Consider the following 461373-nt stretch of genomic DNA (forward strand, 5'->3'; position numbering starts at 1 on the left):
TTGCCCCTAAAATCAATATATTCATCTTGACTCTCCCTTCTAATACTATTCATTTTAAAAAAGGAATGGCTCTATTGCAACTAACGATATTCATGGAATGACATTACTCCGCACTGGTATTTTGGGTGATTTAATGAGAATACAGCGCTTACATTGAAGAATCCTTTATATTTCACAATAGATTTCTGATTTCTACTTATAAAGTTCAGAATTTTTGTTAAAATACTCGTAACGTAATAAGAGAGTGAAGTTTATTTTGTTTTAGATAGAGGAGAGGGGAATGAAACATGAGAAAAGCGCTTTTTGAGAGATTAGAAGATTTAGTACCACAAATGATTGACCTAAGAAGAGATCTTCATCAGAATCCTGAATTGTCATTCCATGAAGTTCGAACACCTAAACTAATTGCAGATTTCTACGAGGAACTTGGCATGGACGTTAAAATAAATGTCGGTGGCAGAGGAGTAGTGGCTTCTTTAGAAGGTGCAATGCCAGGAAAGACAGTGGGCTTACGTGCTGATTTTGATGCCCTTCCAATCAATGATGAAAAAGAAGTACCCTACAAATCCACTGTTCCAGGTGTGATGCATGCGTGCGGTCATGATGGTCATACATCAACGCTTCTCCACTTAGCAAAAGCACTACATGAGCAAAAAGATCAATTAGCAGGTCGCGTCGTCTTTATTCATCAATTCGCTGAAGAGATTACACCTGGTGGAGCAAAGCCAATGATTGAAGACGGGTGCCTAGAGGGAGTGGATGTTCTTTTTGGAACACACCTTTGGTCTGGATTCCCAACAGGAACAATTGCGTATAAACCAGGACGCATTATGGCTGCTGCCGACTCTTTTGAAATTGTGATCAAAGGGAGAGGTGGTCATGGGGGTATCCCACATGAGGCGCTTGATTCAATTGTGATCGCCAGTCAGTTGGTTGGTAATCTCCAACAAATTGTCAGCCGGTTTATCAATCCTTCAAGTACAGCAGTCATCTCTATCGGTTCATTTCACGCAGGTTCCGCTTTCAATGTTATTTCAGAAACGGCAACATTGAAAGGGACGGTTAGAACCTTTGATCGAGACGTTCGCGAGAAGATCATCGGGTATATGGAACAAATGATTAAAGGCACGTGTGAGAGTAGCGGGGCAGACTATACATTTAGTTATGACAGAGGGTATCCTCCTGTAGTTAACCATGAAAAAGAAACGATGATGTTGAAGGAAGCTGCAGAAAGAGTAGCTGAGGTGAAAAATGTTGTAGAAACAGAAGCCTTAATGATCGGAGAAGATGTCGCTTATTATCTAGAAGAGGTTCCCGGAACATTCTTCTTAACCGGGGCAGGTAATGCTGAGAGTAAATCGACGTATCCTCATCATCATCCAATGTTCGATATCGATGAGAACGCTATGTTGATTGCTGCCAAAACGCTTGGGGAAGCAACGTTAGCTTATCTTGAGCAACATCGTTATGAGACGGAAGAGGTTAACACTTAAAATAAAAGGAGTGAAATGGATGGCGAGGGGTTTACTTGAGAATGAGGCAGAACTTAGCAAAAGGCAGTTGCATTTACTTATGCAAGTTTCAACAATCTTTAACTCATCACTAGATTTCTATTCTGTCATTCAGTCTGTTATAGAAGAAGCCGTCTCAGCCATTGATGCAGCTGATGGTGGTGTGCTTTTTCTATATGATAAAGAACAAAAAGGTTTAAAAGTGGCTGGGTCGACAGGGTTTCGAAAGAAGACGGTCAATGAAGTCATGCTCCGTTCAGGTGAGTCGATGACAGGTCTTGCATTTGAGAAAGAAACCACTTTGCACTTCAAAACAAGTGATGAAGTCGAAAAAGCTATGGGAACGATGTCTCATCAAAATGCTAGCCTATATTACCAATCTGCACAAGAGCTACCGCTGAGTACGATTTGTATCCCGATTAAAAAAGAAGGTACTTGTACAGGGGTCATAGTGCTCGACCAGTTTAATGGGGGAAAAGGATTTACAGAAGATGATATCCGACTTGTGGAAGCTATTTCTTCACAGGCGGCCATTGCACTAATGAACGCGAATTTGTATCAAAACAAAGAAGCTTCTTTACAGAAGTTAAAGCAATTTAATCAAACAGTGATTCATCAAAACGAAAGTCTATCGATCTCAGTAGATACACACCAGGCCCTGTCGGACATAGGGATGAATGAAGACTCGTTTAAAGAAATTTGCACGTATCTCACAAAGTCTATTGGAAAGAGCGTAGCCATCTATGATCCATTTGGAGAGGTGAAGGCTTCCAGTCAGATTGAATGGAATGCAGAAAAAAGTTTACAAAGCATTATTCTTAATCATTTAAGTACCATTCAAAATGAGACAAATGAGTTAGAAGTTGTGCAAACTGACGAAGATTCTTTACTTTTTCCTCTTGGCCGATTGTCATTTCCACTCGGTTATCTCGCTATTCTTTCTGAAAAGCTCCCACTTACAAGGTTTGAGCAGTCAGCCGTTTTTCACGCATGTACAGTTGCGGGTCTTCAGCTAATGAAAAAGGAATCGGAGCATAAAGAACAACAGCGTTTAACTGGAGAATTACTCATCCATCTTCTATCGCCACAAGAGGATGAAGCGGATTTAAGTTACCTTGCTGGGCGTTTGAAGACAGGATTAAATGGTTATTTCACAATCGCTTTAATCGATGTACCTCAGGAGTTTGAACAAGGACGCGAGGAATGGCTTAGAAGATGTATTCATGCTTCTATTAAACATTTACTGGAGAAAAATCATCAAAAAACTGTGCGTGTTACAGAGTGGGGCCGTCAAATTGTCTTGCTGTTCCATCAAGATGATGAGAAAGGCATCGAATCATCCATTTTCACTGTTAATCAGTTCATCCAAGAATTTAATGAGTTGATCGCTTCTGTCACAACTGAAAAAATTTGTAGAATCGGAATTGGAAAACCAGTTAGAGGAATCCGTGCCATTGATCACTCTTTTCAAGAAGCGAAGAAGACGATTAAATTTCTAAAGCGATTTACATTCGCGGGTTATTCATCATGGTATGGAGAAATCGGGGCGCTTCGACTCCTGTTAAACAATAAAGAAGAAGATCTAGCAAGCTATGCGCTTGAGTATCTCTCTCCGTTGCTAGCTTATGAAAAACGCCGCAAAGGAGAGCTCTTTCAAACTTTATTTGTTTACTTATCGACCGGACAAGATTTAAAAAACGCTTCTGAACAGCTCCATGTTCATGTTAATACGATGAATTATCGAATTCAACGCATACAAGAAATACTAACGATTAATTTTAATGATCCTTCTGATCTTATGAATATCCAAGTTGCCTGTAATATTTATCGTTATTTATTTGAAGCCTAGTTATTCATCGTCTGGCTGAAGATAGGGGCGAAGTTTTCGTACGTATCGTCGAATGTCGAATAAGAGTTTGGTTTGTAATTTCTTTTCTTCTTCGAAATTTTGGATATGAGAGATGGATGGGAAAGATCCGTGTTCATTGAAACGAACGGGAATCAGTCCTGTTTTTAACAGTTCACCACTTTCTCGATTGATAAATTCCACTTCGACGTTCGCTTCAAGCGTGTTAGGTATATGATGGTCTTGTAGTCGCTTAACTTCCTGTACTTTAAATAATATTTGCGGCATGTGAGATCCTCCTTCCTTTTCCCCATACCCTTTTTTGAAATGAATTAGCCATAAGATATGTTTGTAACAGCCTGCCCTTTCATGCAGGCTGTTTTTATGTGGAAACTTTCTTGAGCAGATTAAATGATAGGGAAATGAGATGGGAAAATTGTATCATCTAAGAAAATGTGGAAGGAATTTGAAGATGAATGTCTAATGACTACTAATAGTGAAAGGAATTACTTGCACTTGAACTGATTTTGTTATGGAAAACGGAGTGGAGCGTATCATGGAAGACCTCATCTATGAATTTCATTTTTTTCTTATTTTGATTTCGATTTTAATGGTAGTTAGCTATACTTATACAGCTTTTGATTTTCATGAGAAGGCTTACAATATGACGCATTCATATCGACAGCTATGGATATTTGGCAGTGCATTAGCAATGGGAGCAGGGATTTGGATTCTACAGTATCTTGTACTGTTAGGGATTTCAACAGCCGACTCAACCTTTTACAATCCATGGTTTGTTATCATTACTTTAGTTATTCCTATTGTTGGATCACTCCTGTCATTCAACATCATTTCATCAAAAAGACAATTGAAACAGTTGGTAGTGGCAAGTTTCTCTCTCACCATTGTTTTGGTCTTTTTGCAATTGCTAACATCTGTCTATTTATTAGGAGAGATTTATCATTTGACAGATTGGTGGAAAATTGTCATTCCAGGTTTGATCGCCTTCATTTCGACAGTTTGTAGTTTTTGGTTAGTTTATGGTGTATCAAATGAAAAACGGAACTCCTGGGGGAAATTATCAGGGGCAATTGTATTTGGTTTAGGTACTCTCGCCGTTCATTATTTTACGATGATTTCCTCGGCTTCAAATTCAAATTTTAAAATAGAAAGCTACAGTGAAAATACGGTGTTGCAGTATCTTGTTTTGATTGGCATATTCATTATTTCTGTTTTAATCTTAATTAGTGTGATTCGAGGTCAAAAGGTAGAAGAACAGGCCACACAACTTCAAGAGAGCGAGCGGAAATACCTCTCACTCGTTGAAAATAGTCCCGATGGTATCATGGTACTAGATATCAGTGGTCAAATACTAAATATGAACCCCGCTTTAGAAAAAATGAGTGGCTACTCATCGAATAGCACAAGTAATAAAACGAGTTTTCAATTCGTGGATCAGCGTTACTTAAAGCAGACGTTAAATTGTTTTGAAAGAACGAAAGAAGGTATTCCGCAAAAGTGTGAATCTGCCATTGTTCATCGAGAAGGTCACTCGGTTCATGTGAAGTTAATTTCCATTCCTCATATGGTTCATGGAAAAGTACAGGGTGTTATTGTCATAGTGGAAGATATTACAGAATTTAAAGAAACGGAAGCACTGCTAAGACGCTCAGAGAAATTAACAGCGGTAGGAGAGCTCGCTGCAGGAGTTGCACATGAAATAAGAAATCCACTTACTTCTTTAAAAGGCTTTGCAACATTAGTCTATAGCTCTTCTGAAGACGATAAATCAAAAGAGTTTCTTCAAATCATGTTATCGGAAATTGATCGCATTAATTTCATAGTGAGTGAATTTATGCTCCTTGCAAAACCTCAAGAGAAAGAGTTTGGAGAAAGTGATCTTATTTCATTGCTTCAGCACGTAGTCGCCCTTCTTAAATCCCAGGCAATCCTGAAAAACATTGTTATTCGAACACAGTATGAGTGTGATCACTTTCCTATTTTAGGTGAAGAAAATCAGCTAAAGCAAGTGTTTGTCAATGTTGTGAAAAACGCTATTGAAGCGATGCCTGATGGTGGCACTATCTTTGTAAAGGTAAAAGAAAATGAGAAAAAAGAAGCGGTTATAACGTTTGTAGATCAGGGTGTAGGTATCCCAGAGCACCAATTGCCAAGGATCGGCGAACCATTTTATACGTTGAAGGAGAATGGGACTGGACTGGGACTAATGGTTAGTTTTAGCATTATTGATAACCATAACGGGAGAATGCGCTTAACAAGTGTTGAAGGAGAAGGAACTACCGTCGAAGTGATCCTACCAGTTTATGAAAATAAGCTGGTGAATGTTTGAAGAAATAGAGTTAGTACAAATGAAAAAACGCTAGCAACTTGCTAGCGTTTTTTCTCGTTTTTTAATAAATAGCTATCCTTTCATGTATCGGCTTTTTCTAACTGCTCAATTGTTTCCTTTTCAAGAAATTCAGAGGCTGGAATATCTAATGCTGTTGATATTCTTAGGAGTGTTTGAACGTCTGGCTGATAATGATTTTCTTCTATTTTCTGCATAAGCCCCGCCCCAATCCGTACTTTCACCGCTAACTCAGAAATGGATAAATTGGCTGCCAAACGGTGCTTACGTATTTTGTCTGCTGTGTTCATCTTTCTCAACCTCCTCAGAAAGTACTTTGCTGCCTCTTACAACAAATACATCACATGTGGCGTGACGAGTAATATGTTCAGAAACGCTGCCCATAAGCAATCTTTCTACGCGATTCATCCCTGTTGCTCCGCAAACAATTAAATCTATCTTATTTTGTGGAGCGATCTTTCTTGCAATTTTTGCTTTCGGGGATCCATATTCAATAACTGTATCAACATTCGAAATTCCTGCCATTCGTGCTTTTTCTTCGTACTCCTTTAATAGACGCTTTCCAAAGTCTTCTGCTCGTTCCGTTGCGATATCGTAAAGTTCAAAAGTTGAGAAATTTCTCGTATCAATGACATGAGCAATCAGTAGGGAAGCCTGGTCTTGAATCGAAAGTTCTACAGCTTTGGAAAAAGCAATCTCGGCTGAATCAGAACCGTCAACAGCAACAAGTATGTTTGAATGCTTTGTGCTCATTCTAATACCCTCCCAATAAAAACTTTATTTCTTAGCTTTATTGTATAGCGTCTCATTTGTCATTACTGTGAGATATATCACTATTATGATGAAAATATTCTATATCAAGGAAAAACTGCATAAACTTAAGTTGACAAAAATGCATTCATGCGATAGTTTTGTGCTAAGGAAACATTTGTGGTTAGAGGAATATTGACTAGCTGATATGAGATGTTAAAAAATTTTTGTTTACAATTTGCCTTAGGGAAAGAAATGTTTATCTGGTAAAAAACAAAGACGTTAAGCAAATGTTTTTCGTTAAATTGAAATGGATAAGCACCTTACAGAAACAACGCCCATACGTTAGGTAAAGGGAAATGGTGCCGGTATAAATAGAAAAAGAGAGGTTGGTAAATGTGAAAAAGTGGTTAGGATTTGTTTTCGGTGCAGGATTATTTTTGATCGTGATGTCGGGGTGCAGTAGTACTGAGACAACCAAAGACGGTGAAGGAAAAATTAACGTGACGACAACAATCGGGCAAATTGGAGACATTGTAGAAAACATTGGTAAGGACCATGTGGAAGTCGATTCCTTAATGGGTCCAGGTATTGATCCTCACTTATATAAGGCCTCACAAGGAGACATTAATAAGCTATCGAATGCAGATGTCATTTTCTATAATGGTCTTCATCTAGAAGGGAAAATGGGCGAGATATTTGCGAAAATGAAGGGAGAAAAACCAACCTATCCTGTTGCAGAAGCTATTCCTGAAGAGAAGCTATTAATCACTCAGGGAAGTTCAAAAGCCGTTGATCCTCATGTGTGGTTTGATATTGATTTATGGAAATATGCTGTGCTAGAAATTCGCGACGGATTAATTGAATATGATCCCGAACACAAGGAAGATTATGAGAAAAATGCAGAGGAATATTTAGAAGAGCTAACTAAGCTACAAGAAGAAGCACAATCAAAATTGAATGAAATCCCAGAAGAGAGTCGTGTTCTTGTTACGGCCCACGATGCATTTCAATACTTCGGTCAGGCATATGGCATGGAAGTGAAGGGGCTGCAAGGATTAAGTACAGATTCAGAATATGGGCTTAGGGATGTTCAAAATCTTGTGAATGTATTAGCAGATCAAAATATTAAGGCTGTATTTATTGAAAGCAGTATCTCAGAACGTTCGATTAATGCAGTCGTTGAAGGAGCAAGAAAAAAAGGTCATGAGGTTGAAATAGGTGGCGAATTGTTCTCAGATGCGATGGGTGAGAAGGGTTCACCTGAGGGGACGTATATAGGTATGTATCAACATAACATTGATACGATTGTGGAAGCGTTGAAATAGGATAAGAAGGAGGTAGGGATATGAATCCAATTAATGTATCAAATTTAACGGTAGCCTATGACCGTAAGCCTGTACTTCAGGAAGTAACGGTTGAAATGCCAGAAGGAAAGTTAATAGGCGTTGTTGGTCCAAATGGTGCTGGTAAATCAACGTTAATCAAAGCTATTTTAGGGTTAATTCCAACAGCCTCGGGATCTGTAGAAATTTACGGAAAATCATATCGTACTCAGCGAAAACTAGTTGGATATGTACCACAGCGAGGATCAGTGGATTGGGATTTTCCTACGAATGCTCTTGATGTCGTACTGATGGGAAGATACGGGCACATCGGCTGGTTTAAGCGGCCTGGTAAGAAGGATACTGCTATTGCTATGCAGGCGCTTGATAAAGTGGGCATGAAAGAATATGCAAATAGGCAGATCAGTCAACTATCAGGTGGTCAACAACAGAGAGTGTTTCTTGCAAGAGCCTTAGCACAGGATGCAACAGTTTATTTCATGGATGAACCATTTGTTGGCGTTGATGCTGCTACTGAAAAAGCGATTATCTCACTTTTAAATGAGCTGAAGGCACAAGGGAAGACCGTCCTTGTTGTTCACCATGATTTGCAGACAGTGAAGGAGTATTTTGATTGGACCCTTTTGTTAAATAAAAGAAAAATTGCGCTCGGTCCTACAGATGAAGTATTTACAATTGAAAACTTACAAAAAACATATGGTGGAAGACTATCATTTCTTGATTCTGAGGTCAGCACACCATTTGTAGTTCAACCTTAAGGAGGGAGAATAATGTTAAATGAGCTCCTCCTAACGCTACAGGATGCAAATACACAGTGGGTGCTATTTGGTACAATTCTTCTTGGAGTAGCAAGTGGTGTCCTCGGTAGTTTTGCCCTTCTTAGGAAACAAAGCTTAATCGGTGATGCTATGGCGCATGCAGCACTTCCTGGGATTTGCATTGCATTTCTACTTTATGGAACAAAATCGATTGGCTGGTTTTTAGTAGGTGCTGCGATATCTGGCTTACTTGCAACCTACTTTATTCAAGCTATTATTAACCATTCACGTATTAAAGAAGACACCGCGATTGGATTAGTACTCTCAGTGTTTTTTGGGTTTGGAATTGTCTTATTAACTAAAATCGCTCAATCTGAAAATGGTAACCAGAGTGGTCTTGATGACTTTATATTCGGTCAGGCAGCATCGCTTGTAGGAAATGATGTTCGAGTTATTTCGGGAATTGCAATCGTGCTTCTCGTGATCACCTGGCTACTTTTTAAAGAATTGAAGCTATTTACCTTCGACCGCCAATTCGCAAAAGGAATTGGATTACCTACAGGGTTTCTTAATGCCTTATTGATGACACTAATCGTCAGTGCAGTTGTGATAGGTTTACAAGCAGTGGGAGTTATTCTAATGGCCGCTATGCTCATTACTCCTGCAATATCTGCAAGGTATTGGACCGATCGACTTGATCGGATGGTTATAGTAGCGGGAACAATTGGTGCTTTATCAGGAATTCTTGGCACGATATTAAGTTCTATGGCAAACCGACTTCCGACAGGACCCGTCATCGTCATTGCAGCAACGGTTATTTTCTTAATTTCTCTCGTTTTTGCTCCAAACAGAGGGCTTTTATCGAAAGGTTTAAAATTGTATCGCGTTCGTAAAAGTGTTGCTAAGGAAACCGTTTTTCAAACGATGTATGATCTTTCTGAAGAAGTTAGCTTATCCACTACGAATTTTGCGTTCACTATAGCTCAGCTTGAAGAAAGAAGAAAAATGCCACGTCGCAAACTAGAGTCGATTCTACATCAGCTTCAAAAAGAAGGATACGTCTTCCAGCCAGTGATCGGCAAATGGCGCCTTACTGAGTTAGGTGCTTATAAGGCGCATGAAATTACAAAGAACAATCGACTATTCGAGATTTACACTATGTATGAAATGAAATTTGCTCATCTTCAATCAAAAACAAACGATGAGTGGCATTATAAAGAGCTTCCTCCAACAGCCGTAGAAGATCTTACTCGATTAATGGATGTTCATGAACGGGCGCTTAAGTTAAACCCGGCTCATTTTGCTAGAGGAGAAAAGTATCATGTCAAAGCACCTTCTCAAAGCACAAAAAAGCGTAAGAAGGAGGTGAATTCCTCATGAGTTATGGAGCATGGATTATGCTTACAGGTTCTTTAGTGGGAGTATCGTGTGGGATCATCGGGTGTTTTTTAATATTACGTAAAATGGCGATGCTTGCTGATGCGATTAGTCATACCGTTTTGCTAGGTATTGTATTGGCATACCTCGTAAGTCATTCACTAGAAGGGATCTATATGCTGGTTGGTGCAGGGATCATAGGTCTATTGACTGCTTTTTTAGTGCAGGTCCTTCATTCAAGCGGTGTGCAATCTGATGCCGCTATCGGTGTAGTGTTTACTTCCCTATTCGCATTCGGAGTTATTCTGCTGTCAGCTTTTGCTAGTAAAGTACACCTTGATGTTAACCACGCCCTTATGGGAGAGATTACCTTTATTCCGTGGAATACGTTAACAATAGGTGGAGTGGACCTTGGACCTTCTGCGGTCTGGATGCTTGGAAGTGTTCTGGTGATTAATCTTATTTTGATCCTCACGTTTTATAAAGAGATTAAGATTAGCTCGTTTGATCCTGCAATGGCTACGGCTATTGGTATTCCAGTTATGTTCATCCATTACCTACTTATGTCGATGGTTTCAATAACGACGGTTGCTTCTTTTGATAGTGTTGGGGCTATTCTCGTCGTAGCCATGCTTATTGTACCGGGAGCTACAGCATATTTATTAACAGATAAATTACTTGTTATGTTAATCATCAGTGCAGGTGTTGGCGTAGTTGCAGCGATCGGTGGTTATTATTCCGCGCTCGCTTGGAATATTTCGATCTCAGGTTCTATGGCATCGATTGCTGGAATGATATTTGCGATCACATTTATCCTTTCACCGAGACACGGTTTATTATCTAAAGTCATAGCAAGGAAAGGAATTATCGCAGATCAGTCTTAATCATTTAACGCGATGAATCGCAAAAGAAATGATTCAAAACTATATGAAAATTATGTGATCTGTAGTATAGTAAAGAAATGCGATAGCTTGTGTCCACAAGACTATCTCCTCAATTAGTAGCCCTGTAAGCGAATGCTGGATTCGCTTACAGGGCTTTTTTTAATTGAGTGGATTTTTTCTGTCATCATCTTGATTTCTAGAATAATGATACATTCGAGGGAATGCTTCCTCAAACGTAAAGTAAGGATTTAACGGATTCACGAAGTGTACGAAATTCAACTTTCCTATAAATGGATAAGCAGAATCGTAATCTTTTAGGTTGAAAGTAAGCATTAGTGGGAATAGAAAGAATGGATAAATGATATGAAAGATTGGAAGGAGATTAACAATGGACACTGGTACTGCGGCGAAACACAAAGCAAAACAAGCATCAAATGATGTGAAACCATGGATAAGAGGATTAGCAAGAATGGGGTATGCAGCCAAAGGAGTTGTTTACTTAATCATTGGGATCTTAGCTCTCCAGGCAGCATTTGGGCCAGGAGGTAAAACGACTGATTCAAAAGGTGCTTTCGCTACTATTGCAGGAAAGCCATTTGGTGAAGCACTTCTATGGGTTCTCATAGTTGGGTTAATCGGTTATTCCGTATGGAAAGGTATCCAGGGAATTAAGGATCCAGATCATTATGGTAACGATACAAAAGGCATATTAATTCGAATTGGATTTGTTGGCGCTGGTATTATTCATTTATTTCTTGCTTATAATGCGGTTTCTATTATTACAAGAGCGGGAAGTTCATCTTCTGGCAGTAAACAATCAATGTCTGCTAAACTATTAGGACAGCCGTTTGGTCAATGGATAATTGGATTTATTGGATTATGCTTAATTGGTTTTGGTATTTATCAGGTTATTCGTGGGTACAAGAAATCCTTTATGAAACAGCTTAAGCAGTATGAAATGCACGATCAAGAAGAATGGTGGGGCAAACGTGCTGGACAAATCGGACTTGCAGCACGAGGTGTTGTCTTCACGATGATGGGCGTATTCTTTATTCAGACAGCGATTACTGCTAATCCAGATAAAACGAAGGGGCTCGATGGAGCGCTTTCAGAATTAGCTAAACAGCCATATGGTGCTATCTTGCTTGGACTAGTTGCCATTGGATTTATCGCTTACGGCATTTTTATGTTTGTAAAAGGGAAGAATAGAAGAATGCAAATTTCTTAATTTATGGAGTATTGAAGAAGGTGAATCAACTGAATCAGACGACACTTGAAGAAGCAAGAAATGGAATTAAACAGAATCGTATGTACTTTTTGTACTTGTATGGAACAAATTGCTCTGTATGCCATGCTCTTTTGCCTCAAGTTGAGGAAGTATTAGAGGATTTTCCACAAATTATACGAGAGAAGTTAAATGTTCATGAAATTCCAGAAGCAGCAGGCGCCTTTTCTGTTTTCACCATCCCCGTACTTTTGTTATATGTGGAAGGAAAGGAAAGCATTAGAGAAGCGCGATTCGTTAATATTGACTCCCTTCGTTCATCGATCAATCGAATTGTTACGATGTTAGATTAGCCTAAAAACACTCATTAAGAGTGTTTTTTTGTTTTATCTTTATTATGAGTTGAAAACCATATACAGGAGAATGGAAAATTCAGTATACTGAACATAATCCAATGTGAAAGGAAATATGTGAAGTACGAATGAATGACTCGAAGCAGTTAACAACCACTTCAGAAACATCTCTATTTATTGTTCTCCTTGTCTTTAGCATACTTACTTATGTAGTTCTGTTTTTCTCAGTAATTGGAATGGCGATTATTGGCGTTTTATGGTTTATATCTTTTTTTAGTCACGGCTTGTTTATAGGAAACATTCGTAGTAATGGCGTTAAAATAACGGGATACCAGTATTCACATATCGATCAGAGAGTACGTGATTTATGTGAACGAATGGAGATCGAGAACGTTCCAGACGTCTATGTCATTGAGTCGGCAGGCATGCTGAATGCATTTGCAACAAGGTTACTAGGTAGGAACATGGTCATTCTTTATTCTGATATTTTTGAGTTAATTGAAGAAAACGCTGAAGAAGAAGTTACGTTTATTATTGCTCATGAACTCGCCCACATTAAACGAAATCACATTTTAAAACAACTTCTGCTTTTACCTGGAAATGTGATTCCGTTTCTTGGATCTGCTTATTCTAGAGCGTGTGAATATACGTGTGACCGAATGGGAGCTTACTACATAAATAGTGGCGAGAGGGCAGCAAATGGTTTAATTATTCTTGCCGTTGGAAAACGGCTATACCAGAGTGTGAACAAAGACGCTTATATAACACAGCTTCAATCTGAGAAGAGTTTTTTTGTTTGGTTAAGCGAATGGCTTTCAACTCATCCCCCTTTACCGAAAAGAATTGCTGCTGTAGAGTCGTTTATGGAACTGAGGAAAAAGACTCCATTTCCTGCTCCTCGTAAGAAATTAGTAATCCTTTCACTAATTATGCTTATGCTCTTTATCGGTGGAATAGGAACAGCCGTAATGGCAGTAGAAGTTGTTATTCCTTCGATCTCATCAGCATTCGAAGATGAGTTTGCGTTATTTGACGAGGCTACTGGCGTGACACCTCTTATGGAAGCCATAATTAATGAAGATGATCTCGCCTTTCAGTCTCTTATAGATAAGGCTGATCTTGAAGCAACTGACTCAGATGGCTGGAATGCTTTACATTATGCAGCTGAGCATTCAGAAAATGATAAGATGTTTCAAGCGCTCCTTGATCGTGAAATGAATCCAAATGCCGTTGATTTATATGGGACAAGTGCCTTAATGATTTCGGTTCAAAATGGCTATGTTTCTAAAGTGAATCGTCTATTAAAGGCAGGTGCTGATCCAAACATGGCGGACATTGATGGCTGGACGCCTCTTATTTATGCTGCTTATATGGAACCTTATAATCGGAATGAAATGTATAATCTACTCCTCGCAGCTGGGGCAAATCCCGCTATGCAAGATGAAGAGGGGTATACTGCAATTGACTATGCACGAGATGCGGGAAATGAAGAAGATATAAAAATTTTGTCTCAATAATGATAGATTCATAGGAAATTTAGTTTTGTGGCACGAATGATTATTAATAATGAAAGGTGGAGATTGAATGAAAGATGCTCAATTACTAAAACAATTTACTTTTTGGCGATATCGAACACTCCAGGCGCTTGATGCTGTTACAGAGGAGCAAGCAGATGTTCTTCCTGAGGGTTTTACGAACACAGTGCGATGGAATTTAGGCCATGTACTTGTCACTGCAGAATTTGTTTTAGATCGTTTTACAGTGATGGAGAAGAGCCTTCCAATAAACTATTCCGCATTATTTAAAGCTGGTACAAGACCTGGTGATTGGACGGAAGAGCCGCCGTCACTTACTGAGATAAAGCATTACTTAATCGAGCAGAATAAAAGAATAAGTGAGTTAGAAGGAGAACTGAGCGAGTCCCTTCAAAGTGAATTTTCTATTGGTTCCTACCTTACACTTGAAACAGTAGGAGAACTTATTCTGTTTTTAATGAATCATGAAAATCTTCATTTAGGGACAATTAGTGGGATTAAACGTGCTCAGGGTATGAAAGAACTGTGGAAAAAACAAACTGTATGAGTACAGCTTAAAACACGTGCAAAAGCACGTGTTTTTTGTATTTTTTATAACTTACTACAAGAAATATAGAATATATAACCTGTGATTTGTGCAATTCACAGGTTTTTTTAATTTTCTAAAAAAAGGTTGAACCTTTTTGGAAAGTTGTTATATAATACTAACAAATAAAATAAATTGTATTATAACAGATGGAGGGAAGCAAAAATGGATTGTTATACGTGCTATGGAAATGGTGAATTGGAATGTCCGCATTGTCATGGAAAAGAAAGAAAAAATGAAGGGTGTCACCACTGTGAAGGTGAAGGATGTGTGGGATGTCATCGCTGCAACAGTAGCGGCAGACTTGAATAGGAGGGGATGTTGTGCTGGATGAAACTTTAGAAAGCGCTTACGATCAAAAAAACCATTTACTAACTCTTGAAGCGATGGTGTTTCTAGAAAATCTTCAACGTCATTCACAGTCAATACAGCAATTAATGCAAGCAGAATTAAACAGAGAAGATTTCTTTGAACAAAAAATTCTCTTACCTGAAACGAAATCAATCCGTGAAGCGAATTGGGAAGTTAAACCAGTTCGGAAAGATTTACAAGATCGAAGAGTCATCGTGAAACAATCCATTATCGACATTGTAAATGGTGCTTCAACAATTAATGCTGGGGCAAATGTACTTATTGCAGACTTTTCGGATGAAGCAATGTCTTATGATCAGCGTATGGGAGCAGCGCAAAATCTAAAAGGACTTATTCAGCAAGAACGAGTTAAAGAGAATGTATATCCTACGGCCTTCATGATCGCAGTAAACAGTAGAAAGAATGAAGATAACTATAGTGGTATAGAAATTCCAGCTAACCTTATTGATTTTGGACTTTATGTTTTTCATAATACGACTGAATTATTGAAGCATGGTTCTGCTCCATATGTTTGTTTGAAAGGAATTTCTTCTTATCGAGAAGCTAGCTATTGGAATAACATTTTTTCTTTCACAGAAAAGGAAATGAATCTCTTTCAAGGAACGATCAAGGCCACTGTCACAATTGATCAAAACAATATGAACCAGACTGAGGAAATACTTTATGAATTACGTGATCATTGCGCGGGTCTTCATTTTGAATCTGAAGGTGTTGAGAGCATAAACGATTTAACGCGGTTTGTGATTAGCGTAGGACATAAGCGAAAGACACATGTCATTGTGGAAGAAAAGATGATGAAAAATAAAGATCGCGATGATGAGAGAAATGTGAATGGGGAAATGTTTGGACGGGGGACACGGGAAGTAATTGAAGGGTTTGATGGAAAGTGCATCACAGATACTAATCTGATTCCAATGATGAAGGCGATTTGGAATCACTATATGCCTGAACCGAATCAGATTTGGAAAATAAGGCATGAGTACTCGGCATTTGATAGCTTGAATCATTCGAAAGTGATCTAAGAAAGAAGCATGACCAAATACCAACATATCCAGGGGGAAATAATGATGACAAAGCAAACAGCAGAAACACTTCAAGAAAACTGGAACCAGGACCGTTTTAAAGGAATTGAACGCCCATATTCACCTGAAGAAGTTTTGAAATTACAAGGATCCGTTCAAATCGAGTATACTCTTGCGAAAAGAGGTGCTGAACGACTCTGGAAACTTGTGAATGAAGAGAACTTCGTCAATGCGCTAGGTGCCCTTACTGGTAACCAGGCTGTTCAACAGGTGAAAGCTGGCTTAAAAGCCATTTACTTAAGCGGATGGCAAGTAGCCGCAGATGCAAATATGTCGGGGCAGATGTATCCAGACCAAAGCTTATACCCTGTAAATAGTGTTCCACAAGTCGTAAAGCGAATTAATCAAGCTCTTCAAAGGGCGGATCAAATTGAACATTCGGAAGGAATTCATGAACGTGATTGGTTCGTTCCAATTGTTGCTGATGCAGAAGCAGGTTTTGGTGGTGCGCTGAATGTGTTCGAACTTATGAAATCAATGATTGAATCAGGTGCAGCAGCAGTACATTTTGAAGATCAACTCTCATCAGAGAAAAAGTGCGGGCACCTTGGAGGTAAAGTTCTTCTGCCAACACAGCAAGCTGTTAAAAATTTAATTTCTGCACGCCTCGCAGCAGACGTTATGGGAGTGCCAACGTTAATCATTGCGCGAACAGACGCTAACGCTGCGAATTTAATTACGAGTGATGTTGATAAATACGATGGTGAGTTTTTAACAGGGGAACGCACTCCTGAAGGCTTTTTCTATACGAAACCAGGTCTTGATCAGGCGATTGCAAGAGGCCTTGCTTATGCACCATACGCTGACCTTATCTGGTGCGAAACGTCTGAACCTAATTTAGAGGAAGCTCAGAAATTCGCAAATGCCATTCATGAACGTTTTCCTGGAAAATTACTAGCTTACAACTGTTCGCCTTCATTTAATTGGAAAAAGAAACTCGATGATGAAACGATCGCTAAATTCCAGCGTGAATTAGGTAAGATGGGCTATAAGTTCCAATTTGTTACGCTTGCTGGTTTCCATGCTCTTAACCACAGTATGTTTGAACTTGCAAGAGACTACAAAGATAATGGAATGGCTGCCTATTCAAGACTTCAGCAAGCTGAATTTGCTAGTGAGGCAGATGGTTACTCTGCGACAAGACACCAGCGTGAAGTTGGAACGGGTTACTTTGACGCTGTGTCTCAGGTCATTACAGGAGGAACTTCGTCAACGACTGCTTTAAAGGGTTCCACGGAGGAAGAGCAGTTTACTTCAACGAAATAAGAGAAAAAACCGGCTGAATTCAGCCGGTTTTTTGTGTGGGATTCGTTTAAATAGTGGAAGTGGGTCAGAAAAGCTGCTAGACATCGGTAGTATTAGAGTGAAAGGCACTTATTTCCGCGATAATTCATTGAATTCCGCGAAAAGTGATCACAATTCCGCGATAATCCAAATATATCCGCGGAAATAGGATTAATTCCGCGAAATCGGTTTTTTAGATCAGGCTGCAGCGCCTGCCGGGTCTAATCGGAGGCTTCCGTTTTTCGATGTCTAGCTGCAGCCTCCAGACCCTCGGTCACTTCACCTTTTCATCCGAACACAAAGACCGTGTTCATATGAAAAGGTTCCAGTGCCTGCCGGGTCTAAACGGAGGCTTCCGTTTTTCATGTCCAGCTGCGCGGGCCAAATCCTCCGGCTGTTTCGCCCTTTCGATTGAGACAAAAAGCGTCTCATTCGAAAGGGCTCCAACATACTGCGGATTTAGGCGGGCCCGCTCCGCTTTTCATGTCTAGCTGCGACTCGCAGAAACTGCGATATTTCGCTCTTGAACCAGAACACAAAGGGCGTGTTCTAGTTCAAGAGCTCCAATATCTTCGTTTCTAACCGCTCGTCTCCGCTTTTCGATGTCTAGCTGCAGCCTCCAGACCCTCGGTCACTTCACCTTTTCATCCGAACACAAAGACCGTGTTCATATGAAAAGGTTCCAGTGCCTGCCGGGTCTAATCGGAGGCTTCCGCTTTTCATTATTTATACTTAATTCCTGATTCTTCTACTATTCCGCCTTCATTGGCTTCGACTAGGAGGTCGAGGGCTTTGTTGAGAACTTGTTTGTGCTGTTCTCTGTTGTTTGGTTGTCCTAGTGCGCTGCCCATTGGAAAACGGTTGTAGAGGGAGCGTGGAATGTTAACGTATTCGCTTATTTCTTTAGACATTGTCAAGGAAACTGTTGGGATTCCGTGTTCTTCTAATATGCGTGCGATCAGACCGACCGACTGTTGACAGACTGGTCAGGAAGGCACCAACAAAGCGAAGTCTACGTTTTCCTTCAATAACTTCTGAGCCACCTCTTGTGCTGTAACCGTTTTGAGTGGGTGAGGTGTAGGGATATATCCCATAAAGCCATAGTGATTTTCAGCGAGTTCTCCAATTCTTCCTTCTTCTTGAAGTTCTTTCATTGTATCAAGAGGGAATTGGATGTTGGCATCCTGTATCACTTTTGAGTGATCATAGTGCTCGTGAGCAAATGATACATTATTGAGATCTGTATTTACGGGAATTTCTCTGTAAGAAGGATCACCCAAACCAAAGTTATCATTAAATGGTTGTTGCCCTTTTACATATACACCACCAGTAGCAATAATAGCGCCTTTCGCTTTGCTAAGGTCTTTAGTGAATGGTGTGAATGGGGTCGACTCGTTCTTTTCAAACTTAAAAGAAGGGACCCAATTTTGTTGCACCGCCTGTTCGACCTTTTCAATCATGCTAACTCCTCCTTCTCATTAAAATTATGTTGCCTTTTTGTTTTAGCATGTATACAAAAAAAACAAAAGTAAAACGTCTTGGACAGCATAATTTCCTCAAGTATGAAATACGATGGTTAGTAAATGAAGGAGGAGGGACAGGCCGATATGAATCAGAGAAGAAATGCCTATAAACAATGATTATTCGATTCTTCACTTTTCTAATCGGGTTTGGTCTGTCGGTTGCAGGTGGTGTTACGTTAATTCTAGAGCTCAATCTGATTATTATTGGTCATAGTCTTCTTGACTATTTTGCGTATATATCGCAGACCCCAGAGCTGTATCTATTTGCTTCTGGCGTTTTTGTTGTATGGGTAAGCGTATATTGGCCTAGAGCATAGGCAGTAAGAATTATGATTTCTCCGCTAATGTCCCTTCCCGATTGAGAAACTCCTCATACCCTATAATGTAGGCAACTATCATGATGGCCAAAAGGAAAGGGAGGAGACACATGAACCATTATCTCCCCATTCAGGGGGATTTTTATAGTGCTTATCCTGACACAAGGAATTATTATGGACTGAGACAGTATGACTACCAGCGGCCGTATCCGTTTATTGGAGGTTTTGCAGGTGGGCTTGCCGGAGGTCTTGCCGGAGGATTATTAGGAGTTTTATTAATACCGGGTATATATGGTGGATATCCTCGTCCACGACCCGGATATCCCTGTCCTGGTCCGGGATATTGCCCTCCAGGTTATGGACAGCCGGGATACGGAGCTCCAGGGTATGGCCCACCAGGATATGGCCCACCAGGATATGGCCCTCCGGGTTATCCTGGCGGACGACCGCCATATGGACCATATAGAGAATAGGATTAAAAGCAAAGGGAGAACCCTTTGCTTTTTTTCTTTATTTTAGCTTATAGTATTGTTTTTTCTTTTTTAGAAGGAATTCCACTTTACATTTTGAGCTTTACGAAATCGTTTGTTAACTTCCTTCCAATTAACGACATTCCACCAGTTTTCGATGTAGTTTTTTCGGTTGTTTTCATATTGTAAATAATAAGCGTGTTCCCAAACATCAAGAGCTAGAAGAGGGATGACATCCCACTGGCTTAAGTTTTGGTGTTTTTCAGCTTGAAGAATTTCAAGTCTTCTTGATACAGGTGACCAGACAAGAATGGCCCAACCTGACCCTTCTACTTTAGCAGCAGCATTTGTGAATTGTTGCTTGAATTGGTTGTATGATCCAAAGCTCTTTTGAATCTCAGGTAAAATTTCTCCCTCTGGCTTCCCACCGTCTGGGCTCATGATTTTCCAAAATAAAGTATGAAGATAATGCCCAGCTCCATTGAAAGCTAATTCACGTTCCCAATGTTTTATGAGAGCATAGTTATCCTGTTGTCTTGCTTTCTGTAATTCAAGTTCTGCTTTGTTTAACCCATCTACATAGCTTTGGTGGTGAAGGTCATGATGCAGCCTCATGATTCTTTCACTAATGTAAGGCTCGAGTGCATTGTATTTGTATGGCAGAGAAGGTAAGGTATGTCCTCCTATAGGAACGGATGAATCTTGTAAGTTACGCCACTGCTTGTATAACGAATTGGCCATCTTATATAGGTCTTCTTCATTTGACCCATTCACATCGACATTTTCCTGAACCGCCGCTAACCATTCTTCAGTTTGAATAAGTAGAGAAGAGTTTACTCGTTCATGGAGGTTACCTTCTAAAATGTGATTTCGGAATTGGGAGCCCCACTCAAGCAGTTTTACTGACAATCCACTCACTCCTTTCTAGACGTTATTACTATATGAATCTTGTTAACAAATTGTTTCAATCTCTTAATAAATGTTTTTAATATGAAACATTTGGGTAACACCTCTCTATGGAGTTTGACGCTAAGGGGGATCATAATGGGGAAAAATATCAATGAAGAACAACATACAGGTAAGCAAGAAGGTCGAAAAAAAGGGAAACGTTTTGCTAGGAATGTCCTTTTAATAGGTGCTTTCTTGATGGTTTTTGTATTAACGTTTGGGGGTTATCAAACTTACGCCTATATTAATGAAGCACCAAAGCTTGAAGAAAATAAACTAAGTTTACCGCAATCATCTACTTTATATGATGCAGAAGGAAATAAAATTACAGACATCGTAGGCGAAGAGCATCGAAATATCGTTTCATTTGATGAAATCCCTGAACATGTTGTAAATGCCTTCATTGCAGTTGAGGATGTAAGATACTGGGAACATAATGGAGTGGATTTAAAAAGAATCGGCGGAGCTGTCGTCGCCAATATTCAAGATGGGTTTGGAGCAGAAGGTGCGAGCACGATTACGCAACAAGTTGTTAAGAACATGCTTTTAGAGCCTGATAAGACAGTGAAACGCAAAGTTCAGGAAGCTTACCTTGCGATGGAATTAGAGAAACAGTATTCCAAAGAAGAGATTCTTGAGATGTATTTAAATAAAATCTATTTTGGACAAGGGGCATATGGAATCGCAACAGCTGCGAATACCTACTTCAATAAGTCACTTGAAGAGTTATCAACAGAGGAAGCAGCATTATTAGCAGGTTTGCCTCAGCGGCCATCAGGATACGATCCATACAAACATCCGGACATTGCAAGCGATAGAAGAGCTACTGTCCTAAGTTTAATGGAGCAGCATGGATTTATCTCTGAACAAGAACGGAAAGAAGCAGCTTCTGTTCCTGTAGAAGATTCAATTGTGGATCAACAAAGTCAGTCGACAACCAACGATGCTTTTATCGATCAGGTCATTGATGATCTTGAGAAAGCTGGCATTCCTGAAAACGCCCTTTATTCAGGGGGATTAGAAATTTATACGACGCTTGATCAGAATGCTCAGCAGATTGTAGATGAAGCACTTACCACAAATAAAGTTGTTGAATACCCAGATGAGCAGTTTAGAGCAGGGGTTTCCCTAATTGACACTCAGTCCGGTGCGATTAAGGCTATTGGTGGAAATCGTCAAACGGGTGAAGATGATGTGCAAAAAGGATTTAATTATGCCACTCAATTAGAACGGTCCCCAGGCTCCACGATCAAGCCAATTCTTGATTATGCTCCTGGAATTGAAAATCTAAAATGGTCAACGAATCAACAGTTTATTGATGAAGAACTTGAGTTAAACGGTAAAGAATTTAGTAACTGGAACGACGAGTTTCAGGGCAGTGTTTCTATACGAGAAGCACTTCAGTGGTCTTATAATATTCCTGCTATTAAAGCATTTATGGAAGTGGGGGGCGAAGAAGCTCAAGCATTTGCGAAAAAACTTGGCATTTCAATTGATGAAACGTATCCTGCCTATGCTATCGGTGGTTTTGCTGGAGGAATTTCTCCTCTACAACTATCAGGCGCATATGCCGCATTTGGTTCAGGCGGAACTTTCCATGAGCCCTATAGTGTTGAAAAAGTAGTATACCCGAATGGTAAGGAGCACCAGCTATCCTCTAAATCTGAAAAAGCGATGAGTGAAGGAACTGCCTACATGATTACAGACATGCTCCGGACGGTCGTGGAAGAAGGAACTGGCATGCAGGCGAAAATTAAAGGTTTGGACGTAGCCGGTAAGACGGGCACGACAAGTCTTGATGATGGTATTAACGGTGATGGTGTATCAGACGCCTGGTTTTCTGGATACACGTCTAACTATACTGCTTCCATTTGGACTGGATATGATAAAACGACTCAAAATTCCTTTATTCATAAAGAAGACGATGATATTGCGAAGTTGCTTTTCCGTCACATCATGAGTGAAGTATCGAAGGATAAAGACACCGCCTCATTTGAAAAGCCGGATTCAGTTGAAGAGATTGAAATTGATAAGACAACAGGCTTACGTGCAAATAAGGCAACACCTTCGTCTAGTATAATTAAAGAGCTTTACTTTAAAGGAGAAGAGCCGAAAAAAGCACCACTTCCAAAACCGAAAAAGAAAACTTCATCAAATGAAAAAGATGAGAAAGACGATACATCTACAGAATCTACTAAGAAGAATTCCAATAATTCCAATGATAAAAAGAAGTCAGAGGATAAAGTAGAGAAAAAGCAGAAGGATGAGTCCATAAAAGAGGAACCAAAGGCTAAGCCGGAAGAAAAGAAAGAACCAAAAGAGCCTCAAGAACCGGAAAGATCAGACGAACAAGAACAACAAGAACCTACTGATCAGTCCGAAGAAAATGAAGAGCCTGTAACGGATGACTCTGCTAATACTAAAACTGACAGTTCAGAAGACGGCGAAGATGATGCTAATGCTAACACTGGTAATGAAGAGAATACCAATAATGATGGCGGTAATGAAGGAACCCCAAGTAATACGGGTGACGCAGAAGAGGGAGGTAATCAAGAAGGTTCAAATAATGACCCTCCCGCTGATGGAAATGATGAGGGCACGAGTGAAGAAACAAATGAAAACTCTGCAAATGATAGTGAAAATAGCGAGGTAAGTGATTCGGAAGAAAACACTAGTGACACATCGGACACTTCTGATCAAAGTGGAAGTCAAACTTCTGAAGAGAAAGAAACTTCATCAGCTGATGCGAATCAATCGAAGGAAAAAGAAACAACAGAAAAGTAGAAAATACTGTAAATATCCTGAAACTGTGACCAATTTAACAGTTTATAGAATGAACCTCCATTATGATGAAGAAGGAAATGAAAATTCATCATATGGAGGTTTTCATTATGAAAGCAGCAATTGTACATGCCTTTAGAGAGCCACTTTCAGTAAAGGAAGTAGAAAAACCTGTTATTGGACACGGAGAAATATTAGTACGCATCAAAGCATGTGGTGTATGTCATACCGATTTACATGCCGCCCATGGTGATTGGCCAGTTAAACCAAAACTTCCGCTGATCCCTGGTCACGAAGGAGCTGGTATTATTGAGGCAGTAGGGGAAGGTGTTACGCACTTGAAGATAGGAGATCGAGTGGGTGTCCCATGGCTCTATTCCGCTTGTGGTCACTGTGAATACTGCCTAACGGGACGTGAAACACTTTGTAAAGAACAGCAGAATGCGGGCTATTCAGTTGATGGAGGATATGCTCAATATTGTAAAGCCGATGCAGATTATGCTGTCAAAATACCTGATCGTCTTAGTTTTGAAGAAGTAGCTCCTATTTTCTGCGCCGGCGTTACCACTTACAAAGCTTTAAAGGTAACTGAGGCTAAGCCTGGTGAGTGGGTGGCTATTTATGGTATCGGAGGATTAGGGCATGTCGCCGTTCAATATGCGAAAGCAATGGGGCTTCACGTCATAGCAGTTGATACGCACAGTGAGAAATTAATACTTGCAAAAGAACTAGGTGCAGATCTTATTGTTAATCCAGTTGAAGAGAATTCTTCTGAATTTATCCAAAGAGAGGTTGGTGGAGCGCACGCTTCCGTTTGTACAGCTGTTTCTAAGCCTGCTTTTAGTGAAGCTTATGCGGCAGTTAGACGAGGAGGCTCCGTAGTTGCTGTTGGACTACCACCTGAAGAAATGCCGATACCGATTTTTGATACAGTATTAAATGGCATTAAGGTCATTGGATCGATCGTGGGCACGCGAAAAGATTTAATGGAAGCTTTGCAATTTGCAGCTGAAGGTAAAGTAAAAACAATTATTGAGACTCGCCCACTAGAAGAGATTAACGAAGTTTTTGAGAGTCTAGAAAATGGCGATATTAATGGAAGAGTTGTGATCACGTTCGACTGAAAAAAACCGCCGTCGGCGGTTTTTTTATGTTGGGGGAGCAAGAGGGACAAATGGTGTTAATTCAGAAGTTTGGGCTGTAGATAGTTCAGGAGCAGGTTCAGTGTATCCACCTGTATTATAGAGATTTGATAGTGGTTTTATAATACCAGCGCTCCCAATTTGCAGGACTGAGGAATTCGAAATTCCTTCGACTCTAAGCTGATGAATAACGATGTTTTGGTTCACAAAGAAATTCACGAATCTTCAGCTCCCTAATTGTTTGCGGTAATGTTTTCATCCGCAACATCCGGGTCTAGTGAATTCGTTAAACTAAATCCGTTGTTCACGACATGAAAATCCCCTGTATTAAATGCACCTGAACCAGCGTATGTTTTTGAAGTTGATTTTGGTGTTGTGTTAAAACTATCCCCGAAGTTTACTACTCCACCCGCGCTATTTATCTTAACTGGTCCTACGATTGAAGGCATTATTGAACACCCTTTGAGTTGTTATAAAGTATAGTATGTGATCAATAAAGGATCCGTTCAATTTATTCTTCATCATCGTAAGGATTAGACAAATATTCGCGATTATGTTTCACCCTTGCCTCCGTCTTAATCTGTCTTGTAGAACCAACTTGTAAAACGGAGGAAGCAGCGATCCCAATGACGCGAATGCTCCCAACTTTAATAATGGGGTTTTCGTGAATAGTGCATTGCTCGATGTTCTCAGTAAGCAGCGGGAGAGGTAGTAGTTGGGAAAACATCGGATATTCTGATAAATCTTCTACTTCATTCCCATTAAAAATAGGAAATTCACGCTGTAAAGCATAAATTTTAGTCTCGGGAGTCACTTGATTGCTGTCACCAATTTGCACAACTGCTGAACTATCGACTGACGAAACAAGGATCCAATTGACGAGGGAGGATCGACTATTCATAGGAAATTCCCCTTATGATGACGCTAATGGAACAAATGGAGCTGAGATAATTAACGATTCCGGCGGTGTGTCGAAAATAGATGAGCAGACGATAGATTCTGTGTCTCCTACAAGAAACACAGAAGAACTTGCTACAGCTGTAATATTAATATGCCCTACTGAAAGTCCTCGATTTATGACGGTATATTTCATTTGGAATCAGTCCTTCCAGGTAAGTTTTTTAGAAAAGCCTCCATGCCATTAGTAATGTCTCGCTTTAATTTGTTCGTTACTTCTTCGACTAGTTGCTCTGTGCTTGACTCAGGCGAACGGTTGGATTGTTGATTAACATAATAGTTAATGCGCTGATCTAGCTGTTTTTGAATATCATTTAGGATGAAGTGACGGTAAGGATCATCAAGAGGATACTGATATTTTTTCTCTAACTCCCCTAGATGTTGGATAGCTCCTTTTTTCATGTAGGAATGAATGTTTTGCTGAATGGATTGAATGGCTTCCGGAGGTATGTTGCTTGGGTTCATTCCATTTCCCCCGTTTACTGTAAAGTCATCCAGAACATCAGCTCCTCCGTTTGGAGTTAAGCCAATATTTAACGTTCCATCAAGCCTTTCAATTTTTAATTGATCAAATTTATATTCGATTTTCTCAATGTTGGTTTTAGGAGCTTTCGATAACTCATGGCAGCTATTTCTTAAATCATCCACCATATCTTCAAGCATTTTGATTCGATTGTTTTGTTGTTCAATGTTTTGTTGCATCCGTTGCAAGATCGCATAGAAATTATCGGTTGGATACATTGACAATCAACTCCCGTATCAAAATGTTTATTCCACCAATAAAGGGTCACTCCCCAAATCTTAGGTAATCCAACCAGGTATCACTCAATATCTTTATGGTCCGATGGATAGAAGACTTTACACTATCGTATGTTCGATAGCAAAATTAGGTGAATGCCCTGCTAAATATTCGCAACAACATTTTGGTCAGCAATATCACTATCGTTAACGGTAGTGACGCTGTAATTACTATTTACGTTTAAGCCATCGCCTGTATTAAACGAACCGCCGCCCGCAAAGGTGCGTATTGCACTTGTTGGAGACACAATAAATACATCGCCGACGTGGAAAACACCGCTGCTTCCAATGGAATTGACTTTAATAGCTCCAACGATTGCCGGCATTTTTTCACATCCTTATTAATGGATTTCACTTATTACTGTATGCGGAACAATAGCGTATGTTCAAAGCTTCTAGCTTTGGTCTATTTACCGCATACTTCGCCTGCATCGTAGCAAACTTAAAAGCTCTAAATTATAAAAACACTTCTACATCTAAACTATTATTCAGTAACAAAACCACCTATAAGAATTTTTTAATAAGTCATATGACGTTGGATCAGCAAATGAATAATTTATATCTTTCAGTAAAAAATAGGCAGGTTAACAAATGAATAGAAGGGAGTTTTTATAATGAAATGGATGTTGAATTTACTATTCATGCTAGCGCTTTTTGTCGTGCTTTCTCCTGAGGGTTTTGCAGCTGAGAAAAGTGATGCCAATGTGCGTGTTATTCATGCTTCACCAGATGCGCCGTCTGTCGATATTTATGTAGATGGTCAACCTGCTTTTGAAAAGGTTTCGTTTAAAGATGTGACAGATTATGCTGCTTTAACACCTGGTGAGAAGACGATTCAAATTTTTGCCTCTTCTGCTAACGGGGAAGGTAAACCGGCCCTTGAACAAAAATTAACTGTGGAATCAGGAAAAAACTATTCCGTACTTGCGATCGGTAAACTTGAGAACCTTGCCCTTAAAGTATTAGAAGATCAAAAAGGTTCAGGAGAAAAATCGGGATTGAGAGCTGTACATGCTTCACCGAACGCTCCAGCTGTTGATATTGGTGTGAAGGATGGAGATGCTCTTATTAAGAATCTCGCTTTTACCCAAAACTCTGAATATCAAATGGTCGATCCCGGGACATACAATTTAGAAGTTCGAGCCGCAGGATCTGATAAGGCTGTTCTTGATCTTCCTAACTTACCTGTTGAAGCAGGTGTGAACTACACAGCTATCGCCATTGGCTTATTGGATGGGGACCCCCCATTAAATGTTATTCTTCTAAAAGATGGGAAATAATAAGAAGACCGCAGCTTAGCTGCGGTTGTTTTTGTCTGGAGAGGTTCTGTTCGTTTATTGCATTATTTTCTAATACAATGGGGTCCAACAAGTCCATCTATACTGAAAAGAAAGGAAACGTGATCGAATGCATTCAAAACATACAGTGCGCTACATTTGCGAGCGTTATATAAGTGGGAATAGTTACTATTATAAACAGGAATTAATTACGCATGATACGTGGCAAAATCCCGCTTCAATTCACTGGTCTGCTAAAAGACCAATTTCAAGTAACACATTTTATCAGAAAGAAAAAGAAGGCTATAAGACAATTACTAAGCTACATGACAAAAAACCAGCGAAGGTTCTCCAGTTTTCTAGAACATAGTAAGGTTTATTCTACATCTTAGGAAGGAATGAGAGATAGCAAGGAGGAATAAAGGATGAAAACCATTTATCATGTACAGAGCGGAAAAACCGGTTCATGGGAGATCAAGAAAGAGGGGGCAGAACAAGCAACCAAAACTTTTGAAACAAAAGCAGAAGCGTATCAGTATGGAAGGTCATTATGTGATGAGAATCGTCCATCTGAATTGATTATTCATCAGGAGAACGGGCAAATCGAAGACCATAGCCTATACAATCGTTAGTAATTTCTGTTCTCTTCGTACATATTTTTCAGCTTATGAATAAACATAGTACTAACTACTATCCTAATGAAAGAAGGGAACCTTCATGGATTTTATTAGTCCAACAGCTGGAAAAGTAACGGTTGAACAGCTTACTCAACTCATTGAAAGCTATACGAAAGAAGATCCTAAAGGAACATACCGCATTGTGATTGGAACAGATTCGCAGACAAGCCGGAAAGCGACACAGTTTGTGACAGCCCTCATTATCCATCGCGTCGGCAAAGGAGCACGCATTTTCTATCGAAAAGTAAAACACAAGCCGATTCATGAGCTCAGGCATCGCATTTATAAAGAAACCCAAATGAGTCTTGAGCTCATGGAATCGTTAAAGGATGAAGGATTTTCAACGCTATTAGAAACCTGGCCGATTGAGATTCATCTCGATGTTGGAAAGCAAGGGGAAACGCGTAAAATCATACAGGAAGTTGTAGGGTGGGTAACTTCTGTTGGCTATATTGCTAGAATCAAGCCCGACTCATATGGGGCAAGCAGCGTTGCAGATCGCTATACAAAATCAATTAGTTAAACTGGCGGAATATGCCAGTTTTATTTTTTTTTTTATGAAACTTCACTCTCGCTCATTCGTATTATTAGTAGAATAAATACTATGGAGGAGTGGTGAGATGAAGTTACGAATGATCACGATTCTTAGTGCACTGATGCTTATTCTTGCAGCATGTAGTGGTACAACAGAATCCGGAGGCGAAGTCAGCGTTGATAAAGGAATTGACGCTCAGGAAGTATTTGAGAAGTCAATTGCGGCTCAAGAAGAGATTAAGAATTTCCATATGAATGCGGATATGACGCAAAGTATTGGTTCAGATGAAGAAGAGATGGATATTAATAGCGTGATTGACGCTGATATGGTGATGGATCCTATTGCTTTTCATCAAATGATTGATATGACAGCAAATGGTGAAACAATGCAAATGGAATCATACTTTACTGAAGAAGGTTTCTTTATGAAGCAGGGTGAGCAATGGATGAAATTCCCTGATGAAATGACAGATACGCTTCTTTCTCTTCAGGAAACTCAAGCTGATCCAGCTGAACAAATGGAAATGCTCAAAGAATATGTCGATGAATTTACTTTATCAGAAGAAGATGATACTTATGTAATGACATTGAAAGCTTCGGGTGAGAAATTTCAAGGTTTGATGGAGAAAACAGCTGAAGACATGGGCTCACAAAATCAAATGATGGAAGATGCCATGGATCAAATGAAAGTGAACAATGTGGAATACACATACGCGATCGATAAGGAAAGCTATCTCCCTGTTCAAATGGACATGAAGATGGATAGTGAAATGAGCATGGAAGGCGAAACAATTTCCACGATTATGGAGATGAACTCCACTTATGACAAGTACAATGAAATTGAAGAAGTGAAGGTTCCTGAGGAAGTTATTTCACAAGCAAAAGAAATGCCAGGTATGGAACAATAATAATAAGGAGTGCTGCTGAAAAAGCGGCGCTCTTTTATTATGAATATAGAAATATTTAATAACTACTTATGAATCGGATAAGTTATAACTGGAAAAAAGTACCCTGAAGCGTTACGATTAGCACATGACAACTGTTTGAAAGGAGCGAGGTTCATGTCAACTGAAACATTATTATACGATCAACTGAAACGTCCTTTAAGAGATCTTCGTATATCGGTAACGGACCGTTGTAATTTCCGCTGTCGTTACTGTATGCCTGAAGAAACGTTCGGTCCAGATTATGAATTTCTTCCTAAAACGAGCCTTCTCCAATTTGAGGAGATTACTCGTCTCGCTCGGTTATTTGTTGAGATGGGGGTTGAGAAGATTCGTCTGACTGGCGGAGAACCGCTACTTAGAAGGGATCTCGATGTCCTTATTGGTATGCTATCACAAATTAAAGGTCTTGATGATATAGCTTTAACAACGAATGCTTCTTTATTAAAAAAGAGCGCATTAAAATTAAAGCAGGCAGGTCTCACTAGGGTGAATGTTAGTCTTGATGCCATTCATGATGAAACGTTTGGCAAAATGAATGGGAGAGGAACTAAGATAAAACCTGTTCTCGAAGGCATTCAGGCTGCAGCCGATGCAGGACTTCAAGTTAAAATTAATATGGTCGTTCAAAAGGGAGTTAACGATCACGAGATCGTTCCAATGGCTTCGTATTTTAGAAATAGCGGGCACATCGTTCGCTTTATTGAGTATATGGATGTAGGAAATTCAAATGGATGGAAGTTTGATCATGTGATGAATAAGAAAGATATTATTGATCAAATAGCAGAGACTTTTCCTCTTAAATCTGTTGATGCTGCATACTTTGGCGAAGTAGCAAGCCGCTATCAATATGAAGATGGATCTGGTGAAATTGGTGTCATTTCATCTGTCAGTGATTCGTTTTGTTCTAGCTGTACAAGAGCGCGCCTTTCAGCTGATGGAGCTCTTTACACTTGCTTGTTTGCTTCGAAAGGAATGAGCTTACGAAATCCGCTTCGTAATGGAGCGACAGATGACGAATTACGGACGATGCTAACAAATCTCTGGAACGGTCGACATGATCGCTATTCAGATGAGCGAACAGAGGAAAGTGTTTTAAATAGAGACAAGATTGAAATGTCATTTATAGGTGGATAATCATGGAGAAACAATTCAAACATACGACTGAACGCAAAATCACACGGTATGAAGGTGGGAAATTTAAAGAGAAGGAAGACGTGATTGCTCTTGAGAAACCAATCACGATTCGAATTAATCATACTGAATTCGCAACGCTTGTTTGTACACCTGATCATTTAGAAGATATGGTCATTGGATTTCTCGCTTCAGAAGGGGTGATTCGATCTTATCACGATGTGGAAGAAATGCTTTTTAATGATGGACAAGGGATTGTAAATGTAAAAGCTGCTGTTCAAGGTTCATTAACGTCTGATACATATACAAAGCGCGTCATTAGCTCATGCTGTGGAAAAAGTAGACATTTTTATTTAAAAAGTGATTCAAAAACGGCTCGGACGATTATGAAGGCACCTAAATTAACGGCTTCCGTTTGTCTTGCTAATATGAGAACGTTGCAAGAGGAGTCAGCTACGTTTAAATCGACTGGTGGTGTTCATAACGCGGCCATTTTCAAAAATGGGGAAATGGTGGCTTCACGTACTGACATTGGAAGACATAATGCTCTTGATAAGCTATATGGTTACGTACTCCGTCATCATCTTCATCCTTCTGATCTTAGCGTTGCGTTTAGCGGGAGAATTTCATCAGAAGTTGTTATTAAGCTATCCAAGATGGGTATTGGTGTACTGCTCTCAAAATCGGCTCCCACCGAGCTTGCCATTCAATTAGCGGATGATCTTAACATTACAACAGTAGGGTTTATTCGCCATGAAGGCTTCAATGTTTATACAAAACCAGAACGGATTCTGAATTAGAACACCTCTAGATTAGAGGTGTTTTTTTTGATGAAGTCGTTCATACTACTGAACAAATAAGCATTTTGGAAAGGCGGATATGCAATGGGTTGGACGATAGCTGTGATATTCTGGATTGCTGGTGTTGTATTGGTAGGAAGCCCCAAGTATTTGTTTCATCGTCTTGAGGCTATGAAATCGGATACGGCGGGTCATGCAAGGGCATCTGAAGCAACAGATAAAGAAGAAAGTATTTTCTTTTTTATTGAAACGAAAGCTCTTGATTCAATACCGTGGTGGGTTGTAACGATTTCTTGTGTCACAATTGGACTTTTTCTTATTGCGTTTGGAGTAATCGCCCTTGTTTTTTCCTATTAAAATGAAACTTTCTTGATTATTCATTCGTCTTTAGAGAGGAGGGATTTGCCGGTAGTTTGGTTATCCCCCTTTGGTGGTAAATAAAGAAAGAAAGAGTTCATTTATGTTAGGGAGATATAAGGGGTGTGTGACAGATGGAAGCAGAGAGAAGAAAAGTAAAGTCAGTGTGGCATTTTTATTTATTATTAGTAGGATTACTTGTTCTAAAAACGTACCTTGTTTATCGATTTGAATTTTCGTTTTCGTTGAGCGGAATTGGCGAAGAAATGTTTCTTTTCATTAATTCAATAGGGTCAATCGTATTACTGCTAGGTATAGGTCTTTTTAGGAAGCAGTCAAAACCAGGCCTAATACTAGCAGTTTATTTTATTTTATCAGCTCTACTTTATTGTAATATTTTATATTATCGTTTCTACATAGACTTTGTTACCGTTCCTGTTCTTTTTCAATTCGGTAATGTTGGAGGGCTAGGTCAAAGTACAGTTGAGCTGTTGAATTTATATGATCCGCTCATCGTGTTCGACTCCATCATCTTATTTTGGATCCTAAAACGAAATCATTTACATAAGATCCCTTTATCAGAGAAACTACGAAAAAGAACGGCGCTTACTGGTGTCGCCGTATTAGTAGGAACAGCTGGACTGGCGTTGATTATGCATCCATTACTATTTGAAAAATCATATGATCGAGAGTTATTTGTTAAGTCACTAGGTGCCTACACATACCATATTTATGATATAGGCTATAACTCGTTTACATCCATTAATAGTGCGTTTGCGGATGATACCGAACTATCAGAAATCGAAAGTTATGTTGAGAAAAAGGAATTGAAATCTTCCTCCTATGAAGGAATCGCAAAAGGGAAAAATTTGATCATTATTTCTTTGGAATCTACGCAAGCATTTATGCTTGATGAAAGTATCGATGGGGAAGAAGCAACACCTTATCTAAATAAGTTGAAGGAAGAAAGCTTTTTCTTTCCCAATTTCTATCACCAGACAGCACAGGGGAAAACGTCTGATGCTGAATTTATGATTGATAACAGTTTGTATCCACTTTCCGGTGGGTCTGTGTTCGTAAGAAAGCCACAGAATGAGTTTTTCTCACTTCCTGAGGCATTAAATGACGAGGGGTATACGACAACTTCTTTTCATGGAAATGATCGAGAATTTTGGAATCGGTCAGAAATGTATGAAACGCTTGGTTACGATCGTTTTTATTCAAAAAAGGATTTTGAAGTGAGTGACGATAATTCCATTAACTACGGTTTGAAGGATATCCCATTCTTCAAGCAATCAATTCCTTACTTAAAAGAACTGGATCAGCCATATTCGGCAAAATTTCTTACGCTGACAAATCATTTTCCTTACTTATTAGAAGAAAAGGATACAATGATTTCACTGCCGGAGACGCCGGAAGAAGTAGTAAACCGATATTATGCAACGGTTCGCTATGAGGATGAAGCGATAAAGACTTTCTTTGAAGAAATGAAAGCTGCCGGTTTATATGAAGACTCCATTTTTGTTCTTTATGGTGATCATTATGGGTTATCTGAAACTTATGATAAAGCTCTTGGCGACTATCTAGGTGAAGAAATAGGTCCTGTTGAACATGTCGATCTACAAAAAGTGCCTCTCATCATTCACGTCCCAGGTGAAGAAGGAAAGGTGATTGATACAGTTGGAGGACAAGTTGATTTAAAGCCGACAATATTAGAGCTGTTAGGCGTAGAAGAAAGCACAAGTTTGAATTTTGGCACAAGCCTATTCTCGAAAAAACGAGAAGACCTCGTTATTTTCAGGGATGGAAGTTTTGTGACAGAGAATCTTATCTATACTAAAAATACGTGTTATAACAAAGAAACAAGTTCAAAAACCAATCGAAACAAATGTGCTCGCTATTTTGGTCAGGTTCAAGATGAATTAGATTATTCTGATCAAGTGATCTATGGCGATTTACTCCGTTTCATTGAATAGCTTTGGTGTTCATTCTGAGTCGTTCATGGTACGCTTAAATAGGATTAATGACTGTAAAGGGATGAGTATACATGGATTTGCAGAGGTTACAAATTCTAACTGAAGTAGTGAGAGAGTACAAAACAGCTATTCACATGGATCAAAATAAAGATGAGGTAGGTAGAGAAGTTCTCGATATTGTGATGAATTCTCAGGATCTCGTTTTATATGGACATGTAAAAAGAGCTAAAGATGTTGATAAATTTCCTGGTGAAGCTTTGAAGCACCTCGATCAGGCTACAAAATATCTTCATGAAAAAATAGATGAACAGTTGAAACACTCTTGAACCTAAGGGTGTTTTCTTTACGATTGACATTGTTTTTATCGTAACATAGCGATCAAAACATTGATTGAAAAATGGAAATAGTTTGTGTATAAAAGAATGTGTTGTAATTGTTGCAATACACTGTCATATAGTGATATGTTTTTACTGTTTACTAGATTAAAGGAGAGTGAAATGAATGACTAATTTCGTTAAGCGACTGGCTCCTGTATTTTTAATGGGGCTAGTTGTTTTTGTGATAAGTGCTTGTTCGAACGGTGGAAACGAATCGAATGAAGCATCTGAAGATAAACCGACTGCCTGGGAAGAGATTCAAGAAGAAGGAAAGATTACGGTAGCTACGTCTGGGACGCTCTATCCAACTTCTTATTATGAAGAAGGTTCTGACGAAGTGACGGGGTACGAAGTTGAAGTTGTAAAAGAGATGGCGAAACGCCTTGATCTTGAAGTTGAATTTGAAGAAATGGGCTTTGATGGCATGTTAACAAGCATCAACTCAGGGAAAGTAGATCTTGCTGCAAACGACATAACATCAACGGAAGAGCGAGAAGAAAAATTCGCTTTTTCTGAACCAGTTAAATACTCTTACGGAACTGCGATCGTAAGAAAAGATGATTTATCTGGAATTGACTCACTAGATGATCTTGAGGGGAAAAAAGCCGCTGGTGCTTCAACAACGGTTTATATGAAGGTAGCTCGTGAGCACGGTGCTGAAGAAGTAACTTACGATAATGCGACAAATGAACAGTATTTACGTGATGTATCAACAGGGAGAACGGATATTATCCTGAATGATTATTACTTACAGAAGCTCGCTCTTGCTGCCTTTCCAGATTTAAATATTACAATCCATCCAGATATCGAATATTATCCAAATGACCAGTCGATCGTTATGAAAAAAGATAGCGGAGAACTTGAAACAAAAGTGAATGAAACCATTAAAGAGATGAAGGAAGACGGGACGCTCAAAGAGCTTTCAGAGAAATTCTTTGATGGAGCTAACGTATCAGTTAAGCCAGATATTGATTTTGAAGAATAAGTGGGAGTTGTAACAAGTGGGGGAAATACATTGGGAATATCTATTTGATGCGGGTCTTGCGTTAAAGTCGTTTCCCTATGTCATTCAAGGACTTGGATTAACGTTATTGATCGCGTTTGTTGGAATGATTATCGGGCTGGTGATGGGGTTATTTCTTGCTCTTGGAAGAATGTCAAAATGGAGAGCCCTCAGGTGGCCAGCTCGACTTTACATTTCGTTTATGAGAGGTACACCGATTCTTGTTTTTCTTTATATTCTTTATTTCGGGTTACCTGTCGTTGGCATTGAGTTTTCAGCTTTAACATCAGCATTGATTGGTTTTAGCTTAAATAGCGCCGCCTATATTGCTGAAATACAGCGATCTGCGCTGTCATCTGTTGAAAAAGGGCAGTGGGAGGCATCGACCGCGCTCGGTATGCCTTATTGGACAACAATGAGGGAAGTCGTATTGCCGCAGGCAACGCGAATAGCGATTCCGCCATTATCGAATGTGATGCTTGATCTAATCAAGGCATCATCTTTAGCGGCGGTCATTACAGTTCCAGAATTACTCCATCATGCGAAAATAGTTGGAGGCCGAGAGTTCGACTTTATGACGATGTACATATTAGTTGCGCTAATTTATTGGGCTGTTTGTGTATGTGTGTCTTTCATACAAGAGCGATTAGAAAAACGATATCACTATTTACACTAACCCTAGATGATTTTCTAGGGTTTTTTCTTTTGCCTTATTTTTTACTAAAGGTATCTTTGCTATTATTGTTGATTATTCGAACTGTGGCTTTACTATAGTCAGTCTTGAAAAAACAAAAATATCCCATATTTATTATGAAGTATTTTTAAGAATGTTATAATAAGTCCTATAATCAACATAGACGTTTCGTCATATTTGAAGGGAGTTCATCATCTGCATGAAAAAATATCTTAGCTTATTAATGCTTATTGTGGTTCTTTTGCTCGCTGCTTGTAACAATAATAGTGAAGCGAAAAAAGAAGAAAAGCCTTCAGAAGAATCAGCAACAATGGATCAAACACAGGAAGAACTAGAAGCAATGAAGGTAAAAGAAGATAAGGTTGTTGCTACTGTAAATGGAGAAGATATTAAGGGAAAAGATTATAATTCGATGCTAGTTCAAACTCAGCTGCGCTATACGATGAGCGGTGAAGATCCATCGGATACGGAAGTGGCGAAGTCAATTGAAGAAGAAGTTATGGATAATTTAATCGGACAGGAACTTCTGCTTCAGAAAGCAAAAGAAGAAGGTTTCTCTGCATCAGATAAAGAAGTTGAAACTGAACTTGAGCAAATAAAGGCTCAATTTGATGGTGAGGATGAGCTGAAGAAAGCGCTAGAAGGTCAAGGCATGACGCTGGCTCAGCTTGAAAGTCAATATTCTGATATTGTCGTTGTAGATAAATTTGTTAAAGAGAAAATTGAAACACCCGAAGTGACCGAAGAAGAGATGAAAGCATTTTATAATGATCAGTTCTCAAAAGATGCTGAGAATCCACCATCTTATGAAGAAATGAAGGATCGTATAAAAGACTATTTAATCGAAACCAAAACGCAAGAGAAAGTTCAGCAAATGAAAGAAGATTTACTAAAGAAAGCAGAAGTCGAAGAGAAGTTATAGGTCAGCACATAGCTGGCCTTTTTTTGTGAGGGTTAAGTTATAGCTACTAGTATCAATTTTTCGATTTATAACCGAGAGGAGATTTCGAGTAGGCATAACCCAACTATTAGAGAAGGAGACATATTACCGTGGAAACTATTTTGAATGAACTTAGAACGTACGTTAGACGAAAATTAGAAAGAGAAGGTAGCGGTCACGACTGGCATCATATTGATCGGGTTGTCAAACAAGCAAAAAGAATAGCAGATGAAGAGAGTGCTAACACATTTATTTGTGAAGTAGCAGCACTCGTTCATGATTTAGCAGATGATAAAGTAGCTTCCTCAGAGCAGGATGGAATAAGAGAGGTAGAAGCGCTGCTCTATCAATTAAAGGCCGCGGATCGAGAACACGTAATGGAAATTATTACGACTATTTCTTATAAAGGAGGGAATCGTCCACCAGTTAAGAGTCTCGAAGCACAAGTTGTGCAAGATGCGGACAGATTAGATGCGATAGGGGCGATTGGCATCGCACGAACGTTTGTGTACGCCGGCTCCAAAGCAGAAGTGATTTATGACCCTTCTATTGAACCAAGAACAAATATGACAATGGATGCCTATCGAAATGAACAGTCTACCGCTATTAATCATTTTTATGAAAAACTTTTGAAATTAAAAGATCTTATGAATACCGAGACGGGAAAAAGTCTTGCAGAAGAACGGCATGACTTTATACAATCATTTTTATCACAATTTCATGGAGAGTGGGAAGGGAATCGATAAGGTTATGAGAATTCACCCTATGACTTTAGAAAAGGCACGCGAAATTCAAACGTGGACATATGATGAACCTTATTCTTTGTATAGTTTTAAAGGCGATCAAGAAGAATTATTAGAGTTTATGAACGGGGCCTATTTTTATGTGATCGATGACAAAAGAAATTTGATTGGGTACTTTTGCTATGGAGAATCGGCGCAAGTACCAGCTGGTCACCAAGTTGACGCCTACGAGGAGAATTATATCGATATTGGCCTTGGACTACATCCTAATCAGACAGGCAAAGGAACAGGATTGGCATTTTTGAAGGTAGGACTTGCTTATGCAATTGAATACAATGGGTTCTTAGGTCTCAGACTGACTGTAGCATCGTTTAATAGGAGAGCGATCAAGGTGTATGAGAGAGCGGGATTCACATTTGAAAAATCATTTACGAACGGCTCGACGAATTTTAATATCATGATAAGAAGAAATGGGAGTAGCACTCATCTATAAATGCAAACGATGGATTAAACAATTGAAAAAGGGGAATAAGAGAACTATATAAGTAACCTTATACAGGAGGATAGTTTCATACAGAGAGCTATTTCTTTACACAATTAATCGAGTTTAGCAAAAGATTTTGTCTTATTCCTACTAATTCTGACATAGCATAGGAAGTTTGGTCGAATACGTTTTGATTCCTTCTAGAAATGGGCATAATGGTAATGTATTGGCATGAGGAGGAATGAGACATGTATGATGCAATTGAAAAAAAACGCAAAGAAATGTTTGAAGTTGCGGGACGATATGGATTTGCATCAGAGAGAACCATTCGCTGTAGTCAGGAGCTTGACCGATTATTAAATGCCCTAATGCAAATGAACCATCAAAATGAGGAAGTTTTGTGAAACTAACATCTGCTATTTTCTTCCTGTGTGGTAAAGTAAAGGAGGAAACCTTATGAAGTTCGATCTCAAATCAATTCTCACAAAAGAGTTGTTTGATTGGATAGAAGATCATCCTAAGAGGAACCAATTAATTGAATCAATTCAGGGAGAGATCTTTCAATCAGTGGTTCATTTCCGCGAATGGAACGACTCCAATTATAATGGGAACGAAGATTGGCTACTTTTTGCACTGCGTAACGAAGAAACATGGCGAAACGAAGTAGACCCACTTGACCAGTGTGAAAGCCGTTAGTTAAACGGCTTTTTTGTTGTGGTTAAACCTTTACTTTAAGAAAGTAAGCGCTTACAATAATAGAAAGAATAGTTAGAATAATCGAATAAGGGTGTGTTGAGAATGAGAAGCGAGACGAATTATCGAATGCTTGCCTTTGAAAAATTCAACGCTGAAAAGAATTGGTCAGAAAACAATCGCCTTTTTAATTATTCCATTGCCGGTCTGGGAACTATTTTCTATTTTGTAACGTTACTTTTCTAACGCCTTTCTTAGGAGAGGGGACTTTGTATACTCACACAGGAACTTCCTAAATGATTAGGAAGTTCCTATTTAAGTTGACGTGATGAATCTGGCTTTCGTTCAGAGGCAAATATCTCACTGTCTATTGTCAGCATTAGCTACTAAAGTGAAATCTACGATATTCAACTGGAGTGGATTGATAAGCTTTTGAAATTCCTTCAGTTTCGATCAGTTTTTTTGGAACACGCTTAAGCTGCACTTGAAAGACGTGATCTTCATGAAATAGAGGATGAGATATTTGTATCGTATCAGTAGATTTCCAGCTTGTCTGTATTGAATCCTGTTCCTCCAGAAAATAAAAGGATTGAGGGAATCCATTCCGATACCAGGAGAGCTCTTCCTCTTTTTGGACACCCGGTTCTTGAAAACATGCATAGAGCGACAGGTCGTCACAAAATTGAAGAAGCTGATAGTGAAATGTTAGAAGATCATCAGGTATATCAATTGATTCCTTGAGCTGATCCTGTCTATTCTCTTCTTCTGCGTAAAAACGGATCGCATGTTCAGACTCGGCACCATTAAAGAAAGAGCGATAGTGTTTGCTACAAAGAAAAGCCCCGTAAGTTGTTTTTTCATTCACTTCCTCGATCCCTTTCTTATAGAATTCTAGCTTAGTAGCTAGAGGAAAGTCTAAGAAGGAGTAGGGTGCTTCGCGTCGATCATTCCAAAATGGAACTTCATCAAGTGGAATCCATCCACGATCATGATGTTTTATCGCATATAAAACATCTTCCTGATAGAGATTACCTGGCCAAAAAGACTTCCGCAACGCTTCTGCAAACTGCCCTGAAAGCAAAGCGTGATCATGCTGTGTAATCATGACAAAATAATCATTATCTTCATAAACAATCATATCCTCAGTCCTTTCAATAAAAGCGTAATTCCCCTGTTAATGGGCGACAATCACTGGAGTCTCTCAAATGAACACGCTATTTTGTGTTCAGCATGAGAGATGAAGTGATCGAGGCCATGGGGAATGGAGCTGGATAAATAAAAGCGAAATTCCCCGTTAATGGCCGACAATCACTGGAGTCTCTCAAATGAACACGCGATTTGTGTTCAGCATGAGAGATGAAGTGATCGAGGCCATGGGGGAATGGAGCTGGATAAATAAAAGCGAAATTCCTCCGTTAATGGCTCATTACGGTTGTTGTAAGCGTTGTGATTTTGTGTGTAACAAAAAAGCGAATCCTTAATTAGGAACGCTTTTTTGAATTTCTTTAAAATTAACACGAGTATTCGTCATCTCGATTTTTGAGATCACAATTGGTTTTGTAATGGCTTGTGTAACCATATCATCCTTTTTCGGATCAGTATAGAAATACGAGACAACAATTTCGTTGCCTTCTTTAATGATACTGTCGATTGAGACTGAATAACCACCTGTTGGCATCTCACCACGAGTAATAATAATATAGAGATCGTCATTTGATGGAATTGTAAAAGTGGATTTTTCTAACCATTTTTGTTGAACGGTTGTCTGAACATCTTTAGGAGCATTCTGCATTTCGACTGTTTCAAAAGCGATGTTTTCCTGCATTTGTTCTCCTCCGTTCGATTCGTTAGAGGTTTGAGATGAATTATTACCGCACCCCGCCAAGATAACGAACATCATTGAAATAACTAGTAATAATGAACGCAATGTCCTACTCCTTCCTCTATATAGAATCTTTCATTTTAGTAAAGCTGAAACTATCTTAAGTTTAGCGAATTTCATTACGCTTGGAAAGAGTCGGGTGTGAAAACGATTATAATTTCTGTTAATAGGGTAATAAAAATGTGAGACGTTGACGTATTGAAAGGAGACAAATCATGCAGAATGAAATTTTAAGCTTTTTAAGAAATGTTGAGGAACCGGTGAGTACTAGAGAAATAATGGAGTACTTATCAGGAAAAGGGTACAATCCTGATGAAGAAGAACTCGTTCGCATCATTAAACAAATGCCACAAGGGTCAGTTCAACAGGAATATGATGCCTCCGTTATTGATCCATCACCATCGGTCTTGTACAAAGCAGGACCTAATGCATAAGGCCTTATTTGCGGAATTGATCAACTAAATACAAACCAGCAATCAGTAAGAAAACAATTCCAGTTCCATAAAGTACATCTATAATCAAATCCATCTAATGACATCCTTTCTCTGGATCTTTATTTTAGTGTATCAAAACTTCTTATTCATTAAAGTTTTTTTGTTATATTCGGATAAGGAAATGATATACTAGGTGCATTGAGATAAGCGTGGAAGGATGTCGTTATGAAGAAATGGAAGTTAGATAGTTCTAAGCTAATTATATTGTTTTTTATTGTTTTTATTATTGTAGGCGCTGTCAATGTACTGTTTAGTGATCGGAAAATGAATACTAGTGAATACTTGCTTAGTGAAAATCAAAGAGACGTGGTATCAAGATCGGAGACGCAGCCAAAAATGCCTATAGGCGCTCTGGTGAATAGTAAACTAGCAGAAGATCACAGTATTACCCTTACTGCCAAGATAAAGTATGAAGGTGACGAGAATACTCAGGTTGAGGTAGTAAGAGACAGGCTATTGGATTACCAAATTACTGAACAAAATACAGACGAAGTTGTTATTCCATATAATTCTTTAGTACCTTCAGTCGAAAAGAATGTGTCTAATGATGAAATTATCGAAGGGGATTCACTTGCTACAGAACCTCTAGATCCAGGTGCATATCAGATTGAAGTTAAAGTACCTATTGTGATGAATAATAAAGAAGAGAGTTTCTTGTTTCGAATTCCAGTTGAAATTGCACCATAATAAAATAACCATAAACTTCCTTAGAGGGAGTTTTTTTGTTTATTCATTTATAAGGAAACATAGAAAGGACTGTTGTTTAAATCATAAGTTCAAAACTGATAGAATAAAGGTATGACGATTAGAAGTGAGGGATCTATGTGAGGAAATTGAATTTATATAAAATTATCGGAATTTTCTTATCTTTCGTCCTGTTTCTTGTTATTTTCAATCAGATTCAGAATGGGGAGCCTAATTTTAAAGTGGATGAGTCTCTTTTTGAAGTATACGAATCTACTAGTAATTGGGAAGAAGCAATGGAAAACAGTGTTCCGCAGACCCGACTAGCAAGAGAGTTAGGAGTATTGGGTGGGGAGGAGCGCCGCATCCCCCTTCTTTCAGCCGAGAGAGATTTAATTATCCATGATGTAATGGTTCTAAATTACGGAGCCGTTTATCTTACCTATTCCTTTTCGTTGAAGGAAAGTGATCAACCATATAATTTACCAAGATTACATATCGGGTCAGTTAGCTTTACAGGTATCGAAGAATCAAACGAATCATATTTAGTTAATCAGCAGAACATTTCTATGGAGCAAAATGGCAAGCCTCATGTTGTGAATCACCGTATCTATCAGGCCGATATTCTAATACCTAATCATGAGGCCGGTGGGACTATAAATGAGTTCAATCGTTTTTCTTCAGCAGATTCCGTTCTTATTGGAGATGCCTATGTTCAAGGAAATGATGAGAAGGTGAACTTGGAAAATCAGGAGCTGCCTTTGGAAAGTGATTATGCAGGAAGTGTATATGCTGAAACAAATTTGAACGAAAGTGTAAAAATAGGGGGGGGCGAGCTTACATTTTCTCATTTTGAAGCAGGTCTTAACATGAATAAACTCTATATTGAAGGTGAGTACGATCCGCAAACAAAGTTTGTTATTACTAATACAACTGGAGAAAACCCGTACTCCATTGAGTATGATGTAAGGGAAGACAAGGATGGAAGTTATCTTCCTTTAAAACCTTTTCAAGCAATACAGAAACAGTTCTCATATCGATTAAATGAAGTGATCCTTAATAAAGACGGATCCATCAGTAAAACAATCGCGCAATCTGACTTGGTAGCGATGGAAAAGGGAAAAAAGGTAACCATTGGAGAGTATAGCGGAATCTCTTATTCTGTTCAATTAAAGGATGATGGTCAGCAACTTGTGATCTCATTTGATGCTGAAGAAGCAATAAGTTCGCAATTTTTTAATCAGTACTATATTGAAAGCCGAAAGACTTATGAAGAGCGATTTGATGTTGCCTCAGAAGAGGAGCGACAGCTTATTGAATCCCGCAAGCCTATTCTTTTAGAATTAAAAGATGATAAGAAGAGTTCTATTCTTATTTATCAAACAAGACCTATCGGGGAGCCGAACAGTATACAGGTTGATCTTGATCATGAGCATTTCACATCAGGTCTCCCAGTTTCTATGACGCTTTCAAATTTACCTGAATTCCAGTCGATTAACCTTGATATAAGTGGTTCACTTAAAATGAATGAAAAAAATAATTTATTTTCAAATTTGTAGTTTGGTTTTTTGACATTCGGGAATATTCTTTATCAAACCCCCTAAGTAGTTTGAAAGTGATTTTCCCCCTGTTAGCCGTGCTCACGTGAGTACGGCTTTTTTTTATATGTTAGCTTATATTAATCATCAATGAGGTTCATTAATATAGTCTTCCTTATACAATAAATTCGGTTTGAAATGGTGAAGCGTTTCCATTAAGAGGGATTCGTGGTAATCTTTTAGGAAAGCAATAGATCAAAGAAATTGAAAGGATGAGGCATTTTGGCGAAGAAGGGGAATATGACAGAGCTAACAGAAGATCTTGTAACCTTTTTAGAAGGAGAAAAGCTTGTAATGCTTGCAACGATTGATCATGAAAGCCATACACCCAATGTATCAGCGATATCATGGGTGAAAAGCCTAGATAAAAATAATATTCGCTTTTCTGTGACTTCTAACTCAAAAACAATTCAAAATGTCAAACAGCATTCTAATGTTGTCTTTACAATAATCGGATTGGAAACGGTATATTCCATTCACGGAAAAGCATCTATCCTAGAGGAAGCGATGCAAGGAGTGTCGCTGAAGCTTGCTAAGATTAATGTGGAAGTTACTCAAGTCGCAGAAAGCATGTTCTGGGGTGCGAAAATAACGGCAGAACCACAATATGAAAAAACATATAATCAAAAGAAAGCGGAAGCTCTTGATGAAGAAGTGTACGAAGCGTTGTTAAAATAGACGAGACTTTCTTATCATAATTTTTTGTGATTTAATATAAGAAATAAGCATTATGTGCTTTCGCTATGACGTATGCATCAGGAAACGAGGTTGATTCCCATATGGAATGGGAAATGATTAAAGACTTTTTGAATGAAGAAACAATCAGAGAGTGGCTAGGTCAGTATCGTGCACTTGGTCCTTTGCCTGGAATTTTGCTACCAATGCTTGAGGCTGTGATTCCCATATTGCCCCTTTTTCTTTTTGTAGCAGGAAACGCGGCTGCGTATGGATTCTGGTATGGCTCTTTACTTTCATGGCTTGGTGCATCTCTTGGCGCTTTGATCGTTTTTATAGTGGTCAGAAAGCTTGCTAGACAGCGCTTCATGCGAGTGATTACAAAACATGCCAAAATCGAAAAAACACTTCGCTGGATCGAGCGGCATGGATTTGGGATGGTATTTCTTCTGCTTTGTTTTCCATTTACGCCATCAGCTTTAATCAATGTCGTTGCGGGTCTGTCAAATATGAGCATTAGAAGCTTTGTACTCGCCGTTTTACTAGGGAAAATGGTGATGATATCGATCGTGTCTTTTATTGGACATGATGTCTTCGCCCTGATCCATCGTCCTTTGGAGATGGTGCTGATTCTCACTGCCATAGTTGTATTATGGGGAGCAGGCAAACTAATTGAAGTCAAATTGAATCAACGCCCGAGAAAACATCGTACTGAAGATCATGTGAGATAAAGGAAAAGCCATGCCCGAAAGGGGATGGCTTTTGCGTGTTATTGTTTATTTGGTTTTAAGCTTTTAGTGCCTGTGTAGGGTAAACGGGCGCATCCGCTTTTCATGTCTAGCTGCCGTGTCTAACCGCCCACATCCGCTTTTCGTGTCTAGCTGCAGCGCCCAGCCTCTCGATCGCTTCACCCTCTAAAATGAACACAAAGAGCGTGTTCTTTTTAGAGGGCTCCAGCGCTTGTCGAGGCTATACGGGCGCTTCCGCATTTCATGTCTAGCTGCAGTGGCCAGGGCCTCGATCGCTTCACCCTGTAAAATGAACACAAAGACCGTGTTCTTTTTACAGGGCTCCAGCGCTTGTCGCCCCTTAACGGCCACTTCCGCATTTCATGTCTAGCTGCAGTGGGCAGACACTCGGTCACTTCACCCTATAACTCGAACACAAAGACCGTGTTCAATTTATAGGGTTCCAGTGCCTGCCGTGTCTAACCGCCCACATCCGCATTTCGTGTCTAGCTGCAGTGGGCAGACACTTGGTCACTTCACCCTATAACTCGAACACAAAGACCGTGTTCAATTTATAGGGTTCCAGTGCCTGCCGTGTCTAACCGCCCACATCCGCATTTCGTGTCTAGCTGCAGCGCCCAGCCTCTCGATCGCTTCACCCTCTAAAATGAACACAAAGAGCGTGTTCTTTTTAGAGGGCTCCAGCGCTTGTCGAGGCTATACGGGCGCTTCCGCATTTCGTTTTAAAATATCCTTTTCTTATCTCTTTCTTCTTTAAGTATTTCAACGGCTTCTCTGAAGCGTTGGGAGTGGATGATTTCTCGTTCTCTTAGGAAGGCGAGGGAGTCGTTTAGGTCTGGGTCGTCTGAGAGATCGATGATCCATTGGTAGGTGGCTCTTGCTTTTTCTTCTGCGGCGATGTCTTCGTATAGGTCGGCGATTGGATCGCCTTTGGCGGCGATGTAGCTTGCTGTCCATGGGACGCCAGCGGCATTGGAGTAGTATAGGGCACTGTCATGATTAGCATAGTGGGCGCCGAGTCCAGCTTCTTTCATTTGATCTGCTGTTGCGTCTTTTGTGAGTTTATAGATCATTGTAGCGATCATTTCGAGATGAGCAAATTCTTCTGTGCCGATATCGGTTAATAACCCAACGACCTTATCTGGAATGGTATACCGTTGATTCAAATAACGGAGGGCTGCTGCTAGTTCACCATCAGCACCGCCATATTGCTCAATCAAAAATTTGGCAAGCATGGGGTTACATGTACTGACTTTAACGGGATATTGCAATTTCTTTTCATATAGCCACATTGAGGTTCACCCTTTCCAGACTAGACTTGCCATGGCCACGGTGCGTCGCCCCAATTCCATGGGTAGTTTGAATAGCTGTTGCCGTATTGCTGAAGGGGACCATATTCCTTTTCATAGCGTTTCTTAAGATGCTTACTTCTTTTGGCATATTCATTGAATTGTTGAATGGCTTCGTAGTCATCCGGGTGTGTATCAAGGTAAAGAGTCAGTTCAACGAGAACGAAATCAGTGGCCTGCAGTTCCTCTAACAGCTCATAGTAGGCTTTCGGTAGCTGTTTAGACATGTTTTACTCCCCCTGCTTTGAAGGATAAGGATAGGGATCATAGAAGGCTTTCCAGAGAGTACCTCGAGAGAGAGCTTCACGTGCGGAATATTGCTCCAGTCCTGGGGGCTGAAATCCCATATAAAGATTAGGAGGAGTGGAGTAAGACTTCACTCGAATAGGAGGACATGGATCAAATGGACTAACATAAGGCTCGTAATACTTTCTGTGGGTATACATCGTTGACCTCCTTCTATACAAATCTCTACTCTTTAGATGTATGAAGTTATGAAAGAAACATGATTTCTAAATAAAGAAGCACCCCCTAAAGTGGGAGTGCTCCTCATCTTTTTACATTTTATTAACCGTATTGTTCCACGTAGCAAGCATATTCTTTAGGTCATGAAGATCTGATTTAAATGGATAGTTCGATGCAACACTTCTTTTTTGACCTTCGTCGAGCTTTTCGTAGCTATGCACAAATTCGGTCATGTCTCTTGTTAGTCTATTTAGCTCCCACTTAAATGTTTTGAATTCTTTTTCCATTGTCAAAACTCCTTTGTAAATATGTTCTTATATTTGATATACCCTGACGGACCATTCTAAAAACCATCGAGTGTTATAATTTACAAATAATGTCGCTTTAGATGCGAACGTATTTTCTTGTCTTGCTATCCAATTGAAGAAAAACATGAGATAATAGACAAAGAATATACGGTGTAGGAGGTAGAATACATGGCGGTACAGTTTGTGATTGGTCGGTCTGGAAGTGGAAAAACAGAGCATTGCTTATCTGAAATGCAGCAAGAATTGATCGATCGCCCGCTTGGTGAAGATATGATCTATCTTGTACCAGAGCAAATGACTTTTCAATCAGAATATGAACTAGTACATAATAGAGGGTTAAAAGGAATGATTCGTGCTCAGGTTTTTAGTTTTACAAGACTGGCATGGAAAGTTCTTCAAGAAACGGGAGGGATGGCCCGCCCACACTTAACGAGCGTAGGAACAAGTATGATGTTACGTCATATCATCGAAGAGAATAAACAGAAGCTAAGAATTTATCAGCGTTCTTCTGAAAAAACAGGGTATGTGGAACATCTGAATGACATGGTAACAGAGTTTAAACGGTATTGTCTTGAACCGGAAGATATAAAACGTTTTGCGGATGATCTTTATGATGAAGATGAGCGAAGCTTACTTCGAGATAAGCTCTATGATCTTCACCTTGTTTATGATGCTTTTCAGAAGGAAATGCTCGGGTTTTATCTTGATTCGGAAGACTATTTGGCATTGCTTGCTGAGAAAATCGAAGCGTCAAGCTACTTAGAGGGTGCCTCTATCTGGATTGATGGTTTTCATAGTTTTACACCTCAAGAGCTTCTCGTGCTTCAGGCTTTAATAAAAAAAGGAACAAACCTTACAGTTACCATCACGATGGATCCCGAGATGAATCCTTCAAGCATTCATGAACTGGATCTCTTTCATGAGCCAGCGAAAACATATCAAACTCTTCAAGGACTTGCGCATGAAGAGGGGGCTGCTATTAAGGAACCGATAATTCTAGCTGATCAAAAGCGCTATAACAATAGTGAACTTGCTCATTTAGAAGCCAACTATGGTGAACGACCACCAGTTCTTTATAATGGAAGTCTTCAGCATATTCAAGTGCATCATGCGGTGAATATCCGTTCCGAAGTTGAAGCGGCAGCGCGTGAAACGCTTAGATTAGTACGCGATGAAGGCTATCGATATAGAGACATTTCAGTCATGGTACGTAACATGGCTTCTTATTATGAACTTGTCGAAACGATCTATGCCGATCATGGAATTCCTATTTTTTCTGACCAAAAAAGGACGATGCTGCATCACCCGCTAATTGAATTAATAAGGTCCAGTCTAGATATTATTCAATATAACTGGCGCTATGAATCTGTATTTCGCTGTGTCAAAACAGAATTGCTTTTTCCTGACGATACAGAAGAAAGTGTCGAAACCATTCGCGAGCGCATGGATGAACTCGAAAATTATGTGATTGCTAAAGGCATTAAGGGCTATCGCTGGAAAACGGACGAGCGCTTTAAAGCGAATATCTACCGACAGCTCGAAGATGATGAAACGGTCACCTCGGATGACCTCGAAAAAATGGAAGATCGACTAAATGAGACGAAAGAATGGATTGTTACACCGCTCGAAAAGTTTGAAAGAAAAATGACGAAAGCAAAAACCGTTCGCGAGATGTGTGAAATTCTTTATTATCTTCTAGAGAATAGTCATGCTGCAGAAAAAATAGATCGATTGAAGGTACAAGCAGAAGAAGCAGGTCAGCTTTCGAAAGCACGGGAGCATGATCAAGTTTGGGATGCTGTTATTGCACTGCTTGATGAAACGGTTGAATTGATTGGTGATCAAAAACTTTCAATAGAGCAATTTACGAAGCTTCTTGAAGCTGGGATGGAAAACATGAAGTTTGCCCTTGTACCTGCTTCACTTGATCAAGTTGTGATCGGTAGCATTGATCGAACGAGATTTACTGATGTGAAGTGTGGGTTTTTGCTAGGTGTCAATGAAGGAGTTTTACCATCAAGAATACAGGAAGATGGGCTTTTGAATGAACAGGATCGAGAAAAGCTAGAAGAACAGGGGATCCAGCTAGCACCCGGATTAAAGCGACGTCTTTTAGACGAAGAGTTTTTAATTTATCATTCCTTGTCAACGCCATCTGATGCCCTGTGGGTAAGTTGTCCTCTTGCGGATGAAGAAGGAAAGGGATTGCAGCCATCTATTGTGATGAATCGATTGAAAGAGATGTTTCCTGAGCTTATCATTGGTTTGAAATTTGCTGAACCAGGTGAAGAATCGAAAGAAGAGCTATCGTTTATAACGAACCCGGCGAAGACAATTGGTAGATTAACAGGTCAGCTTCGTCAATGGCATCGAGGCTATCCGATTGATCCGATTTGGTGGGATGCCTATAATTGGTTCGTTACAGCGTCATCACAAGAGAATCGAGTTCGATTGATTGAAAGTCTTTTTTATCGTAACAAAGCAGATCGTCTAACTGAAGACACGAGTAGAAAACTGTATGGTTCAAAGATTCAAACAAGTGTTTCTAGAATGGAAAGGTATAAATCCTGTGCCTTTTCGCAATTTGCATCTCATGGTTTACGGTTGAAAGAACGGTCAACATTTAAGCTTGAAGCTCCAGACATTGGCCAGTTATTCCACGCGGCGCTTAACATGATGGCTGAAACAATTAAGCAGCGTCATTGGGATTGGGCAAAGCTTTCATCGAATCAATACTATGAACTATCAGGTCAAATCGTAGAGCAACTTGCACCGAAATTGCAAAATGAAATTCTATTAAGTTCAAATCGCTATCACTATATAATGAGAAAACTTTCTCAGGTAGTAGGTCGAGCCTCTTCAGTTCTCGGTCAACAAGCGAAGAAAAGCGGTTTTCAGCCAGCGGGGCTCGAACTAGGATTTGGCCCAAACCAGGAGTTGCCACCAATCGAGTTTACGCTTAAGAATGGGGTGAAAATCCAGCTGATCGGACGAGTGGACCGAGTTGATCAGGCGCTAAATGGAGAGGAACTTCTTCTCAGAATTATTGACTACAAATCAAGTGGAACTTCTCTTGATCTCTCAGAAGTTTACTTTGGTTTAGCGCTTCAGATGCTAACGTATCTGGATGTTGTGATTACAAACGCAAACATCTGGCTCGGTCGTGATGCAACGGCAGCCGGAATGCTGTACTTCCACGTTCATAATCCAATGTTGCAGGCATCAGCGCCAGGACAAGCTGCACTTCAACAGGAACTTTTCAAAAAGTTTAAGATGAAGGGTCTTTTGCTAGCTGACAAAGATGTCGTAAGCTTGATGGATCATGACATTGAGAAGAAAAAATCTGACATTATTCCAGCCGCTCTAAAGAAGGACGGTAGTTTTTATAAAAATTCTTCTGTTTTATCTTCCGATGATTTTCAGGCGCTCAGGTCATTCACACGGCAAACCATCCAAACGATTGGAACTGAAATATCAGACGGACGTATCGATATCGATCCTTACAAGATGAAGGATCGCATCCCATGCACTTTCTGTTCCTATCGCTCATTTTGTCAATTTGATCAGGCGATGGAGGATAATGACTATCGACCGATTACTGTACAGGATGATGAAACAATACTGAGACGGATGAGAGAGGAGGCGAACGGGAATGACGATAATGAATAAACCCCAAGGCTCGAAATGGACAGACGAACAATGGGAAGCTATTGCTGCTCGTGATCAAGACGTTCTCGTAGCAGCTGCAGCTGGGTCGGGGAAAACGGCTGTTTTAGTTGAACGAATTATTAGGCGTCTTGCTGATGAGAATGATCCTGCTGAAGTTGATCGAATTCTTGTCGTAACGTTTACAAATGCTGCAGCGGCTGAAATGAGACATCGAATCGGGGAGGCTCTTGAAGAAAAGTTAAAAGAAGACCCATCTTCCCTTTATTTAAGAAGACAGCTTTCGATGTTGAATCGCGCTTCCATTTCAACGCTTCATTCTTTTTGTATGGAAGTACTTCGACGCTATTATTACGAAATTGATCTTGATCCTGCATTTAGAGTAGCAGATCAAACCGAAGCGGCATTGCTTCGTGAGGAAGCAATGGAAGAACTTTTCGAAGAGCATTATAGCAAGAAAGAGAACGAGGCTTTTTATGACCTTGTTGATCGCTATAGTAGTGATCGTAGTGATGTGGATCTTCAGCTTCTTGTAGAAAGACTCTATCATTTCTCTTCTAGTCACCCATGGCCAGAGCAATGGTTGCAAGATAGTGTCGCCGTATATGAAGAAGCGAGTGAAAAAGCGTTTGATGAATTAGTCTGGGTAGAGGAAATAAAAAAAGATGTCGTTCTTCAGCTTGAAGGTATGCGTGAAATGCAGGAGGAGGCCATATCTCTTTCTAATGCACCAGGTGGTCCAGAGCCATACCTTGAGATGTTAGAAATGGAACGTGAAATGACGGAAAGGCTTCTTTCAGCTTCCGCTCAAACGTGGCAGGAGCTCAAAAATGAGTTTGAACAAATAACGTTTGGTCGCTTAAAACCTTGCAAAGGGGATCAATATGATCCTGAAATGATTGATACAGTAAAAGGCCTTCGTGATCGTGTCAAAAAGACCATCCAAAGCTTAAAAGAAGAGCTATTCCAAAGAAACCCGGAGGAATATGTAGAAGACATCGTTCAGCTTGCTCCTGTACTAGGAACGTTATCTTCTCTTGTAAATGAATTTAGACACAAGTATACGGAGCTAAAAAAAGAAAAAGGGCTTGTGGATTACAGTGACCTTGAGCATTATTGTCTTTCTATTTTGTTAGATGATCGTTCTACTCCCGAGCACCCGGTCCCATCGAGTGCCGCTCGTGAATATCAAACACAATTTGCTGAAGTACTGATCGATGAATACCAGGATACGAACTCTGTTCAGGAAACAATCCTAAATGCCATTAGCAGAACTTCTGACTCAGGAGGGAACCGCTTCATGGTAGGGGACGTGAAGCAAAGTATTTACCGTTTTAGACTAGCAGAACCTGGCTTGTTCCTCTCTAAGTATAAAACGTTTGGTCGATCGTCTGACGAGCCATCGAAACGAATTGATCTTGCTCGCAATTTCCGTAGTCGAGAAGAAGTGTTGAATAGTACGAATTTTATCTTCAAACAAATTATGGACGAGCGTGTTGGAGAAATAGAGTACGATGAAGCAGCTGAGCTCATTCCTGGCGCAGAATATCCTAAGTCTGAAACTGTTGTTCCGGAAGTTCATATTATTGATAAGAGCGCCCAGAAAGAGGAAGACGAAGAAGAAACTGAAAAGGTTCAGCTTGAGGCTCGGCTTATTGCCTCTAATATTAAAGATATGATGGGTAAGAGTGAAAGCGAACGGACAAAAGTATACGACCGGAAAGAAGATCGTATGAGACCAATCCAGTATAGGGATATGGTGATTTTAATGCGTGCAACAGCAAGCTGGGCACCTGTGATCATGGAAGAATTAAAGCAAGCTGGCATCCCATCTTATTCAGATCTTGCAACAGGATATTTTGAAGCAACAGAAGTCGCGATTATGATGAGTCTTCTTAATGTTATCGATAATCCATATCAGGATATTCCGCTTGCCTCCGTGCTGCGTTCACCCATTATCGGGTTAACAGAGGAAGAGCTTTCCCTTATTCGTATCAATGAGAAACATTCAAGTTATTATCTTGCCTTACGATCTTATTGTGAGACAGAGTCGAACAAGCTATCGGAGACGTTATCGAAGTTCATCACAGACTTGAACAGGTGGCGAGAAGCGGCAAGACAGTCTTCTTTAAGTGAGTTAATTTGGCAGCTTTATCGAGAGACGAATTATTATGAATTTGTTGGTGGAATGCCTGCCGGCTTACAGCGACAGGCGAATTTACGAGCGCTGTATGATCGAGCAAGACAATACGAAGCGACTTCGTTTCGTGGCTTATTTCGCTTTCTGCGCTTTATTGACAGAATGAAAGAATGTGGGAGTGATCTTGGAACTGCGCGTGCTCTTGGAGAACAAGAGGACGTTGTTCGAGTGATGACCATTCACAAAAGTAAAGGACTTGAATTTCCTGTCGTCTTTATTGCAGGAATCGCCAAGCAATTTAATATGAGAGATATGGCGAATCAAATGCTGATGCATAAAGAATTTGGTCTTGCCACAAAATTCATTGATCCAATCCAGCGTATTAGCTATCCGACATTGCCTTACTTTACACTACAAAAGCGGATGAAGCTTGAGCTACTTGCTGAAGAAATGCGAGTTCTTTATGTTGCGTTAACGAGAGCGAAAGAAAAATTAATTTTAGTTGGAACGGTAAATGATTGGGAGAAAGAACGATTGTCGTGGGCAGGAGCAGCTGGAGATGAGTGGCTGCTATCGGATTACGAACGATCGAAAGGGAAGACCTATCTGAGCTGGATTGGACCCGCTATTATGAGACATAAAGATCTCGCTTCTATAACTGAAGGAATGGCGAATTTTTCAAAACATGATGAGGTATTTCAACATCCGGCACGGTGGGTACTCACTCTTCATAACGCTTCGTCCTTCGCTGAGATTGAAGCAGAAGATGTTCATAAACATCGGGAATATGAAATGTTACTACAGAAGAAAGAGCCTATTCCTGAAGTTAGCTCCTATAAAGATGAGGTGAACCACCGTCTTGATTGGACTTATCCTCATCGAGCAGCGTCTGAAACAAGGTCGAAACAATCCGTTACAGAAGTAAAGCGCCAACGTGAGATCTTTCAAGATGAACGAAGTGATGACAAGCTAGTCAAAGGATTTAGCCAATCATTGAAAGAGCGACCTCGCTTTCTTCAAAGTAAGCAGTTAACGCCTGCTGAGCGAGGAACGGCAATGCACATTGTCATGCAGCACCTTGATTTGCAAAAGTGGCATGATCGTGATGACATTAACGAGTTAGTCGCCAAACTTGAGCAAAAGGAATTGTTAACGACTGAACAGGGACGAGCCATTGATGTCGAGCAAATTCATCAATTAATGGATTCAGAGCTTGGCCAGAAAATGAGAAATGCAGCTGAAATATATAAAGAGGTTCCTTTCAGCCTAGGAGTAGATTCAAAGTGGATCTATCCTGAATTTGAAGGAGACCAAGAAACCGTGGTTCTTCAGGGTGTGATTGATTGTATTCTTCGCGATCAAAACGGAGAATTGGTGCTTGTCGATTACAAAACAGACGTGATAGCGAATCGTTTTACTTCTGATGAACAAGCAATGGAGACAATGAAACGGCGCTATACAACACAGCTACAATTATATGAAAAAGCCATTAATGAGATCTGGAAGGTGCCTTGTAAGGAGAAAATATTATTCTTCTTTGACGGGGGTCGATCTCTCTTAATCGATTAACAAGTAGCCGGGCTTATGTCCGGCTGTCTTCTTTTCGATGGAGTCAGAATATGAATCGAAATAAAGGAGTGATTAATATGAGGTTACTTCATACTGCAGACTGGCACCTGGGGAAAACATTAGAAGGAAGAAGCCGTCTACCAGAACAAAAGGAATTTCTTGAAGAATTAATGGTGATTGCTGATGAAGAAAACGTAGACGCTATTTTAATGGCTGGAGACGTTTTTGATACCGTCAATCCACCTGCAGCAGCTGAAACGCTTTTTTATGATGCAGCAGTAAAATTAACTAGTCGTGGCGAACGCCCTCTAATCATCATTTCAGGAAATCATGATAATCCTGAACGGTTGTCGGCATCACGCCCACTTGCACATACAAATGGTATAACGATTATTGGGTTTCCCACAATTGATCCGATAGAAGTAACGGTTCGAAATGGACAAAAGCTCTCTATCGCTGCACTTCCTTATCCATCGGAATCTAGACTGAATGAATGTTTAACAGCGAGTCAGGAAGAAGAGGCCCTTCAGCTAGCCTATGATGATCGGGTGAAAAAGTTATTTAGTGATTTGACAGAAGCAGGATCAGAGGAGGCCGTTCATATTGCTATGAGTCACATTTACGTAGCCGGAAGCAGAGAGAGTGATTCTGAACGACCGATACAAGTTGGTGGCGCTTATACGGTATCAGCGAATTCCCTTCCTGAACAAGCGCAGTATGTCGCGCTCGGGCACTTACACCGTCCTCAAACGATTACGAGAGCTTCAGCACTTGCACGCTATTCCGGCTCCCCACTTGCTTACAGCTTCTCAGAAGCAAATCAATCCAAGTCAGTTACAATCGTTGATGTGGAGCCAGAGGGACTTGCTCATATAAATGAAATCCCTATACAATCAGGCAAGCCACTCGTTCGATGGATCGCTGATCAAGGAATCGACCAAGTATATACGTGGCTAGAAGAAGGAAAAGATGCGGATGCGTGGATTGATCTCGAAATCCATTTAAATGATACGCTATCTATAGAAGAAATTCATCGACTCCGCAGTCAGCATGATGGATTTATCCATATTAGACCTGTCTTTGCAAAAAAGGATCAGCAAAAAGAAGTGTCTAATGCTAATCTTCCGATAGAAGAGCTTTTCAAACGATTCTATGAACGACAAACAGATGGAGCTGAACCAGAAGAAGATCTTGTCCAGCTTTTTCTAGAGCTAACACAGTCAGATGATGAGGAGTAAGGGGGGACTGATGACATGAGACCGATACACCTGTCCGTTTCAGGACTACATAGTTTTCGAGAGAAACAAGAAATTGATTTTGAATCGCTGTGTCAGGGAGGAATCTTTGGGATATTTGGTCCTACTGGCAGTGGGAAATCTTCTTTGCTTGATGCGATGACTCTTGCCCTTTATGGGAAAGTTGAACGAGCAGCGAATAATACCCAGGGCATTATGAATCATGCAGAAGACACGTTGTATGTTTCGTTTACATTCGCCCTAGGAAACAAATTGCGCTATCGGGTAGAGCGAAGTTATAAACGTTCTGGAGATGTTTCCATTCGTTCGGCCAATTCAAGATTAATAGAACTTGGTGAAGAAAATACGGTTCTGGCGGATAAAGACCGTGATGTTTCACAGCAGATTCAAGAAATTCTAGGGCTAACGATTGATGATTTCACTCGTGCTGTTGTATTGCCGCAGGGTAAATTTGCAGAATTCCTTTCTTTAAAAGGCACTGAGAGAAGACAAATGTTACAACGTTTGTTCCAGCTTGAGAAATACGGTGATCAATTTAATCGTCGATTAAGAGCAAGAGTGGATGAGAAAAAGTACCAGCTGAACGAAATAACGGCTGAGCAAACGGGACTAGGTGAAGCTTCTAAAGAATCTCTTAAAGAGGCAAAGGAAGCTTTCCTTGAGGCTGAAAAAGCTGCTCAGAAAGCAAAGGACGATCTTATTGCAGCTGAGAAACAAAAAGAAAATGTAACAGAGATTTGGAACCTTCAAAACCAGCTTGATGAACTTCGCAGTAAGAAAAAGGCGATAGCTGAACAAAGAGCTGAAATCGAAACGCTTGAAATAAAGATCAATGAAGCAAATGCAGCGGGGCAAATAAAGCCTTATTTAGATGCGGTTGAAGCAACAGAAAAAGAAGTACAAGAAGCAAAGAATCGTTATGAAGAAACAAAGCGTCAACTAGAAGAAGCTACAAAGCTGTATCAAGCAAGAAAGAATGAGCATGAAAGCAAGCAACGAGATCGGCAAGAGCAGGAGCCTCTCCTATTAAAAAAACTGAACGAACTTGAGCGTGGGTTGGAGCTTGAAAAAGAAATATCTCAACTGAAAATCAAGCGTGCTGGTGTCGAAAATCAATCAATTTTGCTAGAAAAAGAGTCAAAGGTAAAAGCGGAAGAGACGAAAAAAGCACAAGAGGATTTAAAGAAAGCGCGCACACTTCAAGCCGACCTTAATAAAGATTTGACAAGTCGGCAGGTCGCCCCTGAAGAACGTAAGCGAATTCTAAGAGCTCAGAGTTTGAAGCAGGAGTTCCAATCTCTACAAAAGCAGCTAGATGAAACGCGTGGTGAAGAAGAAAAACAAGTGAATGCTCAAAAGCAACTTCAGCCTCTTTATGATGATACGATGCAAAACTTGAAGGTGTTAAAGGAGAGTTATTCAGGTTATTATAACTTGGTTCTTTCAACATATCATGCCATATCATCTCATAAGCTTACGCTTGAGAATCACATCCGTAACGTTCAGGATGAAATCGATCAAACGAGTCAAAGACTTGAACAAAATCGCACACATGTCATTGCAATACGTCTTGCGAGAGAACTAGAAGAAGGGCAGGCATGCCCTGTTTGCGGTGCGAAAGAACACGTTCAGCTTGCAGAAGGTAATGATAACACACCTGATTTGAAGGAAGATCTAAAGGAAAAAGAACAAAGGCGTGAACGGTTAAAAGATCAACTTCAACATGCTAAACAGCTCCAATATCAGCTAGAGCAAACGTCTGACCTGATGACAGATCAGGATGAGCAACTAGTTAAGGCGCAAGATATAAGCGATGTCGATCGTAACCTTACAGAAACTGCTGTTATAACAGAAATAAAATCGCTAGCTCAGGATGTTCGAGAAATAGAAGAAAAAGTTAAAAACGCTGGAAAGAGTCTTCAGGAGCAGCAGTCAAAAGCGACCGAATATGCTTATCGTCTAGAACAAGTTCAGAAAGATCTAGAAGTTAGAACAGAAAAGCGGATTAATTTAAGTAAAGAAACAGAAGAAATAACGAAAACCATTCAAGAGGAATTGTCTCTTTCTGTTCATGAGATTGAAGCAGAAATGAAAAAAATTGAAGAGATGGATAAAGAAGCAACCATCATAAGAGAGCGTCTCGAAAAAAGTGTTCCTTATATTGAGAAAAAAGAACAGCACCTTTTAGAGCTTCAAGAACAGGTGCAACAACATACTGTGCGTAGAGCTGAATTAACAAGCTCATTACAACAGCTTACAGAACAAATTAATAAGATGGTAGCGGATTACAATGGCATCGTAGGTAATAAAACAGCAGAAGAAGGGTATAAAGCAACGAATGAGCAATTACATGTCCTTCGAAAAGAAGAAAAAACGGCATATGAGCGATTGCAGCTAGCGGAGGAAAGTTATCAGCAAAATGAACGACGTTCCGCTGCCGATCAAAATTACAATGACGATGCTCAGCTGCGTTTAAAAAAATCACTTGAAACATATCGAGCAGTTGAAAAAGACTCTATTTTTGAGAACCGAATGCAGGTTAGAGATGCTGAAGTGGCTAAAGAAAAGAAACAGAAATGGGAAGAGCAAGTACAAGCCTATCGAAAAGAAAGAGATCAAACGGAGCATTCGATGGTGGAGCTTGACAAGAAGCTTTCAGGGAGAGCAATCACTGAAGGAGAGTATCATGAAACGATCGAGAGAGCAGAAAGTGCAAAAGCTAATCGAGAGGACGCCTTATCACATTATGCGGCATGCCGACATCGTGTAGAAGATATAACAAAAAGGCATGAACGCTATAAGGAGCTTGAAGGGGACCGTCAGTCTTTGAGTGAGGAGCTTGAGAAGCTTAATAAGCTTCAAACCGTTTTCCGGGGAAATAGTTTTGTGGAATTTATCGCTTCTGAACAGCTAGAGCAAGTTAGTTTTGACGCTTCACAGAAGTTAGGCGATCTAACCTCGCAGCGATACGCCATTGAGGTAGACTCAGGAGGCGGATTTTTAATTCGTGACGATGCCAACGGAGGAGTAAAGCGACCAGTCTCAACATTATCAGGAGGAGAAACATTCCTTACATCGCTTGCTCTTGCCCTTGCACTGTCAGGACAAATTCAATTGAGGGGTGCTCATCCGCTTCAGTTTTTCTTCCTTGATGAAGGATTTGGTACCCTAGATGAATCACTTCTAGATACCGTCATTACATCACTTGAAAAGCTACAGAATGAGAGCTTATCTGTCGGTGTCATTAGTCACGTGCCAGAGCTTCGCGCAAGGCTACCTCGGAAAGTCATTGTGACCCCATCAGAACCATCGGGGCGTGGAAGTCGTATTGAAATGGAGACACTCTAGACATAGGAAACATATCCAAATGGGTATGTTTTCTTTTTTTTCTTGAAAGATACTGTCAAAATACGAGAGTTTATGTAAAAATATGAATAGTAGTTGAGGTAATTTACATAGGAGGAACATGGATGTCGCATTCTATGAGACTAGTTTTAGGAAGCTTTAAACCTTTTTCACACTTTCGTCCGCTTCAATCAGCCTACAGATTAAAAGGATCCTGGTGGCGCATATTCTTATTAACGATCGTAGCCTTTTTAGTAGTTGGAATAACATCGTTTATGAACATTAAATACGCTGGGGAGATGCCTGAATATGCTGGCATTGTAGCAGATGATCGATTGCTTTTCGTTCTAAGTGAAGTGATTACAGATGGTTTACTTGGACTCATTACGTTTGTTCTCCTTGTTTTAGGAGGAGCATTATTATATTGGCCATTCTTTCAGGAAGTTGGATTTAAAAGACTTGCTTACATACATAGCTATGTCGTGTTTATTTTGTTAATCGGTATGGTGCTTCAATTGCCGTTTATTCCATTTCTACATGAGCCTTCACTCGTATCTCCTTACAGTTTAGGTGTCTACGTAGACTTGATAACAAATAGCCCATTCTGGCTTTATTTTAGCTACAGTCTTTCCATATTTTTAGCATGGGGAACTTTTGTTCAGTACGCTGCGCTTAAGCAAAGTACAACTCATGCGAAAAGATATGTGATCTTTTGGACAATCGGCTTAAATCTAGTCATCGTTGCAATCATCGCTTATATGAGAACGGCATTTTAATGAAAAAGTTGGAGGGTCCATCTGTGAATCGTAAGTCACTTTTGATTAGCATTAGTGTAACTCTTGTTGTCCTTCTTTTCATTACTGTTAACACATTGATTATCCAAAGTGTGATCGCAGGTGAGAAGAAGCTGGAGACGGTTACTGTAAAGGGGAAAACTTATCAAGAACTTGCTTCTTTTGAAGGGGTTCTTATTCCAGAATTAGAAGAGTCTTATTATTATCAAGCCTCACGCGGTAACATGGCAGATGTGCTCGTAAGTGGAGGCGATCTTGTTTCAACTGGTACAGCCCTTTTTGAATATGAAGAAGAGATCACTGTGAATACTTCAGATTTAAAGGCGCAATTAAATAAAGCTGAAACAGCCGTTTCTGTGCTCGATGATCAGCTCAGCGACTTGACTATGCAGTCGTCACGTATTGATTCTAATGAGGATCTTGAGGATGAGCAGAAACTACAACTGCAACTAGATGTGGAAGAGCAAATGCGAGAAACAGAATATAAGAAAAGACTTGCTGAGCTTGATGTAAAAGAGTTAGAACGTCAAATTGCTGAGGCAGATACAGAACAAGTAGATCTTAAGGTGGAGTCGACACTGGACGGCATAGTTGAAGAAGTGAATCGTACTCCTGAAGACGGTGAGCCGGTTGTCAAGGTGTTATCTAATAAGATCACTGTTCAAGGTTCCGTCAATGAATTAGATTACCCAACTCTTGCTGTCGATCAGGAAGTGCTGATTCGGGCGAGTGCTTATCCTGGTCAACCAGTCACAGGAAGAGTGACAATCTTAGAGGATCGTCCATATGAGGTAGATGAAGAGACGGGACTGAGCTTGTATCATTTTAATGTCATGATTGATGAGGAAACAGAGATGAAGTCGGGTACACACGTATCCATAGATGTTCCACTTCATCAAAATGAAAATGCTCCATCCGTCCCTGAGAAAAGCATTATAATAAAAGATTCTACTAGTTATGTTGTCGTGTTTGAAGAAGAACAACTTTACTTAAGAGAAGTAGAACAAGGACGAGAAGAAAATGGAAGAGTAGAAATCCTATCAGGTCTCGAAGTTAAGGAAAAAGTCTTAACTGAGCCAAGAGAGGCTTTTACTGAACTGCTTTCAGAGAAAAAGGAAAAAGAACAGAGTCAAGAAACAGAAAGCAAAGGATAAAACGAGAGGACCTGTAGAGATACAGGTCTTTTTTATTGTTAGAGAAATTCTTATTCGTTTAAAGTGTGATTATCGCAATATTCATGAAAATGAATGGGATTTCATGTCATAATAGCAGTATTAAAGTAGAGGATGTTCCTCTTAAAATGTAACGAGCTTAAAAATAATTGAATGGCTTGCCTTATAGGGGACAAGAAAAGGAGAGAGTGTTGAGATGAAGTTTGTTTCTTTTAGAAACCACGGTGTGTCTTCATTCGGTATATGGAAAGAAGATAATCGGATTGTTAATTTAAGCGCTTATTATCAAGAGCAAGGAAACCACATCCCTGATTTACGATCATTTATTCAATCAGGAAAATTCGATTTAGCTGAACTGATGGAAGTACCGTCTCAGTATGAAGTAGATGTTGAAGATGTTCAGTTAGAAGCACCCATTCCGAGGCCATCTAAAAATGTGTTCTGTGTAGGGAAAAACTATCGCGATCATGCTATTGAAATGGGAAGTGAAAAGGATATACCAGCTCATCCTATGATTTTCACAAAAGCCCCAACGACAGTTAGCGCTCCAAATAGCGTCTTAGCATTTGAAAATGAGCTATGTGAAGCACTTGATTATGAAGGTGAACTGGCAGTTGTCATTGGCAAGCAAGGAAAAGGAATCAAAAGCGATGAGGCCATGGACTATGTTTTTGGATATACGATCATCAATGATATTACAGAGCGCGACATTCAAAAAAAGCATGGACAATTTTTTGTTGGGAAAAGCCTTGATGCGTCGTGTCCAATGGGGCCAGTTATTTTACATACATCTGCTGTACTAGATCCGCATCAACTGCCTATTAAGACAACGGTAAACGGAGAACTAAGACAGAGCGGAAATACGTCTGACTTTATCTTCAATATTCCAGAGCTTATTCACGTTCTTTCGAAGGGGATGACGTTGGAGGCAGGAGACATTATTGCAACAGGAACTCCGGCAGGTGTAGGAAAAGGATTTAAGCCTCCCAAATTTCTTCGTGATGGTGATGTGGTCGAGATTCAAATTGAAGGAATTGGTACTTTACGTAATGAAATAAGAAAGAGATAACGTTCTCGTGTTTAATTCTTGCTTAAAAAAGGAATTGTTATCCAGAGAACCTACTAGGAGGGTAAGCGTATGGAAAAGTTTCATTACATTAATGGTGAATGGACAGGTCAGGATCTTGAAAAGCTTGAAGTGAACAACCCGGCAACTGGTGAACTCGTCGGTACTGTACCGGTTGGGGGGAAATCGGAAACGAAGAAGGCAATTGACGCTGCGCATCAGGCATTCCCCGCATGGTCAAGCCTCACCGCATATGAGCGGTCGTCATACTTAAAGAAACTCCATAGTTTGATGATGGAACACGAAGATGAATTAGCTGAGCTTATGACGCTTGAAATGGGAAAACCTCTTCATGAATCAAAAGGAGAAGTGGCTTATTCTGCCTCATTTGTGGAATGGTTTGCTGAAGAAGGAAAACGCGTTTATGGTCGTACCATACCTCCTCATAAAGAAGAGCGTATGATGGAAGTTCGCAAACAGCCAGTAGGAGTTGTTGGTGCGATTACGCCATGGAATTTCCCAGCTGCCATGATCGCAAGAAAGCTTGCTCCTGCTCTTGCTGCAGGGTGTACCTTTGTTGTTAAGCCACCTTCTGCAACGCCACTAACAGCAGTGCGTTTAGTGGAACTTTGTGAAGAGGCTGGTATACCTAAAGGTGTTGTAAACCTCGTCACTGGGAAATCTTCAGAAGTAGCAGGCGAGCTAATGAGTAACCCACACGTTCGTAAAATAACGTTCACAGGTTCAACAGAAGTTGGTAAGAAACTAATGGAACAGGCTGCCGAAACAGTGAAAAACATTTCTCTTGAGCTTGGTGGACATGCACCGATCATCGTTCTGGATGATGCAGACATCGACAAAGCCGTTGACGGCGTCGTTGCTTCTAAGTTTAGAAATGGCGGTCAAACGTGCATATGCGGTAATCGTGTCTATGTTCAAGAAAAGATTTATGATGAGTTCATTTCTAAATTCGCAGCTAAGACGAAAGAACTTAAGGTTGGAAATGGATTAGAAAAAGGCACTGACATTGGACCGATGATTGACAAAGATGGCTATGATAAAGTAGAAAAGCATGTTCAAAATGCGCTTAGTCAGGGAGCTGAATGCGTTGTTGGAGGAGAAGGATATGAAGAGAATGGATCCTACTTCTACCGTCCAACGGTTTTAAAGGATGTAACACCTGGCATGTTAATAATGAATGAAGAAACGTTTGGACCAGTTGCTCCAATCCAAAAGGTTAAAACAGATGATGAAGCGATTAAGTTTGCAAACCAAACGCCATTCGGGCTTGCTGCTTACGTATTTAGTGAAAGCGTTCGAAGGGGAAATCACGTTGTAAATGGCCTGGACTATGGGATTGTAGGCTGGAATGATGGTGTCCCTTCAGCTGCTCAGGCGCCGTTCGGCGGTATGAAGCAAAGTGGTATTGGTCGAGAAGGTGGTCACGAAGGACTTGAAGCTTATTTAGAAACAAAATACGTTTCGATCGGATTATAGAAAATAAGAAAGAGGCTGGGACATAAATAGCCTAAATTACTGAAAAAAAGGTCCCGTTCATCGGTTTTTGATGAACGGGACCTTTTTTGGCGTGTTTGTTCCTATTCTTTTTAGCTTTGTCGGTAATCTTGGCGGTGTACTTTCTCAAGTTCACCGCCATGAGCGCAAAGCCTAATTCATTTTTGACTTTTTCTTTGCCCCTAACGGACATTCGAGTAAAACCCAAATTAGCCTTCAGAAATCCAAAAACTGGTTCTACGTCAATTTTCCGTTGACCGTAGATTTTTCCCGTTTTTTCTTCTGAAAGCAGTTCTCGAATGATTTTCTTTTGCTCTTCCCATTGGGCATTATAATAGATCTTTCGATTGTTCCCTTCCTGCGCTTTGGTACACTGCGAACGAAGAGGACAATCTGAACAGTCATCACATTCATAAACCCTGAATTCCCGTGTGAAACCTCCACGATCGGTGCGATGAGAGAGGTGACGGAACATCAACTGTTGTCCGTTCGGACATATGAACGAATCCCTTTCCTCGTTGTAGGCCCAGTTGGCTGTGTTGAATTCATTCTGCTTGAAACGCTTCTTTTTCTCGGTGCGATAGGTACTGTATGTTATCAGTGGCTTGCGCTCACGATTCTTCAAAATATCCTTATAATTTTCTTCGCTTCCATAACCGGCATCGGCGACGATATAGTCAGGGAGTGTAAAAAAGTCGTTCTCGATATGGTCGAGAAAGGGACGTAATGTACGTGTATCCGTCGGGTTTGGAAAGATATCGTAAGCGAGCGTATATTGTCCTTCTGTCGCAATTTGGAGATTGTAACCAGCTTTTAATTGCCCGTTTTTCATGTGATCTTCTTTCATGCGCATGAAAGTGGCATCGTGATCAGTCTTCGAATAACTGTTGCGTTCTTCGAAAATGGCCATGTCGGTCTCGTATTTCTGTTTGCGCCCTACGATATCTTTCAACTGCTTGAGGGATTGCTTCGGCCCTTTTCGCTCGGACCGAAGTTTTTTTCGCTCGTTTACCTCTTCACTGGCGTCAATCTTCTCACTCAATTCCTCCACCTTATCTTCCAGCTTTTCTTCGATTTTTAAAAGCTCTTCAATGGAGAGTTGTTCCGGATTTTCTCGCTTGATCTCAGGAATGATTTCGTTTTCAACCAACTCATCATACATTTGGTTCGATTTTTCGATCAGACTGGCACTATACCTTTCAACAGACTTGCGCCAAACAAACGTAAATTTATTGGCGTTCGCCTCAATTTTGGTTCCATCAATAAAAATCGCTTCCTGATCAATCGCCTCTTCTTTAACCAAATGACATCGAAACTGAACGAAGCACTCGCGAAGAAGCTCCATAGCTTCGGGATGGACACGGAAGCGATTGATCGTACGGTAACTCGGTTCATAACCTTGAGACAACCACATCATGCGAACGCTATCGTAAAGAAGGGCTTCAATCTTTCTTCCTGAAAAAACCGATTGCGTGTACGCACATAGAATCACTTTCATCATCATACGTGGATGATAAGAGGGACATCCTGTATCGCGTAAAAAACGTGAGAAAGCTTCATCTGGAATCTGTTCGACCAGGTCGTGAACGGCATAGGCAATATCATTTTCTTGAAGTTTCATTCCTAAATCCATAGGTAAAATCACTTGATTCATGTTATACTCTTTAAACATAAGGGCACCTCCGATGGTTATTGTGTGGTAACTTTAATTTTATCAGATGGTGTCCTTATTTTCTTATTAAAATGAGATGAAAAACATAAAAAGAGTGGCCCGCGAACAACTACGTTGTTCGCGGGCCACTCTTTTTTTAATTTATCGGGTTTTGTCCCAGCCTCTTTCTTTATTTTCTTATTGTACAGATAAAACATCTGTAATTTGTTCAATGGCCCAGTTTAAATCATCTTCACTGATAATAAGAGGAGGCGCAAAACGAATGACCGTTTCGTGAGTCTCTTTACATAGTAATCCTTTTTCTTTCAGCTTCTCGCAATACGGACGAGCAGCTTCATGAAGCTCAACACCTATGAAAAGACCGCGACCACGAACTTCTTTAATCATTGGATTCTTGATTTCTTTTAATTTATTTTGAAAGTAGTTTCCTAGTTCAAGAGAGCGATCTGCAAGCTTCTCATCCTCAAGAACTTCTAAAGATGCCACCGAGACTGCACATGCTAGAGGGTTTCCTCCAAATGTTGAACCGTGAGATCCTGGGGTAAATACGCCAAGAACTTCTTCATTAGCGGCAACACAAGAGATCGGGAATACACCTCCACCTAGTGCTTTTCCAAGAATGTACATATCAGGCTCTACATTATCCCAATCGCAAGCAAATCGTTTACCAGAGCGGCAAAGCCCTGCTTGGATTTCATCAGCTACGAAAAGCACGCGCTGCTCCTTACAATACTCATAAGCCTCTTTAAGAAAACCTTCTGGAGGGATATTGATCCCAGCTTCACCTTGAATTGGCTCAAATAAAAAGCCTGCTGTATTTGGCGTAATGGCTTTTTTTAACGCATCAAGATCACCATAAGGAATGAGTTTAATGCCTGGAAGCATTGGTCCAAATCCTCTTTGGTATTCTTGTTCAGATGAGAGGGAGACAGCTGTCATTGTACGACCGTGAAAGTTACCCTCACAGGCAATGATTTCTGCTTTATCTTTCTCAACACCCTTCACTTCATAAGCCCAGCGGCGCATCGCTTTAACAGCTGTTTCAACTGCCTCTGCACCTGTGTTCATTGGAAGAATCATATCTTTGTTTGTAAATTCAGAAACTTTTCGATAAAAAGGTCCGAGTTGATCATTGTGAAATGCACGAGAAGTTAATGTGACACGATCTGCCTGGTCCTTTAGAGCTTGAATAATCTTAGGGTGTCTGTGCCCCTGGTTGACAGCTGAATAAGCACTTAGCATATCCATGTAACGATTTCCTTCGGGATCTTTCACCCAAACACCCTCTGCTTCTGCAATGACTATAGGCAGTGGATGATAATTGTGTGCGCCGTATTGCTCCGTCATTTGAATAATATCCTGTGTTTGTACCATGTTACGGTTCACTCCCATCTTTTAGTTGAAGCTTCTTTTATAGTATAACAATGAAATCGTTTACTTCCTATCATTTGAAAGAAATTGGGAGGAATGTTTCATTAACTTCTCTTATAACCTTTCATGATATGATAGAGAAGAATCTTTACATAGAAAGAGGGAGAGATCGTTTATGCTGCACGCCCATTATTCTGCTTGGGGATTAACTTTGATTCTTTTTCTTGTTAGCTATTTTTTAATGAGAGCTGGGAAAGGGAAATCGCTAGAAATGATCCATACGGTTCTTCGAATATTTTATATTCTCACTGTCATTTCAGGAATGTTTCTTGTAATAGGTTATGAGTTTTGGGGACCTTCTATTGTGAAAGGGGTCGTCGCCCTTTGGCTTATTTTCTCGATGGAAATGATACTAGTAAGAGGAAAAAAGGAGAAAAAAATTTGGCCGTTTTGGATTCAGTTTATGTTCGCTTTTCTTCTTGTCATCTTTTATGGGTATTCTATACTGCATCTTTATCAGCTATAAGTCCTAAAAATCACCTTTGATAAGGTGATTTTTTTGAATTAAACGTTTGGTTTATCGATGCCGATATAAGAAGTAGGGTAGATTGGCATATTTCTGGGATAAGTGTATTCGCGCTTTCTACTTTTTGATATCATATACATAAATATAAAAGTTTCGAATTAAAGGGATTAAAGGATGAGGTGTGTATAGCTTGAGGACATTTTCAGTCATGGTTTATCATGATCAAGATTTGCTGGAGTGCATTAATAATCAACCGGAACTGTTTCAGGCACATGCCGTACTCATTCAACTATTTTCTTTGTCAGGTGACAGCAAGCGGGCTAAAGCAATCGCGCAACAAACATTGACATCCCTTCCTCACGCCGTTCTTATAGGGGCCACAGCAAGTGGCGCTTATTATCAAAAGGACTACGTGAAAGAAGGGATACTCGTTTCCTTTACGACTTTTCAACACGCCGAGATTAAGCTGTTTGATTTGGAAGAGAATGCTTCCACCCTTATGAATGAGAGGACTACACATGATGAACTTGTCATTCTTTTTAATAGTAATGTGGAAGATCGTACTTTGTTTGAAGATATGAAACCGAACCGATTGATCGGAGGTAGAGCCCATACTATTAATGAGGATTCCTTTGTGATCAAAGGTAATCAACTGCTAACGACAGGCGTCGCTGCAGCTAAAATTATCGGAAGTGAGCTTGAAGTTAAGATTTTCGAAGAAACGTTCTGGAAACCAGCCGGACGAACGTATGAGGTGACAAAAGCGCTCGGGACGCGTATTTTTGAAATTGAAGGCCTGACGCCAGTGCAGTTTTATGAGAAGTATTTAGGATATGATGTTGCGAATAAACTCCCGCAATCAGCAGCTCACGTCCCGTTACTTCAGCGGGATAATGGGAATGTGAAGCCGATTACCATTATGGAGAAACATCGAGATGGATCGGTTACGTCGAATCATGTACTAACAAAGGGGTCGAAGCTACAGTTCTCATATGGAGACGCCGCACAAATTCAAACGTCCTATGAGCGCATTGACCAAATGGCTAGTGATTCTTGGAGCCAAAGTCTATTTACTTATTCATCTGCTTCGCTTCGTGCTCTATTTTCAAACGGCATTATTACTTATTTAGAGAATCTTGAAAAGAGATGTGATCTCACATCTGTTTTCCTTGCAACGGAATATTATTCAGATAGCCAAGAAGTACAAATTGGAAATAACAGCATGGTTTTTGCGCATTTCAATGAAAAAAATGCTCGAATGAAAGCCAACGGGCATCAACCATTACACAATCAGGAGATGAAGGACTTGGATGGTTTAATGGCATTATCACATTTAATTAAAGCTTCAACAGAGGAATTAGAGACGTTAAATTTAAACTTACAGCAATCAGAACAGCGCTTTAAATCTCTGTTTGAACAAAATCCGAATCTTGTTTACTCTGTGGATGTATACGGTAAAATTACGAGCGTAAACCCTGCATTAAAATCATTGTTAGGTTACTCGTCTGAAGAAGTTATGAGTAAGCATTCTCTTCAGTTTGTTTCATCAGAGGATGCAGAAATGACTAGGAAGAAATTCTATCAAACGTTTCAGGGGGTAGCTCAAACATATGATGCTCACCTTGTACACAAGACTGGAATGAGCGTTCTCTTTACAATTACCAATATCCCAATCATTGTTAATGGCGAAATTACCGGGGCGTATGGAATAGCCAAAAGCATCATGAATCAACGGAAAGCGGAGGAGAAAATCGCTCATCTCGCTTATTATGATGTGTTAACCGAGCTTCCTAATCGTTTGTTATTTGAGAACTTACTAAATGAATCAATTAAGAATCCCGATGAGAAGCTAGCTGTCATGTTCATTGATTTAGATCGGTTTAAATTGATTAATGATAGTTTGGGCCACCAAAGAGGGGATCAGATCCTCAAACAAGTGACAACTCGAATCAAGGAAGCTATAAAGGATGATGCTGTCCTTGCTAGATTTGGTGGTGATGAATTTACTGTTCTCTTACCTGGACTGAAGTGCGAAAAAGATGCCCTTATGCTTGCGAGACGCGTCATTGAACATTTGAAGCAGCCTATCGTCTTTGACGAGGTTGAGTACTTTATGACAGTAGGCATCGGTATCAGTCTTTTCCCTCATGATGGATTAGAAATTGATACTGTTATGAAAAATGCTTATATCGCATTAGATCGCGCCAAGCAACAAGGTGCTAATTATATTGAATTCTATACCGATGAAATGACCGATCAGGCTTTTGAGAGATTAGAGCTTGAAAGTTATTTGCGTCGAGCCCTTGAGAAAGAAGAACTGACTCTTTTCTATCAGCCACAAGTTAATCTAGATGAACAGAAAATTTATGCTTGTGAAGCGTTGATTAGGTGGAATCATCCGAAATTAGGACTAGTGTCTCCAGCGCAGTTTATACCGCTTGCAGAAGAAACGGGACTAATCGAAGAAATTGGTATTTGGGTATTGAACGAAGCATGCATGCAAACGAGCAAATGGCAAGAGCTTGGATATGATGACTTGTCGATTAGTGTGAACGTGTCTGGAAGACAGTTTCAAAGTGAGAAATTCGTTGATTCCGTTAGAGAAGCATTAGTGGCTTCTGGTCTCGATCCTCAATCTCTACACCTTGAAGTAACGGAGAGCACAACGCTCGTCAATACGGATTATAGTATTTCGATGCTAAATGAATTAAGAGAAATGGGTATTAAAGTGTCCATTGATGATTTTGGAACTGGTTATTCTTCGCTTAGTTATCTGAAGGATTTCCCATTAGATATTTTGAAAATCGATCAGTCCTTTATTCGAAACCTTCAGGAAAACAACGCAGATGCAGCGATTGTTAAAGCGGTCATTACGATGTGCGAAGGTTTGAATTTATCAATTGTTGCGGAAGGAATTGAGACGAAAGAACAGGGTGATATTATTAGAAGCTTCGGGTGTAACTTTGCGCAAGGATTTTTCTATAGTAAACCATTGAATAAGGATCGTTTCGAGAAACTGCTTCTATCAAAGCAATTTCCTTTGGCAACTTAACGAAGATCGACCCAATGTGGTCGATCTTTTTTATTTTGCAGAGCGTCCTGCCTCCAATGTGCTCCAGCTGTTTCAACCGATAGTTGGAAGGGAATAGGACCATAGCAAAGAGGTGATAAAGAGATGGATTACGACGTCATGATTATTGGAGGAGGCATATCGGGCCTCACACTTGCTGTCAAATTAGGACAAAGTAATGTGAAAACGCTATTAATTGAAAAAGATAAAAGAAGCGGGTTGATTTATAAAGGTGAACTTCTTCAGCCAAAAAGTCTTCAAGTCCTTGACCGAATTAATGTTTTAGATGTAGTAAAAGAAAATGGTTTTCACTTACCTTCGATTGAATTCCATGAGTATAACCAAAAAGACGATGGCACGATGGAGCACCTTAGTTCAAATGAATTTCGCTACGATGTGATTCCATCTCTCTATAATACATCGCTTATGATTCCACATGAGAGGCTAAAAGAGCTTCTTTTCGAAGAGGCTTCAAAATATGAATCTGTTGATTATATACAGCCTGCTAAATTTACGGGCTTTACTGAAGATGAGCCTGAGAATAAGAAAGCGATCATTCAAACTAAAGAAGGAGAACGTGAAATTCACGCAGGTTTTTATGTTGGTGCTGAAGGAAGAGCTTCTCCAACAAGAACAGCTATGGAAGTGGAGATGAAGAATACAAAATATAATCATCATTTCTTGACGGTATCGTTTCCCCGACCAGAGACACTAAATCAGTCAACTATCATCACAACTCAAAATAAATTTGTCGGATTATTCCCACTTCCGAACAATGAAGTAAGAAGTGTACTGTTGATTAAGCCGGGAGAGTTCAAATCGATGCGTGAAGAAGGATTAGAGTCCTTTTACCGTGCTTATTGTGAGCTAATGCCGGAGCTTGAGGGCTATGTTCATCAAATTGATACGTGGAAAAAGATTCAACTCATGATTCCTGTTAGGCACAATGTCTCCAATTACGTCAAAAATAATTTGATCTTAACAGGGGATGCCGCTCATAGCGTACATCCTATGGCAGGGGAAGGAATGAACCTGGCGATTCAAGATTCTGATGTATTGGGAGAACTTCTTTGCTGGATGTATAAAACGAATCAGACGGAATGGAAGCAGCTTAAGTGGTATGAGAAAGTGAGAAAACCGAGAGCGGAATATGTGTCTACGCTTAGTCATCAAGCTGCACTGCTCTACTCTTTTCCTTATCGTCCGTGGCAGAGACTTCGAATTAAAGGGGTCAATCAAACAGAGCATTCACCTCTTCTGCACTATAAACAGATGTTAAATACGTCGGGACTTGGCATTTGGAAGTTTAACCTGTTGGATCGATTGAAGCAAGCAGGAGTAATTCCAGCTGCAATAGGGAATGGGAAATTAAGTAAGCATCCAAATGAGAAAGTAATGTTCACGAAAGAGGATGATTATCCGTGGTATTGCAAATGAGACGGGAGGAAACGAGATGAAGGAAATAAAGAAAATCTGGCGTGCTAGAAAGTGGATGAAAAGCAATGAACCTTTTTTATACGCCTGGCATGCCCATGTAGGCTATGTACATGACTTATTTGATGAGTTCGAATTAGGAACAACCGTCTCTGCTGTTGCAACCAAACGAGACATGAATGAACTGCTATTAACAAGATGGGCTGAAGTGGGGGTGGCAATTGGTCACCTAAAAAAAGAGAAGGATGGAAAGGTTCGTTCTAAGAAACATATGGTTGAATCGATCTCAAAAAGCAGTGAGCACTCTGTTGGTATCTTACTAAAAGAAATGATGGAGTTACATATTCCGATCTTGCTGTCCTATCCTGATTTATTAAGCAAAGATCAACCCGCACGATATGAGGACGAAGACTATGGTGGAACGGTTGCAGCAACATCAAGCTTTATTGAACGTTTTGCTTTTCCGAAGATTTATCAAGCGATTAAGACGACGAATGCACAATCCGTTATTGATTTTGGGGCAGGTTACGCAGGGTATTTATCGCGTATTGGAGCAAAGCTAGAGGACATGAAGCTTGTTGGAATTGAAAAAAATCGATCCGTCTGTTTAGATGCAGAAGCTAATATCCATTTTCCGCTAAAATCACCGCTACACCTTTATCCTGATGATATGATGACATGGAAATGGGATGGTGCCCCCTTTGATATGGCGATGATGAATAATTTACTTTATTATTTTGCTCCAGAAGATCGATTGAAACTGTTCCAAAAGGCAAATGAGGTAACAGGTGAAGGTGGTCAGCTGATTATCATCACTCCTATGCATGAATCAAAACACGGGCAGGCTTTCTCGGCTGCGTTTAACAGCTTCATGAGTGCTCATGATAACCTTTATCCATTGCCAAGTCGTGATGAAATGGACGACTTAGCAACAAAAACAGGATTTAAGCTTAAACAAATAAAACCAGTTGTAAAAGAAGGCGCATGGTACTTTTTGCGTTTTCAGAAAGTGTGAGACCTATCAAAAGGTCTCTTTTTTCGTTCCCTGAAAGACATTTTGCACAAAAATTGGGCGTATGCATAATGTGAACAGAGAGGAATGAGAGGAGGGAGATCTTTTTGTGTGGGATAACAGGATGGGTGGATTGGAAGCAGAATCTGACAGGAGAAGAGAACGTTCTTAGGCGAATGGCGAATACGCTATCACGACGGGGGCCAGATGCTTCAAACAGCTGGGTTAGCGCGCATTGTGGATTTGGGCATACTCGTTTGATTGTCGTTGACCCAGCTGGTGGAAGTCAGCCAATGACTAGAACACACAGCGACAAGAAATATACGATTTGTTATAACGGTGAGCTATATAATACGGAGGATTTGCGTAAAGTTCTCCTTGCAAAGGGTTATACATTTCAATCTCATTCGGATACAGAAGTTCTTTTAACGTGCTATGTTGAATGGGGAGAGCAATGCGTTGATCATTTGAATGGTATTTTTGCCTTTGGCATTTGGGATGGAGAGAAATTATTCCTTGCAAGAGACCGCCTTGGTGTTAAGCCGTTATTCTATCGACAAAGTGGCAGCTCGCTTCAATTCGGCTCAGAACTTAAAGCCATTCTTGCTCATCCCGATGTGAAGACGGAGGTCGATCGAGCGGGGCTTCAAGAAATTTTTGGTTTAGGTCCTTCGAGAACACCAGGACATGGGGTTTTTCGAGGGATAAATGAACTGCGACCTGGATTTGCGATGAAGTTTGAGCAGAGTGGTCTTCGTAAATGGCGCTATTGGAATGTCAAAAGTAGTGAACATACTGATGATCTTGATACAACTGTAGGTAAAGTAGGGGACCTTTTAAAAGATTCCATTAAACGACAGCTTGTTGCCGATGTACCAGTTTGTACGTTTTTGTCTGGTGGAGTTGATTCAAGTGCCATTACGTCCGTTGCTCAAACGGCATTCCTTGATGACAATAAGGGCACATTACGGTCTTTTTCGGTTGATTATGTGGATAATGATAAATACTTCAAGAGTAGTGAATTTCAGCCAAATTCAGATGCTCCGTGGATCAAAAAAGTTTCAGCAGAGCTTGCAACTGATCATACGAACTGTGTGATTGATACACCTCAGCTTGTGCATCATTTAAAGGAAGCGATTGAATGTCGAGACCTGCCTGGTATGGCGGATGTAGACTCTTCATTATTGTGGTTTTCAAAGGAAATTAAGAAACATGCGACTGTTGCTCTTTCTGGTGAATGTGCAGATGAAATATTTGGTGGGTATCCATGGTTTCATAAGCCGGAGCTTTTAGATCAGGAGCAGTTTCCGTGGATGAGATCGACACTTGAAAGACAGGCGATGTTAAAAGAAGATGTTCGGAATAAATTGAAGCTAGAAGATTACGTCACGGAAAGATATCGTGAGTCAATTAAGGAAACGCCAGTACTTGATGGTGAGAGTGAGATTGAAGCAAAAAGAAGAGCTCTCTTTTACTTGAATTTAAATTGGTTTATGACAACACTTCTTGAACGAAAAGACCGTATGAGCATGGGAGCTAGTCTAGAAGTAAGGGTGCCATTTTCTGATCACCGCATTATCGAATATGTGTGGAATGTCCCGTGGGATATGAAAATGCTTGATGGTCGAGAGAAGGGACTTTTGCGAAAAGCGATGACAGGAACGCTTTCACATGATGTTCTTTATCGAAAAAAGAGTCCATATCCAAAAACCTATAATCCTGCTTATACGAAAGCAGTTTCTTCATGGCTTCAAGATACGCTCGATAACAAGCAGTCGCCGCTTCTTGAATTGATCGATAGAAAAGTTGTGCAAGATATCATAGATTCAGAGGGAAAGGCGTTTAAAGTACCCTGGTTCGGTCAGCTTATGGCAGGACCTCAATTGATTGCACACCTTGCTCAAATTAATTATTGGATGGAGCATCATAACGTGAATTTAGTCGACTAAAAAAAGGATCGAAGCTGATGGCTTCGATCCTTTTCTTTAAAAGATTGTATTATTGCTCGTTCCGACTTTAGTGGGCAGGGTCTCGATCGCTTCACCCCATAAAATGAACACAAAAACCGTGTTCTTTTTATGGGCCTCCAGCGCTTGTCGAGGCTAAGCGGGCGCTTCCGCTTTTCGTGATCTAGCTGCAGTGGGCAGACACTCGGTCACTTCACCTTTTCATCCGAACACAAAGACCGTGTTCAAATGAAAAGGCTCCAGTGCCTGCCGTGTCTAACCGCCCACTTCCGCTTTTCGTGTCTAGCTGCGACTCGCAGAAACTGCGATATTTCACTCTTTCACCAGAACACAAAGGGCGTGTTCTAGTTCAAGAGATCCAATATCTCCGTTTCTAAACGCTCGTCTCCGCTTTTCGTGTCTAGCTGCAGTGGGCAGGGTCTCGATCGCTTCACCCCATAAAATGAACACAAAAACCGTGTTCTTTTTATGGGCCTCCAGCGCTTGTCGACCCTAACCGCCCACTTCCGCTTTTCGTGTCTAAACGCTCCCTTCTGCTTTTCTTTTTTCAACTGGTGGCTGTTCGAGTCCGTTGAGGCGTTCGACTAGGCCGTGGCCGAATGGTGTTCCGGCAGAAGGGCTTTCATTGTTGTTGAGAAGGCCTCCTCTAAGCTCGTAAGCTGTTGAGCCGTGCTCTGCGAAATCAAGTCCCTGAATTTCTTCTTCACGAGAAACGCGAATGGAAGAGAAGCGAGTATAGATGAATAAGAAAATACCTACTGTGCCAATCGTCCACGCCATAACTGCAAGAATTCCGATTGCTTGAACGAGGATTAGGGATGCACCGCCTCCGTAGAATAAACCACCATCGATTGCGAAAAGTCCAACGGCTAGCGTGCCCCACGCCCCACACACTCCGTGAACAGCAATCGCTCCAACTGGGTCATCCAATTTTATGCGTCGGTCAATCAGTTGAACGGCTTCAATCAAGATAACTCCAGCGATAAGACCGATGAACATAGCGCCAATTGGAGATACGCTTGCTGTTCCAGCTGTAATTCCGACAAGTCCAGCTAATGCGCCGTTTAGAGTTAAAGAAGCATCAATTTGCTTATAGCGAATATAAGAATAAAGGGCACTTCCGATGACACCACTTGAAGCAGAAAGAAGTGTTGTCGCTACGATTGTAGGGATAAGTGCGTCGCTTGCTGACAGTGTACTACCTGCATTGAATCCAAACCAGCCGAACCAAAGAATGAATACCCCTAGTGCGCCAAGTGGAATGTTATGACCTTGAATAACGTTCACTTTTCCATTTGAGTATTTACCAAGACGTCCTCCAAGAAAGGCGACTGCTACTACCGCACCAAGTGCACCTGTCATATGAACAACCGTTGAGCCAGCGAAGTCAACAAACCCTAGTTCTGAAAGCCATCCGCCACCCCAAATCCAGTGACCAACAACAGGATAAACAAATCCAATCATCGCAACCGTTACAGCAATATAGCTAATTAATTTCATTCTCTCAGCTACTGCACCAGAAATGATTGTCGCACAAGTTGCCGCAAAGACGGCCTGGAAAACAAAGAAGCCGATGTTTTCAGATTGTCCTAGAAGAAGGAAACCATCACTACCAATAAAACCGCCTGCTGAAGAACCGAACATCAATCCGTAACCAATTATAAAGTAAAGCACTGCACCAATTGACATTGTTAGGAGATTCTTCATTAAAATATTTAAGGCGTTTTTAGAACGGGTAAATCCAGTTTCAACCATTGCAAATCCAGCGTGCATGAAGAATACTAGAAAAGCAGCAATCATAATCCATACGGTATCCATTGAAGCACTCAAGGCGGTTACAGCAGAGGTATCGCCTGCTGCGAAGACATGTCCTCCTGAGAGAAGAAAGAGAAGCGCGAACAAACTAGTGATTTTTTTCATAGCTTTTATCATCCTTTTTGATTTATTTAAATGCTGTGAGTCCGTGTTCACCAGATCGTATGCGAATAACATCTTCGACAGGATAGACGAAGATTTTGCCGTCGCCAACTTCCCCGGTTGCACATATATCGCGAATATGCTTAACAACATGATCAAGCAGGTCATCATCAAAAACGAGCTCTACTTTAATTTTTGCCTGAAGCGAGACTTCAAAATGACTTCCTCTGAAGACACCAGTTTGTTTTTTCTGTAATCCACATCCAGCTACTTCAGATACTGTCATGCCTGTGATACCTTCATCTCTTAACCGATCTCTTAGATCCTGAAATGCCTCGGGACGAATAATGGCTTCTACTTTTTTCATATAAGACCCTCCATGTCAGTTTTTCTAACATTGCCTTTTTTCTATATCCTAATATTATGCGGTGAAAACGAGAAATTCAAGGTTATTTTTTGAAAATTTAAAATAGTATGTCATAAAATCTCACCTTAGCACATTTGAATAATCAGAATATTCCAAGTGGGGTAAGGGTGGTTGCGCTTTCAGTTAATTTCGAATTCTGAGGCATAAAAAGAAGCTCCTGGATGATGACCAGGAGCTTCTTGCTCATGAAATGTCTAAAATAGTGAAGCCAAATGGTTCAAGATGAAGTAGGCTAGAGTCGTGCTGACTCCCTAAAAGAGTTTTTGTGTTCAAATAATTGAGTGAGAGATCAGTAGTTATGGCCTTTTCTGAGTTGTTTAATAGAAAGAGGAGCGTTTCATTATACGTTTTCCTCTTATATTGAATAAGTGATTCATCTGTATACACCACTTCGAAAGTTCCATCGTTCCGAAACGCAGGGTGTTGATTGCGAAGGGCGATTAATTCTTTTAAGAACTGAAATAGTTCAGTGTCCTGGTCTTTTTCATCCCAAATCATACATTCTCGACAATCGGGATCAGCGCCACCTTTCATCCCAATTTCGTCACCATAATAAATACAAGGTGTTCCTGGGAAGGAGAATTGAAGGATATACATGAGCTTCACGACCTCCTTTTTCCCGTTTGCCAGTGTGAGGAGTCGCGGTGTATCGTGACTTCCTAATAAATTAAAGGCGACTTCATTCACATTTGCAGGATAAGAGTGAAGGAGTGCGGATAGTCGGTTCCCCATTGTTTCGGCAGAGATTCTTCCATTTGCATAATGATCAAGTAGGGCAGCAGTTAAAGGGTAATTCATTACAGCATCAAACTGATCGCCCTGTAACCACGGCATCGAGTCATGCCAGATTTCACCAAGAATATAAAGCTCAGGCTTAACTCGCTTAACCTCTCTTCTAAATTCACGCCAGAAGCGGTGATCAATTTCATTTGCAACATCAAGTCGCCACCCGTCAATATCAAATTCTTCTACCCAGTAGCGACCAACTTGTAGTAAATACTCTCTCACTTCTGGGTTCTCAGTATTAAGCTTAGGCATTGTCGCTTCAAAGGCGAAAGTATCATAGGAGGGAAGAGGTTTTGTTTCAATTGGATAGGATCGAACGTGAAACCAGTCTCGATAGCGTGATGCTTCTCCGTTGTTTAATAAGTGCTGAAAAGGTTCGAAGTAATAACCGCTATGATTGAAAACAGCATCAAGCATAACTTTAATGCCTCTTTCATGACAGGCTTTGACGAGCTCTTTAAACATTTCTTTATCGCCAAATTGTGGATCAATCTCCATGTAATCGATTGTGTCGTACTTATGATTTGAGGCCGCTTTAAAAATAGGTGTGAAGTAAATTCCATTAATTCCAAGTTCTGTTAAGTGATCAAGATGATTTATTACCCCCTGAAAGTCTCCGCCGAAAAAGTTGTTACGCTCCGGAGGATATTCTCCCCATGGAAGCGTACCTTTTGGATCTAAGGAAGTATCCCCGTTAGCAAATCGTTCGGGAAAGATCTGATACCATACTGTGTCTTTCACCCATTCAGGAGCTGTAAAGATATCAGCTTCATTTAGGAAAGGAAAACTATAATAGTCGTTGGTATCTGATGGCTGTTCCGTATAGAAGCCTTTTTCAGTATGATAATACGCTTCATTTTTATCTTCTAGAAAAAAGCCATATCTCAATCTACGATAAGGAGGTTGGATCGCTATACTCCAATAATCGAATAGAGAGTCAGAGCCAGTTACTTTCATTGTTTTAGAAGTGAACTGCCATTTGTTGTCTTTCCAATCATACGGATCTCCATAAATAAGGGAGATGGATGTCACATCATCTTTCTTTGTTCGAATCATCAGGTGTAGTGTTTTCTTATCATATGCGTAAGCATAGTTGTTCTTTGGGCGGTGATAAATGGCTTCTTTAAACATAAATAGATACCTCCGTGTGCAATCGCTTGCATTTTAATAAAAGAAAACTCATTTCAAGCACTAATCGAAATGGAACGTTGCTTCTATATAAATGTAGAAGATCAAAGTACGATAGTCAAATGTAAAAAACAAGGAGAAATTCTGTTTCGAAAAAATTTTGAAAAAACTTTGTGCAAACGGTTGCGAAAATTTTATAGCCATGTATAATAAGTTATAGAAAGACAGTGCAATCGTTTTCACTGAGTTGTATGAAAGCGCTTGTACTCCTATCGTAAAATTAAGAGGGGGTTAACACATGAAACGCTTTTTCGCTTTGTTTCTTACACTAGTTCTTGCAATCGGCGTTCTTGCAGCATGCGGACCGCAAAACAATGAAAACGCTTCTAGTAACAACGGAGGCAGTGATTCTGAGGGAGAAGATGCAAATAAACCTGAGAAGCTAGTTGTTTGGGAAGATACAGATAAAGGGATTGCACTTGAACCGGCTATTGCTAGCTTCGAGGAAGAGTACGGCATTAAAGTTGAATTTAAAGAACTAGGTATGGCTGACGAAATTAGAGAGCAAATTCGTCTTGATGGTCCAGCAGGTACTGGTCCTGACGTTATTACACTTCCACATGATCAAATTGGACAAGCAGCGGTTGAAGGACTTATTTCCCCAATCGAAGTTGAACAGTCTGTGATTGATACATTTACAGAATCTTCTATTCAAGCTGAAAACTTTGACGGTAACCTTTATGGACTACCAAAAGCAACGGAAACACCAGTCTTCATTTACAACAAAGATCTAATGGAAAAAGCTCCGGAATCAATGGATGAAGTCTATGATTTTGCAAAAGACTTCACGAAAGACAAGCAGTATGGCTTCCTTGCGCTATGGGATAACTTCTATTTTGCAAACGCTGTCCTTTCAGGATATGGCGGCTATGTGTTTGATCGCACTGATGAGGGATTAAACCCAGATGACATCGGTCTTAATAATGATGGTGCTATTGAAGGAACGGAATATATTCAGAAATGGTATCAGGAAGATCTTTTCCCTAAAGGCCTAATTGGTGAAAACGGTGGATCTACAATGGATGGTCTATTTAATGAAGGGAAAGCAGCTTCCGTTATGAACGGACCATGGTCTTTCCAGGGTTATAAAGATGCTGGAATTGACATTGGTGTTTCGCCAATGCCTACACTTCCAAACGGAGAGAATTTCAAAACATTTATCGGTGTTAAAGGCTGGCACGTAAGTAATTTCTCTGAGAACAAAGAATGGGCTACGAAGCTCGTTGAATGGTTAACAAATGAGGAGAATGCAAAGATTCGTTACGAAAAAACAGCAGAAATTCCTCCTGTTAAATCACTAATTGAAGATCCAGTTATTGCTGATAATGAAGGTGCAAGTGCCGTAGCACTTCAATCTCAATATGGCGTTCCAATGCCTAACATTCCAGAAATGGCTGAAGTATGGGAGCCAGCAGCGTCTGCTCTACAATTAGTAGCAACAGATAAGCAAGAACCAAAAGCGGCCCTTGATGAGGCTACGAAAACAATTAAGTCTCAAATCGAGCAGAATCACAGCAACTAAAGTTTTGAAAATTTAAAGCGGTACTCCGGAAACGGGGTACTGCTTCTCACTTTAAAGCTAGAAAAGTGGGGAGAAGAAAGGGGATTGCCATCACGATGGAGGCAACTGAGCGTCAAACAAAGCATCGAAAAACAGCACTTGCTTTATCACTAATACCTGGATTCGGTCAGTTTTATAACAAGCAGATCCTCAAAGGACTTATGTTCTTCATCTTAACGGTTTCATTTGCCGTTGCTTTTGCTGACTTAATCAACATTGGATTATGGGGGATCGTTACCCTGGGGGAAAAGCTACCACGAGATCACTCCATCTTCTTGTTAACACAGGGAATTATCGCTGTCCTTGTTATCCTGATTGGATTGGTTATTTATTTCTTAAACCTAAGGGATGCATATTTGAATGGAAGAAATCGTGATCTAGGCATTCCCTTAAATTCTGTTAGAGAGCAATACCGTAATGTTTCTGAACAAGGGTTTCCTTACTTAATGCTATCACCAGGATTTTTCTTATTAATCTTTGTTGTTATTTTCCCGATATTGTTTGTTATTTTACTTTCGTTTACAAACTACGATCTCTACCATTCTCCACCAGCTAACTTAGTAGATTGGATTGGGATTCAAAACTATATTGATATATTTAAGCTAGACATCTGGCGCGATACTTTCATTGATGTATTCTCATGGACAATCGTATGGACATTTGTTGCAACAACAGGACAAATTGCCATTGGTATTTTTCTAGCCGTTTTGATGAACCAGAAAGACCTTAAATTTAAAGGCATCTTTAGAACAATCTTTATCTTGCCTTGGGCCGTACCAGCTTTCGTATCAATCCTTGTGTTTGCGGGGATGTTTAATGAGACGTTTGGTGCGATAAATAACGACATCTTAGCAGCGTTCGGTATCGATGCGATACCATGGCTTACAGAGCCATTTTGGACAAAAGTTGCTTTAATTCTTATACAGTTCTGGCTTGGATTCCCGTTTATTTTCGCTATGGTAACGGGTGTGCTTCAATCGATTCCAGATGAATTATATGAAGCTGCCACAGTAGATGGTGCGAATATCTGGCAGAAGTTTAGAGGAATCACGCTTCCAATGGTTCTTTTTGCAATCGCGCCAATTTTAATCACACAATATACATTTAACTTTAATAACTTTAACGTTATTTACCTGTTTAACGGTGGTGGTCCTGCCGTATCAGGTCAAACAGCAGGCTCTACTGACATTTTGATTTCGTGGATCTATAAGCTCACGTTTACGTCTGCGCAATATGGCAAAGCTGCTGCTATTACCATGATTCTATCAGCCATTGTTATAGGTGTAGCACTATGGCAGTTTAGAAGAACGAAATCATTCCAAGAAGAGGATATGATGTAATATGAGTCCAAAAATGCAGAATACCTTACGTTTAACACTGTCCTACATTGCCATCGCTATTGCTTGTGTCATCATCTTGTATCCAGTTCTATGGATTGTGGGGTCTTCCTTTAATCCCGGTGACAGTCTATCTGGATCATCAATTATCCCGAAGGATGCAACATTGGAGCATTACAAATCGTTATTTAATACGGCTGAAAGTGATTACTTGCTTTGGTATTGGAACACATTGAAGATTTGTATCATCACAATGATTCTAGCCGTAGCGATGATCTCCTGTATGGCTTATGCCTTCTCACGCTACCGTTTCGTCGGTCGTAAAAATGGATTAATGACTTTCTTAATTCTTCAAATGATCCCGAACTTTGCAGCACTTATTGCGATCTATGTATTAGCTTATACAACGGGTTTGTTAGATACGCACTTTGCGCTGATTCTCGTTTATACAGGTGGTTTACTGCCAATGAATACCTGGCTTGCTAAAGGATACTTTGATACAATTCCAAAAGAGCTTGATGAGTCAGCTCGAATCGATGGAGCGGGTCACTTCCGTATCTTCTGGCAAATCATATTACCACTTGCAAAACCGATTCTTGCTGTTGTAGCATTATTTAGTTTCATTACACCGTTTACGGATTTTATTCTTGCTCAAGTTATTCTTCGTAGTGAGGATAAATATACGTTAGCGGTTGGTCTTTACAAAATGATTTCTGATCAGTTCGGTAATGAGTTTACAACGTTCGCTGCAGGATCAGTATTGATTGCGATCCCAATTTCAATTTTATTCTTATCGCTGCAACGTTACTTTATATCTGGACTTACTGCTGGTGGAACGAAAGGATAGAGCAAGACGTGAGAAAGAAGAGGAAGAGGAGAGCTACTCTTGCAGCTTCTTTCTCTTTTTTTATCCTAATTCTTCGTTTAGAGAACTTTAATAGGTAGGATTGTTTCTCTATAGTAGATGTCATTTTCAATAGAAATCGTTTACAATGAATCATTAGATAGTTAAGATAGATCAATTACTTATCATATGAAATGAACAAGCGAAAGCTTTGTATAGGAGGAAATCCCAATGGCAGTAACGATTAAAGATGTAGCGAAGCTTGCCAATGTTGCGCCATCGACGGTATCACGTGTGATCGCAAATAATCCACGAATTAGTGAGCAAACGAAACGTCGTGTAAGAGAAGCGATGGAAGAGCTTGGCTACCATCCTAACTATAATGCAAGAAGTCTAGCGAACCGGAGTACACAAACGATTGGCCTTGTCATGCCGAGTTCAGCAGATAAAGTATTACAGAATCCATTCTTTCCAGAGGTTCTTCGGGGGATTAGTACGAAGGCTCATGAAAAAGAATATACCTTATATATGTCCACTGGGGCAACAGAAGAAGAAATGCTAGAAGGCGTAATGGGGATGGTTCACGGGCGTAGAGTGGACGGTATAGTAATGCTTTATTCAAGAATCGACGATAAAATCATGACGTTTTTACAGGAACAAAATTTTCCGTTTACCGTTATTGGGAAGCCGCTAGTGAATCCAGATTCAATCACTCATGTCGATAATGATAACTATAGCGCGGCAAAAGATGTAACCGAGCATTTTATTGGCAAAGGTCATGAACGGATCGCATTTGTTGGAGGGAATTTAGATCTAGTCGTAACGGTGGAGCGGTTACACGGTTATGAAAAAGCCCTACAGGAAGCGGAAATCCCACTCCAAGACGATTATGTTGTTCATGTGGAGTTTCTAAAAGAAGGCGGACAGGAAGCGGTAATGGCATTATTTTCGTTAGAAAATCCTCCAACCGCGCTTGTTGTTGCAGATGATCTTATGGCCCTTGGTATCATGAGCAAGCTAGATGAGATGGGTCTTTCTGTTCCTGAAGATGTTTCCGTCATTAGTTTCAATAATGTGATGCTCGCTGAATATGCTAGTCCGCCGCTTACTTCTGTTGATATTAATATTTTCCAACTAGGTTATCAGGCAGTGAACTGTTTGCTAGAGAAAATTAGTGATCCTGAGTCAGGAAACAAACGCGTTTGTGTACCACACAAGGTTGTAGAGCGCTGGACAGTTAGGACAATTAACCAGAATGAGAGTATGAAATAGCCACGAAGGTGGCTATTTATTTTGGAGATTTTTTGAGAAGGGTGTTAAAAGGTTGAATTTAAGTAATGAAAAAATAAAACTTTGAACAAGCAGTCACTTGCCGTTCCAATTTACATTACTCCAACGTTTACTATTAGTAAGTGAATTTATTTAAATGGGGTGAGAATATGGGATGTTCAGGATGTGGTGGAAGTTATGCAGGAGGTGCATTTCCTAGACAAGGAGCACAGGGAATTCCAGGGCCTCCAGGTCCAGAAGGTCCAGAAGGCCCAGTAGGACCAGAGGGACCGTCAGTGACTTCAACGTCCGGATTTGCCGCTAATACTTCGAATGCTAATATAAATACCGATATTTTAGGGACGGATTTAAGTTTGCCGGATTCACAAAGTTTGCCACTAACGATAACTGTCGATGGCACTAATACTTTCTTTACAGTCCAAGAAGATGGAAGATATCGTCTTTCGTATCATATTAATCCAGAAGCTGCTTCTATCATTAATTCTAGAATAGTCGTAAATGGAGTGGAGTTACCACAAACTGTTATTTCTCCGACGGTAGCATCTACTAAATTTAGCGCAGAAGCCATAGTTTCTTTATTAGCTGGAGATGTTATTTCACTGCAACTATTTGGAGTGGCTACCTTAATTATACTAGATTCTGGCGTAGGGGCTTCTCTAACAATTATGAGAGTAGAATAATCGACTATATTTAATAAGAAACTTGCTAGATCATATTATTTTTGGCTCAATGCAATTGGTCATCACAGATCATAAATTAGCCCAAAGGCGGTCAATAGCTAATAGAAAAAGGATCGCGTGATTAGCACGGGATCCTTTTTAATATAGGATTAAATTAACATACAGTAGATATGGCCTGGTTACTAGTAGCGATTTTCCCACAGCTAAACTCGACTTCGGCTACATTAAGAACAAAACAGTTACACCGTTTCACAACAATCTGGAAGAAAATTGTAACGGTATCACCAACATCAATATCATCGAGGTCAATACCATATTGGGGATTACTACCCGGATATTGCACACCATCAATATACAAACTGTTCTCAATAAATTGGGTGCAAGCTGGAAGGTAATCAGTAAAGATTACGTTAATAGCGGGAACAACGCCGTTGTTTGTAATGGTGATCGTATACGAAAGCACGTCACGATAGGTGGAAAATGGCTTATCAACGGTTTTCACGATATCTAAAATGGCATCACCTTCGTCAATTTGGACGCCAAGTGCATTTGGCATATAAGCATCGCCTGACGACGTGAAGCGGAAAACAGCCGTGGATTGGTTGTTCGGTAATAGGCCAGCCCCACTGACGTTTGTAATATCCCATCCCTGTCTTCCAGCAACAATATTCGTTAATGTAAAAGGATCCTGGTTCCGGTTACCAAATGTTCCACTCGTATCAAGATTTCCGGAATCATCATTAATTTGAGAGCCAAAAAAGTTTCCTAGTGGGTTATTTGGTCCTGAGAGAAGGGTTAATGTACCTGCATCAGGCCCAAAAAGAGCTTGATCCCCTCCTATATTCGCGTCACCTTCTTGAGCTGAGATGAGTAAACGGGCATCTACAGTACCTGAAGGAGGAGTCATAAAACCTGAAATGGCTATATCAATTGTGGGGTTTAAAGGATTAATGACGATACCCTGGGCGCCGACAAATAAATTCAGAGATCGGTTTGGTAATGTACTATTCGCATAAACAACGGCGAGTGTCCATCCTGCATGGTTCGTATCAGCTGTGGAAGCTTGAAGAGGATCGACTAGTCCTGGTACGCCGCCTACGGTGTATGTACCAGCGCCAGCTGCTTGAACGATTGATGTAACATCATTGGAGCGCATGTAAAATCCTCGAGTATTTCCTCCGATGGTAAATGTTGGCTCATTACTAGTAGTTGGGTCGGGACTAATTGTGAAATCAGTCCCGCTTGGGTTCGTGAACGTAACAGAATTATCAATATCAGATGTAATGTCTTCGTTTACTGAAAGATAATTTCCTCCCCAGATTAATTCAGCATATAAAACGGAGCTTCCAGCTGGTAATACTAGATTAGCCTCTGAGTTATTTAAAGTATAATCCAGAGTGGTTCCTGGTGGAAAAGTTGGCACTTGAAGTGATGTATCGGTTGTAATAAATGCTCCGATACTTCCTTGAGTTCCAGCCTGGTTAGCATTTAGTAACTGACTTAATCCTAAAGTGTTTCCTGTAAATGTCATGGCTCCACACGTTCGGGTGGAGTATCGATTGGTAAAAGCCATAATGACAACCCCTATTGAACATACGTGTTCAAATATAGTCTAAAACTGTATTCACTATACTATATGAATACAGTAAAAAGACGTATAAACTCTTGTCCAATAGAGTCTTAAAAATCATTTTTTTATAGAGTGAATAATATAAAAAAACCTCCCAAAGGAGGTTTTAAGATGTTAAAAACTGTCCACCATTTATATGAATCGTTTGACCTGTCATATAAGAAGATCCATCAGAACCAAGAAGGACGTAAGCCGCAGCTAATTCTTCTGGCTGACCCGGTCTTCCCATTGGTGTATTCGTTCCAAAGTTTTTCACTTTTTCTGCTGAGAAGGTGGAAGGGATAAGCGGTGTCCAAATAGGACCAGGTGCAACGCTGTTGACACGAATACCTTTTCCAACGAGCGACTTTGCGAGACTCCTTGTGAACGTTGTGATTGCACCTTTTGTACTAGAGTAATCGATCAGCTGATCATTGCCTTCATATGCGGTTACAGAGGATGTGTTAATGATTGCACTTCCTTTTTTAAGATGGGGAAGAGCGGCTTTCGTCAGGTGAAACATGGCAAAAACGTTGGTTCGGAATGTTTTTTCGAGCTGTTCTGCACTAATTTCTTCTATTCCCTGTTGGGGGTGCTGTTCTGCTGCATTATTAATTAAAATATCGAGCTGTCCGAAATGATCAATCACCTGTTTAATCACATCGTAAGCAAAGCTTTCACTCCCAATGTCTCCCGGCAACAATAAACATTCGCTTCCGATCTCTTCGATTTTTTGTTGCGTATGTTGCGCATCTTCATGTTCGTCAAGATAAACAATGGCGATTTTTGCTCCTTCTTTTGCATAAGCAATCGCAACGGCTTCGCCTATCCCACTATCTCCTCCAGTGATGAGAGCGACTTTATTCGTTAATTTTCCTGATCCTTTATAATCCCGGTCATCCATTATGGGCTTTGGATCCATTTCTTGCTGAGATCCTGGCTGATGATTTTGATGTTGTGCTGGTTGTCCATCCGTCTGTCTAAAATCTGGTCGCATGGGATAACTCCTTTCAAATTATATATGTAAGGAATTGCCAATCGGGAGAATTTCTAAACCTAAGTCTGAGAATATAATGATGACATTTGCATTACATGATAAAATGAAACAAACCTATAATGTAGTTTGTGAGGCGAGAGGTATGAATTTTGATTTAAGAGAATCTGAATTTGAAGAACGGTTTGCGTCGTTTTTGGAACAAAGTCAGCCCAAAATTGTAGAAAAGTGGCTGCTTGGCGCAAAAATTTCTCAAGAGGATCCTTATTATGAAGAAATCATTAAGAATGGGAAACGAACGGTTGAACTTATCTCTCGTTATATTCGCCTTCAGGATGAAAGTTGGATTATGACATTAACTAAGAAAATTGCCAATGAGCGAATTGAAGCAAATGTTAATATCGGAGAGTTTATTGCGAATATTAATTTTGGGAGATCGGTTGTGATCTCTGTCTTAAACGAATCATCATTTGATAGAGACGAACTTTCGAAAGGTCTTCAAATCATTAATAATTACTTTAATGCCTATTCGTATCATTCAGTAACGGAATACACGAAGGTGAAAGATAATATCATTCATGATAAAAATAAGTTTATACAGGAAATGCATAGTGATCGTTTAACCATTCTTGGTCAGCTAGGTGCGAGCTTTGCTCATGAATTTCGCAATCCTCTTACCTCCATTAAAGGATTTTTGAAATTATTAGAAGATGATAGTGATGCTAATAACTCGATCGAGAAACACTATTTCGAAATCCTCAATAGCGAAATGAAAAGTCTAGAAGAGAAGGTAAGTCAATTTCTTTTCTTATCAAAAATGCGTGGGAGCGACGATCGTCCTCTATCATTAAATTTAAGTGGATTATTAAGATATACCATTGAAATTCTTTATCCAAGACTACTAGAATCAAATATAGAAGTGGAAACAGCCATTACTCCAGACATTCCACTGTTCGGTGTAGAAGAACAAATTAAACAAGTCATTCTTAATATTATGATTAACTCGATTGAAGAGTTAAATGAAAATAAAATCGATCATCGAAAAATTGAGCTGAGAGCAAAAGAAAACCATGGACGGATTACGATTGAAATTTCCAATAATGGCCGGCAAATTTCATCGCATCTTGTTGAAAGTATCTTTCAACCGTTCATTAGTACAAAAAAACTCGGAACAGGTCTTGGATTGTCTGTTTGCAAGCAAATTATTGAAAAGCACGAAGGTGTGATTTCAGTGCGATCAAATCCAGAACAAACAACTTTTGTAATTGAACTTCCAGTAATGGTTGACAAAGGTGTGAAAGAAGAGTAGCTTAATAGTTATCAAACTAACATTCAAAAAAGCTTTTTATATATCCACTAGGGGAGTCATTTATATGACTGAGACAGGATGTCCTGGACCCTTTGAACCTGATCTGGTTAGCGCCAGCGGAGGAAAGTGGAGACGGATGCCACCGCAGCCGCTCCATTTTTGGAGCGGCTTTTATACGTTTTGATTTCCTAAACGTGTAGAAGTAAGGAATGCTTACAAGTATTTCTAAATCTCCAAAAATGACGGAACAACGGCATTCAAGCTCCTTTCCTCTTCATCAGTTGGATGAAAAGCGGAGAGGAGTTTTTTTATGTCATTTACTGAACAGTTAAGAGAGGAAGCAGCACCAATTTTTGAAGCGATTTTTAACCATCCATTTGTGAGAGGAATTGCGGAGGGAAAGTTAGAGAAGGAACAGCTTGTTCACTATGTAAAGCAGGACTTTGAATATTTGAATACATTTGTTCGAATCTATGGCATTGCGCTATCAAAATGTGAAAACCGAGAAGAGATGGCACTTTTCACTGAACAAATATCATTTGTACTCCATAGTGAGGTACATCCTCATAATAATTTGTGTCGAGCTGCAGGCGTCACTTATGAAGAGCTGCAAGGCTATCCCCTCGCCCCTACGGCACACCATTATACGAGGCATATGCTCGACGCTGCTCATTCAGGTACGCTCGGAGAAATCGTTGCAGCCCTTCTGCCATGCCCATGGACTTACCTTGAGATTGGTCAACGTCTAATGGAAGAGGTTAATCCTAAAGAAGATCATCCTTTTTATGATTGGATTACGTTTTACGGAGAGAAGTCAATGGAACCAGTGACGGATCAACTAAGAAAAATCCTCGATCAGTGGGCTGAGACGGCACCTGAAAGAGAATTAAAGCGAATCAAGGACTATTTCATTCTTAGCTGTCAGTTGGAATATGGTTTCTGGGAAATGGCTTATCAAGTAGAAGAGTGGCCAGTCTCCCTCCAAAAAGGTGAGCGAGTATGAAACGACTAAAGCTTTCGGACATTTTGATTACGATCGTGATTGCCCTTGTTTTTGGGATTATTTATAAACTGTGGGGACCGGTCTATAACATCTTTAAACCATTTGGTCTCCATATTGGTGATGTGATTTACGGGATGTGGTTTATTGCGGGTACAGTAGCAGTGCTTCTTCTTCGTAAGCCCGGTGTGGCACTACTTGCAGAAACGGCTGCAGCTTCTGGTGAATTTCTTGTTGGTTCTGAATATGGATTATCTGTTCTTCTATATGGAATTGTTCAAGGATTAGGAACGGAATTAATGTTTGCCTTATTTGGCTATAAACGATACACCGCATTTGTTGCGGCGCTTGGAGGGATTGCTGCTGCAGTAGGTTCCATTGTCATGGATGCTGCCTATGGGTATGTGATGGATCTTGCTCTATGGAATTTACTTCTTCTCATTGGTGCTAGGTTAATAGGTGGTTTTCTATTAGCTGGACTACTTGCTTATTTCCTTGTAGAGGCTCTAGAGAAAACGGGTGTTACTAGCTTAGTTAGACCAGCAAGTGATGAGGATTATAAGGCGTTAGATCAGTAAGGAGTGGTTATATGAAAGTAGGTGTATCAAACCTTCGTGTAAAATATGCGGGAGCGGACACACTGCTATTTAATCGGTTATCTCTTGAGATTGCAGAAGGGGAAAAGGTCTTATTTCTTGGTCCGAGCGGTTGTGGTAAATCAACTCTTCTTCAGATATTATCTGGTTTAATTCCAAATGCCGTTCCAGTACCTATGAAGGCAGACGCCAAAAGTATACCAGCATCTTCAGGCGTTGTATTTCAAGATCCTGATTCTCAGTTTTGCATGCCATATGTGGATGAAGAGATGGCATTCGTATTGGAAAATCGTGCTGTCCCGCAACCTGAAATGGAAGGGTTAATTCGTCATTATCTTGAAAAGGTAGGTCTTTCCTTTAAGGATCCGCATATTGAGATTAGTTCACTTTCACAAGGGATGAAACAGCGACTAGCCATTGCCTCCATGCTTGCACTTGAGCCAGATGTAATCTTTTTGGATGAACCGACCGCGTTACTTGATCCTGCAGGTACCTCTGACGTATGGAAAACAATTAAACAACTTAATGCTACACAAACAATGATTATCGTTGAGCATAAGATTGATGAAGTAATTGATTTTGTTGATCGCATCGTCCTTTTTGATTCAGAGGGAAGGATTATTGCAGATGCTGACCCACAAAGTGTCTTCTCCTTTTATAAACATAAGATGAAGGAATATGGGATCTGGTATCCGGGCGTATGGGAAGAACATACAAATGAAAAAAAACTTCCTGCACCGTATGTTAAAGGGGAAGAAATTCTTGAGATTAAACAGTTAAAAGGGTATCGAGGCAAAATCCCAAAAATTGAAGTGCATAATGGATCAGCTCATGAAGGAGAATGGATTGTGGTTACCGGAAAGAATGGAGCAGGTAAAAGCTCCTTTCTTTTAAGTTTAATGAACGTGATGAAAACGACTGGGAAAAAGAGAGTAAAGAATCAGGAATTAAAATCGATCAAAGCTTCCCGTGAGCAGCTAGCTTTTGTTTTTCAAAATCCAGAATTTCAATTTGTCACGAATTCTGTCTATGATGAACTTGCTTATTCCCTTGAAATGATGGAAGACGCGGAAGTAGATCAAAAAGTAGGGCAGTGGCTTGAAGCATATGATCTTAAGCAAGTGCGAACTCTTCATCCGTACCAGCTTTCTACGGGTCAAAAAAGAAGGTTAAGCGTAGGAACGGCCATGTTTGGTACTCAACCGATCCTTTTGTTAGACGAACCAACATTTGGTCAGGATGCAAGTAATACGTTTAAGTTGCTAGCTTTATTTGAACAGTTAAGGTCAAAGGGAATGCTCATTATCATGGTGACGCATGATGAGAAGATTGTTCAAAATTATGGGACGAGAGAGTGGATCATTGAAGAGGGTAAGCTAACCGCTGATCGAGATCTTCTGAGAAGGGAAGAGAGGGAGCATCATGCAGTGGACTCTACAATATAAAGAAACATGGCTTCATCGTTTAAATCCTGCTTTAAAATTGGTGTTCATTTTAGCATTATTTATCCTTCTTTTGTTCGTTCACAATCCAAATTTGATTAGCAATGTAACAGTGGTTCCGCTCATTCTTGTCTTGTTTGCAACAGGACATCAGAAGAAAATACTAGCGATCTTAATGATTCCATTTTTGTTATTATTTTTCTCTAGTGCTTCTAGTATGATGTTCTTTGGTCAAGGGACAACAACTTGGTGGAAGTGGGGAATCGTTCATATTACAGAAGAGAGCTTCTTCCGAGGTCTTCACATCGGGTTTCGAGCTTTAAATTTCGCCTTGCTCGGACTTCTATTCGCTTTGACAACGAGGCCAGTATTTCTCTTCTATTCCCTCGTTCAACAGCTTAAAGTACCGCCTCGGTTTGCCTATAGCTTTATGGCGGCTGTTCGTATTCTTCCTGTTATGATGGAGGAATTCCAACAGTTAAGAGCCGCATTACTTATTAGAGGTATAAAAAAGAAAAAAGGGTTCGCTCGAATCATGCAGTCTGTGACACTTTATGCGGTGCCATTGCTTTCTCAAAGTATTCGTAGAGCTCATCGCATTGCAGTTGCCATGGAAGCGAAGCAGTTTAATAATAAGGAACGAACTTATTATTATAAACAGACCTTCTCTAGAGTTGATGCATATTTTATACTCTACATTATGGTGGGTTTTTCGGTTGCATTTTGGGTAGGCGCAACATTTCCTTACTTTAATATAACAGATGTTAGAAATTAAGAAACCGGCTGTTTAGCCGGTTTCTTTTCAATGCTTGATTTCTACAAGTGGTCAGTATCCTTAGAATACTGGTGTTTCCCGCCTTCACGGTTTTCTTCTTTTAACTTGTTTTTCAACATTCGTTTAGCATTATGATCAACTGCTTTTTTATTATTATCTTTTGTTGATGACACGTTATGTCCTCCCTTGGTGTCAGGATTTCCATGCACAATAATAGAGTACGCGATTATGCGACATCCTATGTAAAAGGAAGTTATTTATTTAAGAAAAACAAAGCAAGTGTTCCTGGTCCTGAGTGAGACCCAATCGTAGCGCCTACTTCATGAATGACAAAGTGCTCACTTCCATATGTCTCTTGAATCGCACTTTTTAATTTTTCAGCGCTTTCCAGGTCATCTCCATGTGAAATGCCGATTAATTGGGACTGAAGATTAACGCCGCGTTCCTGCATGATCTCAACCATACGCTTGGTGACTTTGTTTTTACCACGAATCTTTTCAATCGGAACAAGTTTCCCGTCTTCAACGTGGAGCACTGGTTTGATTTTTAACATTCCACCAAAGAAGGCCGAGGCTTTACTGACGCGACCGCCACGCTGAAGGAACTCCAGGTCGTCTACTGTGAAAATGTGTTCCATGTGCGTTAAGTACTTGCTGTTTAAGCTTTCTAATATTCGCTCAAATCCTTCACCTTTTTCAGCAAGCTCAGCAGCGTGGATCGCCATGAGTCCGTAGCCGAGAGAAGCGGCTTTAGAATCAATGACCTCCATTTGTACGTCAGGGTATTCTTCCTGTACTTCATTTTTAATGATGGCAGCTGATTGGTATGTACCTGAAATACCAGATGATAGCGCAATATAAATAAAAGGCTGACCCATTTTAGCGTATTTCGCAAATGTCTCTCGTATCCGTGCTGGAGGAATTTGCGACGTTTTGGCCATTGTACCTTCTCGCAAGGTCTTATATAACTCTTTTGCTTGGATCTCTTCACGATCATAATACTCCTGATCTCCGATAATGACCATTAGTGGCATGATGTCGATGTCGTGCTTTCGTACGAGATCCTCTGGCAAATCCGAGGCGCTATCTGTAATGATTTTAACTGTCATGGACGATCGTCCCTTCTTCATTTTTAAGTCGGTATGTAAATGAATGTTTGTTATAATCAAGTTTATCCCATTAGCAAAGAGGAAATCAATCCTATTGATGGGGTTGAATAGAAAACAGTTGACGTAGATTAGATAGTTTGATTAGATATACATGGCTTAGTAGATGTGGCTTTACCTAATCGTCACTTATAAAGATCGGATCCTGAGAGTGAATATTGTCAATTGGATCAGTCTCTACTTATATTCTGCAAACGAGATAAATCTCTGTTTCAAAAAAGAAGGTGTTCTTATTGGAAGAAGTAAAAAAAATTATTGTGATTCTCTTAGGTGCGATCCTTGGTGCAGTTTCTCTGAACTTATTTCTTATCCCTGCCAATGTATATGCTAGTGGTTTTACTGGTATCGCACAGCTGATTTCTAGCGTACTAAGTGATTATACGCCAATTTCAATCTCAACGGGTATTTTACTTATGTTACTAAATATCCCTGTAGCTATACTGGGATGGAAGAAAGTTGGTAAATCTTTTACATTGTATAGTATTATCAGTGTTGGAGCTACTACCTTTTTCCTTGAAATCATTCCAGTCCAGGCTCTTTCAGAAGATATCCTGCTAAATGCAGTGTTTGGCGGAGTCATTGCAGCAATTGGTATCGGCTTTACATTAAAATGGGGGGCTTCCACCGGAGGAATGGACATCGTAGCCATGATTCTATCCCGCATGAAAGACCGTCCAATCGGTACGTATTTCTTCAGCATGAACGCGTTGATTATCCTCACTGCAGGGATGCTTTATGGCTGGGAAAAAGCTCTTTATACGCTCGTTACCTTATACGTATCATCTCGAGTAATCGACGTCATTCATACACGTCACGAAAAACTAACAGCAATGATCGTAACTTCCAAAGGAAATGAAATGCAAAAAGCTATTCATGACCGACTTGTTAGAGGAATCACAAAGCTCCCTGCAAAAGGTGCCTACAGAGGAGAAGACAAAGAAATGCTCATGATCGTCGTCACACGCTATGAACTATACGACCTCGAGCACATCATCCAAGACATCGACCCAACCGCCTTCACCAACATAGTCAACACCACAGGCATCTTCGGATTCTTTAGAACGGATGGTTAAGAAAAGCGGAAGTGAGCGTTTAGGGACGACAAGCGCTGGAGGCCCTTCATTTGAACACGGTTTTTGTGTTCGGATGAAGGGCTGAAGCGATCGAGTCCCTGCTCACTGCAGCTAGACAAGAAAAGCGGAGCGGGCCTGCCTAAATCCGCAGGATGTTGGAGCCCAAGAGATTGAGACGATCTTTGTCTCATTCGATTGGGCGAAACAGCCGAAGGATTTGGCCCGCGCAGCTAGACAAGAAAAGCGGAGACGAGCGTTTAGAAACGGAGATATTGGAGCTCTTGAACTAGAACACGCCCTTTGTGTTCCCCAGTAAATGATTGAAATATCTCCCTACTACTTAACAGCAAGAAAAAAAGTTCCTCGGATATCCGAGGAACTTTTTTCTATGCGTTATTAGAGATTGTTTCTTTTACTTCGGGAAGTAATGTATCCCAATCTGCCTCTGGCATCTTATTAATTGTAATAAAATCCTGGTATCCAAACACATTATCAACACCTTCTAATTTTAGAAGTGCAGCAGCCATTTGGTGATCGGGATTGTCATTCTTCTTGAAAGAATGGCTTGAAGTTCCTTCGAAAAGCTGTTGGTCTGCCGTAATTTTAATAGCATTTGGGTTTGGTGTACGATCTACGCGTAATTCCATTTTATAAACGCCTCCTTTCTCTACCATCTCTTAGTGTATCAGAAACAACTCTTGCAGCAAATAATCTTTAAGAAGAGAAGGTAAACCCGTATCTTTTTGAAATAATGTCATGGAAACCGAGAGAATTGTAAAGGTGTTTTGTAACAGCGTTATGAATTCCTGTCTCAAGTTCTATGCCCTTAATCCCTTCATTCTCAGCCCAATAAATGACATGAAGGAGTAATTTCCTACCAATACCTCTATTTCGTGCATCTGGATCAACAAATAATTCATTTAACCAAATATATGGACCACCACTAGAGAGGCTGACGCCGATATTAAAAAACGCGACGCCAAGGACTTCGTCATCAGACTCTGCGACAACGATTCGTGATGCTGTCTGTTCATCAAGAGCAAGCTTTACTCCTTTAACGAGTTTATCGTAGCTTCCATCTTGCTCAGAACGAGTAATTTGCTTCATTAATAACTTTGAAACCTTTTCAATCATGTCTTCATCTGTCTGGCTGGATAATTGATACACATTCATTACCGTTCCACCTCCGTCATACTGTTTCGACTTCAAACACTTCAATCCCTTTTTAAGGAGGTTTGAATAAAGTTTTTAATTAATTTCAAGATATTTGAAACATTCAGCCTTTTCTATTCGTCTATATAGAGTAAGAAAGGAGCTAATACATTGAATTTAATTTTTTCATGGAGCTCTGGGAAGGACAGCGCCATAGCTTTATTCGATTGTTTAAAGCAATCACATCTTCAAGTGAAAGGATTATGGACAACCATCAACGAAACAAATGGTGCCATTCCTTTTCATGGCGTACATACAGCGTTGCTTGAAAAGCAGGTAGCTGCTATTGGTCTGCCTCTAACGATAACCAATTTACCAGATAACTGTACGAATAAGCAATACGAGAAGCTTGTTAGCAATCAATATAAGGTGTTTAAAGAAGCAGAAATAGAAGGGGTCGTATTCGCTGATTTATTTCTAGATGATATTCGTCATTATCGGGAAACGCTTTTACAGGAATGCAAACTGAAGGGCATATACCCATTGTGGCAACATTCCACTCTACATACGGCAAAAAGATTCATCGCGACAGGTTTTAAAGCAGTGATTACAACAGTTGATCAGTCAAAAATATCTCCTGATTGGGTAGGGAAACCATTTGATGATAACTTTCTTCAATCCCTTCCAAATGACGTGGATCCGTGCGGTGAAAATGGAGAATTTCATACGTTTGTATGGAACGGCCCAATTTTTGAAAAAGAAGTGATAGTTGAAATTAAAGAGATAGTAGAGCAAGGCAATTTTCGAACAGCCATTTTGAAGAACTGGTAACAACGGAACGAAAGGGGGAGGAAAGATATGCCTGTACTTGTTTGTTTTGGCGACTGCCTGACAGCGAGGGAAGTAGATGATAAAGGGAACGAACGTCTTACATCAAGGATAAGAGGGGCTCTTGATGAATGGATCGTGATTAATGCAGGTTCAACCCCAACTTCTAGAGAAGGGGTATCGCGTTTTCAGTCTGATGTTCTCAGCTACAAACCGGATTATGTAACCATTTTCTTTGGAACGCAAGAAGCTTGTTTAGGACAAAGTTCAGATTTGAGTGAGTTTGAAAGAAATATTGAGTACATGGTTAATAATCTCCCTTCAGAACGGGTTATTCTTATTTCACCATCACCAGTGATGAATGAAGGAAATGTCTCAATGACGAATCAAAAAATAGAGGGTTATGCTGATCGAATTAAACATTTAGCAAATAAGCTTGGAACAAGACATATTGATCTCTGGCAATTGATTCGAGAAAATAAGAAAAGTAAAATGCTTTATGAAAAAGACGGTCTCCAGCTAAATGCAAAAGGATATAAGCTGATAACGAAAGAAGTACTGAATTCGCTTGGCAGGCGAACAAAATTTAAACCGGTCATAAAACTTTTTTAAATGTATAATAACGTTAGATGAATGCATTTCCACGAAGAAGAAACCCGTCGCACATGACGGGTTTCTTCTTCGTGGAAACTAAAAGGGTTTATTGGATGATTCATGGCTAAGTTCTTGTATAACTGCCTGGTAAGATGTGAGCTGTTCTTTTTCTGCGCTTGTAGATTGGTGAAAAGCTGCAGAAAGATTATTTTGGGCCACATCGATTTGGTTTTGCAACTCTGGATGACCTGCAGCCATTTGCTCCGCTTTAGCAACGGCTTCTCGAGCAAGCTGAAAATGACGATTACCCATCGTTATTCACCACCTGACAAATTTTCTTGTTGTTGTTTCTTACGTTGTTCATTGCTTAAGCTTGTCAGGTCGTGTTGGTCCATGTTTTGGACAACTCGATCCGCACCTTCTTTTACCATTCTCTTTGTTTTACTATTCTTTGCCATGATTAATCCCTCCCTTTCTTTTATAGGATGAGTTCATCGATCAGTAATTATTCGATCTTCATCCTGATTTCATTAAACAAAAAAAGACAGCTTAGGATAGCTGTCTTTTATCAGGTAGGATAATGTTTAGCCTTTCTTCAAGGAAGGAAGCAACACCATCTTCTTCATTAGTCATCGTGATTTCGTTAGATATATTTTTTAATTCAGTAATCGCATTGCCCATCGCCACGCCAGTTCCAGCATATTCGATCATTTCAAGATCGTTATCTTCATCCCCGAAGGCAATGATTCTTTCTTGAGGGACATTGAAATGCTCGGCTAACCGTTTAAGCCCTACTGATTTGTTTAATCCTGCTCGAACAATCTCAATAATGTTTAAAGGAGCAGCCCAAACGCGATGCTCGATCATCTCTGCGTGATGCTCTTTTAACATTGAGCGAAGATCAGCGAGCTGCTGTTCATGTGGATGAATGAGAAGAGATGTAGGATCATCTTTAAGGTTTTTGTGAATCTCACCTGTATAGATAGAGGATTCGTTCATAATCATATTTTGCATAATCAGCTCATCATGCTGATGCAAATAAACATCATCCAACACTTCGGCCATGATGTTTTTTACGTTAATTTCACTACAAGAGGAGACGATCGATCTAGCCGTATTTAATTCCATTGGTGAATGATACGTCCCGAAAGAGCGATCAAGAGGGTGATGAACAAAAGCTCCATTGAAATTAACAATTGGAGAATCAAGTGCCAATTCATTGTAATAGCGCACGCTTGCTCGATAAGGCCTTCCTGTTGCGATGGCAACATGGTGTCCCTGTCTTCTAGCTTCGGCAATAACGGATTTAGTGCGTTCAGAAATATTCTTTTCGCTGTTTAACAACGTGCCATCAAGATCAATTGCGATTAGATGCGGTTTAGTTGTCATAGAAGCTCCTTTGAAAAGTGTCATTTGGTGTTTACATACTAATTGTACATGGCAACCATATATGTGTCTATTTAGGAATATTAAAATTTTGACAAGAATGTTAAAAGGATATGATAGCCGTTTGAGGAATTGTTAAGAAGGGTACACTTTAACTATCATTCCATTGGAGGTGGCAGTCGATTATGACTAAGAAACAGACATTGCTAATATCAAGTATTGCGGCAGGGACAATCGGCATTTCATCCTATTTACTTAAGGATGAAGAGAAGAGAACGAAATTAAAATCAAAAGCTAACGATATTCGGAAGCAAGTGACTAAGAAGTTTAACGATACCTTACCAATTGAGAAGGCGGGTAATCCAACAACACCGGATCAGTCAGATGATAGTGGAGATAGCAAGATGGTGTATGAGGGATCACAGTTTCCAACTCAATACTACAATAAGCTTGAAAATATGAAATCAGTAGAAAAAAGTCACGAAGAGCAAATTAAAAATTAACAAACAGAACATGCAAGCGACTGCTTGCATGTTTTTTATGTTTCCTAGGCTCTTCTTAAATTTCTCAATCAACTATATGAGTGGTACGATAGAGGAGAATAATGGTTGCTAAAGGAAAGGAGCAAGATGATGATAACAATTGTTAATGAATACATAGAGAATATACCTGTCTTACACATAGTGGACGCTAACCTTGCTGAAGATAAGTTGCCATTAGTTATGTTCCAACATGGATTTACTAGTGCAAAAGAACATAATCTTCACATCGCTTATCTTCTAGCAGGCGAAGGATATCGCGTTCTTCTGCCTGATGCTGTGCATCATGGTGAACGTGAAGACGACCTATCAGGGAAAAAGAGGCAATATGTGTTTTGGGAAATTGTGATACAAAGCTTAACCGAACTCGATCAACTAAGGCAGCATTTTGTGGATCGGAACCTCGTTCAAGAAGACCGAATCGGTATGTCTGGTACATCCATGGGCGGAATCCTTACATTTGGTGCCCTTACACAGTATCCGTGGATTAAAGCCGCCGTCTCTTTAATGGGCTCACCTTCTTATTTCAAATTAGCGAATGCACAAATACGTTATTTAAAGGAAGAAGGGTTTAGTCTGCCTATCTCTGAAGAAGAGATGATAACACAAATTGAAGGATTGCAGTCCTATGATCTTTCTCTTCAAGAAGATAAACTTGATGGTCGTCCACTAATGATGTGGCATAGTACAGTCGATAAAGTTGTTCCTTATACCCTTACCTACGATTTCTATAACCAGATTAAACCGCTCTATGAAGGGGCAGAAGACCGCCTGAAGTTTATTAAAGATGAGACTTCTGGCCATAAAGTTTCACGTGAAGCTGTCCTTGCTTTAGTGGATTGGTTTAAAACTCATTTATAGAATTAAGGCTTTTCGGTTTAAGTTAAACCTCAATTTGTTATAATGAAGGTTGGAAGTACATGTATGAAAGGAGAGAATGCTATGTCTGAACAAACAGATCAAGAAATGAGAGATAAATTATTTGAAGCTCTTGAGAATGTTATTGACCCTGAGCTTGGGATAGACATCGTGAATCTTGGCCTCGTATACGAAGCCGATCTAAATGATGAAGGTGTTGCACAAGTCGTTATGACATTAACAGCAATGGGTTGCCCATTAGCTGGTACAATTGTTAACGATGTAAAGCGCGCGCTATCTGACGTGGAAGAAGTGAACGATGCGGATGTTAACATTGTTTGGAACCCACCATGGTCAAAAGATAACATGTCACGCTATGCAAAAATTGCGTTAGGCATTAGATAATGAAAGTAGGAAAGGAAGAGGGGCTCCTCTTCCTTTTTTTTATTTTGGGTATGAGTAATCGCTAAAGTAAGCGAGGATGAGAGAATGACGTTTTCTATTCCGTTCGTTCCACAATGATCTTGTCATTAATCATATTCCAAATAGCAGGGTCTTCCATACCCAATCTCCATAGCGCTACGCCCTGGACACCAAGTTCATTAGCTAAGCGGATTTTTGCTTCAATGCTTTGTTCATTTTCAAACCAAACCTCGTGCTGATTTCCTTCTTCATCTTTATATCTGAAAAATGGCGTTTGACGCTCTTCGTCAAATTGAACTTCTGCATTGTGTTTCTTTTTCAATTTCATTGCCATGTCATAAGTGACATAAGTGCTTTTATCCGTATCAAGATTGAAATCAAACCCAAATACAGAGATAGCGGATACTAATTTCTCAGGGGGGATTCTCGTTTTAGCATAAGTCATTACTTTTTTCATCCACCCGGCCGTTACTGCAGGACCAGCTGGACTGCCAGGCCAGCCAAATTCGTTATAGAGCATCACGATAAATTGATCAACAGCTTTACCAATTTCAGCATAGTTAAATGGGTCTGAAAATGGATTCACTAATTCATCTGATGCTCTCGATGGAACGCTTGCTGAAAAGAAATATCCTTTCTTATGAAGCTCTTCCCCGATCGTCTGATAGAGAAGTGTCAGTTTATCCGCATCTTCGATATAAACATCCTCTATGTCGATGTCAACTCCATCAAAATTATACTTCTCAATTAATTTAACTAAGTTTAAAGCAAATGCGCGACGATTTTCTTCACTTGAAACGAGTGTTTGAACAACCTTTTTACTCGGTTCGGTATCGCCTTTTTTGTATAGCAGATTATGAACAACCGGCATAATTTTGATGTTTTGATCATGAGCCAGTTGAACGAGTTTCTCGATCTCTCTATCGCTAAACTTCCCAAACTTCTCAATCGTTGTTGGATTTGACTCGCTAATTCGAAACAGAAATAAAGCAAGTTGAGATAGGGCAGAACGGTTTGACACGAACGACTTATACGAAGAAGGAAGGGATGGACCTTCTTCAAGCGTATAGTATCCGATAATTCTTGATACAGGCAACTCATCACCATATGCATTAAAGGTAACGAGACTATCAGAGATCCATCCGTTCGTGCCATCATATAGCTGCACTTTGTACCAGTTACCTTGAATGCCTTCGACAGCGAGCTTAGCCCCCGTTCTCATCTGAGCAATGATGTTATACCCTTTACCAGGACCAGTTCTGACATTCGCCCGATCTGCCTTTACGACAACTTCTGTATATACTGGAATTTTAAGCGTTTGGCCAATGGAAAGGTCATCTGTCGTTAAGTCGTTTAATACTTTGATACTCTTCGGTGTTGTATTGTTGTTCACTGCAATTTGATAAAGGCTATCTCCAGCTTTTACTGTATAGTTGATTCGCATTGAGCGGTTTGCCGGAATATCAAGATGCTGACCAACGTAGATGAGGTTAGATGGCAGTTGATTTAATTCTTTTACTTCTTGAACAGGAATTTGAAAGCGATCGGATATGCTTAACAATGTATCTCCGGGTTGAACTGTGTAAGATGGATAATCAGTTGCAGAAGGAATCCGTAGCATTTGACCTACATAGATAATATTTGAGTTCAGCTGATTGATTTGTTTGAGTTCATTGACAGATTGGTTATGAGAATCCGCAATTCTAAGCAGTGTATCGCCTGGCTTTACCCGATATTGATTTTGAGGCATGATCATCACTCCTTTCCATATAAGATGCATCACTAACAATCTATTCAGTGCAGTGTCTATTCATTCGAATTTTACTTCTAGAGTCTTGATCTTTGTTACAATGAAGAGGAAAATCATAACAGATGGAGATGAGATGATGGTAGAGAGAAGGAAGCCGATCACTGTAGAAGAAGCTGTTCAAAAAGTGATGAACCTCTCTTATGAAGGGGAAATCGAAACGGTTTCGCTAGAAGAAAGCGACGGACGTCATCTCGGTGTTGCTTTGAAAGCCGATCATGATGTTCCACCGTTTGATCGTTCCCCATATGATGGGTTCGCTATAAGAGCAGAAGATACATACGAAGCAGGAAGAGACAATCCAATTCAATTAAAAGTAATTGAAGAAATAGGAGCAGGAACGGTTGCATCAAAAGTTCCAGAAAGAAATGAAGCGATTCGGATTATGACAGGAGCAGCAATACCAGAAAGAACGAATGCTGTGATCATGCTTGAGCTTGTTCAAGAAGTGGAGGAGGATGGTCAGTCATTTATCCAGTTGAAACGAAAAGTAGCGAAAGGCGACAACCTTTCCTTACAAGGAGAAGATACAAAAGCAGGTACAGTATTGATTGAGAAAGGTTCACGGATTACACCTGGAGTGAAAGCGCTTCTTGCCACATTTGGTTATGCGAATGTGCCCGTTGCTCGTAAACCACAAGTTGGGATATACGCTACTGGTACAGAGCTATTGAACCCTGAAGAAGCTCTTCAACCAGGAAAAATTCGTAATAGCAACTCCCCAATGATTGAAGGTCAAGTTAAAGCCGCTGGAGGCGTACCGCTTTATTTTGGAAAGCTCGATGATGACTTTGAGACGTGTTTTACTTCTGTAAAAGAAGCGTTAAGTAAAGTCGATTTTCTCATTACAACAGGAGGCGTTTCTGTAGGGGATTATGATTATCTTCCTGCTATTTATGAAAAATTAGGGGCAACCGTCTTATTTAATAAAGTAGGCATGAGACCAGGAAGTGTAACGACTGTAGCAGAATGGAATGGTAAACTCTTGTTCGGTCTTTCTGGTAATCCTTCCGCTTGTTTTGTAGGATTTGAATTATTCGCAAGACCAATCATCAAGCGTGCCCTTTTCTCGGAATTCCCTTATCGTATGAGAAGTAAAGGAACGTTACTAACTGATTTTCCTAAACCGAATCCGTTTACCAGGTTTGTACGAAGTAAGACAGAGGAAAGGGAAGGGCGTATATATGTGAAGCCAACGGGTCTTGATAAATCCGGAAGCGTGACGTCACTTGCTGAAGCCAATGCTTTCACGGTACTACCCGGTGGAACGCGAGGATTTAAAGCGGGTGATATCGTTGATCTCCTTCTTTTACGCGAGGAAGGATCTGAGTCCTAATGAGAATACCAATCTTACAAGTAATCGGTTATCAAAATAGCGGAAAAACGCTTTTTGCGGAGAAATTCATAGAAATGGCTACCTCAGCTGGTAAGAAGGTTGGCGTTATTAAGCATCACGGACATGGTGCTCCTGACGTCTGTGATCAGAATAAAGACACGGGGCGTCATCGCGAGGCTGGTGCTAGAGTGACCGGAGTTAGCGGTGGCGGAATGGTATCCGTTCAAGCAACGCAAGAAAATGAGTGGGATCTTAATCAGTTAATACGATTATATGAAATGTTTGATGTTGACCTTATTCTTATAGAAGGCTATAAAGAGGAAAGCTACCCTAAGGTTGCTATTATAAGAGATGCTGAAGATCTTGATCTTTTAGAAAAAAGCCATATTATTGGAACAATTGTAAAAGAGCAGCTCGATGTGCCTGTGAAGAATAGCTATCAATATGATGAAATGGATCGTTGTATAAATGATGTATTGAAGGGTTTAAGGAGAGATTGAAAATGGAATATTACTTAATTACTTCTGAAGAAATAGATGTAAATAAGGTGATTAGTAGTGTAATCCGTCCTGAGGCTGGGGCGATCAACACGTTTATTGGAACAGTAAGAGAATTTACTGGTGAGAAGCAAACGGTCTCGCTACAGTATGAAGCTTATCCTTCTATGGCAGAAAAACAGTTGAAACGAATCGGTGTAGAAATTCGTGAGAAGTGGCCAACAGTCCAAACTTCTATTGTGCATCGAATCGGTAAATTAGCAATTAGTGACATTGCCGTTGTGATTGCTGTCGCTTCCCCACATCGCGCTGAAAGTTATGAAGCCAGTCGCTATGCGATTGAGCGTATAAAGGAAATCGTGCCAATTTGGAAAAAAGAGTACTGGACCGACGGGGAAGAGTGGATTGGTGATCAGCTTGAAAAGACCTCATACAAAAATAAATGACCAAAGGAGGAAAAGAAATGATTACTGTTCTTTTCTTTGCAAAACAGCAGGAGCAAATCGGGAAGGAAAAGCTAGAACGATCGGAATCACAGCTTGTTGTTTTTGAGCTGAAACAAATTCTGATGAACGATTATCCAGATCTTTCTCTTGATCATACGATGACGGCGATTAATGAAGAATACGCGGCAGAAGATCAGGTTGTAAACGATCAGGACGTTGTTGCGTTTATTCCTCCGGTTAGTGGAGGGTGAGTGAAGAACACCCGACTGGGTGTTTTTTTATTTTGAGATTTTATTGGTGAGAGGGGATGTGACAGCTGGGAAGGTGATGTTTTGGGCTTTTAGATGAACACAAAAAGCGTGTTCTAGTTCAAGAGCTCCAATATCTCCGTTTCTAAACGCTCGTCTCCGCTTTTCATGTCTAGCTGCAGCGCCCAGCCTCTCGATCGCTTCACCCCATAAAATGAACACAAAGAACGTGTTCTTTTTATGGGGCTCCAGCGCTTGTCGAGGCTAAACGGGCGCTTTCGCTTTTCTTATAACCTACATATCGTTATTGGGCAGTCTTCGCAGTGGATGGCGCAGCGGAGGAATTCTAGGTTGTGGATGGTGATTTTGCTGTGGGTGACGGAGACGATGTCGGCTTTTTTGAGTTCACTTAGGATGCGGTTGACGCTTTCTCTTGTTAGGCCGCAGAAGTTGCCTAGCTCCTGATTTGTGAGAGGGAGGTCGATGAGTATGTCATCTTTTTGTTGAACGCCATATGTATTGGATAGTCGAATGAGAGTGGAGTAGAGTGCTCCTTTTTTTCCGTGTAGGAGTAGATCTCGGAATTTTGATTGGTTTTTCCTGAAGTTTTCTCCCATGAATTTCATGAATTCTGTGGCGAGCAGGGCGTTTGTTGTTAGAGTCTTTTCAAGGTGAGCTTGTTTCACAAAGGTTGCTTGTACGTCATCTACAGCCCATGCGTTGGAGGAGAAGTTTAATTGGCCAGTGTAGAGCGCAAGTTCGCCAATAAGATCACCTGGTTGACAGATTTGTAGCGTTAATTCTCTACCTTCAGATGTGAGCTTATTTAAACGTACGTTTCCAGATCTTATAAGAAGAAGACGGTCCGCTTTCATTCCATCCATATAAAGGGGCTCGTCTTTTTGAAACGAAATGGATTCGCCTTCTTCAGCAATCCACTTTTTTAGTGGGTCTGATGTAATCGTATCTTCTTTCATTTTCATCCTCCTTTGATCATTTTTTTCTATTATCCCATGTAATCCTTTCTTATCACAACCAACATTTCCTTTTATCCGAAGGGAATTTGTTAGGGCAAATAAAAAAACCGGCGATAGCCGGTTAGAAAATAAGGACAAGTGCGCCCACGATAAAGCAATAGATAGAGAAATAAATTAAGTTTCCTCGCGCCATAATATTCATAAACCATTTCAATGAATAGTAAGAAGCTGTAAGAGATAGAAGGAAGGCGACGATATATGGTATAAGCATGTCACCAAATTGGAGATCCCCAATGCTAAGGATCATTGAACCTACGCTTACAGGTATGAATAATAGGAACGAAAACCTTAGAGCTGTTTCTTGTTTCATTCCAAGTCCCATGGCCGCTACGATTGTTGCACCAGAGCGACTAATACCAGGGATTAAAGCGACAGCTTGTGCCAAACCTACAATAAGGGCATCTTTGATACTAAGTCCAGCTTCGCCTTTGGAGCCACGAAGGTTACGAATGAGCCAAAGTGCGATACCTGTAATAATGAGAGTAGCTCCAACAACTTTAATGCCCTTCAGTTCTTCTCCAATAAAGTCATCGAACAAAATACCAAGAACAGCGGCAGGAATAGTTGCAACAACAAGATAGACGATAAACATAAATTCGCTTTTTGACTCTTCTTCCCGAGAGACAACGTATCGTATTCCATGAGAAGTGAGGCGAATAAGGTCATTGCGATAAATAAGAAGAACCGCAAGTAAGGAGGCAAAATTCATTAAGATTTCAAAACTAAGTCCTTCAATGTCTAAATTAAAAAATTTTTGCGCTATGACAAGGTGTCCACTTGATGAGATTGGAATGGGTTCAGTGAAGCCTTGAAGTAAACCAAGAAATGCATACTTAAGTAGTTCCAACAGTTCCATGAGTAATGTTCCTCCAGTAATGGTTACAAGATAAATTGACACATGTAACCATTAAACACCAGTCCTTCCATTTTTGTAAAGGGAATTTTGTATGTCAGGTTACATAAAACATTATTCGATGATGAATGCTGATAAAGGGGGCAAAAGTTGATGAGTGGAAGGAGGCAGTAATATGGGCGGAGAAAATCGTCAGTTTACACCTGGACAAAAAGCGCCGAACAATGGTGTATATATTGAAATCGGAGAGACAGGTGGTATGGTGAAAGATCCACAACAAATTGAACTTCGTGCAGGTGAAGCGTTCCCTGAATGTTCAAATCAAAATCGAAAGTGGTCAAGGGAACCGAAGCCTTATCATTAATAAGAATCGGGCATAGGTACAGGCAATAAAAAAACAAGCGCCGTAAATGGCGCTTGTTTCTATTGTTCGGCTGGATCGGAAATTAAACCTTCTCCAAGAAGCGTTGCCGCAACAGCTAGGATAACTCCAAATAGTGATGCGGGGCCAAACTCGTAATGACCACCTTGCATAGAAGCAAGTACGTAGAATATCATATTGCTAAGTAGAACTCCCCAGATAATTGCCCAAAGATAACGCAATAAATTCACCTCATTTGTAAACGTATTCTATCGATTATCATACCACAAAATATTTAAGTGCAACATCTATCAATTTTAATTCATGTAATAAAATAGCCATGATAAATAGGTAGCAAACGCCGTCCAAAGAAAATAAGGAAGTAATAGCCAACCTGCTAACTGATTTTGTCTACCTGCAAGAAAAATAAGAATCAATGAAGTGATTGCAATAAAGAGGGCGTCCATGAACGTTGCAAACAGAGCATGCTGATCAAATTGCAAATAACTAAATGCTTGATTCAGTATGTAGTTTATCCCGAGTAGTGAGAGGTACTCACTATTATGACGACCGAAGCTACGCTTTTGGTAGACAATGGCGGTTGATAAAGCGATTAACCCAAACAGAAATGCCCAAATGGTCCCTATAACGGAACCGTTTGGTGTCCAATCAGGTTTAGCAAGCGACGTATACCAATCAGCATCATAGGGGAATAGAAATCCAGAAATACTAAATAGAAGGTAAACAATAATAAATACGAGTACAGTTGTTTTTTTCATTTTTCTCACCACCTTCTTTCCCATACCCAATCATATCCAATTTCATGCAAGGACATATATAGAAACAATAGTGCATATCATGACTAAGGGCGCTTTCTAATGACGTGGGATGAAGAAGATATGAAATTCCCTCAAAATAGGCACTTCACCCTTTCTTCCATATGTAACTTGCATAGGTTATACAGAAAGTGATAAAAGGGCGAGGGGAGAGTATGTGTATTCGTAAACGAGCCTATCAATTAGACGGGGAGTGGACGATCGTTCTTGTCCCTGAACGGCCTAACGGGTTTGGCATATTTATTATAGGTGGCTTAACACATTTCGTTGATGCTGATACAAGTTTCTGGTTGCAGAATCATACGCGTGAAGGGATGATTGCCGATTTTCTAGAGGCTGGTTATACAGTCTATACAAGCAATCTATATGGAAGGCACTGGGGATCACCAAAAGCAGCGAAATTAACTGAACGAATTTATCATCTTGTTCACAAACAGGAAATTCTGAATCCGAGGATACATGTTGTTGCGGAAGGTATGGGAGTGTTAGCAGCAAATGCTTTTTTAAACAATCGTCATACCTTAGTTAGATCAGCGGCATTATTAAACCCTTGTTTTGATTTGAAGCGTCTTGTCAGACAAGAACAAGTGAACCGTCTTTTCTATAAACGGTTACTACGAGAGATGGCACAAGCTTATGAAATTGAGAATGACGAGGTTTTAACGAGAATTGACAACAAAGAAACGGAAGCGTGTCCTTGTCCGGTTAAGATTTGGCACCATTCCATGAAAAGTCCCTATTCGTTAGAACAAATTAGAGAATACGAGCGTCTTCAACAGGAGTTAGGATACTCCATTGACCTTGCTCTGTTGAGTGATAGTTATCAATTCCTTGGTAAGAAGATGATTCGTTTTTTTCAACAGCATGAGGAACTATGATTTACGATCGATTCAATCGTGTTATTTCCATGGCTGGATGATGATCATACAAAATAAGATCTTTTAGTATTTCGGCACCAAGCATGCTATAAACCGTCCCGTTTCCACCATATCCTAACATGAAATAGACACCCTCGTACTTTGGGTGTTTTCCTATGTAAGGTAGCCCATCTTTTGTGGAACCAAATATGGCGCTCCATTCATATGCGATTGACGTTTGGATAGAAGGAAACATTTCATGCAGTTTAGCTAGCAATAGCTGTCCTTGTTGTTCGAGTTTTTCTTCTTTTTTGAGATTAGAATCAAGTCCACCAATGAGGATGCGATGATCAGCAGTCGTCCTTAAATAGTAATAAGGACGATCGGTTTCCCAGATAAGGGCTTGATTGTGCCAACCAGGAAACTTCGGTATGGGTTCAGTCGCAATGGTATAGGTGCGCTCGAGTAGTGCGCCTTTTGTTTTGGCAAACTCCTGCGTACCGTAACCCGTTGCGTAAATCACATGTTTTGCCCGAATTTCTCCTTTTTCAGTCTCGAAGATTAAATTATTTTTATTAAATTGATGAGAGAGGATCTCGGTATGCTCAAACACTCTTAATCCTAGTTCTCTGGCGCCACTTGTAAGGGCAAGTGCGAATTTATACGGATTTACTTCCGCTTCACCTTTCGTATAGATCCCTGCAGGAGCTGTGAAGGAGAAGAGACTTTCGATGGCGTGACGATCAATATAATCTGCTTCAAATCCAAGATGTGTTAAAGCTTCGTATTCTTTCTTGAGTTTCTTTACATGATGATCGTTGCTTGCGAAATATAGGCTTTCTGCTCGTTTAAATTCAGCTGATTCACTTAAAGAGCCTGCAACCTTTTCTAGTTCGTCTATTGCCTTTAAGCAAAGTTTATAAAAATAAACAGCCTTCTCTTTCCCGAATCGATCGATCAAATCTACAAGCATAGCATCATTAGAAAATTGAAGAAGGCCAGTATTCGCCGAAGTACTTCCAGAGCCGATCGTATCTTTTTCTATTAAAACAGTGTCAACATGATAGTCAGCAAGCGTCTTTGCCAGAATACTTCCCGACATACCACCGCCAATGATTAGGACATCACAGTTGATGGATGAAGTGAGTTCAGGAAATGTAGGGGGCTCTGCTACAGTTGTTGGCCAGAATAAATTTCCGTGGTGAAGCTGCATGAAAGTATCCTCCTTAAAGGGTTTGGTAACTTAAGTTAGACAAATGATATCCTTCTTAGAATGGTCAGATGGGATGAAAAGTATTCGATCTAAACAGAGGTGAAAACTAGTGAAGAAAGCATTTATAACAGGGGCATTGGGATTCATTGGCTTTCATTTAACAGAATTTCTACTAGGCAAAGGGATTGAAGTAGTAGCAATTGATAATAAATTAAATACCCTAAGAAATGCTGAATATGAAATGAAGGAAATGATGTTACTTCGAAACGCTAATTACAAACAAATCAACAGCTCTTTAAGTGAAGCTTCTCTTACCCAGATTTCCGAAGAATGTGACACGATTTTTCATCTTAGTCATCCAGGGTTTGAACATGTTCGCGGCTCTAAGATGATCGAGGAAGGATTACAGAACACAAGCAAGGTCTTACAAGCATCCAATGGAAAAGTACTCGTCTACTTATCGAGCACGGAAGTTTTCGGAACACGTTACGGACAAATTACAGAAAAAACACCTCTTCACCCTACAACAATGTCGGGCAAGTTAAACGCTGAAGATGAACAAGTTTTATTGAAGTCTGATCAACGAGATTGTGTTGTAAAAGTACTTCGAGCACCGCTTGTTTATGGACCTTGGCAACCTACTCAGTATGTTTATCAACATTACTTTCTAACTAAAAAGCTACCATCATCGTATGAAAATGAGGGGAAGAAATTTCATCATGATGCGGTTTATGTAAGAGATGTGTGTTGGGCTTTGTATCAAGCAGGATGTCGAATCGATCAATCAGAATCGTTCAATCTAACAAGTGGAAGAGAAGGAGAATGGCAAACCGGAGTCGAATGGTGTATAGAAGATCCAAAGGAAATGCGTTATCAGAGTAATTTAAAGTGCAGGGTTTCTAGCAAAGAATGTGCCAATAAGCTTGGGTTTAAGAATTTGACACCTATTGATGAAGGATTGCATCTGCAACGATTGCATACGGAGAAAATGATGGCGATTGATCCTTCGATTTATTTGACTGATTGAGAAGGGAAGATGATGAATGATCGAAAAGACGCTTGGTAATTATGATGTCCACGATTCCTCTCATGGGCTTCAAGCTTTAAAAGAAACGAGAGAAAAACTCCTTTCGATGGTAAGTGACATTGAATTTCAGGAACTTCACTATGGGTATTCAAGTTTTCCTACAGTTGGAGCTTATATACTACACATTGCACAAATTGAGCTTTGGTGGGTGAAAAATGCCCTTATGGGAGAAAGCGTGACAGAGGATGAAAAAGAGCGATATTACTTTCAAGAGGAGCAAGTGATCTCTGCTCCTGATGATAAAGATCTATCCTGGTTTTTAGCTCGCCTTGCAGAGGCGCGCGACTTGATAAAATCTTATTTCAATCATCTATCTGATGTAGAGTATCGAAAACCAGGACCTGAAGTTACGATTAATGGAGAGGTGCACCGATACTCTCCTGAATGGATCATAAGCCATTTAATCGACCATGAAGCTTACCATAGAGGACAGGCTGCGATGGTATTAAAGATGGTTTCTGGACAGCGAGAAGATTGGGAGCATTTCAATACACCGTATTTGTCGTTATAATAGAAGGGAGCCGTACTGGCGAAAGTAAATTAGGAGTGAATGAAATGGATCAAAACATGAAGTTTATGCAAATTGCAATGAAGTATTTACCTGAAGCGAAGCAGTCGCTTGGAGAACAAGAAATCGAATTAGATCTTGAAAAGATGCAGCCATTGCTTCAGCTCTTTCTTAAGGCTATGGAAGATGCTTATGAGCTCGGGAAGCAGGATGCACAGGAGTAAGGAGAGAGTACTATGGGCCGTAAAGCTTTCTGGATCTGGTTTGTCCCACTAGGTGGTTTGTTAATAGGAATATTGATTGGTAGTTTTAGCTTAATGGTCATATCCGGAATTTTACTATTTATAAGTGCAGGAAGCATGTTGTTTCTTTCTAAATGAATAGAAGAGACGTGGAAACACGTCTTTTCTATTATTTAACGAATAAATTTAGCAATGAGCCCATTTGCTTCACCATCGGCGTAATTTGTTGAACGGTGTTCATCATTTTAGGAAAATCATACTGCCCATTTTGCTTTTTAAATTGATTCATAAATGGCTGTCCGCCCTGGTATCCTTGCTGAGGATAGTATGGATGATAGGCTTGCTGGTAGTAAGGGTGTGGATAGTAGGGCTGTGGCTGTTGGATAGGTTGCTGAATAGGCTGTTGATAATGCTGTGACTGATAGGGGTCATATGACTGATATGACGGATAAGGTGTGAAAGGCTGTTGCTGATAGTGATGATATCCAGGCTGTTGGTGAAAATAAGGCTGTTGTTGATTATACGGATACATCTATCTATCCCCCTTCGTTCAAGTTTACTTATGTTTAGTTTATGAATGTCACGCAAGAATGGTGAGTGCCACCAAGAAGCAGTTAGGTAGACAAACGCACACTTATGAATTAAAATTAGTACCAGCTACTAAAGATTGGTTTTAAGTTAGAAAATATCCTATAAAGGGGAAATTCATGATGAACGCTGGTTTAGTAGGTGTAGGACATTATGTACCTGAACGTGTATTAACCAACCAAGATTTAGAGAAAATGGTTGATACATCTGACGAATGGATCCGCACTAGAACAGGAATAGAAGAAAGAAGAATTGCAGACGATGATATGAATACATCTGATATGGCTTATTTAGCTTCAAAAAAGGCCCTTGAAGATGCTAATATAAAAGCGGAAGACTTGGATCTTATTCTAGTTGCCACAGTTACTCCGGATTATCCATTCCCATCAGTAGGCTGTTTGCTTCAAGATAAACTTGGTGCAACGAATGCAGCAGCGATGGATTTAAGTGCGGCTTGTGCTGGATTTATGTATGGCATGATTACAGCTGGTCAGTACATTAATAATGATACTTATAAAAACATCCTAGTAGTTGGTGTAGAGAAACTTTCGAAAATTACTGACTGGGAAGATCGCAACACAGCCGTGCTATTTGGAGATGGAGCAGGTGCAGCAGTAATTGCGCCAGTTACAGAAGGAAGAGGTATTCTCTCATTTGAACTAGGTTCAGATGGAGCTGGAGCTAAACATCTTTATCAAGAGCCGAATGGCTTTATGGCTATGAATGGTAGAGAAGTATTTAAGTTTGCCGTTAGACAAATGGGGCAATCAGCGATTAACGTAATCGATAAAGCTGGTTTAACGAAAGAAGATGTGGATTTCCTTATTCCTCACCAAGCAAATATTCGCATCATGGAAGCGTCAAGACAGAGACTTGAACTTCCGATTGAGAAAATGGCGACAACTGTTAAGAAATACGGTAATACGTCTTCATCCACGATTCCAATCGCACTTTCAGAGGCGATGGAGGAAGGCCGCGTTAAGGAAGACGATGTGGTTATTCTTGTTGGCTTTGGTGGCGGTTTAACATGGGGAGCAGTTGCCCTAAAATTAGGACGTTAATGAGTAGTAGAGAAAAAGGAGCGCTGGTAAAATGAAAAGAAGAGTAGTTATTACTGGGTTGGGAACTGTTTCTCCACTCGGAAATTCGGTAGATGAAACGTGGACAAATATAGTTAACGGTGTTTCTGGGATTAATCCACTAACACGATTAGATAAAGATCAATTTGCAGCAAAAGTATCAGGTGAAGCTTTAGAATTTGATCCTGAAAATTTCATGGATCGTAAAGATGTTCGAAAAATGGACCGTTTCACTCAATTTGCCGTTGCAGCTTCTCAAATGGCAGTTGAAGATGCTGGATTGAAAATTACTGATGAGAATGCTGAAAGAGTCGGTGTTTGGATCGGTTCTGGTATTGGTGGTATGGAAACTTATGAATCACAATTCCGCACATTTATGGACAAAGGCGCTCGTCGTGTAAGTCCATTCTTCGTGCCAATGATGATTCCTGATATGGCTTCTGGCCAGGTTTCGATCATGCTTGGTGCAAAAGGAATTAACTCATGTACAGTGACAGCATGTGCTTCAGGAACAAACTCCATTGGTGATTCTTTCAAGGTGATTCAGCGTGGAGATGCTGATGTTATGATTACTGGTGGTTCAGAAGCACCTATCACAAGCATGAGCGTAGCTGGATTTGGCTCAATGAAGGCTTTATCTACTAATCCAGATCCTGCATCAGCAAGTCGTCCATTTGATGCGAATCGTGATGGGTTTGTTATTGGTGAGGGTGCAGGTATCCTTGTCATTGAAAGTCTTGAATCTGCTGAAAAACGCGGCGCTAAAATTTATGGAGAAATTGTAGGGTACGGTTCAACAGGTGATGCATATCACGTTACGCAACCGGCTCCTGAAGGGGAAGGCGGCGCACGTGCAATGCAACAGGCAATCGATGATGCTGGCCTTACTCCTGCTGACATTGGGTACATCAATGCCCATGGGACAAGCACGGATTATAATGATAGGTATGAAACAGCAGGGATTAAGTCGGTCTTTGGAGAGCATGCTTATAAGCTTGCGGTTAGTTCAACAAAGTCAATGACTGGTCATTTGCTTGGCGCTGCAGGCGCGGTTGAAGGGATTTTCTGTGCGAAGGTGTTAGAAGAAGGAATTCTCCCACCTACAATCAATTATGAAACGGCTGATCCAAACTGTGATCTCGATTATGTACCAAACAAAGCACGTAAGGCTGAAGTGAATGCTGTCATGAACAATTCACTTGGTTTTGGTGGTCATAATGCGACATTGGTGTTTAAGAAATTTGTAAAGTAGATAGGTTGTAACCCCCCTGGGAGATTTCCCGGGGGGTTTTTGTGTTTAGGTGGAGTGGGCAGGGTCTTGGCCACTTCACCTTTTAATTCGTACACGAAGGGCGTGTTCTTTTGATAAGGGTCAAGTGCCTGCCGTGTCTAACCGCCCACTTCCGCTTTTCGTGTCTAGCTACGACTCGCAGAAACTGCGATATTTCACTCTTTCACCAGAACACAAAGGGCGTGTTCTAGTTCAAGAGCTCCAATATCTCCGTTTCTAAACGCTCGTCTCCGCTTTTCGTGTCTAGCTGCAGTGGGCAGGGTCTCGATCGCTTCACCCCATAAAATGAACACAAAAACCGTGTTCTTTTTATGGGCCTCCAGCGCTTGTCGCCCCTAAACGCCCACTTTCGCTTTTCATGTGTCTAGCTGCGCGGGCCAAATCCTCCGGCTGTTTCGCCCAATCGAATGAGACAAAAAGCGTCTCAGTCTCATGGGCTCCAACATCCTGCGGATTTAAGCAGGCCCGCTTCGCTTTTCAGTCTAGCTGCGACTCGCAGAAACTGCGATATTTCACTCTTTCACCAGAACACAAAAAGCGTGTTCTAGTTCAAGAGTTCCAATATCTCCGTTTCTAAACACTCGTCTCCGCTTTTCGTGTCTAGCTGCAGCCTCCAGACCCTCGGTCACTTCACCTTTTCATCCGAACACAAAGACCGTGTTCAAATGAAAAGGCTCCAGTGCCTGCCGGGTCTAAACGGAGGCTTCCGCTTTTCAGTGTTCTATTAATCTTTTCTTAATAATATACTTATCATGGAATAATTTGACTTGGTCCTGACTATACTGTTTTTACAAACAGTAGCGAAGTGAGGGGTAGCCAGATGTTGTATTTGCGAGATGTTTGGGTGAATTGGTTTGAAGGTGAAGAGAATGGGTACAATGTTTGCAATTTTCATGAATGGCGAAAAGATGATTTTATTGAGTTGCTGGATCAGGTGCCTGTTATTAAGGTGGAGTCACTCCTGTATCATTACATTGAAAATGATTTGACGGAGCTTCCGGAGAGTTTACTTAGTGATGTTTTTCAACAGAGCTATATACGTAAAAATAATGAACGATCACCTTTAGAGTATTGCTTCTTGGCTACGGACGGCAGAGGGGTTATTGTCATTGATACATTAGGGTATAAGATTCCGATTCGCAAAAGTCGAGTGATACCTAGACAAGAAAAAGCAGTTTATGAAATGGTGGCAGATGTTGAAGCTATCAGTTATCCGTTTGAATCAGATCAACCTTTGAAAGAACATCATATTCTTTCTCCAGGACCAGACATTATGATGGGACTTACTAGAAAAGAAAGACAGTTGAAACAGCTTTTGTTTATGGCACTAGACCAACTGTATTCGAGTGGTAACTCGGCTGAAATACGCTATTGGTTCACAGAATGTCAGCCGAAACAGTATGTGCAAATTCAAAGTATGGAAATGGACGAGGCATGGGAAGGGCTATATAGAGAAGTGAAGGCAGGTTGGTCAGCTAAGCATGAGCAAATCTGTGAGCGAATCATCAAAGGGCAGCCGTATTTTGAAAAAATATGGGAACTTGAAAAAGGAACACACGTGAATTAACGAAAAGGCTTAGATCTATCGTCTCTCAATTAATGACTATTATTGATTTGGATAAAGCAAAAGGAAGGTTGCCCAGTGCAACCTTCCTTTTTTCTTTATCTTCTTTTTCTTTCAAGCCCCATAGCACGTTCTGCTTTTGTAAGCATTTTAGATGCTTTACGGTTCGCTTTCTCCGCCCCAAGATCAAGGATGTCATCTAGTTCAGAAGAAGAAACGAGATCATTATAGCGATCTTGAATAGGTTTTAACATCTCAGCGATTACTTCACCAAGCTCCGCCTTAAAGTCACCATATCCTCGACCTTCATATAGAGATTCAATTTCTTCAACGCTTTTACCTGAGCAAAGAGAGTAAATCGTAAGCAGGTTAGAGATCGCTGGTTTGTTTTCTTTGTCGTAACGGACAACTCCATCTGAATCAGTAACCGCACGCTTCACTTTTTTAATAATAGTAGATGGCTCATCAAGCATTGAAATAAATGCATTTTGATTGGAGTCAGACTTACTCATTTTTTTAGAAGGATCTTGTAGTGACATGATTCGTGCCCCGACCTTAGGAATGCGCGCATCTGGCATAACGAAAATGTCATTAAATTTACGGTTAAAACGCTCAGCAAGATTACGAGTTAACTCAATGTGCTGTTTCTGGTCATCTCCAACAGGGACAATCTCTGTACCGTAAAGAAGAATATCAGCAGCCATAAGTGGGGGATACGTAAGTAAACCTGCGCTTACAGCTTCTTTTCCAGTTGATTTATCCTTAAATTGGGTCATGCGCTCTAATTCACCTATATAAGAAACGCATTGTAACATCCATGCTAGCTGAGCATGAGCTGGTACTTCAGATTGAATGAAAAGTGTTGATTTTTCAGGATCAATTCCTGAAGCAAGGTATAATGCAGCAAGACTCCTTGAATTCTGTTTTAAAGCCTGTTTTTCTTGAGGTACTGTAATTGCGTGCTGGTTTACAACGCAGAAATAACATTCATTCTCATCCTGAAGATCAGTAAAATGCTTCATTGCTCCAAGATAGTTCCCTATTGTTAATGTTCCACTCGGTTGAATACCCGAAAAAATAACGCTCATTGTGTGTTGCTCCTCTCAATTTCTATAAAAGCATACAAAAAGGCCCATTCATCCCTTAATGCTAGGGACGAATGGACCGTGGTGCCACCCTGCTTATCCAGTAAGTCTGGATCACTTATGGTATTAAATACCGCTAGTGATAACGTGAATGCTCACGCCAATGCCTACTAAAGTCTTCAGCAAAGGGGCTCAGAAGTCCATTCCAAAAAGTGTGATACCTATTTCCACCAACCATAGGCTCTCTATAAATCACATCAGTTTGTACTACTCTTCATCTTAGCCATTCTGTATCCTTCTTCTTTAACTAGTATAGCGCAACTAAATCATCGCATGCAACAAGTTAGCTACTTACAAGAATGATGGAAATGATAATAGTGAGTATGACACAAAACCCGCCTGCCATTAAGAGTGGATAAGTGATTGGGTTATCATAATCAAGCCTGTAATGGATTTCGGAAGTATCCTCCTCAATCATTTGTCGCTTAGCCGTATTTCTAAAATACCGCTTAAATGAATAGACAATCCCGTCAAAAAACCCCGTTTGAACAACGTGAAGAGCAGCACCAATAAGTACCATAGCAAGTGCAATCATAAAGAGAATATCTGATATGGATTGGATGCCAAGGCCTCCGTCAGAAGTAAATGAGATGATCGTTGACGCGGTAATCGCAAGCACAATTAAGATACCTGATTTTAAAGTAAGTGATTTCATAATAGCCCCCATTTTCTTTCTACTATCAAGTATAAAAAAATAAATAGTCTAGAACAATATAAACGAGGTAGAAATGTGTAACGGTTTAACACATCGTTTACATTTCAGAATATTTCGCGATATGAATACAGTATACACCAAAGTATACTATATACTTTTAGGTAAGGGGGGCTAAGTAGATTTTCATACATTTCACTGTAAAATATCAAATGTTACCCAGAAACCAGAGAATTTATACCAGGACTAAAGAACTATTTTTTGTTATGCAAACGTAATTGTGGCGCGGTTTTTGTAAATGAGTGTAAAAATAACGTATGCAAAATAATTAGAAAACTTGTATAATACGAGTTGTGGGCGAAACGAATCAGATTATTCTCGAGTGAATAGTTAGATAATTTGATGAATTCCGTCATGCGGATCACTAGCTTTTATAGCTACATATTTTAAGGGAGGTCACACAGCATGAAGAAATCAAGATGGACTCTTGTCCTATCTCTTGTGCTTGTATTGAGCGTATTCCTGTCGGCTTGCGGCGGCGGCTCAAACAACGGGGGGAACAGTGGTGGAGAAGGCGACGGAGAAGGCGGTTCTGCTGAACAAGTACTTAACTTAGTAGAAACAGCTGAAATTCCTTCAATGGATACTACACAAGCTACTGATAACACATCTTTTAAAGCAATGAACCAGGTTTTCGAAGGACTATATCGTCTTGACGAAAATAACGAGCCTACACTTGGTATGGCTGCTGAAGAACCAACAGAAGAAGAAAAAGATGGTGAAACTGTTTACACATTTACAATTCGTGACGATGCTAAATGGTCTGACGGATCAGATGTAGTAGCAGATGACTTCATCTATGCATGGCATAAAGCGCTAAACCCAGATACAATTTCTCCTTACGCTTCTATGTTTGGTACTGCTGGAATCAAAAACGGTAATGCAATCATTACTGAAGGCGATCCACTTTACGGTAAAGTAGAAGAGCTTGGAGCTAAAGCAGTAGATGAGAAAACACTAGAAATTACTGTTGAAAACCAAGTGCCTTATTTTAAAGCACTACTTACTTTTGCGACATTCTATCCACAGCCTAAAGCATTTGCTGAAGAGCAGGGTGAAAAATTTGCACTAGAATCTGAAACAATGCTTTACAATGGACCATTCGTATTTGCTGAGTGGAACCACGGTGAAGGCTGGACTTACGAAAAGAACGCTGAATATTGGGATGCTGACACTGTAAGTCTTGAAAAGATTACGACTAAAGTAGTGCAAGATACAGCTACTACTGTAAACCTTTATGAAACTGGTAAGATTGATCGCGCTGGTCTTTCTGCAGATTTCGTAGATCAATTCAAAGATAATGAAGAATTTTCTACACTAGTAGATCCAACAATGTACTTCATGCGTATGAACCAAGAAAATGAAGCACTAGCTAACAAAGATATTCGTAAAGCATTGTACCTTGCATATGACCGTGAAGGACTTGTAAATGTACTTCTTAATAACGGATCAATTGCTGCAAAGTATTTCGTACCTAAAGACTTTGTAAAAGGTCCTGAAGGTGATGACTTCCGTGAATTTGCTCCAGACGGCTTCTATGCTGACCAAGGAGAAGATGAAGCGAAAGAAGCTTGGGAAGCTGGACTTAAAGCACTTGGTACAGATTCTGTAGAACTAGAATTCCTAACTACTGATAACGAGCTTGCTGCTAAAATCGCAGAATATGCAAAAGATCAGTTTGAAACAAAGCTTGATGGTCTTACATTAACAATCAACAAACAGCCTTGGAAGCAGTTCCTTGAGCTTGAAGATTCTGGCGACTTTGATATCTCAACTGGCGGTTGGGGACCTGACTATCCAGATCCAATGACGTTCCTTTATATGTTTGAAACTGACGGCGCTTATAACCGCATGGGCTACTCTAGCGAGAAGTATGACGAGCTAGTTTCAGGAGCTAAGAAAGAAACAGATGAAGCGAAGCGTTGGAAAATGATGCAAGACGCTGAGAAAGTTCTAATGGAAGAGGATATTGCGATTATCCCAACTTACCAAAAAGGTAACGCAATTCTACAAAAAGATTACGTTAAAAACTTCTATGTACACTCATTTGGAGCTGATTCTTCATATAAGTGGGTTAAGATTGAAAAGTAATTTTGGATTTTCAGGAGAGTATATGTCATCCTGACATATACTCTCTTTTTTACCTGTAATAAGAAATATGTCGAAACGATAGCTAGAAGTGAAATAGATAGAAAATTTTTTCTAGTGAAATTCCATTTTTCGACTTATACTATATAAGCAGGTATCTTTTGAGGAGGTTGGTTGTAGTGGGACGTTATATTGGCGGAAGGATCATTTCAATGTTGATTACCTTCCTAATTATTGCTTCGCTAACATTTTTTCTAATGAAGCTTCTCCCTGGTACACCGTTTAATAACCAGGATAAGCTTACAGAAACACAAATTGTGCAGTTGAACGATAAATATGGTTTAAACGATCCAGTTCCTGTACAGTACTTTAATTATATGAAAAACTTATTATCAGGTGATCTCGGTGTTTCCTTCCAGCAGGATGGCCGTGAAGTGTCAACAATTATCGGTGAACGTATTGGACCTTCAGCTTATTTAGGACTTCAATCACTAGTAGTTGGAACTATCATTGGTCTTTTTCTTGGAATTATTGCAGCATTAAGACACAATTCGTTCTTAGATTATGGAACGATGGTTATCGCAGTTCTTGGTATTTCAATTCCGAACTTCGTTATCGCTGGCCTTATGCAATACTGGTTGGGTGTTAAGTGGCAGTTGTTACCAGTAGCTTACTGGGATGGCTTTGCTTATACAATCATGCCAACCATTGCAATTGCTTCGATTGTTGTCGCAACAATAGCTCGTTTTATGAGAACAGAAATGCTAGAAGTTCTCGGTCAGGACTATATTACAACAGCGAAAGCAAAAGGCTTAAGTAGCACAGCGGTTGTTATTAGACATACAATCCGTAATGCTTCTATACCTATCATTACTATTATGGGACCACTGGTTGTAGGTCTAATGACAGGTACTCTAGTAATTGAGCAAATCTTTGTCATACCAGGACTTGGTGAGAAATTTGTTAACTCGATTTTAACAAACGATTTCCCAATTATTATGGGTACAACGCTTTTCTTTAGTTTGCTATTTATAGTTGTGATTTTAATAGTAGACATTATGTATGGGATTATTGATCCACGAATTCGTCTAGCGGGAGGTAAGAGTTAATGAGTATGAAACAAGAAAAGCTACATGATATCTCAGACGACATGTTTCAACCCGCTAAAATTGATTCTTCTGAAAACGAACAAATAGCACGTGAAAGTACAGGATTTTGGAAAGATGCGTGGAGAAGATTAAAAAAGAATCCAGGGGCTATTACCGGACTTGTTATCATTATTGCCATTATTTTATTGGCGATTTTCGGACCTGGAATGAATGAACACTCATATTCGCAGCAAGAATTAACGAGAGCGAAGCTTCCTGCTAAAGTTCCAGTCCTTGAAAATATTGATTTTCTAGGAGTTAACGGAGTCGATATTCGCGGAACTGATCAGTATGAAGCTAAAGGCTATGAAGACGAATACTTCTGGTTCGGTACGGATGAATTCGGCCGAGATCAGTGGACACGAGTATGGCAGGGGACGCGAATTTCGCTATTCATCGCTGCAGCAGCAGCCTTTATTGATTTTGTAATTGGTGTCGCATATGGTGGTATTTCTGCCTATTATGGTGGGCGAGTTGATAACATTCTTCAGCGTATTATTGAAGTTTTAGTAGGTATTCCAAATCTAATATTAATTATTCTATTTATTTTAATATTTGAGCCTGGAATATTCTCAATTATTCTCGCACTTTCGGTAACAGGGTGGATAGGAATGTCGCGTATTGTTCGAGGACAGGTTTTAAAACTTAAAACTCAAGAGTTTGTTCTCGCTTCTCGTACTTTAGGAGCTACTAGTGGACGAGTAATTGGGAAACATTTAATTCCAAACGTACTCGGACAAATTATTATTACAACAATGTTTACAATTCCAAGTGCGATTTTCTTCGAGGCATTCCTAAGCTTTATCGGCCTTGGACTACGACCTCCTGAAGCCTCACTTGGTTCCATCATTAACAATGGATTTAAGAGTCTACAAATTTATCCGCATCTTGTGCTATGGCCATCAATTATCATTTCATTGATTATGATTGCCTTTAACCTTCTTGGTGACGGCCTTCGAGATGCATTTGATCCAAAGCTACGTAAATAGGGGGGATTAGAATGGAAAAGATTCTAGAAGTGAATGATTTGCACGTCTCCTTTGATACGTTTGCTGGAGAAGTACAAGCCGTTCGTGGAGTAAACTTCCATTTAAATAAAGGTGAAACATTAGCAATTGTAGGAGAGTCTGGATCAGGGAAATCTGTAACATCGAAAGCCGTTATGCGCTTGATTCCAAATCCTCCTGGACGTATTAAAGAAGGTGAGATCAAGTTCGGTGATCGTGATCTTGCTCAACTGTCCGAAAAGGAAATGCAAAAGATTCGTGGATCTGAAATCTCAATGATTTTCCAAGATCCAATGACTTCACTTAACCCGACCATGACTATTGGGAAGCAAATCATGGAAGGTCTAGTGAAGCACCAAAATATGAATAAATCAGAAGCGAAGGAACGTGCGATTGAGCTTTTGAAACTTGTTGGTATTCCGAATGCAGAGGGAAGAGTAAATGAATTCCCACACCAATTTTCAGGTGGTATGAGACAGCGTGTGGTTATTGCCATTGCTCTTGCATGTAACCCTCGTGTTCTTATTGCAGATGAGCCGACAACAGCTCTGGATGTTACAATCCAGGCTCAGATTCTTGAGCTACTAAATGATCTTCAAGAAAAAATGGGCACGTCGATTATCTTTATTACTCACGACCTTGGGGTTGTAGCTAATATCGCAGATCGTGTAGCGGTTATGTATGCAGGTAAAATTGTTGAAACTGGAACTGTAGATGAAATTTTCTACAACCCTCAGCATCCTTACACATGGGGACTTCTTGGTTCAATGCCAAGTCTAGACTCAACGGATGAAGAGCTTATTGCTATTCCAGGATCACCGCCAGATTTACTTGATCCACCTAAAGGTGACGCATTTGCTCCGCGTAATCCATACGCAATGAAGATTGATACAGAAATGGAGCCACCGTTGTTTAAGATCTCAGATACGCATTATGCAGCAACGTGGCTATTGCACGAGAAAGCACCTAAAGTAGAACCGCCTGCAGCAATTAAAAAACGTATGCAGGGAATGGCTCCAAGTGAGCCGATCATTGGCGCGAAAGATGGTGGTAAGAATGTCTAGTCAAGAAAAACTCCTAGAAATTAAAAACTTAAAGCAGCATTTTAAAGTAGGTAAAAGCACAGTAAAAGCTGTTGATGGCTTAACATTTGATATTTATAAAGGTGAGACGTTCGGTCTAGTTGGAGAGTCTGGTTGTGGAAAATCCACAACTGGACGTACCATTATTCGCCTATACGATGCAACTGACGGTGAAGTTCGATTTAATGGAGAAGATGTCCATGGAAAGAAATCTGCGAAAGAACTTAAGAAATTTAATCAAAAAATGCAGATGATCTTCCAGGATCCATACGCTTCTTTAAATCCGAGAATGACCGTTTCTGATATTATTGCTGAAGGCATTGATATTCACGGTCTTGCAACGTCTAAGAAAGCTCGTATGGACAAAGTAGTTGAGCTTCTTGAAACAGTAGGATTGAACAAAGAGCATGCGAACCGTTACCCTCACGAATTTAGTGGCGGGCAAAGACAACGTATCGGGATCGCTCGTGCCCTTGCCGTTGATCCAGAATTTATTATTGCGGATGAGCCTATTTCTGCTCTAGACGTTTCGATTCAAGCACAGGTTGTTAACTTGATGAAGAAACTTCAAAGAGAAAAAGGCTTAACGTATTTGTTTATTGCGCATGACCTTTCTATGGTGAAATACATTAGTGATCGTATTGGTGTTATGTATCGTGGCCAAATCGTTGAGCTTGCTGAAAGTGAAGAGCTTTATCGAAACCCACTACATCCTTATACGCAGTCTCTTCTTTCTGCGATTCCACTTCCGGATCCGGAATATGAGCGTTCTAGAAAACGTAAAGTTTATGATCCTGATAAGCACCTTCCTGAAAATGGAGAAGAACGAGTTCTTCGTGAAGTTGTGGAGGGACACTGGATCGCTTGTACTGAAGAAGAGTACCAAAAGTACCAAGTAACAGTTTAAAAGGTAAGGACCTCATTTCAACTGAAATGAGGTCCTTTTTTAGTGCTTTTTATGACGAAATTTTATGACTAGATAACCTATGTAGAGTAGAATTGGGACATTCAGAAATCCTTTTACATAAAGGGATAAGTCAACTGGAAGCGAATAGTCTACTAAAATAAGTCCGCACAGAATAAAAGTAGAAATAAGTAAACTAAGTTTTAATTTGTTCATAAACTCTCCTTTCAGAAAAGCTGTAGTTACTTTGTTCGTTTTACTGAGATACCTTTTGTGAAATCATACAAAGCAAAATAGAGGAGGATCCATATGATTTTTTACACTTACAATTGCGAATTTGATGAAGAAACGCTAGATTCGATTAGATCAGAAAATATGGCAAGGTTACAGTTACAACCTTCTTCTCATTCTATCGTATACTTATTTGAAGAAAAAGAACAAACCGTAGGATATGTTTGGATTGAAACATTTGAAGAGTACGTTGAGGCTGTGGAATTTTTTTATAAAGGCAATGAAAAGAAGAGGTGGGGTTTGTACGAATTTATCGTTCAATTGGCTTATAAGCAGAGAAAGCAGAGGATTATTATGAGTGTTCCTAATAGTGAGTATGGAATGACTTTTGTAAAGAAGTGGGAAGGGGAGATAAGGGAAAGGGATGGAAAGGATTTACACATTGAGATCCCTTTCCTGAGCTATAGTGGATCTTAAACACTTTGCTGCCACTCATTTTGATTGTTCAAGCTTTGTTCAATCAATTGATCGAGTGCAGCGAGCTCATTTCTCGCTTCTTCTTCAGAGATGACTTTATAATGGTGGTTACCACCAGGTTCTTCGTCCGCTTCATCAGCCATTGCAACTACTTCTTGAAGGGCGTTACGGTTTACCGTTCCCATGAAGTAGGAATCCGTGTGGAATAGGATTGCGACGGCAATTTCCTTTGCTGAAACTGGATTTTCACCAAGTCGTATCAGCATTTTGTGAGCGCGTTCAGCCCCTTTGATTGCATGAATGTCATTCTGTTTATATAAGTTATAATCCCATTTTCCATTTCGGTACCATGTATAGTGACCAATATCATGAAGTAATGCTGCTTTTGCAGCAAGATCAGGATTGACATCGTGTTCACTTGCGAAATGATAAGCGTGTTTGGCCACAGTAATCGCATGAGCCAATCCAGCGCGTTTTAAATACTTTCGTGCAAATGGTAGTTGATAAATATCAGTTAGTGTTACGTTTCTCATGGTTATGGCCTCCTCACCAATCTAAATTTATTTTTCTAAATATCATACCATTTGATAAAAAATAAAGCAATTTATATTGTTCACGAAAAAGACATGAGAAATTTTACTGGAAGTTCTTTCAAAGAGCGTATATTCATCTTATAATAGAGGAGGCAAACTAATAAAGGGGAGAGAAGCTGTGCGTATTTTTAATGTGGGGTTGAAAGGCCTGCTCGCGTCAGTTTTGCTTTTTTCTGTTTTCGGGCAATCGGTACAAGCAGATGAAGCATTATCAGCGACAAATCTTAAAGGGATTGAGACAGAAAAAAAGGAACTAACGTTACCAGATCGACTACCAAGATTCGTTTATGATTCTGGTCTAGATTTCGAATATCCCGATGCAGTTCGAGGTATTTATGTAACAGGGAATTCAGCAGGTGGAAGTCGATTCAGTAAGCTCACAGAATTTGTGAACTCTACAGATTTAAATGCAATGGTCATCGATCTTAAAGATGATTTTGGAAATCTTACATATGAACCAAAGAAGGATTCTCCATTAGCAGAGTATGAGATTGGCAAACCTTATATGAAAGATCCTCGCAAGGTTTTAGAAGAGATGGAGAAAAACGAGATCTATCCAATTGCGAGAGTAGTTGTATTTAAGGATACAGTGCTTGCAGAAGCAAGACCAGAGCTTTCATATAAAGAAGGTGGTTCGGTTTGGAAAAATGGACGTGGAGAAGCATTTGTTAACCCATTTAAGGAAGAGGTATGGGATTACAATGTTGAAATTGCAATTGAAGCAGCTAAAATGGGCTTCAAAGAAATTCAATTTGATTACGTCCGTTTCCCAGAAGGGTTTGAAACACGTGAAGACACATTAGAATATTCGATGGGCAAATATGCTGATATGGATATGGATAATGTTCAAAAACGTGTGCAGGCTGTAACGGACTTTGTAGCATATGCGAATTCGAAGCTTGAGCAGTATGATGTTGATGTATCGGTTGATATTTTTGGTTACTCAGCAACGATTCCTGAAGCGCCTGGTATCGGGCAGAATTTCTCTAAAATTTCTAGTAACGTTGATGTTATTTCATCTATGATTTATCCAAGTCACTGGGGATCCTATTTTGGAATTTCAAAGCCTGATTTGGAACCGTATAACTTAATAAATGAGTATGCAAAAGTAGAGAATGAAGTATTAGGCAAATTGGATGATGCTCCTACAAGTCGTCCATGGATTCAGGATTTCACTGCAAGTTATCTTGGTAGTGGGAATTACTTGAATTACGGAAAGGCGGAAGTAGAAGCCCAAATTAAAGCCTTGAAAGACAATGGTATTAATGAATATCTACTTTGGGACGCAAGCAATAGTTATACAAAGAATGTCGACTATACACCGTGATACGTAAAGAAAAGGATTGCCTCTGAAGGCAATCCTTTTTCTCTATATACGATTCCCTTCCCGCTAACGCTCAATGCGCTGGTTTAGAATGAATCTTTCGTTAATTTCCTCCAGTTTTTCTGACTATCCTCTAAAGGGTGTTGGAAGGAGGTTTTTTCTTTAGAAAAAATGAAGCGTCCTGAAGCATTTAAGAAGATAGCAATAAATGCTGTGAAGCTAATGAGTAGAATAGCGAGCATGATAAACTCAGCAAAAAAGTTCATTTCATTCCTCCTTAGCATGTTTGATATTAGTGTACAGTATGTTTACATAACTGAGAAGAGGGGAAAATAACTACTGCCTTATCTAGCTTAGCACTATTTTACTGGATAAATGTGTTATACTATTAGTGACGAATTAATTTAAAAGGGAGTAGATCAATGAACTGGTATGAGAAGCTGAAGCAATATTTCCCCATTGAAGAGATGAAATCAAAAGAGCATATGGACTTACTGCTTGAAGAAAAAGGTGACATTTACAATAAGGACGAGGGACCGCACCATGTTCTAATGTATGCCGATCTTCCTGATTTCATATTCGTGGATTATATTTTCGTTTCCAAGGATGCCAGAGGTCAGGGGCTAGGAAAGAAATTAATTGAAGAACTTAAAGGAAAGAATAAGCCAATTATCCTCGAGGTAGAGCCTGTTGATTACGATGAAACGGATACTGAAAAAAGACAGCGCTTTTATTTGAGAGAAGGATTTAAACACGCGAAGTCAATTGGCTACCGAAGAAGATCTCTTGCTACAAACGAGATTAATGAAATGGAAATTCTTTTCTGGTCTCCAAACGAAGCTGGTGAGAAAGAAATTTACGAAGCGATGAAGCATACGTATCAGGAGATTCATACTTACAAAGATATGCAGTTGTATGGTGAGTCTTATCAGCCTGTCGAAGAAGTGCTGAGTCTTAAAGAAGATAAGGAACTCATTGAAGAGTAAGAGTATTGTTTTCGATCAGGAGGGAACCTTCTTATGAAGAATCGTGAGAAGAAAAAGCAAAAGAAGCGCGAATGGTTGAAGGATTTATTGAAACGACGATGGAAAACCTGGAAACCGCAGTCTTCGAAAGAGCCCGCCTCAAATACGAGAACATCTGCATAAAAAATGTAACAAAAAACCGAAAGCCTTAAAACTGGCTTTCGGTTTTTTTCTATTCATTTGTTTCTAATTTTTTATCCAATCGTTTCTGACGACGTAGATCAATCAAGTAATAAACAACAGGAATAAATACTAATGTTATAAACGTTGCTACACTCAATCCGAATGCGATGACGATGGCCATCGGTTGCTGAATTTCTGTACCTTCACCAAACCCGAATGATAAAGGAACTAGACCTAGAATCGTCGTTAAAGCTGTCATTAAAATCGGTCTTAAGCGAATGGGGCCTGCTTCTAAAATCGCTTCACGAGTTCCCATCCCTGTTTCACGAAGCTTATTAATATAATCAACGAGTACAATCGCATTATTGACCACGATCCCCGTTAAAATAAGCATACCAACGAGTGAACCAACTCCAAGAGGCTGGAAGGAGATAAGGAGGCCGAAAATAATCCCAATAGCTGTGAGTGGAACAGAAAACATAATGATAAACGGATAGAGAAATGATTCAAACTGTCCTGCCATAACCATATAAACAAGAACAATGGCAAGAGCAAGAGCACCGGACAATTTAAAGAAAGCATCATTCATTTGTTCATCTTGTCCACCAAAAGTGATTTTATATGAATTACCAGGGAGCGGAACGTCTTTGACTAGTTTTTCGCGAATTTCATCTGTAACCGTTCCAAGATCTCGACCCAATAGACTCGCCGTTATTTCCACTTGTCTTAATCGATCCGAACGTGTAATTTCCGATGGACCAAGCCCCCGTTTAATTTCGGCAACAGCAGAAAGGGGGATTTTTTCCCCAGTTTGAGTCTCGATTAATAGGCTAGATAGAGAATCAAGGGAATCTGTATATTTATCTTCAACTGCTAAGCGGATATCTAATTGATTGCCATCTCTTGCAAGATTGCTCGCTACAAGTCCTTTTGTGGCATTAGAAATCGTTGTTGAAATTTGTGAGCTGCCTATTCCATAGCTCGCAGCCTTCTCACGATCGATTAGAATTTGAACTTCTGGATTATTGGATTCGATACTCGAAGTTGGTTCTCTTACGCCATCGACTTCTGATAAGCTCTCCATCACATCATCCGAAAGTTCTTTCAAAACATCAAGCTCAGGTCCGATGATGTTAATTGAAATAGGATCAGCGCTAAATCCAGAATCACTGGCAGATACAGAAATATCGGCGTTCGGTATACCTTTAAGCTTCTTTCGTATATCTTCGGCTACTTCTAAGTCAGATTGATCTCGCTCATTGATTGGAACGAGCAGGACGCTGTAGCTAGCCCGGTTCGTTTGACTGCCAGCTCCAACACTAAAGTTGTCGGTTCCTCCAGCTGTTAAATAGGATAGATCAACTTCAGGAATCGACTTTAAGACGTTATCAATTTCCTCTGTGACGGTTTCAGTGGCGTCAAGCGAGCTTCCTGCAGGAAGGTTCGCTGATACATTCACAAAGCTCTGATCCTGTGCAGGAAGGAATTCTGTCCCAATAAAAGGCGTTCCGGCTGCTGAAATAGCAAGGAGCAGAACGGTAAAGCCGATTGTTTTTTTAGGATGAGACAGCGTTTTATCTAATACTCGACGATACCATTGATTAACCCGATCAAATTTAAGTTGAAAAATCGATTTGGATTCGTTTCGGTTCATCAGAAGAGATGATAATAGTGGCACAATAATAAGTGCTGTAAATAGAGACGCTAATAGTGAGAAGGTAACAGCTAGCGCTAATGGTTTAAAGAGCTGGGCAGCGAGCCCAGTAACAAATACAATTGGTAAGAATACTACAACTGTAGTGAGTGTAGATGCAATGATTGCACTACCAACTTCTTTCGTACCATCTACTGCCGCTTCTTTCAGTGATTTACCTTCCTGCCTTAGTCGGTAAATGTTTTCTAGAATAACAATAGAGTTGTCTACCATCATTCCAACTCCGAGCGCGAGGCCTCCTAGTGTTAGGAGGTTGATCGTTTGACCTGAGAAATACATTAAAATAAATGCACCCACGATCGAAATAGGTATTGATAAACCGATAATTAGCGTACTGCGAATATTGCGTAAGAACAGGTATAGAACGGCAGAAGCTAAAAGACTTCCAATAATAATATTCCATACAACAGCACGGATTGACTGATTAATAAATTTCGCCTGATCGAATACGGTTTTAATTTCCATGCTTTCTGGTAGGGAAGGCTGAATTTCTTCAAGCTTCTCATTAATTTGCTTCACTACTTGAACGGTGTTTGCTCCAGATTGTTTTTGAATTGAAAAACCAATCGCCGGCTCACCATTTAAGAAACTTTCTTGAACAGCAGGTTTCATCATTTCTTCGATTTCAACGAGCTGATTAAGTTTGACGGTACCATTCTGTGTTGGAACGGATAAGTTTTTCAAATCATCAACGGATTTAAACTCTCCTGTTACGCGAAGAGGCAGGTTTTTATTCTCTGTTTCAATAGATCCGCTTGGTAAGTTAAGATTTTCTGATCCAATGAGCTGCTGTAAGTTTGTAAGGGTGACGCCATATTGACTTAATTTATCTGGATCAGCAGTTAATCTAATTTCCTTCTCTAACTGACCTTCAATCGTAACAGCTGCAACCCCTGGTACTGAATCAAGTGAAGGTTTAATTTGATCTTCAATTACTTTCTTTACTGCAGTAAGATCTTCCTCCGATCCAGCCACTCCAAGTTGCATGATAGGAATATCACTTGGATTAAAACGCAATACTTTAGGAATTGGTACTTCAGAAGGTAGAGAGTCTCTAACTGCATCAATTTGTTCCCTCATATTTAACGTGGCAAAATCCATATCTGTTCCCCATTCGAATGAAACGAGGATCAGTGCACCACCATTTTGTGAGACGGACGATATACTTTCGACATTCGGTAGGGTACCCATCACGTTCTCAAGAGGGGAGGCTAGTAAGTTCTCAACTTCTTCAGGACCAGCACCATCATATGTAACCGTTACGGCTGCAACAGGGAAAGTAAGATCGGGAAACAGATCAACTGGCATGTTACGTAGTGATACTGTTCCGATAATGAGGATGAAAATAATCACCATCCCCATAGCAATTGGACGAAAGACGGAAAGCTTAGCAATATTCATGTGTGTTCAACTCACTTCTGTACCTGGATTTCAGATGCTTCGTTTAGACGATCTTTACCTTTAGTGATGACTTTATCACCTTTTGAGAGACCTTTCGTAATTTGAATGCTTTCATCAGTCTCTGCTCCTAGCTCGACGTTAACTTGTTTCACTTTCTTTCCTTGTGGTGCGTAAACATACGTTTCATCATCACCATAGATAATTGAATCCTTAGGGACAGTTACAGCGTTCTCTATGACGTCTGTTTGTATGGTCGCAGTTGCTTTCATACCACCTTTAATTTTTAAATCTTTGTTTTCAATTGGAATCTCAATTAGAAATGAACCCGTTTGTTCATTTGCTGTAGGTGGGATCGCTTTTAATTTCCCATCAAAAGATCCATCGACACCGTCAAAAGTGATCTTCACTTCCTGATCTTTTTGTAACTGTGTAATTTGAAAGCTATTTACTTGAAAGGCAGCGTTAATCGGATTTAAATTCACGACGACCGCAAGCGGGGTGCTTGGCACGGCTGCAGCATTTTCTTCAGCATTGATTTGAGAAACAATCCCATTTATAGGTGATTCAATGGTAGTTGCATTTAGGACGTCCCTTGCCTGGTTAAGGCTTGCTTTCGTTTCGGACAACTGTGTTTCAAGCTGTGTCACATTACCTGCTGACATTGAAGGAACCTGGGCTGCAGCTTGGGATAATTGTGCCTGCTTTATGGTTACTTCAAGACTTTCCTTTAAAACATCAGCAGCTGTCACTTCTTCTGAATCAAGTTCATTAAGTAGCTGCTTAGATCGTTCGAGTGAAGCATTTAATTCATCTTGAAGATTTTTTAACTCTTGAGCACTTTTTTCTGCTTGTCCAGACAATTCTTGAGCCTGGCTAACGGCTTTTTCAAGCTCATTGACCGCATTCGTTAGCTGGTTGACATTTTCTCTCGCTGTAGAATCATCGAGAGAAGCAATGAGATCTCCTTTTTCCACAGAGCTTCCAACAGTCACGTTTATTTCTTTTACCTCGAGTGGAGAAGGGGCAGCGAGCGGGATCGTCACTCCAGGAGTAGCTTGTCCGGCTAATTCAAGTTCATTCGAAATGTTTTTTTGTTGAGCAGTAGCGACTTCAACTGGAATCGGTTCATTTGAAGTTTCTTCATTTGTAATTTCCTGTGTTGTACAAGCGCTTGCAAAGACGAGCATACTTACAAGAAACAGAGCCTTTTTCATATTATTCACCTCAGAATTAGTGTATCTCTTATGAATCGTATCATGTGAAGGAAACTTTTTTCAGATAAAAATCAAACATTTTTAAACAATAAAGGTTTGGGAGCGTGAAGAAGGGGTATATAGGAGTTAGACTTAACATAAATCATTTGTATAGTTATTGTATAGCTTTTATGTAATTTTTGTCATCCTCTATTTATTTGATAAGAATTGTAGTATAATACAAATTGTGAAAAGATAATTTTTCTAATGTAGATTTGACGTTTACTTATAGAAAGGAGCAATTCCTTATGGTAACACTCTATACATCACCAAGCTGCACATCTTGTCGAAAAGCGAAGGCGTGGTTGCAGGAGCACGATATTCCGTTTACAGAACGTAACATTTTTTCTGAACCTCTTACTATTGAAGAAGTGAAAGAAATTCTACGTATGACTGAAGACGGAACAGATGAAATTATATCAACTCGCTCAAAAACTTTCCAGGAATTGAACTTAAATCTTGATACGGTTTCTTTACAGGAATTGTTTGAGCTAATTAGCGAGCATCCAGGATTGCTTCGCCGTCCAATCATTTTGGATGAAAAAAGACTACAGGTTGGTTATAACGAAGATGAAATTCGTCGTTTCCTACCTCGCAAGGTTCGTACTTTTCAACTTCAAGAGGCACAGCGTCTCGTTAATTAATTAGCTTATAATAATGAAGCTCGGTTTTAATTCATTCGAGTTAAAGGTTCATTAACAGAGCTACCTAATAAAAACTTCTACAGGAGATCCTGTAGAAGTTTTTTTGTAGCTCTTAATAAATGTAAAGAATGTTCCCTTTCACCTTCTTTACTAACCATCCTCCAACAATCACAACGAGAAGAAAAATAATCTCGATGGCCACTTCCATGGAAGGGTATGTATAAAAGAAGGTTTTTAATTCTGCTGCGCTTGTTAACATCCTTGCAGAAGTAAAAGCTAAAATGCCTGCGCCAATATAAATTAAAACAGGAAAATGATCAAGGGCATGCATGATCATTCTACTACCCCATACGATAATAGGGATAGAGATGAATAATCCAAAAACGACAAGCGGCAGTTTCCCCTCGGATGCACCAGCGATCGCTAGTACATTATCGAGCCCCATAATGAGATCTGCTATGACGATGGTTCGAATGGCTCCCCAAAACGAAAAGGTGGATTGGACCGATTCATTACTTTCACTATCGATTACCAATTTGAAGGAAATGTAGAGAAGAAAGAGGCTACCAACAATTAATAAGAAAGGGAGCATCAATAAATAGACAGCGACAATGGTTAGTGCTATTCTAAGTCCAACAGCAATGGCTGTTCCCATCATGATGGCTTTGTTGCGATGAGAATCGGGGAGATTACGACACGCGAGGGCGATTACAACTGCGTTGTCACCACCTAGGACGATATCAATACCGATAATAAACAGAATCTGTGTCATGGTTTCTAAGGTAAGCAAGGAATCCACTCCCGAATAGCGAATTTTTAATCATATGACAGGAGCACTTTAGGGCAAGCTATACACATAAATAAATATATCGTGTATATGGTTTAATATGAGTGAAAAAATCAAACGATTTTTTATTTCCATTCTTTGATGGTTTATCATAGAATGGTATTACAAGAGAAAAAGTGGTTAAACTCAAGCCACTTAAGGGAAAGAGAAAATTAGGAGTATCCCAGAGGGAATAGCCTTCCGGTTAACTAAACAGGAGGGAGAGAGTGCACATGGAAATCGAACGCGTCAATGCGAATACTTTAAAATTCTTTATTACGTATAGAGATATTGAAAATAGAGGGTTCGATCGAGAAGAAATTTGGTACGACAGAGAAAGAGGAGAAGAATTGTTCTGGGAAATGATGGACGAAGCGCATCAAAGGGAACAGTTTTCACTTGAGGGTCCACTCTGGATACAAGTTCAAGCACTTGAAAAGGGTCTTGAAATCATTGTGACACGTGCACAAATGTCAAATGACGGGTCCAAACTTGAACTTCCGATGTCAGAGGATAAGCAGCTTGATCTTCCGCTCGATGAAAATATGGATAAAATTCTTGATGATAAATTTGCGCTTCAGAATAATTTAGATCCAGAAGACGAGCCTGAACCGTTAGAAGGTGAAGAGCTTTCCTTTATGATCGGATTTAGAGACTTTGAAGATGTGATTTCATTGTCACACGGATTTGATTCAACTGGAGTTGAAAATGGATTGTATCATTATGAGGACCGTTATTATCTCCATGTTGTCTTCGACGAAACATTGATAGAAGAAGATCAGGACAACCGATTGAGTCAGCTGTTAGAATACGGATATGAAACAGACCTGACCATTCACCGCATTCATGAATACGGTAAGGAGATTCTCTCTGAGCAGGCTCTTGAACAACTCCGCGGACACTTCCCACTCTTATAAGGTGAGGCCGATTTCTATGGAAATCGGCTTTTTTTTATTTCTTCATTTCTTTAAGGGGACGAATCATCCTTTGTGGTTAAACCGGTTATCTTATTCAAATAAATATAGAAAGTGTAGAGGGATGTTTCTCTAGGAAGAGAATTATTGTTAGGAACGAATAAAAGAGAGGTGTTGTGATGTTAACTGCTTCAACTATAAATGGATCATTACTCAATCTTGCCGACCGTTGCTTCAGCCTTGATGAGCTACGGAAATTAAGGCGTTCCACACCCTATTATTGTCCTGGGTGCCGTGAGCGGGTTGTGATGAAGCTAGGTGAAAAAAAGATATGGCATTTTGCCCATCAAGGGTCCCCGCCTTGTGAAATGGAATGGGAACGGGAATCTAATTATCACTTAACCGGTAAACAACAGCTTTATAATTGGCTAAGAGAAGATCATCAGGATGTGCAATTAGAACATGTGTTAATTGCCTCTAATCAGCGCCCCGATTTATTTCTCCCCTCATCTCGTACGGCGGTTGAATTTCAATGTGCCTCAATAGAAGCGAGACTGCTTACGAAACGATCACATGATTATAACGCTACAAACATTCATGTGACATGGATTCTTGGAGCAAAGCGCCTCAAGCGAATATATTCCCTCATCCACAACCTTTCAGCTATGGACTGGGCAGCAGCATCCCACCATAGAGGTTCTCCGTCCATTTACTATTATTGCCCAGAAGAACGTACCTTCGCGAATCTAACCATCCACTATAGCTTAACCCCTACAAAATTCATCTGTACAACCACTTATCACAGCGCTTCAACTAATTCTTATTTCGATTTATTTAAGTCTCATTCTCCTTTTACTATTCATGAATCCGTGCCCATATGGTTTAAGCAAAAACAAATTTGGCGTCAAAATCCCCATGGTGAAAAATCATTCATTTATTACTTCTTGCGTAAACGACTCTATCTTAGCGGAAAGTCTATTCGATTTTTCCCTTCCGAAGCTGGAATTCCATCTTCGCAAAACTACTGGATTGAAACCCCCTCTTATTTATGGCAAACGTGGATTATTATTTGCTTTCTTTCTTTAACCCCTCAAAATAAATCATTCTCTATGCAGTCATTAATAAATGCCTTCCAACAAGTAATCGATGCTACTCTTATTAAAGTAAGATATAGTCCGCACATGGTTCAGGGGGAAGGGGTATCAGCGGCACTAAAAGGGTATGTTGATCAATTAATTCGGTTAAAAGTTTTGAAAGAATGGGATAATGAACGATATGAAAAGCTTTATCAACCTGAGGTTCATCAGCAAGTTGAGCAATGCACTAAAAAAGATCATGAAATTCTCGGGAAACTTGTGTGAAACTGCAACGTTTGTCGAGCGAAATTGTAAGCATCCTTTGAGGAATATGGTACGATAATGTATGTGAGGTAATTATTTGATGGAGGTGTCTAATGATGGAAGAGAAAAAAGTAAACGCTCTACCTAAACGAGACGAAATTCCAGTAGAAGATACTTGGGATCTTGAAGCCATTTACGAAAACGATCAAAAATGGGATGAGGAATTTAAAGAAATAAAAGCACTTCTCCCGGATATGGAAGAATACAAAGGGAAGTTAGCCGATTCTGCAGATACGCTTTATGCGGCCCTTCAAAAACAAGATGAAATTACAATTAAGCTTGGCAAGCTGTATACATATGCCCATATGCGCTATGATCAAGATACGACAAACTCCCATTACCAGGGTCTTAATGATCGTGCAGCTAATCTTGCGACGCAGGTGAGTAGTGAGCTCGCTTTTGTTGTACCAGAAATTCTAAGCGTACCCGAAGAAACCATCAAGCAGTATTTGAACGAAAAGAAAGAACTGAAACTTTATGAGCAAGCATTAGACGAAATCAATCGAGAGCGTCCGCACGTTTTATCTAAGGAAGAAGAAGCCATTCTGGCTGGTGTTAGCGACGTAACGAATAGTTCAAGCAACACGTTTGGTATGTTAAATAATGCAGATATGAAGTTTCCAACGATTAAGGATGGGAATGGGGACGAAGTGGAAGTTACACACGGACGCTACATTCGTTTTCTTGAGAGTAGCGACCGACGTGTAAGAAAAGATGCGTTCAAGGCAGTCTATGAAACGTATGGGAAATTCAAGAATACTTTCGCTTCGACACTAAGTGGAACAGTTAAGAAAGACAATTATTATGCTAGCGTGCGTAATTATGATTCGGCAAGACAAGCTGCACTTGATAGTAATAACATTCCAGAAGACGTCTATGACAACCTTGTGGAAACAGTGCACAATCGCCTTGATCTATTGCATCGCTATGTAAACCTTCGAAAGAAAGCACTTGGTCTTGAGGAAATTCATATGTATGATCTCTATACACCACTTGTACCAGAAGTAAAGATGGAGGTTTCATATAAAGAAGCGAAAGATTATATTCTCAAAGGATTAGCTCCGCTCGGAGAAGAGTACAAAGAGATCTTAGAGGAAGGCTTCTCAAACCGATGGGTAGATGTGCAAGAAAACGTAGGTAAAAGAAGTGGGGCTTACTCTTCAGGTACGTATGGAACACGTCCATATATTCTAATGAACTGGCAAGATAACGTGAATAATTTATTTACGCTCGCTCACGAGTTCGGCCATTCGGTTCATAGTTATTACACAAGAGAAAACCAACCTTATCCTTACGCAAATTATTCCATTTTTGTAGCTGAAGTTGCTTCAACAACAAATGAATCGTTACTCAATCATTATTTGCTCGAAAACACTTCAGACAAAAAGGAAAAGCTTTATTTATTAAACCACTATCTAGAAGGATTCAGAGGAACCGTATTTAGACAAACGATGTTTGCTGAGTTTGAGCATGCGATTCACAAAAGAGCGCAAGATGGTGAGCCGTTAACGCCAGATCTTCTTTCTTCGATCTACTATGATCTTAACAAAACGTATTTTGGTGACGATCTTGTGATCGATGATGAAATTGCACTTGAGTGGGCGCGTATTCCTCATTTCTATTACAATTACTATGTATTCCAATATGCGACTGGATTTAGCGCAGCTGCATCCCTCTCAAATCAAATTCTTGAAGAAGGCGATGAAGCCGTCTCAAGATACATTGATTTCTTAAAAGCAGGAAGCTCAGATTATCCGATTGAGGTCTTGAAAAAGGCCGGAGTAGATATGACTTCTTCTAAACCAATCAGTGACGCACTAGATGTATTTGAATCCATTCTTAACGAAATGGAAAATCTGTTATTCGAAGACGAATAGGTTGCATAAACTAAGCCGCTAAAAAGCCTTCTCTACTACTAGAGAAGGCTTTTTTTAGCGGTTAAATCCTTTGAATTGGTTTCTGGAATTGTACATGCTAACGGTAAAAAGAATAGAAAGAAACAAAAGAGCTCCACCAATAGGCACAGGAATAAATCTTAATAATCCCATGATAAACATGACAAAGCTAACGATGATGAGTGCCGCACCTAGTAAGATGAGAAAACGCGTCATGAATTTCCCTCCTCGTATTATAGTTATGAGAAATGATGAAGCATATACTTACTTGGAAGGGGAGAGGTAAATGAATGGTAAGAACAAAAAAGAATGAACCATGCTGGTTCATTCTTTTTTTGAAGCCCGATCTTAACTTTTTACAGTGCGCCAGAAACATCCATGTTTCGCGGGCACTTTCTCTACCATTTGCTTCAAGGCGAGCTTCTTCATAGCGGCATCTGCCTCGTCGCAACTCATGTCGTAAACGACCGCCACTTCTTTTGTTGCGACAAAGTGATAGCGGTCCATGAATTCATCTAGCGACGGAAGAGGCTCTGGCGTTGGTGTTGTTTTAAGCATTTCTGTCAGAATTCTAACATACACATCATATTCATAAAGTCCTGTAATTTTAAGACCTTCTTCTTCAATATTTTCATTGAAGAAAACAAGGGTAGGAAGTTCATTTACTTCCATTTCTGAAGAGATCTTTAAGTCACATTGAAATGCTTTTACAGCAGCTTGTGAGTGAAGATCTTTCTGGAATTCTTCTACATCAAGTCCGGTTTCTTTTGCTGCTTGAACTAGATTTTCTTCTTTTGTCATGTTTTGCTTTTGGATAAAAAGAAGTTCTCTCATTTTCCTTAGGAAACGAAATCCTGGAAGCTTTCCCTGAAGCTCTGCAGCCTTGATAGCAATTGATGCGATATAAGGGGTATCCATAGGGTCCTCATACCACAAATCACCGTCACAGGACATCCCAGAGCGACTGGCTGTACGTTCCCAACGCTCAGCGACATCAGCGTGTGTTGTGATGCCTTCATTTTTTCGTTTAAACGAGTTAAATGATTTTATATTACCGCCAACTAGATGTCTAATGCGGAAGGTATGTCCATATTCAAGGTGTAATTTCTTAATGATCGGTTCGAGACCCCAGCAGTCAGGACAAAGCGGATCAATGAATGAATAGATCTCGATAGGTTTACCTTTTTGAGATGTAGTCGTGCAAGCTGTATCGGATTGTCCATTTGGATTGTAAGAATCGCAATAGGAACCAGTAGCATTCGGTGTCAATTCGATTCTCCTTTCTCTTCCTGATCACCCGAGTTAACCATATGATGAGCAGTGAACGTTAACCTTGTTAGGAGATGTTCTCGTAAATCTTCGTCTAGTTCAACCTCATCCATTGCTAACTCCATGCAAGAAAGCCATGCTGTCGCACGTTTGGGTGTTATCTCGAATGGGAGATGCCTCGCTCTTAACATAGGGTGCCCATGTTCTTCGGAATATAGAGGCGGCCCTCCGAGAAATTGAGTTAGGAATTGAGTTTGTTTTCTAGCTGTTTCAGTTAAATCATCTGGAAAGATAGGTTTTAATTCGGGATGCTGTGAAACCCGATTATAAAAAGCAGTCACTAGCCGTTCAAGCTGCGCACCGCCGATATGATCATACATGTTTTGTTTCATATTCATTTTCCCCTTTGGAAGGTAGAACTTAATTACAATTTCATTTTAGCAACCTCCCTACGTAACAGCAAATAATCCGATTTGAAATCATTGCCAAACAAAAAGAACAGGACCGTTTAGGCCTGTTCTTGGGATGCTAGGAAGAATCGAAGAATCTTATTATTTGTCTTTCTCTTTGGAATTTGATGCTGATGAAGAAGGGACGTGAAGGCACGCTCTCCTGTCGTGAAATCAGAGACTTCAAACTCAAGTTCGAAATCTTCTCTCCCTAGGTATTCACTATGGTCGAGGACGAGCAGTCCGTGAGTCGTTTGGTATTCAGCTCTATGTGTCGTTAATCGTCCTAAGTGGTGGAGCGGAGATAGAATTCCTAGTTCGTTTAGCTGCGATGCTACTTCTCCATCAGGAAGTGTGCCGTCCTTCTTGATCTCTTCAAAGGTTTCTTGCGATACGGCTTGATGTGTCTCAAGCAGTCCTTCCTCGGCAGGCTGCTTTAATGTTAATACGAATTTGTCATTCTTGTTTCTAATGCGTAACGCAGCTCCTTTTTCACGAATCATAAAATTCTTTGTATCAAAATAATCATTCGTTTGTGTTTTAATGTTCTCTTCTAATTTATAGTAATCAAGTAAAGAGGCATACTCTTCTTTTGTGAGCATATTTTTAAATTCGATTTCTACTTCCTGTGCCATAAGTGAACCCTCCATTTAGATGAATATAAAAGAATTATGGCATATGTCTTTATTCAGAACAACAACGGTGAAATCTCCCACTGCATTGTGATAAACTATTAGGTGATACATACTTGGAAATAACGAAAGGAGAGGTATTTGTGCCAGAACAATACTACATCATTACAGGGGAATTATCAGATCACACACTTACCTTTGGTCTGAATGAAAAAGTGGACCTTACTTCCTATACAGCTACTGGAAATGTGTTAGTGGATTCCGACTCCTTGTCATTTGTGTATTTACTCGATGGGGGAGAAGGGTATACATATATTCGTTTCCAAGAGGAAGTATGGCCAATGTTAGCAAACGTGCTCAATCAGGACGTGAACGTGGTTGTTACTTCCGAGGATGACACATCTATAGAACTTACTGATCTAAAAGAGGAACTTTCCTATCTTGTTGAGAATATTAAAGATAATTCGAATTATGGAGAAGTGATGAATCAAGCTGTTGAGAAAGTATTCCTAACAGCGTCATAATAGATATCGTCGTTGGTGGTGGTTGGATGAAAAATTGGGAAGAATTTTTAGCACCGTATAAACAAGCAGTAAATGAATTGAAAGTGAAATTGAAAGGCATTCGAGAACAATTTGAAAAGGCGGATGATCATTCACCTGTTGAATTTGTTACTGGGAGAGTAAAGCCAATTTCAAGTATTCTTGATAAAGCCAAAACGAAACACATACCGCTCAATAGACTGCAGGAAGAAATGCATGATATTGCAGGTGTTCGTGTGATGTGTCAGTTCGTAGAAGATATTAATAAAGTCATTCATCACCTTCGTGGTAGAAAAGATTTTGATATCGTTGAAGAACGAGATTATGTGACGAATCAGAAAGTAAGCGGCTATCGATCATACCATGTGGTCGTTCAGTATCCAGTTCAAACGATTCAAGGAGAACAAATGCTGCTCGTTGAAATACAAATTCGAACACTTGCTATGAATTTCTGGGCGACAATTGAGCATTCTTTGAATTATAAATACAATAAGAAAATACCTGATGATGTCAAAAAGCGCCTCCAACGAGCCGCTGAAGCAGCTTCCAAACTTGATGATGAAATGTCTGAAATTCGCGGTGAGATTAAGGAAGCTCAGAAAATCTTTATGCAAAAGAAAGAAAATGAACAAAAAGAAAGCTGAAAACTAAACTAGACGAGGTGCCTAAATTGAAATTTGCGGTAAAGTCAAAAGGGGATCAAACCTCCAATCAACTTCAGCAGCGCATCAAAAATTATTTACGTGATTTCGATCTGGACTATGATGAAGCAGAACCGGATATTGTCATTTCGGTTGGCGGTGATGGGACACTACTACACGCTTTTCATCATTATCAAGATCGCCTGGATCAAACAGCCTTTGTGGGTGTTCATACTGGACACTTAGGTTTCTATGCGGACTGGACCCCTGAAGAAGTCGAAAAGCTCGTCATCCATATTGCAAGGACTCCTTTTCAAATTGTAGAATATCCATTGCTTGAAGTAACGGTTCGCTATTTAAATAGTTCCAAAGAGAACCGCTATCTTGCGCTAAATGAATGTACAGTCAAAAGTGTAGAGGGATCTTTAGTGATGAATGTTGAAATAAAAGGTGATCTGTTTGAAACGTTTAGAGGAGACGGTCTCTGTATTTCAACGCCATCTGGTAGTACAGCCTATAATAAAGCGTTGGGCGGGGCGATCATTCATCCTGCACTTCCTTCCATTCAACTTTCAGAAATGGCATCTATCAACAATCGCGTCTTTCGTACTGTAGGATCTCCACTTGTGCTTCCGCAGCATCATACGTGTCTTCTGCGACCGGTGAACGATGCTGACTTTCAAATTACGATTGACCATCTGTTCTTATTGCAACAAGATGTAAAGTCCATTCAATATCGAGTAGCAGAAGAGAAGGTAAGATTCGCGCGTTTTAGACCGTTTCCTTTCTGGAAAAGAGTAAAGGAATCATTTGTCGATGAAGTATATTAAAGCGAGGCAGTACTGTTCATGAGTTGAACGGTGCTGTTTTTTTCGCTCTATTACAAAAGAATGCCTATCATGAAAAATTTTATAATACACGAGGTGAGTTTGCTTGAGCGTTAGAATGACGTGGAACGTAGAAGAGAAGGATGAAGGGATGCTGCTAAGGGAATTCCTTCTTACGGAAAAGAATTTATCAAGAAGTATGTTAACAGATATTAAATTCAATGGAGGACAACTTACGGTTAATAACATCAATCAAACCGTTAGAGCTGTCTTAAGGAAAGACGATACGGTGGAAGTCTTATTTCCAAAAGAAACTGTGAGCGAAACGATGGTAGCTAAAGAGATGGAACTTCGTATTTGTTATGAGGATGAGCACTTTTTACTTATCAATAAGCCAGCAAGCCTACCGACGATTCCATCTCGTCATTCAAAAGAATCACTCGCAGAGGGTGTTCTCTACTATTATCATTCGCATAAGCTAGATCGAACGATCCACGCTGTTAATCGTTTGGATCGAGATACATCTGGACTCGTTTTATTTGCGAAGCACCGCTATGCACATGACCTTCTTTCAAGACAGCAGAAAAACAAAGAGATGAAACGACAATACGTTGCACTTGTTCATGGAGAAGTTAAAGGAGAAGGTGAAATCGATGCGCCAATAGGGAGGAAAGAGGGGAGTATCATTGAAAGGGCCGTTCGTCCTGATGGACAACACGCATTAACGAGTTACCGCACAATAAATCATTATAAAGGATTCTCCCTTCTTGAATTATCGCTAAAAACGGGGAGAACCCATCAAATTAGAGTTCATATGTCTTATCTTGGTCATCCGCTCTTAGGGGATGATCTCTATGGTGGAACGCATGCATTAATAAATAGACAAGCGTTACATAGTGCGAAGCTTGAGTTCTATCATCCTTTCCTAGAAAAAAAACTCCGGTTTGTTTCAGAGCTTGAAGAGGATATGTTATGTCTCATTCGAAAGAAGTGAATTTCTCAGGAGCATAAGGCATTGATGATTGAACAGAAGTTGTTTTCAATTCCGGATAGCTAAGCGAAGTCAGTTTGCCTCCAAACACGCATCCTGTGTCAATGTTTATTGTATGATTCACCCATCTTGGTTCTTTCACTGGAGTGTGCCCATAAACAATAAGAGATTCTCCGTTATAATGCTTAGCCCAGTCTCTTCGAATAGGCATGCCGTTCGGATGAGACTCTCCTGAAATGTCGCCGTAGAGGACAAATGTTTTTACTTTTTTCCCAACTTGTCCGATATAATGTTCAGGTATTCCCGCATGTGCAGCAATTATTTCCCCGTCATCGAGGGATAAATAGAGTGGTGCATGTTCATAAAGAGAGATAAATTGACTTTTCACAGCCTCTTTCTCATCATTTGGGAGAGCATTTAGTTCAGCAACTGTTGTCTCCAGTCCATGTGTTTGCTGAACGTTTCGGCCGATAAAATACCGATAAAGCTTATTACAATGGTTCCCAGGGCAATAGTAAGCCTGTCCGGTGCTAACGAGTTGTGAGACTACGTCAATCACAGCAAGAGATTCTTTTCCACGATCGGTGATATCACCAGGAAAGACGAGTTTTCTGCTGTCAGGATGGACGGGAATTCCCCTTTCCCATGAATATCCGATTCGTTTGGTTAGTTCTTTCAGTTCTTTATAACATCCATGTATATCGCTGATAATGTCTAACAATTGGCACCCTCCTATCTCATCTCTTTATCATTACCCTATTGGACGAGTATGTATCAAGGTTAAAGGCCAAATAAAAAAACCTGCCATATTGGCAGGTTATTCAAACATATACGTTTTCGTTCGAGATCGGACGTTTAATACGAGCCCGACTGCAATCATGTAGGTTAAAAGTGCACTTCCTCCATAGCTTACGAATGGTAATGGAATACCAGTTATCGGCAATATTCGAATAGTCATTCCAATGTTTTGGAATACCTGGAATGTTAGCATCCCGATAACGCCTGCGCACAAATAGCTTCCGAAGGACTCATTGCTTTCAAGGGCTGTATGAATCATTCGGTAAATTAGCATGAAGAAAATGGAGATCGTAATACTTGCTCCGATGAATCCGAATTCTTCTCCAATCACAGCAAAAATAAAGTCAGTGTGCGCTTCAGGGAAGTAAACAGTACCGTCAGCGTATCCTTTCCCTTCTAATTTACCAGAGCCGATGGCAAGGATCGCTTTCGTCGCTTGATAGCCTGCATCTGTATACTCTTCAGGAGCAAGCCAGCCATAGAAGCGAGCGAGCTGGTATTCATCAAGTAAGTAGGCTTTAAAGAAGGCCGGAAACTTAAAGAAAATAAAGACAAGAGCAGATATTCCTGCAACCCCTAGTAAACTTAAAAGAGAGAGAAGTCGCCAGCGTACGCCTGATACTAATGTAATACTAACAACAATAGCGGTAAAAACCATCGCTGTTCCGAGGTCAGGCTGGGCCATAACGATAAGAAGAGGTGCAGCTGCCACACCGAAAATTTTGGCTAATAACAAAAGGTCTGTTTGAATGGTTTTTGTTGGATTTTTTTCATGATGATTCACCGCTGTAGAAGCGATCGTAATAATTAAGAAAATTTTCATAAACTCTGATGGCTGTACACTTCCTAAACCAGGAAGCACAAACCAGCTTTTTGCCCCATTTCGAATCGGAGCAATTTGATAACTTCCAATATACTCAGGACTAACCGCAAGCAAGATTAGAAGAAGAATTCCAAATCCATAGAGATACCAGGATAATTGTTTAAAGCGATCAAAATCAATGACCAGTGTGAGCGAGAGGACAAACGCACCAACGAAATACCACGTTAGCTGTCTTCCTGCGAAGTTGAAGTTTTTTAATTCTCCAGGTAGTGACGCCTGGGCACTATAAATAGCGACAGTACTAATGCACATCAGGAGAAAGACAAAGAATAAAAGTGTGAAATCTATTTGTTGCCATGGTGTTTGATTGTCATTGTTCATGATATAATCCTTTCTAAAGAAAAGCGTTCCTTCTTTTAATCACAATTCCTATCTTATCTGAAATCCTTCCATTTGCAAATCGGTTCCTGTATTTATTTTTGACAAAATAACTACACACCGACTAAGATAGGAAGGTAATTTTACTTTATGACACTGATAAGTAGAAAAAACGTTCATCCTTAGAAAAGCTTATCGGAAATAAACGATAAATGATATAGCCATATTTGAGTATTTACGCACTTTGTTACTAAAACATCAAGGAGGTGTGCAGAGTGGCTTACCAGGAGCAAGAAACGCAAGCTTTGTACGAAGCACTTATTCATCATTTAGAACAAGAAAGAATCGATGCCTTTCGAGAATTGTTTCTAGATATTCACCCTTATGAACAGTCTCAATTCTTCTTAACCGTATCAGAACAAATCAGGCTGCTTGTGTACACCTATTTATCACCAAGAGAAATGGCCGAAATCTTTCAGAATTTTGATATTGAAGAGCAAGAAGAATACATTTCGGAGATGGAGCCAGCTTATGCAGCTAAAATGCTTGCAGAAATGTATGCCGATGACGCAGTAGACGTATTAAATGAACTAAATCCTGAACAGATTGCAAGTTACTTAACCATTATGGATGATGATGCAGCTGACGAAATTAAAGAACTTCTTCATTATGAAGAAAAAACAGCTGGTAGTATCATGACAACAGAATTTGTATCGATTCGAGCACATCAAACGGTGAAGCGAGCGATGCAAATACTGAGACGTGAAGCACCTGAAGCAGAGACGATCTATTATATATTCGTATTAGATGAACAGAAAAGGCTCGTCGGTGTTATCTCTCTTAGAGATTTAATTATTGCAGAAGAAGATACGTTAATAGAAGAGATTATGAATGAGCGGGTTGTTTCCATTTCGGTCGGTGAAGATCAGGAAGAAGCCGCTAGAATTATGAGAGATTATGACTTTCTAGCACTTCCGGTTCTCGACTTCCAAAACCATTTGCTCGGTATTATCACACACGATGATATTGTTGACGTTATTGAGGAAGAAGCTTCAGAGGACTATTCAAAGCTTGCGGCTATTTCAGATGACGGTTCGTTTGATCGTAATCCATTCTCATCAGCGAAAAAAAGGTTACCATGGCTCATTATTCTCCTGTTTCTTGGAATGATGACAGCAAGCTTAATTGGTCAGTTTGAGGTAACCCTTGATAAAGTCCCATTGCTAGCGGTATTTATTCCACTTATTGCAGGAATGGCAGGTAACACAGGAACACAAGCGCTTGCTGTTGTTGTAAGAGGTCTTGCTACTGGAGATTTTGAAGAGAATAGTAAGTGGGCGTTAATAGTAAGAGAAGCAGGAACTGGACTAATTACCGGTGCAACGTCAGGTATTCTCGTCACCATTATTATTTTCTTGTGGAAAGGAACCTTTTTACTTGGCTTATTAGTTGGTTTTTCGTTATTATTTACGTTGATTGTTGCCACTCTTGCTGGTGCGCTAGTCCCACTCTTAATGCACAAACTTAACATAGACCCTGCGGTTGCTTCAGGGCCGTTCATTACAACTATTAATGATATTATCAGTATACTTATTTATTTTGGAATGGCGACTGCATTTATGAGTCAATTAGTCTAAAGATTAATTGACAATGCAGACGTTTGAAGGAGGAAAGAAATGGAACACGGTGCATCCGTATCATCACTTGTTATCGTAGTCGTAATCGCATTTTTAATACCGTTTATCTTACACCGCTTCAGACTGAACTTTTTGCCAGTCGTAGTTGCCGAGATTATCGCCGGAATTTTCATTGGACAAAGTGGATTTAACCTTGTTCAAGGAGATACTTGGCTTGATACGCTATCAACTCTTGGTTTTATCTTCTTGATGTTCCTAAGTGGTCTTGAGATCGATTTCTCGGTTTTTGCGAGTAAAAAGAAAAAAGTAAAGCTACCAAGCGGTAAACTCGAACCGAATCGTGTTCTCGTCTCGTTTATCGTCTTTATTTTTGTATTTCTTGTATCGTACCTATTGTCTCTTCTATTCGTTGTACTTGGGTATACGGATAATGCCTTCTTTATGACGTTAATCATTTCAACCATATCGCTTGGTGTAGTGGTTCCTACGTTAAAAGACGCAAACATAATGAAGAGTAGTATCGGTCAAACGATTCTATTAATCGCCGTTATAGCTGACTTGGCTACAATGATTTTACTGGCGATCTTTGTTTCCCTGAATTCAGGGGGAGAAGGGAACATGTGGCTGCTTCTCATACTCTTTGGAGCAGGAATTTTGCTTTATTTCCTTGGGGCTTACTTCCGACATCTTTCCTTTATCGAGACGATGTCCAAGGGGACCATTCAAATTGGTACGAGAGCCGTCTTTACGTTAATTATTGTATTAGTCGGTATCTCTGAAACGGTTGGAGCGGAAAATATCTTAGGTGCCTTTCTTGCCGGTGCACTCGTTTCCTTGCTCTCACCAAATACGGAACTCGTGCAAAAGCTCGATTCATTTGGATATGGCTTTCTCATTCCTATTTTCTTCGTAATGGTTGGGGTAGAGCTAGATATCTGGTCACTTTTCCAGGATCCTAAAGTGTTAATTCTTATTCCATTACTGTTGATTGCGCTCTTTGCTTCAAAATTAGTGCCCGTTGTTGTATTGAAAAAATGGTATGATACGAAAACGGTTCTCGGTTCTGGCATGTTGCTAACATCAACGCTTTCTCTCGTTATTGCAGCAGCTGAAATCGGAGAACGAATTGATATCATTGATGATCAGCTGTCATCTGCTTTAATCTTAGTGGCGATTATGAGCTGTATTCTAGCACCAATTCTTTTCAAGAAACTAATGCCGAAGCCAGAAGAAAGCTCTCATGCGAAGAAGCTGGCGATCATCGGAGCAAACCAAATCACTTTGCCTATCTCGCTGGAACTTAATCCTGCTAATTATGAAACATCGATTTATCATACGAAGCAGGAGAAAGTGGACTCTGAGAAACAAAGCAGTCATTTTAAAGTAATTGAGCTTTCGGATTATAGCATTGATACACTAAAGAAAAGCTCTGTCTTCGATGCCGATATCCTCCTCATTTCTTCTGGAGATGATGAAACGAACTCGGATATTGCGGTATTCGCGAAAGAATATGGAACAGATCGCGTCATTGCTCGAATTGAATTAACAGAAATAGCCGATCAGCTAAGAGAGCTTAATATTGATGTATTCTCTGTTTTCTTCTCAACAAAAGCCTTGTTAAAAGCGCTCATCGAGTCTCCTGGAGTCGTTAATATCTTCACTCGTGAAGAAAATGCGCTATATCAAATTAACATGAACAATGTGGAATACAACGGTGTGCCACTGCGTAGCTTCCCATATCTCGGTGATACGATCATAGTACGTATTTTCCGAGGTAAGGATTCGATTGTCCCTCATGGTGACACTGAGCTCCGAATTGGTGATCGCTTAATTGTGACAGGAAGTAGCGATAGTGTAGAAGAAGTTCGAACGTTGCTAAGTTATTAATTTTCAGCCCCTTCTCTTAGAGAGAGGGGGTTTTTTACGTTTATATGAAGGGAGCATAAATGCGACGAACAAGGTGATACTTTTTACCATACGGTTATGAATGGAGGGTGAAGGTAAATGGATGTTGAAAGTCCGAAAGTGGTTTGTCCTGTATGTAAAGGAAGTTGTGATATGGAAGAATCTCTTACAGCTCAGTCAAATCAAAACGTCATATTTGAGTGTCCAATATGCGGTTATGAGAGACGAAATATTCAAACAAGTAAAGGTTGAAGAAATCCACATGGTGCATGTTCACTAAAGCATGTTATACTTAGGACGTGGTGCTAATAACTAATAATAAATTCGAGGAGGAGCATGGATATGAACCTGTCTCTTGAGAACCGTACATATGTTGTCATGGGCGTTGCAAACAAACGAAGCATTGCCTGGGGAATTGCGCAGGCGCTAAGCAGTGCCGGTGCTAGATTGATTTTTACTTACGCAGGTGAGCGTCTTGAGAAGAATGTTCGCGACCTTGCTGGAACGCTAGATCGTGATGATTCTATTATTTTACCGTGTGATATTACGAATGATGAAGAAATCGAAGCGACATTCGCTCAGATTAAAGAAGAAGTTGGTGTTATTCACGGACTTGCTCACTGTATCGCCTTCGCGAAAACAGAAGAATTAAAGGGCGAGTATCTTGAAACGACGCGCGAAGGTTTCTTGCTAGCTCATAACATTAGCTCATATTCACTCACAGCTGTTTCAAAAGCAGCTCGTCCACTTATGACTGAAGGAGGAAGCATCCTTACGATGACTTACCTTGGTGGCGAACGTGTTGTGAACAACTACAACGTCATGGGCGTAGCAAAAGCCTCGCTTGACGCAAGTGTGAAATACCTTGCGAACGACCTTGGAAAAGACAACATCCGTGTAAACGCGATTTCGGCTGGGCCAATCCGTACACTTGCTGCAAAAGGAATTAATGATTTCAACTCTGTAATTAAAGAGATTGAAGAGAAATCTCCGATGCGTCGTACTGTAACGAAAGAAGACGTCGGAAACACAGCGCTATTCTTAATGAGTGATCTTTCTGGTGGAATTACTGGTGAGATGATTCATGTGGATAGTGGATATAATATTATCGCGACATGATTGAAAAAACCACGACATTTGTCGTGGTTTTTTTTATGCTTGATCAGCGATTGAGATGCCACTTAATGAATTTGTATCAACAATATAAACCTGTGGAGATACGTCATTACAAGATTCATAAGTGAATTTTGCACAGTTAGTTTTATGATTATAGCTAACGAGTGTAAAAGGTGTTGGCCCTTTTATTCCTGTTTCAAGCATAACAAACCCTGCTGTACCTTTCATTTGAAGATAAACCTGTGGTCTTCTAGGAAGTAGCAATTCATGATGGTGGTGCGCTAGTTCTTTCAAGAGAGAAGAGATGCAATCGTGTTCTTTCTTATCATGCTTTTCCTCACACTTTGAATGGTGTTCCTCTTTTTCACACTTGCAATTACAGTGTACTTCTAATTTCCATTCTCCATCATGCTTCGTCCATTTTGAATGATGGTCGTCCTTATCGCATTTGCATTTACGCTGCTTATCTTCGTCTTTCTTATCGCACTTTGAATCATGCTTACGATCCCACTTAGAATCGTAATATTTTTTACTCTTTGGACAGAATTCATCTGAGAATAAAGTACTCAATTAATCGACATCCTTTCTAAACATATTTACCCGATACTGAAAAGGTCAGGTCTACTATAATGTATTAAAGAAGGTACAAGTTGCACCGGATATTCAACCATTTATTAGAAATTAGGTGCAACGCTAGATAGAATTCGTCCAATTTTCTTTAGATTGAGCATATTGTCCATACATGCTTGTATTGCTTTCATATGATTAATAGAACGGGAGTGGTACTACCGAAATAATAAAAAAAGGATGGATGATATGTTACGACTTAAAGGACTTTTGTGCCAGATGAAGGCAAGCAATACTACAATTGACTACGTTTATACATTTAACACTCAAGAAGAATTAGGGGATCCTTATCTTAGTGGGGTTACAGTAGAAGAAGTAGGGCATGACTTCGTTATTTTTAATCAAGTGGGATCAGGCGGATTTGGAACACTTGTAATGCCAATTGATAAAATAGTATGTATCGAATACTAATAGGTATTTAAAAAAGGTTTCAGATTTTGAAACCTTTTTTTGAATAGGAGTGGAACTAGTTGAAGAGAATATCGATTCTTTTTATAACAAATGATGTTTCACATTATATAGAAAAAAGTACTTCGTATTTAATTGCAGAATTACAAAAACAATCTGCTCTCACGATTTGGCATAGTCATGGCGACATTCAATCGATTCTTTCCATGTTAAGAGTGAAGCCAGATTTTATTTTAATGAATGATTTTCATCCTACTTATGGCCGTTACATTACAGGATTAGAGAATACCGATATTCCGATCGGTATCATGATGCATGATTTGCATTACAAAGTTGCCTCACGTAAAAGAATGATGAAACGTGTTCAACCATCAGTTATCTTTACTCATTACCGAGACGCATTCATGGAATCATTTCAAGAGTTTCAAAGCGAAATGGTTTGGTTTCCACACCATGTACCAGAGGTTATTTATCATGACTATCAACTTAACAAAGATATTAATATTTTGATGATGGGATCGATGATATCGAAGCTATACCCATTTCGAAATCAAATGTACGACCACTTAAATAAAAAGAAGGGGTTTAAGTACCATTCTCATCCTGGCTATGACAAGGAGATCGATTCTGGAGTAGTAGGAGAAGTATATGCCCGCGAATTAAACCGTGCTAAACTGTTTCTGACTTGCAATTCCATTTATCACTATCCATTACTTAAATATGTTGAAACGCTCGCTTGCAATACGCTACTTCTTGCTCCAGTAACTAAAGAACTAGAAGATTTAGGATTCAAGAATGAAGAAACCTTTGTGGCAATTGATAACAGCAATTTCTCTGAGAAAGTAAATTATTATTTAGTGAACGAGACAGAAAGACGGCACATCTCTCAGAAAGGCTTTGAAATGGTGAGAGAACGGCACCTAACCTCGATAAGGGTCGAAGAAATGATTAAGCACATTCATAACGTTATATGAATGTGCTATTTTTTATGAGTTTTTCATCATATCAATAAATCGAGAAGCGTATTTTTTTGGATCCAAGTTGTAAGCGATGTGATTCTTAGCTTGAAGTATAAGGGCGTTTCTTAACGTTTTATTTGTCAAAAGGTCTATACCTTCATTGACAGCATCACTCATATCGGAGAGGTCAATAAGTTTACCTGATTGATTATGAAGGACAAAGCTTCTTACACCATCTGAATCTGTCGTTACGACTGGACAGTGACAACTGATCGCTTCAACTAATGCATAACCAAAGCCTTCCACTAACGAAGTAGAGCATAAAAATCCACCTGAATCACCGATCATGGAAAAATACTTGGCCATTTCTACATTAGGCACATTGGAGTAACAAGTGATAATTTCATTCAGTCCAAGTTCACAGCATAAAGTCTCAAATGCTTCCTTTTCGCTCGTAAACGCCAATGTAGGATCATGAAACATCCATATAACTAAATTAGGTTGTCGTTTTCGTAGTTCAAAAACGTATTCCAGGAAACCACGCCAATTTTTATTGGACTCCAACCGACCCACCCATCCGATAATGGGAGCAGAAGAAATCGATGGCGAGTTAATATATTTAAACCGATCTGTATCAAAACAATTATGGAAAGAATAAACAGGGAAATTCGGAATATATTTTTCCACTAATGAAGCAAGGTGAGGCGTGCGAGGATAAAAAATTGCATCAGCATAGGTCGTCACATGACGATGGGCTCGCTGCATCCACCATTCAGCTTCTGGCATGGTTCCGAGGCCCTGTATTTCATAAATCAACTTCCCCTCATATCCGAGAGTTCGAATACGCTTAAGAAATAAATGATCGGAGCATACCATAATGAGCGTATAATTATTTTTTTCGATTAATGCTTGGATCTCTTGATCATTATTCGTCACATAAACAGGTATATCACGAATATTGGCATAGCCGCTTCCTTGTTGCATATACAGAAGTTCGCATGAGACGCCTGCCTCTTTAAGGGCAAGACATCTTTCTCGATTTAATGTTTCAACACCACCACTCGGTAAATAATAGACAAAAAGAACTTTCATCGTTAGCCTCCCATCCTGCTTTTATTACATTATGCATGAAGGAAAAAATATCGAATAAAAAACGAGACCAATTTCGGTCTCGTTTTCTCATTACCCAAACGAAATTCCAGTAAGGGTTATGGGTCCAACTGCATTGGCGCTATCAAGAATAATAAGGCTTTGATCTAACTCTGCTCGTAGAGAGTAGTCATAATAACCGCCTGGGGGATTATTGTCGACAGCAGTGAAAGATATTGTTTGATAATCTGCTACGCTCACATCAATAGAAACACGTGTACTGAAAATAACCATAGAGTTTCTGTAGATTGTAACAAGTATTGTTGGATTTAAAGCAGTCGCTCTAACCCCGATAGTCGCATTAAGTTCAACTTCGCTTACTTGATTGGGAACGTATAGTCCGAAACTAGCTAGCGTTACACGAGAAGGAGAGCGTGGAATGTTTCGAACAATTGAATTGCTAAAAGCTGTTGGAACGCTTTTGTTATAATCAAAAATTTGCTTAGGCATAAGTGACCTCCTCCCTTATCAGGATAGCTTATCCTATGCGGACTAACGAGGGAGGGAATAGACAGGCCTCCCCCTTTTAGAAAAAAAGGGCATTATAAAGTAGTTTTTCAAAATTAGGAGATTGTCCATTGCGGGTTACCGTTTCATACATAAGTTAATTAGTGTAAAAAAAGTGTAAGAAATGAGGGCCGACATGAAGGTTGCGACAATACTGGGCACACGACCAGAAATTATTAGATTAAGTTTGATCATCGATAAACTCGATCAATTAGCTGATGAACACATCCTCATCCATACAGGACAGAATTCAGCACCTTCTCTCCGAGATGTGTTTTTTAAAGAAATGGGCATTCGATCACCAGATTACATGCTTTCAAATACAGCTTCTTCATTAGGAGAGCAGCTATCTTTCATGTTCATGAAGGTAGAGCAAATTCTCCTCACACATCAACCAGATCGTATTTTAATTCTGGGAGACACGAATTCAGCTTTATGTGCTGTGCTGGCGGAGCGTTTAAACATTCCTGTCACACATATGGAAGCTGGAAATCGCTGTTTTGATCTTGAAGTACCTGAAGAGAAAAATCGTAAAGTGATCGATGCTGTATCTAGCTATAATTTGCCCTACACTCCTCAAAGTAGAGAAAATCTATTAAGAGAAGGGTTTCCATCAAACAGAATTTACGTTACTGGTAATCCTATTCTTGAGGTACTAACGCACTACGAATCATCGATTCAACAAAGTGACATTTTACGTTCGCTGAAGCTAGAAGAAAAAGACTATTTTCTAGTGACGATTCATCGAGCTGAGAATGTAGATCATCCGAAGAAATTGAAAGAAATTTTCGATGGGTTAACCCTCATTGCGATGGAATATAAGAAGAGAATTATTTGCAGTATTCATCCAAGAACCAAATCAAAGTTAACGGCAGAATATGCTGATAGCTTGGACTCGTTTATTGAACTGCACGAGCCGTTTGGATTTATTGACTTTGTGAGACTTGAGAAGTCAGCGTTCTGCGTTCTAACAGATAGCGGAACAGTGCAAGAGGAATGTTGTTTGTTCCGGGTACCAGCTGTTACAGTTCGATCCACAACTGAACGTCCTGAGACGATCGCATGTGGAAGCAATATGATCTCAGGCATTGATGCTGCGAGTATAAAACGAGCTGTTGACGTAATGCTTTATCATCAACCAAATTGGATGATTCCAACTGGTTATGAGGATTTAAATGTATCAGACCGAGTAGTGAAATTTATTTTAGGAGGAATACAAATTGTTCCGTGATCAAACGATACTGGTAACAGGAGGAACTGGATCCTGGGGCCATGAGTTAATAAAACAGCTGTTGCAAAAATCGCCAAAAGAAATTCGTGTTTTATCGAGAAATGAAACGAGCCAGGTTGAAATGAAGAGGGAATTTCATCAAGACCCACGACTAACATTTCTAATCGGAGATATTAAAGAAAGAGAAGGTTTATTAGAAGCTGGAAAGGGCGTTGATTATTTATTCCATCTTGCTGCATTGAAGCACGTGCCTGTCTGTGAAGACCAACCGATTGAGGCTTTAAATACAAATGTTATCGGCACACAAAATGTGATTAAAACGGCGATCGAGAATAATGTGAAGAAAGTTGTTTACATTTCGACAGACAAAGCTGCAAATCCATCTAATTTCTACGGGTTTTCAAAGGCAATGGGTGAGCGGTTGATCATTCATGCGAACACGCTCAAGTCGAATACTACCTTTGTATGCGTGAGAGGTGGAAACGTCCTTGGAACAAACGGAAGCGTCATTCATGTTTTTAAAAATCAAATTCAAAACAAAGCTGAAATCGGCATTACTCATCCAGAAATGACGCGTTTTTTCTTAACGATTGAAGACGCCATTAAACTACTATTCAAAGCCACGTATGAAAGTAGAGGCGGCGAGATTTTTGTTATGAAGATGCCAACTTGTAAAATCATAGATCTTGCGGAAGTTCTCATCGAGGCATCGGGCGTCCAGAACGTAAAAATACGTGAACAGGGGATAAGACCAGGAGAGAAGCTTCATGAAATACTTTTCTCGGAATATGAAAGTCAATCAACAGTGTACTACGACAAAGAGTACTTCGTTATTTTGCCTGCAATCAAAATTACTGGTCTGAATGAGAGATATGCGAACTTTCAACCTGTTACTCTAAAAAACTATAACTCTGGTGAAGATGTTATGACGAAAGCAGAAATCAAAGCCATGCTCATTAAAGGTGGGTTCATCTAATGAAGCTGCTAGTACTTGGAGGAAAAGGAATGGCAGGTCATGTTCTGACTGCCTATTTCCAAAAAAAGCATAAAGACGTTTATTTCACTTCAAGAGATGCTAGTGATCCGCACGGGTATGTGTTAGATGTTCTTGATACCGTGCAATTAGAGTCGGTCATCGATGAGGTCCAGCCGGATGTTGTGATAAATGCGATTGGCGTGTTGAATGATGCTGCAGAACAAAATGAGCAACTTGCTTTTCAGGTTAATGCATTACTGCCACATCAACTTGTGAAATTAATGAACCGTAGAAAAGGTAAAGTTGTTCATATAAGTTCAGATTGTGTCTTTAAAGGAGATAAAGGCAACTATACAGAATCAGATCAGCCTGATGGAATCACGGTTTATGCCAAATCGAAGGCGCTCGGAGAAGTAACGGAATTCCCTCATTTGACAGTCCGAACTTCCATTGTAGGACCTGAACTAAAGGGAAATGGGATTGGTCTCTTACAATGGTTTCTCAAACAGAAAGGTGAAATAAAAGGGTTTGATCAGGCGTTCTGGAATGGGGTTACGACATTAGAGCTTGCGAAAGCGATCGACTCTTTAATCCAACAAGAAACGACAGGGCTATACCATCTGCATGCACCTGAGACAGTTTCGAAATTTGAGCTACTTACTCTTTTTAAAGAAGTATTTCAAAAGGAAGATGTAACAATTGTCCCTTCTAGCGAATTAAAGTTAGATCGAACGATTGTTCATACTCGTACTGATGCTTTTTACGACGTACAACCTTACCGAGCTATGCTTCAGGAGTTAAAAGCATGGATGAAGGATTATGCCTAAACAAACGGTTCTTGTTACAGGGGCAACTGGTTTTACAGGGGCTCATGCCATTAAGAAATTAAAGCAGGACTATCATGTTATTGGAATATCCCGCAGTGCAAATCCTAAAATGCTTCGTGTAGATCTTAGCGATCAGTATGCTGTAAATGAAATGATGGCCAAAACAATGCCCGATATGATTCTTCACTTAGCAGGACAAAACCATGTCCAACAGTCCTGGGAAGAACCAGTCTCTACTTTTGAAACGAACGTGCTCGCTACGCTTTATCTTTTGGAGGCAGCTAGAAAACACGTGCCAAACTGTCGGATTGTCATTGTTGGATCTGCTCTTCAAGCAGAAAAAGCGTATCCTCACCCATATAGTTTTAGTAAATCACTCCAGGCCAACTTAGCGAAAGCCTGGGGAGATTTATATGGGATGCAAACAATCTTAGCTGTTCCATGTAACTTAATCGGTCCCGGTCCATCTACTGGTGTTTGTTCAGCGATTGCAAGACAGCTAATTAACGAAGAGAATCGGGATAAAGATAAAGAAATACAATTATCTAATGCCTTTGCTACGCGAGATTACCTTGATGTGAGAGACGCAGTGAGAGCATATCAAGTGCTTCTAGAGTATGGTGAAGTAGGCATAGCTTACGAGATTGGAAGTGGGTGTTATCGAACCCTTGAAGAAGTTATCGCTGAATTTCAAAAGCTAATACCATACCCTATAAACGCCTCATATCTAGAACGCAAGAAGGAACAGGCATCATTGAACTCATCTAACAAGATGAACAAACTTGGTTGGAAGCCAACTATCTCATTTGAGAAATCTCTTAGGGATATGATGGAGTATGTCAAAAAATCTTAAAAGAAAAGAGGGAGAGTATGAAGAAAGTATCAATCATTATCCCCTTTTATAACTGTGAATATATTGATGCAGCGATTGAAAGTGCGTTGGCCCAGACGTATAAGAACATTGAAGTGATCGTGATTAATGATGGTTCAACGCTCTATACAGAGAGAATTAAACCTTACTACGGACGAATTCGCTATATTGAACAGGGAAATAAAGGGACAGCAGGGGCGTTAAATACGGGAATTGCTAATGCAACAGGTGATTATTTTACATGGCTCAGTGCTGACGATTTCTATTTACCACATAAAGTAGAACGGCAAGTAAATGATTTAGAAGCATCCGATCGCGTGATAGGTTATTCATCCTATGTTTTGATGAATGAATATGGAGAAGTAACAAGCGGATCAGTGGGGGTTTCTTTCCGGGATCGATTTGCATTTTTGCATCATTTAAGAAAAGGTTGTGCCATTAACGGCTGTACAGTTATGGTCCAAATGGATGTGTTGCGAAAGTTAAATGGATTTGATGAAACATTACGTTTTACACATGACTATGATTTATGGGCCCGTATTGCAAAGGATCATGCCTTTTCTTATATAGACGAATGTCTTGTTCAATACCGGGTGCATAGTGAGATGGGAACACAACGGCACAGTGAAGCCATTCGAACAGAACTTCGTCATGTGAAAAAGAAAGTTAGAATGCTCCTTCAAGAAGCGTATCTGAAAGAGCGTATGCAATTATGAAATTCACCTTCCCAATCATTACTCTATGTAAAGGCGGCGCACAAAGAATGCTGGCTGAAATGACGAATGGTCTCGTAGACCGTGGCCATGAAGTCATCATTCTGATGCCAAAAACCGGTGTGATTGAATATCCAATAAAATCAACTGTCAAACGAACGACAGAGCTATACGGAATACCAGAATCTTCTTATCCGAAAGCAGATGTTATTGTATCGAACTATTATACGCTTATTGACGACGCAGAAAACGCTAGTAGGAACAAGAAAGGTATTCACATAAGAATAAGTCTGTGTTATGAACCAACCTTTTTACCTGAACAAGAATTATCCTTCCCAAGTTATCATGTAACGCCAAACCTCATTGTATTATCGAAATGGCAGCAAGACCTGATTCGATTAAATCATGGCATTACAGGCTCAATCGTACCTGTAGGAATTAGTGACCAATTTTATAATATGGGTACACGGTTATTAAATAAAGTCCCTAATCTTACAGCGATACTAAGAAGGCCTGAAGGAGGTCATTCCTGGCATCGTGAGCAAAATTACCTGTTGGAGCAACTGGCTATAGTTCAAAAGTCATACCCCAACGCCAAATACACATTGATTAGTCCACCTAATGAGTTGGCTGCTTCTAAAGCGCTTCAAATGATTAAAGCATCAGGGAAATATCGCTATCTCACACCGGCTGATGATCGAGAGTTGGCTTATCATTACAATGAAGCAGACATATTTGTCAATTCTTCTACGTATGATACGGCTTCACTTCCTGGACTTGAAGCCATGAAGTGTGGAGCTGCACTCGTCACAACGTATAACGGAGGTAATTTAGATTATTGCAAACACGGCGTGAATTCCCTGCTTTCTTACCGCTATGAAAATCGACTAGCAGAAGACGTTATGACACTACTAAGCCAACCAAATCTAAGAAAAGAGATCGCATTAAATGGAGAGAAAGAAACAGAGAAATGGACGTGGAAGCGAAGCGTCGACGCCTTTTTGAATGCTGTTCACTCCATAATAAAAACGACCGGATAATCCGGTCGTTTACTGTGTATTTGGCTTCCAATTCGTTTTGCCACATGTGCGGCATCCTTTTATTTGAGTAGGCCGCGACTTTCTTGTTCTTCTTGTACGCTTCACTTTTTTATATAATTCTTGAATATCTGCTTTCTTCATCTTTCTCCTCCTGACAGGCTTTTCTATACCTTTGTACATCTTATTCTGTTAGGAAGAGTAAGGTGTGAAGTTGATTACTTCTTCTGATGAAATGGGTTAATGACTGATGTTTTCCGCTGTTTATGATTAAACTTAAATGGATCAAAAGGAGATGGTTCAAAAAGTGTACTGGACTGAGAAAAAGGGTTGATTGGCTGATGATTTTGATTTAGAGAAGTCGTTTGCTGCTCTGTTTTTTGTTGAGGAACGATCGCATCAGGAACATCTGGCCACTCAGACGGAGGGTGATCCGTTTTTTGATGTGATGCAAGCGTTGGATTCACTTCTTCTAAAACGTTTGTAACTAATCTTTCATACATACCGATTGAAATGTGATGGACCGGCTTGAAATAGGGTTTCATAAAATACTGAATGATCATATAGGAAATCCATTCAATTGCAGTATAATGATCATCTTCTTTAATAAAGCAAGTCATTGTGGATCCATTGAAAGGAAGCCAGGCATTTTTGTGAATTCTTTTTTGTAAATCAAGGCTCTTATAGTCGAGTGCTTTCGGGCGTACTTTTTTGTTCCCGATCAAAATGGATAGTGGAGAAGCGAGGTGTGAGGCTACATCCATTGTGATCGATAGGTCACTGTTTTCTTCCATATGTGTAGCATCGATTCCCGTATGCCTTACTAACTCCATAAGGGAATAAGCATAGTGGCTCCACTCGGAAGTGAGATGCAGCTTCTTCCCTTCTAAAGGCATCGTAAGAACATTGTCGTTCATCTGCAGCCCCCAGTATGGGAGAAGTAATAATAGCGCATTTAATTCTTCGCTTGAGAGCTTACAAATCACTTTATCTTTCCAGATGAGATTTATCAAAAAATCTTCTCCTTTCTTCTCCATGAGAAACGCATATGAAATTTGGGCAGCTCCTTCTGTTGCATTTCTGTGCTAATTCCATAGTATGTAGTGAATCAACCTATCATGTGAAAGAAAGGAAGGAACGATATGGGTCACAAACAACATAAGCAACGCACCGTTCCTACAGCTACAAATAGCCTACAGGATGAGTGCATTCGCGTTCAAAAAGTATACGATTGGGTAACCGATCAGCTTTCTGTAAAGAAGAATATCAAATTTACAGATCATGAGCTTAAAAAGATCGAATGTGCTATGGAAGATCCAAGCCGCCGTCCCCTTCGTATTGTATGTAAAACACCAGAAGCACCTCCTTTGTTCCCACTCTCAGGCAGCGAGCATACAGAAGATGACTTTTTCTGTGAACAAATTGGAGAAAAACGGGATGTTAGCGTAGCAATTCCTGGTGGGGGATTTGCAGATGCTCAACTCGTTGACCTTTTATTTACAACTGATGTAAAGGTGAAGGTTGTCGACCGACATGGCGATTTAGTAACAGAGGTCGATTGCAACGCATCTGTTCTTGAATCATTTGTGCTATGCTTCCCGAATGGAACAGATCTCTTCTGTCGAATCACTAAAATTGTATGCCGCATTCCTTCAGGAACTGTATTATTAAACTGTCCTGCACCATCTTCATTTGATCTAGAAGTTATTTTCTGTGTAGACATTCAAGTAGAAGCTGAAGTGAAACTAGAGGTTCTTGCGAAGTTCTGTTCACCTCGTGATAATGATCTAATTGCACCTGACTTGATCGATGAGTGTCCTCCAATTGAATTCCCGGAACAGTGTCCAGACATCTTCCCTCGTCCAAATTGTGATTGCTCACTAAGTGGGGAAGCGAGTGGAGAAATAGACTGTGATGATGATTCTGGTAAAGCAACATTGCTTGTAAACATTTGTGATAATTGTAGTCTTACTGGAAGCTCTATGAAACTTAATTTCCATGACACAGACTCAAGCGATGGAAAGAACGATTTTACATTCACTGCAACGAGTTTTGATCAAGATACTCTTAAGTGCGAAGAATGTGGAGATGGTTTGAAGTTCATCGTTGAAGGTAGCGGTGTAACGGATCGCGGTCGTACGTTTGACTTTAAACTTGCTGTAGTTGACGCAGACGACGATCAGTGGTTTGAAGTGCATTTATTAAACCGTAGAGGAAAAGTTGTCTTTAATACAGGAACTGTGGAAGTTGAAGAAGGCGATCTTACCGTTGATGATTGCATCACATTTGATGATATTAAATACAAGAAACAGTCATAAATCAGTAGTGCAGGAGATCATATCCTGCACTTTTTTGTTATGAAAAGAGACCTATCACTCATACATATAGAATGTAGCGCTGGTTAGAGAGGGGGAGGTTCCATGCAGGGTGAAAAATTGAGTTATTCTCGTCTCATTTCACGTACGAAATATTTTCAAGAAAAATCGCTGGAACTTGAGAAGGAACTTATTTTTGCGAACGATCAATTAGCTTCGCTTGAGAAGCAAATCGAGTTAAGCAAGGAGCAGGAGAAAACGATCGCTCATTTGCAGGAAGAGTTAAATTTATTAGAAAAAGAGCTTGAAAACCAGGCAAAAGAGCATGTGCTTATTAAGGAAGAAGTAGAAGAGAAGAAAAGTGTTGGGCAAGATGATGTAAGGATACAAGGATATGAAAACCTTCTTGCAGAGATGCAAATAGAGATCAATGAAAAAGACAAGCGGCTTCAGCATTATCAAGGAAAAGTGAAAAACCTTGAGAAGCGGGCGCAGTATCAAAAGAACGAAGAAGTATCAGAGTCAGTCAAGGAAACAGATGAAATAGCTGAGACTTACGCTGTGAGCTACTTCAATACTTCTATAATTATTAGCGATAAACAGACGGTTATGATTCGTGGAGATTTACAAATTGAAAATTGTGGAACAACGAAATTGCGTAATCCTCTTGTTTGCTTTCGCTTTTTGCCGAGAGAAGCAGCTACCTTAAAAGGGCGTATTTATTCCATTGATGATGTAGAAACAAAAGGTGTTGATGCAAGCGATCGAATTCAGTGGGTATTTCCTGATCATGATTGGTTAGAGAAATCAAAAGAGAAGGGGGAAATTTGGGTTTCTCCGTTACACCCAGTGATATTGAAGCCTGGAGATAAGATCGGGATCGAAAGTTTTCAAATTCCAATTAAATCTGAATTTAAAGAGCCTGTTATTATTGAAGGATTTGTTTATTTTCAAAAAGAGAATTATAAAATAAAAGTTTCAAATCAAATAGCCTTGAGCTACTAATATAGATGGCGCCCATACCCACTATCCTCCTTTTGCATAGGATAATGTGAAGTAAGAGGATAAGAGGGGGAGGATTTAGAATGTCTGAGAAAAAGAGAAAACCGCAAGTCATTCACGTTGATAAACTGATCGTTAAAGCTAATGAAGTTATTATCCGCAATGACCGTGAACATAAACGATATGAAGATATAGAAGAAAATAGAGAAAACAAGCGAGACCCTTGGGGATTTTTTGGATCGAATGATGAGGAGAAAAGGGAAGAAGCAGAAGATACGAACAAAGGTGGCTTTAATTGGTTCTAAGAGCAGAATATTCTGCTCTTTTTTTGTTGTGAAATCATTCAATATTTTATTACATAATATGGTCGATGGTTTAAGTGTGATATGTGTATGTATTAGAAGTAAAGGGGTGTTCCGCTAATTTTTCTCATATTAGAAAGAGATCATCATATATTGTTTAAGATGCAACTTAGTAATGACAGACCTTCCAAAAATGACGCGGGGATTTTCACTTCAGATAGGGTCATCTGGATCAAGTGAGGTGATTAAGTCGCTTGAAGTGAATAGGGTAAGGAGGAGAGAAGTTGCTTATTTTGACGACTGGGCCAATTGAAAATAAACCTACTAATGGTATCAGGACAACGCAACAGGTGACAATCAAGATTTCGAATCGTAGTCCTATCAATACCTCTACAGTAGAAATAGTGGGGAAGCAACTAAACGGAACTCAGACGGTGTATGTCTTAGAACTAATAACTATTCCTGTGAATGGTGTCGTTTCAAAGACTTATTTTGCAGATCTTGATGGTTATCAATTTTCGTTTAATATCACTGGCCTTGCAATGGCGCAAACAGGAATATCTGTTTGGGGAAAGTCGAACGGCACATTGCAACCTGCACATAGACTTGTTCTATCTGAATTGAAAGTAGATTAAATAGCGGAATTTTACTTTCCTTAACAAACGGTTGAAGTGAAGCTTTTAATGGGAAAAGGGGGGTAAAATGCCAATATTATACACTGGGCCAATCGAAAACGCTCCAGTAAATGGTGTCAGAGCAACACAACAGTTTTCAGCGAAAATAACAAATCGAAGTTCAACGTTGAACGGAACTGTCTATATCGAAGGATATATATTAAGTAACACCAGAACTTTATATGTTCAAGAATTGTTCAGTATTGCACCGAATCAAGTTATAACTAAGACTTTTGCGGCTAATTTTGATGCATTTGAGTTTAATTTCACTACGGGTGGGGCCGCTGAAAAAAATATTGAAGTATCTGCCTGGGGTAAAAACGCTGCAGGTCAATTGGTCACGGCCCATCGTTTGGTTTCTTCTGAATTGATAGGTGCCCAATTGAGTGGAGCCACTGGAGCGACCGGGGCAACCGGAGCAACCGGAGAAACGGGAGAAACCGGAGCAACAGGTGCCACGGGAGCAACCGGAGCAACCGGAGAAACCGGAGAAACCGGAGAAACCGGTGAAACAGGAGCAACGGGAGAAACCGGAGCAACCGGAGAAATGGGAGCAACTGGTGAAACAGGAGCCACGGGAGAAACAGGAGCCACGGGAGAAACCGGAGCAACAGGAGAAACCGGTGAAACCGGAGCAACAGGAGAAACCGGAGCAACAGGAGAAACCGGTGAAACAGGAGCAACCGGAGAAACAGGAGCCACGGGAGCAACAGGAGCAACGGGAGCAACGGGAGAAACAGGTGCAACAGGAGAAACCGGTGAAACCGGAGCAACAGGAGAAACCGGAGCAACAGGAGAAACCGGTGAAACAGGAGCAACTGGTGAAACAGGAGCCACGGGAGAAACAGGAGCCACGGGAGAAACCGGAGCAACAGGAGAAACCGGTGAAACCGGAGCAACAGGAGAAACCGGAGCAACAGGAGAAACCGGTGAAACAGGAGCAACCGGAGAAACAGGAGCCACGGGAGCAACAGGAGCAACGGGAGCAACGGGAGAAACAGGTGCAACAGGAGAAACCGGTGAAACCGGAGCAACCGGAGAAACAGGAGCCACGGGAGCAACCGGAGCAACGGGTGCAACCGGAGTCACGGGAGCAACGGGAGAAACAGGAGCCACGGGAGAAACGGGAGCAACCGGTGAAACCGGAGCCACGGGAGAAACAGGTGCAACGGGAGCAACAGGAGCCACGGGAGAAACGGGAGCAACCGGAGAAACAGGAGCAACTGGTGAAACAGGAGCCACGGGAGAAACAGGAGCAACGGGAGCAACCGGAGAAACCGGAGAAACAGGAGCAACCGGAGAAACAGGAGCAACCGGAGAAACCGGAGAAACAGGAGCAACCGGAGAAACAGGAGCAACCGGAGAAACCGGTGAAACAGGAGCAGCCGGAGCAACAGGAGCCACGGGAGAAACGGGAGCAACCGGTGAAACCGGAGCCACGGGAGAAACAGGTGCAACGGGAGCATCCGGAGCCACCGGGGCAACAGGTGGAACCGGAGCCACGGGAGAAACAGGAGCAACCGGAGCAACGGGTGCAACCGGAGTCACGGGAGAAACAGGAGAAACAGGAGAAACAGGTGCAACCGGAGCAACGGGTGCAACCGGAGTCACGGGAGAAACAGGAGAAACAGGAGAAACAGGTGCAACCGGAGCAACGGGTGCAACAGGTGAAACAGGTGCAACCGGTCCTACTGGAACTATAGATCCAGATGTAACAATTGCAAATGTAGGTCCAAATGTCAGTTCACAATTTAGTGAATTAAGAACGGCTGCCAAAACGCCTATTATTGAATTGACTTCCGTCTACGGTCTATCTGATTTACGAGATATTGTTTCAACTACTGGTAGTGCAACCGTTTCAAGCAATGATACTGAGTTTGTTTTAACGACTACAGCCAGCGGAGTTGATTCAGCAATATTGTCTAGTGCGGAAAAAGGTAGGTATCAATCTGGCTATTCTGGAGAGGCAGGTATTGGTGTCCGTCTTCCTGATCTGCCAACAGGCACTCAAGTTGTAAGGTGGGGATTGTTTGATGATGAAAATGGTGTTTTCTTCGGAGTGGATGATACTTCATCGTTTGTAGGAATTAGGAGAGGCGGTGTAGATACGGTTATTCCGCAAGCTTCTTGGAATGTCGATCCACTCGATGGAACCGGTCCAAGTGGAGCGACCTTAGATTTATCCAAAGGTAATATATTTCAAATAGATTTCACGTGGTATGGCTATGGTGTCATTGAGTTTCGAGTTGTGATTCCAAATCCAACTACTCTTGCACAAGAAGTTATAACCGTTAATCGTTATGCTCCAAGTGGAGAAACGAGTCTTGCTGATCCTAACTTACCTTTACGAGCCGAGATTAATAATGATGGAACTGCAAGTGCGCTGCAGGTATTTGTTGGAGGCAGGCAGTATTCAATTATAGGGAACTACAACCCGACATTTAGAATCACATCTGAACGACGAACGATCACAGCAACAACAACATTAACACCCGTTATTTCTTTTCAACGTAAGACTTAATTTCCAGCAGGGTCAGGTAGGCCTAACTCAGTAAGTGTAACACTAGAGGGGATTGACCTAGTAACAAGTGATGATATTTATTATCAAGTTTTACTCGGTGGAACGCTGAATGGGTCCTTTGTCACCTTTCCAACTGTAACGACGAATATTCCAAACTCTGAAACGGCATTACTTGTAAATACTACATCCACTACATTAACAGGCGGGCAGGTACTCTTACAGGGTCTTGCAGCAGCTTCTACCCAGGGGAACAATCGAGTGCTGGCATCTGCATCCTTGTTGGATTTCGAACTCCCTGATACCGCATTTGTGACACTAGCCGTTGCAACATTTACAGGAAGTGGTTCCGTAGTTGCCACGTTCAGAGTAACTGAAGAATGGTGAGGACTTGCAGAGAATGGAGGGTTGATTTTGGCGGATATAAACATTACTAATATTGGCCCAAATGTTAGTTCACAATTTGATGAGCTTCGAACTGCTGAAAGGACGCCAATCGTAGAATTGACATCCGTTTATGGTGTTTCTTCTATAAGAGATATTGTGACTACGACTGGCGGAGGAACCGTTACAAATGATGCAACTGAATATAGCGTTAGTACTTCTACAGGCGGCACTGACGCGGCTACACTGGATAGTGCATTAAGAGGAAGGTATGAACCCGGGTATGCTGGTGAGGCGGGGATAGGAATCCGTCTTCCCAGTCTTCCAACAGGTACACAAGTTACAAGGTGGGGTTTGTTTGATGATCACAACGGGGGTTACTTTGGTCGGAATGCAACAGATACCTTTGTAGCTGTTAGAAGAGGTGGTGTCGATACGGTTATTAATCAATCATCCTGGAATGTGGATCCGTTAGATGGAAGCGGTCCTAGTGGAACAACTCTTTCGCTAAGTAAAGGGAACATCTTTCAAATTCTTTTTACATGGTATGGATATGGAGTTATTGAATTTAGAGTCGTATTGCCAAATCCCACTACTCTTGCACAAGAAGTTATTACGGTTCACAGATACTCTCCAACCGGAGAAACAAGTTTTGTTGATCCCAATCTTCCACTAAGAGCGCAGGTCGATAACGATGGTACTGCATCAGCACTTTCCGTTTTTGTAGGTGGGAGACAATACGGGATTGTGGGGAGATATAATCCAATATACAGGGTTACATCTGAGAGAAGGACGGTTAGTGGAATTGGAGCAACGTTAACACCTCTCATTTCATTTAGGAGAAAATCAGTGTTTCCAGCAGGATCAGGAAGAGCTAATTCTGTTCAAATTAGTCTGGAAGGAATTCAGGTTATTTCTTCTTTAGATGTTGCTTATCAGGTCTTAATAGGCGGCACAATTAACGGTTCATTTGGGAATTTCCCTACGGCTAATACGAATATACCAAATACCGAGACGGCTTTAGAGGTGAATAATTCGGCCACAACATATACACCGGGGGAAGTAGTGTTTCAAGGAGCAACTTCAGGTGGTTCTAGAGTTAGCAGAGTAGTAGGTATGGATGAATTAATAGATTTCACTCTCCCAACGAATGAAATTGTTACGCTAGCGGCAGTGAATTTGGAGGGAGGTACAGCGACAGTAACGGCTACATTTTTACTAACTGAAAGTTGGTGAAGCTAAAAATAACAGCTCTCTAATACTTGAATAAACTTTCTAAAACGGGTACTCCCCTGATTATGTTTAAATCATTATAGCATCCTCTTGTAACCATGGGAGTCCCGTTATTTATAAAAGACCAACTATACCACCATTGAAATAAGTGAATAGATCTATTTATTAGGAGGAATGAGATTTGGTTTCAATCAGTTTATGCTTAATTGTAAAAAATGAAGAAGCTGTATTAGGGACATGTCTTCATTCCATTCATGACATTGTTGATGAGATTAATATTATCGATACAGGATCCGATGACAAGACAAAGGAGATTGCTGAAAGTTATCAAGCAAACATTTATGATTTTAAATGGGTAAATGATTTTGCGAAGGCTCGTAATTTTGCTTTTTCTAAAGCGACAATGGATTATATTCTATGGCTTGATGCGGACGATGTCTTTCTAGAAGAAGACCGTCAAAAGTTGAAGAAGTTGAAGAACGATCTCGATCCCTCTGTCGATTCAGTAAGGATGCACTACAACCTTTCCTTAGATGAATTTGGGAATGTGACTTCGAGTTTGATGCGAAATCGTCTAGTAAGGCGAGAGCGTCATTTCAAGTGGATCGGGGCAGTTCATGAGTATTTAGAAGTTGGTGGTAATATAATCAACAGTGAGATTTCTGTTCTTCATAATCCCATCCATCATGATGCAACTAGAAATATAACGATCTATAAAGAAAGGCTAGAACGTGGAGAACAATTTACTCCTAGAGATATGTATTATTTTGGTAATGAGCTTAAAGACCATAGCGAATTCGAAACGGCAATTGAGTATTATGAGAAATTTTTGGAAGGACAAAAAGGCTGGATCGAAGACAATGTGGCTACGTGTGCAAAGCTTGCTGACTGTTATGCTGCCCTTGGTAAGAAGGCAGACAGTTTGCGCTTTATCCTTCATTCTTTTTCTTATACTACACCAAGACCTGAATTTTGCTGTAAGGTAGCCAATTATTTCTTTGAAAAGAAGGATTATCAACCTGCTATATTTTGGTATAAATTAGCTACGAAAACAACCATTCAAGAAGATAATTTAGGTACCCAAAAGCGTTTCTATTCAAATTGGATTCCGTATATTCAACTTTGTGTTTGCTATGATGTTCTAGGAGATTATGAAACTGCTTATTACTATAATGAAATGGCGGGAGTTACTCGACCAGGTGACTCTAAATATGTGCAGAATAAACAGTATCTTGAAAAAAGGCTTCTTTCAGTTAAAAAGAAGGTTTTAATAGCAAGCCCGATTCGGCAAGATCCTGAGATTCTAAGGTATTTTCTGAAGTCATTGAAACGGCTAAATCAAGAAGGGTTATCATTTTATTATTATTTTATTAACGACAATAAGGATAAGAAATCAACGTTATTGTTAAAGGATTTTCAAAAGGAAATGCAGGAAGTGATGATTAAGGATATTGATTCTGAAGAAGAGTACCGAAAAAATCAGATGACACATTATTGGAATGAAAGCCTTGTATGGAAGGTCGCTCAATTTAAGGATGCAATGATTGAACATGCAAAAGAACATAAATTTGATTATATCTTTCTAGTGGATTCAGACCTTGTCTTACAAAAGGAAACGATTCAACATTTAGTTGCACAACAGAAAGATATTATATCCGAGGTATTCTGGACTAGATGGCAGCCTGAAGCGATGGAACAACCTCAAGTATGGCTTACTGACGAGTATACTCAATTTGAAAAAAAACCTGGTGAAGAACTAAACGATTCAGAAGAAGCACAGCGATATCGTGATTTCATCAATCAATTAAGGCAACCAGGTGTTTATGAAGTAGGCGGGCTTGGTGCATGTACATTACTTTCAAGGAATGCGCTTGAAAAAGGGGTATGCTTCAAAAAGATCCCGAATTTAACATTTTGGGGAGAGGATCGTCATTTTTGTATTCGAGCGGGTGCCCTTGGTGTTTCTTTATGGGCGGACACTCATTACCCTCCTTATCATCTTTATCGGCAATCGGACCTTGAAGGTGTAAATGATTACTTGGAGGAAGACGTGATTGAAATGCCTGTAGCGGATAAGAAACTGAAAACTTCTCAAAAACCACGAATTACGTTGTCTATGGTTATTAAAAATGAAGAGGGAAAATACTTAGAAAATGTATTAAGAAAGCACCTGGATTATATTGATGCGGCTGTGATCATAGACGATGGAAGCACGGACAATTCAGTTAGAATTTGCAAAAAAATACTAGAGGATATTCCGTTAACCCTTATTCATAATAGCGAATCCAAATTTTCAAATGAAATCACTCTCCGTAAACAGCAATGGGAGAAAACAATTGAAACAAATCCTGACTGGATTCTGAACATGGATGCTGATGAGATGTTTGAGGACGGCGTCGCTCAACAACTTAGAGCGCTAACAAACCAAGAAGAGTTTGATCTGTTTTCTTTCCGGATTTATGATATGTGGGACGGAAAGAACTATCGAGAAGATGAACAATGGAATGCTCACCATCTTTATCGTCCCTTTTTATTAAGATACAAAAACGATTTCATTTATAAATGGAAAGAACAGAAACAGCATTGTGGAAGATATCCTGAGAATATTTTTCAGCTTCCCAATAGCTTATCTTGTTTAAGAATTAAGCATTTAGGATGGTCTACCGAAGAACTGCGAGCAGAGAAATACAACCGGTATCTTAAACTAGATCCGGAAGCTGTATATGGAAAAAGAGGGCAGTATGAAAGTATTCTTGATCCTAATCCAAAATTGATCCAATGGCAAGAATAATAATTATACAGTTTAGGTAGATGATTGTGGTTCTTTCCATAAACATCTCATTTACCTATCACAATGATCCATATGATTAAGGATGTACGTTATTTAAAATTGGGATAAGGATTGGTAGTATAGATCGCCTAATCCTTATCTATTTTTTGTAGAAAAACACCTGTATCCTGTTGCCACTCCAATATTAATAAATCTTCAGCATGATCGATGTTATGCTCCTTAAGAACTTTATTCAACCATTCCTCATTGAAACCAGCATCATGAAGGTTTTCCCAGTCGATTTTCCCATCCGAAATAATATCAACTGATAAATAACCCTGTTTTGGTTTAAGATCAAAATCTTGTTTTGTCGGCTGCTGATAATCTGACTTCTTTAATACACTAATGCTTCCATTTGTTTCAAGAATGGCGAATTCAACTTCTCGAAGTGAGAAAACATCCTTTTGTCGAAGTAGATTTTGTAATTGATTGATATCTAACTTGTTTTTTTGAAGTTGACGCCGATTAATTTTTCCGTGGCTGATCACAATAGAAGGATTTCCTTCAAGAATGCTTCTCGTACCTCTGAATTTCTGTGTAATCCATTCCACAATATAAATTAATATACCCCATAGTAGGACTGCATAGATAATCGAAAAAATATTGACTTCTTTGTCGTAAATCGCATTTCCTACAAGTTCTCCAAGTACGAGTGATGAGATAAAGTCAAAAGGTGTGATTTGAGTAATCTGTGTTTTACCAAGTGCCTTTGTTAGTACGAGTAAAGCTAGAAAGCCAACGAGTAGCTCTAACGTAATTGATCCAATACCCACAGATCACCATCTCCAATTCAATTTGCATCAATTTTAGCATGCACGAAAAAGGATGATTTAATTGGTTTTTTAGAATTTTTTGTTGATACGATTATATTTAAGAAAAAATATTCAGGTTGGAGAGAGGATACATTATTAATCGAAGGAGCTACAAATAAAAAGACACTGGTTAGAAACCAGTGTCATAGTGCTTTTATCATTGTGACGTGAGGTATCCCAGCGTCCATAAATTCTCCAGAAACTGTTGTGTACCCGAGTTTCTCATAAAACCCCACAGCCGTCATTTGTGCATTAAGCTTCATTTCTTTAAGGTTTAATTCTTTCGCATGTTTTTCAATTGAATTCATTAGAATCTGTCCGAGGCCTGTTTTACGATAGTCCCTTAGCACACAGATTCGTTCAACTTTAGCTATATGATCTAATACTCTAAAACGACCAGCAGCTGTAGGTTGGTGATCATCGTAAGCTACAAAGTGATAAGCGTGTTTCTCGTGCTCATCAATTTCTAATTCAGCGGGTACTTTTTGCTCTTCAACGAAAACAGTCTGTCTTACTTGAAAAGCATCATCCAACTCTTTCTTCGATTGAACGACTTTCACTTCCATTATCGAACTTTGCCAAGATGGAACGTTTCATAAACGGTCCACATTCCATTTTCTAATTGATAAAGAAGCTGGAAGCGATCGATCGTTTCTTCGTGATTAACATCTTTCATCTGCAAGCTACCATATACATCAGAATGTTCATCATCCGAAAGGTTCTGTGCGATCGTAATGTGAGGAACAAAGTTGTAGTCACGTTCCGAAAGTGCCTCTTCAGGATTTAACTTTCTATGCAAATCATCAAGAACTTCATTGTCTTTCACTTTAAAATAAAGCACGTTGTTAACAGGGTTAAAAGATCCTACTTTATAAACATGCATTGAAAAAGGTTTAGACTCATCAGAGATTTTGTGTAGCACAGGTGTTAATTTCTGAATCTCTTCTTCCGTTGCATCAAAGCCCTCGCGTAAAGTCAAATGTGGTGGAATGAGCGCATAGTGCGGATCATAACGTTTTCGAAAGGAGTTAGCAACGTCTGCTAGTTTTTTCGATGGGAAAATTGCAATGCCGTATTTCATATTCCATTCCCTCCTGGTTAATATACTCGATTGCCATTAATGACAAGTCATATAACGTTCCATTTATAATTATACCAAAAATTCAAAAATAAGAAACGATTGACTCACTTAGAGTTTAAACATGTGTAAAAGAGAGCGTTTCATATCCGGTTGCCAGTTCTTCCAAAGGTGACCGCCTTCGAATTCATCATAGAAATAATCAAAATCTTTTTCCTTTATAATTTTATTTAATTTACGGTTCGGATTAATGAAATTTTTTGTTTTCCCATCTGTTGTAGGTACTTCTGTTTCTTCTGTTCCGATAATATGGTATAGAGATAGCAACTCAGGCTCAGCAAAGTCCTCTACCTTATTCATGATTGCCTCATCTACATATGGTGAATGAAGGATAGCCCTACCAAACGTTCTTGGATAGTCAAGAGAAGCGCGCAAAGCGACTGTAGCTGCTAAAGAGTCCCCAATTAATCCTCTTCCATAACCAAGATGGTAGGTAGCATACTGTTCATCTAAATAAGGAACAAGTTCATTCGCAAGAAAACGAAGATAATCATCTGACTGCTCTCCGTCTGGGTGATATTTTCTCCAGCGATCTTCCACACTTTTATAGGGAATCCCTACAATAATGAGCTCTTCAATTTCGTCATCTTCAATTAGTTCATCGGCTGTGCGGCCAAGTCTTCCTAATTTAAAGTAATCGCTCCCATCATTAGCGATAAGAAAAGAGTATTTGTATAGTGGTGAATAATTATATGGTAAATAAACTTGGAAAGGAATTTCTTCTTTTAAATAGTGACTGTAGATGCTTTCATCTTTGTATGTACCTCGATTCATTGCAGTGCCTCCCGTAAAATTGTTGAAATAGTTTGATTGTTTGACAATGTAAAAAACATTAGTGATATAATGATTCTAACACATAATTATTTATCGTTTACAGAGAGGGGTCTTATTATGAAGAAGCGCATCCATAGTAGAGAAACAGAAGCAGCAGCAAAAGCCCTAATAAAAGAACGTGGCGTTACAATCGAGGATATTGCAGAAATTGTTTACGAAATGCAATCCCCATATGTAGATGACCTTTCCATGGAGGACTGTGTCGAAAGTGTTGAGGCTGTTCTCACAAAACGAGAAATCCAGCATGCGGTTCTTGTTGGAATTGAACTAGATAAGCTAGCGGAACAAGGGAAGCTTTCTGAACCACTTCAATCCATTGTGGAGACGGATGAAGGGTTATTTGGTGTTGATGAAACAATCGCACTTGGCGCCGTATTCGGCTACGGTAGTATTGCGGTTACGACATTCGGTCACCTTGATAAACAAAAATTTGGTATCATCGAAAAGCTTGATACAAAAGTAGGGGAAAGTGTTCACACCTTCCTTGATGATCTCATCGCCAGCATTGCGGCAAATGCATCTAGTCGCCTTGCGCATCGTCTGCGTGATCGAGAAGAATCCCTTGATAAAGAAGAGCGTGAAAAGCGAGATAAAGAAGAACGAATCGGATAAATGAAAGGGCATCGTTTCGGTGCCCTTTTTTCTAATATTTTCCCATGAAAGGATTGACAGTTCTTTAGAACTTCATGTATATTTATAAATGTCTTAATTGATCCGTTAGCTCAGTTGGGAGAGCGCTACCTTGACAGGGTAGAGGTCGTTGGTTCGAGCCCAATACGGATCACCAGCCTTGATATAACAGCATTTTAAGATATAGAGTGTAAAATGGTCTTGCAAAGAACCTTTTAAGGTTTTAGCTCACGACTACACTCACAAGCCACTTTTCTTTTGAGTAAAAACTCATTAGGAAGGTGGCTTTTTTCATGTTAATTAGATATGCCATGAAAGAATTTATTATTGAACGAGAATACCAGAACCTCTCCAAGAATACCCTCAAGGCTTACGAGATGACGTTTGAGACCTTCCTCAAGTGGGCTGATGAGCAACAGCTCCAAAGGATTCAAGACGTTACTACAAGGACAGTAAAAGCTTTTTTGTCCTACCTCAGAAACGAAAGAAACAATAACCCCACCTCATTAAATACAAAACACAGACAGCTTAAAGCGTTCTTTAACTTTTTGGTGAGCGAGGAGCTTTTAGAAAGCAATCCAGCTACACCAATCAAGAAAGTAAAGGAAGACATTAAAATAAAGACTTTCTCTGATGAGGAAGTCAAAGAGATACTTACACACTTACGCAGGGTTAAGAGGAGAGAACACACACTCTTTGCCATTCGTAACCACACTGTTTTTGTCACCTTAATTGGGACAGGTCTCAGGGCTTCTGAGCTGACCTCCTTGAAGTGGTCTGACATAGACCTCATTGAGCGTTACTTGAAAGTGTTTGGTAAAAACAGAAGAGAGCAGACAGTCCCACTCTCAGAGTCACTGGTGAAGGAGCTAGCGTACTGGAGAGAGTTTTGTTTTAACAAGTTTGGTGATCTTTCTCCTTATGTATTTGTGAACCAGCAAAATAAGCAATTCACTGTTAATGGTCTCAAGTGTGTCTTCAAGAGAATAGCTCAAGTTATGGAGTTTCCAGAGACTCGCTGTTCAGCTCACTCATGCAGACACTATTTTGCTAAGAAGTGGGTAACTTCAGGAGGGAGTATTTCAACGCTCTCTAAGGTGCTAAGACACTCAAGTATTAAGACGACTGAAAAGTATTTACACTGGTTTGGTTCAGAAATTAAGGATGATTACGACAAGTACAATGCTCTGAAGGATTTGAACATATGAGGATAGATCAGGAGTGGCTCAAGTTAATTATGGAAGCTAGAGAGCTGGGACTATCCATTGGAGAAGTGAAAACCTTTATTAATAAGGGAGCTGTCTCAGGGATTGAAACTGGCATGTCACAAAGAGAGCAAAAGTTGTGGGAGCAGAAGGAAGCTCTTGAGTACCTCATTAGTAATGACACCAGAGAAAAAGACAAAGCAATCCATGAGGAAGGACTCAAGAAAATTAAACAAGCTCTATTGAAGTATCTGTAAGCAAATATAAAAGGAGCTATCCTTTAACAGTTTTGGCGGACTGAGGATAGCTCCCAAAGAAAATACCGAGAGGTGGTTCCTCTCTTCTTTCATTATAAGTATAGAAGGAAATTGGAGCAACCTCTTTGGTTTATTCTGAGGAGGATACCATGGACAAGTTAAGACAATATGAGACGTTCTCCAGTGTGTCACAAATGGATGAACATATAAGCAAGGTGCTGACTCATTTTGAATTGAGCAAGAATGAAAGGGAGCTCCTTTGGCTTTTCTCAGGTCATTCAGTGAAATTCGTAGGAGTCAGCTTCTTAAAGTTGGATTCAATGGCTAAAGCTCTAGAGGTATCAAAGAAGACTATTCAACGTGTTCTCAAGTCTCTCTCTGATCTAGGAATCATTAAGCGCATACGAACAATTAGACCAGTAAGAGGGGGCTTTGGTGCTTCTTTAACACTCATCTGTCCAATCGAACTGACCACTCGTGAGGAAGCTACGGAACCAGCTCCAGAGCGTTCTCAAGAGCAATCTGGCTCAAAGGAAACCTTTTCTTTTAAAGCCTTCTCAAAAGATATTAAGTACATACGACAACAGGAGATAGATTATAGCTTTTTAACTGAATTTGTTCCTAGTGAGTTCATTAGAGTAGTGAAACCCTTTGTGAGTCCTGAGGAAGTATACTCTTTGTGGGGTAAAGCTCAGGTGTGTGCTAAGAGATATGCTCCAGCTGTTATGGATATTATTGAGCCAGCTGTCAGAGCGTTTAAGGCTTCAGTGACAGCTTACAAGTTCAATCGAATAAAGAAGAGCTTTGGTGCTTACTTCTGGGGTTCACTCTCAGGGGTGTTTGCTCATGAACAGAGGAAGGAAGTGAGTGTCAATTTCTTAAACTGGATAAAACCAAAAGAGTAAATATTACCAATTAATGTTATGATTTTTAAAAAAGGAGAGATATCTTGAATCAATACGAAAAGTTCTTGAAATCAATGGAGAAAGTAGGGGAGTCTATGGCTGGTGTTTCAAATATAGGAGAAAGAATAGCTGTATCTATCCCCAAAATTGAATTACCAAGGTTTGATTTCCCTAAATTTGATATTGATTATGAGCGCATTAGAAGTATTACCATTAACAATTCAAAGTACGGATGGACATTAACGGGTGAAATGAGTCTTGGTGGGTATTTGAATGACAATTTGTTAAATGAATCTATAAATACCGTAGATCATTATTTTTATACATATTATAAATCTAATGATTGGAAAAATTATTATAAGACTAAAGAAAAAGTGATTGAAGGAATTAACTATAAATGGAATGAATTAATAAATGAATGTTTTGTGAGTTTTGAGAATGATAAATATAAAATTGCAATCCCAACTTTGATTTCAGTAATAGAGGGAGAAGTGAGTGAAATAGCTGAAACGCACAAAGTAGGTAAGCAATTACTTGATTCTTTAAAAGCAAAGATTGATACAGATGAAGATAAATTCGAAGCAATATTAATGTATTCATTGTATTTATTTTTAGATGAAGAGCTCTTTAAATCACGAAAGTTTTCCGATAGTAGGCGAAAACTTATTAATAGACACTGGGTAATTCATGGTAGAGATGACCCGAAATATTGGAAGAAGATCGATGCACTAAGATTAATAAATGTTTTATCAACTGTTCAGTTTGCAAAAAGAGTTTTAATTAAGTTACTGGATTAAAATCACTACATGCCATTGAAAATACTGTTGAACATATGAGTTATAGATGGAGTGTATTTATGTTAAATATTGGTGGTTTCACTGACTTTTTATTATGGATAATGGATAGAGCAATTGGTGGTGTTATCATTGGTATCTTTGGTTTCATCACTGCACTTATTATTTATAGAATAATTAACTTCCATTTAATCGAAAGGGACTCTATTAAAGAAGACATTTCTTCCTTTCTTAAAGCTTGGAACGGTGAGTGGGATAAGGACACCACTCATTCCATGGCTACAATGGAAGACCCAGAAGCTATTAAAGAAATGTCAACTGTTTATCCCTCTACTGAAGCCATAACTCATAGGGTAAGAACTACCTTCAAACTCTATAAATATAACCAGTGGGGATTAAAATATGATAAAGAATTTATCAATGCTGTATTAGAGGATATGCTTCTTGAAGGCTGTGTAAGTGCAATTTATGAAGCTGAAACAGCTGAGGTAGTAGGCTGGAGATATTCTGGAGAGTGTAATAGAAGAGTGAAATTATCATCATTTAAGCAGGGAAAAGTGGAGACTATAGATTCTGGTAAAATGATAATTATCTCAAATGGTAGAAAGGAAGTTCGCATAAAAGTAGATGAAATTGAGAGTACTGTCCTTAATAAAAGTAACTTGGATATTCTTACTATTACTAAAGCTATAGAATTTAAGTGTGGGTTTAAATGGAGAGCAAGAAAAATGAAGGAAGTAGTGGATAGAGTAGCAAGATTATAATACTTCATTTGGAGGTGATTCTTTGAGTTACCACTTCATGCACGTTGAATGGGTTGGAACTAACAAGCTTATCAAAGTAATGGATTTTAAAGAAGGTCAGACAATCACCTTTTACCCCTCTGAGATCGAAACTGAGGTAAAAGCTAAAGAGCCAGAACTTTATATGCACCTGAAAGAGAACGAGGAAGAGTTGATAAAACATTTAGAGAATCCTATTAAGGTTAAGAAGTAAATTGCTATATTCCATTAACCAAAAAGACCCTTGAGCTGGGTCTCTCGTGTTTCTATATATCCTTTTTGTTCTTGGAGAATGATAGTCTTTCAGCTTCTGAGGGTTCATGTCTGTCAATTCTGTTCAAAAGAGTGTTAATTTTTCCTCTTAACTTTGGAATTTTTGTGTTAAGGTGTCCATACATTTTTACATTAGGGTGAAGGTCTGTAACAAGTCCATTTTCTAGTTCAGTTAGAATGTTATATATTTCATTTAATTCCCAGCTGTACTTTTTAGCAATACCAATATTTTTCTCACTCATATTCAATTCATCTCCTCATTTTTTTATCAGAGTTAACTTTCTACGCTCTGGAGTCTATTCCCTTTATTTGTAACAGTATTAGAGCCACACTCATTATAATTACTGTAGGTAATTATCCTTTTGATCGAGCATATACCTTTTGAGCTGGAACTCTTGAGTACACTGAATGTGCCATATGCCAGACATCCTGCTAGGGTGGTATTCAATCAGGTAGGCTATTGAGAATAGCTCTAGAGGATTAATGTGGTATTAAATGAAGCATATGAAAGGAAAGGAAACTGGGCTAGTTTGTGAGCTACAAAATGTTAGTGAATATGAGAAGATAAAGCAAAGAAGAAGCTGGCTTCAGTATGTGAGATCGAGAGTGTTAGCTTCAGTATGGGAGATCAGTTCATGAGACAGGATATAAATGAAAATAAAAGTGGACTTGTGAGGTGTAGCTTGTTAGTAAGACCTTGTGAGCCAGTTCTTTAATGTCTATTATGAGCTGGAGCTTTTAAGGTGTAACTCTTTGCGAGGGAGTATGTGAGGTGGTTCTATTTGTGGGCTCTAGAGGTGGCTTGAGAGAGGACTTATTGGGTTAACTTCTGAGATGGCTTTAGAGCTGGTCTAATGGGGTTTTACAAGCTTACCTCCCTCTCCACGAGGTTGTTTTTGAGTATAAGCCACCGAGAACTATTTAGCACCCCATGAGCTCACTCCAAAAGCCCACTCAACCACCATGACCCAACAGTTTAACCTTCCAGAGTCTACCTCCATAGCAAGCACCTGAGACAGTTTTCAGAGCCTTTCATGGGTTCACTTCCAGAGCCACAAACCAGCTAGAAAGCCCACTGAGACAGACCAAACTGGTGACCACTATACATGCTAAAAAGCACCTTCTAGACCACTTTACAACCCACCTTTGAGAACAAACCTTGCTGTTATAGGATTCTCTAGACCTCTATCTTGATAGTAAAGTGGTGTGCAAGGCTTGTGAGCTTACCTTGTGAGTTCCCAGCTCATGAAACCATTCTTTCTTTTATTATTGATCTTATGAGCCAGTCTGAGAGTTCACCTCCAGAGAATCTCTTCAGAGTCCAACTGAGAGCTGATCTAGCTGTCAGTATGCTTATGAGTCCAGCTCCAGAGAAGGAACCTGAGAGAGCCACTAATGAAGTCCCAGCTCATAACAATTGCTTTTAACTGAGGTGGCTTCTTATGCTATTCCCTATACAGTACACCTGAGAAGTAAAGCTCAGTTATCCACCTCATGAGCCAGCTTTCTTTTATTATCGTTTTACCTTGAGCTGGCTTCTGTTGGATCCCCTGAGAGTCCACCTCCAGAGCTTACCACCAGACGTACTCAAGAGCCTACCTGAGAGCGTTCCTGTTGGTCCATATGCTATAAGTCCAATACATGAGAGGGACCTGAGAGAGGACACCAGAGCCTAGCTCAAGGGTCTCTGTTGTGCTGTTAGATTACCAGCTTATTAGTCCAGCTCAAGGGTATTCATAGTATGAAGTCCCTTTGGTAGAGCACTAAGGAAGCAAGCTCCAGAGCACTACCTCATAGAGACTCAATACAAGGCATGAGAGAAGGCTTTGAGAGGTTCTAGTGTGTTAGGGTGGGCTTGAGAGAGAAGCTGTCAGAGGGCTTGTGAGGTGGGCTGTTGAGGGTGTACTCAGGGACAGAGCTGGAGCGAAAGATTATGAGGGGTGGGGGTGTTTCCCTGCTCCCTGAGTGACATTTTTAGAAACAGCACTTTAGAGTAAACCTCTTTAGTCAAATAAAGAAGTAGTTCTCTTCAGTCCCACCTCCAGAGTCCAACTTACATTCTCTATCTCGTATCCAGTTACAGCTCCAGAGTCCCCACCCATGTTTAACTTCCAGAGCCTAGCTCATGAAGCCACCTTAATTTTTTATTGAAATTTTACTTTGATTAAAAAGGGAGTGTCATTATGAGCCACCTCAACAGAACTCAAGGAATAATATCAATAACGACCTACCAAAATGGAAGGGTGATAGGTGAAACTGACTAGATCACAGTGCATTCCACGACCTATCTTTAACATAGACCGTTCTCAATAGCCACCTCAACAGCAAACATAGGAGGAAAGCTCAATGATTCCTGTTAATAGTGAATGGATAGCATGGTTAGATGATTATGGAAGACTGAGGAAGGACGCTCCAAAGCATATCTTGAAGGAATACAATGAGTGGAAAGCAGAATATGAGGAGATTATGGGAGTTCCAGCTCAAGGAGACGATTAGTAATCGTACCCTTTGGAGCCAGCTCCACGACCTAACTTTAAGTTAGACCGTCTTCAGTAGTAAACAAAATGAGTACATTTCTCAAATTGTTTTTAAAAATGATTCAAAAGTACTGTTTTTATGAGGTGGGCATTATAAGGGGGTCCATAGTGTGGACTCCCTATATTAAACATAATCAGTTTCTCTATTCGACCCCCTTTACAGTACCACCTACAGAATACCGTCCTGAATTGAGACACTATTATTTTTATCTTCGTTTAACCAATAGAGTTAACGAAGTGGATACTATCCACTTCGTTAGTACTCTTTTTTTTGAAAGGTTTGGGTTACCTCTAAGAATAGTGTCGGTACTACCGACCTTAATAGCCATAATCTCCTCTGGAGTCTCCTCCTCAGTTGTTGCAATGTAACCACCATTCTTACGAATAGAAGGAAGTACCTCACCAGTTACCCACTTCTTGAACTTCTTTGCTTGTGGTTTTCTTGAAGAGAGAATCAGAGAGTAAAGTCCTGACTCATTAACTACAAATGGAGAGCGACCAGCTAAACCTAAATTCAATTGAAGTTTATCTTCCTCGTCCACGTTTCTCAATGCCATTGTCGAGTTTTTTAACCCGAGAGCGTTGCAAACATCTTTCGCCACAAACCAAGGTCCGTCCTCACGAGTTACTGTTCTTACCTGTCCAAGTTCGTTATGAGTAAAGCTCTGAAGTTCATTCATAAAAAAGGGAAACTATCAGTTAAATCTATGTTTAACATATGTTTGTCATTCTCATTCAGTACATTCCCAATATCTACACTATAGAGGTTGGGGTTACCACCTTTGGAGGTTCCTTGCGTTAAACGCAGGGTATTCTTTTTCTTGTCTAATATTGAGAGAGTAAGCGCCTGGCTCATGAATAACATTGAGGTATCTTACCTGATCTGCATAATGTAAAGGGTACTCATATTGTGCGTACCCTTTTCACCTTTATTAGTCCAGCTCAAGGGTGTTCATAGTATGAACCCCCCCCAAGCCTACTGAAACGATAGCCTTGTTTGAACCTGAATATTATTCATGTTTGTATTCTCCAAAGGGTGTGTGTTAAACGCACGTCCTTTTTAATATTTATTAGTCCAGCTCAAGGGTGTTCATAGTATGAAAACCCCTCATTGTTAAGGAATGAGGGGTTTTCTTGAGTGTAAAATCAGAGAATATAGACCTGACTCACTAATAATTTTAATGTTTGGGTTACCACCTTTTGAGGTTAAAAGTATTGATGTCAACGTTTGGGTTACCTCTCTGATTACTACTCATATTGTGAGTAGAGACTTCTTCTTCATTACTCCACCTCAAGAGTGTCCTTTGCGTTCATCCCTCACTAGCCCACATTAGAGCTGTCCTTCCTCATATAACGATAAACAGCATTCATTATGAGACAGGACCTCTCAGAAGCCTTGTGAGAGCCTTCTAAGCGTATTCATGAGTTTATTTATAGTCCAGCTCAAAGGGAAAATAAATATTCAATTGATGTATAAGCTCTCAGATTGCTTTCTAAGCCACCTTTTTTATTTATGGTGTATTTGTATTAGATTTATTATAAAACCCCTGAGGAGCGCTTGTGTGGGCTTTCAGAGTGTGCTATTGAGACTTCACCTCGTAGACAGTAGTCTAAAGAGCTGGCTCAAAGGTGGCTTGATGTAAACACCTTTCTGATATATCTAAGAAAAAGCACTCTTAGAGTTAACTAATATAGTAAATATAAAAAGACAAACAAAAAAAGAAAAGTAGATTAGTAAACATACTAGTAAAGTTAACTAGCCTACTTCTCTTTTATATTGTATCTAATAAGTTATCTAGCTAGTTCACTAGTAAGCTTACATAAATTAATATTGAGCTAGACTAATTAGTCCACCTCAATGAACGTTTAATTCCCCTTGAGACAGCCAAAAGAAAAAGCTGTCCTACCTCATAAGGACTCTCAATAATCCACCTCCATTTATTTTATTCATACCTTGAGCCAGAAAAAGAAAGTGGAACTTAATCACTCCTTGAGCCAGCTCACTAGTGGACCTTAATCTTTCCTGAGGATGGTAGCTTACTGTAAGAAGTAATAAGGTTTAGCTCCCTGAAAGTGCCTTGAGCCTTACTCTCCCAGTGTTTTGAGCCATCCCTGAACTGTGCAGTATTTGATACTGGGGATATTCGTACTCACCCCTGAGATAGCTGGTTTTACTCATAGAATATAGAGAATCTCTAAGCTCAAAAGTGAGTTAACTCTTACTCTCCCAAGGGATTCAGCTATTTTAATACCAGCGGTCTCATACACCAAAACAGTGTAATACCAGCGGTCTCATACACCATTTTGAGGGTGAATTAATTAAATGCACTACTTTAAATATTAAATCAATAGATTATTTAATCTGTAACAATAATGTAATATAAACCTCCAATATCGAAAACCCTTATATATCAAGGTTTATAGCTGTTTTTAGCGCTTAGAGCGTAAACGCACCTCTGATATATAGTAATGAAGGGGTCAAAAGCGTATTACTTACACTGATATATTTAGTATAGGGACAAAAAAATCGACTCACTTTGTTGACCACAAAGTTCCTTCTTTGTTTTCTTCATTGTAGCTTGGAACTGGCTACACCTTTGAAACAGCTCTCTTTATATCATGCTCGTAAAGAGCAACAAAACATCTGCTTAATTTTTTTAAGCATACGACTTGAGAGAATAGCTTGCGACGACCTCCTTAACAGGACGAGCGAGCATTCTCTTCCCTAATAAAATTAATCATTCTCTCCATGCTGACAAACAGCTTCCATATAGCACCTCTCAGGTGCTCTTTTTATGGGGGAGAGTTGGTGAAATATATAACATATGGAGGAGAATAAAAATGCTGGAGATAAAGAAAACAAAAAGAACAAACCAGTTTCAGCTTTACAAAGAAGGAAAGCTTATTCAGAAGTTTTGTAGGACTTGTCAGGTATTCAAAGCCCCTGAGGATTTCTATAAGAGAAAGGAAGGCTATCTTCGCCCTGACTGTAGAGAATGTCATAAGAAAATGCAGAATGAATACAACAGGAAAATGAGAGATAGAAGGCTAGTTCAAAGACAGAATAGCAGAGCACGTAAGTTGTGGCTAGACGATACTTTCACTATTGAGGAATACAAGGAACTTGAGAAAGTATCTAATGGTTGTTGCATGATTAGTGGAGAGAAAACAGACACCCTTCATATAGACCATGTGCAAGCTATCTCAAAGCAGTGGCTTGGTAGCACTAAAGAAAATCTTATTCTTGTATCTGAGAAAGTGAACTTATCAAAGAGGGACTTGAGCATATTTGAATTTACTGAGTCGGAACGCTTTGAGGGACTAGTTGACAAGAAGCAATTGAAAAAGACAATGGAGTATTTAGCTGAAATGAATGATATGAGTTTAGCTCAGTACATTACATTCTTAAATGAAATGGAAGAGTACGCTAAGAGGTCAAAAGAATTTTTCAGGGGGTGAAAAAAAATGTCAGTTAGATTCTTTGTTGACATTGACAAGATACTAGAAAGAAAGCGAATGACGCTCACTCAGCTTGCTGATAAAACAGGGATTCATAAAACACACCTGAGCAAGATTCGTTCTACAAAGAGAATTACTTTTGGGACCCTCAACAAATTGGCAACTGGTTTAAATGAAACTGATCTAAATGGATTGGTAAGTGCTGAAGTTAAGTCGAGTGGAAAAATACTAAATTAAAAAAATAAAACAAAATGGAGTGATTTGGAATGAATTTATTTAATTTTACGTTTTCAAAAGAGAAGGAAATGGGTCAGCTGGACAATGAACTAGCAACAGCTAATGAGAAAGTTCAAGAGGTCACTGGTCAGATTCAACGAGTTAATAACGCTATTCAATTAGCTGAGACAGAAGCAATGCTAGAAGGTACAACAACAGCTCAAAAGAAAGTAGACAAATTTAAAGCTGGACTTGAAAAGCTACAGAAAGACCATGAGAAAGCTCAGAAGGAAGCTGACAAGCTGAACGCTCAATACATTGAAATGAAGTCTAGCAAGCAAGAAGAAAAGCTTGAAGCAGTCGCTGAGGAGGACTTAGAAAAATACAAGAAAGCTGTTAAGTCTAAGAAATTAAAAGATGAACTTGAGCACTACATTCGATATGAGCTGGAAGAGCTTCATGGTAACTCAGGTTCATTTACACCAAAAGGTTTACTCAAGGAAGCTGGATTGAATGTTGGGTACTTCCCTGAAGGTCACAAAATGAGAAACTTGTGGGAAGAAAAGCGAGACCAAGTAGAAGTTGAGATCAGTAAGGAAGTTGCTGAAGCGATGGAGCAGATTAAAAAACAATTTTAATTAGACTGGGAGGGTTATTCCTCTCGGTTGTTATGGGGTGAGTCGTATGTTTAAAAAAGTAGATGCAGAAAGGAGTTTAAGTGAAATTAAATTGGATGTGGAAAGGAAGTCAGCTGAGCAGGATGAAAGATTAAGGGAATTTCAGTGTAAACAGGATGAGAGATTGAGAGTATTTAAATTCAAAATGGATGCAGGAAAACGGGAGCTGAGAAATAGCTCTTATTTAATTTCAACCAAATAGAACGAGGTGGGCATGATGACCCAATTATTATTCTAGCAAACTCAAAACAATAATTCAAGCTGTCAGTCAGCAGGAGTAGGAAAGGAAATGTCAATTGATTATAACTTAACGGTGGGAGAGGTAGTTACACGAGGTGGACAAGTAAAGACACCTGAGAGAGTAAGAAGTGATGAAGCATATAAGAAGAAGAGTAAGGTACAGAAGCGTACTAACGAGCAATTCATAATGGTCAAGGAGGAATTTAAAGAAGTGAAAAAATATTTAAGTCTTGAGCAAAATGGAGTATTGATGTTTATGGTCAGCCTGATGAAGCATAACTCTGATGGAGTTCTATTTAATGAAGGAAAAAAAGTGAGTGTTTCTGATTTAGCTAAACTGGTTGGTAAGTCTGAGAGACAAATTAGAGATAATATTAGTGAACTTGAAAAGTTAAGCTTAGTAGTTCGTGAGAAGGAAGGTAGAAAGGTTTTCTTGAGCCTTGGAGAAAACTTCTTCCACTCTGGTTACGTAGAAGAGCCTTTCAAGTTCGTGAAAGTCTACAAGACCAAACTAAAAGAGGTAGCTAAACAGCTGACTTTGAGTGAGTTGGGATTATTGATGTATATGGTCTCTCATTTTCACTATGAGCTTAACTTGTTAGTCGATAACCCACAAGAAAAGGATAAAAGTAAGTTACTCATATGGAAGAGAAAGCACGTTGCTGAGGAGTTTAACGTTTCAATTGACTTTGTTAAGAGAGCATTTCCAAAGCTAAGAAAAGTAAGAGCGATTTATGAGGTTAAGTCAGCAAAAAACGGAATTGTATTGGACCCCTCATTAGTTTGTCTGGGGAGCAAGCCAAAAATAGACGACATTCTAGACGCTATTGACGAGTGTGAGTTCAAGAAAGATAACGTGAAAAAGTAAGTAACACTGAGCCAGTTGGATTCCCAGTAGGGACCTGAAAGCTGGCTCACAAGTAATTAAACCGAGGTGAAGCACTTTGGAAAATGTAATAAGGAATTACAAGGACCTACTCATTGAATATGAGTACGCTTCAAAGCTATTTCAAGAGAAAGGACTTATGAGGTTGCTAGCTCATTCAATGAAGAACTTAGAAGAATTTGAAAGAGCTTTTATTGAGTGCTACTCAGAAAGTGAATTAATGAAAATGCAGTCTGAGCTAGGTGGTTTTATTGCAATCCAATAGACAAAAGCGAGGAGGGAAAAGATGAATATTAAACAGAAGAGACGACTCAGCGGAGAGCTTCAGAAAGCTTCTGAATTGCTGGAAATGGTACAGAATAACCCAGAAGCTGAAGCTTTCAGAGGTGAAGCTCTTAAAATGGTAACTTCTCGGTTAGCTGATCTGTCAGCTGATCTGAAGGACCATGAGGTCACTCATGTATATGCTAGTTCTTATTTACACTAAAAAAAAATGAAAACATGGAGGGATTAATATGTTTGAGGGATTGAGTAAAACTGAAACAAAGAGAGCTGGAGAATTGATTCATAAAGCACTACATGGCAAGAAAAAATTGAATGTTAAGGAAATAAACGAGCTTCAAAAGCTCCTTAGAAAAGCTGAAAAAATTCAAGAAAAGAATGAGTACAGTCAAGACGCTTATATGGAGGTCGCTCTTGAGCTATCTATTGCTGAACTTAATGAGCAAGAAAAACAGGTCCTTTCTCTGTACAACATGAAGGACGAACTAGAGGAGAAAATGACAGCTTACCAATATAAGCAGGTTACTGACCACCTCAACGAGATAAACAAGGAAGAGCGAGAGTTTGAAGCATTTTATGCAGAATACGAAAGCATACATGGAAGGAGCCTTTAAAGTGGGCTTCTTTTTAATTACAACTATGGAGGTGAAAGCACATGGTTAAAGGTAACAAAGGAGGAAGACCTTACAAGGCTAATCCTGAAATTGTTGAGATGATTGAGGAGGTCAAGAAGGCAAAAGAAGAAGGTGATAAGGAAGCACACGAGAAAGCCAGAAGAAAACTCAGAAATAAGATGAGAAAAGAAACTCAGATATGTGGTGCTCTCAAAGGTGACATGACATTATGCAATAGAAAACCTGTAGAGGGTAAAGCACGTTGTCACTTTCATGGAGCCAAAAGCACTGGACCTACTACACAAGAAGGGAGGGAAAAAGCATTGAAGAATTTAAACCCAAAAGCATACATGATTCATGGACTTTATTCTAAAGACTTCAAGAGCCAGCTGACTCAAGAGGAAACTGATATGTACAATTATTTTGTTGACTGGTTTTTTGAAACTTACCCAGATGACACTGACCCAATTAATTTAAGTTTGCTTGATAGATTCTTAATGAACAAGATCAAGCAAGCAAGAAAGGATTCAGTTGACTTCCTGAGTGACTCTCAGAATTACAATGACTTTGAAGTGAAGCTCATTCGTTTTGCTGAGACGCTGGGACTTAATAGAAAGTTCAACAAGTCTAGAGAGAACAGCGAAAACAAACAGAAAACAGATATTACAATGTTGTTCAATGATGAAGACTAAGGAATAGTACATGAGTCAGGAATTAGGTTCACCCACAAGGGTGGGCTTATTTGTGCTGGCTTAAAACAAAAATGGAGGTGAGGAAATTGGCTAATGCTATAGATATTGTTGTTAATGCAACCGACAGGGCTAGTTCTAAAATAAGTAAGATTGGTGGAGCTTTTGACAGCTTACACAAGAAAGCTCAGAAGGCTAGTGGAGCCATTACAGCAATTGGAGCAGTCGGTGGAGCTGGGTTATTGGCTATTGGGGTAGCTGGTGCAAAAATGAATAGCACACTAGAGAGCTCAGACGCTCGCTGGACTACGCTCCTGAAGTCATCTGAGAAAGCTGAAAAGCAAATGCAATGGATGAAGAGCTTTTCACAACAAACACCATTTAACTATAAAGACATTGACCAGACAGCTACAGCTCTTATGGGTATGGGTCTAGGAATGGAAGAGGTGAACAAATGGCTTCCTGCTCTGGGTGACGCTTCAGCTGTTCTAGGTGGTGGTTCAGAAACTGTCAAAGGTCTAGGAATGGCACTTGGTCAAATGAATGCAAAAGGAAAGGTGTCAGCTGAAGAGATGCAACAGTTAGCAGAGCGAGGAGTTGGTGCTTGGCAAATGTTAGCTGATGGAATGGGAATGACTCAAGAAGAAGTAAGGAAACTGAGTGAGGATGGAAAGTTATTAGCTAAAGATGCACTTCCTCTGATCTATGAAGGAATGCAAAAGACCTTTGGAGGTGGTACAGCTAACCTCATGAAGTCCACTACAGGGCAAGCCATGTTAGCAAGAGAGAATTTCAATTGGCTGGCTCAGACATTGACTCAAGGTGCTTTTGATTGGTTTGGTGCTAACGTACTACCGATGATTAATGATGGATTAACAGCACTCACAAGCACTTTTGAGGGTGGTCTCTTGGATGGATTCCAGAAACTTTGGGATTCTGGTACGAAAGCGAAAACTGTTCTTGTTGCACTTTCAGGAGTCCTGATCGGGACACTAGTTGGAGGGTTAACCTTGCTAGTTGCTTCAATGGCACCTGTTTTACTTGCTTTTAGTGCTTTCGTTGCTGGAGGTGTCGCAGTTGCTGGAGTAGTCGCTCTCATAATGACTCATTGGGATAAGTTAGCTCCAAAGTTTCAACAGGTAGTTAGCTACCTCATGCCAATAATTAACGGATTTGTTGAGACCTTTAAAGCTTCCTTCCAGATGCTTAAAAACAGTTTTACACCATTATGGGAGTCGATAAAGGTACTCATGAAGTCTCTCATGCCAATTATAACAGCGATTGGAATTAACCTTGGAGTATTCCTGACAGTTGCACTAGCTGTCTTTAATGGAATTGTCTCAGCTATTGGTCCATTGATTGAGTCGGTTGTTTGGCTCGGAGACATGTTTATAAATGTCTTTATGTCTATTGTAGCTCTTCTTTCTGGTGATGTAAGTGAAGCCCAGAAATACTGGCAAAAAGCTGTTGACTCTAGCATTAAAGCTGTTCAGAAACTCTGGGAAGCTCTGAAGAATTTCTTTGCAGGAATTTTCAGTACCATTGTTAATATTCTTTCTAACTTTGGAATTGACGTAGTTTCCAAAATGGCAGACATGTGGAGCAAGGCGAAGCAGAAAACGACTGATGGAATAAATTCAGTGGTGGACTTCTTCAGTGAACTTCCGAGCAAGGTAATGAAGTGGGTCTCTAATACAAAAGACGACCTTGTTAGTGGCTTCAAAAGCATGATGGATGAAGGTAAAAGCAAAGTTAGTGATGGAATTAGTAATATAATTTCTACTATTACTGGCTTTGGTTCCGAGTTTATGAGTGCTGGTAAAGGGTTACTTGATGAGCTGGTCAGAGGTATTAAGTCAGGTATCTCTAAAGCCAGTGACGCTGTCTCAGGGGGAATGAGTGCAATTCGTGACCTCTTACCTTTCTCACCTGCAAAGAAAGGACCTTTGAGTGACCTAGATAAGTCTGGTGAAGCCTTCTTCCCAACTTGGTATAAGGGAGCACTTAGTAAGACAGGGAAAATGGAGGGTGCAATTAGTAGAGCTATGAAAGCTATAGCACCTGAGAAAGTCATGAAGGATAACAAGAAGTTGTTCCAATTCAGCAACAGCTCACCATTAGCAAAATACTTCAACGCAATTCTTCAAGATGGTGATTATTTGAATGACTGGATAACTCAACTTCCCAAAAACATGCAAGAAACTGTTAAGGGAATGGGTCAAGAGATGAAACAGCTAGAAGGTCTTCAAACGTTCACTGGTGGAAACAAAATGAAAGTGACTCATGAGGTTCAATTCACTGGCTCGGTAGATGTTAAAGGCTCTGGTGGAGAGTCTCAAAGTGTAATGATTGACAAAGTAGCTAATGAAGTCCAGAACAGTGCAAGTATGGATAACTTCATGAGTGACTTCAGGAGAAATGTAAGAACACGATAAGAAATGAAGGGTAGAAGGACAATCTGAGGAAGGTGCTGAAGAGAGTTACACTCTCGGAGCTGACCTTGGACCCTCCCCTTTACATATCATTAAAGCGAGTGCTCTAGAAAATATTTTCTATGGGAGCTGATACCTTGAAGAAGTATGGAGTGGAAAAGAATAACGTGTTCAGGTTGGCTGAGAAAACTATTGTGATGCTAGAGGGCGACCTAGGGGAGATTCAGGAGAATATTGATTCCATTGAGCAAGAGATTTTCGACTCAAATAGTGAACTCTTCAGTCGCACTGAAAAGATTATTATGATTTATACAAGAAAGGAAGAAAAGCCAGTTTTACTTAAAGTATATGAAGTTGAGAAAACAGGGAGGGAAGCATATGAAGGATTACTATAAGTATAAGATTACTTACAAGGTTGGTGGAGTTACAGCTGAGTTTGAGGAATTCTGTAATCCTCCAGCTGGAAAGTTCACTGAGGAGGTGCTTTATGATATGTGCTTAGTTAGAGCACTCACTTACTTGGGGTCTAACGATATAACTGAATATACTTTTGAGAGGTCTAGTGAGCTAGAGTACATGAAGTGGGAACGTGATAGAGTGAGAAACAAGGAAGCTAAAGCTAGTCTTGAGAGGTCTATTAAAGAAGCTAAACAGATTAACCATGGAAATGGACTATAAGGGTCACCTGATGAGGTGGCTCTTTTTTTATATTATTTTAATCTATAAAGAGGTTAATTATTTATTTGCGTCGAAAAGGAATAAAGTGGAATTAGATTTCAAAAAAATGGAGGTTACTAAATGGAAGAATTAAAAGCAGATAAGGTTTTCATTTCTTATGCTTGGTCAAGCCCTGACCATGAAGAGTGGGTTGTTAATTTGGCTGAACGGTTGACACATAATAATGTGGAGGTTGTTTTAGATAAATGGGATGCTGTTGAAGGACAGGATTTAAATGCCTTCATGTTAAGGTGTGTCAATGATTCTGATATTACAAAAGTCTTGGTTATAAGTGATGAAGTTTATTCAAAAAAAGCGAATGGATACGAGGGTGGAGTTGGGACTGAGACTGTAATTATTTCAAACGAAGTTTTTAGAGATGTTGAACAAACAAAGTTTATTCCAATTGTAGCTGAAAGAGATGAAAGTGGAGAAGCATTTCTCCCAACTTATTTTCAGGGGAAAAAGTATATTGATATGTCTTCAGATCAAAGCTATGAGGATGGATACGAGAAGTTACTTAGAAATTTATTTGGAAAGCCAGAGTTTGTAAGACCTGAAAAAGGAGACACTCCAAGTTTTTTGCTAAAAGATGAAAAGAAATCTACTCTTCAGAGTCAAATAGCTCTATACAGGTTTAAACGGGATTCGGAAAGACGTCCTCAAAACATTGAGGTGTATTTTAATGAATTTGCAAATGAATTTAAAAATGATTATAAAACATTCGCAATTACTGTTGATGCTAAAGAAGAGGTTGAAGAGAAGGTTTTTGGTCAGTTTCATGACATGATCGACTTGAGAGATATTTATATTGAGTTTTTAGAAAGCTATATTAGAGAAACGAATAAAGTAAACAGTGACTTATTAATTGAACTATTTGAAGGAATGTATCCAATCATTGAAACTGTATCTACTAATGCTTTTTTCAGAACTCAGTTCGATCATATGAAGCTATTTGTAAATGAAATGATAATTTATACTGTGGCAGTCTTGTACAAAAACAAAAAGTATGTTGCATTAAAAGATCTTGTTGTTAGTCGATACTTAGTGGTTGATAGTCTTAATAGAGAATATGATGCCAATATTGGTATTTTCAATGCGTACCTTGAATTAATTCAAAATGTTCCTTTACCTTCATCTGGACAAAAAAATATTTCAAATGCTGGGCAGTTAATTATTGATCGTGCTAATTATCGAGGGATTTCTTCTGAAGATTTAATTGAAGCAGACTTATTGATACTATTCATGAGTTACGCAAACGATATTTTGGATAATTACTTTAATTGGTTTCCCCAGACAAGTCCATATATTGTAAGAGGACGTATTGATTTTATGAGTAAATTGAAAAAGAAAAGTTTCGTTGAGAATACCAAAGATCTTTTCAATATTACTTCTATAGAAGAAATGGCTGGTATAAGTGAAGGATTCAAAGAATATTTAAAGGAGAATGCACGAACAGGTGGCAGGTCTATGCGCCTTCATCACATCATACCACCACCTGAAACAATTGCTTCAATTTAGAAAAATTAACTCACTAGCTCACCCCCTGAGGTGGGCTTTTCTTGTGTCTGAAGGAGCCACTCAGTTGCAATTATCTTTTGCGAGACAGGTACTTTGGTCGGTTAATCTCGCGAGCTATAACTCACGAACTCCTGTCTCACCAGAAACCACTTGAAGTATTCTCAAGACAACTATATAATAAAAAGTGTACTACTCAATTGAAAAGTGGTTAACCACTCTTAAGATGCTATAGAAGGCACTCCGTTAGCTCAGTTGGGAGAGCGCTACCTTGACAGGGTAGAGGTCGTTGGTTCGAGCCCAATACGGATCACCATACATAATACATTCCAAGCGGCACCTCAACTTCATTGAGGTGCCACTTTTTTTGCATTGGATCAAGAAGTAAACGGAGGAGTGAGATCGGACATCCTTAAAATTCTGGTAAATGATCGAAATTATTTTCTTTCGTACCATCAGGCTCACTTCGAATAATTTCTCTACCATACTTTTGAAATACATCTACCCCCGAAAGTTGACCATTCTTTGCAGCGTCTAAAGCCTGGACATAATCTAGCTCTTCTCCCGTGTTTGTTTTAAAAGCAATTAAATCTCCATCCTCATTTTTGCGGACAGCCGTAATATGGGTGGAATTTGCCTCTGGTGGAGTATGATATGCCTCACTATTTTTAACATACTCTTCATAAGCTTGTTCAAAACGATCCATTTATGTCACTCCTTGTTAGTCTTTTGAAATTTCGAGTAATTTTGGTATTTCGAGTTGCCATTTGTTTGTGATCGGATCTTGTCGTGCAGCGAAATCAATCGTTGTTGTAATAACACCAGCATCTTTTATATAAATTTCGACTCTGGTTTTGACTTGTTGTTCAGCTTGATCTGTTTTGATCACTTTCCATTTTGTAAACGACAAGCGAGAGAGGTCGATTAATTCGTTCTCAGATAAAGGTGTAGAAACAATTCTTCTTAATAAAGAAGCATCTGTGTTATTGATCGCCAGCATGAGAACATCAACGAGCTGTTCAGGGGTCCGCTTCATTAAATAGCGATCTAACTGTCCTCCTGCTTTTAGAATCATTAAGTGATGCGCGGGATCTGGTGTAGGGGTGCGATGAGTCGTGCTATTTAAGAAGTGAAGGCAAAAGTGTCCGTTAAATCCATTATCTAATGCGCCAGCTCCATGAGGCATTCCATTCATGGAAGCAGCAATCATTTTCCCTTCGTATAGCACAATGACAGCCCTTCGTTTCCAACTCCATTCTTGATAAATCGCTTTTAAAACCTTTGTGTCCTTACTCGTTAACGGTTGTATATCTGCGTGCTTACTACCAGCTCTCCGTTGAACTTGAAATGAATTCCCGCTTTCAATATCAATCATTGTAAAAATCGATTTCCGAGGGAGGAGCTCATTTGCTTTTTCCCATGGCAGAAGTTTGATTTCACTATCGATAGGGAGAAGGTGATCAAAAGGTTCGGCAGCTATAGCGCGTGTAGGAATGACTAGCGTACATAATAAAATGAAACAAGTAAATAAACGCTTCATTAGCTCCCCCCTTGTGTATAGTCATCATAGTTATTTTGCTCAAGCGATTCTGATGTATGCTATTTTATTAATCCCTAAAATGAAGCATACTACGATCGAGTTCAGAAGGGGGAATGGTAAAGGTGCACTTATTTCTATCTTTGGCCATAGCGTTTTCAGCGCTTTCAAACCATCACATAACGATTCACCACAAAGGAGCACAAACTTATCAGATTAAGAAAGAAGAGTTGTTTTCAAAAGACCTTGGTTATCCCTTTTATGAAGCAGATCGGGTGGAGGAATTAATGGATGAGGTAGATGTAGCTATCTCAAAGTCTCCAGTAAATGCCTACATTGATAATCAAGGAGCTATTGTCGATGGAGTCAATGGATACAAGTTACATCGAGGCGCTTTTCGAGAGAATTTGCTTCATAGTCTATACCGCAATAGTTCAACTTGGATTCAACCAGATCTCACCATTCTTTACCCAAAAGTAAACGCAGAGCTTTTATCATCCATTAGAAAAAAACAAGTGGGAGGGTTTGTTACTTATTTTAGGAAAGGGAATCTGGAGCGAACGAAGAATATTATGTTAGCGGCTGAGGCGATTAACAATACTGTAATATTCCCAGGAGAAACCTTTTCTTTCAATCGAACAGTTGGGAAAAGAACAAAAGAGAAAGGCTATTTACCAGCTCCAGTCATTGTAAGAGGAGAGTTATCTGAAGGAATTGGTGGTGGGATTTGTCAAGTCTCATCTACTCTTTTTAATGCAGTAGATCAGGCTGGTGTCCATATTTTAGAACGCTATTCCCATAGTAGAAGTGTTCCATATGTGAAGCCTGGTAGAGATGCTACGGTTAGCTGGTACGGACCAGATTTTTCCTTTCGAAATGATTTTAATCAGCCGATTCTAATAAGAGCAAAAGCGATCGAAGGGTCAGTAGTCATTCATGTTTATTCATCTGAAGATATGTAAATGGCTCAGTTGTATTCGATAAAGGAAAAGGATATTAAATCATACAGTAAAATGATGACTCTAGGAGTTAAATACTATGTTCAACGCCCCGAGATGGTATAATGAGACTATTACACATAAAGGGAGACCGCGTATGGAATATAAAAAACCAAATCAGCAAACATTTTCCATGCTTGAAGACGGCTCTGAACTGGAAAAAAATGATCTTCAGCTCGAATTGATTGAAAAAAGTCGAAAGCTTGATCATATTTTTAATCATTCTAGAGATGGCATGACGCTTTCAGATCAAGAGGGAAACTTGATTGAAATCAACCAGGCATGCTGTGATATTTTTGAAATTGATATGGAATCGATTCAATCTATGAAGCTTGGACATCATGTTGCACCTCAGGGGCTTGAAACATTGGAAAAAATGAGAAAGAATTTGATTGACAAGGGATATGTAGTGGAGAAGCTTCCTGTTCTCCTTGAGAATGGCAAACGGAAATCCGTTGAATTATCGATAACGTATAAAGCCTATCGAGATTATAATTTATCAATAATTCGCGATGTTACCGAAGAACAGGTATTGTTTGACCAGTTGATGGAAAGCAAAGATAAATTCACGAACATTTTTGAAAATGCGTTAGATGGTATTTTAATTTGGGACAAAGATCGGATGATCGTAGACGCGAATCCTGCTGCTTGTCAGATCTTTAAGGTAAGCTTAAATGATTTGAAAACGTATAATTTGTTTGATTTTCTTGAAGGCGTGGATATTAAGGCGGGAAAATCGTTTCAAATAATGTTAGAAGAACAAGGTGAAATTCGAGGCGATCTTCAATTCACAATGCTCGGTGGAGAAAAGAAACAGCTTGAGTTTACAACGAAGAAAAGCGGATATGGAGATTTGTACTTAACCATATACCGTGATATTACAGAGAGAAAACAAATGTTCTCAGAACTAAAGCGAAGTGAAGAGCGGTTTCGTCAATTGTTCGAAAGAGCTTTAGATGGTATGGCTATCCTAAATGAAAAAGGAATCATTGTAAAAGTTAATGGGGCATTTTGTGAACTATTTCAATTACAAGAGAACGAGGTCGTTGATAAGCATTATTCTTCATTAGAAAAAGAATGTGATATTACTTGGGACCATCCTGCTGAATTAGGGAGAAGCGGCGAAGGAAAAAGAATGAACGATCAAACAGGTGTCGTTCAAACATTTAGTTTTACACTAAGCTACCACATCTATCCTGAGCATCATCTTGTCATTATTCGAGATGTGACACAGATTAAGAATGCGGAAGAACATCTACGTAAGACGGAAACAAGCCATGTTCTTGGTGATCTTGCGGCAGGGGTAGCCCATGAAATTAGAAACCCGTTATCAACAGTGAAAGGTTTTCTTCAAATGCTGGATGGAAATGAAGCGGTTAATCAAGAACTTCTTAAAGTAGTTGGGGGTGAAATGGAACAGCTAGAGGAGACGATAAATGAATTTCTTCTTCTATCAAAAAGAGAGTTTGTCTCGTACGAAACGGTTCACATGAATCATCTAATGAGAGATTTAATTGAGCGCCTATCGAAAAAGGCTGCTGAGTGTAGTATTGATATAATTGAAGTTTATAGTCATACGGATATTCAGTGCGTTTGTATCAGTTCACACATTAAGCAGGTCATTATGAACATTATGAATAATGGTATTGAAGCCATGCCGCATGGCGGTCAACTTAGAATCAGTCTTTTGGAAAATAGAGAAAAAGAAGTGATTGTGGAAGTAGAAGATCAAGGCGAGGGAATACCCAAGCATCTGATTAATCGACTGGGTGAACCTTACTACCAAACTTCTGAAAAAGGAACTGGTCTAGGATTAATGGTAAGCTATAAAGTGATTAAGGAACACGGTGGTTGCATTGATGTTACTAGCCAAGAGGGCAAAGGAACTGTTTTTCGAATTAGTTTACCTTCAAGTCAAAAGTTAGGTAGTAATCAAGAGAATCAAGAAGTAAAGAGCGGGAGGGACAAAATTGATTGAAGTGCAGCAAATTCATCATGTTAGTTTGGCGGTAACAGACCTTGAACGGGCAAAAAAGTTTTATAAAGATATATTATGCTTGAAAGAAATGAAGCGCCCCAATTTTGATTTTCCAGGCGCCTGGTTTCAAATCGGTCAACAACAGCTTCATTTAATTGTGTATCCTGATGCTAATACGCTTCGCGGTTCAACCTCATTATCATCCAGGGAAGGGCATTTCGCTTTTCGTGTTACTAGTTATGATAATACGTTGAAGTGGCTGCGTGAAAAAAAGATAGAGGTTTATGAGAATCCAACGAGTAAAAGTGGTTTTGCCCAAATTTTTGTTTCTGATCCTGATGGCAATCTGATTGAATTGAATACAGAACAATAACAAAAGGACGCCTTCCAATTAGAAGGCGTCCTTTTGTTATTGTTTCGATGAGAATTCGTTGTGTTCTCTTTGTGGATTGGCGCTTTTTTGTGCTTCTTTCACAACTTTTTTGGCTTTCTCGGCGCGGCGCTGATCTTCTTTAGCCTTTTCTTCAATTTGTTTAATATCTTTTCGAGAGTGATCCATGATAATGCTCCTCCTTATACTCTGCTTTTTGATAATAAGTGCTTGTTTGATGAAAAAGATGTTTTTCGTAACATAACCTAGTTAGAAAAAAGAATCAAGTATTATCTGTTTATTCTAACATTTTAGTGCATTTACCATCATAAAATGGAAAGAACCGTTTAGGGGGGATTTGATGGTAGCTGTACTATTATCATTAGCCGCTTTATTTCTTGGACTTGCTTTATTTATGATAGTTGTGTGGAATGCTATTAAGACAGATTCTTCTAAGTCTGATCTTGAAATGTTCTGGAAAAAGTATGAAGAGATCATTCGTAAAGAAGATGTGCTTTAGCCCTTTTTAATGGGCTTTTTTTTATGCTGAATTATTGTTGGACATGCGTCTAAACAGGAGAATTGAAAAGATTTTCGTGTTTTCAATACATTAATTTAGGGTATTTTAGAAGAGAATTGAGGTGGAATCAAATGGGGATTCGTACAAAACTTAGAAGAAATCGAACTCAAAAAAAAGGAATGCCCCCAGGCTCGCTTGTTTATATAGGAGATGAGCAAACGGAGGAAGTCACTGTTTCAGCTATCGCATTTGACTCTCATGGAATGGAAGAGTTTGAAGATGTTTCGATAGATAAAATAAAGACATTGATTGACTCTGATCAAGTAGCTTGGATTAATGTAAATGGAGTACATAATGTTCAGTTGGTAGATCAGATTAGTAAAAAATTAGGACTTCATCCTTTAACGACAGAGGATATTTTAAATACGGATCATCGACCGAAAATAGACTTTTTTGAAGATCACTTACTTTCGATTGTAAAGATGCTTGATTTATCACCTGAAAGTACTGATCTTGACATCGAACAGGTGAGTTTTATATTAATGGAGAACACAGTCGTCACTTTTCAGGAAAAGCGCGGTGACTTATTTGATCCAGTTCGTTTACAACTTCAGGAAAGCAAAGGGAGAATTCGAAAGAGTGGGGCGGATTTTCTTTACTATTCCCTACTTGATGTAATCTTTGATCAATACTTGATCATTATGGATGAAATGGATGATCGTATAGCTGAGTTAGAAGGAATGATTATGGAAGATCCTGATAATCATTCATTACAAGATATTAATCAATATAAGAATACAATTCTGCAGCTTAAGAAAACGGTTTGGCCAGTTAGAGAAGTCGTGAACAAATTAATTAATCGGAAAGTCCCTTATATAAAAGAGGACATTTCCTTTTATTTGCAGGATATTCACGATCATATTGTCCAAGCAAATGATATGGTGGAGACTTCTCGAGGCCAACTTTACGGTTTACTGGATGTGTACTATTCCAGCTTAAGTATGAAAATGAACGAGATTATGAAAGTACTAACGATTGTTTCAACAATCTTTATTCCGTTAACATTCATAGCAGGAATTTATGGCATGAATTTCAAAAACATGCCGGAGCTAAGCTGGGAATGGAGTTATCCAGCCGTATGGATTGTCATGATTATCATAACTGGTTTAATGCTCGTTTATTTCAAACGTAAAAACTGGTTTTAGGAGGTTATTTGATGCAAAAAGTCGTTGTAGTAACAGGTGCTGGACATGGAATCGGTAGGGGAGTTGCGATTGCTTATGCCGATAAAGGCTATCGCGTTGTTCTTGCCGATGTGAATGAAGAAGGTTGCAAAGAAACAGCAGAATTAATGCATGGAGGTTATGGTGACATTATCTTAACAGATGTAAGTAAACCAGAATCCATTAAACAGCTTTTTCATAAAGTTGAAGAGAAGTATGGGCAACTAGATATCTTAATCAATAATGCTGGCCTAACAGCATTTAAACATATGGATGAACTAGGTGTAGAAGAGTGGGATAACGTCATCAACACCAATTTACGAAGCGTATTCCTTGGGTCTCGTGCCGCTGCTCATCTTATGAGAAGAAATAACGGTGGCTCAATCGTTAACATTGCATCAACGAGAGCGACGATGTCAGAACCGAACAGTGAAGCATATGCTGCTACTAAGGGAGGAATCGTAGCGCTTTCTCATGCGCTAGCAGTGTCCCTTGCAGATGATCATATTACTGTCAATTCAATTAGCCCGGGTTGGATTGAAGTAGAAGACTATGATGCCTTACGTGACGTGGATCATGAGCAGCATCTATCCAAAAGAGTTGGAAAGCCATCAGATATTGGACGTGCCTGTCTCTTCCTAACGAATGAAGAAAATGATTTTGTCACAGGTGAGAATTTAGTCGTTGATGGAGGTATGACTCGTAAAATGATTTATGAACATTAATCAATAGTTAACGGACAATCCCCATTCATGTTACTATAATAACAGACCTTCATTAGAGAAAAATTACAGGGCGAATCATGCTTGAGGGGACGTTTTAAATGGCAAAACATATGGAATTACCTAATTTGTATGAAACAGGAATTCAAGATCTTGTGATTTCAGCAGAAAAAGTAGCACATGTTCAGCTGACGAATCCTTTGGAGCACGCGATGCTTATTTTGATTAAATCAGGCTATTCGTCTATCCCGGTATTAGATACTGAATACCGTCTAAAGGGATTAATTAGTCAGCCGCTCATCCTTGATTCAATTCTAGGCATCGAACGAATTGAATTTGAGAAATTAAGTGAATTAGTTGTTGAAGAAGTTATGAATACAGAAATACCTTGTATTAATGAAAAGGACGGTTTTTTCAAAGGGTTAAAGCTAGCAATTGATCATCCTTTCCTTTGTGTAGTCGATGATGAGAATATCTTTAAAGGCATTCTAACAAGAAGAGCGCTACTTAAGTTTGTTAATCGTTATTTGCATGAGTCATCAGTTAGACAGTCTTAAGCATTTATCCCGGTACTATTACCGGGATTTTTACATATGGGGATGAATAAAATGAAATCGCTAACAAATCAAATCACATCAAGTATCCAAAACAAGGAAACCAATCGACCATTCGTACTTGGAGCCATTATTATTGGAATGTTCATGGCAGCGATCGAAGGAACAATCGTTTCAACAGCGATGCCTGGTATTGTGAGCGATCTTGGTGGATTCTCGACGTTTAGCTGGGTTTTCTCAGCCTATTTATTAATGTCTGCAATTACGGTCCTTATCTTTGGTAAACTTTCAGATCTCTTTGGTAGGAAACCGATCTATTCGATCGGTATTGTCATTTTTTTAATAGGATCTTTATTATGTGGATTTGCGGAGTCGATGGAAGCGCTTATCCTTTTCAGGCTTATTCAAGGAATTGGAGCAGGGGCCGTACAACCAATAGCACTTACAATTGTGGGTGATATGTATTCGATGGAGGAGCGGGCAAAGATTCAAGGGTATCTTGCTAGCGTGTGGGGAATATCGGCTATCGCAGGCCCGGCTCTAGGCGGTATTTTTGTTCAGTACATTGATTGGTCATGGGTTTTCTGGATGAACATTCCTCTCGGAGTTCTATCGTTAGTTGGCGTTGTTCTCTTGCTTCATGAATCGATTGATAAAGAACGGAAATCGATTGATTACTCTGGTGCCATCCTTTTGCTTGTATCGATCAGTGCATTGATGGTCGTCTTGATTGAAGGAGGCGTTCACTGGAAGTGGACTTCCTTACCTATCCTCACCCTTCTAAGTACATCATTCGTAGCTATGGCGATCTTTTTTAGAGTCGAACTTAAAGCGAAAGAGCCGCTAATGCCTCTTGGTATATGGCGCGATCCGGTTATCGCCATATCGAATTCAGTAACGTTTACGACGGGCATGATTTTGATTGGTGTTTCTAGTTTTCTTCCGACATTTGTTCAGGGAGTAATGGAGAAATCTCCTATTGTAGCAGGATTTACGCTTACAACGATGTCGATAGGATGGCCAATTGCGTCTACTATAGCAGGGAAACTCGTTATAAAAATCGGATTTAGGATCACATCAGTCGTTGGAGGAATTTCACTTATTAGCGGTTCGGTGATCTATATGTTGATGACGCCAGCATTAGGACCAATCTTTGCAGGTTTTGGTTCATTTCTTATCGGTGTTGGCATGGGGTTAACGTCTACAACATTTATTGTAGCCATCCAAAGCTCAGTTTCTTGGAAACAGCGAGGAATTGCGACAGCTTCAAATATGTTCATGCGAACGCTTGGAAGTGCAGTCGGTGCTGCGTTACTTGGCGGTATTTTAAACAGCCGCCTTCAACAATATTTAACGAACCGCTCTTCGGGAGGAGATGTGAACCTTAATACAGCCAATCAATTACTTGATGAAACTAAGCGTAACAGCCTTGATCCAGCTGTGCTTGATTTGTTGCAGAACGGACTCACAACCTCTTTAAAATGGGTGTATGGAGGAGTTGCAGTCATGGCACTCTTAAGCTTTCTGCTAGTACTCTTTATTCCAAAGCCTGATAAGAAACAAAACCCGGCTCGCTCATAAGCCGGGTTTTCCTATACGTGAAATGAATTCAATTCGGTTTTGAAAGGGATCATAAAAGCTAAAACGCTGATATCCTTCGATTGGTTTTTCTTTTTGTATTGGGATGTGGTGTTTTTCTAAATGTGCCTTTGCTTCTAGCAGATTATGAATTTCAAAGGCAGGATGTCTTTTCCCTGGCACAATAGTACTTTCGGTCCCAACATGTAATTCAATGTTTGCTGCTCTTAACCAGAAGCCTCCGTTTTTTCTTAAAACAGCTGGTTTTTTCGATTTCTTCAAAGCCAAGTACCCCTATATAGAAATTCCTCGCAAGTTCCTCCTCGTCGTTTGGTATACAAATTTGAAGGTGGTGGAGACGAATATAATCCATAACCATGTTAATCACTCCTAAAATTGTGTTTTAAATAAGCTGTAGCATACTTGTAGAATCAACAAAATGGTCATGGAGCGAAGCAACCAGTTTATTTGCACAAGAGAAAGTTTATTGGCCATTCGAACAGAAATTTGTGCTCCAGTGATAGAGCCAGCCGCAAGTGGGACCGCGATCGCCATGTTAAGGTGACCACTAAGTGAATAGACCATGACAGCCCCTGTACAACTTAAGAAGGTATTAAATCGTGTTAGACCTATTGAAGCAAGGTAGGAGATGCCGCTGTGACGAAATAAGTGCATTTGAAGAGTCGCCTGTCCAGGGCCGAACGTACCATCATACCATCCTATTAGACCAACGAACGGGAGTGCTTTGGTAGGAACGTTATGTGATAAATGAATTGATTCCTTCTTTTTCATAAATGATAAAGTTAAGGCAACAAGAAGCATTCCTCCAGCGAATAGTTGCAGCGCCTGTTGGGATAGTGACGAGGCAAACAATCCACCGAGGACCCCACCAGTTAAAGCGATAGGTCCTGTTTTCAGTGCTTCTTTCATAGAGAGTTCCTTCCTCTTTAATAAAACGAAAAAGCTAGAAAATGAACTAAGCATATTTGAAAACTTATTTGCTGAAATAATTGAATGAATGGGAAGACCGAGTAACATCATCGAGGGAAAGTTAATAAGTCCTCCGCTGCCAGACAAGGTTCCAACAAACGTGGCAATAAGACCAATGCCAAATAAGAAAAGCCATTCCATATGATCATCTCCATCGAAAATATCTCATGTCATAGTATAGTCTTCTTTAATCCATAATGAAATTAGATTATAATGATGAATTACAATAAGATTTACTTATGAGTAAATGGAGATTTATAAGAAAGGGGGCCTTTTAATGAGCTCAGAATATCAGGTTCTTTCGATCTTAGCGGAGGAAGCGAATATGCGAAGAGCGGCTGAGCGACTTTACGTATCTCAGCCGGCGTTAAGTCAACGCCTTCAATCGATTGAAAAGGCATGGGGGATACCGATTTTTCTTCGTTCGCAAAAAGGATTAACGATTACGCCCGCGGGTGAACGGATTATCGCTTTTGCTAATGATACGATTCGGAGAGAAGAAAAAGTATTTGAAGCATTGACAGCGCTAAGCTCGGAAGTGCATGGAACGCTGAAACTAGCGGTAGCATCTATCATCGGACAGTACTGGCTTCCAGCGGTGCTAAAGAAATTTGTTGAGCACTATCCCAGTGTCAAAATATCGCTAGTTACAGGATGGAGTAGTGACATATTACGGTACTTGTACGAAGATGATATTCATATTGGAATTATTCGAGGAAAGCCCGATTGGAGAGGGAGAAGTCAGTATTTGATTTCAGATGAGCTCTATTTGGTCGATACGTCCATTAAATCAATGGAAGAATTGCGAGAAACAGAAAAACCATTTATTCAATTTAAAAGTGACTCTACTTATTTTCAAGAAATACAGGAGTGGTGGCAAACCCAATCATTTGCGCCTCCAAAGAAAACAATAGTCGTTGATCAAATCGAAACGTGTAAACAAATGGCGTTAAATGGGATTGGCTACGCTATCTTACCTTCAATCAGCATTACAGAGAATGATAAAGAATATTTTCGGATTCCACTTAAAGATGGTGAAGGGTTGCCATTAAAGCGTGATACCTGGTTATTAACAAATGATACCGCGATGCAATTGAAGCAGGTTCAGAAGTTTGTAGAATTATTAAGTGAATAGCCTGTAAGATTAGACTTCACGTGATCGATCATGTACGATAAAATGAGTAACATGCTGTGCTTGTATAAGCATGATGAACAAAGGAGGAAATACACCATGAAAATGATGGATGCAAACGAAATTATTAGCTTTATTCAAAACAGTGAGAAATCTACTCCTGTGAAAGTACATATTAAGGGGAACCTTGAGGGAATCGACTTTGGTAGCAACACGAAGTCATTCATTACAGGGAACACTGGTGTTCTTTTTGGTGAGTGGAAAGACATTAAGAAAGCACTTGAGTCTGAAGCTTCCAATATTGAAGATTATGTAGTAGAAAATGATCGTCGTAATTCAGCTATTCCAATGCTTGATCTTAAAGGAATTCAAGCGCGAATCGAGCCAGGTGCTGTTATTCGTGATCAAGTTGAAATTGGCAATAATGCTGTTATTATGATGGGTGCGATGATCAATATCGGATCTGTTGTAGGTGAAGGAACTATGATCGACATGAACGTAGTTCTTGGTGGACGTGCAACTGTCGGTAAGAACTGTCATATTGGGGCAGGTTCTGTTCTTGCAGGCGTTATTGAGCCACCTTCTGCTAGCCCGGTTGTCATCGAAGACGACGTTGTGATTGGTGCGAACGCAGTCGTTCTAGAAGGCGTTAAAGTAGGAAAAGGATCTGTTGTAGCCGCTGGTGCTATTGTGACTGAAGATGTTCCTGAGTACACACTAGTTGCAGGAACTCCGGCACGCGCTCTTAAGAAAATTGATGACCAAACTCGCTCGAAAACAGAAATCAAAAAAGAGCTTCGTCAGCTTCAAAACGATTAATTTTAATGGACATCAAAACCGTACGAAGAGACCTGCATCGCATTCCTGAAATTGGCTTTCAGGAAGTGAAAACGCATCGTTATCTTCTTCAGTTTATAGAAAAACTCCCACAGGACCGTCTCCAGGTGAAAACCTGGAGAACGGGTATCCTTGTATTTGTAAATGGAGAAAGTCCTTCAAAAACGATCGGATATCGGACAGATATCGATGGGTTACCAATCAAAGAAGAGACCGGGTATGATTTTCAGTCTGAGCATGAAGGGTTCATGCATGCTTGTGGACATGATCTTCATATGACGATTGCTCTTTCCGTTCTTGAGTACTATTCAACTCATTCCGTAAAAGACAATTTGCTGTTTGTCTTCCAACCTGCAGAAGAAGGTCCTGGTGGCGCTTTACCAATGCTTGAAAGTGATGAGTTTAAAGCATGGAAGCCGGATCAAATGATTGCGTTGCATATTGCACCTGAGTACCCTGTAGGCACGATTGCCACACGCCCAGGATTGCTCTTTGCCAATACTTCTGAGTTATTCATTGATTTAGAAGGAAAGGGGGGTCATGCAGCGTATCCACACCATACACGTGATATGGTTGTTGCCGCTAGCCATCTCGTTACTCAGTTCCAATCTATTGTAGCGAGAAATGTAGATCCTCTTGACTCAGCTGTGGTAACTGTAGGGAAAATTGACGGAGGCACGAAGCAAAACATCATTGCAGAAAAGGCAAGGTTAGAAGGTACAATCCGTACTCTATCTGCTGATTCTATGTCCCAAGTCAAGCACCGTATTGAAGCTATCGTAAAAGGCATCGAGGCATCATTTGAATGTGTTGCTTCTATTGATTATGGCTCTAATTATTACCAGGTGACGAACAATGCCGAGCTGGTACAATCTTTTATGGAAGAAACGAGAAAACTTCAAGATGTCAACGTAGTGGAATGTCGAGAAGCGATGACTGGTGAGGATTTTGGGTATTTTCTAAAGGAGATTCCTGGATTTATGTTCTGGCTAGGAGTGAATTCTCCAGCCGGTCTGCATACATCTACACTCAAACCTGATGAGTCTGCGATTGAAACGGCGTATCTTGCGTTAACTTCTTATTTAAATAAGGTTGCAAACTAAGAAACTGATAACCCCCAGGCTAATGCCTGGGGGTTATTGTTTTTTTAGATTGACATAATAACTGAGTTTTTCTCTGATGAATGCTATACGTATAATTCATAAAACGTTGGTCAAAATAATAGAGTTAGAAATTACATATTCATAAGGAGCGAGGGAAATGAAACGAATTGCTGTAGAAGATACGCTATCTGATGTAGCTCAAGCTTTGCAAGCGAAAGGGTATGAGGTTGTATCCTTTAAACAAGAAAGTGATGCAAATGGTTGTGACTGTTGTGTTGTGTCTGGTCAAGATCAAAATGTGATGGGCATGCAAAATGCAAGCACGAACGGGGCAGTTATTAACGCAGATGGCATGACAGCTGATCAAGTATGTCAGCAGGTGGACAGTCGTTATCAATGAAAAAATGAACCTCTACCTAGGTAGAGGTTCATTTTCTTTAGCTATTGTTATTCTTTTTGACCCAATTTCCATTATCATTCTTTTCGTATTTTTCCTCCACAGCACTCCATGCTACTTTAAAAGCTGTTTTCTCAGAATCATATTGATCAGATGCGGAGTTGAACGCTTCTTTAAAGATATCCTGTGCGTGCGAAGGCAAGTTGTCTTTCACTTGATCTGGCAACTCGCTTTTAGAATTGTAAGGCAATATGATCACACTCCTTTGAAAGATCTGTGATATCTTTACCCAATGAAAGGAAGGGGCAAACGCTTATTGTTCTTTCTTTTCAATGAATACTTGATGAGGGAATGGGATTTCAATGCCATTTGCATCAAGAGCTTCTTTAATTTCTTTCCGTAGCTGACGCTCAACGCCCCATTGTTCCATGTTCTGAGTGCGGCATAGAACGCGAAGAACAACATCTGAAGAACCAAGACCTTGAACACCTAGAACATCTGGTCCTTCTACGACAGCTTCGTTTGTAGCCGCAACGTTGTCACACACTTTCTGAATCACACGGATCGCTTCATCAATATTGTCATCATAAGAAATACCAATATCTACAAGAGCACGCATATTACCACGTGAATGGTTGCTTAATGAGCTAATTTCGCGGTTTGGTACATAGTTCAATGTCCCATCAAACGACCGAATGTGAGTTGTGCGAAGCCCGACTTCTTCTACGATTCCTCCAAAGCCGCCAGCAGTTACGTAATCGCCAACGTCCATTTGTTTCTCTAGTAGGATAAAGAAGCCTGTCACCACATCACTTACGAGACCTTGGGCTCCAAAGCCGACAGCGAGGCCAATAATACCTGCACCAGCGATTAGCGCTTTAATATCAAAGCCAAAGGTTTCAAAGATGATCGCAACAACCATGAAGAGTAGAATATACGTATAAATACTTTTTGATAAATTTTTTAAAGTATTTGCTCTCCCTGGACTCATGTTCTGCTTCTCTGATACTTGAGTAAAGGTTCTTTCGATGAAACGATTTCCGATCGCTTTTACAATTGCATAAATGATTAGGATAGCAATTAACTTCAGGATAATTAAGCCAGTATCCATTAAGAAACCTTCCCAATTAATGTTGTCAACAAAGTTCAATAGACTTCCTCCTTTAATTCTCACTACATTATGTAGGATTAGCACTCGGTCAAATTATAGCGAAAATTGTCATGATAATTCAAGTGAAGTGTTAAGACGAGACGAATGAAATGATTTTCGCTATACTAAAGTTACCCTGTTTAGTGAGGGGTAAACGTGGGTACGATAGTGGAGGAAGGTCATTAACCCACATTAAATTAATTATTATTTAACATTGACTAAAAATAACTCGTGTACTATAATGTCATTTGTGGGCGAAAGCCGCAGGATATTTTCTAGGAGGGATTTACACATGGTAGAACGCATGGTAGGAAAACAAGCACCTCGCTTCGAAATGGAAGCAGTTATGACAAACAAAGAATTTGGCAAAGTAAGCCTTGAAGAAAATATGAAGAACGATAAATGGACAGTCCTTTTCTTTTATCCAATGGACTTCACATTCGTATGCCCAACTGAAATTACAGCACTAAGCGATCGTTTCGAAGAATTCGACGATCTTGATGCAGAAGTAATCGGAGTATCTACTGATACAATCCATACACACCTTGCATGGATTAACACAGACCGCAACGACAATGGTCTTGGTGATCTTAACTATGCACTTGCTGCAGATACAAACCATAAAGTTTCTAAAGAATACGGCGTATTTATTGAAGATGAAGGTGTTGCACTTCGCGGCCTATTCATCATCAATCCTGAAGGCGAACTTCAATACTCTGTTGTTAACCACAACAACATTGGCCGTGACGTAGACGAAACACTACGTGTACTTCAAGCACTACAAACTGGTGGACTTTGCCCGGCTAACTGGAAGCCAGGTCAAGAAACACTTAAATAAGATAGAAAACAACCTACCCCAGAGAGCATTGCTCTCTGGGGTTTTTGTATGACTTATAATAGCTAATCACTCGAATGTTACCTTCGATTTTAAGTTGTCTGCTTGAAAAAAATTGCTGCAAGAACTGTTCAGCTGGATAATTGTAAATATCTTCTCGATCTAAGGAGCATTCCCCTATTTAAATAATTCCGAATTTTAGGCCTAATAGGTGGTTATTTATTTCGAATTCCGATATATTATGTATATTGTCACTATTTTTTTAATGACTATTTACTGGCTGAAGGTGGTGTTGGAATGGAAACGTTTAAAAGATTGAAAGATTTTTATTGGCCATACAAAAAGCTTTTTCTATGGTCCGTATTTTCCCTTATTTTTGTCACAGGTATCACAGTCCTTTATCCTATGCTTCTTCAATTTACAATTGATGATGTCATTCTAAAGCAAGAATACAAATGGGTACCATATCTTGCATTTGGTTTCATAGGAATCATGATCGTAAAAGGGACTGCTACGTTTTTCCAACAATATCTAGGGGACTTGTTTGGAGTAACAGCAGTGTATCGACTTCGAGAGGAGCTTTACAAAAAACTTCAATATTTACCTTTTCGTTATTATGATAACGCGAAAACAGGGGATTTAATGTCACGCTTAACGGCTGACGTAGAAGGGTTCCGGTTTTTCTTATCATTTGGATTCGCACAAGTGATCAACTTTGTTCTTATCGTAAGCTTTAGTTTAATCGTGATGTTTGGATACTCTATTCCGCTTGCGTTAGTTACGCTTGGAATGCTCCCATTTCTCGCGATTGTGGTTTATCGATTCGATAAGAGAGTTCACCCAGCGTTTAGAGGAATTCGTAAATCAATGGCGCGGTTGAATACGAAAGTACAAGAGAATATTAGTGGCATTAATACGGTAAAGTCATTATCAAGAGAAGATTTTGAAATCAATAAGTTTGTTGACAGCAATACGGACTATCGTGATAACTACTTAACAACATCATACATTTGGGCTAAATTTTTCCCGCTCATGGAGTTTATCGGGAATTTATGCGTTGTTTTCTTGCTTTCATATGGGGGATATCTTGTGTTTCAAAACCAGCTTAAACCTGGTGAGTTAGTGGCTTTCTTTAGTCTTGTTTGGTATATTATCTGGCCAATCATGAACCTTGGATTCGTCATCAACACGTTTTCTCAATCCAAAGCATCAGGAGAACGTTTACTTGAGATTCTAGATGAGCCTGAAGATATTTATGATCGAGATGGTGCGTTGGATGTTGAACGTCTTGAAGGGAACGTGTCATTTGAGAATGTCACACACAAATATGCTTCTGATGATGACGAAGCACTTAAGAATATTTCGTTTAATGCTCCAAAAGGCACAACGATTGGCTTACTTGGGGCTACGGGAGCAGGTAAAACAACGATTACCCAATTGATTGCAAGATTTTATGAACCTAACGAAGGCGAAGTAGTAATCGATGGACGGAATATTAAAGAGTATACAGTGAAATCGCTTCGGAAAAATATTGGTGTGGTCCTTCAGGAGACGTTTTTGTTCTCGTCTACAATACGAGATAATATTGCTTATGGTGATCCCGATATCTCTTTTGAAGCCATACAGGATGCGGCAAAAAGAGCGCAGGCGCATGATTTCATCATGGAAATGAAAGAGGGATATGATACGGTACTAGGCGAACGTGGAATGGGGCTATCTGGTGGCCAAAAGCAGCGTATTGCTATTGCTCGTGCCATCCTAACAGATCCTAGTATTCTCATCCTTGACGATGCTACAAGCGCAGTTGATATGCAAACGGAAGTGAAAATCCAAAAAGCATTTGAAGAGGTTATGAAAGGAAGAACAACGTTCATTATTGCACATAGAATTTCTTCTTTGAAACATGCAGATGAAATAATCGTGTTAAATGAAGGTGAGGTTGTAGAACGAGGAAAACATCAAGAGCTCATTGATCAAAACGGCTACTACCGAAATATTTATGATATACAATATCAAGATCGTAAAGAGATCATGGCCAGACAAACTGGTTGAAATGGGGTGAAGGATTGAAACAAAATCGTAGAGAAAGGTTCCATTACTCTCAAGATACGGCAATTGAAAAACAATTCAATTGGAAACAAATGTCGCGCTTGCTTGAATACATGGAGCCTTACAAGAAGAGTTTGTTGCCAAAAGCAATCATTTCAATGTTATTAGCAACGGCTGTTAGATTGATCGTACCGATTTTTATTGGGGTATTACTATTTGACCATGCGATCAAAAATCGTGATCAAACATTGCTTATTCAATTAATTATTGGCATAGCTGGATTGTATTTGATTTCTTGGATTGCCAACTCATATCGAATAAAATGGACGAATGAGCTTGGACAATACATTATTTACGACATTAGACAAGGGTTGTTTAAACATATTCAGCGCTTGTCGCATGGATTTTTTGATAAACGATCGGCAGGTTCTATTCTTGTCAGGGTAATTAATGATGTGAACTCCATGCAGGAGTTATTTACGAATGGGGTTATTAATCTCCTCATGGATATTGTTCTATTGTTAGGAATCATTGTCATCATGTTTGTCTTAAGTCCTCAGTTAACACTAGCTATTATGATTATTTTACCGCTCATGTTTCTCATTTCTACGAGCTTGCGAAAACGTATTCGTCGTTCCTGGCAACAAGTTCGTATTAAGCAAGCCAAGCTGAATTCCCATTTGAATGAAAGTATTCAAGGAATTCGAGTGACTCAATCGTATACGCAGGAAAAAGGAAATATGGAATTTTTTCAGGGCGTTAATCATGAAAACTATGCTAGTTGGAAAGACGCGACTCAAAAGAGTGCGATTTTCAGACCTTTTGTTGAAATGTCCAATGCCATTGGTACAGCAATATTAATTTGGTTCGGGGTTTATCTTATTCAAAATGGGATGGACTACGGAGTATTTGTTACATTTGCTTTCTACTTAGGGATGTTCTGGGAACCAATCTCTCGACTTGGTCAAGTGTATAATCAGCTTCTCGTTGCGATGGCTTCGTCTGAGAGAATCTTCGAATTTCTTGATGAACAGCCGAATGTACCAGAAAAGGAAAATGCGAAAGAGCTTAAGGAAATGAAAGGCGAAATCACATTTGAAAATGTTGAATTCTCATATGATGAAAGCCGCAAAGCTCTGCATGAAATGAGCTTAACAATGAAAGCTGGTGACACCGTTGCGCTTGTGGGTCATACTGGATCAGGGAAGTCAACAATCGCTAATCTGATAAGCCGTTTCTATGATCCTACAAGTGGAACAGTTCGGATTGATGGAACGGACCTTAAAGACGTTAAACTCGATAGCTTACGTGAGAAAGTCAGCGTCGTTTTGCAAGATACGTTCATTTTTTCAGGTACAATTATTGAAAACATTCGATTTGGACGTCCGGACGCTAGCGATGAAGAAGTGAAGGAAGCAGCTAAAGCAGTAGGAGCTGATCCTTTTATTCAGCGCTTGAGTGATGGCTATGAAACAGAGGTAGAAGAAAGAGGTAACGTCCTATCAGTAGGTGAAAGACAACTATTATCGTTTGCGAGAGCACTTCTTGCGGACCCTCGAATATTGATTTTAGATGAGGCAACTGCAAGTATAGATACAGAGACAGAGCTGAAAATACAGAAGGCACTAAATGTTGTTTTGGAAGGCAGGACGGCAATCATGATCGCTCACAGGCTTTCAACGATTCGTGAGGCAGATAATATTATTGTTCTCGACCACGGACGCATATTAGAACAAGGAAATCATACTGAGCTTATGCGAAAAGGTGGAACGTATTATGAGCTTGTTAAATCACAATTCAATATGATGGACGCTGTATAGAAAGAAGCCAAGTAGGCTTCTTTTTTTTGTCCATTAATATGAATCAGACATTTCAATGGAGGTAAAACGAAAAAAATACAGAAGTTAATCTAAATGTGAACAGAATATTAACAAGAAAAAAAGTTTCGGAATTATACAGTTTGTGATACTTGTCACAATCTCATGAATGAGCCATAATAAAAGTGTAATTCAGAGGTACAATCGTTTCTATTGTGAATGATAAGGGAAGTTGAGTAACAGATGATAAGAAATTGGTACAAAGGGGATGAACAATTTGGAACTAGATTCAGCGACTCTAAGTCGCCTATTAACAAGTCTAACGTTAGGATTTCATATTATTTTTGCTACGTTAGGTGTTGGTGTCCCATTATTAATTAGCCTTGCTGAATGGATAGGGATTAAACGGAACGATCCTTATTACACATTGCTAGCGCGCCGCTGGGCTAGAGGATTCGTTGTTACCGTTGCTGTTGGTGTTGTAACTGGTACAGCAATAGGGCTCCAACTATCACTTTTATGGCCGAATTTCATGCAGTTAGCAGGGCAGGTCATTAGTTTACCGTTATTCCTTGAAACGTTCGCTTTCTTCTTTGAAGCAATTTTTCTTGGAATTTATCTTTATACGTGGGATCGATTCAAAAAACCGATCTATCACTGGTTTATATCAATTCCGGTTGTAATTGGCTCTACACTGTCTGCTTTCTTTATTTCCACTGTAAATGCTTTTATGAACTCTCCGCAGGGGTTTGATATAGTTGATGGTGTATTAACAAATATTGAACCACTCGCAGCGATGTTCAACCCAGCAACACCAACGAAAGTAGGCCATGTGGTCATGTCGGCATACCTTACTTCTGCTATTGTACTAGCTGCCATAACAGCATTTAAAATGCTTAAGGGTAAGCGTAGTACTTATTATAGGAAAGCTCTAAAGCTTACAATGACCGCAGGATTTATCTTTGCGATTGGGACGGCCGTGATTGGTGACTTTTCTGGTAAATTTTTAGCTGAATATCAACCAAGTAAGCTTGCAGCCGCAGAATGGCACTTTGAAACATCTGAAAATGCAGATCTTGTCGTGGGCGGATTTCTCGATAAAGAAACGGATGAAGTCAAATATGGGTTAGTATTACCAAACTTTTTAAGTATCCTTGCTCATGGTAATCCAAATGCGGAAGTAATGGGACTTGATCAAGTACCTGAAGATGAAGTGCCACCGCTATTTATTCATTACCTTTTTGACGGGATGGTCGGAATCGGAATGTTTCTCGCTGCTTTAACCTTTTTCTACGTGATTGCGCTAAGATTAAAACGATTTAACACGGAAAACAAATGGTTTTTACGGTTAATTGTTTTGGCGGGACCACTCTCAGTCCTTGCGATTGAATTTGGATGGATTTTCTCAGAAGTAGGCCGCCAGCCATGGATCTTATGGGATATTCTCAGAACAGGACAAGCTGCAACAACTGCGGATAGCGTCGGATGGATGTTTATCTTATTCCTTCTTCTTTACATTGTTCTTGGAACGCTTACTGTTACTGTTCTTAAGAAAATGTTCAATACTAATCCAGCTGAGAATGAACTTGAGGAAATCGCTAAATTGAAATAATTGCTTCGATTGAGAGGGGTGAAAATATGGACATTCAATTAGTAGGAATAACGGTACTATGGGTTTTTCTATATGGGTATTTGATCACAGCCTCGATAGATTTCGGGGCAGGATTCTTTGCCTATTATGGAGAACTCTCAGGAAAAGATCATATTATTAATAAAATTATTAGTCGTTATTTATCCCCGGTGTGGGAAGTGACGAATGTGTTCTTTGTTTTCTTTTTTGTTGGCCTAGTAGGCTTTTTCCCTGATACTGCCTATTATTATGGAACAGCTTTGCTTGTTCCAGGTAGTATCGCGATCATACTACTTGCCATTCGAGGCTCATTCTATGCCTTTGGAAATTACGGCGCAAAGAAAAGCAGAGTCTATACTTTTTTATATGGAGTGACAGGATTACTAATTCCAGCTTCTCTGTCCACAGCGTTAACTTTATCAGAAGGTGGATTTATTGAAGAGGTGAACGGTGAAGTTAAGTTTTTGGCAGGGGAATTATTTTCAAGCTTTTACTCCTGGTCAGTCGTGCTCTTAGCGATCGTATCGGTTCTATTTATTAGCGCCGCCTTTCTAACTTATTATGCTAGTCGAGCGAATGATCAACCTGCGCTTGAGCTTTTAAGAAAATATGCACTGTTCTGGAGCGCTCCAACCATTTTATCTAGTATTCTTGTGTTCGTAGCTCTTCAGCAGCATAATCCAGTTCACTTTGAGCGAATTCTTGATTATGCCTGGTTCTTTATCGCATCTCTTTTTTGTTTCCTTGTTGCAACATATCTCATTTTCAATCGGAAAAGATATGGTACGGCTTTTATCTTTGTTATGTTGCAATTTTTCTTCGCGTTCTTTGGATACGGTATATCACATCTACCGTGGATTTTGTATGACTATATTACAATCTATTCAGGATATACGAATGAAACGACGGGGATCTACCTAGTCTTCGCTTTTATTGCAGGACTCTTTCTCCTAGTTCCTTCTTTAATATTGCTGATGAGACTCTTTTTATTTGATGCAGAGTATGTCAAAGGGAATAAGAATAATAAGTCTTAGAGAGAATATTGACACTGATGATAAGAGTGGTAGGATAGTATTGATAGTGCGTCAGCATATTTGCTGGCGCGCGTTTCTTTCTGAATGAGTAGGAGGAGTGTGCGTTGAAAAAGCAGTTTGCCGTAATTGGACTCGGCCGTTTTGGAGGAAGCATTTGTAAGTCACTAAGTCAGCAGGGGATGGAAGTCCTCGCAATTGATATGGATGAAGATAAAGTGAATGAATTTTCTTCAGTGGCTACACATGCTGTGATCGCAGATTCAACAGATGAGAGTGTTCTAAAGAACCTCGGTATTCGAAACTTTGATCACGTTATCGTAGCGATCGGGGATAACATTCAATCAAGTATTTTAACAACTTTAATTCTAAAAGAGCTTGGCGTTAGCAAAATTACGGTTAAAGCACAAAATGATTATCACGAGAAGGTTTTGAATAAGATCGGTGCTGATAAGATTGTCCACCCGGAACGTGATATGGGTGTCCGAATTGCACACAGTATGGTCTCAAATAGCGTTTTAGACTATTTAGAGCTATCTGATGAACACAGCATTGTTGAGCTTATTGCTAACTCTAGAATGGATAATAAGACGATTATTGAACTTGATATTCGAGCGAAGTATGGTGCCAATATTGTCGCCATTAAAAAAGGTGATGAGATTATTGTATCTCCTCAAGCTGATCAGAAGATCTCCAAAGGAGACATTCTTATTGTAATAGGATCAGATCAGGACATTAATCGCCTTGAACGCCAAATTTTGAACCGAGATTAGTGAATAACAAAAAAGAGCCTGTCGCTTTTCGCGACAGGCTCTTTTGTATAATTAAATTTCCATAATGATCGGAAGGATCATAGGGCGACGTTTCGTTTTCTCGTATAGGAATGGTGCAAGAGTATCTGTAATTTCATTTTTAATTTCAGACCACTGACTTGTACGCTTTTCCATGACACCATTAAGATGTTTCGATAATAGCTCTTGAGCATCATTAATCAAATCACCAGATTCTCTCATATAAACAAATCCTCGTGAAATGATATCTGGACCTGAAAGAATCTTAAACTCTTTCATGTTAATGGAGACAACGACAATAACTAGACCTTCTTCAGAGAGAATTTTACGGTCTCTAAGAACAATGTTTCCAATATCCCCGATCCCTTTACCATCTACATAAACAGATCCAGATGGAATCTTACCGCTAATTGAAGCTTCATTCTCACTTAGAGCAAGTACTTCACCATTATCCATAATAAAGGAATGGTCTTGTGGAATTCCGCAATCCTGAGCAAGCTTCGTATGCATCTTCAGCATGCGATATTCACCGTGAATTGGCATAAAGAATTTTGGCTTAATGAGACGAAGCATAAGCTTCTGCTCATCTTGACCACCGTGACCAGATGTATGAATGTCACTTAGTTTATGATGAATCACGTCAGCGCCTGCACGAGAAAGCTGGTTAATGATTCTTGATACACTTACCTGGTTACCAGGGATAGGTGAAGAAGAGAAGACAACTGTATCTCCAGGAATGATTTGAATTTGACGATGCGTTGCATTCGCAATTCGAGATAGAGCAGCCATTGGCTCACCCTGACTTCCTGTACAAAGAATTGTTACTTTGTTCTCAGGTAGTCGATTAATTTGATTGGCATCAATGAACGTATCTTTAGGCGCATTAATATAGCCAAGTTCCTGTCCAATTGTAATGTTGGACTCCATACTACGACCAAATACAGCTACTTTACGTCCATTTTCGACAGCTGCTTCAACCACTTGCTGTAGGCGGTGAATATTGGATGCGAATGTTGCGAAAATAACGCGTCCGTCTACTTTTCTAAAGATATCTTGAATGGTTTCACCAACGCGACGCTCGGACATTGTGAATCCAGGTACTTCACTGTTTGTACTGTCAGAAAGAAGGGCTAGAACGCCTTCTTTACCAATCTCAGCCATCTTTGTTAAGTTAGCTGGTTCACCGACTGGTGTAAAATCAAACTTAAAGTCTCCTGTATGAACAATATTACCTGGAGGTGTCTTAACAACAACCCCAAAGGAATCCGGAATACTGTGTGTTGTTCTAAAGAACATAACAGAAGTCTTTCTAAATTTAATAATATCTTCTTCTGTAATTTCATTTAGGGATGCTCCACGTAGAAGGCCATGCTCTTCAAGCTTATTTCTAATAAATCCTAAAGCGAGCTTTCCTCCATAAATAGGAACATTAATTTCACGAAGTAAGTAGGGGATGCCGCCTATATGATCTTCGTGACCGTGCGTAATAAAAAGACCTTTAATCTTATCCTGGTTTTTTACGAGATAAGAATAATCAGGAATAACGTAGTCAATTCCTAATAATTCTTCCTCAGGGAACTTAATTCCCGCATCAACAAGAATAATTTCGTCTTGAAACTGAATACCGTACATGTTTTTACCGATTTCTCCGAGTCCACCTAAAGCGAAAACGGCGGTTTGATGATTTTTAACAAATTTCATAGTCTATACATTCTCCAATTCAAAGTGCTCTGATTTTTGCTCAAACTCTAAGAAGTCATCTTCCACGGTTTGAATAAATTCGATATTGATATCGCGTTCCTTAAGCTTGTAGCGAACTTCCCGTTCAGAAGTAGCCTCTACGTAAAGGCTCATTGTTCGCTCTCTTACAGGAACCTCCTTTTTAGTGCCTTGATAAAATACCTTATAAATCATTCTAAATCTCTCCTTAACTCAGACAATTTGTGTGCATCTTCGTTTATTATATAGGAAATTGGTTTCTTTTTCATGTTTCTAACCACATTTCCATAAGAAATAGGAGAATTTGCATGAATTAATGTGCAAATTAGGTTAATCAATGGAATATTTCGGTTGTGGAAATAGCACATTTCTCCAGGTTTTAATCAGTTTACGTTTCATTTTACGATACATTATGCTCATCCTTCCTTTTTTTGATAACTAAGCCTAGTATTTATCAACGATGGTTGAATTAATTTGGGAAAAGGTGGATGTCATAACCGAAGACACTTGGTGCCATTTAATGTAACATAAGATAGTGGTATAGCATAAGGGATGATTAGCTTTACGTAAAGCTATAAATATATAGGGCTATTTATACAAAAGTACACATACAAAGGAGGTACCAATGAGACTTTATGCCGCACTTATTTCACTTAGCTTAATATGGGGCATGTCATTCATGTTCATAAAATTAATAGTACCTGTTGTAGGGCCATGGGGAGTAGTGTTTTTTAGATGTTTGCTAGGCGCACTGGCTTTATTCATGTACTTACTGATTAGAAGACGTCTTAAACAAGTGAGGAAGGACCTACCCTGGGTAAGCCTTATCACCATTGGGATAATGAATGCGCTCATTCCCTGGGGAATGATTGCATTAAGCGAAGAGCGAATTACAAGCAGTCTCGCTGCTACACTTAATGCAACGACACCCCTTTTTACAAGCGTGATTGGTGCGCTTTTCTTCGGAAGAATTCTATATCAAAAGCAATGGTCGGGAATCATCGTAGGGTTTATTGGAATTCTCTTTCTCATTGACCTGGATGTTCTAGAATTAGTTCAGGGAGATGTATGGGGGATCTTACCTATGCTCATTGCAACAGGGTGCTATGGCTTTGCTTCTCAATACACGAAAAAGAATTTGAAAGATGTGCCTGTTGATGTTTTGTCATTTATAACCCTTACGATTGGCGCAGTGGGCGGGGGATTATTAATGGTCCTGTTTGGAGACGGGGGCATCGAGTTTACCTTCCTGCTTCAACGTGATATTCTAATATCGCTTATTGGACTAGGTGTGTTTGGCTCAGGTCTCGCTTATTTACTTTTCTATTATATGATTCAGAAGGGGAGTGCAGAGTTTGCCACTCTTGTGACATATCTTGTGCCAGTGACAGCTTTGATTTGGGGTAGTGTTTATTTAAATGAAGTGATTACGTTCCCTATGATTATCGGACTGCTTTGTATTTTTACTGGCGTCTACATGTCGGGTAGGAAAGCAAATCGCGAGGTAAAGTCTATAAAGAAGTCAGCTTGATTACCTGTATAGTTTGGCTAGTGTTTATAGAAAAATTAGTGAAGATAGGTGAAAATAATGCACAATGAGAAAATTGTATTTTTTGATATCGATGGGACCCTTCTTGATCATAATAAACAAATCCCATCTTCAACACGAGAGTCATTAAAAGCTTTAACGGAAAAAGGTGTCCATGTAGCGATTGCTACCGGAAGAGCTCCTTTTATGTTTGCAGATTTAAGAGAGGACCTTGGGATAGATACGTTTATTAGTTTTAATGGTCAGTATGTGAAACATCAAGAAAAGGTTGTTTTAACGAACCCTCTTAGTCGTGACGAAATCACTGTACTTGAAGAAGAAGCAAGGAAAAATGGTCATCCAATGGTCTTTCTCGATCATGAAGCAATGATGAGTAATCACGATGAGCACCCACATATTATAAAGAGTATGGATGATCTTAAGATGCACTATCCTGGGTATGATCCTTCTTATTATCATTCAAGAGATATTTACCAGGCGCTATTGTTCTGCGAGAGTAAAGAAGAGGATGGATATCGCGATGCATATGGTAACCTCGATTTTATCCGCTGGCATGATTATTCAATGGATGTGATCCCTCCTGGTGGTTCAAAGGCAAGAGGAATTGAAGCTATGATCGACCATCTCGGTTTTAAACGTGAAAATACGTATGCTTTTGGAGATGCGTTGAACGATTTAGAAATGTTGAGATTTGCAGGAACGGGTATAGCGATGGGAAATGGATATGATGAAGTAAAGGCAGTGGCTGATATAGTGACTGACCCAGTTGACCAAAACGGTATTCAAAAAGGTCTTAAAAAAGTTGGACTACTATAATAGAAAAGGATCGCAATAATTGCGATCCTTTTTTTAATGCTTCTTAAATTAGTTTCCTAATGGAGAAAGTTCACTTGCCTCTTCATTATTAATTCGATCATAAAACATAACCCCATCAAGATGGTCGATTTCATGTTGGACAACAATGGCAGGTAGCCCTTTCAATCTTAGCTTAAGAGGATTTCCTTCAGCGTCCACACCTTTTACGGTAATGCGTGCATAACGCGGTACTGCACCAGGTACTTCACGATCCACAGATAAGCACCCTTCGCCACCATCTAAATAGGTTTTTTCAACTGAATGGCTTAAGATTTTAGGATTCATAATTCCATAGCTGTATAAAGTGCCTCTGTGATCAGACACATGGACAGCAATCATCCGTTTACTAATGCCAATTTGTGGTGCTGCAATACCAATACCTGAGCGCAGTTCATATTCAAGTGCAGTTTCAGGATCCTGACTATTCTTAAGAAACTCAAGCATTTCTCTTAAAGTTTGTTTATCGTCTTCTGATGCAGGAAGATCAACCTCTTTCGCTTCTTTCTCAAGAACTGGATCTCCTTCTCTGCGAATATCTTTCATAGTTAACATATCATCATTCACTCCTATTCAAAAACGGTCATTCTAATATTAAGTATATTCAACTTTATGGAGGGAATAAAGAAATTGCTCTGACTCAAGCAAACTTTTTTGAAAAGTGGTTTTCCTTATTTCATCACCATTAAAATCTTACAATAGTGATAGTTTAGCACAACCCAACATAACTGAAAATCCTTTTAAATTGCATGTCTTACTAACCTTATATAATAAAGATGATGAGCTTAAAAGGAAAGTATAGATGAGCAAGGCTCTAAAATAAAAGTCTAGAACGATTAGTCTATGAATGGGAATGCAATCTGATTATTTTTGGAGGTTATAAAAATGGAGTATTCTATTGAGAACTGTCTTGTGGTATAGTAATCAGTGATGTAAAATCAATTGGTATGAATTGGATATGTGGGGGGACTTTTTTTGCTACGTAAATATCGTTTGGGAATTATTTCTCTTTTTTTCTGTTTTCTTTTAATTGGTTTAGCGGGTTGTCAATTCGGTGGTAGTACAGAAGAAAAAATGTATGATCATTTAGAAGAAGCGGTCGCACTTGAAGATCAGTTTCGGGAACAACAAGAACCGTTAGCTAAAGCAGAAAAAAAGGAACAAGAAATTTATGATGACATTGTTGCACTAAGTATGGATGAGTTCGATGAAGTCGAAAAGCTTTCAAAGCAAGCAGAAGAAAATACGGATAAAAGACTTGAGTACTTAAAAAAGGAAAAAGAAAGTATAGATGAAGCTTACAAAGAATTTGAAGAAATTAAAGATCTAACAGAAGATCTTGAAGGTGATGCTGCTAAAAAGGACGCTAAGGCTCTTATTGAGACGATGGATAAGCGATATGAAGCTTATGAAAAGCTCAATAAAGAATATGAAAAAGCAGTGAAACAAGACAAGAAGCTCTACAGTTCACTTCAAGATAAAGAACTTACATTAGAACAGCTTCAGGAACAAATTAAGGTTGTAAATGATCAGTACAGTAAAGTGTCTGAGCATAAGGAAGAGTTCAATAAATATACAACTGACTTTAATGAAGCGAAAAAAGCATTTTATCAATCAGCAGAATTAGACGTAAACTACTCAGAATAACCAAAGAACCGCTCAAGTTGAGCGGTTCTTTTTAGATCGTTTTCTTCCATTTTAGCCCGATTTTGATAAAGCGGGTGATAGTCCACCACCAAAGAAAAAAGGTAAAGTGTTAACAAAATGAACGACTTCAAATATGGTGTTCCTAATTATTTACACTAGTACAGTGTGGGATTAAGTAATGTAACAGTTTGATTTTCATCTTTTAACACGCAATAATTAAATCAATTAATTGACTTGAAACTTACTGTATTGTAAACTTAAAAACGAACTTACTCATGAAGAGAAGCACTTCCTTAATCTTACTGATACAGACTATTATTCGCAGTAATACATAGCGCTAGGGATTATTTCTTCAGGATTAAGGGTATGACATTGAGTGTTGTCTTAAGTAATCCAATTTAATGAATGCTATTTGTCATTTAATAACGTTGAAATGGACATGCTAGTTATGTCTGTAAACTGAACGACCCACTCACAATTGCACTATTGCAATTCAATAATCTATCTCTTTATGAATGAAAGGATGAGGTGAAAGGTATGGGAACAAAAACCATCGAAAACATCGAAGGCCAATTCGAAATGTTCCAGATTCTAAATGAAAATGGCGAAATCGTGAACAAAGAAGCAATGCCTGAACTATCAGATGAGCAGCTTCAAGAACTAATGCGCCGCATGGTGTACACACGTATTCTTGATCAGCGTTCAATTTCTTTGAACCGTCAAGGACGTCTTGGCTTCTACGCACCAACTGCAGGACAGGAAGCTTCACAACTAGGAAGTCAGTTTGCACTTGATAAAGAGGACTGGATTCTTCCAGGTTACCGTGATGTTCCACAGATCATCTGGCACGGTCTTCCATTATATAAAGCATTCTTATTCTCTCGTGGTCACTTTGTAGGGAACCAGGCTGATGGCCTGAACGTGTTGAGCCCACAAATTATCATCGGTGCTCAAATTACACAAACTGCTGGTGTTGCACTTGGACTTAAGAAAAAAGGCAAGAAAAACGTAGCGATCACTTACACTGGTGACGGTGGTGCTTCACAAGGTGACTTCTATGAAGGAATGAACTTTGCAGGTGCATATGCTGCTCCAGCTATCTTTGTTGTGCAAAACAACCGCTTTGCAATCTCTGTTCCAGTTGAAAAGCAATCTGCAGCGAAAACAATCGCTCAAAAAGCAGTTGCAGCTGGTATCCAGGGTGTTCAAGTAGACGGTATGGACGTTCTTGCTGTTTATAAAGCAGTTACTGACGCTCGTGAGCGCGCAATTAATGGCGAAGGTCCAACTCTAATCGAGACAATGACTTACCGCTATGGGCCACATACAATGGCTGGTGACGATCCAACTCGTTACCGTTCTGAAGATCTAGATAGCGAGTGGGAAAAGAAAGATCCAATCGTTCGTTTCCGCAAGTATCTTGAGAGCAAAAACCTTTGGTCTGAAGAAAAAGAAAACGAAGTAGTCGATAAAGCGAAGGAAGAAATCAAAGCTGCTATTAAAAAAGCAGATGGCACTCCTAAGCAAAAAGTAACGGATCTTATTTCTAACATGTACGAAGAGCTTCCACAGAACCTTCGTGAACAATACGAACAATATAGTGCAAAGGAGTCGAAGTAAGCTATGGCGCAAATGACAATGATTCAAGCAATCACTGATGCGATGCGTACGGAGTTGAAAAATGACGAGAACGTACTCGTATTCGGTGAGGACGTAGGTCAAAACGGCGGCGTTTTCCGTGCGACAGAAGGACTTCAAAAGGAATTTGGCGAAGATCGCGTATTCGATACTCCGCTTGCTGAATCAGGTATCGGTGGTATGTCTATCGGACTTGCACTTACTGGATTCCGTCCAGTCCCAGAAGTTCAGTTCTTTGGATTTGTATACGAAGTAATGGATGCTATTTCCGGTCAAATGGCTCGTCTTCGTTATCGTTCAGGCGGCTCTTTCCACGCGCCGATTACTGTTCGCTCACCATTTGGTGGCGGCGTTAAAACACCAGAACTTCACGCGGATAGCCTTGAAGGTCTAATGGCGCAACAGCCAGGACTAAAAGTCGTTATCCCTTCAAACCCTTATGATGCAAAAGGACTTCTTATCTCTGCGATTCGTGATAACGATCCAGTTATTTTCCTTGAGCACATGAAGCTTTATCGTTCTTTCCGTCAGGAAGTTCCTGAAGAAGAATATACAATTGAAATTGGTAAAGCTGAAGTAAAACGTGAAGGTACTGACATCACAATCGTAACTTACGGTGCGATGGTTCAGGCTTCTCTTAAAGCTGCTGAAGAGCTTGAAAAGAACGACATTAGTGCAGAAGTAATCGACCTTCGTACGGTTAGCCCGCTCGATATCGATACAATTATTGCCTCTGTTGAAAAAACAAACCGTGCAATTGTTGTTCAAGAAGCACAAAAGCAAGCAGGAATTGCAGCTAACGTTGTAGCAGAAATCAACGACCGCGCAATCCTAAGCCTTGAAGCACCAGTTCTTCGCGTAGCTGCACCTGATACTGTATTCGCATTCTCAGCTGCTGAAGATGTATGGCTTCCTGATCACACTGACATCATCGAAAAAGCTACACAAGTAGTTAATTTCTAATTAACATTTTATAAAAAAACATGAAGTGAAGCCGCACTATGCGCTTCGCTTCAGATCTTATATGAGCAAAATTTTTCTACAATTAGGAGGCGAAGTCCCGTGGCATTTCAATTTAAGATGCCGGATATCGGTGAAGGTATCCATGAAGGCGAAATCGTAAAATGGTTTGTTAAATCCGGAGATGAAGTAAAAGAAGACGATATTCTTGCAGAAGTACAAAACGACAAAGCTGTTGTTGAAATCCCTTCTCCAGTAGACGGAACAGTTAAAGAAGTTCACGCTGAAGAAGGTGCAACTGTTATTGTTGGAGATGTAGTCATCACTTTCGACGCAGAAGGTTATGAAGATGCAGAAGAAGAACCAACAGCTGAACAGCCACAAGCTGAAGAAGAAGCTCCTAAAGCAGAAGCTAAATCAGAAGCGAAAGAAGACAGCGCTGGATCAAAACCACTTCCTGAAGATGACGAAGAAACAGATCCTACTAAGCGAGTTATCGCTATGCCAGCAGTACGTAAGTATGCTCGTGAAAACGGCGTAAGCATCTCGAAAGTATCTGGTTCTGGTAAGAATGGTCGCGTTGTGAAAGAAGATATCGACACTCACTTGAATGGTGGAGGCGAAACAGCTTCTGAAGCTCCAGCAGCGACAGAAGAAAAAGCTGAAGCGAAGCAAGAAGCTTCTACTACATCAGCACAGCCACAAGCATCTGCACAACCAGAAACTCGTGAGAAGATGAAAGGTATGCGTAAAGCAATTGCAAAAGCAATGGTTAACTCGAAGCATACTGCTCCACACGTAACTCACATGGATGAAATTGTTGTAACAGATCTTGTTGCTCACCGTAAGAAGTTCAAACAATATGCTGCAGACAAAGATGTGAAGCTAACTTACCTTCCATACGTTGTAAAAGCACTTGTTTCTGCACTTCGCGAATTCCCAATGTTGAATGCATCTATTGATGATTCTACTGACGAAATCGTACACAAGCATTACTACAACATCGGTATCGCTGCTAACACTGACGCTGGACTAGTTGTTCCAGTTGTGAAAGAAGCAGACCGTAAGCCACTTCTTAATGTTTCATCTGAAATTAATGAGTTGGCTAAAAAAGCTCGCGATGGTAAACTATCAGGGGACGATATGAAAGGTAGCACATGTACTATTTCTAACCTGGGTTCTGCTGGTGGTCAATGGTTTACACCAATCATCAATAACCCGGATGCTGCTATTCTTGGTATTGGTCGTATTGAGGAGAAGCCAGTTGTTATCGACGGAGAAATCGTTGCAGCACCTGTTCTTGCTCTATCGATCAGCTACGACCACAGACTTATTGATGGCGTAACAGCACAACTTGCTCTTAACCACATCAAGCGTCTGTTGAACGATCCACAACTCTTAATGATGGAGGCGTAATAATATGGTAGTAGGAGATTTTCCAATCGAATTAGACACACTTATAGTAGGAGCTGGACCAGGTGGATATGTTGCTGCAATCCGTGCAGCACAGCTTGGTCAGAAAGTTGCCATTGCTGACAAAGGAACTCTAGGCGGAGTTTGCTTAAACGTCGGCTGTATTCCTTCAAAAGCAATGATTAATGCATCTCATAAATATGAGTCTGCAAAGCATTCCGATGATATCGGAATCACTGCTGAGAACGTGAGCGTTGACATGAAGAAAGTTCAGGAGTGGAAGTCTTCTGTTGTTGACAAGCTTACTGGCGGCGTAGCAGGACTTATGAAATCAAATAAAGTTGATGTTGTTAGCGGTGAAGTTTATTTCGTCGATAAGAACACAGTTCGTATCATGGACGAAAAGAACTCTCAAACGTATACATTCAACAACTGCATCATCGCAACAGGGTCTCGCCCAATCGAACTTCCAAGCTTCAAATGGAGCAAGCGCGTTATTTCTTCAACTGGTGCACTTGCACTTGACGAAGTTCCTAAGAAAATGGTTGTTATCGGCGGAGGATACATCGGAATCGAACTTGGTACTGTGTACGCAAACTTCGGTACTGAAGTAACAATCCTTGAAGGTACGAAGCAAATTCTACCTGGATTCGAAAAACAAATGAGCTCTCTTGTTTCTCGTCGTCTTAAGAAGAAAGGTAATGTAGAAATCATTACTCAAGCTCTTGCACAAGGCGTTGAAGAAACAGAAGACGGCGTAACAGTAACAGCAGAAATCAAAGGTGAAACGCAGACGTTTGACGCTGATTATGTACTAGTTACAGTTGGTCGTAAGCCTAATACAAATGAAATCGGTCTTGAAGAACTTGGCGTTGAAATGACGGACAAAGGTCTTGTGAAGATTGACAAGCAGTGTCGTACAAACTTCGATAACATCTATGCTATTGGTGATATCGTAGAAGGTCCTGCACTTGCTCATAAAGCTTCTTACGAAGGTAAAGTAGCTGCAGAAGCGATCAGTGGTGAAAACTCTGTGATTGACTATCTTGCAATCCCAGCGGTTGTTTTCTCTGACCCAGAACTCGCTTCAGTTGGTTACACTGAACAAGAAGCAAAAGATCAAGGATTCGATGTGAAAGCATCTAAATTCCCATTCGGTGCTAATGGCCGTGCATTGTCTCTTAACGACAGTGAAGGATTTATGAAGCTTATCACTCGTAAAGAAGATGGCCTAGTGATCGGCGCTCAAATTGCTGGTCCTAACGCTTCTGATATGATTGCTGAGCTTGGTCTTGCAATCGAAGCTGGTATGACAGCTGAAGACATTGCGCTTACAATTCATGCTCACCCAACACTTGGAGAAATTACTATGGAAGCTGCTGAAGTAGCTCTAGGTACTCCAATTCACATTGGTTAATAATTAATTGAAAAACTCCAGAGACAAGAGTCTCTGGAGTTTTTATATGGAGAATGAGCAGTCCCGCTCATGATAATTTTATGATTCATTTAAGTGGATTCAATTGCTTTTATTAGTTAATAGAGGTTGGAAATGGACCACATTCATAAATATAAACGAATGGATTAGGTATGTTCAGTTTTCTTTCTTTATTGGAAACTAAATATAGAAATGAAGCGATTAGGAGATTTACTTGCACATACATTTGAGAATAGGACACTTGTATTATGCGGAGGTGCTGTTCTATGTATGGAAAAGTTATTTGCATTCAGCTTTTGATCTGGTTTGGTTTTTTTCAACTTATTTATTATTCTCCTCGAGATCATATTGGATTTAAGATTTTATTATTTTTAGTTTTTCTTTATCTTATTTGTACGATTTCTGTTCAAATGGTTAGAAGAGGAAGAGAGCTTATCTATTTGATTTCTTTTTCTTCTACTCTGGCATTCATCATTATCTATCTATACCATTTAATTTGATGGACGTAACTATTTAAAAATTAAGCTGACTAATGAATGTTATCGATAACCTTCATTAATATAATAGATAGAAGGTAAATGAAAAAGCGTCCTACCAAGAGGGTAGGACGCTTTTAGTGTTTTATGATTTTGGATCATCTTTCTTAGGTGGTCTAGGAGGTATTTTCTCTTGTTTAAAGGCTTTAACGAGAGAAATGATCATTCCTATTATAATAATAGCAAACGGGAATGCAGCGATGATAGAAGCCGTTTGAAGAGCTCCTAATCCTCCAGACCAAAGCAGAACTGCAGCAGCAGATGATTGAATCACACCCCAAGTTAATTTCACTTTGGTGGAAGGATTCATGCTTCCGTTCGTCGTTTGCATTCCAAGGACGAATGTTGCTGAGTCAGCTGAAGTAATAAAGAATGTGCTGATTAATAAAATGGCAATAATCGACATGGCTGTTCCAAGTGGATATTGCTCAAGTACAGCGAATAGCGCAACTTCCATACCCTGGTTATTGATAATGTCGTAAATACCTGTTCCTGCCATATCAAGTGAAATAGCTGACCCTCCAAATACGGAGAACCATAATCCACCAAAGATTGTCGGAACTAAAAGGACACCAAGAACAAATTCTCTGATCGTTCGACCTTTTGATACTCGAGCAATAAATGTTCCAACGAATGGCGCCCAGGCAATCCACCATGCCCAATAGAAGATTGTCCAGCTCTGGATCCAAGACGACCCTTCAAAAGGTCTCATACGGAGACTCATACTTGGTAGGTTTTGAATATAAGATCCAAGTGTAGATGTGAAGAGGTCCATAATAAAGTTTGTAGGTCCTGCGAATAACAGGAAGAACATGAGCAAGATCGCTAGGACAATGTTTGTATTACTTAAGTACTTAATCCCTCTTGAAATCCCCGTTGAAGCAGAGATCATATAGAGGACAGTTACAATAAGAATAATGATTAACTGTGTTGTAAACGAATTTTCAATGCCAGTTAAATAGGAAATTCCTCCGCCTATTTGAGAAGCACCAAAGCCAAGGGACGTCGCGACACCAAATACAGTCGCAATGACAGCAATAACGTCGATTAGTTTACCAATTGGTCCATTTACACGTTCTCCAAGAATCGGATAGAAAATCGCGCTGATTAAGCCTGGCGCACCTTTTCTAAATTTAAAGAAGGCAAGTGCGAGAGCAACGACTGTGTAAATTCCCCACGGGTGAAGTCCCCAGTGGAAGAAGCTGTATTGAAAGGCTAGTCGCGCTGCTTCATCTGACTGACCAGCTGCCCCAGCTGGAGGATCATAGTAGTGGAACATCGGCTCTGCTACACCCCAGAATACAAGTCCAATTCCCATTCCGGCTGAGAAAAGCATAGCAAACCATGTAATTAGGTTATATTCAGGTACATCGGTTTCTTTACCAAGTCGAAGTCTTCCATACTTCGAAAAGATAAGATAAATCGCAAAGATAAGAAAGCCTGACGCTGCTAATAAATAAAACCATCCAAACTTCACTTGAAGAAAGCTTTGAAGTGAGCTTGTAGTCGAATCTAATGACTCAGGAGAAATCGTACCCCAAGAAATAAAGATTAGAGACAGAAGTACAGAGATAACAAAGACTGCTGTAAGCTTATTCAAATTTCATCATCACCTTTCTAAAATAATTCCAAAAAATAGCACTGTCATCTGAAAGCACTTTTATACACAGGAAATAAAATGTATGTGTACTCAATGTTACCTGTCGATACCAAAACTATGCAGGTAAGCGCCCTATTCCCTTTTATTAACAGGCTTCAGGACAAGTCAAGCAAAAGACACGTTGTCTAGTATATTTGTTGTTTTAAACGTTGTAAAGGGAAAAACCATGTCAGAAAGGAAGTCGGAATAGTTGAAAAATAGATGGGTAGATAGTTGGTTATTTGTGACAATTTCCTCTTTATACTGTTCATGAATTCGTATATGATGAAATGAGACTAGATAAGGGGAGAGAGAAATGACAAACACATTGAAATGGATGACATTAGCGCTTTTGCTTTTTGTAGCTGCGTGTTCAACAAATGCTGGTTCACAAGAAAATTCAGAAGCATCAACGAATGAAGCAAATAATAGTGAAGCTTCAAATGAACAAGAAACAAACGAAGAAACAAATAAGGAAGAAACAGATTCAGACGCGGCAGGTAATGCTGAGTCAGAGGATCAGAAAGAAGAAGAAGCTACTGCAGAAGAAGTAAAGCCTGAATATCGACTTAACGAAGCTTTTTGGGGCTTTGAACCGATAAATGATGCACCTGCTGAAGCGGTTCTACTTACAATTGACGATGCTCCAGATACGAATGCCGTAGAAATGGCAAAAACGTTAAAAGAACTAGATGCTCCTGCCATTTTCTTTATTAACGGTCATTTTATTGATACAGATGAAGAAAAAGCAAGGTTAAAAGAAATTTATGATATGGGCTTTGAAATAGGAAACCATACGATGACGCACGCTGATCTCAAAACATTATCAGAAGAAGAGCAAAAAGAAGAGATATTGAAGGTAAATGAAATGATAGAAGAAGTAATTGGAGAAAAGCCGAAGTTCTTTAGAGCACCTTTTGGATCTAATACTGACTTTTCGAAGTCATTAGCCGAAGAAGAAGGCATGCTCGTAATGAATTGGACATATGGCTATGACTGGGTAAAGGAATATCAAAGTGAAGCTGCAATCAAAGACATTATGGTAAATTCACCGCTACTTCAAAATGGGGCAAACTTACTTATGCATGACCGTGATTGGACAGCTGCTGCATTAGGAGATATTGTGAAAGGATTAAGAGATAAAGATTATAACTTAATTGATCCGGAAGAAATTGAACCTTTACAAAAATAAACAGCCATTTGGCTGTTTATTTTTTTGCGTAATACATTGTTCTACCGTTGAAGAGAGTAAGATCGGCCTGTAATTTATTTGCAAGAAATTTACATAATTCATTCGCTTTCGCTTTATCACCGTGAGTGGATTGATCTGGTAGAACAATCTGAAGTTTGCTGTCTACTAAACCGATGATAATCATCCGATAATCACTTTGTTTTCCTTTTAAATAAAACCAAATGTCTCCATCCACTTGTTCAATCAAAGTATAGGGGAAAGCAGACTCACTATAGGACCAAGAAAGTTGCTCTCCGGTTTTGGATGTTATGTCCATGTAGTAGGAAAGTAAGCTTTTAATATGATCAAGTGATAGTTCATCTTCCGTTTTTGGTTTTAAGTAAGCACTTTAAGGCATGATCATTCCTCCCATCGTCATATAATAAAGTGTACAGTGTAAATTGTATTCTGACAATTGGTCGTTCATCCACACATATTGGACACAAAAAGAATATAATGTGATATACAATATAGTGTTGACAAAACAATTGTGACACACTATTATGAAGTTAAGCGAAACGGAAGCGTTTTCAAAACTAACTTAAGGGGTGTTGAGAATGGGTATTATCATTTGCCAAACTTGCGAAAAAACAATTGATCACGTACATGAAGAGAAGGTAAGTACACTTTATAGCAGATGCCCGGAATGCAATAAAAAAGATAAAAAATAACGTATATAGCAAAGAAAAAGGCGGCCAATTGGCCGCCTCTTATTTAATGGCTTTATATTCTTTAATGACCCGAATGTGAACTAATTCGTCGTCCTCAGGCCCCTGAACCGGTAGTCCAGCTTCAATGTTTTCTTCGATATATGTTAAGTTTTCTTCTGTAATGATTTCACCTGGGATGAAGATTGGAATTCCGGGTGGATAAACCATCACAAATTCTGCAATGACACGACCTGCCGATTCTTTAAATGGAATCACCTCTGTTTCAGAATAAAAAGCATCTCGAGGTGAAACAGCTAGAATCGGGATATCTGGAGCGTGAACATCAAACTTTTTAGTGATTGAACCTTCTGTCTCTTTGAAGGCGTCTACCATGTCTTTTAGAGCATGAACAAGAGCGGTGGTTGTTTCCTCGGTATCGCCAGGAGTTACAATACATAATAGGTTATACAAATCAGAGAGCTCTACTTCAAGGTTCGCTTCTTTTCGAAGCCAAACTTCAGCTTCATAACCAGTAATTCCAAGGTCATGAACAGAAATGATTAATTTCGTTGGATCATAATCGTAAGTAGCGTTCGTTCCAAGGATTTCTTGCCCAACACAATATAGAGGAGAAATATCATTTATTTGCTTTCGCGCTTCTTCTGCAAGTTGTATGGAGCGTTCAATTAAATCATATCCATCCATGACCAATCTTTTTCTTGCAACGTCAAGAGAAGCAAGAAGGATATACGAAGTGGAAGTAGTTGTTAGCATGCTAATAATGGTTTGGACGCGTTTTGCAGAAACAAGCCCTTCTTTTACATTAAGGACGGAACTTTGTGTCATTGATCCCCCTAATTTATGCACACTTGTAGCTGCCATATCTGCACCTGCTTGCATAGCTGAAACGGGCAGTCGCTCGTGGAAGTGAATGTGAACACCGTGAGCTTCATCAACTAATACAGGAACGTCATACTCATGAGAAATCGTGACAATCTCTTCAAGATTAGCAGATATACCAAAATAGGTGGGGTTAATGACAAGGACACCTTTTGCGTCAGGGTGCTGTTCTAATGCTTTCTTAACGGCTATAGGAGTAATGCCGTGGGAGATGCCAAGCTTAGGGTCAATTTCCGGATGAATAAATACAGGTGTTGCGCCGGAGAAAATAATTGCAGACATAACAGACTTATGAACATTTCTCGGGACAATAATTTTATCTCCTGGTGAACATACAGTCATGACCATTGTCATGATTGCACCGCTTGTACCTTGAATAGAGAAAAAGGTTGCGTCAGCGCCAAAAGCTTCAGCAGCTAGATCCTGTGCTTGCTTAATCATACCGTGTGGATGATGGAGGTCATCAAGTGGTTGAATGTTAATTAAATCAATTGACAGGGCGTTTTCGCCTATGAAAGAACGAAATTCAGGATCTATGCCAGCGCCTTTTTTGTGGCCGGGTATATGAAATTGAATAGGGTTTTTGTTAGCGTGGTTTACTAAACCAGTGAACAATGGTGTTTCGTGTTGTTGCAAATCCAGCACCTCTTTATTTATACTTTGGTTAAATGAATAACGTTGTAGATCGTCTGCTCTTTTATATCGAATGAGCCGAAAATCTTGAAATCAGTAGTATAGCTTATACGTTACTAGATAAAGCCCTCCACAGTAGTTTGTGGAAAGCGGGTTTGGTCTAAGTGAACTTTTTGTATAGCCAGATATGACGCTTAAAAGAAGAACATTAGTTATAGGACTTCTTTCTTCCTTAAACAAACTGAGTATAATCACATGAGGGATAATTTGCAAGTTTTATTTTAAACCCATGCTTATCGATCAACTATATAAGGAAGCATCGTTCCTAGAAGAGAAAAGAGGAGATCACTTCTAACTCTCGAAATGGGTTATCATAAGGAGAGGATTCATTATGAAGTGGAATACGCGAATTACTCAGTTATTAGGTATTGAAAGACCAATCGTTCAAGGGGGTCTCGCCTATCTTGCATATCACGAGTTAGCTGCTGCTGTTAGCAACGCAGGAGGATTAGGGCAGCTCACAGCTATGTCTATGGAGTCAGCAACACAGCTTAAAGAAGAAATCGCCCTTACTAAAAGTCTCACCGATCAGCCATTTGGAGTGAACTTTGCGATTGGTCAACATGGAAGACCCTTTGAGGATATGCTTGAAGCAGCCATTGAAGAAGGAGTGGAGATCATTTCGGTTACCGGTGGAAACCCTAAGCCGGTATTTGATATGGTAGAAGGAACGAATGTGAAAGTTGTTGTTTTGACTGCTAGTAAAAGACAAGCAGTAAAAGCAGAAGAGTTAGGAGCTACTGCCGTAATGGTTGTCGGGCAAGAAGGTGGAGGACATCTTGGAAAGGATGATATTGGTACGATGGTACTCGTTCCTCAAGTAGTTGATGCTGTGTCTATTCCGGTTATTGCTTCAGGGGGAATAGGTGATGGAAGAGCGCTAATGGCTTCTCTCGCACTTGGCGCTGAGGGAATTGAAATGGGTACACGATTTATTGTTACAAAAGAATGTACCCATGCTCATGATGTTTACAAGCGTCGTTTGCTTCAAGGGTCTGAAACGGATACTATGATTATTAAGCGTAGTATTGGAGCACCTGCAAGAGTTATTAGGAATGTGTTTGCTCAAGAGATTTTACAAATTGAAGCAAATCAGGGAGGATATGATCTTCTTAAAGAATACATAAGCGGTAAAGCAAACAGGAAATTTATATATGATGGAAAAGAAGAAGAAGGCTTTGCTTGGGCAGGTCAGGTTATGGGAGCGATCAATGATGTTCCTTCAGTAGCGGAGTTATTTGATCGTATGGATAAAGAAGCAAACGAAATTCGATTAAAATGGTAAAGTGAGAAAGGAGATTGAAAATGGAAGTACAATACCCTATTTCAATTGATTGGAGTAAAGAAGAAGTCATCAAAGTTGTAAACTTTTTCCAATTAGTTGAGCAAACATATGACAGAGGGGTGCATAAGGGCGAATTGATTAGTAGCTATCATGCATTTAAAGATGTCGTTCCCTCTAAATCAGAGGAAAAGCAAATCTTTAGACAGTTTGATAAAGAGACAGGATTTTCAACTTATCATGTTGTAAAAGAAGCAAGAGAAACAGAACGCGATAAAGTAAAAATGAATAAATGAAAACCAGGGGAGAATCCCCTGGTTTATTTTGTGGCTTGAAGTGAAAGTTGATAGATAGGCATTAAGGTCTCAAAAGTTTGTTTAACCTCTTTAATAAATTTCTCTCCATCATTCAATAACGGGTCGTCACTGGCAAAATGACGGCCAACTAGAAATTCGCCCTTTTTTACATCTCTAAAGCGGGTAAGTACTTTATCGAGATCACTATCCTTGATGGGGTGGCTTGCCTTTTTCTTAGTGTGGTCAGTAGAGATCCAATATGAAGTTGGAATATCTTTCTTTAGTTCATTTAAGTGATCTAAAAATAAGGAAGCCATTTGTGGCTTTCCTGGAAGCTCGTAAATGTATGCAAGCCATACAAAGACATGATCATCAAAAAGGCCGATTTGAAAGTGAGGGTGCATTTTGTACCCGCGTTTGTTATGCGAAAACGCCATCCATGTATCAACGGGAGGATTCTTCGTTCGTCTTGCATGACGAGCAATGTGAAGGTGCATCTCATTTCCAGCAAGAATCTCGAGATCGCTTTTAATTTCCTCGCTAATGGCAGCGAATTTTGGTTGAATCCGCTCTTGTATGGCTTCCATTCGAGCCTCAAGTCCATCAATTTCGAATGATTGAAAATCAGTTTGAGTAAATCCTTTAAAAGACATATTATCCTCCAATACGACAAAAAATTTATATTCTTATAGTAACATAGACCGAACATTTGCATATAAAATGACGATTGGTGTGTCATGTTAGGTTTGAAATGTGCGAAAAAGAGGAAAAATAGAAACAAATAAAGAGGTTGCATAGTCGACAGGTAAAGCATAAGATATATTAATCAAAGCAGAAATATCAGAATATTCCGTCTTATAGCCGGATCTGATGACTATGACTGCTTAATCGAATTTGAGAGGGGTGTAGGTTACCATGAAACAAGTGATTCAGTCATTGCAAAGAAACGAGGCAGAGAAGCGGATCCCGGTGCTGAGAATGGAAATTGACTATGAGCTGGCAACACTACACGATGCAATGACGGCTAGTGATCAGGATGAAATGAAGAGATGTAAAGTGAAGCTAGAGGAGCTTCGAAAAGAAATGGTCAGATTAGAAGCTTAATGAAGCGAACCTTGCAAAAAGGTTCGTTTTTTCTTCTTTTCCTGTCATAATAAGAGGTAGAAAGAAAATTAAGGCAAAAGGAGATCGAACCATGACACAGCACACAAACTGGGACAATGTATATGAAGATGCAATCAGATGGATACGAGAAGCGGGTCAAGAGATCATGGCTTCCTTCACAACTTCCTTTAAGATTGATACTAAAAGCAATCCAAACGATCTCGTAACGGACATTGATAAACAAACGGAGAAGTTTTTTATTGAAAAAATTAAGGAAGGTTATCCAAGTCATCGAATCATGGGCGAAGAAGGTTTTGGTGATAATATAGAACAGTTGAACGGCGTAATTTGGTTTTTAGATCCTATTGATGGAACGATGAATTTCGTTCATCAACAAACTAATTTCGCTATATCGATCGGAATATACGAAGATGGAGTAGGGAAACTGGCGTTTATTTATGATGTTACGAAGGACGAACTGTATCATTGTAAAAAAGGTTCAGGAGTTTATTTAAACGATGAGAAAATCAAACCATTGAAAACGACTAACCTTTCAGAGTCACTTCTAGCTATAAACGCGACCTGGGTAACAGAAAATCATCGAATAGATCCTCGCACGTTCTCACCACTTCTAAAAAAAATCCGGGGAACACGTTCTTATGGTAGTGCAGCTATTGAATTGGCGTACGTAGCCGCCGGTCGACTTGATGGGTATGTTTCCCTGCGACTTGCTCCGTGGGATTTTGCTGCTGGTAAAATGTTAATCGAGGAAGGCGGAGGGATATGTACAACAGTTGATAACAAAGAGATTGATTTACTTGATAAGAATACAATTTTTGCTGGTACTGAATTATTCCATACTGAGGTTCAAAAAGAATACATTCAGCCTGCGCTTGATCAAAATTATTACTTAAGAACCCCTTCTTCAAGATGAGATTGTTAGCAGCTCCTGAATCTCAAGAAAATATTGCTGAACTTCTTTTTGACTGGACGCAAGAAGACGAAACATGGCTTCTTACAGAATTTGATCGAATCCCATTATTCGAAGATATGATTTCATACATACAAACATATGAAGGAATGGGCTGCGAGTTTAATGTATGGTTCTACGGCGATCTACCGGTAGCGATTACGGCCGTTCTTGACGATGCACCGTCTAATCAAAAACCATGGTTAGGGACAATTGTCGTTCATCCTATGAAGCGAAAGTCGGGTATTGGTTGTAGCGTTATTCGCACCTTATTAGGTAAAAAAAACGATGTTGTTTTTTCAGGTATTCCTTATGACCTGAACGAATGGAGTCTTTTTTTAGGTAAGTGTGGATTCGAGCAATACGGAATTGAAGAAGAGGGGAAAAAATATTTGATTTTGGTCCACCCAAATGGGTGAAAGGTAAATAGATAAAAGAGCTGTTCTACTTGAACAGCTCTTTTCATGTGATCTTATAGTTCTGCTTTACGTTTAATACGAAAGCCCATTCCCATAAAGAAACCTACTCCGATAAATGAAAGAAGCCCGCCGATCCAGCTTTGTTCAGCTATAGATACGCCGATTGCACACATGCTTGCAACCGCTAGAATGGCCATTAAGAGTAAAAGGAAATTATGCTTGTTCATGTAGAAAGCCCCCTTTATAGTACTAGTGTACAATAACCATGTTGCTGGTGAAAGAAGAGAAATTTCGCGTATAGCGATATCTGTGTTATAATGGTCTAGTTATTGAGTTTATCGTCAGAAATAAGGCGAGAATACGAGGAGAGAATAATTAATGGCAATAAGAGAAGATATTCGTAACATCGCAATCATTGCCCACGTTGACCACGGCAAAACGACGTTGGTAGACCAAATGCTACACCAGTCTGGAACGTTTCGTGATAACGAGCAAGTAAGCGAACGTGCGATGGATTCGAACGACCTTGAGAGAGAACGCGGGATTACAATCCTTGCTAAAAATACGGCAATTAACTATGAAGACAAACGAATCAACATCATGGATACACCTGGACATGCCGACTTCGGTGGTGAAGTTGAACGTATCATGAAAATGGTAGATGGCGTTCTTCTAGTTGTTGACGCTTATGAAGGCTGTATGCCACAGACACGTTTCGTGCTTAAGAAGGCTCTTGAGCAGAAGCTTACACCAATTGTCGTTCTTAACAAAATTGACCGTCCTGCAGCACGTCCTGAAGAAGTTGTGGATGAAGTCGTTGATTTATTTATTGATCTTGGCGCGGACGAAGATCAGCTAGACTTCCCAGTAGTTTATGCTTCAGCAATCAACGGTACAGCTAGTCTTGATCCTGAAGTACAGGATGACGATATGAAAGTTCTTATGAACACAATTATTGATAACATTCCTGCACCTCTAGATAACAGTGACGAGCCTCTTCAATTCCAGATTACACTTCTTGATTACAACGACTATCTTGGAAGAATTGGAATTGGTCGTGTGTTCAGAGGAACAATGAAGGTTGGCCAACAGGTAGCCCTGATGAAGGTCGATGGAACAGTGAAGCAATTCAGAGTGACTAAGCTCTTTGGTTTCATTGGATTGAAGCGTACTGAGATCGAAGAAGCGAAAGCTGGCGACCTTGTAGCGGTTTCTGGTATGGAAGAAATCAACGTAGGTGAAACAGTTTGTCCTTACGATCATCAGGAAGCACTTCCTATTCTTCGTATTGATGAGCCTACTCTTCAGATGACGTTCCTTGTAAACAATAGTCCTTTTGCTGGTAAAGAAGGTAAATACATTACAAGTCGTAAAATTGAAGAGCGTCTTAGAGCTCAGCTTGAAACTGACGTAAGTCTTCGCGTTGAGAATACAGATTCTCCAGATGCATGGGTTGTCTCAGGACGTGGTGAGCTTCACCTTTCAATCCTGATTGAAAACATGCGTCGTGAAGGATATGAGCTTCAAGTTTCAAAACCTGAAGTTATCGTACGTGAAGTAGACGGCGTTGCAAGTGAGCCTGTTGAACGCGTTCAAATTGACGTACCTGAAGACTACACTGGTTCTGTAATGGAATCACTTGGTGAGCGTAAAGGTGAAATGGTCAACATGGTAAACAACGGTTCAGGCCAAGTTCGCCTTGAATTCATGGTTCCTGCTCGTGGTTTGATTGGTTACTCAACTGAGTTCCTAACACAAACACGCGGATATGGTATTATTAACCATACATTTGAAACGTATATGCCTCTTATTAGCGGGCGTGTAGGTGGACGTCGTGCTGGTGTACTTGTTTCAATGGAAAAAGGAAAAGCATCAGAATACGGTATTATGGGTGTTGAAGACCGCGGTACAATTTTCGTAGCTCCAGGTACTGAAGTTTACGAAGGAATGATCGTTGGGGAACACACTCGTGAGAATGATATCACGGTTAACATCGTTAAAGTGAAGCAGATGACGAATATGCGTTCTGCCAACAAAGACCAAACGGTTTCTATGAAGAAGCCTCGCGTTCTAACTCTTGAAGAAGCGCTTGAGTATTTGAACGATGATGAGTATTGCGAAGTAACACCGGATTCAATCCGTCTTCGTAAGAAAATCCTTGATAAGAACGAACGTGAAAAGAACGCTAAAAAGAAAAAAACAGCCCAATAAGGGTGTCTAATGCGATTCAAAAGGGGCATCCCTTTTGGATCGTTTTTTTATTGTTTAGCTATGTTCCCAGTTATGTATGGGGTTTTTAAAGAGCTATGTTAGGCTTTACTGTTGATTCTCGATTTTCGGCTCAATTGAGTGAAACCTTTAGTAACATAGCTTTTTTTAAAAAGAGAGAAGAAATCGTTTACTTTTATTTATGGTTTGTTTTATTATGCTTTTATACCGGGGGTGAATAAATGAATACGGAACCTACCATTGCATCGGAAGATTTATCATTTTTCGCTAAGTTGGTCGGCATTGAAGACAATATGACCCTGGGGTTTTATTTGCTATATGCGATCATCGTTATCCTTTGTATTGTTGTCTATCGTCTTGGCTTTGCCAAAAAACTTCCTCTACTAAAAAATGTCATCGTATACGCTGTTCTTGTTATTGGATGTTTTCCGCTAACCTTTTTTGGAATCGGTTTGCCGGTTGCTGAAGGATTAGTAGCTTCTGCTGTCGTATTAATTATTTATAAGGTGCGACTCAATCAAGCGAAGAAAAAAGAAGCGTAATGTCATAAGGTGGAGGGACACTTTGAATCTTCAGGATACGATGTATAATTGGCTTAGTATTAAAGTTGTCGCTGATCATCGTAAGGATGATCAGGCAGCGCAAGATACGTGCAGTTTTTTTATGGACATCTTAACAGAAGATCATAATGTTGCGGACTTATCTGTGGAAGTGACTGAGGAATACTACGTCGTTAATTATGTGAAGGATGGGGAAAGCGATTCGAAGAAATTTCCATCTGAATTAATTGAAGCGCTGTTATCCTCGATTGAAAATGAACCAAAGTATAACCAATGAATGAGAAAAAGACGTGCTGAAAGCACGTCTTTCTTAACACAAGGCTATTTCTCATTAAGGGCATAAACACCAAACAAAATCGCTGCATAGATTAAGTGCCCTATTGTCCAGTATCCAATCGCAACGAGGTCAAAGAGATCCGGAGTGGGCTTGATAGCAAGGTATGTTAAAGGAAAATAGAGAAAAACGGTTGGTAGAGTTAATACGTAAGCAAAGATCGCCTGATATACTTTCTTATTAGAGAAAAATCTTGAGCTCCCTAAACTGAAAACAACACCGATGATAAGGGAGATAATAAGATGAAAAACAAATTCAATAAGTTCTGGCCAGTTTATGCTCCCAATAATCGGTATGAAATCAATGTTTAGAAGGAGTGTATAAACGAGTTTGCCAGTAGTGAATTGAATAACCTTTAATATTAGTCCGAGGGCAATCCCAGAAATCGTTCCAGCCAGTAGACCAAGCTTTATTTTACCACTCATCGTTCGATTCATCCTGGTGGAATAATTTAAATTCCCCCGTATCTTTACGTTCTTTTGTTCGCGTCTCAATTCGTTCATTACATGTGTCACACATATAGGTATGGATCGGTCTGTTGCGTAGTTTTTTAGCAAGCGGACTCCCGCTATCGATTTTTTCGATTTTATCACATAATACACATTTTACTCGCATCTTTTACACCTCTCATTCCATGTTGCTAGTATAGCATGAATAACGGTATCCTTTGCAGTATAATGCGTTAGATAACAGGTAATAAAATGGAGGGAATATCATGCCAAATAAAGTCGACCAAACTTTAACGAATGATCTTTTAACGTTACTTAAGAGAGAACAATATGCGCTTCTTTCAACGATTGATTATGAAACAACAGGACCCAATATTAGTGCTATCTCCTGGTTATACGCTGTCAATCGTGAAACTATCGTATTCGCTGTGGATCAGAAATCGAGAATTGTGACAAATATTCAGACCAATGATCATGTTTCGATTACGCTAATTGGAAACGAAAGTACCTATGCGATTACCGGTAGAGCTTCATTAGCGGAGGAGAGGATGCAGGACGTTCCGCTGAAGCTTACGATGTTTACGCTTCAGATTAAAGAAGTGCGAGATGTGATGTTTTATGGTGCGAAAATGTCCGTTGAACCTGTCTATGAAAAAACGTATGATCCTGAAGCAGCTGCAAAATTAGATCGCTCCGTCATGGCTCAACTAAAAAAATCCACCGAAACAAACTAACCGACCCGTTGGGGTCGGTTAGTTTGTTTTATTAGATATCAGTAATAGCCGAAGAATTATTTATCTAAGTCTTGTTTCTCCTGCTGCTGTTTCAATTGTTTTTCTTCTTTTGTGGGTATTTGCTTATCATTTGAGCGAATGGGATCAGGTTCAGATTTGTTCGTTTTACTAGGCACTTCAGGCATTAGCCTTCCGACAATATCAGCAAGCTCTTCCATTACGCCTCCGATTGGATGCCCTCGTTTAATTTCAGTTGCCATTTGCTTCAATCGATAAGTAGTGTCGGCATCAGCTGTAATCACTGCATTAGCTCCATATGGATCCTTTTGAAGTGCTTCAGCTACTGTATATTTGATGGAGCTAACACGAGAACGATCGAGCTTTTGGTTTACATCAATACCGACTACTGCGTATTTTCCAGTAACAATAGCTGTAGCATCATTCACATCAGGTACTTGTTTAGCGATTGTAACAAGATTCTCAGCAATATCTGTAGCTGATAAGTTTTTATTCTCTGGTGTTTTTACGGACTGTTTGACATATTGAACTCGCTCCGTTTTTTCCTTATTTGTAGCAATAGGATCATCATTTGCCTGACAAGCAGTAAGTAGACAAATCACGATGAGACTCCATCGAATCTTAATCATTTCGATTACCTCCGTAATAAGCGATTTATAATAAATCCCTACAGTTTGTTAATTATTTTCTGAATAACCGTCTAACTTTATACACTAGTTCATAGATTATAGAAAACGTAGATAGTCCCAACTGTTTTTCGTACCTGTTAGAGCAACTTAAATTTGGTCAGGAGGCGAAGTGTTGGATAAGGTTTACGTCCTAGATACTAACGTGTTACTCCAAGATCCAAATGCGATTTATTCGTTTGAGACGAATGAAATTGTCATTCCAGCTGTGGTGTTAGAAGAAGTGGATTCAAAGAAAAGGTATATGGATGAAATAGGCAGGAACGCAAGGCAAGTATCACGCATGATTGATGGTTTTCGAGAACGCGGAAAGCTTCATGAGTCGATTCCTCTTGAAAACGGCGGGACGCTTCGAATTGAACTGAACCATCGATCTTTCCAATACTTACAGGATAAATTTGTTGAGAAAACAAACGACAACAGAATTCTGGCGGTCGCATTGAATTTGTTTTTAGAAGAAGGGAAATTAAAGTCTGGTCGAACAGTGATTCTTGTTAGTAAAGATGCTTTGGTTCGTGTTAAAGCGGATGCAATGGGCATACAAGCTGAGGATTTTTTAAGCGACAGAGTTGTTGAATTTAATCAGATTTATACAGGATATGAAGAAAGGTATGTTGATTCAGAAGTACTCAATCAGTTTTTTGAGAAGCATTATATTGACGTCAAAATGTTAAAAGGAAGACCGCTTTATCCCAATCAATACATCATCTTAAAAGACCCGGTTCAAGCCTCGTCATCCGGAATTGGCAAAGTAGATAAGAACTGTAAAAAAGTTGAAAAGACAGCGATGGAAACGGAATATATGTGGGGAATAGGTCCGAGGAATGTACAGCAAAGAATGGCGCTAGATTTGCTTGTTCGTAGCGACATCCCACTTGTAACACTTGTAGGTAAAGCAGGAACAGGAAAAACGCTTTTAGCGATGGCGGCTGGATTAATGCAAACAGAAGATTTAAATCGCTACAAAAAACTTTTTATTGCGAGGCCGATTGTTCCAGTTGGAAAAGATATTGGATTTCTGCCAGGGGAGAAAGAAGAAAAGTTACGTCCGTGGATGCAGCCTATATTTGATAATCTAGAATACCTGTTTAATGTTAAAAAGACGGGGGAGCTTGAAAAGATCCTCTCGGGAATCGGTTCCATTCAAGTAGAAGCATTAACGTACATTCGTGGAAGAAGTTTACCTGATCAATATATTATAATAGATGAAGCACAAAATTTAACCAAGCATGAAGTGAAAACGATCTTAACAAGGGTTGGTGAGGGAAGTAAAATTGTTCTCCTCGGTGATCCACAGCAAATTGACCATCCTTATCTTGATGAATACACGAATGGACTAACTTATGTCGTCGAAAAATTTAAAGACCAGCCGCTTAGCGGACATGTTAAGCTCGAGAAAGGTGAACGTTCTCTGCTTGCCCGCATTGCAGCTGATCTACTCTAGATGACAGTTATACCTGTAACGTATTTAAATGGTTCCGAAGCGTTCGAGCCATTCCCGAAATAGAAATGGGTAGGGCCATCTTCTCTGAGCGGTTTTCCATCTTGGGAAAAGCGAAGAAAGCCGTTCATGGCTTCATCCATTGTCATACTCTGCTTAGAGCCATCTTTAAAATCTAGCTGAACCTTCTCGCTATCGTTAGTAGGATCAGCATTAGATAAAAATGGTTTGAGTGGGATAACGAAACTTCCTGTTAGAATGCGTTCTTTCTCAAACCTTTTGATACTTTTGTTAACAGGAGGTTTAATTCCTGTAAGTTCTCTTTCAAAGCGTTCAGCCTGAGTACGGATGTAATCGTTCTCATTCTTTTCGCTTGAACCATCAAATTTCAAAAATTCCTCTAATTCAATCTTACGATCATCAAATATCCATACGCTTGCGTCTAAAGTAATGGAATAATTGACTTTCCCCTTAATAGGTAGAATCGTCTCCATCTTGTACACCCCACAATCAAAATCTTTTGCAAACCAAGTATACCGGTTATGCTTGCATTTGTCACATTTGGGGAACAGTATGGTGAGAGTCAATTTGTTCCGAGCGGGAGGATTTAAGATGAGATGTCGTACAGAAGAAGAATTAGTGGAACTAGTTAGGAAAAGCAAGCCATTTACGAAAGATGGAAAAGTGGCAGATTATATTCCAGCCCTTGCAAAATCCGATCCAGATAAGCTAGCAATTGCAATCTACTCCAAGGAAGACGGATGTTTATCAGCCGGAGATGTAGGCGAAACGTTTACCCTTCAAAGTATCTCTAAAGTTCTAACACTAGCCTTAGCAATCATGGACTCAGGAGAGGAGCATGTTTTCTCAAGGGTAGGAATGGAGCCTACGGGAGATCCATTTAATTCAATTGCCAAACTTGAGACGATGGTACCCTCAAAACCACTCAATCCAATGATTAATGCGGGTGCTTTAGTTGTTACAAATATGATTCATGGTAGTTCAGTAGAGGAAAAAGTTGGACGCATATTGCAATTAATTCATGACATGACGAATAACACTAGCATTGGAATTAATACTGAAGTAGCTGATTCGGAATATGAATCGGCGAATTTAAACCGAGCATTAAGTTATTTCATGAAGCAGCACGGCATTATTGATGATAATGTTGAAATGCTTCTTGAAGCTTATACAAAACAGTGTGCAATCGAAGTAAACTGTAAAGATCTTGCTAGAATAGGGATGGTTCTAGCCAATGAAGGAAAAGACCCTGAAACGGAAAGAAGGATTATTCCAAGATATATAGCGAGAATCGTGAAAACGTTTATGGTTACATGCGGCATGTACAATGCATCTGGTGAGTTTGCGATTAACGTGGCCATCCCTGCAAAAAGTGGTGTCTCAGGTGGGATTTTAAGTCTTGTTCCAAATGAAATGGGAATTGGTGTTTATAGTCCACCACTTGATGCAAAAGGAAATAGTATCGCTGGAAACAAACTTCTTGAGAATCTTTCTTCACAATATGGACTAAGTATTTTCTAAACACATCCGCGTTTACCCTGCTTTTTCTTGCAATTTTGTTGCATTCCTTTTATGATAATAGAAGGAATGGGAAAGGGAACGGAGGGATCAGATTTGTCAACTGGTATGGCAACAGGACATCGTGAAAAAGCATACGAGCTGTTAAAAGCCGATGCGCATAAGATCCTAAAACTTATCGAAGTTCAAATGGAGAATTTGACGATGCCTCAGTGTCCTCTGTATGAAGAGGTTCTTGATACGCAGATGTTTGGTTTATCTCGCGAAATTGACTTCGCGGTTCGTCTTGGATTAGTAAATGAAGAGGATGGCAAAGAATTGCTTGAATCACTTGAGCGTCAGCTTTCGGCTCTTCATGAAGCTAGTATGAGGAAATAATGAAAGCTCAAACTATCAATGATAGTTTGAGCTTTTTGTTTATTTTCAGTGTTCCTTTACATACAATATATTTTTGACTCATTCACTTTGCAGTTCCGCATTAAGTGATAGTAGCAAGTAGAAAATATGATAGAATACGAATAGGCCGTAAAAGAATTCAGAAGATTTTAGGAGTAGATATGAATGTATGATTTGCTCATGGTGATCCTTGTTATATCTCCCATCAGTTTATTACTTCATGAGGCGGGCCACACAGTGGCAGCCAATGTTTTTACGAAAGCTGGTGTGAAACTACACCTGGGCATAGGTCCAAGAATCTTTACATGGAGACACCCGAGAGGAGAAGTAGCCGTTAACGCTATTTATTTCGCTGGAGGAATGACCATCAGCTCACAACCTGATAAAGCCTATGGGAAACTCGCCATTGCCATAGCTGGTCCACTCATGAATCTTATCGTCGCCGCACTCGCTCTCATTCTGCCATTCCATCCCTCCATCATAGCCTGGGTTCTTTTCTTTAACCTCTGGCTAGGAATAACCAATCTGATCCCATTTAAAATTCTCGGGAAAGAATCAGACGGATGGACCATATTAAAAGTCCTTCTCAAAAAAACTTAATTTCAAAAGGACAGCAGGTTTCACCCAATTCCCATCGAAACCTATACATACTTCGAAAAGCGGAGCGGGCCCGTCTAAATCCGCAGGATGTTGGAGGCCATGAGAGTGAGACGGTTTATGTCTCATTCGAATGGGTGAAACAGCCGGAGGATTTGGCCCGCACAGCTGGACACCGAAAAGCGGAAGTGGGCGTTTAGGGTCGACAAGCGCTGGAGGCCCATAAAAAGAACACGGTCTTTGTGTTCATTTTATGGGGTGAAGCGATCGAGACCCTGCCCACTGCAGCTAGACACCGAAAAGCGGAGACGAGCGTTTAGAAACGGAGATATTGGAGCTCTTGAACTAGAACACAAGATGCGTGTTCTGATTGAAAGTTAAGCAATCTGGGGTCTGGCTACGGTAATCCTTCAACACCACCAATACTTTTTAGTTTCCAAAAGGCGAATAAATCAACAAGTGATTATGAAGTTAACAGTGAGCTGATGCAAACTTCTTAATAGAAAATAAATAGGTAGGATGACGTTTATGATTAAAAAATTATTTAAGCATTATGATTACTCTCTAATCATTAGTGTATTACTTTTGTGCGGGTTTGGGCTCGTTATGGTTTACAGTGCAAGTATGGTATGGGCTGTGATGCGACATGAAGCAAACAGTGCTTACTTCTTCAACAGACAAATCATCTGGTTAGCGGTATCACTCGTTATGTTCCTACTGGCGATGGTCTTTCCATATAAGGCTTATAGGAAATTTATCGTTCCTATACTAGGACTCTCTGTTTTGTCACTACTGCTCGTGAAATTGATCGGATCCACGACGAACAATGCACAAAGTTGGATTGAAATCGGCTCGTTTAGTTTTCAGCCTTCTGAATTCGTCAAACTAGGGTTAATCATTTACCTTGCGGCTATTTACTCCAAAAAACAAGCCTATATTTCTAACTTTGTAAGAGGGGCAATGCCTCCTTTAATGGTCATTGGATTGATTTTTGCGTTAGTTGCTTCACAGCCAGATCTTGGGACGGCAATGATTATCGCATTAACTTCAGGTATTGTCATTGTTTGTTCTGGAATGAAGTGGAGACACATTTTAGGGCTTATCGTCATTGGCGGGATTGTCTTCGCTCTTGCGTGGATGACGCTCTCACCTGAACAGGCATCAAGATTTACTGGAGCTTATGATCCATTTTCGGACCCAGAAGACAGTGGTTTCCATTTAATTAATTCTTATATCGCTATAGCATCAGGTGGAATTACGGGCCAGGGGTTTGGCCAGAGTATTCAAAAATACGGTTTTTTACCTGAACCACATACAGATTTCATTATGGCCATTGTGGCTGAAGAGTTAGGGTTACTCGGTGTTGTATTTGTAGTAGGTTTGTTAGGTTATATCGTATTTAAAGGTTTTGTTATAGGTATTCGCTGTAAGGATACATTTGGTAGCTTACTAGCTATAGGCATTGCTGGTATGATTGGTGTACAAACAGTCGTCAATCTTGGTGCTATAACAGGCTGGTTACCAGTAACAGGTGTCCCACTTCCGTTTATCAGTTACGGTGGATCTTCATTAATTTTGCTGATGATATCAATGGGGATACTAGTGAACGTTTCTGCTTTTGTGAATATAAGGAAAGAGCAGAAAGAAGGTTACGTTAAAAAAGATAATACGATTCAAATGGAGCTTTAGTTTAAGGAGGAAATTATATGCCAGCTATTTCAAAAATTTTAGTTGCTAACCGTGGTGAAATCGCCATTCGAATTTTCCGTGCTTGTACCGAACTGAATATTCGAACCGTAGCTATTTATTCTAAAGAAGATAGTGGATCGTACCATCGTTATAAAGCAGATGAAGCTTACCTTGTCGGAGAGGATAAAAAGCCGATTGATGCCTATTTAGATATTGAGGGGATTATCGAGATAGCGAAGGCGAACGACATTGATGCTATTCACCCTGGTTACGGCTTCCTTTCTGAGAATCTTCAGTTTGCTAAACGTTGTCAGGAGGAAGGTCTTATTTTCATAGGACCTGAACTTGACCATTTACGAATGTTCGGAGATAAGGTAGAGGCTAGAAAACAAGCCATATTAGCAGGGCTTCCAGTCATTCCAGGAACGGATGGCCCTGTAGAAGGACTTGATGAGGTTAAGGCGTTTGCAGATGAGAATGGGTACCCTCTTATGATTAAAGCTGCCCTAGGAGGCGGCGGAAGAGGCATGCGAATCGTCCGAAGTGAAGAATCTTTGGCGGAGGCTTATGATCGTGCTAAATCTGAAGCAAAAGCAGCCTTTGGGCGCGATGAAATTTATGTGGAGAAATTTGTAGAAAATCCGAAGCATATCGAAGTTCAAATTCTTGGAGATAAGCATGGTAATACGATTCACCTCTATGAGAGAGACTGCTCGGTGCAGCGTCGTCACCAGAAAGTTGTCGAGGTAGCACCAAGTGTTTCACTGACACAGGAGTCTAGACGAGACATTTGTGAAGCTGCAGTGAAATTGATGGAAAACGTACAGTATGTCAATGCAGGTACTGTTGAATTTCTTGTTAACCAAGAGGGAGAGTTCTATTTTATTGAAGTAAACCCTCGAGTTCAGGTAGAACATACCATTACAGAAATGATCACGGGAATTGATATTGTTCAATCTCAAATTATGATTGCTGAGGGTGAACACATTCATGGTGATCGACTCGGTATACCGAAACAAGATGACATTGACTGTCACGGGTACGCTATTCAATGTCGTGTAACGACGGAAGATCCTGAAAATAATTTTATGCCTGATACAGGGAAGCTAATGGCGTACAGATCAGGTGGCGGATTCGGCGTTCGTCTTGACGCAGGGAATGCTTATCAAGGTGCTGTCATTACTCCTTATTACGATTCACTTCTTGTGAAGCTATCGACATGGGCACTTAATTTTGACCAAGCCTCATCTAAAATGGTCAGAAACTTAAAAGAATTCCGTATTAGAGGAATTAAAACGAATATTGCTTTCCTTGAAAATGTAATGAAACACGAGAACTTCCGATCAGGCGAATATAATACATCTTTCATCGATTCATCACCAGAGCTATTTGTGTTTCCAAAGCGAAAAGATCGTGGAACAAAAATGCTTTCATACATCGGGAACATTACAGTTAACGGTTTCCCGGGTCTTGATATAAAGAAAAAACCTGCGTTTACGAAACGGAGAGTACCGCATTTAAAATACAGTGAGCCTATACCAAAAGGAACGAAACAAATTCTTGATGAACAAGGTGCAGATGGTCTTGTTAAATGGGTGAAAGAACAGAAGAAAACGTTACTTACCGACACGACATTCCGTGACGGTCATCAATCTCTTCTTGCGACAAGAATGAGAACGACTGATTTATTGCATATTGCAGAGCCGACTGCCCGCATGCTACCCGAACTGTTCTCAATGGAAATGTGGGGCGGGGCTACCTTCGATGTCTCATTACGATACTTAAAAGAAGATCCGTGGGATCGCTTAATTAAGCTTAGAGAGCAAGTGCCAAATGTGATGTTCCAGATGTTGTTACGAGCATCAAACGGAGTAGGATATAAGAATTATCCAGATAATCTCATTCGAGAATTTGTTCAAAAGTCTGCTGACGCAGGAATTGATGTATTTAGGATATTTGATAGTTTGAACTGGGTGGACGGCATGACAAAAGCGATTGAAGCGGTTCGTCAAACAGGAAAAATTGCTGAGGCATCAATTTGCTACACAGGTGACATCTCAAATCCGGATAAGTCGAAGTATAACCTTGAATATTATCAACAGCTCGCAAAAGAACTTGAAGACGCCGGTGCTCATATTTTAGGAATTAAGGATATGGCAGGGTTACTCAAGCCTCAAGCGGCATATAAACTTATTTCAACGTTAAAAGAAACTGTCTCTATACCTATTCATCTTCATACGCACGATACGAGCGGTAACGGGATCTATACATACGCGAAAGCCATTGAGGCTGGTGTAGATATCGTAGACGTAGCCGTAAGTTCCATGGCTGGCTTAACATCTCAGCCAAGTGCCAATTCTTTGTATTATGCAATGGATGGTTCAGAGCGACAGCCGGATATTAGTATTAAAGCGTTAGAAGAATTGTCTCATTACTGGGAAGATACACGTAAATACTATAGTGGATTTGAAAGTGGTATGACCGCTCCACACACGGAAGTATATGAGCACGAAATGCCTGGTGGCCAATATAGCAATCTTCAACAGCAGGCAAAAGGCGTCGGTCTTGGAGAGCGCTGGGATGATGTGAAACGCATGTATCGAAGAGTTAATGAAATGTTTGGAGACATTGTAAAAGTTACGCCTTCTTCTAAAGTTGTAGGCGATATGGCTCTTTATATGGTTCAAAATAATTTAACCGAAGATGATGTGTATGAGCGTGGAGAATCTCTAGATTTTCCTGATTCAGTTGTAGAACTCTTCCAGGGATACCTTGGCCAGCCGTATCAGGGCTTTCCTAAAGAACTTCAGCAAATTATTCTTAAAGGTAGAGAGCCGATTACTTCAAGACCTGGAGAGTTTCTAGAACCTGTTAACTTTACGGACTTAAAGGAAACTCTTTATCACAAATTGAATCGTCAAGTAACTAGCCATGATCTGATCTCTTATGCTCTTTACCCGAAAGTCTATCTAGAGTATGCAGAGGTTCAAGAGATGTTTGGGGATGTATCCGTTCTAGATACACCAACCTTCCTTTATGGCATGCGACTTGGAGAAGAAGTTGAGGTCGAGATCGAACAGGGGAAAACGCTTATCGTCAAGCTTGTCTCGGTTGGAGAGCCTAATCTAGAAGGCAAGCGCACCCTTTACTTCGAATTAAATGGTCAGCCGCGTGAAGTTGTGATTAAAGACGAAAATATCAAAACGGCAATTGCGGCTAAACCAAAAGCGGATCGCACTAATCCAAATCATATTGGAGCAACGATGCCGGGAACTGTCATTAAAGTTCTAGTTGAAAAAGGAGAAAGAGTAAACAAAGGTGATCACCTCATGATCACAGAAGCGATGAAAATGGAGACAACCGTCCAGGCACCTCGTAGTGGCACAGTGGAACATATTCATGTGGCTAATGGAGAGGGAATTGAATCGGGAGACTTATTGCTAGAAATGAATGAATAAGAAAAAAGCTGCGCAATTTTGCGCAGCTTTTTTCTATTGCCTGCCACTTCGAAGTGAAAGCATAACAAGGTAGAGAAGAACTGTAAATAAACCAGATATAAAGAGTCCGTGGAAAAGCGCGAGAAACAAATTCAGGTTTGAAACGACTACTAGAATACCGCTCAACGCCTGTAAACAAATGAAAACAAAAGCTAAAATAATACCAGTTCGCATCGTTCCTTTGTTTTTAAACTCTCGTAATCCTATGATGAGAATGTAGAGTAACCATACAAAGATGAGTACGGCTGCCGTTCGGTGTAACATCTGAATCCCCTGTGGTCCAGAGAAAGCGAACAGCTGACCATCGCTACAAAATGGAACTTTGTCACAGGCCATACTGGCGCCTGTATGGCGTACGAGGGCTCCTGTATAAACGACTATATATGAATAGATTGTAATCGCGTATAAATGAAAACGAATACGTTTAGGAACATGAGGCGTTCTTTTATTCCCAGACGCTTCAAAAACGAGTATAGTTAGCAAAACAACACTCGCAAAACTAGCAAGTGAGAAACCAAAATGAGAAGCAAGAATAATATCTGATTGGCCCCATACTACAGCGGCAGCGCCTAACAAACCTTGAAACACGATTAAGAAGACAGAAGCAATCGCTAAAAATTTTGTTTCTCGAATGTGTCCGATTTTTCGCCAAGCCCATATGGCAAGAATAATCACGAGCAGACCGAGGGCTGCTGAAACAATCCGATGACTGACTTCGATGATCGTTTCTATCTCTGGTGCTTCAGGTAGAACCTTTCCATAGCATAAAGGCCAGGAGTTCCCACAGCCATCACCCGACCCTGTTTTCGTTACAACTGCACCCATTAAGAGTACGAGAAGCATTCCAAGTGACGTAATAATCCCGAATAATTTCAACAATTTATTCACAAATAACACCTTCTTATCTAATTGTGTGTAAATCATAGTACAATGAATGTGTGAAGAGGCAAGCACATCTTTGCACGAATGAAAGGATGAGCTCCCATTATGAAACGACGTATACAAAACAATTAGATTCGTTTATAATGGATAAGGATTGCGGATACTGCTTCCTTTCACAAAACCAACATTATCTTACCATAGCTGTTAGCGAGTTTTAATAGCAAGATGTGAAGATTGAATTACATTTTGTTTAACAGCATGTGAGTAACCTGGAGGGGTAGACGTGATACAACATAATGATCAGGGCTTACACAGTCTTCTAATAAGATTGTCTAACATGAACGATAGAATGACTGATTTACTTCAGTCAAATGAAAAAGGAGGTGTGTAGATTGAGTAAAGCTAGAACTGCATACGAAGCATCTAATCGCGTTATGGAGCCAGGCCCGCTATCAGAAGCAAATCCATCTGGTACGTGGAAAGATTTTCTGACACTTACGAAATTAGGCATTGTATTTGATAATTTAATTACAGCTTTTACTGGCTTATGGGTGGCATCAGTTGCTGCAGGATTTGATCTATTCGCTAATCCAATGGTACTCATTCTAACGATGTTGGGAACAGCTTTTGTTGTTGCCGGGGGAACATCTTTGAATAACTACATTGACCGTGATATTGATCAAGTGATGGCGAGAACGAATACGCGTCCCTCAGTTACAGGTAAAATTCCTGCTAACCAGGTATTATTTGTAGGTCTTGGCTTAGCCATTGTAGGTACGATAATGCTATTGATTGTTGAGCCAATGGCTGCTTTATTGGGTCTTTTAGGACTTGTTATATACGTTGTGTTATATACAATGTGGACAAAGCGTACAACTTCTTTAAATACAGTAGTCGGGTCATTTTCAGGTGCACTTCCGCCGCTTATTGGCTGGGCTGCAATTGATCCTAACTTAAGCCCTGTAGCATGGGGAATGTTTTTAATCATGTTTATCTGGCAGCCTCCACACTTCTTAGCACTCGCTATGAAGCGTGTAGATGATTATCGTGATGCTGGAATTCCAATGCTACCTGTTGTAGCAGGTTTTCCAATGACGAAGCGCCAAATCGTTTTATATACGGCTGCTTTAGTACCAGTGTCACTATTGCTATACAGCTTTGGACCAGTGTACATCACTGTCGCAGCAATCCTTGGTTTTGGATGGCTAGCGATAGGAATTGCAGGATTTTTCATGAAGGACGATATTAAGTGGGCGAGAATTATGTTTGTTTATTCGCTTAACTATATAACAATCCTGTTTATTGTTATGATTGCAGTAAATATTAATCCTTAAAAGGATGATTAATGTATGGTCAGACAAGGTGGGTAGGATGCCCTCCTTGTCTTCCTATAACTCAATTTTGAGTAAAAGCTACTAAAGAAAGTGAGGTTTAAGGTGCAAATGAAACGTTGGAAAAATGTTTGGCGTTTTTTACCACTGCTATCGGTAATTGCGTTAGCGCTTACGGGTTGCGGTAACGAACAACTAACAGCTATGCTCCCTAAGGGAGAAGGGGCTGAAATGCAATTTAATCTCATGATGTTAAGCCTTTACATCATGATCGGGGTTTTCGTTGTAGTAGCACTCATTTATACAGTTGTGCTTGTTCGTTTTAGACGACGTGGTGAAAGCGACAATGAAATTCCAGAACAAACGGAAGGTAATGTCGTTCTTGAGATTCTATGGACTGTAGTTCCTATTATCCTTCTTTTGATCCTTGCCGTTCCGACAGTAATGACTACGTTTGCATTAGATGAGGGCACTGAAAAAGTACCTGAAGGTGCAACCGTTGTCAAAGTAACAGCTCATCAGTATTGGTGGGAATTTGAGTATCCTGATCTTGAAGTGAAGACTTCTCAAGATTTACACATTCCAACAGGAGAAAGAGTTTATTTTGAACTCGTTTCTAAAGATGTCACACACTCTTTTTGGGTTCCGACTCTAGGTGGAAAAATGGATACGAATACAGCTACAGAGAATAAAATGTGGCTAAATGCTCAGGAACCAGGTACATATTATGGGAAGTGCGCTGAGCTGTGTGGACCATCACACGCTTTGATGGACTTTAAAGTAATTGCTCAAGAAAAAGAAGATTTTGAAGCATGGGCAGAAAACATGAAAGAAGCTGGTTCACAGGCAGCTTCTGATCAAGCAGCTCAAGGGGAAGAAATCTTCGCAAACAGCTGTATTGGCTGTCACGCCGTCGGCAGTGAAGGCGGTAACACAGGTCCGAACTTAACAAACTTTGGTGACCGCGAGAAAGTAGCGGGCGTTCTCGAGCATACAGATGAGAACATTAAGGGCTGGATTAGCGATCCATCGGAATACAAACCTGGTAATAACATGCCTGCGTTTGGAGATCAGCTAAAAGATGAAGAGCTTGATGCTTTAGTTGTTTACTTGCAAGGACTAAAAGTTGAAGAATAGTCATCGGAAATAAGGAGGTTTAATACGTGTCAGCACATGCTTATAAAAAGAAAAATCCTGTATGGGATTGGCTTACTACCGTTGACCATAAGAAGATCGGGATTCTCTATCTCGCTTCCGGTGCTTTCTTCTTTCTACTCGGTGGTTTAGAAGCAATCTTACTGCGGGTGCAGTTGCTTTATCCAGAATTTGATTTTGTGGGAGCTGAAACATTTAACCAGCTGCTTACGATGCACGGGACGACAATGATCTTCCTGGCAGCCATGCCGCTCATATTTGGGTTTATGAATGCGATCATTCCGCTTCAAATTGGAGCGCGAGACGTAGCGTTTCCATTCGTTAACTCATTAGGCTTTTGGCTATTTACAGCGGGTGGTATCCTACTGAACCTTGGTTGGTTCATGGGTGGAGCACCGGATGCTGGTTGGACCGGTTATGCACCACTATCAACAACAAGTCCAGGGAACGGAGTCGATTTTTACGTTCTAGGGCTTCAGATCTCAGGTATCGGAACGTTAATCGGGGGAATTAACTTCCTAGTTACCATCATAAACATGCGGGCACCGGGTATGACATTTATGCGTATGCCGTTGTTCACATGGTCTAGTTTTATTACTTCTGGTCTTATTCTTTTTGCCTTCCCTGCTCTAACAATTGGTCTAGCGCTACTCATGTTTGACCGTTTGTTCGGATCGCAGTTCTTCGCAGCTGAAGCGGGAGGTAACCCGATTATTTATGAACATCTATTCTGGATCTTCGGGCACCCGGAAGTTTACATTCTAGTTCTACCTGCATTTGGTATGTTCTCTGAAATCATTGCAACATTCGCAAGAAAGCGTCTGTTTGGTTATTCAGCAATGGTTTTCGCAACAGCTCTTATTGGTTTCTTAGGCTTTATGGTATGGGTTCACCATATGTTTACAGTGGGACTAGGACCAATTGCCAACTCTATTTTTGCTGTTGCAACAATGTTAATCGCAGTTCCGACTGGGGTTAAGATCTTTAACTGGCTCTTTACAATGTGGGGAGGAAAAGTGAGCTTCCCAACCGCAAACTTATTTGCAGTAGGATTTATTCCTTCTTTCGTACTTGGTGGTATGACAGGGGTAATGCTAAGCGTTCCACCTGCTGACTATCAGTACCACGATAGCTACTTCGTTGTAGCTCACTTCCACTATGTAATTGTTGGTGGGGTAGTGTTCGGTCTATTTGCCGGTATGTACTACTGGTGGCCGAAGATTTTTGGAACAGTATTGAACGAATTTCTCGGAAAGCTTCATTTCTGGTTATTCTTTATCGGTTTCCATTTAACGTTCTTCCCGATGCACTTCCTCGGACTTATGGGAATGCCGCGTCGAGTTTATACGTATCTTTCTGGTCAAAGTCTTGATGAAGCGAACTTCGCAGCAACGATGGGTGCTTTCTTAATGGGACTTGCAACAATCATTATGGTTTGGAACATTATCCAAACTTCTGTTAAAGGTAAAAAAGCTGGAAATGACCCTTGGGACGGTCGTACGCTTGAATGGGCGATTTCATCACCAGCTCCAGAATATAACTTTGCACAAACACCGCTAATACGTGGTCTTGATGCATGGTGGTTAGAAAAACGAGCAGGTAATAAAGCTATGGTTGCCGCGGAACCTTTAGATGATATCCATATGCCGGATTCTTCTATTCTTCCACTTGTTCTTTCTCTTGGGTTGTTTATTGCGGCTCTTGCAGCGATCTATTCAAACTGGATAATTGCAATAGGTGGACTTGTGATCACGGCATTAGCGATGATCCTTCGCTCTGTCATTGATTATCACGGATACCATATCCATAAGGAAGATCTGCCTGATGAAGGGAGGGAAGGCAAATGAAATCGAACGAAGCAATGACTAAGTTGCCTGCCAATCCAGAACGGGCTACGTTAGATGGTAAAAATAAATTTCTTGGTTTCTGGTTCTTCCTTGGAGGCGAAACCGTGCTTTTCGCCTCGCTTTTTGGGGTATACTTAGGACTAAGGAATGCAACAAACGGTGGCGTTACATCGAATGAACTGTTTGAACTTCCACTTGTTTTTATTGCGACAATGCTTTTATTATCAAGTAGTTTAACATCGGTGTTTGCTACGATGGCACTTAAAACAAATCATTTTAAGCGTATGATTGGCTGGTTTGTGGTGACTGGACTTCTAGGTCTTGCTTTCCTAGGTCTTGAAATTTATGAATTTAATCACTATGTACATGAATACGGTCATACGATTAAAAGCAGTGCATGGGGATCTGCTTTCTACACGCTTGTAGGTACTCACGGAGCTCACGTATTAGTGGGGATTTCCTGGATTACGATTCTTATTATTCGTAATCTAAGAAGAGGAATGGACCTGTATACAGCACCGAAGTTTTATCTCTTTGCTCTTTACTGGCACTTTATTGATGTTGTATGGATCTTCATCTTTACAGTGGTTTACCTAATGGGAAAGGTGGGTTAATTTTATGGCACATCATGAAGGTCACGATACTCTGTCAGAGCACGATCAAAGTCATCTCGACATTCATCACGAGATTGCTCATGAGAAGGAATTTAAGCAACAACTTGTTTCCTTTGCCATGATGATTTTCCTGACGATGATTGCGTTCGTAGCAGTAGCTAGCGATGCGATATCTGATGCTTTTACAGTTGTTTTTATCATGATCCTAGCTGGTATCCAACTCGTATTTCAGCTATACATGTTCATGCATTTAAGCCACAAAGGGCATCAGTATCCTGCATGGGGAATATTCTTTGGAGTATTCGTAGCTGGCACGTGTGTTGTCGCCCTAATGGGTATGATTTGGTAAAATGATCCAAAAGAAGCTGTTTCCATATGGAAACAGCTTCTTTTTCGTTAAACTTTGAAATTAATTTTAATTAGCCCGGCTTCTCTTGCAGAGTTAAAGGCAATGAGAAGGATTGGCCCGATGATGAAGCCCATAATACCGAGGAGTTTCAAACCAATGTACATGGATATTAACGTAGACAACGGAGATAGTCCGATATGTCGTCCCATTACTTTTGGTTCTACTGTTCGACGAATGACTAGAAGCACAACCGCTAGAATCGCCATTTGACTTCCAGTGGCTATATCGCCAGTTATTAAATAATAAATCGCCCAGGGTCCGAGTATAACGATCGAACCAATAATCGGTATAAAATCAATGACCCAAATGATAAACGCCATTAGAAGGGCAACCTTCGGCGTAATGAATAAGAGTCCAATTAAACTAACAAAGAAAATGATGATGCTGACAAGAAACTGAGCTTTAAAAAAACCAAAAATGACGTAGGAAAGGCGCCCGGTCATGAATTGCACTTTTTCTGCCGTTTGTTGTGATAAGTAAGAATAAGATTGCTTCTTCAGTCTCGGAAGATCCATCAAGAATAAGAAGAGGGCAATTAAGTATACAACAATGCTAACTAAATAATTTGGAATTCCTGTGACAATGATGGTAATGATTTTTAAGTAATCAATGCTACTGATGGTATCCTTTGTATTTTCAAGAAATCGATCAACCTGATTGGTGAATTCTTGAACAAATTCAGGAGGAAAACTTTTGGATACGGCCTCCATGTTGGATTCCATACTATCCCACATCTGGGTGATGTTTTGTATGTACAGAGGGGAGTTCTCGACTAGCACTATTCCTTCAGTAATCACTTTTGTAATAAGGAAGTAGCCTAGTAATGAAATGAAAATAACAAATAATGTAAAGACAATAATCACTGGAAAGTACCGTTTTATTTTCGTATTCTTTTGAATCAGTTTAACAGCTGGATCAAGAGCTAGAGCACTGAAAAACGCGAGAATAAGCGGAATGGAGACGGGTAAGATCCAGAAAGCAAGCACTGCTAAAATCGCAATGACAAGTAAAATTAATATAAATCGCTTTGTGAGGAACTTTGGCAATCTTGTTCTCCTTTCTAAGTCAAACCATCTTCTTATATTATAGTACGGACGATTACGCTTTACCAGTAGAGAGAAATGAATTATTAGACGAATATTTCATTTTCAGCTATTCATATAATATTAAGAGTGTATGCAAGAGGGGGGAAGGATCATCATGAGAAAATCATTCCATCAAGGAAGCCTAACCATCTCAGAGAGCGTCATTGACTTTATTTTAGAAGTAGCGATTAATGAAACGCCGGGCGTGAAATTTATTCAAGCACCTGTTAAAAAGACATTGAGAAAGATGGTTGGGAAAGGGAAGAAGTCCTCTTTTCAATTTGATAGTTACCAGGAAGACGCGGGTTTATCACTTAAAGTAGAAGTGGCAATTGGTTTTGGAGAAATCATTCCCTATACATGCTTTGTTCTTCAAGAGAGAATTAAAAATGATATAGAAAAAATGACGGGGTTACACGTGGAAGAAGTGAATGTGCTTGTATCAGCCTTATCTATTACAGACGAGGACCTTAAAGAATAAATCCATATAGAAAAGCCTCTCTAGACAAAGAGGCTTTTCTGATTACTTTGAGGTGAACATTTGTGTCCAGTAATGACCGTATGAACCACCTGAGATGTATCCGACGCCAATCTGTGTATAACCAGAATTTAAAATGTTTTTTCGGTGTCCTTCGCTATTCATCCACGCTTGAACGACTTCTTCAGGTGTTGCTTGTCCAGCGGCAATGTTTTCTCCGGCACTTCGATAGGAAACGCCAAAATTCTCTAGCATAGAGAAGGGAGAACCGTACGTAGGCGACTGATGAGAAAAATAATTTTTATTTCTCATATCTGCTGATTTGTATCTGGCTACTCTAGCCACTTCCCAATTCCACGTTAGTGGCGACAATCCATTTTTCGCACGCTCTGCATTTGTTAAATCCATCACTTGTTGTCCAACGTCTTTAGACTTTCGAATCGATGGATTTGCTGTAGGTACGTTGACACGATCGCCCGGATAAATAAGATCTGGATTATCGAATTGAGGATTTGCACTGATTATCTCAGTAAGTCCGATTTTATAGCGTTTGGAAATTTTCCACAGCGTGTCACCAGATTTTACTGTGTATGTACTCTGTGCATGTGCATAAGTTGGTGCTAATAGTGAAGTTATGAGAAGAAATACCATTAAAAAAGATACTGATTTTCTCATGAAATCATCTCCTTTCTAGCGTAGTTTCACCAGAAGCGACCGATTTCACTCAGATTATTATTATTTGTTTTGATTTCATGTAATTTCTTTTCGATTGGACAGGATAATAATGTATGGATTATCCATGTGAAAACGAAGTAAACATTGCAACCACACTGCCCCTTATACTATTATTAAAGAGTGGACATGTTGTGAATTACAAAGGAGGCAAACGAATTATGAAATTTGACAAGACTGGTCTGGAATCTACGATCGTTCAATTTTCCATTCTAGATCATATTATGCATGAAAACGGTTTAGTTCTTGCTGGTCAATGGGATTATGAACGAGTTACATACGATTATAAATTTGAGGATATGACAAATGGTGACGTTTACTATCTTCGAGTTCCTGGTGTAGCTATCGAGGGAATGGTTGAATCTTCTTATGCCGTGATCAAGCTTGGTAAGCCTTACTTAGGAAAGCACTATTATCCTCACGGTGTGGAGTATGACGAAGAATTTCCTGATACGATTATTAACACATGTAACAAAAAGCTTGAAACCCTTCGTGATCAGCTAGGATCGGCACTTCAACGAAGCATGGTATCTGTTGGAGATATTGCTAAATATGTTACTCCGAGTAAGCCTTCTGATAGCGTTGCCGAAGCGGCTGCGACTATGAAGAATGAAAATGTCACGATTGTTCCCGTTTGTGATGGTGAAAATCTGGTTGGAATTGTGACAGATCGAGCAATTGCGGTTGGTGGTTTTGCTGATAATCAAGCCGGCATGACTAAAGTTGAGGAACTCCTCGAAAAGCCATCTATGACTTTGGCGCCAGATATGAAGCCTGAGCAGGCTGCTGAGTTAATGAATGAATCCCGTCTAACAGAGGTTATTGTAGTCGACGGAGAGCGTTTTGTCGGAATCGTATCTTACTTCCATCTAAAAGAAAAAATAAACGCTTAAATGAGAAGAGCCAGGTGCTCTTCTTTTTTTACTTTTAAGGTGATTAATCTAAGCGCCATAGAGGCTAACCGTTGCGGTGTACAACAGAGATAAGGCATAATAGATACAATGAAATGGAGGCGAACGAATCATGAAAAATATACTTCGCTTCACTTTGCTGATTGTTGTCATCGTGATCGGGATAGATGTTTATGACAAAATTGAGTGGAGTCATTTAGGACAGGAAGTTGAACGTATCATTAATGAAGAAAAGTTTGTTCTTGAAGAAACTACGGAAAAGTCTCCAACTCAACAAGACGAAGTGAAAAAAGATGAGCCGTTGCCAGAGCTTAAAGGACTGGAGAAATGGGTAGGAGAAGGACAAGAAACGATTGAATCTAATTTGGGGAAACCAGACAGAGTGGATCCCTCACCGTTTGGGTATGACTGGTGGATTTATGAGCAGTCCCATTCTGCTTATTTACAGGTTGGTATTGAAAATGAACAGGTAGTGACGATTTTCTTTATGGGGAATGTTGACGCTGGTGAACGATACCCAATGGGTGAGAAAGCGGCTGATATATTTAAAGAAGAGAAGCCTCTAAATGAAATCCCTGTTAAGGTAGATCAATATGATTATCGGTTTCAGCTTACTGAAGAAGAAAAACAGCTTAAGCCTTTAATTAAAATACATGAGGATTTATACGCACAGTATTATTTTGATAAGTTTAACGGTAGTTTACGTGCTGTTAGGATTGCAGAGCCGAGTGTACTAGTAAAGCAAAGACCTTATGCGGTTTCTTATCGTGGCGAACTGCTTGAAACGGAGTCGCTATCACAGGGTGAATGGGATCAAGTCGAAGATGCAATGGAAAAACAAATTTTTTCGATGACAAACGTGTTGAGAAATTTATCTGACAAGCAATCGTTAAGCTATAATAATGAAGTTTCAGAAGTTGCCTTTGGACATAGCAAGGATATGGGAGAAAATGATTACTTTTCTCATACTTCACCATCGGAAGGGGAGCTTTCCGATCGCTTAAAGAAGGGCGACGTTCTCTATAGCTATGCCGGAGAGAACATCGCTGCAAGATATCCAGATGCTGGAGCGGCGATGATTGGCTGGTTAAACAGTAAAGGTCATCGTGAAGCTCTATTGAATGAAGACTTCACTGAAATTGGTGTAGGGGTTTATCGTGAATATTACACACAGAATTTCATTAAACCTTTCTAGGAATAACCATGAAGTTTCCGGTAGCAGTAGCGATTAATTTCAGATCATCACGGTAGACGTTTGCTTTCACAACCCATCTTTCGTCACCTTTAAACACTACATGAGATTGGCACCTTAACTCATGACCATCCCCTTTCGCCAGAAAGTGAATGTTCATTTCAGAAGTCACTGCTGCTTTGTCAGAAGGGAGCGATTGGTGAACAAGTGAGCCCATTGCAATATCAATTAATGAAGCGGTTATTCCACCATGAACGATATGCAATGGGTTATGAACAAGTTCTTGATTCGGAATAATACTTTCATAAGTGTCTTCATCAAGTTTTTTACTCCTAATCCCCATGAACCCAGCTAGATAGGTTTTATAATGATCTTGCTGTTTTTTTAGCACACCCTCAAGCAGGAAGCGTAGGGAGTGTTTTTCTTGCTCATTTGCTTCATCTAAAATTTGTGAAATTAACGTATGTATTGATTCGTTTTCCATATAATCTACCTTCCTTTTCCAGTGTGCGATTATTTTTAGTTTACCAGTAATGGTCGAATACACCAATAAATAGGCGCACAATTGTTAAAAGTCTAATTATGATGTAGTAAGACCATTTTGGTTTGTATGGAAATGGAGGTGGCGAATTTGCCTGAAGCAAAAGAAAAAGGAACTCAAAAGGTTCAGGAATTTAAGACATTCGTCAAAGCTCATCCTCATGTGCTAAAAAAAGTGAAGCGAAAGGAAAAAACGCTTCAAGAGCTATTTGAGGAATGGATGCTTTTTGGTGAAGACGATGCTAGCTGGTATGAAGAAGAAATGGATGAAAATCAGGAAGAAGTTACAGAAGAGAAAAGCATTGGTGGCATGTTATCAGCATTAAAACAAATGAATTTTGAAGAAGTTCAAAAAGGGATCGAACAATTTAGTGGAGCTGTTTATTCTATTCAAGAAGTTTTATCACAATTTCGTTCGAAACCAAAACCACAATCTCCGTATTCTCAATCACACTCCCCGTTTCCCTTTCGACATGACTAGGAGGAGATCACATGCGTGAAGAAGTACAGGAGTTTCTCGCTAACCGGCAGGATCTGGTGCTATTTCTACGTAATCAGCCTAGCTGGTATCGGCGTTTAAGTAGAGAACCGTTCGCACTGAAAGAATTTGAAGAAGCCTCTAAAACATTTTATGGTCAGACGTTCCCACAACGGGTTGATCGCTTTCAAAATCAATTAAATATGGTGAATATGATGCTAGCGTTAGTGACCCAATTAAAAAATTAGGGTCTTTTTTTATGGTTGCGTAGGCTGGTTTTCTCAATTGATTTAATCATATCTTCTTATTTTTTATTATTCTTAGGGCACACTTATGTTTAAAGGGGTGTGATTGAAGATGTTGTTGAAGCGTGGTAAAAGACAGCTAATGATCATTGTGTTGATGATTGGCTGTTGTGTTCCGGTAGTTGGATTTAGTCAAGCTTTACAGGATAACGTCGCAGCTAAAGAAAACACTGAGCCTGTTGTCGTTAATCACAGAGTGAAAAATCATAACGTCTTTATTGAATGCTTAATTCCTAATTTTTCATTTGATAAAGAGAATACAGAAAAAGAGTACCATGGACATCTTAATGTATATCTTGACGGTGTGAAGCATCAAACTGTAGAACGTGCAGCTTTTGTTATTCGTAATTTACCGGAAGGCAAGCATACGATTCGTTTAGATATTATGAGAGAAGATGGAGGAAGGTATTTATCCTTGAAAGAAATGAAAGTGGAAATAAAATAAGCCTCTTTTCAGGAGGCTTTTGCTTAGGAGATTTGTTTGAAAGGTGTTGTCGGCGGTACGATAGGTGGAAACTGCTCCTGTAAATAATTAAATATCACGTTCTCTACATGGATACCCTGTTGAACAAGCGCCTGGTTTCCAAACAAACAATTGAATTCAAGAAAGTAGTACTTTCCGTTTGCATACACAACGTCAAATCCTGCGTGGTTGATTCCGAGAGCTTTGGCTGTTCGATCAACGAGCTCGAGTGCTTCGTCAGGAATTTGGTGGAAAGACAGCTTTCCTCCCTGAGCGACGTTATTAAGGAATGACTCTCCTCCAACACGCCAATAGGCCGATACAACTGTATTACCTACATAAACAACTCGGAGGTCTTTTTCTATTGGTAAATATTCTTGTACATAGAGAACGTCGTTACGCTCTGCATAAGTTAGAAATTCTTCTTCAGAACGGATAAGGAACACGCCATTTCCCATAGAACTGCGTACTTCCTTTGCAACGAAAGGGAAGGGGAATGTATTTAAAATACGTTCAATTGTGTCTTTAGAGCGACCTGCAATTTCGGTGTAAGGCATTAGATCTGGTGAAAGTGACCAGAAGGCTCTTGTCATTTCCACTTTATCAAATCCAAGTTGAATAGATTGGATGGATGGAAAGATTTTTTTATTTAGACCATAAACAAGAGAGTTCACTTGCCACTTTTCTGGAAATAATAGCACATCAGCTTTTCTAATTTCATCAATTTCTTTAAACATATGATCGGGTTTAACATAAGTAATACCTGACATGCCTAGCGTACGAAACGGATTGAACGTAATAAGTTTCACAGTTTTCTTTTTCTTCCTCTCTAAAATAACCATGCTAGCTTATTGTTGAACTCTCGATTATTAGCATTTTGGAGTGCGAATGAATTTGCTCGAAACGTTAAAAAAGGCATAGATACGCCAATAACGAAGGGATCCACAATCTAACATAGCTAATACGAAAACATATAAATCCAGAAAATTATAGAGCTTACACCAAAAAAAGTCAATAACCAAATCGTGGATATTCACTTTACTAATATAGTAGAGGACTGGTCAGGAGGTTCCATGAAGTGGTAAGATAAGTGTGGAGGTGTATGTATGATTGCTACTCTAGATAGTGTAATGATTTTAGACCAGGCCGAAGAGCTTGGATTTTTGATAAAAGATTCAGAAGTTGCTCATGATTATCATGAGGCAAAGAAGCAATTATCAAAGAATAGGGAAGCGCAGCGTTTGATTAAGCGTTTCACAGAAATGAAGGAACTTTATGACGAGGTTCAACGTTTCGGGCGTTATCATCCGGATTTTATGACGATTACTGTAAAAGTACGTGAAGCGAAGAGAGACATGGATCTTCACGAAGCGGTAGCGGCATTTAAGCAAGCGGAAACGGAGCTCGAAGGCCTTCTAGTAGAGGTTTGCTCTCTATTAGCTGGTGAAGTGTCTCCTTCAATTAAAGTTCCATCTGGAAATCCTTTCTTTGATAATCAATCATGTGGGGGAGGCTGTGGCTCAGGCGGCAGCTGTGGATGTGGATAACCAGAGCTTTTGCTCTGGTTTTTCAATTTCGGTAACGAATACAGTCAGGACATAAGTTTCCGCAGCAAAACATCTTTTCTTGTGGTACGAGAAAGCGGACTCGATAAACAAGAAGATTTTTTTCTTCTCGAACGAAGGAATATTCCATTCTCAATTGCTTCCCTCTCATGCATTTTGCCGCCTCTAATTTAATCAAGGTTTCAATCTCAGCTTTTATGCTATCCGAATTTACTGTAAGATAAAGAAAGGGAATACCTGTGATAGTTTTTTTTGAAACAGACTTCACGGTATTTGACGTGGCTAGTTGATTTAGAAATGGACTCCAAATTTCATCAAGGTTCATTGAAGAACATCCTTTCATAAACGCAGTCTACTGTTATCCTAACTGAATCATAATAAAATGACCATCACTCTGTTCATCGAACGAGTAGATTTCATAAGTAAAGGGGAAGCGCGTCATGTTTGTAGAACGAGTTGGCCTGGCAGTCTATATTCAGTCATTGAAGCATGCCAAGCAGTTAAGAAGGTTTGGAAATGTTCACTACGTTTCCTCAAAACAAAAGTATGTCGTGATTTATATTAATCTCGATCAATTGGAAACAACGAAAGAGCGCTTGAACTCTCTCCATTTTGTGAAGCGAGTGGAGCCATCCAAACGTCCAGAAGTGCAGACGGAATATCAAAATGCAAAGCCTGATAAAGCAAAACAATATGATTACAAGATGGGACTTTAAAAAGCCAATCCTAAAGGATGGCTTTTTTATTTTGGCTCATCACAGCGCGACCTTTCACTTGGAAGAGTCAAAAACCAAGCAACGGCACATAAGCCTTAAGAAATCTCTGTTGTTCATCCTGCGCTTTATGGAAAACCTCTTCTTTACCGTACCCTTATCCTATTGAAGAAAATCTAGCTTTAATGGTTGATTATTTCGAAGTCCGAAGGATATAATGGTCGGATTAAAGGAAGTGACAAAATGGATAATTGGAAACGTAATGTCTGGATTTTGTTTGCTAGTCAATTTTTAGTTCTTGGTGCTATGACTATGATTATGCCGTTTCTACCTTTGTACGTTCAGGAACTTGGTGTAGAAGGAGAAAGTCAAATTAGTCTTTGGTCAGGTGTTATTTTTGGTGCGAATTTTTTAACTGCCTTTTTATTTTCACCATTCTGGGGACGTATGGCAGATCGACATGGACGGAAGCTTATGCTACTTCGTTCAGGCTTCGGTATGGCTATCGTGATTATTTTAACCGGATTTGCCACAGGTCCCTGGTCTTTACTTGGCTTACGTTTGTTAAATGGAGTTGTTTCAGGATTTATACCTGCCGCTATTGCACTAGTAGCGACAAACACACCGAAGGAACACGTCGGATACGCGCTCGGCACTTTAAATTCTGGAGCTGTAGCTGGTGCTATTTGTGGTCCGTTATTTGGTGGATTAATGGCTGAAACGCTAGGATTTCGAATGATCTTTAATATTACGGGTGTTGTGATTTTACTGGCGGCATTCGTTGTGTTGTTTCTTGTTAAAGAAGAGACAAAACCAGAACCATCAGCAAAAAAGGAAAAAAGCAATGCGATTAAAGATTTCAAGAAAGTAACTGTTCATTCACCGATGTTATCGTTAATGTTAGTAGGTTTTCTCGTGCAGTTCGCGCTTCTTGGAATGAATCCACTTATTCCACTCTTTGTACAACAGCTTACTTCAGGGGGAAATGTGGCTTTATTTGCAGGGATCGCTGCTTCTGTTATGGGTATTGCCAATATGTTAGCTTCTCCTAAACTCGGAAAAGTGGGAGATCGAAAGGGTTCACACCATGTTCTTTATTATTCATTAATAGGAGCGGCGATTTTCTCTATTCCGCAGGCGTTTGTTCAGGAGCTGTGGCAATTAATAGCTCTGCGCTTTTTGTTAGGGTTGTGTATTGGAGGATTGCTACCTTCCGTAAATTCACTAGTGAAAACACTGTCACCTGCCGGAATGGAAAGTAGAACGTATAGCTTTTCTAATAGTGCCGTCTATTTGGGTAATTTACTTGGACCAGTAACTGGCGGAGCGATTGTAGCGGTTGTTGGGACAAGAGGTCTCTTTTTATTTGCAGGTATTATATTATTGATAAGTGTAGCCTATGTGAAAAGAAGAGTACTTCCAATTCTTGATCGGAAACGAGCGGTATATGAATCCAAAGAAATAACATCTTAACGTACAAAAGCAGGGGTCGTTGGCCCCTGCTTTTGTTAATGAAATTATTGAAGTGGGGGAATCAGGTTATTTAAACGAAGAATACCGATGATGTAATTAAAGTATAGATCCTTCTCATTAAACTCACTTGAAGGCTTAATTTCCAATGGTATGATCGAAACGTCCAATTCCTTGCTTAGGTCTTCGAAGAGCTTTAAACGTTGCACAGAAGGCTCTTTAGAAGGGATTCCTTCTAAAGATATGTACAATGGCTGAAGGTTACCTTCTCCGGCAGGTTTTAAAACGACGACAGGCGATACGACTTGGCGGTCATTTTTGAGTGTTTTTAGTAATAACAAACGGTGAACACGATGGGAATTAGTTCTTGCAAGTTCAACTAATTCATAAATATCAGAATAGCCTTCTCCTAGTTCAATAAAGCGTTGAATCATAATGTTGTTCTCCTTTCAGTCACTTCAGAAATCCATTCATAATGTAGCATGAATTCATTATGATGGAAAGGATAAAGCGTTTGCATTAGAATGATAAGAAAGGAGGTTAACTCTATGGTCTCGATTCTGCTTCTAGTTAGTTTAGTAGGGGGATTGCTCTATTTATACTGGAAAGGACGAAATGCTAAAGAGGAAACCATCGATAAAAAATTGATTCAAGGGCTTATTATTGCGGATATTTTAGCAGCTCTAGTTTTACACGGTGTTATTACAGCTGCAGAGGCTGAAATGCTTTCTAATCAATCACTATCTGACGTTGAAGATTATTTGTTTAGTCACACTAGCATTAATGAAGGAACTTTTGGAGATTGGATTCAGCATGATTGGGATGGCATTCAGGCGATCGACATGCCACTTGATTTAGATCCTGGATAAGAAAGATCTTTCTTCTTAGTTGATCGAGCAAAAGAGAGTAAATATTACTTCATAAAAAAACCCGCAGGAAATCCTGCGGGTGCCTTAAGCTGTGAAGCCAAGGCAAATGGGAGAGGAGAAACCGGAGGAAGAACTTATGGGGAAACGTAAGTCTTTCTCCGCGGTTGGCAGCACCATTTCGTATGAACGATGCTACTACGTTTAGTATCACCATCACCTTTTCGTTTATACATTGATTTTAGCTTTCCCTTTTTTTGTGGTAGGATAAGTAGGAATATGGAAAGGATAAGGTTGTGAGAGAGATGCGTATTATTGCAGGAGATTGTAAAGGAAGGCATATTAAACCTGTTCCAGGAACCTCTACAAGACCAACGACAGATAAAGTAAGAGAGTCGATTTTTAATATGATTGGCCCTTTTTTTGATGGCGGAATGGCGCTTGATTTATATGGAGGCAGTGGGGCGCTAGGAATTGAAGCGTTAAGCCGTGGGATTGAGAAATGTGTGTTTGTTGATCGCGAGAATAAAGCGATTGAAACGATCAAGTGGAACCTAGAACAAACGAAGTTTACGGAATCCGCGGAAGTTTTTCGAAATGATTCAAAGCGAGCGTTAAAAGCGCTTCAAAAACGAGAAGTAGCTTTTTCACTTGTTCTTTTGGATCCTCCTTATCATAAAGAGCAAATTCTTCACGATCTTGAAAAGTTGACAGCGTATGATTTGTTAGAGGAAAATGCAACAATCGTTGTCGAGCACAAGAAAGAAGTGACATTACCAGAAGAATTTGCGGGTTTACGGATGATTCGTGAGGAAACGTATAGTGGTAAAACGACGATTTCAATTTATACATATGAACAGTCGGGTGTTGAGAAGGAGGAATAGTCATGGGAAAAATTGCAGTGTGTCCAGGCAGTTTTGACCCGGTGACATTTGGTCATCTGGATATTATTAAACGAGGCGCAAGAGTTTTTGACAACATTAAGATTGTTGTTCTAAATAATCAAAGCAAATCAACGCTGTTCTCAGTCGAAGAACGGGTCGAGCTATTGAAAGAAGCGACGAAAGACATTCCAAATGTAACAGTAGATTCGCATAACGGGCTATTAATTGAATATGCGAAACGCGTAGGAGCATCAACGATTTTACGCGGGCTGCGTGCCGTTTCAGATTTTGAATATGAAATGAAAATTGCTTCAATCAATCGCAAGCTTGAAGATGAAATTGAAACTTTCTTTATGATGACAAACAATCAATATTCATTCTTAAGCTCAAGTATAGTGAAAGAGATAGCAAAATACCACGCCCCTGTATCAGACCTTGTTCCTGAGATTGTTGAAAATGCCCTGAGAGAAAAGTATGGAGAATCCCCGTTAGGCTAACGGGGGTCTTTTTTCTACTTAAACTCCTTTCGCTTCGTTTGGTTAAATTGCTGTGTGAATGACACGATGAACGTTAGTAGGAAGAATAGTGTAATCCAGGGACCTGTTTGCTCAAGAAATGAGTAAACTGATTCAATAATGGACGGTGTATCTTCTCGATTCAAAACAGGAAGCGATCCATTTCCAGAAGATAAGTAGTTTAAATAGAGTGGTTTCCAGATGACGAGCGTTAGGAAAGCCGCAAAGAAGCCATGAAGTAATCTGGCGAAAAAAAAGGGCTTAAATCGAATATCGGTATCTGCCAAAATACTTGCAACCTGTGCTTGTACGGAAAGACCGTTAAAAGCAAGAATGAAGCTCGTAATCATAGCCTGCGCAACTAAAGTAGCTGAACTTTCACTTGCGAGCTGGCTACCTAGTGTGATTTCAAACATTCCGGAAAGCAGAGGAACATCAAGCTCTGGTGGAAGCTGAAGGAGAATCAGGATAGACCTAAGTGCTCCAGCAAGTAATGGTGCAAGACCAATGACGGAAAGCAGTTCATTTAATACTGAGAATAGAATGATAAACCCACCAACCATTAATAATGTTTTGATAGAAGAATGAACAGCGTCACCCATCATTTTACCGAATGGACGCTTGTCATTCATTCGTGTGTCATGAAGTGCAGAGAAAGCTAAACTAAGTCTCGACTGATGTGATCGTATGGTAACAGTTGGATGGTGATCTTCCGGGTGATGAAAACGCATGACTAGTCCAACCATGATATTCCCGCCATAGTGAGCTGCAGCAAGAATAACGCCAAGTGCAGGATTATGGAAAAATCCAACCCCAACTGCAGCAAAGATAAAGAGCGGATTCGAACAGTTCGTAAATGAAACGAGCCGCTCGCCTTCGATGGCTGTAATGTCATTGTTTTGGCGAAGGTGTGCTGTGTATTTCGCTCCTGCAGGAAATCCTGAGGCAACTCCCATAGCAAAAACAAAGGCACCTGATCCTGGTACACGAAATAGTGGTCGCATCAAAGGTTCTAATAGAATCCCTATAAATCGCACAACCCCAATACCAATCAACAGTTCAGAAATAATAAAAAAGGGTAATAAAGAGGGGAATACAATATTCCACCACATTGATAATCCACTTTTGGAGGCTTCTAGAGTGTGTTCTGGAAATAAAATAACGGCGAGAGCAACGATCGTAACTGACGTTGCAAGCAATAATGTTTTCACTACTTGAACGTTCACAAGTACATTCCTCCCACTATTTGATCGTCTTAAGTTAATTCAATTATTCATCAAACCTGTCCGATAATTAAAATATACGTATGTGAGGCACAATTAGACCATATGATTAAGCAGTTATAGACAGGGAGGCGTTCTCAATGAACCGTCCTAAAATCGGATTAGCTCTCGGTTCCGGAGGAGCGAGGGGATTCGCTCATTTAGGGGTGCTAAAAGTACTTATTCAAGAAAAAATACCAATTGATTACATTGCAGGAAGCAGCATGGGCTCTTTAGTAGGGGCAATTTATGGATCGGGACACGATGTCAATACAATGGAGAAAATGGCATCGCTTTTTCGACGAAAATATTATTTGGATTTCACCGTACCAAAGATGGGGTTTATTGCCGGTAATAAAGTGAAGAGTTTAATTGAAACACTAACGCAGGGAAAGCAAATTGAGGATATGCATCCTCCACTTGCGATTGTGGCGACGGATATTATTAAAGGAGAGAAAGTAGTCTTTCGTTCTGGTCCTGTTGCACAAGCTGTTAGAGCCAGCATCGCTATTCCGGGAATTCTTGTCCCTGAAAAAATAGGTGATAGGCTTCTTGTTGATGGTGGTGTGATTGATCGTGTTCCCGTATCTGTAGCAAGAGAAATGGGGGCAGATCTTGTGATTGCTGTTGATGTTTCAAACGTAAAGAAAGAGCCTGATGTTACATCAATTATTGACGTGATTATGCAAAGCATTGATATTATGCAAAATGAAATGGTAAGGCTTCATGAAATTAATGCAGATGTCATGATTAAACCTGGCTTAGAATCATTTCAATCAAGAGCATTTACGAATGTGATGGATATTATTAAAATCGGAGAGGAAGAAGCCTACCGCCACCTTGATCAAATTCATCAGGCGGTGGAGGTGTGGAAGGAGAAAAATAAATGAACCGAGGCACAAAGAGATTCACCTATGTGTGGGCGATTATCATTGTATTGGTTGCTGCCGTTACATTCATTGACCTCCCATATTATGTAACGACACCCGGAGAAGCAAGAGTGTTAGATGAAGTAATCAATGTTGAAGGTGGCTCACAAGATGGTGGAGAGTTTATGCTCACGACTGTCCGAGTCGGAGAAGCAAACTTAGTTCAGTATATATGGGCGCAATTTAATGAGTATCATGAATTGATCGCAGAAGACTTAATTAAGCGTGAAGGTGAATCGGACGATGAGTATCACCAAAGACAGCTTGATGTGATGGCTAATTCACAAACGAGTGCCACAATCGTTGCTTATGAAGCCGCAAAGAAAGAGATAAAAATCACAAAAAATGGTGTCCTAGTAACCGGTATAATAGAAGGCATGCCGGCAGATGGGAAATTAGAACTTGGTGATTTGATTGTTGAGGTTGAAGGGAAAAGGATTGAGGAAACGGAACAGCTACTTGATGAACTAGGATCCTATGAGGAGTCAGATACGGTTAATATGACGATCAAAAGAGGCGATCAAGAAAAGCAGATAGAGCTAGGTTTCTCGAAATTCCCTGAATCATATGGAACAGGAGATGATAAAGTTGGCGTTGGTATCACTGGTCCAGTAACAGCAACGTCAATTGAAACAGATCCCTCTATTAATATCAATACAGATGAAATTGGCGGACCATCAGCCGGGCTAATGTTCACGTTAGAAATTTACAATCAGTTAACCAAAGAAGATTGGACAAAAGGGTACGACATTGCCGGAACAGGTACGATTAATGAAAGTGGAGAGGTTGGACCTATCGGCGGGATTAAACAAAAAATCGTTGCAGCTGATGGATCTGGAGCCGAAATATTCTTCGCCCCAGTGGCTCACTCCAACTACGATGATGCCATGGAAGCGGCAGAAGATATCGATACAGATATGAAAATTGTCCCAGTCGAAACATTCCAGGATGCTATTGACTACTTAAAGCAATTAGACGTGAAGTAAAACGTGATCGTTGGATACTTATTAAAATCACCCTGCCATAATAGCAGGGTGAGTTTTTAATCGATCATAATTGGGACGGATTTATGCTCTTTTTGTAGAAACGCTTCTTGATGGAAACCTGAATAGCCAAGCGCATAAACTTGACTAGCGCGCCTCTCAACTGTAAGAAAAGGATGATCAAACTGGTTGATGTTTGATACAAGAGGAACGGGAAGAGAGTTTTTCTTTTCATTAAGGAATGCTCTTCCTGCTTTCGTCATGCCAAGAATTCGAACGTAAGGAGCATCCTTGTTCTCCAAAGCAGGCAACATTTCATTTTTACTTGTTTGTGTTAGAATATGGAGCGCTAAGCGTTGGATTCTCGTCCATGTATACCGCTTCGTTTTCACGAGTTCCATGAAGGATTGAAACGTTTGGGCTTGCTTCGCCATTGTAGCGAGACGATTCTCAAGTCCTTCCTCCGCTTCATAAATGGAGGAAAGGTGAACGTTACTAGAAGTAAGCAGCTTATAGCGAAGCAGATGATAAAGGTTATGCCATCCCTGAAAAGAATCATATGTCCGTTGATAGTTTGTTAATTCAAAATAAGTTGGTTCTGGCACGTAAGCCTGAATTTGATCAAGAGAACTGCCTTTAAATAATTCTCGTCGAATGCCAGTCGCACTTGCTATTCTTTTATCAACGAAGTCTTGATCATGGTAGCCTGCTTTTGTACGAAGTATCGTTAATGGTTCGATGAGGGCATTCTGTGCCTGTATGGCTTTCACATAATGGTAGCCTAATATATTGTTGGGCTGTGATAGGTCAAGAACGTGAGCGTGTCCTTCAAGGCTTTCAAAAGCTAGTGAAGAAGCTTTCGGATAGCTATTACCTTGTCCCATATAATATTTAATGCGTTCGTTGTAGTCTTTCTCGTGCATTTCGATAAACGATGCAGTCTCTTGAAACTCTTCGATGTCTCCAGATTCACTTCCGAAACAAACGTAATCGATTCCGAGTGAATTTAAGATTGAGATAGCACCTTTCGCAAAAATTTCCGCTTTTTGGGTAGCATATACGTAAGGTAATTCTACTACAAGATCAATTCCGTTTTTTAAGGCCATTTGTGTTCGTGTCCATTTATCAACGAGTGCTGGTTCTCCTCGCTGAAGAAAAGATCCGCTCATGACTGCAACGATTACATCAGCGTTGGCCACTTTTTTTGTTTCGTTTAAATGATGCAAATGTCCATTGTGAAAAGGGTTATATTCCACAATAACTCCAGCAGATGTCATTCGGCTGCTCCTCTCTGTCCGTTGTATAAGGGACGTACATTTTTATTAGTTGAATTCAAGGTTTTTCCTCTGGTATGATAAACATTATACCAAGATTAACGATGAAACAACTGGTGTAAAGAAAAAATATTGACATTTACGTATTTTGTAGCTATAATACTTTTGTTGCCTTGAGGTGATATACAGATGAAATGGTCAATTGAACAATTGAAGTCCTTTAAACTAAAAGGCCTTACAATTGACGAAGAAGTAAATGTAGAGGAACTGAAGGAACGTAATCCAGATATTCGTGAGATTACACCAGTTCATGTTACCGGAGAAACATCGTTTCATGGTAATAAGGTTACCTTTCATCTTACAGTGAAAGGCAAAATGGTTCTTCCATGTGCCAATACACTAGAGGATGTTGATTTTCCGTTCGTAATTCGCCCAATGGAGACATTTGTGCTTGAAGCAAACACAAGTGGCGTTGATTTTGAGGTGGAAGATGAAGAAATTCATCAAGTTTCGGGAAATACGGTTGACTTAGTTCCGTATATTAAGGAAAATATACTTTTGGAGATTCCGATTCGAGTTGTGAAATACAGCTCTGAATCTGATGAAATGCCAAAAAAATCCGGAAATGGATGGGAAGTCATTACGAAAGAACAACCGAAAGAAAAGGTTGATCCTCGTATGGCCGGTTTAGCTGATTTTTTCAACAAGGAAAATGAAGATAACTAAGCCTTACTTCCGTAAGATCAGTTAACTTTTTAAGGAGGTGGAAACAATGGCAGTACCAGCTAGAAGAACTTCTAAAACGCGTAAAAATAAGCGTCGTACTCATTATAAATTAGAAGTACCAGGAATGGTAAAATGCCCTAATTGCGGCGAATTCAAACTTTCTCACCGTGTTTGTAAAGAGTGTGGAAATTACAAAGGTGAAAACGTAGTAAGCAAGTAATCTTGCGAAGCAGAGAGAGAAATCTCTCTGCTTTTTTTTACGCTTTAATTATTCGATTATTTAAAAATATTTAACTACGAATAGTAAAAAGAATGAGCGCTCAATAATTTGAACTATATAAGGTGGGATGATGGATGACGAGTGTGAGAGTGGAGAGTCGTAACGAAGCAGCAATTCTTACGATTAATCGCCCTGAGCAAAGAAATGCGATTAATTACGAGGTGATGGATCAATTAATGGAAGCAATTGATAAGGCTGAATCAGATCCAAATGTAAAATACCTCGTTGTAACCGGAAGCGCAGATAAGGTATTTTGTAGCGGTGGGGATGTAAGGGCTTTCAAGGAACTTTGCACTGAAGAGCAGGCGTATACGATGCTTCGGAAAATGGGTGATGTGCTAGACCGCTTGTTTTTCTGCAAGAAACCAACTGTGGCTCTATTGAATGGCCATGCTGTTGGAGGTGGGCTTGAACTTGCTATTGCGTGTGACTTTCGGATAGCGAAAAAGAATATTCAAGTAGGTTTCATCCAGGGATCGATCGGGCTAACGACAGGCTGGGGCGGATCGACGTATGCTCTAACAAGAATGAATCATGGGGAAGCGATGAAAATGCTCATGAGTGCTGATCGCTATTCTGACCAAGAAGCCCTTGCAAATGGATGTCTTACATATGTAACCACACACCCTTCTTTTCAAGACGATGCTTATCAATACATAGAAAATCTGTTTAAGCGTTCTCCTTTGATTCTCTCTACTTACAAGTCTTATTGGTTAGCTAGTCTAGATCAAAATCTGATTCGAGATAGAGTTGAGAAAGAAATAAGAAGCTGTGCGATTCTATGGGCGACCGAAGAGCACCATCAAGCTGTGGCAACATTCTTGAATAAAAGTGGTAGTCGTTAACTCCGTAGTATCCTATGCCTTAAAGTTAACACAATTAGCTATCATAGCTCTTTTTATAGACGTTTTAGCGATTAAATTAATCTGAAATTGACCAAATAGATAAGAAAATAGATTCTTTCATGAATAGAAGAGTCTACTACCTCTAGTAAATGCATAAGATGACTGTAAAACGGTTATTGGGGGGATTGCGCTTGGTACCAATTCGCCAGGATGCATGGTCAAAAGACGAAGATGTGTTGTTAGCCGAAGTCGTTTTACGTCATATAAGAGAATTCAGCACACAACTAGCTGCATTTGAGGAAGTAGGGAGAACACTTTCTCGAACGCCGGCTGCGTGCGGTTTCCGATGGAATTCCTTGATTCGAAAACAGTACGAAGCAGCGATAACTTTAGCGAAGAAACAGCGTAAGGAACAGAAAAAGAACCAATCGCAGTCGAAACGTGAATCGGTAGAAGAGGATCGAAGCATTGATTTAATTGACGAAGCGATCAGTTTATTAATCACATCCAAAACGCACCTTGCCGAATCAAATCAACATGAAGCTTCGTTACAAGAAGCTATGGCCGAAAACCTGCAACTCAAACAGCATCTTCATCAACTAGAGAAAGAATATATGTCAGTACAGGAAGATTACCAATCTTTATTAGAGATCATGGAAAAAGCGAGAAAAATGGTTATTTTCCAAGAAGAAGATCAAGGGAATTTACGATTTCAGATGGATGCAAATGGGAATTTAGAGAAAATAAAGAAATAGGAGCAGCCAGGGCTGCTCCTATTTCTTTATTATTCTTGTTCGGAAACGCCTTCTGGGTACCAAACATACGGATTTTCGCCTCGATCACGATCAGGTTGATACGTAACGGCTTCAAACCCCATTTTCTCCCAAAATTCACCTGAACCTTGTCTCGCATTTGTTTTCACTGGAACATTAAATGTTTTTGCGAAATTAACAAGAGTCGAACCATAATCTCGATTATGATACTGCGGAAGCACTTCAAGCTTCCAAAGTTCCAGGTAATCCTGTGGTGGATCGAAGTAACGATCATACTTTCCATCGATTCGATAAAGGCTCATTCTAGCTACTAGTTTGTCAGCGTAGTAGATACCATAGAATGGCGATTCACTATCGTTTTCGATGATATTATCCTGAAGATCCTCCATCATGGAAAGTTCCTGAATGCCGAACTCTTTAAATTTCTTAAACTCCTCAAGAGTTTTGTAATTGATTACAAGTGGACGAACTGTTAAGTCTACCATAGCGGCCCCCTCCGTCAAATGTGCTTATTTAATCTCTAAGATGAATAGAAGTATAAACTCCTTCTCATTTATATTATAACCGAAAACACGAAACTTTTCCTCATTTCAAAAAACAAAGTATAAAAGGAATAATTTGAATATTTATTGAAACGTGAAGCGGAATTAATGATATGATAAATGTAAGGGTTTTCAAAAACCTGGTTCATGATTGTAATGAGAGGGGCGATAGTTTGAAAAAAATCCTAATTGCAAACCGTGGCGAAATTGCTGAACGAATCATTCGAACATGCAGCAGACTAGGAATAGAGACGGTTGCTGTTTATTCTAGCGCTGACAAAGATCTTCCATACGTAAACCAAGCAACAACGGCTCATCACATTGGAGATCCACCAGCAGCTAAATCCTACTTAAATCAGGATGAAATTCTTCGAATCGCGCAAGAAGAGAAGGTGGATGCTGTCCATCCCGGATATGGCTTCTTGTCTGAGAACGCCTCTTTTGTAAGAAAGATTGAAGAGAGAGGGATAACCTTTATCGGACCATCTGCTGATGTGGTTGAGGCAATGGGTGATAAAATCACCGCGAGAAAAACAATGCAAGAAGCAGGGGTACCGGTCGTTCCGGGCAGTGGTGAAATTGAGGATGTGACAGAAGCGATCGCATTTGCAAATGAAATCAACTATCCGATCATGTTAAAAGCAGCTGCAGGCGGAGGCGGGATTGGCATGCAGCGCTGTGAAAATGATCAAGAGCTAGAAAAAGCATTCGTATCAAGTCAGAACCGTGCTAAAGCCTATTTTGGCAATGGAGCGATGTTCGTCGAAAAATTCATTGACGATGCGCGCCATATCGAAGTGCAAATTGTGGGAGATGACAATAACAATATCGTTCATCTGTTTGAAAGAGATTGCTCGATACAGAGGCGTAATCAGAAGGTGCTTGAAGAAACGCCATCACCTTTTTTGTCTGAAAAGACTCGTGTTCAAATAGGTGAAGCCGCTTTATTAGCTGCTAAGCATGTTCATTATACAAATGCTGGGACAGTAGAATTTGTGATGGATCAGAATGAAAACTTTTATTTTCTAGAAATGAACACCAGGTTACAAGTAGAGCATCCGATCACGGAAGAAACTGTTGGAGTAGATTTAGTTGAATGGCAGCTCCTTGTTGCAAAAGGTAAAGACTTACCTTTGAAGCAAGAAGATATTGTGCCAACTGGTCATAGTATTGAATTTAGGCTATATGCAGAAGACCCAACATCGTTCATGCCATCACCTGGCAAAATTGAAACGCTAAAGTTTCCTGAAATAGAAGGGGTTCGGATTGATGCAGGCTACGAAAGTGGTTCAAGCGTTTCCCCGTTCTATGATCCGATGATTGCCAAAATTATTGTGTCAGGCGCTACTCGTAAAGAAGCGATCGACAAAGGAGAGGCTTTCTTTAAGGATTTCTCATTAACTGGGATCAAGCATAATGGTCCGTTGTTTACCCAATTACTAGGTGAGCGTCATTTTCAAGAGGGGAACTATTCGACGTCTTATTTAGCTCGTCATCTTATTAAAAAATAATCAATGAGAAAAGGAATGATGAAAATGCAAGAAATAAAAGCATCAATGGCTGGAACGGTATTAAACGTAATGGTAGGAGAAGGAGATTCAATTACAGCAGGTCAGGAGCTTGTGATGCTTGAATCGATGAAGATGGAAATTCCGATTGAAGGTGTAGAGGAAGGAACGGTCACAGAGGTGAAAGTAAGCGTTGGTGATTTTGTTAACGAAGGTGATGTTCTCGTTACCGTTAAGTAAGGAAGCTAGCTGAACGAGCGCTCGATCTAATCATAAACAAAGGAGGATTCAAAATGAATCATCTTGAAGAACTTTTAGCCACTAAAGCTACAGAAGTAGAAGGTGGTGGATCTGACAAATACCATCAAAAGCTAAAGGAATCGAATAAGCTTTTTGTGCGTGACCGACTTAAGCTTCTATTTGATAACGGTGAATATACGGAAGATGGTAAATTCGCGAACTATCATGCGAAAGATCTTCCTGCAGATGGAGTTGTCACCGCGATTGGCAAAGTGAATGGAGAAAAGGTTTGTGTGATGGCCAATGATTCTACAGTTAAGGCAGGATCTTGGGGTGCGAGAACGGTTGAGAAGATTATTCGCATTCAAGAAACAGCAATGACCTTGAAAGTACCTCTCTTGTATTTGGTCGATTCAGCCGGAGCTAGAATTACAGATCAGCTTGAAATGTTTCCAAATCGACGTGGGGCTGGAAGGATTTTTCATAATCAAGTGAAAATGTCTGGAATGGTACCACAAGTTTGCTTGCTGTTTGGACCTTCAGCTGCCGGCGGCGCATACATACCAGCTTTCTGTGATATTGTCATTATGGTCGATAAAAACGCGTCAATGTATCTTGGTTCACCTAGGATGGCTGAAAAAGTAATAGGGGAAAAAGTAACGTTAGAACAAATGGGTGGTGCACGAATGCACTGCAGTACAAGCGGGTGCGGTGACGTTCTTGCTGCAAACGAGGAGGAAGCGATTGAACTTGGAAGGAACTACCTTAGTTATTTTCCGGGGAATTTCCATAAGCGCACACCTCATCTAGAAGGTAAGCTACCTTCGCTTGAAAAGTCAATCAGTGATATCGTACCTGAAAATCAAAATGCGCCGTTTAACATGTATGACTTAATTGAGGCACTCGTGGATAGTGAAAGCTTTTTTGAAATGAAGAAGCTCTTTGCCCCAGAGTTGATTACTGGTTTTGCTAGAATAGATGGACGAGTAGTTGGATTGATTGCCAATCAACCAAAGGTTAAAGGCGGCGTTCTTTTCGTTGATTCTGCAGATAAGGGTGCGAAATTTATTCAGCTCTGCGATGCCTATCATATTCCTCTCGTGTTTCTTGCGGACGTTCCTGGATTTATGATTGGAACGAAAGTTGAAAGTGCTGGGATTATTCGCCACGGCGCTAAATTGATTGCGGCAATGAGCTCGGCTACGGTACCAAAGATCTCGGTAGTCGTGAGGAAAGCTTATGGAGCGGGGTTGTATGCGATGGCAGGCCCTGCATTTGAACCTGATTGCTGCATAGCTCTTCCGACTGCACAAATTGCCGTAATGGGACCTGAAGCTGCAGTCAATGCTGTTTATGCTAATAAGATAAATGCGATTGAGGATCCTAAGGAACGTATGGAATACGTCAAAGAGAAGCATCAGGAGTATAAAGAACACATTGATATTTACAAACTTGCTTCTGAATTGATTGTGGATGACATAGTTCCCGGAAGTGAGCTGCGTGAAGTTTTAGTGGATCGATTAAGCTACTATGAATCAAAAGAAGTGGCGGCGCCAGATAAGAAACACCCTGTTTATCCTGTATAAAAGTCGTAAAATCCCTTAACTTAACTGTTAAGGGATTTTTTACTCATCATTGACGAGAACCTGTGCTAAACTTTAAGAAGAATATCATGTGTTAGACAAGAGGGTGACGTGAAAGTTGAATATTACGGTTATCGGAGCTGGATCAATCGGTTTACTGTTAGCATCAAAGTTTGCGATGGAAGAGCACGTCGTTACAGTCGTATGTCATCGAAATGAACAAGCTGATCTGCTCAATCGAGGGATTATATATAAACAAGGAGAAAATATACGCGTAGCGCATGTTCGATCCACGCATCTTCTGGCGGGGGGCGAAACGGATTTACTCGTTGTTGCAGTTAAATCTAATCAAGTTCCCTCTGTTATAAAGATGATTCAAAAGGTATACCGGGATAACCATTTACCTGATATCCTTTTTGTACAAAACGGCATGGGGCACCTTTCTCATTTATCATTACTACAGCATAATATTCTAGTTGGAGTTATTGAGCATGGCGCAAAGAAGGTAGATGAGAGAACGGTCGAACACACAGGAAGCGGCGTTATAAGAGTGAGTGCATTTAGTGGCCTGCCTAATCCGCTTGCAAACCTCTCAACCAGGGATTTTCCGATTTATTATGAAAGTGACTGGTACCAGATGCTTGCAAAAAAACTTATTGTGAACTGTGCGATTAATCCTCTCAGCGGAATTTATCACGTAACAAATGGAGAGCTGCTCCAAAATCCAAGGTTTTATAGTGTGATGCGAGAATTAGTTAAGGAGACCTGTCGCGTACTTCAATTAGAGTATGAAGATGCTTGGAATGATACACAGCTTATATGCAGGCGAACGAGCTCGAATACGTCATCTATGCTTGCAGACTTAAAGGCGGGAAGAGTGACAGAGATCGATGCGATCACAGGCTTTATTCTTAAAGAAGCTGAATTAAATGGCCAATACGTTCCTTATTCTAGGTTTGTCTACGACAGTGTGAAGGGTCTTGAGATGTTAAATAGATAGAGAAAGGAGTCTCATGAAATGGAAAACCTCTTATCATGGATTGTAGCAACGGCCGTAACGATTCCGCTGCTTGCCTGGTACCTGGTCTATATTATTACGGTAAAAACGACACGGAAGAAAAAGTTCTCCTTTCGTCTTGCGGTAGATGTTTCAACGATCTTTTTTATCTTAAGCGTTCACTTTATTCTCGTTGAATTACTTGGTCAATCATTTCTTTGGGTCATTTTACTAATGATTATTGGGGCGGCTGGTGCATTTACCGTGCTTCATTGGAAAATGAAAGATGATGTCGAGATTCACAAAGTGATAAAAGGTGCGTGGCGTTTTAATTTTCTATTGTTTTCTACAGGGTATATTGTTTTAGTGCTTATTGGGTTAGTTCACCGAATTCTATCGGTCTAACTTATAAGCTTTTTTTTTGGTAGCAATGAGGAAGTTTGATATACTAACAAAGGATTAAATAGGCGGAGTTCCGCATTTGTGTCAAGAAAGGAAGAAATATAAATGAAACTCAAAGAAACATTCCTTCCAGGATCAAATGTCATTGCGACAGATTACATTGCTGAGAAAAAAGGAATCTCAGCTTTTTTTGACTATACATATCAGCATGATTCCTCATATGAAAAGCGATACGAAGAGTTAATGGAACGTCATCAAGATCGTGCGAATTTAACGGAACACTTGATGGAGTTTAATGAGCAATTTGAAGCAGAAGGACCGGCGCTTGCAAATATCGAGCGTTTACAACAGCCAGAAGCGGTAACTGTTGTTGCAGGGCAACAGGCTGGGGTGTTAACTGGTCCCCTTTATACGATCAATAAAGCGATATCGGTCATTAAATTAGCAGCAGAGAAAGAACGAAAGCTAGGTGTACCTGTTATACCTATCTTTTGGGTAGCTGGAGAAGATCATGATTATCATGAAGTCAATCATATTTATTCGTATGATGAAGGGCGAGAGCGCAAAGAGGCAGTGCCTCAAAAGCAAATGACAAAGCAGGCATTGTCTGATATATCGCTTGATCATGATGCGATTAACTCTTGGACGCGTGACATGCTCAAACGATTTGGCGAAACCTCTTATACGAAAGAGATTCAAGGGTTTCTAGAACGTGTAACTGAGAAATCTAATACGTACGTTGATCATTTTTGTTACATCATGACAAAGCTTTTTTCAAAGCATGGACTTGTGCTCGTAGATTCAGGTAACCGAGATTTTCGCCGTCTACAGACTGACGCGTTTAAACAAATGATTCATCAAAATGAAACAATCAATGAAGGTGTTTTAACCCAGGCGGCTCATCTTCGTGAAGAGAATTATCCAATTGGTGTCGATCTTGATGACCTACAAGCAAATTTATTCGTAAAGGTAAACGGCGAACGGATATTACTAGAACGAATAAACGGAAGATTTGAGGGGAAAACCGCTTCCGTTTCCTACTCAAAAGAAGAGCTGCTTGAATTAGCGGAACATCAGCCGGAAGATTTAAGTAACAATGTTGTGACGCGACCGATCATGCAAGATTTAATGTTTCCTGTGCTAGGTTTTGTGGCTGGACCAGGTGAACTTGCTTACTGGGCTTTACTGAAGCCAGCCTTTCATACTTTCGGAATAAAAATGCCTGTCATCGTGCCGCGACTGACATTTACGTTTGTAGAGCGACATATTCAAAAGTATGTCGATGATCTCTCTTTATCAGATGATGAAATCCTAAAGTCAGGGATTGATCACTCGAAAGAATCCTACGTGCGTCATTTAGATGATGTAGGGATCGGGGCTGCATTTAAAGATGCTAAGTTGAAAGTGGACGACATTCATCAAAATCTTCGCGAATTAACAGAATCCGTTGATCATGGACTTAATCGCTTTGCTGAAAAAAATGGCCAATTTCTTCAAAGACAGCTTGATCTTCTTCAGCAAAAACTTTATCAATCACTCGAGTATCAGCATGAAAATACGCTGGATAAATTCGATGAAGTAGGCTTTGCGTTAAAACCTAACGGGGCGCCTCAAGAGCGGAAGTGGAACGCAGTCTATTATTTAAATTGGCATGGTTTGGATTTTGTGGATCAAGTGATGGAACTTGAGCTTCCGTTTAATGATAAGCATAAGGTGATTTATCTTTAAGGGATAGAAGGAAAGCTGCCGGAGGATTCTGGCAGCTTTTTTGATTTGGCCAATATAACCTCTGTATGGCATGATTTCAAGCGGGTGACAGGCACCCGCGGAATGGCGAGTACCCTTTTTGTTTGAAAACCAAATATTTTTAAATAAAAATCCCGCTGAACAGCAGGATTTTTGTTTTGTGGTACGAATTATTTTTTTAGTGGTGAAAAGTGGGGAGTTGTGGTAACTTAGAGGTAGAAAGTGGGAGAGGTGGAGGAAGCCATGTTTATGGGGGAATATCAGCATACTGTTGATGAAAAAGGCAGAATGATCATTCCCGCTAAGTTTCGTGAAGAACTTGGTGAAACCTTCGTCCTCACTCGCGGGTTAGATAAATGCATCTTCGGCTACCCAATGACAGAATGGGAAGTTCTTGAAGAGAAGATGAAGACACTCCCTTTTACAAAGAAAGATGCTCGTGCTTTTACCCGATTCTTTTTCTCAGGTGCAACTGAATGCCAACTGGATAAACAGGGCAGGGTAAATATTGCCGGAACATTACGCCAGTATGCAGGGCTTGAGAAAGAATGCGTTGTGATTGGTGTTTCAAATCGATTAGAAATTTGGGACAAAGCCGTTTGGGAAGAGTACTTCAATGCATCAGAAGAGTCTTTCTCTGAAATCGCGGAAAGTATGATGGATTTCGATTTGTAGAAGGTCAATATGGAATGAAGGTTAAGGTGTAGCTATGTTTGAACACATTACAGTATTAAAAGAAGAAGCAGTGAACGCACTAAATATTAAAGAAGATGGCATTTATGTTGACTGTACGCTTGGCGGCGGCGGTCATTCAAAAGCAATCCTGGATAAGCTTACCACAGGACACCTCTATGCTTTTGATCAGGATCAATGGGCAATAGATAACGCCAAAACAACACTTGCAGGCTATGAGGACAAGCTGACAGTTATTGAACGAAACTTTAGCTTCATCAAAGAAGCCCTCTCTGAACTTGGTGTTGATGGCGTTGATGGCATTTTATTCGACCTTGGTGTTTCCTCTCCGCAGCTTGATAAAGGTGAGCGGGGGTTTAGTTATCAGCATGATGCTCAGCTCGATATGAGAATGGACCAATCTTCCAGTTTATCGGCGTATGAAGTGGTGAATGAATGGCAGTATGAGCGCCTTGTCTCGATTTTTTTCAAATTTGGTGAAGAAAAGTTTTCAAAACAAATCGCTCGCAAAATTGAAAAAGCAAGAGACTTAAAACCGATTGAAACCACATTTGAACTCGTTGATATTATTAAGGACGCTATTCCAGCACCTGCGAGAAGGAAGGGAGGGCATCCCGCCAAAAGAATTTTTCAGGCTATTCGAATAGCAGTGAATGATGAGCTTAAAGTATTTGAAGAGGCTCTTAAAGATGGGATGTCTATTTTGAACTCTGGTGGCAGAATGAGTGTGATCACGTTCCATTCTCTTGAAGATCGTATTTGCAAAACGACTATGAAGGAAGCGGCTTCTGGTCCAGAACTTCCGCCTGGAATGCCGATTATTCCAGATGCCTACCAGCCTGATATCAAGCTTGTAACAAGAAAGCCGATTCTTCCGTCAGAAGAAGAACAAGAAGCAAACAGACGCGCACGATCCGCAAAGCTTCGTGTAGCAGAGAAAGTGTAAAGATAAAAATATAAAGAGGTGCAAGGGGGAAAATGATGAGTAACCTGGCGTATAAGTATCAGCAGCAGCAAACGCAAAAAAAACAAGTTGAAACAAAACAGCAAGCTGTCCATGTGGAACGTGGACGAATCACTAAAGGAGAGAAGTTGCTCTGGATGATGCTTGTACTAACGTTCGTGGCGGCGTCGATCTTTATGGTTTCTAACTACGCTAAGATTTATAATTTGAATACTGGACTGCAGCAAGCGGAAGCAGACCAACGTGCTCAAGTGAAACAGAATGAAGAGCTTCAGGTTAAAGTGACAGAATTAAGTGCGCCTGGTCGAATTGTGAACATTGCCGAAGAAAAATTAGGCATGGAACTGAATGATCAAAATGTAGAAGTGATCAACAAAGGATCATAATTTCGGAGGTTTGCACTGTCATGAAAGAAACAAACAAGAACTCACATATTAATGTTGGAGCAGCGATTTTAATGTCACTATTTGTCCTGCTCTTTTTTGCTTTTATTGGACGGTTTTTCTACATCGAGTGGACACAGGCGGTATCAGGTTCAGACGGTGAAAAAGTGGACTTAATGGAGCTTGGAAAAGATAAGTGGACTAGAAGCAAAATCCTCGAAGCGGATCGCGGTACGATCTTTGACCGAACAGGTGAGAATGCTCTAGCTACCGATATTCCTTCCTTTACGCTAAGAGCGATTTTGGATAAAGAATATGAGGACCATGTAGAAGACATCGATAAAACAGCTGCTGCGCTTGCACCTATTATCGAGATGGAAGAATCTGATGTAAAAGAAATTTTATCAAGAGACGATCCTTTTCAAGTAGAATTTGGTGCATCGGGTAAAGATTTAAGCTTAACTCAAAAAGAAAAAATAGAAGAAATGGATTTACCAGGAGTTGGATTCATCCCAACGAAAACAAGACTCTATCCGAACGAAGAGTTTGCTTCACATCTTCTTGGTTTTACAAATGAAAACGAAGATGGCGTGCAGGAAGGTCTACTAGGATTAGAAAAGAAATTGAATAAATATCTCGTGCCGCAGGAAGGGAAAGAAACGTATCAAAGTGATCGTGAAGGATTCAGACTTCCTTATGGTAACGAGAATATCACCCCTTCCAAAAGTGGAAACGATGTTTATTTAACAATTGATCAAAAAATCCAAGTGTTAATGGAAAATGCTTTGAACGAGGCACAGGAGAAATTCAACCCTGAACGAATGACGGCGATTGTTGCAGATCCAGATACAGGTAAAATCCTAGCGATGGGCAATCGTCCAACGTTTGATCCAAACTTAAGAAACGTTTCTAATTACACGAATATGGCTCTTACGGCATTTGAGCCAGGTTCGACTATGAAAATTTTCACTGTGGCATCAGCCATTGAAGAAGGTGTATACAATGGAGACGAGCTCTTCCAGTCAGGTCAATATTCAGTGCCTGGTGGTCGAGTGAGTGATCATAATGGTGGTGAAGGATGGGGTGCAATTAGTTTTGATGAAGGTATTCGACAATCCTCTAACGTTGCAGCTTCTATCCTTGTTAAAGAAAAGCTAGGCTATGAGAAGTATAAGGGTTACTTAACTAAATTCGGATTGGATTCGAAAACAGGTATTGATCTCCCAGGGGAGTCTTCTTCAAGAATTACTTATGGCGGAGAGCTTGAACGAATTACGACTGGATTTGGACAAGGATCTACGATAACGCCAATCCAGCAAGTACAAGCTATAACTGCAATAGCTAACGGCGGTAAGATGATGAAGCCATATGTCATAGAAAAAATAGTTGATCCTGAATCAAACGAAGTGAAGCTGAATCACGAACCTGAAGTAGCTGGAGAACCTATTTCTAAAGACACTGCTAAACAAACGCGAGATCTTTTACGAACGGTAGTGACGGATGGCACAGGTACCCCATATAACATTGAAGGTTACGAGATTGCTGGTAAAACCGGTACAGCTCAAATTTCACAAGGTTCAAAGGGCTATATGAGTGGATATGGAAATAACATCTTTTCGTTTATAGGTATGGCACCTGCAGATGATCCGGAATTAGTAGTCTATGTTGCTGTTGACCGCCCACAGCTTGAATATCCTGAACTTGGAAGTGACCCTGTTTCTCTTATCTTTAACACGGTTATGAAAAATAGTCTTCAATATTTAAATATTGATCCGATGGAAAAGAAAGAAGAAACGTCCAAAGAAAGCTCAAAGAAAGAGAGCGGTCAGGTATTAACAGAAGTGACGGGCATGAATGCAGACGAAGCGAAGAAAGAACTTGAAGCGAAAGGCTTATCGGTTACAGTACTTGGTGATGGAGAGGTCACAGGTCAATCTCCTCATGCAGGTACGAAAATACTCGATAATGAACGAATTATTTTGCGGGCAGAAGGTAGTGCGAAAATGCCTGATATTACTGGGTGGTCTCTAGCTGACGTTATGAAGTTAGTCGAGCTAATGGACCTTAAACCGAACGTCATGGGAGCTGGATATGTTACGAAGCAAGGGATTAACAAAGGAAGTAATATCAAAAAAGACGATTATCTAGTCGTTGAGCTGAAGTCTCCTTCTTCTGAAGAAGAACCAGAACAAACGGAAGCTGAGGAAGATGCTGAGCCAATTACAGACTAGCAGGTCTATCTAAACCGTGTTGAACATATAGTGGAACGAGCATAATCAGGGAGGATGAGTTTATGCGCGTTTCCACTGTTACTGTTCGAAGGAGACTTGTGATGGCGCTTGTCATCGGTTTATTTGTATTTGCGGTTGTCGTCGTGAGGCTTGGTTATGTGCAGCTTGTGATGGGAAATTGGCTAAGCGAGAAAGCGAAAGATTCTTGGAGTCGAAATATTCCGTTTGAACCGAGTCGAGGCGAAATCTTGGATCGTAACGGAGTGCCTCTTGCAACGAATATTAGTGCCCCTTCTGTACTAATCGTTCCAAGACAGCTTCAAAATCCTGCGGCTACTGCTGAAGCTCTTGCTGCTTCCCTTAATACGAGTAAAGAAAAGGTTTATGAAACGATCACCCAGAATCAATCAATGGTTTGGATTCGTCCTGAAGGTAAGAAAATGTCGAATGAAAAGGCAAATGAAATTCGGAAATTGAATCTTTCAGGTGTTTACATTGCTGAAGATAACAAACGTCACTATCCAAACGGCGACTTTCTAGCTCACGTGCTAGGGTTCAGTGGTATTGATAATCAAGGTTTGACAGGTATTGAGCTCTATTATGATGAAGAGTTAAGCGGTGAAAAAGGACAGGTTGAGTATTATGCAGATGCGAAAGGTAAGCGGATGCCTTCTCTTGCAGATGATTATACAGAACCTGTAGATGGGCTCGATCTACGCTTAACAATTGATTCAAAAATCCAGACAATTATGGAACGAGAGTTGGATATTGCGGAAGCTACCTACCATCCGGATGGAGCGGCAGCCATTGCAATGGATCCCAATACAGGTGAGATTCTCGGGATGACTTCAAGGCCGGATTTTAATCCAGAAGAATTTCAGCAAGTCTCTCCTGACGTCTGGAATCAAAATAAGCCTGTATGGAGTACGTATGAACCAGGATCAACATTTAAGATTATTACGCTAGCTGCTGCTCTTGAGGAAGGGGAAGTTGATCTTGAGAAAGATCATTTTCACGACCCTGGAAGCATTGAAGTGGCTGGAACAAAATTAAGATGTTGGAAAGCTGGAGGTCATGGAAGCCAAACGTTTTTAGAAGGTGTGCAAAATTCCTGTAACCCTGGTTTCGTTCTTCTCGGGGAACGTCTGGGCAAAGAAAAGCTCTTTTCATATATTGATAAATTCGGCTTCGGTGACAAAACCGGCATTGACCTACAAGGTGAAGCAAGTGGAATATTATTTGATGTTGATAATGTCGGTCCACTAGAGCTTGCAACAACCGCCTTTGGTCAGGGTGTATCCGTTACGCCTATTCAGCAGGTGACAGCTGTTTCAGCTGCTGTGAACGGAGGGACCCTCTATGAACCATACATTGCAAAAGAATGGCTAGATCCTGAGACGGGAGCAGTTGTAAGTAAAAACTCGCCAACTGCGAAAAGACAAGTCATTTCAAAAGAAACATCAGAAGAAGTAAGGCATGCGCTTGAGACGGTCGTTGCGCTTGGAACTGGAAAAAACGCTTATGTAGATGGCTATAGGGTAGGTGGAAAGACAGGAACGGCTCAAAAAGCGAAAGACGGCGCTTATTTAAAAAATAATCATATCGTCTCTTTTATTGGTTTTGCTCCGGCGGATGATCCTCAAATTGTTGTCTATGTGGCGATTGATAATCCGAAAGATACGCTCCAATTTGGTGGAATCGTAGCCGCTCCAATTGTAGGTAATATTATCCAGGATAGTTTGACGGTTATGGGTGTGGAAAAAAGGGAAGACCAAATTGAGAAAGAAAAGACATGGCAGGATGAAGAGATGATTGAAATGCCGGATTTAGTAGGTTTATCTACTGAAGATATTCATAAAGCAATGTATAATTTGAAAATTGATTCAAGTGGTGAAGGGGATATCGTTGTGGCTCAGGCCCCTGAACCTGGAGTGAAATTACCGGCTGGGTCAGAAATTCGACTTTATATGGGTGACAAATAAGCGACCGGTGAGTACAATAAGTAGTGAACAAGCCAAGGCGTATGCTCTTGGCTTGTTTTCTGAAAATATGTCAGCGAACTAGAAAGGTTTGAAAGAGATGAAATTACAAGAACTTCTCCATGCATTACTTACATATAAGCAAGTTGGAAAAGGGAACCCGGAAATAGCAACGATTGAAAGTGATAGTCGAGCAGTTGAAGCTAATAGTTTATTCGTTTGTATCCCTGGTTACACAGTGGATGGACATGATTTTGCTGAGCAGGCTGTACAACAGGGAGCAGTTGCACTTATATCTGAAAAGGAGCTAGACGTTTCTGTTCCAGTTATTATTGTTAGAGATGCTCATCGTGCGCTTGCAGAGCTAGCTAATTATTTCTATCATAATCCAACGAAATCATTTTCTTTAATTGGTGTAACGGGAACGAATGGCAAAACGACCGTCTCTCATTTAATTGAGCAGATTCATCGTAATGAACAGCAAACGACAGGATTAATCGGCACTATTAATATGAAAATAGCAGATGAAGAATTCGAGACGAAAAACACCACACCTGAACCATTGCTACTTCAAAAGCAATTTGCCAAAATGCAGGAAAGCAATGTTCAAACGGCTGTTATGGAAGTTTCTTCTCACGCGTTAACATTAGGTCGCGTTAGAGGCTGTGATTATGATGTAGCGGTCTTTACAAATTTAACTCAAGATCATCTTGATTATCATGGAACAATGGAGGAATATCGTCAGGCAAAAGGTCTTCTTTTTTCACAGTTAGGTAATACATATGATACAGGGAGAAAAAAGGTAGCCGTTTTAAATGCGGATGATCAAGCGAGTGAGCAATATGAACAAATGACTTCAGCGCACATTTTAAAATATGGGATTGATAATAACGCTGATATTATGGCTAATAACATCTCGTTTTCCGCTAACGGGACAAGTTTCCACCTCGTTACTCCTGAAGAAGAACGAGATGTGAAACTAATGTTAACAGGCAAGTTCAGCGTCTACAATGCGCTTGCAGCTATTGCAGCTTGTCTTTCAAATGGATTATCACTTGATCGTATTTTAGAGAGTCTTGAACAAATTGCAGGTGTTCCGGGACGGTTCGAACTTGTTGATGAAGGACAAGAATTTCCCGTTATCGTTGACTATGCGCATACACCGGATAGCCTTGAGAATGTGCTGTTAACGGTTAAAGAGATGTCAAAAGGGAATGTATTTGCTGTTGTTGGCTGCGGGGGAGATCGAGATCGTACGAAACGACCGCTCATGGCAAAGATTGCGACAGAATTAGCAGATACAGCGGTTCTTACTTCAGATAACCCGAGGAGTGAAGATCCTGAACAGATATTAGATGATATGGTGGAAGGTGTAAGTGGACATTATATCCGCATTACAGATCGAGCAGAAGCTATTCATCATGCTGTTACTCACGCTGTGGAAGGCGATGTTGTCCTTATTGCAGGTAAAGGACATGAAACTTATCAAATCATCGGGGATCAAGTGCTCGATTTTGATGATCGACAAATAGCACGTCAGGCAATAAAGGAGCGGAAGAGATGAACTTTTCATCTAAATTACTAAACAATATTAGTCAGGGACCAGTTGAACATGAACTGGTCTTTGAAGGTGTGGCGACGGATACGAGGAAAGACTGTACGAACAAATTATTTATTCCGATCGTTGGCGAAGTATTCGATGGTCATCGTTTCATTGATGCAGCCATTGCTAATGGGGCAACTGGAACGCTTTGGGATAAAAATAAGCCATTTCCTCAAGATCTTGTTGGGAAGATAAATGTTTACGAAGTTGACGACACAACCGTTGGATTTCAGGAGCTTGCGAAGCAAGTTCTTAGAGAACAAAATCCATATGTTATCGGTGTAACCGGCAGTAATGGGAAAACAACAGTGAAAGATATGCTTGAAGCGGTTCTCAATCCTAAATATAAAACGTATAAAACACAGGGCAACTTGAATAATCATTGGGGACTCCCGATGACAGTTCTTGCTATGCCTGAAGAAACAGATGTATTGATCCTTGAAATGGGAATGAGCGGAGCAGGTGAGATTTCCCTTCTTACCCAGATCGCTACACCGGATGTGGCGATCATTACGAACATTGGAGAGTCTCATTTACTACAACTTGGCAGTCGAGAAAATATCGCCAAAGCGAAAATGGAAATAGCAGAGGGACTTAAGTCAAATGGTCATCTCGTGATTGATGGAGATGAGCCTCTTCTTGCTCCACTTCAGAAGAACGCGATTTCTTGCGGATACGATGAAACAAATGATCTTCAAGTTGATCAAGTAGTAAAGCTGGATAATGGGTATTCGTTTACGTTACTAAATGAAAAAGAGCCGTTCGAAATTGCATTATTAGGTAAACATAATATTAAGAATGCGCTCTACAGCATTGCTGCAGGAAGAAAACTTGGAATGACAGATGACCAAATTCGAAAAGCACTATCTTCCTTAACCCTTACTGGGATGAGACTTGAGAAGTTTAGGAGTTCAACCGGTGCATTAATTATTAATGATGCCTATAATGCCAGCCCAACATCCATGAAAGCTGCGGTTGAAACCCTTGCAGAATTGGAAGGATTTCATAAGAAAATCGCCATTCTTGGTGATATGTATGAGTTAGGTGATCGAGAAGAATCTCTCCACCGTAACATAGCAACTGCGATTCAACCGTCTATTACGGAAGTGATTACAGTTGGAGAAAAAGCAAAGTGGATTTATGATGGGATCGTGGAAGATGAAGCACAGCAAGTGCCTGCTGTTTCCTTTGACAATAAAGAAGATGCCGCATCATATCTATCGGGCCAACTTGATGATAAAACAGCCGTTTTGTTAAAAGCTTCAAGAGGGCTAGGGCTCGAAACCATCGTAAAGGCATTAGAGAATGAATCTTAAGGAGGCAGTACAGTGATTGAAAGATTATTAATTTTTAGCTTATTAACATCATTTATTATTGCGGTGCTAGTATCGCCCGTATTTATTCCATATTTAAGAAGGCTTAAATTTGGACAGAGCATCAGAGAAGAAGGACCTAAGTCACACCAAAAGAAATCTGGGACTCCGACAATGGGCGGACTGATCATTATTCTGTCTATTATTCTCGGTACTATTATTATCGCTCTTAAATATGATGAAATTTCAACCCAAATTTGGCTGCTTTTATTTGTAACAGTTGGATATGGACTGATTGGCTTTTTAGATGATTTTATTAAAGTTGTGAAAAAGCGTAACCTAGGATTAACGTCAAAACAAAAACTATTAGGTCAGCTCCTAATTGCGATCCTTGTTTATTTTGGATTAAGAACCGTTGGATTTGATACAGCGATTCATGTTCCAGGGACAGAGTGGAGCTTTGACATTGGCATTGGATATGTCATCTTACTTTTTGTCATGCTAGTTGGCGCGTCAAACGCTGTCAATCTGACAGATGGACTGGACGGGCTTGTAGCAGGAACGTCGGCTATTGCCTTCGGTGCATTTGCCATTCTTGCGGCGTCAGTATACATGTATGATGTGGCTATTTTCTCCGTCAGTGTCGTTGGCGCAGTACTAGGATTTCTTGTTTTTAATGCTCACCCTGCGAAAGTATTTATGGGTGATACTGGATCACTTGCGCTTGGGGGAGCTCTTGCAGCTGTTGCCATTATGACGAAGCTTGAGCTTCTTCTCGTCATTATTGGTGGGGTGTTTGTCATTGAAACCCTATCCGTTATTATTCAGGTAACTTCATTTAAAACGACAGGTAAACGTGTGTTTAAGATGAGTCCTCTTCATCACCACTATGAGCTTTCTGGTTGGACGGAATGGCGTGTTGTCGCTACATTTTGGACAGTTGGTTTACTATGTGCAACGTTTGGAATCTATCTTGAGGTGTGGATGTAATGAAAAAAGTAAATTATGAAAATAAGTCTGTTCTTGTTTTAGGAATAGCGAAAAGTGGATTTGCGGCAGCGAAGCTCCTACGATCTCTTGGCGCTAACGTAAAGGTGAATGATCGCGAAGAAGTGAAAAACAATCCTAAAGCAATGGAACTTCAAGAATTAGGGTTCACCGTTGTAGGCGGTGGGCATCCTCTTGAACTTCTAGATGGCGTCGATTTAATTGTGAAGAATCCCGGGATTCCTTATGAAAATCCACTTTTAGCAGAAGCTCAAAAGAGAGAGATTCCAATTGTGACAGAAGTTGAAATCGCAGGTGAAATATCAGAAGCTCCGTTTGTTGCCATAACAGGTTCGAATGGGAAAACAACGACAACTACTCTGATTGGACAATTATTAAGAGATACAGAGTCTAATCCGATTGTGGCAGGCAATATTGGAACAGTTGTATGTGAGGTAGCTGCGGAAGCTACCCCTAATCAAACGCTTGTGACGGAGCTCTCTAGTTTTCAACTTCAAGGAACAATGAACTTCCATCCTCATATTTCAGTACTTCTAAATATTTATGAGGCACATCTTGATTATCATGGAACTAAAGAGGCTTATGCCGCAGCTAAAGCTCGTTTGTTCCAAAATCAAACCGAAGAAGATTTTGCTGTTTATAATGCTGACGATGAACTTGTCACTGGTTTTGCTGAGGATTCTAATGCTTCACTCGTTCCTTTTTCAGCCACAAAAAAACTAGATTCAGGCGTATGTATTGATGAAGAGTGGATCGTGTTTAAAGAGGAAAAAGTGATTAAGATTGAAGATCTATCAATGAAGCAGAACGTGGAAAATACGCTTGCTGCTATAGCTGTAGCGAAGTTGTCAGGTGTTTCAAATGAAAAGATCCATCAAGAACTAACAAACTTTCACGGTGTGAAACATCGTCTACAGTTCGTAGGAGAAGTTAACGAACGAAAATTTTACAATGATTCTAAAGCAACGAATTCGATTGCTACAAAAAAAGCACTTGATTCCTTCAAGAAGCCCGTGATTCTTCTCGCTGGAGGTCTTGATCGTGGGAACGGGTTTGACGATTTAATTCCGTATTTCCAAACAAAAGTGAAGCACTTAATTACGTTTGGTCAGACTGCCTCTAAATTAGAAAAAACAGCTTCATCAGCAGGACTGGATTCTGTGACAGTTGTCGATAATGTAGAGGAAGCTGTTACAACAGCTTATAATCTTTCCGAAGCGGAGGATGTCGTTCTTCTATCACCAGCTTGTGCAAGCTGGGATCAATTCAAAACGTTTGAAGAACGTGGAGACATCTTTATTGAGGCAATGCATAGACTCTAATGAGAGGTTGTCTTGCTTATCCGGTGAGTTCGGTTAGGTAAAATCGACAAAACGGAGTGTGGGTCTATTGCCGAAAACAAAATCAACGCCAGACCTGGTCTTTTTAACTGCAACACTAGTGCTGTTAGCAATTGGATTAATCATGGTTTACAGTGCCAGCGCTGTATGGGCCTCTTATAAATTTGACGATGCATTTTTCTTTGCAAAAAGACAGCTTCTTTTTGCGGGGGTAGGTGTTGTGGCCATGTTCTTCGTGATGAACGTTGAGTATTGGACATGGCGCACCTGGTCAAAAGTAGGCGTGCTCATCTGCTTCATTCTACTTGTTCTAGTCCTGATCCCAGGAGTTGGACTTGTTCGAGGGGGAGCGAGAAGCTGGCTTGGTGTTGGTGCGTTTTCAATCCAACCATCTGAATTTACAAAACTTGCAATGATTGCTTTTCTTGCTAAATATTTATCCGAAAATCAAAAACGCATTACGTCATTCAAAAAAGGACTAGTGCCGTCGCTTGGTATTGTGTTCATAGCTTTCGGTATGATTATGCTCCAACCGGATCTTGGAACTGGAGCGGTTATGGTTGGTACGTGCGTTGTAATGATTTTTATCTCGGGGGCAAGAATAGCCCACTTTGTTTGGCTTGGTATGCTTGGTTTAGCCGGCTTTGCCGTCCTGATTTTATCAGCGCCCTATCGGATTGCGCGAATCACCTCCTACCTTGATCCGTGGAGTGACCCACTCGGTAGTGGTTTTCAAATCATTCAATCGCTGTATGCCATTGGCCCGGGTGGCCTGATGGGGCTTGGGCTCGGCCAAAGTAGACAGAAATTTTATTATTTACCTGAACCGCAAACAGACTTTATCTTTGCAATTTTATCTGAAGAACTCGGATTTATCGGTGGAAGCTTTGTGATTCTCTTATTTTCGCTTCTTCTGTGGCGAGGGATTCGAATTGCACTAAGAGCGCCTGATTTGTTTGGTAGTCTTCTTGCTGTTGGTATCATCGGCATGCTTGCGATTCAAGTAATGATCAATATTGGCGTTGTAACTGGCTTAATGCCTGTAACCGGGATTACCCTCCCTTTCCTTAGCTACGGGGGCTCTTCCTTAACGCTCATGCTTGTAGCAATGGGAGTGTTACTCAATATCAGTCGATACGCAAAATTTTAAGCAGATTATGGAAGGGCGCTCACCAGTGAGCGCTCTTTTTCTATTATTTTCATGATTGATTCAAATTACGAGGGAACCCTTTTCATTTACCTATTTATTATATCGTTTTGTTAGCTTATACTAGTGATTCTTAAGTATTGGCTCATTCTATTTGTCAGCACAGAGCTGAAATAAACAATGTAAAGTAATATAGCTTATTATTAAGAACAATTCTCTGGGATGAATTTCCTTCTAGAGGCTAATAACACCTTAACTTATGCTATAATGATTGAAATGAGGACAAACAGCTGGGTCATGCCGTTCGGTTGCCATGATAAGCGTTAGTAACATCGTAAGTATAGACAGAAGTTCATTTACCGGAGACGGAGGCAAGACAATGGAAGATCGCAAAGTTGTAACAATTGAAGATCGGATTCCCACGTTGAAAGCACAGCGTAAGCAGCGCGCTAACAGAAGATTAATCGTCTATTTATCAATCTTCTTCTTTCTCATTTTGCTGATCATTTACTTCCAATCTTCCTTAAGTCACATTCGGAACGTTGAGGTTTCTGGCAATAATTATGTTTCAGAAAAAGAAATTATTAAGTTAAGTGAGCTTAATAATAGCGTGAGTTTTTGGAATTTAAATGCTAAAAATGTAGAAGAAAAGGTAGAAAAATCAAAAGAAATTAAAGAAGTAACTGTGACTAGACAGTTTCCTGCAACTGCTAAAGTGGATGTTGTGGAGAATGCTCGAGTCGCGTATTTAAAAAAGGGAAGTGAATATTTCCCGATTTTGCAATCAGGTGCTATTCTTGATGCACTCCCTAAAGGTGAAACGCCAGTGAGCGCTCCTATTTTGATGCAATGGAACGAAAGTACAGAGCTATCAGAAATGGCAGGCGAGCTCAGGAAAGTAGAATTAAGTATTATTAATCGTATTTCTGAGATTCATTATACGCCGAATGGGGATAAAGCTTTTAACTTAACTCTCTATATGACAGACGGATATGAAGTGAAAACAAGCATTAGCGATTTTTCTGAGAAGGTGAATAGCTACCCGTTAATAGTTGAGAAGCTTAAAGATAAAGCCAAAGGGATTCTTTATCTAAATGAAGGTAGTTGGCTTGAGCCTTATGAGGACGTTTCAACTGAAGAAGAGGAAAAGAAAGAGTCTTGACGATAAAATGCATAGATAATCCCTGTTCTAATGGACAGGGAATGCTCTTTGTTCACGAAGGTTTATGAGCAGGGCAATTTATGTTTAATAACTCATTTTCATGTAAAAATGAAAGAAAACAGCAAAATTCTTTCCAATCACGAAAACAGTGACTTTTCTACTGCTTTCACATGGTGTAGACTAATACTTATGCACTGCTTTGTACATCTCTTCATTAAAAAAGAAATGAACCGAAGAGAGTAGGGGAGTGTTACCCAAAAAAATAAGAGGAAATCTCGTATAAAAGAAGGGAAATAAACGGATTTGTGGAATAGAGTCCTTATATCACATTCTTCCCGGGACTTCATGAAGCGAGCCTTGAGGAAGTTTAATTCAAGAGATTATTGTGTATATAAAGGTGTTGGACATTTTTTCAACCCTATTATAGAGAAACTATTAATACCTGAACATGGTAGCATTTTGAAGGAGGTGCCAGGAGAATGAACAGCAATGAGATTTATGTGAGTCTAGACATCGGTACATCCAATGTGAAAGTAATCATTGGCCAGATGACGAACGATTCTTTAAATATTCTTGGAGTCGGCAGCGCGCCTTCTGATGGAATTCGTAAGGGATCGATTGTGGATATAGATGAAACTGTTCGTTCAATTAAGCAGGCAGTAGAAAACGCAGAAAGAATGGTAGGTTTATCGGTTCGTTCTGTGATTGTGGGGATTAACGGCAATCACGTACAGTTACAACCCTGTCATGGGGTAGTGGCTGTATCGAGTGAGGATCGTGAAATTCATGATGAAGATATTGCTAGAGTAATTGACGCAGCACAGGTTGTTTCTATCCCTCCTGAGCGAGAAATTATTGATGTGATTCCAGGACAGTTCGTAGTTGATGGACTGGACGGCATTACAGATCCACGTGGAATGATTGGTGTTCGCCTTGAAATGGAAGGAACAATCATTACAGGTTCAAAAACAGTATTACATAATTTACTAAGATGCGTTGAAAAAGCGGGTCTTGAAATTGCTGATATTTGTCTACAACCGCTAGCGTGTGGGTCAATGGCTTTATCAAAAGATGAGCGTAATTTAGGTGTAGCACTAGTTAACATGGGCGCTGGATCTACTACGATTTCTATCTTTGAAGAAGGCTCACTGAAAGCCACTTCTGTACTTCAAATCGGTGGCGATCACGTAACCAAAGATATTTCGATTGGTCTTAGAACAACGACTGAAGAAGCTGAGCGAATTAAGATTAAGCACGGCAATGCTTTCGTTGATCTTGCTTCAGAAGAGGAAGCTTTCACAGTATCGACAATAGGAAGTTCGGCTGAACAAGAATTTAATCAGTACGAATTGGCTCATATTATAGAACCTCGGATCGAAGAGATGTTAGAATTGATAGAAGACGAAATTAAGCGAATGGGAATTCGTGAATTGCCGGGCGGATTTGTTCTAACCGGTGGTATGGTCGGAATGGACGGAGTTCTTGAACTTGCTCGTGAAATTCTGCAGCACAATGTACGTGTTGCGGTCCCTGACTATATCGGCGTACGCGAACCGCAATACACAACTGGCATTGGTCTTATCCAGTTCACGTATAAAAACGTGAAGATTCAGGGGAAAGAAGTGGCAGCATCACTCAACCCTGAAGAAGAAGTGAAGCCCAAGCGTAGAACAAAAGCCGAACCTCAACCAGGTGAGAAATCTTCTTCACCAGGTATGAAAGAGAAAGTGAAGAATTTCTTTAATCTATTTGTTGAATAAAGGGCTATTACAAGATTAGGAGGACCTGAGATGTTAGAGTTTGATATGAATATGGAACAATTAGCACAGATAAAAGTAATCGGTGTCGGCGGAGGCGGAAGCAACGCTGTCAATCGTATGATCGAGAATGGTGTCCAAGGTGTTGAATTTATTGCTGTTAACACGGATGCACAGGCATTGAACCTTGCTAAAGCAGAAGTTAAAATGCAAATTGGTGGTAAATTAACAAGAGGTCTTGGTGCAGGAGCTAATCCGGAAATCGGAAAGAAAGCTGCTGAAGAAAGCAAAGAACAGATTCAGGAAGCGCTTAGCGGTGCTGATATGGTATTCGTTACCGCAGGAATGGGTGGCGGAACTGGAACAGGTGCTGCACCTGTCATTGCTGAAATTGCCAAAGAACTTGGTGCACTAACAGTAGGAGTTGTCACACGTCCATTTACCTTTGAAGGTAAGAAGCGTTCGACACAAGCCGTTACTGGGATTGCTATGCTTAAGGAAAAAGTCGATACGTTAATTGTTATCCCGAACGATCGTCTACTAGAAATCGTTGATAAAAACACTCCAATGCTTGAAGCGTTCCGTGAAGCGGATAACGTTCTTCGTCAAGGTGTTCAAGGGATATCAGATCTTATTGCAGTACCGGGTCTTATTAACCTTGACTTCGCAGATGTTAAAACCATTATGACTGAACGTGGTTCTGCATTAATGGGAATTGGTATTGCGACAGGGGAAAATCGCGCTTCTGAGGCTGCCAAAAAAGCTATTTCCAGCCCACTTCTTGAGACATCTATTGATGGTGCAAAAGGTGTGCTTATGAACATTACGGGCGGATCTAATTTGAGCCTGTACGAAGTAAATGAAGCAGCTGACATTGTTTCATCAGCTTCTGATGAGAATGTGAACATGATTTTCGGTTCTGTAATTAACGAAGATTTAAAGGACGAAATTCTTGTTACAGTGATCGCTACTGGCTTTGACGAGAACGAAAATAAGAAGAAGACGGTTCCACGTCCTTCTGCACAATCGAAGCAAAGCGCTCCGATACAACAGCAGAAGCATGAAGAGGAAGAAGTTCAGCCGGAGCCATCTAAATTCGGTACAAGAACGGAAGAGTCTAACGATACTCTAGATATCCCTACTTTCCTTCGTAACCGCAAACGTAATAGAAGATAACTCAGAAAACCAGCTCTTTTTAGAGCTGGTTTTTTTATTTGAGAAATTTCAGTTAGTCGTTTATTTAATCTCTTCATTTCTTCTCTCTCCAGCGCTTGTCGGACCTGGTCGACCACTTCCGCTTTTTGTGTAATCCAGCTCCAGTGGTCAGGTCCTCGAGGCGCTTCACCGTTCGCTTAAAACACAAAGGGCGTGTTCCAAACGAAAGGTTCCAGCGCTTGTCGGACCTAGTCGACCACTTCCGCTTTTTATAATCCAGCTCCAGTGGTCAGGTCCTCGAGGCGCTTCACCGTTCGCTTAGAACACAAAGGGCGTGTTCCAATCGAAAGGTTCCAGCGCTTGTCGGACCTAGTCGACCACTTCCGCTTTTTGTGTAATCCAGCTCCAGTGGTCAGGTCCTCGAGGCGCTTCACCGTTCGCTTAGAACACAAAGGGCGTGTTCCAATCGAAAGGTTCCAGCGCTTGTCGGACCTAGTCGACCACTTCCGCTTTTTATAATCCAGCTCCAGTGGTCAGGTCCTCGAGCCGCTTCACCGTTCGCTTAGAACACAAAGGGCGTGTTCCAAACGAAAGGTTCCAGCGCTTGTCGGACCTAGTCGACCACTTCCGCTTTTTATGTTAATATAAATAAAATTTATTTATTTCTGAAAACGGTGTTGTGTTCGTGGGCAATCACACGTATAATGTCCATTATATAAAAACAAGTGTCCTCACCAGAAGGACAAAGGAGTGGAGAGTATATGAAGGATTGCGTATCTGTAGGATTGTTAGGACTTGGCACAGTAGGTAGTGGTGTTGTACATATGATTGATTCTCACCAGAAAGAGTTGCAGCAGCGAGTGGGTTGTCAGGTGAAAGTGGCAAAGGTGCTTGTAAGAGATATGGATAAAGAAAGAAGCGTTGATCTAGATTCAAGCATTCTTACTCAAGATCCTGAAGATGTTATCAATAATCCAGAGGTCGATGTTGTGATTGAAGTAATTGGTGGGATTGATCAGGCGAAAGAGTTCATTCTTGCTTCACTTAAGAATCATAAGCATGTTGTAACAGCGAATAAAGACCTGATGGCGATCCATGGAAGAGAACTACTAACTGCTGCAGTTGATCATGAAAGTGATCTTTTCTATGAAGCTAGTGTAGCAGGAGGCATTCCTATTCTTAGAAGTTTAGTAGAGGGATTATCTTCTGACCGCATCACTAAGTTAATGGGAATTGTGAATGGAACAACAAACTACATTTTAACTAAAATGACAAAAAACAATGTCCCATATGAAAGTGTCTTAAAAGAAGCTCAGGACCTTGGATTTGCAGAGTCGGATCCTACTGCTGATGTAGAAGGGTTAGATGCTGCTAGAAAAATGGTGATTCTTGGGACGCTTGGCTTCTCCATGAAGGTTGGATTAGATGATGTAAAAGTAGAAGGCATCACACGTGTTGATGAAGAAGATATCGCTTATAGTAAGAAGCTAGGTTACACAATTAAATTATTAGGCATTGCGAGCTCAACAGACGGATCTATTGAACTTTCGGTTCAGCCAACATTGCTTCCTTCAAGACATCCATTAGCGTCCGTTAACGATGAATATAACGCGGTGTATGTCTATGGTGAAGCGGTAGGAGAAACAATGTTCTATGGCCCTGGTGCTGGTCAATTACCGACTGCCACTGCGGTTGTATCCGATCTCGTAGCTGTTATTAAAAATATGCGGTTAGGTGTGAATGGAAAAAGCGTTATTCTTCCACAGCATGAACGTAAGTTAACAAGCGATGAGCAAATTAAAAGCAAACATTTTATCAGATTAATTGTAAAAGACGAACCGGGTGCATTTTCAAAAATTTCTCATCTATTCCAAGATCGTGGATTAAGTTTAGAGAAATTGATTCAAGAGCCAGTTGTGAATAATGGTACGGCAGAGCTTGTCATCATTACACATGAAACGAATCAACGAGCATTTGAAGAAGTTCATAATCGTTTAAGAGACTTGGATGTAGTCGTAGAAGTGAAGAGTCGTTACCGAGTGGAGGGAATGTAATGAGCTGGAATGGTTTGATTAAGCAATATAAAGAATATTTACCTCTAACAGAGGAGACACCTCAGCTCACGCTAAATGAGGGGAATACACCTCTGCTAAAGCTTGAGCAACTTTCAAACGAACTAGGTATTTCCCTTTATGTGAAAATTGAAGGAGCAAATCCGACTGGTTCATTTAAAGATCGTGGCATGGTAATGGCTGTAGCTAAGGCGAAGGAAGAAGGCAGTGACGCTATTATATGTGCTTCTACAGGCAACACAGCAGCTGCGGCCGCAGCTTATGGGGCAAGAGCAGGGTTACGCTGCATTATCGTTATACCTAAGGGGAAAGTAGCACTAGGTAAGCTTGCCCAAGCCATGATTTATGGAGCAGAAATTTTTGAGATCGATGGGAATTTTGATGAGGCGCTCAGAATGGTGCGCGATATTGCGGAGACTGAGCCTATTGCTCTTGTTAACTCTGTTAATCCTTACCGATTAGAAGGTCAAAAGACAGCGGCTTTTGAAGTATGTGATCAGCTTGGGGAAGCGCCAGATGTGCTTGCGATTCCAGTTGGGAATGCTGGGAACATTTCTGCATATTGGAAAGGGTTTAAAGAATATGTCTCAGAAGATAGTCGACCGCAAATGCGTGGATTTGAGGCTGAGGGGTCCGCTGCGATCGTTCAAAAGAAAATCATTCCAAATCCAGAGACAATCGCTACAGCCATTCGTATTGGGAATCCAGCGAGTTGGCATCTTGCAGAAGAAGCTGTGATTGAATCGAAAGGTAAAATCGATAGCGTAACAGATGATGAAATTTTGCATGCGTATCAAGAGCTTGCCAAAAAAGAAGGCGTTTTTGCTGAACCAGCTTCGTGTGCTTCGGTAGCTGGAGTAATGAAGCAGGTTGCCTCAGGAGAGATTAAGAAGGGATCAAAGGTTGTTGCCGTATTAACGGGGAATGGATTGAAAGATCCTTCCACTGCAATGGACCTTGTTGTTGCAAAACCACGTGTTGTTGCAGCAGATAAAACACAGTTTCTTGAGGAGCTCAAGGGATGTGTGAGCCAGTGAATAGAGAAGAAGGCCTTTACTTGAAAGTTCCAGGTAGTACTTCAAATCTTGGACCAGGATTTGATTCAGTAGGTCTTGCAATCAATCGCTATTTGCACGTAAAATTAGAACCCTCTTCAGAATGGTCCTTTCATTACGTTGACTTTGATGATGTATTTCCAGCAGGTAAAGATAATATGATTTATCAAACAATCGAGCAAATCGAAAAGAAGTATGGGAATGGAAAGAAACCTTCTCCTTATACTGTGACAATGACGAGTGAACTTCCTTTAGAGAGGGGACTTGGGAGCAGCGCTGCAGCCATTGTCGCTGCTGTCGAAATCGCGGACTTTACAATGGGTCTTCATCTAACGATTGAAGAAAAAGTACAGATTGCTACAACATTTGAAGGCCATGCTGATAATGTTGCCGCGTCCCTTTATGGAGGACTAGTTATTGCAACTGGAGAGGAAGGTATAGGAACGATTTCACATCAAGTAACTGATTTAGAGATGATCGCACTAATTCCACATCGTAAATTGAAAACAACGGATTCTCGATCAGTGTTGCCCGATATGCTCCCTTTTCAAGAAGCTGTAGAGGCAAGCAATATCGCAAATGTTTTTGTAGGCGCTGCTCTTCAAAATGATTGGAAATTGGCGGGTAAGCTAATGGAGCGTGATCTTTTTCATCAACCTTATCGAAAACATCTAGTGCCAGACTTAGAAAAGGTTCGTGCGATTGCTATGGATAATGGAGCGTATGGAGCTGCTTTAAGCGGTGCTGGTCCAACATTAATTGTCTTTCATGCCAAAGCATCGTCGAATGAACTTCGCTTAGCGCTAGAAAAAGCTTTTCCTGAGTATTGTTGTGAATTGCTTATACCTGCGTCAACAGGGATAGAAATAACGTACGGAGCTTATCAAAATCAATCCATTTAATTGAGAAGTCGTCCTCTAGAAGGGCGGCTTTTTTTGTGTTTTTGGACGGATGATCGCCTGACAAAACTAGTGATAATTATCCAAAATAACCTCGCTCTAACCGGCACAATCTGACAGTTTTATAAAGAAACTTAGTCTATACTTAGTATCAAAATCGCAAGGGGGGAGGCGTTCGGTGGCAGTATACCTTGATGTGATCTGGTTGCTAAATTTTTGTTTCGATTACATGCTACTTGCGCTAACTGGGATACTGCTGAAGAAACAAGTGAAAAAGAGACGGCTTGTTACTGGTGCATTAATCGCTTCGTGTTATGTGCTTTTTCTTTTTGTTCCTGCCCTAACATTTATGGTAAACCCATTCATGAAGCTGCTCTACTCCTTACTTATTGTTGTGGTAACGTTTGGCTTTACAAGGTTTCGTAGCTTTTTTCAATGTTGGCTTCTCTTCTATTTTGTCACGTTTATGATTGGCGGAGGAATGATGGGGGCGCATTATTTCTTTCAAAAAGATATGACGGTGTATAACGGAGCGGTCGCTACACAAAGTACTGGATTTGGGGACCCCATTAGCTGGCTTTTTGTGATAGTTGGTTTCCCTATTGTTTGGTTTTTTTCAAAAAGAAGAGTGGATCATCTTGAGACAACACGAATTCATTTTGATCAACTAGCAGAAGTTAGTATCCGAATTGATGATGTGACAATTTCAGCTAAAGCACTTGTCGATAGCGGCAACCAGCTACAAGACCCTTTAAGCGGCTCACCTGTTATGATCCTCGATATGACGGTGCATGAAGCGAACTTTCCACCATCGTTTATTCAGAAAGCCAAAAACATCACAGAATTCCAGGAAGAAGGAGAGGAGGATCGTTGGGAACATCGGTTACGTATTGTTCCGTTTCGGGCAGTCGGACAAGATCATCAATTCTTGTGTGCTGTAAAGCCGGATGAAGTATTGATCTCGATGGAGGGGCGTTCATTAACTGTCAAAAAAGTACTTGTTGGATTAAGCTTTCATACGATTTCAGGAGAAAAAGATTATACGTGTATCCTTCATCCGAAAATGCTGACAGGACATAAGGCGACTGCGTCATAGAAGAGAAAACAAGACGACCAAGGAGGAGTTCGAGATGGGGAAAATGAAAATTAAGTTAGTTCTATGGTGGCAGCGGATCCTAATGAAGCTTGGTATTAAACCTGATGAGATCTATTACATAGGAGGGAGCGAAGCGTTACCTCCTCCTCTATCGAAAGATGAAGAGGCCCATTTATTAATTCAATTACCTAAGGGAGATAAAGCAGCAAGGTCGATTTTAATTGAGCGTAATCTTCGCCTAGTCGTTTATATTGCACGGAAATTTGAGAATACGGGGATCAACATTGAAGATTTAATTAGTATTGGTACGATTGGTCTCATCAAAGCAGTAAACACATTTAATCCTGAGAAAAAAATCAAGCTTGCAACCTATGCATCAAGGTGTATAGAGAATGAAATATTAATGTTCCTTCGACGGAATAATAAAATACGCTCAGAAGTTTCATTTGATGAGCCGCTTAATGTGGACTGGGATGGGAATGAGCTCCTTTTGTCTGATGTACTAGGGACAGATGAAGATATCATTACGCGCGGGATAGAAGCTCGCGTCGATCGTAGATTACTTGTGAAGGCATTAGAAACACTTAATCCAAGAGAAAAACAAATTATGGAGCTAAGGTTTGGTCTTGCTGGAGAAGAAGAGAAAACGCAAAAAGATGTTGCCGATTTACTTGGCATTTCTCAATCATATATTTCAAGGCTCGAAAAGCGCATCATTAAACGACTTCGAAAAGAGTTCAATAAAATGGTCTGAGCTTCTTAGCATAATAGATGCATAAAATTCCCACTCGCGGAGATACTTTACTTTGACAGCATCTCCGATGAGGAGGGAATGAGTTGACACGAAACAAAGTCGAGATTTGTGGAGTAGATACATCCAAACTTCCAGTACTTAAAAATGAAAAAATGAGAGTACTCTTTAAGCAGATGCAGGAAGGGGATATTTCGGCACGTGAAGAACTAGTGAATGGTAATTTAAGACTTGTTCTAAGCGTGATCCAGCGATTTAATAATCGAGGAGAATACGTGGATGATCTATTTCAGGTGGGCTGCATTGGCCTGATGAAATCCATAGATAACTTTGATTTAGGGCAAAACGTGAAATTCTCTACTTATGCAGTGCCGATGATCATCGGTGAAATCAGAAGATATCTCCGTGACAATAATCCGATCAGAGTGTCACGATCTTTAAGAGATATCGCTTATAAGTCTCTCCAGATTAGAGATAAATTAATGACGAAGAATTCCAAAGAACCAAATCCGACTGAAATTGCCAAAGAGCTTGGGGTGACGAAGGAAGAAGTAGTCTTTGCACTTGATGCGATTCAGGATCCTGTTTCATTATTTGAACCTATTTATAATGATGGAGGCGACCCCATTTTCGTTATGGATCAAATCAGTGATGATAAACAGAAAGACATCCAGTGGCTTGAAGATATTGCTTTAAAGGAAGCCATGACAAGATTAAATCAGCGAGAGAACATGATCTTACAAATGAGATTCTTCCAGGGTAAAACGCAAATGGAAGTAGCAGATGAGATTGGGATTTCGCAGGCACAGGTGTCCCGACTCGAGAAAGCGGCGATACACCAAATGAATAAAAATATCCAAAGTTAGAACGAGACCTGGGAAACAGGTCTTTTCTTTTGCCTTCTTTTCATATAATGAGATGAAAGGTGGGTGCGCGATGATAAAAATATCAGAATTTCAGGTGAAAGATGTTGTGAATGTCTCGAATGGACGTAAGCTTGGTCACATCGCTGATCTGGAAATTAATTTAACGACAGGAAAAATAGAAGCGATTGTGATTCCAGGGGCAGGTAAAATGATGGGATTGTTTGCGCGAGAAAGTGATGTCGTTATTCCATGGCGCAACATAGTGAAAATTGGGTCAGATGTCATTCTAGTAAGACATCATGATACAGCTGATGGCGAATCGTTTCAGAAAGAATCATAAGGAAAGAAAGATCTAACAATCTATATCCCTTAGGCACAACATATTATGATAAAATAAGGTATAAACTGTATCATGGTATAAAGGGGTGCAACTGTGGAAAAAGAACCATTTCAACCATCAACACATAAAACATCACTGGCACTGAAATTTCCAGATCAAGCTGAACGGAACGATAACCTGATAGCAGGTTTTTCAACCCGTAGAAACGGAGTTAGCCAGACTCCGTTTTCTAGCTTGAATCTTGGATTCCACGTACCAGATCGAGCGAGAGATGTACTAATAAATCGCGAAACCCTTGCCTATGATATCGGACAATCCCTTGATCGATGGATCGTTGGTGAGCAAATTCATGGCGCCGACATTGCGAATGTAACAGCAGCGGATAAGGGACGAGGAGCAACGAATCATCAAGATGCCGTTCCGAAAGTGGACGGGCTATATACAGATGATCCCGAAGTTCTTCTAACCGCTCTTTATGCCGATTGCGTACCGCTCTATTTCTATGCGCCATCAGCTAAAAGAGTGGGGATTGCCCACGCAGGCTGGAAAGGAACAACGAAGAATATTGCAGGAGAGATGATTCGTGCGTGGAACAATGATGGAATCCAAACCGACGATATTTATGCTGCAGTCGGCCCTTCAATAGGGAAATGTTGCTACGAGGTTGATGATGGCGTTATCGAACACATTAAAGCGCTAGTAGGAGATCAGGATCTGTTTTTTGATGAAAAAGCAACAGGGAAATACCAGCTTGATTTAAAAGCCGTGAATCGCGAGCTCCTCCTTCGGTCAGGGATTAAGGCGAGTCAACTATCAGTTAGTGACTATTGTACAAGCTGTAGCAATCTGTTTTTCTCTCACCGAAATGAAAATGGAAAAACAGGAAGAATGATGGCATACATAGGACTCGGGGAGGTATAGCGTTATCGTGAATGTAAGAGAAAGTCTAGAAACAATCAAAGGAAAAATTAACGCAGCAGCAGAACGGTCATGTCGTGATCCTCAGCATATTCATGTTGTAGCGGTGACGAAATATGTTAGCGTCGAACGTACAAAAGAAGCATTAGAAGCTGGCGTTACTCACTTCGGTGAAAGTCGTGATGAGGGGCTATTGAAGAAAGTAGAAGCTATTGGCACATTGCCTTCGTGGCACTTTATTGGCACACTACAATCTCGTAAAGTAAAAGACATTCTTCCATTTGTAAATTATATTCACTCCCTCGATCGTATATCTCTAGCTAAAGAAATACAAAAGAGAGCTGATGGTGAAGTAAACTGTTTTGTGCAAGTTAACGTGTCTGGTGAAGAATCTAAGCATGGATTATCGCCAGGTGAGACGCTACCTTTTATTGAGTCACTTAATGAATTCTCATCTATTAAAGTCGTAGGATTAATGGCTATGGCTCCGCATACAGATAATACAAATGAAATTCGAGATGTTTTCAAGAAACTTCGTGAGCTTGGAGAACGTGTCCAAAGCCTTTCACTCCCACATGCTCCATGCAATGAGCTTTCAATGGGGATGTCAAATGATTATGAAATTGCTGTTGAAGAGGGCGCGACATATGTTCGCATTGGATCGTCACTTATCGGAAATGAAAAATAAAATAAGCTCTCCAGGAGGTGCAGGGAATTGGGTATCAAAACGAAATTCAAGCAGTTCTTTGAACTTGATGATGAAACGATAGAGTTGGATGAGCAGCAGGAGCAAGATTCATATATGGAAGAAGAAGAGCCTGAAGTAACTCGAGCGAATCGTAAGCAGTCTAAACAAAATGTGGTAAGTCTTCAAAGCGTTCATAAGAACTCAAGAGTTGTGCTAGTTGAACCAAGAGTGTATGCTGAAGCTCAGGATATCGCTGATCACGTGAAAAATCGGAAGTCTGTTGTGATGAATCTTCAACGTATTCCACAAGATCAGGCGAGACGCATTGTTGATTTTCTAAGTGGAACAGTCTACGCTGTTGGTGGCGATATTCAGAAACTCGGTCCGGATACGTTTATATGTACACCGGACAATGTTGAAATTTCAGGTAACATTACAGATGAAATTTACGAAGACCAGTAATTAAGAAAGGGTGAAAAGTTTGAACATAGTTTCAATCTTACTTTCAGCAGTACAAATTTATACGTGGATCCTCATCATTTACATCTTTATGTCATGGATTCCAAATGCAAGAGAATCTTCTATTGGACGAATGATTGCTTCTATAGCAGAACCATATCTAGCTCCGTTTCGTAAGATTATTCCTCCAATCGGTGGAATGCTTGATATTTCTCCGATCGTAGCCATTTTCGCACTTCAGTTTGTGCAATATGGAATTATTGCGGTCTTTAGATTCATAGGCTAATGTCTATTTACGAACACTATCGTCCAGAAGAAAGAACATTTGTCGATCGCGTTTTACAATGGCAGGATGAGGTTCAAGAAAGGTATGCTCCAAGATTAACCGATTTTCTTGATCCAAGAGAACAGGATATGGTGAGGCAAATCATTGGAAATCACTCTGACGTGGGCGTGTTTTTTTCAGGTGGAGTTGAAGGGTCTGAGCGTCAGAGGGCTCTTCTTGTTCCTCCTTACTTTGAACCAACAACGGAAGATTTCGAGATAATCGCTTTTGAAATTACATATCCAGCCAAATTCGTATCACTTACTCATCCAGATTTGCTTGGGGCAATGATGGGTCTTGGAATTAAGCGTGAGAAGTTTGGAGATATCCTTGTGCAGGATAGTGCTGCGCATTTAATCGTAGCGAAGGAAATTGCGGATTTCGTGAAAATGAATTTAACACATGCAGGTAAAGCGTCCATATCTCCTAACGAAATTCCATTAACGAGCGTAAGCGTCGTAGAAGCTTCCTGGCAGGAGCAGTCAGGCACAGTAACAAGCCTTCGTTTGGATACGGTACTTGCAGAAGTATACAATCTATCACGAGGTAAGGTTGCTCCGATGATTGAACATGATCGAGCGAAATTAAATTGGAAGATCGTCAGTCAACCTTCTGCTGAAGTGAAAGAGGGAGACTATTTATCGTTACGAGGTTCAGGTAGAAGTAAGATTATTTCTGTTGATGGCAAAACAAAGCGGGATAAATGGCGAATTACGTATCAAATTCGTAAATAGTTTGTCATAAATAGAAGGAATATCCAAATGATTGTCGAAATACGAGTAAGCCGGGTATATGAAAAAAGAGAGTAAATCGGAGGTGGCTGAATTGCCTTTAACACCATTAGATATTCATAACAAAGAATTTACACGCGGATTCCGCGGTTATGATGAAGATGAGGTCAATGAGTTTCTTGATCAGGTAATCAAAGATTATGAAACGGTAATCAGAGAAAAGAAAGAATTGAATGAGAGAGTGAAGCTTCTAGAAGAACGACTTGGGCACTTCTCAAACCTTGAAGAAACGTTAAATAAGTCGATCCTAGTAGCACAAGAGTCAGCGGAAGAAGTGAGACAAAACGCTAAGAAAGAATCCCAGCTCATCGTAAAAGAAGCTGAGAAAAATGCCGACCGCATTATTAATGATTCGCTTGCTAAAGCGCGTAAAATCTCCATGGATAATGAAGAGCTGAAAAAACAAGCAGCGGTTTATCGCACGCGTTTTCGTATGCTAGTTGAAGCCCAGCTAGAGATGCTAAATAATGAAGACTGGGATGGCTTAGTGGCTCGATTTGATGAGGAAGAAGATCAGCAACAGGAGCAAATCGAAGAAAAAGCATAAAGCACTCATTTATTTTTTGTCATTTCCTTGACTTCTTATTTTTATTTACACTATACTTCTATTAATAGCAATAACGATCGACGAAGATGGGAAGAGTATCTGATTCTTACTTAACAAAGCGAGCCGGGAATGGTGTGAGCCGGTGTTAAGCAATCAGAGAAGATCGCCCCTGAGTCCCGTGCTGAACGATAAGTAAGCCTCGGCGAATCATTCACGTTACGAATGCAAAGTGAGCGCAAAGCTTAATTTGGGTGGTACCACGGGAAAACCTTCTCGTCCCTTTTCGGGGACGAGAAGGTTTTTTTATTTTGTAGCACACTTTGAAGAAACAACGCCCGAGTGGCTGAAGATCGTTACGGTTGTTGCTCGTTATAAGTTGAAGGAGGAAACCTCATGAGCTATAAAGAAACGCTCTTAATGCCAAAAACAAAATTTCCGATGAGAGGAAATTTACCGAATAAAGAGCCCGACATGCAAAAAGAATGGGCAAACATTAATCTCTATGAAAAAGTACAGGAAAGAACGAAGGACCGCCCCCTATTCGTCCTACATGATGGCCCTCCATATGCAAATGGTGACATCCATATGGGTCATGCAGAGAACAAAGTTTTAAAAGATATCATCGTTCGATATAAATCAATGAACGGTTTTAATGCTCCATATGTTCCTGGTTGGGATACGCACGGACTTCCAATCGAGCAGGCGTTAACGAAAAAAGGCGTCGATCGTAAGAAGTTAACGGTTGCTGAATTTAGAAAGAAATGTGAAGAATACGCATTAAAACAAGTTGATCGCCAGCGTGAACAATTCAAGCGGCTTGGAGTTCGTGCTGATTGGGATAACCCATACATTACGCTTGATAAAGGCTATGAAGCACAGCAAATTAAAGTGTTCGGAGAAATGGCAAAACGCGGTTATATTTATAAAGATAAAAAAACCGTTTATTGGTCTCCGACATCTGAATCAGCATTAGCAGAAGCTGAGATCGAGTATCAAGATAAGCGCTCTGCATCGATTTACGTTGCGTTTGATGTAAAAGATGGAAAAGGTGTTCTTGATGGCGATGAGAAATTTATCATCTGGACAACAACACCGTGGACAATTCCTTCAAACCTTGCCATTGCGTTGAATGAGAAGTTTGAATACAGCGTCATTGAAGCGGATGGTACGAAATATGTTGTAGCAACAGAGCTTGTTGATCAATTAAAAGAAGAATTTGAGTGGAACAACGTAAGTGAAGTGAAGCGCGTAAAAGGTAGCGAACTTGAATACGTGACGGCTCAGCATCCAATCTACGATCGTGAATCTCTTGTGATCCTTGGTGACCACGTAACGCTTGACGCAGGTACAGGTTGCGTTCATACAGCCCCGGGACACGGTGAAGATGACTATATGATCGGAAGAAAGTATAAGCTAGACATCCTTTGCCCTGTAGATGAGAAAGGTGTTTTCACTGACGAAGCTCCTGGCTTTGAAGGTATGTTCTATGACAAAGCAAATAAACCAATTACTGAAAAACTTGAAGAAGTTGGCGCGCTAGTGAAGCTTACATTCTTCACTCACTCTTACCCACACGATTGGCGTACGAAGAAACCAATCATTTTCCGTGCAACAGAGCAGTGGTTTGCGTCGATCAAAGAGTTCCGCCCTGAACTTCTTCAAGCTGTAGCAGATGTGAAATGGTTCCCATCATGGGGTGAAATTCGCCTTCATAATATGGTGAAGGATCGTGAAGATTGGTGTATTTCTCGTCAACGTGCATGGGGCGTTCCAATCCCAGTGTTCTATGGCGAAAATAATGAGCCAATCATTACAGATGAGACAATTGCTCATGTATCAGAATTGTTCCGTAAGCATGGATCAAACATTTGGTTTGAGTGGGATGCAAAAGAACTTCTACCTGAAGGATTTACTTCAGAGCATAGTCCAAACGGTGAATTCCGCAAAGAAATGGATATCATGGATGTTTGGTTTGACTCAGGTTCTTCTCACCAAGCTGTTCTGGAAGAAAGAAGCGACCTTGCAAGACCTGCTGATTTGTATCTAGAAGGTTCTGATCAGTACCGTGGCTGGTTTAACTCGTCCCTTTCAACAGCTGTAGCCGTAACAGGGAAAGCACCTTATAAAGCGGTTCTCAGTCATGGATTTATTCTTGACGGTGAAGGAAAGAAAATGAGTAAGTCACTTGGAAATACAATGGTACCGAATGATGTTATGAAACAATTGGGTGCGGATATTCTTCGTCTATGGGTATCATCGGCGGATTATCAAGCTGACGTTCGCGTATCGAATGATATTTTAAAACAAGTAGCTGAAGTGTACCGAAAGATTCGCAACACGTTCCGCTTTATGCTTGGGAACCTTGAAGGATTTGACCCAACAGAGCATCAAGTGGCGTATAAGGATTTAGGTGAACTTGATCAGTATATGCTTGTGAAGCTAAATAATCTCGTATCGAAAGTGAAAAAAGCTTATGATGAGTATCAGTTCTTAACGGTTTATAATACGATCCATAACTTCTTTACAATTGAAATGAGCTCGTTCTATCTCGATATCGCGAAAGACACGCTTTATATTGAACATGCAGATCACCCGAACCGTCGTGCGATCCAAACGGTTCTTTATCAGACAGCTGTTGCGCTTACGAAACTTCTTTCGCCTATCATTCCGCACACTGCTGAAGAAGTATGGCAGTTTGTCCCTGGTGAGAAGGAAGAGTATGTACAGCTTTCCGATATGCCAGAAGTGAAGAATTTTGAAGGTACAGCTGATCTTGAAGAAAAATGGGATCATGTGATGGAGCTTCGTGACGAAGTTCTAAAAGCACTAGAAGAAGCGCGTAACGAGAAGAAAATTGGTAAATCGTTAACCGCTCAGCTTCATATTTATGCTGATAATGGTACGAAGGATTTGCTTGAAGGCGTAGCAAATCTTGAGAAGCTCTTTATCGTATCAGGTGCTACAGTGGCCGGTACGAAGGCTGAAGCACCAGCAGAAGCGAAAGTATATGAAGAACTAGCGATCTCCGTTTCACCTGCTGAGGGAGAAACGTGTGAGCGCTGCTGGCAAGTGAAAAAAGACGTTGGCGCTAATAGCGAATACCCAACTCTTTGCGCTAGCTGTGCTGAAACAGTTAAAAATCATTACTAATTAATGAAATATATCGAAAAGACGCTTTGCGATGCGAAGCGTCTTTTCTTTGTTGTTAGCTCAGTTTCGATTGTCTGCTGAAGCAAGCTGTGCTAAACTTTCATAGGAAGTAACATTTGATCGGAGGAGCGCTCGTGTGGAAATATCTCATAGCCATAGGCATCATTGTTCTAGATCAGTGGACGAAATGGCTTGTTGTGAAGTACATGGAATATGGTGAAAACATTACATTAATCAATGATTTTCTTTATCTAACTTCTCATCGAAACCGGGGCGCCGCCTTCGGAATCCTTCAAGGACAGATGATTTTCTTTTATATCATTACCATTTTCGTCATTGGAGCGGTTATTTATTATATGAGACAATATAAACATAGCCGTTTCGTTAGCGTCACCCTAGCACTCATACTTGGTGGTGCAATAGGGAACTTTATAGATCGAGTCCTTCGTGGAGAAGTAGTAGATTTTGTGAACACATTTATCTTCTCTTATGATTTTCCGATCTTTAACGTTGCCGATGCCTCCCTTGTTGTAGGTGTTATTCTTATCTTTATCGGAACCATTTTTGAAAGTAAGCAGGCTAAAGGGGAAAACTAATGGAAAAATTCACATTTAAAGTAGCAGAAGAAGAGAAAGGTGAGCGAATCGATAAGCTCATTACTTCTTATGAAAATGACTGGTCGCGTAGCCAGGTTCAAGCTTGGATTAAAGATAAAAATATTCAAGTGAACGGCGAAGACGTGAAAGGCAATTATAAAGCAACAGCAGGCGATGAGATCGAAGTAACCGTTCCTGAGCCTGAAGAATTAGAAATTGTAGCAGAAAATCTGAACCTTGAGATTGTTTACGAGGATGCGGATGTTCTTGTCGTGAACAAACCACGAGGAATGGTTGTTCACCCAGCTCCAGGACATGCTAGCGGAACGCTTGTTAATGGGTTAATGTATCAAGTTAACGATCTAAGCGGTATTAACGGTGTTGTCCGTCCTGGTATCGTCCATCGGATTGATAAAGATACTTCAGGATTATTAATGGTCGCAAAGAACGACAAAGCCCATGAATCACTTGTAAAGCAGCTTCAAGCTAAAACCGTTAACCGACGTTATACTGCCATCGTTCATGGCAACATCCAGCATGACGTGGGGACAATTGATGCACCAATCGGGCGAGATAAGCAAGATCGTCAGAAGATGACGGTAACGGATGAAAATAGCCGAGATGCGGTTACGCATTTTCATGTTCTAGAACGTTATAAGCAGTTTACTTATGTTGAGTGTAAGCTTGAAACTGGTCGTACGCATCAAATTCGAGTTCATATGAAATATATCGATCATCCCGTTGCAGGTGATCCTAAATATGGCCCAAGAAGAAAGTCGCTTCCGATTGATGGTCAGGCTCTTCATGCCGGTGTTCTAGGCTTCAGTCACCCTGTAACAGAAGAGTGGCTTGAATTCTCTGCTCCTATTCCAGAGGATATTGAACGTTTATTAAAGCGACTTAGACAAGATTAAGGTTGACTTAAGAAGAGATCTTTGCGATACTCTTTATAGACAATAGCATACCCTTTAAAGACAGTCCCGTGAGGCTGCAAAGGAAAAACGGCTATGTACGATCGGTACATTTGTATGCCCAAAACCCTTTTGCCCTCATGGCAAAAGGGTTTTTTAATGCCACAGACCGATAAAGAGAGAGGGGCGATCATCATGGAAAACAAACGCATTTTGCTCGATGATCAAGCGATTCGAAGAGCGCTTACGCGAATTGCACATGAAATCCTAGAGCGTAATAAGGGCATTGATAATACAATGCTTGTTGGGATTAAAACAAGAGGCATTTATTTAGCTGAGAGATTAGCTGAACGAATCGAACAAATTGAAGGATCAGCGATTTCAGTAGGAGAAGTTGATATCACCATGTATCGCGATGACCTTACTCACAAAAACGAAGATCAGGATCCCCTAATAAAAGGCACAAGCATTTCAAAGGATGTAACAGATCAAAAAGTGATACTTATTGACGATGTCCTTTATACAGGCAGAACCGTTCGTGCTGCAATGGATGCCTTAATGGATCTTGGACGTCCATCACAAATTCAATTGGCGGTGCTAGTTGATCGTGGACACAGAGAATTACCAATTCGTCCCGATTATGTAGGGAAGAACGTACCAACAGCAAAAGAAGAAATCATTGAAGTTGCTCTTACAGAAGTAGATGACTTTGACCAAGTTAGCTTATCACAATCATAAATCGTGCTCCCTTTAAATCCGTCCAGAGAGACGGCCAAGGGAGGAGACGCGTTCCGTTTAAGGACACGCGTGTACCTCCTTGCGGCCATGCAAGGAGTTTTTTTATACCTTAGGGTTAAGAAAAACGATGGCCGGGACACGCACAACCAAGGAGGAATACATCATGAAAAAAGTATTAGGAATTCGAGAGGTACCCAAACCTTCAAGCTGGCTCACATTAAGCTTACAGCATTTATTCGCCATGTTTGGCGCAACGATATTAGTTCCATTTCTCGTCGGACTTGATCCGGCGGTCGCCCTTGTCTCAAGTGGACTTGGGACGCTAGCTTATCTTGCCATAACGAAAGGTCGCATCCCAGCATACCTGGGGTCGTCATTCGCCTTTATTGCACCAATCATTTCAGCCGTCTCTTTACACGGACCTGAGGGAGCCATGATCGGAAGCTTTTTTGCCGGGATTGTCTACGGTCTTGTCGCAATTGGAATTCGAGCGCTTGGGTTAAACTGGCTGTTAAAACTTCTTCCACCGATCGTAGTTGGCCCCGTGATCATGGTCATCGGACTAGGTCTTGCAGGAACGGCGATTGACATGGCGATGAATAACCCTGCTACGGAAGCCTATAGCGGTACGCACTTTACTGTCGCGCTTGTTACGCTAGGGATTACCATTCTCGCTTCCATGTTTTTAAGAGGATTTTTCAGCCTGATTCCGATTTTAATCGGCATTGTATCTGGATACACATTTGCTTACTTCATGGGTATTGTTGACCTTACTCCAATTAAAGAAGCTTCATTCTTTCAAATGCCGGATTTCATCATCCCGTTTGCGGATTACAACCCGGTTGATGTCTTCTCATGGGAAATCTTATTCATCATGGTACCAATTGCAGTTGTCACGATTGCAGAGCACATTGGCGATCAGATGGTTTTAAGTAAAGTTGCCGGCAAGAATTTCTTGAAAACTCCAGGTCTCCATCGTTCCATTCTTGGAGACGGAGTAGCCACAATGATCGCATCTTGCCTTGGTGGACCGCCGAATACGACATATGGGGAAAACATCGGCGTGCTTGCGATAACACGAGTATTCAGCGTGTTCGTCATCGGAGGGGCTGCTGTCCTTGCCCTTATGTTCGGCTTCATTGGAAAAGTAACAGCTCTTATCTCAACGATTCCAACAGCTGTCATGGGCGGCGTGTCGATCCTTCTCTTCGGAATTATTGCATCATCTGGCTTGCGCATGCTGATTGATAACAAAATTGATCTTGGTGAAAAGCGCAACTTGATTATCTCCTCCGTAATCCTAGTCATCGGTGTAGGTGGGGCATTCATCCAGGTTAGTGACAACTTGCAAATTGCAGGAATGGCGCTTGCGACCGTCATTGGTATTACGCTGAACCTCATTTTGCCTGGCGGAAGCTCACAGCAATCGGTTGAGAAAATGTTTGAAGAAGATCTTGAAAATAACGAACCAGCTGCATAGCATCATCCTTTAAAAAGGTACAGAGAGACCTAAAAGGGTGGGAAAGAGATGCGTTTACTTAAACGCGTCTATCCTTCTGCACCCTGACAACGCTCAGGGTGCTTTTTTTCGAGAAAAATATTAACGAAACGGAGTGAGTGATGTGAAGCATTTACTTGATATGACCTCTCTTACATTAGATGAAATTCATGAAATATTACTGCAGGCTGAACGTTTTAGAAATGGAAAAAGTATTCAAAGACAGGAGCCAGTATTTATAGCGAATCTTTTCTTCGAACCGTCAACCCGAACAAGGTTTAGCTTTGAGGTAGCAGAGAAGCGACTTGGATATGAGGTGTTGAATTTTGAAACGTCATCATCAAGCGTTCAAAAAGGGGAGACGCTATACGACACCATTAAAACCCTTGAATCTATAGGAGCAAATGCTGTAGTCGTAAGGCACAAAGATGAGAAGTATTTCGAACCGCTACTTGAGAAAACGTCCATGTCCATCATTAATGCAGGCGATGGATGTGGGCATCACCCAACCCAATCGCTGCTAGATCTCCTCACGATTCGTCAAGAGTTCAAGCGATTTGAAGGTCTAAACGTTGTGATCGCTGGTGATATAAAGCACAGCAGGGTAGCGCGGTCAAATGCGAACGTATTAAGTAGGCTTGGCGCAAAAGTGAGTTTTTCGGGCCCACGTGAATGGCAAGATGAAACAATGAATGAATACCCATACGTCACAATGGATGAAGCGGTTGAACAGGCGGATGTCCTCATGCTACTCCGCATTCAAAATGAACGCCATGCAAGAAGAAGCGATACTGATTCCTACCTTCAGTCATTCGGCCTAACTGTAGAGCGAGAAAGACGTATGAAGAAACACAGCATTATCATGCATCCTGCGCCGGTCAATCGAGGCGTTGAAATTGATACATCATTAGTGGAATGTGAACGCTCAAGAATTTTTAAACAAATGGAAAACGGTGTTTATGTACGAATGGCCTGCTTGAACTTGGTCCTACAACCTACTAAGAAAGGAATGGTCGTGTAATGCTAATCCAAAACGCGAAACTACTTAATGAATCTGGAGAATTGATGGAGCGCGATGTTCTTATCAATCAAGAAGGTGAAATTGAAACAATCGCACAGAGCATTGAAAAGGGGGAGTACGAAACCTTTGATGCGAAAGGGAACCTCCTAGTTCCAGGGCTCGTTGATCTGCACGTGCACTTAAGAGAACCGGGAGGAGAGCATAAAGAAACGATTGAAACAGGTACTAAAGCAGCGGCGAAAGGCGGATTTACAACAATCGCAGCGATGCCGAATACAAGACCTGTCCCAGACAATGAAGAAACGATGCAAACGTTAATGAATCGAATCAAAGAAACGGCAAGTGTTCGCGTCCTACCATACGGAGCGATTACAACAAGACAGCTAGGTCAAGAGCTTACGAATTTTGAAGGGTTGAAAACAAACGGTGCGTTTGCTTTAACAGATGATGGCGTTGGTGTTCAAGATGCTGGAATGATGCTAGAAGCGATGAAGCGCGCGGCAGCTAGTAACCTAGCAATTGTTGCCCACTGTGAAGAAAATACGTTGATCAACGGAGGAAGCGTTCATGAAGGTTATTTCTCAAAAGAGAATGGACTAAATGGTATTCCATCGGTTTGTGAAGCGGTACATATTGCAAGAGACGTTCTGCTCGCTGAAGCAGCAGGCGTTCATTATCATGTTTGCCACATTAGTACGAAGGAGTCCGTTCGTACCGTACGCGATGCGAAGAGGGCTGGCATTAACGTAACAGCTGAAGTAACACCACATCATCTCCTTTTATCAGAAGATGATATACCGGGACTTGATACGCATTACAAAATGAACCCACCTCTTCGATCAAAAGAAGATCGAGAAGCCCTTATTGAAGGCCTGCTCGACGGTACAATTGACTTTATTGCAACGGATCATGCCCCTCATTCAGAAGGTGAAAAAGCACAGTCAATGGAAAAAGCGCCATTCGGCATAGTAGGACTGGAAACGGCTTTTCCGCTGTTATACACCCATTTTGTTGAGAAAGGGACCTTCACACTTAAGCAACTTGTGGATTGGTTAACGGTGAAACCTGCCCGTGCATTTGGACTTGAATACGGCACTCTAGAAATAGGCGCACTTGCAGATATGACAATCATCGATTTAACAGAGCAAATGGACATTAATCCAGAGTCATTTGTTTCGAAAGGAAAGAATACCCCATTTAATGGATGGACTTGTAAAGGATGGCCAACGGCAACAGTTGTAAATGGCAAAATCGTGTTTGAAAAGGGGAGCGATCAATGATGAAAAGACAGCTGATATTAGAAGATGGATCCGTTTTTGTAGGGAAAGCATTCGGTAGTGACATTGAGAAAAGTGGTGAGGTTGTTTTCAACACAGGCATGACGGGCTATCAGGAAATTTTGTCCGATCCATCCTATTGTGCTCAAATCGTAACGCTCACGTACCCGCTAATTGGAAACTATGGCATTAACCGCGATGATTTCGAATCGATTAATCCTTCTGTACACGGTCTTATTGTGAAAGAAGCAACAGAAGTACCGAGCTACTGGAGAAATGAAATGACGCTTGATGAATTGCTTCGTGTGAAAGGCATTCCTGGACTTGAAGGAATTGACACAAGGAAGCTAACAAAGCTGATTCGCTCGAATGGAACGTTAAAAGGAAAAATGTGTAGCATGGATGTTGATCCAGAGAAGATTGCGCGTGATCTAAGAGATACGCCATTGAAAAGGGACCAGGTACAGCAGGTATCCATTAAAGCACCTTATGCAAGTCCAGGTCGTGGATTCCGCATCGTTCTTGTCGATTTTGGAATGAAGCACGGCATTTTAAGAGAACTAACAAAACGGAAATGTGATGTTGTTGTTGTCCCATACAATACGTCGGCAGAAGAAATTCTGCGCCTAAACCCTGATGGCGTAATGCTAAGTAATGGCCCTGGCGATCCAAAAGATGTTCCTGAAGCAGTGGACATGATTAACGGCATTCTTGGTAAAATTCCGCTCTTTGGCATTTGCCTAGGTCACCAACTATTTGCCCTTGCTTGCGGAGCGGATTCAGAGAAAATGAAATTTGGTCATAGAGGGTCCAATCACCCCGTAATGGATTTAACAACAAAACGCGTCGCGATTACTTCGCAAAATCACGGCTATACGATCGCGGCTGAAACTCTAGAGAATACAAATCTTGAAGTCACACATGTTGCCGTAAACGATGGTTCCATTGAAGGCGTCAAGCATAAGAATGAACCAGCTTTTAGTGTGCAATACCATCCAGAAGCATCACCTGGACCAGAAGATTCCAATGAACTTTTTGACGACTTTATCTCGATGATTACAACATTCAAGGGGGGAAAAACATATGCCTAAACGTACAGATATTAAGAAAATCCTTGTGATCGGATCTGGACCAATTGTCATCGGGCAAGCAGCAGAATTTGACTACGCAGGAACGCAGGCGTGTCAGGCGTTAAAAGAAGAGGGCTATGAAGTTATTCTAGTAAACTCAAATCCTGCAACAATTATGACGGATACCACAATCGCGGACGAAGTATACATCGAGCCACTAACGCTTGATTTTGTTAGCCGTATTATTCGAAAAGAACGACCGGATGCTCTTCTTGCAACACTTGGAGGGCAAACTGGACTGAATATGGCAATGGAATTATCAGAAGCGGGCGTTTTAAAAGACTATGAAGTAGAACTCTTGGGTACGAAACTTGATGCGATTCAGCAGGCAGAGGATCGTGATTTGTTTCGTACGCTCATGAATGAGTTAAACGAGCCAGTACCGGAAAGTGATATTATTCATAATCTCGAAGAAGCTTATCGATTTGTGAAGAGAATTGGATACCCGGTTATCGTACGTCCTGCCTATACGCTCGGTGGTACAGGCGGTGGAATCGTAAACAACGATGAAGAATTAGAAGAAATTGTTTCAAGTGGTCTAAAATACAGCCCGGTTACGCAGTGTCTTCTCGAAAAAAGTATTGCTGGGTTTAAAGAAGTCGAGTATGAAGTGATGCGAGATGGTCAAGATCAAGCGATCGTTGTATGTAACATGGAGAACATCGATCCTGTTGGAATCCATACAGGTGACTCCATCGTCGTAGCGCCGAGTCAGACCCTTTCTGACCGAGACTATCAAATGCTACGTAACGTAGCGCTAAAAGTCATTCGCGCACTAAAAATTGAGGGTGGCTGTAACATTCAGCTTGCGCTTGACCCATACAGCTTCCAATATTACATCATAGAAGTAAATCCAAGAGTTAGTCGTTCCTCCGCTCTTGCATCTAAAGCAACGGGCTATCCAATTGCCAAGCTTGCAGCGAAAATCGCGGTGGGGCTCTCTCTTTCGGAAATGAAAAACCCTGTTACAGGCAAAACATATGCAAGCTTCGAACCAGCTTTAGACTATGTTGTATCCAAGATTCCAAGATGGCCATTTGATAAATTCGAAAGTGCGAATCGTAAGCTAGGAACGCAAATGAAGGCAACAGGTGAAGTGATGGCAATTGGTCGTACGCTTGAAGAATCACTACTAAAAGCGGTTCGCTCTCTGGAATCGAACGTTAGTCATCTTACTATTCCTGAACTAGCTGACCTTGATGAAGAAACGATGGAGAAAAGAATTCGCTTTGCGGATGATGAGCGCATCTTCGTTGTTGCAGAAGCATTCAGAAGAGGAAAAACGATAAAAGAAATTCATGATTGGAGCAAAATTGATCATTATTTCCTCGTCAAAATGCAAGGGATCATTGAGCTTGAAAACAAGTTGAAAGAGAACAAAGGAAATCTCGATCTTTTGCTTGAAGCAAAGCAAAAAGGCTTCTCAGATCACATCATTGCAGCACTATGGGATCAAAAGGAACTTGAAATCTATGAACTGCGAACGCGAGAAGCCATCCGTCCTGTTTACAAAATGGTTGATACGTGTGCGGGTGAATTTGAATCTGAAACGCCTTATTACTACTCCACTTATGAAGATGAGAATGAATCACTTGAAACACCAAAAGAAAGTGTGCTCGTCCTAGGTTCGGGGCCGATTCGAATCGGCCAGGGGATTGAGTTTGACTACGCAACGGTGCACAGCGTTTGGGCCATTCGTGAAGCGGGCTATGAAGCCATTATCATTAATAATAACCCGGAGACCGTATCGACTGATTTCAGCATCTCAGATAAGCTTTATTTTGAACCGTTAACGGTTGAAGACGTGATGCATGTGATTGATCTTGAGAAGCCTAAAGGCGTAGTCGTTCAGTTCGGAGGTCAGACGGCTATAAATCTAGCAGACGAACTATCAGCTCGAGGCGTGAAAATCCTTGGAACATCTTTAGAAGATATGGATCGAGCGGAGAATCGCGATAAATTCGAAATGGCTATGGCAGAGCTGAACATACCTCAACCAGAAGGGAAGACAGCTACTTCCGTTGATCAAGCAGTGGCCATTGCTGAGCGAATTGGCTATCCTGTCCTAGTTCGCCCATCCTATGTACTCGGCGGAAGAGCAATGGAAATTGTGTATAAGGAAAGCGAACTGCTTCATTACATGGAAAATGCCGTTAAGGTTAATCCGCAGCACCCGGTCTTAATCGATCGGTATTTGATGGGGAAAGAAATTGAAGTTGATGCGATCTCTGACGGAGAAACCGTATTTATTCCAGGTATTATGGAACACATCGAGCGTGCTGGGATTCACTCTGGGGATTCGATTGCAGTATACCCTCCGCAGAGCTTATCTAGTGAAGTGAAACAAACGCTCATTGATCAGACAATCGCTCTTGCGAGAGGTTTGAAGATCAAAGGTCTCCTTAATATCCAATATGTTATTCAAAATGAACAGGTGTATGTACTTGAAGTAAATCCCCGCTCAAGTCGGACGGTACCATTCTTAAGTAAAATTACTGGGGTACCAATGGCGAATCTAGCAACAAAAGTGATTCTAGGAGCATCGCTTGAATCACTTGGTTACGAAACAGGGTATGGAACAGAGCGAGACGATGTATATGTAAAAGTGCCGGTCTTCTCGTTTGCTAAACTGCGTCGCGTTGATATTACGCTCGGACCTGAAATGAAATCAACAGGTGAAGTGATGGGTCGCGATTACACACTGGAGAAAGCTCTTTATAAAGGGCTAGTTGCTTCCGGTATGAAGATTCCTACTCACGGCTCAGTGTTATTCACAATCGCGGACAAAGATAAAGAAGAAGCGATCGATCTTGTGAAGCGTTTCAATGCGATCGGCTATCACATTCTTGCGACAGAAGGAACAGCTCACATCATACGTGATCTTGGGATCCCAGTGACAGTCGTCAATAAAATTGGGGCAGAAAAGCCGAATTTACTACACGTCATTCGTGAAGGTCAGGCACAATTTGTTATTAATACGCTCACTAGAGGAAAGCAGCCGGCTCGTGACGGCTTCCGCATTCGAAGAGAGTCAGTTGAAAACGGAGTTGTGTGCTTTACATCTCTTGATACAGCAAAAGCTCTGCTTCGCGTAATTGAAACAATGACCTTTACAAGCACAAGCATGCCGAAGTTTCATGAAAAAGAAGTGGTTCGTTCATGAGGCAGTTAAAAACCGAGCTCGTGTCACAAAAAGAAATAGCAGCTTCGATTTATGAAGCAGTTGTTTTCCATAAGGAAATTGATGAAAGCTTCCAACCTGGACAATTTGTTCATGTAAAAGCTGGCTTCGGGTCAGATCCACTTCTCAGAAGGCCGATTAGCATTTGTCATATTGATCCTAAAAGGCATGAGTTGACGATGATCTATCGTGCAGAAGGAAAAGGAACGAAAGTTTTATCTGAAATGGTGCCGGGGGTTGAAGTTGACCTCCTCGGCCCGCTCGGTAAAGGGTTTCCGGTTGAGAAAACAATGGAGGGAGATACGGCTTTGCTTGTAGGAGGCGGTATCGGCGTGCCTCCCCTTTATTATCTTTCGCAGGAATTAACGAAGCGCGGTGTCAATGTGAAGCACATAAATGGCTTTCAAACGAGTTCAGTTGTTTTTTATGAAGAGAAGTTTAAAACGTTAGGTCCTGTCACGATTACAACAGCGGATGGAACTCATGGGGAAGCAGGGTTTGTAACAAATCAGCTTGATATGGAAGCAGATTATCTCTTTGCCTGTGGGCCATCTCCAATGTTAAAAGCGCTAGAAAACTATCGCGCGAAAAAGGGTGTGTACCTCTCCCTTGAACAGCGAATGGGCTGTGGAATTGGTGCCTGTCTTGCATGCGTTTGTCATGTACAGGGGGATGAAACAGGCTTTGCTTATCGAAAAGTATGTAGCGACGGTCCGGTATTTCAAGCAGGGGAGGTTGTCCTATGAGCCGATTAGGAATTCAGCTGCCAGGCCTTGACTTAAAGAATCCGATTATGCCAGCTTCTGGGTGCTTTGGATTTGGTAGAGAATACAGTCAATTCTATAAACTGGATCAGCTTGGAGCCATTATGGTAAAAGCGACCACCAATGAGCCTAGATTCGGAAACCCTACACCTCGTGTAGCAGAAACGACGTCAGGCATGTTAAACGCTATTGGTCTCCAGAACCCGGGCCTTGAGCGTGTCATGGCAGAAGAATTACCATGGTTATCACAATTTGATGTGCCAATTATTGCGAATGTCGCAGGATCTACAATTGAAGATTATGTGGCCGTAGCTAAACGAATTTCTAAAGCACCGAACGTTCACGCGCTAGAGTTAAACATTTCTTGCCCCAATGTGAAGGAAGGCGGACTTGCATTTGGAACGGTACCAGAAACAGCATATGACGTAACCAAAGCTGTAAAAGACGTATCGTCAGTTCCTGTTTACGTCAAGCTCTCACCGAACGTGACAGATATTGTACAAATGGCAAAAGTAGTTGAACGTGCTGGAGCGGATGGGTTGACGATGATCAACACGCTTCTCGGAATGCGAATTGACTTGAAAACCGGTAAGTCAATCCTTGCGAATGGGGCTGGTGGCTTATCTGGTCCTGCTATTAAGCCTGTTGCCATTCGTATGATTCATCAAGTAAGTCAACAGGTGAATATCCCGATTATCGGAATGGGCGGGGTCCAGACGCCTGAAGATGTGATGGAATATTTTCTTGCTGGAGCGAGCGCTGTGGCGGTTGGAACAGCAAACTTCGTTGACCCATTCACATGCCCTAACATTATTGACTCTTTACCACCATTGCTGGATGAGTTAGGTGTTCACCATATTTCAGAGCTTACGGGAAGGAGTTGGAAAACGGAATGGAATCTTCAATCATCCTCGCATTAGATTTTTCTAGAAAAGATGAGCTAGATGATTTCCTTGCGCTATTTGAGCAGGAAAAGCTTTTCGTTAAAGTTGGTATGGAAGCTTACTATCAACATGGACCTAAGCTAGTAGATGAATTAAAACAGCATGGTCATGATGTTTTTCTTGATTTGAAACTTCATGATATTCCAAATACCGTCCAAAAGGCGATGAAAGGATTAGCCGGTCTTGGTGTTGATTTGATCAATGTTCATGCTAGTGGGGGATCGCGTATGATGAAGGCGGCAATAGAAGGGCTTGAATCAGGTACGAGCTCAGGGCAAAAGCGCCCGCTTTGCATCGGCGTTACGCAATTAACAAGTACGTCAGAAGAGATGCTTCGAAAAGAATTGCAAATCACTGGAAATATGAAGAATAGCGTTGTTTCTCTCGCCAATCTTGCAAGAGAAAGTGGGCTTGATGGTGTTGTGAGCTCAGCTCTCGAGGTTCCGATGATAAAAGAAGCTTGTGGCGATCGTTTTCTAACTGTAACTCCTGGAATTAGACTCGAAGGGGATATGGCTGGTGATCAAAACCGCGTCTGCTCACCAAAGAAGGCACGGTCTCTAGGAAGTGATTTCATTGTCGTAGGACGCAGCGTAACTGGAGCGAAGAATCCATTAGCGGCATATGACATACTAAAATCTGAATGGAGGAATTCATATGAAATCAATCGCTAAAGCCTTATTGGAAATTGAGGCAGTGAGTCTACAGCCGAATAATCCTTTTACGTGGTCCTCAGGCTTATTGTCACCAATTTACTGTGATAACCGTTTAACACTTTCATATCCAAAGGTAAGAAAAGAAATTGCCCAGGGGCTTGCTACTATGGTGAAGGAAAAATACCCTGATGCAGAAGTGATTGCTGGAACAGCAACAGCTGGGATTCCTCATGCTGCGTGGGTAAGCGACGTATTAGATTTACCAATGGTTTACGTTCGGGGAAGCGCAAAGGGGCATGGAAAAGGGAATGTTATTGAAGGAAAAGTAGATGAAGGCCAAAAAGTTGTGGTAATTGAAGATTTGGTTTCAACTGGTGGCAGTGCCATTGATGCTGTGAAGCAATTACAATCTTCCGGAGCGAATGTTCTTGGTGTGGCCGCGATCTTTACATATGGGATGAAAAAAGGGGCAGAGCAGTTCGCTGCTGAAGGAATTGCCTGGGATACCCTTACCAATTTCGATGAATTGTTAACAAGCGCCGTTGAAACAGGTATGATTGAGGAAAGAGAGGTTCAATCACTGCTTCACTGGCGCGACAATCCATCTTCAACAGAATGGTTGGAGCAGTTGAAAGATCTCTCCGTTTAGGAGGGGTAAGATGAGAAAAATGCAAGGAGAAGAGTTCGATTCGCTCGTATCCTTTTTTGATGATATGGCTCGAACAAAATGGCTTGGAGCTGTTCACGATGAATTAAAACAAGCTTCAGGATCATGGGAAGGGAAGTCCGTTCTAGATGTAGGGTGTGGAACAGGAAGACTCCTTCTTCGTGGCGTCGAGGAAGCGAGTATGCTGACAGGTGTTGATTTATCATCGGAAATGGTGAAGGCAAGCAAACAGAATTTCTTCTTTTTAAATCGAGCGAATAAAAGTCACTTTTCAGAAGATGACGCATGCAATCTTTCGTTTGACGATGACACGTTTGATTTGTCTCTATCAACGTGCGTTATGTTCCTTTTACCAGAGCCAGAAGCAGGTATGAAAGAAATGATGCGGGTTACAAAAGAAAGCGGTAGGATTGTTATGTTAAATCCATCTCTTCAAATGAACCAAATGGCTGCATTCGAGTATGCAAAAAAGCATGGAATGAGCGGTTTTGAACAAACATCACTGTTAAAGTGGTCGAACGTTTCAACGAAAAGACATCGCTATACACCAGAACAACTAAGCGAGAAGCTGAAAGGACTTGGTGCGAAGGAAACGAAGCATGTAGAAGTGCTTGATGGGCTAGCGATTATTACGGTTGCAAAATTATAATAAAAAGGTTCCCGCTCGTTATATGAGCGGGAACCTTTTTTGTTACTTCTTCATCCTAAATATCAAATCCTGATCTGGTGTTACATAAAGAGTGTTTTGTTGATCATACGTCACAAACCCTGGCTTGGCGCCATTTGGTTTTTTGACATGACGTACTTCGGTATAATCAACCGGCACTGAACCAGATTCGCGTGCTTTACTGAAATAGGCGGCAAGGTTGGCGGCTTCAAGGAGCGTTTCCTCCGTGTATTCTTTACTTCGAATCACCACGTGAGATCCCGGAATATCCTTCGTATGAAGCCACGTTTCTCCTCGAGCAGCAAGCTTATTCGTTAAATACTCATTTTGCTTGTTGTTCTTCCCAACGAGTATTTCCGTACCATCTGACGAGACGTAAGCGTCAAGCTGAGGTTTCGTTGGTTTGGATTTCTTCTTTTTACGACGTTTCTTAATGTATCCTTCTTCTTCAAGCTCTTCACGTATCTCCTCTATGTCACGTGGGGAGGCCGAGGTTAATTGTTGAATCAGCTGTTCCAGATACGCAATTTCTTGATGGGCCATGCTGATTTGTTCTTCAAGAACAGATATCGAATTCTTCGCTTTGCTGTATCTTTTGAAATAGGCTTGAGCGTTTTCAGATGGCGTTTTCTGAGGATTCAACTCAATGAGAACTGTTCCACCATCTTCATCATAATAATTGATCACTTCTACCTTTTTATCCCCGCGCTTCACCATATGCATGTTTGCTGTCAACAGTTCGCCAAGTAGTTGATACGTATCGGCTTCCTGTGCCTGCTGAATCGTACGAGTGATCTTTTGAATTTTCTTCTCGTTTTTCTTTAATTCATTTGAAAGAAAACGCTCTAGATCATTCGACTGCTGCTTTACGCGATCTCTGTCAGCTTTTCCATAGTAGAAGCGGTCGAGCAGTTCGCTAGCAGATTCAAATTCTCTTTTTTCTCCTGATAAGTGAGACAGCTCAACAACAGAGAAGAATTCTTTCGCTTCTGTTACCATTTGTGGCTTGTAGTGATGCTGCTCTAGCTCTTGGAAGACATCAAAGAAAGCTTCCGGTAGAGTTGTACGGTTAGCTAGTCCTGCCCTGTGAATCACTTCTTTTGCGATCAGTGGTGAAAGTCCACCGAAAGCTTGAACGAGCTGCTGGCTTAGTTTACCTGCATTGAAATCAATTTGTCTTAGAAAATCGTCTCTCGTTAAGCCGAACGGAGAAATTTTGTTCTGTGCAGGAGGTGCAATATAATCCTGCCCTGGAAGAACCGTTCGGTGTCTGTTTACAGACGGTGAAAGATGCTTAATGCTATCTAAAATCATATTTGATTCGTTAAGTAAAATAACGTTACTATGACGCCCCATAATTTCAGCTACTAACGTTCTTGTTGTTAAGTCACCAAGATCATTACGTGCTTTAAATGTGACGTGAATGATGCGTTCATTTTCGATTTGTTTAATCTCTTCTACAATACTACCTTCTAAGTGCTTACGAAGAAGCATGCAGAACATTGGAGGCTCCTTTGGATTTGCATAGGATTCCTGTGTTGTTTGAATTCTTGCATAAGATGGATTCGCCGATAATAACAGCTGATGATTTTTACCACCTGAACGAATAACAAGTAATAAATCAGTTGCATAAGGCTGATAGATCTTCGTAACTCGTCCACCTTTTAACAATTCATTTGTTTCGTGTGCAACGGCTCTCATTACCATACCGTCAAAAGACATATTGTTCACCTACATTCCTATCAATAGACATTATTCTTAGTATAGCATTTTTTTGAGCTTGTCTGAATATAGATGAATTATTAGGGAGATTACGTGCAGGATCGGGGTGGGGAAAATGAACTGGTATAACATGACAAAAGCGGAAGTGAAAGAGGAATTAGAGACAAGCGATGAAGGGATTAGCTCAAAAGAAGCGGTGCAAAGAAGAAAGACATTTGGATTAAATCAGCTCGATGAAGTAGAAAGGCCATCAATGATTTTAATCTTCTTAGCCCAATTTAAAGATTTTATGGTCGTTGTGCTTCTTGCAGCTACGTTGATTTCCGGTTTACTTGGAGAGTATCTCGATGCCATTGCTATTATCCTAATCATTTTAATGAATGGGATACTCGGCTTTGTTCAAGAGCGAAAGGCAGAGAAGTCTCTCCAAGCATTAAAACAGTTGTCATCTCCAAAGATGAGGGTCCTTCGTGATGGAGAATGGACAACAATTCAAGCTTCAGAAGTTGTTATCGGAGATATGGTACGAATGGAAAGTGGAGATCGAATTGGAGCAGATGTGCGATTCTTTTCTTGTCAGGGCTTGCTTATTGAAGAATCCGCCTTGACGGGGGAGTCATTGCCAGTGAACAAGCATCCAGAGCCGATCCCGGATGAACATCCAGGGCTAGGGGATCAGCACAATATGGGATTCATGGGCACGCTCGTTACAAAGGGAAAAGGGATTGGCATTGTAACAGCAACAGGAATGAAGACCGAAATGGGAAAGATCGCTCACTTAATTCAATCAGCGGATACGATGGAAACGCCTCTTCAACATCGACTCGAACAGCTGGGTAAAATTTTAATCGCAGCAGCGCTTATGCTTACAGCGTTAGTCGTGGTCCTTGGGATCATTCAAGGACGCGATGTGTATAGCATGTTTTTAGCTGGTGTATCGCTTGCTGTGGCAGCAATTCCTGAGGGATTGCCAGCGATTGTGACCATTGCGCTTGCGATCGGCATGCAGAGAATGAGTAAACGGAAAGCGATTGTTCGTAAACTACCGTCTGTTGAAACACTTGGATGTGCGACAGTCATTTGTTCTGATAAGACAGGAACACTTACACAAAATAAAATGATGGTTACAAAACTGTGGGCTGGAGGGGAAACGTGGGATGTGACCGGATCGGGTTATTCTCCTTACGGTGACTTTTTTAAAGGAAATACGCGTGTTTACTCAGATGATGAGCGGTCTTTAAAGCAACTTCTGACGTTTGGTCTTCTCTGTAGTAATGCAAGAGTGATAGAGAAAAAGGGTGAATATGTACTTGATGGAGACCCAACTGAAGGAGCGCTTGTTGCTGCTGCGATGAAGGCTGGGTTAACAGAGGATGTAAGAGAAGAAGAGTTTACCATCATTCAAGAGTTTCCATTTGATTCTAATCGGAAAATGATGAGTATGATTGTGGAAGATTCTTCTGGTAAACGCTATGTTATTGCCAAAGGGGCACCAGATATTGTTTTAAAGCAATGTGAATCAGTTCTATGGAGTGAGAAGAAAGCGCCATTACGCAAAAGCTATGAGAAACAAATTCAAGAGCAGCTTGATACGTTTGGTAGTTTAGCTCTAAGAACGATTGCAGTTGCTTTTAAACCGATACAAAATGAAGAGAATATGCTACATAGCGTTCAGGCTGAATCTCGTTTAACATTTGTCGGTTTAGAAGGTATGATTGATCCTCCACGGGAAGAAGTAAAGCAAGCTGTTGCAGATTGTAAAACAGCAGGCATCAAAACGATCATGATCACAGGGGACCATGTGACAACCGCAAAAGCGATTGCTCTTAACCTGGGGATTCTACCAGAGCGTGGCAAAGTAATGGAAGGAAGTAAGCTATCGACATTGACAGTAGAAGAACTCGAAAATCAAGTTGAAGACATCTATGTTTTTGCTCGTGTGTCGCCTGAACATAAATTAAAGATTGTAAAAGCCCTCCAAAATAAAGGGCATGTTGTCGCAATGACAGGGGATGGAGTAAATGATGCTCCGGCTATTAAGGCATCTAATATCGGCATTGCAATGGGACAAACAGGAACGGATGTTGCAAAAGAATCGTCATCGCTCATTTTAAGTGATGATAATTTTGCTACGATACGAGACGCAGTTGAAGAAGGAAGAAACATATACGAGAATATTAGAAAATTCATTCGCTATTTATTAGCATCTAATGTAGGCGAAATTCTCGTCATGCTATTTGCTATCTTGCTCATGCTGCCGCTTCCTCTCGTACCCATTCAAATACTATGGGTGAACCTCGTCACAGACGGGTTGCCAGCAATGGCTCTTGGACTTGATCCTGCAGAGGGTAACGTCATGAAGCGAGACCCACGCAAGCCGAAAGAAGGCGTATTTGCAAGGGGGTTAGGTTGGAAAATCATTTCTAGAGGGATTATGATCGGAGCATGTACATTAGCAGCGTTTATGATCTGTTACAATGAAAATCCAAATGACCTCGTTCAAGCGCAAACTGTAGCTTTTTCAACGCTCGTTCTTGCGCAATTAATCCATGTTTTTGACTGTCGAAGCGAACGGTCGATTTTTCACCGAAATCCATTTGAGAATAAAGCGTTGGTTCTTGCTGTCCTATCTTCCGTTGGCTTGCTTCTGGCAGTAATCTACTATGAACCATTACAACCGATTTTCCATACAACTTATTTATCAATGAGAGAATGGATGTTAATATTAGTCTTCTCAAGCATTCCAACATTTCTTCTGGCTGGAACAACACTCTTTAGAAGAAAACATAGCAGAGGGTAGCCCCCTCTGTTTTTCTGTTGTAGCACGTATAGTCGAGAGAGATATCCCTTTGTTTCGGTTTGATGAAGTGGTACAATTGGTTAGAATAGCTAATGGATGTGATAATATGGTTAAGAGCATGACCGGGTTTGGCAGAGCGTCAAATGTATATGAGGGTGTTCAAGTAACAATCGAAATGAAGTCTGTGAATCACCGCTACTTTGATGGAACATTTCGCATGCCAAAAGCAGTCTTTCATCTAGAGGGTAGGATGAAGCAGGCGATTCAGAGCTATGTCAGTCGTGGCAAAATCGAACTTTATTTAACCATCGATGGAGCTGATTTCCAATCATCTAATGTTCAAGTAGATTGGCACTTGCTAGATCAATACATAACGATTTTGAAACAAGCTACAGAACGCTATCATTTGAAAGAAGATTTGTCAGCTTCTACCATGATGAATCTGAATGTTTTTCAAGTGAATGAAAAGGAGCATAACATCGATCAGCTTGAGGAATCGATTTTTTATACGCTAAATCAAGCTATTCATAAGCTCGTTGAGATGCGTCAGATCGAAGGAAAGGCACTTGATCAAGATATACGCCAAAAACTTGCGAACATGAATGATCAAATGACTTCTATTTCACACCTTTCTCATGAAGTAACAACAGTTTTTAAGAACAGGATCCGCACAAAGCTTGAAAGTTTTAAAGAATTAGATGAAGTGGATGAAGCCCGGATATTATCTGAAGTAGCTTTTCTTGCAGATAAAGCGAGTATAGATGAAGAAATCATCAGGCTCCGTAGTCATCTGGCCCAATTCCATGATATTCTTAGTAGTGATGGTGTCGTTGGAAGGAAACTTGATTTCTTAGTACAGGAAATCAATAGGGAGCTGAATACGATCGGTTCCAAGTCTCAACACCATAAGATCAGCCAGCATATTGTTGATCTTAAGAGCGAAGTGGAAAAGGTTCGTGAACAGGTTCAAAATATTGAATAGCCTGAACGCTTTGTTTAAAATCACCTTACTGGTGTAAAAATAGAATCGTGATTCCTGGGAGGAACGACCATGAGTATTAAATTAATCAATATCGGATTCGGAAACATTGTGAATGCGAATCGAATTGTCTCAATTGTTAGTCCAGAATCGGCACCAATCAAACGAATCATTACTGTTGCAAGGGACCGCAATATGCTTGTGGATGCAACATACGGACGAAGAACACGAGCTGTTATTATCTCTGATAGCGACCATGTTATTCTTTCGGCAGTCCAGCCTGAAACAGTAGCTCAGCGTCTAGTAAACAAAGACGAGCTTTCAGACGAGTAGCATCAATTAAGTGGAGGTAAGTATGGAAAAAGAACGTGGATTGTTAATTGTTCTATCAGGCCCATCTGGTGTCGGAAAAGGAACAGTCAGAAAAGCATTCATGCAAAATGCGGCTGAAGTACAGTATTCGATTTCTGTTACAACCCGTAAACCGCGTGAAGGTGAAGTGAACGGCGTCGATTATTTCTTTAAATCTCATGAAGAATTTGAAGAGATGATCGAAAATAATAAGCTACTCGAATATGCCCATTACGTTGGCAATTATTACGGTACGCCTGTTGACTATGTGGAAGAGACATTGCAGTCAGGTAGAGATGTGCTACTTGAAATTGAAGTTCAGGGAGCAAAGCAAGTACGAAAGCATTTTCCTGAAGGAGCTTTCATTTTCTTAATGCCTCCTAGTTTGACAGAACTTAGAAATCGCATCGTAAACCGCGGTACGGAATCAAATGATTTAATTGATAACCGTATGGGCGTAGCGAAAGAGGAAATCGAATTGATTGATGAATACGATTATATCGTTGAAAATGATCAAGTTGAATTAGCTTGCGAGCGAATTCGTGCTATTATTACAGCAGAGCACCTTAGACGTGATCGTCTTGCACATAAATATAAGAATGTAACGGAGGTTTAATTATGATTTTATACCCATCGATTGACTCACTAATGGATCGCATTGATTCAAAGTACACACTTGCAACACTTTCAGCTAAGCGTGCACGCACGATTCAACAAACTGGTAATGTTTATGTTGATCGCCCAAAGTCCGTTAAGGCTGTTGGCAAAGCGCTTGAAGAAGTGCTTGATGGCAAACTACTTGCTGATGGAATGATAGAAGACTGATTAAGAAGTAACAACCTATGAGAATAGGTTGTTATTTTTTTCTTGATTCTATAGAGAGAATTCCATTACGATCGCTATAATTATCAAGGTTGCGATATTTATATTATGTTAACTAATAAGATGGAAGGTGAATCTGGTGAGTTTCAAAGGGAAGAAAATTTTGCTTTGTGTGAGCGGTGGAATTGCGGTGTTTAAAGCAGCGGCACTTACGAGCAAGCTGTATCAAACAGGCGCAGAAGTAAAAGTGTTAATGACAGATTCAGCGACTGAATTCGTAACGCCGTTAACATTCCAAACGTTATCACGAAATGATGTGTATCGAGATACGTTCGAAGAAAAAGATCCAGCTTCAGTTGCTCATATTGATCTGGCAGATTGGGCCGATCTCGTCTTGATTGCCCCTGCAACAGCGAACATGATTGGTAAGCTAGCTAATGGAATTGCAGATGACATGATGTCCACCACATTACTTGCTACAGAGGCACCTATCTTTGTAGCCCCTGCCATGAACGTTCATATGTACGATCATCCAGCGGTGAAAAAGAATATGGATGTACTTCGCTCCTTCAACTGTCATTTTCTTGAGCCAGGAGAAGGTTTACTCGCGTGCGGTTACGTTGGCAAAGGTCGGATGGCGGAACCAGAAGACATTCTCTCAACGCTCGAAACATATTTTCAAGAGGATGTAGGGGACTTGTCTGGAAAGAAAGTTATCGTTACAGCAGGCCCAACTCGTGAAGCGGTTGACCCCGTTCGTTACTTTACAAATTATTCATCCGGGAAAATGGGCTTTGCTCTAGCCGAGCAGGCCGCGAAACGTGGCGCAGATGTCACGCTTGTAGCAGGTCCTGTTACGTTAACGACTCCTGAACGAGTTGAACGTATAGATGTGATAACAGCTGAAGAAATGTACCAATCTGTCCTGTCAGCTTCTGCGGATGCTAATGTGATCATTAAGGCAGCTGCAGTTGCTGATTACCGTCCTTCTATGGTCTCTACTGAGAAAATGAAGAAGTCAGATGATGATATGGTCATTGAAATGGAGCGAACAAAAGATATTTTATGGACCCTTGGACAGCAGAAAAAGGATCAAATACTCGTCGGCTTTGCTGCTGAGTCAGAGCGGTTAGATGAATATGCTCTAAAGAAGCTAGAAAAGAAAAACCTTGATCTTATCTGCGCGAATAACATTAAAGCGGTGGGAGCAGGTTTTGACAAAGATACAAACGTGATGACGCTCCTTAGAAAAGATGGTGAGCGAGTAGATCTTCCATTACAGTCAAAACATGAAGCGGCAAATCGTATATTGGATGAAGTGATACGTCTGGACGTGACACATTCATGATCGCTAAAGTTATCGTTGACGTACCAGCAAATCAAACTGATCGCATGTTTGATTATGCTATTCCTGAAGAATGGGAGGAAATGATCGAGCCTGGAATGAGGGTTGTCGTTCCTTTTGGACCAAGAAAAATTCAGGGGTTCGTTATCTCTGTCGTAAGTGAATCAGAACATGCAAAATTGAAGGAAATAAGTGAAGTGAAAGATGTTACACCAGTGTTGACAAAAGAATTACTTGATCTTGGATTCTGGCTAACTGAAAAAGCACTTTGCTATGCCGTATCGGCTCTTCAAGTTATGTTACCTGCAGCGATGAAAGCGAATGTAACGAAATCAGTTGTGCTCGGAAGCCGTTCGAATGAAGCGGCACCATGGCATCGTATGCTCACTTCTTCAAACGTTGTGAAGTGGGAAGACTTTCTTTCCCACTTTAGCCATAAGGAGTTAAATCGAGCTATCAAAAATGATGAGCTCGAAGTACGATATGATGTGAAAGAGAAAACGGCACCGAAAACAATCCTTTCTGTTTCCGCGGCTCTTAGTGAGGCTCAACTTCAAAGCGAAAAAGAACAAATGGGTAACCGTGCGTTGAAACAGCAGGAAATTATTCAGCACTTTATTCAATATGAAGGCGCGGTTTCTTATAAAGAGCTCATGGATATGCTCGATACTACCCGGTCTACAATCAAATCGCTTGTATCAAAAGGGATATTAAAGGAAGAAGAAGTGGAGCTTTATCGTGATCCTTATAAGGGTCGAGAGTTTACACCTTCAACTGCTCTGGAGCTAACTGATCTCCAAGAACAAGCGATTACGCCAATTCTTCATAGCATTGAAAATCGTCATCACGAGACGTTTCTCATTCATGGCGTAACAGGGAGCGGGAAAACAGAGATCTATTTGCAATCGATTCATCGTGTGCTCGAACAAGGTAAAGAGGCAATTGTCCTCGTCCCTGAAATCTCATTAACACCACAAATGGTGACCAGATTCAAAAGTCGATTCGGTTCAGAAGTCGCTGTTTTACATAGCGGTCTTTCTCGAGGAGAAAAGTACGATGAATGGCGTAAGATTCATCGGAAAGAAGTGAAAGTAGTTGTTGGAGCACGTTCGGCGGTTTTTGCGCCTTTTACGAATCTTGGCATCATTATTATTGATGAGGAGCATGAGAGTAGCTACAAACAGGAAGAAAACCCAAGGTATCATGCGAGAGATGTAGCTATTAAGCGCGGAGACCACTACGCGTGTCCCGTCGTACTAGGCAGTGCTACACCGTCACTCGAATCTTATGCAAGAGCGTCCAAAGGTGTCTATACTCTCCTTGAATTATTAGAAAGGGTAAACAAGCAGGCAATGCCTGCTGTGTCTATTGTCGATATGAGAGAAGAATTGCGAGCCGGCAACAGGTCGATGTTTTCGAATGATCTTTATGACAAATTGAAAGACCGCCTGGAAAAAAAGGAGCAAACGGTTCTCTTTTTAAATCGAAGAGGATATTCAACATTCATCATGTGTCGGGACTGTGGGTATGTGGCGGAATGTCCTCATTGCGATATTAGCTTAACGTATCACAAAATCAATGGAACAATGCGATGCCACTATTGTGGCCATGAAGAACCCTTTCCAAGCCGCTGTCCTGAATGTGAAAGCGAGCATATTCGCTTCTTTGGGACAGGCACTCAGCGAGTGGAAGAAGAACTAACGAAAATTCTTCCGGAAGCTCGGGTAGTTAGAATGGACGTTGATACGACAAGGAGAAAAGGAGCGCATGAGAAGCTCCTGAACCAATTTGGAGAAGGAAAAGCCGATATTCTACTTGGTACTCAAATGATCGCAAAAGGTCTTGATTTTCCGAACGTAACGCTCGTTGGTGTTTTAGCGGGTGATGCAATGCTCCATCTACCTGATTTTCGTGCTTCTGAGAAAACGTTCCAACTTCTCACGCAAGTTAGTGGTCGTGCCGGGCGTCACTTGCTTCCGGGAGAGGTAATCGTTCAATCATACACGCCCGAACATTACAGTATTGAAATGGCAGCTGATCATGACTACCAGTCGTTTTATAAGCGTGAGATGCTAACAAGAAAACAATTTGGCTATCCGCCGTTTTACTTTCTTGCCATGGTGAACGTCTCACACGAAGAGCTAACGAAAACGGTTGATGTGACTGAGAAAATTGCGGGCTATTTAAAGGATCATTTATCCAAAGCTAGTGTGGTTCTCGGTCCTGTTGCTTCACCTATCCCGCGGATCAAAGATAGATATCGTTATCAATGCATGATAAAATACAAAACTGAACCGAACTTACATCATCATTTAAAAGAAATCCAAAAGCACTTTTCGAAGGAAATTAGCCGCGGAGGACTGCAGCTGTCCATTGATACCCAGCCTTATATGATGATGTAGAATGTGAAAGGGAGTATATGAGTGGCTATTAGAGATATTGTATTGCACCCGAATGAGGTGCTTGAAGTGGAATGCGCGCCTGTCGAGCATTTCGATAAAGAATTGCATCAGTTGCTTGATGATATGTTTGAGACAATGTATCAAGCAGATGGAGTGGGTCTAGCTGCTCCGCAAATTGGCATTAAACAGCAAGTCGCAGTTGTTGATACGAGAGAAGAAGAAGCATTAGAATTAATCAATCCTAAGGTCGTGAAGGCTTCTGGTAAAGAGGTGGATCTTGAAGGTTGTTTAAGTTTTCCTGGACTGTTTGGAGAAGTAGAACGCCCGTATACGATCACACTAAAAGCCCAAAATCGTTTTGGACGTGAATTCAAACTGAAAGCAGAGGGGTTCTTTGCGAGAGCGATTCAGCATGAAATCGACCATCTTCATGGCGTGCTCTTTACTGAGAAAGTTATTCGGTATGTCGATCCTGAACAGGAAGGAGAGAGTGAGTAACGATGACGAAAATTGTATTTATGGGTACACCGGATTTTTCAGTTCCTGTCCTTGATATGCTTGTAGAGGAAGGTTATAGCATTGTTGGCGTAGTGACACAACCAGATCGTCCAAAAGGCAGAAAAAGAGTGCTTACACCTCCTCCTGTTAAGGTGGCTGCAGAAAAGCATGGACTTCCGGTGTTACAACCTGAGAAAGTGAAAGACCCTGCACAGCTTCAGCCTATTCTAGAATTAGAACCTGATTTGATTGTAACGGCTGCATTTGGACAAATTCTACCAAAACAGCTGCTTGATGCTCCGAAGTACGGTTGTATTAATGTTCATGCGTCATTGCTACCTGAGCTTCGCGGAGGCGCACCGATTCATTACTCCATCCTTCAGGGGAAAAAAGAAACAGGCATTACGATCATGTATATGGTTGAGAAATTGGACGCAGGCGATATCCTAACACAGTCCGTTGTCCCTATTGAAGAACGTGACAATACTGGAACACTTCATGATAAATTAAGTGCTTCAGGCTCTGAGCTTTTGAAAGAAACGTTGCCACAGCTTCTAAACGGTGAATTAACTCCTGTAAAGCAAAACGATGAAGAGGCTACTTTTGCCCCTAACATTAAACGAGAGCAGGAGAAGATCGACTGGACGAAGACTGGTGAAGAAATTTATAACCAGGTACGTGGATTGCATCCATGGCCAGTCGCGTTTACAGAGTATGATGGAAAAGTGATGAAGATTTGGTGGGCTGAGAAAGTAGAGAGTGCTGAGAAGGCAGATCCAGGTTCTGTTTTATATACGGATGCAGATGGTCCGGTCGTAGCAACAGGCAACTCAACAGCAATCAAGTTAACGGAGATTCAACCATCAGGCAAAAAACGTATGACATCCGCACAGTATTTACAAGCAAGAACATTCGAGAAAAATGAGAGATTTGGTGAATAGTATGACAAATGTAAGAGAAGCAGCACTTGATGTAATTGAAAAGATTAACAAAAACCAGGCATACAGCAATTTATTGCTGAATGAAACGATTAAGAAGCATAAGCTAAGCCGGAAAGATACAGGCTTATTAACAGAAATCGTATACGGTACGATCCAGCGAAAGAATACACTGGATTTCTACTTAGATGATTTTCTAACAAATCGTAAGAGAATCCAGACGTGGGTCATTTCTCTCTTGCAACTTTCTCTTTATCAAATGGTTTATCTTGATCGTGTACCAGATCGCGCCATCATCCATGAGGCAGTTGAAATAGCAAAAAAACGTGGACACAAAGGTATTAGTGGAATGGTGAATGGGGTACTTCGCAATACCCAAAGAAAAGGACTGAAGAATCCTGAAGATATTGAAGATGTTGCGGAACGCATTTCCATTGCGAAAAGTCATCCGCTATGGCTCGTCAAACGCTGGATTGATCAGCTTGGTGTTGAATCGACAGAGGCGATGTGTGAAGAAAATCTCCTTTCTCCATATGTGACAGCGCGTGTGAATATGGTACGAACTTCTGTTGATCAAGTTATCGAAGACTTGAAAAAAGAGGGTGTGGAAGCTGTAGAAGGTAGTCTTTCAGTAGATGCCATCAAGGTGATCCAGGGGAAAGTGCTTGATACTGAAGTGTATAAGCGCGGTGATTTAACCATTCAAGATGAAAGTTCGATGCTTGTTGCAAGAGCGCTTGGAATTGAGCCAGGTCAAAAAGTCCTCGACGCATGTGCGGCACCAGGTGGTAAATCTACTCATATTGCAGAAAGATTAAATGGATCAGGACATGTGAATTCGCTTGATTTGCATCCTCATAAAGTTAAATTAATTAAAAAACAGGCACAGCGTCTTAATCTCCGCGCTATTGAAGCAGAAGCCCTCGACAGTAGAAACGTTGCAGATCGCTTCAAGGCAAAGTCATTTGATCGTATTCTTGTTGATGCGCCGTGCACAGGCTTCGGAGTGCTAAGAAGAAAACCAGACATTAAGTGGTCAAAGAAAGAAGATGACATTGAGCGGATTACAAGTGTTCAGAAAGGCATCCTTGCCTCTCAAGCTTCTCTTTTAAAACCAGGTGGAAAATTGGTTTACAGTACGTGTACAATAGAAAGTGTAGAAAACCAGGAAGTGGTAAAACAGTTCCTTGAAGAGCATCCTGATTTTTCACTAGATGAATCATTCTCAAACCGCTTACCAGAAAAAGTAAGAACATATTGTGAAGATGGACAGCTACAGCTACTACCACAGTATTTTGGTACGGATGGATTTTATATCGCGTGTTTAGTTAAAAAATAATGCTGAGTGCTGGTGAATCGTCTTGTAATAGGCGATTCTTCCCGCATTCTTGTGATAAGAGGAGACGGGGTAATCACATGCAAGCAATAGCATTAACTGATCAAGGACAAGTAAGGGCATACAATGAAGATAGCACGAAGGTTGTGCACAATAGTCTAAATGAGTATCTTGTAATTGTTGCAGATGGGATGGGCGGTCATCAGGCAGGTGACGTTGCCAGTGCTCTAGCAGTTGAATCGATGGAGATGAGTTGGGAAGAAGAGAAAGCTGGATTTCGCCCGGGAAGAGCGGAAGCATGGCTATTACATACCATTCGTAAAGCGAATGAAACAATCCTAGCTTTTTCTAAAGAAAAACCTGAATATTCCGGAATGGGAACGACTCTTGTAGCAGCTGTGTGTACGAATGAGTTTATTACAATTGGTCATGTAGGCGATAGCCGCGCATATTTATTCGGCGATCGTGTTCTTGATCAAAAAACAAGTGATCATTCACTTGTGAATGAACTCGTAAAAAGTGGTCAGCTCTCAGAAGAAGAAGCAGAAGATCATCCTCGTAAAAATGTACTATTACGTGCGATTGGAACAGATGAAAACGTTAAGGTAGATGTGCATACCTTTGAATGGGATGAGAATCAATCAGCCCTTTTTTGCTCAGATGGTTTAACGAACAAAGTTTCTGATCGTGAATTAGAGGAAGTTATGAACTCTGACCGATCTCTTCATGAGAAGGGAACAGAACTCATTCGCTTAGCAAATGAAGCAGGCGGAGAAGATAATATCACAGTTGCGATTATTGAGAATTCCTCTAATTCTGGAAGTGAAGGCTCATGCTAGGAAAGCACATAAATGGACGTTACAAACTGCTTGAAGTCATTGGTGACGGCGGAATGGCAATCGTCTATCGAGCTTTAGATTTAATTTTGGATCGTACAGTTGCTGTCAAGCTGCTTCGGCCCGAATTTTCTCAAGATGATGATTTTATAAAGCGATTTCGAAGAGAAGCAGAATCTGCAACGAGTCTAGCTCATCCTAATATCGTTTCCATCTATGATGTAGGGGAGGAAGAAGACTTCTACTATATCGTCATGGAATATGTACCGGGAACAACGCTTAAGCAAAAAATTCGCAACCGTGGAGCACTGCCGATTGAGGAAGCCATTGATATTATGAAGCAAATGACGTCCGCAATTGAGCATGCACATGAGAATCACATCATCCATCGAGATATCAAACCTCATAATATTCTAATAAACGACTACGGAGAAGCAAAAGTAACGGATTTTGGAATTGCGATGGCCGTGACATCTGCAACAATCACGCATACTAACTCCGTTCTTGGTTCTGTGCATTACTTCTCACCTGAGCAGGCGCGTGGCGCTGTAGCAAATGAACGGTCAGATATTTATTCTCTTGGTGTCGTTCTTTATGAAATGGTCACGGGTGTTCTTCCCTTTTCGGGTGATTCCCCCGTATCTGTTGCCCTAAAGCACTTACAAGATCGTTTTCCTAAACCAAGCCTAATTAACACTTCTCTTCCGAAAAACGTGGAACATATTATTATGAAAGCTATGGCAAAAGATCCTGTTCAACGCTACCAAAACGCTGAAGAGCTTTATGAAGCGCTTGAGATGTCGCTAAGTCCAACTAAAATTTACGATAAAGCACCTGAGCAGGATGATGCAGATGCTACAAAAGTGTTGGCACCAGTTACTCCTGGCCGCCTTGGTGACAAAATGCAGGAGACAAGGCCTCAAGAACCTGTACAAAAGACAGAGTCTGATGATCCGCCACCTAAAAAGAAGAAGAAGGCCGGTAAGATTGCTGTTATTGTTTTAGTGATTCTCCTCCTCTTAGGTGGTGCAGCCGCGCTTGCATTTACTTTTATCCCTGATCTCTTCTCAGTAAGTGATGTGGAAGTTCCTGACGTATCTGGAATGACTTATGAAGAAGCAAGATCTGCCCTAATCGAACAAAAGCTGGATGTAAAAAAAGAAGAGCAATTTAGCGAAGACGTAGAGGAAGACGATGTTATTAAACAGGATCCTACATCAGGTACGATGGTGAAGGAAGATAGCGCCGTTACTTTATATGTCAGTGAAGGTGCTGAAAAAACAGAGCTTGATGATTTTATCGGTAGATCAAAAGATGAGGTTGAACCGTTATTGAAAGAGCAAGGCTTTAAAGGTGTGAAGTATGAAGGTGAATACCGAGATGACCCTGAAGGTGAGATCTATGATCAAAATCCTGAGGCTGGGAAGCTGGTGTTACCAACAGAAGATCGAATTATCATATGGTATAGTTTAGGGCCCGAACCATTTCCATTAGAGGATTTAAAGGAAAAGACAAAAGCAGAAGTGGAAAGCTATGCAGATGATAAAAAGCTAAATCTCTCTTATAATGACCCTGAATTTAGTGAACTTGTTGAAGAAGGTAAAGTCGTCTCTCATTCACCAGGCACTGCTGCGGAAGTGAAAGCTGGAGATGAGATTACAATTACTTTATCAAAAGGTCCAGAACCAGAACCTGAGCCAGAACCCGAACCAGAACCCGAGCCTGATCCAGAACCGGAACCAGAGCCAGAGCCGGAGCCGGAACCGGAACCTTCGCCGGAAGATGAGGCAATCGTTGTTCCAAATTCGTTTAAAATCGATGTGAAAAAGGGAGAAGAGCATTTAATTGAGATTCTCTACAAGGATTCAACGACAGAAGGAGAAGAAATCTCTGAAACGATCACAGAAACGAAAGAGATTAAGTTTGATTTAACCATTTACCCCGGTGAGGAAGCATCATATAAAACATATGTCGATGGGAAAGAAAAAAAGGGAAATTCAAAGACCATTACGTATGACGAAGCGAAACAAAAATATGGAAAAAATGAGTAAGGAGTCCTACATGGCAGATGGAAGAATAATTAAAGCGCTTAGTGGCTTTTATTACGTGCAGGATGAAGAGAATAAGGAAATTTATCAGTGCAGAGGAAGAGGGAATTTTCGGAAGCGAAAAATCACGCCACTTGTTGGTGATTTTGTAAGGTATGAAGCCGAGAACAAAACGGATGGCTATGTATTGGAAATAAAGGAGAGAGAAAACGAATTGGTTCGACCTCCTATTGCTAATGTTGATCAGGCATTTCTTGTTTTCTCAGCAACACAACCTACGTTTAACACACAGCTTCTTGATAAATTTCTTGTGCACATTGAAGCTAGTGATATTCAGCCGATCATCTGTATTACTAAGATTGATTTGGTTGCAGAGGTGGAAGAAAGTGAGATCATGGCCTATGCTGATGATTATCGTGAGATTGGGTATGACGTCATCGTTTCTTCTGCTCAAAGCCTTTCAGGCGTTTCAGAAATCGAGCCTTATTTCCAAGAAAAGGTAACGGTGTTTGCAGGACAGTCAGGAGTAGGGAAGTCTTCCTTATTAAACGCTATTAATCCTGACCTTGAACTAGATACAAGCGATATATCGACTCACCTTGGTCGAGGAAAACATACGACGCGACATGTAGAACTTATTCCTTTCGGCTCAGGCCTTGTTGCAGATACTCCTGGATTTAGCTCATTGGATTTTAGAGGAATTGAAGCCGATGATCTTTGGCTCTACTTCCCTGAGATCAGAATGAAAAGCAGTGAGTGTAAATTTCGCGCTTGCACCCACCAATCAGAGCCGGGGTGTGCAGTAAAAGTAGCCGTCGAAAAAGAAGAAATTCAAGCGTATCGCTATGACCATTATTCTTCTTTCTTCCAGGAAATTAAGGACCAAAAACGGAGGTATTAATTATGATAAAAATCGCCCCTTCTATTTTGGCATCAGACTTTGCCAGATTAGGTGAAGAAGTAAAAGACGTAGAAGCAGCTGGTGCTGACTATATTCACGTAGATGTGATGGACGGTCATTTTGTTCCGAACATTACGATTGGTGCACCAATCGTACGAGCTCTTCGTCCAGTGACATCACTACCGCTTGATGTTCATCTTATGATAGAAAATCCTGACCAATATATCGAAGAGTTTGCTGAAGCTGGAGCGGATATTTTGACCGTTCATGCAGAGGCTTGTCCGCATCTCCACCGCACTATTCAGCTCATTAAAAGTAAAGGTGTGAAGGCGGGTGTTGTTATTAATCCTGCGACGCCTGTTGATTCCATTAAGCACGTGATTGAGGATGTAGATCTAGTCCTATTAATGACGGTCAATCCAGGCTTTGGAGGTCAAGCTTTTATTGAGAGAGTTCTTGCGAAGATTACGGAAACGAAGCAGCTAGCAGATTCTCTTGGTGTAGCTCCAGAAATCGAAGTAGACGGTGGTGTGAACGCGGAGACGGCTCGTGCATGTATTGAAGCGGGTGCCACTGTTCTCGTAGCAGGTTCAGCCATTTATAATCAATCTGATCGGAAAGCAGCCATTGATCAGATACGTCAATCATAAAACAGCGGGGCTTCTCCCGCTGTTTTTTAATAAGACTTTATACAAAAGTTTAGGTTATGGAGGAATTATGATTCATGAAGAAAGATAATCGACTTCTTTTGCTTGTAGAAATAGCTTTAATGGCTGCGGTTGGAGTGATTTTAGATTTATTATCACTCAGGCTCTGGCCAAATGGCGGCTCTGTGTCGCTAGCTATGGTACCTATTTTTCTAATTGCTTATCGAAGAGGACTTGGTGCCGGTTTAACGACAGGGCTTTTAGTTGGTATTTTACAACCTCTAATCGTGCCGCCTTTTTATGTGCATCCTATTCAATTTCTACTAGATTATCCAATTGCATTTATGGTTGTCGGTATGGCGGGGATTTTTAGTGTTAAAGTTGACGAGCCGAAACGGAAGCGAATCACAATGATCATTCTTGGCTGTTTAACCGGATCATTACTTCGACTTGTGAGTCATTTTATATCTGGTGTGATCTGGTTCGGCGAAATGGCACCAGAAGGTACCCCTGTGGCCTTATACTCCTTTCTTTATAATGCATCTTATTTGTTACCAACTGCCGCTGTATCAATTGTCGTCTTGGCTCTGCTCTCACATCAAGCACCTAAGCTGGTGCATGAGCAATGAGGAAGCCTATTTATATTGTTGCGGGAGGACCGGAAGAAGACCTTCCAACCCATCTTCTGACTGAAAGAAATGTAAGGTGGATTGGGGTCGACCGAGGCGTCTATACGCTTCTGAAAAATAACATTATTCCTGAACATGGATTTGGGGATTTTGACTCGGTAACCAATGAAGAAAGAGAATGGATGGAGTCACACGATTTAGCGTTTACCGTCTATCCTTCTGAAAAGGACCACACAGATTTAGAAATCGCTCTTGATTGGGCCATCGATGAAGGTCCTGAAGAGGTTACAATGTTTGGGGTAACAGGTGGCAGGCTTGATCATAGCTGGATGAACGTTCAGATGTTAATTAAGGGCGTGAAGTCAGACGTGAAGCTTGCCATTGAGGATAAATTAAATCGAATGGAAATGAAAGAGCCAGGCACATATACTGTCCAAAAGGATCATCGTTTTCCCTATATGTCTTTTCTCTCCTTTACTCCTGAAGTCAAAGGCTTAACGCTAATTGGATATCGTTATCCCCTTACGAATAGACATATTTCATGGGGGTCAAGTTTATGTATTAGCAATGAACTGATCGAGGAAAATGGGTCTTATTCATTTAATCAGGGCATACTATTGGTGGTAAGAAGTTCGGACGCCGAGCAGGTTTAGGTACTATTTTAATTTCGGCGAATATAATAGTAATGCATCTTATATTCTCATATTGTTCATCCTGGGGTCCATCTTTGACTTTCTGAGGAGGGGGAAATATGAAGTTCTATACGATTAAATTACCAAAGTTTCTCGGTGGTTTTGTGAGAGCAGTGCTAGGGTCTTTCAAAAAAAATGAATAGTTTAGAAACAAAAAAAAGCACCCGTTTGGGTGCTTTTTTGCATGTTACTATGCGCGTTCGATTTTGCCTGATTTAAGAGCACGAGCAGATACATAAACTTTCTTAGGTTTACCATCTACCATGATGCGTACCTTTTGAAGGTTAGCACCAAATTTACGTTTAGTTGTATTCAACGCGTGAGAACGTTTGTTACCAAACGAAGTTTTGCGTCCAGTGATTGCACATTTAGCCATTGTTTCTACCTCCTTACTGTCCTACATTGCACAAGAAGTGCAGGATAAATCCTCCACTATAGTATCATGTAGGTGTAGTGAATGCAAGATGTTTAACACGTCTTATCAAGAAAAAAACTTAACAGTAAAAGCTTATCATATTAGAGGTTTTATACGATGAACTTTTATTATGACTAATAGTGTAGTAAAATAACGGTAGCTGTGCATAGGATTTATTTTATTTATTATTTTGGCTATGTAAGCTTATAGTGTTGAATTCTCGATTTTGGCTCATTTGCGTGAAACACTCATTTTACTCATCGTTCAGTAACTCAGCCATTATTTTATGAACAGAATCTATACGAGGATAGAAGTAGTCAAAAGATCAGTACCCAAATCGCTAAGGGAGGAAATATAATGGCAATTGAAATGAAAACCCAATACGGACAGATTGATATTTCGACGGAAGTAGTCGCTGCGATTGCAGGTGGCGCTGCGATTGATTGTTATGGTATCGTTGGAATGGCTTCACAAAAGCAATTGAAAGATGGTATTACAGAACTATTGGGAAAAGATAACTTTAGCAGAGGGATTGTCGTTCGCAAAGAAGAAGACGACGACCTTAACATTGACATGTATATTATCGTGAGCTATGGTACTAAAATTTCTGAAGTAGCCCACAATGTGCAAACAAAAGTGAAATATCAACTTGATCAAATGCTTGGGCTATCAATTGATTCAGTAAACATATACGTCCAAGGGGTTAGAGTAACGAACCCTTAAACGGAGTTAGGAGGAAAAGTCTGTGACGATTCAAAAGATTGATGGGAAGCGTTTTGCGCAAATGGTCCTTGAAGGAGCAAATAACCTTTCAAAGAATGCCAAGATGGTAGATGCGCTTAATGTTTTTCCAGTGCCGGATGGAGATACTGGTACAAATATGAACTTAACAATTACGTCTGGAGCAGCTGAAGTAAGATCAAGCAGTTCAGATAAAGTAGGAGATGTCGCATCTCTTTTTGCAAGAGGATTATTAATGGGCGCACGGGGAAACTCTGGCGTAATTCTTTCTCAGCTATTTCGAGGATTTTCGAAATCGATCGAAGGAAAGTCTGAGATCACAAGTGTTGAACTAGCCGCTGCTCTTGAAAACGGGGTGGATTCTGCCTATAAAGCCGTTATGAAACCAGTGGAAGGTACAATTCTTACAGTAGCTAAAGACGCTGCTCGAAAAGCAGTGAAGTCTTCAAAGAAAATATCAGACGTGGTTGAATTAATGCAGCTAGTAGTTAAAGAGGGGAAAGAATCCCTTAATCGTACTCCTGATCTTCTTCCAGTTCTGAAAGAAGTCGGTGTCGTTGACTCAGGTGGCCAGGGACTTTTACTTATTTATGAAGGGTTTCTAGCGGTGCTAGAAGGAAAAGAAACGCCCGATTCATCCGTTGATCAAGAGAAAATGGACGAACTCGTTAGAGCTGAGCACCACAAAAGTGCGCAGGGTCATATGAAAACGGAAGACATTGAATTTGGTTACTGTACAGAGTTCATGGTTCAATTCGAAAATGAGAAGCTTGCGAAATCGCCATATGATGAGGAAGCATTCCGAAACGAACTCGATAAACATGGGGATTCGCTTTTGGTCGTATCTGACGAAGATCTCGTTAAAGTACATATGCATACAGAGTACCCGGGAAATATTATGACGTATGCACAGAATTACGGGAGCTTAATTAAAATTAAGATTGAGAATATGCGTGAGCAGCATTCTACAATCTTAAAAGAAGAACGCCCCGAGCCTGTTAAGCAGGAGAAGCCGGCTGAACGAAAAAAATACGGAATTATTACGGTTTCCATGGGAGACGGGATCGCTACTTTGTTTGAAAGCTTAGGTGCGAACTATGTGATTCCAGGTGGCCAGACGATGAACCCAAGTACTGAAGATATCATTAAAGCGATTGAAGAAGTTTATGCTGAGAATATTATTATCTTACCGAATAATAGTAATATTGTGATGACTGCACAGCAGGCAGCTTCAGTTGTAGATGAGAATGTCATCGTGATTCCTTCTAAAACAGTTCCTCAGGGTATTTCTAGTCTTCTTGGCTTCAATCCATCGGTTGATCCTGAAGCTAATGCGGAAACAATGAAAGAAAGCCTGTCAGCTGTTAAGTCAGGACAAGTTACGTTTGCGGTTAGAGATACTAAGATTGATGGTATCGATATTACGAAGGATGATTTCATGGGAATCGCAGATGGCAAAATTATTGTTTCTGAAAAGGAACGTCTTGAAGTTGCGAAGTCGCTTCTGTCTTCTATGATTACCGAAGATGATGAAATCGTTACGATCATATATGGTGAAGATACAGATCAAGAAGAGGCTGAAAGTATTGTTGCTTATATTGAAGAGCAGTTTGATGAAGTAGAAGTAGAACTTCACGAAGGTAAGCAGCCGATATATAGCTATATCATGGCAGTGGAATAAATGTTTCATATTTGCAGAAAAAGAAACGTGGCTTGAGCCAGGTTTTCTTTTTCTGTAAAGAACATCTTTTGTGAGATAAAGTGTATATGGTGAAAGGTGGCATCAATGTGAAGTTTCGCAGTGTTTTTGACATTATTGGTCCTGTTATGATTGGTCCTTCAAGCTCCCATACGGCTGGAGCTGCTAGAATTGGTCGAGTTGCTAGACATTTGTTTGGTCGTGAGCCAAAAACGATTACAATTTCTCTTTATGGTTCATTTGCAAGAACGTACAAAGGACACGGTACGGATGTTGCCCTAGTCGGTGGCGTGCTTGATTTTGATACTTATGATGAGCGAATAGTGAATGCGCTTACAATTGCGAAAGAGAAGAAAATCAAAGTTCGTTTTACTGAAGAGGATGCCTTAACAGATCACCCTAATACTGCTCGGATTCATCTCACTGATGAGAAGGGTGAACTTGAGCTTGTCGGGATCTCGATAGGTGGAGGTAAAATCGAAGTCATTGAGTTAAATGGGTTTGCGCTCGGTCTTTCAGGGAACAGTCCAGCTATTCTTGTAGTCCATAATGATCGTTTCGGTGCCATTGCAGGTGTATCTAATACGTTAGCAAAGCATGAAATTAATATCGGTCATATGAACGTTTCACGAAAAGAAAAGGGTAAGGAAGCATTGATGACGATTGAAGTGGATCAAAATATCCCTCAAGTTGTATTAGATGAGGTTGAGTCGTTACCGAATATTATTCAAGTCGCAAAAATTAGCGATTAAGTTATAGAGGAGGAATGGGAATGTTTCGTAACGTAGCAGAACTAGTAGAATTAGCGCAATCGAAAAATAAACCAATTTCTGAAATTATGATTGAACAGGAAATGGACTTCAGAGGAAATACCCGAGAAGAAGTTTATGCTCAAATGAAAAATAACCTTGTTGTTATGGAGCAAGCGGTTGAACGAGGAATTAATGAGGATGTTCGCTCTCATTCAGGATTAACTGGCGGAGATGCAGTGCTGCTTCAAAACTATATGAAGACAGGGAATTCACTGTCTGGACAAACGATGCTTGATGCGGTAAGTAAAGCGATCGCTACGAATGAAGTGAATGCAGCGATGGGAACTATTTGTGCGACGCCAACAGCAGGGTCTGCAGGAGTGGTACCTGGGACACTTTTCGCAATTCGAGAGAAAGTGAATCCTACAGAAGAGCAGATGGTGAGATACCTCTTTACTTCAGGAGCATTTGGATTTGTTGTAGCTAATAATGCTTCCATTTCAGGTGCTGCAGGTGGCTGCCAGGCTGAAGTAGGATCAGCAACAGGGATGGCTGCAGCAGCGATAGTGGAATTAATGGGGGGTACACCTGAACAATCTTCTCATGCGTTTGCGATTGCACTTAAGAACATGCTTGGTCTTGTATGTGACCCTGTAGCTGGACTTGTCGAGGTTCCTTGCGTTAAACGAAATGCCATGGGAGCTTCGAACGCACTAGTCGCAGCAGATATGTCTCTTGCGGGCATTACAAGTCGCATTCCTTGTGATGAAGTGATTGATGCAATGTACAAAATTGGGCAATCTATGCCTTCTACTCTTCGAGAAACGGCTCAAGGAGGACTTGCGGCAACGCCAACTGGTCGAGAGTTAGAAGCGAAAATATTTGGAGTATCCCTTGATAGGAAATGAGTGAAGATCAATGGACGATCGGATTACACAGATAAAAGGGATTGGTGATGAGAAAGCAGCTTCTCTTTCATCAATCGGCATAAACAGAATACAAGATTTAATTGAATATTTTCCATTTCGCTATGAAGATTATGAGTTGAAAGATCTCGCTGATGTGAAGCATGAAGAACGAGCTACACTTGAAGGGAAAGTTCATAGTGAACCGGTAGTTCGCTTTTATGGAAAGAAAAAATCACGATTGTCCGTAAGGCTGTTAGTAGGAAAATTCCTCATAACAGCCGTTTTTTTTAATCGTGCTTTTCTAAAAAAGCAGTTTACATTAGGACAGATTGTTACCGTTACTGGGAAATGGGATCAGCATAAAATGACGCTTTCAGCAAATGAAATCACGTTTTCCAGTCATAACCCGGACGGTACAATTGAGCCGGTCTATCCTGTAGGTGGAGACGTGACGGTGAAAGCAATGAAGCGATATATCCAGCTTGCTTTGAAACAGTTTGGAGAACAAATTGAAGAAAACCTTCCGCCTCAAATGCTTGAAAGGTATAAGTTAATGCCAAGGAAGGATGCCATCTTAATGATGCATTCGCCTCCTTCTCATGAGGGACTTAAACAAGCAAGACGTCGTTTTGTTTATGAAGAACTTCTCCAATTTCAGTTAAAAATGCAGATTTTCCGAAAAAGGGAACGTGAAAGCACTGAAGGAGCTTCTCAAGTTTTTGAAAAAGAAAAATTAGAGGAGTTTGTACAAAGCCTTCCTTTTCCCTTAACAGGCGCTCAAAATCGCGTAGTAGGAGAGATTTTGAAGGATATGGAAAGCTCCTATCGCATGAATCGCCTGCTCCAAGGTGATGTAGGTTCTGGTAAAACTGTAGTAGCAGCTATTGGCTTATATGCATCTTACCTAGCTTGTCACCAGGGGGCGTTAATGGTTCCGACGGAAATTCTAGCAGAACAGCATTTCGAATCATTTCAGGATCTCTTAGGTAACAGACTAAAAGTGGAACTATTAACTGGGTCTGTGAAAGGTAAGAAGCGTAGAGAGATACTTGAACGACTCGCGGTTGGAGAAGTGGATCTATTAATTGGGACACATGCGTTAATACAAGATGAAGTGGTGTTTCAAAATCTTGGACTAGTTATTACAGATGAACAGCATCGGTTTGGAGTAGGGCAGCGCAGAGTACTAAGAGAAAAGGGACTAAGTCCAGATGTTCTTTATATGACGGCAACACCTATCCCGAGGACGCTTGCTATTTCGGTGTTTGGTGATATGGATGTTTCGACGATAGATGAAATGCCTGCAGGGCGTAAACCAATTGAGACATATTGGGCAAAGCCAGGGATGCTACCACGTGTCATCGATTTTGTGAAAAAAGAATTGGATCAAGGCAGACAGGGCTATGTGATCTGCCCGCTTATTGAAGAATCAGAGAAGTTGGATGTACAAAATGCGATTGATGTTCATTTTCAAATGCAAACAGCATTGCCTGACTATCAAGTAGGTTTAATGCATGGACGTCTAAGCTCAGATGAAAAGGAAGCCGTAATGGAAGAATTCAGTACGAATGACATCCAGCTTCTTGTATCTACAACAGTTGTTGAGGTTGGGGTGAACGTCCCAAATGCAACAATTATGGTAATCTATGATGCAGAACGATTTGGTCTTGCTCAACTTCATCAACTGAGAGGTCGAGTTGGTCGTGGAAGTGAGCAATCTTATTGCATATTACTAGCAGATCCGAAATCTGAAGTAGGGAAAGAGCGAATGCAAATTATGACAGAATCGAATGACGGCTTTGTTCTTTCTCAGCGTGATTTAGAACTTCGGGGACCTGGCGACTTTTTTGGACGTAAACAAAGTGGTTTGCCTGAATTTAAAGTAGCCGACCTGGTGCATGATTATCGCGTGCTAGAAGTAGCTCGAAATGATGCAGCTGCTCTCGTAGAGTCCACCGCATTTTGGGAAGATGGGACATACCGCAGTTTACGAGACTATTTGACAGAGCAGGGCGTTTTAAGTGGAGAAAAATTGGATTAGCTTGCATAATCAACATGCTCGGTATATACTACCTTTTAGGACCTAGTCATAAGACTGAGATAAAGAGGATCAACTTGATCCTCTTTATCCGTTTATTAATGCTAGATAGGCGGCGGTAGTATATGAAGAGGAGTAAGAAAGATCGGCAAAGTCAGCTAAAGGATACGATTGAGAGCACTCCCTTTATCACAGATGAGGAGCTTGCTGATAAATTTAATGTAAGCATTCAAACCATCAGACTAGATCGTCTTGAGCTCTCCATTCCAGAATTAAGAGAGCGAATTAAGTATGTAGCACAACAGCAGCTTGATGAGGTGAAAGCACTTCCGATTGATGAAGTAATCGGTCAGGTGGTCGATTTACAGCTTGATGAAAGTGCGATTTCCATATTGGACATTCGCCCTGAACACGTTTTTTCAAGAAACAAAATCGCAAGAGGACATCACCTTTTTGCGCAGGCGAATTCACTTGCTGTTGCTATAATTGATGATGAGCTTGCACTGACAGCAAAAGCAAATATTCGCTTTTCAAGTCAGGTGAATGAAGGAGAGCGAGTTGTTGCGAAAGCTGTAGTGACAGATCAACGGAAAGACCGGACAACGGTTGAAGTGAATAGCTTCGTCCAGAATGAGAATGTCTTTTCTGGTGAATTTGTCATGTATCGCTCGACTAAATCCTGAAGGGAAGTTGTTTGAAAATGAGACTTGCAATTGACGCAATGGGTGGAGACAACGCACCTGATGCCATTATAGATGGTGTATATGAAGCGATTGAGGCATTCAATGATTTGTCAGTAACGATTGTGGGTGATGAAACTAAAATCAACCCGCTATTAAAAGGAAATAAGGATCGAATAACGGTATTACATACGGAAGAATACATCTCATCAGACGATCAACCAGTAAAAGCTGTTCGACGAAAGAAAAACGCTTCGATGGTTTTAGCCGTGAACGAAGTAAAGGAAGGTCGGGCAGATGCCGCTATATCAGCTGGTAATACTGGTGCGTTAATGGCAGCAGGATTGCTCTACGTTGGCCGTATTAAGGGGATTGATCGTCCAGGGTTAGCTCCTACGCTCCCAACAATTGACGAAGCTGGTTTTTTGCTACTTGATGTTGGCGCCAATATGGATGCGAAACCAGAACACCTTCTCCAATATGCTCATATGGGCTCGGTTTATGCAGAGAAAGTGCGAGGTATCGAGAACCCTCGCATAGGTCTTTTGAACATTGGAACAGAAGAAGGTAAAGGGAATGAGCTAAGCAAACAGGCCTTTTCCCTGCTTCAAGAAAGTGGATTGAACTTTGTTGGAAACGTAGAGTCAAGGGACATTCTTGGTAATGAAGCGGATGTCGTCGTCTGTGATGGGTTCTCAGGGAATCTAGTATTAAAGACGATTGAAGGAACGGCTCTCACAATGTTTAAGATGCTAAAAGAAGAGCTTACAAGCTCATTTACAAGTAAATTAGCAGCGGGAGTATTAAAACCGAAGCTGAAGAATTTAAGCACGAAGCTAGATTATTCAGAGTACGGTGGCGCAGGCTTATTTGGTCTGAACGCTCCTGTGATTAAAGCGCATGGATCTTCTAATGGAAGAGCTGTTTTCAGTGCGATTAAGCAAGCTAGAACGATGGTCACTGGAAATGTTGTGACCGCCATTCAATCATCTCTTGTTAAAGAGGAAGGAGAGTAATTATGGGTAAAACAGCCTTTTTATTCCCCGGCCAAGGTTCACAGGCAGTCGGGATGGGACAGGATTTTATGGAAGCTTATTCTGTATCAAAAGATGTATTTACAGAAGCGGATCATCGCTTAAACTTTGAATTAACTAAATTGATTATGAACGGTCCAATTGAGACGCTAACGAGAACGGAAAATGCACAGCCCGCTCTTGTGACAACGAGCGTAGCAGTTCTTGAAGCTCTTCGCGAAAAAGGCATAACAGCTGATTATACGGCTGGTCATAGTCTTGGGGAATATTCTGCCCTCGTCGCTTCAGGTGCTCTATCCTTTTCCGATGCCGTTTTTGCGGTTAGAAACCGGGGGCTTTATATGGAAGAAGCAGTTCCTTCAGGTGAAGGTGCAATGGCAGCGATTATGGGAATGGAGCGAGAAGAGTTACAACAAGTAGTTGACGAGGTATCGGCTTCTACTGATACTGTGCAGCTTGCAAACCTAAATAGTCCTGGACAAATTGTCATTTCAGGCGCAAAAGCGGGTGTTGAGAAAGCTTCAGAAGTAGCAAAAGAGAAGGGCGCTAGGCGCGTGATTCCACTTCAAGTAAGTGGGCCGTTCCACTCTAGTCTTATGAAGCCTGCTGCCGATCAGCTATCTGGCATACTTGAAACAATTGATATAAAGAATGCATCGATTCCAGTCATTGCTAACGTTACGGCTGAACCATCTACTTCTGCTGAAGAGATTCAGAACCACTTATTGGAGCAAATCTATTCACCCGTTCTATGGGAAGATACGGTAAGAAAACTAATGGACCTTGGTGTTGATACGTTTATTGAAATTGGTCCAGGTAATGTTCTTTCAGGTCTTGTCAAAAAGGTTAACCGTCGTGCATCTGTTCATGCAGTCGGAACTCCAGAACAACTTGATCAACTCATTGCTAAGTTAGGAGAGGAATAAACGATGGCTGAAAATAAAACGGCTCTAGTCACAGGAGCCTCCCGAGGTATCGGACGCGCAATTGCATTAGAACTTGCTAAAGAGGGCATGAACATAGCTGTCAATTATGCAGGAAGTGAAGCGAAAGCAAATAGCGTTGTAGACGAGATTAAAGCAGCTGGTGGAAATGCGATTGCGATTAAAGCAAACGTAGCAAGCATGGAAGAAGTTCAGGGCATGATTAAGGAAGTTGTTTCAACTTTCGGAAGTCTTGAGGTACTTGTGAATAATGCCGGCATTACACGTGATAATCTCATTATGCGCATGAAGGAAGAAGAGTGGGATTCCGTTATCGACACAAACTTAAAAGGTGTCTTTAACTGTACGAAGTCCGTTACTCGTCAAATGATGAAACAGCGCTATGGTCGCATTGTAAACGTAGCATCTGTCGTGGGTGTAGCTGGGAATGCAGGTCAAGCTAACTATGTAGCAGCGAAAGCAGGCGTGATCGGTTTAACGAAAACAACTGCTAAAGAGCTTGCTAGTCGCAACATTACGGTTAATGCGCTTGCGCCTGGTTTCATCGAAACTGATATGACAGACGAACTTTCTGATGAAGTGAAAAGCGGAATGAAAGGTCAAATTCCACTTGGAAGACTCGGTGCAGCTGAGGACATCGCTAAAGCAACGAAATTTCTCGTTTCTGACGATGCCAATTATATTACAGGTCAAACGCTTCATATTGACGGCGGCATGATCATGTAACTTTTTCAACAACATCTAGTTTTTTTGTTTTATATATCCTATAATAGCTTGAGGGGAGGTGAGTCTAATGGCAGATACACTAGAGCGTGTAACAAAAATTATTGTTGATCGTCTTGGAGTTGAAGAATCTGAAATTAAACCAGAAGCTTCTTTCAAAGACGACCTTGGTGCCGATTCCCTTGATGTAGTGGAATTAGTCATGGAACTTGAAGATGAATTTGATCTTGAAATTTCCGATGAAGATGCTGAGAAAATTGTAACAGTTGGCGATGTAATTGATTACATAAACAGCCATCAATAATCTTCAGGATCACCCTGAAGTTGTGGAATAAACCTCGCTAGCCTGGGGGTTTATTCCTATTAATGATTAAAGCTCCAGAGTACAAAGAGGATAGTGATAAGTCGTGGAGGTATCTATGTCCAAATCAAAACATTCACCAAAAACGAGAGCCAGACGTTTCAAACCTAAGCATTCACGACAACTCGTGGTTGGAGAGGCAATCAGATCGCAATTCACTGCTTTTCAAAAGGAAATTGGTGTATCGTTCGAAAATGAACAGCTTCTTTTTCAAGCTTTTACCCATTCATCCTATGTGAATGAGCATCGACTGCATCCGCAGATGGATAATGAACGTCTTGAATTTCTTGGAGATGCCGTACTTGAGCTTACGATATCAAGATACTTATATGAAAAGTACCCGAATATGAGTGAAGGCCAGCTAACGAAGCTAAGAGCCGCAATTGTTTGTGAACCATCACTTGTTCAGTTTGCAAATGACATGAATTTTGGACATCTCGTGCTTCTTGGCAAAGGAGAAGAGATGACGGGTGGTAGAATGCGCCCTGCCCTTCTTGCTGATGTATTCGAGTCATTCGTCTGTGCTTTGTATCTTGATCAAGGTCTTGAAGTCGTCTTTGAATTTCTTGAGAAGTTTGTTTATCCCAAAATTAACGCCGGTGCTTTTTCTCATGTGATGGATTATAAAAGCCAGCTTCAGGAAGTTATTCAGCGTGAAAGCCTTGGCGTGATTGATTACGTTATTACCGATGAAAAAGGACCCGCACATAACAGAGAGTTCTCCTCGAAAGTTATGTTAAATGGAAGTGATCTTGGTGTTGGGGTCGGACGCTCAAAGAAAGAAGCCGAACAAATGGCCGCTCAAAAAGCACTTATAAACTTAAAAGATCGTAATGAAAAAGAATCCTGATCCCAGGATTCTTTTTCATTAGATTCATTCTCTTTTAACTAACGATTTAGGATGCGCGCAATTTGCCTAGTTCAGCTAAGATTGCCTGCATTTCTGCAACACTAAGTGATTGTTTTTTGTTTAACATCACATAGATTTCATGAATATCTTCATAAGAAGATAAATCGAATGATTCTGGCTTAATCATGCCAGAATTGATCACCTGCATTTTTTCTTTAATGCTCTCGACCATAAATGCTAGATTTTCTTCTGATTTAATGGAAAGATCCATTCGTAACACCTGCCTTATTCATTTGACTTAATTAATGACGACATGTCGCCATGCTATGTACCATTTCCCAATCAAGTAACAATGAGAGCATCATTGTCTTGCTTTAGGGTTTTCCTTATTGTAACATGTCTCAGCTCAGTATCGTAGAGGTCATTGTTTTATGATAAAATAAGACAGTTAGTGATGAAAGTAAACCAAACGTTTTGATTCGCATACATAGATGAAACAGATGAGGGGGAAAGATGATGTTCCTCAAACGATTAGATGTAGTCGGCTTTAAGTCATTCGCCGATCGTATTTCAGTTGAGTTTGTCCCAGGAGTAACATCAGTTGTCGGCCCGAACGGGAGCGGCAAAAGTAATATAAATGACGCCATTCGCTGGGTACTTGGTGAACAATCAGCCAAGTCACTTAGAGGCGCTAAAATGGAAGATATCATTTTCGCAGGTAGCGATACGAGAAAGGCGGTCAACTTAGCAGAAGTAACGCTTACGCTTGATAATACAAATCAATATCTACCGATTGACTATAATGAGGTTAGTGTCACGAGGCGTGTATATCGATCGGGAGATAGCGAGTATTTATTAAATAACCAGACATGTCGTTTAAAAGATATCATTGAGCTCTTCATGGATTCTGGGCTAGGGAAAGAATCATTTTCCATTATTGGTCAAGGTAGAATTGAAGAGATTCTTAGTAGCAAATCTGAAGAACGTCGCAAGATTTTTGAAGAAGCTGCGGGCGTGTTGAAATATAAAACCCGCAAGACGAAGGCGGAAACTCGTTTAAAAGAGACAGAAGATAACCTCCATCGCGTCGAGGATATTCTTTATGAGCTGGAGGATCAAGTTGAACCACTCCGCATGCAGGCATCGATCGCCAAAGATTACTTGCAAAAGCGAGAAGACTTGGAAAAGATTGAAGCGGCACTAACGGTTCATGAAATTGAAGAGTATCATCAATCATGGAAGCAAAAGAAAGCTGAATTGGATTCGTTAAAGGAGAGAGAAAGCAGTCTCGGCGATTCCATTAAGGTTAAGAAAGAAGAGCTAACGAATATTAGATTAAAGCTTGATCAGTCTGAGAGTAATTTAGAAGCTTATCAGCAGCAGCTCCTTGATACGAGTGAAGAGTTAGAGAAGCTTGAAGGAAAGAAAGAAGTGCTTAAGGAACGGAAAAAAAATGCGCATCAAAATCGCACTAATTTGAGTGAGCGTATGACGTTTTTACAAGAGAAAAAAAGTTATTATGAGAAAGAAATTGAGCATCACTATAAACGCTTTGATCAGCAAAAGAAAGAATTAAGTGACTTAAAGGCCAGTCTTAGAAAAGAAACAGAGCTTCTTTCTGATATTGAGCAAGACATTGAACAAGAACTTGATCGTATGAAATCGGATTACTTCGAGCTACTTAACGAACAAGCGTCGATTCGAAACGAAAACCGCTATCTTCAAGATCAGCTTTCTGTTCTTAATCAGCGTAAGGAGCGACTGGATGGAGATAATCATAAATACATTGAAGAACGAAGCGCTGTGGACGAAAAGAAGGAGGAACGTTCTGCAAAATTAGCCGAATCCAAGAAGCTACTTGAAGCTCACGTGTCTCGGTTCTATAAAAGCAAGCATGACGTGGAAGAGAAAAAGAAAGAGCTTGGTGAGAAAGAATCTAAGCTTTATCAAGCTTATCAATATATTCAACAATACAAGTCTAAGAAAGAAATGTTAGAAGAAATGCAGGATGATTATGCTGGTTTCTTCCAGGGTGTTAAAGAAGTACTCAAAGCTCGCGAAGACCTTACTGGGATTGAAGGGGCAGTTGCGGAACTAATAACAGTACCTAAAGATGTAGAAACAGCGCTTGAAACGGCCCTTGGCGGTGCGATGCAGAATGTCGTTGTTCGTGATGAGGCTGCAGGAAGACAGGCGATCTCATTCTTGAAGAAGAACCGTTCCGGAAGAGCCACTTTCCTTCCGCTGTCAGTCGTGAAATCAAGAAAAATTTCGAACTATGATTTAGATCGTGCTAAGGAAAATGAAGCTTTCGTAGGCGTGGCTTCCGAACTCATCACATACGATCCGAAGTACCAGGCCGTGATGGAGAACTTATTAGGCTCTGTTCTCGTAGCTAAAGACCTAAAGGGTGCAAACGAACTTGCAAAAATCATGCAATATCGAACGCGCGTCGTAACCCTTGAAGGTGATGTTGTTAATCCAGGTGGCTCTATGAGCGGAGGTAGTGTGAAGCAAAAATCATCATCGCTTCTAAGTCGTCAGCGAGATCTTGAACTACTGATCAACAAGCTTGACGATATGCAGAAGAAGACCGCTGTAGCCGAGCAGGAGATCAAGCAGGATAAAGCAATATTAGCGGATCTTGAAGAGAACCTTGATGGAATGCGCGAACGAGGAGAGAATCTTAGACTTGAAGAACAGTCTCTTCTTGGTGATTTGAGAGCAATTGAAGGAGACGAACGGAACACAAACGAACGTCTGCAGCTGTACGATCGAGAGAAGAAAGCGATCGATGAGGAAGTAGAAACTCATCAGAAGCGGCACGTGTATTTGACCGAAAGTCTTGAGGTGATTACTCAACAAGCAGAAGAACTTGAAGGTAAGATCGAGAACCTGACTGCTAAGAAACAAACGCAGCAAACGTCTCGTGAGACAATACAAACTGAGATCACAGACCTTAAAGTGAAAGTGGCGGAGCACCAGCAATCATTCCAGAATCAGAAAGAGACGCTGGACCGCTTAACGTCTGAACAAAATGAAACGAATGCTCAGCTAACCGAAACAACCGAAGAATTTACGCTCCTATCAGAAGCTATGTCTTCCAATTCTAATGGTGAGGAGAAGCTTGACCAAAATATCGTCTCATTCCGATCTGAGAAAGAGAAGCTTCTTACAACACTACAGAATGAACGTGAAGTGAAGTTATCTTTACAACAGGAGATTGAATCTGTCAGTAGCAAGCTCGATCTATTAATCGCAGAGGAAAAGCAGCTTTCAGGATTAATGCAGGCCGTTGAGGTGCGGATTAACAGACTTGATGTAGAACTTGAGAACAGGTTAGCTATTTTAAGTGAAGAGTATGGACTGACTTATGAAGCGGCGAAAGAAAAGCACATTCTTACACTGGAACCTGAAGATGCTAAGCGTAAGCTAAAGCTCATTAAGCTAGAAATTGATGAGCTTGGTACCGTTAATCTTGGTGCGATAGATGAGTATGAACGAGTGAATGATCGCTATACGTTTCTTAGTGAACAGCAAGCGGATCTTCTTCAAGCGAAAAAAACATTGTATGATGTGATCGAGGAAATGGATCAAGAAATGAAAAAGCGCTTTGAAGATACATTTACTAAAATACGAGCGCAGTTCCAAATTGTCTTTAAGGAATTGTTTGGTGGAGGTAAAGCAGATCTCGTACTAACAGATCCGGATAATCTTCTTTCAACAGGCGTGGATATATTAGCACAACCGCCAGGGAAGAAACTTCAACATTTAGCGCTTCTATCGGGAGGAGAACGAGCTTTCACGGCCATCGCTCTCTTATTCTCGATTTTAAAAGTTCGACCTGTTCCGTTTTGCGTCCTGGATGAAGTAGAAGCAGCGCTAGACGATGCAAACGTCAATCGATTTGCGAAATATTTAAAGCAATTTAGTGAAAAAACGCAGTTTATTGTGATTACACACAGAAAAGGTACAATGGAAGAGTCTGATGTTCTATATGGCGTTACAATGCAAGAGTCAGGTGTATCCCGACTCGTTTCCGTTAGACTTGAAGAATCGAAGCAATTAATATCGCAATAATGAGTAGGGGGATTAAACGTGAGTTTTTTTAAAAAGTTAAAAGACAAGTTCACAACACAAACAGATGAAGTAAGCGGAAAATTTAAAGACGGTCTTGAGAAAACAAGAACGTCTTTCTCAACAAAAATGAATAACCTCGTAAAAAACTATCGCAAAGTTGATGAAGATTTTTTTGAAGAGCTAGAGGAGCTTCTTATCAGTGCCGATGTGGGTGTTGCGACTGTAATGGATCTCATTGACGTATTAAAAGATGAAGCGAGAACGCGTAACATTAAAGATACGAAGGAACTGCAAAGCGTTATTTCAGAAAAGTTAGCAGAACTTCTTCATAAGTCTGATGAAGATGGCTCTCTTAATGTACAAGAAGAAGGTTTAACGGTTTTCTTGTTCGTTGGAGTTAATGGGGTAGGAAAGACAACTACTATTGGAAAGCTCGCACATAAGTTTAAACAAGAAGGAAAGAAAGTGGTTCTTGCAGCGGGGGATACGTTCCGAGCAGGAGCAATTGAGCAATTAGAAGTATGGGGTGAACGAGCTGAAGTTGATGTGATTAAACACCAAGCAGGCTCAGATCCAGCAGCAGTTGTATTCGATGCTGTTCAATCTGCTAAATCACGAAACGCAGATATATTGCTTTGTGATACAGCGGGGCGTCTTCAGAACAAAGTAAACCTTATGAATGAGCTAGAAAAAGTAAAACGTGTGATTCAACGTGAAGTGCCATCAGGTCCACATGAGGTGATTCTCGTTCTAGATGCTACTACAGGACAGAATGCGATGAGTCAGGCGAAGCAATTTGGACAATCAACAGACGTGTCTGGCATTGCGTTAACCAAGCTTGATGGAACAGCAAAAGGTGGAATCGTGCTTGCCATTCGACACGAACTTGATATCCCTGTTAAACTCGTAGGCCTAGGGGAGAAAATGGATGATTTGCAGGAGTTTGATCCTGATACATTCGTATACGGACTCTTCTCCTCTATCATTGAAGAAGAGGAAGAAAACGAAGAATAAATTCTAAATTATTTGTGTTAAGAAAAAATCTTGACAAATAAAATGACGCATAGTAATATAATTAACGTAAAGGTGATTACCTTAACAAGGGGCTGTTAACAATGCTAGAGAAAACGATGAGAATTAACTCGTTATTCGACTTTTATCAGTCGCTTTTAACACCGAAACAACGTAATTATATGGCATTGTATTACCTTGATGATTATTCACTTGGTGAAATCGCAGAAGAATTTCAAGTTAGCCGTCAGGCTGTCTATGATAACATTAAGCGAACTGAACAAATGATAGAAGAATATGAAGCAAAACTGTTGCTATTCGAGCGTTATATCAAAAGGCAAGAGCTGTTAGAAAAGCTTAGAGAAGCGATCGCGAGTGAGAATGAACACTCGAAGGCGCTGCCGTTGATTACATCGCTTGAAAAACTGGATTAGGAGGCGGCGAACATGGCATTTGAAGGGTTAGCCGACCGACTGCAAGACACCCTGCAGAAAATACGCGGTAAAGGGAAAGTAACGGAAGCTGACGTCAAAGAAATGATGCGTGAAGTAAGGTTAGCCTTGCTTGAAGCCGATGTTAACTTTAAAGTCGTAAAACAGTTTATCAATAAGGTCAAAGAGCGCGCCGTCGGACAGGAAGTTATGAAAAGCCTGACGCCAGGGCAGCAGGTCATTAAAGTCGTTAATGAAGAGCTGACAGCGCTAATGGGTGGCGAACAGAGCAAAATTGCTGTTTCAAGTCGCCCGCCGACTGTTATTATGATGGCCGGACTACAGGGTGCAGGTAAGACGACTACTGTCGGGAAGCTTGCAAACCATTTACGTAAAAACCACAACCGTAAACCACTATTAGTAGCGGCGGATATATATCGTCCTGCTGCGATTAACCAGCTTGAAACGCTTGGTAAACAACTTAGTATGCCGGTGTTCTCGATGGGCGATCAGGTTAGTCCGGTTGAGATTGCAACTAAAGCAATCGAAAAAGCAAAAGAAGAGCATCTTGACTATGTCATTATTGACACAGCCGGTCGATTGCATATTGATGAAAATCTAATGCAAGAGCTAAAAGATGTTAAAGAAGCTGTTACGCCTGACGAAGTTTTCCTTGTCGTTGATTCGATGACAGGACAGGACGCTGTGAATGTAGCCGAAAGCTTTAATGATGCGCTTGATATAACAGGTGTCATTCTAACAAAGCTTGATGGTGACACGCGCGGTGGTGCTGCACTTTCGATCAAGTCTGTAACAGATAAACCGATCAAGTTTGCTGGTATGGGTGAGAAGCTCGATGCACTTGAACCGTTTCATCCTGAGAGAATGGCATCGCGAATTCTCGGAATGGGAGACGTTTTAACGCTCATTGAAAAAGCCCAGACTTCAGTAGATGAAGACAAAGCAAAAGAACTTGAGAAAAAGATGCGAACGATGAGCTTTACGTTCGATGATTTCCTTGATCAGCTTGGTCAGGTTCGAAGCATGGGACCGCTTGATGAATTGATGGACATGATTCCTGGAATGAATAAAAAAGCCATGAAAAATGTCAGTGTTGATGAGAAGCAAATTGGCCGAGTTGAAGCCATTATTCAATCCATGACAACACGCGAGAAAGAAGAGCCTGATCTCATCAATGCGAGTCGCAAAAAAAGAATTGCCGTCGGTAGTGGAACATCTGTGCAAGATGTCAATCGTCTCTTGAAACAATTTGACGAGATGAAGAAGATGATGAAACAGATGACCAACATGTCTAAAGGCGGTAAGAAAAAAGGTAAGGGCATGAATTTCCCATTCATGCAATAAAAATGAAGTAAATTTTCTCTTTACAAGAGTATAAATTTATGATATTATATTTATTTATGTGAATATTTTTGGAGGTGAAACACATGGCAGTTAAAATTCGTTTAAAGCGTATGGGTGCTAAAAGAGCTCCTTACTATCGCGTAGTTGTTGCTGATTCACGTGCACCACGTGACGGACGCTTCATCGAGGAAATCGGTACTTACAATCCGGTTGCTAATCCAGTTGAAGTGAAAATCAACGAAGAGAAAGCTCTTGATTGGATGCTTAAAGGCGCTAAGCCTTCTGATACAGTACGTAACTTATTCTCCACTGCAGGTCTTATGGAGAAGCTTCACAACGCAAAAAACACAAAGTAATTTAACACCTTAGAGGAGGCTTTCTTGAAAGCCTCCTTTGGTGTATCTAGGTCCATCATTTTTAAAAAGGTGGTAGATTATAATGGAAGCCCTGGTTGAAACAATTGTAAAAGCTCTTGTCGATTATCCTGATGAAGTTCGTGTTGAAAAAGAAGAGACAAGCAGTTTGGATATATACAAGCTTCACGTTCATGCAGAGGACACAGGAAAAGTGATTGGGAAGCAGGGAAAGGTCGCTAGATCAATTCGTACGGTGATGAACGCCGCCGCTGTTCAGTCCAATAAACGTGTACAGTTGGAGATACTTTAGGGGGAGATGAAACTCCTCTTTTTTTGTTTTGGCTCACTCGAATGAAACTTTCAATTCACGTGCCTTTCACCAGATTCATAATCCATATCTAACGTTTATAAAAATTCTCATTGTTCGTAAGGCTCTTTTTTTATGATAAGCTATGTTATCTTATAGTGATGATATCTCGATTTTTGGCTCAATTGAATGAAATATCTGTTTCACTCGCCTTAGCCAAAAATCAATAACATTTATTAACATACCCTTATGAGAACGTGGATTTAACATCAAATACGAAGGCTTTCCCTTTCAAAAGACTTGGCCAGAAGCCAGGTTTTTCTATTGCATCTATTTATCATGTGAAAATCAGGTCCTATTTACATATGGAGGGCAGCGAGATGAAAATCATTGTAACGTATGATGTGAAACAAATTTTAACTGAAGAAAGCCGGGCTTCCTATCTAGATGAATGGCAAAAAGAACATGCCTCTCTTCTGCGGGAATGTGATCATCTTCAATTTGAAATGAAGCGCCTGCAAAAAAAACGCCCTTCTGATCAAAAGTGGATAGCTGATCAATTTGATAAAGAAATTCGGACAAGATCTGAACGAATGTCATTCCTTGATTTCAAAATGGATCAACTTGATCAGTTGACTTTAGGTTCTGAAATTCACGACGGTGAAATTCAATCCATTCAGGAAGTTCAAATTGGGGACGAGTGGCATGGAAGAGAGCAAAAAGGTAAAATAGTCGTAAAAGATGGGGTTGTGCAAAGCATCGTCCCTGACTCAAAAGGAAAGGATATTATGATATGACAGAATGGCTTAATGTAGGAAAAATCGTCAATACACATGGCGTGCGAGGTGAAGTACGCGTTATTTCTAGAACAGATTTTCCAGAGGAGCGTTATGCAATAGGCAACAAGCTGTACTTGTTTAAGGATGATGAGCCTGTATCTTTAACAGTTTCATCACATAGAAAGCATAAGCAGTTTGATTTGCTTACATTTGAAGGGTTTCACAATATAAACGAAGTACAGCACATGAAAGAAGGTATTCTGAAAGTAAAGGAAGATCAAGGCGGAAAGCTATCAAAAGAAGAATTCTACTACCGTGATATTATCGGGCTTGAAGTTCATACTGAAGATGGCGAGTATCTTGGTAAGGTAAAAGAAATTCTTTCACCAGGAGCAAATGATGTTTGGGTTGTTCAAACTGCCGGCGGGGGTAAGGATCTTTTGTTACCTTACATCGAGCAAGTGGTGAAACAGGTCGATTTAAGTGAAGGGAAAATTACCGTTCATTTAATGGAAGGACTTCGTGATTAGCATGAAGATTGATGTGCTTTCGCTGTTTCCTGAAATGTTCTCAGGTGTATTTAACCATTCGATTTTAAAGCGTGCTCAGGATAATGGGGCTGTGACTTATAATGTGACTAATTTTCGTGACTATAGTTCGAATAAGCATAAAAACGTTGATGATTATCCATACGGTGGGGGAGCTGGTATGGTGTTAACGCCTCAACCGGTTTTTGACGCTGTCGCCGATCTTTCAGCAGGAAAGCATCCACGCGTCATTCTGATGTGTCCTCAAGGAGAAAGGTTTACACAAAAGAAAGCGGAAGAGCTTGCGAAGGAAGATCATCTTATTTTCATTTGCGGTCATTATGAAGGTTATGATGAGCGTATTCGAGAAAATCTAGTAACGGATGAGATTTCCATTGGTGACTTCGTCTTAACAGGAGGAGAGCTTGGGAGCATGGTCGTTATTGACAGTGTTACAAGACTTCTCCCTGGAGTCCTTGGTAATGATACATCAGCTCCTATGGATTCGTTTAGTAGTGGTTTACTAGAGCACCCTCACTACACACGCCCTGCTGAGTATGCTGGGTTAAACGTGCCTGATGTGCTTCTATCAGGAAATCATGAGGCTATTCGTAAGTGGCGTCTTAAGGAATCGTTAAGGCGCACGTGGAATAGAAGACCGGATCTTCTTAGAGAGAAAGAATTGACGAAGGAAGAAGAGAAATTTCTTCAAGATATTAAGCGAGAAAAAGAGTGAATTCATTCTTGTAATCTAAAAAGTGCTATGCTATGATAACAGTTGTGGCATTAGTCACGTTATTACGATGTTCCGCTGTAATGAAAGATTATTTATATGAGCATCTGTGTGGAAGGAGGGTTACTTGATGCACAAGTTAATCCAGGATATCACAAAAGACCAACTTAAGTCGGATCTTCCTAATTTCCGACCAGGAGATACTGTGAAAGTTCACGTTAAAGTTGTCGAAGGTACTCGTGAGCGTATCCAGTTATTCGAAGGTGTTGTGATTAAACGACGTGGTGGCGGAATCAGTGAAACATTTACAGTTCGTAAGATTTCTTACGGAGTAGGTGTTGAGCGTACATTCCCTGTACATTCACCGAAAGTTGCTAAGCTTGAAGTTGCTCGTCGCGGTAAAGTTCGCCGTGCTAAGCTATACTACTTGCGTGCACTTCGTGGTAAAGCCGCTCGTATTAAAGAAATTCGATAAAGTTAGACGCGAAAGGGAGCTTGCATTGTCAGGCTCCTTTTTTCTATTGAAAAAAACTCATGTGAAATAAGTAACTTTCTATGATAAAATAAAGCGGGTTATAAAGGTTTGTAGGAAAGGCAAGAGGGGAAAGAAATAGGTAAAAAAGACCCTTTCATTAGGAGGAACGAGCATGAAAAGCACCAGATCAGCAGAGAAGAAAGATTCCTGGGAGTGGATACGTGCGCTCATCATTGCTTTTATACTAGCAGGAGCCGTTCGCTATTTTATTTTTGCTCCCATTGTTGTTGATGGCGAAAGCATGATGCCGACATTACAGGATCGTGATCGGATGATCGTGAACAAAATCAGCTATAATATTGGTGATGCTGAACGTTTCGATATCATTGTATTCGAGGCACCTGAAGGTAAAGATTATATTAAACGAGTGATTGGTCTGCCTGGAGATAAAGTGGAATACAAAGGTGATATGCTTTACGTAAATGGTGAAGCGGTTAAGGAGCCCTATCTAGAACCATATAAAGATGATTTGTTAGAAGGGAACTTAACGTACGATTTTGATTTAACTGGTGTAACTGGTGAAGCTACAGTTCCAGAAGGACAATTGTTTGTGATGGGGGACAATCGCCAGCATAGTAAAGATAGTCGTTCCATTGGCTTCGTTCCTGTTGAAAAAGTTGTCGGAGAAGCAAACGTTATTTTTTGGCCCTTAAATGATATACAAGTAATGGAGTGAGGATCTAGAATTTTTTGATACCTCATGATTTGAGAATAGGTGGAGATGGCATGACGATTCAATGGTTTCCCGGACATATGGCAAAAGCACGCCGGGAGATTACCGAGAAGCTTAAAATGATTGATGTTGTAATTGAACTAGTGGATGCACGCATCCCGCTTGCTTCAAGGAATCCGATGATTGATGAAATAGTTTCTTCAAAGCCAAGACTAATTTTGCTTAATAAAGCAGATATGGCGGATGATCAGAAAACAACTGAATGGAAACACTATTTTCAATCGCAAGGACATAAAGCATTGGCAATTGATTCGCAAACCGGTAAAGGCGTGAAAAGTATTCCTGCAGCAGCAAGAGAGCTAATGAGTGATAAGATTGATCGGATGATCGAGAAGGGCATGAAGCCGCGTGCGGTTCGGGCCTTAATCTTAGGAATTCCTAACGTTGGGAAATCTACCTTGATCAACCGTTTAGCGGGGAAGAAGATTGCTAAAACAGGAGATCGACCAGGTATTACGAAAAAGCAGCAGTGGATCAAAGTAGGCGATGAAATGGACCTTCTCGACACGCCAGGTATTTTATGGCCTAAGTTTGAAGATCAGATAACCGGATATAAACTGGCTGCTACCGGAGCGATTAAAGATGAAATCCTGGATTTTCAGGATATTTCGGTATATGTGCTCAAATTCATGAGTGAATATTATCCTAATCGCTTGAAGGATCGCTACCACCTTGAGGATATACCTGAAGATGTTGTAGAGTTGTTTGATGAAATTGGGAAAAAACGTGGCTTTTTAATGAGTGGCGGCTGGATTGATTACGATAAAACAGCTGAGACCGTGCTTCGTGAGCTTCGAAGTGGTAAATTGGGCGATGTGACACTTGAAACGCCAGAAAGGTAAGGCCATGAGCCTTACCTTTTTTAAATGAACTGAAGAGAAAGAGGAGATTCAATGAGTGAAAAACTAAAGTCAATTAAAGAAATTACCCAGATGTTGAAGCAAGGGCAATATACTAACGATGATTGGGAAGCATGGAAACAGGATACACGCAAAGGTGTGATGAGCTTAATTGCTAGAGAAGGAAAGAAAGAGCAAGAAAAAATAAAAATACTTCAAATGCATGAAGAGATGAGCGTCTTAGAAGCTCATTACAGAGAACAAGGTCGTCTTGCTATAGCGGGAGTCGATGAGGTAGGAAGAGGCCCTTTAGCAGGCCCTGTGGTTGCTTCAGCGGTCATATTAAACCCTGATGTACCTATTCTTGGGCTACAGGATTCAAAAAAACTGTCTCATGCGAAACTCAATGACTTATTTGATCAGATACATAAGGATGCTATTTCAATTGGAATTGGCGTTGTCAGCTCAAGCGAAATTGATGAATTAAATATTTATCAAGCAACCAAAAAAGCAATGCAACAAGCCGTTGAGGGATTGAACGTCCAAGCTGATTTCTTACTAGTGGATGCCATGCACATCCCACTACAAATCGATCAGGAATCGCTCATTAAAGGTGACGCGAGAAGTGTTAGTATTGCAGCAGCCTCAATCGTTGCGAAGGTGACACGTGACCGCATGATGGTAAAATTAGCAGAAACTTATCCTCAATATGGATTTGAGCGACATGTGGGGTATGGAACGAAAGAACATCTCGCTGCTCTTGATCAATATGGTGTCACGGATGCACATCGAAAATCATTTGCTCCTGTAAGAGATCGCTTAGGCTTGCTATAAATGGTGTATGAATAGGCTGAAACAGTTGATACTATACCTATTCTAGTGTGAAGGAGCAATCATTTGTGAAAGATCCAGGACGTCCAGACAAAAACGACTCGTTTTATGAAGAAGCCGGAGAGGAATTTGGAGTTTACACACCTGCGGCCGCAAGAGAATTAACGATTACGGATCATAAAAAAAGAGAGCAAGAGAACTCACCTAAAAAAGCAGGAAGAGACGAACGGGAAGAGGGGAGATAGCCCCTCTTCTTTTTTTGTAATTTTAGTCATCAATCTTGCTTCATCAATAAAAAGTTGAAAGTTTCGAATATCGTTGAGACTCACGCAGCGTTTTTTGCGAAAAGTGGCAATTTTTACATCTAAGAAAGAGCGAAACAATCGCCATACAGCTACTTTCCTGGATAAATTGGAACAATATTTGCAAGAAAGAACAGAGACTTTATGCAAAAGGGTAGACAATCGGTGTGAATTTTCTATACAATGAAAACGTCGTCAAAGATTTGATTGACTAGGATAGGAGGATGAGAGAATGAATATCCATGAATATCAAGGAAAAGAAGTCCTAAGAAGCTACGGGGTATCAGTCCCTAATGGACAAGTCGCATACTCCGCGAAAGAAGCTGTGGACGTTGCAAAACAATTAGACAGCAAAGTTTACGTTGTAAAAGCACAAATCCACGCAGGTGGTCGAGGAAAAGCTGGCGGTGTTAAAATTGCCAAGAACCTTGAGGAAGTTCGTACATACGCTGAGGAGATCCTCGGAAAAACACTAGTTACTCATCAAACGGGACCAGAAGGTAAGGAAGTAAAGCGCTTACTTATTGAAGAAGGTTGCGATATTAAACAGGAATATTACGTTGGTCTAGTACTTGACCGTGTAACGTCAAGAGTGGTCATGATGGCATCTGAAGAAGGCGGAACTGAAATTGAAGAAGTGGCTGAACACAGCCCAGAGAAAATCTTCAAAGAAGTGATCGATCCAGCTGTAGGTCTTCAGGGTTACCAGGCTAGAAGACTAGCATTTAATATTAATATCCCGAAAGAACAAATCAATAAAGCAGTGAAGTTTATGCTTGGTTTATACAAAGTTTTTGTAGAAAAAGATGCTTCAATTGCGGAAATCAATCCTCTTGTAACAACTGGGGATGGGAACGTAATGGCTCTTGATGCTAAATTAAACTTTGATCCAAATGCGCTCTATCGCCATAAAGATATCCTTGAACTTCGTGATCTTGATGAAGAGGATTCAAAGGAAATCGAAGCATCAAAATATGAGCTTAGCTACATTGCTCTTGATGGTAATATCGGCTGCATGGTTAACGGTGCAGGGCTTGCAATGTCTACGATGGATATTATCAAGCATTACGGCGGCGACCCCGCTAACTTCCTTGACGTTGGGGGCGGCGCAACAGCTGAGAAAGTGACGGAAGCCTTCAAAATCATCCTATCAGACAAAAATGTTAAAGGTATTTATGTAAACATTTTTGGTGGGATCATGAAGTGTGACGTTATTGCTGAAGGTGTTGTAGAAGCTACGAAGCAAGTAGGTCTTGAAATTCCGCTTGTTGTTCGTCTTGAAGGCACAAATGTTGATCTTGGAAAGCAAATCCTGAAAGATTCTGGATTAAATATTACCGCTGCTGAGTCTATGGCTGACGGCGCGGAAAAAATCGTTTCATTAGTGAAGTAGAAAGGCGGGACTAGGAATGAGCGTATACATTAATCAAGATACAAAAGTCATCGTTCAAGGAATTACAGGATCAGTTGGTTTATTTCATACACAGCAAATGCTTGAGTATGGTACGAAAATTGTTGGTGGTGTAACGCCAGGTAAGGGCGGTACTGAAGTGGAAGGCGTTCCCGTATTTGATACAGTTGAGCAAGCTGTTCAAAAAACTGGTGCTAATGCTTCTGTCATCTATGTTCCGCCTGCTTTTGCAGCAGATGCGATCATGGAAGCGGTAGACGCTGAAATGGACCTTGCGATTTGTATTACGGAAGGTATTCCTGTCATCGATATGGTGAAAGTAAAGCGTTATATGGAAGGAAAGAAAACACGTCTTGTAGGACCGAACTGTCCTGGTGTGATTACTCCTGATGAATGTAAAATTGGTATTATGCCTGGATACATTCACAAAAAAGGTCACGTAGGAGTGGTTTCTCGTTCTGGTACATTAACGTATGAAGCTGTTCATCAGCTTTCTGAATCAGGAATCGGTCAATCCACTGCTGTTGGAATCGGCGGAGATCCTGTTAACGGAACGAACTTTATCGATGTCTTGCAAGCTTTCAACGAAGATGAAGATACGTACGCCGTCATTATGATCGGCGAAATCGGTGGTACGGCAGAAGAAGAAGCGGCAGAATGGGTGAAAGCAAACATGACAAAGCCTGTCGTTGGATTTATCGGTGGCCAAACGGCGCCTCCAGGAAAGCGCATGGGTCATGCCGGTGCAATTATTTCTGGCGGTAAAGGGACAGCTGACGAGAAGATCAAAACAATGGAGTCGTGCGGAATTAAAGTCGCACCTACACCTGCTGTAATGGGCGAAACGCTCATCTCTGTTCTTGAAGATAAAGGATTACTAGAGAAGTGCACAACACATAAGGCTTAATGGTAATAGCTCCCGTTCGGGAGCTATTTCTCTTATACATAACGAGAAATAATACATTTTAATGCTGATAGGGGAGAGGCATGGTTGAGAACGTTTAGAAGCCGGTTAATTCAGTTACATCAGTGCCGAGGAACTGACTGGAAAGTGCTGCGTTCATTTCTTACATTTGACCCAACGCTTCAAAGCATATATGATATGTCTGCTACTCAGTTAAGACAATTTCACATACTAGGAGAGCATGCGAGCTTATTATATGAAGATCTTCATATGAAAAAACCATGGAGGTTTTCTCATATTAAAGCAGGGGAAATTCGGGCTATTACGAGATTTGACGAAGCATACCCTGAAAGGCTTTCGCATATTTATGATGCACCGTGGGTTATATATTGTATCGGTAACACCGCGCTTCTTAATGAACAACGAGCCCTTAGTGTCGTCGGATCAAGAAATCATTCGCGTGATGCGGAAGCGATGATGAAACTTATTTTAACGCCAATCGTAACGAAAGGTTGGACGATCGTAAGTGGTCTTGCTCTCGGTGTTGATACTCTTGCACACCGGATCGCGCTTGATCACGATGCAGGAACGATTGCCGTCCTTGGAAGCGGGTTTAAGCATATCTACCCTAAAGAAAATCAGCTGCTTGCTTCAATAATTGCCAAAAACGGTCTTCTGCTTTCAGAATATCCACCAGATAGGGGACCAGAAAAACATCAGTTTCCTGAGCGGAATCGAATTATTAGCGGATTATCGCTTGGAACGTTTATTGTAGAAGCAAGAAAACGAAGTGGTTCGTTGATTACTGCTGATCAAGCGATGGATCAGGGACGAGAAGTTTTTTGCTTACCAGGCAGGATGACTGACTCGTACTTTGAAGGAACAAATCGACTTATTCAGCAGGGGGCTAAGCTAGTATTAGAGGCAAAAGATATACTTGATGAATTACCGAATTTTCATGAAAATGAAACTAGCACTATTTGACAAACGAGTTTTGACTATTTAATAATAAGGAAGATTTTAAAATTTACCTCAATGGGGGGAGGAAACGTATTGTGGCAGATTATCTAGTTATTGTTGAATCTCCCGCTAAAGCAAAAACAATTGAAAAATATTTAGGAAAGAAATATCAGGTGAAAGCCTCATTAGGTCATGTCATTGACCTGCCAAGAAGTCAGATGGGCGTTGATGTGGAAAACAACTATGCTCCTAAATATATAACAATACGCGGGAAAGGCCCTGTCCTTAAGGAAATTAAAGATGCAGCCAAAAAAGCGAAGAAAGTCTATCTCGCAGCTGACCCCGATCGCGAAGGGGAAGCGATTGCGTGGCATCTAGCTCACAGTTTGAAGATTGATGAGCAAACTGAATGCAGGGTCGTATTTAACGAAATTACAAAAGATGCGGTAAAGGATGCTTTCAAGCAGCCGAGACCAATTAACATGGATTTAGTGGATGCACAGCAAGCGCGTCGAGTACTTGACCGTCTTGTTGGGTATAACATCAGTCCATTATTATGGAAAAAAGTGAAGAAAGGCCTAAGTGCTGGACGAGTTCAATCCGTTGCAGTTCGCCTTATCATTGAAAGAGAGAAAGAGATTCAGAATTTCCAGGCAGAAGAATATTGGAAAATCAAAGCTTCTTTCGAAAAAGATGGAGAGCAATTCGAAGCTGGGTTTTACGGAGTGGATGGAAAGAAAACAGTTCTTCAATCACGTGAAGACGTCGACAACGTGTTAAAGCGCATTGAAGGAGATCAGTTTGAGATTCAATCCGTTCAAAAGAAAGAACGTAAGCGAAACCCAGCCCTTCCATTTACAACATCTTCTCTTCAACAGGAAGCAGCAAGAAAGTTAAATTTCAGAGCGAAGAAAACAATGATGCTTGCTCAGCAGCTTTACGAGGGGATTGCGATTGGTAAACAAGGTACAGTCGGTTTAATTACGTACATGAGAACTGACTCAACACGCATCTCTGAAACAGCGAAGGATGAAGCGAAGGAATACATTCAAGGTAAATATGGAGACACATACTTATCAGCTAAAAAGCCTGCTAAGAAACAATCAGGTAAATCACAAGATGCTCACGAAGCGGTTCGACCGACATCGGTTATGCGTGATCCATCTGAGATGAAGGCTTACTTAAAGCGCGATCAGCTCCGTTTATACAAGCTCATCTGGGAGCGTTTTGTAGCCAGTCAGATGGCACCGGCTATTATGGACACGATGAGTGTAGATCTTGAGAACAACGGAACGATCTTCCGTGCGACTGGTTCTAAAGTGAAATTCAAAGGGTTTATGAAGGTGTACGTTGAAGGAAACGACGACAATAAAAAGGAAGAAGATAAAATGCTTCCTGACCTTGAAGAAGGCATGGATGTTTCTACGTCAGAAATTGATCCTTCTCAGCACTTCACACAGCCACCGCCGAGATATTCAGAAGCTCGCCTTGTTAAAACAATGGAAGAACTCGGTATAGGCCGCCCTTCTACTTACGCTCCTACGCTTGATACGATTCAACGTCGAGGGTATGTGGCGTTAGAAGATAAGAAATTTGTGCCAACTGAGCTCGGTGAAATTGTATTAGAACTGATTTTGGAGTTCTTCCAGGATATCATCAATATTGAATTCACTGCTGGATTAGAAAATGATCTTGACAAAATTGAGGATGGCGATGCAGAATGGATTTCTGTCATCAATGAATTTTATCAAAACTTCGAAAAGCGGCTGAAAGTAGCCGAGGAAGAAATGAAGGAAGTCGAGATTAAAGATGAACCCGCTGGAGAAGATTGTGAGAAGTGTGGTTCACCTATGGTCATCAAGATGGGACGCTATGGGAAATTCATGGCTTGCTCAAACTTTCCTGATTGCCGTAATACAAAACCAATCCTTAAAGAAGTTGGCGTTACCTGTCCGAAGTGTAAAGAAGGTAATGTTGTAGAGCGAAAAAGTAAAAAGAACCGTCTTTTCTATGGTTGCGATCGTTTTCCTGAATGTGATTTTCTTTCATGGGATAAACCAATCAAGAGACCATGTCCTAAATGCGGTGATTTACTTGTTGAGAAGAAAACGAAGAAAAAGAAAGAAATCAAATGCGTAAACTGCGATTTCGTTGAAGAAGAAAACTAGTAAGGGGTTATGGCAATGAGTAAACATGTGACGGTAATCGGTGCCGGACTTGCTGGAAGTGAAGCAGCGTGGCAACTTGCAAAGCAAGGAGTGGACGTTCATCTCTATGAGATGCGTCCTAAGAAGCAAACGCCTGCTCACCATACCGATAAATTTGCTGAGCTAGTATGTAGTAATTCACTAAGAGCGAATACGTTAACAAATGCAGTCGGCGTTTTAAAGGAAGAAATGCGTCGAATGGATTCAGTTATCATTAAGTCTGCTGACGAATGTGCCGTTCCGGCTGGTGGTGCACTGGCTGTGGATCGTCATGAATTCGCTGCGAAGGTAACGGAGAATGTTAAAAACCATCCAAACGTAACGGTTTTTTCGGAAGAGTGTACAAAAATCCCTGAAGGGCCAACAATTATAGCGACAGGCCCGCTAACTTCTAAGGATCTCTCAGATCAGTTAAAGGCTTTAAGCGGAGAAGAGTACCTATACTTTTATGATGCTGCTGCTCCTATTATCGAAACGGAAAGCATTGATATGGAGAAAGTGTATAAGAAGTCACGCTATGATAAGGGAGAGGCAGCTTACTTAAACTGTCCAATGACGGAAGAAGAATTTAATACGTTCTATGAAGCACTTATTTCAGCTGAAACGGTTCCGCTTAAAGAATTTGAGAAGGAAATTTTCTTCGAAGGATGTATGCCAATTGAAGTAATGGCCCAGCGCGGGCAGAAGACGATGACGTTTGGTCCTCTTAAACCTGTGGGTCTTGAGGATCCTAGAACAGGAAAGCGTCCTTACGCTGTCGTTCAACTAAGGCAGGATAATGCTTCTGGTACCCTATATAATATTGTTGGATTCCAAACGCATCTCAAATGGGGACCGCAAAAAGAAGTGATTCGCTTAATTCCTGGACTTGAGAACGCGGACATCGTACGTTATGGCGTAATGCATCGAAATACGTTTATTAACTCTCCGAACTTATTGAAAGCTACTTACCAATACAAAGATCGCGAGAATCTATTCTTTGCAGGTCAAATGACAGGTGTGGAAGGGTACGTAGAATCAGCGGCATCTGGACTAATCGCTGGATTTAACGCTGCTCGACTAATGAAGGATGAAGAGCCGCTAGTGTTTCCTGAAGAAACTGCGCTTGGTAGTCTAGCGAATTATATTACGACGGCTAATCCGGATAACTTCCAACCGATGAATGCTAACTTTGGTTTGTTCCCACCGCTTGAAACGCGAATTAAAGGCAAGAAAGAGCGTAATGAAACGATCGCTAATCGAGCGTTAGAAACAATTCAGAATTTTGTAAAAAGATTGTAAATTCCTATTGCTAAGGCTTCTAAATTGTGATACGATTTAGAAGCCTTTTGAGGTGATAACGATGAATAACAACCAACAAGCTCATATTCAATCATTTTCTGAGTATCTTCAGATTGAGAAGAATTGTTCACCACATACGATCTCAGGTTACTTACAGGACATTGAACATTTCAAGTCTTTTATGAAGCAGCAGACTATCGATGTCTTTGCTGCTGTTTCTTATGCAGATGTCAGAATTTATTTGACTGAGCTTCACGAGCGAGGTTACGCAAGAAAAACAGCAGCGAGAAAAATTTCAACGTTACGAAGCTTATATCGATTCCTTTTACGCGAAAACATTGTTGAGATTAATCCATTTACAATGAGCTCACTACCGAAGCAAGAGAAGCGCCTTCCACAATTTTTGTATGAAAAAGAGCTCAATGTATTGTTTGATACGCCCGATACGTCGAAGCCGCTTGGTCAAAGAGACAGAGCTTTGCTCGAAGTATTGTACGGGTGTGGCATTCGCGTTAGTGAATGCGTTGCGCTTAATTTAGAAGACATTGATTTTGCGATTGGTACCATTTTTGTAATCGGTAAGGGGCGTAAGGAAAGATATGTACCAATTGGTAGTTTCGCTATAGATGCAATAAAAGAGTATTTAGAGGATGGACGAGTAAAACTCGGTTCGTCCGGAAAAGAGCCGACAAAAGCCCTGTTTTTAAACTTTAGAGGTAGTCGCGTGACAGCAAGAGGCGTACGAACAATTTTAGATAAGATTGTGAAAGACGCTTCGCTGCATGTACATATAAGTCCCCATGTGATGAGACACACATTCGCAACACATTTACTGAATGAAGGGGCAGACTTACGATCTGTTCAGGAGCTTTTAGGACATTCCGATTTATCATCTACTCAGATCTATACCCATGTGACGGGAGATCGATTGCGAAATATATACATGAACCATCACCCAAGAGCTTAATAGCTCGGGAGGAGGAACTTATGGGAGACTTTCATTCAACGACGATATTTGCAGTACAGCATAATGGAGAGTGCGCAATGGCCGGTGATGGCCAGGTGACATTTGGCAATGCCGTAGTCATGAAACATACGGCTAAGAAAGTAAGAAGGTTATTTCATGGGAAGGTGGTTGCTGGATTTGCAGGATCAGTTGCGGACGCATTCACTCTTTTTGAGAAATTCGAAAGCAAACTGGAAGAATTCGGCGGTAACCTACAGCGTGCTGCTGTTGAACTCGCAAAAGAGTGGCGCAGTGACCGTGTACTAAGAAAGCTTGAAGCCATGTTAATCGTTATGAATAAGGATGAGCTTCTGCTTATCTCAGGTACTGGTGAAGTGATCGAACCTGATGATGGCATTCTTTCCATTGGTTCAGGTTCTAACTACGCACTTTCAGCAGGTAGAGCTCTTAAGCGATACAGTGATAACAAAACCGCTGAAGAAATTGCGCGGGCCTCTATGGAAATTGCATCAGAAATTTGCGTGTACACAAATGATCAAATTATCGTAGAAACCATTTAGTATATAAACTGTATCTTTGGAGGAGATCGTATGTCTAATCCATTAACACCGAGACAAATTGTTGAAAAGCTTGATCAGTATATAGTTGGTCAGAATGACGCGAAAAAGGCTGTTGCCGTGGCATTGAGAAATCGTTACCGTCGGGGTCTTTTAAGCGATAAACTGAAGGATGAAGTGAATCCAAAAAATATTTTAATGATTGGGCCAACAGGCGTTGGTAAAACTGAAATTGCGCGACGACTGGCTCGTCTTGTCAATGCTCCTTTCATTAAAGTAGAAGCAACGAAATTTACTGAAGTGGGTTATGTAGGCCGAGATGTGGAATCAATGGTTCGCGATCTCGTTGAAACATCAATCAGACTTGTCAAAGAAGACCGAATGGAACAGGTGAAGGGCAGAGCGGAAGAAAATGCGAATAAACGCATTGTGGAACTGCTCGTACCGTCTAATAAGAAGCAGACACAATACAAGAATCCGCTTGAAATGTTATTTGGTAATCAGGGGCAAGAAGAAACAAATACCCAGGCTAGTTCAGAAGATCAGTCGATTGCTTCAAGACGAAAGCAAATAGCTCAACAGCTTGCGCTAGGTGAACTCGAAGATCGGATGATTACTGTTGAAGTGGAAGAACAAAACAATTCCATGATGGACATGTTCCAGGGAGCTGGCATGGAGCAAATGGGTATGAACATGCAGGATATGCTCGGAAATATCATGCCTAAAAAGAAGAAAAAACGTAAGCTTCCGGTGTCAGAAGCACGAAAGGTCTTAACGCAGGATGAAGCAGCAAAACTTGTGGATATGGATGAAGTCGCACAGGATGCAGTTTCAAAGACGGAACAAACGGGTATCATCTTCATTGATGAAATTGACAAGGTCGCGGGGAAAAGTCAGCAGTCAGCTGATGTATCCAGAGAGGGCGTTCAAAGAGACATATTGCCAATCGTAGAAGGTTCAACGGTAACAACGAAGTACGGTCCAGTAAAAACAGACCATATTTTGTTTATGGCCGCGGGGGCATTTCACATGTCGAAACCATCTGATCTAATCCCTGAACTGCAAGGCCGATTCCCAATCCGCGTTGAGTTATCAAGTTTAACCGTAGACGATTTTAAACGTATATTAACAGAGCCTGATAATGCTCTTGTGAAGCAATACACAGCATTATTAGAAACAGAAGGTATTAAAGTTGAATTTTCTGACGATGCTATTCTTAAAATTGCTACGATTGCAACCGAAGTGAATCAGGACACTGACAACATTGGCGCAAGAAGACTGCACACAATTTTAGAAAAGCTTCTTGAAGATCTTTCATTTGAAGCACCGGACATTAATCTAGACAGCATCACGATTACACCAGAGTATGTTGAGGAAAAGTTAGCTTCTATTGCGAAGAACCGTGACCTCAGCCAATACATCCTATAATACATGCAGGAGGACAAAACTATGAATTTACTTGAAAAAACAAGAAAAATTAATGGAATGCTACAAAAATCTGAGGGGCCAGTTAACTTTACAGACATGGCTGAAACACTACGAGACGTCATTATGGCAAACGTATATGTCGTAAGCCGCAGAGGTAAGCTACTTGGAATCGCAATTAATCAAGAAATCGAAAACGAACGCATGAAGAAAATGTTTTCTGAGCGTCAGTTCCCTGAAGAATATACACAAAACCTGTTCAACATTGCAGAAACTTCTTCGAATCTGGATATCACAAGCGAGTACACAGCTTTCCCAGTAGAAAACCGTGACCTCTTTGAAAAAGGTCTTACAACAATTGTACCGATCGTTGGTGGTGGAAGCCGTCTTGGTACGCTCATCCTGTCACGTCTAAGCGACTCATTCTCAGATGATGATCTTCTATTAGCTGAATATGGTGCAACAGTAGTAGGAATGGAAATTCTTCATGAAAAAGCGGAAGAAATTGAAGAAGAAGCAAGAAACAAAGCGGTTGTACAAATGGCGATTTCTTCTCTTTCTTATAGTGAACTTGAAGCAATCGAGCACATCTTTGAAGAACTTGAAGGTAATGAAGGACTTCTAGTTGCAAGTAAAATTGCTGACCGCGTAGGCATCACTCGCTCTGTTATCGTAAACGCTCTTCGTAAGCTTGAGAGTGCTGGTGTTATTGAGTCTCGTTCTCTAGGAATGAAAGGAACTTACATTAAAGTTCTTAACGATAAATTCCTTGTAGAGCTTTCAAAACTTAAGACACAGTAATTCATCTAAAGCTCCGAGATCTCTCGGAGCTTTTTTAATAGAATGTTGCCGATTTCAACAGTCCTTTTGCAAACGATGGAGTTGAATCCTAACCGTTTAAGCGTACTGTGAGAGTGAGTTTGTGTAGGTATTCATGGAATTTAAGATTTAAACTTGCGACTTGTCACTTGATATGATATATTAATCAACGGTGTTAATCACACACGCTTGTTGATTTGGAAAGTGGTGCTGCAGACGCAGTTTTTTCCGAAATAGATGCAAGCGGAGGATAAAAAAAACCATTAGGAGGAACACAATCATGGCAGTAATCTCTATGAAACAGCTTCTTGAAGCTGGGGTACACTTCGGTCATCAGACTCGTCGTTGGAACCCGAAAATGAAACCTTATATCTTCACTGAAAGAAACGGTATCTACATTATCGATCTTCAAAAAACAGTGAAGAAAGTCGAAGAAGCTTATAACTTCGTTCGTGACATCGCTCAGGACGGTGGTAAAGTTCTTTTCGTAGGTACAAAAAAGCAAGCGCAAGATTCCGTTAAGGATGAAGCGATCCGTGCTGGTCAATACTACATCAACCAACGCTGGTTGGGTGGAACGCTTACGAACTTTGAAACTATTCAAAAGCGTATTAACCGCCTGAAGAGCCTTGAGAAGATGCAAGAAGACGGTACTTTTGAAGTACTACCTAAGAAAGAAGTTATGCTTCTTAAAAAAGAAATGGATCGCCTTGAAAGATTCCTTGGTGGTATTAAAGATATGAACGGCGTTCCAGACGCAATGTTCGTAATCGACCCTCGTAAAGAGCGTATTGCTATTGCTGAGGCTCGTAAGCTTAATATCCCAATCGTTGCGATCGTGGATACAAACTGTGATCCAGATGAGATCGACTATATTATCCCTGGTAACGACGATGCAATCCGCGCTGTGAAACTTCTTACTGCTAAAATGGCTGACGCTGTTATCGAAGTTAGCAAAGTAGAAGAAGAAGCAGAAGTTGAAGCGGTAGAAACTGAAGAAACATCTGTATAAGAACACAAAGGGGTGATAAAGGGGAACTCTAACCCCTTTATCACCTTTTTTTAACCCAAAAGGGTATGATTACATATCATAATTCAAGGAGGAATTACTAATGGCAGTAACAGCTCAAATGGTAAAAGAATTGCGTGCACAAACTGGTGCAGGTATGATGGATTGCAAAAAAGCTCTAACAGAAAACGACGGTGACATGGACAAAGCAATCGACTGGCTTCGTGAGAAAGGTATTTCTAAAGCAGCTAAGAAAGCTGACCGCGTAGCAGCTGAAGGTCTTGCAACGATCGCTGTTGAAGGTAACAAAGCAGTAATTGCTGAAATTAACTCTGAAACTGACTTCGTTTCAAAGAACGAAAGCTTTATTTCACTAATCAATGATATTTCGCATCACCTCCTTAGTACGAATCCTGAGTCTGTGGACGCAGCTCTTGAAAGCAAAATGGAAAACGGACAAACCGTTACTGAATTCATTAACGACAAAATTGCTAAAATCGGCGAGAAGATTTCTCTTCGTCGTTTCCAAATCATTGAGAAAACTGACGCTGACGCATTCGGCGCATACCTACACATGGGTGGACGCATTGGTGTTCTAACACTTCTTGAAGGCACAACTGACGAAGAAGTTGCGAAGGACGTTGCTATGCACACTGCAGCAGTTAACCCTCGTTTCGTATCTCGTGATGCTGTTCCAACTGAAGAAGTTGAACGCGAGCGCGAAGTATTGAAGCAACAGGCTCTTAACGAAGGTAAGCCAGAGAAAATTGTTGAGAAAATGGTAGAAGGCCGTATCAACAAATTCTTCGAAGAAATTTCTCTAGTTGATCAGCCGTTTGTTAAAGACACTGATCAAAAAGTTGGTAAGTACGTTGAATCTAAAGGCGCTACTGTAAAAGGCTTCATCCGCTACGAAGTTGGCGAAGGCATGGAGAAACGTGAAGATAACTTCGCTGAAGAAGTTATGTCTCAAGTGAAGAAGTAAAACAATGATAGGGAACACGTTGTGTTCCCTATTTTTCAAGAACAAATACTGATAAACATGCTGGAGGGTTAAAATGAGCGGAGCCAAGTATGAACGCGTTGTGTTAAAATTAAGCGGAGAAGCTTTGTCGGGTGGAGAAGGTCAAGGGATTTCACCGACAATCGTACAGTCAATCGCATCTCAAGTGAAAGAAATTCACGAAATGGGTGTGGAAGTGGCTGTCGTCGTTGGCGGAGGAAACATCTGGCGTGGTAAAGTAGGCAGTGAGATGGGAATGGACCGTGCTACTGCTGATTATATGGGGATGCTTGCAACAGTTATGAATTCACTAGCTATGCAGGATAGCCTTGAGAATATTGGAGTTGAAACACGTGTTCAAACTTCAATCGAAATGAGACAGGTAGCTGAGCCATATATTCGTCGTAAAGCGATTCGACACCTTGAGAAAAAACGCGTTGTCATTTTTGCGGCTGGTACGGGTAATCCATACTTCTCAACAGATACGACTGCTGCATTGCGTGCGGCAGAAATTGAAGCAGATGTTATTTTAATGGCGAAGAACAACGTAGACGGAGTTTACACAGCCGATCCTACAGTTGACGCTACTGCGAAGAAGTATGACACCCTTTCTTACCTTGATGTACTTAAGGAAGGCTTAGCTGTAATGGACTCCACAGCTTCTTCACTTTGTATGGATAATGACATTCCACTTGTTGTCTTTTCCATTATGGAAGAAGGAAACATTAAGCGCGCCATTTGCGGCGAAGAAATTGGAACAGTTGTAAAGGGGAGAAATTAAGATGACGAAAGAAATCTTGAAAAACGCTGAAGAACGTATGCAGAATGGAATTTCAAGCTTGAAGCGTGAGCTAGCAACACTAAGAGCTGGAAGAGCAAATGCTTCTCTACTTGATAAAATTCAAGTTGACTACTACGGTGCTCCAACACCAGTTAACCAGCTTGCTGGTATTTCTGTTCCGGAAGCACGTATGCTACTAATCCAACCTTATGATAAGACTTCAATCGGCGAGATCGAAAAAGCAATTCTTAAATCAGATCTTGGCTTAACACCTTCAAATGATGGGAATGTTATTCGTCTAACGATTCCAGCTCTAACAGAAGAGCGTCGTAAAGATCTTGTGAAACTCGTTAAGAAGTATGCGGAAGAAGGCAAAGTCGTGCTTCGCAACATTCGCCGCGATGCAAATGATGAGTTAAAGAAACAAGAAAAAGATGGCGATATTACAGAAGACGAGCTTCGCCGTGGCAACGACGATGTCCAAAAGCTTACTGACAAGTATGTAGCTGAAGCTGACAGTGTTGCGACTGATAAAGAAAAAGAAATCATGGAAGTCTAATTCAATAACATGTAAAATAAGATAATAAAAGGACCCTCTTTTCCCACAGGGGGTTTTTTTGTTAAGTAAGTGACACAATGGAGGATTTGCAATGCTTGGGAAGTTCTCGAACTGGATGAGAAAGAATGAAGATGAGGAACATTTAGAAATTAACACATCTGCAAATATCCCAGGACATATTGCGATCATTATGGATGGCAATGGACGCTGGGCGAAGAAGCGAGGTCTCCCGCGTGTGGCTGGCCACCGTGAAGGCGTTAAGGTTGTAAAGAAAATCGTAAGAAAGGCGAATGATCTGGGTGTTCAATATTTAACCCTGTATGCCTTTTCGACCGAGAATTGGAAACGACCAAAGGAAGAAGTAGACTTTTTAATGAAGCTCCCTGAGCAATTTCTACTTAGCCACCTGCCAGAATTGATCGAGCAGAACGTTCAAGTTAGAATTATGGGAGAACGAGAACAGCTGCCCCCCCATACGTTCAAAGCCATAAGCAAGGCAGTGAAAGAGACGAAAGACAATACCGGACTCATTCTTAACTTCGCGCTTAACTATGGTAGTCGTCATGAAATGAAAACAGCGATGCAGCGGTTATTAAGTGATGTAAGAAAGGGGATACTGACGGAAGAAGAGATTACGGAAGAGAAGATTTCTTCGTATTTACTCAGTAGCCAGTACCCGGACCCGGATTTATTAATAAGGACAAGCGGAGAAATTCGCTTAAGTAACTTTATGCTCTGGCAGTTAGCTTATACTGAACTTTGGTTTACGGAAGTTCTTTGGCCTGATTTTACAGAGCACCATTTTATTGAGGCCGTACAGGAATACCAGCGAAGAGGAAGACGTTACGGCGGGGTGTAAGTGTAGGAGGACATTAACGTAATGAAACAACGTGTTATTACGGGTGTGATTTTTGGCGCCCTTTTGTTAGGAATGATTATTGTAGGAGACTGGCCATTTATCATTTTGATGGCGCTTGTTGCCACTGTTGGAATGGTCGAACTGTTACTAATGAAGAAAATCACATTGGTTTCACTTCCTGGATTACTTGCTATCGTCGGAACGTGGATTCTTGTTATGCCTGACGACTGGATTGCGTCATTGACGTCGTCTGTATTCACCAAGATTGACCTCTTGTTCTTCGGCTTGCTTATTTTGCTTGCTATGACTGTCCTTACGAAGAATAAGTATAGTTTTGATGAAAGTTCATTTATTATGATGGCTTCGTTATATGTCGGTCTAGGTTTCTATTATTTTACAGCGACACGGTACCTGGGAGAAAATAATTTAGATGGTATGATTCATTTATTTTTCATTATTTTTCTTATATGGGCGTCTGACTCTGGCGCATATTTTGTAGGACGATCGCTCGGAAGGAAAAAGCTATGGCCTCATATATCTCCGAACAAAACGGTTGAAGGTGCAGTTGGCGGCGTTGTAATGGCAGTTCTTGTTGGCGTTGTTTTTCAATTGATTTATCCGGTGTATGATTCCATGATAGTTGTTTTGATCGTCTCCGTTCTAACTTCTGTTTTTGGACAGATAGGTGACCTTGTTGAATCAGCATTCAAGCGTCATTACGGAGTGAAGGATTCAGGCAGTATCTTGCCAGGGCACGGAGGGATACTTGATCGATTTGATAGTCTAATATTCGTTCTCCCTCTTCTGCATTTACTTAACCTGGTTTGATGAAACAGAGTAGATTGGAGGAACGGGTCGTTTGAAGAAAATAAGCTTATTGGGAGCATCTGGTTCTATCGGTATTCAGACTCTCGACATTGTGAGAATGCACCCTGACATGTTTTCTCTTGTAGCTGTTTCAGTAGGGAAAAATGTTCAAAAAGCGGTGGAAATAGCAGAGGAATTTAAGCCAAAGCTATTATCTGTTCAAAAGAAAGAAGATGCTGACTCGCTCAGAAGAACAATTTCAAGAAAGACAAAGATTGTCTATGGAGATGAAGGATTGCTAGAAGTAGCCTGTCATCACGATTCAACCGTTCTTGTAAATGCTATTCTCGGCAGTATCGGACTTTCTCCGACCCTTTCAGCGATTGAACAGGGAAAAACGATTGCTATTGCAAATAAAGAAACGCTTGTAACTGCTGGGCATCTCGTAACAGAGGCAGCCAAACGACATGGATCTGCCCTTCTGCCAGTAGATAGCGAACATTCAGCATTGTTTCAATGCTTGAATGGTGAAAAACAAGATCAAATGGAGCGCCTCATTCTTACAGCATCAGGTGGAAGCTTCCGTGATAAAACACGTGAAGAACTTGTAGGAGTTAGTGTGAATGATGCCTTAAATCATCCGAACTGGTCCATGGGTGCTAAGATTACCATTGATTCAGCTACAATGATGAACAAAGGCCTTGAAGTGATTGAAGCGCACTGGCTGTTTGGAACACCTTATGATCAGATTGATGTATTGCTTCATAAAGAAAGTATTATTCACTCGATGGTAGAGTACATAGACGGTAGTGTCATGGCCCATCTAGGTACTCCGGATATGCGAATTCCAATTCAGTATGCACTTAGCTATCCTGATCGACTTGAAATCAGAAATGCAAAACGGTTAAACTTATGGGAAGTTGGTAAGTTACATTTTGAGAAGGTTGATTACGACCGCTTCCGCGCATTAAAGTTAGCTTATGAAGCTGGCCGCGCCGGTGGTTCACTCCCAGCCGTCATGAATGCGGCAAACGAAACGGCCGTTGCAGCATTTCTGGAGGGAAAGATCGATTTCTTAACGATCGAAGAGCTCGTAGAACAGGCGATGGAAAACCACAGTATCGTTCAAAATGCATCGCTTGAAGAAATTCTTGCTGTAGATTCTGAAACAAGATTACGAGTTCAGTCATTAATTAAATAAAGGTGGTAAGTGGATATGAATACTGTGATTTCGATCATTATCATATTCGGAGCACTTGTCTTTTTCCATGAATTGGGTCACTTGCTCCTGGCAAAACGTGCAGGAATCTTGTGCCGAGAATTCGCCATAGGCTTCGGACCGAAAATTTTCACAATCAAGAAAGGTGAGACGGTTTACACGATCAGACTTCTGCCGCTCGGTGGATTTGTTCGAATGGCCGGCGAAGATCCTGAAATGATTGAATTGAAACCTGGACAGCGTGTTGGGCTTCTGTTTAATGATCAGAATAAAGTTGAAAAGGTTGTTATCAATCAAAAATCAGCTTACCCTAATTTAAAAGAAGTAACGGTTGAAGAAGCCGACCTTGAGCGTGGGCTTTATATTAAAGGATACGAAGACGAAGATGAACCAGCTACGGTATTCTCAATTGATGAAACATCTCATTATGTGATGGATGGATCTGAGTTTCAGATTGCGCCGTTTGATCGTCAATTCGGTTCAAAGTCGCTTTGGGACCGTTTCCTGGCCATTTTTGCTGGCCCAGTTATGAACTTTTTACTTGCGATTGTTATTTTCATCACGCTAGGCTTATTACAAGGGACGCCAACGAGCCAGGTTAACGAAGTCGTTGAAGGCAGTCCAGCTGAGCAAGCCGGTATGATGAATGGTGATGTTATTACTGAAATTAATGGGACTGAAATAACAGGCTGGAATAAGATGACGTCTATTATTCAGGATAACGCAAATAATCAACTAGGATTTAAAGTAGATCGTGAAGGTGAATCGGTCTCTTTATCCATTACTCCAGAAAAACAAGAGCTTTCTGAAAATCAATCTGTTGGTCGTATTGGGGTTTCCCCAGAATATCAAGTGGATTTCTTAGACTCTATCGTTTTTGGTTTTACATCAACGTATGAATTCGGAAAGGCCATATTCGTAGGACTTGGCCAGCTTGTAACGGGGCAGCTTTCCATCGATGCTTTCTCAGGACCTGTAGGAATTTATAGTTACACAGAAGAAGCTGCATCTGGAGGGCTCTATGTTCTCATGAGATGGGCTGGTTTCTTAAGTATTAACCTTGGTATTTTTAACTTATTGCCACTTCCTGCACTTGATGGAGGAAGACTACTATTCATCGGTGTGGAAGCGTTACGTGGCAAGCCAATTGATCCGCAAAAGGAAAGCTTAGTTCACTTTATTGGCTTTTCGTTTCTCATGTTACTCATGCTAGTAGTGACATGGAATGATATCCAACGCTTCTTCCTATAGGAGCCACGGGACCCGTTTTAAGAATGAAATGAGGTGCAGTAGATGAAACAATCTAAATATTTTAATCCAACCCTTCGAGATAATCCAGCTGATGCCGAAATTAAAAGTCATCAGCTCCTTGTCAGAGCGGGTTTTATACGTCAAAATGCTTCAGGTATTTATTCATACCTACCATTAGGAAAGAAAGTACTAATGAAAATTGAAGAAGTCATTCGAAAAGAGCTTGATGAAACTGGTGCACAGGAATTATTAATGCCAGCGATTCAACCTGCTGAGCTATGGCAGGAAACGGGGCGATGGGACGTTTACGGTCCTGAGCTAATGAGACTAAAGGATCGCCACGGTAGACCTTTTGCTCTCGGTGCTACTCACGAGGAGTTAATTACAAGTCTTGTTCGCGATGAGTTGAAATCATACAAGCAATTGCCGGTGACTCTTTATCAGATTCAAACAAAGTATCGTGATGAGCGTCGTCCACGCTTTGGTTTGCTTCGAGGAAGAGAGTTTATTATGAAAGATGCCTACTCTTTCCATTCTTCTGAAGAACAGCTTGATGAAGCCTACAATAATATGCATAGTGCTTATAGTCGAATCTTTAGTACCCTGGGCTTGAATTTTCGTCCTGTTGTGGCTGATTCGGGTGCAATGGGTGGTAAAGATACAGAAGAATTTATGGCATTATCTAGCGTTGGGGAAGATACGATCGCATATAGTGATTCTTCAGATTACGCTGCCAATATTGAAATGGCAGAAGTTCATGTAGCGTATGAGAAATCGGACGAGCCAGAGGCACCTTTAACTAAAGGGGAAGGCGAGGCTTCGTTAGAACGCCATATCCGTACTTCTCTTATCAAGGTAGAAGATGAGACCGTTCTTGTTCTTGTAAGAGGGGATCATGAATTAAATGACATCAAGGTTAAGCACCTATTCGCAACGGACATCGTAGAAGTCTTGAATGAAGAAGTTGATGTGAAAGAATTTAACGGCAAGGTTATTGCAGACAATGCAGTTAAAGCCATCGTCAACGGATCAATTAGTGGTAAACATGCTTATCAGAATGTTAATCCAGATCGAGACCTTTCCATTACAAGTTATGAAGACCTTCGTTTTATTCAAGAAGGAGATCCTTCTCCAGATGGCAATGGAACGATTGTTTTTGCGGAAGGCATTGAAATTGGCCAGGTGTTTAAGTTAGGAACAAAATATAGTGAAACAATGGGCGCTTCTTATCTTGATGAAGGCGGGAAAGCTAAGCCTATTATGATGGGTTGTTATGGGATCGGCGTTTCACGAACGCTTGCCGCGATCGCTGAGCAAAATGCAGATGACAATGGGCTGAAATGGCCTCTTGCTGTAACACCATTTCATGTTCACTTGATTACAATCAACGTGAAAGATGCTGATCAAACAGCTCTATCAGATCGTCTATATGAATCTCTACAGAATGAGCGTTATGATGTTCTTTACGATGATCGAAAAGAGCGTGCAGGTGTGAAGTTTAAAGATGCGGATCTCGTCGGTCTTCCATTACGCGTAATCGTTGGTAAGAAAGCAAACGATGAGATCGTGGAAGTGAAGCGAAGAGATACTGGAGAGTCAATTGAAGTATCAGTTGATAACTTGAACGAGACAATCCAGCAGCTTTTAACACAAATGAACTAAAATTGTGGATAGGTGCCAGTGGTACCTTCCACCTTTTTTTTCGTTACCTTTACGCATTTTTAAGAAGGAGGAACAATTGAATGGACCAGGATTTAAACATAAGAAAAGAACGTCTCCAACTGCTCCTTCAACAAATATCGATTCCTGATAAATTCGTTGATTATTTTAGAGATGGGTACATTTCGAAATTAACTGTATACAAAGAAACGAGAAAATGGCATTTTGATTTTCATTTTCCAGACGTTCTTCCGTTTCATGTATATGAACTATTTCGCAGTCGTCTGCAAGATGGATTAAAGCACATCGCTACAGTGACTTACGGAATCTCCACAGATAGTGGAGGAAATGAAGAATTAGCAATGGCATACTGGGACAATGTCGCTGAACTGATGAAAGAGCATTCGGCATCCCTAACAGCTGTATTGAAAAGTCAAACGCCTAAAATAAGTGGAAATAAGCTTATTGTAACGGTTCGTAATGAAACGGAAGCTGCAATCGCAAGACGAAAGCTATCTGGTCCTTTGTCAGAATGTTATACGCACGCTGGATTTCCGAAGTACATGCTTGAAGTAGAAGTTAAGGCTTCTGAACAGGATTATCAAAAATTTGTTGAACAAAAACAACAAGAAGATCAATCTAAAATGATGGAAGCCTTGATCGAAAAAGAAAAGGCAGATAAATCTTCAAGTAAAAACGTTCCAGATTCTCTTGTCATTGGTTACAAGATCAAAGAAGATCCAGTACCAATCGAAACTATTCAGGACGAAGAACGACGCATTGCTGTTCAAGGTTATGTCTTCCATGCTGAAACGAAAGAGCTTAGAAGTGGACGAACGCTATTAACGTTTAAAATAACGGACTACACGGATTCAATCCTTGTGAAAATGTTCTCCCGCGATAAAGAAGATGTTCCGATTTTAGAAGCAGTAAGAAAAGGAATCTGGGTGAAAGTACGCGGTGGGATCCAGAATGATACGTTTGTACGCGATCTTGTTATGATCGGAAACGACTTAACTGAAATCAAACCTGATTTACGAGTAGATGAGGCGCCTGAGGATGAAAAGCGTATCGAGCTACATGCTCACACGCAAATGAGTCAAATGGACTCCGTCAGTTCAACAGGGGAACTGATTACACAAGCAGCTAAATGGGGACATCCCGCTATCGCCATTACGGATCATAATGTTGTACAGTCATTTCCCGATGCATATGCAGCAGGACAAAAGAACGGTATAAAGGTTATCTATGGTTTAGAAGCAGACCTTGTGGATGATGGGGTACCGATGGCATACAATGAAGCTGATCGTGACCTTGAAACGGGTACTTACATTGTTTTTGACGTGGAAACAACCGGACTTTCGGCTGTTTATAATAAAATTATCGAGTTAGCAGCAGTGAAATTGAAAGATGGAGAAATCGTTGATAAGTTTGAGCGATTTGCTAATCCGCATCATCCTCTTTCCTCAACAACCATTGAACTAACGGGGATTACGGACGATATGGTCATGAACGCCCCTGAAATTGAAGACGTCTTAAAAGACTTCCACGAATTCATGGGAGATGACATTCTTGTTGCTCACAATGCTAGCTTTGATATGGGCTTCTTGAATGTAGGGTTACGTAATATTGGGTTAGGAGAAGCAACAAATCCAGTAATTGATACCCTTGAGCTTGCTCGTTTTCTCTATCCAGAAATGCGAAACCATCGCTTAAATACGCTTTGTAAAAAGTTTGATATCGACCTTACTCAGCACCACAGAGCGATTTATGATGCGGAAGCAACAGGGTATTTATTGTGGAAATTGGTGAAAGATGCACTTGAGCGTGAAATTACAAACCATAATATGCTGAATGATAATATGGGGCAAACTGGTTTCCAACGTACGCGTCCATCGCACACGATCATATTGGCGCAAAATGACGTAGGTTTAAAAAACTTGTTCAAGCTCGTTTCCCTTTCTCACATTGATTATTTCTACCGAACTGCACGTATTCCTCGTTCTAAGCTTGAGAAATACCGCGAAGGTCTGCTGATCGGTTCAGGCTGTGACAAGGGTGAAGTTTTTGAAGGGATGATGCAAAAGTCACCTGAAGAAGTAGAGGACATCGCGAAGTTTTATGACTATCTGGAAGTGCAGCCGCCACAAAATTACATGCATTTAATCGAGAAAGAACTTGTTCAAGATGAAATGGCGTTGCGTGAAATTATTGGTAAGATTGTTAAGCTTGGTGAGAAGTTAAATAAGCCAGTCGTCGCTACTGGTAACGTTCATTATCTCGAGCCAGAGGATCATATTTATCGTAAAATTCTTATTAAAGCACAGGCGGGTAACCCATTAAATCGCCAAACGTTACCTCAGGTTCATTTTAGAACGACGAACGAAATGCTTGATTGCTTCCATTTTCTTGGGGCAGATAAAGCGAAGGAAATTGTCGTACAAAAACCACAGCAAGTAGCCGACATGATCGATGACATTAAACCGATCAAAGATGATCTATTCACACCTCGAATTGAAGGTGCCGATGAAGAAATGCGTGAGATGAGCTATAACATGGCTCGAAGCATTTATGGTGATGAACTGCCAACAATAGTGGAAGAGAGACTTGAAAAAGAGCTAAAAAGTATTATTGGTCATGGATTCGCCGTTATCTACTTGATTTCTCATAAGCTAGTTAAGAAGTCACTAAACGACGGCTATCTCGTTGGTTCACGTGGGTCTGTAGGTTCTTCATTTGTTGCCACTATGACTGAAATTACTGAAGTGAACCCATTACCACCTCATTATGTTTGTCCATCTTGTAAGAAGTCACAGTTCTTTGATGACGGTTCTGTAGGATCAGGGTTCGATCTTCCAGACAAATCATGCGAAGATTGCGATGTACCTCTTACAAAAGACGGACATGATATACCGTTTGAGACGTTTCTTGGGTTTAAAGGTGATAAAGTACCCGATATTGATTTGAACTTCTCCGGGGAATATCAGCCGCGTGCCCATAATTATACGAAGGAACTGTTTGGAGAAGACAATGTATTCCGAGCAGGAACAATCGGTACAGTCGCTGAGAAGACGGCGTACGGTTATGTAAAAGGATATATGGGAGACCATGACCTTCACTATCGAGGGGCTGAAATTGATCGTCTCGTGTCGGGGTGCACAGGAGTAAAACGTACCTCTGGGCAGCATCCGGGTGGTATTATCGTAGTACCTGATTATATGGACATCTACGATTTTTCACCTATTCAGTTCCCAGCAGATGATAAAACATCCGCATGGAAAACAACCCATTTTGATTTCCATTCGATCCACGATAATCTGTTGAAGCTTGATATACTTGGGCACGATGATCCTACGGTTATTCGTATGCTTCAAGATTTAAGTGGAATTGATCCGAAAACCATCCCAACAGATGACGCTGAAGTGATGAAGCTCTTTAGTGGAACGGAATCTCTTGGAGTGACACAGGATCAAATTATGTGTAAAACAGGAACTTACGGAATCCCAGAATTCGGAACACGATTCGTTCGTCAAATGCTAGAAGATACGAAACCTAGTACATTTTCTGAGCTCGTTCAGATTTCAGGTCTTTCCCACGGTACTGATGTGTGGTTAGGTAATGCACAGGAATTGATTCAAGCTGGTACTTGTAACCTTAGTGAAGTAATTGGTTGTCGTGATGATATTATGGTTTATTTGATCTACAAAGGCCTTGACCCGTCCCTCGCATTTAAAATTATGGAGTTTGTGCGAAAAGGGAAAGGATTGCAAGAAGAGTGGGTAGCTGAAATGAAGAAACATGATGTGCCGGACTGGTACATTGATTCGTGCTTGAAGATCAAGTATATGTTCCCGAAAGCTCACGCAGCAGCATATGTGTTAATGGCTGTTCGGATCGCTTACTTCAAAGTTCACCATCCAATTCTTTTCTATGCAGCATACTTTACCGTAAGAGCCGATGACTTTGACATTGATACGATGGCGAAAGGATCCAACGCGATTCGCGCAAAAATCGAAGAAATCAATGAAAAGGGACTTGATGCTTCACCGAAAGAGAAAAACCTATTAACCGTGATGGAGATTGCGCTTGAAATGTCAGAACGTGGCCTCCGCATGCAGAAAGTAGATCTTTATCGATCAAAAGCGGCTGAATTCGTAGTCGATGGAGATTCGCTCATTCCTCCATTTAACTCTCTTCCGGGAGTAGGGACGAATGCAGCGATCAATATTGAAAACTCCAAAGAAGCCGGTGAATTTTTATCAAAAGAAGATTTACAGCAGCGAAGCAAGATTTCAAAGACTGTACTTGAGTACTTGGATGATCATGGATGTCTTGAAGGACTTCCAGATGCGAATCAACTTAGCTTATTCTAATGAGGCGCCTTCGCTTCTCTGTTGAATTGGTTATATGAGTATGGTATAGTAATTGTGGAAATACTAGTGAATACACACGCGACGGAAGAGTGGGGCTATCCCACTCTTTCGTTTTCGATTGGGACCCTGCTGTACAGGATCAGAAAGGAGGACAACCAATGAACGAAAATGTGATTACGGTTACTGAAGAACTAGTAAAACCAATAGTAGATGAAATGAACTTGGAACTTGTAGATATAGAATTCACACAAGAAGGCAAGAATTGGTTTCTCCGTGTCTATATCGATTCTCCTCGAGGCGTTGATATTGAGGAGTGCGGGATAATTAGCGAAAAGCTAAGTGAACAGCTTGATAAACAAGATCCAATTACACAACCATACTTCCTTGAAGTTTCTTCACCTGGTGCAGAACGTCCGCTCAAAAAACGTACGGACTTTGAGAAGGCAGTTGGCAAGCAAGTCTATGTTACAACCTATGAACCATTTAATGGTGAAAAGAGCTTTGAAGGTGTACTTTCGGACTTCGATGGAGAAATGGTTGTTATTGATCAGCGAGTGAAAACAAGAATTAAAAAGGTAGAATTACCTTATGAAAAAGTAGCAAGCGCAAGGCTTGCGGTTGTTTTTTAATTAAAGGGGAGAATGAAAAATGAAGAGTAGTGAGTTATTAGATGCGCTAAATATTCTTGAAAAAGAAAAGGGCATCAGCAAGGATATTATCGTTGAGGCGATTGAAGCAGCGCTTATCTCAGCATATAAGCGAAACTTCCATCAGGCGCAAAACGTTAGAGTTGACTTTAATCAGGATACAGGTTCGATCCGAGTATTCGCTCGAAAAGATGTCGTAGAAGAAGTGGAAGATTCTCGTCTTGAGATTTCACTTGAAGATGCGAAAGACATTGATCGCCAATATGAATTAGAAGATATCGTAGAAATTGAAGTAACGCCTCGTAATTTCGGTCGTATCGCAGCTCAAACAGCGAAGCAAGTTGTTACTCAGCGTGTCCGTGAAGCAGAACGTGGGATCATATTTAGCGAATTTATTGAACGCGAAGACGATATCATGACAGGAATTGTTCAGCGTCAGGATCATCGTTTTATTTATGTTGACCTCGGTCGTATCGAAGCACTTCTCCCTGCAGGTGAACAAATGCCGAACGAAACGTATCATTCCCATGATCGTATCAAGGTATATGTGACAAAAGTTGAAAAAACAACCAAAGGGCCACAGGTGATGGTTTCGAGAACTCATCCTGGTCTTCTTAAGCGTTTATTTGAACTTGAAGTACCGGAAATATTCGATGGAACGGTTGAAGTAAAGTCCATTTCTCGAGAAGCCGGGGATCGTTCAAAGATTGCGGTTCACGCAGAAGATCCTGAAGTTGATCCGGTTGGCTCATGTGTAGGACAGCGTGGTCAGCGTGTACAAGCGATTGTCAATGAGCTTAAAGGTGAGAAAATTGATATCGTAAGCTGGTCTGAAGACATAGTTGCATACGTAGCAAATGCACTAAGCCCTTCAAAAGTACTTAAAGTAAATGTAGACGAAGAAAATAAAATGACTCAAGTTATCGTACCTGACTATCAGCTTTCACTTGCAATCGGGAAGCGTGGCCAAAACGCACGTCTTGCTGCGAAGCTGACTGGATGGAAAATCGATATTAAGAGTCAATCTGAAGCGGAAGAGCTTGGCATCTATAGTGCTGATGAAGCTCCTCTATTCGAAGAGAATGACGTGGAAGATTCTGAGCTAGATTAAGCAAGATCAGGAGAGGTGTCCATCGTGCAAAAACGTAAAATTCCGATGCGGAAATGTGTCGCCTGTCAAGAAATGAAGCCTAAAAAAGAGCTTGTTCGAATCGTTCGTTCGCCTGAAGGGGTTATATCGATCGATCAAACGGGTAAAAAGAATGGACGGGGCGCATACCTTTGCAATAAAGAAGAGTGTTTCGTACTTGCTAAGAAGCGAGATTCTTTAGCGGCTCATCTAAAAGCAGAAGTGACGGAAGATATTTATGCTGACCTCGCAGAATCGCGGTCAAATTAAATGAAGAATAAGAATTGGGAGTCACTGTTAGGACTCGCTCAGCGCGCTGGCAAAGTCGTGTCTGGAGAAGAACTTGTGGTGAAGGAAATTCAGCGCAAGAGCGCAAGACTCGTATTAGTTGCGAGCGACGCATCTGATAACACAAGAAAGAAAATAACGGATAAAGCAACTACTTATAAAGTCCCAGTATGTTTTGTAACAGGGCGCTATGAGCTTGGACATGCAATTGGCAAAGTTCAACGAGTCACGATAGCCGTTACTGATGCAGGGTTTGCGAAGAAGCTCCACGCAATGCTCGATCAATAACTCGGGGGTGATCGTATGAGTAAGATGCGAATTCATGAATATGCAAAAGAACATAATACTACTAGTAAGGATGTTATCGAAAAGTTAAAAAGCATGAATATTACGGTAAACAATCATATGTCTGTGATTGATGATCAGGCCATTGATAAGCTTAATAACGATTCGAAACAATCCAAAAAGGGAAGCGACAAAAACAGTATGGAAAATAAAAACAATCGAAACAACCCAAAAGCAAATGCAAATCAAAAGAATAGCAAAAGCGCACCAAATAACCGTCGCGGTGGACGTCGTCCAAACCGCCGTGGAAAAGGACAGCCGCCTAAAAACACGGCTGCTCCAAGAAGACTGCCTTCTAAAGTAACTTTCATTGGTTCATTAACAGTTGGACAGCTTGCTGAAAAGCTAGGTAAAGATGCTTCTGAACTGATCAAGAAGTTAATGGGTCTTGGTGTTATGGCAACCATTAATCAGGAACTAGATAAAGATACAATGGAACTTATCTGTGATGATTATGGTGTAAAAGTGGAAGAAGAAGAGCTATTTGAAGTAACGGATCTTGATAATTACACTAGTGAAGATGAGGACGGAAAGCTTATTGAACGTCCTGCAGTTGTTACAATCATGGGGCACGTTGACCATGGTAAAACAACGCTACTAGACGGAATCCGTGATACAAAAGTAACGCAGGGTGAAGCTGGCGGTATTACGCAGCACATCGGTGCTTACCAGATCGAAGAAAATAACAAAAAAATTACGTTCCTTGATACTCCTGGACACGCTGCATTTACAACAATGCGTGCACGTGGTGCAAAAGTAACAGATATCACGGTTCTAGTTGTTGCAGCTGACGATGGCGTTATGCCACAAACGGTTGAAGCTATTAACCATGCGAAGGCAGCGGAAGTGCCAATTATCGTTGCGGTTAATAAGATGGATAAAGAAGGAGCAAATCCTGATCGCGTGATGCAGGAACTAACAGAGTATGAACTTGTTTCTGAAGCATGGGGCGGAGATACAATTTTCGTTAACCTTTCTGCCATTAAGCGTGAAGGAATTGATAATCTTCTTGAAACGATTCTATTGATTTCTGAAGTAGAAGAATTTAAAGCGAACCCTAATAAGCTTGCTACAGGTACAGTAATTGAAGCACAGCTAGATAAAGGACGCGGGCCAGTTGCAACACTTCTTGTTCAAGAAGGAACGCTTAAAGTTGGTGACCCAGTTGTAGTCGGAAACACATTTGGCCGTGTTCGTGCTATGGTCAACGATCTTGGTAAGCGTGTTGAAACAGCTGCACCTTCTACTCCTGTAGAAGTGACTGGTTTAAGTGATGTACCAAATGCTGGAGATCGCTTTGTAGCATTTGAAGACGAGAAGACAGCACGTCAAGTTGGTGAAGCACGAAATCAGCAGCAAATTGAAGCTCAGCGTAAAGAATCTTCTAAAATGAATTTGGATGATTTATTTGAAAAGATTCAGCAGGGCGATGTGAAAGATATCAACATTATCGTGAAAGCTGACGTACAGGGATCTGTTGAAGCACTTGCTGGCTCACTTCAGAAGATTGAAGTAGAAGGTGTTAAGATCAACATTATTCACACAGCTGTTGGTGCGATCACAGAGTCAGATATTATCCTTGCATCTGCTTCTAATGCGATCATTATCGGATTTAACGTACGTCCAGATTCCAATGCGAAGAAAGTAGCTGATTCTGAGCAAGTAGAAATTCGCTTGCATCGCGTGATCTATACAGCGATTGAAGAGATTGAATCTGCAATGAAAGGAATGCTTGATCCAGTTTATGAAGAAAAAGTGATTGGTCAAGCTGAAGTACGTGAAACGTTTAAAGTTTCTAAAGTAGGTACAATTGCAGGATCTTACGTAACAGAAGGTAAAATCACTCGTAATTCGGGCGTTCGTGTCATCCGTGACGGAATTGTCGTATTCGAAGGTGAAGTGGATACATTGAAACGCTTCAAAGACGACGCGAAAGAAGTGGCAAAAGGGTACGAATGTGGTATTACGCTTGCAAAATTCAATGACGTTAAAGAAGGCGACATCATTGAAGCGTATATTATGGTTGAAGTAAAGCCTAAGTGATTGGATATGTAGAATGTGAATGCATCATTTATGATGCGCAATCCTTGAAGGAAAAAAGATCTGTGCTTCAGTCGGTTATAAGCCGTCTGAAGCATTATAATCTCTCTGTTTCTGAGCTTGACAGCCAGGATTTATGGCAACATACCGTTATTGGTATTGTTACAACGGCTTCAAGCAAAACGGCATGCGAGCGTGAGCTCCAGCGTGCCGTCTCATTGATTGATTCACGTCCTGATATCGAACTCACTCGAGCAACTTATGAGTGGCTTTAGGAAAGAAACGAGGTGTAACGATGAGTAATGTTCGCGCAAATCGTGTTGGTGAACAGATGAAGAAAGAACTTGGTGATATAATCAGCAGGAAGATTAAAGACCCGCGCGTAGGTTTCGTTACAGTAACAGCTGTTGAAGTTACGAATGATCTACAGCAAGCAACGGTATTTATTACTGTCCTTGGTGATGAAGAGAAGAAAGAAGCTACCCTGAATGGTCTTGCGAAAGCAACTGGATTTATTCGTTCTGAAATAGGGAAACGCATTCGTCTTCGCAAAACACCGGAAATCTATTTTGAATTTGATGAATCGATCGATTATGGTAACAAAATTGAACGACTTCTTGCAGATTTAAATCAAGCGGATGAGTAGAAACGAAGGGATAGGCAGGAATGTCTATCCTTTCTCTATGTCATCAGATTGAAAGGAGGAAAACAATGAACGGCATATTACCACTAAAGAAACCAGCTGGAATGACGTCTCATGATTGTGTGGCGGTTACTAGAAAGCTATTAATGACAAAAAAAGTTGGTCATACAGGAACTTTGGATCCAGATGTAACAGGCGTTTTACCACTATGTATCGGCAGAGCAACTAAAGTGGCCCAGTATATGACGGATTTTTCTAAAACGTATGAAGCAGTGATTACACTAGGGTTTTCAACGACGACGGAAGATGCGTCTGGAGAGAAAGTGGAAGAAAAGAAAGTAGACAAACTGCCTTCAACTAACGATATAGAAGAAGCACTTGCTGCGTTTCGAGGTGAGATCGAGCAAGTTCCCCCAATGTATTCTGCTGTCAAAATTAACGGCAAACGACTTTATGAGTATGCTTTTAAAGGAGAAGTGGTGGATCGTCCATCTAGAAAGGTAACGATTCATGACCTAGAGTTAATTGGAGAGGTAACGCTTGAAGACGGAGCGGTCTCTATCCCTGTACGTGCCACGTGTAGTAAGGGGACATATATTCGAACACTTGCGGTTGATATTGGAGAAAAGCTAGGTTTTCCAGCTCACATGTCGTCTCTAATTCGGACAGCGTCCGGCCCATTTAAACTAGAAGAATGTTTGACATTTGATGAGATAAAACAGATGATAGAAGAGGAAACGCTATCTCTTTTTCCTATGGAATACGCTCTTTCTGCTATGCCATCCTTTACTGTTGATTCTGCGCTAGAAGAGAAGCTCCAAAATGGCGCTGTGCTTCCTCAGTTGGAAGAGATGACAGAGAATAGACTTGTTATGTACAATAGGGACGGAGAAGCAATTGCAATCTATCAAAAACATCCTGAGAAGCCGGGCTTAATGAAGCCTGAAAAAGTGTTTTCGAGATGAAGTTAGAAGGTGAAACCGTTGAAAACAATTTATTTATCGCATCCTCATCAGTTAAAATCTGAACATCCTGCCGTCATGGCGCTTGGATATTTTGATGGCATTCATCGCGGCCATCAGAAAGTAATTTCGACTGCGAAAGAAATCGCTGATGATAAAGGCGTAAAGTCAGCAGTTATGACGTTTTATCCCCATCCATCAGTCGTTTTGGGGAAGTCTACACCTCAAACAGAGGCCATTACACCACTTGATGATAAAATTGAGCTTATTGAGCAACTTGGAATTGACGTTCTTTATATCGTGAAATTTGATACAACGATTGCGGGATTAACACCTCAGCAATTTGTTGATGATTATATTATTGCCTTATCAGTTGTTCACGTTGTAGCAGGGTTTGATTTTACATATGGAAGTAAAGGAAGAGGAACGATGGACTCCCTTCCATTTCATGCCCGTAACCAGTTTAGTCAAACGGTGATTGATAAAGTATCTCAACATGACGAGAAAGTAAGCTCTACTTTAATTCGCTCATATATTCGTGAAGGGGCTGTCGAGAACGTGAAAGCCGTTCTTGGTCGGAACTACACGGTGAAGGGCACTGTTGTTCAAGGAGATCAGCGCGGCCGCACAATTGGCTTCCCAACGGCCAACGTCGATCTTAAAGACGAGTATCTCGTGCCAGCTACAGGTGTTTATGCAGTGCGCATGAAAACGGAAGGTAGCTGGATGAGTGGTGTATGCAATGTTGGATACAAACCAACCTTCTATGATGAAAAACCCGATCAGCCGTCACTGGAAGTTCACGTATTTGATTACAGTGGCAATTTGTATGGATCGTCCGTAGAGGTTGAATTCCATCAAAAGATTCGTGGAGAGGTTAAATTCTCTTCTGTTGATGACTTAATTGCCCAAATAGGTCAGGATGCGAAAGATGCAAGAGAAATACTGAAATAGATTTCCCTTGCATTTTAGAACAAAAACCTGTAATCTAATATCTGTACGACAAGTACACAACCTATACTGGGCTATCGAGTCACCGACGTTTGCGCGGTATCAGGGGATTAGAAATTAAGGAGGTGAAACGGATGGCAATCACACAAGAACGTAAGCAAGAGCTTATCACTAAGTTCAAAACTCACGAGAATGATACTGGTTCTCCAGAGGTTCAAATCGCTGTCCTTACTGAGGAAATCAACAATTTGAACGATCATCTACGTTTCCACAAGAAAGACCACCACTCTCGTCGCGGTCTTCTTAAGATGGTTGGTAAACGCCGTAATCTTTTAACGTATCTTCGTAACAAAGACGTTACTCGTTACCGCGAACTTATCAAAGAACTTGGTCTACGTCGATAATGATTCAGAAAAGCGGGATGTTTCCCGCTTTTTTATTAGGTTAAAAATACATAGATTTCTTCCTTTCTTTTTAGAAGCAAAAAGGTTAGGGTATAATAAAAGAAATGATTTTATTGGATGAGAGGAGTTCTCACATTAATGGCACAAGATAAGCAAGTGTTTTCAATCGATTGGGCTGGTCGCGAGTTGTCAGTTGAAATTGGTCAACTGGCTAAACAGGCGAGCGGTGCAGCATTGATCCGTTACGGCGATACAGCCGTACTAGCAACGGTTACAGGCTCTAAAGAGCCGAAAGACCTTCCGTTTTTCCCACTAACGGTTAATTATGAAGAACGATTATATGCAGTAGGTAAAATTCCTGGAGGATTCATCAAGCGTGAAGGACGTCCGAGTGAAAAAGCGATTCTTGCTAGTCGTTTAATTGATCGCCCGATCCGTCCATTATTCCCTGATGGTTTCCGTAATGAAGTTCAAGTTGTCAGCACAGTGATGAGCGTTGATCAAAACTGCTCTTCTGAGATGGCAGCTATGTTCGGTTCATCTCTAGCGCTTGGAATTAGTGATCTTCCATTTGATGGTCCAATTGCTGGCGTTATCGTTGGACGCGTTGATGGGGAGTTTATTGCAAACCCTAACGTTGAGCAGCTTGAACAGAGTGATATTCACCTAACTGTTGCAGGTACTAAAGATGCAATTAACATGGTTGAAGCTGGAGCTGAAGAAGTTCCTGAAGAAATCATGCTTGAAGGTATTCTTTTTGGTCACCAAGAAATTAAGCGCCTGATTTCATTCCAGGAAGAGATCATTGAAGCTACTGGAAAAGAAAAGCGCGAAGTTGTTCTTAAGACTGCAGATAAAACGCTTGAAGCAGCTCTTAGTGAACAGTACTTATCTGACATTAAAGAAGCTGTAAAAGTGATTGAAAAGCATGCTAGGCAGGAAGCAATTGATGCTGTAATGACGCGTGCAACTGAAGCATATGAAGAAAACGAAGAGTATAGTGCCGATGAAGTGAAATCAATTCTAAATAGCTTCGTTAAGCAAGAAGTTCGTCGTTTAATTCTAAAAGATAAAGTAAGACCTGATGGTCGTGGCGTTGATGAGATTCGTCCACTTGATTCTGAAGTAGGAATTCTACCAAGAACACACGGATCTGGATTGTTTACTCGTGGACAAACCCAGGCACTTAGCATTTGTACTCTTGGTGCACTAGGAGACGTTCAGATTCTCGATGGTCTTGGTACAGAAGAATCTAAGCGATTCATGCATCACTATAACTTCCCGAAATACAGCGTCGGCGAAACTGGACCAATGCGTGGACCTGGTCGTCGTGAGATTGGTCACGGTGCCCTTGGTGAGCGTGCACTTGAGAAGGTTATTCCAACTGAGAAGGATTTCCCATATACGATTCGTCTTGTATCTGAAGTTCTTGAATCAAATGGCTCTACTTCACAAGCAAGTATTTGTGCTAGTACGCTAGCGATGATGGATGCAGGTGTGCCGATTAAAGCACCAGTTGCAGGTATTGCAATGGGACTTGTAAGTGATGGCGAGGATGTAACAGTTCTTACAGATATTCAAGGCATGGAAGATGCTCTTGGTGACATGGACTTTAAAGTTGCTGGAACAAAGCAAGGTGTAACAGCTCTTCAAATGGATATTAAAATTTCTGGAATTAACGAAGACATCCTTCGTCAGGCTCTTGAGCAGGCGAAAAACGGTCGTCTCGCCATTCTTGAAAACATGATGAGTGCGATCAACGAACCTCGTACTGAGCTTTCTGCATACGCACCTAAGATTCTTACAATGTCAATTAAACCAGATAAAATCCGCGACGTTATTGGACCAAGCGGTAAAATCATCAATAAGATCATTGAAGAAACTGGCGTAAAAATTGATATTGAGCAGGATGGTTCGGTCTTTATTTCTTCTACTGAGCAAGAAATGAACGCAAAAGCGAAGAAAATGATCGAAGATCTTGTTAGAGAAGTGGAAGTAGGCACAACTTATCTTGGTAAAGTGAAACGAGTTGAGAAATTTGGAGCATTCGTTGAGCTATTTGCTGGGAAAGAAGGTCTGGTTCACATTTCTGAACTAGCTGAAGAGCGTACAAACAAAGTAGAAGACGTTGTTTCAATCGGTGATGAAATCATGGTTAAAGTGAAAGAAATCGATAAGCAAGGACGCGTTAACCTTTCTCGTAAAGAGATTTTGAAAGAACAGCGTGAACGTGAAGAACAAAGTCAAAAGAGCTAATGAATTCGGCTGAGGCCGAATTCATTTTTTTTTGCTGATTTTTGTTAGCTTATTCTGTTTCCTTTCATTTGGATAAATGTGACCGGCGTTGATTTCATCTAATGCAAACCTTTGTTTTTTGGTAACGAATTGTTTCACGTAAGTTCTAGAGCTTGCCCATCAAACATACCTTTTTTACAAAAGGGGGCAGATGAATGAAGAAATCCTGGATCCAATTTATTGTGTTTATCATGATCTTAGGCGTAGCAGCAGGTTCACTTCAGAACCCCTACACATCAATGTATTTAAGTGATTTGAAAGAACAAGCTACCTTGAACGTGAATGGAAGTCCACTATATGACGAGATTGCTGATGCGAAGGAAAGCATGGATATACCTCCAATTAATGCTGTAATTGATCGTGTTTGGAAAGGAATCCCAGGCTATAATGGTCTGATAATTGATGCAGAAGCTTCCTATGAAAAAATGAAGGGGAAGGCGTTTGATGAGAATCTACTTGTAAAAAAAGAAGTGAAGCCTGATGTTCAGTTAAATGATCTTGAGCCCACTGCAGTCTATAAGGGTAATCCTAAGAAGCCGATGGTCGCCTTTATGATAAACGTCGCTTGGGGAGAGGAATATTTACCTGATATGTTGCAACAGCTTAAGAAATATAGTGTTCATGCTACTTTTTTTCTTGATGGCTCATGGGCGAAGAAAAACCCTGATATCGTTCGTATGCTTGATGAAGAAGGACATGAAATCGGAAATCACGCCTATTCTCATCCTGATTTGAAACAGCTAAGCGACGCCGCTATCCGTAAAGAGCTTGAAGATACAAATCAAGTTATTGAAGCAACAATTGATAAACAACCTGTCGTTTTCGCACCACCAAGCGGAAGCTACGCGAATAACGCCGTTCAAATTGCTGATCAGCTTGGAATGCAAACAGTGCTCTGGTCTGTTGATACCGTGGACTGGAAAAAACCTGCACCACAAGTACTGACAGAGAGGGTGCTCCAAAATGTACACGCGGGTGCTCTTATACTCATGCATCCAACAGAACCGACAGAAAAAAGTCTTGAAGCGTTAATTCGCGGCGTAGAAAAGAGAGGATACCAGCTTGGGACAGTTTCACAAGTGTTAGATTCTAAACGACTTGAGAAAAGATGATAAAATTGTGTCCTTTCTTCATTAATGATATAGTGTTTTTGGAGTATGACGAAACATAATGGCTCGATACAGGAGGAACAGGTTTGATAAATAAAGTAACTTGTAAAAATGGTGTCAGAGTAGTACTAGAAAATATTCCAACAGTCCGTTCAGTTGCTATCGGAATTTGGATTGGAACTGGTTCTCGTTTTGAACCGAAAGAATTAAATGGCGTTTCACATTTCCTTGAACATATGTTTTTTAAAGGAACGGATAAGCGCAGTGCAAAAGATATTGCGGAATCCTTTGATAGCATTGGCGGTCAAGTTAATGCGTTTACATCAAAAGAGTACACCTGTTACTATGCAAAAGTTCTTGATGAGCACGCAGATTATGCTCTTGATGTATTAACTGATATGTTTTTCCATTCAACATTTGAAGCTGGAGAGCTTGCGAAAGAAAAGAATGTTGTACACGAAGAAATCAAAATGTATGAAGATACGCCAGATGATATTGTCCATGACATGCTGAGTCAGGCAAGTTATGGGGATCATGAGCTTGCGATGCCGATCCTTGGAACAGAAGAGACGTTAAAAGGATTCTCAGGTGACACGCTTCGTGATTACATGCAAACTCATTACACACCGGATAATATTGTGGTTTCGATTGCAGGAAATATTGATGAATCGTTCATGCATAAAGTAGAGAATGCATTTGAACACTGGGAAACTCCTGCTGGAAAACCTGAAGTACTCGCTCCGAAATTTCATTCAGGACAAATCGCTCGCCAGAAGGAAACGGAGCAAGCCCATTTATGTCTTGGGTACGCTGGACTTCCGTTTGGTACAGATGATATTTATAGTCTCATTGTGATGAACAATGTGCTCGGTGGAAGCATGAGCAGTCGTCTTTTCCAGGATGTTCGTGAAGATCAAGGACTTGCTTACTCAGTCTTTTCTTATCATTCTGCTTATCAGGATAGCGGGTTATTAACGATCTATGCAGGTACAGCTCAAAACCAGCTGGATCGCTTATATGAGACTATCCAGAAGACTTTAACGGAATTTAAGCGTGATGGCATTACAACGAAAGAGTTGAAGAATTGCAAAGAGCAGCTAAAAGGTAACTTGATGCTCAGTCTTGAAAGTACAAACAGCCGTATGAGCCGAAATGGTAAGAATGAATTGCTATTAAACCAACATCGTTCACTCGATGACATTATTACGAATATTGAGAGCGTTAATCATGAGAACGTAAACAGTATGATCCATTCGATGTTTACTGATGAATTTTCATGCTCGCTTATTAGTCCAAACGGTCAATTACCAGGTGGTATGAAATCCTAAGGACGCTTACCCGTCGAATTATAAGGCGGGTTTTTTCATGTCTTCCTTTAATAAACTACTCATAGACTATGGTATATAACGTGAACGTATTATTAGATAGTGGTTTACGATAGGACTTTCATCAATTTGTTTAAAGGGGGACATATGATGAGATTAAGTCAGCTTAGCGGTAAGGAGCTTATCGATATAGAAAAAGGGCGGAAGCTTGGTGTGCTTGGGCAAACTGATCTATTGTTTGATGAGAAAACAGGGTTATTAAAAGAATTGATCATTCCGAAATCGTCGTGGATGGGGTTAAAACGCAAAGAACAAGAAATTACGATTCCATGGGAGCACATAGAAACGATTGGAAGAGATATGATCATTTTGCAAAATCATCAAAAGGGTTAAAACTGGTACACCTCTTGATTCACCAAGCGGGCATACACCACATAGAATGTTGAGAAATTACAATAATCCCCGTAGTAAGACGTGGAAAAGGAAAGGGGAGGAACGATGCTAACGAATCAACATATCGCTGTTATTGGCGGTGATGCCCGCCAGCTTGAAATTATTCGAAAGTTAACCGAATTGAATGCCGATTTATATTTAATCGGATTCGATCAGCTTGATCATGGCTTTACAGGTGCAACGAAATGCACATTGGATGAAGTGAAGCTAACGACCCTTGATGCAATTGTCCTTCCAGTCAGTGGAACAACGATCGAAGGAGAAGTTGAAACGATCTTCTCAAATGAAAAAGTAGTGTTAACAGCAGATCAACTTAAACAAACGCCAGCCCATTGTACGGTATATAGCGGAATCAGTAACAGCTGTCTAAATGAGATGGTGGCTGAAGCATCTAGAACGTTAGTTCGCTTATTCGAACGAGATGATGTGGCCATTTATAATTCTATTCCGACTGTTGAAGGTACTGTTATGATGGTTATTCAGCATACGGATATTACCATTCATCAATCAAATATTGCGGTTCTAGGTCTTGGTCGAGTCGGGATGTCAGTTGCCAGAACATTTAATGCATTAGGGGCAAATGTTAGTGTTGGGGCTAGAAAACCAGAGCATATCGCGAGAATTGCGGAGATGGGATTAAAACCGTTTCATTTATCTGATCTCGTGAACCAGGTATCCCATTTAGATGTATGTATTAATACAATCCCAGCACAAATCGTCACATCTCAAGTTATTGCTAAAATGCCGTCTCATACGCTCGTGATTGACCTTGCTTCTAAGCCCGGAGGTACTGATTTTCGATACGCCGAAAAAAGAGGAATTAAAGCTCTTCTTGCGCCAGGCCTGCCTGGTATTGTGGCTCCAAAAACGGCCGGAAAAATCATCGCTAATGTTCTGACACAGCTGTTAATTGAGCGGTCTCAGAATGGAAAGGAGAACACTCCATGAGTTTGAAAGGTATGCACATTGGTTTTGGATTAACTGGTTCCCACTGTACGTATGATGCGGTCGTTCCACAAATAGAAGAACTTGTTCAACTAGGTGCTAAGGTGACGCCATTTGTTTCACATACGGTCATGAATACAAATACTCGCTTTGGCGATGGAGAAAACTGGATCGCTCGTATTGAGGAAATAACAGGTAATGAAGCAGTTAATTCGATCGTAAAGGCTGAGCCATTTGGTCCCAAAACACCACTTGATTGTATGGTTATCGCTCCAATAACAGGGAATTCTATTAGTAAATTTGCGAATGCGATGACAGAGTCTCCTGTATTGATGGGGGCAAAAGCAACTTTGCGTAATGAAAAACCAGTTGTGTTAGGCATTTCTACTAACGATGGGCTAGGATTAAATGGTACAAATATCTTAAGATTAATGTCGACGAAGAATATTTATTTCATTCCATTTGGTCAAGATGATCCAGTTAAAAAACCAAATTCACTCGTTGCACGGATGCCATCTTTAAGGGAAACTGTTGAAAAAGCACTTCTTGGCAGACAGCTTCAGCCGGTTTTAATCGAAAGGTATTTGGATTAGCCAATTGATTTATCTTTCTTTAAGATAGGTTTATGATAGAATAGAGAATAAAATCACCAGGAATGGGGAGAAACCTCGGTTTCTCCTTCTGTTGTGATGGATTTTGAATGGAATATGGGAGGAGAATAAGTCATGAGCGGGAAAAAATATCATGTAGCAGTAGTTGGAGCAACAGGCGCAGTCGGACAACAAATGATCAAAACACTAGAGGAAAGAGATTTTCCGATATCGACCTTAACGCTCCTTTCATCATCACGTTCTGCTGGTAAAAAAGTAACGTTTAAGGGTCAGGAAGTAACGGTGAAAGAAGCCACTCCTGAAGCATTTGAAGGGGTTCAGCTTGCGTTATTTAGCGCTGGTGGCAGTGTATCAAAAGCTCTTGCTCCAGAAGCAGTTAAACACGGAGCGATTGTTGTAGATAACACAAGTGCATTCCGTATGGATCCAGAAGTACCTCTTGTTGTACCAGAGGTGAACGAAGGGGATTTGAATGATCACAAAGGGATTATTGCGAATCCAAACTGCTCAACCATTCAAATGGTCGCAGCTCTTGAGCCGCTGAAACAAACATATGGCCTTACTAAAATTATTGTTTCTACTTATCAAGCTGTTTCAGGTGCAGGTGCAAATGCGGTTACTGAAATGAAAGAGCAGTCTAAAGCGGTGCTAAATGGTGAGGACTACGAGCCACAAATTTTGCCTGTTAAAGGTGATAAACAGCACTATCCGATCGCTTTCAATGCCATCCCACAAATCGATGTATTTGAAGACAACGGATTTACTTATGAAGAAATGAAAATGATAAATGAAACGAAGAAAATCATGCATGATGCAGAGCTTCATGTTGCAGCTACTTGTGTGCGACTACCAATTGAAACAGGTCATGCTGAATCAGTCTATGTTGAAATTGGTCATGATGATGTAACAGTAGAAGATATGAAAGAACTATTGAGTAACGCACCAGGTGTAACGCTCAAAGACGACCCTGCAAACCAGGTTTATCCGATGCCCGTTGATGCTGTTGGGAAATCGGACGTTTTTGTCGGTCGTATTCGAAAAGATCTAAATCAAAAAAATGGCTTCCATATGTGGATTGTCTCTGATAATCTACTGAAGGGGGCAGCGTGGAATTCTGTTCAAATTGCTGAAAGCCTTGCAGCCCTAAATATATTGAAATAGACATAAGAAGGTGTTCTAAATGAAAGTCATCGTGCAGAAGTTTGGCGGTACTTCATTGAAAAGTGAAGACGGCAGACTGAGAGCTGTAAACCATATTAAAGATGCAGTGAGCGATGGATATAAAGTTGTCGTCGTCGTTTCAGCAATGGGTCGTAAAGGTGATCCATACGCGACTGACACTCTTCTTGGCCTCATTGGTGATCGAGAACGGAAGGTCACTTCAAGAGAATATGATTTACTTGTATCTTGTGGTGAGAGTATTTCTTCTGTCATATTCTCAAATCTCCTCTTAGGCGAAGGATTGAGAGCCACAGCTTACACCGGAGGTCAGGCAGGTTTCATGACAACGGCTGAGCATAGCAAAGCAAGAATTCTTGAAATGAAGTCAGAAAGACTACTGGAAGAGCTGAAAATGATGGATGTTGTCGTTGTGACAGGCTTCCAGGGCGTCACAAAAGACGGCGATGTAACGACTCTTGGTCGAGGTGGAAGCGATACGTCAGCAGCTGCGCTTGGTGCTGCCCTTTCAGCTGAATGGGTAGACATCTTTACGGATGTAGAAGGTATTATGACAGCAGATCCAAGAATTGTTGAGAAAGCACGTCCTCTCTCCATCGTGACATATAACGAAGTTTGCAATATGGCTTATCAAGGAGCGAAGGTTATTCACCCTCGTGCAGTTGAAATTGCCATGCAGGCGAAGATACCGCTCCGAATTCGGTCAACTTATTCTTCTTCGACAGGTACGCTCGTCACGTCTGCTACAGGAAAAACGACTGGTGAACAGGTGATAGATCGTTTAATTACGGGTATAGCTCATGTAAACGGCGTAACCCAAATTAAAGTGTATGCGAAAGAAGGACAATATGATCTTCAGTCACGCGTGTTTAAAGCTATGGCGCGTGAGGGGATTAGCGTTGATTTCATCAACATTAGCTTAACAGGTGTTGTTTATACGGTTATGGAGGAAATGACCGACAGAGCCGTTGCAACGCTAAATGAAATGGGCTACGAGCCTGAAGTCATCGAGAATTGTGCGAAAGTCTCTGCGGTTGGAGCTGGTATGAGTGGTGTTCCTGGCGTAACAGCAAAGATTGTGGAATCACTTGCGCGAGAAAACATTGATATTTTACAGTCAGCTGATTCTCATACAACGATTTGGGTTCTTGTGAGACAGACTGATCTTTCAGCAGCTGTTAATGCGCTGCACGAAACGTTTTATCTTCATCTGGAGCCGGGGCAAGAAATGGAACAGATGATGGATCAGCTTTAAGTGATAGGCAAGGAGTGAAAGAAATGAATTTTGGAAAAGTACTAACCGCAATGGTCACCCCTTTCGATCGCAAAGGGTACGTGGATTTTGCGAAGACAGAGCAATTGGTCAACTATTTAATTAATAATGGAACAGAAGGTCTTGTTGTAGCGGGTACAACTGGCGAATCGCCAACGCTTTCTTCAGAAGAAAAAGTGGCGCTCTTTAAGCATTCTGTTAAAATCGCTGATGGCCGCGTACCGATTATTGCAGGAACAGGCAGTAATAACACGCACGCATCGATCGAGTTAACAAAAAAGGCAGAAGCTGCAGGCGTGGATGCGATTATGATCGTAGCCCCTTATTACAGTAAGCCTGGTCAAAAAGGTCTTTATGAGCATTTCAAAGCGATCGCAGAATCAACAAAGCTTCCAGTAATGATTTATAACATTCCTGGTCGTTCTGTTGTGAATATGACGGCAGACACAATTGTTGAGCTTTCTAAGATCAACAACATTGTTTCTGTTAAAGAAGCAAGTGGAGATCTTGACCAAATTACAGATATTATTACGCGCACAGAAGAGTCTTTCTCTGTTTATAGTGGAGATGACGGCTTAACTTTACCGATTCTTTCTATCGGTGGTGATGGCGTTATTTCTGTTGCGTCACACGTTCTTGGGAATGAAATGCAACAGATGATCTCAGCTTATCAATCTGGGGAAGTTAAGGAAGCGGCAGCGGTTCATCAAAAAATCCTGCCAATTATGAATGAGCTCTTTAAAGCACCAAGCCCATCCCCTGTTAAAACAGCTCTTCAGCTAAAGGGTATGGATGTAGGAAGTGTACGTCTACCGATGATTCCTCTAACAGCAGAGGAGCGCTCATCACTAGCCGCTGCGCTTAATAAATAATGTTAGAACGGATGCTTATGCATCCGTTTTTTTTTGCACGGATATTTTTTTGAAAAGTAAGCACTTTTAAGTTCGTTTTTTTCAGACTATCTCATGAATGGTAAAATCGCCTCTCGTTCATACTACTAGTACCAGAGTAAGGAAGGGGTACCAGTATGAACAGTGAATATCGCAATGAAAACCCAGGTCAGGATCCTGAACCTAAAAAAGACGACCAATCAAAATCTTCGCTAGTTGATAAAATTCAGCAGCTTGGCCAAACAAACGTGCCAACGATGGATCAATCTAATATTCATTGTTTAACTATTATCGGACAAATTGAAGGACATGTGCAGCTGCCACCACAAAATAAAACAACAAAATATGAGCATCTTATCCCACAAATTGTGGCAATCGAACAAAACCCTAAGATTGAAGGTGTGCTGATCCTTCTTAATACAGTAGGGGGAGACGTAGAAGCAGGACTTGCTATATCTGAAATGATTGCTTCCCTTTCGAAACCTTCTGTTTCGATTGTCCTTGGTGGTGGACATTCAATTGGAGTGCCAATAGCGGTTGCTGCAAATTATTCGTTTGTCGCAGAAACGGCAACAATGACGATTCATCCTGTTCGACTAACAGGTCTTGTTATCGGCGTGCCGCAAACGTTTGAATATCTCGATAAAATGCAGGAGCGAGTTGTTAGTTTTGTGACAAGGCACTCGAATATTACAGAAGATAAGTTTAAAGAGCTTATGTTTTCAAGAGGAAATTTAACGAGAGATATCGGAACAAACGTAGTGGGTGAAGATGCTGTGAGCTATGGTTTGATCGATGAAGTTGGCGCTGTTGGTCCAGCAATGAAGAAGCTAAATGAATTAATGGAGGAATATAAGGGAGAGCAGGAAGGAGATCTTGTGCAATGATTCTTTATACCATCCTACCAAATGAAGCAGTATTCCCTCCTGATCAGAGTGTTTATGAGCAGCAGAAAATCATAGAATGGAACGGAGTCCAACTTCTTGTCGAGCGAACGTCTCTGACAGAGTGTAGGGTTGTGCAGGTACTTAGCACAGATCCCATGGACTATCTCAATGATGCAACACAGCCTGGTCAAATGTTAACGCTATCCACTTCTCCACTGAAATAGAGCCTATAGGACCACGGGAAGATGTGGTATACTAGGAATAGATTGGTGAACAAAAAGCAGCCTGAAATGGCTGCTTTTTTCACCAGCTATGGCTTGTATAGAGGTGAGATAATGGCAAAACGAAAAAGAAAAAAGACAACAAAGAAACAGGCCGCCTGGCAATCCCAAGTCAAAGTTGAATTTATCGGTTTAACAGTTCTGGCTTTTACCGTTTTAGGTGTTTTGAAAATGGGAGTAGTTGGACGAGCGATTTACCATATGTTTCGCTTTTTTGCAGGTGAATGGTATGGATTAATTATCGCAGGCCTTGTGATATTCGCAGGTTATTTAATTGTAAAGAGGAAGCTCCCAGCCTTTTGGACAAGAAGATTAGCAGGATTTTATTTACTTGGCATTTCATTTCTGTTATTGAGTCACGTCGGCTTATTTGAAACACTTTCTCGTCAGGGCCAATGGGATAGTCCATCGGTTATTGCTAATACATATGAACTCTTCCGAATGGACGTTAGCGATCCATCAGAAACTAGCCCGCTTGGCGGGGGCATGATCGGTGCGCTTCTCTTCGCCTTTTGCTACAGACTTTTTGATGCAACAGGAACGCAGCTAATGGCCTTTCTATTGATTTTACTATCTTTTGTATTGATTACGGGTAAATCGTTTAGTGATGTACTAGGTAAAGCCCTTGCCTGGGTTAAAGGTTTTGTATTAAACACATATGATGAAGCGAAATCACTTCTATCAGAAAGTAAGAATTCAAGAAGAGAAAAGAGAGAACAGCGGGCTGCATTAAGAGAACAAGAAGCATCAATGGAGCCTGAGGAAACGTATGACGTCTCCCAAACAAGTAAGGATGAATCAGAAGAAGAGGCGCCATTTGAGCCAGAGATTCGAACCTTTACTGAAAGTGCTTATCCAACACAGTCAGAAACGCCTGTGGAGAAGGAGACAGAAGAAAGTAAAGGTGGTGAACCTGTTAAGGAAGCATCAGATGGAACCCCAATTCAGTCGCTAACAGTTGGCGAGCTAGAAAACAAAGATTATCGTCTTCCATCTTTATCTTTACTGCAGCCTCCTAAGAAGGTGTCGCAGGATAATGAACGTCAGCAAATTTCCGCAAACGCTCGTAAATTAGAAAAGACGTTTGAGAGCTTTGGTGTAAAAGCCAAAGTAATGAAGGTTCATCTTGGTCCAGCGGTAACGAAATATGAGGTATATCCTGATACAGGTGTGAAAGTAAGTAAAATTGTAAACTTAACAGATGACCTGGCACTAGCTCTTGCTGCACGGGACCTACGTATTGAAGCGCCGATCCCAGGTAAATCTGCGATAGGGATCGAAGTACCGAATTCTGAAGTCGCGATGGTTACATTGAGGGAAGTATTGGAATCAAAAGAATACCAATCGCACGAATCGAAAGTATCTATTGGTTTCGGAAGAGATATTTCTGGTGAAGCAGTTGTTTCCGATTTATCTAAGATGCCCCATCTACTTGTTGCAGGAGCAACAGGAAGCGGAAAAAGTGTGTGTATCAACGGTATTATTGCAAGCATTATGATGAAGGCCAAGCCTCATGAAGTTAAAATGATGATGATTGATCCTAAGATGGTTGAACTTAACGTATACAATGGCATACCACATCTTCTAGCACCAGTCGTAACGGATCCGAAGAAAGCTTCACAGGCTTTGAAAAAGGTTGTGAGTGAAATGGAGCGTCGTTATGAGCTATTCTCACATACTGGTACGCGGAATATCGAAGGGTATAACAATCATATTAAGCGTCATAATGAAACGTCAGAGGCGAAGCAGCCTTCACTACCGTATATTGTTGTTATTGTGGATGAGCTAGCTGATTTAATGATGGTAGCGTCAAGCGATGTAGAGGATGCGATTACAAGACTCGCACAGATGGCACGAGCAGCGGGAATACATTTAATCATTGCGACACAGCGTCCGTCAGTTGACGTTATCACAGGGGTGATTAAAGCTAATATTCCATCCCGTATTGCCTTTAGCGTTTCGTCCATGACAGACTCAAGAACAATTCTTGATATGGGTGGAGCAGAGAAATTGCTAGGTAAAGGGGATATGCTATTCCTTCCTGTAGGGGCGAATAAACCCAAACGAGTTCAGGGTGCCTTCTTATCTGATGAGGAAGTAGAAGAACTCGTTGACTTTGTCATTGCCCAGCAAAAAGCTCAGTATCAGGAAGAAATGATACCAACAGATAAGCCTGAGGAAGCTCAGCCGGAAGTAGATGATGATTTATATGATGACGCTGTTCAATTGATAACCGAGATGCAAACAGCTTCGGTATCAATGCTACAACGACGATTTCGAATAGGTTACACCCGAGCAGCAAGATTAATCGATGCTATGGAAGCTCGAGGTATCGTAGGACCTTATGAGGGCAGTAAACCTCGTGAAGTTCTCGTTAGTAAAGGGGAAGAAGCACAATCCAGTTAAGGGTTGTGCTTCTTTTTTATGTGTTTTTATCCTAGTGACGACAAATCGGAATGAGAAAAACGAAAAGAATTGGCCATTTGTGTTAGAAATTCTATCATTTTAAATATTGGTAATCGGGCTTTTTTTCAAAAAACTATTCCTTTATCTCCTTGAAAATGGTATAGTTATTGTCGAAATATGACTATTTTTTCAAAAATATTTCATGCGTGTTTCAGAGCCGTTTCTCATGCATATTATTTTTTATTGGGCAATGAAAACGCGACCAAACAAAGCATAGCTCGATAGAGAGAAGAGAGAGCGGGCGGCGTTTAAAAAACATTAGGGGGATTAAGATGAAGAAGAAGTACGGATTTATGTTGTCAGCTGTATTAGCTGCAGGTACGCTTTTGTCAGCTTGTGGAACGGGAGATACGAATAATGAAAGTTCTGGCGGCGGAGGCAGTGAAGGCGAAAGCAGCGACTTTAAAGTTGCGATGGTAACTGATACAGGCGGTGTGGATGATAAATCATTTAACCAATCTGCTTGGGAAGGTCTTCAGCAGTTTGGAAAAGATAATGGACTTGAGAAAGACAAAGGTTTTAAATATGTTCAGTCAACTGCAGCAAGTGACTACCAACCAAACCTTTCAGGCTTAATTCGTGAAGATTATAATTTGATCTTCGGAATCGGATTCCTTATGCAACAAGATATTCAAACAATTGCAACACAAAAGCCAGATTCTCAGCTTGCTCTTGTTGATAGTGTAGCTGTAACGGAAGATGGCGAGCCAATGGAGAACGTAGCAAGTATTACTTTCAAAGAGCACCAGGGTTCATTCTTAGTAGGAGTTATCGCTGGAATGCAATCTGAAACTGACAAAGTTGGTTTTATCGGTGGTGTTGATTCTGAATTAATCAAGAAGTTTGAGAGTGGATTTAAAGCCGGAGTGAAATCCGTTAATCCTGATGCTGAGATCTTCACACAATATGCGGATGATTTCAACGCAGCAGAAGTAGGACAGGCTATTGCAGGTACTCTTTATGATAAAGGCGCGGATATCATTTATCATGCTGCTGGCGGAACAGGAAATGGCGTATTCACTGAAGCGAAGAACCGTGCGAAAAACGGTGAAAAAGTTTGGGTTATCGGTGTTGACCGTGATCAGCATGAAGAAGGAATGCCTGAGAACGTAACGCTAACTTCTATGGTGAAGCGTGTGGATACAGCTGTTATTGAAGTTTCCAAGCAAACAATGGACGGCGACTTCCCAGGAGGAAAAGTTACAGAGTTTGGTCTTGAAGAAGATGGCGTAGGTATTGCTGAATCACAAGAAAATGTATCTGAAGAAGCACTACAAAAAGTAGAAGAGTATAAAGAGAAAATTCAGAGCGGCGAATTGGAAGTTCCAAGTACTGACGATGAGTACAAAGAATTCGAAAGCTCTCTATAAGAGATCGTCCATTACGTTTTCTGAGCGTGATGGATTTCTAGAAATCTCACCTACATTATAGCCAAATATGGGACGAAGGCTAGTATTTTCATAGACTAGCCTTTGTTTCATGCTTTGGATAAGGGAGTGGCATCTACATGGAATACGTCATTGAAATGAGAAATATCCGTAAAGAATTTCCTGGGATTGTGGCAAATGACAATATTACGTTACAGCTAAGAAAAGGGGAAATCCATGCCCTTCTTGGTGAAAATGGCGCAGGGAAATCAACCTTGATGAATGTTTTGTTTGGTCTTTATCAGCCTGAAAAAGGCGAAATACACGTTCGCGGTAAGAAGGTTAATATTACAGATCCAAATGTAGCGAATGAACTCGGAATTGGAATGGTTCACCAGCACTTTATGCTTGTTGAAAAATTTACCGTAACGGAGAATATTATTCTTGGGAATGAGCCAACTGCTAAAGGTCAGGTTAATCTAAAGCAGGCTGCTAAAGATGTAGAAGCTATTTCAAAGCAATATGGTCTTGCAGTCGATCCAAATGCGAAGATTGAAGAAATATCCGTAGGTATGCAGCAGCGTGTGGAAATTCTAAAAACGCTATACCGTGGAGCAGACATCTTAATTTTTGACGAGCCTACTGCAGTGTTAACTCCTCAGGAGATTAAAGAACTTATCACAATTATGAAAAAGCTGATTTCTGAAGGGAAATCAATCATTCTGATTACACACAAACTGAAAGAAATTATGGAAGTAAGTGATCGTTGTACTGTTATTCGTCGAGGTGTCGGGATCGGTACTGTTGATGTTGCGAATACGAATCAGGATGAATTAGCTTCTATGATGGTCGGACGTGAAGTGAATTTTTCAATTCAGAAAAAGCCTTCAGAGCCTTCTAATGCAACGCTTGAGATCAGTAACCTTGTAGTAGAAGATGCACGTAAAGTACCAGTTGTAAACGGTATGAACTTAACTGTCCGTGCAGGAGAAATTGTCGGGATTGCAGGAGTAGATGGTAATGGACAATCAGAATTAATTGAGTCGATTACAGGATTACGTAGATCAAAATCTGGAAGTATCAATCTTAGCGGAAAAAACATAACAAATTGGAAACCGCGTCGTGTAACGGAAAGCGGTATTGCTCATATTCCACAGGATAGGCATAAGCATGGGCTTGTGTTAGATTTTTCGATTGGCGAAAATATGGTTCTTCAGACCTATTATAAAAGACCCTTCTCTAGAAATGGCATTTTAAATCTTTCAACCATTATGGATAAGGCGAAATCATTAATTAAAGAGTATGATGTGCGGACCCCAAGTGAGATGACGCCTGCTCGTGCGCTTTCTGGTGGGAACCAGCAGAAGGCCATTATCGCACGTGAAATCGATCGAAGTCCTAATCTATTGATTGCGGCACAGCCTACACGTGGACTTGATGTAGGTGCGATTGAATTTATTCACTCTAAATTAGTAGAAGAACGTGACAATGGAAAAGCAGTTCTTCTTATTTCCTTCGAACTTGAAGAAATTATGAATGTGAGTGACCGTATTGCGGTTATTTATGAAGGGAAAATAGTGGCGATCGTCAAGCCAGAAGAAACAACTGAGCAAGAGCTTGGACTTTTGATGGCTGGTGCAAAGAGCAAAAAGGCTGGTGAGACTTCATGAAGTTATTAAAAGGGAAATGGTCTGGCATTACAGTGCCGTTGCTTTCAGTAGCTCTAGGATTACTCGTTGGCGGTATTATTATGCTTGTTAGTGGATACAACCCGATTGTTGCTTACGCAGCATTGTTTAACGGGATATTCTCCAATACGTATGTAATGGGTGAAACCGTTCGGCAAATGACGCCGCTTATTTTGTCTGGTCTAGCGGTTGCGTTTGCTTTCCGTACAGGGCTGTTTAATATCGGAGTAGAAGGCCAACTATTAGTTGGGTGGCTTGCATCGGTTTATATTGGTTTACAATTTGAAGGACTAAGTCCTATTGTTCACATTCCACTCGCTATTTTAGCGGCAGGTCTTGCCGGAGCTCTCTGGGCATTTGTACCTGGTTTCTTGAAAGCAAAATATCACGTACATGAAGTTATTACGACGATCATGATGAACTATGTAGCCCTTCATGTTGTGAACGCGATTATTCGTACGTATTTACTTGCTCCTGGCGAGCGAACGGATCAAATTAATGCATCGGCTTCGTTGCAATCTCCGTTTCTAGAATCGATTACGGATTTTTCACGTCTTCATTATGGTTTTGTAGTGGCGATTATCGGAGCAATTATTATGTGGTTCCTTCTTTGGAAAACGACGACAGGGTACGAACTTCGCTCGGTTGGTTTTAATAAATATGCTTCAGAATATGCAGGAATTAATGTTCAACGCAACATTGTCCTTTCTATGGTTATCTCCGGAGCTTTTGCAGGAGCAGCTGGGGCAATGGAAGGGCTTGGCACATACGGCTATATGACCGTTATGGCTGACTTTACAGGAGTTGGATTTGACGGAATCGCAGTTGCGCTTCTTGGTGCAAATGGTGCACTAGGTGTTGTTCTTGCTTCAGCGTTATTTGGGGGACTGAAAATTGGAGCTCTCAACATGCAGTCTGTGGCACAGGTACCAACACAGTTAGTTGAAATCGTGATTGCGATGATTATTTTCTTTGTCGCATCCAGTTACTTGATTCACTGGATCAGCAACAGGGTGAGCAAAAGGGGGAAAATTTAATGGATTTCATGCAGATTCTTCAGCTCATTATTCCTGCCGCTATTTTTTCAGCAGCTCCCCTGATTTTCACTGCTCTTGGTGGAGTATTCAGTGAACGGTCAGGTGTTGTTAACATTGGACTAGAAGGCTTAATGTTAATGGGGGCTTTCACGGGTGCGTTATTTACAATTCTAGGCGAACAGTGGGGAATGGGGGCAGCTTCACCTTGGTTTTCACTTGTTGTAGCGATTATCGTTGGAATGCTGTTCTCCTTGCTTCACGCTGTTGCAAGTATTTCGCTTAAAGCTGATCAGGTTGTAAGTGGTGTAGCCCTTAACTTCCTAGCTGCTGGTCTTGCAATCTTCCTTGTGAAGAAAATCTTTGACGCTGGTCAAACGCCAATTATTCAGGAACGTATTTATAAAACGGATGTGCCTTTCTTAAGTGACATTCCGTTTATTGGACCATTGTTTTTCTCAAGTGCGTATTATACGTCATACATTGCGATCGTGCTAGCATTCGTCGTATGGTGGGTTCTCTATAAAACGCCGTTTGGTCTTCGTCTTCGCTCTGTTGGGGAGCACCCGATGGCTGCTGATACGATGGGAATCAACGTGACAAAAATGCGCTATGTAGCGGTTATGCTAAGTGGTGGGTTTGCTGGTCTTGGTGGTGCAGTTTATGCGACATCGATTGCCGGTAACTTTAGCCACGCAACGATTTCTGGACAAGGTTTTATGGCACTTGCTGCTATGATCTTTGGGAAGTGGCATCCGCTTGGCGCAATGGGAGCAGCCCTTTTCTTCGGTCTTGCTCAGTCGCTCAGTATTACTGGACAGCAGATTCCTGGTTTAAAAGAAATTCCAGAAGTTTATCTTCTAATCTCTCCTTATGTTTTAACTATTCTTGCCCTTGCAGGTCTAGTTGGACGAGCGGATGCGCCAAAAGCGATTGGCGAGCCGTATGAGAAAGGAAAGCGATAACGTCGGGGCGAAGCTCTTCGTGAAAACGGAGAGCTTTTTCGTATGAGTAGTTTTTTTGGGGGGGGGATGGTTCTAGGATTTTAATCTTTGTTTTTAAGCGTTCCTAGCTGCATCGCCCAGCCTCTCGATCGCTTCAGCCAAAAAAATGAACACAAAAAGCGTGTTCTAGTTCAAGAGCTCCAATATCTCCGTTTCTAAACGCTCGTCTTCGCTTTTCTTGTCTAGCTACGACTCGCAGAAACTGCGATATTTCACTCTTTCACCAGAACACAAAAAGCGTGTTCTAGTTCAAGAGCTCCAATATCTCTGTTTCTAAACGCTCGTCTTCGCTTTTCGTGTCCAGCTGCAGTGAGCAGACACTTGGTCACTTCGCCCTATAACTCGAACACAAAGACCGTGTTCAATTTATAGGGCTCCAGTGCCTGTCGTGTCTAACCGCTCACTTCTGCTTTTCGTGTCTAGCTGCAGCCTCCAGACCCTCGGTCACTTCACCTTTCAACCTGAACACAAAGACCGTGTTCATTTTGAAAGGCTCCAGTGCCTGCCGGGTCTAAACGGAGGCTTCCGCTTTTCGTGTCTAGCTACGACTCGCAGAAACTGCGATATTTCACTCTTTCACCAGAACACAAAAAGCGTGTTCTAGTTCAAGAGCTCCAATATCTCCGTTTCTAAACGCTCGTCTTCGCTTTTCTTTTAAAAAGTACTAATTGCTTACACTATTACACATACTATGGTATAAAGGGGGTAAGTTTCAGTTTCCTCTGATGGTAGTTAATGGATTTTAAAAAGGAGTGAGGTCAATGGCTATTATCCCTCATGAGAAAACCTCGTGCGGCGGTTTGACGCTACATAGGATACAAACGGATAAATATAAAACAACAACGGTAGTGGTTCAATTTAAGGCGCGTTTGACTGAAGAGACGGTAACGGAGAGGGCTCTTTTGCCTCATGTGTTGCAAAGCGGGACGGAGAATTATCCTTCGTCTAAAGCAGTGAGGACTGAGCTTGAGAAGCTTTATGGTGCAACGCTTGGTGTGGATCTTGCTAAGAAGGGCGATTTTCATATTATGACGTTCCGGATGGATTTTGCGAATGAGAAGTTCCTTTCGGAAGATGAACCTTTGTTCAAAAAAGCTCTTTCTCTCCTTTCAGAAGTAATCATGAATCCAAAAACGGATGGAACTAGTTTTGATTCTTCTATTGTGGATAAAGAAAAGCGTACGATGAAACAGCGCATTCAGTCTATTTATGATGATAAGATGCGTTTTGCTAATATGAGACTTACGCAAGAAATGTTTCCAAACGAAGCGTTTGGACTTCATGTATATGGGGAGAAAGAAGAAGTCGATCGCGTAACGGCTAAATCTCTTTATGATTTCTACAAAAAAGTGTGTGCTGAAGATGAGATTGATCTTTATTTAGTTGGCAATTTAGAGGGAGTTCATGCTGAAGAGGTCGTTAAGGAACTATTTCCTTTTAAAGAACGAACCGATCGTGGCTCTGAGGCGACACAAAAAGCGTCACTTGATGTAGAAGAGAAAGAAATTTTAGAAACACAGGAAATTAAGCAAGGAAAGCTTCACATGGGCTTTCGTTCAGGCGTTGGGTATGCTGACGATGAATATTTTGCTCTTCAAGTGTTTAACGGTATGTTTGGTGGTTTCTCGCATTCTAAGCTGTTCCGAAACGTACGTGAGAAAGAAAGTCTCGCTTATTATGCAGCTTCACGTTATGAAAGCCACAAAGGTTTAATTATCGTGATGTCAGGAATTGAATTTAAAAACTATAAGAAAACGGTTGATATCATTAAAGAACAGCTTACAGCGATGAGAAATGGCGAATTTAATGAAGAAGAAATGAAGCAAACGAAAACAATGATTCGTAATCAGCTGCTTGAAACCGTCGATGATGCGAAGGGCATGGTGGAACTTCTTTACCATGGTGTCGTTTCTCAAAAGCTACGCACCATTGAGGAGTGGCTCGACGGAGTCGAAGCTGTAACTAAAGAGGACATTTTAGCAGTTGCGGATAAGGTTAAGCTTGATACCGTTTATTTCTTAAAAGGCGAGGAGGCTTAATCATGAAAACTATTCCATTTAACCAACTACAGGAGACTCTTTACCACCAAACGATGGACAACGGACTTGATGTGTATGTCCTTCCGAAAAAAGGTTTTAACAAAACTTATGCAACGTTTACGACAAAATATGGTTCGGTTGATAATCATTTCGTACCATTAAACGGTTCGGAGAATGTTCAAGTTCCCGATGGCATTGCTCACTTCCTTGAGCACAAAATGTTTGAGAAGGAAGATCGGGATGTGTTTCAAGATTTTAGTAAACAAGGTGCCTCATCAAATGCCTTTACGTCGTTTACACGCACGGCCTACTTGTTTTCAACAACACAGAACGTGATGCAAAACCTTGAAACACTTGTTAATTTTGTTCAAGATCCGTACTTTAGTGACCAAAGTGTTGAAAAGGAAAAGGGGATTATCGGTCAGGAAATTGAAATGTATAATGACAATTCCGACTGGCGAGCGTATTTTGGTGTGATTGAAAATATGTTCCACCATCATCCTGTTAAAATTGATATTGCTGGGACGATCGAATCCATCGCCAAAATCACGAAGGAATCTTTATATACGTGCTATGAAACATTCTATCATCCATCAAATATGGTGCTATTTGTTGTTGGTGCCGTGGAACCGAATGAAATCATGTCCTTTGTAGAGAAAAATCAGGCGGCGAAATCTTACAAAGATCAGCCACCGATTGAACGATTTTTTGATGAGGAACCTCAAAAGGTGGCAGAGAAGAAGAAAGTTCTTCCGATGTCTGTACAAGTGGCGAAGTGCCTCGTTGGATTTAAAGAACCAAATCCAGGGCGTCAGGGGGAGGACCTTCTGAAGCACGAGCTTTCCATTAATCTTGCGCTTGATTTGATGTTCGGACAGAGCTCGGAGAATTACGAGAAGCTTTATAATGAAGGACTTATTGATCAGAGCTTTTCGTATGATTTTACAGAAGAAGAGAAATTCGGTTTCTCCATCTTAGGAAGCAATACAAGCTCACCAGATGAGCTAGCAGATCGTTTGTTTTCAATGATACAATCGTTTAAGAATGAGTCAGTTGATACAGATCAGCTCGAGCGAATTCGTAAGAAAAAGATCGGTAGTTTCTTACGAGCATTAAATTCTCCAGAGTTTATTGCGAATCAGTTCACACGCTATCGCTTTAATGACATGGATTTATTTGAAGTTGTTCCAATGCTTGAGTCAATTACAGCGAAAGACATTGAAGAGGCGGTTAAGGGACACTTTGCTGAAGAATCATTTACAGTATGTCAGGTCGTCCCAAAATCCTAGAAAGCACCCAACTGGGTGCTTTTTCACTGATCATTAAATTAAAAATTAGTGATGAGATGAGTTTAAAGAAAGGGAGATACTTAGTGAAAGATGTTTTAATAACCGGGGCGAGCGGCGGGGTTGGCAAGGCCATTGCTGCTGCATATATTCATAAAGGGGAGCGGGTATACGCTCATTATCACAAAAATGAACGTTCTCTTTTTGAATTAAAGGCAGCTTATCCCGAGGCGAATTTATTTCCAGTACAGGCGGATTTAGCTAGTAAGGATGGAGCGCGTCACTTAACAGAGCAAGTACAGGGCATCGACACCCTTATTCTAAACGCTGGCAACAGTTTTTTTGGTTTATTAACTGATATGTCCGATACAGAAATTGAAGCAATGATTCAGCTGCAATTAACCTCGTCCATTAAGCTTGCAAAGCACTATATCAATGAAATGGTTCGAAAGAAAAGCGGTTCAATTATTATTGTTTCTTCTGTGTTTGGATTATCAGGCGCTTCATGTGAAGTTGTTTATTCTTCTGTTAAAGGCGGACTAAATGCGTTTGTAAAGGGTCTTGCGAAGGAGTTAGGTCCAAGCGGAATACGAGTGAACGCTGTGGCACCAGGCTATATTGCAACGAAAATGAATGCCCGTTTGACAGGAGAGGACGAACAATTGTTAATTGATGACATTCCAATGGGACGACCTGGACAACCTGAGGAAGTGGCATCGCTTATTACCTTTTTAGATTCCGATCAAGCTTCTTACATAAGCGGTCAAATTATTTCAGTTGATGGTGCCTGGCTGTAAAAAACGATGCATAATGTCCTTTCCTTCGAGACAACATATAGGTGATGACTTGATAAAGGAGGGATATAGATGTCTGTACTAGATAATTTTGATTCGTGGAAAGGGTTCTTGCACGATCGCTTAAATCAGGGCGAACAGCAAGGACTTTCTCAGGAAGTTGTCTCAGATGTTGCTTACCAGATCGGCGGATACCTTGCTGATGGAGTAAAAGCGAAAAATGATCAAGAACAGCTTCTTGCTGACTTATGGCATGTAGCTAGCGAAGAAGAACAGCATGCGATCGCAAATATGATGGTTAAGCTCGTTCAAAACGAAAGATAAATAATTTTTTACAGAAGGAGGGTGTCTAAACACCCTTCTTTTTCTATGAAATGGAACAAATGATGTAAGAAAAGTAAATAAAATCCCGATTCATCTCTTTTAACCTTTATGAAAATCATTTATGATTAAAGGAACATAGGAAATTTGTGGCTAAAGGAGTTGGCATATGGAGAAGAAAGAATGGTATCTTGAATATGAAATTCATAAAAACAGACCGGGTCTTCTTGGAGACGTGGCGTCCTTATTAGGAATGCTAGGCATTAACATTATTACGATTAATGGTGTCGATGATATGCGAAGAGGCTTGCTTCTTCTGGTTGATGAAATTCAGCAAATTGAGCGTTTGGAATCTATTTTAAATACAATGGACAATATTACTGTAACAAAGATGCGAGAACCGAAATTGCGAGATCGTCTTGCTGTTCGGCATGGTAGGTACATACAGCGTGATGCGGATGACAAGAAAACGTTTCGTTTTATTCGAGACGAGCTTGGACTACTTGTTGATTTTCTAGCAGAAATTTTTAAACAAGATGGTCATAAGCTTGTTGGAATAAGAGGGATGCCGCGTGTTGGCAAAACTGAGTCGATCGTTGCTTCAAGTGTTTGTGCGAACAAGCGTTGGGTGTTTTTATCTTCAACGATGTTGAAACAAACGGTTCGAACGCAAGTCGCTGACGATGAACTTAACAGTGATCATATCTTTTTAATTGATGGGATTGTATCTGCGAGACGAGCATCTGAACGGCATTGGCAGGTGCTTCGTGATATTATGAGGCTCCCAGCAACAAAGGTTGTCGAGCATCCTGATATATTTGTTCAAGAAACAGAGTATACGATGAACGATTTTGATTATATAATTGAATTGCGAGACGATCCGGAACAAGAAATTACATATCAGGTAATTGAAAATCAATCTTCTGGATTTTCAAGCTTAGACTTTAACTAATTGGTAGGTGTTTTTCATTGACAGAGCTAGGTCAACGTCTGAAAGAGGCTCGAAGCGATAAGGGATTATCAATCGAGGAAATTCAGTCCATTACAAAGATTCAGAAACGCTATCTTCATGCGATTGAAGAAGGAAATTACGAACTGCTTCCAGGTAATTTTTATACGCGTGCATTTATTAAAAACTATGCGGAAGCAGTTGGCTTTAACGGAGAGGAATTTCTTGAGGAATATGCTTCAGAGATCCCTAAAGCAAGTGCAGATGTGCCGGAGAGTTTACCACCAAGGAAAATGAGAAGGCCATCTCAGCCAAGCAAATCTTCATCAGCTTCTTCCAAATGGTCTTCCGTATTTCCGTCTATACTTGTCATTTTGTTGATAGTAGGCGTGGCAGCATTGATCTGGTATGTCGTCCAAAGCGGTGATCAAACGACAAACCAGAATGCTACAACAAACCAGGCGGAGGAACAAATTTCTAGCGATGAGAACAGCGGCAGTGCACCTGATTCAGATGAAGTGAGCGACTCTGAAAACGATGCATCTTCTGAGAAACCTGAAGAGGAACCGAAAGAAGATGAAGAAAAGGAAAAAGAAGAGCCTGCTGAAGAACCTGAAGAAGAGCCTGCCCCTGAAATGGAAATTAAGAAGGTAGACAGCAGCGCTGATCGTTCTACGTATGAGATTACGAATGCAGAGAAGTTTGAAGTGAAGTTAGAAGCATCAGGCAGTAGTTGGGTCGCTCTAACTGGCGCTAGTGATAAGAAGTACGTATATGAAAGTCTTGCCAAAGGGAAAGACGTGACGGAAGACTTATCAAGTGAAGCTTCAGCAACACTTCGTTTAGGGAGTTCGCCAAATGTCGCTGTGTTTGTAAACGGGGAAAAGATTAAGATTCCAAAAGAACCTGTTGTTCAAAATGTGACGTTCAATTTCAAAAAAGCCGAGTAAGTTAAAGGAGTCATCTTGATTAGATGACTCCTTTTCTTACGATTGGTAATGGTGAAGTTTTCCTTTCTGCATGAAAGAAACAGTGTTAGAATAGAATACGATTTAGTGAGGGGAATTGGTACGCATCTTACAGCTAATGAAAACTGTTGAAGAAAGTGGCTACCCCTTATCACATGATCTGATAGGTTAAATGACATTTAGGAGGAACACACTTGAATTTGCCTAATAAAATTACAGTATCACGCATTTTTTTAATTCCTGTATTTCTAATTTTTCTTCTAGCGCCCTTACCGCTTGGTGAAACAGAAATAGCGGGAGCTGTCTTGCTAAATTCCCATTTAGTTGCTACAGCGATCTTTATTTTCGCCTCAGTAACCGATTGGATTGACGGCTACATAGCTAGAAAGCATAACCTTGTCACGAATCTTGGGAAATTCCTGGATCCTCTGGCTGATAAACTGCTCGTTACGTCAGCCTTTGTCTCGCTTGTTGAGCTCGGTGCTGCGCCAGCATGGATTGTTGTCGTTATTCTTAGTCGTGAATTTGCGGTCACAGGGCTTAGGCTAGTTGCTTCTTCAGAAGGAGAAGTACTAGCGGCAAGCAACCTTGGTAAGTTAAAAACATGGATCCAAATTATCGCGATCATTGCTTTGTTAATTGAAAATGTGCCATTCGAAGCGATTGGTTTTCCTTTTGCAACGATTTCGCTATGGGCAGCACTTATTATTACAGTTTATTCTGGGTGGGATTACTTTTCTAAAAATCGTCAGGTACTACTTAAATCACGTTAACACCCTAGGGGAACAGATTAATCTGTTCCCTTTTGAAACCTCTTTAATAAGCGAATAAGCGATCGAATAGGTAAATTTCCCATTGTTTTCAAGGCGCTTCCTTATACGTTAAAGGTAAACCAATGTATAATAGGTGTAGAGAAATTATGAGCTATGGAAACAAGGAAACACCTTGCTTCGGATAGAAGGGATGGTTACAAAATGAATGCAGAAATTATTGGAATCGGTTCAGAGTTACTACTTGGACAAATCGCCAACACAAATGCAAAATTCATCTCAACTCGTTTGGCTGATCTTGGTATTAATGTTTTTTACCATACAGCCGTCGGTGATAACAGTGAACGATTAAAACAAGTTATTGAAGTTGCAGAGTCTCGCTCTGATTTGTTGATTTTCACAGGTGGCCTTGGACCTACTAAAGATGATCTAACGAAAGAGACGATTGCTAGTACTTTAAATAAAAAATTAGTCTATAACGAAGAAGCAATGGAAAACATCCAGGATTACTATAAAAAAACGGGCGCTCCCATGTCAGAGAATAATCGCAAGCAAGCGCTCGTGTTAGACGGAGCTACAGTACTTCGTAACGACAATGGTATGGCCCCGGGTATGGCTGTTACGGCTAACAACCACACATATATGCTTTTTCCAGGACCACCTAAAGAGCTCTATCCCATGTTCACGAACTATGCTGAACCCTATTTACTTGGTCAGTTGAAGCAAGGTGATACGATTGTATCCCGCGTGCTTCGATTCTTTGGCATTGGAGAGTCAAGGCTTGAAACAGAGCTAGAAGATCTGATTGATCAGCAAACGAACCCGACGATTGCCCCGCTAGCTGGGGAATGGGAAGTTACGCTTCGATTGACAGCTAAAGCCGACACTAAACAAGAAGCGGATAAGTTAATTGATGAAACAGAAAAATTAATTGATGCACGTGTAGGCTCCTATTTATATGGCTATGGAGAGACAACACTCGCAAAAGAAGTCTTCTCACTTCTTAGCGACCGTGATTGGTCTATATCAACAGCAGAAAGCCTTACAGGCGGTATGTTTAGTCAGGAAATAACGGATCTCCCTGGAGCGTCATCACTTTTCTATGGTGGGGTTGTGTGTTACTCTAACGAAGTAAAGCGCGAGATCGGCGTATCAAATGAGACACTAGAAGCATACGGTGCCGTAAGCGAACAATGTGCAATTGAACTCGCTAGAAGCGTAAAAGAGAGATATAAAACCGATGTCGGCATCAGTTTCACAGGTGTTGCAGGTCCAGATCCTAGTGAAGGGAAAGAACCTGGAACAGTGTTTATTGGTGTTGCAGCACCATCTGGTGAGAAAGTGGTCGCCCTCAATCTTGCAGGGAACCGTCATGCCATCCGTAAACGCACTGTGAATCATGGATTGAATACATTATTGAAGTTAGAAAGGTGAATAACGTACGTATGAAGAATTTTGAAGACTTTGCATTGTCAAATGAAGTTAGAAAAGCTGTGCTCGAACTTGGTTTCAAAGAAGCGACTCCGATTCAGGAGAAAGCACTTGAACCAATTTTAGAAGGTAGAGATATGATCGGTCAGGCGCAGACCGGTACAGGAAAAACAGCTGCTTTTGGTATTCCTGTTATTGAAAAAGTGAAAAAAATCGGAGGACCTGAAGCCATCATTCTCACACCAACACGTGAGCTTGCTATGCAGGTTGCGACTGAGCTTCAGAAGCTTTCTAAATACAAAGGGTTAAATGTTCTTGCCGTTTACGGTGGGGAGCCAATCTATCATCAAATCCGTGCATTAAAGAGAGGCGTTAACATAGTTGTAGGAACACCAGGACGCATGCTCGATCACTTGAAACGTAAAACACTTCGCACAGATAACGTTCATACAGCTATTTTAGATGAAGCAGATGAAATGCTTGATATGGGCTTTATTGATGATATTGAACTTATTTTCAAGCAGCTGCCGGCTAATCGCCAGTCGCTCTTATTCTCAGCTACAATTCCTGCACCAATCCGTAAGCTCTCCAGCAAATATTTGAAGAATCCACTTACGATTTCCGTTTCTAAAGGAGATATAACAGCGGATACGGTAGAGCAGGTTTATTACAGAACATTTGAAAGTGATAAATTCGATACGCTTTGTCGCGTCATCGAAAGTGAAGACATTCGCCTCGGCATTATTTTTACCAAAACAAAAAAAGGGGCAGCTCAAGTAACAGAGTCATTGAAAAAGCGTGGCTATCGAGCAGAAGAACTTCACGGAGATTTAACGCAACAGCAGCGTTCGAAGGTAATGAATCTCTTTAGAAAATCTCAAGTGAATTTCCTTGTTGCAACAGATATCGCAGCTCGTGGAATTGACGTTGCTCACGTTAGTCACGTGATCAACTATGATATACCTGAGGACCCAGAACGCTATGTTCACCGTATTGGACGTACAGGTCGCGCTGGGAACAAAGGAATTGCGTTAACGCTCGTAACGCCTAAAGACATGCGTTTCCTTCAATCCATTGAATCAAAAATCAAATTGAACCTATCTGCTGAGCCGCTTCAGGATGAAACGGTTGATCTTGATAACATTGTAAAATCTGTTGAAAAGCAGTTGAAAAAGCAAAAGTCTGATTCGACTGCTCGTGAAACAACCGAGCTTCTTTTAGCTAAATATAACGCAGAAGATCTTGTTCAAGCTTTCCTTGAAAACGCCATTCAGCAGAAGCAGAACACGACTCCTTCCGAATATAACTTTGGTGAAACAGGCGGTCAGAATGGAATGGTTCGTTTCTTCTTAAATGTAGGACGTAATATTGATCTTCATCCAAAGAAACTTTTAAGTGAGCTTTCTGTGATGGCTGGCGTTGATACAGAGTCTGTTGGCCGCATTGATATTTTTGAGAAATTCTCATTCTTTGAAGTGCACGAAGACGTTGCACCATTCGTCTATGAAGCGCTTCGAGCTGGCGGTATTGATGGTAAATCAATCCACCTTGAACCAGCTAAACCACAAAAAAGCAGAGTATAAAATAGAACGATCAGCTTCACTACCGGGGCTGATCGTTCTTCTTTCTTTTTTTATCAAGTTATAATAATCGGGACGTGAAAAGTCAATAGGGTAGAAAATAAAAAAAAGACGAATAAATGTTCGGTTTTCTATTGGCAAATCACCTAAAAAGAGATATGATAGTGATAGTTTAATAACGAGGAGGAATTCATTCGTGAGTGATCGTAAAGCTGCCTTAGATATGGCACTTAGACAAATAGAAAAACAATTCGGTAAAGGTTCAATCATGAAACTCGGCGAACAAGCTGAGCAAAGAGTCTCTACAGTATCAACTGGTTCACTGGCTCTTGATATTGCTCTTGGTGTGGGCGGTTATCCAAGAGGTCGTGTTATCGAAGTATACGGCCCGGAATCTTCTGGTAAAACAACAGTTGCCCTTCACGCTATCGCAGAAGTACAGCGTAACGGTGGCCAGGCTGCTTTTATTGATGCTGAGCACGCTCTGGATCCGGTTTATGCAGAAAAGCTTGGTGTTAACATCGATGAGCTACTACTTTCTCAACCTGATACAGGAGAACAAGCCCTAGAAATTGCTGAAGCTCTCGTACGAAGCGGTGCAGTTGATATGGTTGTAGTTGACTCCGTAGCTGCTCTTGTACCAAAGGCAGAAATCGAAGGTGAAATGGGAGATGCACACGTTGGTTTGCAGGCGCGTCTAATGTCTCAAGCGCTTCGTAAGCTTTCAGGTGCGATTAATAAATCCAAAACTACCGCGGTCTTTATTAACCAGATTCGCGAAAAAGTTGGGGTTATGTTCGGGAACCCAGAAACAACTCCAGGCGGACGTGCGCTGAAGTTCTATTCATCTGTTCGATTAGAAGTTCGTCGTGCTGAAACGCTGAAGCAGGGTAACGACATGGTCGGTAACAAAACGCGTATTAAAGTTGTCAAGAACAAGGTCGCTCCGCCGTTTAAACAAGCAGAAGTTGACATTATGTACGGAGAAGGGATTTCTAAGCAAGGTGAGATCCTTGACATTGGTTCAAACCTTGAAATTGTTCAGAAGAGCGGCGCATGGTTCTCTTTCGAAGGCGAACGTCTTGGACAGGGCCGTGAAAATGCAAAGCAATTCTTGAAAGAAAACCCAGCAATGGAAGCTGAAATTGAAGGGCGTATTCGCGCTCATCACAATCTTGATGCAGATAAGCAGATAGATGAATCAGCTGCAGGTAAAGATACGCTTCTACCTGAAGAAGAATAAGACGCTTGATAGAAAGTCGGTCATAATGGCCGGCTTTTTATCTACTTACATAGTCTGTCGATACGAAACGTTGTACTGACATAGAGAGCTGAATTTCCATGATCAGGCAGTGAATGACCGCTCAATCAAGGCAATTTCACTAAGAGTTCAAGGCGAAAAAAAGAGCAATAATGAGTAATTTGAAGGGATTTTGCCCTGATGTGCTCTCTTGACAACCTTTACTCTGAAAGATACAATATTAATTGTATAATTATAATTTTCTAGTAGAATTATACTTTATTCTTAACAGATGAAATGTGCTGGATTGAAATTTTGCAAGTGGTACTAAGAATTAACATGACAGCAAACCAACAAGTTGATAGCAGGAGGAGGTGAGTTCGATGGATATAGTGATCATCATCTCCACTATGCTGGTCTCTGCAGTCGTCGGAGCAGTTGTTGGATTTCTTGTTCGCAAAACGATTGCTGAAGCGAAAATCTCCAGTGCAGAAATGGAAGCGCAACGGATTATCAAAGAAGGTAAAAACGACGCTGAAGCTTTGAAGAAGGAAGCTATGCTTGAAGCGAAGGACGAGAATCATAATCTTCGTGTTGAAGCTGAGCGTGAAATTCGTGAACGCAGAAATGAGTTACAAAAACAAGAGAATCGTTTGGTACAAAAAGAAGAGGTCCTTGATCGCAAAAGTGAGACTCTTGACAAAAAAGAGGATTCCCTCGAAAGAAGAGAGGACTCTCTCACCAAAAAACAACGGCAAATTGAAGAGATGGAAGGCAAAGTGGAGGAGTTGCTTCAAGAGCAACAACACGAGCTTCAGCGAATTTCCGGTTTAACAAGGGAAGAAGCGAAGCAAATCATCTTCCGTGAAAGTGAGCAGGAGCTTGAGCATGAGCTGGCGCAGATGGTGAAAGAGCGCGAGAACTATGCGAAAGAAGAAGCTGATAAGAAAGCGAGAGAAGTACTTTCGCTTGCGATTCAGCGCTGTGCAGCGGATCATGTTGCAGAAACAACGGTTTCCGTTGTAAACCTGCCTAATGATGAGATGAAAGGTCGAATCATCGGTCGTGAAGGCCGAAACATTCGAACTCTTGAAACGTTAACGGGAATTGACTTGATTATCGATGATACACCTGAGGCAGTTATTCTGTCCGGTTTTGATCCGATACGAAGAGAAATTGCTCGTAATGCCCTGGATAAGCTCGTACAGGATGGAAGAATTCACCCTGCACGAATTGAAGAAATGGTTGAGAAATCACGCAGGGAAGTGGATGAATACATTCGCGAAGTTGGAGAACAATCCACATTTGAAATTGGAGTTCACGGACTCCACCCGGATCTCATTAAGATCCTGGGCCGTTTGAAATTCCGTACAAGTTATGGACAGAATGTCTTGAAGCATTCCATGGAAGTTGCTTATCTAACGGGTCTTATGGCCGCAGAGCTTGGAGAAGACGTACAGTTAGCACGTCGCGCTGGTCTCCTTCATGACCTTGGTAAAGCGATTGACCACGAAGTCGAAGGTAGCCACGTTGAAATTGGCGTTGAGCTTGCGACGAAGTATAAAGAGCATCCGGTTGTTATTAATGCAATCGCATCTCACCATGGTGATACGGAAGCAACATCAGTAATTTCAACGCTTGTGGCAGCAGCCGATGCATTGTCAGCTGCACGTCCGGGAGCGCGTCGTGAAACACTTGAGACGTATATTCGCCGTCTTGAGAAACTTGAGGAAATTTCAGAGTCGTTTGAAGGCGTTGAGAAATCATTCGCGATTCAAGCTGGCCGAGAAATCAGGATCATGGTTAAGCCTGATCTTGTTGATGACGTTTCATCATATCGTCTCGCACGAGAAATTACGAAGAAAATTGAAAATGAACTGGACTACCCTGGGCACATTAAGGTCACGGTCATTCGTGAAACAAGGGCAGTTGAGTATGCAAAATAAAGCGATGCCGCGTGCATCGCTTTATTTAATTTCACCTAAAACTTACGAATCATACTTTCTTTTGATAAACTGATAAAGAATGAACTAAGAGATTGGAGCATTATAATGAATATACTTTTTATTGGAGACGTTGTTGGCTCTCCCGGACGCAATATGATTTCTACTTATTTACCTCGCTTAAAGAAAAAATACAAACCTACTTTTACGATTGTGAATGGCGAGAATGCGGCAAGTGGTCGCGGCATTACAGAGAAGATCTACCGTGGCTTTCTTGAGTCAGGCGCTCAAGTCATTACGATGGGTAATCATACATGGGACAACCGTGAAATTTTTGAATTTATCGATCGTGCTCCTAAACTCGTCAGACCTGCTAACTTCCCAGAAGGAACGCCAGGAAACGGTTCAACGATTGTGAACATTAATGGTGTTGAAGTAGGTGTCATTAACTTGCAGGGAAGAACGTTTCTTCCTGCGATGGATGATCCGTTCCGTAAAGCGGATGAACTGATTGAAGAGATGAGAGAGAGAACACCGGTCATTTTTGTTGATTTTCATGCAGAAACAACGAGTGAAAAACAGGCGATGGGCTGGTATCTTGATGGCAGAGTGACGGCAGTCGTGGGAACACATACTCACGTTCAAACAGCTGATGAGCGCATCTTGCCAGGTGGAACGGCTTATATGACAGATGCAGGAATGACAGGTCCTTACGATGGTATTCTTGGTATGGAGCGTGAAGCGGTAATTAAGAAGTTCCTTACGACAATGCCTGTAAGGTTTGAAGTAACAAAAGGTCGGGAACAACTTAGTGGGGTCTTTTTAACACTAGATCCAAAAACTGGTAAGGCAACAAAGATTCAACGGATTGCGATCAATGACGACCATCCATTCTATGATTAAAACGTTTTGAAAAGATGACGGAAACAGCAGGAATACAAGCTTCTTACAAGGAATATAGTCTAGAGTGGTAATGGATGATCAAATTAAGGAGGGGCTATAATGGATATATTAAAAGTTTCAGCAAAATCCAATCCTAATTCTGTAGCTGGTGCACTTGCGGGCGTCCTTAGGGAACGCGGTAATGCCGAGATTCAAGCGATTGGAGCAGGTGCATTAAATCAAGCTGTTAAAGCAGTAGCCATCGCAAGAGGGTTTGTAGCACCTAGTGGCGTTGACCTCATTTGTATCCCTGCTTTCACCGATATTTTAATTGATGGTGAAGAGCGTACCGCAATTAAGCTCATTGTAGAGCCTCGCTAAATCATTCCGTCAGAAAAACCTGTTTGTTTTTACAAACAGGTTTTTTATACTTTAATTTGAAACGCAGAAGAATGAAGGGGGATCTTAATGAATATAGTAGATGCACACTGTGACGTATTATGTAAAATGTGGTTGAATCCATCGCTTTCCTTTGAAAATGGGGAAGGACTCCATACAAACCTTGAGCAAATGAGAAGGGCAGGAGCAAAGCTACAGCTTTTTGCGATCTATGTTCCAGAAAGCGTGCCGGCTTCCGCTAAATTTGATTGTGCCCTTGAAATGGTTGAGATTTTCCACGAAAAGGTTATCAAGCCATATGAGGATGTTGTTGCGGTTTTTTCCAAAAAAGAGGCAGAGCAGCTTCCTGATGGGAAAATAGGAGCGATGCTCACGTTAGAAGGCGTAGATGCAATAGGGAGTGAAGCAACAAGGCTTAAAACGCTCATTCGACTTGGTGTGCGATCGGTTGGATTAACGTGGAATTATGGGAATGCAACGGCAGACGGTATTCTTGAATCAAGGGGCGCAGGGTTAACTGATTTTGGAAGAAGCGTTGTCGATTTACATAACCAGCATCGAGTGTGGACGGATGTTTCGCATCTTTCAGTACGAGCATTTTGGGATGTGTTAGAGCAAGGGCGCTACGTCATCGCTTCTCACTCGAATGCCAAAGCCATTTGCACCCATCCAAGAAACTTGGATAATCAACAGTTATCGGCGCTAATTGAAAAGAATTCCTTGATCGGCGTGACGTTTGTGCCTAAGTTTCTACGAAATGACCGGAATGCAAGTGTTTCTGATATTATCCATCATATTGAACACATCTGTAGCCTCGGTGGCGCGGAGAATATTGGACTTGGCTCAGATTTTGATGGAATTGATCAAGTTCCGAAAGATTTAACATGCTACAGCGACTATCCTCGACTTATTGAGGAGCTACATCGCTATTACAATGATGACCAAGTAAATGGGTTTTTAGGTGAAAACTTTATGGCTAGAATGCCTGAGTAAGTAAGAATTTAGTAATTGTGAGCTTCGTGAGCAGGGAATTATCATCCTATTTCGAACTAGTAATATAAGCAAGCGGTTTCAGGTACTAGATTAGAAAGGGTGGGACGTTATGATCGAACAACTTTCGTGGAAAGTTGGAGGACAGCAGGGTGAAGGAATAGATAGTACAGGAGAAATATTTGCGATCGCATTAAATCGACTTGGCTACTACTTGTATGGTTACCGGCATTTCTCGTCCCGTATCAAAGGGGGGCATACGAATAATAAGATCCGTGTTAGTACGAAAGAAGTTCGAGCGGTCTCAGATGACCTTGACATGCTTATTGCGTTTGATCAGGAAACAATTGATGTGAATGCTCATGAGCTTCATAGTAAAGGAATTATTATCGGTGATGCCAAATTCAAGCCAGTGAAGCCTGAGAAATGTCAGGCGACGCTCGTGATCATTCCCTTTACTGAAATCGCAACTGAACTAGGGACATCACTGATGAAGAATATGGTGGCAATTGGCGCAACAAGCGCGGCGTTAGGAATTGATACTGCGACGTATCAAGCTGTCGTGGAAGAGATATTTGGCCGTAAAGGCGAAAAAGTTGTGAACAATAACATGGAGGCGATTCAGCGTGGCGCTGATGCTTACAATGAATCCGCGGGTAATCGTGTTCAAACGCTTTCGTTAAAAAAAGCGGATGGAAAGCATCGTATGTTCATGATTGGAAATGATGCGATCGCGCTTGGTGCCCTGGCGGGAGGGGCAAGGTTAATGGCTGCATACCCAATTACGCCAGCATCAGAAATCATGGAATACTTAATTAAGAAGCTGCCAGAGTTTGGTGGGACGGTCGTGCAGACGGAAGATGAAATTGCGGCTGCAACGATGGCCATTGGCTCAAATTACGCAGGCGTTCGAACGTTAACCGCATCCGCAGGGCCAGGTTTATCCCTTATGATGGAGGCTATAGGCTTATCTGGTATTACTGAAACGCCTCTTGTGATCGTTGATACGCAGCGTGGGGGACCGAGTACGGGACTTCCTACTAAACAAGAACAGTCTGATTTACTGGCGATGATTTACGGCACACATGGAGAGATTCCTAAGATAGTGATTGCACCAAGTACCGTGGAAGAAGCATTTTATGATGCGATTGAAGCATTCAATCTTGCTGAGGAATATCAGTGTCCGGTCATTCTACTATCTGATCTTCAATTATCATTAGGAAAACAAAGTGTTGAACCGCTCGATTACAATAAAATCAAGATTCGTCGAGGGAAGTTAAATGATGACGCAATCGCTGAGCGAGAAGATAAATCATATTTTAAACGCTTTGAAGTTACTGATGATGGGATATCGAATCGCGTGATTCCTGGAACGAAAAATGGTATTTTTCATGTCACAGGAGTAGAACATGATGAGACAGGAAAGCCATCTGAGGTTCCGCAGAATCGAAAAGATCAGATGGAGAAGAGGCTTCGTAAAATCAGCAATTTATCATTTCCACAGCCTATTTTTAAAGTGGAGCAGCATGAAGAGCCAGATGTGCTTCTGATTGGTTTTAATTCGACGAGAGGAAGTATTGAAGAAGTAATGCCAAGACTTGAAGCAGAAGGATTAAAAGTAAACCACGCGCAAATCCGACTTGTCCATCCTTTCCCTGCAGATGAGCTTAGGCCAATGTTACAGGCTGCAAAGAAAGTGATTGTCATTGAACACAATGCGACTGGTCAGCTTGCAAGTCTCGTAAAAATGAATGTAGGTTATGGGGAGAAAATTGAAAGTCTATTGAAATACGATGGAAATCCATTTCTACCTGGAGACATCCACCAACAATGCAAGGAGATGTTAGCGAATGGCCACATTTAAAGATTTTCGGAATCAGGTAAAACCTAACTGGTGTCCTGGCTGTGGAGATTTCTCGGTTCAAGCGGCCATTCAGCGCGCGGCAGCAAATGTAGGTCTTGAACCAGATGACCTTGCTGTGATTTCCGGTATTGGTTGCTCTGGTCGTATAAGTGGGTATATTAACGCGTATGGCTTTCATGGGATACATGGCAGGTCGCTTCCTATTGCACAGGGCGTGAAGATGGCAAACCGAGAATTAACGGTTATTGCATCAGGCGGAGATGGGGACGGCTTCGCAATCGGTATGGGGCATACGATTCATGCGATGCGACGAAATATTGATATTACCTATATCGTGATGGACAATCAAATTTATGGTCTAACGAAAGGACAGACCTCTCCAACGAGTGCAGAAGGCTTTAAAACAAAAAGTACGCCTACAGGTTCCATTGAGTCGTCTTTATCGATTATGGAACTTGCGCTCTCAAGCGGCTGTGGCTTTGTGGCCCAAAGCTTTTCAACAGATTTAAAGGACCTTGTAGCGATCATAGAGCAAGGAATTCAACATAAAGGCTTCTCTTTAATTAATGTGTTTAGCCCGTGCGTTACGTTTAACAAAGTAAATACGTATGACTGGTTTAAACAGAACCTCATTAGCTTGAATGATATCGAAGGATATGATCCGAAAAATCGAATGATGGCGATGCAAACATTAATGGAACACGACGGATTGGTAAAAGGTCTTATATATCACAACCCTAATCGTCCTTCTTATCAAGAGTCCGTAAGAGGATATAGTGCAGATGCCTTATCGAAGCAGGAGCTATCGCTTCCAGAGGAGAAGTTCTCGGAATTAATGGCTGAATTTATGTAATACTAACATGAACCCTTCTGTGTAGAAGGGTTTTTTTTATGGGGATTTTGTCGTTATCCCATTCCATAAATAAAACTATAACTGTCCGCGTGTGGAGGACAGTTTACCTTTACGTGATAAATAATAAATGATAGTATAGTTGTGATAACAGTGATAACAGTGATTAGAGAATGTTTTGAAAAAGTGAGGTGTACGCTGTGGAAGGAAAAATGAAGGCGGTTGTAAAGCATGAACGTGCAAAGGGTGCTCAGCTACAAACCGTTGATATTCCACAAATTAATGATAATGAAGTATTAATTCAAGTAAAAGCAACATCGATTTGCGGAACAGATGTACATATTTATACGTGGGATGAATGGTCTCAGAGCCGCGTAAACCCTCCATATGTTTTCGGTCATGAATTTGCTGGAGTGGTTGTAGAAAAAGGAAAGAACGTAACTAACCTTGAGGTTGGAGATCATGTTTCAGCTGAAACTCATATTGTCTGCAATCAATGTCCACAATGTTTAACAGGGAAGTTTCATATTTGCGAAAATACGAAAATCATTGGTGTTGATACGGACGGCTGTTTTGCGGAATATGTGGCTCTTCCATCACAAAATATATGGAAAAATCCTGAGTCTCTTTCATTCGATGTCGCTTCTGTTCAAGAGCCAATGGGGAACGCAGTACATACTGTACTCGCTGGAGATGTAGCAGGAAAGACCGTAGCGATCATTGGCTGTGGGCCAATCGGTATAATGGCTGTAGGTGTAGCGAAAGCAGCAGGAGCATCACAGGTCATTGCACTTGATTTAAATGACTATCGCCTTGATCTTGCGAAAGAAATGGGTGCAACAACCGTCATTAATTCACGAAATGAAGATCCTCTTCAAGTTGTGAAGGAGCTAACAAATGGCCATGGCGTTGACGTTGTATGCGAGATGTCAGGACATCCGATTGCAATGAACCAGGGCTTCAAAATGGTGACAAACGGTGGCCGCGTTTCTATTCTAAGTTTACCGGTGCGACCAGTTGAAATTGATGTGACAAATGACATTGTTTTCAAAGGGATTACCGTTCAAGGAATTACTGGAAGAAAAATGTTTGAAACATGGCGCCAGGTTTCTGGATTATTGCAGTCAGGTCAGGTAGATGTGGAGCCAATGATTACGCATCACTTCCCGCTTGAAGACTTTGAAAAAGGCTTCGAATTAATGATCGAGGGTAAATGTGGTAAGGTAGTATTACATCCATAAGGCTCAAATTGAGCCATTACATAATAATGAGGAGGCCGATCAATGAAAGGTTTTGAATATCTCCAAGAAGAGCTTGATCAAATGCAAGAGGAAGGCGTGTTTCGTAATTTAATTCCGCTTGAATCCGCTCAAGGGTCACGCGTTACGATTAAAGGAAAAAACGTCATTCAGCTGTCATCAAACAACTATCTCGGACTGACGGACCATCCGAAAATGAAACAAGCAGCGATTGAAGCAGTTGAAAAATACGGTGCAGGAACAGGTTCTGTTCGAACGATTGCAGGAACGCTTTCAATGCACGAACAGTTTGAAGAAAAGCTTGCTGAGTTCAAGCACACAGAAGCGGCGCTCGTTCTTCAATCAGGATTTGCAACGAATCAAGCAGTCCTTTCAGCGATCCTATCGAAAGAAGACGTCGTGATTTCTGATGAACTAAACCACGCTTCGATCATTGACGGCATTCGCTTAACAAAAGCGGGGCGTCGTATTTACAAGCATACGGACATGCAAGATCTTGAGAACGCACTGAAAGAAACACAAGATTATCGTACACGTCTTGTTGTAACGGATGGTGTTTTCTCAATGGACGGAAACATTGCACCGCTAACTGAAATTGTCGAGCTTTGTGAAAAGTATGATGCGCTTGTGATGGTTGATGACGCGCACGCGAGTGGTGTACTTGGGGAGAACGGTCGCGGTACGGTGGACCACTTCGGCTTAAACGGACGCGTTCACATCCAAGTTGGTACGCTTAGTAAAGCAATTGGCGTTCTAGGTGGTTACATTGCAAGTACAAAAACACTTCGCGATTACCTGATCCATAAAGGTCGTCCATTCTTGTTTAGTACTTCTCATCCTCCAGCTGTAACAGCGGCTTGCTCAGCGGCAATCGATGTTCTTGTGGAAGAGCCAGAATTAATCGAGAAGCTTTGGGATAACACGAAGTTCTTTAAAGCTGGCTTGAAAGAGCTTGGTTTTGACACAGGCATTAGTGAGACACCAGTAACACCTGTCATCATTGGTGACGAAGCGCTCACACATAAATTCTCTGATAAACTATTTGAGAACGGCGTCTTTGCGCAGGGCATCGCGTTCCCTACCGTTGCTAAAGGAAAAGGCCGCGTTCGTACGATCGTAACGGCTCAACATTCAAAAGAAGATCTTCAAGAAGCACTAGATGCATTTGAAAAGTCTGGAAAAGAGCTTGGAATTTTATAAATGAAAGACGGAGGGGGAGCGATCCCTCTCTTTTTTTAGGATAATTTTGTACCCACATCTGCTTTATTTCATCTATCCTGGGCTTTCTCATTTCCAGGTTTTATTGATTAAATACTCTGAACCCCTTATAATAAAGGAATGTCCATTAGTTACACATTTCTTAATTGACAATAAAGGATAACGTATAAAACGAAGCTTTTATAGAAGTGATTTCTATTAGCGAGGTTTTTTCTAAGTTTAGGAGCATTATGCTCTTTTTCATAGCAGGGTCATCCTTTTTAATTAGAAAGGAGTCGAACGACATGAACGAACAACAGCGTCTGGATTCGCAAATCAATGTAAAGAAAACAGAGAAAACAACGGAAGATTTCGCGAAATATTTCCAGACAACGTACCAGGCACCTAACTTAAAAGATGCCAAGCGCAGAGGGAAAGAAAATGTAAACGTTCATTACGATTTTGAAATTCCAGAGAATATTAAAAAACTTGGGAAAGATAAAAAGTTTTTGATTCGTACGTACGGATGTCAAATGAATGAACACGATACAGAAGTAATGGCAGGAATTTTTGAAGAAATGGGTTTTGAAGCTACAACGGAAGTCAAAGAGGCGGATGTTGTTCTCCTAAATACGTGTGCGATTCGTGAAAACGCTGAGAACAAAGTATTTGGTGAGCTCGGTCATCTAAAACCGTTGAAAATGGAAAATCCCGATTTAATCATTGGCGTATGCGGGTGTATGTCACAGGAAGAATCTGTCGTAAACCGTATTATGCAAAAGCATCAATTTGTTGATTTAATCTTTGGGACACATAACATTCACCGTCTTCCAGAACTGATGGAGCAAGCTGTCTTCGGTAAAGAAATGGTCATGGAAGTATGGTCTAAAGAAGGCGACATTATTGAGAACCTTCCTAGAACGAGAAAAGGTGAAATCAAAGCATGGGTTAATATCATGTACGGCTGTGATAAATTCTGTACATATTGCATTGTTCCTTATACACGAGGGAAAGAAAGAAGCCGACGCCCTGAAGATATTATTCAAGAAGTACGCCATTTAGCTGCTAAAGGCTATAAAGAAGTGACGCTTCTCGGACAGAATGTAAACGCCTACGGGAAAGATTTAGAAGACATCGAGTATGGACTTGGTGATCTTATGAACGAGATTCATAAGATTGATATTCCTAGAGTTCGCTTCACGACGAGCCATCCACGTGACTTTGATGATCGTCTTGTGGAAGTGCTCGGTCAGGGCGGTAACTTAGTTGATCATATTCACCTTCCTGTGCAAAGTGGAAGCAATGAAGTTCTGAAATTAATGAACCGTCGCTACACACGTGAAACGTATTTAGAACTAGTTAGTAAGATTAAAAAGGTTATGCCTAACGCAACCTTTACAACAGATATCATCGTAGGGTTCCCTAATGAAACGGATGAGCAATTCGAAGAAACGATGGAGCTTGTGAAGGAAGTAGAGTATGACAGTGCGTATACGTTCATTTACTCCCAGCGTGATGGTACACCAGCTGCTAAAATGAAAGATAACGTCCCAATGGAAGTGAAGAAAGAACGCCTTCAGCGGTTGAATGCCCTTGTGAATGAAATGGCTGCCAAAAACAACGCTGTTTTTGAAGGACAGATCGTAGAAGTGCTTGTTGAAGGGGAAAGTAAGAAAAATGCAGACGTTCTTTCTGGTTATACAAGCAAGAACAAAGTTGTGAACTTTAGAGGTCCTAAATCGTTAGTTGGTCAAATTGTTCAGGTGAAAATCACAAAAGCAAAAACGTGGTCACTTGATGGGGAATACATCGAAAAAACGGCTGAGGTGAATGCATAATGATATCAAGAATGGAAGTAATTTCAAAAGCGAAAGATCTTGCGAAGCTCGTATCTGAAACAGAAGAAGTTGATTTCTTCAAACGTGCAGAAGAAAAGATTAACGAAAACAAAAAGGTTCAAAGTCTGATTGCTCGTATTAAACTAGAGCAAAAAGAAGCGGTTAATCTTCAGCACTACAGCAAGCATGAAGCATTGAAGGAGAAGGATGAGCGTATTGATAAACTCATGCAGCAGCTTGATGAAATTCCTGTCGTACAGGAATTCAAGCGCTCGCAGTCGGATGTGAATGACCTGCTTCAACTTGTGGCAAACACGATTTCTAACACGGTAACAGATGAAATTATCGAATCAACTGGTGGAAACGTACTTGAAGGAACTACTGGCTCAAGTCAGCAGGGACCTGGTTGTAAGTAATAGCTTCCATATCTTCATCATTTAACTTGAATACGAAAGCCTTCCAATGGTTTATTGGAAGGCTTTTTTTGATTGGATGCAAACTGTTTTTTGAAATAGTCACTTATTATATTGGATAATTATGTTAAAGTGAACAAAGAGACTACATAAGCTATTTCTTCAAACGGAAGAGTTTCTATGTATTTTAATAGCGAAAGGTTAATGGCGTTATAGCCTGAATAGCGTAATCCTGGAGGAGGCAATGGTGTGCGTATTTTTCATGTAAGTGAAGAAGACGATATTCAAGAATTTCACCCAAGGATTCCTACGCGTAAAGATCTTGACCAATCAATAGGACTTGTTTGGGGCGTTAACGAAATTTGTTTACCTAACTTTTTAACACCTCGAAATTGTCCGCGCGTTTGCTTTCACGTCGGGCGAAATACTTCAGATGCAGATAAGCAAACATATCTATCTTCGAGTTGTCAGCATGTGATCGTCCTTGAAAATAGCTGGTTTGAAACGATGACTCGAACTAAACTCTATTTGTATGAGTTTAATGCGATGCATTTTAAGCTCCAAGACGAGAATGCTGGCTATTATGTAAGCGAAACCACCCAAGTTCCAATGGATAAGATTGAAATAGATCACCCCATTCAGGAGCTATTCCGTCGTCAGGTAGAAGTAAGGTTTGTTGATCAGCTGTGGGATATCTATGATGAGATCCAACATACAACGCTTCAGTGGTCCATGTGCCGAATGAGGTTTGCTCGTTCAAGAAATTAAAAAGAGAGGAGTAGTCAGATGGAGCTTGGTCATCCAATCGCTGCTGGAAATACAGCGAAAGTTTACATCGTTCAAGATAAAATTGTGAAAGTGTTTCGTGAAGACCTTCCAGAAGGAATCTCTTTCTATGAAGCTGAGAAGCAACGTTACGCTTTATCAAAAGGACTTCCGGTACCGAAAGTCATTGAGGTAACGAAAATAGATGGTAGACAGGCGATCATGATGGAAAAAATCAGCGGTCGCACGTTAGGTGAGCTACTTTTAGAAAATAGAAATCTAGCACAGCACTATATGGAGATGTCCATTGACATTCAACAAAGGATTCATCAAATTAGCGCCGACTCGTTTGAACCGATGACCGAAAAGCTAACACGCCAAATAGGTGCAGCGGAGCGATTAAGTCAATCTCAAAAAACAGCGTTACTCCTCAAATTGAGTGAAATGCCAGTTAAGAAGCAGCTTTGTCACGGTGATTTTCATCTATTTAATCTGATTATGGACGATCAAGTAACGATTATTGATTGGGTCGATGCTAGCGCTGGGGATAGCCGAGCAGATGTTTACAGAACGTATCTATTGTATACGCAATTTTCAAGCGCATTAGCGGAACTGTATTTACAGCTCTATTGCATAAAAAGTGGCTTATCAAAAGATGAAATCATGGATTGGGCTCCGATTATTGCGGGGGCACGGTTATCAGAAGGAGTATTATCAGAAGACAGCGATCGTCTATTAGAGATTGTAGATAAGTTAAGCCTGAGAGGATAAAACGCCTCTCAGGCTTAACTTATTTCTATATATAATTTTCACATACCATACTTTTTTAAGAAAAATACGAAAAGGTTGTAAAGCATTGGACATTCGAGACATAGACTGATAGTGGAACAGCCTTTATATATAAGAAAACATTTATTTTATGGTGTTGGTCATGTTATTTCATGTTGAAGTAAAAAAAGAGGAACACTGGTCGTTTGTCTTGCATAGGATGAGAATGAAGATTGGAAGAGGAGGTATGATCGATGTCAGAGGAATATAATTACAGAGAGATATTCGCCAAAGCTGTTTGCGGAAAAGGGCGTAAATTCACACAGGATACAAACACAGTAACACCAAACCATAAGCCTTCTAGTATTTTGGGTTGCTGGATTATTAACAATCAATTCACTGCGAAGAAGCGTGGTGACGTTGTACAGGTGGAAGGCTCTTATGACATTAATATCTGGTACTCTTACAGCCATAATACGAAAACAGAAGTCGTAACAGAAACAGTCAAATATCATGAAGAAATTCCTCTTCGCTACAAAGACAAAGACTGTGTTGCTGAAGAAGTGGTTGCAAAAGCGATACAGGAGCCTAACTGTCTCGAAGCTACTATTGCACCGAGCGGTCATAAGGTCATTGTTCAAGTGGAAAGAGAGTTTCTTGTAGAAGTGATTGGCGAAACGAAAATTTGCGTATACGTTAATCCGGATGGCTGCGGAGACGATGATGACGATTGGGATTATGATGTAGACGATGAAGAGTTTGAAGATTTGGATCCGAACTTTTTAATTGGTGATCTAGAGGAATAGTGCGTCCAGGGAGAAGCAATCCTTCTTCCTGGTTTTTATTTTGTCATTAAGAGCTTGTAGAGTCTAACCGCCAATTTGTCGTTTCACCCCTTCGATTGAGACATAAAACGTCTCATTCTCAGGGATTCCAACATCCTACGGATTTAAACAGGCACACTCCGCTTTTCTTGTCTAGCTGCGTGTGCCAAATCCTTCGGTCGTTTCACCCCTTCGATTGAGACATAAAACGTCTCATTCTCAGGGGTTCCAACGTCCTACGGATTTAAACAGGCACACTCCGCTTTTCTGATATGCTATACTGTTATTTGAATAGATTTAAGATTGGTGGAGAAGAAACATGGCTCGATATACCCCGATGATGGAACAATATTTACGGATTAAGGCAGAGTACCAGGATGCCTTTTTATTTTTTCGTTTAGGCGACTTTTATGAGATGTTTTTCGAGGATGCGATGCGCGCTTCGAAGGAATTGGAGATTACATTAACGAGCAGAGATGGTGGGGGAGAAGACCGCATTCCGATGTGTGGTGTGCCTTATCATGCTGCTGAAAACTATATATCACAGCTAGTGACAAAAGGTTATAAGATTGCGATTTGTGAACAAACAGAAGATCCGAAACAGGCGAAAGGCGTCGTTCGAAGAGAAGTCGTTCAGCTTATTACGCCAGGTACGGTGATGTCGGACCATTTAATTAAAGAAAAGGAAAATAACTACATTGTGGCTATCTCCGCATTTGATGATGAGACTTATGCGCTTGCGGCGAATGATTTAACGACAGGTGAATCGATGGCAACAATTTTAGCTGGCGATCATCATGAAGTAATCGGTGAGCTTTCGAATCTGGCCCCGCGCGAAGTCATTCTTGCGAGTGATAGTGAGGCACTTTCTACAGCGATTCAAGAGCGAATGACCGTTACCGTATCGATTGAAGATGATGTGACGATTCCAGAATCGCTGCAGAAGTTAAGTGACCATATCGATCAGCCGAAGCTTCTTCAGGTGTTTGGACGACTTCTTCAGTATTTGATTCGTACACAAAAGCGGTCAATGGATCATCTTCAGCCGCTTCGCCACTATCACGTTTCACAATATATGAAACTTGATGTGAATTCCAAACGAAACCTCGAGCTAGTGGAGACGATCCGGGATAAAAAGCGGACAGGCTCTCTCGTCTGGTTCCTTGATAGTTCGGTAACAGCAATGGGCGGACGATTACTAAAGCAGTGGGTTGAGCGCCCGCTCTTACAGCAGCGAGAAATCGAGAAGCGTCAGGAGCTTGTCGAGACGTTAATGAAGCAGTTCTTTGAACGTGAGACGATTCGTGAACAGCTTCAGGGCGTCTATGACCTTGAGCGACTTGCAGGGAAAGTGGCGTTTGGAAACCTAAACGCTCGTGATCTGGTACAGTTGCGAAAATCGCTAGAGAAGATTCCAGAAATCAAGCAGGCAGTGGGATCACTTGATAACCCATATGCGAATGAGCTTGCGGGGGAAATCCTCCCATGTGATGATCTCGTTCAGCTTCTACAGGCAGCTATTGAAGATAACCCGCCTCTTTCTGTGAAAGAAGGGCAAATGATTCGAGACGGCTATCATGCGGATCTCGATAAATACCGCGATGCGAGTCGGAACGGCAAAGACTGGATTGCGGCCCTCCAAATGCAAGAGCGAGAGCGTACGGGGATTAAATCTCTTAAAATTGGCTACAACAAAGTATTTGGTTATTATATCGAAGTAACAAGATCAAACCTTCCGAACCTTCCAGAAGGTCGTTATGAGCGGAAACAGACGCTTTCTAATGCAGAGCGTTTTATTACCCCTGAACTAAAAGAGAAGGAAACGCTCATTTTGGAAGCGGAAGAAAAGATTGTTGATCTCGAATATAGCTTGTTTGCGAACTTACGTGAAGAAGTGAAGACTTACATTCCTGAGCTTCAGCAGCTTGCGAGAAAAATTAGTGAGCTCGACGTGCTTCAATCGTTCGCGGTTGTAAGTGAAGAAAATCGCTTCACTAAGCCAGTCTTCTCCAAAGAACGTAAAGTGGCTGTTGAAGGCGGACGTCATCCAGTCGTTGAGAAAATGTTAAAAGGCCGAGAGTATGTGGCAAACGACGTGATGATGGATCGCGATCGTGAAATCCTCTTAATTACAGGTCCTAACATGAGTGGTAAAAGTACGTACATGCGCCAGCTCGCCCTGATTTCGATCCTTGGGCAGATCGGATGTTTTGTACCAGCGGAATCCGCTGTGCTCCCTGTGTTTGATCAAATCTTTACGCGAATCGGTGCGGCAGATGACCTTGCAGCTGGGCAAAGTACGTTTATGGTGGAAATGCTTGAAGCGAATTACGCCATTACGCGTGCTACGCAAGATAGCTTGATATTACTTGATGAGATTGGTCGCGGAACGTCAACGTATGACGGCATGGCGCTTGCGCAGTCAATTATTGAATATGTGCATAGTGAAGTAAGAGCAAAGACACTCTTCTCAACGCACTATCATGAGCTAACAACGCTTGAGGAAGACCTTGATCGCGTGAAAAATGTTCACGTTAAAGCGGTTGAAGAGAAGGGCAGAGTTGTTTTCCTTCATCGCGTTCATGATGGATCTGCTGATAAAAGTTACGGTATTCACGTGGCGCAGCTTGCCAATTTACCTGATGCGCTCATTCAGCGTGCAGAAGCGATATTAGCTGAGTTTGAGGCAGAGCCTGGCGCTCCAACTACACCTGTAGAGAAAAAAGAAACGGTCGAAGTCAAAGAAGATGATGCGCAGCTTGCTTTCTTTGATCAAGCAGAGGAAAAGAAGAAGCCAGCACGATCGTCTGGTGAGAAAGCGATTCTAGATCGCTTGAAGTCAGTGGATATTATGGAAATGACGCCGATGGACGCGATCAATACACTATATGAATTAAAGAAGCAGTTAAAGTCGTAGAGAAAGGGTGAGGAAGATGGGAAAGATCGTACAGCTTGATGATCAGCTTTCAAACAAAATAGCTGCCGGTGAAGTGGTGGAAAGACCGGCCTCTGTTGTGAAGGAACTAGTGGAGAATGCCATTGATGCAGAAAGCAGTGAAATCACAATTGAAATTGAAGAGGGCGGTCTTTCCAAAATTCGCATCGTAGATAACGGAAATGGAATGGATGAGGAAGATTGCAAGCTCGCTTTCTTCCGTCATGCGACGAGTAAAATCAAAAATGAACGAGACTTGTTTCACATTGAAACGCTCGGCTTCCGCGGGGAAGCTCTTCCGAGTATCGCAGCGGTTTCTCACTTAGAATTAAAAACCTCAACAGGAGAAGCGGCTGGAACGTACGTCAAAATTGAAGCGGGCAAAGTAGCGGAATTTAAAGCAACGGATAGTCGAAAAGGAACGGAAATGACCATCACGGGCTTATTCTACAATACACCAGCTCGCTTAAAACACATGAAAACCGTTCATACGGAGCTTGCGAATGTGGCTGACGTGATTAACCGTCAGGCAATGGCTCATCCGGATATTGCGTTTCGCTTCTTTCATAATGGAAAAAAACTTCTGTCCACGACAGGAAACGGTGATCTGCTTCAAGTAATCGCAGCGATATATGGCTATAACACAGCGCGTAAAATGCTTCCACTACAGGCAGAAACAATTGATTTTTCTGTCAGTGGCTATGCAGCGAAGCCAGAGTTAACACGTGCTTCCCGTCAGTATATTTCTCTCATCATTAACGGGCGTTACATTAAAAATTTTCCGATATCAAAAGGGATTCAGCAGGGCTACCATACCCTTCTTCCTATCGGTCGTTACCCTATTGTCGTTCTTCATATTAAAATGAATCCAACGCTCATTGATGTAAACGTCCATCCATCCAAATTGGAAGCGCGCATTAGTAAGGAACAGGATCTCGCACTCGCGATTGAAAATGCGATTAAAGGCATCTTCAAGAAGATTGAACTCATCCCGGAGCAAGCTCCACCGAAGCAAAAGGAGCCTGAGACTGAGCAGCCAGCATTTCATTTTCAACATGAGGTTCGGAATAAAGAGCCTGAGGACGTGCCGATTAGACGTGAATGGACTCCTGATAGAAAAGTGGAGCATTCGGATGAACAGACCGAATCGTTTCCTCAACCTTTTAGCGTGAAGGAAGAGATCCAAACAGAGCAATATGAGCCGAGACCAAGTGACGCTTCAACACATTCTAGAGAACGGGAAACGCGGGACGAGCTAGAGATGGCGATGGACTACGTGAAGGAAACGAACAGTGATTCACGCATTCCTCCGCTTTATCCGATTGGTCAAATGCACGGAACGTATATCCTTGCACAGAATGAGAATGGGCTGTATATTATCGATCAGCATGCAGCACAGGAGCGAATAAAGTATGAATTTTATCGTGAGAAAGTCGGCGAGATTGATCCGGTTGTACAGGAGCTTCTCGTTCCGATTACACTAGAATACAACACATCCGAGTCGGCGATTATTGATAGTCGAATTGATGACCTTGCGAAGGTTGGCGTTTTCTTAGAATCATTTGGACCGAATAGCTATATGGTCAGCGCTCATCCCGTTTGGTTCCCCAAAGGAGCTGAACAAAATACGATTGAAGAATTGATTCAGGAGGTCGTTGATAATCGTCGGATCGACGTTAAGAAGCTGCGTGAGGAAGCGGCGATTATGATGTCGTGTAAGAAATCCATTAAAGCGAACCGTCATTTACGTGATGATGAAGTGTTCACGCTTCTTGAAACGCTGAGGCAGTCGATTGATCCATACACGTGTCCACACGGTCGTCCGATTATCATTCATTACTCCACGTATGAGATGGAGAAAATGTTTAAGAGAGTGATGTAACGAGCACAATGAGAAAAGAATGCAGGAAAGTGCGTGAGAATCATGAATAAAGAAAAACTAGTGACCGTTCTCGGTCCGACAGCCGTAGGGAAAACAAAGACGAGCATTGAGCTTGCGAAAGCGCTCGACGGTGAAATCATTAGCGGCGACTCGATGCAAATATACCGCGGTATGGATATCGGAACGGCGAAAGTAACAGAAGATGAAATGGAGGGCATCCCTCATTATCTCATTGATATCAAGCAGCCTACAGAAAGCTTTTCGGCAGCGGAATTTCAGAAGCTTGCAACGGAGCTTGTGACGGATATTAATCGTCGGGGGAAGGTGCCGATTATCGCTGGTGGTACAGGTCTTTATGTGAAATCCGTTACTCACCAGTATGCTTTTTCCGAAGCTAAAGAAGATCCTGAGTATCGCGAACAGCTAGAACAGATGGCTGATAAAGAAGGACCTATCACATTCCATGCGCGCTTAAAAGACGTTGATCCTGTTAGCTATGAAACGATTCACCCAAACAATGTGAGAAGAGTGGTACGAGCATTAGAAGTCTATCACGTGACGGGTGAACCAGTCTCTGCTTCTAAAGATGCATTACCTGAACAGTCTCCTTACAATCTTGTGAATGTGGGTCTTATGATGGATCGGGATGTCCTATATGAACGCATTAATCAACGTGTCGATCTGATGGTAGAAGCAGGACTGCTTGAAGAAGCGCAACGTCTCTATGATGAAGGTGTGCGGAACTGTCAATCTGTGCAGGCGATTGGTTACAAAGAAATTTATCGTTATTTGGAAGATCGCGTTTCGTTAGAAGATGCGATCATGGAGTTAAAACAGAATTCAAGAAGGTATGCGAAGCGTCAATTAACGTGGTTTCGTCACCAAATGGCGATGGACTGGTACGATATGACAGAACTTCGCGAAGAAAAAATTCAAGAAATCTTGAAAGTTGTTGCAGGAAAGTTAGCAGATAGCTAGAAATGTAGTTAGGGAATGCCTTTAGAGAAAAAGAGGAGGACTGACAATGAAGCAGCAAATTAACATCCAGGATCAATTTCTAAACCAATTAAGAAAAGACAACGTTTTTGTAACGGTGTACCTGCTTAACGGATTCCAGCTGAAAGGGACGATCAAAGGATTTGATAATTTTACGATTATCCTTGAGTCCGATGGCAAGCAACAGTTGATTTACAAACATGCGATTTCTACTTTCGCTCCACAGCGATCAGTTGAAATAAATTTTGAATCTGACAAGTAAACACAAAGGCCCTCGTTCTGATTGATGCAGGATGGGGGACTTTTTCATATTTAAAGGCTCTGTTAATTGAGCTAACAGAGCCTTTCATTAAGAGGAGATTTGCTTTTTCTCGATATAATCGAAGTACCGCTTCAGTGTCAAATCTGCCTTTAACCCAAACTGCATGCGAAGCTGATCAACTGAAAGATCGTTTTCAATGGCTTTAATGACGCACGTTCGTCGCATATGCTGTGCGGATACGCCCTTACGAAGTCCGGCTCTCTGTACTTCAAGGCGAATCATTTTCTGAACGGCGATTTCCGTTAACCGTTTAGGACGATCGACTTCATAACTCCAGCGGTACGTTTGTCGCTGAAAGTCAAATGAGACGAAGAGTGGATCATCGCTATGTAGCCTCGGTCTCACAGGCGCTGGAATCGTGTGATAGTAATCGAATAAAATTTTCTTATGCTCCGGAGTAAGGTTGACGGTTCTTTTTCCTGAAGCGGAAGTGACAAAGAGCTCATTTTGCTCAAAAGAGATGTCTTTCATCGATAGCGCACATAGCTCTTGAAGCGTGAGACCATAGTTTAGAAAAAGGCGTGCAATGATTAAGTTGCGGTCGATCAGGAATTCACGTGCTCTAAGCTGATTGTCTGTTAAATCAGTGAGAGATACAATCGTATCAAGGAGCTTTTGTGATTCTTCCTCCTGAAGAAAGTCGGTCTCGATATAGCCTGCGTCACCATTCGTTGGCAGGACGACTTCTTTCATAGGATTGGTCTTAGTTCGATTTAATGACATATAATAGCGATATACTTGATTCAATACAGTCATGATTCTTTTTAACGTTCGTTCGGAATAGTGGCGTTCCAGATGCAGGTAGCGAATGTATTCCTGTAGCTGTTCCGTCGTCAAATTGCGAAAGTTTTCGAAATCTACCTTGCGATGAATGGTGCGATACCAGACGGTGAAATCGACAAGGTCATAGCGATAGCGCTTTAGCGTAGACGCCTTGCGTCCTTTCCGTTCGAGTGACTGAAGATACTCTTCCAAGAAGTCTGGAAGTGGCTGATTGAAAAGCTCCATTCGATAATCACCTCTCATTTTGTTCCATTATAACAAAATCTTTGAACATTCTGTTTTACAAAGGGTTACATGTTTTTGGGATTATTGGAAATACTATTGATAACCAAATCGAAAAGGAGCGGTTAGACATGGCCTTTTTTTCAAAACAGCAGCAAGAGCCTATTCCAGAAGTAGATACAGACGTCTGGTCTTGTTCGGGTGGGGATTGTGCTGGCTGGATGCGAGCTGATTACTCGTTCTCTGATACACCAGCATGTCCGTTATGTGGCGCTGAAATGATGAGTGAAATTCGAAACCTCCCAGAAATCAAATGACAATGGAGGCAGCACATGAATAAAATTGTCGAGAAAATCATGGATAAAGCAGAGCAGATTGTTAGTGTGACGAAAGCGGCAGGAAAAGGAAAACACGTTGCTTCCATGCAGCGCTTTTATGAAGTCTTTACTGATCTTCCGGAAGTGCAGAAGAAGGAGATCACTTATTTACGAAGTCGTTTTGTTTTATATACGCTAAGTGAAGGCGATATATTCATGAAGATGCTCGAACGCTCAGATCGCCACGTGCTTGAAATCGATGTCGTGGAGAACGGTGAAGTCCTTACACACTATAGATCCTATGACGCGAAGAAGGGCGAACCGAAAATTAATATACCTGAATCCTTTGTTGAACGGATCGGGATTAGTTAAACACTCGAAAAGAGTGTTTTTCTTTTGGGCGTTTGTCACGGATTTGGGCTCAGTGCGTATACTATCGTGTGAGATTAAAGCGAGGTGAGCATCGTGCAGCAATCTGTAACGCAGCGTAAAGGTCAAATAAATATCGTCCTCCGTCAATCGGAAGTTCTTCAGGAGACGGCGGATGCCGCGCTTAGTGAAGCAACGAAAAAGCATATGCCGCTTGAACGGATTCAACAGGAGATGGAACAGTTAATCGGGTTAAAGGAAATGAAGTATTTATTAAAAGAAGTCTACGCGTGGCTCTATGTAAACAAGTGTAGAGAGGAAAACGGGTTAAAACAAAATACGCAGGCCCTTCACATGATGTTCAAAGGAAACCCGGGGACTGGGAAAACAACGGTGGCCCGCCTGTTAGGAACGCTTTTCCTTGAGATGAACGTTCTTTCAAAGGGGCACCTGATCGAAGTAGAGCGAGCGGATCTTGTCGGAGAATATATTGGCCATACCGCACAAAAAACGAGAGAGCTTGTCAAAAAAGCAAAAGGTGGCATTCTTTTTATTGATGAAGCGTATTCGCTTGCCCGTGGGGGCGAAAAGGACTTTGGTAAAGAAGCGATTGATACGCTTGTGAAGGCGATGGAAGATCATCATAAAGATTTTATCCTCATTCTTGCTGGCTATTCAGATGAAATGGAGCACTTCCTTTCGCTAAACCCAGGGCTTCCGTCTCGTTTTCCACTTGTGATTGATTTTCCGGATTATTCAAATGAACAGCTTCTTGAGATCGCAAAGAAGATGGCGGCAGAAAGGCAGTATCGGTTCTCAAGAGAGACAGAGTGGAAATTAAAGCAGAGCTTTATAAAAAAGCGTGAGCGGGAAACAAATGCGTTTAGCAACGGTCGGTTTGTTCGAAATATCATTGAAAAAGCGATTCGAAAACAGGCGGTTCGTTTGCTACAAGCAGACGTCATTGATCGATCGGCACTTGAGCTTCTTTTACCAGAAGACATCCCTATAGAAGATTAAATGCGCATCTGGTATGATGAGAACAGACTGATTGATAAAGGCAGGGAACGTACATTTGAATAAAGAAAGAATTGAAGCAGCTGAACCAGCGATTCTAATCGGGATTCAGCTTCAAAACCAAACAGATGAACAGTTTGCATATACGATGGATGAACTGGCGGCATTAACTAAAACCGCAGGCGGTGTCGTGGAAGGCACGCTCTCACAAAAGCGGGAGCGCATTCATTCGGCGACCTTTATAGGGAAAGGGAAAGTCGAGGAGCTAGCTTCCCTAATTGAAGAAAAAGAAGCAACAATCGTTATTTTCAATAGTGAGCTCTCACCAAGTCAGCTTCGGAATTTATCAGAAGCGTTGGATGCACGTGTGATTGATCGAACACAGCTCATCTTAGATATTTTCGCACAGCGAGCGAGATCACGAGAAGGTATGCTTCAGGTTGAGCTCGCTCAGCTTCAATACATGCTGCCGCGCCTTGCAGGACAGGGAACGTCCTTATCAAGGCTTGGAGGCGGTATCGGGACAAGAGGTCCAGGTGAAACGAAGCTTGAGACAGATCGTCGTTACATCCGGAACCGCATCACGGATCTGAAGCGTCAGCTCGACAATACAGTTAAACACCGTGATCAGTACCGTGCGCGACGAAAGCGCAATGAAACGCTACAAGTGGCGCTAGTTGGATATACGAACGCAGGGAAATCGACCATTTTCAATCGCCTAACAAATGCCGATTCATATGAAGAGGACAAGCTTTTCGCAACGCTTGATCCGATGACGAGGCAATTGAAGCTTCCGAATGGTTACAACGTCCTTCTAACAGACACGGTAGGATTTATTCAGGATCTTCCGACAACGCTTGTTGCTTCGTTTAAATCAACGCTTGAAGAAGCAACAGAAGCGGATTTGATTCTTCACGTCATTGATGCCTCGCATCCTGACAGGGAGCGTCATGAAGAAATCGTGTTAAAGCTATTAAAGGATCTGAAAGCATCTCACATTCCAGTGCTCACTGTATTTAATAAAATTGATCGCGCGGATCCGTCTGTTCAAAGCAGCGTCAATGAGCAAATTCTCATCTCAGCTCTGAAGCAAGCTGATTTGAAGCGATTGAACGACCGTTTGCAGAGCGAAGTCTTAAAGCAAATGGAATACTTCTCGATTTCGATTAACGCCGATCAAGGTGACAAACTAGCTTACTTGCAGCGAAACACCGTTTTAATCGAACGAGAGTGGGATGAAGAGAAGGATCATTACAGATGTAAGGGATATGCCCCAGCCCATTTATACGAACGTATCATTAACGAGTGGAACAACGATTAGGAGTAGAAGACTATGTTTATGAATTTTACACATCAAGAAGAACTAAAATCGCTATCGCAGAAAGCGGAAGAGAAAATCCAGCCAGCATTAAAAGAAATCGATGAGCGCGTTGAAGCGAACCAATACCGCGTTCTCGAGGCCTTTCACAAAAATCGTATTAGCGACTTTCATTTTACTCCATCTACAGGCTACGGCTATGACGATGATGGTAGAGATACGCTTGAAAAGCTTTATGCCGATGTTTTCGGAGGAGAAGCGGGGCTCGTTCGCCCGCAAATCGTCTCTGGTACGCATGCGATTTCAACTGCCTTATTTGGCATACTGCGACCAAACGATGAGCTTCTCTATATAACAGGTGCACCGTACGATACGTTAGAAGAAATCGTTGGCACACGTGGAGAAGGTAATGGTTCATTGAAAGACTTTCACATTGGCTATCAAGCGATTCCATTATTGGATGAAGCAGTGGATTTTGAAGCTGTTCGAAATGCGATCACAGCCCAAACAAAAATGATTGGCATTCAGCGCTCGAAAGGCTATGCGAACCGACCATCGTTTACGATCTCTGAAATCGAAGAGATGATTGATTTTGTAAAATCAATCAAGGAAGACGTCATCGTTTTCGTTGATAACTGCTACGGCGAGTTCGTGGAAGAGCAGGAGCCTTGTCACATTGGGGCAGATCTCATTGCAGGATCATTAATTAAAAACCCTGGCGCAGGTATCGTCAAAACCGGTGGTTACCTTGTAGGGAGAGAAGACTTGATTGAGCTGTGCGGCTATCGCTTAACGTCCCCTGGGATCGGGAGAGAAGTTGGCGCTTCGCTTTATTCTCTTCAAGAAATGTACCAGGGGATTTTCCTTGCTCCGCACACGGTTGGACAAGCGGTAAAAGGGGCTGTGTATAGCTCAGCCCTACTTGAAGAAGCTGGATTTAATACAACGCCACACTGGAACAGCAAACGAACGGACCTCATTCAATCGGTTCAGTTTGATGATAGAGAGCGAATGATCGCATTCTGTCAGGCGATTCAGGCGGCTTCTCCGGTGAATGCGCACGTTCGTCCGGAACCCGCTTATATGCCAGGATATGAGGATGACGTGATTATGGCAGCGGGTACGTTTATTCAAGGGGCTAGTCTTGAATTGTCAGCTGACGGACCACTCAGAGCTCCGTACGTTGCGTACGTTCAAGGTGGGCTCACCTTTGAACATGTGAAAATTAGCGTGCTTCGTGCCGTAGATGATTTATTGAATAAAGGTTTGATTACTGTCTCATAGGGTATTTAGGTAGGGATTTATTCCCTGCCTTTTTTTGTTCTAAAAAGCATGTGAGATTACCTCACGCACTTTAACACGATAACGTGAATGTTCGTGTATGATGAGTGTAAGTGAAGAAGGGAGTGGCAATTTCGAATGTTAATGCGATTCTGAATTTTTGGATTGCTTCGAAATGTACTCATTTGACGAGTCGAGCATAATGAAAGCACACATAAACTCGTACAGGTATTCTAGCGGATTCACTAAAATCTTTTTATTTCTTAAGGAGGATTCATTTTACATGTCGAACAAATTTACAGCAGACGATATTAAGAAAATGGCGCAGGACGAGAACGTTAAGTTCATTCGCTTGCAGTTTACTGACCTACTAGGAATTATTAAGAACGTTGAAATTCCGGTTGATCAGCTTGAGAAAGCTCTTGATAATAAAATGATGTTTGACGGTTCTTCAATCGAAGGCTTTGTACGTATTGAAGAGTCTGATATGTATCTTTACCCGGATCTAGATTCATGGGTAGTCTTCCCATGGTCATCTGAAAAAGGAAGAGTAGCTCGTCTTATTTGTGACATCTACAGCCCGGATGGTACGCCATTCGAAGGGGATCCTCGTTCAGTTCTAAAACGCGTTCTAAAAGAAATGGAAGAGCTTGGTTTCTCTGACTTCAACATTGGACCAGAGCCAGAATTCTTCCTATTCAAAATGGACGAAAACGGTGAACCAACGCTTGAACTAAACGACAAAGGCGGATACTTCGACCTTGCGCCAACAGACCTTGGTGAAAACTGCCGTCGTGATATCGTTCTTGAGCTTGAAGACATGGGCTTTGAAATTGAAGCATCTCACCATGAAGTAGCTCCTGGACAGCACGAAATTGATTTTAAATACGCAGATGCACTAACAACGTGTGACAACATCCAGACGTTCAAGCTAGCGGTTAAAACGATCGCTCGTCAGCACGGCCTTCACGCAACGTTCATGCCGAAGCCACTATTCGGTGTTAACGGATCGGGTATGCATGCCAACATGTCCCTCTTTAAAGACGGAGTAAATGCATTCTACGAGCCGAAAGATGAGCTTGGCCTAAGCGAAACAGCACGTCAATTTATCGCTGGAACTATGAAGCACGCTGAAGCGTTCACAGCAATCACGAACCCGACGATCAACTCTTACAAGCGTCTAGTTCCTGGATACGAAGCTCCTTGCTACGTAGCATGGTCTCTTCGTAACCGTAGCCCGCTTATCCGTGTTCCTGCTTCCCGCGGAATCAGCACACGTATCGAAGTACGTAGCGTAGATCCATCTGCGAACCCGTACCTTGCAATGGCAGCACTACTTGCAGCTGGACTTGACGGCATCAAGAACAAAATGACGCCACCAGCTCCAACAGAGCGCAACATCTACGTGATGGATAAGCAAGAACGCGTTGAAGAAGGCATCACAGACCTTCCAGCAACACTACACGATGCGCTTGAACTTCTTAAGAAAGACGAAGTGATGATGAAAGCACTAGGCGAGCACGCAGCCGAGCACTTCATCGAAGCAAAAGAGATCGAATGGGATATGTTCCGTACGCAAGTACACCCTTGGGAACGCGAACAGTATATGACGACTTACTAAAAGATAGAGTGAGAGAACCCCCTTAACACGGTTGTGTTGAGGGGGTTTTTGGTGTGTATATTCATGGAGAAGGTTTCTACTTATGTTGGTAATGAAATGTACAAATTAGGAATGGGTAGGCTTCTAAACAAGCAAACAATGCAATTCGAAATAAAGTATATAATGACTCAAAATAGAGGGATTTAGTTAATAATTGAGCTGATTGTAAATGAAAGCAAATAATGATGTGTGGGATGTAACCAAAATCCTTCTAACACTTTAATGGGAAATATAATGTAAGTTTTGAATTGAAAAGGAGAGAAGAGGAATTGAAGAAAGATTTGCAACCTTTTATATTGAATACCGTTCCTAAAAGCGGCACCCATTTATTGAAACAATTATTACTTGGAATGAATCCCAATGTGATAACAAATAACCCTAAGCATGTTTTATACGGTGCCCCCAATTTTAACAAAAGTGAAGATATTGATCGATTAAATCATATGAATGACAATCAATTCATCCATGGGCATTTTTACTTTTTGCCCTCTTGGAAAGAAATATTTGATAGAAATGATCTTAAGCAAATTTTTTTAGTTAGGGATTTGAGAGACGTGGTCGTATCGTATGGTTATTTTATTGATAAATTACCAAACCATGCCCTTTATCAATACTTCCAAGAAAATGAAATATCCATGAAAGATCGTTGCCTTACATTAATTGAGGGAATCAATGATACCGATCGAAATTTAGTTTATCCTTCTATAGACACTTGGTTTAGAAGTTTTCAACCATGGATGGAGCAGGAAAATGTGCTCACTGTAAAATATGAAGATCTTCATATATCAAATTCAGCATGCGTTGAAACCTTGGAAAAAATCATTACTTTTCTTTGGGGGGATGGAGTGACTCCAATAAATAAAGAAACGATGATAAAACAAATGATCAATAATATAAACACTAAAACTTCTCCTACTTTTAGAAAAGGGCAATCAGGGGGATGGTTGACAGAGTTTAATGGACCATGTAAAAAAGCATTTAAAGAGAGAGCTGGACAGCTTCTCATCGATTTAGGATATGAAAAAAATTTTGATTGGTAGAAAGTAAGGAATGATTCATTCGCTTCTTAAGAAATCTATCGGTTTTAAATATGTTTAAGGATTAGATATAAATGGAAGCGACGTACCTTTTTGAATTGATTAGGGTATGCCGCTTTTTATTTTCAATGTATTATTTCAGATAGTTTTACGAGATTAAATCATTGGACGATCCTACTATTGACGTTATGAAAATAGTAGATTATTTGAAATTCATTCCAAATAATTCCTGTGCAATTGTTTTTCTCTAACTAGCTCATAAGTCCGATACCCACCATCAAGATTAACCGCTTCAAACCCATTCTCCAGAAGAATACGTGTCGCAATATATCCCCGTAACCCAACCTGACAATGCACATAAATCGCTTCATCCTGCGGCAGTTCATGAAGCTTACTCCGTAATTCATCCACTGGAAGATTAATAGCTCCTTTAATAAATCCATT

Annotated in this window: 470 protein-coding genes, 1 tRNA gene, 2 pseudogenes, 1 riboswitch and 2 other annotated features (2 of these 476 running past the window's edge); of the genes and pseudogenes, 375 read left to right on the forward strand and 98 right to left on the reverse strand. The window is 40.7% G+C overall.

Annotated elements, in window-relative coordinates; all coding sequences use genetic code 11:
* A protein-coding gene (locus AC0VYH_RS08030) for an NAD(P)-dependent oxidoreductase (RefSeq protein WP_475368817.1) crosses the window boundary here: on the reverse strand, positions 1-25 show its beginning. 593 nt of this gene lie to the left of the window's left edge; the window shows 25 of its 618 coding nt (coding positions 1-25); the start codon lies at positions 23-25; its stop codon lies beyond the left edge, outside the window.
* 262 nt (positions 26-287) lie between these two features.
* Here AC0VYH_RS08030 and AC0VYH_RS08035 point away from each other — a divergent pair, with 262 nt between their 5' ends.
* Positions 288-1493, forward strand: coding sequence for a M20 family metallopeptidase (locus tag AC0VYH_RS08035; protein ID WP_430242240.1), 1206 nt, complete (start codon positions 288-290; stop codon positions 1491-1493).
* Between the two features lie 19 nt (positions 1494-1512).
* A complete protein-coding gene (locus tag AC0VYH_RS08040; RefSeq protein WP_475368818.1) occupies positions 1513-3360 on the forward strand; it encodes a helix-turn-helix domain-containing protein in 1848 nt (615 codons plus the stop codon).
* Here AC0VYH_RS08040 and AC0VYH_RS08045 read toward each other — a convergent pair whose 3' ends face one another.
* The gene (locus AC0VYH_RS08045) at positions 3361-3645 is read right to left on the reverse strand and encodes a hypothetical protein (RefSeq protein ID WP_194221078.1); all 285 of its coding nucleotides are present in this window, start codon (positions 3643-3645) and stop codon (positions 3361-3363) included.
* Positions 3646-3913: 268 nt separating this feature from the next.
* On the opposite strand from AC0VYH_RS08045, the gene AC0VYH_RS08050 reads away from it, so the two are divergent.
* Entirely contained in the window at positions 3914-5707 is a 1794-nt protein-coding gene (locus tag AC0VYH_RS08050; protein ID WP_475373627.1) for an ATP-binding protein, read from the forward strand.
* Between the two features lie 80 nt (positions 5708-5787).
* Here AC0VYH_RS08050 and AC0VYH_RS08055 read toward each other — a convergent pair whose 3' ends face one another.
* Both AC0VYH_RS08055 and AC0VYH_RS08060 read right to left on the reverse strand, forming a co-directional pair.
* Positions 5788-6015, reverse strand: a complete 228-nt coding sequence (locus tag AC0VYH_RS08055; RefSeq protein ID WP_475368820.1) for a helix-turn-helix domain-containing protein — start codon at positions 6013-6015, stop codon at positions 5788-5790.
* Entirely contained in the window at positions 5990-6478 is a 489-nt protein-coding gene (locus AC0VYH_RS08060) for a universal stress protein (RefSeq protein ID WP_430242229.1), read from the reverse strand. The genes AC0VYH_RS08055 and AC0VYH_RS08060 overlap by 26 nt, the downstream gene beginning before the upstream one ends.
* 395 nt (positions 6479-6873) lie before the next feature.
* Here AC0VYH_RS08060 and AC0VYH_RS08065 point away from each other — a divergent pair, with 395 nt between their 5' ends.
* The 11 genes from AC0VYH_RS08065 to aceA all read left to right on the forward strand — a co-directional run bounded on the left by AC0VYH_RS08065 (position 6874) and on the right by aceA (position 17259).
* Complete coding sequence (locus AC0VYH_RS08065; protein WP_475368821.1) at positions 6874-7803, forward strand: metal ABC transporter solute-binding protein, Zn/Mn family; 930 nt, start codon at positions 6874-6876, stop codon at positions 7801-7803.
* 20 nt (positions 7804-7823) lie between these two features.
* Positions 7824-8579, forward strand: a complete 756-nt coding sequence (locus AC0VYH_RS08070; RefSeq protein WP_430242224.1) for a metal ABC transporter ATP-binding protein — start codon at positions 7824-7826, stop codon at positions 8577-8579.
* Positions 8580-8591: 12 nt separating this feature from the next.
* Complete coding sequence (locus AC0VYH_RS08075; RefSeq protein ID WP_475368822.1) at positions 8592-9959, forward strand: metal ABC transporter permease; 1368 nt, start codon at positions 8592-8594, stop codon at positions 9957-9959.
* Positions 9956-10840: a metal ABC transporter permease gene (locus AC0VYH_RS08080; protein ID WP_475368823.1), complete on the forward strand. Its 885-nt coding sequence runs from the start codon at positions 9956-9958 to the stop codon at positions 10838-10840. Before AC0VYH_RS08075 ends, AC0VYH_RS08080 begins: the two co-directional genes overlap by 4 nt.
* A gap of 388 nt (positions 10841-11228) precedes the next feature.
* On the forward strand, positions 11229-12068 hold the full coding sequence (locus AC0VYH_RS08085; protein ID WP_475367124.1) for a DUF1206 domain-containing protein: 840 nt from the start codon (positions 11229-11231) through the stop codon (positions 12066-12068).
* Positions 12069-12088: 20 nt separating this feature from the next.
* Positions 12089-12418 carry a thioredoxin family protein gene (locus tag AC0VYH_RS08090; RefSeq protein ID WP_430242216.1) on the forward strand — a complete coding sequence of 110 codons (330 nt, stop codon included), beginning with the start codon at positions 12089-12091 and terminating at the stop codon, positions 12416-12418.
* Positions 12419-12546: 128 nt separating this feature from the next.
* Complete coding sequence (locus AC0VYH_RS08095; RefSeq protein ID WP_475368824.1) at positions 12547-13935, forward strand: M48 family metallopeptidase; 1389 nt, start codon at positions 12547-12549, stop codon at positions 13933-13935.
* 67 nt (positions 13936-14002) lie between these two features.
* Positions 14003-14500: a DinB family protein gene (locus AC0VYH_RS08100; RefSeq protein ID WP_475368825.1), complete on the forward strand. Its 498-nt coding sequence runs from the start codon at positions 14003-14005 to the stop codon at positions 14498-14500.
* Between the two features lie 136 nt (positions 14501-14636).
* Positions 14637-14873, forward strand: a complete 237-nt coding sequence (locus AC0VYH_RS08105) for a hypothetical protein (RefSeq protein WP_475373628.1) — start codon at positions 14637-14639, stop codon at positions 14871-14873.
* The gene (locus AC0VYH_RS08110; protein ID WP_475373629.1) at positions 14863-15933 is read left to right on the forward strand and encodes an aldolase/citrate lyase/malate synthase family protein; all 1071 of its coding nucleotides are present in this window, start codon (positions 14863-14865) and stop codon (positions 15931-15933) included. The genes AC0VYH_RS08105 and AC0VYH_RS08110 overlap by 11 nt, the downstream gene beginning before the upstream one ends.
* 45 nt (positions 15934-15978) lie before the next feature.
* Entirely contained in the window at positions 15979-17259 is a 1281-nt protein-coding gene (gene aceA, locus AC0VYH_RS08115; protein ID WP_475368828.1) for an isocitrate lyase, read from the forward strand.
* Positions 17260-18263: 1004 nt separating this feature from the next.
* On the opposite strand, the gene AC0VYH_RS08120 is transcribed toward aceA, so the two are convergent.
* A complete protein-coding gene (locus tag AC0VYH_RS08120) occupies positions 18264-18737 on the reverse strand; it encodes a glycine/sarcosine/betaine reductase selenoprotein B family protein (protein WP_194221092.1) in 474 nt (157 codons plus the stop codon).
* A gap of 176 nt (positions 18738-18913) precedes the next feature.
* Between AC0VYH_RS08120 and AC0VYH_RS08125 the strand changes: the two genes are divergently transcribed.
* Positions 18914-19117, forward strand: a complete 204-nt coding sequence (locus AC0VYH_RS08125) for a YuzI family membrane protein (protein ID WP_430242204.1) — start codon at positions 18914-18916, stop codon at positions 19115-19117.
* 110 nt (positions 19118-19227) lie between these two features.
* Positions 19228-19590 carry a hypothetical protein gene (locus AC0VYH_RS08130; RefSeq protein ID WP_475368829.1) on the forward strand — a complete coding sequence of 121 codons (363 nt, stop codon included), beginning with the start codon at positions 19228-19230 and terminating at the stop codon, positions 19588-19590.
* A gap of 69 nt (positions 19591-19659) precedes the next feature.
* On the opposite strand, the gene AC0VYH_RS08135 is transcribed toward AC0VYH_RS08130, so the two are convergent.
* A complete protein-coding gene (locus tag AC0VYH_RS08135) occupies positions 19660-20451 on the reverse strand; it encodes a superoxide dismutase (protein WP_475367475.1) in 792 nt (263 codons plus the stop codon).
* A 180-nt stretch (positions 20452-20631) separates the two neighbouring features.
* Here AC0VYH_RS08135 and AC0VYH_RS08140 point away from each other — a divergent pair, with 180 nt between their 5' ends.
* Together AC0VYH_RS08140 and adhP are read left to right on the forward strand one after the other, a co-directional pair.
* Positions 20632-23319 (forward strand): transglycosylase domain-containing protein, encoded by a 2688-nt coding sequence (locus tag AC0VYH_RS08140; RefSeq protein WP_475373630.1) that lies wholly within the window; start codon positions 20632-20634, stop codon positions 23317-23319.
* Positions 23320-23426: 107 nt separating this feature from the next.
* Positions 23427-24440 (forward strand): alcohol dehydrogenase AdhP, encoded by a 1014-nt coding sequence (gene adhP, locus AC0VYH_RS08145; RefSeq protein ID WP_475367132.1) that lies wholly within the window; start codon positions 23427-23429, stop codon positions 24438-24440.
* A 24-nt stretch (positions 24441-24464) separates the two neighbouring features.
* Here adhP and AC0VYH_RS08150 read toward each other — a convergent pair whose 3' ends face one another.
* The 6 genes from AC0VYH_RS08150 to AC0VYH_RS08175 all read right to left on the reverse strand — a co-directional run bounded on the left by AC0VYH_RS08150 (position 24465) and on the right by AC0VYH_RS08175 (position 26539).
* A complete protein-coding gene (locus tag AC0VYH_RS08150; RefSeq protein ID WP_194221097.1) occupies positions 24465-24677 on the reverse strand; it encodes a spore germination protein GerPB in 213 nt (70 codons plus the stop codon).
* A 14-nt stretch (positions 24678-24691) separates the two neighbouring features.
* A complete protein-coding gene (locus tag AC0VYH_RS08155; RefSeq protein WP_194221098.1) occupies positions 24692-24907 on the reverse strand; it encodes a spore germination protein in 216 nt (71 codons plus the stop codon).
* Between the two features lie 62 nt (positions 24908-24969).
* A complete protein-coding gene (locus AC0VYH_RS08160) occupies positions 24970-25359 on the reverse strand; it encodes a spore germination protein GerPE (RefSeq protein WP_430242199.1) in 390 nt (129 codons plus the stop codon).
* 12 nt (positions 25360-25371) lie between these two features.
* On the reverse strand, positions 25372-25551 hold the full coding sequence (locus AC0VYH_RS08165) for a spore gernimation protein GerPD (protein WP_194221100.1): 180 nt from the start codon (positions 25549-25551) through the stop codon (positions 25372-25374).
* Entirely contained in the window at positions 25548-26156 is a 609-nt protein-coding gene (gerPC, locus tag AC0VYH_RS08170) for a spore germination protein GerPC (RefSeq protein ID WP_430242197.1), read from the reverse strand. The genes AC0VYH_RS08165 and gerPC overlap by 4 nt, the downstream gene beginning before the upstream one ends.
* A 161-nt stretch (positions 26157-26317) precedes the next feature.
* Positions 26318-26539: a spore germination protein gene (locus tag AC0VYH_RS08175; protein ID WP_194221102.1), complete on the reverse strand. Its 222-nt coding sequence runs from the start codon at positions 26537-26539 to the stop codon at positions 26318-26320.
* 288 nt (positions 26540-26827) lie between these two features.
* Between AC0VYH_RS08175 and AC0VYH_RS08180 the strand changes: the two genes are divergently transcribed.
* From AC0VYH_RS08180 to AC0VYH_RS08265, 18 genes are all read left to right on the forward strand, one after another.
* Positions 26828-27493 carry a DUF4397 domain-containing protein gene (locus AC0VYH_RS08180; RefSeq protein WP_430242195.1) on the forward strand — a complete coding sequence of 222 codons (666 nt, stop codon included), beginning with the start codon at positions 26828-26830 and terminating at the stop codon, positions 27491-27493.
* 127 nt (positions 27494-27620) lie between these two features.
* On the forward strand, positions 27621-27860 hold the full coding sequence (locus AC0VYH_RS08185; protein WP_475373631.1) for a hypothetical protein: 240 nt from the start codon (positions 27621-27623) through the stop codon (positions 27858-27860).
* Positions 27861-27915: 55 nt separating this feature from the next.
* A complete protein-coding gene (locus AC0VYH_RS08190; RefSeq protein WP_430242192.1) occupies positions 27916-28122 on the forward strand; it encodes a DUF2188 domain-containing protein in 207 nt (68 codons plus the stop codon).
* 85 nt (positions 28123-28207) lie between these two features.
* A complete protein-coding gene (locus AC0VYH_RS08195) occupies positions 28208-28690 on the forward strand; it encodes a ribonuclease H-like YkuK family protein (protein ID WP_430242190.1) in 483 nt (160 codons plus the stop codon).
* Between the two features lie 97 nt (positions 28691-28787).
* Positions 28788-29609 carry a DUF6612 family protein gene (locus tag AC0VYH_RS08200; RefSeq protein WP_475373632.1) on the forward strand — a complete coding sequence of 274 codons (822 nt, stop codon included), beginning with the start codon at positions 28788-28790 and terminating at the stop codon, positions 29607-29609.
* 153 nt (positions 29610-29762) lie between these two features.
* Positions 29763-30782, forward strand: coding sequence for a GTP 3',8-cyclase MoaA (gene moaA, locus AC0VYH_RS08205; protein WP_430242185.1), 1020 nt, complete (start codon positions 29763-29765; stop codon positions 30780-30782).
* Between the two features lie 2 nt (positions 30783-30784).
* A complete protein-coding gene (fdhD, locus tag AC0VYH_RS08210; RefSeq protein ID WP_430242184.1) occupies positions 30785-31579 on the forward strand; it encodes a formate dehydrogenase accessory sulfurtransferase FdhD in 795 nt (264 codons plus the stop codon).
* 84 nt (positions 31580-31663) lie between these two features.
* On the forward strand, positions 31664-31936 hold the full coding sequence (locus AC0VYH_RS08215; RefSeq protein ID WP_226612478.1) for a hypothetical protein: 273 nt from the start codon (positions 31664-31666) through the stop codon (positions 31934-31936).
* Positions 31937-32070: 134 nt separating this feature from the next.
* Entirely contained in the window at positions 32071-33912 is a 1842-nt protein-coding gene (locus tag AC0VYH_RS08220) for an LTA synthase family protein (protein WP_430242181.1), read from the forward strand.
* Positions 33913-33983: 71 nt separating this feature from the next.
* Positions 33984-34238 (forward strand): hypothetical protein, encoded by a 255-nt coding sequence (locus AC0VYH_RS08225; RefSeq protein WP_194221112.1) that lies wholly within the window; start codon positions 33984-33986, stop codon positions 34236-34238.
* Between the two features lie 175 nt (positions 34239-34413).
* The gene (locus AC0VYH_RS08230) at positions 34414-35274 is read left to right on the forward strand and encodes a transporter substrate-binding domain-containing protein (RefSeq protein ID WP_475367136.1); all 861 of its coding nucleotides are present in this window, start codon (positions 34414-34416) and stop codon (positions 35272-35274) included.
* A 16-nt stretch (positions 35275-35290) separates the two neighbouring features.
* Complete coding sequence (locus AC0VYH_RS08235) at positions 35291-35968, forward strand: amino acid ABC transporter permease (protein ID WP_430242177.1); 678 nt, start codon at positions 35291-35293, stop codon at positions 35966-35968.
* Between the two features lie 217 nt (positions 35969-36185).
* On the forward strand, positions 36186-36908 hold the full coding sequence (locus AC0VYH_RS08240) for a SurA N-terminal domain-containing protein (RefSeq protein WP_475373633.1): 723 nt from the start codon (positions 36186-36188) through the stop codon (positions 36906-36908).
* A 128-nt stretch (positions 36909-37036) separates the two neighbouring features.
* Positions 37037-37672, forward strand: a complete 636-nt coding sequence (locus AC0VYH_RS08245; protein ID WP_475373634.1) for an HD domain-containing protein — start codon at positions 37037-37039, stop codon at positions 37670-37672.
* A gap of 19 nt (positions 37673-37691) precedes the next feature.
* Complete coding sequence (locus AC0VYH_RS08250; protein WP_475367139.1) at positions 37692-38162, forward strand: GNAT family N-acetyltransferase; 471 nt, start codon at positions 37692-37694, stop codon at positions 38160-38162.
* 239 nt (positions 38163-38401) lie between these two features.
* Positions 38402-38557 carry an aspartyl-phosphate phosphatase Spo0E family protein gene (locus tag AC0VYH_RS08255; protein ID WP_194221118.1) on the forward strand — a complete coding sequence of 52 codons (156 nt, stop codon included), beginning with the start codon at positions 38402-38404 and terminating at the stop codon, positions 38555-38557.
* Between the two features lie 52 nt (positions 38558-38609).
* The gene (locus AC0VYH_RS08260; protein WP_194221119.1) at positions 38610-38849 is read left to right on the forward strand and encodes a hypothetical protein; all 240 of its coding nucleotides are present in this window, start codon (positions 38610-38612) and stop codon (positions 38847-38849) included.
* 102 nt (positions 38850-38951) lie between these two features.
* Positions 38952-39092, forward strand: coding sequence for a hypothetical protein (locus tag AC0VYH_RS08265; RefSeq protein ID WP_475373635.1), 141 nt, complete (start codon positions 38952-38954; stop codon positions 39090-39092).
* A 133-nt stretch (positions 39093-39225) separates the two neighbouring features.
* Here the strand turns inward: AC0VYH_RS08265 and AC0VYH_RS08270 are convergent, their stop codons facing one another.
* Both AC0VYH_RS08270 and AC0VYH_RS08275 read right to left on the reverse strand, forming a co-directional pair.
* The gene (locus AC0VYH_RS08270) at positions 39226-39984 is read right to left on the reverse strand and encodes a DUF3891 family protein (protein WP_475373636.1); all 759 of its coding nucleotides are present in this window, start codon (positions 39982-39984) and stop codon (positions 39226-39228) included.
* A gap of 339 nt (positions 39985-40323) precedes the next feature.
* On the reverse strand, positions 40324-40773 hold the full coding sequence (locus AC0VYH_RS08275) for a protease complex subunit PrcB family protein (RefSeq protein ID WP_475368836.1): 450 nt from the start codon (positions 40771-40773) through the stop codon (positions 40324-40326).
* 170 nt (positions 40774-40943) lie between these two features.
* Here AC0VYH_RS08275 and AC0VYH_RS08280 point away from each other — a divergent pair, with 170 nt between their 5' ends.
* The 5 genes from AC0VYH_RS08280 (at position 40944) to AC0VYH_RS08300 (ending at position 44910) form a co-directional block, all read left to right on the forward strand.
* Entirely contained in the window at positions 40944-41162 is a 219-nt protein-coding gene (locus AC0VYH_RS08280; protein ID WP_430242166.1) for a hypothetical protein, read from the forward strand.
* 225 nt (positions 41163-41387) lie between these two features.
* Positions 41388-41909, forward strand: a complete 522-nt coding sequence (locus AC0VYH_RS08285; protein ID WP_475373637.1) for a hypothetical protein — start codon at positions 41388-41390, stop codon at positions 41907-41909.
* A 137-nt stretch (positions 41910-42046) separates the two neighbouring features.
* Positions 42047-43465, forward strand: a complete 1419-nt coding sequence (locus AC0VYH_RS08290; RefSeq protein WP_475373638.1) for a hypothetical protein — start codon at positions 42047-42049, stop codon at positions 43463-43465.
* 261 nt (positions 43466-43726) lie between these two features.
* The gene (locus AC0VYH_RS08295; protein ID WP_430242162.1) at positions 43727-44182 is read left to right on the forward strand and encodes a pyridoxamine 5'-phosphate oxidase family protein; all 456 of its coding nucleotides are present in this window, start codon (positions 43727-43729) and stop codon (positions 44180-44182) included.
* A 101-nt stretch (positions 44183-44283) separates the two neighbouring features.
* Complete coding sequence (locus AC0VYH_RS08300) at positions 44284-44910, forward strand: TVP38/TMEM64 family protein (protein WP_475368838.1); 627 nt, start codon at positions 44284-44286, stop codon at positions 44908-44910.
* Between the two features lie 740 nt (positions 44911-45650).
* Here the strand turns inward: AC0VYH_RS08300 and AC0VYH_RS08305 are convergent.
* The 4 genes from AC0VYH_RS08305 to AC0VYH_RS08320 form a co-directional block, all read right to left on the reverse strand.
* On the reverse strand, positions 45651-46220 hold the full coding sequence (locus tag AC0VYH_RS08305) for a manganese catalase family protein (RefSeq protein WP_194221127.1): 570 nt from the start codon (positions 46218-46220) through the stop codon (positions 45651-45653).
* Between the two features lie 20 nt (positions 46221-46240).
* On the reverse strand, positions 46241-46504 hold the full coding sequence (locus AC0VYH_RS08310; protein ID WP_194221128.1) for a spore coat protein CotJB: 264 nt from the start codon (positions 46502-46504) through the stop codon (positions 46241-46243).
* Positions 46505-46507: 3 nt separating this feature from the next.
* Positions 46508-46723, reverse strand: a complete 216-nt coding sequence (locus tag AC0VYH_RS08315) for a spore coat associated protein CotJA (protein WP_194221129.1) — start codon at positions 46721-46723, stop codon at positions 46508-46510.
* A 111-nt stretch (positions 46724-46834) separates the two neighbouring features.
* A complete protein-coding gene (locus AC0VYH_RS08320; RefSeq protein ID WP_475373639.1) occupies positions 46835-47029 on the reverse strand; it encodes a hypothetical protein in 195 nt (64 codons plus the stop codon).
* Positions 47030-47218: 189 nt separating this feature from the next.
* Between AC0VYH_RS08320 and addB the strand changes: the two genes are divergently transcribed.
* The 8 genes from addB (at position 47219) to AC0VYH_RS08360 (ending at position 63555) form a co-directional block, all read left to right on the forward strand.
* A complete protein-coding gene (gene addB, locus AC0VYH_RS08325) occupies positions 47219-50719 on the forward strand; it encodes a helicase-exonuclease AddAB subunit AddB (protein ID WP_475373640.1) in 3501 nt (1166 codons plus the stop codon).
* Positions 50703-54425: a helicase-exonuclease AddAB subunit AddA gene (gene addA / locus AC0VYH_RS08330; RefSeq protein ID WP_475373641.1), complete on the forward strand. Its 3723-nt coding sequence runs from the start codon at positions 50703-50705 to the stop codon at positions 54423-54425. The genes addB and addA overlap by 17 nt, the downstream gene beginning before the upstream one ends.
* Before the next feature lie 77 nt (positions 54426-54502).
* The gene (locus AC0VYH_RS08335) at positions 54503-55663 is read left to right on the forward strand and encodes an exonuclease SbcCD subunit D (RefSeq protein WP_371017543.1); all 1161 of its coding nucleotides are present in this window, start codon (positions 54503-54505) and stop codon (positions 55661-55663) included.
* Between the two features lie 15 nt (positions 55664-55678).
* The gene (locus tag AC0VYH_RS08340; RefSeq protein ID WP_475373642.1) at positions 55679-59029 is read left to right on the forward strand and encodes an AAA family ATPase; all 3351 of its coding nucleotides are present in this window, start codon (positions 55679-55681) and stop codon (positions 59027-59029) included.
* 122 nt (positions 59030-59151) lie between these two features.
* On the forward strand, positions 59152-59802 hold the full coding sequence (locus AC0VYH_RS08345; protein WP_283152385.1) for a hypothetical protein: 651 nt from the start codon (positions 59152-59154) through the stop codon (positions 59800-59802).
* Positions 59803-59825: 23 nt separating this feature from the next.
* Positions 59826-60974, forward strand: a complete 1149-nt coding sequence (locus AC0VYH_RS08350; RefSeq protein ID WP_475373643.1) for an efflux RND transporter periplasmic adaptor subunit — start codon at positions 59826-59828, stop codon at positions 60972-60974.
* Between the two features lie 214 nt (positions 60975-61188).
* Positions 61189-62061 carry a fumarylacetoacetate hydrolase family protein gene (locus tag AC0VYH_RS08355; RefSeq protein WP_475373644.1) on the forward strand — a complete coding sequence of 291 codons (873 nt, stop codon included), beginning with the start codon at positions 61189-61191 and terminating at the stop codon, positions 62059-62061.
* 69 nt (positions 62062-62130) lie between these two features.
* On the forward strand, positions 62131-63555 hold the full coding sequence (locus tag AC0VYH_RS08360) for an NAD-dependent succinate-semialdehyde dehydrogenase (RefSeq protein WP_475368844.1): 1425 nt from the start codon (positions 62131-62133) through the stop codon (positions 63553-63555).
* 31 nt (positions 63556-63586) lie between these two features.
* On the opposite strand, the gene AC0VYH_RS08365 is transcribed toward AC0VYH_RS08360, so the two are convergent.
* Entirely contained in the window at positions 63587-65245 is a 1659-nt protein-coding gene (locus tag AC0VYH_RS08365) for an IS1182 family transposase (protein WP_430247159.1), read from the reverse strand.
* Positions 65246-65422: 177 nt separating this feature from the next.
* Entirely contained in the window at positions 65423-66619 is a 1197-nt protein-coding gene (locus tag AC0VYH_RS08370) for an ornithine--oxo-acid transaminase (protein WP_226612546.1), read from the reverse strand.
* Between the two features lie 172 nt (positions 66620-66791).
* On the opposite strand from AC0VYH_RS08370, the gene AC0VYH_RS08375 reads away from it, so the two are divergent.
* The 5 genes from AC0VYH_RS08375 (at position 66792) to asnB (ending at position 74607) form a co-directional block, all read left to right on the forward strand.
* Positions 66792-67142: a DUF1516 family protein gene (locus AC0VYH_RS08375; RefSeq protein ID WP_430242141.1), complete on the forward strand. Its 351-nt coding sequence runs from the start codon at positions 66792-66794 to the stop codon at positions 67140-67142.
* Between the two features lie 190 nt (positions 67143-67332).
* The gene (locus AC0VYH_RS08380) at positions 67333-70194 is read left to right on the forward strand and encodes an EAL domain-containing protein (protein WP_475367152.1); all 2862 of its coding nucleotides are present in this window, start codon (positions 67333-67335) and stop codon (positions 70192-70194) included.
* A gap of 123 nt (positions 70195-70317) precedes the next feature.
* On the forward strand, positions 70318-71649 hold the full coding sequence (locus AC0VYH_RS08385) for an FAD-dependent oxidoreductase (RefSeq protein ID WP_475367153.1): 1332 nt from the start codon (positions 70318-70320) through the stop codon (positions 71647-71649).
* A 16-nt stretch (positions 71650-71665) separates the two neighbouring features.
* Positions 71666-72661, forward strand: coding sequence for a class I SAM-dependent methyltransferase (locus tag AC0VYH_RS08390; protein WP_475367154.1), 996 nt, complete (start codon positions 71666-71668; stop codon positions 72659-72661).
* A 104-nt stretch (positions 72662-72765) separates the two neighbouring features.
* Entirely contained in the window at positions 72766-74607 is a 1842-nt protein-coding gene (gene asnB / locus AC0VYH_RS08395) for an asparagine synthase (glutamine-hydrolyzing) (protein WP_430242135.1), read from the forward strand.
* A 537-nt stretch (positions 74608-75144) separates the two neighbouring features.
* Here the strand turns inward: asnB and AC0VYH_RS08400 are convergent.
* The 3 genes from AC0VYH_RS08400 to AC0VYH_RS08410 form a co-directional block, all read right to left on the reverse strand.
* Entirely contained in the window at positions 75145-76545 is a 1401-nt protein-coding gene (locus AC0VYH_RS08400) for an ammonium transporter (protein ID WP_475367155.1), read from the reverse strand.
* Between the two features lie 22 nt (positions 76546-76567).
* Entirely contained in the window at positions 76568-76909 is a 342-nt protein-coding gene (locus AC0VYH_RS08405) for a P-II family nitrogen regulator (RefSeq protein WP_194221146.1), read from the reverse strand.
* Between the two features lie 243 nt (positions 76910-77152).
* Positions 77153-78886, reverse strand: a complete 1734-nt coding sequence (locus tag AC0VYH_RS08410; RefSeq protein ID WP_475373645.1) for an alpha-glycosidase — start codon at positions 78884-78886, stop codon at positions 77153-77155.
* Positions 78887-79181: 295 nt separating this feature from the next.
* On the opposite strand from AC0VYH_RS08410, the gene AC0VYH_RS08415 reads away from it, so the two are divergent.
* The 5 genes from AC0VYH_RS08415 to AC0VYH_RS08435 all read left to right on the forward strand — a co-directional run bounded on the left by AC0VYH_RS08415 (position 79182) and on the right by AC0VYH_RS08435 (position 84655).
* Entirely contained in the window at positions 79182-80465 is a 1284-nt protein-coding gene (locus AC0VYH_RS08415) for an extracellular solute-binding protein (protein WP_475367158.1), read from the forward strand.
* A 95-nt stretch (positions 80466-80560) separates the two neighbouring features.
* A complete protein-coding gene (locus AC0VYH_RS08420) occupies positions 80561-81844 on the forward strand; it encodes a carbohydrate ABC transporter permease (protein WP_194222272.1) in 1284 nt (427 codons plus the stop codon).
* Between the two features lies 1 nt (position 81845).
* Complete coding sequence (locus tag AC0VYH_RS08425) at positions 81846-82688, forward strand: sugar ABC transporter permease (RefSeq protein WP_226612558.1); 843 nt, start codon at positions 81846-81848, stop codon at positions 82686-82688.
* 228 nt (positions 82689-82916) lie between these two features.
* Complete coding sequence (locus AC0VYH_RS08430; protein WP_475367159.1) at positions 82917-83957, forward strand: LacI family DNA-binding transcriptional regulator; 1041 nt, start codon at positions 82917-82919, stop codon at positions 83955-83957.
* A 167-nt stretch (positions 83958-84124) separates the two neighbouring features.
* Complete coding sequence (locus tag AC0VYH_RS08435; protein WP_475373646.1) at positions 84125-84655, forward strand: BclA C-terminal domain-containing protein; 531 nt, start codon at positions 84125-84127, stop codon at positions 84653-84655.
* 154 nt (positions 84656-84809) lie between these two features.
* On the opposite strand, the gene AC0VYH_RS08440 is transcribed toward AC0VYH_RS08435, so the two are convergent.
* The 3 genes and pseudogenes from AC0VYH_RS08440 to AC0VYH_RS08450 form a co-directional block, all read right to left on the reverse strand.
* Complete coding sequence (locus AC0VYH_RS08440; RefSeq protein ID WP_475373783.1) at positions 84810-85562, reverse strand: DUF11 domain-containing protein; 753 nt, start codon at positions 85560-85562, stop codon at positions 84810-84812.
* A 63-nt stretch (positions 85563-85625) separates the two neighbouring features.
* Positions 85626-86228, reverse strand: a pseudogene (locus AC0VYH_RS08445) (hypothetical protein); the annotation flags it as partial.
* A 163-nt stretch (positions 86229-86391) separates the two neighbouring features.
* Positions 86392-87261: an SDR family oxidoreductase gene (locus AC0VYH_RS08450; protein ID WP_475367162.1), complete on the reverse strand. Its 870-nt coding sequence runs from the start codon at positions 87259-87261 to the stop codon at positions 86392-86394.
* 142 nt (positions 87262-87403) lie between these two features.
* On the opposite strand from AC0VYH_RS08450, the gene AC0VYH_RS08455 reads away from it, so the two are divergent.
* The 5 genes from AC0VYH_RS08455 to AC0VYH_RS08475 all read left to right on the forward strand — a co-directional run bounded on the left by AC0VYH_RS08455 (position 87404) and on the right by AC0VYH_RS08475 (position 92380).
* Positions 87404-88567, forward strand: coding sequence for a histidine kinase N-terminal domain-containing protein (locus AC0VYH_RS08455; protein WP_475367163.1), 1164 nt, complete (start codon positions 87404-87406; stop codon positions 88565-88567).
* Positions 88568-88606: 39 nt separating this feature from the next.
* A riboswitch (TPP riboswitch) is annotated at positions 88607-88709 on the forward strand.
* Positions 88710-88877: 168 nt separating this feature from the next.
* Complete coding sequence (tenA, locus tag AC0VYH_RS08460) at positions 88878-89570, forward strand: thiaminase II (protein ID WP_283152375.1); 693 nt, start codon at positions 88878-88880, stop codon at positions 89568-89570.
* Complete coding sequence (locus AC0VYH_RS08465) at positions 89567-90145, forward strand: ECF transporter S component (protein WP_194221156.1); 579 nt, start codon at positions 89567-89569, stop codon at positions 90143-90145. Before tenA ends, AC0VYH_RS08465 begins: the two co-directional genes overlap by 4 nt.
* 11 nt (positions 90146-90156) lie before the next feature.
* A complete protein-coding gene (locus AC0VYH_RS08470; protein ID WP_475373647.1) occupies positions 90157-91608 on the forward strand; it encodes an ABC transporter ATP-binding protein in 1452 nt (483 codons plus the stop codon).
* A complete protein-coding gene (locus AC0VYH_RS08475) occupies positions 91586-92380 on the forward strand; it encodes an energy-coupling factor transporter transmembrane component T family protein (RefSeq protein ID WP_475373648.1) in 795 nt (264 codons plus the stop codon). Before AC0VYH_RS08470 ends, AC0VYH_RS08475 begins: the two co-directional genes overlap by 23 nt.
* Positions 92381-92421: 41 nt before the next feature.
* Here AC0VYH_RS08475 and AC0VYH_RS08480 read toward each other — a convergent pair whose 3' ends face one another.
* A complete protein-coding gene (locus tag AC0VYH_RS08480) occupies positions 92422-92553 on the reverse strand; it encodes a DUF3941 domain-containing protein (protein WP_226612574.1) in 132 nt (43 codons plus the stop codon).
* Between the two features lie 80 nt (positions 92554-92633).
* A complete protein-coding gene (locus AC0VYH_RS08485) occupies positions 92634-93488 on the reverse strand; it encodes a DegV family protein (RefSeq protein WP_430246622.1) in 855 nt (284 codons plus the stop codon).
* 281 nt (positions 93489-93769) lie between these two features.
* On the opposite strand from AC0VYH_RS08485, the gene AC0VYH_RS08490 reads away from it, so the two are divergent.
* Positions 93770-94618: a YitT family protein gene (locus AC0VYH_RS08490; protein ID WP_194221161.1), complete on the forward strand. Its 849-nt coding sequence runs from the start codon at positions 93770-93772 to the stop codon at positions 94616-94618.
* Positions 94619-95004: 386 nt separating this feature from the next.
* On the opposite strand, the gene AC0VYH_RS08495 is transcribed toward AC0VYH_RS08490, so the two are convergent.
* Both AC0VYH_RS08495 and AC0VYH_RS08500 read right to left on the reverse strand, forming a co-directional pair.
* Positions 95005-95265, reverse strand: coding sequence for a NifU N-terminal domain-containing protein (locus tag AC0VYH_RS08495; RefSeq protein WP_430246623.1), 261 nt, complete (start codon positions 95263-95265; stop codon positions 95005-95007).
* 67 nt (positions 95266-95332) lie between these two features.
* Positions 95333-95791, reverse strand: a complete 459-nt coding sequence (locus tag AC0VYH_RS08500; RefSeq protein WP_475368850.1) for an N-acetyltransferase family protein — start codon at positions 95789-95791, stop codon at positions 95333-95335.
* Positions 95792-95941: 150 nt separating this feature from the next.
* On the opposite strand from AC0VYH_RS08500, the gene AC0VYH_RS08505 reads away from it, so the two are divergent.
* Together AC0VYH_RS08505 and AC0VYH_RS08510 are read left to right on the forward strand one after the other, a co-directional pair.
* Positions 95942-96601: a Dph6-related ATP pyrophosphatase gene (locus tag AC0VYH_RS08505; RefSeq protein WP_475368851.1), complete on the forward strand. Its 660-nt coding sequence runs from the start codon at positions 95942-95944 to the stop codon at positions 96599-96601.
* Between the two features lie 27 nt (positions 96602-96628).
* On the forward strand, positions 96629-97210 hold the full coding sequence (locus AC0VYH_RS08510) for an SGNH/GDSL hydrolase family protein (RefSeq protein ID WP_194221165.1): 582 nt from the start codon (positions 96629-96631) through the stop codon (positions 97208-97210).
* Positions 97211-97288: 78 nt separating this feature from the next.
* Here the strand turns inward: AC0VYH_RS08510 and AC0VYH_RS08515 are convergent, their stop codons facing one another.
* The 3 genes from AC0VYH_RS08515 to AC0VYH_RS08525 all read right to left on the reverse strand — a co-directional run bounded on the left by AC0VYH_RS08515 (position 97289) and on the right by AC0VYH_RS08525 (position 98581).
* Entirely contained in the window at positions 97289-97504 is a 216-nt protein-coding gene (locus AC0VYH_RS08515; protein ID WP_194221166.1) for a DUF3813 domain-containing protein, read from the reverse strand.
* A gap of 2 nt (positions 97505-97506) precedes the next feature.
* Positions 97507-97650, reverse strand: a complete 144-nt coding sequence (locus tag AC0VYH_RS08520) for a hypothetical protein (RefSeq protein WP_194221167.1) — start codon at positions 97648-97650, stop codon at positions 97507-97509.
* A gap of 91 nt (positions 97651-97741) precedes the next feature.
* On the reverse strand, positions 97742-98581 hold the full coding sequence (locus AC0VYH_RS08525) for a Cof-type HAD-IIB family hydrolase (RefSeq protein ID WP_475367169.1): 840 nt from the start codon (positions 98579-98581) through the stop codon (positions 97742-97744).
* 182 nt (positions 98582-98763) lie between these two features.
* On the opposite strand from AC0VYH_RS08525, the gene AC0VYH_RS08530 reads away from it, so the two are divergent.
* The 3 genes from AC0VYH_RS08530 to AC0VYH_RS08540 all read left to right on the forward strand — a co-directional run bounded on the left by AC0VYH_RS08530 (position 98764) and on the right by AC0VYH_RS08540 (position 100380).
* Positions 98764-99081 carry a hypothetical protein gene (locus tag AC0VYH_RS08530; protein WP_194221169.1) on the forward strand — a complete coding sequence of 106 codons (318 nt, stop codon included), beginning with the start codon at positions 98764-98766 and terminating at the stop codon, positions 99079-99081.
* 129 nt (positions 99082-99210) lie between these two features.
* Positions 99211-99978 carry a prolyl oligopeptidase family serine peptidase gene (locus AC0VYH_RS08535; RefSeq protein ID WP_475368853.1) on the forward strand — a complete coding sequence of 256 codons (768 nt, stop codon included), beginning with the start codon at positions 99211-99213 and terminating at the stop codon, positions 99976-99978.
* Positions 99979-100059: 81 nt separating this feature from the next.
* Complete coding sequence (locus AC0VYH_RS08540) at positions 100060-100380, forward strand: metal-sulfur cluster assembly factor (RefSeq protein WP_194221171.1); 321 nt, start codon at positions 100060-100062, stop codon at positions 100378-100380.
* A 94-nt stretch (positions 100381-100474) separates the two neighbouring features.
* Here AC0VYH_RS08540 and AC0VYH_RS08545 read toward each other — a convergent pair whose 3' ends face one another.
* Positions 100475-102148: a LysM peptidoglycan-binding domain-containing protein gene (locus tag AC0VYH_RS08545; RefSeq protein WP_475373649.1), complete on the reverse strand. Its 1674-nt coding sequence runs from the start codon at positions 102146-102148 to the stop codon at positions 100475-100477.
* Between the two features lie 136 nt (positions 102149-102284).
* Here AC0VYH_RS08545 and AC0VYH_RS08550 point away from each other — a divergent pair, with 136 nt between their 5' ends.
* From AC0VYH_RS08550 to moaD, 4 genes are read left to right on the forward strand one after another with little or no spacing between them, the layout of a single operon-like run.
* Positions 102285-103541, forward strand: coding sequence for a molybdopterin molybdotransferase MoeA (locus tag AC0VYH_RS08550; RefSeq protein WP_475373650.1), 1257 nt, complete (start codon positions 102285-102287; stop codon positions 103539-103541).
* Positions 103541-104041, forward strand: coding sequence for a molybdopterin-guanine dinucleotide biosynthesis protein B (mobB, locus tag AC0VYH_RS08555; protein WP_475367173.1), 501 nt, complete (start codon positions 103541-103543; stop codon positions 104039-104041). The genes AC0VYH_RS08550 and mobB overlap by 1 nt, the downstream gene beginning before the upstream one ends.
* A 2-nt stretch (positions 104042-104043) precedes the next feature.
* Positions 104044-104484 (forward strand): molybdenum cofactor biosynthesis protein MoaE, encoded by a 441-nt coding sequence (locus tag AC0VYH_RS08560; protein ID WP_430246926.1) that lies wholly within the window; start codon positions 104044-104046, stop codon positions 104482-104484.
* Between the two features lie 17 nt (positions 104485-104501).
* Complete coding sequence (gene moaD, locus AC0VYH_RS08565; protein ID WP_475373651.1) at positions 104502-104735, forward strand: molybdopterin converting factor subunit 1; 234 nt, start codon at positions 104502-104504, stop codon at positions 104733-104735.
* 284 nt (positions 104736-105019) lie between these two features.
* Here moaD and AC0VYH_RS08570 read toward each other — a convergent pair whose 3' ends face one another.
* The gene (locus AC0VYH_RS08570) at positions 105020-105709 is read right to left on the reverse strand and encodes a Crp/Fnr family transcriptional regulator (protein WP_430242133.1); all 690 of its coding nucleotides are present in this window, start codon (positions 105707-105709) and stop codon (positions 105020-105022) included.
* Positions 105710-105830: 121 nt separating this feature from the next.
* Positions 105831-106625: an undecaprenyl-diphosphate phosphatase gene (locus AC0VYH_RS08575; protein WP_430242131.1), complete on the reverse strand. Its 795-nt coding sequence runs from the start codon at positions 106623-106625 to the stop codon at positions 105831-105833.
* Positions 106626-106797: 172 nt separating this feature from the next.
* On the opposite strand from AC0VYH_RS08575, the gene AC0VYH_RS08580 reads away from it, so the two are divergent.
* The gene (locus tag AC0VYH_RS08580; RefSeq protein WP_475373652.1) at positions 106798-106986 is read left to right on the forward strand and encodes a YjzC family protein; all 189 of its coding nucleotides are present in this window, start codon (positions 106798-106800) and stop codon (positions 106984-106986) included.
* Between the two features lie 59 nt (positions 106987-107045).
* Here the strand turns inward: AC0VYH_RS08580 and AC0VYH_RS08585 are convergent, their stop codons facing one another.
* Together AC0VYH_RS08585 and AC0VYH_RS08590 are read right to left on the reverse strand one after the other, a co-directional pair.
* Entirely contained in the window at positions 107046-107225 is a 180-nt protein-coding gene (locus tag AC0VYH_RS08585) for a YjzD family protein (protein WP_430242129.1), read from the reverse strand.
* A gap of 75 nt (positions 107226-107300) precedes the next feature.
* Positions 107301-107762 carry a TspO/MBR family protein gene (locus tag AC0VYH_RS08590; protein ID WP_430242127.1) on the reverse strand — a complete coding sequence of 154 codons (462 nt, stop codon included), beginning with the start codon at positions 107760-107762 and terminating at the stop codon, positions 107301-107303.
* A 212-nt stretch (positions 107763-107974) separates the two neighbouring features.
* Here AC0VYH_RS08590 and AC0VYH_RS08595 point away from each other — a divergent pair, with 212 nt between their 5' ends.
* Positions 107975-108697, forward strand: a complete 723-nt coding sequence (locus AC0VYH_RS08595) for a hypothetical protein (protein ID WP_430242124.1) — start codon at positions 107975-107977, stop codon at positions 108695-108697.
* A 1-nt stretch (position 108698) separates the two neighbouring features.
* On the opposite strand, the gene AC0VYH_RS08600 is transcribed toward AC0VYH_RS08595, so the two are convergent.
* Positions 108699-109889 carry an NAD(P)/FAD-dependent oxidoreductase gene (locus tag AC0VYH_RS08600; RefSeq protein ID WP_475373653.1) on the reverse strand — a complete coding sequence of 397 codons (1191 nt, stop codon included), beginning with the start codon at positions 109887-109889 and terminating at the stop codon, positions 108699-108701.
* A gap of 109 nt (positions 109890-109998) precedes the next feature.
* Here AC0VYH_RS08600 and AC0VYH_RS08605 point away from each other — a divergent pair, with 109 nt between their 5' ends.
* From AC0VYH_RS08605 to AC0VYH_RS08620, 4 genes are read left to right on the forward strand one after another with little or no spacing between them, the layout of a single operon-like run.
* Positions 109999-110916, forward strand: coding sequence for an NAD-dependent epimerase/dehydratase family protein (locus tag AC0VYH_RS08605; RefSeq protein WP_475373654.1), 918 nt, complete (start codon positions 109999-110001; stop codon positions 110914-110916).
* Between the two features lie 16 nt (positions 110917-110932).
* Positions 110933-111487 (forward strand): DinB family protein, encoded by a 555-nt coding sequence (locus tag AC0VYH_RS08610; RefSeq protein WP_194221183.1) that lies wholly within the window; start codon positions 110933-110935, stop codon positions 111485-111487.
* A gap of 44 nt (positions 111488-111531) precedes the next feature.
* On the forward strand, positions 111532-111708 hold the full coding sequence (locus AC0VYH_RS08615; protein ID WP_194221184.1) for a ComZ family protein: 177 nt from the start codon (positions 111532-111534) through the stop codon (positions 111706-111708).
* A 12-nt stretch (positions 111709-111720) separates the two neighbouring features.
* Positions 111721-111864 carry a hypothetical protein gene (locus tag AC0VYH_RS08620; RefSeq protein WP_159782169.1) on the forward strand — a complete coding sequence of 48 codons (144 nt, stop codon included), beginning with the start codon at positions 111721-111723 and terminating at the stop codon, positions 111862-111864.
* A gap of 31 nt (positions 111865-111895) precedes the next feature.
* Here AC0VYH_RS08620 and AC0VYH_RS08625 read toward each other — a convergent pair whose 3' ends face one another.
* Entirely contained in the window at positions 111896-112258 is a 363-nt protein-coding gene (locus AC0VYH_RS08625; RefSeq protein WP_194221185.1) for a YppG family protein, read from the reverse strand.
* Positions 112259-112436: 178 nt separating this feature from the next.
* On the opposite strand from AC0VYH_RS08625, the gene AC0VYH_RS08630 reads away from it, so the two are divergent.
* The 3 genes from AC0VYH_RS08630 (at position 112437) to AC0VYH_RS08640 (ending at position 116251) form a co-directional block, all read left to right on the forward strand.
* Complete coding sequence (locus tag AC0VYH_RS08630) at positions 112437-113375, forward strand: beta-ketoacyl-ACP synthase III (protein WP_283152355.1); 939 nt, start codon at positions 112437-112439, stop codon at positions 113373-113375.
* A gap of 31 nt (positions 113376-113406) precedes the next feature.
* Positions 113407-114645, forward strand: coding sequence for a beta-ketoacyl-ACP synthase II (gene fabF, locus AC0VYH_RS08635; protein WP_226612602.1), 1239 nt, complete (start codon positions 113407-113409; stop codon positions 114643-114645).
* Between the two features lie 859 nt (positions 114646-115504).
* Positions 115505-116251: a YjbA family protein gene (locus AC0VYH_RS08640; RefSeq protein WP_194221188.1), complete on the forward strand. Its 747-nt coding sequence runs from the start codon at positions 115505-115507 to the stop codon at positions 116249-116251.
* Between the two features lie 95 nt (positions 116252-116346).
* Here the strand turns inward: AC0VYH_RS08640 and trpS are convergent, their stop codons facing one another.
* Together trpS and AC0VYH_RS08650 are read right to left on the reverse strand one after the other, a co-directional pair.
* Positions 116347-117336 carry a tryptophan--tRNA ligase gene (gene trpS / locus AC0VYH_RS08645; RefSeq protein ID WP_430242113.1) on the reverse strand — a complete coding sequence of 330 codons (990 nt, stop codon included), beginning with the start codon at positions 117334-117336 and terminating at the stop codon, positions 116347-116349.
* Between the two features lie 60 nt (positions 117337-117396).
* Positions 117397-117623, reverse strand: a binding site (T-box leader).
* Between the two features lie 53 nt (positions 117624-117676).
* Complete coding sequence (locus AC0VYH_RS08650) at positions 117677-118048, reverse strand: DUF3899 domain-containing protein (protein WP_430242111.1); 372 nt, start codon at positions 118046-118048, stop codon at positions 117677-117679.
* A gap of 462 nt (positions 118049-118510) precedes the next feature.
* Between AC0VYH_RS08650 and AC0VYH_RS08655 the strand changes: the two genes are divergently transcribed.
* From AC0VYH_RS08655 to AC0VYH_RS08680, 6 genes are all read left to right on the forward strand, one after another.
* Positions 118511-120196 (forward strand): peptide ABC transporter substrate-binding protein, encoded by a 1686-nt coding sequence (locus AC0VYH_RS08655; RefSeq protein ID WP_430242110.1) that lies wholly within the window; start codon positions 118511-118513, stop codon positions 120194-120196.
* Between the two features lie 176 nt (positions 120197-120372).
* Positions 120373-121302: an oligopeptide ABC transporter permease gene (opp3b, locus tag AC0VYH_RS08660; RefSeq protein WP_430242108.1), complete on the forward strand. Its 930-nt coding sequence runs from the start codon at positions 120373-120375 to the stop codon at positions 121300-121302.
* Positions 121303-121307: 5 nt separating this feature from the next.
* The gene (gene opp3C / locus AC0VYH_RS08665) at positions 121308-122330 is read left to right on the forward strand and encodes an oligopeptide ABC transporter permease (RefSeq protein ID WP_226613129.1); all 1023 of its coding nucleotides are present in this window, start codon (positions 121308-121310) and stop codon (positions 122328-122330) included.
* 11 nt (positions 122331-122341) lie between these two features.
* Complete coding sequence (locus AC0VYH_RS08670) at positions 122342-123412, forward strand: ABC transporter ATP-binding protein (protein ID WP_283152350.1); 1071 nt, start codon at positions 122342-122344, stop codon at positions 123410-123412.
* Positions 123405-124337 (forward strand): ABC transporter ATP-binding protein, encoded by a 933-nt coding sequence (locus AC0VYH_RS08675; protein WP_226612610.1) that lies wholly within the window; start codon positions 123405-123407, stop codon positions 124335-124337. The genes AC0VYH_RS08670 and AC0VYH_RS08675 overlap by 8 nt, the downstream gene beginning before the upstream one ends.
* Positions 124338-124643: 306 nt before the next feature.
* A complete protein-coding gene (locus AC0VYH_RS08680) occupies positions 124644-125042 on the forward strand; it encodes a hypothetical protein (protein ID WP_475368862.1) in 399 nt (132 codons plus the stop codon).
* On the opposite strand, the gene AC0VYH_RS08685 is transcribed toward AC0VYH_RS08680, so the two are convergent.
* Positions 125039-125575, reverse strand: coding sequence for an HD domain-containing protein (locus AC0VYH_RS08685; protein WP_430242103.1), 537 nt, complete (start codon positions 125573-125575; stop codon positions 125039-125041). The genes AC0VYH_RS08680 and AC0VYH_RS08685 overlap by 4 nt on opposite strands.
* A gap of 178 nt (positions 125576-125753) precedes the next feature.
* On the opposite strand from AC0VYH_RS08685, the gene AC0VYH_RS08690 reads away from it, so the two are divergent.
* Positions 125754-126962, forward strand: a complete 1209-nt coding sequence (locus AC0VYH_RS08690) for a putative glycoside hydrolase (protein ID WP_430242101.1) — start codon at positions 125754-125756, stop codon at positions 126960-126962.
* Positions 126963-127045: 83 nt separating this feature from the next.
* Here AC0VYH_RS08690 and AC0VYH_RS08695 read toward each other — a convergent pair whose 3' ends face one another.
* Positions 127046-127225 (reverse strand): hypothetical protein, encoded by a 180-nt coding sequence (locus AC0VYH_RS08695; protein ID WP_226612615.1) that lies wholly within the window; start codon positions 127223-127225, stop codon positions 127046-127048.
* 156 nt (positions 127226-127381) lie between these two features.
* Here AC0VYH_RS08695 and AC0VYH_RS08700 point away from each other — a divergent pair, with 156 nt between their 5' ends.
* A complete protein-coding gene (locus AC0VYH_RS08700) occupies positions 127382-127945 on the forward strand; it encodes a GNAT family N-acetyltransferase (protein ID WP_194221199.1) in 564 nt (187 codons plus the stop codon).
* A 33-nt stretch (positions 127946-127978) separates the two neighbouring features.
* Positions 127979-128107: a hypothetical protein gene (locus tag AC0VYH_RS08705; protein WP_255462008.1), complete on the forward strand. Its 129-nt coding sequence runs from the start codon at positions 127979-127981 to the stop codon at positions 128105-128107.
* A gap of 49 nt (positions 128108-128156) precedes the next feature.
* Here AC0VYH_RS08705 and AC0VYH_RS08710 read toward each other — a convergent pair whose 3' ends face one another.
* Positions 128157-131222, reverse strand: coding sequence for an efflux RND transporter permease subunit (locus tag AC0VYH_RS08710; RefSeq protein WP_475373655.1), 3066 nt, complete (start codon positions 131220-131222; stop codon positions 128157-128159).
* 11 nt (positions 131223-131233) lie between these two features.
* Positions 131234-132436, reverse strand: a complete 1203-nt coding sequence (locus tag AC0VYH_RS08715) for an efflux RND transporter periplasmic adaptor subunit (RefSeq protein WP_475367186.1) — start codon at positions 132434-132436, stop codon at positions 131234-131236.
* 287 nt (positions 132437-132723) lie between these two features.
* Between AC0VYH_RS08715 and spxA the strand changes: the two genes are divergently transcribed.
* Entirely contained in the window at positions 132724-133119 is a 396-nt protein-coding gene (gene spxA / locus AC0VYH_RS08720; protein ID WP_098443134.1) for a transcriptional regulator SpxA, read from the forward strand.
* A 112-nt stretch (positions 133120-133231) separates the two neighbouring features.
* Here spxA and AC0VYH_RS08725 read toward each other — a convergent pair whose 3' ends face one another.
* Positions 133232-133891: a TerC family protein gene (locus tag AC0VYH_RS08725; RefSeq protein WP_430242415.1), complete on the reverse strand. Its 660-nt coding sequence runs from the start codon at positions 133889-133891 to the stop codon at positions 133232-133234.
* Positions 133892-134178: 287 nt separating this feature from the next.
* On the opposite strand from AC0VYH_RS08725, the gene mecA reads away from it, so the two are divergent.
* From mecA to pepF, 3 genes are all read left to right on the forward strand, one after another.
* Positions 134179-134862, forward strand: a complete 684-nt coding sequence (gene mecA, locus AC0VYH_RS08730) for an adaptor protein MecA (protein ID WP_194222276.1) — start codon at positions 134179-134181, stop codon at positions 134860-134862.
* A 176-nt stretch (positions 134863-135038) separates the two neighbouring features.
* On the forward strand, positions 135039-136220 hold the full coding sequence (locus AC0VYH_RS08735; RefSeq protein WP_475373656.1) for a competence protein CoiA: 1182 nt from the start codon (positions 135039-135041) through the stop codon (positions 136218-136220).
* 92 nt (positions 136221-136312) lie between these two features.
* The gene (gene pepF / locus AC0VYH_RS08740) at positions 136313-138136 is read left to right on the forward strand and encodes an oligoendopeptidase F (protein WP_475373657.1); all 1824 of its coding nucleotides are present in this window, start codon (positions 136313-136315) and stop codon (positions 138134-138136) included.
* 54 nt (positions 138137-138190) lie between these two features.
* Here pepF and AC0VYH_RS08745 read toward each other — a convergent pair whose 3' ends face one another.
* From AC0VYH_RS08745 to AC0VYH_RS08760, 4 genes are all read right to left on the reverse strand, one after another.
* A complete protein-coding gene (locus AC0VYH_RS08745; protein WP_430242090.1) occupies positions 138191-138370 on the reverse strand; it encodes a hypothetical protein in 180 nt (59 codons plus the stop codon).
* 132 nt (positions 138371-138502) lie between these two features.
* The gene (locus tag AC0VYH_RS08750) at positions 138503-139327 is read right to left on the reverse strand and encodes a ClpXP adapter SpxH family protein (RefSeq protein ID WP_475373784.1); all 825 of its coding nucleotides are present in this window, start codon (positions 139325-139327) and stop codon (positions 138503-138505) included.
* A 92-nt stretch (positions 139328-139419) separates the two neighbouring features.
* Complete coding sequence (locus AC0VYH_RS08755; protein WP_404682403.1) at positions 139420-139815, reverse strand: globin domain-containing protein; 396 nt, start codon at positions 139813-139815, stop codon at positions 139420-139422.
* Positions 139816-139931: 116 nt separating this feature from the next.
* Complete coding sequence (locus AC0VYH_RS08760) at positions 139932-140507, reverse strand: CYTH domain-containing protein (RefSeq protein ID WP_475368867.1); 576 nt, start codon at positions 140505-140507, stop codon at positions 139932-139934.
* Between the two features lie 113 nt (positions 140508-140620).
* Here AC0VYH_RS08760 and AC0VYH_RS08765 point away from each other — a divergent pair, with 113 nt between their 5' ends.
* The 4 genes from AC0VYH_RS08765 (at position 140621) to AC0VYH_RS08780 (ending at position 143508) form a co-directional block, all read left to right on the forward strand.
* Complete coding sequence (locus AC0VYH_RS08765) at positions 140621-141028, forward strand: UPF0738 family protein (RefSeq protein ID WP_475373658.1); 408 nt, start codon at positions 140621-140623, stop codon at positions 141026-141028.
* Between the two features lie 26 nt (positions 141029-141054).
* Entirely contained in the window at positions 141055-141690 is a 636-nt protein-coding gene (gene yjbM / locus AC0VYH_RS08770; protein WP_194221210.1) for a GTP diphosphokinase, read from the forward strand.
* A 26-nt stretch (positions 141691-141716) separates the two neighbouring features.
* On the forward strand, positions 141717-142517 hold the full coding sequence (locus AC0VYH_RS08775; RefSeq protein ID WP_194222277.1) for an NAD kinase: 801 nt from the start codon (positions 141717-141719) through the stop codon (positions 142515-142517).
* A 115-nt stretch (positions 142518-142632) separates the two neighbouring features.
* Positions 142633-143508 carry an RluA family pseudouridine synthase gene (locus AC0VYH_RS08780; RefSeq protein WP_475367477.1) on the forward strand — a complete coding sequence of 292 codons (876 nt, stop codon included), beginning with the start codon at positions 142633-142635 and terminating at the stop codon, positions 143506-143508.
* On the opposite strand, the gene prpE is transcribed toward AC0VYH_RS08780, so the two are convergent.
* Together prpE and AC0VYH_RS08790 are read right to left on the reverse strand one after the other, a co-directional pair.
* Positions 143492-144226 (reverse strand): bis(5'-nucleosyl)-tetraphosphatase PrpE, encoded by a 735-nt coding sequence (gene prpE / locus AC0VYH_RS08785; protein ID WP_475367191.1) that lies wholly within the window; start codon positions 144224-144226, stop codon positions 143492-143494. The genes AC0VYH_RS08780 and prpE overlap by 17 nt on opposite strands.
* 96 nt (positions 144227-144322) lie before the next feature.
* Positions 144323-145507 (reverse strand): FtsW/RodA/SpoVE family cell cycle protein, encoded by a 1185-nt coding sequence (locus AC0VYH_RS08790; protein ID WP_283152336.1) that lies wholly within the window; start codon positions 145505-145507, stop codon positions 144323-144325.
* 272 nt (positions 145508-145779) lie between these two features.
* On the opposite strand from AC0VYH_RS08790, the gene mgtE reads away from it, so the two are divergent.
* The 4 genes from mgtE (at position 145780) to fabI (ending at position 150165) form a co-directional block, all read left to right on the forward strand.
* A complete protein-coding gene (gene mgtE / locus AC0VYH_RS08795; protein WP_226612629.1) occupies positions 145780-147141 on the forward strand; it encodes a magnesium transporter in 1362 nt (453 codons plus the stop codon).
* Between the two features lie 39 nt (positions 147142-147180).
* Complete coding sequence (locus AC0VYH_RS08800; protein ID WP_194221214.1) at positions 147181-149028, forward strand: monovalent cation:proton antiporter family protein; 1848 nt, start codon at positions 147181-147183, stop codon at positions 149026-149028.
* Positions 149029-149145: 117 nt separating this feature from the next.
* On the forward strand, positions 149146-149298 hold the full coding sequence (locus tag AC0VYH_RS08805; protein WP_283152335.1) for a hypothetical protein: 153 nt from the start codon (positions 149146-149148) through the stop codon (positions 149296-149298).
* Between the two features lie 90 nt (positions 149299-149388).
* On the forward strand, positions 149389-150165 hold the full coding sequence (fabI, locus tag AC0VYH_RS08810) for an enoyl-ACP reductase FabI (protein ID WP_194221216.1): 777 nt from the start codon (positions 149389-149391) through the stop codon (positions 150163-150165).
* A gap of 33 nt (positions 150166-150198) precedes the next feature.
* Here fabI and AC0VYH_RS08815 read toward each other — a convergent pair whose 3' ends face one another.
* Positions 150199-150732: a hypothetical protein gene (locus AC0VYH_RS08815; protein ID WP_430242082.1), complete on the reverse strand. Its 534-nt coding sequence runs from the start codon at positions 150730-150732 to the stop codon at positions 150199-150201.
* Between the two features lie 246 nt (positions 150733-150978).
* Here AC0VYH_RS08815 and AC0VYH_RS08820 point away from each other — a divergent pair, with 246 nt between their 5' ends.
* Together AC0VYH_RS08820 and AC0VYH_RS08825 are read left to right on the forward strand one after the other, a co-directional pair.
* On the forward strand, positions 150979-151200 hold the full coding sequence (locus AC0VYH_RS08820) for a hypothetical protein (RefSeq protein ID WP_475373659.1): 222 nt from the start codon (positions 150979-150981) through the stop codon (positions 151198-151200).
* Between the two features lie 59 nt (positions 151201-151259).
* Positions 151260-152171: a glycosyltransferase gene (locus AC0VYH_RS08825; RefSeq protein ID WP_475367193.1), complete on the forward strand. Its 912-nt coding sequence runs from the start codon at positions 151260-151262 to the stop codon at positions 152169-152171.
* Between the two features lie 12 nt (positions 152172-152183).
* Here AC0VYH_RS08825 and AC0VYH_RS08830 read toward each other — a convergent pair whose 3' ends face one another.
* The gene (locus AC0VYH_RS08830; RefSeq protein ID WP_430242076.1) at positions 152184-153248 is read right to left on the reverse strand and encodes a glycosyltransferase family 4 protein; all 1065 of its coding nucleotides are present in this window, start codon (positions 153246-153248) and stop codon (positions 152184-152186) included.
* Between the two features lie 90 nt (positions 153249-153338).
* Entirely contained in the window at positions 153339-153755 is a 417-nt protein-coding gene (locus tag AC0VYH_RS08835) for a hypothetical protein (protein WP_430242074.1), read from the reverse strand.
* Positions 153756-153948: 193 nt separating this feature from the next.
* Between AC0VYH_RS08835 and wecB the strand changes: the two genes are divergently transcribed.
* From wecB to AC0VYH_RS08865, 6 genes are read left to right on the forward strand one after another with little or no spacing between them, the layout of a single operon-like run.
* On the forward strand, positions 153949-155043 hold the full coding sequence (gene wecB / locus AC0VYH_RS08840) for a non-hydrolyzing UDP-N-acetylglucosamine 2-epimerase (RefSeq protein WP_475373660.1): 1095 nt from the start codon (positions 153949-153951) through the stop codon (positions 155041-155043).
* A complete protein-coding gene (locus AC0VYH_RS08845; protein WP_475367195.1) occupies positions 155033-156019 on the forward strand; it encodes a polysaccharide biosynthesis protein in 987 nt (328 codons plus the stop codon). The genes wecB and AC0VYH_RS08845 overlap by 11 nt, the downstream gene beginning before the upstream one ends.
* Positions 156019-156846 carry a dTDP-4-dehydrorhamnose reductase family protein gene (locus tag AC0VYH_RS08850; protein WP_475373661.1) on the forward strand — a complete coding sequence of 276 codons (828 nt, stop codon included), beginning with the start codon at positions 156019-156021 and terminating at the stop codon, positions 156844-156846. The genes AC0VYH_RS08845 and AC0VYH_RS08850 overlap by 1 nt, the downstream gene beginning before the upstream one ends.
* On the forward strand, positions 156839-157699 hold the full coding sequence (locus AC0VYH_RS08855; protein WP_475367197.1) for an NAD-dependent epimerase/dehydratase family protein: 861 nt from the start codon (positions 156839-156841) through the stop codon (positions 157697-157699). The genes AC0VYH_RS08850 and AC0VYH_RS08855 overlap by 8 nt, the downstream gene beginning before the upstream one ends.
* Positions 157700-157716: 17 nt before the next feature.
* Positions 157717-158433, forward strand: coding sequence for a glycosyltransferase family 2 protein (locus tag AC0VYH_RS08860; RefSeq protein ID WP_475373662.1), 717 nt, complete (start codon positions 157717-157719; stop codon positions 158431-158433).
* Entirely contained in the window at positions 158430-159470 is a 1041-nt protein-coding gene (locus tag AC0VYH_RS08865) for a glycosyltransferase family 4 protein (protein ID WP_475373663.1), read from the forward strand. Before AC0VYH_RS08860 ends, AC0VYH_RS08865 begins: the two co-directional genes overlap by 4 nt.
* A 9-nt stretch (positions 159471-159479) precedes the next feature.
* On the opposite strand, the gene AC0VYH_RS08870 is transcribed toward AC0VYH_RS08865, so the two are convergent.
* Positions 159480-159611, reverse strand: a complete 132-nt coding sequence (locus AC0VYH_RS08870; RefSeq protein WP_430242061.1) for a hypothetical protein — start codon at positions 159609-159611, stop codon at positions 159480-159482.
* Positions 159612-159685: 74 nt separating this feature from the next.
* Positions 159686-160480, reverse strand: a complete 795-nt coding sequence (locus AC0VYH_RS08875) for a hypothetical protein (protein ID WP_430242059.1) — start codon at positions 160478-160480, stop codon at positions 159686-159688.
* A 129-nt stretch (positions 160481-160609) separates the two neighbouring features.
* On the opposite strand from AC0VYH_RS08875, the gene AC0VYH_RS08880 reads away from it, so the two are divergent.
* From AC0VYH_RS08880 to AC0VYH_RS08915, 8 genes are all read left to right on the forward strand, one after another.
* Entirely contained in the window at positions 160610-161785 is a 1176-nt protein-coding gene (locus tag AC0VYH_RS08880; RefSeq protein ID WP_475373664.1) for a BMQ_0737 family morphogenetic spore coat protein, read from the forward strand.
* A 102-nt stretch (positions 161786-161887) separates the two neighbouring features.
* On the forward strand, positions 161888-162787 hold the full coding sequence (locus AC0VYH_RS08885; protein WP_475373665.1) for a hypothetical protein: 900 nt from the start codon (positions 161888-161890) through the stop codon (positions 162785-162787).
* 80 nt (positions 162788-162867) lie between these two features.
* Positions 162868-163089 (forward strand): hypothetical protein, encoded by a 222-nt coding sequence (locus AC0VYH_RS08890; protein ID WP_475367199.1) that lies wholly within the window; start codon positions 162868-162870, stop codon positions 163087-163089.
* 281 nt (positions 163090-163370) lie between these two features.
* Positions 163371-163721 (forward strand): hypothetical protein, encoded by a 351-nt coding sequence (locus AC0VYH_RS08895; RefSeq protein ID WP_430242053.1) that lies wholly within the window; start codon positions 163371-163373, stop codon positions 163719-163721.
* Between the two features lie 67 nt (positions 163722-163788).
* Complete coding sequence (locus AC0VYH_RS08900) at positions 163789-166281, forward strand: hypothetical protein (protein WP_475373666.1); 2493 nt, start codon at positions 163789-163791, stop codon at positions 166279-166281.
* A 258-nt stretch (positions 166282-166539) separates the two neighbouring features.
* Entirely contained in the window at positions 166540-166665 is a 126-nt protein-coding gene (locus AC0VYH_RS08905; protein WP_475373667.1) for a hypothetical protein, read from the forward strand.
* A gap of 27 nt (positions 166666-166692) precedes the next feature.
* Positions 166693-167898, forward strand: coding sequence for a hypothetical protein (locus AC0VYH_RS08910; protein ID WP_475373668.1), 1206 nt, complete (start codon positions 166693-166695; stop codon positions 167896-167898).
* A gap of 178 nt (positions 167899-168076) precedes the next feature.
* On the forward strand, positions 168077-170686 hold the full coding sequence (locus tag AC0VYH_RS08915; protein WP_475373669.1) for a glycosyltransferase: 2610 nt from the start codon (positions 168077-168079) through the stop codon (positions 170684-170686).
* A 128-nt stretch (positions 170687-170814) separates the two neighbouring features.
* On the opposite strand, the gene AC0VYH_RS08920 is transcribed toward AC0VYH_RS08915, so the two are convergent.
* From AC0VYH_RS08920 to AC0VYH_RS08935, 4 genes are all read right to left on the reverse strand, one after another.
* On the reverse strand, positions 170815-171498 hold the full coding sequence (locus tag AC0VYH_RS08920) for a DUF421 domain-containing protein (protein ID WP_475367202.1): 684 nt from the start codon (positions 171496-171498) through the stop codon (positions 170815-170817).
* Between the two features lie 182 nt (positions 171499-171680).
* Positions 171681-172103 carry a GNAT family N-acetyltransferase gene (locus AC0VYH_RS08925; protein ID WP_430242045.1) on the reverse strand — a complete coding sequence of 141 codons (423 nt, stop codon included), beginning with the start codon at positions 172101-172103 and terminating at the stop codon, positions 171681-171683.
* Positions 172103-172618, reverse strand: coding sequence for a YjcG family protein (locus tag AC0VYH_RS08930; protein ID WP_430242043.1), 516 nt, complete (start codon positions 172616-172618; stop codon positions 172103-172105). The genes AC0VYH_RS08925 and AC0VYH_RS08930 overlap by 1 nt, the downstream gene beginning before the upstream one ends.
* Before the next feature lie 108 nt (positions 172619-172726).
* Positions 172727-173449 (reverse strand): alpha/beta hydrolase, encoded by a 723-nt coding sequence (locus AC0VYH_RS08935; protein WP_371017504.1) that lies wholly within the window; start codon positions 173447-173449, stop codon positions 172727-172729.
* 117 nt (positions 173450-173566) lie between these two features.
* Between AC0VYH_RS08935 and AC0VYH_RS08940 the strand changes: the two genes are divergently transcribed.
* The 8 genes from AC0VYH_RS08940 (at position 173567) to AC0VYH_RS08975 (ending at position 178296) form a co-directional block, all read left to right on the forward strand.
* Positions 173567-174121, forward strand: a complete 555-nt coding sequence (locus AC0VYH_RS08940; RefSeq protein WP_194221240.1) for a phosphatidylglycerophosphatase A family protein — start codon at positions 173567-173569, stop codon at positions 174119-174121.
* A 99-nt stretch (positions 174122-174220) separates the two neighbouring features.
* A tRNA-Val gene (locus AC0VYH_RS08945) sits at positions 174221-174296 on the forward strand.
* A gap of 136 nt (positions 174297-174432) precedes the next feature.
* On the forward strand, positions 174433-175347 hold the full coding sequence (locus AC0VYH_RS08950; protein WP_475373670.1) for a tyrosine-type recombinase/integrase: 915 nt from the start codon (positions 174433-174435) through the stop codon (positions 175345-175347).
* Positions 175344-175601, forward strand: coding sequence for an anti-repressor SinI family protein (locus AC0VYH_RS08955; RefSeq protein WP_475373671.1), 258 nt, complete (start codon positions 175344-175346; stop codon positions 175599-175601). The genes AC0VYH_RS08950 and AC0VYH_RS08955 overlap by 4 nt, the downstream gene beginning before the upstream one ends.
* 149 nt (positions 175602-175750) lie before the next feature.
* Positions 175751-176506: a helix-turn-helix domain-containing protein gene (locus tag AC0VYH_RS08960; protein WP_475373672.1), complete on the forward strand. Its 756-nt coding sequence runs from the start codon at positions 175751-175753 to the stop codon at positions 176504-176506.
* A 44-nt stretch (positions 176507-176550) separates the two neighbouring features.
* Positions 176551-177303, forward strand: a complete 753-nt coding sequence (locus AC0VYH_RS08965) for a hypothetical protein (RefSeq protein ID WP_475373673.1) — start codon at positions 176551-176553, stop codon at positions 177301-177303.
* A gap of 59 nt (positions 177304-177362) precedes the next feature.
* Complete coding sequence (locus AC0VYH_RS08970) at positions 177363-178064, forward strand: hypothetical protein (protein ID WP_475373674.1); 702 nt, start codon at positions 177363-177365, stop codon at positions 178062-178064.
* A 22-nt stretch (positions 178065-178086) separates the two neighbouring features.
* On the forward strand, positions 178087-178296 hold the full coding sequence (locus tag AC0VYH_RS08975; protein ID WP_475373675.1) for a hypothetical protein: 210 nt from the start codon (positions 178087-178089) through the stop codon (positions 178294-178296).
* 52 nt (positions 178297-178348) lie between these two features.
* Here the strand turns inward: AC0VYH_RS08975 and AC0VYH_RS08980 are convergent, their stop codons facing one another.
* The gene (locus AC0VYH_RS08980) at positions 178349-178597 is read right to left on the reverse strand and encodes a hypothetical protein (RefSeq protein WP_475373676.1); all 249 of its coding nucleotides are present in this window, start codon (positions 178595-178597) and stop codon (positions 178349-178351) included.
* 2104 nt (positions 178598-180701) lie between these two features.
* Here AC0VYH_RS08980 and AC0VYH_RS08985 point away from each other — a divergent pair.
* Positions 180702-180851, forward strand: a complete 150-nt coding sequence (locus AC0VYH_RS08985) for a hypothetical protein (protein ID WP_475373677.1) — start codon at positions 180702-180704, stop codon at positions 180849-180851.
* Positions 180852-181098: 247 nt separating this feature from the next.
* Here the strand turns inward: AC0VYH_RS08985 and AC0VYH_RS08990 are convergent, their stop codons facing one another.
* Together AC0VYH_RS08990 and AC0VYH_RS08995 are read right to left on the reverse strand one after the other, a co-directional pair.
* Entirely contained in the window at positions 181099-181572 is a 474-nt protein-coding gene (locus AC0VYH_RS08990) for a BRO-N domain-containing protein (RefSeq protein WP_475373678.1), read from the reverse strand.
* Between the two features lie 434 nt (positions 181573-182006).
* Positions 182007-182117: a BRO family protein gene (locus AC0VYH_RS08995; RefSeq protein ID WP_475373679.1), complete on the reverse strand. Its 111-nt coding sequence runs from the start codon at positions 182115-182117 to the stop codon at positions 182007-182009.
* Positions 182118-183733: 1616 nt separating this feature from the next.
* On the opposite strand from AC0VYH_RS08995, the gene AC0VYH_RS09000 reads away from it, so the two are divergent.
* From AC0VYH_RS09000 to AC0VYH_RS09060, 13 genes are all read left to right on the forward strand, one after another.
* Positions 183734-184351: a hypothetical protein gene (locus AC0VYH_RS09000; RefSeq protein WP_475373680.1), complete on the forward strand. Its 618-nt coding sequence runs from the start codon at positions 183734-183736 to the stop codon at positions 184349-184351.
* A 6-nt stretch (positions 184352-184357) separates the two neighbouring features.
* Positions 184358-184588: a helix-turn-helix domain-containing protein gene (locus AC0VYH_RS09005; protein ID WP_475373681.1), complete on the forward strand. Its 231-nt coding sequence runs from the start codon at positions 184358-184360 to the stop codon at positions 184586-184588.
* Positions 184589-184617: 29 nt separating this feature from the next.
* Complete coding sequence (locus AC0VYH_RS09010; RefSeq protein ID WP_475373682.1) at positions 184618-185205, forward strand: hypothetical protein; 588 nt, start codon at positions 184618-184620, stop codon at positions 185203-185205.
* Between the two features lie 46 nt (positions 185206-185251).
* On the forward strand, positions 185252-185446 hold the full coding sequence (locus AC0VYH_RS09015; RefSeq protein ID WP_475373683.1) for a hypothetical protein: 195 nt from the start codon (positions 185252-185254) through the stop codon (positions 185444-185446).
* 87 nt (positions 185447-185533) lie between these two features.
* Positions 185534-186352, forward strand: coding sequence for a hypothetical protein (locus AC0VYH_RS09020; RefSeq protein ID WP_475373684.1), 819 nt, complete (start codon positions 185534-185536; stop codon positions 186350-186352).
* 76 nt (positions 186353-186428) lie between these two features.
* Complete coding sequence (locus tag AC0VYH_RS09025) at positions 186429-186635, forward strand: hypothetical protein (protein WP_475373685.1); 207 nt, start codon at positions 186429-186431, stop codon at positions 186633-186635.
* A gap of 21 nt (positions 186636-186656) precedes the next feature.
* Positions 186657-186857: a hypothetical protein gene (locus tag AC0VYH_RS09030; RefSeq protein WP_475373686.1), complete on the forward strand. Its 201-nt coding sequence runs from the start codon at positions 186657-186659 to the stop codon at positions 186855-186857.
* 28 nt (positions 186858-186885) lie between these two features.
* Positions 186886-187266: a hypothetical protein gene (locus AC0VYH_RS09035; protein WP_475373687.1), complete on the forward strand. Its 381-nt coding sequence runs from the start codon at positions 186886-186888 to the stop codon at positions 187264-187266.
* Positions 187267-187307: 41 nt separating this feature from the next.
* Entirely contained in the window at positions 187308-187958 is a 651-nt protein-coding gene (locus AC0VYH_RS09040; protein WP_475373688.1) for an HGGxSTG domain-containing protein, read from the forward strand.
* An 86-nt stretch (positions 187959-188044) separates the two neighbouring features.
* On the forward strand, positions 188045-190390 hold the full coding sequence (locus tag AC0VYH_RS09045) for a tape measure protein (RefSeq protein ID WP_475373689.1): 2346 nt from the start codon (positions 188045-188047) through the stop codon (positions 190388-190390).
* 134 nt (positions 190391-190524) lie between these two features.
* Positions 190525-190782 carry a hypothetical protein gene (locus AC0VYH_RS09050; RefSeq protein ID WP_475373690.1) on the forward strand — a complete coding sequence of 86 codons (258 nt, stop codon included), beginning with the start codon at positions 190525-190527 and terminating at the stop codon, positions 190780-190782.
* Positions 190766-191065, forward strand: a complete 300-nt coding sequence (locus AC0VYH_RS09055) for a hypothetical protein (RefSeq protein WP_475373691.1) — start codon at positions 190766-190768, stop codon at positions 191063-191065. Before AC0VYH_RS09050 ends, AC0VYH_RS09055 begins: the two co-directional genes overlap by 17 nt.
* A gap of 120 nt (positions 191066-191185) precedes the next feature.
* On the forward strand, positions 191186-192625 hold the full coding sequence (locus AC0VYH_RS09060) for an SEFIR domain-containing protein (protein ID WP_475373692.1): 1440 nt from the start codon (positions 191186-191188) through the stop codon (positions 192623-192625).
* A 409-nt stretch (positions 192626-193034) separates the two neighbouring features.
* On the opposite strand, the gene AC0VYH_RS09065 is transcribed toward AC0VYH_RS09060, so the two are convergent.
* On the reverse strand, positions 193035-193328 hold the full coding sequence (locus AC0VYH_RS09065; protein ID WP_430241993.1) for a DUF3892 domain-containing protein: 294 nt from the start codon (positions 193326-193328) through the stop codon (positions 193035-193037).
* 15 nt (positions 193329-193343) lie between these two features.
* Entirely contained in the window at positions 193344-194162 is an 819-nt protein-coding gene (locus AC0VYH_RS09070; RefSeq protein ID WP_475367205.1) for a hypothetical protein, read from the reverse strand.
* 122 nt (positions 194163-194284) lie between these two features.
* Between AC0VYH_RS09070 and AC0VYH_RS09075 the strand changes: the two genes are divergently transcribed.
* The 3 genes from AC0VYH_RS09075 (at position 194285) to AC0VYH_RS09085 (ending at position 197508) form a co-directional block, all read left to right on the forward strand.
* Positions 194285-195121 (forward strand): VanW family protein, encoded by an 837-nt coding sequence (locus tag AC0VYH_RS09075; RefSeq protein ID WP_475373693.1) that lies wholly within the window; start codon positions 194285-194287, stop codon positions 195119-195121.
* Positions 195122-195254: 133 nt separating this feature from the next.
* Positions 195255-197135 carry a PAS domain S-box protein gene (locus AC0VYH_RS09080; protein ID WP_430241987.1) on the forward strand — a complete coding sequence of 627 codons (1881 nt, stop codon included), beginning with the start codon at positions 195255-195257 and terminating at the stop codon, positions 197133-197135.
* Between the two features lies 1 nt (position 197136).
* Positions 197137-197508 carry a VOC family protein gene (locus AC0VYH_RS09085; RefSeq protein ID WP_430242411.1) on the forward strand — a complete coding sequence of 124 codons (372 nt, stop codon included), beginning with the start codon at positions 197137-197139 and terminating at the stop codon, positions 197506-197508.
* A gap of 36 nt (positions 197509-197544) precedes the next feature.
* Here AC0VYH_RS09085 and AC0VYH_RS09090 read toward each other — a convergent pair whose 3' ends face one another.
* On the reverse strand, positions 197545-197694 hold the full coding sequence (locus AC0VYH_RS09090; protein ID WP_226612666.1) for a hypothetical protein: 150 nt from the start codon (positions 197692-197694) through the stop codon (positions 197545-197547).
* A gap of 172 nt (positions 197695-197866) precedes the next feature.
* Here AC0VYH_RS09090 and AC0VYH_RS09095 point away from each other — a divergent pair, with 172 nt between their 5' ends.
* The 5 genes from AC0VYH_RS09095 (at position 197867) to AC0VYH_RS09115 (ending at position 202105) form a co-directional block, all read left to right on the forward strand.
* A complete protein-coding gene (locus AC0VYH_RS09095) occupies positions 197867-198025 on the forward strand; it encodes a hypothetical protein (protein WP_430241985.1) in 159 nt (52 codons plus the stop codon).
* Positions 198026-198156: 131 nt separating this feature from the next.
* Positions 198157-199230: a magnesium/cobalt transporter CorA gene (gene corA / locus AC0VYH_RS09100; RefSeq protein ID WP_226612668.1), complete on the forward strand. Its 1074-nt coding sequence runs from the start codon at positions 198157-198159 to the stop codon at positions 199228-199230.
* Between the two features lie 11 nt (positions 199231-199241).
* Positions 199242-199973 (forward strand): SDR family NAD(P)-dependent oxidoreductase, encoded by a 732-nt coding sequence (locus tag AC0VYH_RS09105; protein ID WP_475368881.1) that lies wholly within the window; start codon positions 199242-199244, stop codon positions 199971-199973.
* 98 nt (positions 199974-200071) lie between these two features.
* The gene (gene cbpB / locus AC0VYH_RS09110; RefSeq protein WP_430241979.1) at positions 200072-200527 is read left to right on the forward strand and encodes a cyclic-di-AMP-binding protein CbpB; all 456 of its coding nucleotides are present in this window, start codon (positions 200072-200074) and stop codon (positions 200525-200527) included.
* A gap of 36 nt (positions 200528-200563) precedes the next feature.
* Positions 200564-202105, forward strand: a complete 1542-nt coding sequence (locus AC0VYH_RS09115) for an MDR family MFS transporter (RefSeq protein ID WP_475373694.1) — start codon at positions 200564-200566, stop codon at positions 202103-202105.
* Here AC0VYH_RS09115 and AC0VYH_RS09120 read toward each other — a convergent pair.
* Complete coding sequence (locus AC0VYH_RS09120; protein ID WP_475367209.1) at positions 202100-202384, reverse strand: VOC family protein; 285 nt, start codon at positions 202382-202384, stop codon at positions 202100-202102. The genes AC0VYH_RS09115 and AC0VYH_RS09120 overlap by 6 nt on opposite strands.
* Positions 202385-202492: 108 nt before the next feature.
* Positions 202493-203233, reverse strand: a complete 741-nt coding sequence (locus AC0VYH_RS09125; protein WP_475368884.1) for a sulfite exporter TauE/SafE family protein — start codon at positions 203231-203233, stop codon at positions 202493-202495.
* A gap of 136 nt (positions 203234-203369) precedes the next feature.
* Between AC0VYH_RS09125 and AC0VYH_RS09130 the strand changes: the two genes are divergently transcribed.
* From AC0VYH_RS09130 to AC0VYH_RS09145, 4 genes are all read left to right on the forward strand, one after another.
* Positions 203370-204227, forward strand: a complete 858-nt coding sequence (locus tag AC0VYH_RS09130; protein ID WP_430241969.1) for a LysR family transcriptional regulator — start codon at positions 203370-203372, stop codon at positions 204225-204227.
* Between the two features lie 96 nt (positions 204228-204323).
* Entirely contained in the window at positions 204324-205043 is a 720-nt protein-coding gene (gene dapD / locus AC0VYH_RS09135) for a 2,3,4,5-tetrahydropyridine-2,6-dicarboxylate N-acetyltransferase (protein WP_475367210.1), read from the forward strand.
* Between the two features lie 5 nt (positions 205044-205048).
* Positions 205049-206164 carry an N-acetyldiaminopimelate deacetylase gene (locus AC0VYH_RS09140; protein ID WP_430241966.1) on the forward strand — a complete coding sequence of 372 codons (1116 nt, stop codon included), beginning with the start codon at positions 205049-205051 and terminating at the stop codon, positions 206162-206164.
* Positions 206165-206321: 157 nt separating this feature from the next.
* Entirely contained in the window at positions 206322-206564 is a 243-nt protein-coding gene (locus tag AC0VYH_RS09145; RefSeq protein ID WP_430241964.1) for a YkuS family protein, read from the forward strand.
* Between the two features lie 37 nt (positions 206565-206601).
* On the opposite strand, the gene AC0VYH_RS09150 is transcribed toward AC0VYH_RS09145, so the two are convergent.
* Positions 206602-206811 carry a ChaB family protein gene (locus AC0VYH_RS09150; protein ID WP_194221258.1) on the reverse strand — a complete coding sequence of 70 codons (210 nt, stop codon included), beginning with the start codon at positions 206809-206811 and terminating at the stop codon, positions 206602-206604.
* 63 nt (positions 206812-206874) lie between these two features.
* Positions 206875-207672 (reverse strand): mechanosensitive ion channel family protein, encoded by a 798-nt coding sequence (locus tag AC0VYH_RS09155; RefSeq protein ID WP_370314489.1) that lies wholly within the window; start codon positions 207670-207672, stop codon positions 206875-206877.
* A 331-nt stretch (positions 207673-208003) separates the two neighbouring features.
* Between AC0VYH_RS09155 and AC0VYH_RS09160 the strand changes: the two genes are divergently transcribed.
* The 6 genes from AC0VYH_RS09160 to AC0VYH_RS09185 all read left to right on the forward strand — a co-directional run bounded on the left by AC0VYH_RS09160 (position 208004) and on the right by AC0VYH_RS09185 (position 215846).
* Positions 208004-208549, forward strand: a complete 546-nt coding sequence (locus AC0VYH_RS09160; RefSeq protein WP_098443217.1) for a peroxiredoxin — start codon at positions 208004-208006, stop codon at positions 208547-208549.
* Between the two features lie 294 nt (positions 208550-208843).
* Entirely contained in the window at positions 208844-210598 is a 1755-nt protein-coding gene (locus AC0VYH_RS09165; protein ID WP_430241961.1) for an ABC transporter ATP-binding protein, read from the forward strand.
* Between the two features lie 14 nt (positions 210599-210612).
* The gene (locus AC0VYH_RS09170; RefSeq protein ID WP_430241959.1) at positions 210613-212415 is read left to right on the forward strand and encodes an ABC transporter ATP-binding protein; all 1803 of its coding nucleotides are present in this window, start codon (positions 210613-210615) and stop codon (positions 212413-212415) included.
* A gap of 274 nt (positions 212416-212689) precedes the next feature.
* Entirely contained in the window at positions 212690-214024 is a 1335-nt protein-coding gene (locus AC0VYH_RS09175) for a cytochrome ubiquinol oxidase subunit I (RefSeq protein WP_194221261.1), read from the forward strand.
* A 26-nt stretch (positions 214025-214050) separates the two neighbouring features.
* Entirely contained in the window at positions 214051-215076 is a 1026-nt protein-coding gene (locus tag AC0VYH_RS09180; RefSeq protein ID WP_194221262.1) for a cytochrome d ubiquinol oxidase subunit II, read from the forward strand.
* 104 nt (positions 215077-215180) lie between these two features.
* Entirely contained in the window at positions 215181-215846 is a 666-nt protein-coding gene (locus AC0VYH_RS09185; protein WP_194221263.1) for a potassium channel family protein, read from the forward strand.
* A gap of 51 nt (positions 215847-215897) precedes the next feature.
* Here the strand turns inward: AC0VYH_RS09185 and rnjA are convergent, their stop codons facing one another.
* The gene (gene rnjA / locus AC0VYH_RS09190; protein ID WP_194221264.1) at positions 215898-217565 is read right to left on the reverse strand and encodes a ribonuclease J1; all 1668 of its coding nucleotides are present in this window, start codon (positions 217563-217565) and stop codon (positions 215898-215900) included.
* A gap of 3 nt (positions 217566-217568) precedes the next feature.
* Entirely contained in the window at positions 217569-217778 is a 210-nt protein-coding gene (locus AC0VYH_RS09195) for a DNA-dependent RNA polymerase subunit epsilon (RefSeq protein ID WP_194221265.1), read from the reverse strand.
* Positions 217779-218208: 430 nt separating this feature from the next.
* Between AC0VYH_RS09195 and AC0VYH_RS09200 the strand changes: the two genes are divergently transcribed.
* Both AC0VYH_RS09200 and AC0VYH_RS09205 read left to right on the forward strand, forming a co-directional pair.
* Positions 218209-219114: a DMT family transporter gene (locus tag AC0VYH_RS09200; protein ID WP_475373695.1), complete on the forward strand. Its 906-nt coding sequence runs from the start codon at positions 218209-218211 to the stop codon at positions 219112-219114.
* A gap of 57 nt (positions 219115-219171) precedes the next feature.
* Positions 219172-219948, forward strand: coding sequence for a Cof-type HAD-IIB family hydrolase (locus AC0VYH_RS09205; protein ID WP_475367212.1), 777 nt, complete (start codon positions 219172-219174; stop codon positions 219946-219948).
* Positions 219949-219996: 48 nt separating this feature from the next.
* On the opposite strand, the gene def (AC0VYH_RS09210) is transcribed toward AC0VYH_RS09205, so the two are convergent.
* Positions 219997-220539, reverse strand: a complete 543-nt coding sequence (gene def, locus AC0VYH_RS09210) for a peptide deformylase (RefSeq protein WP_430247063.1) — start codon at positions 220537-220539, stop codon at positions 219997-219999.
* 420 nt (positions 220540-220959) lie between these two features.
* Between def (AC0VYH_RS09210) and AC0VYH_RS09215 the strand changes: the two genes are divergently transcribed.
* The 6 genes from AC0VYH_RS09215 to AC0VYH_RS09240 all read left to right on the forward strand — a co-directional run bounded on the left by AC0VYH_RS09215 (position 220960) and on the right by AC0VYH_RS09240 (position 227577).
* A complete protein-coding gene (locus AC0VYH_RS09215; RefSeq protein ID WP_475373696.1) occupies positions 220960-221631 on the forward strand; it encodes a YkyA family protein in 672 nt (223 codons plus the stop codon).
* A gap of 537 nt (positions 221632-222168) precedes the next feature.
* Positions 222169-223251 carry a pyruvate dehydrogenase (acetyl-transferring) E1 component subunit alpha gene (pdhA, locus tag AC0VYH_RS09220; protein WP_194221270.1) on the forward strand — a complete coding sequence of 361 codons (1083 nt, stop codon included), beginning with the start codon at positions 222169-222171 and terminating at the stop codon, positions 223249-223251.
* A 3-nt stretch (positions 223252-223254) separates the two neighbouring features.
* Positions 223255-224232, forward strand: coding sequence for an alpha-ketoacid dehydrogenase subunit beta (locus AC0VYH_RS09225; RefSeq protein WP_159782242.1), 978 nt, complete (start codon positions 223255-223257; stop codon positions 224230-224232).
* Positions 224233-224331: 99 nt separating this feature from the next.
* Entirely contained in the window at positions 224332-225645 is a 1314-nt protein-coding gene (locus AC0VYH_RS09230; RefSeq protein ID WP_475367215.1) for a dihydrolipoamide acetyltransferase family protein, read from the forward strand.
* A 4-nt stretch (positions 225646-225649) separates the two neighbouring features.
* On the forward strand, positions 225650-227059 hold the full coding sequence (gene lpdA / locus AC0VYH_RS09235) for a dihydrolipoyl dehydrogenase (RefSeq protein ID WP_430247066.1): 1410 nt from the start codon (positions 225650-225652) through the stop codon (positions 227057-227059).
* A 284-nt stretch (positions 227060-227343) separates the two neighbouring features.
* On the forward strand, positions 227344-227577 hold the full coding sequence (locus AC0VYH_RS09240) for a hypothetical protein (protein ID WP_194221273.1): 234 nt from the start codon (positions 227344-227346) through the stop codon (positions 227575-227577).
* Between the two features lie 121 nt (positions 227578-227698).
* On the opposite strand, the gene AC0VYH_RS09245 is transcribed toward AC0VYH_RS09240, so the two are convergent.
* Entirely contained in the window at positions 227699-229213 is a 1515-nt protein-coding gene (locus AC0VYH_RS09245) for a glycine betaine uptake BCCT transporter (RefSeq protein ID WP_475373697.1), read from the reverse strand.
* Between the two features lie 355 nt (positions 229214-229568).
* On the opposite strand from AC0VYH_RS09245, the gene AC0VYH_RS09250 reads away from it, so the two are divergent.
* On the forward strand, positions 229569-230444 hold the full coding sequence (locus AC0VYH_RS09250) for a polysaccharide deacetylase family protein (RefSeq protein WP_475373698.1): 876 nt from the start codon (positions 229569-229571) through the stop codon (positions 230442-230444).
* A 16-nt stretch (positions 230445-230460) separates the two neighbouring features.
* On the opposite strand, the pseudogene AC0VYH_RS09255 reads toward AC0VYH_RS09250, so the two are convergent.
* Positions 230461-230805 (reverse strand): annotated as a pseudogene (locus tag AC0VYH_RS09255) (DUF1885 family protein); the annotation flags it as partial.
* Positions 230806-231040: 235 nt separating this feature from the next.
* Between AC0VYH_RS09255 and AC0VYH_RS09260 the strand changes: the two are divergent.
* On the forward strand, positions 231041-231154 hold the full coding sequence (locus AC0VYH_RS09260; protein ID WP_098443236.1) for a GapA-binding peptide SR1P: 114 nt from the start codon (positions 231041-231043) through the stop codon (positions 231152-231154).
* A gap of 39 nt (positions 231155-231193) precedes the next feature.
* On the opposite strand, the gene AC0VYH_RS09265 is transcribed toward AC0VYH_RS09260, so the two are convergent.
* On the reverse strand, positions 231194-232669 hold the full coding sequence (locus AC0VYH_RS09265; protein WP_430247070.1) for an aminotransferase class I/II-fold pyridoxal phosphate-dependent enzyme: 1476 nt from the start codon (positions 232667-232669) through the stop codon (positions 231194-231196).
* 388 nt (positions 232670-233057) lie between these two features.
* On the opposite strand from AC0VYH_RS09265, the gene AC0VYH_RS09270 reads away from it, so the two are divergent.
* Positions 233058-234011, forward strand: coding sequence for an NAD(P)H-dependent flavin oxidoreductase (locus AC0VYH_RS09270; protein WP_475373699.1), 954 nt, complete (start codon positions 233058-233060; stop codon positions 234009-234011).
* Between the two features lie 20 nt (positions 234012-234031).
* Positions 234032-234304 carry a UPF0223 family protein gene (locus AC0VYH_RS09275; RefSeq protein WP_475367218.1) on the forward strand — a complete coding sequence of 91 codons (273 nt, stop codon included), beginning with the start codon at positions 234032-234034 and terminating at the stop codon, positions 234302-234304.
* 23 nt (positions 234305-234327) lie between these two features.
* Here the strand turns inward: AC0VYH_RS09275 and AC0VYH_RS09280 are convergent, their stop codons facing one another.
* Positions 234328-234957: a YktB family protein gene (locus tag AC0VYH_RS09280; RefSeq protein WP_475367219.1), complete on the reverse strand. Its 630-nt coding sequence runs from the start codon at positions 234955-234957 to the stop codon at positions 234328-234330.
* A gap of 262 nt (positions 234958-235219) precedes the next feature.
* Here AC0VYH_RS09280 and AC0VYH_RS09285 point away from each other — a divergent pair, with 262 nt between their 5' ends.
* The 3 genes from AC0VYH_RS09285 to AC0VYH_RS09295 all read left to right on the forward strand — a co-directional run bounded on the left by AC0VYH_RS09285 (position 235220) and on the right by AC0VYH_RS09295 (position 236797).
* Positions 235220-235408, forward strand: coding sequence for a hypothetical protein (locus tag AC0VYH_RS09285; protein WP_194221280.1), 189 nt, complete (start codon positions 235220-235222; stop codon positions 235406-235408).
* A 91-nt stretch (positions 235409-235499) separates the two neighbouring features.
* Entirely contained in the window at positions 235500-236342 is an 843-nt protein-coding gene (locus AC0VYH_RS09290; protein ID WP_430247074.1) for an inositol monophosphatase family protein, read from the forward strand.
* Positions 236339-236797: a GNAT family N-acetyltransferase gene (locus tag AC0VYH_RS09295; protein WP_475373700.1), complete on the forward strand. Its 459-nt coding sequence runs from the start codon at positions 236339-236341 to the stop codon at positions 236795-236797. Before AC0VYH_RS09290 ends, AC0VYH_RS09295 begins: the two co-directional genes overlap by 4 nt.
* A gap of 53 nt (positions 236798-236850) precedes the next feature.
* Here AC0VYH_RS09295 and AC0VYH_RS09300 read toward each other — a convergent pair whose 3' ends face one another.
* Entirely contained in the window at positions 236851-237024 is a 174-nt protein-coding gene (locus tag AC0VYH_RS09300; RefSeq protein ID WP_194221283.1) for a DUF5325 family protein, read from the reverse strand.
* Positions 237025-237175: 151 nt separating this feature from the next.
* Here AC0VYH_RS09300 and typA point away from each other — a divergent pair, with 151 nt between their 5' ends.
* The 3 genes from typA to AC0VYH_RS09315 all read left to right on the forward strand — a co-directional run bounded on the left by typA (position 237176) and on the right by AC0VYH_RS09315 (position 239863).
* Complete coding sequence (gene typA, locus AC0VYH_RS09305) at positions 237176-239008, forward strand: translational GTPase TypA (RefSeq protein WP_194221284.1); 1833 nt, start codon at positions 237176-237178, stop codon at positions 239006-239008.
* A gap of 239 nt (positions 239009-239247) precedes the next feature.
* Positions 239248-239568 carry a YlaH-like family protein gene (locus AC0VYH_RS09310; protein ID WP_194221285.1) on the forward strand — a complete coding sequence of 107 codons (321 nt, stop codon included), beginning with the start codon at positions 239248-239250 and terminating at the stop codon, positions 239566-239568.
* A gap of 22 nt (positions 239569-239590) precedes the next feature.
* The gene (locus tag AC0VYH_RS09315) at positions 239591-239863 is read left to right on the forward strand and encodes a hypothetical protein (RefSeq protein ID WP_430247077.1); all 273 of its coding nucleotides are present in this window, start codon (positions 239591-239593) and stop codon (positions 239861-239863) included.
* Between the two features lie 44 nt (positions 239864-239907).
* On the opposite strand, the gene AC0VYH_RS09320 is transcribed toward AC0VYH_RS09315, so the two are convergent.
* Both AC0VYH_RS09320 and AC0VYH_RS09325 read right to left on the reverse strand, forming a co-directional pair.
* Complete coding sequence (locus tag AC0VYH_RS09320; protein ID WP_430247078.1) at positions 239908-240345, reverse strand: hypothetical protein; 438 nt, start codon at positions 240343-240345, stop codon at positions 239908-239910.
* Positions 240335-240535 (reverse strand): YlaI family protein, encoded by a 201-nt coding sequence (locus tag AC0VYH_RS09325; RefSeq protein ID WP_194221287.1) that lies wholly within the window; start codon positions 240533-240535, stop codon positions 240335-240337. The genes AC0VYH_RS09320 and AC0VYH_RS09325 overlap by 11 nt, the downstream gene beginning before the upstream one ends.
* A 100-nt stretch (positions 240536-240635) precedes the next feature.
* Here AC0VYH_RS09325 and AC0VYH_RS09330 point away from each other — a divergent pair, with 100 nt between their 5' ends.
* Positions 240636-241103, forward strand: a complete 468-nt coding sequence (locus tag AC0VYH_RS09330; protein WP_475373701.1) for a pyridoxamine 5'-phosphate oxidase family protein — start codon at positions 240636-240638, stop codon at positions 241101-241103.
* A 56-nt stretch (positions 241104-241159) separates the two neighbouring features.
* Here the strand turns inward: AC0VYH_RS09330 and AC0VYH_RS09335 are convergent, their stop codons facing one another.
* The gene (locus AC0VYH_RS09335) at positions 241160-241750 is read right to left on the reverse strand and encodes a YhcN/YlaJ family sporulation lipoprotein (protein ID WP_475373702.1); all 591 of its coding nucleotides are present in this window, start codon (positions 241748-241750) and stop codon (positions 241160-241162) included.
* Between the two features lie 172 nt (positions 241751-241922).
* Here AC0VYH_RS09335 and AC0VYH_RS09340 point away from each other — a divergent pair, with 172 nt between their 5' ends.
* Positions 241923-243251 carry a PhoH family protein gene (locus tag AC0VYH_RS09340; protein WP_430247081.1) on the forward strand — a complete coding sequence of 443 codons (1329 nt, stop codon included), beginning with the start codon at positions 241923-241925 and terminating at the stop codon, positions 243249-243251.
* Here AC0VYH_RS09340 and AC0VYH_RS09345 read toward each other — a convergent pair.
* A complete protein-coding gene (locus AC0VYH_RS09345; protein ID WP_475367223.1) occupies positions 243248-243742 on the reverse strand; it encodes a peptidyl-prolyl cis-trans isomerase in 495 nt (164 codons plus the stop codon). The two genes, AC0VYH_RS09340 and AC0VYH_RS09345, sit on opposite strands and share 4 nt — an antisense overlap.
* 118 nt (positions 243743-243860) lie before the next feature.
* Here AC0VYH_RS09345 and glsA point away from each other — a divergent pair, with 118 nt between their 5' ends.
* From glsA to pyc, 5 genes are all read left to right on the forward strand, one after another.
* Positions 243861-244790 (forward strand): glutaminase A, encoded by a 930-nt coding sequence (gene glsA / locus AC0VYH_RS09350; protein ID WP_430247083.1) that lies wholly within the window; start codon positions 243861-243863, stop codon positions 244788-244790.
* A 105-nt stretch (positions 244791-244895) separates the two neighbouring features.
* Positions 244896-245165: an Fpa/YlaN family protein gene (locus tag AC0VYH_RS09355; protein WP_098445722.1), complete on the forward strand. Its 270-nt coding sequence runs from the start codon at positions 244896-244898 to the stop codon at positions 245163-245165.
* Positions 245166-245348: 183 nt separating this feature from the next.
* Entirely contained in the window at positions 245349-245783 is a 435-nt protein-coding gene (locus AC0VYH_RS09360) for a site-2 protease family protein (RefSeq protein WP_475367224.1), read from the forward strand.
* A gap of 525 nt (positions 245784-246308) precedes the next feature.
* Positions 246309-247469, forward strand: a complete 1161-nt coding sequence (gene ftsW / locus AC0VYH_RS09365; RefSeq protein ID WP_430247085.1) for a putative lipid II flippase FtsW — start codon at positions 246309-246311, stop codon at positions 247467-247469.
* A gap of 17 nt (positions 247470-247486) precedes the next feature.
* Complete coding sequence (gene pyc / locus AC0VYH_RS09370) at positions 247487-250927, forward strand: pyruvate carboxylase (RefSeq protein WP_430247086.1); 3441 nt, start codon at positions 247487-247489, stop codon at positions 250925-250927.
* 33 nt (positions 250928-250960) lie between these two features.
* Here the strand turns inward: pyc and AC0VYH_RS09375 are convergent, their stop codons facing one another.
* Entirely contained in the window at positions 250961-251854 is an 894-nt protein-coding gene (locus tag AC0VYH_RS09375) for a COX15/CtaA family protein (RefSeq protein WP_430247087.1), read from the reverse strand.
* A 386-nt stretch (positions 251855-252240) separates the two neighbouring features.
* On the opposite strand from AC0VYH_RS09375, the gene cyoE reads away from it, so the two are divergent.
* The 5 genes from cyoE (at position 252241) to AC0VYH_RS09400 (ending at position 257144) form a co-directional block, all read left to right on the forward strand.
* Positions 252241-253182, forward strand: a complete 942-nt coding sequence (gene cyoE / locus AC0VYH_RS09380; RefSeq protein ID WP_194221298.1) for a heme o synthase — start codon at positions 252241-252243, stop codon at positions 253180-253182.
* 108 nt (positions 253183-253290) lie between these two features.
* The gene (gene coxB, locus AC0VYH_RS09385; RefSeq protein ID WP_194221299.1) at positions 253291-254316 is read left to right on the forward strand and encodes a cytochrome c oxidase subunit II; all 1026 of its coding nucleotides are present in this window, start codon (positions 253291-253293) and stop codon (positions 254314-254316) included.
* 26 nt (positions 254317-254342) lie between these two features.
* Positions 254343-256181, forward strand: coding sequence for a cytochrome c oxidase subunit I (ctaD, locus tag AC0VYH_RS09390; RefSeq protein ID WP_430247088.1), 1839 nt, complete (start codon positions 254343-254345; stop codon positions 256179-256181).
* Positions 256178-256795 carry a cytochrome c oxidase subunit 3 gene (locus AC0VYH_RS09395; protein ID WP_430247089.1) on the forward strand — a complete coding sequence of 206 codons (618 nt, stop codon included), beginning with the start codon at positions 256178-256180 and terminating at the stop codon, positions 256793-256795. Before ctaD ends, AC0VYH_RS09395 begins: the two co-directional genes overlap by 4 nt.
* 4 nt (positions 256796-256799) lie before the next feature.
* Positions 256800-257144 (forward strand): cytochrome C oxidase subunit IV family protein, encoded by a 345-nt coding sequence (locus tag AC0VYH_RS09400; RefSeq protein WP_194221302.1) that lies wholly within the window; start codon positions 256800-256802, stop codon positions 257142-257144.
* 47 nt (positions 257145-257191) lie between these two features.
* Here the strand turns inward: AC0VYH_RS09400 and ytvI are convergent, their stop codons facing one another.
* Positions 257192-258250 carry a sporulation integral membrane protein YtvI gene (ytvI, locus tag AC0VYH_RS09405; RefSeq protein ID WP_430247091.1) on the reverse strand — a complete coding sequence of 353 codons (1059 nt, stop codon included), beginning with the start codon at positions 258248-258250 and terminating at the stop codon, positions 257192-257194.
* Between the two features lie 154 nt (positions 258251-258404).
* On the opposite strand from ytvI, the gene AC0VYH_RS09410 reads away from it, so the two are divergent.
* Positions 258405-258770 carry an Asp23/Gls24 family envelope stress response protein gene (locus AC0VYH_RS09410; RefSeq protein ID WP_430247092.1) on the forward strand — a complete coding sequence of 122 codons (366 nt, stop codon included), beginning with the start codon at positions 258405-258407 and terminating at the stop codon, positions 258768-258770.
* 42 nt (positions 258771-258812) lie between these two features.
* Here the strand turns inward: AC0VYH_RS09410 and safA are convergent, their stop codons facing one another.
* Positions 258813-259442, reverse strand: coding sequence for a SafA/ExsA family spore coat assembly protein (gene safA / locus AC0VYH_RS09415; RefSeq protein ID WP_475367226.1), 630 nt, complete (start codon positions 259440-259442; stop codon positions 258813-258815).
* Between the two features lie 218 nt (positions 259443-259660).
* On the opposite strand from safA, the gene AC0VYH_RS09420 reads away from it, so the two are divergent.
* Complete coding sequence (locus AC0VYH_RS09420) at positions 259661-260392, forward strand: YugN family protein (RefSeq protein WP_430247094.1); 732 nt, start codon at positions 259661-259663, stop codon at positions 260390-260392.
* A 130-nt stretch (positions 260393-260522) separates the two neighbouring features.
* Entirely contained in the window at positions 260523-261605 is a 1083-nt protein-coding gene (locus AC0VYH_RS09425) for a CAP domain-containing protein (protein WP_475367227.1), read from the forward strand.
* Here the strand turns inward: AC0VYH_RS09425 and AC0VYH_RS09430 are convergent.
* Entirely contained in the window at positions 261592-262086 is a 495-nt protein-coding gene (locus AC0VYH_RS09430; protein ID WP_303531160.1) for a PaaI family thioesterase, read from the reverse strand. The genes AC0VYH_RS09425 and AC0VYH_RS09430 overlap by 14 nt on opposite strands.
* 147 nt (positions 262087-262233) lie before the next feature.
* Here AC0VYH_RS09430 and ylbD point away from each other — a divergent pair, with 147 nt between their 5' ends.
* The 3 genes from ylbD to AC0VYH_RS09445 all read left to right on the forward strand — a co-directional run bounded on the left by ylbD (position 262234) and on the right by AC0VYH_RS09445 (position 263370).
* A complete protein-coding gene (gene ylbD, locus AC0VYH_RS09435; protein ID WP_226612721.1) occupies positions 262234-262623 on the forward strand; it encodes a YlbD family protein in 390 nt (129 codons plus the stop codon).
* 11 nt (positions 262624-262634) lie between these two features.
* Entirely contained in the window at positions 262635-262868 is a 234-nt protein-coding gene (locus tag AC0VYH_RS09440) for a YlbE-like family protein (RefSeq protein ID WP_226612723.1), read from the forward strand.
* A 109-nt stretch (positions 262869-262977) separates the two neighbouring features.
* Positions 262978-263370 (forward strand): hypothetical protein, encoded by a 393-nt coding sequence (locus AC0VYH_RS09445; RefSeq protein WP_475367229.1) that lies wholly within the window; start codon positions 262978-262980, stop codon positions 263368-263370.
* A gap of 23 nt (positions 263371-263393) precedes the next feature.
* Here AC0VYH_RS09445 and AC0VYH_RS09450 read toward each other — a convergent pair whose 3' ends face one another.
* Complete coding sequence (locus AC0VYH_RS09450) at positions 263394-264197, reverse strand: ATP-grasp domain-containing protein (protein WP_430247098.1); 804 nt, start codon at positions 264195-264197, stop codon at positions 263394-263396.
* 297 nt (positions 264198-264494) lie between these two features.
* Between AC0VYH_RS09450 and AC0VYH_RS09455 the strand changes: the two genes are divergently transcribed.
* The 3 genes from AC0VYH_RS09455 (at position 264495) to AC0VYH_RS09465 (ending at position 267139) form a co-directional block, all read left to right on the forward strand.
* Positions 264495-264935 (forward strand): YlbF/YmcA family competence regulator, encoded by a 441-nt coding sequence (locus AC0VYH_RS09455; RefSeq protein WP_475367230.1) that lies wholly within the window; start codon positions 264495-264497, stop codon positions 264933-264935.
* 458 nt (positions 264936-265393) lie between these two features.
* Positions 265394-265669, forward strand: coding sequence for a YlbG family protein (locus AC0VYH_RS09460; protein ID WP_098443273.1), 276 nt, complete (start codon positions 265394-265396; stop codon positions 265667-265669).
* 240 nt (positions 265670-265909) lie between these two features.
* Positions 265910-267139: an MFS transporter gene (locus tag AC0VYH_RS09465; RefSeq protein ID WP_430247099.1), complete on the forward strand. Its 1230-nt coding sequence runs from the start codon at positions 265910-265912 to the stop codon at positions 267137-267139.
* Positions 267140-267183: 44 nt separating this feature from the next.
* On the opposite strand, the gene AC0VYH_RS09470 is transcribed toward AC0VYH_RS09465, so the two are convergent.
* Positions 267184-267570, reverse strand: coding sequence for a DUF7147 family protein (locus AC0VYH_RS09470; RefSeq protein ID WP_475367231.1), 387 nt, complete (start codon positions 267568-267570; stop codon positions 267184-267186).
* A gap of 114 nt (positions 267571-267684) precedes the next feature.
* On the opposite strand from AC0VYH_RS09470, the gene AC0VYH_RS09475 reads away from it, so the two are divergent.
* The 3 genes from AC0VYH_RS09475 (at position 267685) to coaD (ending at position 269383) form a co-directional block, all read left to right on the forward strand.
* Positions 267685-268005: a hypothetical protein gene (locus tag AC0VYH_RS09475; RefSeq protein ID WP_430247101.1), complete on the forward strand. Its 321-nt coding sequence runs from the start codon at positions 267685-267687 to the stop codon at positions 268003-268005.
* Positions 268006-268298: 293 nt separating this feature from the next.
* Positions 268299-268886, forward strand: a complete 588-nt coding sequence (gene rsmD / locus AC0VYH_RS09480; RefSeq protein WP_276511842.1) for a 16S rRNA (guanine(966)-N(2))-methyltransferase RsmD — start codon at positions 268299-268301, stop codon at positions 268884-268886.
* A gap of 2 nt (positions 268887-268888) precedes the next feature.
* Entirely contained in the window at positions 268889-269383 is a 495-nt protein-coding gene (gene coaD, locus AC0VYH_RS09485; protein ID WP_194221319.1) for a pantetheine-phosphate adenylyltransferase, read from the forward strand.
* A gap of 14 nt (positions 269384-269397) precedes the next feature.
* Here coaD and ylbJ read toward each other — a convergent pair whose 3' ends face one another.
* Positions 269398-270627 carry a sporulation integral membrane protein YlbJ gene (ylbJ, locus tag AC0VYH_RS09490; RefSeq protein ID WP_475367232.1) on the reverse strand — a complete coding sequence of 410 codons (1230 nt, stop codon included), beginning with the start codon at positions 270625-270627 and terminating at the stop codon, positions 269398-269400.
* A gap of 137 nt (positions 270628-270764) precedes the next feature.
* Here ylbJ and AC0VYH_RS09495 point away from each other — a divergent pair, with 137 nt between their 5' ends.
* Positions 270765-271553 carry a patatin-like phospholipase family protein gene (locus AC0VYH_RS09495; RefSeq protein WP_194221321.1) on the forward strand — a complete coding sequence of 263 codons (789 nt, stop codon included), beginning with the start codon at positions 270765-270767 and terminating at the stop codon, positions 271551-271553.
* Positions 271550-272578 carry a SepM family pheromone-processing serine protease gene (locus AC0VYH_RS09500; RefSeq protein WP_475373703.1) on the forward strand — a complete coding sequence of 343 codons (1029 nt, stop codon included), beginning with the start codon at positions 271550-271552 and terminating at the stop codon, positions 272576-272578. Before AC0VYH_RS09495 ends, AC0VYH_RS09500 begins: the two co-directional genes overlap by 4 nt.
* Before the next feature lie 56 nt (positions 272579-272634).
* Here AC0VYH_RS09500 and AC0VYH_RS09505 read toward each other — a convergent pair whose 3' ends face one another.
* Positions 272635-273852, reverse strand: a complete 1218-nt coding sequence (locus AC0VYH_RS09505; RefSeq protein WP_475373704.1) for a nucleotidyltransferase — start codon at positions 273850-273852, stop codon at positions 272635-272637.
* Positions 273853-274038: 186 nt separating this feature from the next.
* On the opposite strand from AC0VYH_RS09505, the gene AC0VYH_RS09510 reads away from it, so the two are divergent.
* From AC0VYH_RS09510 to AC0VYH_RS09525, 4 genes are all read left to right on the forward strand, one after another.
* Positions 274039-274575, forward strand: coding sequence for a YceD family protein (locus tag AC0VYH_RS09510; protein WP_194221324.1), 537 nt, complete (start codon positions 274039-274041; stop codon positions 274573-274575).
* A gap of 46 nt (positions 274576-274621) precedes the next feature.
* Entirely contained in the window at positions 274622-274795 is a 174-nt protein-coding gene (gene rpmF / locus AC0VYH_RS09515) for a 50S ribosomal protein L32 (protein WP_048309912.1), read from the forward strand.
* A 134-nt stretch (positions 274796-274929) separates the two neighbouring features.
* Complete coding sequence (locus AC0VYH_RS09520) at positions 274930-275700, forward strand: enoyl-CoA hydratase/isomerase family protein (RefSeq protein ID WP_475373705.1); 771 nt, start codon at positions 274930-274932, stop codon at positions 275698-275700.
* A gap of 191 nt (positions 275701-275891) precedes the next feature.
* Positions 275892-276455: an RsfA family transcriptional regulator gene (locus AC0VYH_RS09525; RefSeq protein ID WP_475367236.1), complete on the forward strand. Its 564-nt coding sequence runs from the start codon at positions 275892-275894 to the stop codon at positions 276453-276455.
* Between the two features lie 29 nt (positions 276456-276484).
* On the opposite strand, the gene AC0VYH_RS09530 is transcribed toward AC0VYH_RS09525, so the two are convergent.
* A complete protein-coding gene (locus tag AC0VYH_RS09530) occupies positions 276485-276958 on the reverse strand; it encodes an N-acetyltransferase (RefSeq protein WP_194221327.1) in 474 nt (157 codons plus the stop codon).
* Between the two features lie 230 nt (positions 276959-277188).
* On the opposite strand from AC0VYH_RS09530, the gene AC0VYH_RS09535 reads away from it, so the two are divergent.
* From AC0VYH_RS09535 to AC0VYH_RS09760, 46 genes are all read left to right on the forward strand, one after another.
* On the forward strand, positions 277189-278526 hold the full coding sequence (locus AC0VYH_RS09535; protein WP_475373706.1) for an acetyl-CoA carboxylase biotin carboxylase subunit: 1338 nt from the start codon (positions 277189-277191) through the stop codon (positions 278524-278526).
* A gap of 24 nt (positions 278527-278550) precedes the next feature.
* Positions 278551-278763, forward strand: coding sequence for a biotin/lipoyl-binding carrier protein (locus AC0VYH_RS09540; RefSeq protein WP_194221329.1), 213 nt, complete (start codon positions 278551-278553; stop codon positions 278761-278763).
* 53 nt (positions 278764-278816) lie between these two features.
* Complete coding sequence (locus AC0VYH_RS09545) at positions 278817-280349, forward strand: acyl-CoA carboxylase subunit beta (RefSeq protein WP_475373707.1); 1533 nt, start codon at positions 278817-278819, stop codon at positions 280347-280349.
* Between the two features lie 115 nt (positions 280350-280464).
* Positions 280465-281346 (forward strand): 2-dehydropantoate 2-reductase, encoded by an 882-nt coding sequence (locus tag AC0VYH_RS09550; RefSeq protein ID WP_475373708.1) that lies wholly within the window; start codon positions 280465-280467, stop codon positions 281344-281346.
* Between the two features lie 18 nt (positions 281347-281364).
* Complete coding sequence (locus tag AC0VYH_RS09555) at positions 281365-281748, forward strand: DUF3397 domain-containing protein (protein ID WP_194221332.1); 384 nt, start codon at positions 281365-281367, stop codon at positions 281746-281748.
* A 102-nt stretch (positions 281749-281850) separates the two neighbouring features.
* Positions 281851-283473, forward strand: coding sequence for a bacillithiol biosynthesis cysteine-adding enzyme BshC (gene bshC, locus AC0VYH_RS09560; RefSeq protein WP_430247113.1), 1623 nt, complete (start codon positions 281851-281853; stop codon positions 283471-283473).
* A 261-nt stretch (positions 283474-283734) separates the two neighbouring features.
* Complete coding sequence (mraZ, locus tag AC0VYH_RS09565; protein ID WP_194222283.1) at positions 283735-284166, forward strand: division/cell wall cluster transcriptional repressor MraZ; 432 nt, start codon at positions 283735-283737, stop codon at positions 284164-284166.
* Positions 284167-284200: 34 nt separating this feature from the next.
* Entirely contained in the window at positions 284201-285130 is a 930-nt protein-coding gene (rsmH, locus tag AC0VYH_RS09570; protein WP_475368899.1) for a 16S rRNA (cytosine(1402)-N(4))-methyltransferase RsmH, read from the forward strand.
* Positions 285131-285165: 35 nt separating this feature from the next.
* On the forward strand, positions 285166-285534 hold the full coding sequence (gene ftsL, locus AC0VYH_RS09575; RefSeq protein WP_404682299.1) for a cell division protein FtsL: 369 nt from the start codon (positions 285166-285168) through the stop codon (positions 285532-285534).
* 20 nt (positions 285535-285554) lie between these two features.
* The gene (locus AC0VYH_RS09580; RefSeq protein ID WP_475373709.1) at positions 285555-287762 is read left to right on the forward strand and encodes a penicillin-binding protein; all 2208 of its coding nucleotides are present in this window, start codon (positions 285555-285557) and stop codon (positions 287760-287762) included.
* A 62-nt stretch (positions 287763-287824) separates the two neighbouring features.
* On the forward strand, positions 287825-289744 hold the full coding sequence (locus AC0VYH_RS09585) for a stage V sporulation protein D (RefSeq protein WP_430247110.1): 1920 nt from the start codon (positions 287825-287827) through the stop codon (positions 289742-289744).
* A 97-nt stretch (positions 289745-289841) separates the two neighbouring features.
* Positions 289842-291305 carry a UDP-N-acetylmuramoyl-L-alanyl-D-glutamate--2,6-diaminopimelate ligase gene (locus AC0VYH_RS09590; RefSeq protein WP_430247109.1) on the forward strand — a complete coding sequence of 488 codons (1464 nt, stop codon included), beginning with the start codon at positions 289842-289844 and terminating at the stop codon, positions 291303-291305.
* Entirely contained in the window at positions 291302-292660 is a 1359-nt protein-coding gene (locus AC0VYH_RS09595) for a UDP-N-acetylmuramoyl-tripeptide--D-alanyl-D-alanine ligase (protein ID WP_475373710.1), read from the forward strand. Before AC0VYH_RS09590 ends, AC0VYH_RS09595 begins: the two co-directional genes overlap by 4 nt.
* 12 nt (positions 292661-292672) lie before the next feature.
* Positions 292673-293647 carry a phospho-N-acetylmuramoyl-pentapeptide-transferase gene (mraY, locus tag AC0VYH_RS09600; RefSeq protein WP_194221340.1) on the forward strand — a complete coding sequence of 325 codons (975 nt, stop codon included), beginning with the start codon at positions 292673-292675 and terminating at the stop codon, positions 293645-293647.
* The gene (gene murD, locus AC0VYH_RS09605; protein ID WP_475368904.1) at positions 293647-294987 is read left to right on the forward strand and encodes a UDP-N-acetylmuramoyl-L-alanine--D-glutamate ligase; all 1341 of its coding nucleotides are present in this window, start codon (positions 293647-293649) and stop codon (positions 294985-294987) included. The genes mraY and murD overlap by 1 nt, the downstream gene beginning before the upstream one ends.
* A 67-nt stretch (positions 294988-295054) precedes the next feature.
* Positions 295055-296155, forward strand: coding sequence for a stage V sporulation protein E (gene spoVE / locus AC0VYH_RS09610; RefSeq protein ID WP_194221342.1), 1101 nt, complete (start codon positions 295055-295057; stop codon positions 296153-296155).
* Positions 296156-296531: 376 nt separating this feature from the next.
* Positions 296532-297314, forward strand: coding sequence for a cell division protein FtsQ/DivIB (locus AC0VYH_RS09615; protein WP_226612765.1), 783 nt, complete (start codon positions 296532-296534; stop codon positions 297312-297314).
* Positions 297315-297793: 479 nt separating this feature from the next.
* Positions 297794-299074 carry a cell division protein FtsA gene (gene ftsA, locus AC0VYH_RS09620; protein WP_194221344.1) on the forward strand — a complete coding sequence of 427 codons (1281 nt, stop codon included), beginning with the start codon at positions 297794-297796 and terminating at the stop codon, positions 299072-299074.
* A 30-nt stretch (positions 299075-299104) separates the two neighbouring features.
* A complete protein-coding gene (gene ftsZ, locus AC0VYH_RS09625) occupies positions 299105-300247 on the forward strand; it encodes a cell division protein FtsZ (RefSeq protein ID WP_194221345.1) in 1143 nt (380 codons plus the stop codon).
* A 740-nt stretch (positions 300248-300987) separates the two neighbouring features.
* Positions 300988-302280, forward strand: coding sequence for a homoserine dehydrogenase (locus AC0VYH_RS09630; RefSeq protein WP_475373711.1), 1293 nt, complete (start codon positions 300988-300990; stop codon positions 302278-302280).
* Positions 302280-303335, forward strand: a complete 1056-nt coding sequence (thrC, locus tag AC0VYH_RS09635) for a threonine synthase (RefSeq protein ID WP_430242805.1) — start codon at positions 302280-302282, stop codon at positions 303333-303335. Before AC0VYH_RS09630 ends, thrC begins: the two co-directional genes overlap by 1 nt.
* Positions 303320-304255: a homoserine kinase gene (gene thrB, locus AC0VYH_RS09640; RefSeq protein ID WP_475368906.1), complete on the forward strand. Its 936-nt coding sequence runs from the start codon at positions 303320-303322 to the stop codon at positions 304253-304255. Before thrC ends, thrB begins: the two co-directional genes overlap by 16 nt.
* 175 nt (positions 304256-304430) lie before the next feature.
* Entirely contained in the window at positions 304431-305348 is a 918-nt protein-coding gene (gene spoIIGA, locus AC0VYH_RS09645) for a sigma-E processing peptidase SpoIIGA (protein WP_430242800.1), read from the forward strand.
* A gap of 34 nt (positions 305349-305382) precedes the next feature.
* Positions 305383-306102, forward strand: coding sequence for an RNA polymerase sporulation sigma factor SigE (gene sigE / locus AC0VYH_RS09650; protein ID WP_194221350.1), 720 nt, complete (start codon positions 305383-305385; stop codon positions 306100-306102).
* A gap of 83 nt (positions 306103-306185) precedes the next feature.
* Positions 306186-306965, forward strand: a complete 780-nt coding sequence (gene sigG, locus AC0VYH_RS09655; protein WP_194221351.1) for an RNA polymerase sporulation sigma factor SigG — start codon at positions 306186-306188, stop codon at positions 306963-306965.
* Positions 306966-307035: 70 nt separating this feature from the next.
* Complete coding sequence (locus AC0VYH_RS09660) at positions 307036-307305, forward strand: YlmC/YmxH family sporulation protein (RefSeq protein WP_098443312.1); 270 nt, start codon at positions 307036-307038, stop codon at positions 307303-307305.
* A 93-nt stretch (positions 307306-307398) separates the two neighbouring features.
* Complete coding sequence (gene pgeF, locus AC0VYH_RS09665) at positions 307399-308226, forward strand: peptidoglycan editing factor PgeF (RefSeq protein ID WP_430242797.1); 828 nt, start codon at positions 307399-307401, stop codon at positions 308224-308226.
* A 7-nt stretch (positions 308227-308233) separates the two neighbouring features.
* The gene (locus AC0VYH_RS09670) at positions 308234-308911 is read left to right on the forward strand and encodes a YggS family pyridoxal phosphate-dependent enzyme (protein WP_475373712.1); all 678 of its coding nucleotides are present in this window, start codon (positions 308234-308236) and stop codon (positions 308909-308911) included.
* Between the two features lie 27 nt (positions 308912-308938).
* Positions 308939-309373, forward strand: a complete 435-nt coding sequence (locus AC0VYH_RS09675) for a cell division protein SepF (protein ID WP_194221354.1) — start codon at positions 308939-308941, stop codon at positions 309371-309373.
* Positions 309374-309392: 19 nt separating this feature from the next.
* Positions 309393-309656: a YggT family protein gene (locus AC0VYH_RS09680; RefSeq protein ID WP_194221355.1), complete on the forward strand. Its 264-nt coding sequence runs from the start codon at positions 309393-309395 to the stop codon at positions 309654-309656.
* Positions 309656-310429, forward strand: a complete 774-nt coding sequence (locus AC0VYH_RS09685; protein WP_194221356.1) for a YlmH family RNA-binding protein — start codon at positions 309656-309658, stop codon at positions 310427-310429. The genes AC0VYH_RS09680 and AC0VYH_RS09685 overlap by 1 nt, the downstream gene beginning before the upstream one ends.
* A gap of 91 nt (positions 310430-310520) precedes the next feature.
* Positions 310521-311033: a DivIVA domain-containing protein gene (locus AC0VYH_RS09690; RefSeq protein WP_475367250.1), complete on the forward strand. Its 513-nt coding sequence runs from the start codon at positions 310521-310523 to the stop codon at positions 311031-311033.
* 74 nt (positions 311034-311107) lie between these two features.
* Positions 311108-311317, forward strand: a binding site (T-box leader).
* A gap of 109 nt (positions 311318-311426) precedes the next feature.
* Complete coding sequence (gene ileS, locus AC0VYH_RS09695; RefSeq protein ID WP_303531210.1) at positions 311427-314183, forward strand: isoleucine--tRNA ligase; 2757 nt, start codon at positions 311427-311429, stop codon at positions 314181-314183.
* Positions 314184-314317: 134 nt separating this feature from the next.
* Complete coding sequence (gene lspA, locus AC0VYH_RS09700) at positions 314318-314779, forward strand: signal peptidase II (protein WP_283152264.1); 462 nt, start codon at positions 314318-314320, stop codon at positions 314777-314779.
* Positions 314779-315693, forward strand: coding sequence for an RluA family pseudouridine synthase (locus AC0VYH_RS09705; RefSeq protein WP_194221360.1), 915 nt, complete (start codon positions 314779-314781; stop codon positions 315691-315693). Before lspA ends, AC0VYH_RS09705 begins: the two co-directional genes overlap by 1 nt.
* 192 nt (positions 315694-315885) lie before the next feature.
* Positions 315886-316428 (forward strand): bifunctional pyr operon transcriptional regulator/uracil phosphoribosyltransferase PyrR, encoded by a 543-nt coding sequence (gene pyrR, locus AC0VYH_RS09710; protein WP_194221361.1) that lies wholly within the window; start codon positions 315886-315888, stop codon positions 316426-316428.
* A gap of 163 nt (positions 316429-316591) precedes the next feature.
* Positions 316592-317908, forward strand: a complete 1317-nt coding sequence (locus AC0VYH_RS09715; RefSeq protein WP_430242781.1) for a solute carrier family 23 protein — start codon at positions 316592-316594, stop codon at positions 317906-317908.
* Between the two features lie 142 nt (positions 317909-318050).
* Entirely contained in the window at positions 318051-318947 is an 897-nt protein-coding gene (locus AC0VYH_RS09720) for an aspartate carbamoyltransferase catalytic subunit (protein ID WP_475373713.1), read from the forward strand.
* Positions 318947-320227 (forward strand): dihydroorotase, encoded by a 1281-nt coding sequence (locus AC0VYH_RS09725; protein ID WP_475373714.1) that lies wholly within the window; start codon positions 318947-318949, stop codon positions 320225-320227. The genes AC0VYH_RS09720 and AC0VYH_RS09725 overlap by 1 nt, the downstream gene beginning before the upstream one ends.
* The gene (locus AC0VYH_RS09730) at positions 320227-321315 is read left to right on the forward strand and encodes a carbamoyl phosphate synthase small subunit (RefSeq protein ID WP_475373785.1); all 1089 of its coding nucleotides are present in this window, start codon (positions 320227-320229) and stop codon (positions 321313-321315) included. The genes AC0VYH_RS09725 and AC0VYH_RS09730 overlap by 1 nt, the downstream gene beginning before the upstream one ends.
* Positions 321308-324517: a carbamoyl-phosphate synthase large subunit gene (gene carB, locus AC0VYH_RS09735; RefSeq protein WP_430242769.1), complete on the forward strand. Its 3210-nt coding sequence runs from the start codon at positions 321308-321310 to the stop codon at positions 324515-324517. Before AC0VYH_RS09730 ends, carB begins: the two co-directional genes overlap by 8 nt.
* Positions 324514-325281, forward strand: coding sequence for a dihydroorotate dehydrogenase electron transfer subunit (locus AC0VYH_RS09740; RefSeq protein WP_475368909.1), 768 nt, complete (start codon positions 324514-324516; stop codon positions 325279-325281). Before carB ends, AC0VYH_RS09740 begins: the two co-directional genes overlap by 4 nt.
* Complete coding sequence (locus AC0VYH_RS09745; protein ID WP_475368910.1) at positions 325278-326219, forward strand: dihydroorotate dehydrogenase; 942 nt, start codon at positions 325278-325280, stop codon at positions 326217-326219. The genes AC0VYH_RS09740 and AC0VYH_RS09745 overlap by 4 nt, the downstream gene beginning before the upstream one ends.
* Positions 326192-326917 carry an orotidine-5'-phosphate decarboxylase gene (gene pyrF / locus AC0VYH_RS09750; protein WP_283152256.1) on the forward strand — a complete coding sequence of 242 codons (726 nt, stop codon included), beginning with the start codon at positions 326192-326194 and terminating at the stop codon, positions 326915-326917. The genes AC0VYH_RS09745 and pyrF overlap by 28 nt, the downstream gene beginning before the upstream one ends.
* Complete coding sequence (gene pyrE / locus AC0VYH_RS09755; RefSeq protein WP_475368911.1) at positions 326901-327548, forward strand: orotate phosphoribosyltransferase; 648 nt, start codon at positions 326901-326903, stop codon at positions 327546-327548. The genes pyrF and pyrE overlap by 17 nt, the downstream gene beginning before the upstream one ends.
* A 10-nt stretch (positions 327549-327558) precedes the next feature.
* Positions 327559-328215 carry a class I SAM-dependent methyltransferase gene (locus AC0VYH_RS09760; RefSeq protein ID WP_475368912.1) on the forward strand — a complete coding sequence of 219 codons (657 nt, stop codon included), beginning with the start codon at positions 327559-327561 and terminating at the stop codon, positions 328213-328215.
* Between the two features lie 42 nt (positions 328216-328257).
* Here AC0VYH_RS09760 and AC0VYH_RS09765 read toward each other — a convergent pair whose 3' ends face one another.
* A complete protein-coding gene (locus tag AC0VYH_RS09765) occupies positions 328258-329955 on the reverse strand; it encodes an Rqc2 family fibronectin-binding protein (protein ID WP_430242760.1) in 1698 nt (565 codons plus the stop codon).
* Between the two features lie 115 nt (positions 329956-330070).
* On the opposite strand from AC0VYH_RS09765, the gene AC0VYH_RS09770 reads away from it, so the two are divergent.
* From AC0VYH_RS09770 to spoVM, 17 genes are all read left to right on the forward strand, one after another.
* Positions 330071-332755 carry a calcium-translocating P-type ATPase, SERCA-type gene (locus tag AC0VYH_RS09770; RefSeq protein ID WP_475367262.1) on the forward strand — a complete coding sequence of 895 codons (2685 nt, stop codon included), beginning with the start codon at positions 330071-330073 and terminating at the stop codon, positions 332753-332755.
* Positions 332756-332861: 106 nt separating this feature from the next.
* A complete protein-coding gene (locus AC0VYH_RS09775; protein WP_475367263.1) occupies positions 332862-333737 on the forward strand; it encodes a YicC/YloC family endoribonuclease in 876 nt (291 codons plus the stop codon).
* A gap of 69 nt (positions 333738-333806) precedes the next feature.
* Positions 333807-334067 (forward strand): extracellular matrix/biofilm regulator RemA, encoded by a 261-nt coding sequence (gene remA, locus AC0VYH_RS09780; RefSeq protein ID WP_159782328.1) that lies wholly within the window; start codon positions 333807-333809, stop codon positions 334065-334067.
* A 22-nt stretch (positions 334068-334089) separates the two neighbouring features.
* A complete protein-coding gene (gmk, locus tag AC0VYH_RS09785) occupies positions 334090-334701 on the forward strand; it encodes a guanylate kinase (protein WP_194221376.1) in 612 nt (203 codons plus the stop codon).
* 2 nt (positions 334702-334703) lie between these two features.
* On the forward strand, positions 334704-334910 hold the full coding sequence (gene rpoZ / locus AC0VYH_RS09790) for a DNA-directed RNA polymerase subunit omega (RefSeq protein WP_202407214.1): 207 nt from the start codon (positions 334704-334706) through the stop codon (positions 334908-334910).
* Positions 334911-335046: 136 nt separating this feature from the next.
* Positions 335047-336255, forward strand: a complete 1209-nt coding sequence (gene coaBC / locus AC0VYH_RS09795) for a bifunctional phosphopantothenoylcysteine decarboxylase/phosphopantothenate--cysteine ligase CoaBC (protein ID WP_475367264.1) — start codon at positions 335047-335049, stop codon at positions 336253-336255.
* Positions 336252-338654, forward strand: a complete 2403-nt coding sequence (gene priA, locus AC0VYH_RS09800) for a primosomal protein N' (protein WP_475367265.1) — start codon at positions 336252-336254, stop codon at positions 338652-338654. Before coaBC ends, priA begins: the two co-directional genes overlap by 4 nt.
* Positions 338655-338675: 21 nt before the next feature.
* The gene (gene def / locus AC0VYH_RS09805; RefSeq protein WP_226612799.1) at positions 338676-339152 is read left to right on the forward strand and encodes a peptide deformylase; all 477 of its coding nucleotides are present in this window, start codon (positions 338676-338678) and stop codon (positions 339150-339152) included.
* A gap of 2 nt (positions 339153-339154) precedes the next feature.
* Positions 339155-340093, forward strand: coding sequence for a methionyl-tRNA formyltransferase (gene fmt, locus AC0VYH_RS09810; protein ID WP_475367266.1), 939 nt, complete (start codon positions 339155-339157; stop codon positions 340091-340093).
* A 1-nt stretch (position 340094) separates the two neighbouring features.
* On the forward strand, positions 340095-341429 hold the full coding sequence (rsmB, locus tag AC0VYH_RS09815) for a 16S rRNA (cytosine(967)-C(5))-methyltransferase RsmB (protein WP_475367267.1): 1335 nt from the start codon (positions 340095-340097) through the stop codon (positions 341427-341429).
* A 77-nt stretch (positions 341430-341506) separates the two neighbouring features.
* Positions 341507-342265, forward strand: a complete 759-nt coding sequence (locus tag AC0VYH_RS09820) for a Stp1/IreP family PP2C-type Ser/Thr phosphatase (RefSeq protein WP_430242744.1) — start codon at positions 341507-341509, stop codon at positions 342263-342265.
* Complete coding sequence (gene pknB, locus AC0VYH_RS09825; RefSeq protein ID WP_475373715.1) at positions 342259-344313, forward strand: Stk1 family PASTA domain-containing Ser/Thr kinase; 2055 nt, start codon at positions 342259-342261, stop codon at positions 344311-344313. Before AC0VYH_RS09820 ends, pknB begins: the two co-directional genes overlap by 7 nt.
* 10 nt (positions 344314-344323) lie before the next feature.
* A complete protein-coding gene (gene rsgA, locus AC0VYH_RS09830) occupies positions 344324-345211 on the forward strand; it encodes a ribosome small subunit-dependent GTPase A (protein ID WP_430242739.1) in 888 nt (295 codons plus the stop codon).
* A gap of 2 nt (positions 345212-345213) precedes the next feature.
* Positions 345214-345861, forward strand: coding sequence for a ribulose-phosphate 3-epimerase (rpe, locus tag AC0VYH_RS09835; RefSeq protein ID WP_226612806.1), 648 nt, complete (start codon positions 345214-345216; stop codon positions 345859-345861).
* 74 nt (positions 345862-345935) lie between these two features.
* Positions 345936-346487, forward strand: a complete 552-nt coding sequence (thiT, locus tag AC0VYH_RS09840; RefSeq protein ID WP_226612808.1) for an energy-coupled thiamine transporter ThiT — start codon at positions 345936-345938, stop codon at positions 346485-346487.
* Positions 346484-347140 carry a thiamine diphosphokinase gene (locus AC0VYH_RS09845; protein WP_430242733.1) on the forward strand — a complete coding sequence of 219 codons (657 nt, stop codon included), beginning with the start codon at positions 346484-346486 and terminating at the stop codon, positions 347138-347140. The genes thiT and AC0VYH_RS09845 overlap by 4 nt, the downstream gene beginning before the upstream one ends.
* A 98-nt stretch (positions 347141-347238) precedes the next feature.
* Positions 347239-347322: a stage V sporulation protein SpoVM gene (gene spoVM / locus AC0VYH_RS09850; protein WP_048309835.1), complete on the forward strand. Its 84-nt coding sequence runs from the start codon at positions 347239-347241 to the stop codon at positions 347320-347322.
* Positions 347323-347369: 47 nt separating this feature from the next.
* Here the strand turns inward: spoVM and rpmB are convergent, their stop codons facing one another.
* Positions 347370-347555 (reverse strand): 50S ribosomal protein L28, encoded by a 186-nt coding sequence (gene rpmB / locus AC0VYH_RS09855; RefSeq protein ID WP_098443343.1) that lies wholly within the window; start codon positions 347553-347555, stop codon positions 347370-347372.
* Between the two features lie 396 nt (positions 347556-347951).
* Between rpmB and AC0VYH_RS09860 the strand changes: the two genes are divergently transcribed.
* The 11 genes from AC0VYH_RS09860 (at position 347952) to rnc (ending at position 358324) form a co-directional block, all read left to right on the forward strand.
* On the forward strand, positions 347952-348317 hold the full coding sequence (locus AC0VYH_RS09860) for an Asp23/Gls24 family envelope stress response protein (protein ID WP_194221387.1): 366 nt from the start codon (positions 347952-347954) through the stop codon (positions 348315-348317).
* 22 nt (positions 348318-348339) lie between these two features.
* Positions 348340-350016 carry a DAK2 domain-containing protein gene (locus AC0VYH_RS09865; RefSeq protein ID WP_475373716.1) on the forward strand — a complete coding sequence of 559 codons (1677 nt, stop codon included), beginning with the start codon at positions 348340-348342 and terminating at the stop codon, positions 350014-350016.
* A gap of 107 nt (positions 350017-350123) precedes the next feature.
* Positions 350124-350786 (forward strand): L-serine ammonia-lyase, iron-sulfur-dependent subunit beta, encoded by a 663-nt coding sequence (gene sdaAB, locus AC0VYH_RS09870; RefSeq protein WP_226612812.1) that lies wholly within the window; start codon positions 350124-350126, stop codon positions 350784-350786.
* 20 nt (positions 350787-350806) lie between these two features.
* Complete coding sequence (gene sdaAA, locus AC0VYH_RS09875) at positions 350807-351694, forward strand: L-serine ammonia-lyase, iron-sulfur-dependent, subunit alpha (protein WP_194221390.1); 888 nt, start codon at positions 350807-350809, stop codon at positions 351692-351694.
* Between the two features lie 10 nt (positions 351695-351704).
* Positions 351705-353735: an ATP-dependent DNA helicase RecG gene (gene recG, locus AC0VYH_RS09880; RefSeq protein WP_475373717.1), complete on the forward strand. Its 2031-nt coding sequence runs from the start codon at positions 351705-351707 to the stop codon at positions 353733-353735.
* Between the two features lie 122 nt (positions 353736-353857).
* Entirely contained in the window at positions 353858-354415 is a 558-nt protein-coding gene (gene fapR, locus AC0VYH_RS09885; RefSeq protein WP_430242724.1) for a transcription factor FapR, read from the forward strand.
* Positions 354416-354432: 17 nt separating this feature from the next.
* Entirely contained in the window at positions 354433-355428 is a 996-nt protein-coding gene (gene plsX / locus AC0VYH_RS09890; protein ID WP_475373786.1) for a phosphate acyltransferase PlsX, read from the forward strand.
* Positions 355429-355430: 2 nt separating this feature from the next.
* Positions 355431-356372, forward strand: coding sequence for an ACP S-malonyltransferase (gene fabD / locus AC0VYH_RS09895; RefSeq protein ID WP_430242719.1), 942 nt, complete (start codon positions 355431-355433; stop codon positions 356370-356372).
* Between the two features lie 3 nt (positions 356373-356375).
* Positions 356376-357116 carry a 3-oxoacyl-[acyl-carrier-protein] reductase gene (fabG, locus tag AC0VYH_RS09900; protein WP_194221395.1) on the forward strand — a complete coding sequence of 247 codons (741 nt, stop codon included), beginning with the start codon at positions 356376-356378 and terminating at the stop codon, positions 357114-357116.
* Between the two features lie 67 nt (positions 357117-357183).
* Positions 357184-357417, forward strand: coding sequence for an acyl carrier protein (gene acpP, locus AC0VYH_RS09905; protein ID WP_048309824.1), 234 nt, complete (start codon positions 357184-357186; stop codon positions 357415-357417).
* Positions 357418-357532: 115 nt separating this feature from the next.
* Positions 357533-358324, forward strand: a complete 792-nt coding sequence (gene rnc / locus AC0VYH_RS09910) for a ribonuclease III (RefSeq protein ID WP_194221396.1) — start codon at positions 357533-357535, stop codon at positions 358322-358324.
* Positions 358325-358370: 46 nt separating this feature from the next.
* On the opposite strand, the gene AC0VYH_RS09915 is transcribed toward rnc, so the two are convergent.
* Positions 358371-358595 carry a DUF1128 domain-containing protein gene (locus tag AC0VYH_RS09915; RefSeq protein ID WP_194221397.1) on the reverse strand — a complete coding sequence of 75 codons (225 nt, stop codon included), beginning with the start codon at positions 358593-358595 and terminating at the stop codon, positions 358371-358373.
* A gap of 245 nt (positions 358596-358840) precedes the next feature.
* Between AC0VYH_RS09915 and smc the strand changes: the two genes are divergently transcribed.
* From smc to hfq, 86 genes are all read left to right on the forward strand, one after another.
* Complete coding sequence (smc, locus tag AC0VYH_RS09920; protein ID WP_475373718.1) at positions 358841-362404, forward strand: chromosome segregation protein SMC; 3564 nt, start codon at positions 358841-358843, stop codon at positions 362402-362404.
* 18 nt (positions 362405-362422) lie between these two features.
* Complete coding sequence (ftsY, locus tag AC0VYH_RS09925) at positions 362423-363418, forward strand: signal recognition particle-docking protein FtsY (protein ID WP_194221399.1); 996 nt, start codon at positions 362423-362425, stop codon at positions 363416-363418.
* A gap of 101 nt (positions 363419-363519) precedes the next feature.
* Complete coding sequence (locus AC0VYH_RS09930) at positions 363520-363849, forward strand: putative DNA-binding protein (RefSeq protein ID WP_194221400.1); 330 nt, start codon at positions 363520-363522, stop codon at positions 363847-363849.
* A 12-nt stretch (positions 363850-363861) separates the two neighbouring features.
* Positions 363862-365211: a signal recognition particle protein gene (gene ffh, locus AC0VYH_RS09935; protein ID WP_194221401.1), complete on the forward strand. Its 1350-nt coding sequence runs from the start codon at positions 363862-363864 to the stop codon at positions 365209-365211.
* An 83-nt stretch (positions 365212-365294) separates the two neighbouring features.
* Positions 365295-365567, forward strand: coding sequence for a 30S ribosomal protein S16 (rpsP, locus tag AC0VYH_RS09940; RefSeq protein ID WP_098443358.1), 273 nt, complete (start codon positions 365295-365297; stop codon positions 365565-365567).
* A gap of 82 nt (positions 365568-365649) precedes the next feature.
* On the forward strand, positions 365650-365877 hold the full coding sequence (locus AC0VYH_RS09945; protein WP_194221402.1) for a KH domain-containing protein: 228 nt from the start codon (positions 365650-365652) through the stop codon (positions 365875-365877).
* Between the two features lie 377 nt (positions 365878-366254).
* Positions 366255-366671, forward strand: coding sequence for a YlqD family protein (locus AC0VYH_RS09950; RefSeq protein ID WP_194221403.1), 417 nt, complete (start codon positions 366255-366257; stop codon positions 366669-366671).
* On the forward strand, positions 366668-367183 hold the full coding sequence (gene rimM / locus AC0VYH_RS09955; protein WP_226612822.1) for a ribosome maturation factor RimM: 516 nt from the start codon (positions 366668-366670) through the stop codon (positions 367181-367183). Before AC0VYH_RS09950 ends, rimM begins: the two co-directional genes overlap by 4 nt.
* Position 367184: 1 nt before the next feature.
* Positions 367185-367916: a tRNA (guanosine(37)-N1)-methyltransferase TrmD gene (gene trmD, locus AC0VYH_RS09960; RefSeq protein WP_475367480.1), complete on the forward strand. Its 732-nt coding sequence runs from the start codon at positions 367185-367187 to the stop codon at positions 367914-367916.
* Between the two features lie 127 nt (positions 367917-368043).
* Entirely contained in the window at positions 368044-368388 is a 345-nt protein-coding gene (gene rplS / locus AC0VYH_RS09965; protein ID WP_098443362.1) for a 50S ribosomal protein L19, read from the forward strand.
* A gap of 172 nt (positions 368389-368560) precedes the next feature.
* Positions 368561-369124 (forward strand): signal peptidase I, encoded by a 564-nt coding sequence (lepB, locus tag AC0VYH_RS09970; protein ID WP_303531268.1) that lies wholly within the window; start codon positions 368561-368563, stop codon positions 369122-369124.
* 50 nt (positions 369125-369174) lie between these two features.
* Positions 369175-370023, forward strand: a complete 849-nt coding sequence (gene ylqF / locus AC0VYH_RS09975; protein ID WP_194221406.1) for a ribosome biogenesis GTPase YlqF — start codon at positions 369175-369177, stop codon at positions 370021-370023.
* A 51-nt stretch (positions 370024-370074) separates the two neighbouring features.
* Positions 370075-370854 carry a ribonuclease HII gene (locus tag AC0VYH_RS09980; protein ID WP_430242694.1) on the forward strand — a complete coding sequence of 260 codons (780 nt, stop codon included), beginning with the start codon at positions 370075-370077 and terminating at the stop codon, positions 370852-370854.
* Positions 370855-370919: 65 nt separating this feature from the next.
* Entirely contained in the window at positions 370920-371096 is a 177-nt protein-coding gene (locus AC0VYH_RS09985) for a hypothetical protein (RefSeq protein ID WP_303531272.1), read from the forward strand.
* 289 nt (positions 371097-371385) lie between these two features.
* On the forward strand, positions 371386-372546 hold the full coding sequence (sucC, locus tag AC0VYH_RS09990) for an ADP-forming succinate--CoA ligase subunit beta (RefSeq protein ID WP_194221409.1): 1161 nt from the start codon (positions 371386-371388) through the stop codon (positions 372544-372546).
* 16 nt (positions 372547-372562) lie between these two features.
* Positions 372563-373471: a succinate--CoA ligase subunit alpha gene (gene sucD, locus AC0VYH_RS09995; protein ID WP_194221410.1), complete on the forward strand. Its 909-nt coding sequence runs from the start codon at positions 372563-372565 to the stop codon at positions 373469-373471.
* Between the two features lie 84 nt (positions 373472-373555).
* Complete coding sequence (dprA, locus tag AC0VYH_RS10000; protein ID WP_475373719.1) at positions 373556-374452, forward strand: DNA-processing protein DprA; 897 nt, start codon at positions 373556-373558, stop codon at positions 374450-374452.
* 71 nt (positions 374453-374523) lie between these two features.
* A complete protein-coding gene (gene topA, locus AC0VYH_RS10005) occupies positions 374524-376596 on the forward strand; it encodes a type I DNA topoisomerase (RefSeq protein ID WP_475373720.1) in 2073 nt (690 codons plus the stop codon).
* A gap of 15 nt (positions 376597-376611) precedes the next feature.
* Positions 376612-377916, forward strand: a complete 1305-nt coding sequence (gene trmFO, locus AC0VYH_RS10010) for an FADH(2)-oxidizing methylenetetrahydrofolate--tRNA-(uracil(54)-C(5))-methyltransferase TrmFO (protein ID WP_427391991.1) — start codon at positions 376612-376614, stop codon at positions 377914-377916.
* 61 nt (positions 377917-377977) lie between these two features.
* Positions 377978-378883, forward strand: coding sequence for a tyrosine recombinase XerC (gene xerC, locus AC0VYH_RS10015; protein WP_475367274.1), 906 nt, complete (start codon positions 377978-377980; stop codon positions 378881-378883).
* Between the two features lie 20 nt (positions 378884-378903).
* The gene (hslV, locus tag AC0VYH_RS10020; protein ID WP_098443372.1) at positions 378904-379443 is read left to right on the forward strand and encodes an ATP-dependent protease subunit HslV; all 540 of its coding nucleotides are present in this window, start codon (positions 378904-378906) and stop codon (positions 379441-379443) included.
* A 30-nt stretch (positions 379444-379473) separates the two neighbouring features.
* Positions 379474-380868 carry an ATP-dependent protease ATPase subunit HslU gene (hslU, locus tag AC0VYH_RS10025; RefSeq protein WP_475367276.1) on the forward strand — a complete coding sequence of 465 codons (1395 nt, stop codon included), beginning with the start codon at positions 379474-379476 and terminating at the stop codon, positions 380866-380868.
* Positions 380869-380889: 21 nt separating this feature from the next.
* The gene (codY, locus tag AC0VYH_RS10030; protein ID WP_194221417.1) at positions 380890-381666 is read left to right on the forward strand and encodes a GTP-sensing pleiotropic transcriptional regulator CodY; all 777 of its coding nucleotides are present in this window, start codon (positions 380890-380892) and stop codon (positions 381664-381666) included.
* Positions 381667-381964: 298 nt separating this feature from the next.
* Positions 381965-382696, forward strand: a complete 732-nt coding sequence (gene rpsB, locus AC0VYH_RS10035; RefSeq protein ID WP_098443375.1) for a 30S ribosomal protein S2 — start codon at positions 381965-381967, stop codon at positions 382694-382696.
* A 100-nt stretch (positions 382697-382796) separates the two neighbouring features.
* Entirely contained in the window at positions 382797-383678 is an 882-nt protein-coding gene (gene tsf, locus AC0VYH_RS10040; protein WP_430242671.1) for a translation elongation factor Ts, read from the forward strand.
* A gap of 73 nt (positions 383679-383751) precedes the next feature.
* Entirely contained in the window at positions 383752-384477 is a 726-nt protein-coding gene (gene pyrH / locus AC0VYH_RS10045; RefSeq protein ID WP_194221419.1) for a UMP kinase, read from the forward strand.
* Between the two features lies 1 nt (position 384478).
* Complete coding sequence (frr, locus tag AC0VYH_RS10050; protein ID WP_194221420.1) at positions 384479-385036, forward strand: ribosome recycling factor; 558 nt, start codon at positions 384479-384481, stop codon at positions 385034-385036.
* Between the two features lie 91 nt (positions 385037-385127).
* Positions 385128-385895: an isoprenyl transferase gene (locus AC0VYH_RS10055; protein WP_194221421.1), complete on the forward strand. Its 768-nt coding sequence runs from the start codon at positions 385128-385130 to the stop codon at positions 385893-385895.
* A gap of 21 nt (positions 385896-385916) precedes the next feature.
* Complete coding sequence (locus AC0VYH_RS10060; protein WP_194221422.1) at positions 385917-386723, forward strand: phosphatidate cytidylyltransferase; 807 nt, start codon at positions 385917-385919, stop codon at positions 386721-386723.
* Positions 386724-386754: 31 nt separating this feature from the next.
* The gene (gene dxr / locus AC0VYH_RS10065) at positions 386755-387903 is read left to right on the forward strand and encodes a 1-deoxy-D-xylulose-5-phosphate reductoisomerase (RefSeq protein ID WP_430242668.1); all 1149 of its coding nucleotides are present in this window, start codon (positions 386755-386757) and stop codon (positions 387901-387903) included.
* A gap of 15 nt (positions 387904-387918) precedes the next feature.
* Positions 387919-389172, forward strand: coding sequence for an RIP metalloprotease RseP (rseP, locus tag AC0VYH_RS10070; RefSeq protein WP_475368917.1), 1254 nt, complete (start codon positions 387919-387921; stop codon positions 389170-389172).
* A 42-nt stretch (positions 389173-389214) separates the two neighbouring features.
* Positions 389215-390834, forward strand: coding sequence for a proline--tRNA ligase (locus AC0VYH_RS10075; RefSeq protein ID WP_475368918.1), 1620 nt, complete (start codon positions 389215-389217; stop codon positions 390832-390834).
* 80 nt (positions 390835-390914) lie between these two features.
* Positions 390915-395204, forward strand: a complete 4290-nt coding sequence (locus tag AC0VYH_RS10080; RefSeq protein ID WP_194221426.1) for a PolC-type DNA polymerase III — start codon at positions 390915-390917, stop codon at positions 395202-395204.
* A 158-nt stretch (positions 395205-395362) separates the two neighbouring features.
* Positions 395363-395833, forward strand: a complete 471-nt coding sequence (gene rimP / locus AC0VYH_RS10085) for a ribosome maturation factor RimP (protein ID WP_430242657.1) — start codon at positions 395363-395365, stop codon at positions 395831-395833.
* Positions 395834-395852: 19 nt separating this feature from the next.
* Positions 395853-396962: a transcription termination factor NusA gene (nusA, locus tag AC0VYH_RS10090; RefSeq protein ID WP_475368919.1), complete on the forward strand. Its 1110-nt coding sequence runs from the start codon at positions 395853-395855 to the stop codon at positions 396960-396962.
* 24 nt (positions 396963-396986) lie between these two features.
* A complete protein-coding gene (gene rnpM / locus AC0VYH_RS10095; protein WP_475368920.1) occupies positions 396987-397250 on the forward strand; it encodes an RNase P modulator RnpM in 264 nt (87 codons plus the stop codon).
* Complete coding sequence (locus tag AC0VYH_RS10100; protein WP_194221429.1) at positions 397251-397556, forward strand: YlxQ family RNA-binding protein; 306 nt, start codon at positions 397251-397253, stop codon at positions 397554-397556.
* Between the two features lie 15 nt (positions 397557-397571).
* Entirely contained in the window at positions 397572-399656 is a 2085-nt protein-coding gene (infB, locus tag AC0VYH_RS10105) for a translation initiation factor IF-2 (protein ID WP_475368921.1), read from the forward strand.
* A complete protein-coding gene (locus AC0VYH_RS10110) occupies positions 399653-399928 on the forward strand; it encodes a DUF503 domain-containing protein (RefSeq protein ID WP_226612841.1) in 276 nt (91 codons plus the stop codon). Before infB ends, AC0VYH_RS10110 begins: the two co-directional genes overlap by 4 nt.
* A gap of 20 nt (positions 399929-399948) precedes the next feature.
* Positions 399949-400299, forward strand: coding sequence for a 30S ribosome-binding factor RbfA (rbfA, locus tag AC0VYH_RS10115; protein WP_098443391.1), 351 nt, complete (start codon positions 399949-399951; stop codon positions 400297-400299).
* A gap of 65 nt (positions 400300-400364) precedes the next feature.
* Positions 400365-401261: a tRNA pseudouridine(55) synthase TruB gene (gene truB / locus AC0VYH_RS10120; RefSeq protein ID WP_475368922.1), complete on the forward strand. Its 897-nt coding sequence runs from the start codon at positions 400365-400367 to the stop codon at positions 401259-401261.
* An 18-nt stretch (positions 401262-401279) separates the two neighbouring features.
* Positions 401280-402212: a bifunctional riboflavin kinase/FAD synthetase gene (gene ribF, locus AC0VYH_RS10125; RefSeq protein ID WP_475368923.1), complete on the forward strand. Its 933-nt coding sequence runs from the start codon at positions 401280-401282 to the stop codon at positions 402210-402212.
* A 131-nt stretch (positions 402213-402343) separates the two neighbouring features.
* A complete protein-coding gene (gene rpsO / locus AC0VYH_RS10130; protein WP_048309782.1) occupies positions 402344-402613 on the forward strand; it encodes a 30S ribosomal protein S15 in 270 nt (89 codons plus the stop codon).
* Between the two features lie 138 nt (positions 402614-402751).
* Complete coding sequence (locus tag AC0VYH_RS10135) at positions 402752-404869, forward strand: polyribonucleotide nucleotidyltransferase (protein WP_303531297.1); 2118 nt, start codon at positions 402752-402754, stop codon at positions 404867-404869.
* 194 nt (positions 404870-405063) lie between these two features.
* Positions 405064-406020, forward strand: coding sequence for a polysaccharide deacetylase family protein (locus AC0VYH_RS10140; protein WP_475367281.1), 957 nt, complete (start codon positions 405064-405066; stop codon positions 406018-406020).
* 83 nt (positions 406021-406103) lie between these two features.
* Positions 406104-407345 (forward strand): M16 family metallopeptidase, encoded by a 1242-nt coding sequence (locus AC0VYH_RS10145; RefSeq protein ID WP_430242634.1) that lies wholly within the window; start codon positions 406104-406106, stop codon positions 407343-407345.
* 147 nt (positions 407346-407492) lie between these two features.
* Positions 407493-407735: a YlmC/YmxH family sporulation protein gene (locus tag AC0VYH_RS10150; RefSeq protein WP_194221437.1), complete on the forward strand. Its 243-nt coding sequence runs from the start codon at positions 407493-407495 to the stop codon at positions 407733-407735.
* Positions 407736-407840: 105 nt separating this feature from the next.
* Complete coding sequence (gene dpaA / locus AC0VYH_RS10155) at positions 407841-408743, forward strand: dipicolinic acid synthetase subunit A (RefSeq protein WP_475367282.1); 903 nt, start codon at positions 407841-407843, stop codon at positions 408741-408743.
* Positions 408740-409333, forward strand: coding sequence for a dipicolinate synthase subunit B (locus tag AC0VYH_RS10160; RefSeq protein ID WP_194221439.1), 594 nt, complete (start codon positions 408740-408742; stop codon positions 409331-409333). The genes dpaA and AC0VYH_RS10160 overlap by 4 nt, the downstream gene beginning before the upstream one ends.
* 132 nt (positions 409334-409465) lie before the next feature.
* Positions 409466-410512 (forward strand): aspartate-semialdehyde dehydrogenase, encoded by a 1047-nt coding sequence (asd, locus tag AC0VYH_RS10165; RefSeq protein ID WP_430242630.1) that lies wholly within the window; start codon positions 409466-409468, stop codon positions 410510-410512.
* Between the two features lie 19 nt (positions 410513-410531).
* A complete protein-coding gene (dapG, locus tag AC0VYH_RS10170) occupies positions 410532-411785 on the forward strand; it encodes an aspartate kinase (protein ID WP_194221441.1) in 1254 nt (417 codons plus the stop codon).
* A gap of 23 nt (positions 411786-411808) precedes the next feature.
* Complete coding sequence (gene dapA / locus AC0VYH_RS10175; protein ID WP_475367284.1) at positions 411809-412675, forward strand: 4-hydroxy-tetrahydrodipicolinate synthase; 867 nt, start codon at positions 411809-411811, stop codon at positions 412673-412675.
* A gap of 155 nt (positions 412676-412830) precedes the next feature.
* Positions 412831-413580: a ClpP family protease gene (locus AC0VYH_RS10180; RefSeq protein ID WP_194221443.1), complete on the forward strand. Its 750-nt coding sequence runs from the start codon at positions 412831-412833 to the stop codon at positions 413578-413580.
* The gene (locus AC0VYH_RS10185) at positions 413577-413804 is read left to right on the forward strand and encodes a YlzJ-like family protein (RefSeq protein WP_194221444.1); all 228 of its coding nucleotides are present in this window, start codon (positions 413577-413579) and stop codon (positions 413802-413804) included. Before AC0VYH_RS10180 ends, AC0VYH_RS10185 begins: the two co-directional genes overlap by 4 nt.
* Before the next feature lie 111 nt (positions 413805-413915).
* On the forward strand, positions 413916-416267 hold the full coding sequence (locus tag AC0VYH_RS10190) for an FtsK/SpoIIIE family DNA translocase (protein ID WP_475373721.1): 2352 nt from the start codon (positions 413916-413918) through the stop codon (positions 416265-416267).
* A gap of 332 nt (positions 416268-416599) precedes the next feature.
* The gene (locus tag AC0VYH_RS10195; protein ID WP_430242620.1) at positions 416600-417697 is read left to right on the forward strand and encodes a BMP family lipoprotein; all 1098 of its coding nucleotides are present in this window, start codon (positions 416600-416602) and stop codon (positions 417695-417697) included.
* A 137-nt stretch (positions 417698-417834) separates the two neighbouring features.
* Positions 417835-419364, forward strand: a complete 1530-nt coding sequence (locus AC0VYH_RS10200) for an ABC transporter ATP-binding protein (RefSeq protein ID WP_475367287.1) — start codon at positions 417835-417837, stop codon at positions 419362-419364.
* Positions 419361-420419 carry an ABC transporter permease gene (locus AC0VYH_RS10205; protein WP_194221447.1) on the forward strand — a complete coding sequence of 353 codons (1059 nt, stop codon included), beginning with the start codon at positions 419361-419363 and terminating at the stop codon, positions 420417-420419. Before AC0VYH_RS10200 ends, AC0VYH_RS10205 begins: the two co-directional genes overlap by 4 nt.
* A complete protein-coding gene (locus tag AC0VYH_RS10210; RefSeq protein ID WP_194221448.1) occupies positions 420419-421381 on the forward strand; it encodes an ABC transporter permease in 963 nt (320 codons plus the stop codon). The genes AC0VYH_RS10205 and AC0VYH_RS10210 overlap by 1 nt, the downstream gene beginning before the upstream one ends.
* 800 nt (positions 421382-422181) lie before the next feature.
* Complete coding sequence (yfmF, locus tag AC0VYH_RS10215) at positions 422182-423459, forward strand: EF-P 5-aminopentanol modification-associated protein YfmF (protein WP_475367289.1); 1278 nt, start codon at positions 422182-422184, stop codon at positions 423457-423459.
* Positions 423460-423461: 2 nt separating this feature from the next.
* Complete coding sequence (yfmH, locus tag AC0VYH_RS10220; RefSeq protein WP_194221450.1) at positions 423462-424748, forward strand: EF-P 5-aminopentanol modification-associated protein YfmH; 1287 nt, start codon at positions 423462-423464, stop codon at positions 424746-424748.
* Positions 424749-424831: 83 nt separating this feature from the next.
* Complete coding sequence (gene ymfI / locus AC0VYH_RS10225) at positions 424832-425542, forward strand: elongation factor P 5-aminopentanone reductase (protein WP_475373722.1); 711 nt, start codon at positions 424832-424834, stop codon at positions 425540-425542.
* Between the two features lie 69 nt (positions 425543-425611).
* Positions 425612-425863 carry a DUF3243 domain-containing protein gene (locus AC0VYH_RS10230; RefSeq protein ID WP_430242604.1) on the forward strand — a complete coding sequence of 84 codons (252 nt, stop codon included), beginning with the start codon at positions 425612-425614 and terminating at the stop codon, positions 425861-425863.
* 166 nt (positions 425864-426029) lie between these two features.
* Positions 426030-426812 carry a YmfK family protein gene (locus AC0VYH_RS10235; protein ID WP_194221453.1) on the forward strand — a complete coding sequence of 261 codons (783 nt, stop codon included), beginning with the start codon at positions 426030-426032 and terminating at the stop codon, positions 426810-426812.
* 17 nt (positions 426813-426829) lie between these two features.
* Positions 426830-427759, forward strand: coding sequence for a helix-turn-helix domain-containing protein (locus AC0VYH_RS10240; RefSeq protein WP_430242600.1), 930 nt, complete (start codon positions 426830-426832; stop codon positions 427757-427759).
* Between the two features lie 212 nt (positions 427760-427971).
* Positions 427972-428550 (forward strand): CDP-diacylglycerol--glycerol-3-phosphate 3-phosphatidyltransferase, encoded by a 579-nt coding sequence (gene pgsA / locus AC0VYH_RS10245; protein ID WP_194221455.1) that lies wholly within the window; start codon positions 427972-427974, stop codon positions 428548-428550.
* 201 nt (positions 428551-428751) lie between these two features.
* The gene (locus AC0VYH_RS10250) at positions 428752-429981 is read left to right on the forward strand and encodes a competence/damage-inducible protein A (RefSeq protein WP_475373723.1); all 1230 of its coding nucleotides are present in this window, start codon (positions 428752-428754) and stop codon (positions 429979-429981) included.
* Positions 429982-429992: 11 nt separating this feature from the next.
* Positions 429993-431561, forward strand: a complete 1569-nt coding sequence (locus AC0VYH_RS10255) for a DEAD/DEAH box helicase (protein ID WP_194221456.1) — start codon at positions 429993-429995, stop codon at positions 431559-431561.
* A gap of 193 nt (positions 431562-431754) precedes the next feature.
* Positions 431755-432801, forward strand: a complete 1047-nt coding sequence (recA, locus tag AC0VYH_RS10260) for a recombinase RecA (protein ID WP_283152221.1) — start codon at positions 431755-431757, stop codon at positions 432799-432801.
* A 380-nt stretch (positions 432802-433181) separates the two neighbouring features.
* Complete coding sequence (gene rny / locus AC0VYH_RS10265) at positions 433182-434744, forward strand: ribonuclease Y (RefSeq protein WP_194221458.1); 1563 nt, start codon at positions 433182-433184, stop codon at positions 434742-434744.
* A gap of 105 nt (positions 434745-434849) precedes the next feature.
* A complete protein-coding gene (locus AC0VYH_RS10270; protein WP_226612874.1) occupies positions 434850-435644 on the forward strand; it encodes a TIGR00282 family metallophosphoesterase in 795 nt (264 codons plus the stop codon).
* A 99-nt stretch (positions 435645-435743) separates the two neighbouring features.
* Positions 435744-436004 carry a stage V sporulation protein SpoVS gene (gene spoVS / locus AC0VYH_RS10275; RefSeq protein ID WP_044391806.1) on the forward strand — a complete coding sequence of 87 codons (261 nt, stop codon included), beginning with the start codon at positions 435744-435746 and terminating at the stop codon, positions 436002-436004.
* 87 nt (positions 436005-436091) lie between these two features.
* Positions 436092-437015, forward strand: a complete 924-nt coding sequence (locus tag AC0VYH_RS10280) for a dipeptidase (RefSeq protein ID WP_475373724.1) — start codon at positions 436092-436094, stop codon at positions 437013-437015.
* Positions 437016-437124: 109 nt separating this feature from the next.
* Entirely contained in the window at positions 437125-438876 is a 1752-nt protein-coding gene (locus tag AC0VYH_RS10285) for a 2-oxoacid:acceptor oxidoreductase subunit alpha (protein ID WP_475373725.1), read from the forward strand.
* The gene (locus tag AC0VYH_RS10290) at positions 438863-439729 is read left to right on the forward strand and encodes a 2-oxoacid:ferredoxin oxidoreductase subunit beta (protein WP_194221462.1); all 867 of its coding nucleotides are present in this window, start codon (positions 438863-438865) and stop codon (positions 439727-439729) included. The genes AC0VYH_RS10285 and AC0VYH_RS10290 overlap by 14 nt, the downstream gene beginning before the upstream one ends.
* Positions 439730-439926: 197 nt before the next feature.
* Positions 439927-440967 carry an L-threonine 3-dehydrogenase gene (tdh, locus tag AC0VYH_RS10295; protein ID WP_475373726.1) on the forward strand — a complete coding sequence of 347 codons (1041 nt, stop codon included), beginning with the start codon at positions 439927-439929 and terminating at the stop codon, positions 440965-440967.
* A gap of 42 nt (positions 440968-441009) precedes the next feature.
* Positions 441010-442185, forward strand: a complete 1176-nt coding sequence (locus AC0VYH_RS10300) for a glycine C-acetyltransferase (protein ID WP_475373727.1) — start codon at positions 441010-441012, stop codon at positions 442183-442185.
* Between the two features lie 302 nt (positions 442186-442487).
* Entirely contained in the window at positions 442488-444020 is a 1533-nt protein-coding gene (gene miaB / locus AC0VYH_RS10305; protein ID WP_475373728.1) for a tRNA (N6-isopentenyl adenosine(37)-C2)-methylthiotransferase MiaB, read from the forward strand.
* Positions 444020-444436 (forward strand): YlbF/YmcA family competence regulator, encoded by a 417-nt coding sequence (locus AC0VYH_RS10310; protein WP_404682209.1) that lies wholly within the window; start codon positions 444020-444022, stop codon positions 444434-444436. Before miaB ends, AC0VYH_RS10310 begins: the two co-directional genes overlap by 1 nt.
* Positions 444437-444682: 246 nt before the next feature.
* The gene (locus AC0VYH_RS10315; RefSeq protein ID WP_475373729.1) at positions 444683-445201 is read left to right on the forward strand and encodes a DUF6886 family protein; all 519 of its coding nucleotides are present in this window, start codon (positions 444683-444685) and stop codon (positions 445199-445201) included.
* An 18-nt stretch (positions 445202-445219) separates the two neighbouring features.
* Positions 445220-445969 (forward strand): phosphotransferase family protein, encoded by a 750-nt coding sequence (locus tag AC0VYH_RS10320; protein WP_475373730.1) that lies wholly within the window; start codon positions 445220-445222, stop codon positions 445967-445969.
* 251 nt (positions 445970-446220) lie between these two features.
* Positions 446221-446772, forward strand: a complete 552-nt coding sequence (locus AC0VYH_RS10325; protein WP_194221469.1) for an outer spore coat protein CotE — start codon at positions 446221-446223, stop codon at positions 446770-446772.
* Positions 446773-447109: 337 nt separating this feature from the next.
* Positions 447110-449707: a DNA mismatch repair protein MutS gene (gene mutS, locus AC0VYH_RS10330; RefSeq protein WP_475373731.1), complete on the forward strand. Its 2598-nt coding sequence runs from the start codon at positions 447110-447112 to the stop codon at positions 449705-449707.
* A 16-nt stretch (positions 449708-449723) separates the two neighbouring features.
* On the forward strand, positions 449724-451607 hold the full coding sequence (gene mutL / locus AC0VYH_RS10335; RefSeq protein WP_430242574.1) for a DNA mismatch repair endonuclease MutL: 1884 nt from the start codon (positions 449724-449726) through the stop codon (positions 451605-451607).
* Positions 451608-451649: 42 nt separating this feature from the next.
* On the forward strand, positions 451650-452585 hold the full coding sequence (miaA, locus tag AC0VYH_RS10340) for a tRNA (adenosine(37)-N6)-dimethylallyltransferase MiaA (RefSeq protein ID WP_475367297.1): 936 nt from the start codon (positions 451650-451652) through the stop codon (positions 452583-452585).
* Between the two features lie 46 nt (positions 452586-452631).
* The gene (hfq, locus tag AC0VYH_RS10345; RefSeq protein WP_048309744.1) at positions 452632-452865 is read left to right on the forward strand and encodes an RNA chaperone Hfq; all 234 of its coding nucleotides are present in this window, start codon (positions 452632-452634) and stop codon (positions 452863-452865) included.
* Between the two features lie 87 nt (positions 452866-452952).
* Here the strand turns inward: hfq and AC0VYH_RS10350 are convergent, their stop codons facing one another.
* Positions 452953-453933, reverse strand: coding sequence for a tyrosine-type recombinase/integrase (locus AC0VYH_RS10350; protein WP_226612891.1), 981 nt, complete (start codon positions 453931-453933; stop codon positions 452953-452955).
* Between the two features lie 128 nt (positions 453934-454061).
* Between AC0VYH_RS10350 and AC0VYH_RS10355 the strand changes: the two genes are divergently transcribed.
* The 7 genes from AC0VYH_RS10355 (at position 454062) to AC0VYH_RS10385 (ending at position 460932) form a co-directional block, all read left to right on the forward strand.
* On the forward strand, positions 454062-454247 hold the full coding sequence (locus AC0VYH_RS10355) for a cold-shock protein (protein ID WP_475367298.1): 186 nt from the start codon (positions 454062-454064) through the stop codon (positions 454245-454247).
* A gap of 15 nt (positions 454248-454262) precedes the next feature.
* Complete coding sequence (locus AC0VYH_RS10360; RefSeq protein WP_226612892.1) at positions 454263-454619, forward strand: hypothetical protein; 357 nt, start codon at positions 454263-454265, stop codon at positions 454617-454619.
* Positions 454620-454709: 90 nt separating this feature from the next.
* Positions 454710-455636 carry a stage V sporulation protein K gene (spoVK, locus tag AC0VYH_RS10365; RefSeq protein ID WP_226613144.1) on the forward strand — a complete coding sequence of 309 codons (927 nt, stop codon included), beginning with the start codon at positions 454710-454712 and terminating at the stop codon, positions 455634-455636.
* A 55-nt stretch (positions 455637-455691) separates the two neighbouring features.
* Complete coding sequence (hflX, locus tag AC0VYH_RS10370) at positions 455692-456954, forward strand: GTPase HflX (RefSeq protein ID WP_242057377.1); 1263 nt, start codon at positions 455692-455694, stop codon at positions 456952-456954.
* 12 nt (positions 456955-456966) lie between these two features.
* Positions 456967-458235, forward strand: coding sequence for a methionine gamma-lyase family protein (locus AC0VYH_RS10375; protein ID WP_475367299.1), 1269 nt, complete (start codon positions 456967-456969; stop codon positions 458233-458235).
* 280 nt (positions 458236-458515) lie between these two features.
* On the forward strand, positions 458516-459853 hold the full coding sequence (gene glnA / locus AC0VYH_RS10380; RefSeq protein ID WP_194221477.1) for a type I glutamate--ammonia ligase: 1338 nt from the start codon (positions 458516-458518) through the stop codon (positions 459851-459853).
* A 308-nt stretch (positions 459854-460161) separates the two neighbouring features.
* On the forward strand, positions 460162-460932 hold the full coding sequence (locus AC0VYH_RS10385; RefSeq protein WP_475373732.1) for a sulfotransferase domain-containing protein: 771 nt from the start codon (positions 460162-460164) through the stop codon (positions 460930-460932).
* Positions 460933-461142: 210 nt separating this feature from the next.
* Here the strand turns inward: AC0VYH_RS10385 and AC0VYH_RS10390 are convergent, their stop codons facing one another.
* A protein-coding gene (locus tag AC0VYH_RS10390) for a CoA-disulfide reductase (RefSeq protein ID WP_475373733.1) crosses the window boundary here: on the reverse strand, positions 461143-461373 show its 3' portion. Its footprint extends 1443 nt past the window's final position; 231 of the gene's 1674 nt are visible here — the last part of the coding sequence; its start codon lies beyond the right edge, outside the window — the gene reads right to left on this strand; the stop codon is at positions 461143-461145.

It is taken from the genome of Anaerobacillus sp. QJM3NY_32 (genome assembly GCF_056173645.1).

What these genes read in the sequence shown, in the direction of transcription:
- AC0VYH_RS08035 (WP_430242240.1), top strand. Translation starts at nt 288, where the DNA reads ATGAGAAAAGCGCTTTTTGAGAGATTAGAAGATTTAGTACCACAAATG.
- AC0VYH_RS08040 (WP_475368818.1), top strand. Translation starts at nt 1,513, where the DNA reads ATGGCGAGGGGTTTACTTGAGAATGAGGCAGAACTTAGCAAAAGGCAG.
- AC0VYH_RS08045 (WP_194221078.1), bottom strand. Translation starts at nt 3,645, where the DNA reads ATGCCGCAAATATTATTTAAAGTACAGGAAGTTAAGCGACTACAAGAC.
- AC0VYH_RS08050 (WP_475373627.1), top strand. Translation starts at nt 3,914, where the DNA reads ATGGAAGACCTCATCTATGAATTTCATTTTTTTCTTATTTTGATTTCG.
- AC0VYH_RS08055 (WP_475368820.1), bottom strand. Translation starts at nt 6,015, where the DNA reads ATGAACACAGCAGACAAAATACGTAAGCACCGTTTGGCAGCCAATTTA.
- AC0VYH_RS08060 (WP_430242229.1), bottom strand. Translation starts at nt 6,478, where the DNA reads ATGAGCACAAAGCATTCAAACATACTTGTTGCTGTTGACGGTTCTGAT.
- AC0VYH_RS08070 (WP_430242224.1), top strand. Translation starts at nt 7,824, where the DNA reads ATGAATCCAATTAATGTATCAAATTTAACGGTAGCCTATGACCGTAAG.
- AC0VYH_RS08075 (WP_475368822.1), top strand. Translation starts at nt 8,592, where the DNA reads ATGTTAAATGAGCTCCTCCTAACGCTACAGGATGCAAATACACAGTGG.
- AC0VYH_RS08080 (WP_475368823.1), top strand. Translation starts at nt 9,956, where the DNA reads ATGAGTTATGGAGCATGGATTATGCTTACAGGTTCTTTAGTGGGAGTA.
- AC0VYH_RS08085 (WP_475367124.1), top strand. Translation starts at nt 11,229, where the DNA reads ATGGACACTGGTACTGCGGCGAAACACAAAGCAAAACAAGCATCAAAT.
- AC0VYH_RS08095 (WP_475368824.1), top strand. Translation starts at nt 12,547, where the DNA reads ATGAATGACTCGAAGCAGTTAACAACCACTTCAGAAACATCTCTATTT.
- AC0VYH_RS08100 (WP_475368825.1), top strand. Translation starts at nt 14,003, where the DNA reads ATGAAAGATGCTCAATTACTAAAACAATTTACTTTTTGGCGATATCGA.
- aceA (WP_475368828.1), top strand. Translation starts at nt 15,979, where the DNA reads ATGACAAAGCAAACAGCAGAAACACTTCAAGAAAACTGGAACCAGGAC.
- AC0VYH_RS08120 (WP_194221092.1), bottom strand. Translation starts at nt 18,737, where the DNA reads ATGATTGAAAAGGTCGAACAGGCGGTGCAACAAAATTGGGTCCCTTCT.
- AC0VYH_RS08125 (WP_430242204.1), top strand. Translation starts at nt 18,914, where the DNA reads ATGATTATTCGATTCTTCACTTTTCTAATCGGGTTTGGTCTGTCGGTT.
- AC0VYH_RS08130 (WP_475368829.1), top strand. Translation starts at nt 19,228, where the DNA reads ATGAACCATTATCTCCCCATTCAGGGGGATTTTTATAGTGCTTATCCT.
- AC0VYH_RS08140 (WP_475373630.1), top strand. Translation starts at nt 20,632, where the DNA reads ATGGGGAAAAATATCAATGAAGAACAACATACAGGTAAGCAAGAAGGT.
- adhP (WP_475367132.1), top strand. Translation starts at nt 23,427, where the DNA reads ATGAAAGCAGCAATTGTACATGCCTTTAGAGAGCCACTTTCAGTAAAG.
- AC0VYH_RS08155 (WP_194221098.1), bottom strand. Translation starts at nt 24,907, where the DNA reads ATGCCTTCAATCGTAGGACCAGTTAAGATAAATAGCGCGGGTGGAGTA.
- AC0VYH_RS08160 (WP_430242199.1), bottom strand. Translation starts at nt 25,359, where the DNA reads ATGAATAGTCGATCCTCCCTCGTCAATTGGATCCTTGTTTCGTCAGTC.
- AC0VYH_RS08165 (WP_194221100.1), bottom strand. Translation starts at nt 25,551, where the DNA reads ATGAAATATACCGTCATAAATCGAGGACTTTCAGTAGGGCATATTAAT.
- gerPC (WP_430242197.1), bottom strand. Translation starts at nt 26,156, where the DNA reads ATGTATCCAACCGATAATTTCTATGCGATCTTGCAACGGATGCAACAA.
- AC0VYH_RS08175 (WP_194221102.1), bottom strand. Translation starts at nt 26,539, where the DNA reads ATGCCGGCAATCGTTGGAGCTATTAAAGTCAATTCCATTGGAAGCAGC.
- AC0VYH_RS08180 (WP_430242195.1), top strand. Translation starts at nt 26,828, where the DNA reads ATGAAATGGATGTTGAATTTACTATTCATGCTAGCGCTTTTTGTCGTG.
- AC0VYH_RS08185 (WP_475373631.1), top strand. Translation starts at nt 27,621, where the DNA reads ATGCATTCAAAACATACAGTGCGCTACATTTGCGAGCGTTATATAAGT.
- AC0VYH_RS08190 (WP_430242192.1), top strand. Translation starts at nt 27,916, where the DNA reads ATGAAAACCATTTATCATGTACAGAGCGGAAAAACCGGTTCATGGGAG.
- AC0VYH_RS08195 (WP_430242190.1), top strand. Translation starts at nt 28,208, where the DNA reads ATGGATTTTATTAGTCCAACAGCTGGAAAAGTAACGGTTGAACAGCTT.
- AC0VYH_RS08200 (WP_475373632.1), top strand. Translation starts at nt 28,788, where the DNA reads ATGAAGTTACGAATGATCACGATTCTTAGTGCACTGATGCTTATTCTT.
- moaA (WP_430242185.1), top strand. Translation starts at nt 29,763, where the DNA reads ATGTCAACTGAAACATTATTATACGATCAACTGAAACGTCCTTTAAGA.
- fdhD (WP_430242184.1), top strand. Translation starts at nt 30,785, where the DNA reads ATGGAGAAACAATTCAAACATACGACTGAACGCAAAATCACACGGTAT.
- AC0VYH_RS08215 (WP_226612478.1), top strand. Translation starts at nt 31,664, where the DNA reads ATGGGTTGGACGATAGCTGTGATATTCTGGATTGCTGGTGTTGTATTG.
- AC0VYH_RS08220 (WP_430242181.1), top strand. Translation starts at nt 32,071, where the DNA reads ATGGAAGCAGAGAGAAGAAAAGTAAAGTCAGTGTGGCATTTTTATTTA.
- AC0VYH_RS08225 (WP_194221112.1), top strand. Translation starts at nt 33,984, where the DNA reads ATGGATTTGCAGAGGTTACAAATTCTAACTGAAGTAGTGAGAGAGTAC.
- AC0VYH_RS08230 (WP_475367136.1), top strand. Translation starts at nt 34,414, where the DNA reads ATGACTAATTTCGTTAAGCGACTGGCTCCTGTATTTTTAATGGGGCTA.
- AC0VYH_RS08240 (WP_475373633.1), top strand. Translation starts at nt 36,186, where the DNA reads ATGAAAAAATATCTTAGCTTATTAATGCTTATTGTGGTTCTTTTGCTC.
- AC0VYH_RS08250 (WP_475367139.1), top strand. Translation starts at nt 37,692, where the DNA reads ATGACTTTAGAAAAGGCACGCGAAATTCAAACGTGGACATATGATGAA.
- AC0VYH_RS08255 (WP_194221118.1), top strand. Translation starts at nt 38,402, where the DNA reads ATGTATGATGCAATTGAAAAAAAACGCAAAGAAATGTTTGAAGTTGCG.
- AC0VYH_RS08260 (WP_194221119.1), top strand. Translation starts at nt 38,610, where the DNA reads ATGAAGTTCGATCTCAAATCAATTCTCACAAAAGAGTTGTTTGATTGG.
- AC0VYH_RS08265 (WP_475373635.1), top strand. Translation starts at nt 38,952, where the DNA reads ATGAGAAGCGAGACGAATTATCGAATGCTTGCCTTTGAAAAATTCAAC.
- AC0VYH_RS08270 (WP_475373636.1), bottom strand. Translation starts at nt 39,984, where the DNA reads ATGATTGTTTATGAAGATAATGATTATTTTGTCATGATTACACAGCAT.
- AC0VYH_RS08280 (WP_430242166.1), top strand. Translation starts at nt 40,944, where the DNA reads ATGCAGAATGAAATTTTAAGCTTTTTAAGAAATGTTGAGGAACCGGTG.
- AC0VYH_RS08285 (WP_475373637.1), top strand. Translation starts at nt 41,388, where the DNA reads ATGAAGAAATGGAAGTTAGATAGTTCTAAGCTAATTATATTGTTTTTT.
- AC0VYH_RS08300 (WP_475368838.1), top strand. Translation starts at nt 44,284, where the DNA reads ATGGAATGGGAAATGATTAAAGACTTTTTGAATGAAGAAACAATCAGA.
- AC0VYH_RS08305 (WP_194221127.1), bottom strand. Translation starts at nt 46,220, where the DNA reads ATGTGGCTATATGAAAAGAAATTGCAATATCCCGTTAAAGTCAGTACA.
- AC0VYH_RS08310 (WP_194221128.1), bottom strand. Translation starts at nt 46,504, where the DNA reads ATGTCTAAACAGCTACCGAAAGCCTACTATGAGCTGTTAGAGGAACTG.
- AC0VYH_RS08315 (WP_194221129.1), bottom strand. Translation starts at nt 46,723, where the DNA reads ATGTATACCCACAGAAAGTATTACGAGCCTTATGTTAGTCCATTTGAT.
- AC0VYH_RS08320 (WP_475373639.1), bottom strand. Translation starts at nt 47,029, where the DNA reads ATGGAAAAAGAATTCAAAACATTTAAGTGGGAGCTAAATAGACTAACA.
- addB (WP_475373640.1), top strand. Translation starts at nt 47,219, where the DNA reads ATGGCGGTACAGTTTGTGATTGGTCGGTCTGGAAGTGGAAAAACAGAG.
- addA (WP_475373641.1), top strand. Translation starts at nt 50,703, where the DNA reads ATGACGATAATGAATAAACCCCAAGGCTCGAAATGGACAGACGAACAA.
- AC0VYH_RS08335 (WP_371017543.1), top strand. Translation starts at nt 54,503, where the DNA reads ATGAGGTTACTTCATACTGCAGACTGGCACCTGGGGAAAACATTAGAA.
- AC0VYH_RS08340 (WP_475373642.1), top strand. Translation starts at nt 55,679, where the DNA reads ATGAGACCGATACACCTGTCCGTTTCAGGACTACATAGTTTTCGAGAG.
- AC0VYH_RS08345 (WP_283152385.1), top strand. Translation starts at nt 59,152, where the DNA reads ATGTCGCATTCTATGAGACTAGTTTTAGGAAGCTTTAAACCTTTTTCA.
- AC0VYH_RS08355 (WP_475373644.1), top strand. Translation starts at nt 61,189, where the DNA reads ATGAAGTTTGTTTCTTTTAGAAACCACGGTGTGTCTTCATTCGGTATA.
- AC0VYH_RS08360 (WP_475368844.1), top strand. Translation starts at nt 62,131, where the DNA reads ATGGAAAAGTTTCATTACATTAATGGTGAATGGACAGGTCAGGATCTT.
- AC0VYH_RS08365 (WP_430247159.1), bottom strand. Translation starts at nt 65,245, where the DNA reads ATGTTTAAAGAGTATAACATGAATCAAGTGATTTTACCTATGGATTTA.
- AC0VYH_RS08370 (WP_226612546.1), bottom strand. Translation starts at nt 66,619, where the DNA reads ATGGTACAAACACAGGATATTATTCAAATGACGGAGCAATACGGCGCA.
- AC0VYH_RS08375 (WP_430242141.1), top strand. Translation starts at nt 66,792, where the DNA reads ATGCTGCACGCCCATTATTCTGCTTGGGGATTAACTTTGATTCTTTTT.
- AC0VYH_RS08385 (WP_475367153.1), top strand. Translation starts at nt 70,318, where the DNA reads ATGGATTACGACGTCATGATTATTGGAGGAGGCATATCGGGCCTCACA.
- AC0VYH_RS08390 (WP_475367154.1), top strand. Translation starts at nt 71,666, where the DNA reads ATGAAGGAAATAAAGAAAATCTGGCGTGCTAGAAAGTGGATGAAAAGC.
- AC0VYH_RS08400 (WP_475367155.1), bottom strand. Translation starts at nt 76,545, where the DNA reads ATGAAAAAAATCACTAGTTTGTTCGCGCTTCTCTTTCTTCTCTCAGGA.
- AC0VYH_RS08405 (WP_194221146.1), bottom strand. Translation starts at nt 76,909, where the DNA reads ATGAAAAAAGTAGAAGCCATTATTCGTCCCGAGGCATTTCAGGATCTA.
- AC0VYH_RS08410 (WP_475373645.1), bottom strand. Translation starts at nt 78,886, where the DNA reads ATGTTTAAAGAAGCCATTTATCACCGCCCAAAGAACAACTATGCTTAC.
- AC0VYH_RS08415 (WP_475367158.1), top strand. Translation starts at nt 79,182, where the DNA reads ATGAAACGCTTTTTCGCTTTGTTTCTTACACTAGTTCTTGCAATCGGC.
- AC0VYH_RS08420 (WP_194222272.1), top strand. Translation starts at nt 80,561, where the DNA reads ATGGAGGCAACTGAGCGTCAAACAAAGCATCGAAAAACAGCACTTGCT.
- AC0VYH_RS08425 (WP_226612558.1), top strand. Translation starts at nt 81,846, where the DNA reads ATGAGTCCAAAAATGCAGAATACCTTACGTTTAACACTGTCCTACATT.
- AC0VYH_RS08430 (WP_475367159.1), top strand. Translation starts at nt 82,917, where the DNA reads ATGGCAGTAACGATTAAAGATGTAGCGAAGCTTGCCAATGTTGCGCCA.
- AC0VYH_RS08435 (WP_475373646.1), top strand. Translation starts at nt 84,125, where the DNA reads ATGGGATGTTCAGGATGTGGTGGAAGTTATGCAGGAGGTGCATTTCCT.
- AC0VYH_RS08440 (WP_475373783.1), bottom strand. Translation starts at nt 85,562, where the DNA reads ATGACTCCTCCTTCAGGTACTGTAGATGCCCGTTTACTCATCTCAGCT.
- AC0VYH_RS08450 (WP_475367162.1), bottom strand. Translation starts at nt 87,261, where the DNA reads ATGCGACCAGATTTTAGACAGACGGATGGACAACCAGCACAACATCAA.
- AC0VYH_RS08455 (WP_475367163.1), top strand. Translation starts at nt 87,404, where the DNA reads ATGAATTTTGATTTAAGAGAATCTGAATTTGAAGAACGGTTTGCGTCG.
- tenA (WP_283152375.1), top strand. Translation starts at nt 88,878, where the DNA reads ATGTCATTTACTGAACAGTTAAGAGAGGAAGCAGCACCAATTTTTGAA.
- AC0VYH_RS08465 (WP_194221156.1), top strand. Translation starts at nt 89,567, where the DNA reads ATGAAACGACTAAAGCTTTCGGACATTTTGATTACGATCGTGATTGCC.
- AC0VYH_RS08470 (WP_475373647.1), top strand. Translation starts at nt 90,157, where the DNA reads ATGAAAGTAGGTGTATCAAACCTTCGTGTAAAATATGCGGGAGCGGAC.
- AC0VYH_RS08475 (WP_475373648.1), top strand. Translation starts at nt 91,586, where the DNA reads ATGCAGTGGACTCTACAATATAAAGAAACATGGCTTCATCGTTTAAAT.
- AC0VYH_RS08485 (WP_430246622.1), bottom strand. Translation starts at nt 93,488, where the DNA reads ATGACAGTTAAAATCATTACAGATAGCGCCTCGGATTTGCCAGAGGAT.
- AC0VYH_RS08495 (WP_430246623.1), bottom strand. Translation starts at nt 95,265, where the DNA reads ATGGAATTACGCGTAGATCGTACACCAAACCCAAATGCTATTAAAATT.
- AC0VYH_RS08500 (WP_475368850.1), bottom strand. Translation starts at nt 95,791, where the DNA reads ATGAATGTGTATCAATTATCCAGCCAGACAGATGAAGACATGATTGAA.
- AC0VYH_RS08510 (WP_194221165.1), top strand. Translation starts at nt 96,629, where the DNA reads ATGCCTGTACTTGTTTGTTTTGGCGACTGCCTGACAGCGAGGGAAGTA.
- AC0VYH_RS08515 (WP_194221166.1), bottom strand. Translation starts at nt 97,504, where the DNA reads ATGGGTAATCGTCATTTTCAGCTTGCTCGAGAAGCCGTTGCTAAAGCG.
- AC0VYH_RS08520 (WP_194221167.1), bottom strand. Translation starts at nt 97,650, where the DNA reads ATGGCAAAGAATAGTAAAACAAAGAGAATGGTAAAAGAAGGTGCGGAT.
- AC0VYH_RS08525 (WP_475367169.1), bottom strand. Translation starts at nt 98,581, where the DNA reads ATGACAACTAAACCGCATCTAATCGCAATTGATCTTGATGGCACGTTG.
- AC0VYH_RS08530 (WP_194221169.1), top strand. Translation starts at nt 98,764, where the DNA reads ATGACTAAGAAACAGACATTGCTAATATCAAGTATTGCGGCAGGGACA.
- AC0VYH_RS08535 (WP_475368853.1), top strand. Translation starts at nt 99,211, where the DNA reads ATGATAACAATTGTTAATGAATACATAGAGAATATACCTGTCTTACAC.
- AC0VYH_RS08540 (WP_194221171.1), top strand. Translation starts at nt 100,060, where the DNA reads ATGTCTGAACAAACAGATCAAGAAATGAGAGATAAATTATTTGAAGCT.
- AC0VYH_RS08545 (WP_475373649.1), bottom strand. Translation starts at nt 102,148, where the DNA reads ATGCCTCAAAATCAATATCGGGTAAAGCCAGGCGATACACTGCTTAGA.
- AC0VYH_RS08550 (WP_475373650.1), top strand. Translation starts at nt 102,285, where the DNA reads ATGGTAGAGAGAAGGAAGCCGATCACTGTAGAAGAAGCTGTTCAAAAA.
- mobB (WP_475367173.1), top strand. Translation starts at nt 103,541, where the DNA reads ATGAGAATACCAATCTTACAAGTAATCGGTTATCAAAATAGCGGAAAA.
- AC0VYH_RS08560 (WP_430246926.1), top strand. Translation starts at nt 104,044, where the DNA reads ATGGAATATTACTTAATTACTTCTGAAGAAATAGATGTAAATAAGGTG.
- moaD (WP_475373651.1), top strand. Translation starts at nt 104,502, where the DNA reads ATGATTACTGTTCTTTTCTTTGCAAAACAGCAGGAGCAAATCGGGAAG.
- AC0VYH_RS08570 (WP_430242133.1), bottom strand. Translation starts at nt 105,709, where the DNA reads ATGAAAGAAGATACGATTACATCAGACCCACTAAAAAAGTGGATTGCT.
- AC0VYH_RS08575 (WP_430242131.1), bottom strand. Translation starts at nt 106,625, where the DNA reads ATGGAACTGTTGGAACTACTTAAGTATGCATTTCTTGGTTTACTTCAA.
- AC0VYH_RS08580 (WP_475373652.1), top strand. Translation starts at nt 106,798, where the DNA reads ATGGGCGGAGAAAATCGTCAGTTTACACCTGGACAAAAAGCGCCGAAC.
- AC0VYH_RS08590 (WP_430242127.1), bottom strand. Translation starts at nt 107,762, where the DNA reads ATGAAAAAAACAACTGTACTCGTATTTATTATTGTTTACCTTCTATTT.
- AC0VYH_RS08595 (WP_430242124.1), top strand. Translation starts at nt 107,975, where the DNA reads ATGTGTATTCGTAAACGAGCCTATCAATTAGACGGGGAGTGGACGATC.
- AC0VYH_RS08600 (WP_475373653.1), bottom strand. Translation starts at nt 109,889, where the DNA reads ATGCAGCTTCACCACGGAAATTTATTCTGGCCAACAACTGTAGCAGAG.
- AC0VYH_RS08610 (WP_194221183.1), top strand. Translation starts at nt 110,933, where the DNA reads ATGATCGAAAAGACGCTTGGTAATTATGATGTCCACGATTCCTCTCAT.
- AC0VYH_RS08615 (WP_194221184.1), top strand. Translation starts at nt 111,532, where the DNA reads ATGGATCAAAACATGAAGTTTATGCAAATTGCAATGAAGTATTTACCT.
- AC0VYH_RS08620 (WP_159782169.1), top strand. Translation starts at nt 111,721, where the DNA reads ATGGGCCGTAAAGCTTTCTGGATCTGGTTTGTCCCACTAGGTGGTTTG.
- AC0VYH_RS08625 (WP_194221185.1), bottom strand. Translation starts at nt 112,258, where the DNA reads ATGTATCCGTATAATCAACAACAGCCTTATTTTCACCAACAGCCTGGA.
- AC0VYH_RS08630 (WP_283152355.1), top strand. Translation starts at nt 112,437, where the DNA reads ATGAACGCTGGTTTAGTAGGTGTAGGACATTATGTACCTGAACGTGTA.
- fabF (WP_226612602.1), top strand. Translation starts at nt 113,407, where the DNA reads ATGAAAAGAAGAGTAGTTATTACTGGGTTGGGAACTGTTTCTCCACTC.
- AC0VYH_RS08640 (WP_194221188.1), top strand. Translation starts at nt 115,505, where the DNA reads ATGTTGTATTTGCGAGATGTTTGGGTGAATTGGTTTGAAGGTGAAGAG.
- trpS (WP_430242113.1), bottom strand. Translation starts at nt 117,336, where the DNA reads ATGAGCGTTATTTTTTCGGGTATTCAACCGAGTGGAACATTAACAATA.
- AC0VYH_RS08650 (WP_430242111.1), bottom strand. Translation starts at nt 118,048, where the DNA reads ATGAAATCACTTACTTTAAAATCAGGTATCTTAATTGTGCTTGCGATT.
- AC0VYH_RS08655 (WP_430242110.1), top strand. Translation starts at nt 118,511, where the DNA reads ATGAAGAAATCAAGATGGACTCTTGTCCTATCTCTTGTGCTTGTATTG.
- opp3C (WP_226613129.1), top strand. Translation starts at nt 121,308, where the DNA reads ATGAAACAAGAAAAGCTACATGATATCTCAGACGACATGTTTCAACCC.
- AC0VYH_RS08670 (WP_283152350.1), top strand. Translation starts at nt 122,342, where the DNA reads ATGGAAAAGATTCTAGAAGTGAATGATTTGCACGTCTCCTTTGATACG.
- AC0VYH_RS08675 (WP_226612610.1), top strand. Translation starts at nt 123,405, where the DNA reads ATGTCTAGTCAAGAAAAACTCCTAGAAATTAAAAACTTAAAGCAGCAT.
- AC0VYH_RS08680 (WP_475368862.1), top strand. Translation starts at nt 124,644, where the DNA reads ATGATTTTTTACACTTACAATTGCGAATTTGATGAAGAAACGCTAGAT.
- AC0VYH_RS08685 (WP_430242103.1), bottom strand. Translation starts at nt 125,575, where the DNA reads ATGAGAAACGTAACACTAACTGATATTTATCAACTACCATTTGCACGA.
- AC0VYH_RS08695 (WP_226612615.1), bottom strand. Translation starts at nt 127,225, where the DNA reads ATGAACTTTTTTGCTGAGTTTATCATGCTCGCTATTCTACTCATTAGC.
- AC0VYH_RS08700 (WP_194221199.1), top strand. Translation starts at nt 127,382, where the DNA reads ATGAACTGGTATGAGAAGCTGAAGCAATATTTCCCCATTGAAGAGATG.
- AC0VYH_RS08705 (WP_255462008.1), top strand. Translation starts at nt 127,979, where the DNA reads ATGAAGAATCGTGAGAAGAAAAAGCAAAAGAAGCGCGAATGGTTGAAG.
- AC0VYH_RS08710 (WP_475373655.1), bottom strand. Translation starts at nt 131,222, where the DNA reads ATGAATATTGCTAAGCTTTCCGTCTTTCGTCCAATTGCTATGGGGATG.
- AC0VYH_RS08715 (WP_475367186.1), bottom strand. Translation starts at nt 132,436, where the DNA reads ATGAAAAAGGCTCTGTTTCTTGTAAGTATGCTCGTCTTTGCAAGCGCT.
- spxA (WP_098443134.1), top strand. Translation starts at nt 132,724, where the DNA reads ATGGTAACACTCTATACATCACCAAGCTGCACATCTTGTCGAAAAGCG.
- AC0VYH_RS08725 (WP_430242415.1), bottom strand. Translation starts at nt 133,891, where the DNA reads ATGACACAGATTCTGTTTATTATCGGTATTGATATCGTCCTAGGTGGT.
- mecA (WP_194222276.1), top strand. Translation starts at nt 134,179, where the DNA reads ATGGAAATCGAACGCGTCAATGCGAATACTTTAAAATTCTTTATTACG.
- AC0VYH_RS08735 (WP_475373656.1), top strand. Translation starts at nt 135,039, where the DNA reads ATGTTAACTGCTTCAACTATAAATGGATCATTACTCAATCTTGCCGAC.
- pepF (WP_475373657.1), top strand. Translation starts at nt 136,313, where the DNA reads ATGATGGAAGAGAAAAAAGTAAACGCTCTACCTAAACGAGACGAAATT.
- AC0VYH_RS08745 (WP_430242090.1), bottom strand. Translation starts at nt 138,370, where the DNA reads ATGACGCGTTTTCTCATCTTACTAGGTGCGGCACTCATCATCGTTAGC.
- AC0VYH_RS08755 (WP_404682403.1), bottom strand. Translation starts at nt 139,815, where the DNA reads ATGAAACAAAACATGTATGATCATATCGGCGGTGCGCAGCTTGAACGG.
- AC0VYH_RS08760 (WP_475368867.1), bottom strand. Translation starts at nt 140,507, where the DNA reads ATGGCACAGGAAGTAGAAATCGAATTTAAAAATATGCTCACAAAAGAA.
- yjbM (WP_194221210.1), top strand. Translation starts at nt 141,055, where the DNA reads ATGAAAAATTGGGAAGAATTTTTAGCACCGTATAAACAAGCAGTAAAT.
- AC0VYH_RS08780 (WP_475367477.1), top strand. Translation starts at nt 142,633, where the DNA reads ATGACGTGGAACGTAGAAGAGAAGGATGAAGGGATGCTGCTAAGGGAA.
- AC0VYH_RS08790 (WP_283152336.1), bottom strand. Translation starts at nt 145,507, where the DNA reads ATGAACAATGACAATCAAACACCATGGCAACAAATAGATTTCACACTT.
- AC0VYH_RS08800 (WP_194221214.1), top strand. Translation starts at nt 147,181, where the DNA reads ATGGAACACGGTGCATCCGTATCATCACTTGTTATCGTAGTCGTAATC.
- AC0VYH_RS08805 (WP_283152335.1), top strand. Translation starts at nt 149,146, where the DNA reads ATGGATGTTGAAAGTCCGAAAGTGGTTTGTCCTGTATGTAAAGGAAGT.
- fabI (WP_194221216.1), top strand. Translation starts at nt 149,389, where the DNA reads ATGAACCTGTCTCTTGAGAACCGTACATATGTTGTCATGGGCGTTGCA.
- AC0VYH_RS08820 (WP_475373659.1), top strand. Translation starts at nt 150,979, where the DNA reads ATGTTACGACTTAAAGGACTTTTGTGCCAGATGAAGGCAAGCAATACT.
- AC0VYH_RS08830 (WP_430242076.1), bottom strand. Translation starts at nt 153,248, where the DNA reads ATGAAAGTTCTTTTTGTCTATTATTTACCGAGTGGTGGTGTTGAAACA.
- AC0VYH_RS08835 (WP_430242074.1), bottom strand. Translation starts at nt 153,755, where the DNA reads ATGCCTAAGCAAATTTTTGATTATAACAAAAGCGTTCCAACAGCTTTT.
- wecB (WP_475373660.1), top strand. Translation starts at nt 153,949, where the DNA reads ATGAAGGTTGCGACAATACTGGGCACACGACCAGAAATTATTAGATTA.
- AC0VYH_RS08850 (WP_475373661.1), top strand. Translation starts at nt 156,019, where the DNA reads ATGAAGCTGCTAGTACTTGGAGGAAAAGGAATGGCAGGTCATGTTCTG.
- AC0VYH_RS08855 (WP_475367197.1), top strand. Translation starts at nt 156,839, where the DNA reads ATGCCTAAACAAACGGTTCTTGTTACAGGGGCAACTGGTTTTACAGGG.
- AC0VYH_RS08860 (WP_475373662.1), top strand. Translation starts at nt 157,717, where the DNA reads ATGAAGAAAGTATCAATCATTATCCCCTTTTATAACTGTGAATATATT.
- AC0VYH_RS08865 (WP_475373663.1), top strand. Translation starts at nt 158,430, where the DNA reads ATGAAATTCACCTTCCCAATCATTACTCTATGTAAAGGCGGCGCACAA.
- AC0VYH_RS08870 (WP_430242061.1), bottom strand. Translation starts at nt 159,611, where the DNA reads ATGAAGAAAGCAGATATTCAAGAATTATATAAAAAAGTGAAGCGTACA.
- AC0VYH_RS08880 (WP_475373664.1), top strand. Translation starts at nt 160,610, where the DNA reads ATGGGTCACAAACAACATAAGCAACGCACCGTTCCTACAGCTACAAAT.
- AC0VYH_RS08885 (WP_475373665.1), top strand. Translation starts at nt 161,888, where the DNA reads ATGCAGGGTGAAAAATTGAGTTATTCTCGTCTCATTTCACGTACGAAA.
- AC0VYH_RS08890 (WP_475367199.1), top strand. Translation starts at nt 162,868, where the DNA reads ATGTCTGAGAAAAAGAGAAAACCGCAAGTCATTCACGTTGATAAACTG.
- AC0VYH_RS08900 (WP_475373666.1), top strand. Translation starts at nt 163,789, where the DNA reads ATGCCAATATTATACACTGGGCCAATCGAAAACGCTCCAGTAAATGGT.
- AC0VYH_RS08925 (WP_430242045.1), bottom strand. Translation starts at nt 172,103, where the DNA reads ATGGAAGTGAAAGTCGTTCAATCGAAGAAAGAGTTGGATGATGCTTTT.
- AC0VYH_RS08930 (WP_430242043.1), bottom strand. Translation starts at nt 172,618, where the DNA reads ATGAAATACGGCATTGCAATTTTCCCATCGAAAAAACTAGCAGACGTT.
- AC0VYH_RS08935 (WP_371017504.1), bottom strand. Translation starts at nt 173,449, where the DNA reads ATGAATCGAGGTACATACAAAGATGAAAGCATCTACAGTCACTATTTA.
- AC0VYH_RS08940 (WP_194221240.1), top strand. Translation starts at nt 173,567, where the DNA reads ATGAAGAAGCGCATCCATAGTAGAGAAACAGAAGCAGCAGCAAAAGCC.
- AC0VYH_RS08950 (WP_475373670.1), top strand. Translation starts at nt 174,433, where the DNA reads ATGTTAATTAGATATGCCATGAAAGAATTTATTATTGAACGAGAATAC.
- AC0VYH_RS08955 (WP_475373671.1), top strand. Translation starts at nt 175,344, where the DNA reads ATGAGGATAGATCAGGAGTGGCTCAAGTTAATTATGGAAGCTAGAGAG.
- AC0VYH_RS08960 (WP_475373672.1), top strand. Translation starts at nt 175,751, where the DNA reads ATGGACAAGTTAAGACAATATGAGACGTTCTCCAGTGTGTCACAAATG.
- AC0VYH_RS08970 (WP_475373674.1), top strand. Translation starts at nt 177,363, where the DNA reads ATGTTAAATATTGGTGGTTTCACTGACTTTTTATTATGGATAATGGAT.
- AC0VYH_RS08980 (WP_475373676.1), bottom strand. Translation starts at nt 178,597, where the DNA reads ATGAGTGAGAAAAATATTGGTATTGCTAAAAAGTACAGCTGGGAATTA.
- AC0VYH_RS08985 (WP_475373677.1), top strand. Translation starts at nt 180,702, where the DNA reads ATGATTCCTGTTAATAGTGAATGGATAGCATGGTTAGATGATTATGGA.
- AC0VYH_RS08990 (WP_475373678.1), bottom strand. Translation starts at nt 181,572, where the DNA reads ATGAATGAACTTCAGAGCTTTACTCATAACGAACTTGGACAGGTAAGA.
- AC0VYH_RS09000 (WP_475373680.1), top strand. Translation starts at nt 183,734, where the DNA reads ATGCTGGAGATAAAGAAAACAAAAAGAACAAACCAGTTTCAGCTTTAC.
- AC0VYH_RS09005 (WP_475373681.1), top strand. Translation starts at nt 184,358, where the DNA reads ATGTCAGTTAGATTCTTTGTTGACATTGACAAGATACTAGAAAGAAAG.
- AC0VYH_RS09010 (WP_475373682.1), top strand. Translation starts at nt 184,618, where the DNA reads ATGAATTTATTTAATTTTACGTTTTCAAAAGAGAAGGAAATGGGTCAG.
- AC0VYH_RS09015 (WP_475373683.1), top strand. Translation starts at nt 185,252, where the DNA reads ATGTTTAAAAAAGTAGATGCAGAAAGGAGTTTAAGTGAAATTAAATTG.
- AC0VYH_RS09020 (WP_475373684.1), top strand. Translation starts at nt 185,534, where the DNA reads ATGTCAATTGATTATAACTTAACGGTGGGAGAGGTAGTTACACGAGGT.
- AC0VYH_RS09030 (WP_475373686.1), top strand. Translation starts at nt 186,657, where the DNA reads ATGAATATTAAACAGAAGAGACGACTCAGCGGAGAGCTTCAGAAAGCT.
- AC0VYH_RS09035 (WP_475373687.1), top strand. Translation starts at nt 186,886, where the DNA reads ATGTTTGAGGGATTGAGTAAAACTGAAACAAAGAGAGCTGGAGAATTG.
- AC0VYH_RS09040 (WP_475373688.1), top strand. Translation starts at nt 187,308, where the DNA reads ATGGTTAAAGGTAACAAAGGAGGAAGACCTTACAAGGCTAATCCTGAA.
- AC0VYH_RS09055 (WP_475373691.1), top strand. Translation starts at nt 190,766, where the DNA reads ATGAAGGATTACTATAAGTATAAGATTACTTACAAGGTTGGTGGAGTT.
- AC0VYH_RS09060 (WP_475373692.1), top strand. Translation starts at nt 191,186, where the DNA reads ATGGAAGAATTAAAAGCAGATAAGGTTTTCATTTCTTATGCTTGGTCA.
- AC0VYH_RS09065 (WP_430241993.1), bottom strand. Translation starts at nt 193,328, where the DNA reads ATGGATCGTTTTGAACAAGCTTATGAAGAGTATGTTAAAAATAGTGAG.
- AC0VYH_RS09070 (WP_475367205.1), bottom strand. Translation starts at nt 194,162, where the DNA reads ATGAAGCGTTTATTTACTTGTTTCATTTTATTATGTACGCTAGTCATT.
- AC0VYH_RS09080 (WP_430241987.1), top strand. Translation starts at nt 195,255, where the DNA reads ATGGAATATAAAAAACCAAATCAGCAAACATTTTCCATGCTTGAAGAC.
- AC0VYH_RS09090 (WP_226612666.1), bottom strand. Translation starts at nt 197,694, where the DNA reads ATGGATCACTCTCGAAAAGATATTAAACAAATTGAAGAAAAGGCTAAA.
- AC0VYH_RS09095 (WP_430241985.1), top strand. Translation starts at nt 197,867, where the DNA reads ATGGTAGCTGTACTATTATCATTAGCCGCTTTATTTCTTGGACTTGCT.
- corA (WP_226612668.1), top strand. Translation starts at nt 198,157, where the DNA reads ATGGGGATTCGTACAAAACTTAGAAGAAATCGAACTCAAAAAAAAGGA.
- AC0VYH_RS09105 (WP_475368881.1), top strand. Translation starts at nt 199,242, where the DNA reads ATGCAAAAAGTCGTTGTAGTAACAGGTGCTGGACATGGAATCGGTAGG.
- cbpB (WP_430241979.1), top strand. Translation starts at nt 200,072, where the DNA reads ATGGCAAAACATATGGAATTACCTAATTTGTATGAAACAGGAATTCAA.
- AC0VYH_RS09115 (WP_475373694.1), top strand. Translation starts at nt 200,564, where the DNA reads ATGGGGATGAATAAAATGAAATCGCTAACAAATCAAATCACATCAAGT.
- AC0VYH_RS09125 (WP_475368884.1), bottom strand. Translation starts at nt 203,233, where the DNA reads ATGGAATGGCTTTTCTTATTTGGCATTGGTCTTATTGCCACGTTTGTT.
- AC0VYH_RS09130 (WP_430241969.1), top strand. Translation starts at nt 203,370, where the DNA reads ATGAGCTCAGAATATCAGGTTCTTTCGATCTTAGCGGAGGAAGCGAAT.
- dapD (WP_475367210.1), top strand. Translation starts at nt 204,324, where the DNA reads ATGAAAATGATGGATGCAAACGAAATTATTAGCTTTATTCAAAACAGT.
- AC0VYH_RS09140 (WP_430241966.1), top strand. Translation starts at nt 205,049, where the DNA reads ATGGACATCAAAACCGTACGAAGAGACCTGCATCGCATTCCTGAAATT.
- AC0VYH_RS09145 (WP_430241964.1), top strand. Translation starts at nt 206,322, where the DNA reads ATGAAACGAATTGCTGTAGAAGATACGCTATCTGATGTAGCTCAAGCT.
- AC0VYH_RS09155 (WP_370314489.1), bottom strand. Translation starts at nt 207,672, where the DNA reads ATGGATACTGGCTTAATTATCCTGAAGTTAATTGCTATCCTAATCATT.
- AC0VYH_RS09160 (WP_098443217.1), top strand. Translation starts at nt 208,004, where the DNA reads ATGGTAGAACGCATGGTAGGAAAACAAGCACCTCGCTTCGAAATGGAA.
- AC0VYH_RS09165 (WP_430241961.1), top strand. Translation starts at nt 208,844, where the DNA reads ATGGAAACGTTTAAAAGATTGAAAGATTTTTATTGGCCATACAAAAAG.
- AC0VYH_RS09180 (WP_194221262.1), top strand. Translation starts at nt 214,051, where the DNA reads ATGGACATTCAATTAGTAGGAATAACGGTACTATGGGTTTTTCTATAT.
- rnjA (WP_194221264.1), bottom strand. Translation starts at nt 217,565, where the DNA reads ATGAAATTTGTTAAAAATCATCAAACCGCCGTTTTCGCTTTAGGTGGA.
- AC0VYH_RS09195 (WP_194221265.1), bottom strand. Translation starts at nt 217,778, where the DNA reads ATGATTTATAAGGTATTTTATCAAGGCACTAAAAAGGAGGTTCCTGTA.
- AC0VYH_RS09200 (WP_475373695.1), top strand. Translation starts at nt 218,209, where the DNA reads ATGAGACTTTATGCCGCACTTATTTCACTTAGCTTAATATGGGGCATG.
- AC0VYH_RS09205 (WP_475367212.1), top strand. Translation starts at nt 219,172, where the DNA reads ATGCACAATGAGAAAATTGTATTTTTTGATATCGATGGGACCCTTCTT.
- def (WP_430247063.1), bottom strand. Translation starts at nt 220,539, where the DNA reads ATGTTAACTATGAAAGATATTCGCAGAGAAGGAGATCCAGTTCTTGAG.
- pdhA (WP_194221270.1), top strand. Translation starts at nt 222,169, where the DNA reads ATGGGAACAAAAACCATCGAAAACATCGAAGGCCAATTCGAAATGTTC.
- AC0VYH_RS09225 (WP_159782242.1), top strand. Translation starts at nt 223,255, where the DNA reads ATGGCGCAAATGACAATGATTCAAGCAATCACTGATGCGATGCGTACG.
- lpdA (WP_430247066.1), top strand. Translation starts at nt 225,650, where the DNA reads ATGGTAGTAGGAGATTTTCCAATCGAATTAGACACACTTATAGTAGGA.
- AC0VYH_RS09240 (WP_194221273.1), top strand. Translation starts at nt 227,344, where the DNA reads ATGTATGGAAAAGTTATTTGCATTCAGCTTTTGATCTGGTTTGGTTTT.
- AC0VYH_RS09250 (WP_475373698.1), top strand. Translation starts at nt 229,569, where the DNA reads ATGACAAACACATTGAAATGGATGACATTAGCGCTTTTGCTTTTTGTA.
- AC0VYH_RS09260 (WP_098443236.1), top strand. Translation starts at nt 231,041, where the DNA reads ATGGGTATTATCATTTGCCAAACTTGCGAAAAAACAATTGATCACGTA.
- AC0VYH_RS09270 (WP_475373699.1), top strand. Translation starts at nt 233,058, where the DNA reads ATGAAGTGGAATACGCGAATTACTCAGTTATTAGGTATTGAAAGACCA.
- AC0VYH_RS09275 (WP_475367218.1), top strand. Translation starts at nt 234,032, where the DNA reads ATGGAAGTACAATACCCTATTTCAATTGATTGGAGTAAAGAAGAAGTC.
- AC0VYH_RS09280 (WP_475367219.1), bottom strand. Translation starts at nt 234,957, where the DNA reads ATGTCTTTTAAAGGATTTACTCAAACTGATTTTCAATCATTCGAAATT.
- AC0VYH_RS09285 (WP_194221280.1), top strand. Translation starts at nt 235,220, where the DNA reads ATGAAACAAGTGATTCAGTCATTGCAAAGAAACGAGGCAGAGAAGCGG.
- AC0VYH_RS09290 (WP_430247074.1), top strand. Translation starts at nt 235,500, where the DNA reads ATGACACAGCACACAAACTGGGACAATGTATATGAAGATGCAATCAGA.
- AC0VYH_RS09295 (WP_475373700.1), top strand. Translation starts at nt 236,339, where the DNA reads ATGAGATTGTTAGCAGCTCCTGAATCTCAAGAAAATATTGCTGAACTT.
- AC0VYH_RS09300 (WP_194221283.1), bottom strand. Translation starts at nt 237,024, where the DNA reads ATGAACAAGCATAATTTCCTTTTACTCTTAATGGCCATTCTAGCGGTT.
- typA (WP_194221284.1), top strand. Translation starts at nt 237,176, where the DNA reads ATGGCAATAAGAGAAGATATTCGTAACATCGCAATCATTGCCCACGTT.
- AC0VYH_RS09310 (WP_194221285.1), top strand. Translation starts at nt 239,248, where the DNA reads ATGAATACGGAACCTACCATTGCATCGGAAGATTTATCATTTTTCGCT.
- AC0VYH_RS09320 (WP_430247078.1), bottom strand. Translation starts at nt 240,345, where the DNA reads ATGAGTGGTAAAATAAAGCTTGGTCTACTGGCTGGAACGATTTCTGGG.
- AC0VYH_RS09325 (WP_194221287.1), bottom strand. Translation starts at nt 240,535, where the DNA reads ATGCGAGTAAAATGTGTATTATGTGATAAAATCGAAAAAATCGATAGC.
- AC0VYH_RS09330 (WP_475373701.1), top strand. Translation starts at nt 240,636, where the DNA reads ATGCCAAATAAAGTCGACCAAACTTTAACGAATGATCTTTTAACGTTA.
- AC0VYH_RS09335 (WP_475373702.1), bottom strand. Translation starts at nt 241,750, where the DNA reads ATGATTAAGATTCGATGGAGTCTCATCGTGATTTGTCTACTTACTGCT.
- AC0VYH_RS09345 (WP_475367223.1), bottom strand. Translation starts at nt 243,742, where the DNA reads ATGGAGACGATTCTACCTATTAAGGGGAAAGTCAATTATTCCATTACT.
- glsA (WP_430247083.1), top strand. Translation starts at nt 243,861, where the DNA reads ATGAGATGTCGTACAGAAGAAGAATTAGTGGAACTAGTTAGGAAAAGC.
- AC0VYH_RS09355 (WP_098445722.1), top strand. Translation starts at nt 244,896, where the DNA reads ATGGCAACAGGACATCGTGAAAAAGCATACGAGCTGTTAAAAGCCGAT.
- AC0VYH_RS09360 (WP_475367224.1), top strand. Translation starts at nt 245,349, where the DNA reads ATGTATGATTTGCTCATGGTGATCCTTGTTATATCTCCCATCAGTTTA.
- ftsW (WP_430247085.1), top strand. Translation starts at nt 246,309, where the DNA reads ATGATTAAAAAATTATTTAAGCATTATGATTACTCTCTAATCATTAGT.
- pyc (WP_430247086.1), top strand. Translation starts at nt 247,487, where the DNA reads ATGCCAGCTATTTCAAAAATTTTAGTTGCTAACCGTGGTGAAATCGCC.
- coxB (WP_194221299.1), top strand. Translation starts at nt 253,291, where the DNA reads ATGAAACGTTGGAAAAATGTTTGGCGTTTTTTACCACTGCTATCGGTA.
- AC0VYH_RS09395 (WP_430247089.1), top strand. Translation starts at nt 256,178, where the DNA reads ATGAAATCGAACGAAGCAATGACTAAGTTGCCTGCCAATCCAGAACGG.
- AC0VYH_RS09400 (WP_194221302.1), top strand. Translation starts at nt 256,800, where the DNA reads ATGGCACATCATGAAGGTCACGATACTCTGTCAGAGCACGATCAAAGT.
- AC0VYH_RS09410 (WP_430247092.1), top strand. Translation starts at nt 258,405, where the DNA reads ATGAGAAAATCATTCCATCAAGGAAGCCTAACCATCTCAGAGAGCGTC.
- safA (WP_475367226.1), bottom strand. Translation starts at nt 259,442, where the DNA reads ATGAGAAAATCAGTATCTTTTTTAATGGTATTTCTTCTCATAACTTCA.
- AC0VYH_RS09420 (WP_430247094.1), top strand. Translation starts at nt 259,661, where the DNA reads ATGAAATTTGACAAGACTGGTCTGGAATCTACGATCGTTCAATTTTCC.
- AC0VYH_RS09425 (WP_475367227.1), top strand. Translation starts at nt 260,523, where the DNA reads ATGAAAAATATACTTCGCTTCACTTTGCTGATTGTTGTCATCGTGATC.
- AC0VYH_RS09430 (WP_303531160.1), bottom strand. Translation starts at nt 262,086, where the DNA reads ATGGAAAACGAATCAATACATACGTTAATTTCACAAATTTTAGATGAA.
- AC0VYH_RS09440 (WP_226612723.1), top strand. Translation starts at nt 262,635, where the DNA reads ATGCGTGAAGAAGTACAGGAGTTTCTCGCTAACCGGCAGGATCTGGTG.
- AC0VYH_RS09445 (WP_475367229.1), top strand. Translation starts at nt 262,978, where the DNA reads ATGTTGTTGAAGCGTGGTAAAAGACAGCTAATGATCATTGTGTTGATG.
- AC0VYH_RS09455 (WP_475367230.1), top strand. Translation starts at nt 264,495, where the DNA reads ATGATTGCTACTCTAGATAGTGTAATGATTTTAGACCAGGCCGAAGAG.
- AC0VYH_RS09460 (WP_098443273.1), top strand. Translation starts at nt 265,394, where the DNA reads ATGTTTGTAGAACGAGTTGGCCTGGCAGTCTATATTCAGTCATTGAAG.
- AC0VYH_RS09465 (WP_430247099.1), top strand. Translation starts at nt 265,910, where the DNA reads ATGGATAATTGGAAACGTAATGTCTGGATTTTGTTTGCTAGTCAATTT.
- AC0VYH_RS09470 (WP_475367231.1), bottom strand. Translation starts at nt 267,570, where the DNA reads ATGATTCAACGCTTTATTGAACTAGGAGAAGGCTATTCTGATATTTAT.
- AC0VYH_RS09475 (WP_430247101.1), top strand. Translation starts at nt 267,685, where the DNA reads ATGGTCTCGATTCTGCTTCTAGTTAGTTTAGTAGGGGGATTGCTCTAT.
- coaD (WP_194221319.1), top strand. Translation starts at nt 268,889, where the DNA reads ATGGGAAAAATTGCAGTGTGTCCAGGCAGTTTTGACCCGGTGACATTT.
- AC0VYH_RS09495 (WP_194221321.1), top strand. Translation starts at nt 270,765, where the DNA reads ATGAACCGTCCTAAAATCGGATTAGCTCTCGGTTCCGGAGGAGCGAGG.
- AC0VYH_RS09500 (WP_475373703.1), top strand. Translation starts at nt 271,550, where the DNA reads ATGAACCGAGGCACAAAGAGATTCACCTATGTGTGGGCGATTATCATT.
- AC0VYH_RS09505 (WP_475373704.1), bottom strand. Translation starts at nt 273,852, where the DNA reads ATGACATCTGCTGGAGTTATTGTGGAATATAACCCTTTTCACAATGGA.
- AC0VYH_RS09510 (WP_194221324.1), top strand. Translation starts at nt 274,039, where the DNA reads ATGAAATGGTCAATTGAACAATTGAAGTCCTTTAAACTAAAAGGCCTT.
- rpmF (WP_048309912.1), top strand. Translation starts at nt 274,622, where the DNA reads ATGGCAGTACCAGCTAGAAGAACTTCTAAAACGCGTAAAAATAAGCGT.
- AC0VYH_RS09520 (WP_475373705.1), top strand. Translation starts at nt 274,930, where the DNA reads ATGACGAGTGTGAGAGTGGAGAGTCGTAACGAAGCAGCAATTCTTACG.
- AC0VYH_RS09530 (WP_194221327.1), bottom strand. Translation starts at nt 276,958, where the DNA reads ATGGTAGACTTAACAGTTCGTCCACTTGTAATCAATTACAAAACTCTT.
- AC0VYH_RS09540 (WP_194221329.1), top strand. Translation starts at nt 278,551, where the DNA reads ATGCAAGAAATAAAAGCATCAATGGCTGGAACGGTATTAAACGTAATG.
- AC0VYH_RS09545 (WP_475373707.1), top strand. Translation starts at nt 278,817, where the DNA reads ATGAATCATCTTGAAGAACTTTTAGCCACTAAAGCTACAGAAGTAGAA.
- AC0VYH_RS09555 (WP_194221332.1), top strand. Translation starts at nt 281,365, where the DNA reads ATGGAAAACCTCTTATCATGGATTGTAGCAACGGCCGTAACGATTCCG.
- bshC (WP_430247113.1), top strand. Translation starts at nt 281,851, where the DNA reads ATGAAACTCAAAGAAACATTCCTTCCAGGATCAAATGTCATTGCGACA.
- mraZ (WP_194222283.1), top strand. Translation starts at nt 283,735, where the DNA reads ATGTTTATGGGGGAATATCAGCATACTGTTGATGAAAAAGGCAGAATG.
- rsmH (WP_475368899.1), top strand. Translation starts at nt 284,201, where the DNA reads ATGTTTGAACACATTACAGTATTAAAAGAAGAAGCAGTGAACGCACTA.
- ftsL (WP_404682299.1), top strand. Translation starts at nt 285,166, where the DNA reads ATGAGTAACCTGGCGTATAAGTATCAGCAGCAGCAAACGCAAAAAAAA.
- AC0VYH_RS09580 (WP_475373709.1), top strand. Translation starts at nt 285,555, where the DNA reads ATGAAAGAAACAAACAAGAACTCACATATTAATGTTGGAGCAGCGATT.
- AC0VYH_RS09585 (WP_430247110.1), top strand. Translation starts at nt 287,825, where the DNA reads ATGCGCGTTTCCACTGTTACTGTTCGAAGGAGACTTGTGATGGCGCTT.
- AC0VYH_RS09590 (WP_430247109.1), top strand. Translation starts at nt 289,842, where the DNA reads ATGAAATTACAAGAACTTCTCCATGCATTACTTACATATAAGCAAGTT.
- AC0VYH_RS09595 (WP_475373710.1), top strand. Translation starts at nt 291,302, where the DNA reads ATGAACTTTTCATCTAAATTACTAAACAATATTAGTCAGGGACCAGTT.
- murD (WP_475368904.1), top strand. Translation starts at nt 293,647, where the DNA reads ATGAAAAAAGTAAATTATGAAAATAAGTCTGTTCTTGTTTTAGGAATA.
- AC0VYH_RS09615 (WP_226612765.1), top strand. Translation starts at nt 296,532, where the DNA reads ATGGAAGATCGCAAAGTTGTAACAATTGAAGATCGGATTCCCACGTTG.
- ftsA (WP_194221344.1), top strand. Translation starts at nt 297,794, where the DNA reads ATGAACAGCAATGAGATTTATGTGAGTCTAGACATCGGTACATCCAAT.
- ftsZ (WP_194221345.1), top strand. Translation starts at nt 299,105, where the DNA reads ATGTTAGAGTTTGATATGAATATGGAACAATTAGCACAGATAAAAGTA.
- AC0VYH_RS09630 (WP_475373711.1), top strand. Translation starts at nt 300,988, where the DNA reads ATGAAGGATTGCGTATCTGTAGGATTGTTAGGACTTGGCACAGTAGGT.
- thrC (WP_430242805.1), top strand. Translation starts at nt 302,280, where the DNA reads ATGAGCTGGAATGGTTTGATTAAGCAATATAAAGAATATTTACCTCTA.
- thrB (WP_475368906.1), top strand. Translation starts at nt 303,320, where the DNA reads ATGTGTGAGCCAGTGAATAGAGAAGAAGGCCTTTACTTGAAAGTTCCA.
- sigE (WP_194221350.1), top strand. Translation starts at nt 305,383, where the DNA reads ATGGGGAAAATGAAAATTAAGTTAGTTCTATGGTGGCAGCGGATCCTA.
- AC0VYH_RS09660 (WP_098443312.1), top strand. Translation starts at nt 307,036, where the DNA reads ATGATAAAAATATCAGAATTTCAGGTGAAAGATGTTGTGAATGTCTCG.
- AC0VYH_RS09685 (WP_194221356.1), top strand. Translation starts at nt 309,656, where the DNA reads ATGTCTATTTACGAACACTATCGTCCAGAAGAAAGAACATTTGTCGAT.
- ileS (WP_303531210.1), top strand. Translation starts at nt 311,427, where the DNA reads ATGAGCTATAAAGAAACGCTCTTAATGCCAAAAACAAAATTTCCGATG.
- AC0VYH_RS09705 (WP_194221360.1), top strand. Translation starts at nt 314,779, where the DNA reads ATGGAAAAATTCACATTTAAAGTAGCAGAAGAAGAGAAAGGTGAGCGA.
- pyrR (WP_194221361.1), top strand. Translation starts at nt 315,886, where the DNA reads ATGGAAAACAAACGCATTTTGCTCGATGATCAAGCGATTCGAAGAGCG.
- AC0VYH_RS09715 (WP_430242781.1), top strand. Translation starts at nt 316,592, where the DNA reads ATGAAAAAAGTATTAGGAATTCGAGAGGTACCCAAACCTTCAAGCTGG.
- AC0VYH_RS09725 (WP_475373714.1), top strand. Translation starts at nt 318,947, where the DNA reads ATGCTAATCCAAAACGCGAAACTACTTAATGAATCTGGAGAATTGATG.
- AC0VYH_RS09730 (WP_475373785.1), top strand. Translation starts at nt 320,227, where the DNA reads ATGAAAAGACAGCTGATATTAGAAGATGGATCCGTTTTTGTAGGGAAA.
- carB (WP_430242769.1), top strand. Translation starts at nt 321,308, where the DNA reads ATGCCTAAACGTACAGATATTAAGAAAATCCTTGTGATCGGATCTGGA.
- AC0VYH_RS09740 (WP_475368909.1), top strand. Translation starts at nt 324,514, where the DNA reads ATGAGGCAGTTAAAAACCGAGCTCGTGTCACAAAAAGAAATAGCAGCT.
- AC0VYH_RS09745 (WP_475368910.1), top strand. Translation starts at nt 325,278, where the DNA reads ATGAGCCGATTAGGAATTCAGCTGCCAGGCCTTGACTTAAAGAATCCG.
- pyrF (WP_283152256.1), top strand. Translation starts at nt 326,192, where the DNA reads ATGGAATCTTCAATCATCCTCGCATTAGATTTTTCTAGAAAAGATGAG.
- pyrE (WP_475368911.1), top strand. Translation starts at nt 326,901, where the DNA reads ATGAAATCAATCGCTAAAGCCTTATTGGAAATTGAGGCAGTGAGTCTA.
- AC0VYH_RS09760 (WP_475368912.1), top strand. Translation starts at nt 327,559, where the DNA reads ATGAGAAAAATGCAAGGAGAAGAGTTCGATTCGCTCGTATCCTTTTTT.
- AC0VYH_RS09765 (WP_430242760.1), bottom strand. Translation starts at nt 329,955, where the DNA reads ATGTCTTTTGACGGTATGGTAATGAGAGCCGTTGCACACGAAACAAAT.
- AC0VYH_RS09770 (WP_475367262.1), top strand. Translation starts at nt 330,071, where the DNA reads ATGAACTGGTATAACATGACAAAAGCGGAAGTGAAAGAGGAATTAGAG.
- AC0VYH_RS09775 (WP_475367263.1), top strand. Translation starts at nt 332,862, where the DNA reads ATGGTTAAGAGCATGACCGGGTTTGGCAGAGCGTCAAATGTATATGAG.
- remA (WP_159782328.1), top strand. Translation starts at nt 333,807, where the DNA reads ATGAGTATTAAATTAATCAATATCGGATTCGGAAACATTGTGAATGCG.
- gmk (WP_194221376.1), top strand. Translation starts at nt 334,090, where the DNA reads ATGGAAAAAGAACGTGGATTGTTAATTGTTCTATCAGGCCCATCTGGT.
- rpoZ (WP_202407214.1), top strand. Translation starts at nt 334,704, where the DNA reads ATGATTTTATACCCATCGATTGACTCACTAATGGATCGCATTGATTCA.
- priA (WP_475367265.1), top strand. Translation starts at nt 336,252, where the DNA reads ATGATCGCTAAAGTTATCGTTGACGTACCAGCAAATCAAACTGATCGC.
- fmt (WP_475367266.1), top strand. Translation starts at nt 339,155, where the DNA reads ATGACGAAAATTGTATTTATGGGTACACCGGATTTTTCAGTTCCTGTC.
- rsmB (WP_475367267.1), top strand. Translation starts at nt 340,095, where the DNA reads ATGACAAATGTAAGAGAAGCAGCACTTGATGTAATTGAAAAGATTAAC.
- AC0VYH_RS09820 (WP_430242744.1), top strand. Translation starts at nt 341,507, where the DNA reads ATGCAAGCAATAGCATTAACTGATCAAGGACAAGTAAGGGCATACAAT.
- pknB (WP_475373715.1), top strand. Translation starts at nt 342,259, where the DNA reads ATGCTAGGAAAGCACATAAATGGACGTTACAAACTGCTTGAAGTCATT.
- rsgA (WP_430242739.1), top strand. Translation starts at nt 344,324, where the DNA reads ATGGCAGATGGAAGAATAATTAAAGCGCTTAGTGGCTTTTATTACGTG.
- rpe (WP_226612806.1), top strand. Translation starts at nt 345,214, where the DNA reads ATGATAAAAATCGCCCCTTCTATTTTGGCATCAGACTTTGCCAGATTA.
- thiT (WP_226612808.1), top strand. Translation starts at nt 345,936, where the DNA reads ATGAAGAAAGATAATCGACTTCTTTTGCTTGTAGAAATAGCTTTAATG.
- AC0VYH_RS09845 (WP_430242733.1), top strand. Translation starts at nt 346,484, where the DNA reads ATGAGGAAGCCTATTTATATTGTTGCGGGAGGACCGGAAGAAGACCTT.
- spoVM (WP_048309835.1), top strand. Translation starts at nt 347,239, where the DNA reads ATGAAGTTCTATACGATTAAATTACCAAAGTTTCTCGGTGGTTTTGTG.
- rpmB (WP_098443343.1), bottom strand. Translation starts at nt 347,555, where the DNA reads ATGGCTAAATGTGCAATCACTGGACGCAAAACTTCGTTTGGTAACAAA.
- AC0VYH_RS09860 (WP_194221387.1), top strand. Translation starts at nt 347,952, where the DNA reads ATGGCAATTGAAATGAAAACCCAATACGGACAGATTGATATTTCGACG.
- sdaAA (WP_194221390.1), top strand. Translation starts at nt 350,807, where the DNA reads ATGTTTCGTAACGTAGCAGAACTAGTAGAATTAGCGCAATCGAAAAAT.
- recG (WP_475373717.1), top strand. Translation starts at nt 351,705, where the DNA reads ATGGACGATCGGATTACACAGATAAAAGGGATTGGTGATGAGAAAGCA.
- fapR (WP_430242724.1), top strand. Translation starts at nt 353,858, where the DNA reads ATGAAGAGGAGTAAGAAAGATCGGCAAAGTCAGCTAAAGGATACGATT.
- plsX (WP_475373786.1), top strand. Translation starts at nt 354,433, where the DNA reads ATGAGACTTGCAATTGACGCAATGGGTGGAGACAACGCACCTGATGCC.
- fabD (WP_430242719.1), top strand. Translation starts at nt 355,431, where the DNA reads ATGGGTAAAACAGCCTTTTTATTCCCCGGCCAAGGTTCACAGGCAGTC.
- fabG (WP_194221395.1), top strand. Translation starts at nt 356,376, where the DNA reads ATGGCTGAAAATAAAACGGCTCTAGTCACAGGAGCCTCCCGAGGTATC.
- acpP (WP_048309824.1), top strand. Translation starts at nt 357,184, where the DNA reads ATGGCAGATACACTAGAGCGTGTAACAAAAATTATTGTTGATCGTCTT.
- rnc (WP_194221396.1), top strand. Translation starts at nt 357,533, where the DNA reads ATGTCCAAATCAAAACATTCACCAAAAACGAGAGCCAGACGTTTCAAA.
- AC0VYH_RS09915 (WP_194221397.1), bottom strand. Translation starts at nt 358,595, where the DNA reads ATGGATCTTTCCATTAAATCAGAAGAAAATCTAGCATTTATGGTCGAG.
- smc (WP_475373718.1), top strand. Translation starts at nt 358,841, where the DNA reads ATGTTCCTCAAACGATTAGATGTAGTCGGCTTTAAGTCATTCGCCGAT.
- AC0VYH_RS09930 (WP_194221400.1), top strand. Translation starts at nt 363,520, where the DNA reads ATGCTAGAGAAAACGATGAGAATTAACTCGTTATTCGACTTTTATCAG.
- ffh (WP_194221401.1), top strand. Translation starts at nt 363,862, where the DNA reads ATGGCATTTGAAGGGTTAGCCGACCGACTGCAAGACACCCTGCAGAAA.
- rpsP (WP_098443358.1), top strand. Translation starts at nt 365,295, where the DNA reads ATGGCAGTTAAAATTCGTTTAAAGCGTATGGGTGCTAAAAGAGCTCCT.
- AC0VYH_RS09945 (WP_194221402.1), top strand. Translation starts at nt 365,650, where the DNA reads ATGGAAGCCCTGGTTGAAACAATTGTAAAAGCTCTTGTCGATTATCCT.
- AC0VYH_RS09950 (WP_194221403.1), top strand. Translation starts at nt 366,255, where the DNA reads ATGAAAATCATTGTAACGTATGATGTGAAACAAATTTTAACTGAAGAA.
- rimM (WP_226612822.1), top strand. Translation starts at nt 366,668, where the DNA reads ATGACAGAATGGCTTAATGTAGGAAAAATCGTCAATACACATGGCGTG.
- trmD (WP_475367480.1), top strand. Translation starts at nt 367,185, where the DNA reads ATGAAGATTGATGTGCTTTCGCTGTTTCCTGAAATGTTCTCAGGTGTA.
- rplS (WP_098443362.1), top strand. Translation starts at nt 368,044, where the DNA reads ATGCACAAGTTAATCCAGGATATCACAAAAGACCAACTTAAGTCGGAT.
- lepB (WP_303531268.1), top strand. Translation starts at nt 368,561, where the DNA reads ATGAAAAGCACCAGATCAGCAGAGAAGAAAGATTCCTGGGAGTGGATA.
- ylqF (WP_194221406.1), top strand. Translation starts at nt 369,175, where the DNA reads ATGACGATTCAATGGTTTCCCGGACATATGGCAAAAGCACGCCGGGAG.
- AC0VYH_RS09980 (WP_430242694.1), top strand. Translation starts at nt 370,075, where the DNA reads ATGAGTGAAAAACTAAAGTCAATTAAAGAAATTACCCAGATGTTGAAG.
- sucC (WP_194221409.1), top strand. Translation starts at nt 371,386, where the DNA reads ATGAATATCCATGAATATCAAGGAAAAGAAGTCCTAAGAAGCTACGGG.
- sucD (WP_194221410.1), top strand. Translation starts at nt 372,563, where the DNA reads ATGAGCGTATACATTAATCAAGATACAAAAGTCATCGTTCAAGGAATT.
- trmFO (WP_427391991.1), top strand. Translation starts at nt 376,612, where the DNA reads ATGAGTAAACATGTGACGGTAATCGGTGCCGGACTTGCTGGAAGTGAA.
- xerC (WP_475367274.1), top strand. Translation starts at nt 377,978, where the DNA reads ATGAATAACAACCAACAAGCTCATATTCAATCATTTTCTGAGTATCTT.
- hslV (WP_098443372.1), top strand. Translation starts at nt 378,904, where the DNA reads ATGGGAGACTTTCATTCAACGACGATATTTGCAGTACAGCATAATGGA.
- hslU (WP_475367276.1), top strand. Translation starts at nt 379,474, where the DNA reads ATGTCTAATCCATTAACACCGAGACAAATTGTTGAAAAGCTTGATCAG.
- codY (WP_194221417.1), top strand. Translation starts at nt 380,890, where the DNA reads ATGAATTTACTTGAAAAAACAAGAAAAATTAATGGAATGCTACAAAAA.
- rpsB (WP_098443375.1), top strand. Translation starts at nt 381,965, where the DNA reads ATGGCAGTAATCTCTATGAAACAGCTTCTTGAAGCTGGGGTACACTTC.
- tsf (WP_430242671.1), top strand. Translation starts at nt 382,797, where the DNA reads ATGGCAGTAACAGCTCAAATGGTAAAAGAATTGCGTGCACAAACTGGT.
- pyrH (WP_194221419.1), top strand. Translation starts at nt 383,752, where the DNA reads ATGAGCGGAGCCAAGTATGAACGCGTTGTGTTAAAATTAAGCGGAGAA.
- frr (WP_194221420.1), top strand. Translation starts at nt 384,479, where the DNA reads ATGACGAAAGAAATCTTGAAAAACGCTGAAGAACGTATGCAGAATGGA.
- AC0VYH_RS10055 (WP_194221421.1), top strand. Translation starts at nt 385,128, where the DNA reads ATGCTTGGGAAGTTCTCGAACTGGATGAGAAAGAATGAAGATGAGGAA.
- AC0VYH_RS10060 (WP_194221422.1), top strand. Translation starts at nt 385,917, where the DNA reads ATGAAACAACGTGTTATTACGGGTGTGATTTTTGGCGCCCTTTTGTTA.
- rseP (WP_475368917.1), top strand. Translation starts at nt 387,919, where the DNA reads ATGAATACTGTGATTTCGATCATTATCATATTCGGAGCACTTGTCTTT.
- AC0VYH_RS10075 (WP_475368918.1), top strand. Translation starts at nt 389,215, where the DNA reads ATGAAACAATCTAAATATTTTAATCCAACCCTTCGAGATAATCCAGCT.
- AC0VYH_RS10080 (WP_194221426.1), top strand. Translation starts at nt 390,915, where the DNA reads ATGGACCAGGATTTAAACATAAGAAAAGAACGTCTCCAACTGCTCCTT.
- rimP (WP_430242657.1), top strand. Translation starts at nt 395,363, where the DNA reads ATGAACGAAAATGTGATTACGGTTACTGAAGAACTAGTAAAACCAATA.
- nusA (WP_475368919.1), top strand. Translation starts at nt 395,853, where the DNA reads ATGAAGAGTAGTGAGTTATTAGATGCGCTAAATATTCTTGAAAAAGAA.
- AC0VYH_RS10100 (WP_194221429.1), top strand. Translation starts at nt 397,251, where the DNA reads ATGAAGAATAAGAATTGGGAGTCACTGTTAGGACTCGCTCAGCGCGCT.
- infB (WP_475368921.1), top strand. Translation starts at nt 397,572, where the DNA reads ATGAGTAAGATGCGAATTCATGAATATGCAAAAGAACATAATACTACT.
- rbfA (WP_098443391.1), top strand. Translation starts at nt 399,949, where the DNA reads ATGAGTAATGTTCGCGCAAATCGTGTTGGTGAACAGATGAAGAAAGAA.
- truB (WP_475368922.1), top strand. Translation starts at nt 400,365, where the DNA reads ATGAACGGCATATTACCACTAAAGAAACCAGCTGGAATGACGTCTCAT.
- rpsO (WP_048309782.1), top strand. Translation starts at nt 402,344, where the DNA reads ATGGCAATCACACAAGAACGTAAGCAAGAGCTTATCACTAAGTTCAAA.
- AC0VYH_RS10135 (WP_303531297.1), top strand. Translation starts at nt 402,752, where the DNA reads ATGGCACAAGATAAGCAAGTGTTTTCAATCGATTGGGCTGGTCGCGAG.
- AC0VYH_RS10140 (WP_475367281.1), top strand. Translation starts at nt 405,064, where the DNA reads ATGAAGAAATCCTGGATCCAATTTATTGTGTTTATCATGATCTTAGGC.
- AC0VYH_RS10150 (WP_194221437.1), top strand. Translation starts at nt 407,493, where the DNA reads ATGAGATTAAGTCAGCTTAGCGGTAAGGAGCTTATCGATATAGAAAAA.
- dpaA (WP_475367282.1), top strand. Translation starts at nt 407,841, where the DNA reads ATGCTAACGAATCAACATATCGCTGTTATTGGCGGTGATGCCCGCCAG.
- AC0VYH_RS10160 (WP_194221439.1), top strand. Translation starts at nt 408,740, where the DNA reads ATGAGTTTGAAAGGTATGCACATTGGTTTTGGATTAACTGGTTCCCAC.
- asd (WP_430242630.1), top strand. Translation starts at nt 409,466, where the DNA reads ATGAGCGGGAAAAAATATCATGTAGCAGTAGTTGGAGCAACAGGCGCA.
- dapG (WP_194221441.1), top strand. Translation starts at nt 410,532, where the DNA reads ATGAAAGTCATCGTGCAGAAGTTTGGCGGTACTTCATTGAAAAGTGAA.
- dapA (WP_475367284.1), top strand. Translation starts at nt 411,809, where the DNA reads ATGAATTTTGGAAAAGTACTAACCGCAATGGTCACCCCTTTCGATCGC.
- AC0VYH_RS10180 (WP_194221443.1), top strand. Translation starts at nt 412,831, where the DNA reads ATGAACAGTGAATATCGCAATGAAAACCCAGGTCAGGATCCTGAACCT.
- AC0VYH_RS10185 (WP_194221444.1), top strand. Translation starts at nt 413,577, where the DNA reads ATGATTCTTTATACCATCCTACCAAATGAAGCAGTATTCCCTCCTGAT.
- AC0VYH_RS10190 (WP_475373721.1), top strand. Translation starts at nt 413,916, where the DNA reads ATGGCAAAACGAAAAAGAAAAAAGACAACAAAGAAACAGGCCGCCTGG.
- AC0VYH_RS10195 (WP_430242620.1), top strand. Translation starts at nt 416,600, where the DNA reads ATGAAGAAGAAGTACGGATTTATGTTGTCAGCTGTATTAGCTGCAGGT.
- AC0VYH_RS10200 (WP_475367287.1), top strand. Translation starts at nt 417,835, where the DNA reads ATGGAATACGTCATTGAAATGAGAAATATCCGTAAAGAATTTCCTGGG.
- AC0VYH_RS10205 (WP_194221447.1), top strand. Translation starts at nt 419,361, where the DNA reads ATGAAGTTATTAAAAGGGAAATGGTCTGGCATTACAGTGCCGTTGCTT.
- AC0VYH_RS10210 (WP_194221448.1), top strand. Translation starts at nt 420,419, where the DNA reads ATGGATTTCATGCAGATTCTTCAGCTCATTATTCCTGCCGCTATTTTT.
- yfmF (WP_475367289.1), top strand. Translation starts at nt 422,182, where the DNA reads ATGGCTATTATCCCTCATGAGAAAACCTCGTGCGGCGGTTTGACGCTA.
- yfmH (WP_194221450.1), top strand. Translation starts at nt 423,462, where the DNA reads ATGAAAACTATTCCATTTAACCAACTACAGGAGACTCTTTACCACCAA.
- AC0VYH_RS10230 (WP_430242604.1), top strand. Translation starts at nt 425,612, where the DNA reads ATGTCTGTACTAGATAATTTTGATTCGTGGAAAGGGTTCTTGCACGAT.
- AC0VYH_RS10235 (WP_194221453.1), top strand. Translation starts at nt 426,030, where the DNA reads ATGGAGAAGAAAGAATGGTATCTTGAATATGAAATTCATAAAAACAGA.
- AC0VYH_RS10250 (WP_475373723.1), top strand. Translation starts at nt 428,752, where the DNA reads ATGAATGCAGAAATTATTGGAATCGGTTCAGAGTTACTACTTGGACAA.
- AC0VYH_RS10255 (WP_194221456.1), top strand. Translation starts at nt 429,993, where the DNA reads ATGAAGAATTTTGAAGACTTTGCATTGTCAAATGAAGTTAGAAAAGCT.
- rny (WP_194221458.1), top strand. Translation starts at nt 433,182, where the DNA reads ATGGATATAGTGATCATCATCTCCACTATGCTGGTCTCTGCAGTCGTC.
- AC0VYH_RS10270 (WP_226612874.1), top strand. Translation starts at nt 434,850, where the DNA reads ATGAATATACTTTTTATTGGAGACGTTGTTGGCTCTCCCGGACGCAAT.
- spoVS (WP_044391806.1), top strand. Translation starts at nt 435,744, where the DNA reads ATGGATATATTAAAAGTTTCAGCAAAATCCAATCCTAATTCTGTAGCT.
- AC0VYH_RS10280 (WP_475373724.1), top strand. Translation starts at nt 436,092, where the DNA reads ATGAATATAGTAGATGCACACTGTGACGTATTATGTAAAATGTGGTTG.
- AC0VYH_RS10285 (WP_475373725.1), top strand. Translation starts at nt 437,125, where the DNA reads ATGATCGAACAACTTTCGTGGAAAGTTGGAGGACAGCAGGGTGAAGGA.
- AC0VYH_RS10290 (WP_194221462.1), top strand. Translation starts at nt 438,863, where the DNA reads ATGGCCACATTTAAAGATTTTCGGAATCAGGTAAAACCTAACTGGTGT.
- AC0VYH_RS10300 (WP_475373727.1), top strand. Translation starts at nt 441,010, where the DNA reads ATGAAAGGTTTTGAATATCTCCAAGAAGAGCTTGATCAAATGCAAGAG.
- miaB (WP_475373728.1), top strand. Translation starts at nt 442,488, where the DNA reads ATGAACGAACAACAGCGTCTGGATTCGCAAATCAATGTAAAGAAAACA.
- AC0VYH_RS10310 (WP_404682209.1), top strand. Translation starts at nt 444,020, where the DNA reads ATGATATCAAGAATGGAAGTAATTTCAAAAGCGAAAGATCTTGCGAAG.
- AC0VYH_RS10320 (WP_475373730.1), top strand. Translation starts at nt 445,220, where the DNA reads ATGGAGCTTGGTCATCCAATCGCTGCTGGAAATACAGCGAAAGTTTAC.
- AC0VYH_RS10325 (WP_194221469.1), top strand. Translation starts at nt 446,221, where the DNA reads ATGTCAGAGGAATATAATTACAGAGAGATATTCGCCAAAGCTGTTTGC.
- mutS (WP_475373731.1), top strand. Translation starts at nt 447,110, where the DNA reads ATGGCTCGATATACCCCGATGATGGAACAATATTTACGGATTAAGGCA.
- mutL (WP_430242574.1), top strand. Translation starts at nt 449,724, where the DNA reads ATGGGAAAGATCGTACAGCTTGATGATCAGCTTTCAAACAAAATAGCT.
- miaA (WP_475367297.1), top strand. Translation starts at nt 451,650, where the DNA reads ATGAATAAAGAAAAACTAGTGACCGTTCTCGGTCCGACAGCCGTAGGG.
- hfq (WP_048309744.1), top strand. Translation starts at nt 452,632, where the DNA reads ATGAAGCAGCAAATTAACATCCAGGATCAATTTCTAAACCAATTAAGA.
- AC0VYH_RS10350 (WP_226612891.1), bottom strand. Translation starts at nt 453,933, where the DNA reads ATGGAGCTTTTCAATCAGCCACTTCCAGACTTCTTGGAAGAGTATCTT.
- AC0VYH_RS10355 (WP_475367298.1), top strand. Translation starts at nt 454,062, where the DNA reads ATGGCCTTTTTTTCAAAACAGCAGCAAGAGCCTATTCCAGAAGTAGAT.
- AC0VYH_RS10360 (WP_226612892.1), top strand. Translation starts at nt 454,263, where the DNA reads ATGAATAAAATTGTCGAGAAAATCATGGATAAAGCAGAGCAGATTGTT.
- AC0VYH_RS10375 (WP_475367299.1), top strand. Translation starts at nt 456,967, where the DNA reads ATGTTTATGAATTTTACACATCAAGAAGAACTAAAATCGCTATCGCAG.
- glnA (WP_194221477.1), top strand. Translation starts at nt 458,516, where the DNA reads ATGTCGAACAAATTTACAGCAGACGATATTAAGAAAATGGCGCAGGAC.